This window comes from Pseudonocardia sp. OZ21 (assembly GCF_059359135.1).
Genome location: NZ_JCADBN010000001.1, coordinates 337546 through 764830, shown reverse-complemented (window position 1 = coordinate 764830; position 427285 = coordinate 337546). Strand labels below are relative to the sequence as shown.

The following is a 427285-nucleotide window of genomic DNA, read 5'->3' as shown; positions in this document are numbered from 1 at the left end:
GGTGTGGGAGAGTAGGTCGCCGCCGACATCAAACTGTTTGTGGGCCCCCGCCGTCTGGCGGGGGCCCACTTTTTTGTGCGTTTTTAGTGGCACGTATGCCACTCCGCACCGACGGTCTGCGCCTGTCGGTGCGGCGGAATGCGGACTTGTCCACCTTGTGCTGGGCCTGTCCACAGATCCGCCGACAGTCTGGTCCGGCGATGCCCGCCGGCGCACGCTCGTTCTCGCGAGGATCACCAGCGAGCGAGGAGAGTGCGATGCACGAGACCTACACCACCGTTGTCGGCAATGTGGCCACCCGCGTGGATCTCCGGAGCCTTCCCGATGGGACGCCGCTCGCCAGCTTCAGAGTGGCGACCAACGAGCGCCGGCGTGATCGGGGCACCGGGTCGTGGCGCGACGGCGACTCGCTCTTCGTGAACGTCACGTGCTGGCGCGCACTGGGCGAGAACGTGCACGCCTCACTCGGTGTCGGCGATCCGATCATCGTTCACGGGAGGCTGTTCACCAGAAGCTGGGAGAAGGACGGCAGGCGCCAGAGCATGACGGAGATGGAGGGCTACGCGGTGGGGCCCGACCTCGCCCGCTCCACGGCCGCCGTACGGCGCACCAACCGTCCGGAGCTTTCCGGTGCCGAGGAGGCTCTCCCTGCGGATCTTCCCCCCGGTGAGCCCGACGACGACGGTGCAGCGGGCCTGTCACGGAACGAGCAGGTGGTTCAAAAGCAGCGGTCGGCGGCGCCGAACAGCGATGGTTTCCCGCGGTCCGGCGGTGACGTGGGCGCCGCCAGGCCGAGGCCGGCAGAGGCGGGCGTCGGTGCGTGAGCCGGACGGAACTACCATCGTTGTCGTGGCGGAGTTCATCTACAGCATGCAGAAGGTCCGGAAGGCCCACGGCGACAAGGTCATCCTCGACAACGTGACGTTGAACTTCCTGCCGGGAGCGAAGATCGGTGTCGTGGGGCCGAACGGTGCGGGCAAGTCGACCGTACTGAAAATCATGGCAGGCCTCGAGCAGGCCAACAACGGCGACGCCATGCTGGCGCCCGGTGCCACGGTCGGCATCCTCCAGCAGGAGCCGCCGCTGAATGAGGAGAAGACGGTCCTCGGCAACGTCGAGGAAGGGCTCGGTGAGATCAAGCAGCAGCTCGATCGCTACAACGAGATCGCCGAGCTGATGGCCACCGACTACTCCGACGAGCTCATGGAGGAGATGGGCACGCTCCAGGAGATCCTCGACCACAACGACGCCTGGGAGCTCGACTCCCAGCTCGAGCAGGCGATGGACGCCCTGCGGTGCCCGCCGCCCGATGCGTCGGTCAGCCAGCTGTCCGGTGGTGAACGGCGCCGGGTCGCGTTGTGCAAGCTGTTGCTCAGCAAGCCCGACCTGCTGCTCCTCGACGAGCCCACCAACCACCTCGACGCGGAGAGCGTCCTGTGGCTGGAGCAGCACCTCGCCGGTTACGCCGGGGCCGTACTGGCGGTCACCCACGACCGGTACTTCCTCGACAACGTCGCGGAGTGGATCCTCGAGATCGACCGCGGACGTACCTACCCGTACGAGGGCAACTACTCCACCTACCTGGAGAAGAAGGCCGAACGCCTCGCGGTCCAGGGCCGCAAGGACGTGAAGCTGCAGAAGCGCCTCGTGGAGGAGCTCGCGTGGGTGCGCTCCGGGGCGAAGGCCCGGCAGGCGAAGAGCCGGGCGCGTCTGCAGCGCTACGAGGAGATGGCGGCCGAAGCCGAGCAGCACCGCAAGCTCGACTTCGAGGAGATCCAGATCCCGGCGGGCCCGCGCCTGGGCAACATCGTTGTCGAGGTCAACAACCTCGACAAGGGCTTCGACGGCCGGGTGCTGATCAAGGATCTCTCCTTCTCCTTGCCGCGCAACGGCATCGTCGGCGTGATCGGGCCCAACGGCGTCGGCAAGACCACGCTGTTCAAGACGATCGTCGGACTGGAGGAGGCCGACTCCGGCACCGTCCGGGTCGGCGACACCGTGCGGCTGTCGTACGTCGACCAGAACCGCGCAGGCATCGACCCGAAGAAGAACGTGTGGGAGGTGGTCTCCGACGGGCTCGACCACATCAAGGTCGGGCAGTCCGAGATGCCGTCGCGCGCCTACGTCGCCGCGTTCGGCTTCAAGGGGCCCGACCAGCAGAAGCCCGCAGGTGTCCTGTCCGGTGGGGAGCGCAACCGGCTGAACCTGGCCATGACGCTCAAGCAGGGGGGCAACACGATCCTCCTGGACGAGCCCACCAACGACCTCGACGTGGAGACGCTGTCGTCGCTGGAGAACGCGCTGGAGCAGTTCCCCGGCTGTGCCGTGGTCATCTCCCACGACCGCTGGTTCCTGGACAGGGTCGTCACCCACATCCTCGCCTGGGAGGGCACGGACGAGAACCCGGCGTCCTGGTTCTGGTTCGAGGGCAACTTCGAGGCCTACGAGAAGAACAAGATCGAACGACTTGGGGCTGATGCCGCGCGTCCTCATCGGGTGACCCACCGTAAGCTCACACGCGACTGAGCGCTCACGCTCACCCGGCTGGCGGATCACGATCGGCTGAGGTGGTACGTCAGGAGGTCACGTGGGGTTGACGGGCGGAATCGAGAAATCCGGAAAGCCCGATCTCCTCGCGGCCGCCGCATCGCTGCGATGGGTGCGGCCGGATCTCACAGCGGCGCTCGCTGATCACGTCCTCGAGTGGGCCCTGGCGGCCGGTGAGCGGGACATCTGGCTCACCGCTGCCGGCTGGGCCCTGCACGGGCGCCAGGCCACCGGGGACGGGCGCGACACGGCATCGGCCGTCGTCGAGGCCCTGCCCCGGTGGGGCTCGGCGCCGTTGGCCGGCCCCGCGGCTCACCGGCTGCGGGTGGAGTTGGCGCTCGTCGCCGGTCGGGTGGGCGAACGGGGTGCTGCCCGGGCGCTCGTCGCACCGGTCACCGAGGAAGACGCAGTGCCGGAGCTTCGGGCCGAGGCGTTCTGCGTGCTCGCGCGGTGCGCCGTCGACGACGCCCCGGACCGTGTCGCCGCCGCGTTGCGCGACGCCGATGCCGCGTGGTCGAAGGTGGACCCGCCGTGCCGGGAGATCGGTGCGGCGTCCGTGGCGCTCGTGCGGGCCGCAGCGGAGCGGCAGGCAGGCCGGCCCGATGCTGCGGTCGACCACGCTGCAGAGGGGCTCACCCGGCTGGAACGCGGCCGGGAGTCGGGCACAGCAGGCACCCCGTCGGCACATCTCGCGGCGGCGCTCGCCGCGGAGTGGATCTCGGCGCTGCTCGACGCAGGTCGCGTTGCCGAGGCCCGCGAAGGATGCGTCCCGCTGATGCCCCGCCTCACGGCGCCGAGCCGGGCGAGCCGGCACCTCGCCCGCCTTCGGCTGACGGTCGCGAGGACGGTGGCGACCGTCGAGGCCGCGGCCACCACGGTGGAGGCGCTGGAACAGGCCGCGAGCGATGCCTCGGACAGCGACGTCCCCGACCTCGAGGCCGTGTGCCATGCGGCGTTGGGTGCGGTGCACGAGAAGGCCGGCAGGTCCGAACGGACGCGTGAGTCGATGCGCGCCGCCGACGCCGCCGAACGCCGTGACGACGACCGGTCCCGCAGGCTCCGGGCTGCGCTCGCCACACTCGCACTGGAGCCGCCGGCCGGCCTCCCGGCCCTGCGGGCTCGCCGCACCGCGCCAGCGCCGACCACGCCACCCGACACGCCCGATGTCACGGGTGCTCCGCCGAGCGATGATCGTGCCGGCGAATGGGTCATCCCGTGGGACGAGCTCTCCGGTGAGTCCCCGATCGGTGACCTGCTGGTTCGGAGCCTGCGGCCCGGTGGACGCAGTCACGAGCGGTCGGCCGACGACCTGAGGGGCGCCGGCGGCGGTTCCGTCGACGAGGACCCGCTCGGAGTCGCCGGGGGGCTGCCGGGGAGCGAAGCGACGGGCGCCGCCTCCAGCCGGCTGGACGACAGCTGGCTGGGTGCCGACTGGCTGAAGGGCGGTGCCCGCGGCTCCCTGAGTGACGACCTCTTCAAAGGTGGTCGTCTGGACGACCACCTGATGAGCAGCCTGCGCGACGACGTGCTGGGGCACGGTGCGAGCGGACGCCGCCGGCGGAGCGGTGAGCAGCCGGGCGACAGCCGCCCGAGCGCTGTCGGTTGGCTTCCCGGCCTGAACGCCGACGCGGTGAGCGCCAGGCGGACCGGCCGCAGCCGGGCGAGTGACCAACGGACGGACGACGGTGGGCTGAGCGCCGCGGACTGGTTGGCCGGTGGCGTCGGCGGCGAAGTGCTGAGCATCGGCGGCCGTGGCCGGGATGACGAGCACGCGGACGACACCGCGCTGAGCGGTACTTCGCGTGGCCTCGATGACGACGTGGCGGGCGGCGGATCTCGGACCGATGACACCGGGTCGGACCGGCGCCGGTTGAGCGCAGCGGACTGGCTGGCCGGCGGTGTCGGGTCCGTGCGTGACCGAGCGCCGCGTCGTCCCGTCGGGAAGGACGGGGCGGACCGCGACGAGGAGCGCTCCCGCCGGGAGGGGAGAGCACAGGCCTCGCGCCGTGCGCCGCGGCGTGAGGGTGGCCGGTCGGGTGCCCACCGGCCCTTGCGAGTGCTCGAGGATCTGCCCGGCGACGACGAAGCTGGCGGTGGCCGGCGCGGTGAGGACCGCGCTGCGCCGGACGGACGTCGTGACGAGCCGGACCGGGGACGCACCGATCCACCCAGCAACGGACGCCGCAAGCACCGGCTCGACGATCCCTGGGCCACCGGGCAGTGGTCGGTGGTGCCCCCCGCGGCCAAGCCCACGGAGCCGGTCCGGGATGCGGCGGAGCCGCCGGCGCGGGAGCCCGCCGTTCCCGCCGTCTCGACTGCCGAGGCCTGGCTGAACGCCGCACTCATCGATCTGGACCGCGTGCGGCACCGCGCGAAGCCCACCGGCTCGGCACCGGTCCCGGAGCCAGTCGGAACCGACGTCGAGGGGACCGCCGTCGCGATCGACCTCGTGAGGGAGGGGCAGCGCTTCACCGGTGGGAGCGCGGGCACCGTGGTGCGGGCGCTGGCCGACCGGCTCACCGATCGGCTGCCGCCGGGCGCCCGTCTCCGGTTGGACGACGCGGACGCTCTCTCTGTGGTGATGCCGGGCCGGGAGCGTGCTGAGGCTGCGGAGTGGATGCACCGCACGCTGCCTGGTCTCCTCGAGGGCTTCGAGGTGGACGGCGACCTGCCGGGCACGCACCTCCGGGCCGCGGTGCACGACGCCGGAGGTCCGGTCGGGGCGCAGATCCTGCAGCGGCTGGACAGCGGCGACAGCAGGCGCGGGAAGCGCGACGGGGAAGCTCGCTCCGGCAACGGCCGCGCCGCCCACGAGCGCTGGGGTGATCTCGGCGCCGCCGCCCGCTCGGCAGGCAAGGCCGACGCGGCGCCCTTCGGCTCGCGCCGGCGGCGCGCCCGCGAGGGCGGCACCGACCCGGACCAGGACAGCGACTGGGACGCGATGCGGAGCGCCGGGCCGTTCGGTGGCGCATCGTCGGACAGCGATCCCGACTTGTTGTGGGGCGGGGCCGACCCCCTGGAGCCGACGCGTCGGGCCGGCTCGCGATGGGACCGGTCGCGGGCAGCGGCAGCCGCTGCGCGACCGGACACTGCCGAGGGTGCTGCCGCGCACGGCCGGGATGCGGATCGGGACACGGACGCGGGCGCGGACTGGATGCGCGGCCCCGGTGGTGGGAAAGCGGAGCGTCGAGCCGCAGCGCGCGACACGACCGGCTACTCCTGGGGCACCGGTTCTGCCGGGAGCGGTTCTGCGGGCAGCGGTTCGACAGGAAACGGCTCTGCGCGGCACGGTTCGGCGGGCAACGGTTCCGCGGGGAACGGTTCGGCGGGCAACGGTTCCGCGGGGAACGGTTCGGCGGGCAACGGTTCCGCGGGGAACGGTTCGGTGCGGCACGGGTCAGCAGGCAACGGATCGTCGGCGGGGAACGGGGCCACGGATAGCAGTTCTGCTCGGCACGGATCGGCGGGGAACGGGTCCGCAGGGAACGAGTTGGCCGGGAGTGGATCCACTCGGAACGGGTCCGCGGATCGTGGTTCGGCCCGGCCCGGATCGGCCGGGAACGGGTCCGCAGGGAACGGGTCGGCCGGGAGCGGATCCGCAGGGAAGGCGTTCGCGGATAGCGGTTCGGAGCGGAACGGGTCGGCCGGCAAAGATTCGACACAGAACGGGTCCGCGCGGCACGGGTCGGCGGGTAACGGTTCGGCGGCAGGGAGCGGTTCTGCTCGGCACGGTTCGGCCGGGAACGGCTCCGCAGGTAGTGGCACCGCAGCCATCGGGTCGGCGGACAACGGGTCAGCAGGGAACGGGTCGACGGGCAACGGGCGCGTAGGCAGCGGCTCGGTAGGGAGCGGGAGCGGTACTGCCGGTAATGGCACCCGGGGAGACAGCGACACGACCGCCGGCGTCGCGAAGAACGGCCCTGCGAAGAACGGTACGGCGGAGAACAGCGCTGCGGAGAACGGGTCCGCGAAGAACGGCCCTGCGAAGAACGGCCCTGCGGAGAACGGCGCAGCGAAGAACGGCACCGCAAAGAACAGAACCGCGAGAACCAGCACCGCGGCGAACAGCGCCGTGGGCGCCGCAGCCGTCCCGTCCGCCTCGGAGCGGTCGGTTCAGGCGGGTTCGGCGGGGAGTGACTCCACGGCTCGCCGCTCGGCACGCGGCGGCTCTGCCGGGACGGGTGCTGTGGGGGCGGGCGCCGCGGGTCCGGCGGGGGATGACTCCGGTGACGGCACCGCGGGCGGCCGTTCCGTGGCCGCTCGTTCCGCGGGTGCGGGCTCGGCGGCCGAGGGTTCTGCCGGGGAAGGTTCTGCCGGAGACACCTCCGCGGCAGGGAGCGCGGCGAGCAGCACCGCGGAGAACGGCGCCGAACCGGGCGGGCGGCACGACGCCGCGGGCCGGACGCCGTTCCAGGTCGCGGGCGAAGAGGACGGCTCGGGCAACGGGACCAAGCGCCACCGGCACAGCACGGAGAGCGCGGCCGAACCCGCGTCGACCGAGGGGCTGGGGATCGCCGACCTCCTCGCCGGCGCGCTCGCCGCGTACCGGGGCATCTGAGCTGGGGGTCTGATCGGGGCACGCCCCGGGCGTCCGGGGGGCATCCGATGGGCACCGTCCTGGCAGATGGCCAGGGCTAGGGTGGCCGGGTCGCCGACGAGAACCGTCCATGGTGACCGGCCCGAATGACCTGGCCGCCGTCTATCCCCGGAGTTGCACTGTGACGAGCCGGACCCGTGAACGGGACGAAATTCCCGCGCCGGACCCCGAGCTGACCGACCTGGGCGCGCTCTACGCCCGCCACGCTCCCGACCTCGAGAGGGTCACGGGCGACCACCTCCCGATGCTGAAGGCCGCAGCCCGCGGACACCTGAAGCTCGCCCACCTGCGCGCCCGGGGGGAGCCGCTGATCCAGGTGCGCGACCCCGAACCCGCCGCCGCTGAGGGTGACGCCGGCGGCCAGCTGGGGCCCGTGGTGGAGATCGTCACCGACGACATGCCCTTCCTCGTGGAGTCGCTGCTCGCCGGAGTGGGCCGCGCGGGTGGTGACGTCGCGCGGCTGATCCACCCCATCGTCGTCGTGCGCCGTTCCGACGCGGGCGAGCTGACGGAGGTCCTCACCTCGGCCGACCCGGCCGGTCCGCCCCCGGACGCGCTCGTGGAGTCGTGGATCCGGCTCGATCTCACCCCGACGCCCGTCGACGTCGCCGAGCTGGAGCGCGAGCTCGGCCGGGTGCTGCGCGACGTGCGCGAGGTGGTGGAGGACGCCGAGCCGATGGTCGCCAAGGCCAGGGAGGTGGCCGACGCCCTGCCTGCGCAGCCCGTCGTGCCCGGCAGCACCCGGCCCGCGGACGTCGCGGAGCTCCTGCGCTGGCTCGCGGAGGACCACTTCACGTTCCTCGGCTACCGCTGCTACACCGCACCCGACGAGGGCGGCGACCTGCGCGCCGAATCCGGCTCGGGGCTGGGCGTGCTGCGCGGTAAGAACGGCGTCACCGCCGCGTTCGCGCCGCAGGTCGACGCGGCGGACCGGCCAGCCGACCTGCTGGTCCTCACCCGCGCCAACGCACTCAGCCCGCTGCGTCCCGTGCACCCGTACTACCTGGCGGTGCGGACCGTCGACGCCGATGGTCGGCTCGTCGGCGAGCACCGGTTCCTCGGCACCCTGACGGTGGCGGCGCTGCACGAGAACGTCCTCGACATCCCGGTGATCGAACGGAGGGTGCACAACGCCATCCGCCGGGCCGGCTTCCCGCTCGAGTCCTACTCGGGCCAGCAGATGCTCGAGGTGATCTCCGAGCTGCCGCGGGAAGAGCTGTTCAGCGCGAGCGAGCAGCGCCTGCACGACACGGCGGTGGGTGTGCTCGCCGTCGCCGGCCGGCGGGCCGTGCGGCTGTTCCTGCGCCCCGACCCCTACCGCCGGTTCATCTCCTGCCTCGTCTACCTGCCCCGCGACCGCTACACCACCGCGTCGCGCCTGCGGATGGCCGACGTGCTGCAGCGCAGGCTGGGTGGGCGGAGCGTCGACCACACCGCGCGCGTCTCGGAGTCGAACCTCGCACTCGTGCACTTCACGGTGCACACCGACGCGGGCGCGTCCGGGTTCGGTGACGTCGACGTCCCCGCGCTGCAGGACGAGCTGACCGAGGCCGCCCGCACCTGGGACGACCGGTTGCTGACCCAGCGCGACGGCGCAGGGTTCACCACGTTGCTGCCCGGCGTGCCCGAGGCGTACAAGGCGGCCGTCGCGCCCCAGCACGCCGTCGAGGACCTGCGCCGGATCGCCGCACTCGCCGGTCCGGGCGCGTTCGACGTGCGGCTCTACGGGGCGGCGGTTCCCGGGGCGGGGCCCGACGAGCGGCGGTTCAGTCTCTACCTCGCGGGGGCGCCTGCGACGCTGACCTCGGTGTTGCCCCTGCTCCAGCAGCTCGGCGTGGAGGTGCTCGACGAGCGCCCCTCGGAGTTCGTCCGCGGTGACGGGCTGCGCTGCTGGCTCTACGACTTCGGCATCCGGGTGGACGACGCCACGCGCGTCACGCTGGCCGAGCGCAGCGACGATGCCGTCGAGCGGGGCTTCTGCGCGGCGTTCAGCGCCGCGTGGCGCGGTGACGTCGAGACCGACAGGTTCTCCGCGCTCGTGCTGCGGGCCGGGTTGCCGTGGCGGGAGGTCGCGGTGCTGCGCGCGTACGCCCGCTACGCCCGCCAGCTCGGCGCGCCGTACGGGGCGCAGTACATGGCCAACACCCTGCTCGCGCACCCGGCGGCGGCCCGGGCCCTCGTCGCGTTGTTCCGGGCCCGGTTCGACCCGGCGATCGAGGACCGCGAACAGGAGATGGAGGCGGCGCTGGTGGAGGTGCGGCGGCTGATCGACGCTGTCACGGGCCTCGACGCCGACCGCATCCTCCGTGCGTACCTGGGGATGGTCACCGCCACCCTGCGGACCAACTGGTTCCGCGACCGGCCCTTCTTCTCCTTCAAGATCGACCCGGCTGTCGTGCCCGACATGCCGGCGCCGCGTCCGAAGTTCGAGATCTTCGTGTACTCGCCCCGCGTGGAGGGCGTGCACCTCCGGTTCGGGTCCGTCGCACGGGGCGGCCTGCGCTTCTCCGACCGGCCGCAGGACTACCGCACCGAGATCCTCGGTCTGGTCAAGGCGCAGGCGGTCAAGAACGCGGTGATCGTGCCGGTCGGGGCCAAGGGCGGCTTCATCGTGCGCCGCGACGACGCCGGTCCCGACGAGGTCGAGTACTGCTACCGGACGTTCATCTCCGGCCTGCTCGACCTCACCGACAACCTGGTCGTCCAGGACGGTGGGCCGAGCGTCACGGTGCCGCCGCCCGGTGTGGTCCGCCACGACGGGGACGACTCCTACCTGGTGGTCGCGGCGGACAAGGGCACCGCGCGGTTCTCCGACACCGCCAACGAGGTGGCCGCATCCTACGACTTCTGGCTGGGCGACGCGTTCGCCTCCGGCGGCTCCGTCGGCTATGACCACAAGGCGATGGGCATCACGGCGAAGGGTGCGTGGGAGAGCGTCAAGCGCCACTTCCGCGAGCTGGGGATCGACACGCAGAGCCAGGAGTTCACGGTCGTCGGCGTCGGTGACATGTCGGGCGACGTGTTCGGCAACGGGATGTTGCTGTCGCCCCACATCCGGCTGCTCGCGGCGTTCGACCACCGGCACGTCTTCGTCGACCCGGCGCCCGACGCCGCCCGCAGCTTCGCCGAGCGGCAGCGGATGTTCGCGCTGCCGCGCTCGTCGTGGGACGACTACGACCGCTCGGTGATCAGCCCCGGCGGCGGGGTGTGGCCGCGCACGGCGAAGTCCGTACCGGTCGGGCCGGAGATCCGGGCCGCTCTGGGGATTGCCGACGACGTGACGAAGCTCAGCCCGCCGGAGCTGATCGCAGCGATCCTGCGCGCCCGGGCCGACCTCCTGTGGAACGGCGGGATCGGCACCTACGTCAAGGCGTCGGACGAGTCCCAGGCCGCCGCCGGGGACAAGGCGAACGACGCCGTGCGGGCGGACGGCTCCGAGCTGCGCGTGAAGGTGGTGGGTGAGGGCGGCAACCTCGGCCTCACCCAGCGTGGGCGCATCGAGTTCGCCCGGCGCGGCGGGAAGATCAACACCGACGCGATCGACAACTCGGCCGGCGTGGACTGCTCCGACCACGAGGTCAACATCAAGATCCTGCTCGACCGGCTCGTGGCCGCGGGCGAGCTGGACCGCACCGGACGCAACGCGCTGCTCGTCGAGATGACCGACGAGGTGTCCGACCTCGTCCTCGACGACAACCGTGACCAGAACGTGGTGCTGGGCATCGCGCGGGCGCACGCGTCGTCGATGGTGAACGTGCACGGCAGGCTCACCACCGACCTCGTCGCGCGCCACGGGCTGGACCGGAAGCTCGAGGTGCTGCCCGACAAGAAGGGCTTCGCCGCCCTGGAGGCCGCGGGGGCGGGCCTGACCAGCCCGGAGCTCGCCACACTCCTCGCGCACACCAAGCTCGACCTCACCACCCAGCTGCTGGCCACCGACCTGCCCGACAGCTCGACCTTCACCGGTCGGCTGCCGGCGTACTTCCCCCGGCCCCTGCGCGAACGCTTCCCCGCGGCGATCGCCGGGCACCCGCTGCGCCGGGAGATCGTCACCACCCAGCTGGTCAACGAGATGGTGGACGGCGCCGGGATGACGTACGCGTTCCGGTTGGGGGAGGAGCTCTCCGCCGGACCGGCCGACGCGGCGCGGGCCTACGCCGTGACCACCGCTGTGTTCGACCTGCCCCAGCTGTGGGAGGACGTGCGCAACCCGCGGATCCCCACGGCGGTGTCCGACCAGATCGTGCTGGAGACGCGGCGGCTGCTCGACCGCGTGTCGCGCTGGTTCCTCACGAACCGGCCGCAGCCACTGGCCGTCGGTGCCGAGACCGCTCGCTTCGCCGCCACCGTCCGGGAGTTGCGCGCCGAGCTGCCGACGCTGCTGCGCGGCCGCGAGCTCGCCACCGTCGAGAAGCTGTCGGCGGAGCTGCGGTCGTCCGGGGTGGACGGGGGCTGCGCCATGCGGGCCGGGGCGCTGATGTACGGGTTCGGGCTGCTGGACGTCGTCGAGCTCACCGAGCTGTCCGAGCGCGACCGCGAGCCACGCGAGCCACGCGAGGTGGCCGCGCTGTACTACGGCCTGTCCGAGCACCTGGGCATCGACGTGGCCCTGACGTCGGTCAGCGCGCTGGAACGCGGCGACCGCTGGCACGCGCTGGCCCGCCTGGCGCTGCGCGACGACCTGTACGGGTCGCTGCGGGCGATCACCCTCGACGCTCTGCGCGAGGCCGCGCCGGGCACTCCGGTGGACGCGGCGATCGTGCAGTGGGAGAAGGCGAACGCCTCCCGGCTCGTGCGGGCCCGGGCCGCACTGCACGAGGTGGGCACGGCGGGACAGCTCGACCTCGCGACCCTGTCGGTGATCTCGCGACAGCTCCGCGGGCTAGCGCGCTAGGTTCAGCGCGCTCCTAGCCGCACCGTCCGATGGCCGGGCACCCAGGGTGCCCGGCCACCGGCCACCGGTCCGATGCTGAGAGGGTGGGCGATGTGGCTCGCTTCGTCACGCAGGTGCCCCTGCGCTGGACCGATCAGGACTCCTACCGGCATCTCAACCACGCCCGCGCGGTGACGTTGCTGGAGGAGGCCCGGATCGACCTGTTCTTCGACACCGCCGCGGCCGAGGGGCTCCACGGCTTCACCCACGGGCTGCTCGTCGCCGGGCTGAACGTCGACTACCGGCGGCAGGTCCCGTACCGGCCGCATCCGTTGCGCGTGGGGATGTGGGTGGACGAGGTGCGCGCTGCAGCGTTCCGGATCTGGTACGAGATGCACGAGGGACCGGCGGAGGACGACCCGGTGGCGGTCGTGGCCTGGACGCGGATGGCCACCTACAACCTCGACGCGCAGCGGCCGCGGCGGCTGGCCGACGACGAGCGCGGCTTCCTGGAGCGGTGGTCGGCATGACCGCGCTCACGGTGCCCGACGCCGACGAGCGGGGCGACCTCGGCGCCTTCGTGGCGCGGGTGGTGCGGCTCGACCAGATGGCCACGGTGCGGCTGCGCGCCAGCCGAGGCACCGTCACGGCCTGGGCGTCCACCCCGTTCGACGTGCTGGCCTCGCGCGCGGTGCACGGCGTGCTCGAACCCGCCGACGTCACGGTGCCCGCCGCCGGGTTGCTCACCGCGCTGACGGTGGAACGCGCCGAGACGGTCGACCCGGGCGCGGGTGGGCTCTGGCAGGGTGAGCTCCCCCCTGACGAGGGCTGGGCCTCCGTCGACGACGTTCCGGCCGCGGAGCTCGAAGGACTCACCGAGCGCGGGCTCGTGCTGGCGAGGGAGAACGCCGGGCCGCTGGGCCCACCGGCATCCCTGCTGGACCAGACCGTCCTCACCGTCAGCGCCGGGTCGGGGCCGCCGGTCCGGATCCCGTTGCGCTGCCTGTTCGCGCTGTCCGGGATGGGGTTCCTCGGTGACACGGGAGGCGACGAGGCGGGCAGCACGGTGCGGGTGTCGGCCACCGGCAGCTGGATGCGGCTCGACGCCCGCTACGGCGCCGTGGTCCGCCGCCGCGTCACGGCCCTTCCGCTCCTGCTGGCCTGACTCGCGTCACTGGCTGTCGAGGGCGAGCCGCAGGCCGAGCCCGATCAGCACCACGCCGGAGAGCTGGGTCAGGCGCCGCCGTACCGAGGAGCGCGCGAAGATCTCCTTGGACCGGTTGATGAACCAGATGACCAGCGTGAACCAGATGGCGTCGACCACTCCCCACAGGACGGCCAGCAGCGGGAGGGTGGCGGGCACCGAGAAGCCTGCCGGCACGAACTGGGGGAGGAAGGACAGCGCGAAGACCGCCGCCTTCGGGTTGGTGAGGTTGGCGATCACGCCGGTGCGGTAGGACTGCCACCCCGACGGGCCGGTGCCGGCTGTGGCCTCTGGCTGTTCGAACGTCGAGCTGCCGCGCCATGCGGTGCGCAGCGCCTGGGCCCCGAGCACGATCAGCACCACCGCACCGACCACCCGCAGCACGCTGTACGCGACCTCGGACGCCGTGATCAGCGCGGTGAGGCCGGCGGCGGCGGCCACGCCCCAGAGCACGAGCGCGGTCTCGTTGCCCAGCATCGTCATGAGCGCGGACCGGCGGCCGTCCCGCATCGCCTGGCGCAGGATCACCGCTGCTCCCGGACCCGGAACCATCGCGAGCAGCAGGCAGGTGCCGAGGAACACCGCCAGTTCGTGGAGCACGTCCGGATGGTAGGTCGGTGCCGGCGCCGCAATGCGACAGCTGTCGCGGGCATCACGCCGACCCGGGGCCGGTCAGGTGAGCCAGGCCGCCGTGTCCGGCGGCAGCAGGTTGCCCTGGAGCTGCCCGCTGGCCAGCAGCACGTCGCCCGGCGGGAGCGGCACGGCCTCGGCGGAGGCGTTGAGCGCGCACACGAGGGTGGAACCGGCGCGGCGGAACGCGAGGCAGCCGGCAGGCGCCCCGAACCACTCGACACTGCGCCCGTGGAAGGCGGGGTGCGTCTTGCGCAGCTCCACGGCCCGGCGGATCAGGGACAGCGTGGACGCGGTGTCCTCCAGCTGGTCGGCTGCGGTGAGCTCGCCGTACCCGGGCGGCATCGGGAGCCACGGCTCGCCGCTGGTGAACCCGAAACCGGGCGCGCCACCCTCCCACGGCATCGGCACCCGGCAGGCGTCCCGCCCGCGTTCGGTGCGGCCCGAGCGTTCCCAGATCGGGTCCTGCAGCACGGAGTCAGGAAGCTCGGCATCGGGCAGTCCGAGCTCCTCGCCGTTGTACAGGCACACCACGCCGGGCAACGCGAGCTCGACGAGCGCCATCGCCCGCGCCCTCGCGCGCCCGGCCGGCCCCCCGCCGTAGCGGGTGACCGGGCGGGACACCTCATGGGTGGACAGCGTCCACGTCGGCGGTGCGCCCACCTTCTCGACGGCGGCCAGCGAGCTCTCGATGGCCTCCCGGACAGCGTCGGCGTCGAACGAGGCCTGCAGGAGCCGGATGTCGACGCCGAGGTGCAGCTCGTCGGGACGCAGGTAGTGGGCGAACCGTTCGACGTCGCGCAGGCGGACCTCGCCCGCCAGCACCCGCCCCGGGTAGTGGTCGAGCACCGCGCGGATCATGCGGTGGACGTCGTGCACACCGTCGTGGTCGAACCGCGGATCCTCGTCGAGGGTCGCCGTCAACAGGACGTCGGCACCGGGCGTGTCCTCGGAGTCGTCGGGCAGGTCGTCCGGCTTGCTCATGCCGAGTGCGGTGTCGATGTGGAAGCCGTCGACGCCGCGGTCCAGCCAGAAGCGCAGCGTCTTCTCCGTGTCGGCCCACACCTCCGGGTTGGTCCAGTTGAGATCGGGCTGGTCGGGGGACCGGAGATGCAGATACCACTCCCCGGGGCCCCACTCGCCGTCGTCGTGGAGGTCCTGCACGCGCGTCCACGCGGGGCCGCCGAAGATGCTGGTCCAGTTGTTCGGCGGTTGTTCGCCGTCCGGTCCGCGGCCGGGCCGGAAGTGGTAGCGCGCCCGCTCGGGACTGGCCGGGGCGGCGTCGAGTGCCGCGCGGAACCACTCGTGCTCGCTGGACGTGTGGTTGGGCACCAGGTCGATCGTGACGCGGAGCCCGTGCTCGTGGGCGTCGGTGACGAGACCGTCGAAGGTGTCCAGGCCACCGAAGACGTGGTCGACGTTGCGCGGGTCGGCCACGTCGTAGCCGTGGTCGACCATCGGTGAGGTGTAGAACGGCGTGAGCCGTAGGGCGTCGGCCCCCAGCAGCTCCAGATAGCCCAGCCGCGACCGGACGCCCTCGAGATCGCCCACGCCATCGCCGTCCGAGTCGGAGAACGACCGGACGTAGATCTGGTACACCACGGCGTCCCGCCACCACTGCACGGGGGAGATCTTGCCAAACCCCGGGCGACAAGGGGACGAATCGCCGCCTGTCCTTCGCTCAGAAGTCGCTGTTCACCATGCTCGCGGCGGCGTATGTGAGGTATTTCCACAGCTGCGCACGGTGCGCGTCGTCCAGCCCCGCCTCGTCGACGGCCACCTGCATGCAGCGCAGCCACGCGTCCCGCTCGATCGGCCCGACCTTGAACGGCGCGTGCCGCATCCGCAGCCGCGGATGCCCGCGCTGGTCGGAGTAGGTGCGCGGACCGCCCCAGTACTGCTCGAGGAACATCCGCAGCCGGACCTCGGCCGGGCCGAGGTCCTCCTCCGGGTAGAGCGGGCGCAGCACCTCGTCCTCGCGGACCTGCTCGTAGAAGCGAGACACGATCTTGTCGAAGACCGGCGCTCCGCCGACTTCGGCGTAGAAGTTCTGTGGATCGGTCACAGGTCCATCATTCCTTGCCGCGCGGGCGGCGGCTCAGGGCACCGTCGGACGCGTGACGTGCGCGGGTAGCAGGCCGGGGCGGGGCACGCCTGCGTCGTCCAGCGCGTCGGCGATGGCCGCGTTGAGTGCGCGCTGCACGGCGAACTGCTGGCCCGGCTTGACCTTCACCGTCATCCGCAGCGTGATTCCTTCCGGTCCCACGCGCTCGACCCCCAGCACCTCCGGTGCCTCCAGCACGGCCTCGGCCACGTCCTTGCCCGCCACCCGCTCCCTGGCGGTGTCGGAGACGACCTCGGTGGCCTCGGCGATGTCGGCGCTGTGCGCCAGTGGAAGGTCGATGACGGCGACCGCGTAGCCCTGGCTCTTGTTGCCGACCCGCAGGATCTCGCCGTTGCGCACGTACCAGACCGTGCCGTTGACGTCGCGGACCGTCGTGATGCGCAGCCCCACCGACTCGACCACACCGCTGGCCTCGCCCAGGTCGACGATGTCGCCGACGCCGTACTGGTCCTCCAGCAGCATGAACACGCCCGACAGGAAGTCGCGGACGAGGTTCTGCGCGCCGAAGCCGACCGCGACGCCCACGATGCCGGCCGAGGCCAGGATCGGCCCCAGCGCCACCCCGAACTCGGCCAGCACCATGACCGAGCCGATCAGCAGCACCACCGCGGAGCTGAGCGAGCGCAGCACCGACCCGATCGTGCGAGCCCGCTGCGCCCGCCGCTGCGACACCGGACCGCCGTTGTCGCCGGTCCGCAGCCGCCGCGGCGCCCGCCCGACCAGCCGGGTGATCCGGGAGTTGGTGGCGCCGTCGACGACCTGGTTGATGGCCCGGTGGAGCAGGAACCGGGCGGTGCACGCCAGCACGATGATCAGCGCGACGTGCAGCGCCGCGGTGACCACCGTGTCGGCCGACCGGGACAGGAAGTCGTTGTTGGTGAGCCGGTAGATCGCCGCGCACCAGGAGCCGGCGTCGTCGGCGCAGGCCGGGCGCACGGGGAGCAGGTTCTCACCGGAGATGCCGTCGGGGATCGTCGCGAGCACGGTCACGAAAGCTCCAGTCCGGTGTGCGCGGCAAGGAAGGCGAGCTGGTCGGTGGCGAGTGCGACGGTGCGCGACACGGACCGGGCGCCGTGCCCGACGTCGGTCTCGCGGCGGATCAGGACGGGGCGGGTCTGAGGGTCACCCGTGGTGTCGTGCTGCAGCGCGGCACACATCTTGCGCGCGTGGAGCGGGTCGACCCTGGTGTCGGACTCGAACACCGTGAACAGCACCGCGGGGTACGCGACGCCCGGCCGCACGTGGTGGTAGGGCGAGTAGGACAGCAGCCAGCCCAGCTCCTGCGGGTCGGCGGCCGTGCCGTACTCGTCGTTCCACGTGCGGCCCAGCGAGAACTCCTCGTACCGCACCATGTCGAGCAGCGGGGCGGAGCAGACCACGGCCCGGTACAGCTCGGGTCGCTGGGTGAGGGCGGCCCCGACGAGCAGACCGCCGTTGGAGCCACCCATGATCGCCAGCGAGCCGGCCGTGGTGTCGCCCGCGTCGATCAGCGCGGAAGCCGCGGCGTGCAGGTCGTCGAACACGTTCTGCTTGTTCGCCCGGTTGCCGGCGAGGTGCCAGTCCTCGCCCTCCTCACCGCCCCCGCGTAGCGAGACCAGCGCGTACACGCCACCGGCCGCCACCCAGGCCAGCGCCTGCGCGCTGTAGGCGGGCTCGCGGCTGATCCCGAACCCGCCGTAACCCGTGACCAGCGCGGGACGGGAGCGGGCGGGGCCCGCGGGGGTGATCACGAACATCCGCACGGTCTGGCCGTCCGCCGAGGTGAACGTCCGGTGCTCGGTGCGCACCGCAGGCACGGTGACCGCGCCGGGGGCCGCAACATCGAGGACGCTCTGGCCGGTGGCGAGGTCGAAGCGGTGCACCTGCGGCGGGGTGACCAGGTCCGTCCAGCCGAACCAGACGCGTCCCGCCTGCTCGGGGGTGTCGCTGTCGGCGACGGAGAGACCGGTGAGCGAACCGGTGCCGGGCAGCGGCACGGTGCTCAGCGGTGCCCCGTCGGCGGCGTGCAGCGCCAGTTCGGCCACGGCGTGCCGGGCCCTGGCCAGCACCAGCAGCGGGTCGCCCCCTGGCTCGCCCGGCTCCAGCCGCCGCACCGCCTGCAGTACCGACTGCGGGTCCTCACCGACCAGCTCGCGCCAGTGCTCCCGGCCGGGCGTACGCGGGTCGGTGACGGCCAGCCGCCAGCGCGGTGCTCCGTCGGTGGTGTGCACGTACAGCAGCCCGTCGCGGTCGACCCAGGCGTGGCACTGCACGTCGTCGTCCTGCGTGAGCACCGGCGTCAGGGGGCCGGTCTTCTCGCCGAGCTCCGCGATCCAGACGCTGTCGCGCCGCGCCGTGCCGACGTTGCCGGTGACGACGAGCCACGTCCCGTCCCGGGAGACGCGCACCCCGTAGTAGGTGTGCTCCTCGTAGAGCCCGGGGCCGTCGACGAGCTCGTCGGACTCCGTGGGCGTGCCCACCCGGTGGCGCCATATGCGCCGGTGGAGGGCCTGCTCGCCGTCGGGCGCATCGTTCTCACCGACCATCCGGACGAAGACGAACTCGTCGCCCCCGGGCAGCCACGCCACGTCGGAGTAACGGCAGCGGTCGATCGGCGGCTCGACGTCCTCGCCGGTGTCGACGTCGAGCACGTGCAGCACCGAGTGCTCGTCGCCGCCGCTGGAGAGCTGGTAGGCCAGCTGCCTGCCCTCGAGGTCGGGCACCCAGCTGTCGAGGGTGGTGAGGCCGGTCGGGTCGAGCACCGTGGGGTCGAGCAGCACCCGCTCGGTGCCGTCGGCCTCCCGGACGTGGAGCACGGCGTGCTCCTGACCGGGCTCGCGGCGGGTGGAGAACGACCGGCCCGCCCGCCACAGCGGCGCCGACACGGAACCGGCGGAGAGGAGGTCGGTCAGGGTCGAGGCGAGAGCGGCACGGCCGGGGAGCGCGTCGATATGCTGCTGGGTCAGGGTGTCCTGGGCGGCTGACCAGGCCTGAGTGCGGGGGTCCTCGGGGTCTTCCAGCCAGCGGTACGGGTCGGCGACCCGGTGCCCGTGCAGGTCCTCGACGAGGCCCAGCCGCTCGGCGTCGGGGTAGGGGCGGGGAGCGTCCACGCGGGCCGAGGTTACGTCACCGGGATCAGTGCCCCCCGCCCCCTCCGGGCCGTCGCCGGGCGCCGAGCGAATGACCGTCGTCAGGTGCGCGGCAGGAAGCGGGCGACCGCGCACGAAAACCGGGCGACTCGCGGGGGGCCCCGCGAGTCGCCCGTTACGCGTGCGCGAGTCGCCCGCTTTCTCAGTGCCCTCGGGGCCCTCGGCGGGCGCCGACGTGCTCCGGTGCGGGCGCGTCGGACGGGGGGAGCGTCGGGCAGGCTTCGGGTGCTCCGAAGACCGTGCGCACCGGCAGCACGCCCGCCCACCGGCCGCCCTCCGCGATGTCCTCGTCGTCGTCGCCGGGAGGCCCGGTGCGCACCTTGACGCTGGCTTCGGCGAGGTCGATGCCGAACACCGCGGTGGCGGCCAGCTCGCGCGGCGAAGGCTGGCGGGCGTGCTCCCAGGAGCCGGGGGAGAGCTGCTCGACGATCGCGCGCAAGGCGGCGAGCCGCTCGGTGGGATCGGTGACGGCCCTGGCGGTGCCGTGCACCACCGCGCTGCGGTAGTTCATCGAGTGGTGGAACACCGAACGGGCGTAGACGACGCCGTCGAGATGGGTCACCGTCAGGCAGACCGGGGCGCCGTCCGCGATGCGCAGGTAGCCGGCCCCGGTGGATCCGTGCACGTAGACGGTGTCGTCGATCCGCCCGTATCCGGTGGGCAGCACCACCGGAGCGCCGTCGCGCACCAGACCGAGATGGCACACCAGCCCGGCGTCGAGCACCGCGTGCAGGTCGGCCTGCGTGCTGCGTGCCCGCTCGCGAAGTCGTGTGATGGTGCTGCGGGGGGTGGGGGAGAGGCTCACATCCCCTATCGTGGGACGGCCAGTGGCATCGTGGCAGGGCCAATCCCGCCCGAGTTCGGAAGGCCACTCATGGAGCTGCCGCCGCTTCACCTCGACCGGAACGCCGACCGGCCGCTCGCGGTGCAGCTCGCCGACGCTCTGCGGGCCGTCACCGCCGGGGGCACCCTGCGTGCGGGGGACCGGCTGCCGTCCACCCGCGAGCTGGCCGCCACCCTCGGCGTGAGCCGCACGGTCACCGCCGCGGCCTACGACCAGCTGCTCGCCGAAGGCTGGGCCGTCGGACGGCGCGGGGCGGGCACGTTCGTCGTGGGCGCGCCTGCCGGACCCCCGGCCCACCCGCGCCCGGCCGCGCCGCCTCCGCCGGCCGGGAGACGCCGGTCCGGCGTGATCTCGCTGCGCCCGGGCACCCCGTGTCTCGAGGTGCTCGACCGGGCCGCGTGGCGCCGGGCCTGGCGGGCCGCCGCCGACCCGGCACCGGACGTGGGGCCCGACCCCGTCGGGCTCCCGGCGTTCCGGGTGGCCGTGGTGGAGCACCTGCTCCGGCACCGCGGGCTGGCCGCCGATCCCGCGCAGGTGCTCGCCACCGGCGGCAGCACGGCGGCCGTCGCCGAGCTGGCGCGCACCCTGCCCGCCGGAGCGCGCGTGGCGGTGGAGGAGCCGGGGTACCAGCGGGCGGTCGCCGCGCTGCGGGCCGCCGGGCTCACCGTGGTGCCCGTGCCGGTGGACGCGGCAGGCCTGGTGGTGGAGGCCGTCCCGCCCGGGCTCGCGGCGGTGTACTGCACCCCGGCGCACCAGTACCCGCTGGGCGCCCGGCTCTCCGCGGCACGCAGGCTGGCGCTGGTGGAGCGCGCCCGCGCCGAGGGCTTCCTCGTGATCGAGGACGACTACGACGGCGAGCTGCGCTACGACGTCGCCCCGCTGCCCCTGCTCGCCGCCCTGGGCCCGGACGTCGTGGCGCACCTCGGGACCACGAGCAAGCTGCTCACCCCGACCCTCGGCGCGGGGTGGCTGGTGGCTCCCCCTGCCGTGCGCGCCGCGGTCCTCGGGCTGCGCGACCGCACCGGCATCCGGCCCGTCCGAGCCGGTCAGCGGGTGTTCGTGGCGTTCGCCGCGCACGGTGACCTGGCCCGGCACCTGCGCCGACTACGCCGCGAGCTGGCCGAGCGACGGGCGGCGGTGGCCGCTGCGGTGCACGCGGCCGGCCACGTCCTGGAGGGTGACGCCGCCGGTGCCCACGGGCTCGTCCCGCTCCCGGACGCCGGCGCCGAACGGACCGTCGTCGACGCCGCGGCCGCTCGGGGTGTCGAGCTGGACGGGCTGGCCCGGCACCACGCAGGCCACCCCGGACGGGCGGGCCTGGTCCTCGGATACGCGAAGCCACCGCGGGCCGAGCTGGAGCGCGGCCTCGCGGTGGCTCGTGACGTGCTGGCTCTAGCGCACCGCTGAGCCCGCGCCCACCTCGGGCGCGACGGCGGGGCCGGTGAGGTGCAGGTCGACCCTCGACTGCTCTCCCGCGGGCAGCTGCACCCGCACCGCGGTCTGCATCGTGGCCACCACCGTGTAGTGGCCGGGCTCCAGGCCCGAGATCTCGTACGTCCCGTCCGGCCCGGTCGTGGCGGCGGCCAGCGCCTCGCCGTCGGCTCCGCTCACGGCGACCGTGGCGGACGCCTGCGGCGCGCCGTCGGCTCCGGTCACCCGGCCGCTGACGCCGGCGATCGTGGACTGCAACAGGACGTCGACCACCGTGGGCACGTCTGCGGTGACCTCCACCGCGGCGGCGCCGGGGAGGTGCCCCGGGAGGTTCGCCGTCACCGTGGTCCGGCCGGCGGGCACGCCCGCGAGCGTGAACGTGCCGTCCTCCCCGGTGCGAGTGCTGCCCACGACGCGGCCGGAACCGTCGGTGGCCAGCGCCATGGCACCGGCGAGCGGGACGCCGTTGCGGGCCGCTCGTACGGTGCCGGTGACGGTGCCGTCGCCGCGCAGGGCGAAGTGGTGCACGGTGCCCGCGCCGTTCAGGACGATCGACGTCACCTCCGGGCGGAAGCCGGGTGAGGTGGCCACGGCCATGTACGAGCCGGGCGGCAGCCCGCGCAGGGAGAACCGGCCGTCCTGGTCGACGCCTGCGCGCGCCACCTGGCGCCCGTTCGCGTCGGTCACGGTGATGACCCCGTCGGGGACCGCGCTGCCCGCGGCCGTCCGGACCTCACCGATGATCTCACCGGCGACCGGCACCGGCATCCGCGGTGACGGGGCCGTGTCCGGCTCGGGCCGGAGGGAGATGTCCTCGACGAGCTCGCTCGGGCCGGACCCCGCCTCGCCCCCGACCGCGGCGAGCTCCGCGCCCACCGAGGACGCCCGGTCCGTGGGGGTGCGCCCTCCGGTGAGCCACGAGGCCAGCGCCGCGAGGAGGCTGGCGGCGATCGCGAACCAGAAGGCCACCTCCAGGCCGTTGGCGAAAGGCCCGGAGATGAGCTGCGGGAAGAAGCTGCGACCGGTCAGGAAGGCGGCCTGGTCGGGCGGCAACGTGGTGAGCACCCCGCCGAGGAGTTGCTGCACCGGGTTGTAGCCGAGGAAGGCGGCGAACAGCACGGCCACGGGCGGGAGCGAGGAGATCCGGCTCGCGTCGGCCTCGGGCACCCCGTGCTGCAGCAGCCCCGCGTGCAGTACGGACGGAAGGTTCTCCGAGAGCCCCAGGATCATCAGGCCGAAGAACAGGCCGATGGAGAGCACGATGGCCGAGTTCTGGAAGGTCGCGGTCATCCCGGCGCCCGCGCCCCGCGATCCGGCGGGGAGGCTGTTCATCACGTCGGCCCGGTTGGGCGACGTGAACAGGCCCATGCCCACCCCGTTGACCAGCAGGATGGCGGCGAAGCCCGAGTAGGGGAAGTTGATCGGCAGGACCAGGAGCAGCACGAAGCTCAGTGCCGAGATGAGCATGCCCGCTGTGGCCAGCCCGCGCCCGCCGATGCGGTCGGACAGCACCCCCGACACCGGCGCCGCGATGAGGAAGCCGACCGTCAGGGGCAACATGTAGATGCCTGCCCACAGCGGCGTCTGCTCGAAGCTGTAGCCGTGCAGGGGCAGCCAGATGCCCTGCAGCCAGATGATGAGGACGAACTGCAGGCCGCCTCGGCCCAGCGACGCCAGGAGGTTGGCGGCGTTGCCGTAGGTGAAGCGCCGGATCGCGAACAGCGACAGCGTGAACAGTGGGCTCGCCACCCGCTTCTCGATGATCCCGAACAGCACCAGCACGACGATCCCGCCGATGATGCAGGTGAGCACGAGCGGGCTGGTCCAGCCCATGACGTGATCGCCGTAGGGCTGGATGCCGTACGTGATGCCCACCAGCAGCGCGACCAGGCCGACCGCGAAGGTGATGTTGCCCCACCAGTCCATCTTCGCCGGGGTGCGGGCGCTGGTGTCGCGCAGCTTGACGTAGGCCCAGAACGTGCCGAAGACGCCGAACGGCACAGACACGAGGAACACCAGGTGCCAGTTCACCGGCGCGAGCACGCCGCCGAGGACGAGGCCGATGAACGAGCCCGCGATGGCCGCGACACCGTTGATGCCGAGCGCGAGGCCGCGCTGGTGCACGGGGAACGCGTCGGTGAGGATCGCGCTCGAGTTGGCGAACAGGAACGCGCCGCCCACGCCCTGCACGACGCGCCAGCCGATGAGCCAGAGTGCGCCCGCGCCGCCGCTCTGCCACGTGATCGCGAGGAACACCGAGGCGACCGTGAAGATCGCGAAGCCGATGTTGTACATCCGCACGCGGCCGTACATGTCCCCGAGTCGGCCGAAGCCCACGACCAGCACCGCGGTGACGACCAGGAAGCCCATGATCATCCACAGCAGGTAGCTCGTGTTGCCGGGGGCCAGCGGGTCGAGACCGATGCCACGGAAGATGTCGGGCAGTGCGATCAGCACGATCGACGAGTTGATCGTGGCCATGAGCAGCCCGAGCGTCGTGTTGGACATGGCGATCCACTTGTAGCCGGAGTCCGGCTCCGCGTGTGACGGCCCGCCCGCCGGCTCACGCTGCTTGACTGCCGCTTCCACCTAGACCACTCCCGCCAGCGCCATGAGCAATTACTTGTCCCATGCTAACCACATTGGCCGGGAGGGATGTTCCGACGGGGTAAAGGGGATGTCAGCGCTGGTGTGGGTGCCCCGAGGTGGTCGGCGGCACGAAGGTCTCCTTGATGGTCCGCGGGCTCACCCAGCGCAACAGGTTGTAGATCGACCCCGCCTTGTCGTTCGTGCCCGAGGCTCGCCCGCCGCCGAAGGGCTGCTGGCCGACGACCGCCCCGGTCGGCTTGTCGTTGACGTAGAAGTTGCCCGCCGCGAACCGGAGCGTCTCCGTCGCGCGCACGACGGCGGCGCGGTCCCGGGCCACCACGGAGCCGGTGAGGCCGTACGGCGCTCCGTTGTCGACGTGGGCCAGCACCTGCTCGAAGTCACCGTCGTCGTAGACGTGCACCGCGAGCAGCGGACCGAAGTACTCGGTGCGGAACACCTCGTGGTCGTGGTCGGAGCCGACCACGATCGTCGGCCGGACGAAGTACCCGGTCGAGTCGTCGGCCGTGCCCCCGGCGACGACCTCGAGCGACGGGTCGGAGTGCGCAGCCTGCAGCGCAGCCGACACCTTGGCGAAGGCCCGCCGGTCGATCACGGCGCCGAGGAAGTTGCGGAAGTCGGTGACGTCACCCATCGGCAGCGCCTCCACCTCGTCGACGAGGTCGTCGCGCAGCCGGGTCCAGACCGAGCGCGGGACGAACGCGCGCGAGGCCGCGGAGCACTTCTGCCCCTGGTACTCGAACGCCCCGCGGACGAGCGCGGTGCGCAGCACGTCGACGTCGGCGGACGGGTGGGCGACGACGAAGTCCTTGCCGCCGGTCTCCCCGACCAGTCGCGGGTAGGTGGCGTACGACCCGATGTTCGCGCCGACCTGCTGCCAGAGGTGCTGGAACGTGGCGGACGAGCCGGTGAAGTGGATCCCGGCGAGCGCGCGGTCGGCGAGCAGCACCTCGGAGATGTCGCGTCCGTCCCCGGTGAGCAGGTTGATCACGCCCGGTGGCAGACCGGCCTCCTCCAGCAGCTGCATCGTCAGATGCGCGGCGAGGCCCTGGGTCGGCGACGGCTTCCAGATCACCGTGTTGCCCATCAGCGCGGGCGCGGTGGGCAGGTTGCCGGCGATCGCGGTGAAGTTGAACGGGGTGATCGCGTAGACGAAGCCCTCCAGCGGGCGGTAGTCCATGCGGTTCCACACGCCCGGCCCGCTGTTCGGCTGGTTCTCGTGGATCTGGCGGGCGAAGTGAACGTTGAAGCGCCAGAAGTCGGCCAGTTCGCAGGCGGAGTCGACCTCGGCCTGGATCGCGGTCTTCGACTGGCCGAGCATCGTGGCGGCGTTGAGCCGGTCGCGCCACGGGCCCGAGAGCAGGTCGGCGGCCCGCAGTAGCACGGCGGCACGCTCGTCGAACGGCATCGCGCGCCACGCGGGAGCGGCCCGGAGCGCAGCCTCGACGGCGGCCTTGGCGTCCTCGTGGCCCGCGTTGGCGTAGGCGCCCAGGACGTGGCCGTGGTCGTGCGGGGCCACCACGTCGATCCGCGGGCCGCCCGGCATGTGCCGGCGGCCGTCGATCGTGACCGTCAGGTCGTGGTGCTGTGCGCCGAGTTCGGCCAGGGCCGCCTGCAGGCTCGCCCGCTCCGGGGAGCCCGGGGCGTAGTCGCGCACGGTCTCGTTGCGCGGCGGCGGCGTGCTGGTGATCGCGTCCATGGTGGTGCCTCCCCGGGTCAGGTGCCCAGAACCCTAGGAAGGTGCGCGCCCGCGCGGGTCGTTCAACCGGATGACGATGGCGCCCGGCTCTTGTCCGATCGGACAGGGCCGGCCCGCTCCACGACGTCGGAGCGGACGGCGGCGAGGAGGTGCAGGTGGTGCATCAACCGGGCCCGGGGGTCGCCCAGGCGCAGTGCGCCCACGGCGACCGCCCGCCGTATCCGGTACCGCAACGTGTTCGGGTGCACGGTGAGCCGCTGCGCCGCCAGCCGCACGTCCCCCATCGCGTCGAGCCACGCGAGCACGGATCCGACGAGGTCGGTGCCGTGGTCACGGTCGTAGCCGACCAGCAGCGTGACCGCCGGATCGCGCAGGTCCGGGCTCGCCTGCAGCAGATCGAGCGTCTGGTTGAGCAGCACCTCCGCCCGCAGGTCGGAGAACGCGGCCACCGTCGGGTCGTCGGGACCGTCCGGCATCGCGTCGAGCACCCGGTCGGCCTCCCCGCGCGACGTCGCCGCTCCGGCCAGACCGGCCACCGCCGACCCGATCCCGGCCTGCACGCGCACGCCGGTGCGCCGCAGCGTCATCGCCGCCACCTCGCTGCACATGGCGAGCAGGGCGGGCTCCGTGGCGTCCTGCGGGACATCGGGCAGCACGGCGTAGACGCGGGCGCCGTGCGAGGCGGTGAGCGCGGCTCGCCGGTAGGTGGCGGCGTGCACCGAGACCACGTCGGTGAGCTCGGCCAGGCTCAGCTCGTGGGTCGCCCGGTCGACGGCGCGGTCGACGGCGCCGTCACCGGTGGGAAGCGAGCCGCGATCGCGGACGGCGAAGGCCACCACCAGCGCGGGCCCCTGCTCGTCGAGACCGAACACGCCGGCGACCAGGCCCGGGTTGGTGCGCCCGTCGAGCAGCCCGGCGATCAGGTCCCGGCTCCAGCCCGCGCCGGGTGCCTCCCGGCTGCGCCGCCGGATCAGGTGCCCCGCCGCCACGCGCGCCGCCCCGAGCAGGACGTCGGCCGCCCGCTCGGCGAACGGCGACGCGCCCTCCTGCACCCAGATCGTGCCGAGCTGGCGCTGCCCCGCGTGGATACCGACGGCGAGCCTGCGGCGCACTCCCAGGTCGGCGTGCTCGTCGACGTGCACGACCTCCTCGCCCTTGCGCAACCGGTCGAACACCCCCCAGTCGCGCAGCATGCGCAGGTAGTCCGGCGGACCCTGCCAGCCCAGGATGGACAGCCTCCGCAGCTCGTCGACCTGCGCGGCGTCGCTGTCGGAGCGGGAGTAGGCGAGCACCCGGCTCGCCGTGTCCTCGATGCTGACGATGCCGTTGGTGAGCAGCGCGACCGTCTGCGCCAGCGAGAACAGGTCGCCCGGGCCGTCCTCGGCGTTGCCGCCGCCTCCGTCGAGCACGTCCCTGACCAGCGACTCGAGCCGTTCCCACCGGACGTCGTGGCGCACCACCAGCAGCGGGACACCCGCGGCGACCGCCGCGGCACGGAGTTCGTCGACGGCGTCGCCGGCCTTCACGGCCACGGCGGCGGCTCGGCCCCGGGCCAGGATCCGCACGATCGCCACCGCGTCGCGGCCCCGCGCCCCGATCACCAGGACGAGCTGCCCCGCGTACTGGTCGGGCCCGTCGTCCGGGTCGACGATCGTGAGACCCGTGACGGGCACGTCGAGCCCCGCGGGTGACTCCACCACGTCGACCAGGGGCTCGCCGACAGCGGCCAGTACCTGCCGGAGGGTGGTCTCCACGGGGCGCCTCATCGTCGGCTCGGACGAGCGGAGTGGCAGAACCTTAGCTGATCGGACAAGACGCAGGGACGGAATCGCCACTTACCGTCCTGCGCATGATTCGGAACGTCCTGCTCGCCGCAGCCCGGTCCCAGGCCGTCCGCGCCGCTGTGGAAGCCGGACCGTTCGATCCGCTGGTCAACCGCTTCGTGGCCGGCACCACCGTGGACGACGCCCTCACGGCGATCTGCGCGATCACCACCGACCGGCTCGTGACGGTGGACCACCTCGGGGAGGACACCACCGACCGCGCCCAGGCCGAGTCGACGGTGGCGGCCTACCGCACGCTGCTGCAGCGCCTTGCCGACGGCGGCCTCGCCGACCGGGTGGAGGTGTCGGTCAAGCTCTCCGCGCTGGGCCAGGCCCTGCCGGTGGACGCCGACAAGATCGCGCTCGAGTCGGCGCGGCAGATCTGTGAGGCGGCGGCCGCGGCCGGCACGACGGTCACGGTCGACATGGAGGACCACACCACCACCGACTCCACCCTGGGCATCGTGCGTGACCTGCGGGTCGACCACCAGTGGGTCGGCGCCGTGCTCCAGACCCAGCTGCGCCGGACCGAGGCCGACTGCCGTGACCTCGCCGGACCGGGCTCACGGGTGCGGCTCTGCAAGGGTGCCTACGACGAGCCCGCCGCGGTCGCGTTCACGAGCCGGTCCGAGGTGGACCGCTCGTACGTGCGATGCCTGAAGGTGCTGATGGCGGGGGAGGGCCTGCCGATGGTGGCCACCCACGATCCGCGTCTGGTCGACATCGCCCGCTTCCTGGCCGGACGCCACGGCCGCTCGGCGGCGGACTACGAGCTCCAGATGCTGTACGGGGTGCGTCCGCGGGCGCAGTCCGAGCTCGCGGCCGAGGGGCTGCGGGTGCGCGTGTACCTGCCCTACGGCACCGAGTGGTTCGGCTACTTCATGCGCAGGCTCGGCGAGCGTCCGGCCAACCTGGCCTTCTTCGCGCGGTCGCTGCTGACCCGCGGCTGAACACCTCGAGCAGGCGGTAGGCCCGCCGGCTGCGTCGTCGGCGCTACGCCGCGTCCTCGGGGTGCGTGTGGGGCGCTCGCGGACCGGCCAGGTTCCAGTTGGGCGCGACCATCTCGCGGGTGATGTGGCGCTCGTCGGCCGGCTCGCCGCACGTCTCGCAGACCGTCGTGATCACCAGTGGGTGGTCGCGGTGGGTATTGCGCATGGCGGGCTCGGTGACGACCCACTTGTCGCCCCATTCCATCAGCGCCAGCATGGCCGGCCCGAGCGCCCGGCCGGCCTCGGTCAGGTAGTAGCCCTGGTAGCGGGAGCCGTCGAGGCCCGGGCGCTGCTCGAGAATCCCCGCCTCGACGAGGGACTTCAGGCGTGCGGCGATGCGGTCGCGCGGGGCGCCGGTGTTGCGGGCGATCTGGTTGAACTGGTGGTTGCCGAAGAACACCTCGCGCATCGCCAGCAGGGCCCACCGGTCGCCGACCAGCTCCAGCGCCACGCCGAGCCCGCAGGGACGGCCGGGCAGGGAGTTCGGATCGATGTGCTCAGCGGCCATGCACCGAGTTTACATCGGGAGTGGTTTGTAAATCAAACCACGGCGTGCTAGCGTCCCGCAGTGCCAGTCTGGTTTGAAATTCAAACCTGATGTGGACCGCATCGGCCCCGCCGGACCGCCGAGCGGGCCAGGAATTCAGAAGCGAGATGGGACCGAGATCATGGCCACGAATGCAGTGAAGACCGCCGTCGTCACAGGAGCCTCCTCCCCGTTCGGCGCCGCCTACGCCCTCAGGCTCGCCGAGCGGGGATACGCGCCGGTCCTCGTCGGCCGCACCGAGGGACGGCTCAAGGACGTCGCCGCCACCATCGCGCAGCAGACCGGCGTGACCGCCGAGATCCTCGTCGCGGATCTGACCTCCACGCGCGACCTGGAACATATCGAGGGGCGGCTCCGTACGGACGAGTCGGTCGAGTTCCTCGTCAACGCGGCCGGCGCGGCCGTGTTCGCGCCGAGCCCGGGCTTCGACGCGGCCGCCACCGAACAGATGATCGGGCTCAACGTCGTCGCCGCGACCAGGCTGACCACCGCCGCGCTGGCCGGTCTCACCGGGCGCGGCCGCGGCACGATCGTGAACGTCGCCTCCGCGATGGCGTTCTGGCACCAGCCGGTCAGCTCCGTCTACAGCGCCACCAAGAGCTACGTGTTGACCTTCAGCCAGGCGCTCCAGCAGGAACTGGCCGGCAGCGGCGTCACGGTGCAGGTTGTGGTCCCCGGCGCGATGCGCACCGACTTCTGGGACGGCTCCGGGATCGACATCTCCGTGTTCGCCGACGAGTACCTGATGTCTCCGGAGGTGGCTGTGGATGCCGCACTCGCCGGACTCGACGCCGGCGAGGCCGTGACCATTCCCTCGCTGGCCGACATCGGCAGCTGGGAGGACTACGAGAAGGCTCGCGGCATCCTCGCGCCCACCCTGTCGCGAGACGTCCCCGCGGAGCGCTACCACCGCTGACGGCCCGGCCCGCGGTGCCGCGACGCAGCGGCATCCGGCCGCGCCTACGGCTCCTCGGGCACCGCGCTGCCCGCCGGCGGTGGCTCGGCGAGCTCCGCCACCCGCTCCATGAGCCGGCGCTGTGCGGGTGGCAGCGAGTCGCCCCAGTCCCGGAAGATCCGTTCGGAGTGCGGGACGTCGGGGACGCGGCAGCCCTCCGCGGTGGCGGCCATCTCGTCGCGGAGCACCGCGATGAACGCCGCGGCCACCTCGTCCACGGCGGGGTCCTCCGGATCGGCGTCGGCGAGCGCGTCGAACCGGTGGGTGAGCTCCTTGTGGCCGGGGTCCCCGGTCAGGTGCGCGTACAGCCGCTCGTAGCCGGCGATGATCGTCTCGGTCTGCTCGGGATGCAGCGCCAGGTCGAGCAGCAGCACCTCCTTCTCCTGCTCGAGTGCGCGCCGGGGGGTGCCGCGCGCGGCCGCGTCGGCGAAGATGCGCCCGAGCCGTTCCGGCAGGTCCGGGTGCGGGTTGGACGCGCGGATCGCGGCGAGCTGGGCGCGTCTCGCCGCGATCCGCTCGGCCTGGGCCGCCAACTCGGCGTCGAGAGCGTCGAGTGCGTCGTCCAGCCCGGAGTCCGGGCCGGTGAGCAGGGAGGCGATCCGCTCCAGCGGCAGGCCGAGCTCGCGCAGCCGCCGCACCCGCAGCAGGCACAGAAGCTCCGCAGCGCCGTAGCGGCGGTAGCCGGAGCGGTCGCGCTCGGGTTCGGGCAGGAGCCCGACGGCGTGGTAGTGCCGTACCGCCCGGACCGTCGTGCCCGCGACCCGCGCGACCTCACCGATCGTCAGCACCACGCACCTCCAGCGGCTCGAGCGACCGTAGCGCGGGCGCCAGCAGGGTGGCCACGACGAGAACGACCCATGCCGCGGCCAGCAGCACGCCGGTCGGCCGCAGGCCGATCGACTCCACCAGCACCCCCGCACCCAGCAGCGCCACGGGAGCCGCCGCGAGCGTGATCGCGTTCTGCAGGCCGAGGACCCGGCCGCGCACGGCGTCCGGGATCCGTTCGGTGATCAGCACCATCAGCAGGGCGGGCAACGGGCCCGAACCGAACCCGGCGAGCGCCGCGGCGCCCAGCAACAGCGGCGTCGGGGGCATCAGGGCCAGCCCGACGACGCCTGCGGCCAGCAGGATCTGGGCCGACACGAAGACCCGCCTGCGTGGCCATCGCGGGCCCACCGCCGCGTAGAGGCCGGCACCGGCGATGCCGCCGAGCGCCAGGCAGGGGATGACCAGGCCGAGCACGCCGGGAGCGTTCTGCGCCACGAGGTGCACCGGCAGCAGGAGTCCCTGCAACGGAGCGAGCACGGCGAGGCCGGCCACGGACACCACGGTGAACGTCATGAGCAGCCGGTCGCCCCGCAGCACGGCGACGCCCTCGGCGAGGTCGCCGAACACGCTGCGGCGACCCATGGCGTTCTGGGGGACTGCGCCCGCGCCCACCCGCGAGGGGAGGGTGGCGGTGGCGACGGCCGCCAGCGCCGAGAAGGCCGCGGTGCACCACAGCAGCGTCGTGGGCTCCAGCACGACGAGCAGCCCGCCTGCCGCCGCCGGACCGACGATCATCGCCGCGCCTGCAATGCCCTCACGGAGCCCCACCAGCCGCTCCAGCGGCATGCCCGCCGCGGCCGCCACATCGGGCCCGAGCGCCTCACGTGCCGTCATCCCCGGCACGTCCGCGAGCGCGCCCGCCACCGCGAGCACGATGAAGGCCCCGAGCGTCAGGCCCATCGCGGTGTCGACGAGGGGGATCGCCGCGACGGCGGCCGCGGAGGCCAGGTCGGACACGACCGCGATGCGGCGGCGTCCGAACCGGTCGATCACCAGCCCGCCCACGACGGCGGCGAGCAGCATCGGCACGGCAGCGGCGGCAGCGATCACCCCGGCCGCCGCCGCGTCTCCCGTGCGGACCAGGACGAGCCACGGCAGCGCCACCGCGGCGACGGCGTTGCCGAGCAGTGACAGCGCGGTGGCGGCGAGATAACTGATCACCATGGGCGCATGCTCGGGCCCTGACGCTGCGTCAGGGTCAACCCCGCACCCCCGCCCCCGCCCCCGCCCCCGCCCCGCCCCCGCCCCGCGAGTCGCCCGTTCCCCGCCCGCGAGTCGCCCGGAACCGGCCCGCGAGTCGCCCGCTTCCGCTCCGCGAGTCGCCCGGAATCCGCGCGCGAGTCGCCCGGTCCGGGCACGGCGGGTCAGGGGCGGGTGGGGACGTCGCGGACCTCGAAGACGGCCACGCGTTCGGCCGCCGCGGCGAACTGATCGGGATCGGCGCTCTCGACCAGCCCGATGCGGACGAAGAAGTCCACCCCGTGCGGCACCTCGGTGGGGAAGGCCCGCATGACCGCGCGGCGGAGGTCGGGGTCGGCCACCTCCGGCAGCGTGACGTCGCGGCGTCGCCTGCCGCGCACGAGCTCGCCGCGGCCGGCTGCCCGCGCGTTGCGTGCCCAGTCGGACTGCGGCAGCCCGGCCACGACGTACCGGTGCCCCTCCACGGTGAGTGGTGAGACGGGTGTGGTCCGGGGCTGTCCCGTGCGGCGGCCGGGGACGGTCAGGAGGTGGATGGTGCCGAGCGGCAGCCCGATCCGGTGCAACGTCCGCACGATGCGGTTGGCCACCGGGAGCCACGACGGTAGCTGCTGTGTCTGCACGAAAATCCCTTCGATCGTCGAAATAATGGTGCCAGGGTAAACTCCTTCGAGTGTCGAAGCAATCTGCTGTCGAGCGAGCTGCCCGTGCCGCTGAGCGGTTCGGCAGCGCGGCCGACGCGGTGGACGCGGCCGCGGCCGACCTCTTCAGCGTCAACCGCACCGACCTGCGCATCCTCGGCGCGGTGGTGGAACGCCCGCTCACCGCCGGGCAGGTGGCCGACGCCGTCGGCCTCAGCCCTGCCGCAGCCACCACGGCGATCCAGCGGCTCGTGGCCCGGGGCTACCTCACCCGGGATCCCGACCCGGACGATCGCAGGCGCGCCGTCGTGGAGCTGACGCCGTCGGCGCGGGAGCAGGCGATGCGGATCTACGAGCCCGTCGGTGACGCGGGCGTGCGTGAGCTGCAGCGCCGGACGGTGGCCGAGCTCGAGGTGATCGCCGAGTTCCTCGAGCGCGGCCGGGCGCTGCAGCTCGAGCAGGCTGAGCGGATCCGGGGGATGTCCCGGGAGCGGGGTCAGGCGTTGCCGTAGACGCGCTGGGGCTCGATCAACACGGCCACCCGGCGCTCCTCGAGCATCACGCGGTCGTAGGTGTCCCAGTCGTCATGGCTGCCGCCCGCGGCGGCGAACACGGCCCGCAGCAGCTGCCGCAGTCCCTCGGCGTCGATCCCGGCGGCCGGGTCGTCGGGCCCGATCAGCTCGCTGGTGCCGTCGACGCCCGCCCACTTCCAGCCGGCCCGCCACAACACGGACGTGGCCGGCCGCGCGCGCAGGTTGCGCAGCTTGACCGGGCCGTACGTGACGTAGCCGACGACGGGGCGCCCCGTGATCGGATGGTCGAGCACCCCCGCGTTGACCAGCGAGGAGTGTGGTCTGCCGTCGGCCCGCACGACGCTCACGCTCGCGAGCCCGCTCTCCTGGGGCACGATGCGGTGGACGGGGGCGAGGTCGGGTGCGGCGTCGGGTCCAGCCATGAGCCCCAGTCTGGCACCCGGCGCACTCCGTCACCTCAACCTGCGGACACCTCCGCTGGTGCTGAGGAACACGCCGCGCAGCGCCATCCCGGCCTGCTCGCAGGTGAGCGCCAGTGCGGCAGCCCACTCGCTGTCGGCCGGGAACACCGTGTCGGCGCCGACACGTTCGAGCGTGAGGATCACCGAGCCCGGGCCCAGATCGGTGTCCAGCTGGCCGCGCAGCCCGGCCAGGATCTGGGCGAGACCGGCGAGCGGACCGTCCTGCGGGCGCCGGGGCATGTCGGCGATGGGCACGACGACCGGCGCCTGCCGGCCGTCCCCGTCGACGAACATCAGCCAGAGCTGCCGGACGGCGGCGGCCGCTCCGACCAGGTCGGTGACGCGTTGCAGCACGTCGGCGTCGGTGAGCAGGAGTGGGGCGTCAGCGGCGTTCGGGATCGACATGCCCACGAGGGTGAGCGACCGGCCCCCTCCGGCGGGGCCGTTTCGTCGAACCTGTGGACAACTCCGGAGAGGGGCGACTCGCACACGAAAAACGGGCGACTCGCGCACTAAATACGGGCGACTCGCGGGCGGGGAACGGGCGACTCGCGCGCGGAGCAGCCGTCATTGTGGGCAGAGAACCAGTCGGCGAAGGGATCGGATGTGAGCACGTTGTTGCGGGGGCCGAGCGCGCCCCGAGCCCGGCTGCGCGAGCTGCTGGAGGACGGATCGGGTCCGGTGCTCGCGCCGGGCGCCTACGACGGACTGTCGGCGCGGCTCGTGGAGCAGGCCGGGTTCGACGTCGTCTACATGACCGGCTTCGGCACCACGGCCTCCCTCATCGGACGGCCCGACGTGGGGCTGCTCTCCGGTGCCGAGATGATCGACAACGCCCGGCGGATCGTCGCCGCGGTGGACGTCCCGGTGATCGCGGACGCGGACACCGGCTACGGCAACGCGATCAACGTGCTGCGCACGGTGCAGGCCTACGAGCAGGCCGGGGTGGCGGGCATCCACCTCGAGGACCAGGTGACGCCGAAGAAGTGTGGCCACATGAGCGGCAAGGCGGTGATCCCCGCCGAGGAGATGGCCGGGAAGATCCGGGCCGCCGTCGCCGCCCGTCGCGACCCCGATCTGGTGCTCATCGCCCGCACCGACGCCGCTGCTGTCGAGGGCCTGGACGCCGCGGTCACCCGGGCGCGGGCGTACGCCGAGGCGGGTGCCGACCTGCTGTTCGTCGAGGCTCCGACCAGCGAGGACGACATCGCGCGGGTGGCGAGCGAGCTCGCGGGCGTGGCTCCGCTGGTGTTCAACTGGGCCGAGGGTGGGCGGACCCCGCCGCTACCGCTGCAGCGGATCGGTGAGCTCGGGTTCGCGCTCGTGCTGTACCCGATCGGGACGCTGCTCGCCGCGACGGCGGGGATCCGATCCCTGCTGGCGACGCTCAAGGCGGACGGCACCCCGGCGGCGGCGCTGCCGGGGCTGCCGGCGTTCGGCGAGTTCACCGACCTCATCGGCCTGCCCGAGATCGGCGACCTCGAGCAGCGCTTCGGCGCCTGACGCGGGAGAAATCGGACACCGTCGTACTCGCCTCGCGTACCGGCGGCCCGCCGACCCGGGCCCCCCGAACGGGTGGGGAATGTGCCGCCCGGCTCGCGGGAGCCCCCGTCTGCCCGGTCGAGCCACTCCGCCTACTCTCGGGCGCCATGAGCCGGGACAAGGTGCGGGTGGCCGTGGTGTTCGGTGGCCGCAGCAGCGAGCACGCGATCTCCTGCATCTCCGCTGGGTCGGTGCTGTCCCACCTCGACCATGAGCGCTTCGAGGTCGTGCCGGTGGGCATCACCACCAGCGGGGCCTGGGTGCTCGGCACCGACGACCCGCGTGAGCTGGCGTTGTCCGGGCGCGCCCTGCCGTCGGTCGACGAGTCGCGCACGGCGCTCGCCCTGCCCGGCGACCCGACGCGCGGTGGGCTCGTGGTCCTCGACCCCGACCGGGCGGGGGAGGTCTTCTCCGGCATCGACGTGGTGTTCCCGGTGCTGCACGGGCCGTTCGGGGAGGACGGCACCATCCAGGGGCTGCTGGAGATGGCGGGCGTGCCCTACGTCGGGGCCGGGGTGCTCGCGAGCGCGGCCGCGATGGACAAGGAGTTCGCCAAGAAGCTGCTGGCCGCCGACGGCCTGCCCGTCGGCGATCTCGTGGTGCTCCGGCCGGGCACCCCCACGCTCACCCCCGAGCAGCGCGACCGGTTGGGGCTGCCGGTGTTCGTGAAGCCCGCGCGGGCGGGGTCGTCGGTGGGCATCACGCGGGTCACCGAGTGGGCGGCGCTCGACGACGCGATCGCGCTGGCGCGCGAACACGACCCGAAGGTGCTGGTGGAGGCGGCGGTGGTGGGCCGCGAGGTGGAGGTCGCCGTCCTGGAGTTCCCGGACGGGGCGGTGCGGGCGAGCGTGCCCGCCGAGATCCGCATCGTGGGCACGGGCGCCGACGGCAGCGCGCCGGAGTTCTACGACTTCGAGGCAAAGTACCTCGACGACGTCTGCGAGTTCGACATTCCCGCGAAGCTCGGCGACGCGGAGTCCGAACGGCTCCGCGAGATGGCGGTGGCCGCGTTCCGGGCGCTCGACGGCCAGGGCTTGGCGCGCGTCGACTTCTTCGTGGGTCCCAGCGGGGAGCTGACCGTCAACGAGGTCAACACGATGCCCGGCTTCACGTCGATCTCGATGTTCCCGCGCGCCTGGGCGGTGACGGGGATCGACTACCCGACGCTGCTCACCACGCTCGTGGAGACGGCCGTCGCCCGCGGCACCGGCCTGCGCTGAGATTCGCGGGGGCCCTCAGCCCCCGGCGACCGTCCGGTAGATCAGGAAGGCGTTGAGCCCGATGATCACCGCCGCGGCCAGTCCGGCCACCCAGGTGGTGATCCGCCGGTTGACCAGCTCGGCCATCACGTCCCGGCGGCGGGTGAGGAGAACCAGGGGTACCAGCGCGAACGGGATGCCGAACGACAGCACCACCTGGGAGAGCACGAGGGCCCTGGTGGGGTCCCAGCCGACGCCCAGCACGACGAGCGCCGGGGTGATGGTGAGGAGCCTGCGCAGCAGCAGCGGGATCCGGCGGCGGATGAACCCCTGCATCACCACCTGCCCCGCGTAGGTGCCCACTCCGGACGACGCGAAGCCCGACGCCAGCAGGGCCAGCGCGAACGCGAACGCCGCAGGCTGGTCGAGCACCCGGGCCAGGCCGGCGTGGACGCCCTCGAGCGTGTCGGTGGCGGGCACGTCGGAGCCGAAGAACAGCGCGGCGGAGATCAGCAGCATGGACGCGTTGATCAGCCCGGCCAGTCCCATCCCGATGAGGACGTCGAACTGCTGGTAGCGCAGCAGGAACCGGCGGTCGCTCACGGACGTGGCGGGGATGCGGGTGTTCGTGAGCGCGGAGTGGAGGTAGATGACGTGGGGCATCACGGTGGCGCCGAGGATGCCGGTGGCCAGCAGGAGGCTGTCGGTGCCCTCGAAGCGGGGGACGAGCCCGGCGACGGCGTCGCTCGTGTCGATGCCGATGCGCAGCACGGTGCTGAGGAACCCGAGCAGGATCACGCCGAACAACCCGGCGATGGCCAGCTCGAACGGGCGGTAGCCGCGGCCCTGCAGGGCCAGTAGCGCGAACGCGACGATCCCGGTGATCACCCCGCCGGTGAGCAGCGGGATGCCGAACAGCAGGTGCAGCGCGATCGCCCCGCCGATCACCTCGGCGAGGTCGGTGGCGATGGCCACGAGCTCGGCCTGCACCCACATCACGCGCGTGACGGGGCGGGGGAACCGCTCCCGGCACATCTCCGGCAGGTTGCGCCCGGTGGCCAGCCCGAGCTTGGCCGACAGCGTCTGGATGAGCATCGCCAGCAGGTTGGCGCCGACGATCACCCACAGCAGCAGGTAGCCGAACTCGGCACCGGCGGAGAAGTTGGTGGCGAAGTTGCCGGGGTCGACGTAGGCGATCGCCGCGACGATGGCCGGCCCGAAGAACGCGAGCCTGCCCCGTAGCCCGCCGCGAGCCCTGAGCTCGTCGACGGTGGGCGTGGCGCCCTTCGTGGTGGTCACGAGGCGTCCTCGCCGACGACGTGGCCGTGCACGAGGTGCGTGAGCGGCTCGCCGAGGGGGTGGCGCTGGTCGCCGATCCGCACCCAGCGCGGGCCGCCGAAGGGGGTCTGCTCCTCGACCGTCATCACGACGCCGGGGAGCACCCCGAGGTCGCCGAGGTAGCGCAGCGCCGCGCTGTCGCGGTCGGAGACGCGCTCCACGCGGAACCGGCGGCCGGGCGGCACGGCGGCGAGCGCCTCGCCCCAGTCCTCCTCGTGCGGCCCGTCGCGCGGCGGGATGGGGTCGCCGTGCGGGTCGTGGGTGGGGTGGCCGAGCGCGGCGTCGATGCGCTCCTCGAGCCGCTCGGACAGAGCGTGCTCGAGCAGTTCGGCCTCGGCGTGCACCTCGTCCCACGGAACGTCGAGCATGCGGGCGAGGAAGGTCTCCAGCAGGCGGTGGCGGCGCACCACGCGCAGTGCGGCGCGTTCCCCGGTGGGGGTGAGCTGCAGGAACCGGTGGTCCGGTCGGGTGAGGAGCTCGCCGTCCTCCAGGCGTTTGACCATGGCGGAGACCGACGGGGAGGACACGCCCAGCTCGTGGGCCAGCAGGCTGGCGGTGACCGGCTCCGCGCGGTGGGCGAGGTTGAAGATCGTCTTCAGGTAGTCCTCGGTGGCGCGCGACATAGTCACCATGACGACTGATGTTAGACGCGACTAACAGCTCCGGCTAGCGCACTTTCACCGGTACCGCCGGCAGGGCTCCCCGGACCACGTCGGACACCTGCTGCAGCGGTCCGCTGCCGGAGTCGACCGGCTCGGTGACCACCACGTACACCGGCCGGTCCACGGTGACGTAGCTGACCACCTGCGGATTGGGCGCATCGTCGGAGAGTTGGAGCCACTGCACCCCGTTGATCTCCAGGAGAGCCGACGTGGGGGTCAGCTCGACGGGACGCGGAAGCCCGCAGCGGAGCACGACCGGCTGAGGGGCGGCCACCCAGGCCCGCACCCCCGGCGGCACGGGCTCGGCCAGCGGACGCGTCGGCAGGGCGTCACCCGGGTCGCCCAGCTCGGCGGGGAGCGCGGCGAGCACCTTGCCGCAGTCCGGGCCGGTGGCGTCCGGGGCGTCCACGGGGACGACGGCCAGCGGACCGGTGGCCGGCGCGGGCGGCGCGGGCTCGCCCAGCCCGCGGGCCCGCGCTGTGATGGATATCGCGGCCACCACCACGGCGAGCAGCAACGGCAACGCGATCGCGATGACGACCGGGGTGGAGGGCCGGGAGCGAACTGACGGAGGCATGGTCAGGAGGAGAGGTGGACCACCGGGCAGGTGAGGGTCCGCGTGATGCCTCCGACGCCCTGGACCTGGGCAACTACGAGTTGACCAAGTAGGTCGACGTCTTCTGCTTCCGCGCGGACGATGACGTCGTAGGGGCCCGTCACGTCCTCCGCGGAGACCACGCCGGCGATGTCGGAGATCTCCGCAGCTACGGCTGCGGCCTTGCCGACCTCCGTCTGCACCAGGATGTAAGCCTGCACCACGGCGTGCCCCTTCCACATCGGTCGAGCTCTCCGGGGTAGGAAAGTCGGAAGCCGAACGTACCGGAGGTGGCCACTGTGCCGACATCGTTCCCGCCCCCCATCGGCGACGCCGAGGCGGAGAACACACTCGCGGGCATCGGCGAGTTCGGTCTGATCAGCCGGATGACCACCGGCCGCGTGCAGCCCGCGGGCACGCTGCTCGGGCCGGGGGACGACGCTGCCGTGGTGGCCGCACCCGACGGCCGGGTGGTCGCGTGCACCGACGTCCTGGTCGAGGGCGTGCACTTCCGGCTCGACTGGTCGGCTCCCGACCAGGTCGGACGCAAGGCCGCGGCGGCGAACCTGGCGGACGTCGCGGCGATGGGCGCGGTACCGACGGCGCTGCTCGTCGGGCTCGCGTGCCGCAAGGACACGGCCGTCGAGACGCTGACGGGCCTCGTCGACGGGCTGTGGGCGGAGGCGGAGCTCGCGGGCGTCGGGGTGGTCGGCGGCGACGTGGCGTCCTCTCCGGCGCTGGTGCTCTCCGTCACAGCGCTGGGATCGCTGGAGGGCAGGGAGCCGGTCACGCGCTCCGGAGCGCGTCCGGGTGAGGTGCTGGCCCTGTGCGGGCGGGTCGGGTGGTCGGCGGCGGGGCTCGCCGTGCTGGCGCGCGGGTTCCGGTCGCCCGCCGCGGTGGTGGGCGCGCATCGGGTGCCCGAGCCGCCCTATGCGGCCGGACCCCAGGCCGCGCTGGCCGGTGCCACGTCCATGATCGACATCTCGGACGGCCTGATCGCCGACCTCGGGCACGTCGCGCGGGCGTCCGGCGTGCTGCTCGATGTGCGCAGCCGGGCGTTCGACATGCCCGCCCGGCTGGTCGACGTCGGTGCCGCGCTCGGTGTCGACCCGCTGCACTGGCTGCTCACCGGGGGCGAGGACCACGCGCTCGCGGCCACGTTCCCCGGTCCGGAGGTCCCCGACGGCTGGACCACCATCGGTGCGGTCCGGCGGGGCGAGCCCGCGGTGCTGGTGGACGGCAGGCTCTACAACGGCGGCCCCGGCGGCTGGGATCACTTCACGCGCTGAGTTCGCCGCCCCGGGTGATCGTCGGCACGTCCACTGACATCCCGGCAGTCCGGTGCTAGATTTTCACCGTCAGTACTGACGGTGAAGGGTGGCATTGCTCATGACGTCGCGGGACGACCAGCGCGCCGCCACCTACCGTCGGATCGTCGACGTGGCGGTCGAGTCGCTCATCGAGGAGGGTTTCGCCGCCACGACCACGGTGGAGGTGCAGCGCCGCGCCGGCCTGAGCCGTGGCGCGCTCCTGCACCACTTCCCGACGCGGGAGCAGCTCTTCACCGCGGCGGTCCATCGGCTGGTGCAGGTCAACCTCGAAGCCATGTGGGCGGAGCTGGCCGCGGCCCCGGCCGGGACCGACCCGGTCACCCGCGGCATGTGGGTGCTCCGCCGCGCGAGCAGACGCCCGTCGTTCGGCGCGGAGCTCGAGCTGTGGGGCGCCGCGCGCACCGACCACCGCCTGCGGGAAGCCCTGCGGGCGGCCGAACGTGGAGCCCGTAAGGAGCTCTACTCCGTGATCGACGGCGTGTTCGGCCCGGAGATCGTGGCCGCGCCCTGTTACCCGCTCGTGGTGGAGCTGACCGTCCAGCTGATGCGCGGCCTGACGATCAGCGCCGCGCTGCACGAGCGCGTGAAGGAGGACGAGCCGCTCATCGACCAGTGGGCGCAGGTCGTCCGGTCGCTGCTGGCGGCCGACTCCCTGCCGTCCTGAACTCTTCGGAGATGCTGAATGTCTGCCACGCACGACGTGTTCAACCAGGTTCCCCCGCTCGACGACGTCGACACCGCAGCCGATCCCGCACTGCTCGAGGCGCTGCACCGGGAGGGTGCTGGCTGGGCGGAGGCCGACGTGCACGCAGCGGGCGTGCTGGCCGGCAGTGAGCAGGCCCGGGAGTGGGGCCGGCTCGCCGACGAGCACCATCCCGTGCTGCGCACCCACGACCGCGTCGGGCGCCGGATCGACGAGGTCGAGTTCCACCCGGCGTGGCACGAGCTCACCACCACCGCGGTCCGGCTGGGTCTGACCGCCGCTCCGTGGCGGGACGACCGGCCCGGCGCGCACGTCGCGCACGCCGCGACCAGCTACGCCTGGAGCCAGGTGGAGGCCGGGCACATGTGCCCGATCGGGATGACCTACGCGGTGGTGCCGAGCCTGCGGCACGCTCCCGAGCTGGCAGCCGGCTACGAGCCGTTGCTGACGTCCCGGGAGTACGAGCCGGGCTCGCGGCCCCCGGCGGAGAAGCCGGGGCTGCTCGCCGGGATGTCGATGACCGAGAAGCAGGGTGGCTCGGACGTGCGGGCCAACACCACCCGCGCGGTCCGGACAGCGGACGGCAGCTACCGCTTGACCGGCCACAAGTGGTTCACCTCGGCGCCGATGTGCGACGTGTTCCTGGTGCTCGCCCAGGCGCCCGGTGGCCTCTCCTGTTTCCTGCTGCCGAGGATCCTGCCCGACGGCACCCGCAACCGGATGCATCTGCAGCGGCTCAAGGACAAGCTGGGCAACCGGTCGAACGCCTCGGCGGAGCTGGAGTACGACGACGCCGTGGCGTGGCTGATCGCCGGGGAGGGCGACGGCCTGCGCGTGATCATGGAGATGGTCAACCTCTCCCGCCTGGCCGTCACCATCTGGAGCGCTGCCGGGATGCGGGCGGCCACGGTGGCGGCGGTGCACCACGCCACGCACCGCCAGGCGTTCGGTGCCTACCTGCGCGACCAGCCGCTGATGCGCAACGTGCTGGCCGATCTGGCCCTGGAGAGCGAGGCCGCCGTCGCGCTGGCGATGCGTCTCGCGGGCGCCACCGACCGCGCCGTCCGCGGCGACCACACCGAGGCGGCGTTCCGGCGTCTCGCCGGCGCGGTCGGCAAGTACTGGATCTGCAAGCGGACATCGATCCACGCCGCCGAGGCGCTGGAGTGCCTCGGCGGCAACGGGTACGTCGAGGACTCCGGCGTGCCGCGCCTGTACCGGGAGGCGCCGCTCAACTCCGTGTGGGAGGGGTCAGGCAACGTCGCCGCGCTCGACGTCCTGAGGGTGCTGCGCCGCGAGCCGGAGGCGGCTGCGGCCTTCCTCGATGAGCTCGACGCCGCGCTGGGCGCCGACCGCCGCTACGACTCGGCCGTCGCCCGCCTGCGCACCGATCTCGCCGTGGTGGAGGCGGCCGACCCGCGGGACCCGGGCGTCCAGTTCGGAGCCCGGCGCCTGGTCGAGCAGATGGCGCTCGCGGTGCAGGCGTCGCTCCTCGTCCGCCACGGGCACCCCGCGGTGGCCGACGGCTTCTGTGCCTCACGGCTCGACGCCGACCGGGGTCAGGTGCTCGGCACCCTCCCGGCCGGCGTCGACGTCGGGCCCGTCATCGAACGCGCCCAGGTCAAGAGCGCGTAGCGGCGACTACGGGAGCATCCAGCCCAGCACCGGGGTGGCCTGCAGCGCGATGAGCGCCGACAGCACCACCAGCATCCCGAGGCTCCAGCCGATCACCTTGCGCAGCAGCACGCCCTCCTGGCCCTCGAGCTTCACGGCGGCCGCGGCGATCGTGAGGTTCTGCGGCGAGAGCATCTTGCCGAGCACGCCTCCCGAGGAGTTGGCCCCGGCCAGCAGTTCGGGGGGCAGCCCGGCGCCCTGGGCCGCGGTGACCTGCAGGGCGCCGAACAGCGCGTTGGCCGAGGTGTCCGACCCTGTCACCGCCACCCCGAGCCAGCCGAGCACCGGCGACAGGAACACCAGCGCTCCACCGGCGCCGGCCACGAACAGGCCGATCGAGGTGGTCTGCGCCGACGCGTTCATGACGTAGGCCAGCGCCAGCACCGAGGCCACCGTGAGGATGGCCCACTTCAGGTCGACCACCGTGCGGCCCCAGGTGGCGAGCGCCTTCCGGGCGCCCACGCCCAGCACCGCGGCCACGATGACCCCGGCGATCACCATCAGGGTGCCGGCCGAGGACAGCCAGGTCAGCGAGAACATCGTGGTGCTGTGCGGCTTGCCGTCGATCCCGACCACGTCGAGGAACGGCCACGTGAACGCGATCTTCAAGGAGTCGATCAGCGGCTTGAGTCCGGGCAGCTGGGCCAGTGCGAAGACCACCACGATGATCACGTAGGGCGCGTAGGCCTTGCGCACCTCGGTGGGAGAGTCGGGCTTCGCCGCCGTGCCCGGGCCGCCTGCCGCGGCCATCGTCGGCTGCCGGGCCGCCCACACCGCCTGCGGCCGGATCCGCGCCAGCGCGAACACGACGATCGCACCGAGCAGCGACGCGACGATGTCGGTGAGCTCCACGGAGAAGAAGTTCGACGTCAGGAACTGTCCGATGGCGAACACCACGCCACACGCGACGGCAGGCACCCAGGCCTCCCGCACGCCGCGCCTGCCGTCGACGATGAACACCAGCACCAGCGGGACGAACAGCGCGAGCAGCGGGGTCTGCCGTCCGACCATGGACGCCACCTGGTCCAGCGGGAGGCCGGTGACGCGGGCGAGCGTGATCACCGGCACGCCCATCGCCCCGAACGCGACGGGCGCGGTGTTGGCCACCAGCGCGACCACCGCGGCCTTGAGGGGCTGGAAGCCGAGAGCCACGAGCATCACCGACGTGATCGCGACCGGCGCGCCGAACCCGGCGAGGGCCTCCAGCAGGCCGCCGAAGCAGAACGCCACCAGGATCGCCTGCGTGCGCTGGTCGATCGACAGCGCGCCGAAGCTGCGGCGCAGCACGTCGAAGTGGCCGGTGGCCACGGTCATGTTGAACACCCAGAGGGCGTTCACCACGATCCACAGGATCGGGAAGAGCCCGTAGGTGGCTCCGTGGGCGGCGGCCGACAGTGCCATGCCCACCGGCATCGCGAAGCCGATGATCGCCACCACCAGTGCCGCGGCCAGGCCGGCCAGCGCCGCCCACTGCGCGCGGATCCGCAGCACGCCCAGCAACACCAGCACGACGGCCAGCGGCACCACGGAGACGAGTGCGGAGAGTCCCAGCGACCCTCCGACGGCCTCGGGATCTTGTTGGTAGAAGGCCAGCACGGGGCCGGGTGGTCTTGGTACAGCGGAGGGAATCAGCAGATCGACGGTGGCCCACATGGTGGCGCAGTGTGCGGTGCCGTTCCTGGTCCGGCACAACGAGCTAGCCCATTCGGATTAACCGACCAGCCGTCACTGTCCGTTACATCCCTTTGGCCCGGAACAGGTCGCGCAGCAGCAGGATCTCCGCTCCGTGGTGGATCGCCTCGCGGTGGATGTGCAGCACGAGCGCGACCATCGGGTGCTCGGCGAACGGGCCCTCCGCCGGACCGACCGCCCGGGCGAGCCCGTCGGCGTCCAGGCCGCGCACACCCGTGATCCACGCGTCATGCGTCACGTCGAGCTGGCGCAGCGCTTCCTTCGCCGTGCCCGCGTAGGCGAAGTCGTCGTAGCCGACCGCCGCGCCACCGAAGTGGGACGCGGCGCGGGCGCCGAAGACGCCCACGATGATGTGCCCGAGCCGCCACGCGATCGTGGTGAACGGGGGCGGCTCGGGCGCGGGGAACGCGAAGTCGATGGTGAACTCACCGCTCCCGGCCTGCACCGGCGCGCTCGAGGTGCCCCGCGGGCGCACGCTCCACGACGACGAGCCCTTCCGGGGCCCCGCAGCGGGCTCCCAGAAGTACTCCTCGTCGGTGAGACCGTCGAGCTTGGGGCGCACGAGGCCCTGCCAGTGCCACTCGAGCTGTTCGACGAGCTGCGTGGTCCAGTCGATGCCCATGGCGCACGACCGTAGGCCCCGACACCGACAAATCCGGCAGCACGGTCAGCTGCGCGGTACCGGCACCCCTCGGATCGACGCGTCCAGCAGCTGCATCGGGTGCAGCAGCGGGATCGGCCCGCCGACGTCCGCCGCGCCGTCGGTGGACCCGAGGTGCTTGCCGATCTGCAGCAGGCACCCGGGGTTCGCGGTGACGATCACATCGGGTGACACCGAGCGGACGTTGGCCGCCTTGCGGGCCCCCAGCTCGGCCGCGGCGTCCGGCATCACCATGTTGTAGATCCCGGCGGAGCCGCAGCACAGCTCGGCCTCCGGCAGGTCCACCAGCTGCAGGTCCGGGATCGACCGCAGCACCGCACGGGGCTGCGCGCGCACCTTCTGGGCGTGCCCGAGGTGGCAGGCGTCGTGGTAGGCCACCCGGCCCCGGAACGGGTGGCGCGGCGCCCGTGGCCCGAGGTCGGCGAGCACCTCGTGCACGTCGCGCACCCGGGCGCTGAACGCCGCAGCCCGCTCGGCCCACTCCGGGTCGTCGGAGAGCAGGTGGCCGTACTCCTTCATCGACGAACCGCAGCCCGCGACGTTGGTGACCACGTGGTCCACGTCGAGCTTCTCGAAGACCGCGATCTCCCGCCTGGCCCGGACGAGCGCGCTCTCCTCCCGGCCGGAGTGCAGCTCCAGCGCGCCGCAGCACTGCTGGTCGGCGGGCACCAGCACGTCGCAGCCCTCGGCCGCGAGCACGCGGACGGTGGCCTCGTTGACGCGGTGGAAGAACACGTCCTGCACGCAGCCCGAGAGCAGCGCGACCCGCGCGCGCCGTTCACCGGCAGCAGGGGTGTAGGTGGGCAGCCGGGCGAACGCCTCGCGCACCGAGACCGGTGGCAGCAGCGACTCCATCGCGGCGAGCCTGCCGGGGAGCTTCTCCGCGAGCTTCGCGATGGCGGGCACCCGCCGCAGCCGCTGGTAGAACGCCCCGGGCAGGGCCGCTGCGCGCAGCCGGCGCTTGTAGGGGAACAACGCGAAGATCGCGTTGCGGAACAGCCGGTCCGACGGCGTCCGCTCGACGTTGCGCTCGATCTGCGGGCGCACCGACTCCAGGAGCCGGTCGTACTGCACGCCGGACGGGCACGCGGTCACGCACGCCATGCAGCCGAGGCACTGGTCGATGTGCTCGGTGAACGGCCCCTCCAGCCCGATCTCGCCCTTCTTCGCGAGGTCCATCAGGTAGATCCGGCCGCGCGGAGAGTCCATCTCCTCGCCCCAGAGCTGGTAGGTGGGGCAGGTGGGCAGGCAGAAGCCGCAGTGCACGCAGTCGTCGAGCAGTTCGCGCTCGGGCGGGCGGCGGTCGTCGTAGGCGGACGGCCCGGTCTGCGGGAGATTGGTGTCGGCGGAGCCGGCGGGGGTCGTCATCGGGAACCTTCCGCATCGTGGGGGGTCACGAGCCAGGGGGCGAAGCGGCCGGGGCCGAACCGTCCCAGCGGGTCGAACTCGTTCTTCACGGCCTTCAGTACGGCCAGTGCGGACGGCGGCGGCCCCCACGCCGGTACGCCCGACCCTGGCGGGCGGCCCCGCAGCACGGACGTGCCTCCTGCCGCGTGGACGAGAGCGTGGGCGTCGGCGACGGCCTCCGGGGCCAGCGCGAGGGTGGCGACGCCGGTGCCGAGACCCGCGGTGACGGTGTCGGCCCGCAGGTCGGTGAGCAGCCCGGGCAGCACGCTCGGCCGGGCCCCGATCCGCAGGACCGCGAGCCCGGGAGCGCCCCGCACCAGCGCGGCGTGCCGGGCCCACGGGTCGGGTCCCGACTCCGAGGGTGCGTTCGGTCCGGTGTCCGTCGCGTCCCTGGCTCCGGACCCGAGTACCTCGCGCAGCCGCTCCAGCCGACCGGACACGGCGTCCGCGGTGCCGTCGATGCGGACGAGCAACTGCCCGTCGCCGTCCTCCGAGATCCACTCCAGCGCGGCGGGCTCGTACTGCCCGCCGAGCAGGCTCGCCGCGTGCTCGCGTGCCTCGTCGAGCGAGCAGTCGACCACGAGCGTGGCCGAGCGCTTCGGCACGGGGTGCAGCCGCAGCACCACCTCGACGAGCACGCCGAGCGTGCCGTGGGAGCCGTGGAGCAGCTTCGCCAGGTCGTACCCGGCCACGTTCTTGATGACGTGCCCGCCGCTGCGGGACACCGTGCCGTCGGCGAGCACCACGGTGACGCCGATCACCAGGTCGCGCAGCGAGCCGAAGACCAGCGCGGCCGGGCCGGCGTCGGCCGTGGCGATCAGACCGCCGACCGTGGCCCCGGCGGCGACGCGCGCGGCGTCGAACGACACGTGCTGCCCGTGCGACGCCAGTTCCTCGGCCAGCGAGCGCAGCGGGGTGCCCGCGAGCACGGACACCGTCATGTCGCCGGGGTTGTGGGTGAGCACGCCGGTCAGCGCGGTGGTGTCGAGCACCGCGTCCACGGGGTCGAGCGGGCCTGCCCAGTCCGCGGCGGTGCCGCTGCCGGTGATCGACACGGTGCCTGCCGTGTCCAGCAGTGCATCGCGGACGGACCGCAGGTCATCCGGCCGCAGCGTCGTCGACGTCGTCACGGTCCCTCCTCGTGTGGTGGCTGATGGTGCTGGTTCCGCGGTCACAGGCGCTCGATCACGCCCGCCTCCTCCAGCGGGTGCGGCTTGTACTTCCCGGGGCGTTCGCCGCAGAGCCGGGGCGTGGGCAGCACCTTGCCCGGGTTGCAGATGCCCTGCGGGTCGAAGGCCGAACGAACCCGCGCCATGACGGCGAGGTCGTCGCGGGAGAACATCTTCGGCATCGAGCACGCCTTGTCGGTGCCGATGCCGTGCTCGCCCGAGAGCGAGCCGCCCAGCTCGACGCACAGCTCGGCGATCTGCCCGGACAGCTTCTCGGCGCGCTCGGTCTCCCCGGCGGCGGCGCTGTAGAGCACCAGCGGGTGCAGGTTGCCGTCGCCGGCGTGGAACACGTTGGCCACCCGGATCCCCGCGTCGGCGCCCATGTCGGCGATCCGGCCGAGCACCTCGGCGAGCCGCGTGCGCGGCACCACCCCGTCCTGGACGAAGTAGTCGGGGGAGATCCGGCCGACGGCGGCGAACGCCGCCTTGCGCCCGCGCCAGATCGCGGCCCGCTCCTCCGGAGAGCCCGCGATGTGCAGCCGGGTGCAGCCGTGGCGGTCGCAGATCTCCTTGACCTGCTCGAACTGGACGTCGCACTCCTCGACCGGGCCGTCCAGCTCGACGACGAGCGCGGCGGGCACACCGACCGTGTAGCCCGCGTGCACGGCCTCCTCCGCGGCCTCGATGGCGAGCGTGTCCATCATCTCGACGGCGGCGGGCACGATCCCCGCTGCCACGATGTCGGAGACCACGTCTCCCGCGGCCTCGACGGACGGGAAGTCGGCGAGCAGGGTGCGCACCGACTCGGGGGCGCGCAGCAGCCGGACGGTGACCTTCGTGGTGATCCCGAGCGTGCCCTCCGAGCCGAGGAACACCCCGCGCAGGTCGGGGCCGGCCTGCTCGCCCGTGTCGGTGCCCAGCGTGACGAGCGACCCGTCGGGCAGCACGACCTCACAGGACAGCACGTGGTTGGTGGTGAACCCGTACTTGAGGCAGTGGGCGCCGCCGGAGTTCTCCGCGACGTTCCCGCCGATCGTGCAGACCTGCTGGCTGGACGGGTCGGGAGCGTAGTAGAGCCCGTGCGGCGCGGCGGCCGCCGTGATCTCCAGGTTGGTGACGCCCGGCTCGACGACGGCGCGCCGGTTCACCGGGTCGACCTCGAGCACCCGCTTGAGCCGGGCGAGGCTGATCACCACGCCGTCGGCGACCGGGAGTGCCCCGCCCGACAGCCCGGTGCCCGCGCCGCGGGCGACGAAGGGCACCCGGTGCTCGGCGCACACCCGCACCGCCTCGGCCACCTGGGCCGCGTCGCGGGGGAGCAGCACGAGCTCGGGTACGACCCGGTAGCCGGTGAGGCCGTCGCACTCGTATGCCCGGCACTTCACCGGATTGCTGATCACGTCGGCCGGGTCGAGCGCCCGCTCGAACGCCTGCCGCACTCCGCCGTCCAGAGCCACTGGTCGCCCTTTCGGTCACATGCGTCGATGCCGGGACGAGACTACGACGACCTGGGGAAGATCGTCGGTCTTGCGACCGGGATCTCCCTGCTCACGGCGCCGGGGGTAGGGGCCGTTCGGGTGATCTGGGTGGCCGCGTACGGTACGACCCGGTTCGGCGCGGGGTGCGCCCGCGCTCACCGCGCGGAGTCGTCATCCTGGCAAGACCGTCCGTCGTTCGAGCGGTGCCTAGGCCTCAGGAGGCTGGAAGCGTTGGGTCCACGTCGGCAGTTGCAGCTGGGTCTCGTCGTTGCCGCTGCACTGGCACTGCTGCTCGCACTGACCGGCGCGGTCGGTCCCGCCGCGGCCGCTCCGGTTCCCCCCGCAGCCGTGGTGTCTCCCTGATACTTCCGCAATGCGGAATCCGCAGTCCGTCTGGTAGAAGAATGTTCCAGGACGGGGCTCACCGGGGTATGCCTGTCGTGACCCCGGGCCCGACGACGAGCGGATGGTGGAGACGTGACGGATCTGCAGGTGGACCCGGCGCTGCGGGCGTTCGTGGCCGACGAGCTGCTGCCTGGCCTGGACCTCGAGCCCGAGTGGTTCTGGTCCACCTGCGCAGCGCTGCACGAGCGGTTCGCCGGCCGGACCGAGGAGCTGCTCGCGCGGCGTGACGAGCTGCAGGAGCAGATCGACGGCTGGCACCGGGAGCACGGTGCAGGCGACGTCGAGGCCCTGGAGACGTTCCTCACCGAGATCGGCTACCTGGTGCCGCCGGAGTCGCCGAAGGTTCGGGTCTCCCGTGTCGACGCCGAGATCGCCGAGATCGCCGGCCCGCAGCTGGTGGTGCCCTCCACCGTGCCCCGGTACGCGCTGAACGCCGCCAACGCCCGGTGGGGCTCGCTCTTCGACGCGCTCTACGGCACCGACGTCCTCCCGCTGGACCACGACCTCGAGCCCGGCTACGACGAGCGCCGCGGCGCTCAGGTGATCGCCGAGGCCGACGCGCTGCTCGACGAGCTCTTCCCGCTGGCCACGGGCAGCCACGCCGACGCCACCGCGTACCGCGTGCGGGACGGCGCACTCGTCGTCGAGACGAAGGACGGGGACCTCGGTCTGGCCGATCCCAGCCAGTTCGCCGGGCACCGGGCCGGCTCCGACGACGGGCACCCCGACGCCGTGCAGGCGGTCCTGCTGCAGCGCAACGGGCTCCACGTCGAGCTCACGATCGACGCCGAGCACCGCGTCGGCCGCCAGCACCACGCCGATGTGGCCGACGTCGCGCTCGAGTCGGCCGTCACCACGATCGTCGACTTCGAGGACTCCGTGGCCACGGTCGACGGCCCGGACAAGACCGCCGCGTACCGCACCTGGCTCGGCCTGATGACCGGCGCGCTGACCGCGACGTTCGAGAAGGGCGGCGAGACCGTCGAGCGCAAGGTCAACGGCGACCGCCACTACACCGCCCCCGACGGCTCCGAGCTCGCGGTGCCCGGCCGTTCGCTGCTGCTCGTGCGCAACGTCGGGCACCACATGCGCACCGACGCCGTCCGCACCGCAGCGGGCGACCCGATCGGCGAGGGCGTGCTCGACGCGCTCGTCTCCGCCACGGCAGCGCTGCACGACCTGCGGGGGCTCGGACGGTTCTCCAACTCCCGCGCCGGGAGCGTCTACATCGTGAAGCCCAAGCAGCACGGGCCCGACGAGGTGGCGCTCACGGTGGAGCTGTTCGCTGCGATCGAGGAGGCTCTCGGCCTGGAGCCGGCCACCCTCAAGATCGGGATCATGGACGAGGAGAAGCGCGCGTCGCTCAACCTCGAGGCCTGCATCGCGCAGGCGCCCGACCGCACGATCTTCGTGAACACCGGGTTCCTCGACCGCACCGGCGACGAGATCCACACCGACTTCGAGGCCGGCCCGGTGGTGCGCAAGAACGACATGAAGAGCACCCCGTGGCTGATCGCCTACGAGGACCGCAACGTCGACGTCGCGCTGCGTGCCGGGTTCCGGGGGCAGGCGCAGGTCGGCAAGGGCATGTGGGCCAAGCCTGCCGCGATGCGCGAGATGCTCGGCACGAAGGGCGCACAGCCGGAGGCAGGCGCGAACACCGCGTGGGTCCCGTCCCCGACGGCCGCCACGCTGCACGCGCTGCACTACCTGCGCACCGACGTCGCCGCCCGCCAGCGCGAGCTCGCCGGGCGCAAGACCGACCGGCGCGAGCTGCTGAGGGTGCCGCTGCTGACCGGTGAGCTCACCGACGAGGAGAAGCGTCACGAGCTGGAGACCAACGCGCAGTCCATCCTCGGCTACGTCGTGCGCTGGGTGGGGCTGGGCATCGGCTGCTCGACCGTGCCCGACCTCGAGGGCGTCGGGCTCATGGAGGACCGGGCCACGCTGCGGATCTCCAGCCAGCTCATCGCCAACTGGCTGCACCACGGCCTGACCGACGAGGCGCAGGTGCGGGAGACGTTCGCCCGCATGGCTGCCCTGGTCGACGAGCAGAACGCCAACGAGCCCGGCTACGCGCCGATGGCCAAGGACCTGGACAACAGCCCGTCGTTCCAGGCGGCTCTCGACCTGGTGTTCACCGGCCGCTCGGAGCCCAACGGCTACACCGAGCGGGCGCTCACCACCTGGCGGCAGAAGGCCAAGGCCGGCTGATCCGCGTCCCGGCACGAGGACGAGTGCGGAGTACTCCTTACCCGCGCACGAGCACGACCGGAGGGGCGCAGCGTGCTGCGGGCATGGGTGCGGGTGGCGGCTGCGCTGTTCGCGATCGGCTACGGGGCCAACCAGTTCAGCCCGCTGATGGTGCTGTACCGCGAACAGGGCCACTACTCGGCCGTCACCGTCGCGGCGTTCTTCGGCGTCTACGCCGCGGGGCTCGCGCCGGGGCTGCTGCTCGGCGGCCCGGCGTCGGACCTGTGGGGACGCCGGAAGCTCCTGTTGCCCGCACTGGTCGTGTCGGTGCCGGCGAGCGCCGTGCTCGCCCTCGGCGGCGTGCCCGCGGTGTCGGAGGGGGCGCTCTACGCCGGACGTTTCCTGTTCGGGGTGGTCACCGGCATGGCCATGGCCGTCGGCACGACGTGGGTGAAGGAGCTCTCGCAGGCACCGTGGGACCCGGCCGCCGACGCCGGGGCGGGTGCGCGCCGGGCGGCGCTGGCCCTCTCGGCGGGCTTCGGCGGCGGGCCGCTCGTGGCCGGGGTGCTGGCCCAGTGGGCGCCGCTGCCGATGGAGCTGCCGTACGTGGTCCACATCGTGATCACGGTCGTGGTGATCGGCGCGCTGCTGCGCGTGCCCGAGACGCGCGTCGTGGACGCGACGCGGCGGCACGGCCTCCGCGGGTCGCTCCGGGTGCCCCTGCCCGCCAGGTTCCGGCGGGTCGTGGCACCCATGGCGCCGTGGGTGTTCGGAGGCCCGGCCATCTCCTTCGCCGTGCAGCCTGCCGCGCTGGAACACGACGTCGCAGGCCTCGGCCTGATCTACGCCACGGTGCTCACCTCCCTCACCCTGGCGACCGGGGTGGCGGTGCAGCCGTGGGCGCGCCGGCTCGACCGGCGTTCCCCCGTGCTCGCCGCCAGGGCGGGGCTCGCCGCGACGGTCACCGGCATCCTGCTCGCCGCGGGCGCCGTGGCGCTCGACTCCCCGTGGCTCGCCGTCCCGGCCGCGGCGGTACTGGGCGCGGCCTACGGCCTGTGCCTGGTGGCCGGCCTGCTCGAGGTGCAGCGCATGGCCGCCCCCGAGCACCTCGGCGGGCTCACGGCCGTCTACTACACGCTCACCTACGTGGGGTTCCTGATCCCGGTGGTGCTGGCGGCCCTGACCCCGCTGGCCGGCTACCCCGTGCTGCTGCTCGGGCCCGCCGCGCTCGCGCTGCTCAGCCTGGCCGTGGTCGTGCGCACCGGACGGCAGCCCGCGCCGCAGCCCGGCCCCGTCTAGGTCGCCCCAGCGGGACGTAACCTCGGGCCCGTGCTCCGGCTGCGCCACCTGCCCATCGACCACCCCGACGCCGTCTCGCTCGTCGCCGGGCTGCAGCAGGAGTACCGCGTGCGGTACGGCGACGAGGACGCCACCCCGCTCGATCCCCGGGAGTTCGACACGCCGGACGGCTGGTTCGTGGTCGGTTACGTGGCCGGGGAGCCGGTCGCCTGCGGTGGCTGGCGCGCCCGAGACGACCGGGACGACCCGGGACTGCGTCCGGGCGATGCCGAGATCAAGCGGATGTTCGTCGCCACGCAGCATCGGGGGCGGGGGTACGCCCGTGCCCTGCTCGCCGAGCTGGAGCGCACGGCCGCCGCGGCCGGGCGGCGCCGGGCGGTGCTGGAGAGCGGCACCGCGCAGCCCGAGGCGATGGCCCTCTATCCCAGCGCGGGGTACGAGCCGGTGCCGGCGTTCGGGCACTACCGCGACTCCCCGAACAGCCGGTTCTTCGCCAAGCCACTTCTCGAGCCGAGCGGACCGACGGCGGCATCCGCCGCTCAGTGAGACGGCACGCCGCGACCGACCGCGCACCGAGGATGGGCGACTCGCGGACGGATATCGGGCGACTCGCGGGCGGATTTCGGGCGACTCGCGGGGCTTTGGTGGGGGGCCGGGCGACAAGAGGGTGTCGATCGGATGGTTACCCACCGCTAGCGATGGCGTGATCGGGCCGCAGGGCGAATGATCCGCTCACCACGGGTTCGATGAGCGGTGGAGGGAACAACGGTGGAGGTGCTCGCGCAGACCGATCTGCGGCTCGACACGACCGCGATCGACTACGTGTTCGTCGTCTTCTACTTCGTGCTGGTGCTGGGGATCGGGGTGATGGCCCGCCGGTCGATCGCCTCCAGCCTGGACTTCCTGCTGTCCGGGCGGTCACTGCCGGCCTGGGTCACGGGGCTGGCGTTCGTCTCGGCGAACCTCGGGGCGATCGAGCTCATCGGGATGATGGCCAACGGCGCCCAGTACGGCGTGGCCACGTTCCACTACTACTGGATCGGCGCCATCCCCGCGATGGTCTTCCTCGGCATCGTGATGATGCCCTTCTACTACGGCAGCAAGGCGCGCAGCGTCCCGGAGTTCCTCCGGATGCGGTTCAACAAGACGACCCAGCGGGTGAACGCCGTGACGTTCGCGCTCGCGTCGGTGCTGATCGCCGGGGTGAACCTGTACGCACTCGGACTGATCCTCGAGGCGCTGCTCGGCTGGCCCCCGCAGGTCGCCATCCCGGTCGCGGCGCTCGTCGTCCTGAGCTACACGTTCCTGGGCGGGCTCTCGGCGGCGATCTACAACGAGGTGCTGCAGTTCTTCGTGATCCTCGCCCTGCTGATCCCGCTCACCGTCGCCGGGCTGGCCCGCGTCGGCGGCTGGGACGGGTTGAAGCAGCAGGTGAGCGGGCTCCCGCCGGGCCCTGAGCAGGTGTCCACGTGGCCGGGCACGTCGCTGACCGAGATCGCCAACCCGTTCCTCTCGGTGCTCGGCATCGTCTTCGGGCTCGGGTTCGTGCTCTCGTTCGGCTACTGGACCACCAACTTCGCCGAGGTGCAGCGCGCCCTGTCGGCCCGCAGCATGTCGGCCGCCCGCCGCACGCCGATCATCGCCGCGTTCCCGAAGGCGCTGATCCCGCTGGTCGTGGTGATCCCCGGCATGATCGCCGGGGTGCTGGTGCCGCAGCTCACCACGCTCAAGCAGGGCGGCACCACCGACGTCACCTACAACAACGCGCTGACGCTGCTGATGAACGAGGTATTGCCCAACGGCATCCTCGGGGTGGCGCTGGCCGGCCTGCTCGCGTCGTTCATGGCCGGCATGGCCGCCAACGTCAGCTCGCTGAACACCGTGTTCACCTACGACATCTGGCAGGACTGGGTTCGCCCCGGCCGGCCGGACGCGTACTACCTGCGGGTCGGCCGTGCGGTCACCGTGATCGGCTGCGTGCTGGCCATCGGCACGGCGTTCATCGCGGGCAGCTTCGAGAACCTGATGGACTACATCCAAGCCCTGTTCAGCTTCTTCAACGCGCCGTTGTTCGCGGTCTTCATCCTCGGCCTGTTCTGGAAGCGGATGAGCGGGACGGCCGGCTGGACCGGGCTGATCGGCGGCACCATCGCGGCCGTGATCGTCGACTCGCTCGTGCGCGGCGGGGTGATCGCCGTCTCGTCGCAGGCGGGGTCGTTCATGGCCGCGAGTGCCGCGTTCGTGGTCGGGATCGCGGTGGGCGTCGTGGTCACGATGTTCACCGCGCCGAGGCCGGAGGCCGAACTGGTCGGGCTGACCTGGTCGCTCACTCCCCGGGAGCGGGGTCGCACCGGTGAGGACGAGGGCAGCTGGTGGCAGTCGCCGGTGGTGCTCGGCGCGATCGTGATCGCGTTGACCATCGTGCTCTACCTGCTCTTCGCCTGACCCAGAGACAGACCAGCAGTGAGTCCCGACAGGAGGCATCCGTGACCGAACCGAAGGAGACCGCCGTCGACCAGGGCGCGACCGTGGCCCCGCCCAGCGCCGCGTCGCAGCTGTTCGACCTGCGCACGATCGTCGCCGTGCTGCTCGGTATCTACGGCATCATCCTGGCGGTGATGGGCCTGTTCTTCGAGAGCGAGGCCGAGCTGCAGAAAGCGGGCGGCATCGACATCAACCTGTGGTCCGGGATAGTCATGATCGTCGTCGCCGCGCTGTTCGTGCTGTGGGCGCGGCTGCGACCACTGGTGCCGCCGAGCGAGAGCCGCTGAGGAGCGGCCCCGCCCGGCAGGTCGACGCTCAGTCGCGCCCCGGGGTGGGGTAGCGCGGGTTGAACGCGAACAAGGTCCAGTCGTCGAGGCGACGCAGAGCCTGCCGAAGCCCGGCACTGATACGCCTGGTGGTGCTGGTCATGCTGTCCTCCTCGAGTTGTCTTCCGACTCCGCTTCGCTGCGGGCGGCAGGCGCGCTGTGGGCCTGCATCCTGTACATCGCCTCGATGTTCTGGATCGTTCCAGATCGAGACGTGAGACCCCTCACGCCACCTGTGGATCCGGGACGGAGGGGACGGAACGGAAGGCCCGGTAAGGTCGTCCCCGCGCTCGGCCGCCCGGATCTCCGGTGCCCGGCCCCCGCGGGCCGCTCGGGGCCGGGCGATGATCGCGCTGTTCCGGGGTAGCTCCCCGTGAGGAGGCCCGGCTGTCGTCGCCGCTCTCCGGGATCGGGAGGAGTCGCCGTTGCTCGCGCTCGTCGTCGCACACCTCGTGGTGGCGGCCCTGCTCCCGCTGGTGTCGGCCCGCAACAGGCGCGCGGCGTTCGCGGTGGCGGCCGTCCTGCCTGCCGCCACGTTGCTGTGGGCGCTCGCCAACGCGGGCCCCGCGCTCGCGGGCGGCGTCACCGCCACCACGGCATGGGCGCCCACGCTCGGTCTGGCGCTGAGCTTCCGGCTCGATGCGCTGGCACTGGCGATGATCGTGCTGGTGTCGGGGCTCGGCGCCGTGATCCTCGTGTACTGCGTCGGCTACTTCGGGAGCGACTCCACGGAGGCGCCGCGCAGCGCCGCCCTGCTGCTGGCCTTCGCCGGGGCGATGCTGGGGCTGGTCCTGGCCGACGACCTGCTCACGCTCTACGTGTTCTGGGAGCTGACCTCGATCGCGTCGTTCCTCCTGGTCGGGCAGGGCGGCGAGCAGGGTGAGGAGCGGCGGGCCGCGGTGCAGGCCCTGCTGGTCACCGTGTTCGGCGGCCTGGCGATGTTGCTCGGGTTCGTGCTCATCGGCGGAGCGGCCGGCACCTACCGGATCTCGGAGATCGTGGCCGCCGGGCAGGCGGGCAGCCTGCACGGCGGTGCCGTCACCGCAGCGCTGCTGCTGATCCTGCTCGGGGCGTTCACGAAGTCGGCCCAGCTGCCGTTCCACCCGTGGCTGCCCGCCGCGATGGTCGCCCCGACACCCGTGAGCGCCTACCTGCACGCGGCGTCCATGGTGAAGGCCGGGGTCTACCTGGTGGGGCGCCTCGCGCCCGGCTTCTCCGACCAGGCCGTCTGGTGGGTGCCGGTGGTCGTCATCGGGCTCGGCACGATGCTCGTGGGCGGCTGGCGGGCGCTGTCGGCCACCGACCTGAAACGGCTGCTCGCCTTCGGCACGGTCAGCCAACTCGGGTTCCTGACGGTGCTGCTCGGGAGCGGCGGACCGCTGGGGGAGATCTCCGCGCTCGCCGGTATCGCGCTGCTGCTCGCGCACGGGCTGTTCAAGGCACCGCTGTTCATGGTCGTCGGCACCATCGACCACGCGACCGGCACCCGTGACCTGCGCAAGCTCTCCGGCCTGCGTACCGCTCTGCCGGGCACGGCCGTCGCAGCGGCCCTGGCCGTGGCGTCGATGGCCGGGATCCCGCCACTGCTGGGGTTCGTCGGCAAGGAGGCCGCGTTCGAGGGCTTCCTCGACGAGGGCGGCCTGCGCGGGTGGATCGTCGCGCTCGGGCTGCTGCTCGGGTCGGTGCTCACCGCGGCGTACAGCGCCCGGTTCCTGTGGGGGGCGTTCGCCCGCAAGCCCGGGGTCGAGCCGCGGACGGTGCACCGCCCGGGCGCGCTGCTGACCGTGCCCGTCTGGATCTGCTCCATCGCCGGCCTGGCCCTCGGTATCGCCTACCCGGTGGTCGACGCGCTCGGCGCCGGTTACGCCGCCGAGTACCCCGACGAGTCCGACTACCACCTCGCGCTCTGGCACGGCCTCGGCCTGCCGCTGCTGTTCACCGCGGTGGCGATCGCCGGCGGCCTGCTCCTGCACGCGCGGCGGGCTCGGGTGGTCGCCCTGTCCTCCCGCAGCCCGCTCGACGCGCAGCGCGGCTACGAGCTCACCATCGCGGCCATCGCGCGCCTCGCGCTGGCCGTGACCGGACGCCTGCAGGTCGGCTCCCTCCCCGCCTACCTGGCCACGATCCTCGTGGCGTTCGTGCTGCTGCCCGGCGCGGCCACGGTCCTGGGGGGCGCATGGCCCACCGGCCAGACGATCTACCACTCGCTCACGCAGGTTCCGCTCGCGATCGTCGTGGTGATCGCGGCGCTGGCCGCGGTGCGGGCCCGGCGTCGCCTGACCGCCGTGCTCCTGGTCGGCGTGATCGGGTACGGAGTGGGTGGGCTGTTCATCATCGACGGGGCGCCGGACCTCGCGCTCGCGCAGTTCCTCGTCGAGACGCTGTCGCTCGTGGCGTTCGTGTTCGTGCTGCGCAGGCTGCCGGCCGACTTCACCGAGGAACCGTCACCCCGCAGGGTGCGGCTGCCCAAGGCGGTGCTCGGGGCGGTGGGCGGGGCCGCCGTCGCGGTGTTCGCGATCGTGATGTCGGGAGCCCGCACCGCGCCGTCGGCGACCACCGCGGAGTTCGTCCGGCTCGCGCCGGCCGAGGCGGGGGCGACCAACGTGGTCAGCGCCATCATCGTCGACTTCCGGGCGCTCGACACCGTCGGGGAGATCGGCGTTCTGGCCGTCGCGGCGGTCGGGGTGGCGAGCCTCGTGCTCGCCACCCGCTACGACCGGCGGGGGCGCCGCGGGCCGGTCGAGAGCGGGCAGAACAGCCCGCAGCACGAGGAGGACCTCCTCGGGTGACGGACACCAGGCGATGGCACCCGACGGGCGCACCGGCGGGCGAGACGGAGGGCAGGCGATGACGGACGGGCCGGGAACGACGAGCAGGCTGAACGACGGCCGCGACCCGGTGCCCTTCGAGGAGTGGGACCGGCCGCGGGGGGAGTGGCTGCTGTCGGGTGACTGCCGGCGCCCCGGTGAGCGGAGCCTGCTGCTGGAGATGACCACGCGGGCGGTCTTCCCGACCGTGCTCGTCTTCTCCCTCTACCTGCTGCTGGTGGGGCACTACGGGCCGGGCGGTGGGTTCTCCGCAGGCCTCGTGGCCGGGCTCGCGTTCGTCCTGCGCTACATCGCGGGTGGGAACGCCGACTTCGGGGCCGTGGTCCATCCCCGCGCACCGGTCCTCATCGGAAGCGGGTTGGCGGTGGCGCTGGTCACCGGTCTGGTGCCCGCGGCGTTCGGGGCGCCGGTGCTCTCCACCGCGAAGCTCGCCGCGGACCTGCCGCTGCTCGGCCCGGTGGAGCTGCAGACCAGCCTGTTCCTCGACGTCGGCGTGTACCTGCTGATCATCGGCGTGGTGCTGGACCTGCTGCGTGCACTCGGCGACGGCATCGAACGCGACATGGACGACGCCGGGGAGGCGTCGTGATCACCATCAACGTGGTCATGGCGCTGACCGTCGGCGTCCTCTACGGGGTCGGGTTCACCCTGCTGCTGTCGCGGTCGCTGATGCGCGTGCTGATCGGGGTGGTCGTGCTGGGCCACGGCACCAACCTGCTGCTACAGCTCGCGGGAGGGCCCCCTGGCCGGCCGCCGATCATCGGCACCGCGCCGCCGGAGTCGTTCGCCGACCCGCTGCCGCAGGCGCTCGCCCTCACCGCCATCGTGATCACCTTCGCGCTCACCACCTTCCTCCTCGCGCTCGGCTACCGCGCCTTCGTGCTGGTCGGGCACGACGAGGTGCAGGACGACGTGGAGGACCGGCGGATCGCGCGCCAGAAGGCGCCGTCCGCCCCGCTCGAGTCGGGCGACGGCTCCGAGGATCCGGAGCAGGATCTCGAACGCGCGGACGACGAGGTCGAGGCGGAAGCCGGCCGGGGCCGGGACGGCTCGTGACCACGGTCCTGACGCTGCCGGTGCTGCTTCCGATGCTCGGGGCCGCCGTCACGGTGATCGGCAGCCGGTCGGCGGCACTGCAGCGCGTGGTCGGTGTCGTCGTCCTCACGGCCGTCGCGGTGCTCGCCGCGGTGCTCCTCGTCGCGGCCGACGAGCACGGCCCGGTCGTGGCCGAGCTGGGCGGCTGGGCCCCCCCGGTCGGGATCGCGCTGGTGGCCGACCGGCTCTCGGCCCTGCTGCTGCTGGTCTCGACGCTCGTGACCCTCGCCGTGCTGGTGTACGCGATCGACCAGCGGATCGCCGACTACGGCCGCGGCACCGCGAGCACGACGTTCCACCCGATGTACCTGATGCTCTGCGCCGGGGTCTCGCTCGCCTACCTCACCGGGGATCTGTTCACGCTGTTCGTGGCGTTCGAGCTGATGCTCACCGCGTCCTACGTGCTGATCACCCGGCGGACCGGCGCGTCGCGGATCCCGGCGGGCATGACGTACGTGACGGTCAGCCTGCTGTCGTCGCTGCTGTTCCTCACCGCGATCGCCCTGGTGTACGCGGCCACGGGCACGGTGAACCTGGCCGACCTCGCGGAGCGGATCGGGGCGCTGCCGGGCGGCGTGCAGTCGGTGCTCGGCCTGATGCTGCTGGTCGTCTTCGGGATCAAGGCGGCGATCGTGCCGCTGCACTTCTGGCTCCCCGACAGCTATCCCAACGCTCCGGGCCCGGTGGCCGCGCTGTTCGCAGGCCTGCTCACGAAGGTGAGCTTCTACGCGCTGCTGCGCACCGAGACGTTGCTGTTCAGCCGGGACCAGCCGTGGACGCTGCTGCTCGTGCTGGCGGTGGCCACGATGCTCGTCGGCGCGCTGGGCGCGCTGGTCCAGAACGACCTCAACCGGCTGCTGTCGTTCCTGCTCGTCAGCCACATCGGGTTCATGCTGTTCGGGCTGGCGGTGTTCGACGCGGCCTCACTGTCGGGGGCGGCCCTGTACGCCGCCCACCACATCACGGTGCTCGCCACGCTGTTCCTGGTGAGCGGCCTGATCACGCGCCGCACCGGCACCGTGGCGCTGGACGAGATGGGTGGGCTGGCCCGCAGCTCTCCCGGGCTCGCCGTCCTCTTCGCGATACCGGCGATGACGCTGGCCGGCATCCCCCCGACCGCGGGGTTCGTCGCGAAGCTCGCTCTCCTGCAGGCCGGGGCGGCCGCCGGCCTGGGTCCCCAGGTGGTGGCGGGCGTGGTGATCCTCGCCAGCCTCCTGACGCTCTACGCGCTGGTCCGGGTGTGGGTGCGGGTGTTCTGGGGAGAGCCCCGGCCACCGCGCCCCGACGAGGACCCCACCGACGAGGTCCTCGTGGGCACGGCACGGACGTCGATGCCGATGTACACGGCGACCGCGGGCCTGGTGGCGGTCAGCGTCGCGATCGCGGTGTTCGCGGGCCCGCTCACGGTGCTGACCGGGCGGGCGGGGGCGGACCTGATCGACCGGACGCCTTACGTCGACGCGGTGCTGGGCGCACAGGAGGGCCGATGACCGGGATGGGGAGCGACGGCCGGCGCACCGGGAGGCGCGGGGTGCACGCCGTGCGGGCCCGGCTGCCGTCGGTGGTGTGGCTGACGCTGGTGTGGGTGCTGCTCTGGGGCACGTTCACCCCGCTGAGTGTCGTCGGCGGGGTGGTGGTGGCGGTGCTCGTCACGGCCCTGTTCCGGATGCCGCCGCTGCCTGACCGGCTGCCCGTGCGGCCGCTGCCCCTGCTCGGGCTCGGCGCGTTCCTCCTCTACGACCTGGTGGTCTCGGGCGTGGAGGTGAGCTGGCAGATCCTGCGGCACGGCCGGCGCGCGCAGGGCACGATCGTGGCCGTGCCGCTGCTCTCCGGGTCGGACCGGGTCGTCACGGTCATGGCCAACGCGCTGTCGCTGTCGCCGGGCGCGATGGTGCTGCAGATCGATCACGCGCGCGAGATCTGGTACATCTACGCCCTCGGCCCCCGCGACCGGGACGGCGCCGAACGCGCCCGGCTCCGCGCCATGGACATGCAGCGGCGGGTGCTCGCGGCGCTCGGCCGTCCGGAGGAGCTGGCAGAGGCGCACCGGCGGATCGCAGAGGCGGGAGCACCGCGATGAACACCGTGTTCGTGGTCGTCCTGGGCATGCTCGGGCTCGCAGGCGCCCTCACCCTCGTGCGGCTGCTGCTGGGGCCGGACACCCTCGACCGCATCGCCGCCCTCGACGCCTTCGTCGTGCTGCTCGTCGCCACCACCGCGGTGTACGTGGCCTTCTACGAGGACGGCTCCAACATTCCGCTGCTCGCCGCGGTCGCGCTGCTCGGGTTCGTCGGCTCGGCTGCCGCGATGCGGCTGGCCGAGCGCAGGGAGCGGCACCGGTGACCCCCGCACCCGACACCGCGCTCGACGTCGTCTCCGCGGTGCTGCTGCTCCTCGGGGCGCTGTCGTGCCTGCTCGGCGCGATCGGCATGGTCCGGCTCCCGGACGTGCTCGCACGGCTGCAGGCGGCCACCAAGCCTCAGACGCTGGGCCTGCTGCTGGTGCTCGCGGGTACGGCGCTCCGCGTGGAGCTGGAGAGCGCCGTCACCCTCGCGCTCGTCGCGCTGTTCCAGGTGATCACCGCCCCGGTGATCTCGCAGCTCGCCGGCCGGTCCGCCTACCGCAGCGGCAGCGTCCGGCGCGACCTGCTGGTGGTGGACGAGCTGGCGAAGGAGCTCCCCCCGGACTGATCGCCCGAGCCGCACACCATCGCCCCGCCGGGGGCGCAGAGGTGTGGCTCGGGAGAGCCCTGCCGCGAGACGTACGGGATCGCCCTGCTGGGGGCGGGGAGGTGCGGCTCGGGGTGCTCTCGTCGGACTGATCGCTGCGAGCCGCACGGGATCGCCCCGCCGGGGGCCAGCCGAGAGGTGCGGCTCGTGGGAGCGTGCCGCGAGATGTACGGGATCGCCCTGGTGGGGGCCGAGGGGTGCGGCTCGGGGGAGTTCTCCCGGAATGATCGCCGTGAGATGTACGCGATGGCCCCGCGGGGGGCGGGCAGGTGCGGCTCGCGGAGGTCAGCGGCCGCTGTTTACGCTCGCCCGCGTGCCCCTCTACGCGCTCGGCGACGTCGAACCCGCCATCCATCCGGACGCCTACGTCCATCCCGACGCCGTGGTGATCGGCAACGTGACGATCGGTGCGGAGGCGTCGGTCTGGCCGTCCGCGGTGCTCCGCGGGGATGACGGCCGCATCGAGATCGGGCCGCGCACCAGCGTGCAGGACGGGTCGATCATCCACTGCACCCCGCACGAGCCGACGATCATCGGGGCCGAGGTGACCGTCGGGCACAACGTCCACATCGAGGGCGCGACCATCGGGGACCGCGCGCTCATCTCGTCGGGGTCGGTGGTGCTCAACGGGGCCACGATCGGGGCGGGAGCGGTGGTCGGGGCGGGCGCGGTGGTCTCGCCGAACGCGGAGGTCCCGCCGCGCCGGATGGCGCTGGGCGTCCCGGCGCGCGTGCGTGAGGGCCACGAGGTGCCCGACGGCTACTTCGACCATGCCGTGCAGAGCTACGTCCAGCGCGGCAAGCGGTTCCGCGCCGAGCTGCGGAGGATCTGATGGCCAAGCCGCTCGAGGAGGTCGTGGAGGCCGGTTGGGCACGGGCGCTGGCCCCGGTCGCGCCGGTCGTGGCCGACATGGGGGAGTTCCTGCGTGCCGAGCTGGCCGCGGGGCGCCGTTACCTGCCGGCGGGGCCGAACGTGCTGCGCGCGTTCACCCAGCCGTTCGACGGTGTCCGGGTGCTGATCGTGGGCCAGGACCCGTACCCGACGCCGGGACACGCGATCGGGCTGTCGTTCTCCGTGGCGCCGCAGACCCGCCCCGTTCCGCGGTCGCTGGCCAACATCTTCCGCGAGTACAGCGACGACCTCGGGTACCCCACCCCGTCCACCGGCGACCTCACGCCGTGGGCCGACCAGGGCGTGCTGCTGCTCAACAGGGTGCTCACGGTGGAGCCGGGCAACCCGGGCTCGCACCGGGACAAGGGCTGGGAGAAGGTCACCGAGCAGGCGATCCGCGCCCTCGTCGACCGCGACGGCGAACCGCTCGTCGCGATCCTGTGGGGCCGGGACGCGCGCAACCTCGTGCCGCTGCTCGTGGACGTGCCGTGCGTCGAGTCGGCCCACCCCAGCCCGATGTCGGCGGACCGTGGGTTCTTCGGGTCGCGCCCGTTCAGCCGGGCGAACGCCCTGCTCGAGGAGCTGGGCGGGGAGCCGGTGGACTGGAAGCTGCCCTGACCCGGACGATCGCGGTCAGGAGGCCGGCACCGGCCGGGTGGTGACCTGGAGCTCGGTGAGGCCGTTGATCAGCACGGCGTCGCCGACGGGCAGGTCGTCAGCGGGGGCGGCCGGCCGCAGGTCGGGGAAGCGCCTGATCAGGGAGCCCAGTGCGATGCGGGCCTCGAGCCGGGCGAGCGGCGCTCCCAGGCAGTGGTGGATGCCGTGCCCGAACGCCAGGTGCGGTGTGGGCGTGCGGGTGATGTCGAGGACGTCGGCGCCCGGCAGGTGGGACGTGTCGCGGTTGGCGGCCAGCAGCCCGGTGAGCACGACGTCGCCCGCGGCGATCGTGACGCCACCGAACTCGAACGTCTCGGTGGCCACGCGCTGCGTGGCGATCTGCAACGGACCGTCGAACCGCAGCAGTTCCTCGACGGCCCCGGGGATCCGGTCGGGCGCGGACCGCAGCAGCTCCAGCTGCTCGGGGTGGGTGAGCAGGGCGTACGTGGCGTTGGTGATGAAGTTGACGGTGGTCTCGTGGCCCGCGACCAGGAGCAGGATCACCAGGGATGTGAGCTCGTCCTCGGAGAGCTGGTCGCTGCCGTCACGGACGGCGATCACGGCCGAGAGCAGGTCGTCGGCGGGTTGTGCGCGTTTGGTCGCGATCAGCTCGCGCACGTAGCCGACCAGTGCGGCGGCCGCTTCGGAGAAGACCTCGAAGCCGACGACGGCCGGGTCGATGATCTGTGCCGACCAGGTTCGGAAGTCGGCCCGGCGCTCCTCCGGGATGCCGAGCAGGTCGCAGATCACCGTCATCGGCAACGGGTAGGCGAACGTGGTGACGAGATCGGCCGACTCGACGTCGACGAGCCCGTCCAGCAGTTCGTCGACCACGTCCTGGATGCGCGGGGCGAGCAGGTCGATGCGGCGCATCGTGAACGCCCCCGACACCAGCTTCCGGAGCCGGGTGTGGTCGGGCGGGTCGCTGCTCAGCATCTCCGTGCGGGTGGCGGAGAGCAGCGCCGGATCGAGCCGGTTGCCGAAGATGTTGGCGCTCCCGCCGCCCTTGATCAGGCGGGTGTCGGTCAGGCTGGCGCGCGCTTCGTCGTAGCCGGTGATCAGCCAGGTGGACCGCGAACGGCTCCGGTGCATGAGGTGCACGGGACCACGGTCGTTCAGCACGGTGTATGCGCTGTGGCGCTTCCCGTGGGTGGCCGACCGGAACGGGTCGGGGGCGAGTGTCATCACGATCTCCTGGAGCGCATGGACGTCGGGAGACCTGATCTCGGAACCCCCGAGCCAGATACTGGCACGATCATGAAGCGGGGTAGCTCACACCGCGAGCCCGGTCACCACGCGGTTCCGGAACGGCAGAACGCCGCCGTCCGCTGGTGCGGACGGCGGCGTTCTGCGAAAAGCTGGTTGTGGTCGGCCGCTCAGGCGCGAGCGACCTTGCCCGCCTTCAGGCAGGACGTGCACACGTTGAGGCGCTGGCGGTTGCCACCACCCAGGCGTGCACGGACGGTCTGGATGTTCGGGTTCCAGCGGCGGTGGGTGCGGCGGTGCGAGTGCGAGACGGACATGCCGAAGCCCGGACCCTTGCCGCAGACGTCGCAGACGGCAGCCACGTCGGACACTCCTCGGGTAGACGATGGGGGGAAGCCGGGTTCACCCCGGTCGCGATGAGCCAGAGTACCCGCGCCACCGGACGGGGTGCACACCACCCGGTCGCTACCCTGTTCCGGGTGCCCCCGATCCTCGATTCCGCCCTGCTCACCGGATGGACGCGGGCCGCCACGCAGGCGCTCGAACGGCACCGCGCCGAGATCGATCGCATCAACGTCTTCCCGGTTGCCGACGGCGACACCGGCACGAACCTGCTGCTGACCATGCGCGCCGCCACGGAGGCCGCCACGGAGGCGGTGCGCCGGGCGCTGCGGGACAACGCGGAGGCGCCGGCTCGCGGAGTGGCCGCCGTGGCCGGGGCACTCGCGCGGGGCGCGCTCGTGGGGGCGAGGGGCAACTCCGGGGTGATCCTGTCCCAGGTGCTGCGCGGTGTGGCCGACGCGGTGGCGGCGGTCGTGGGTCCCACGCCGGCCGGTGCGGTGCTGGCCGATGCACTCGGCCGGGCGCACCGGCTCGCCACGGCGGCCGTCACGCGGCCACGGGAGGGCACGGTGCTGTCGGTGCTGGGGGCGGCGGCGCGCGCGGCGGCGGCCGCGGGCTCCGACCGGCTCGACCACGTGGCGTGCGCCGCGGCCGAGGCGGCGGCGGGCGCGGTGCAGGCCACCACGGGGCAGCTGCCCGAGCTGGCCAGGGCAGGCGTCGTCGACGCGGGTGGGCTCGGTCTCTACCTGGTGCTCGACGCGCTGGCCGGGCTGGTGAGCGGGCGCACCGGCACGGTCCGGCTCCCGTCGACGGGCGCACCCGGCCGGCAGCCCGCCCGCGGGCGGGACGTCCTCGTGGCGGAGCGGGAGGGCGGGTCGCCCCGCTACGACTACGAGGTGATGTACCTGCTCGAGAGCCCCGTCGACGACCGGGTGGACGAGCAAGTGGACGCGCTGCGAGCCGAGCTCGAGGCGCTGGGGGACTGCGTCTCCGTCGTCGGAGACGGGGACGGCCTGTGGAACGTCCACGTGCACTGCGCCGACGTGGGAGCTGCCATCGAGGCGGGGATCGCCGCGGGCAGGCCGCACCGGATCACGGTGATCCGGTTCGCCGACCAGGTCCGGGACGCCACCGAGGCCGGGGCCGGCGAGTCCGATCGGTTCGTCCGCGACCGTGCCGTGCTGATGGTCGTCGGTGGCGCGGAGCTCGCGGAGCTGGCCCGGACCGCGGGGGCCGCCGTGCTGGAACGGCCGCACGACCGTGAGGTGGAGGCGTGCGACCTGGTGGCCGCGCTGGCCGGCACGCGGGCCCGGCACGTCGTGCTGCTCCCCGGGGACGGGGAGCTCACCGCCGTGGCCGAGCAGGCCGCCGCGCTGGCCCGGCGCGACGGGCAGGAGGTGCTGGTGGTGCCCACGGCGTCGGTGCTGCAGGGGCTCGCGGCGCTGGCCGTGCACGACCCCGAGCGGCGCGCGGGCGACGACGTCGTCGCGATGGCCGAGGCCGCGGCGGGCACGCGCACCGGCGGCCTGGTGGTGGCCGAGTCCGAGGCGCTCACCTGGGTGGGGCCGTGCGAGCCCGGCGACGTGCTCGGCATCAGCGACGGCGAGGTCGTGGTGATCGCCCCGGATCTTGCTGTCGGTGGGTTGTGGTTGGCTCACCGCATGCTCACCGCTGGTGGCGAGCTCGTCACCGTCCTGCTGGGGGAGGGCGCCGACGACGCCCTCGCCGACGGGCTCGCGGCCGACCTGCGCCGCTCCCACCCCGAGGTCGACGTCGTCGTGCACCGCGGCGGGCAGACGGGCTTCGCGATCGTGCTGGGGGTGGAGTGAGCGACGTCGACATGCTGAGCCCGCTCCTGCCGCTGGTCGGCAAGCGGGCGGCCGAGCTGCTCTCCGCCCAGCTCGAGATCCACACCGTGGGCGACCTGGTGCGCCACTACCCGCGCCGCTACGTCGACCGGGGCAAGCTCACCGACATCGCCGGGCTGGAGATCGGGGAGCACGCCACCCTGGTCGCGCAGGTGGAGAAGACCACGCTGCGCGACATGCGGGCCCGCCGGGGCAAGCTGCTCAGCGTCGTCATCCGCGACGAGAAGGGCGCCACGCTCGACTGCACGTTCTTCAACGGCCACAAGGTGCAGCACGTCATCCACCCCGGGGTGCGTGCGGTGTTCTCGGGCAAGGTCGGGGTGTTCAACAAGAAGCTGCAGCTCACCCACCCGCAGTTCGAGCCGCTCGACGAGGCCGACGAGATCCGCCCGTTCCTGTCGGTCTACCCGGCCACCGGCAAGATCAACTCGCAGGAGATCGCCCGCTGCGTGCGCCAGGTGCTCGACCTGCTCGACGACCCCACCGACCCGCTGCCCGCGTCGCTCCGCCAGCGCGAGGGCCTGGCCGAGCTGGGCCGGGCCCTGCGGCGCATCCACGTGCCCGAGTCCGAGGCCGACTTCCACGCCGCCCGCAACCGCCTGGTCTGGGACGAGGCGATGGGCGTCCAGCTGGCGCTGGCCCTGCGCAGGCAGGCCACCGTCTCGCGGCCTGCCGCCGCGTGCCCGCCGAAGACCGGTGGCCTGCTCGACGCCTTCGACGCCGCGCTGCCCTTCACGCTCACCGCGGGCCAGCACGCCGTCGGCGCGGAGATCGCCGCCGACCTGGCGCGCGAGCACCCGATGAACCGCCTCGTCCAGGGCGATGTCGGGGCGGGCAAGACGGTGATCGCACTGCGCGCGATGCTGCAGGTCGTCGACGGTGGCAGGCAGGCGGCGCTGCTGGCGCCCACCGAGGTGCTCGCCGCCCAGCACGCCCGGTCGTTGCGCACCCTGCTGGGCCCGCTCGGGCGCTCCGGCGAGCTCGGCGGGGCCGACCAGGCCACCGCCGTCACGCTGCTCACCGGGTCGCTGGGCACGAAGGCCCGCCGTCAGGCGTTGCTCGACGCGCAGTCCGGAGCGGCCGGGATCGTCGTCGGCACCCACGCGCTGATCCAGGACCACGTCGGGTTCGCCGACCTCGGCCTGGTCGTGGTCGACGAGCAGCACCGCTTCGGCGTCGAGCAGCGCGACGCACTGCGCGGGCGCGGCGAGCTCGCGCCCCACATGCTGGTGATGACGGCCACGCCCATCCCCCGCACCGTCGCGATGACGGTGTACGGCGACCTGGAGGTCTCCGCGCTGCGCGAGCTGCCCGGCGGCCGCTCGCCCATCGCCACCACCGTGGTCCCGCTGGCGGAGAAGCCCACGTGGCTGCAGCGGGTCTGGCGGCGGGTCCACGAGGAGGTCGCGGCGGGCCACCAGGTCTACATCGTGTGCCCGCGGGTCGGGGGCGACAACGGGAAGGGCGATCCGGACGCCGACCTCGTGGATCTCGACGATCCCGACGAGGGCGCCGACTCCGACGACGGCGCCGCCCGCCGCCCCCCGCTCGCGGTGCTGGAGGTGGCGCCCCGGCTGGAGGAGGGTGCGCTCCACGGGCTGCGGATCGGGATCCTGCACGGGAAGCTCCCGCCCGACGAGAAGGACGCCGTGATGCGGGCCTTCGAGCGCGGTGAGCTCGACGTCCTGGTCGCCACCACCGTCATCGAGGTCGGCGTCGACGTCCCCAACGCCACCGGCATGGTCATCCTCGACGCCGACCGCTTCGGTCTCTCCCAGCTCCACCAGCTCCGTGGGCGGGTGGGCCGGGGTTCCGCGGCCGGCGTGTGCCTCCTCGTCACCGAGGCGCCGGAGGCGAGCACGGCGCGGGAGCGGCTCGACGCGATCGCCGGCACCACCGACGGCTTCGAGCTGGCCCGGCTCGACCTCGAACTGCGCCGGGAGGGCGACGTGCTCGGCGCCTTGCAGTCCGGCCGCCGGTCCGGGCTGCGGCTGCTGTCGCTCCTGCGCCACGAGGAGATCATCGCCAAGGCGCGGGTCTACGCGGCCGGCATCGTGGCCGAGGACCCTGGGCTGCGTGGCCGTCCCGGTCTCGCCGCACTCGTGGGCGAGACCGTGGGCGACGAGGAGCGCGCGGCCTACCTCGACAAGGTCTGACGCCGGCTCCGCGGCCGGGACACGGCCTGACGCAGGCGTCAGGCGGGGAGGGCACCCCGGGCGGCGGCGTCGAGTGCGGCGCCTGCCGACACCGGCAGGTGGATCACCCCGGCGCGGTCGAGCTTGCCGAGCTCCGCGCGGGCGCGGGCGTAGGCGGCGAGGCGCTCGGGGTCGCTGTCGGAGTCGCGGGCGGTGGTGAGCAGCTTGATCACGCGCTCGACCGTGCCGCGTTCGGTGGCCGACAGCCCGGAGAGACGGATCCGCTGCGCGGCCTCGCGGGCGGCCTGCCATGCGCGCTCGGCCCGGTCGACGGCGGCGACGAACGCCGCGGCGTGCTGCGGCGGCGGGCACCCGTCGGTGTCGAGGGCCTGCGCCTCGGCGAACGCGTCGACGAACCGCGCGGTGCTGGGCACGGTCACGTCGGCGAGAGCGGGGAGCCGCAGCACCTCCATGGGATCGCACTCGAACGCGGCGTAGCGGGACCGCAGGGCGTGGAACCGCGCGCGGGCCTGCCCCCAGACCACGTCGGGCCGCGGTGCCGCGGGCCGGGGCGCCGGAGGCACGGGCTGCGGGGCCGGGACCGCGCTGTGGCGCCGGAGTGCCGCGTGGCGCCTGTTGCGGTGCACGGCGACGAACGCGAGCGTGCCCGCCACCAGCATCGGGGCCGAACCGGCCACGATCGCCAAGCCGAGCAGGACGAGGCTGATGATCGCCATCGTCATCACCAGCGCGCCGGCTCCGCCCGCCACCACGGGTACGGCGATCAGGAACAGCCACGGCGACCGCGAGTGGGGCCCGCCTCTGCCGTGGCCCCGCGGGTGCCGCCGGCGCCCGCGCCGCATCTCGGCCGCATCCCGCATGCGGCGCCCCTCCGCGAACGCGGCGGACTGCCCCGGCCGGACTCGTGGCATCACGTCGCACCCTTCGTCGTCACGAAGCCGGCCGGTGAACGAGGCCGGGACGGCGGCCCACCCGGCCCCATGGGCCGAACGTGTCGCACCTCTCCATTCGTACCGAAGCGCGGTGTGCTTCGCAGGGTCCGATCAGGTGCCCGCAGGTACCGTTCGCCTTCCACGCTGATCAGCAGGGAGGGTTGCCGTGTTCCGCAAGGTGCTCGTCGCGAACCGGGGAGAGATCGCCATCAGGGCGTTCCGGGCGGCCTACGAGCTCGGCGTCTCGACCGTCGCGATCTTCCCGTACGAGGATCGCAACTCGCTTCATCGCGCGAAGGCCGATGAGTCGTACCAGATCGGGGAGCCGGGCCATCCGGTGCGTGCCTACCTGTCGGTGGACGAGGTGATCGCCGCCGCCCGACGAGCGGGTGCCGACGCGATCTACCCCGGCTACGGCTTCCTGTCGGAGAACCCCGACCTCGCCGAGGCGTGCGAGCAGGCAGGCATCACGTTCGTCGGGCCGCCGCCGCGGGTGCTGCATCTGACGGGCAACAAGGCCCGCGCCATCGCCGCGGCCCGCGAGGCGGGTGTGGCGGTGCTCGACTCGTCCGAGCCGTCCGACGACGTCGACACGCTGCTCGCCGCGGCCGACGACGTCGGGTTCCCGATCTTCGTCAAGGCGGTGGCGGGTGGTGGCGGCCGCGGGATGCGGCGGGTGGCCGAGCCCGGCGACCTGCGCGAGTCCATCGAGGCCGCGATGCGGGAGGCCGAGTCGGCGTTCGGGGACGCCACGGTGTTCCTCGAGCAGGCGGTGGTGAACCCGCGCCACATCGAGGTGCAGATCCTCGCCGACGCCGCGGGCGAGGTAGTGCACCTCTACGAGCGCGACTGCTCGGTGCAGCGCCGCCACCAGAAGGTCATCGAGATCGCGCCCGCTCCCAACCTCGACCCGGATCTGCGCGACCGCATCTGTGCCGACGCCGTGGCGTTCGCCCGGCACATCGGCTACGTCAACGCGGGCACCGTCGAGTTCCTGCTCGACGAGCGGGGCCACTACGTCTTCATCGAGATGAACCCGCGCATCCAGGTGGAGCACACGGTCACCGAGGAGGTCACCGACCGCGACCTGGTGATCGCGCAGCTACGGATCGCCTCGGGGGAGACGCTCGCGGACCTGCAGATGGCGCAGGAGGACATCGTCCTGCGCGGGGCGGCGCTGCAGTGCCGGATCACCACGGAGGACCCGTCCAACGGCTTCCGCCCGGACACGGGGGTGATCGGCGCCTACCGCTCACCGGGCGGTGCCGGGGTGCGCCTGGACGGCGGCACCACGCACGTGGGCGCCGAGGTCAGCGCCCACTTCGACTCGATGCTCGTGAAGCTCACCTGCCGCGGCCGCACGTTCCGCACCGCGGTGCGCCGGGCGAAGCGGGCCGTCGCGGAGTTCCGCATCCGGGGCGTCTCCACGAACATCCCGTTCCTCGCGGCGGTGCTCAACGACCCGGACTTCCAGGCGGGGCGGGTCACCACGAGCTTCATCGAGGAGCGCCCCGAGCTGCTCACGGCCCGCCAGCCGGCCGACCGCGGCACCCGGCTGCTCACCTACCTCGCCGAGACCACGGTCAACCGGCCCAACGGGCCGCGGCCCAAGGGCGTCGAGCCGGTGGAGAAGCTGCCGGCCTGCGACCTGGACGCGCCTGCCCCCGACGGGTCGCGGCAGCAACTGCTGGAGCTGGGCCCGGAAGGGTTCGCGGCGCGGCTGCGCGCGCAGCAGGCCGTGGCCGTCACCGACACGACCTTCCGCGACGCCCACCAGTCGCTGCTGGCCACCCGCGTCCGCAGTCGCGACCTGCTGGCCGTCGCCCCGTACGTGGCCCGGACGGTGCCGGAGCTGTTCAGCGTGGAGTGCTGGGGCGGGGCGACCTACGACGTGGCGCTGCGGTTCCTCGCCGAGGACCCGTGGGAGCGGCTGGCGTCGCTCCGGGCGGCGGTGCCCAACATCTGCACGCAGATGCTGCTGCGCGGGCGCAACACCGTGGGCTACACGCCGTACCCGGTCGAGGTGACCGACGCGTTCGTCGAGGAGGCGGCGCGCACCGGTATGGACATCTTCCGGATCTTCGACGCGCTCAACGACGTCGAGCAGATGCGTCCGGCGATCGAGGCCGTCCGCGCCACCGGCACGGCGGTGGCCGAGGTGGCGCTCTGCTACACGGCCGACCTCTCCGACCCCGGCGAGAAGCTGTACACGCTGGACTACTACCTGCGCCTGGCCGAGCAGGCGGTCGAGGCGGGCGCGCACGTGCTCTCGATCAAGGACATGGCCGGGCTGCTGCGCCCGCCCGCCGCGCGGACCCTGGTGACGGCGCTGCGGAGCCGGTTCGACCTGCCCGTCCACCTGCACACCCACGACACCGCAGGCGGCCAGCTCGCCACGCTGGTGGCGGCGATCGAGGCCGGGGTGGACGCCGTGGACGCGGCGGTGGCGAGCATGGCAGGCACGACGAGCCAGCCCTCGCTCTCGGCGCTCGTGGCCGCCACCGACCACACCGACCGCGCCACCGGGCTCTCGCTCACCGCGGTGAGCGACCTCGAGCCGTACTGGGAGGCGGTGCGCAAGGTCTACGCCCCGTTCGAGGCGGCGCTCCCGTCGCCCACCGGGCGCGTCTACAACCACGAGATCCCCGGCGGGCAGCTGTCGAACCTGCGCCAGCAGGCGATCGCGCTGGGGCTCGGCGACCGGTTCGAGCTGATCGAGGACTGCTATGCCGCGGCCGACCGGATGCTCGGGCGGCTGGTCAAGGTGACGCCGTCGTCCAAGGTGGTGGGGGACCTCGCGCTGCACCTCGTCGGAGCCGGGGTGACGCCGAAGGACTTCGAGGCCGAGCCGGGGGAGTTCGACGTGCCCGACTCGGTCATCGGGTTCCTGCGCGGGGAGCTGGGCGACCCGCCCGGTGGCTGGCCGGAGCCTTTCCGCACCCGGGCGCTGGAGGGGCGCAGCGCGGAGAAGAACCAGCCGGAGCTGACGATCCAGGACCGGCGCGGGCTGCGCGACGAGCGCCGGACCACACTCAACCGGCTGCTGTTCCCGGGGCCCGCCGAGGAGTACCTGGCCCACCAGGAGGCCTACGGCGCCACCTCCGTGCTCTCCACGAAGGACTTCCTCTACGGCCTCGAACCGGAGGTCGAGCACACCGCCGAGCTGGAGCCAGGGGTGACGCTGCTGATCGAGCTGGAGGCGATCTCCGAGGCCGACGAACGCGGCTTCCGCACGGTGCTGGCCACCCTGAACGGCCAGCTGCGGCCGGTCTCGGTGCGCGACCACTCGGTGGACAGCGCCGTGAAGGCGGCGGAGAAGGCCGACCGGTCCAACCCCCAGCACGTCGCCGCGCCGTTCTCCGGTGTCGTGACGCTGTCGGTGGGCGAGGGTGACTCCGTCGAGGCCGGCCGGACGGTGGCGACGATCGAGGCCATGAAGATGGAGGCGTCGATCACCAGCCACAAGGCGGGCCGGGTCGCCCGCCTCGCCATCGGTCCGGTCCAGCAGGTGGAGGGCGGCGACCTGCTGCTGGAGCTGGCATAGCCCGATCCCCGGGGGCCCGCGCCCCGGCCGCCCGCTCCGCGGGTGCCACACTCGCGCGGTGACGCGGATCATCGCGGGCACCGCGGGCGGGCGTCGGCTCACGGTGCCGCCCAAGGGCACCCGCCCGACGTCCGACCGGGTGCGGGAGGCGCTGTTCAGCGCCCTGGAGAACGACCCGGGGCTCGACGGCGCCGCCGTGCTCGACCTGTGCGCCGGGTCGGGCGCACTCGGGCTGGAGGCGCTATCGCGCGGCGCGGAGCACGCGCTGTTCGTGGAGTCGGACAAGCGGGCGGCCGCGGTGCTGCGGCGCAACGTCGACGCGGTCGGGCTGCCGGGCGCGGTCGTGCGCGCGGCGCCCGCAGGCACGGTGCTGGCAGGGGCCGCCGACCGCGCCTACGACGTCGTGCTCGTCGACCCGCCCTACGACGTGCCCGACGCAGAGGTGGCGGGCTGGCTGCGGGCGGCGGCCGCGCACGGGTGGCTGGCCGAGGACGTCACGGTCGTGGTGGAGCGGTCGGCGCGCGGCGGCTCCTTCCCCTGGCCGGAGCCGCTGCAGGGCGTACGTGAGCGCCATTACGGAGATACGGCGCTACACGTCGCACTCCGGTAGCGTCCGCGCCTGTGAGGCTTCCGGGATGAGGCGCGCCGTGTGCCCCGGCTCGTTCGACCCCCCGACCAACGGCCACCTGGACGTCATCGGCCGGACGTCGGCGCTGTTCGACGAGATCGTCGTGGCGGTGCTGGTCAACAAGAACAAGAAGAGCCTGTTCACCGTCGACGAGCGGATGGCGATGCTGCGCGACATCGTCGCGCCGTACCCGAACGTCCGGGTCGACTCGTTCCACGGTCTCCTGGTGGAGTACTGCCGGGACAACGACATCCGGGCCATCGTCAAGGGCCTGCGCGTGGTCACCGACTTCGAGTACGAGCTGCAGATGGCGCAGATGAACCAGCGGCTCTCCGGTGTGGACACGCTGTTCATGTCCACCAGCCCCGACTACAGCTTCGTGTCCAGCTCCTTGGTGAAAGAGGTGGCCACGTACGGGGGCGACGTCGCCCACCTGCTGCCGGAGTCGGTACACCGGCACCTCCTGGAGCGCATCGCCGAGCGTTCCTGATCACCCGTTCGGAACTTGACACGCGGGCGGTCGCAATACCCGGCGTGACGGCCTCACGGTGAGAGGATGCCCGGGTGTACCGGGTCTTCGAATCGCTCGACGCGCTGGTCACGCTCGTCGAGGAGGCTCGGGGTGTCCCGATGACCTCCAACTGTGTCGTCCCCCGTGGCGATGTGCTCGAGCTTCTCGACGATGTCCGGGAGGCGTTGCCCGGCGAGCTGGACGACGCCCAGGACGTCCTGGACCGCCGCGACGAGCTGGTGGACGACGCTGCGCAGGAGGCCGAGCAGACGCGGTCGGGTGCCCAGGCCGACGCCGAGGAGATGGTCGCCGAGGCACGTGCGGAGGCCGAGCGCGCGGTCGCGGAGGCGCGCGCCGAGGCGGAGCAGATCCTCGCGAAGGCGCGGCACGAGGCCGAGCGGGCCGTCACCGAGGGCCGCCGCCAGTACACCGAGCTGACCGACCGGGCCCAGGCCGAGGCCGACCGGCTGGCCCATGCCGGGCGCGCCGCCCACGACCGCTACGTCGCGGACGGGCAGGCCGAGCAGGCCCGGCTGGTGTCGCAGACCGAGGTGGTGCGCGCCGCGAACACCGAGGCGGCCCGGATCGTCGACGCCGCTGACATCGAGGTGGACCAGCTGCGCCGGGAGTGCGACGGCTACGTCGACGCGAAGCTGTCCGAGTTCGAGGACGCCCTGACGAAGGCGCTGCGCACGGTGTCCCGCGGCCGGACCCAGCTGTGGCGGGGAAGCTCCCCGAACGGTTCTCCCGACGTGGCCCCCAACGGCCGTTCAGGCACCGGGATGGACCTCATCGACTAGGACGGCTCCGGCTCCCCCGTTTGGAGCACAGCTCGATCACTATCGGGTGGTCAGCAGTCGTCATCGCGTTACCCTCTGCCGGTGGCGAGCCGCCGGGCCGAACCGGACCCTTCTCTCTGGTGGGAGCGGTACGGCCACAGGCTCGAACCGCACTCGGGCGCCACGACGACGGGCCTTCGGCCAGGGGGTGCAGTGAGTTCGACGGGAGATGCTTCCTCGATCGCTCCGCGGGAAGAGGAGGGCGGCCCCGCATCGGCGTCGGAGCTGAGCTCCGAGTCGATCCTGCGGGCCAGGCCCGACGAGCCCACCTCGGGCTGGCGCCGCGCCGTGCTCCGGGCCACCGGCGGCCTGCTGAACCCCGGTCCGAGCCCGGCCGACGTGCAGTGGCGTGATCAGCTGCACCGCATCCGCCACCCGCTCCTGAAGTCCCACAAGGTCGCGGTGACCTCGATCAAGGGTGGGGTCGGCAAGACCACGGTGGCGACGCTGCTGGGCCTCGTGATGGCCGAGAACCGCGGGGACCGCGTGATCGTGCTCGACGCGAACCCCGATGCCGGCACGCTGGCCGACCGCCTCACCGGCGAGTCGTCGGTGACCGTGCGCGAGTTGCTGCGCGACATCGACCGCATCCACTCCTGGACCGAGGTGTCGCGCTACACGAGCCTCGCCGGCCGGCTGCAGGTGCTGGCCTCCGAGCAGGACCCCGCGTCCAGCGATGCGTTCAACCGCAAGGAGTACGAGCAGATCTGCCGCCTGCTCGACCGCTTCTTCAACATCATCATCACCGACTCGGGCACCGGGCTGGTGCACTCCGCGATGGAGGGCACGCTCGAGCTCGCCGACAGCCTGGTGATCGTCGGGGCGCCCACGGTGGACGGCGCGGGCCGCGCCAGCAAGACCCTCGACTGGCTGCATGCGCACGGGCACTCGGCACTCGCGTCCGATGCGGTGGTGGTGCTGTCCTGCGACCGGGTCAGCGCCGAGGTCGACCGCAACCGCATCCGCGAGCACTTCACCTCCCGCTGCCGTGCGGTCATCGAGATGCCGCACGACCCGCATCTCGCCACGGGCGGCCGGGTGGAGCTCTCCCGGCTGCGGCCCGCCACGCGTGACGCGGCGTACCGGCTCGCCGCGCTGATGGCCGACCGCTTCGTGACCTGAGCGCCGCGTCCGAGCGACGCACCCGGCTCCGTCCCGACGGCAGAGCCGATCATCGACAGCAGCAGGGGAGAGGTGGCCGTGAGCGGCCGAGGACGGGCATGACGCAGCCGAACGAGATGGCGCCGGTGGACACGCGCGCCGACGCCTCACCCGACGACCCGGAGCCGGCCACCGCGCAGGGCACCGGCGGCGCTCCCGCCGAGCCGCACCGGCCCGCGGGCGCCGTGGCGGCTGCCGGGCCGGGGTCCAGCGGCTCCCGGCCCGAGGCCGCCAGCGCCGCGGAGCTCACCGAGGACTCGATCGTCCGCTTCCGCAGCGATCGGCCCCAGCGGGGCTGGCGTGGCGCTCTCTACAAGATGACCGGCGGACTGGTGAACCCCGGTGTCGGTGCGGCCGAGCGGGTCCGGCAGGACCAGCTGCGACGGATCCGGCGGCCGCTGCCCGGCGCCCACCAGATCGCGGTCAGCTCGCTCAAGGGCGGCGTAGGCAAGACCACGGTGTCGGCGTGCCTGGGGCTCGTACTGGCCGAGAACCGCGGCGACCGGGTGATCGCGCTCGACGCGAACCCCGACGCCGGCACGCTGGCCGACCGGCTCACCACCGAGACCTCGGTGACCGTGCGGAACCTGCTCGACAACATCGCCGCCACCCACTCGCTCACCGACGTGGCGCGCTACACGAGCCTCGCAGGCCGGCTGCAGGTGCTCGCCTCCGAGCAGGATCCCGCGATGAGCGAGGCGTTCAACAGGGCGGAGTACGAGCAGGTCTGCGAGGTGCTGACCCGGTTCTACAACGTCGTGATCACCGACTCGGGCACCGGCCTCGTGCACTCCGCGATGGAGGGCACGCTGGCGCTGGCCGACAGTCTGGTGATCGTCGGTGCCCCCACGGTCGACGGCGCGAGCCGGGCCAGCAAGACGCTCGACTGGCTGGTCGCGCACGGCCACGAGGCGCAGGTGGCCGACGCCGTCGTGGTGCTCAGCTGCGACCGGATGAGCAAGGAGGTCGACCTGGCGCGGGTGCGGGGGCACTTCGACGCGCGGTGCCGCGCCGTGGTGGAGATCCCGCACGACCCGCATCTCGCCACCGGTGGGCGGATCGAGCTCCCCCTGTTGCGGCGGACCACCCACGATGCCTTCCTCGGCCTCGCGGCGTTGCTCGCCGACGGCTTCGGACCTCGGGCCTCCACCGTGCAGGCGGTACCGGAGCAGGTGCCGGGCTGAGCTGAGCGGACCACGAGCGGGCGCGGCCTGCTCGTGCACGACGCCGGGCCGCCCCGCGGTGTGCGGGGCGGCCCGGCGTCCGCCAGGTGGCTCAGCCCTTGCCGGACGACCTGCCACCGGCGGAGGCGCCGGACTTCGACGAGCCGCTCTTCCCGCTGTCGGCCTTACCGGCACCGCCGGTGCTCCGGGTGGCGGTGTTGCCGCTGCTCCCCGGGCCGGTCCTGGCCTTCTTGGTCTGCGGGGTCTTCTTCTGAGCCGGCTTGCTCTGCGCCTTGTGGTGGCCTGCGGTGTTCTGCGAATTCGTGCCCCGGTCCGACTTCCCCTGGTCCGACTTCCCCCGGGCCGACTTCCCCTCGACCGGCTTCCCCTGGCCTGCCTGCTGCTGCCCTGCCTTGTTCTGGGATGTACGGCCCAGGGGGGTCTTGTTCTGCGTCGTCTTCCCCGGGGTCGTCTTCCCCGGGGCCGTCTTCTCCGGGGCCGTCTTCCCCGGGGCGGTCCTGCCCTGGGGCGCCTTGTTCTGCGCTGCCTTGTTCTGCGCTGCCTTGTTCTGGGTGGTCCGGCCCGGTGCGGTGGCGTTCGGGGCCGTCCTGCCGGTACCCCGGGCGGTGCCGGCCTTGCGGCTGTCCTGCGACCCGGTCCGGCTGGTGCCGGCGGTCCGGTCCGGCTTCCCGGCCGTGGCCCCGGCACCCGGTCGGGTGCTGCCCCGGCCGGTGGTCGCGCCGGCGTCCGGTGTCCGGTCACGGGCGTTCAGGACGGGGTCCAGGAGCCGCGCCCCCGCACCCACGGCCTGCGCCGCGGTGTCCCTGACGCGCTCCGCCTTGCCCCGGGGCAAGGCGGCCACCCCTGCCGTCCGCCCGGTGCGTGCCTGGGACCGATCGTCGTGAGCGGCCGGCGAGGGGGACCTGTCGGCGCGCGCGGAGCGGGACCCGGCATCACCGGATCGGTTGCGTTCGGCCTCGCCCGCGGAGGACCGGTTGCCGGAGTCGCTCCCCGACGAGCCGGAGCCCTGGCGCTCCGCGGACCCACCCAGCGCCGAGCCGGTGATGGTGCTGACCAGCCTGCTGACCGGCCGGCTGCGCTCCGCCGATCGCTCCGAGCGGTCCTCGGAGCTCGACTGCCGCCCGGTGACGGTCTGCTGTGCCGTGTCGACGACGTGCCCCGCGGTGCGGAGGACGGCACCGCTCGTGCGGACCACGTCGGTGGTGCCCCGGCCGGTGACGCCCCTGCTGGTCACGGCATTGTTCGTCACGCCGCTGTTGCTGCGCCCGAGCATCGCGAGGTCGGTGGCGGCGCGGCCGGCGGCGCCCGGGCGGGACGGGTCGGGTGGCGCGGTCGAGCTGACGGTCTGGCGTTCCTCGCGGGTGTTCTCCCGGCGGGGGACGACCGCCTGAGCCTGCTCGGGTGCCTTCGCCCGCGGCTGCGGGTCGGGCCGGCGCTCGATCAGCGCGATGACCTGCTGCGCGATCGCCGTGGTGCGGTCGCTCTCGTCGGGCAGTGGGGCGGTGACCGCCTCGTCCACGCCGCTGCGGAGAGTGGCGAGCTCCTGCACGTTGTAGTCCCGCTGCTGCCGGTGCATCTCGCGCTGAGCGGCCAGGGTGCGGAGAACCTCGGCCTGGTCCGGTGAGGTGGGTGCCTGGGGGGCGGTGCGCAGGGCCCGTTCCACGGCGTCGAGCTGTTCCTGCGCTGAGGCGAGGTCGGTGGTGACCTCCGACAGCGTGCGGAACGCGCTGATCTGCGACTGCAGCGTGACGCGCTGCTGTTCGAGGAGCGCCTTGCGCTCCTGGAGAGCTCGCAGCGCGGCCGGTTGGCCCGCGCGGGCCGCTTCGGGGACCCGGGCCCAGCTCGCCTCGGTGAGCGCGACGGTGTCGAGCTGCTTGGTGATCGAGGCGAGCACGACCTCGGCACGGGCTGCCCACTGGCCCGCGTCGACGGCCGGTGGCGGAGTGGCTGGTGGCTGCGCCTGCGGCACGACCGGGATCGGGGTGCTCGTGACGATGTATCCGCCGCCTCCGGCGATGAGGCTCGCGACCGCGATGCCGGCCACCGCCCGCCGGCGCATCAGCGAGGCAGCGCCCTTGCGTTCCCCTGCGCTCCGCGCGGCGCGGCGGTTCTCCCCGGGTGGCCGCTCGGGACGGGGCGGTGGCGGGGGTGTCTGGGTGACCAGCCACGCGGCGGCGGCGCTCCACGGACGCGCCGGGCCCTGGCGCGGAGCGAGCGGCTCCGGTTCCGGTTCCGCCGCGGGCGGTGCAGGTGTCTGCTCCGGTGCGGGGGCTGCGAATGCCACCGGAACCGGCTGCTCGGCCGGCGCGTCGGTGTCGGTTTCGGTGTGGGCGGCGGCCAGGTGGCGCTGCTTACGTGCGGCCGCCCGGTGGGCCGGTGTGCAGTACCGACGGGGCGGCCCGCCGTCCGTAGGCTGTTCGATCGAGGCGTTGCACCCCGGAAGCGCACACGTGGTCGGCTCGTCGGTCATGTCGTCCCCCCTGGCGAGGTCACGCTCGCGTGGTGCCCGCGTGCCCCGCCGTACCGCAGCGGGTGGTGGGAACGCCGCCCGATACAGCTCGGCGGCGCACCTGCCCCCCGTGCATCTCCACCACTGCCCCCGCAGGCCTCGTCGAGGCCCTTTCCAGCCGGCGGCACCGCACGCACGCGAGTGTGGCCGACCGCACTGCCGCGCCGATGCCAGCACGATGCCGGGACGCGGAGCCCGAGGCGCCGGCCGGCGGACATGCTGGGGTGAGCGCGTACTGCCATGAAGATCCCGCACCGTACCCGATCACTCATCGCCCGACTCCACCTTTCCCGTTACACATCGGACATCACGCTCGCCGGGCCGTGGGCCGGCGGAGAGCGCTACGGGGGAAGCCGCCCTGCTGGCGTTCCCCGGTCTCGGACAGGCGCCGCCGCGCGGCGTGGATCTCGCGCGGGTCGTCCTCCTGCGTCTGGCGCAGCACGGCGAAGGCCCGGGTCAGACCGTGCAGCCGGTAGCCGCCGTCGATCTGCCGCTGCAGGAGGCCGGCTTCGGCCAGCTGGTCCAGGCCGGCTGCTGCGACCGTGGCCGGCTGCTCCGTCAGCACGGCGACGACCTCCGGGGTGATCCGGTCGTCCGGCACGAGACCGAGGAGGCGCAGCAGGTGGCGTTGCTCGGCGGTGAGCTGCACGTACGACGCATCGAGCGCGGTGGCCACCCCCAGCTGCCGGTCGCCCGGGACCCGCAGGGCCGAGACCGGGTCGACGGCGCGCAACTCCTCGACGTAGGCGGCGACCGGGAGGTGTGGCCGGGTCACGAGGTGGGCGGCCGCCACGCGCAGCGCCAGCGGCAGCCCGCCGCACAGCGCGACCAGGTGGCCGGCGGCCTCGGGCTCACGCGTCATCCGCTCGTCGCCGACGATGCCGTTCAGCAGCAGGCGCGCGTCGTCCGGATCGAGCATGTCGAGCGACATCCGGCGTCCCCCGGGGGAGACCAGCAGGCCGGCCAGCTCGTGGCGGCTGGTGACCACCACGCCGCAGGTGGGGGCCCCGGGCAGCAGGGTGCGAACCTGCGCCGGGCTGTTCGCGTTGTCCAGCACGACGAGCAGCCGTCGTCCGGCGGTCAGCGAGCGGTACGCGGCCACCGCGTCGTCGAGTCTCGGCGGCACCTCCTCCGGTGGCATGCCGAGGGCCCGCAGGAAACGGGCGAGCGTCTCCTCCGGCGGCTGCGGCGGGGTGTCGCCGTAGCCACCGAGGTCGGCGAACAGCTGCCCGTCGGGGAAGCGGTCGGCGAGCCGGTGGGCCGCGTGCACGGCGACCGCCGACTTCCCCACTCCCGGCGGGCCGGCCACCACCACCAGCCGCACGGCCGAGGCGTCCTTCGCGGCGCCCAGCAGATCGGTGAGCTGCCGGATCGCCTGCCGCCTCCCGACGAGGCCGGTGGGTGCCACGGGCAGCTGCCGGATGTCACGGAGGACAGCGGTCACCGGTGGAGCGTCGGGCGGGCCGGTGCGCCGCAGGATCTGCTCGTGCGCGGCGCGCAGTTCGGGCCCGGGGTCGACGCCCAGCTCGTCGGCCAGCAGCCGCGTCACGTCCCGGTAGGCCTCGAGGGCCTCGCCCTGGCGTCCCGTGGCGTAGAGCGCCCGCATCCACTGCGCCCAGAAACGTTCGCGCAGCGGGTGGGTGCGCACGAGCCCGATGAGCTCCTCCGACAGCTCGGCGTGACGGCCGAGCCGGAGGTCCACGTCGATGCGCAGCTCCAGTGCCTGCAGGTAGCGCTCGACCAGCGGGGGCACCTCGTTGCGGTGCAGCGCGGGCGACGCGACGTCGGCGAGCGGCGGCACGGCCCGCCACAGCTGCAGCGCCTCGGTGAGTGCGGCGGACGCGGCGCGGTCGTCGCCCAGCGCGGCCGCGCGTCTGCCCTGGTGGACCAGGGCGTCGGAGCGGTCGAGGTCGAGCTGTCCCGGCCCGAGCTCGATCCGGTACCCGTCGGGCTCGGTCCGGATGTGCGCCCCGGTGCCGGAGAGGGCCTGCCGCAGCCGCATCACGTGCTTCTGCACGGTGCCCCTGCCGTCGTACGGGGCACCGGGGTGGGTGGGGCCGTCCCACAGCTGGTCGGTCAGCTCGGCGATGGAGACCGTCCGGTTCGCCCGCAGGAGCAGTGCCGCGAGCACGACGCGTTGCTTGCCCTGCGGCACCGGTACCGGTCGTCCACCGGCCACGACCTCGAGCGGGCCGAGCACGCCGAAGGACACCTCCGTGGCCGTCACCGGTGCCCACCCGGTTCCGTGATGCACACGCGGGGGATGCGTGCCATGTGATCGACACCTCGCCCCCGTGGTCGACGTCGACGCCCCGTCACTGCCGGCGGTTCGCCCTGACGTGATCGTTCTAGCGTAGAGGATTGTTCTACAATTCACACCATGCTTCTGGGAACGACCGACATCGCCGTACGATCCACGTGTCGCACGGCCCTGTGTTCCCGTGGTGACGGATCATGTCCGACGTCCATGGCTGGAGGCCTGCAGTGACGACCGATGGCCTGGCGGCGGACCGGCTGCTGCTCAACCGCACGAGCACCGCCGAGCGGGTGGCCGCGATCCTGCGCAGCCGCATCAGCGAGGGCTACTTCCTGCCAGGGGCCCGCCTGGCGGAGGACACCATCGGCACCGCCCTCGGGGTCTCCCGCAACACGCTGCGGGAAGCGTTCCGGCTGCTCTCGCACGAGCGGCTGCTCGTCCACGAGCTCAACCGGGGCGTGTTCGTGCGGACGTTGAGCATCGAGGACGTCATCGACCTCTACCGCGTACGCATCCTCGTCGAGTGCGGCGTCGTCCGGAGCATCACGGAGGTCCCGCGCGGGATCGACCAGCTCGTCGTCGCGGTCTCGGACGGCGAGGACGCCCTGCGCTGGCAGGGCTGGCAGGCACTGGGCACGGCCAACCTCAAGTTCCACGAGGGGCTCGTCGCGCTCGCCGAGAGCCCGCGTACGGACGAGCTCATGCGCGGTGTGCTCGCGGAGCTCCGGCTGGTCTTCCACGTGATGGCGGACCCCAAGCGCTTCCACGAGCCGTACCTGGCGCGCAACAAGGAGATCCTCGCCCTGTTGCAGCGGGGCGCCGGACCCGCGGCGGCCGAGGCGCTCGCGGTGTACCTGCGGGACGCCGAGGAGCAGCTGGTGAAGGCCTACCGGGACATGGCGCCCCCGACGGTCGCCTGACGGTCATCCAGACCCGGACGTACTGGTCGTAAGATCCGGTTGGCGGTGATCACGCGAGATCTCCTCGATCTCGCCTTCGTCCGGCGCAGCGCCCGGATCCAGCAGCGACATCGCCGCGCGGTGGGGGGAACATGCCGAAGAGAGCTTTTGCGTCGTCCACCGGTTCCGCATCGGATGTCCCGCCCGAGCCGGAGGAGCAGCCGCCTCCCGTCGGGCCTGCGGAGCCGCCCACCGGGGCAGCGGGCGGCCCTCCCGCCGCCACGGCTGCCGAACTGGCCGACCACATGATCGTCCGGCCGCGCTCCGATGCACCGACCGTGGGCTGGCGGCGTGCCGTCCACGCCGCCAGCGGTGGCGTGATCAACCTCGGCGCCGGGCCCGTCGAGCGTCGCCGTCACGACCTGGCGTCGCGTATCCGGCGGGAGCTGAACGGCCCGCACCAGATCGCGGTGACCTCCATCAAGGGCGGCGTGGGCAAGACGACCGTGACGGCACTTCTGGGACTGGCGCTGGCCGAGCACCGCGGCGACCGCGTCGTCGCGCTCGATGGCGATCCCGACGCCGGCACCCTCGCCGATCGGCTGACCGGCGAGCCCGGCACGACGGTGCGGGACCTGCTCGACCACATCGACGCCGTACAGGCGCTTCCCGACGTCGCGCGGTTCACGAGCCTCGCCGGCCGGTTGCAGGTGCTGGCCTCCGAGCAGGACGCGGCGCGGAGCGAGGCCCTCAACCGCACCGAGTACGAGCAGGTGTGCACGGTCCTCAACCGGTTCTACAACATCGTCGTCACCGACTCGGGCACCGGGATGATGCACTCGGCGATGAACGGCACCCTCGCCACGACCGACAGCCTCGTGGTGGTGGGTGCACTCACGCTCGACAGCGCCAGCCGGGCCAGCAAGACGCTCGACTGGCTACTGGCCCACGGCCATCGCGACCTGGTCGCCCGGGCTGTCGTGGTGCTGTCCGGCGACCGGACGAGCAGGGAGGTCGACGCCACGCGGCTGCGCGCACACTTCTCGACCCGGTGCCGGGCGGTGGTGGACATTCCACACGACCCGCATCTCGCCGTCGGAGGCAAGATCGAGATGGCCGCGCTCCGCCCCGACACCGCGGATGCGGTGCTCGAACTGGCGGCGCTCGTGGCCGACGAGTTCGGTCAGCCTGGCGGTCCGAACTCGGTGTAGGACAACAGTCCGTCCTGCTCCATGTTGTCGACGTTCCCGTCGGCCGCGAACACGTGCAGCGTCTCGGAGTCGAGCACGTCGAGTCCGGCCCCGAACCGGAAGTGGATCATGAACCGCCGCTCGGGCGCGCGCATCCGGAGCCGGTCGCGGCTCCAGATCGTCAGCCGTCCGGCCGCCAGGTCGATCCGGTAGAGCGTGATCCAGTCGTCGAAGCCGGCCGACTCCTCCGACTCCTGGGACCCGAGACCGACCAGCCACACGTCGCCACGGGCGTCCGTGAGCAGGGCCATGGCGTCCGGCCGCGGCCGCACCGTCGTCGGGCAGGAGAACCGGAACGTGAAGCGGCAGCGCGGGTCGCTCAGCGGTACCGGGTTCGACTCGTACATCGACACCACGCCGTCGGCGTACGCCGCGAGCAGGTAGTGCTGGTCGTCCCCGGAGCCGATGTCGGTGATCCCGACGGCGTCCACCGCCATCCCGGTGTCGACGCGCAGGTCCAGCAGCAGGGGGCCGCTCGTGTCGGACACGACGCTCAGGTCGTAGAAGCGCACACAGCCGTCGTGCGTCTCCTCGCTGCGGACGGGGACGACGAGGAAGTCGCCGATCGACTGGCATCCGCCCGGCCGGTCGAGCCCGTCGTCGGGCAGGGCGACGGCCCGGGCCTCCCGGTGCTGTACTCGGTCGACGATGTCCACCACGCCGGGAGTCTCCGGTCCGCGGTCGCGCAGCAACAGGAACCAGTCGCGGTAGGGAACCATCGACGTGATGCTGTCGTCGGTGCCCCGGGGGAGATCACCGACGACGCAGTGCTTCACCACACCGGTCACGGTGGACACGGCGTCCACCGCGTCCGGCACGTCGGCGAGCCGGATCGACCACGGCTGTGGCCCGGTGGCGTGGAACGCGGCCAGGCCGTTGCCGTCGTAGGCCGTCGAGCGGTAGCCGACGTCGATGCCGAACTCGTCGGCGACCACCTGCAGCGCACCGTTCGCGTCGGCGTGGTTGCGAGCCGAGATCGACGTGTACCGGTGCCAGCTGTCGTGGTCGTTCTTCGCGCACACGTTCACGTGGGCCGGTTCGGACTCGTCGCGGAAGAACAGGAGCAGCCGGTCGTCCCACACGGCCGGGACCGGGGTCTCGCGGCTGCGGTTGTGGCCGTTGATCGACCGCCATCCGTACCAGGAGACGCCGTCGGCACTGTGGCTGACCAACAGCGCACCCTCGTCCACGTAGTCGACGTAGAACGCATACAGCAGGCCCCAGTGGCTGATCAGAGCGGGCCGCGTCGCGGTGTCGAAGGACGTGGTGGTGATCGTGCCGCCGTAGCGCCACGCGGCGCCGTCGTCGCTGACCAGGGTGAGCACGGCGGACGGGGACTGGGCCGGGCGGAACGCCAGTACCAGCCGGTCGCCGTGCACGGCCGGAACCGGCTCGTCCACGATCGTCCCGGTCATGTGCTCGAGATTCACCAGGGTGTCCCAGTCCGCGCCGGTGTCGCTCACGCAGGCCACCAGGCCCCTGGTCCCGCTGTCGGCTCGATAGAACACGAAGAGCGATCCGCGGTACTCCAGCGGCTGCGGCCGGCTCGAACACCGGGCGCCTTCGACCGCGAACGGGGTGACCGTCGACCATTCCTGCCCGTCCCCGGTGCGGCACACCTTGATCAGCGCGGGATCGACGGCATCCCGGAAGAAGAGGTACAGCTCGTCCCGGAAGACGATCGGCGCCACCTCGGCAGCAGCGCGTACCGCATGGCTGCGCAGGGTGAGATTGACCCGCTGGGACCAGTGCGAACCGTCCGGCGAGATGCAGTAGTGCACGGTCCCTCGGTCCGACACGTCCTGGTGGATCAGGTACAGCATTCCCCGGAAGCGGACCATCGCAGGCGCGATCCCCGTCCGTGCACGGTTCTGAGCGGTGATGTCACTGACCGCGGACCAGCTGTGGGCGCCGCTCAGCACATCAACGAACGCTCCGGACGGTGTCGTCGTGTCGGTCATCGCGTCTCCCGGTGTGGCCCGGGTAAGTGTGCAAAGGACCGAGCCGACCCGACAGACCCTGATGAGGCGTCCCACGACCCGGTGGGGGAAGCGCTCGATGGCTGCTCAGAGTGGGGAACGATCACCGGAACGCGCGCAGTTCACCGTCGCGTTCAGTGCCGGGCGCGCGGTGGGGGTCCGATACCACACCCGGTGCGACAATTTCGTCGGAATTCGGGGCGTGCCCTCGCCACCGGCCCGGAACGACGGCACGATCCGGGGCGTGTGGATCACCACGATGCGGGTGCGTCTCGTCATGGCCGTCGCCGTCGCGGCACCGGCGCTGCTGGTCGCCGGGTGCAGCACGGATGTTCCCGGCACACCGGCACCGCAGGCGGGCGGTGCTCCGGCGCAGCCCGCGCAGCCCCCCGCACCCCAGGGGCCGGCCCCGGCGTCCCCGTCGGACGACTGCAGCGTGACGGTGCAGGGGCCCGGCCGGATCAGCATGACGGGCAGTGGCCGCGTGTCGACCCGCAACGGCGCCAGTTCGGTGTCGTGCGGCCCCGGGCCGCTCGTGGGTATCACGACGATCGGCGAGGACGGGGTGTCCTTCTCCGGCGCCGACGGCGCTGCGACGACGGTGGCAGAGGGCGCGACCACCACCGTCGGGCCGTACCAGGTCTCCGTGCTCGAGTCCGGCGCGGGCGCCGCCCGGTTCCGGATCGTGCCCCACGGCTGAGCGCGCGGACGCGCCCCGGCGCCGGACGGGGGGACAGGCCTACCCTGGGTGTGTGAGCACGCACCACCCCACCCCCGGCCACCCCGATCCGACCAGCCCGTGGGTCTTCAGCACCCACGAGCTGGGCAGGCGTCCTGGCCACATGCGCACCTACCGGCGCACCATCCCGGCGCCGGCCGAACCCGCCCGGCTCGGCCTGGAGACGATCGCCGTGCCGGTGGGGGAGCCCATCGAGCTGGACGTCCGCCTCGAGTCGGTCACCGAGGGCGTCTACGTCTCCGGCAGCGTCCACGCGTCGCTCGCCGGCGAGTGCGCCCGCTGCCTCGACGCGCTCACCGACGAGATCGACGTCGAGATCGCGGAGCTGTTCGCCTATCCCGACAGCGTCACCGACGAGACCACCGACGAGGACGAGCTGCCGAGGGTCCTCGACGACATGGTCGACGTCGAGCAGATCGTGCGCGACGCCGTCGTCCTGACCCTGCCGCTGGCCCCGCTCTGCCGCCCCGACTGCCCGGGTCTCTGCCCCGACTGCGGGGACAAGTGGGCCGACCTCGCGCCCGACCACGGGCATGAGACACTGGATCCCCGGTGGGCCGCTCTGCGTGAGCGCCTGTCCGCCGACTGACACCCTCGAGTACCGCTAGGAGATCTACCGTGGCTGTTCCGAAGCGCCGGATGTCGCGGTCGAACACGCGCTCGCGCCGGTCGCAGTGGAAGGCCACTGCACCTACGCTCGTCGCCTGCTCGAACCGCGCCTGCCGGGCCACCAAGCCCCCGCACCTCGCCTGCCCCACCTGTGGCACCTACGACGGCCGCCAGGTCGTCAGCCCGGCCTGATCGCCGGGAGCGCGGAATCGGCGACGACGTAGTGGTAGGGCGAGGCCTGCAGGGGCCCGTGGAAGACCGCGGGCCCCTTCTCGCGTCCCTCGGGGTCGAGATCGCCCACGACCTGCTGACCCTCGCGCTCACCCACCGTTCGTACGCGTACGAGAACGGTGGTCTCCCCACCAACGAGCGGCTGGAGTTCCTCGGCGACTCGGTGCTCAGCATCGTCGTCACCGAGCGGCTCTACCGGGACCACCCGGACCTGCCCGAGGGGCAGCTGGCCAAGCTGCGCGCGAGCGTGGTGAACATGCACGCCCTCGCCGGGGTGGCCGCCACCCTCGGCAACGGGGGGCTCGGATCCCATCTCTATCTGGGCCGTGGTGAGGAGCTCACGGGCGGTCGCACGAAGGCGAGCATTCTCGCCGACGCCACCGAGGCCCTCATCGGAGCGGTGTACCTGGAGCACGGGCTGGAGACGGCCCGCGGTCTGGTCCACCGCCTCTTCGACGGGCTGCTGCGCAGCGCGCCGCTGCTCGGCGCCGGCCTCGACTGGAAGACGAGCCTGCAGGAGCTCACCGCGGCGGCCGACCTCGGCGTTCCGGAGTACCGGATCACCGAGGACGGGCCGGACCACCTCAAGATCTTCACCGCCACGGCGGTCGTGGCGGGCCGGGAACTCGGAACCGGCGAGGGGCGCACGAAGAAGGAAGCCGAGCAGAAGGCGGCCGAGCTCGCCTGGCGCACGTTGACGGCCGAGGCGGCCGCGGGCAGCGAGCCCGCTGCGTCCGGCCCCGCCTGAGAGCCCGCCGTGCCGGAGCTTCCCGAGGTCGAGGTCGTCCGCCGTGGCCTCGCCGACCACGTCCTCGAACGGAAGATCACCGCGGTCACGGTCGCCCACCCCCGTGCGGTGCGTCGGCACGTGGCAGGCGGCGACGACTTCGCCGGCCGCCTCACCGGGCGCACCATCACCGGCGCCCGGCGGCGCGGGAAGTACCTGTGGCTCGACCTGGACGGGGGCGCCGCGGGCGAGGACGCCGTGCTCGCCCACCTCGGCATGAGCGGCCAGATGCTCGTGACCGGCGAGGACAGTCCCGACGAGAAGCACCTGCGCATCCGGTTCCGCTTCGCCGACGGCGGCACGGAGCTGAGATTCGTCGACCAGCGGACGTTCGGTGGGCTGTCGGTGCACCCGCTGGTGCCCGCCACCGGGGGCGGGCTGCTGCCCGAACCGGTCGCGCACATCGCCCGTGACCCGATGGACCCGGCGTTCGACCTCGACGCGGCCGTCGCCGCAATCCGGCGCAGGCGCACCGGGCTCAAGCGTGCCCTGCTGGACCAGACGGTCGTGTCCGGCATCGGCAACATCTACGCCGACGAGGCGCTCTGGCGGGCACGGCTGCACGGGACGCGCCCCACCGAGTCGCTCACCCGCAAGCAGGGGCGCGAGGTGCTCACCGCCGCCACCGAGGTGATGGCGGCGGCGCTCGCGGCAGGCGGCACGTCGTTCGACGCGCTCTACGTGAACGTCAACGGGGCGTCGGGCTACTTCGACCGCTCGCTCGACGTGTACGGCCAGGAGGACCGGGCGTGCCGCCGCTGCGGCACCCCCATCCGGCGCGACCCGTTCATGAACCGCAGCTCGTACAGCTGCCCGCGCTGCCAGCCGCGCCCGCGTCACCCGCACCCCTGAGTTGCAGCAAAGCCACTTTGACGCAACCAGATTGCCGCAACGTGGCTTTGCTGCAACCTCAGCGGACCCGCCGCACCGCTCCTCAACCCGCGTCACGATGCAGCAGGTCCTCCACCGTCTCCCGGCGCAGCATCGGCACGGCCGCGCCGCTCGCCACCGCCACGACGGGCGGGCGTCCGACCTGGTTGTAGGTCGACGAGAGGGACGTGTGGTAGGCCCCGCTGCACGGCACGGCGAGCAGGTCCCCGGCGGCGATGTCCTCGGGGAGCAGCGCCTCCTCGGCCAGCACGTCCGTCGACTCGCAGTGCCGCCCGACCACGGTCACGGGCACGGACCGGACCCGCTCGGGACGGCCGAAGCGCCGCACCGGGTAGCGCGCGGCGTAGAGCGCGGGCCGCGGGTTGTCGCTCATCCCGCCGTCCACGGCCACGAACGTCCGGTGCACCCCGTGCTTCACGGCCGCCACCCGGTACACGGTGACGCCGGCGCGGGCGACGAGAGCGCGGCCCGGTTCCACCGTCAGCCGGGGCACCTGCAGGCCGTGCCAGCGACAGGCCGCGGCCACCGCGGCGGGCACCGTCCGGCCGAACGCGGCGAGGTCGAGGGACTGCTCGTCGGGGCCGTACGCCACGGCGTGGCCGCCGCCGATGTCGAGCTGGGGCAGCTCGACGCCGTGCTCGCGGGAGATCTCGGCGAGGAAGGCGACCATCCGCTCAGCGGCGTCGACGTACCGGCGGACCGAGCGCACCTGGGAGCCGATGTGGCAGTGCAGCCCGACCAGCTCCAGCTCGGGGCGGGCGAGCACCCGCCGCACGGCCTCCGCCGCGGCGCCGGTGGCGATCGACAGCCCGAACTTCTGGTCCTCCGTACCGGTGGTGAGCCCGGCGTGGGTGCCGGCGTCGACACCGGGGACGACCCGCAGCAGCACCTGCTGGCGGGTGGGGACGAGGGCCGCGAGGGTGGGGATCTCCTCGAGGGAGTCGATCACGATCCGGCCGACACCCACGGCGAGGGCGGTCTTCAGGTCCTCGTCGGTCTTCACGTTGCCGTGCAGCACCATCCGCGCCCCGGGGAAGCCCGCGGCCGCGGCGACGGCGACCTCGCCGCCCGAGCACACGTCCATGGCCAGACCCTCCTGGTCGACCAGCCGGGCCATGGCCCGGCACAGGAAGGCCTTGGCGGCGTAGGCGATCTCCACGCCGGGCAACGCCTCCCGGTAGGCCCGGCAGCGGGAGCGCACGTCCGTGGCGTCGATGGCGAGCACCGGCGTGCCGAACCGTCCCGCCAGCTCGGCGAGGTCGACACCGCCCACGAGAAGCTGCCCGTCACACGTCGCGCGGGCGGTCTGCGGCCACAGGCCGGGGGCCAGCCGGGCCGACAGCGTCGTGCGCAATGACGGGATGAGATCGGCGAGGGACACCTGTTCTCCTTGGTCCGGGGGTCTCCGGAGGCGACGGCGGCCGATGGACCGCCGAGGTGTCCGTTGTCCCGCGAACCGTCCCGTGATGGGAGGAGTTCACCGCGGCGTTGACGACCGCCGCCCACGTCCTGACGCCGCCATAGCGCCGAGTGGTGCGCACCACTGGGCGTGTTACGGGCGATTCAGAGCCAGCCGGCCCGTTTGAAGACCCTGTACAGGATCAGCCCACACAGCAGCATCAGCCCCAGCGCGAAGGGGTAGCCGTAGGTCCACATGAGCTCGGGCATGTGGGTGAAGTTCATCCCGTAGATCGAGGCGACCAGGGTGGGGGCGAACAGGATGGCCGCCCACGAGGAGATGCGCTTGACCTGCTCGTTCTGTTCGTAGCCCGCCTCGGTCATGCGGGCCATCTCCTCGTTCTGGCGCTGCCCGACGAGAGAGGCGTTGACCTGGAGGATGTTGGCGAGCAGGTCCCGGAAGGCACTCGTGCGTTCCATCACCCGTGTGGCGTGGTCGGCCACGTCGCGCAGGGCCCGGCGCAGCTCCAGATCCGACTCGCCCGCCAGCTCCTTCAGCCGGTCGCGCAGCTCGATGAAGATGTCCCGCAGCGGCTCCACGGCGCGCTGGAACTCGATGACCTCGCGGCTGAGCTGGTAGATCCGCTTGGAGACCCCGGGGTCACCACCGAAGACCTGCACCTCGATCTGGTCGATGTCGTCCTGCAGGCCGGCGAGCACCGGGATGTAGTCGTCGACCACCTTGTCCAGCACGGCGTAGAGCACCGAGTACGGCCCGTTGTCGAGCAGAGCCGGATCGGCCTCGAGGCGCTTGCGCACCGCGCCGAGATCGGGCTCCTCGGCGTGCCGGACGGTGATCACGAAGTCCGGCCCGAGGAACAGGTGCACCTCGCCGAGCTCCACGACCTCGACGGAGTCGACGTAGCGCGCCGGTCGCAGCACCACGAACAGGACGTCGCCGTAGCGCTCCAGCTTCGGTCGCTGGTGGGCGTTGACGGTGTCCTCGACGGCCAGGCCGTGCAGGCCGAACTCCTCGGCGACGGCCTCGATCTCCTGCTTGCTCGGGCGCAGGAGGCCGATCCAGCAGAAGCTGCGCCCCCCGTCGGGGCACCGGCGGAGCTCCTCGAAGGTGTGGTCGAGCGACGAGGGGACGGCGGCACGCTTGCCGTCGATGTAGATCGCGTTGTCGACCACGGACATACGGGCTCCTGCGGACGTGCGGACTACCGGGCAGTGCTCCGGGTGTGCCGCTGTACATCCGGAAGCTCACAGGCAGCGTAGTAGCGCCGCCGCCTGGTTGCCCGCGAGATGGTCACGCCCGTCGTGAGCCGTGCGGCAGCGCCCCGGGAAGGGCCTCGGGGTGCGACTCGCGGTGATCCCGGTGCCGAGCCACGGCGCCGACCAGCTGGGCGGCGAGGGCGCCCAGCACCACGACCGCGAGCGCGACGAGGTCGGCGTGCCCGTCCTCGAGCGTGCCGAGGCTGTGGAGCACGAAGCCGTCGTAGCAGGCCCAGCAGAGGACCGCGGCGACGACGGCGCCGGGGGCGGTGGCCATCGCGCCCAGCGTGACGGCCGCCGCGGTGGCGAGCACGAGTCCTGTCGTCGGGCTCCCGCCGAACACCCACGCCACCATCACGGCAACGGCTCCGGCGGGCAGGCCGAGGACACCACCGACCGCTCCGGGCAGGACGGGCCGGGCGGGGCCGGTGGTGGCGTGGGCGGGCCGAGGTGCGAGCACACGTCGACCCTGCGCGGGCCGCAGGCGCCCGATGGGGAGTGTTGACGCCATCCTGGCGGCACCGATCCGACCCCTGACACGCCCGTCATATGGTTGTCGTACTACTGTGTCTTGCGCAGTACCGTGCGGTACGCAGGACGACCGGAGAGAGGGGGCGGTGTGGACACGAGCCAGCTGCTCAAGGGGGTGCTCGACCTGGCTGTGCTCGCGGTGCTGGACCGCGCGGACGGCTACGGCTACGAGGTGGTGCGGGGGCTGCGCGCAGCCGGCCTGGAGGAGGTGGGGGACGCCTCCGTCTACGGCACACTGCGCCGGCTCTACAACGCGGGGCTGTTGACCTCCTATGTCGTGCCCAGCGAGGAGGGGCCGCACCGCAAGTACTACAGCGTCAACGCCCCGGGCCGGGAGCGGTTGCGCGAGTTGGTCAAGACCTGGCGGGCGTTCGCGGTGACGATGGAAGGGCTGGTGGGGGCGGCATGAACGAGGACAACGACGGCGTGGACCGCGGCGCGACAGCCGCGGGCGCAACGGACGGCGGACGCACCGTGCGGCTGCTCCCCGGCCCGGCCGAGGAGTACCTGGCGGGGATCCGGTCGGCGCTCGCCGACCTGCCTGCGCCGGAACTGGCCGAGATCCTCGACGACGTCCGCGCGCACCTGGCCGACCTCACCGCCGAACTCGGCGCCGACGCGAGCCACGTGGCGCTCGTCGCGCGGCTGGGCAGCCCCGCGGTCTACGCGGGGGAGTTGCGGGCCGCCGCCGGCTACCCGCCCGCGCCCGCGCCCGCGGCCGCCGGGTCGGGGCGCTCCCGGTCGACGGCGGCGTCGTTCGCGGTCGCCGGGCTCGTCGGGTCGGTCCTGCTGGTGGCGCTCGGTCTCGCCGCGCGCGCGCCGGAGGCCGTCCTGCTCGGGCTGCTCCTCCCGCTGGTCGGGCTCCCGCTGCTCACCCGCGACGGTCCGGACCTGCCCACGGTGGCCGCGATGCCACTGGTGCGCCGGCTCGCCGACAGCAGGCCCGCCGCGGGAGCGCCGGCGCGCGGCCTCGCGGACTTCCTGGCCAGCCTGCAGCCGGGGTGGTGGGTGGTCCGGGGCGTCATTGCGGCCGCACTGATGCTGGCTGTGCTCGTGCAGGCCGACCCGCCCGTGGTCGTGGTGCTGTCGCTGGTGACGGTGCCCGTGTCGGTCTGGCTCGGCCACCGCACGCGCCGGGACCGGCGCCTGCTCTGGGCAGTGGTGCCGCTCAACACCATCGCGGCGGTGCTGGCACTGGGCGCGCTGTTCTCGGGCGGAGTGGGCCTGCTGGGCGGCCCCCGGCCGGCCAACGACTACTCGAGCCAGCTCTACCAGCAGCCGGGACTGTGGCAGGACATGGACCGCCAGATCCACGACATCCGCCCGGTCGACGCCGCGGGCAACCCGCTCACCGGCGTGTACCTGTTCGACCAGGACGGTCGGCCGATCGACACCACCGACCGTTCGGCCTGCCGGTCCGACTTCCGGGCGGCCGAGACAGCGGCGAACGCGGCCCGGCCCTACCCGCGCGGCACGATCGACTTCGATCCGCGTACCGGCGACTGCGTCGTCGTCCCGCCCGGGCCCCTGCTCGTGGCGGTGCCGTCGGCCACCGCGCAGGCGAGCGCCACCACCACGGCGTCCCCACCCCCGACGACTGCCCTCGCGCCGCCCACCGGCTCCGCAACCACCGGTGTGGCGCCTCCCTCGGTGGCCGTCCCCCCGGCTCCCCCTGCCCCGCCGACTCCGCCCGTCCCGCCGGCTGTGCCCACCGGCTGACGAGACCCGGTCCGCCCACCAGGTGCCGAGAGGCTGACCAGGGGTAGGACCCGCCTCGGTCCGTGCCGGCGTGCCGGGGGTCGCCGGCACGGACCGCCACCTCCATCGGGCGCCCCCACGGAGAGGGGCCGGCTGATCCCGCGCGCGTGAGGGCCGCCACCGCAGCGTCAGGATCGCGTCAACGTCGCGGGCCCGGCGCGTCAACGGGGCGTTCGCAGCCCACCGCACCTCCCAGGATCCGACGATGCTCGCGCACCGGTCCGCCACATGGTGGGCCGGTGTGTCCTGGTGGAGGAGAAACGATGGCCGACCTGGCCTACCTGGTGCTGACGATCGCCGGTTTCGCGGTCCTCGCCCTGATGGTGAGAGGGCTCGAGTCGCTGTGAACGCCGCTGCGTACATCGCAGGCGGGCTCATCGCTCTGGGCCTGCTGATCTACCTGTTCGTCGCCCTGCTGCGTCCGGAGCGCTTCTGATGCGCCGCGACGTGATCCTTCCGGCGGAGGCGCGGTCATGACCGACACCCTCGCCGGCATCCTCCAGGTCGTCGCCATGGTCGGGCTGCTCGCGCTCGTGTACAAGCCGCTCGGCGACTACATGGCGCGCATCTTCACCACCCAGAAGCACTGGCGGGTGGAGAAGGCCCTCTACAAGCTGATCCGCGTCGATCCCGACGCCGAGCAGCGCTGGACCACCTACGCGACCGGGGTGCTCGGCTTCTCGTTCGTCGGGGTCGTCCTGCTGTACCTGCTCCAGCGGCTGCAGGCGTTCCTCCCCATGGCCTTCGGGCACGGCGCGGTGGCGCCCGCGGTGGCGTTCAACACCGCGATCTCGTTCGTGACCAACACGAACTGGCAGTCCTACGTGCCGGAGAGCACGCTCGGCAACACCGTGCAGATGGCCGGCCTGACCGTGCAGAACGTCGTGTCCGCGACGGTCGGCATCGCGGTGGCGATCGCGCTCATCCGGGGCTTCGTCCGCTCCAGCACCGACCGGCTCGGCAACTTCTGGGTCGACCTGACCCGCGGTGTGATCCGCCTGATGCTGCCGATCGCCTTCGTCGCTGCGATCGTGCTGATCGCCACCGGCGTGGTGATGTCCCTGCGCTCCGGCGTCACGATCAGCGCGGTCGACGGCATGCAGCACACGCTGCCGCTGGCCCCCGCCGGGTCGCAGGAGTCGATCAAGGAGCTCGGCACCAACGGCGGCGGCATCTTCAACGCCAACTCCGCGCACCCGTTCGAGAACCCGAACGGGCTGAGCAACTTCATCGAGATCTTCCTCGAGCTCGTGATCCCGGTGTGCCTCACCCGCACCTTCGGCACGATGGTGCGCAGCACGCGTCAGGGCACCGTGCTCGCCGCCGTCATGGGCGTCATCTGGGTGGCGTTCATCGCCATCGCCTGGGTCTCCGAGGCCCACCCCAACGGCCCGGCGGCGCAGGCAGCCGGTGCGGCGCTGGAGGGCAAGGAGGTCCGGTTCGGGATACCGAGCTCGATCCTCTTCGGCGTCTCCACCACGGGCACGTCGACCGGTGCGGTCAACTCGTGGCACGACAGCTACACCGGCGGCGCGGGCGGGATCACGATCCTCAACATGCTGCTGGGTGAGGTCGCGCCCGGTGGTACCGGCACGGGCCTGTACGGCATCCTCGTGATTGCGATCATCGGGGTGTTCCTCGCCGGTCTGATGGTCGGGCGCACCCCCGAGTACCTGGGGAAGAAGCTCGGCCGCGTGCAGGTGACGGCGGCGTCGATCTCGATCCTCACGATGCCTGCTCTGGTGCTCATCGGTGCCGGGCTGGCCATCGCGCTGCCGAGCACGCTCGGCGCGCTGGGCAACAGCGGCGAGCACGGCTTCTCCGAGGTGCTCTACGCCTACGCCTCGGCGTCCAACAACAACGGCAGTGCGTTCGGTGGCCTCACGGTCACCAGTGACTTCTTCCAGGTGACGCTGGGGCTCGCGATGCTCTTCGGCCGTTTCGTGCCGATCCTCGCCGTGCTCGCGCTCGCCGGCTCGCTCGCGAAACAGAAACGGGTCGAAGCCGGCGCGGGCACGCTGCCCACGGACGGAACCATGTTCGGTGTGCTGGTCGGCGGCACCTTGATCCTCGTCGCGGCCCTCACCTTCTTCCCGGCCCTCGCGCTCGGGCCCATCGCGGAGGCTCTGTCATGACCCTCGAACTCCAGGAACGTCCCACCCCGACACCAGAGGCTCCGCAGGCCGTCAAGGCGGGGGCGTTCAGTCCCCGGCAGCTGTTCGCGTCCCTGCCCGAGGCGCTGCGCAAGCTCGATCCGCGCACCCAGCTGCGCAACCCGGTCATGTTCGTGGTCTGGGTCGGCTCGGTCGTGGTCACCGTCATGGCGATCATCCAGCCCAGCGTGTTCGCGTGGTGGATCGCGGTGTGGCTGTGGTTCACCGTGCTGTTCGCCAACCTCGCCGAGGCCGTGGCCGAGGGCCGGGGCAAGGCGCAGGCGGAGTCGCTGCGGCGCACCAAGAAGGAGACGGTCGCCCGGCGCCTCACCTCCTCCGGGGCGGAGGAGGAGGTGCCCGGCACCGAACTGCGCATCGGCGACCGGGTGGTGGTCGAGGCGGGCGAGACGATCCCGGGTGACGGCGACGTCGTCGAGGGCATCGCCACCGTCGACGAGTCGGCGATCACCGGTGAGTCCGCCCCGGTCATCCGGGAGGCAGGCGGCGACCGCAGCTCCGTGACCGGTGGCACCACCGTGCTCTCGGACCGGCTCGTCGTGAAGATCACGACGAAGCCGGGGGAGTCGTTCGTCGACCGGATGATCGCTCTGGTCGAGGGCGCGTCCCGGCAGAAGACGCCCAACGAGATCGCGCTGACGATCCTGCTGGCCGTGCTGACGATCATCTTCCTGCTCGCCGTGGTCGCCGTGGCACCGATGAGCACCTACGCCGGGGTGAACCAGTCGCTGATCGTCCTGACGGCCCTGCTCGTGTGCCTCATCCCGACCACGATCGGCGCGCTGCTCTCCGCGATCGGCATCGCGGGCATGGACCGTCTGGTGCAGCGCAACGTGCTGGCCACCTCCGGTCGTGCGGTCGAGGCCGCGGGCGACATCGACACGCTCCTGCTCGACAAGACCGGCACGATCACCTTCGGCAACCGGCAGGCCACGGAGCTGATCCCGGTCTCGGGGGTCTCCGGCGCCACGCTCGCCGTGGCGGCACGGCTCTCCAGCCTCGCCGACCAGACGCCCGAGGGCCGCAGCATCGTCGATCTCTGCGCGCGCGAGTACGACCTGCCCGGCGAGGCCACAACATCAGAGGCCGTCGCCGAGTTCGTGCCGTTCACCGCGCAGACCCGCATGTCGGGTGTCGACGTCGGCGGCCGGTCGGTGCGCAAGGGCGCCGCATCGGCGGTGCAGAGGTGGACGGCCACGCAGTCGGCCGAGATCGACGCCATCGTCGACGAGATCTCCGACGGCGGTGGCACCCCGCTCGTCGTCGCCGAGGCGGCCTCCGCGGACGGCGCCGGTGCGCGCCTGCTGGGCGTGGTCCGGCTGTCCGACGTGGTCAAACCCGGGATGGCCGCACGCTTCGCCGAGCTGCGGGCGATGGGCATCCGCACGGTGATGATCACCGGCGACAACCCGCGGACCGCCCGGGCGATCGCCGCCGAGGCGGGTGTGGACGACCACCTCGCCGAGGCGACGCCCGAGGACAAGATGGCCCTGATCAAGAAGGAGCAGGAGGGTGGTCGCCTCGTCGCGATGACCGGCGACGGCACCAACGACGCGCCCGCTCTCGCGCAGGCCGACGTCGGCGTCGCGATGAACACGGGGACGGCCGCGGCCAAGGAGGCCGGCAACATGGTCGACCTCGACTCGGACCCGACCAAGCTCATCGAGATCGTCGAGATCGGCAAGCAACTGCTCATCACGCGCGGCGCGCTCACCACGTTCAGCATCGCCAACGACCTCGCGAAGTACTTCGCGATCCTGCCGGCGATGTTCGTGGCGATCTACCCGGCGCTGGGTGCGCTGAACATCATGCATCTCGCGACGCCGGAGTCGGCGATCCTGTCCGCGGTCATCTTCAACGCACTGATCATCGTGGCGCTGATCCCGCTCGCCCTGCGCGGCGTGCGCTACCGGCCCACGACCGCGGCCAACCTGCTGCGCCGCAACCTGCTGATCTACGGCCTCGGCGGCGTGATCGTGCCGTTCGCCGGGATCTTCGTCATCGACCTGCTCGTCCGCCTGATTCCGGGGATCTGACAAATGCTCACCATGTTGTGGCGGCAGACCGCCACCGGGCTGCGCGTGCTGATCGCGTTCACCATCCTCTGCGGGATCGTGTACCCGCTCGTCGTGTTCGGCGTGGCGCAGCTCCCCGGGCTCTCGGGCCCGGCGGGGGGCTCGATCATCCATTCCGCCAACGGGACGGCTGTCGGCTCGTCGTTGATCGGGGTCGACCCGGTGCCGGCCGATCCCGCGGCCGACCCGTACTTCCACACCCGGCCGTCGGCGTCGTCGTCCGGACCGCTGGGCCCGACCGACACCACCACGTCCGGTGGCTCCAACAAGAGCGGGTTCAACCAGGACCTGCTCGACACCGTCAACCAGCGACGTGAGCTGATCGCGAAGCGGGAGGGCGTGAACCCCGCGCTCGTGCCGCCCGACGCGGTGACGGCGTCGGCGTCCGGGCTCGACCCGGACATCAGCCCGGCCTACGCGGCGCTGCAGGTGGCTCGCGTCGCGCGGGTGACCGGACTGTCCGAGGACACGGTCCGCGGCCTCGTCGCGCAGTCGTCGTCGGGGCGCGTGCTGGGCTTCCTCGGTGAGCCGACGGTCAACGTCACCACGCTGAACCTCGCGGTGCAGGAGGCCCGGCACTGACCGCTGTGCCCGCTCCCCCCACACGGGGACCGTCGTCGCCCCGACGGTCCCCGCCGGGCGGGTCACTCCAGGTCGGTCGAGGAGGCGCTCAGCCGCACCTCCTCGGCGTCGAGGCGGGACTGCAGCCGGCGCAGCACGATGTCGTCGATCTTCCTGGAGTCACGCAGCCCCACCACCGCGGAGCGCTTCTCGACGATCAGCGCAGCCCGCAACCGCTGGTCGTCGGCGTGCTGGCCGCGTTCAGCGGCGAGCGCAGGGTCCTCGACGGGCATCGTGGGGTCGGCCAGCACGTGCAGGTGGTCCTCGTAGTCGGCGCGCACCCGCTCCACGATCTCCGGCCCGATGCCCAGGCGCTCCGCGATGGTGGGCAGCGCGGACAGCCCGGCCTCGGTGGCGGCCCGTTCGGCGAGGGCCTGCTCCCTCGCCTCGCTCCCGTCGTCGGTCAGGCGCGCCCAGCGGAGCACCGCGGGCAGGGTGAGGCCCTGGACGACCAGCGTCACCAGGATGACGCCGAAGGTGACCAGCACGATCAGGTCGCGGCCGGGCACGTCCTGCGGCACGGCGAGCGCCGCGGCGAGCGACACCCCGCCGCGGAACCCGGCCCACGCCATCGGCTGCCGCTGCCGGAAGCCCACCCGGCGCAGCCGCTGCTGGGGGCGCCGGTCGATCGCGCGGATGACGTAGGGCGTGACGTTCATCCAGAGCAGCCGCGTGCCGATCACCACGGCCGCCACGAGCAGTGCCTGGCCGGCCGCACCCGGGACCGAGGTCGAGGACAGTCCCTCGACCGCACCGCGAAGCTGCAGCCCGACCAGCACGAAGAGGGTGCCGTTCAGTACGAAGGTGGTGACGCGCCAGAACGCCTCGGTCTGGATGCGGGTCCTGGCACCGATCACCCGGGGCCCGACCTGGCTCAGCGTCAGGCCGCACACGACGACGGCCAGCACGCCGGACGCGTGCAGCTCCTCGGCCAGCAGGAACGCGACGAACGGCGTGAGCAGGCTGATGGCCGCCTCCGACAGGGGAGCGCGCACCAGCTTGCGGGCCCGCACCGCCAGCCGGGCGACCACCAGCCCGGCCAGCGCACCACCGACGTAGGAGAGCGCGAAGGCGCCGATCGCCGAGGCCCAGCTGAACACCTGCTCGCCCGTGGCCACCGAGACCGCGAGCGCGAAGACCACGAGCGCCGTGCCGTCGTTGATCAGGCTCTCGGCCCGCAGGGTGGTGAGGGTGCGCCGCGGCATCCGGCCCGCCACCGCCGCCATCGCGGTGGCGTCCGTGGGAGCCACCACCGCACCGAGCACCCAGGCCAGCGGCCAGCTCAACCCCAGCAGGGCGTGCGCCGTGACGGCCACCAGCGCGGCGGTCGCCAGCACCAGCAGCACCGACGACATCACGACCACCCGGAGGTTGGACCGGATCTCCCGCAGCGACGTGGTGAGCGACTCCCAGTAGAGCAGTGCGGGCAGGAACACGAGCAGCACCACCGTGGGCTCCAGCACCACGTCGGCCGTCCACGGGATGAACGCCAGCGGGACGCCGCCGAGCAGCAGCACGATCGGCGGGGTGATCCGCAGCCGTCCGGCCAGCCAGGTGAAACCGATCACGGCGCACCCGACCACGACCACCACCTGCAGCACGTGTGGGTTCTGCACCCCGGTCCGTCCTTCCGATCTCGGTCCCGATGTCCGACGCGGTCTCGTCGGCACAGTGTCCCAGCCCCCGCCCGCCGTCCCAGCTGTTCACAGCGGGCGAGGACGGCCACGGGCCGGCGCAGGAGAGCAGAATCGGTGACGTGAGCAGGCGTGGAGAACTGCGGATCCACCTCGGGGCGGCGCCCGGGGTGGGCAAGACGTACGCCATGCTCGGGGAGGCCCGCCGCCGCGTGGAGCGGGGCACCGACGTGGTCGTCGGCATCGTCGAGACCCACGGCCGGTCGAAGACGGCCGAACTGCTGGACGGCCTCGAGATGGTTCCCCGGCGCTGCGTCGGCGGTCATCCCGGCCTCGACGAGCTCGACCTCGACGCCGTGCTCGCGCGCCGCCCCGAGGTCGTGCTGATCGACGAGCTGGCCCACACCAACGCTCCCGGCTCGCGCAACCGCAAACGCTGGCAGGACGTCGACGAGCTGCTCGAGGTCGGCATCGACGTCCTGACCACCGTCAACGTCCAGCACCTCGAGTCGCTCAACGACGTGGTCGAGCGCATCACCGGCGTCCACCAGCAGGAGACGGTGCCGGACGAGGTGGTGCGCAGGGCCGAGCAGATCGAGCTGATCGACATCACGCCGGAGGCCCTGCGCAGGCGCATGGCGCACGGGAACATCTACGGCGCGGAGAAGGTCGACGCTGCGCTGGCCAACTACTTCCGGCCGGGCAACCTCATCGCGTTGCGCGAGCTCGCCCTGCTCTGGGTGGCCGACGAGGTGGACGTGGCGCTGCAGCGGTACCGCAGCGAGAAGGAGATCAGCGAGACCTGGGAGACCCGCGAGCGCGTGGTCGTCGCGCTGACCGGGGACAAGGAGAGCGAGACGGTATTGCGGCGCGCCGCCCGGATCGCCAAGCACGCCGGTGCCGCCGACCTGCTCGCCGTGCACGTGCTGCGCGGCGACGGGCTCGCCGGGCCGCCGGTCGGGGCGGTGGCCCGGCTGCGGACGCTGGCCGAGGACGTCGGCGCGAGCTTCCACACGGTGGTCGGCGGCGAGGACGTGCCCGCCGCCCTCCTCGACTTCGCGCGCGGGGCCAACGCCACCCAGCTCGTGCTCGGCACCTCCCGCCGGTCCCGGTTGGCTCGCGTGTTCGTGGAGGGCATCGGAGCCCAGGTGGTGCAGGACTCCGGGTCGATCGACGTGCACATGGTCACCCACGACGGGGCGGGCCGTGGCCTGCGGCTCCCGGCGTTCCACAGCGGGCTGCCGGCGTCGCGCAAGGTGCTGGGCTGGGTGCTCGCGGCCCTGATGCCGCTGGTGGCCACCGGGCTGGGCGTCGCACTGCGCGGTGTCATCGGGATGTCCACCGACGTGGTGCTGTACTTCCTCGCCACGGTCGTCGTCGCGATGGTGGGCGGTCTCGGGCCCGCGGTGCTGGCCGCGGTGCTCTGCGGGTTGCTGCTGAACTTCTTCCTGACGCCACCGCTCTACTCCTTCACCATCGCCACCGTGGAGAACCTCATGGCGATCGCGGCGATGGTGGTGGTCGCCGTGCTCGTCGCCCTCGTCGTGGACCGCGCCGCACGGCGGGCCCAGCAGGCCGCGCGGGCTCGGGCCGAGGCTGCCCTGCTGGCGTCGTTCGCCCGCACGGTGCTCACCCGGAGCGATCCGCTCCCGCGGCTGCTCGAGAAGGTGCGCGAGGCGTTCGGGCTGCACTCGGTGGCGCTGCTGGAGCGCACCGGCGGGTCGGCGTCGGACGAGTGGACATGCGTCACCTCGTCCGGGCCCGTGGGGTGCATGGCGCCCGAGGAGGCGGACGTCGACGTCGAGATCGAGGACGACCTGCACCTCATCGGCAGCGGGCGGTCGCTGCCTGCGGCGGACCGCAGGCTGCTCGAGGTGGTGGGCGGGCAGGCGCTGCTCGCGCTGCGCAGCCAGCGGGCGGCGGCCGAGGCGGACGACTCGCGGCGCCGCGCCCACGCCACCGAGACCCGCAGCGCGCTGCTGTCCACCGTCAGCCACGACCTGCGCAGCCCGCTGACCTCGATCAAGGCCGCCGCCGGAAGCCTGCGGGACACCCACCTCCAGCTGCCGCCGGAGGACCGCCTCGAGCTGATGGCCACCATCGAGGAGTCGGCCGACCGGCTCACCGGGCTCGTGGACAACCTGCTCGACTCCGCCCGCCTCGCCTCCGGCACGGTCACCCCGCTCCTCGCGCCGATCGGATACGACGAGGTCGCCGGCCGGGCGCTGGTGGGCCTGCCCGGCGCCGACCGGGTCACCGTCGACATCGACGAGGCCCTTCCCGACGTCCTCGCCGATGTGGGGCTGCTGGAGCGCGTCGTCGCGAACGCTGTCGACAACGCACTGCGCTATGCGGCGGGTTCGCCGATCGTCCTGCGCGCGAGCGCGCACGCCAACCGCGTCGAGCTGCGGATCGTCGACTCCGGGCCGGGGGTGCCGCGCCACCAGCGGGACGCCCTGTTCGCCCCGTTCCGGCGTCTCGGCTCCGCGCTGCCCAGCGACCGGGACGGCGCGGCGGGCGTGGGGCTGGGGTTGTCGGTCGCCCGCGGGCTCACCGAGACCATGAACGGCACCCTCTCCGCGGAGGACACTCCCGGTGGCGGCCTGACCGTGGTGGTCTCCCTGCCCGCGGCGCCCGGTCCCGCTGTCCCCGGCCCCGGCCCGGCGGAGGCCGAACCGCCGAAGCCCGCAGTGCCGAAGCCCGCAGTGCCGAAGCCCGCAGTGCCGACGAGTGGTGGCGCCCGATGAGCGAGCACCGCGTGCTCGTGGTCGACGACGACCCGCAGATCCTGCGGGCCCTGCGGATCAACCTCACCGCGCACGGCTACCACGTTCTGCTCGCCCCCGACGGTGGCGCCGCGCTGCGCGCCGCCGCGGACGGGCATCCCGACGTCGTCGTCCTCGACCTGGGACTGCCCGACATCGACGGTGTCGAGGTCATCGAGGGGCTGCGTGGCTGGAGCACCGTGCCGATCATCGTGCTGTCGGCCCGGACCGGCGCCCCGGAGACGGTCCGCGCCCTCGACGCCGGCGCCGACGACTACGTCACCAAACCCTTCGGCATGGCCGAGCTACTGGCGCGGTTGCGCGCGGCGGTCCGCCGGGCCGCGGTCTCGACCGTGGACGGCGAGCCCATCGTCGACGCGAGGGACTTCCGCGTCGATCTCGCCGCGAAGAAGGTGGTGCGCGCCGACGGCACCGAGCTCCACCTCACCCCCACGGAGTGGGGCGTGCTGGAACTTCTCGTACGCCACCGCGGCAAGCTCGTCGGGCAGCGCGAGCTGCTCCGGGCGGTGTGGGGGCCCAACTACGGCACCGAGACCAACTACCTGCGCGTCTACCTGGCGCAGCTGCGCCGCAAGCTCGAACCCGAGCCGTCCCGGCCCCGGCACCTGATCACGGAGCCCGGGATGGGCTACCGGTTCGAGGTCTGACGTGAGGTCAGCGACCGAAGTCCTGCACCCAGTAGTCACCGGCGTAGCCCACGCCGATCGTCCGGAACGAGCAGTCCTCGATGTTGCGCCGGTGCCCGGCGGACTCCATCCAGTCCTGCACGACCTCGGCCGCCGTCCGCTGGCCCCGCGCGATGTTCTCGCCACCGGGGGAGCTGTAGCCCGCGTCGCGGATCCGCTCGTCGAACGTGTCGCCGTCCTTGTCGGTGTGGGACAGGTAGCGGCGCGACGCCATGTCGGAGGCGTGCTCCTGGGCGGCGGTGGTGAGCCGCGCGTCGCGGGCCAGCGGGCCGCAGCCCGCCGACTTCCGCTCCGCGTTGGTGGCCGCGATCACGGCCTCGGCGGGGCCGGGTGCCCGCAGGACCTCACGCCGGGTGGACGGTGCCGCGACGGTGGCCGAGGGCCGGGGCTTCGGCGGGGCGGGCGCGACGGTCGTGGTCGGGAGGGGAGCGGTGGTGGTCGGTGCCGGTGCCGGTGCGGCGACGGGGGCCGTGGGGGCGGCCACGGGTGCGACGTCCGTGCGGGGCGCCGGGAGTGCGGCGAGCGCGGCGTCGTCGTCGACCCGGGCGGCTGTGGGAACGGTTTCAGGAACAGCCAGAGCGAGACTTCCAGCCAGTACTACTCCGATCGTCAGGCCGAGGAGCAGGGTTCCCGCGCGATGCCCGAAGCTGAACACGGCGCGTAAAGTAGCAGGATTGTGATCACAAGCAACGATTCGGCTGTTCGGCTCAACATGTGGGTCTCCGGTCACGTTCAGTCAGTGGGCTTCCGGTGGTGGACCAGGTGCCGCGCGCTGGAGCTCGGGCTGGTCGGTTCGGCCCGCAACCTGCCGGACGGTCGCGTCGCCGTGGTCGCGGAAGGCGACCGGCAGTCGTGCGAGGGGCTGCGCGCCGCCGTCCGGGGCGGCGGCACGCCGGGGCGCGTCGACGGCGTCGTGGAGCAGTGGAGCCACGCCCGCGGTGGCCTGCGGGGATTCGTCGAAGCCTGACGGTAATGTTCGTCGACCGCCCCCCGGAGAACGCCGTCCCCTGGAGAACGCAGCCGTGCACCTCAAGAGCCTGACGCTGAAGGGCTTCAAGTCCTTCGCCTCGGCCACGACGCTGCGCCTGGAACCCGGCATCACCTGCGTGGTCGGCCCCAACGGCTCGGGCAAGTCCAACGTGGTCGACGCGATCAGCTGGGTGCTCGGCGAGCAGGGGGCGAAGGCACTGCGCGGCGGGAAGATGGAGGACGTCATCTTCGCCGGTACCTCGGGACGAGCGGCGCTCGGCCGTGCAGAGGTGACGCTGACCATCGACAACTCCGACGGCGCCCTGCCCATCGACTACTCCGAGGTGTCGATCACCCGCCGGATGTTCCGGGACGGTGCGGGCGAGTACGAGATCAACGGATCGCATTGCCGCCTCCTGGACATCCAGGAGCTGCTGTCGGACTCCGGCATCGGCCGCGAGATGCACGTGATCGTCGGCCAGGGCCAGCTCGACTCGGTGCTGCAGTCCAAGCCCGAGGACCGCCGGGCCTACATCGAGGAGGCCGCAGGCGTCCTCAAGCACCGCAAGCGCAAGGAGAAGGCGCTCCGCAAGCTCGACGCGATGCAGGCCAACCTCACCCGGCTCACCGACCTCACCGCGGAGCTGCGCCGCCAGCTCAAACCGCTGGGCAGGCAGGCCGAGATCGCGCGCCGGGCGCAGTCCGTCCAGTCGGAGCTGCGTGACGCGCGGTTACGGCTCGCCGCCGACGACCTCGTCACCCTGCGCGACGCTCTTGCGCGCGAGGAGGCCGACGAGTCGACGGCCCGCGCCCGCCGCGCCGAGGTCGAGGAGCAGCTGTCGGTCGCCCGCGTCGAGCAGGAGCGGCTGGAGCTCGCACTCGCCGAGGACGCCCCGCGGCTCGCCGCGGCTCAGGACACCTGGTACCGGCTCTCCGCGCTGGCGGAGCGCCTGTCCGGCACCGTCCGGCTCGCCCAGGAACGCACCCGCCACCTCGCCGACCCCCAGGAACGCACCCCGGGACGCGACCCCGACGAGCTGGACGCCGAGGCCGACGCCGTCTCCGAGCAGGAGGACGAGCTGGTCGAGGCGGTCGCCGAGGCCCGCAGACGGCTGTCGGACGTGCTGGAGGAACGCGCCGACCACGAGCGGACCCTCGCCGCCGCCGAACGCGCCCACATGGCCGCCGTCCGCGCGCTCGCCGACCGCAGGGCAGGCCTCGCCACCCTCGCCGGGCGCGCCGAGGCCCTGCGCAGCGGCGCCGCCGCCACCGCCGACGAGATCGACCGGCTCTCCGAGGCGCTGGCCGAGGCCGAGGAGCGCACCGAGACCGCGGCGGGCGAGCTGGAGCTCGCCCGCGGCGAGCTCGGCGGCCTCGGCGGCGACGACCCCGCCGACGGCTCGCTCGCGAGCTCGCTGCGGGAGCTCGAGCAGCGCTGCTCCGAAGCAGTCGAGGCCCACGACGGCGCCCGCAGGCGGGTGGCCGAGCTGGTGGCCCGCGAGCGCGAGCTGGAACAGCAGCGCGCGCACTGGCGGGCCCGCGTCGACGCCCTCTCGGTCGGGCTGGCGCGCCGCGACGGGTCGGGCGCGTTGCTCGACACCGACGGCGTGCTCGGCGCGGTGTCCGGCCTGCTCACCGTCGAACCGTGGGCGCGCGTGGCGGTCGCTGCGGCGCTGGGCGAGCTCGCCGATGCGCTGGCGGTGGCGAGTCCCGACGCCGCGGTGGACGCGCTCCGCCTCCTCCGCACCCGCGACGCGGGCCGCGCGTCCCTGGTGGTCGGGGCCGGCGAGGTTCAGGAAAGCCACTTTCAGGCCCTCTCCGGGCAGGAAAGTGGCTTTCCTGAACCTCCGGCGGGGCGCTGGGCTTCCGGGCTCGTCTCGGCTGAACCCGCGGTTCGCGGGGCCGTCGCCCGGCTGCTGCACGGTGTGGTCGTCGTCGACGATCTCGATGCCGCCCGTGCCGTCGTTGCCGAGCACCCGGAGCTCACCGCCGTCACCACCGACGGCGACGTGCTCGGGGCGGCCCGGGCGTCCGGTGGTTCCGGCTCGGCTTCGAGCGCCCTGGACGTCCAGGCCGCCGTGCAGGAGGCCGCCGAGCAGCGGGAGGCCGTCGAGGAGGAGCTGGCCGGCCTGCGTCCCGCGCTCGACGGGGCCCGGGCCGAGGAAGCCGCCCGGCTGAGCGACGTCGAGGCCGCGCGGCGGCAGCAGACGGCTGCCGAGCAGCGCCGCGCCGCGGCGTCGGCCCAGCTCGGGCGCTACGAGCAGGCCGTCCGGTCGGCCACGGCGGAGGCACAGCGGCTGCGGGAGCGTCGTGACGCGGTCGAGGCCCGTCGTTCCGACGCGTTGCTCGCGCTGGAGGCCGCCGAGCAGCAGCTCGCCGTGGCCGAGGACGAGCCGGTCGACGACGAGCCCGACACCGAGATCCGCGACGCCGCCGCCGAGTCGCTCGCCGCCGCGCGCGCCGAGGAGGTGGAGGCGCGGTTGACACTGCGCACCGTGGAGGAGCGGGCGCGGGCCATCGCGGGCCGCGCCGACTCGCTGCGCCGGCAGGCGTCGTCGGAACGGCAGGCCAGGGCCAGGGCGGCGGTGGCCAGGGAAGCGCGTGAACGCGGAGCCCGGATCGCGGAGCTCGTGGTGGCCGCGGGTGCGGCGGCCTCGGAGCAGATCGCCGTCTCGCTGGCCGCCGCGGCCACCGAGCGGGACGCCGCTGCGGCGGCCCGCGACTCCCGGGAGCGGGCCCTCGGCGAGGCCAGGGCCACCACCCAGCGGCTCACGGGGCTGATGGAGAAGCTAACCGACGCCGTGCACCGCGACGAGGTGCTGCGCGCGCAGTCCCGGCTGCGGCTGGAACAGCTCACCGAGAAGATCCTCACCGACCACGGTCTCGGCATCGAGGACCTCGTCGCGGAGTACGGCCCGGACACGCCCGTGCCGGCCTCGGCCGCGGAGATGGCGGAGTACGAGGCGGCGAAGGAGCGCGGCGAGGAGGTCGTGCCACCGCCGCCGATGCCCTTCGACCGCGCCACCCAGCAGCGCCGCGCGCAGCGGGCCGAGAAGGACCTCGGCCTGCTGGGCAAGGTCAACCCGTTGGCGCTGGAGGAGTTCGCGGCGCTCGAGGAGCGCTACCGGTTCCTGTCCACCCAGCTGGAAGACCTCAAGAACACCCGCCGCGACCTGCTCACCGTCGTCCGCGAGGTGGACGACAAGATCCTCGAGGTCTTCACCATCGCCTACACCGACGTGGCGCGGGAGTTCGAGACGGTGTTCGCCACCCTGTTCCCCGGTGGTGACGGCAGGCTCGTCCTCACCGACCCCGACGACATGCTCACCACCGGCATCGAGGTGGAGGCCCGGCCGCCCGGCAAGAAGGTCAAGCGGCTGTCGCTGCTGTCCGGTGGCGAGCGGTCGCTGACGGCGATGGCGCTGCTCGTGGCGATCTTCCGCGCGCGGCCCTCGCCGTTCTACGTGCTCGACGAGATCGAGGCCGCCCTCGACGACGTGAACCTGCGCAGGCTCATCTCCCTCATGGAGGAACTGCGGGAGACGAGCCAGCTCATCGTCATCACCCACCAGAAGCCGACGATGGAGGTGGCCGACGCGCTCTACGGCGTCTCCATGCGCGGCGACGGGATCACCACGGTCATCAGTCAGCGGCTGCGCGCGGCGAGCTGACCGGGCCGGGGCTCAGGCCAGGTTCTGCTCGACGAAGCCGGTGACGGCGGCGGCGAACGTCTCGGGTTCCTCCAGGTGCCCCATGTGCCCGCTGTTCTCGAACACCACGAGCTGCGAGCCGGGGATCGTCTCGTGCAGCTCCTGCGCCCACCGCGGGCCGCAGATGAACCCCCACCGGCCGGTCAGCACGAGGGTGGGCAGGTGCAGCGCCGCGAGTGCGTCGTGGTGGCGCCACGGTCCCTCGTCCGACGTGACGGCCCACGCCTGCAGGCTCGTGCGCATGACGTCGAACGCCTCGACCTTGCGGGAGTCGGCGAAGTAGGCCGGGAGCAGGCCGCGCATCGACGCCGTGTACTCCTCGTCCGTGCCGGTCGCGAGCGTCTTCCAGGTGGCCATCGCCTCCTGCGCCTCCGGCCGGTCGGCGTAGCGCTCGACGAACCTCTCCAGGTTCTGCGCCGCGTCGATCATGATCTCCGGGCCGGCGAGCGGGGCCGTGTCGAAGAGGATCAGCCCGGCGAGCCGATCGGGGTGGCGGATGGCGTACCGCTGGGCCACGAAGCCGCCGTGCGAGTGGCCGAGCAGGTGCACGTCGGGCACGCCGAGGTGGTCGACCAGCGCCTCGACGAACTCCACGTAGCGGTCGACCGAGTACCCGCCGGGGTGCTCGGGGAGCCGTCCCGACTCGCCGGTGCCGACCGGCTCCACGTAGACGCAGGTCAGCTTCTTCTCGAGCAGCGGCATGCGCAGGTAGTCCCACCCGATGCCGGGACCTCCCGGGTGGAGCACGCAGACCGGGCCACGTCCGGCGACGTGGTAGCGCATGGGGACGCCGTTCACCTCGAGGGTGTGGGTGCCCTCCTGGAGGGCGGGTGTCGTCGGCACGGAGGGTGCTCCTGTGGGTCGGCGGGAGACGCACCGGCGGGCGCGTCCTCCACCTGGAGGCGCGAGTTTCCGGCTCGCGGGCCGCGAGATCCGGTCGGTCCGGCCGGGGGTCGAGAATGGGGGAGTGGATCAGGACCGCGGGCTCGTCGGCCGCGAGGCCGCGCTCGCCGCGGCCCAGGTGGCACTCGACGAGGCACTCGGGGGCGCCGGGCAGCTGCTGCTGGTGTCGGGCGAGCCGGGGATCGGGAAGTCCGCGCTGCTCGGAGAGGTCGCGCGAGCGGCTGTGGCGCACGGCGCGCGGGTGCTGCGCGGCACCTGCTGGGAGGCGGCGGTCTCGCCGCCCTACTGGCCGTGGACGCAGGTCCTGCGCTCCGTCGACCGCTCCACGGCGCAGCTCGGAGAGGCCGCCCGCCTCGTCGAGCGGTCCGACCCCGACGGTCCGGCGGCGGCACTGCCGTTCGAGATGTTCGACGCGGTCGGCCGGGTGCTGGCCGAGCTGTCTGCTCACACGCCGCTGGTCGTGGTCCTCGACGACCTGCAGTGGGCCGACGAGGCGTCCGTCCGGCTCCTGTCGTTCCTCCGGACGCAGCTCGCCGCCGACCGCGTCCTGCTGCTCGGTGCCTTCCGCGACACCGAGACGGGCCCTGGGCTGCGCCGGCTCACCGAGACGGGACAGCTGCTCCAGCTCGGCGGGCTGACGGCCGACGACGTCGCCATGCTCATGCGCCGCATGGGCGGCCCGCACCCGCCCCTCGAACGGGCCGAGGAGATCCGGCGCCGGTGCGGCGGCAACCCGTTCTTCGTGCGCGAGGTGTGCCGGCTCAGCGTCTCCGACGGCTGGGACGCGACCGCGGCCGGGCGGATCCCCGACGGTGTGCTCGGCGTCCTGCGGCGGCGCCTCGGGCGTCTCTCGGCGCCGTGCGCCGCGATGCTCACCGCCGCGGCGGTGGCCGGCCGCGTCGTCGAGCCCGAGGTGCTGCGCCGGGCGCTCCCGGCAGGCGACGCCGCCGGGACCGCGCTGCTGATCGACGAGGCGGTCGCCGCGCGGGTCCTCGCTCCGGACGGGGCGACGCCCTCCTTCGTCCACGACCTCTACCGGGAGACGCTGCTCGCCGACTGCCCGTCGGCCCGGCTCGCCGAGCTCCACGCGGCCGTGGGCGCTGCTCTGCGCGACGGCACGGCGCCGGACGCGCTCACGGGGGACCGGCTGTCCCGGCTGGCCGCCCACTTCGTCGCAGCCGGACCGTCCGCGGCCGGGGAGGCGGTGCGGTTCTCCGTGCTCGCCGCCCGGGACGCCACCTCCCGGCTCGGTCACGAGGACGCCTGCCGCCACTACGAGCTGGCACTGGACGTGATCGACGCGGTGCGCCCGCCCGGGGCGTCCGCGCAGCGCACCGGCCTGCTCGTGGAGCTCGGAGCGGCGCAGGCGCGTGCCGGGAGCGCCGACGCGGCGCGGAGCGCCTACGACGAGGCCGTCCGGCTGGGGCGGGCCGGTGGTGAGTGGGAGGCGGTGGCGCGGGCGGCGACGGGCCGCTACGCGCTGGGCAGCCGCGACCCGGTGGAGTACGCCACGGTGATCTCCGTCCTGGAGGAGGCGGACAAGGCGCTGGCCGCGTCGGGCACGGCCGACGTCGCGCTGCGCTGCAGCCTGCTCGCCACCCTGGCGCGGGCCCGGCGCCACGCGGACCCCCGCCGCGTCGACCCGGAGGCGGTCGAGGCCGCTGAGCAGGCCGTGGCGCTGGCGGCAGGCGACCCGCGCTCACGCGCGGAGGCCCTGCTGGCTCTGCACGACGTGCTGTGGGTGCCGGGGCGCGCGTCCGAGCGGCTCCCGGTGCTGGACGAGATGCTGTCGGCCGCCGTCCGTGCGGACGACCGGGAGCTCGTCGCGGTGGCCCACCAGCTGAAGGCCACCGCACTCGTCGAGATGGGCGACCCGGCAGGCCGGCTCGAGCTCGAACGGCACGTGCACCTGGCGGCGGGGCTCGGACACGCGCGCGGCCGCTGGGGCGCGCTGAGCCGCCGGGCGACCCTCGCCGAGCTCGCCGGCCGCGTCGAGGAGGCCACCGAGGTCGCGGGCGCGGCGCTGGAGCTGGGCTCCGCGATCGGCGAGCCCGACGCGCCCGGTTGCTTCGCCACGCTGCGTGCCTCGCTCATGGCGATCGGCGGCGCTCCGCTGTCGCTCGACCTGGGCGGCCTGGACGAGAACGACCCGCTGTGGCCGGTGTTCCCGCTGATCCGGGCGCTCGCTCCGGCCGTCAGCGGACGGTACGAGGAGGCCGCCGAGCGGCTCGGGGACTTCGCGGTCCAGGACGTCCTGCAGAAGTACGACCTCGAGATGGTCGCCGTGGCCGCCACCGTCTTCGCGGCTGTCGGCTCGGAGGCGCAGCGCACGTGGACCTACGAGCGGCTGGTCCCGGTCGCGGGGCTGCACGTCGTGGTCGGCGGGTGCGCGGCCTACTACGGGCCGGTGGACCACCTCCTCGGAGAGCTGGCCGCAGGCCTCGGACGGCGGGACGAGGCAGTGGCCCACCTGACGGCGGCGGCGCGGCAGTGCGACCGGCTGGGGGTCGCGGCGTGGTCGCGGCGCAGTCTCGACGCGCTCGCCCGCCTGGGCGCCGGACCGGACGAGCCGGTGGTGGAGCGCGACGGCGGCACCTGGCGGCTGGCGTTCCGGGGCCGCGTGGAGCACTTGCCCGACGCGAAGGGCCTGCGCGATCTCGCCGTCCTCCTCGGCGCTCCGGGCCGGGACGTCCACGTGCTCACGCTGCTGGGCCGGGACGTGCCGGCGACGGGGTCCGATCCCGTGCTCGACGACCGGGCGAGGGCCCGGTACCGCCGACGCCTCGGCGAGCTCGACGGCGACATCGACGAGGCGGTCGAGTTCCAGGATCCGCACCGTGCCGAGCGGCTCCGGGCGGAACGGGACGCGCTGCTGGCCGAGCTCGCCGCCGCCACGGGCCTCGGCGGACGCGCCCGGCGGCTCGGGGACGAGACCGAGCGCGCGCGCAAGACCGTGGGAGCGCGGATCCGGGACGCGCTCCGCCGGGTGGACGCGGTGCACCCCGAGCTCGCCGAGCACCTCCGGGCCACCGTCGGCGTCGGCACCGTCTGCCGCTACACACCGCAACCGGTGGCGCCGAGCGCGTGACCGGCGCGGGAGGCCCCAGCTGATCTTGCCGAGCTCCTCGAGATCGCCCTGGCCAGGGCGATCTCGTCGATCTGACAACGATCATGGTGAACGTCGGGTGCTTGCCGCTCGTGCCGCTGCTGCGCATGACAGGGTGGACCGGTGACCACGGAGACCTTCTGGATCATCATCGCGATCGCGGCGGTGGTCCTGCTCGTCGCCGTCGCGCTGGGGCTGGTGCTGCTGCGGCGACGGCGGATAAGCCTGCGCGAGCCCGGGGAGGTCGAGGGCGGCACCAGCCCCGGCACCGCCCCGCCGCGGGGCGGCACCTACCGGGCCGAGAGCGGCTTCTCCTTCACGGCGGGATCCGACACCGTCGCGCCGCCTGCGGTCGAACGGCCGCCGTCCGACACCGCTGCGCCCCCGGCCGCGCGCCCCGAGCAGCGGGCCGAACCCGCCGCACCGCCGGCGAACCGCGCGCCTGCGCCGGACCTGCTGCCGCCGGTGGACACCGCACCCCCCGCCCCACCCGCCGAGACGGCGCCCCCGGCCCCCGTGACTTCCCCGCCGGCCGACCGCGCCCCGGCCCCGGAGACTGCCCCCCCTGCCGACACGGCCCCGCCGGTCGAACGCGCCCCGGCGCCCGACACCGCGCCTGCGCCCGAGACCGCCCCGCCCGCCGGACGGGCCCCCGCGGCCGACGCCGCCCCGGCGGCACCCGAGACCGCCCCGCCCGCGGACACGGCGCCGGCGGAGACGACCCCGGGCCCCGCCCCGGTGGCCGAGACCGCGCCGCCTGCCGAGGCGCCGCCCACCCGGCCCGCGCCGCCCGAGACCGCACCACCGACCACGCCCGTCCCGGACACCGCTCCCGCCCCCGAGGCTCCCGCCCCCGAGGCGGCCCGGCCCGTGGCGCCTCCGGCCGCTCCGCCCTCCACCAACGGCGCCGCTCCGCCCGCCCCGATCACCGCCCCGCCGGAGATCGCCCCCGCCGAGGGGCGCCTCGAGCGGCTCCGCGGCCGGTTGGCCCGGTCGCGTTCCGGCTTCGGCCAGGGGCTGCTCGGCCTGCTGGGCGCCGGCGAGCTGGACGAGGAGTCGTGGGAGGACGTGGAGGCCATGCTGCTGCAGGCCGACCTCGGCCCCGAGATGACGTCCGAGCTGGTGGAGACCCTCCGCACGGAGCTGGCCCGCCGTGCCGTCCGCACGTCGGAGCAGGCGAGGCAGCTGCTGCGCGAGGTCCTCACCGACGCCCTGCGCACCGATCTCGACCGCTCGCTCCGCGCGCTCCCGCACGACGGCAGGCCTGCCGTCCTGCTGATCGTCGGGGTCAACGGCACGGGGAAGACCACCACCACCGGCAAGCTGGCCAGGGTGCTGGTGGCCGGTGGGCGGCACGTGGTGCTCGGTGCGGCCGACACCTTCCGCGCCGCCGCAGCCGAGCAGCTGGGCACCTGGGGCGAACGGGCGGGAGCCACCGTGGTGCGCGGCCCCGAGGGCGCCGACCCCGCGAGCGTCGCGTTCGACGCGGTGAAGCAGGGCACCGACGAGGGCGCTGACGCCGTGCTGCTCGACACCGCGGGCCGGCTGCACACCAAGACCGGACTGATGGACGAGCTGGGCAAGGTCAAGCGGGTCGTCTCGCGGCAGGCCGCCGTGGACGAGGTGCTGCTCGTGCTCGACGCCACCACCGGCCAGAACGGGCTCATCCAGGCCCGGGTCTTCGGCGAGGTCGTCGACGTCACCGGCATCGTGCTCACCAAGCTCGACGGCACGGCGAAGGGCGGCATCGTGTTCCGCGTGCAGCGCGAGCTGGGCGTGCCGGTCAAGCTCGTCGGGCTAGGTGAGGGTCCCGACGACCTCGCCCCGTTCGAGCCCGCGGCATTCGTCGACGCACTGTTGGCCTAAGAATCCGGGTGTGTAATCCGGATGTAACTCCACGGGTCGGCGCGTTCACCGCCGCGAAACAGTTGCGGACAATGCGCGAAACATGCCGATCCGATAGTTCCCGCATCTGCCGCTCCACACGCCATCTCCAGGCAAGCGGCGACTACGGGAGGGAGTTGACGTGCTCGATACCGGCGATACCGCCTGGATGCTGGCAAGCTCAGCGCTGGTGCTGCTGATGACACCCGGGTTGGCACTGTTCTACGGCGGCATGGTCCGCTCGAAGAGCGTGCTGAACATGATGATGATGAGCATCTCGTCACTCGGGCTGGTCGGCGTGCTGTGGGTGCTCTACGGCTACTCCATCGCGTTCGGCAACGACGTGGGCGGCGGGCTGCTCGGCAACCCGGCGGAGTTCGCCGGGCTCAAGGGCCTGTTCGGCGGCACGTATCTCGCAACCGAGGGTGGGCCGCCCGTCGACATCCCGCTGGTCGGCACGATTCCGGCCACGGTCTTCGTCGCCTTCCAGGCGATGTTCGCGATCATCACCGTCGCCCTGATCTCCGGTGCCGTCGCCGACCGCCTGCGGTTCGGCCCGTGGCTGCTGTTCGCCGGTCTGTGGGCCACCATCGTCTACTTCCCGGTCGCGCACTGGGTCTTCTCGTTCAACGGCGTCACCGCGGAGACCGGTGGCTGGATCGCCAACGACCTCAAGGCGATCGACTTCGCCGGTGGCACCGCGGTGCACATCAACGCCGGTGCGGCCGCGCTCGCGCTCGCACTGGTGCTCGGCAAGCGCCGCGGCTGGCCGCGCGAGCCCATGCGCCCGCACAACCTCACGCTGGTCATGCTCGGTGCCGGCCTCCTGTGGTTCGGCTGGTTCGGCTTCAATGCCGGTTCGGCCGTCGCGGCCAACGGCGTCGCGGGCCTCACGTTCGTCAACACGCTGGTGGCCACCTCGGCCGCGATGCTGGCCTGGCTGCTGGTCGAGCGCATCCGCGACGGCAAGCCCACCAGCCTCGGCGCGGCGTCCGGCCTCGTCGCCGGCCTCGTCGCCATCACGCCGTCGTGTTCGTCGGTCTCGCCGATCGGCGCCATCGCGGTCGGGATCATCGCCGGCATCCTGTGTGCGCTGGCCGTCGGTCTCAAGTTCCGCTTCGGCTACGACGACTCACTCGACGTGGTCGGTGTCCACCTCGTCGGTGGTCTGGCCGGCACCCTGCTGGTCGGCTTCTTCGCCACCTCCAGCGCGCCTGCCGGGGTGGACGGCCTCTTCTACGGGGGCGGTGTCGACCAACTCTGGCGGCAGGCGGTCGGTGCGGTCGCGGTGCTGGCGTTCTCGTTCGTCGTCAGCCTGATCCTGGCCTACATCGTCAAGGCGGTCATGGGCCTGCGCATCTCTCCGGAGGAAGAGGCCACCGGCGTCGACGAGACCGAGCACGCCGAGACGGGCTACGACTTCTCCACTCTCCACGGCATCGGCGGTCTCGGGACGCCTCGGCCGTCCGCAGCCACGAACGCGGCCGCGGAGCACGTTCCGGCAAACGCAGGCAAGGAGAGCTGAGCGATGAAGCTGGTCACGGCGATCGTCAAGCCGTTCGTCCTCGAGGACGTCAAGGGGGCGCTGGAGCAGATCGGCGTCCTGGGCATGACGGTCAGCGAGGTGCAGGGATACGGGCGCCAGAAGGGCCACACCGAGGTCTACCGCGGCGCGGAGTACTCCGTGGACTTCGTGCCGAAGGTCAGGGTGGAGGTCGTCGCCGACGACACACTCGCCGACAAGGTGGTGGACGCCGTGGTCGAGGCGGCCCGCACCGGCAAGATCGGCGACGGCAAGGTGTGGGTCACTCCGGTCGAGAGCGTGATCCGGGTCCGTACCGGTGAGCGCGGCACAGACGCCATCTGATCACTTCATCTGACGTCGAATCCGAGGGCCCGCTGCACAGCATGATCGTGCGGCGGGCTCCGGCGCGTTTCCCGGAACCGTCTGGTTCGTCACCGATCGGAGGATCGTGATGATGCTGGTGACCGCCATCATCAAGCCGTTCGCGCTGGAGCACGTCCGCGCTGGACTCGAGCGTCTGGACATCGCCGGGATGACCGTCAGCGAGTCGTCGGGGTACGGCAGACAACGCGGCCATACCGAGGTCTACCGGGGTGCGGACTACCACGTCGATCTCGTGCCCAAGGTGCGCGTCGAGGTGGTCGTCGACGACGGTGCCGTGGAGAAGGTGATCGAAGCGGTGTCCGAGGCCGCCCGCACGGGCAAGATCGGTGACGGGAAGGTGTGGGTCACACCTGTCGACACCGTGGTGCGGGTCCGCACCGGCGAGCGGGGTGCCGACGCGCTGTGAGTGCGGTGGTTGTGGCGTCGGGAGACGCGGGAGATCTGGTCCGGGCGAAAGCCGTGCTGCTCGACCCCGGGGCGGGCAAGCGCAGGCTCGGGCCCGAGGCGTTGCGCACGGCACTGGTGGACCTGCACGACTTCTGGCTGTCGTCGCGGGCGGCCTCCATCGGGCTGGCCGATCGCGCTGCGCTCATCGCCGTCGGGGCGCTGGGCCGGCGTGAGCTGGCCCCGTGGTCGGACCTCGACCTGGTGCTGCTGCACGACGGCCGCAAGGACGTCGAACGGCTGGCCGAGCAGCTGTGGTACCCGCTGTGGGACGCGGGGATCGGCCTCGACCACTCGGTCCGCACCCCGGGTCAGGCCGTGCAGGTGGCGGCCACCGACCTGCGTGCCGCGTTCGGCCTGCTGGAGGCCCGGCACATCGCAGGCGACACCGCGCTCTCGGACAAGGTGCGCGCCGCGGTGCGGCAGGCGTGGCGGGCCGGTATCCGTGGTCGATTCGACGAGCTCGCCGACTCCGCCCAGGAGCGCTGGCGGAAGGTCGGCGACGTCGCGCACCGCGTGGAGCCGGACCTGAAGAGCGGGCACGGCGGGCTGCGCGACATCCAACTGCTCGACGCGCTCGCCGCGGCCCAGCTCGTCGACCGTCCGGGCGCCGATGTGGGGGAGGCCCGCAGGCTGCTGCTGGACGTCCGCACCGAGCTGCACCGGCTCGCCGGCCGGGCCCGTGACGTGCTCCGGGCGCAGGATGCCGACGAGGTGGCGAGCGCGCTGGAGATCGCCGACCGGTTCGAGCTCGCGCGGGCGCTGTCCGGCGCGGCCCGGTCGGTGGCGTTCGCCGCCGAGGTGGGGCTGCGTTCCGCACGCAGCGCCCTGCCCCGGCGCGGTCTGGCCGCGTTGCGGCGCGCTCCCGTGCGGCGTCCGCTGGACAGCGGCGTCGTCGAGCACGCCGGCGAGGTGGCGCTCGCCCGCGACGCCGCGGCCCCCCGCGATCCCGGGCTGGTGCTCCGGGTGGCGGCCACCGCGGCCCGCACCGGCCTGCCGATCGCCGCCGGCACGCTGCACCGGCTTGCCGACACCGCCCCCGAGCTGCGCGAGCCGTGGCCGCCGTCGGCGCTGGGCGAGCTGCTCTCGCTGCTGGGCACGGGTCGTCAGCTCGTGGACGTGGTGGAGGCGCTGGACCGCACCGGGCTGTGGGGGCGGCTGTTTCCCGAGTGGGGCGCGGTGCGCGACCTGCCGCCGCGCGACCGTGCGCACGTGTGGACCGTGGACCGGCACCTCGTCGAGGCCTGCGCGCAGGCCGCCCGGCTCACCACCCGCGTGGCGCGTCCGGACCTGTTGCTCGTCGGCGCGCTGATCCACGACATCGGCAAGGGGCGCAACGGCGACCACTCGGTCGTGGGGGAGTCGCTGGCACTGCAGGTGGGCAGGCGGCTCGGGTTTCCCGACACCGACGTGGCCGTGCTGGGCCAGGTGGTGCGCCACCACCTGCTGCTGCCGCACACGGCCACCCGGCGCGACCTCGACGACCCGGCCACGATCACCCGCGTCGTCGAGACGCTGGAGGGCAGCGGGCTCGTCCTCGACCTGCTCGAGTCCCTCGCCGAGGCCGACGCGCTCGCCACCGGCCCGGGGGTCTGGAGCCCGTGGAAGCAGACCCTGATCCAGGACCTGGTACGCCGCTGCCGGGCCCTGCTGGCCGGGGAACCGCTGCCCGCACCCGCCGCACTGAGCGCCGACGCGGCGGAGCTCGCCGGTGCCGTCGCCGACGACGGGCAACCACAGATCCGGCTCGACGACCGCGCCGACCCGGCCACCGTCATCGTGGCGGTGCCGGACGGCCCGAGGGCGCTGTCGGCCGCCGCCGGTGTGCTGGCGCTGCACTCCCTGGAGGTGCACGCGGCCGAGCTGCCGTCCGCCGAGCAGGCGGCCGTCGTCACCTTCACCGTCTCCCCTCGGTTCGGCGGCCTGCCCGACCCGGCGCTCCTGCGGTCGGACCTGATCCGGGTCCTCGACGGCGGTCTCCCGCTGGCCGACGCGCTGGCGCGCAAGGAGCGCGACTACGCCCCGATCAGCCCGAGTGGGGAACCGCCCGCCCCGCCCCGGGTGCTGTGGTTCGACGACGAGGCCACCGGGGCCGTGGTGCTGGAGCTGCGCGGCACCGACCGGATCGGCCTCCTGCACCGCGTGGCCGCCGCGCTGGAGGAGTGCAGTGCCGACCTGAGATGGGCCAGGGTGGCCACGCTGGGTGCGTCCGTCGTCGACTCGTTCTGCCTCGCCGGCTCGGGCGCCGGGGGAGCACTGAGCACGGCGGAACGCCGAAAGATCGAGCGGGCGGTGCTGGCTGCGGCGGGGTAGCGCCTTCCGGATTGCAGCAAAGCCACGTTGCCGCAACGTCGTTGCGTGAAAGTGGCTTTGCTGCAACGGGGCGACCGTCCGGCCCACAGCGGCCCGGCGATCGGAACGAACCACCCGGAACGGACGTTCACCTCTCGTGACGAGAGCGAGCTCGACCGCCGCACCGGCCGCCGCAGCCCCCACACCGGCCGCCCCGCCCGTGCGCCTCGCCCTGCCCGGTCGCACGCTGCTGCTCGTGGCAGGCATCCCGGGAGCGGGGAAGTCCACCCTGCTCGCCGGGCTGCCCGCCGACCGGGGCCGCGCCGTGCTCGACTCCGAGACCCAGCGCGCGGCGCTGCGGCGCCTCCTCGGCCTGCTGCCCTACGCCTGGTACCGGCCACTGGTGCATCTGCTGCACCGGTTGGCCGTGCTCACCGCGGCCGTCTCGGCCACGCCCACGGTGGTCGTCCACCTGCCCGCCACCGACCAGCGCACCCGCGCCGTACTCGGCAGGCTCGCGGCCGCCACCGGCCGTAGCGCGCATCTGCTCTGGATGCACGTCGACCCGGACGAGGCCCGCCGGGGACAGTGCGAACGGGGCCGGATGGTGCCGGAGCGCTCCTTCGCCGGGCACGCGCACCGGGCCTCGTCCACCACCACCGAACTCCTCGCGGGCGTGCCGGCCGGCTGGGAGAGCGTCACGGTGCTCGACCGGGCAGCGGCCGCGGGCGGCCTGCGGCTGGACACCGGGCGAGCCCCCCAGAACTGAGCGGTGCCGGGCCGCTGGGTCCGGCCCGGCACCGTGTCAGGCCGTGAGGGCGCTGCGCACCGACGTCCAACCGGCCAGCGCCGCGCGGACGTCCGCGTGGGTCTCCTCGCGCAGCGCCTGCTCGTGGGCCAGGTCGAGCACGTCGTCGATCAGCACCCGCCCGCCGCTGTCGGCCGACCGCACCGCCGCCTCCACCATGGCGAGGCTCAGCACGTTCTCGTGCACCTCGCCCATCGGGGTGCTGCCCGTGCGCAGCGCCTCGGCGAACACCTGGAGCGCCCCGGCGATGCCCGAGTACGGCGACGGCGGCCGTCCCGCGGGCAGCACGTCGGCGTCGAGCACCGGTCCGGTGTCGCCGTCCCACCGGGCCGAGCCCTTCTCCCCGCTCACCCGCCACACGCCGTTCCAGGAGGTCTCGGCGCCGGGGCTGCACCAGCTTCCGGTGTAGACGTAGCGGACGCCGCCCTCCATCTCGAACACGGCCGTGGCGGCGGCCGCCCCGTCGTACCAGCTCCACGACGGGTTGTACGCCTCGCAGTAGGCCGCGACCGGTTCGGCGCCGAGGACGAACCGGGCCGAGTCGAAGGGGTGGATCGCCATGTCGACGAGCAGCGGGTGCGCCATCTCCTCCCGGAACCCGCCGAACCGCGGCGCCCGGAAGAACTCGGTGGTGAGCGTGCCGATCGCGCCGAGGTCCGCCGCCATCGCACGCAGCGCGAACAGCTGCGGGTTCCACCGCCGCGACTGGCTCACCATGAACAGCTCGCCGGTCACCTCGGCCGCCGCGGCCAGCGACAGCGCCTGCGCCAGCGTCGCCGCCACGGGCTTCTCGCCGAGCACGGCAAGGCCGGCGAAGAGCGCCGCGGTGGTGACCGGGTGGTGCGCCTCCGGAACCGTCGCGTCCACCACGGCGTGGGCGCCCGTGGCCGCGGCGAGTGCGACCGCATCGGCGCCGACCGGGAGGTCGGGATGCCCCGCCGCGGCGGTGGCCGTCCGGGCGGCGTCGAGGTCGATGTCGGCGACGGCCACCAGGTCGACGTCGGGCGCGGCGCTGATCGTGGAGAGCCAGGCCCGGCCCATGCTGCCCGCGCCGGCCAGTACCACCCGCAGCGGCTCGTCGCCGGGGATCGTGCGGTGGCTCATTCGATCGGCCCCGCGTAGGTCCGGCCGGTGAAGAACTCGCCGGTCTCGTAGCGCAGCAGCTCCGGGCGGGCCCGCTCGGGCCGGTCGGTGCGCGCCCACTGCACGCCGTTGGCGATCACCCGGCGGACGTCGCGGTGGTGGTAGGTCGGGAAGTCCTGGTCGCCGGGGCGGAAGTAGAAGATCTTCCCGTGGCCACGGCGGAACGTGCAGCCGCTGCGGAACACCTCGCCACCGCTGAACGAGCTGACGAACACCAGCTCGTCGGGGGCCGGGATGTCGAAGAACTCCCCGTACATCTCGTCCTCGTCGATGATCAACGGGTGGGGCACGCCCTGGGCGATCGGGTGCGTGGGGTCGACGGTCCAGATCAGCTCGCGGTCGTGCTCGCTGCGCCACCGCAGGGTGCAGCTCGTGCCCATCAGCTTCATGAAGATCTTCGACCAGTGCCCGGAGTGCAGCACCACGAGACCCATCCCCGACAGGACGTGCCGGTGGACGCGCTCCACCACCTCGTCGGCCACCTCGGAGTGGGCGGCGTGCCCCCACCACGTGAGCACGTCGGTCTCCGCCAGTACCTCCTCGGTGAGGCCGTGCTCGGGGTCGTCGAGGGTGGCGGTCCGGACGACGCAGCCGTCGCCCAGGTTCTCGGTGATGCCCTCGGCGATCGTCGTGTGCATCCCCTGGGGGTAGATCTTCGCGACGTGCTCCTCGATCTGCTCGTGGCGGTTCTCCCCCCACACGGTCACGCGGATGGGGGCGGAGGACGGGTTGGTCACAGCCGGTTCTGCCTTTCGTCGTCGTGCAACTCGGGGATGGAGGTCATTTGACGGCGCCGCTGTTCACGCCGGCGGCGACGTAGCGCTGCGCCACCACCAGCAGCACCACGGCGGGGAGGGACGCGAGGACCGCCGTGGCCATCACCGCGCTCCAGTCGTTCACGTAGGTCCCGATGTACTGGTAGAGCCCGAGCGTCACGGGCCGGACGTCCTCGGTGGTGGTGAGCGTCAGTGCGAAGAGGAAGTCGCTCCAGGTGAACAGGAAGGTGAAGAGCGCGGCCGTGATCAGGGCGTTGCGGCTCATCGGCAGCACCACCGAGACGAACGCGCGGATCTGACCGGCGCCGTCCACCCGCGCGGCCTCGATCACCTCGGCCGGGATGCTGCCGAGGAAGGCGCGCATGATCAGGATCGCGAACGGGATGCCTGCCGTGGAGTCGGCGAGGATCAGCCCGGGGATCGAGTTCAGCAGTCCGAGGTCGTTGTAGGCGCTGTAGAGGGCGTTGGCCACCACGATGCCCGGGATCATCTGGCTGATCAGGATCGCGAACAGCACCACGCCGGCCCCGCGCACCGTGAACTGCGCGAGTGCGTACGCCGCCGGGGTGGCGACGAGCAGGCTGAACACCACGCTGCCCACCGCGACGACGAGACTCGTCACCAGGTGGCCACCCTGCTCGCGCACCGCGGTGGCGTACCCGTCGAAGCTCAGGTGGAGGGGCAGCCACGGGGTGCCGACCGCCGAGCCGCTGGGCTGCAGCGAGACGTTGACCATCCAGTAGACCGGGAACAGCATCACGGCGAGGATCAGGATCCCCACCACCGTGTTCCCCCACGAGCGCCGGACGCGCCTGCCTGCGATCACTGCCATGACGGCCTCACCCCTGTCCGGCGCGCCGGTTGGCACGCAGGTAGAAGAGCGCGAACACCAGCGAGATGACGATCAGGACGTTGCCGAGTGCGGCGCCCTGTCCGAACTGGAACTCCTGGAAGGACAGGTGGTAGGACTGCGTGGCGATCGTCTGGGTGGCGTTGGCGGGGCCGCCGCCGGTGAGCCCGAGGATGATGTCGAGCACCTTGATCGTGTAGACGACGCCGAGCACCAGCACCACGTTCACCACCGGCCGCAGCAGCGGCCAGGTCACGTGCCGGAAGGCCCGCCAGCCGGTGGCTCCGTCCAGGGCAGCGGCCTCGTAGAGCTCCGGGGGCACGTCCTGCAGCCCGCCGTAGAGGATCGTGGTGTTGAACGGGATCCCCACCCAGATGTTCACGACGATCACCGCGATCAGCGCCAGCGACGTGCTCGTGAGCCAGCCCGGGTTCTCCCCGATGAGGCCGACCGCGCCGAGGAACCGGTTGAGCACGCCGTTGTCCTGGTCGAGGATCCAGCGCCAGACCGCGCCGGACACGATCAGCGGCATCAGCCACGGCAGGAGCAGCAGGGAGCGCAGCACCCCGCTGAGCGGGAAGCGGCGCTGGAAGAACACCGCGATCGCCAACCCGATCACGAACTGCCCCACGATCGAACCGACGGTGAACAGCACCGTGTTGACCAGCGCCTGGTCGAACACCGCGGACGTCAGGACCGCCACGTAGTTGTCGAGCCCCACCCAGGGCGCCTCGCCCGTGTAGAAGGTGGCCGTCGTGTACTCCTGGAACGCCATCACGACGTTCTGCACCACGGGGTAGCCGAAGAAGAGCGCCAGGTAGGCCACGGCGGGCAGCAGGAACCCCAGCTGGAGCAACCGCTCCCGCCCCCGCGGCGACCACCACCCCGCGCGATCGGTCCGATCGGTGCCGGGCGTGGGCGTCGGTGTCGCCGGGTCGGGAGCCGCCACCGTCAGGAGTGGCGGCCGGGCGGTGGTGCCGCCCGGCCGGCCCCGCTCAGCCATTCTGGGCCTGTCGCAGAGCGGCATCCGGCGTGGCGCCGCCGGTGATGGCGCTCTGGACGGCCGTGTAGATCTTGGTGGCGGCGGCGGGCCAGTCCGCCCCGAGCTTGCCGGTACGCGACCGCGCGGTCTTCACCTGCTCGGTGAACGCCGCCATCTTCGGCTCCTGCTTGACGAAGCCGTCGAGCAGCGCGGTCTTCGTCGGCACGGTGCTGCGCTTCGTGGCGAGGTCCATCTGGGTGGCGTCCGAGTTCAGGCACGCGACGATCTCCGCGGCCTTCTTCTGGCGTGCCTCGTCGCCGGTGCGGGGGATGGTCCAGGTCTCGCCGCCGAGCGGGGCGACCTCGGTGGCGCCGGCCTGGGGCACCGGGATCGGCACGACGCCGTACTTCACGCCGGGGGCCTTCTCGGCGAGCGCGGGGAACTGCCACGGACCGTTGATCATCATGGCCGCCTTGCCCGCGCCGAACTGCTCGTTGACGTCGGCCTGCGTCCAGTTGACCACCGACCTCGACGCGGACCCCGACGCCACGAGGTCGACCCACAGCTGCAGGGCCTGGGCCACCTGCGGGCTCGCGATGTTCGTCTCGTCCCCGCCGTTGGACCACATGAACGGCAGGAACTGCCAGGTGCCCTCGTAGTTCGCCGGCGCGCTGAACGCGAGCCCGTACCGGTCTCCGGAGGAGAGCTTCGCGGCTGCCGCCTTCAGCTCGTCCCAGGTCTTCGGAGGTGTCACACCGGCCGCGGCCAGCATGTCCTCGTTGTAGAACAGGCCGATGGTGTTGGTCACCGGCTGCATCCCGTAGACCTTGCCCTCGTAGGTCGAGGCGCTGACGATGCCGTCGGCGTAGCCGTCCGTGGAGAGGCCGAAGTCGGTGATCGGGGAGAGCGCTCCGGTCGCCGCGATCTGCTGGAGGTCGGGGTTGTCGAGCATCAGGACGTCGGGGAGCGTCCGGGACGACGCCTGTTGCAGGACCTTGGCGATCAGCGAGGCGCCGGGCACGACCTCGCGCTGGATCGTCACGCCCGCCTGCTGCCCGCAGGCGTTGAGGGTGTCGGCGTAGGCCGTGTTGTCCGGCTCGTTGTTGTAGTAGTCGAGCACGCGGAGGCTGGTCACGGGGCCACCGGAGTCGCCCGCTCCGCCTCCGCCGCAGGCGGCGAGGGTCGCCGCGGCCGCCAGTGCGGTGGCGGTCGCCAGCGCGGTCCTGCCCAGTCGTGCTCCTCGTCGAGCCATGTCTGGTCCTCTCGTCGATGCCGTCCGCGGGGGCGGCGTACATCCTTCGGTTCAGTTGTCGACCTGCGGTGCTGCTGTCGATACGTATCGATTGCGCCCATCGGAACCGGTGTGGCCGCGGTGGGTGGTCAGGAAGGGGGCAGGGTGGTTCTTCGGCGGGTCAGGCGCGGGGTGATGAGCTGCACGAGCTCGGACGGCGGTTCCTGCTCCGGGTCGAGGAGCTGGAACAGGGTCTGCATGGCGCGGCGCGACACGTCCCGCGGTTCGAGGGACACGTTGGTGACGGCAGGCGTGACGGCCTCGGCGGCGGCGTCGGGCCACAGCGCGACGAGGGACAGGTCCCGACCCGGGACGAGCCCGCGGTCGAGCAGGGCCTGCAGCACCGGCTGGACCGCCTGCGAGTTCGGCACGACCACGCCCAGCTGCTCGCCGCCCACGGCGAGCACCCGCTCCACGGCGGCATCGGCGCCGGCCCGATCCGGCGGCACCGGCGCCACGATGTGGAGTGCCACGCGATGGGCATCGGCGGCCTCGGTCGCCCCGCGCTGGAACCGCCGGACGAAGTTGACGTCGCGCTCCACCACCTCGGCCGGGTGGCCGACGACCACGATCCGGTCGTGCCCGAGCCCGGCCAGTTCGTCCACCGCCAGGCGCCCGGCCAGCGGGAAGTCCAGGTCGACGCAGTGCAGCCCGGCGCTGTCGCGGGGAACGCCGATGAGGATCACCGGCACGCGGAGCGACGCGGCCACGGGGATCCGGGCGTCGTCGGCCTCGATGTCCATCATCACGATGGCGTCGCACAGCGACCGCCCGGCCAGCCGCTCGAGGCCTGCCGACCCCTCGTCCGCGGTGACGAGGAGGACGTCGTGGTCGGCCGCCCGTGCGCAGGAGGCGATCGTCTCGATGAAGGGCAGCAGCCCTGTGGTGTCGACACCGGGTGTGAACGGCACGACGAGGCCGATCACCTGGGTGCGCTGGCTCGCGAGCGCCCTGGCTCCCGCGTTCGGCTGGTAGGTGAGCTGCTCGATCGCCGCCTCGACCCGCCGGCGCGTCTCGGCCGAGATCGGCCGCCTGCCGCTCATCACGTAGGAGACGGTGCTCTGGGAGACCCCTGCGGCCCGGGCGACGTCCCTGCTGGTCACCATTCCGGCGTCGCCCCCCAGTGGTGTCGATACGCATCGACAGCGGCGCGACCGTAGCGAGAGATCGCGGGGGAGTGCAAGACCCAGTTCGTCCCGAAACCGATCGCTCCGGCCGCGGGCGCCCACCACCATTCGGCGTCGTGGACCACGCGTTCGTTCCCGGCCTGCACCTGTCGCGGCGGTACTACGACGACGCGGTGGGGCCGCTGCTCCGCAGGTACTTCGGCCACGTTCCGCACACCGCCGCTCGCATCGGGGAAGGCTCGGAGGTGCTCGGCTTCGACACCGCGCGCTCCGCCGACCACGAGTGGGGACCGCGGCTGCAGGTGTTCCTGCATCCGGACGACGCGGACCGGTACGCCGAGCAGATCGTCGACGTGCTGGCCGGCCGCCTGCCCACGACCTTCCTCGGCTACCCCACCCACTTCGTCCCGACGGAGAACGAGCAGGTCCGGCGCATGGAGGCCACCGAAGGACCGGTCCACCACCACGTCGAGGTCACCGACCTCGGCACCTGGTTCTCCGGTCACCTGGGGTTCGATCCACGTCGTGCCGTCACCGTGTTCGACTGGCCGGCCACCCCCACGCAGGCACTGGCCGAGGCGACGGCAGGAGAGGTGTTCCACGACGGCCTCGCCGAACTCGTGGCGGCCCGCGCCCGGCTGGCGTGGTACCCGCCGGACGTGTGGCGCTACGTCCTGGCGTGCCACTGGCAGCGCATCTCCCAGGAAGAGGCCTTCGTCGGGCGCTGTGGCGAGGTCGGTGACGAGATCGGCTCGGCCGTCGTCGGCGCTCGCCTGGTCCGGGACCTGATGCGGCTGTGCCTGCTGATGAATTGCAGCTACCCGCCCTACAGCAAGTGGCTGGGCAGCGCCTTCGCCCGGCTCCGTTGCGCGCCGGGCCTCACGCCCACGCTCACCGCGGCGCTGGGCGCCACCGGATGGCGGGACCGGGAACTGCACCTCGCGCGCGCCTACGAGGACATCGCCGGGATGCACAACCGGCTGGGGCTCACCGAACCGGTGGACCCGGCCACCCGGCCCTATCACGAGCGGCCGTTCCGGGTGCTGCACGCCGAGCGCTTCGCCGTCGCCCTCGGTGCCGGCATCACCGCTCCGGAGATCCGGTCCCTGCCGATGGTCGGTGCGATCGACCAGTACGTCGACAGCACCGACGTGCTGTCCGATCCCCGTCGGTGCCGGGCCGCGGCCCGAGCCGTGCTCGCCGGGCCGGAGGTGCCCGAGGCCCGCTGACGCCCCGTGGCCGTGCGGGACTCAGGCCGCCCGGTCCACCCGACGCAGCTGTGCTGCCAGGTAGGGACGGGCCCGGCGCCTGCCACCGCGCTCGGCGATGGCCCGGTCGAGGGCCCGCAGGGCGCGGGTGACGGCTGCGGTGTCGGGCTGCCAGCCGCGACGCTCGCACTCCGCGACCCAAGCGGCGGGGCTGCTGTGCCCGCGCCCCCGGTTGCAGCGCGCGCACGCGACCACCTCGTTCTCGAGCCAGGACGGGCCGCCCTTGACCTTCGGGACGAGGTGGTCGGTGGTGGCACGGACGAGGCCGGTGCACTCGCGCCGGCACCACACGCAGCGGGGGCCGTCACGCTCCACGGCACTGCGCAGCCGCTCCTGGCGGCCGGGTTGAGCGGTCATCGCCTCCAGTGTCCGCCGCCGCGACGCGCGGCGCACGGGACGGGCGAGGCACCCGGCCCCACCGAGGGGCCTTCACGGCGCTCCGGTGCAGCGCGGGTGACCATCGCCCCAGTAGGCTGGGCCGGGTGTTCGACACCCTCTCCGAGCGCCTCAGCGGCACCCTGGCCAACCTGCGTGGCAAGGGGCGGCTCTCCGACGCCGACATCGACGCCACCGCGCGCGAGATCCGCATCGCGTTGCTGGAGGCCGACGTCGCGCTGCCGGTGGTCCGCGGCTTCATCGCGCGGGTCAAGGAGCGGGCCAAGGGCGCGGAGGTCTCCGGCGCGCTGAACCCCGCCCAGCAGGTCGTCAAGATCGTCAACGACGAGCTCGTGACGATCCTCGGCGGCGAGACCCGGCGCCTGCGGCTGGCCAAGGAGCCCCCGAGCGTGATCATGCTCGCCGGCCTCCAGGGCTCCGGTAAGACCACGCTGGCCGGCAAGCTGGCCCACTGGCTCAAGGGGCAGGGGCACACCCCGCTCCTCGTCGCGTGCGACCTCCAGCGGCCCAACGCGGTCAACCAGCTGCAGATCGTCGGCGAGCGGGCGGGCGTCAGCACGTTCGCCCCCGAGCCCGGAAACGGGGTCGGCGACCCGGTGGACGTCGCCCGGCGCGGTGTCGCCCACGCCCGCGAGAAGATGTTCGACGTCGTCATCGTCGACACCGCGGGCCGCCTCGGTGTCGACGAGGAGCTGATGCGGCAGGCCGCCGACATCCGCGACGCCACCCGGCCCGACGAGACGCTGTTCGTCGTCGACGCCATGATCGGCCAGGACGCCGTGGCCACCGCGGAGGCGTTCCGCGACGGCGTGGGCTTCAGCGGTGTGGTGCTCACCAAGCTCGACGGCGACGCCCGCGGTGGCGCGGCGCTGTCGGTGCGTGAGGTCACCGGCGAGCCCATCCTGTTCGCGTCCAGCGGTGAGAAGCTCGCCGACTTCGACGTCTTCCACCCCGACCGGATGGCCAGCCGCATCCTGGGGATGGGCGACCTGCTCACGCTGATCGAGCAGGCCGAGTCGGCGTTCGACGAGGAGCAGACGGCCAAGGCCGCGGCCAAGATCAGCACGGGGGAGCTCACCCTCGAGGACTTCCTCGAGCAGATGCTCGCCGTGCGCAAGATGGGGCCGATCGGCAACATCCTCGGCATGCTCCCCGGCGCCAACGCGGGGCAGATGAAGGACGCGCTCGCCCAGGTCGACGACAAGCACCTCGACAAGCTGCAGGCCATCATCCGCGGCATGACCCCGACCGAGCGGGCCGACCCGAAGATCATCAACGGGTCGCGCCGGCTGCGCATCGCCAACGGTTCCGGCGTGTCCGTCACCGACGTGAACGAGCTGGTCAACCGGTTCTTCGAAGCCCGCAAGATGATGAAGCAGATGGCCGGGCAGTTCGGCTTCGGCGGCGGCCGCAGCGCCACCCGCAAGCAGGCCAAGGGACGGAAGGGCAAGAAGGGCAAGGGGCGTGGTCCCTCGACGCCCCGCCCGGCCCTGCCCGCCGGGTTCGGCGGCGCCGCCCCCGACCTCTCGGGTCTGCCGCCGTCGTTGCGCCAGCTCCCGCCGGGGCTCGACCAGCTCCCGCCCGGCTTCGACCCGAGCAAGCTGAAGTTCCCGAAGGGGAAGTAGCCGGTGTACCGGCTACGGGGGGTGCTCCTCGGTCCGGGAGGGGCTGACGACGAGCAGTCCGTCGAGCTGTTCGTGGACGCGTCGGGTGTGCTCGTCGAGCACATCCCCGGCGCGGAGACGCTGATCGACGGCGGCTACATCGTGCCCGGGCTCGTCGACGCGCACTGCCACATCGGGCTCGGCTCGGCGGGCGCCGTCGATCTCGAAGAGGCCGACGCGCAGGCCCGCACCGACCGCGATGCCGGCACGCTGCTGATCCGCGACTGCGGCTCACCGCTCGACACCACCCCGTTGCAGGCCCGCGACGACCTGCCGGAGATCATCCGCGCCGGCGTGCATATCGCCCGTCCGAAGCGCTACATCCCCGGTGTCGCCGCCGAGCTCGACGATCCGGCGCTGCTGCCCGACGTGGTCACCGAGCAGGCCGCGGCCGGCGACGGCTGGGTGAAGCTGGTGGGCGACTGGATCGACCGGTCGGTGGGCGACCTCGCGCCGGTGTGGCCCGACGACGTGCTGGTCGCCGCGGTCGAGGCGGCCCACGCCGTGGGGGCCAGGGTCACGGCCCACGTGTTCGGGGCCGACGCCCTCCCCGGTCTGATCCGGTCCGGGATCGACTGCATCGAGCACGGTCCCGGCCTCACCGACGACCTGATCGCGGAGATGGCGGCACGCGGCACCGCACTGGTGCCCACGATGATCAACATTGACACGTTCCCCGGAATCGCCGCAATGGCAGGCAGGTACCCGACCTACGCGGCGCACATGCGAAAGCTGCACGCCGGAGCTGTGGGGGTCGTGCAGCGGGCCGTCGAGGCCGGGGTGCCGGTCTACGCCGGCACCGACGCGGGCGGCGGGATCGAGCACGGGCGCCTCGCCGACGAGATCGTCGCCCTGCACGGCGCCGGGATGTCCGCCGTCGACGCGCTCGGTGCGGCGAGCTGGTCGGCCCGGCGCTGGCTCGGCCGCCCGGCACTGCGTCCGGGAGCGCGAGCCGACCTCGTCGTCTACCGGTCCGACCCGCGCGCCGACCTCGCGGTCCTGCGGCAACCCGCACTCGTGATGCTGCGCGGACGGCCGGTGCACGCCGGCGGCTGAACCGGTGCGCGTCTGTGGGGCGCAAACCGTGTCTACCACCCACAGCGTGAAGGGCGACGCCCCCTGCCCGGGGCCGGTAGCGTCGGATAGGTGGGAGCAGCGGAAGGGAACGAGCCGTCAGAGGAGCGTCCGAGAGACCCGGACGCCGGCGGCTCGAGCGATACCGGCCCGGCACGCACAGGGCCGGCCGACGAGGGCCCGACCGGCGGCCCGAGTGACATCGGTTCGCTGAGCAGCGACCCGGCCGGCACTCCGCCCACCAGCGGTCCGCCCGGCAGCGGCCTCGGCGGCGGAAGCAGTCCGAACGGCAACGGCAGCGCCCCGGACGGCGGCGGCCCGAACGGCTCGAACGGCAGCAACGGCACCGGCTCGAACGGCCACGGCACGCCGGTCGGCTCCCCCTGGAGCGCACCGGAATGGTCCCCGCGGCCTCCGGAGCCGGCCTCGGGCGCGGCGGCACCTGCTGCGCCGGGTGCCGCGCTCACCTATCCGAGCCCCCCTGTCGAACCGGTCGCCCGTCCCGAGGGCCCCGGCGCCTACGCGTCGGGCGGCCCCGGCCCGTACCCGCCGGGTCCGCCTCCACCGGGCCCGCACCCGTGGGAGCTGTACCCCCCGGCCGGCTACCCCCAGGGCGGCTACCCGGCGAACGCCTACCCTCCGGCGCCCTACCCGGGCGCCCTGCCGCCGGGTCCGCCACCGGCCGGGCCGTTGGCCAAGCACCCCGCAGGCCGGGCCCGCGGCCCCTTCCCGGTCCGCACCCACCGGTGGGGTCTCGGCGCCTACGTGCTCGTCGAGGCCGTGTTCCTGCTCACCTCCGTGCTGGTCGGCTGGGCCGTGCTCGGGGACGTGCCGATGGTCGGCAGCCTCATCATCGCGCTGGCGGTGCCCACCGTGCTCGCGGCCGGCACGGCGGTGCTGATCACCGTGCTGCGGGGCAACGGCCCGCGGGTCGACCTCCGCCTGCAGTGGTCGTGGCGTGATGTCGGGCTGGGCCTGGCGTTCGGGTTGGGCGGCCTCGCCGTGACGATCCCGGCGTCGCTCGTGTACGTCTCGATCGTCGGGCAGGACGCCAGTTCGGCCGTCGGTGACGTCTTCGGTTCGATCAGGACCGGCCCGGTGCTCGCGGTGGTTGTGCTGCTCATCGTGGTGTTCCTCGCGCCGCTGTGCGAGGAGATCGTCTACCGAGGCCTGCTGTGGGGCGGGGTCGAGCGGCTGGCGAACCGCTGGGTCGCCTTCGGTGTCACGACCCTGCTGTTCGCAATGGCCCACTTCGAGTTCACCCGGACACCGCTGCTGCTCGTGGTCGCGATCCCGATCGCGGTGGCCCGCCTCTACTCCGACAGGCTGCTTCCCAGCATCGTCGCCCACCAGGTCAACAACCTGCTGCCCGGTGTCGTGCTGATGCTCGGGCTGCTGGGGGTCATGCCTGCCGGGTGACGGCCGTACGGGGGGATCGGGCGGCTCCGTGCATCGGCGCGCCGGTGCGTCTGGCAGAATGGTGGATCGGCTCTGCGGCTGGCCCTCTACCGTGCCGCGGCCACCACACGTCGACGAAGCGCAGCCCGTAACCCCACGCGAGCCGCGCGGACTCACCCGAAGCACCATGATCCGCGAGGAGCACCCACCAGCGTGGCCGTCAAGATCAAGCTGATGCGACTGGGCAAGATCCGTCAGCCGTACTACCGCATCGTCGTGGCCGACGCCCGCAACCGCCGCAGCGGCCGGGCCATCGAGACCATCGGCAAGTACCACCCGAAGAACGAGCCGAGCCTCATCGAGGTCGACTCCGACCGGGCGCAGTACTGGCTCGGTGTCGGTGCGCAGCCCACCGACCCGGTGCAGCACCTCCTGGAGATCACCGGCGACTGGCAGAAGTTCAAGGGCCTGCCCGGCACCGAGGGCACCCTGAAGCCGCAGAAGGAGAAGGTCGACCGGCTCGCGCGCTTCCAGGCGGCGCTCGCTGCGGCGGGCGAGGAGCCCACCACCGAGGCCACCACGCCGCGCAAGCGCGGGGACCGCCGGCCGAAGGCCGACTCCGCCGAGGGTGAGGCCACCTCGGCCACTGAGGCCACCGAGTCGTGAGTGTCCTCGCGGACGCGCTCGAGCACCTCGTCCGGGGCATCGTCGACCACCCGGACGACGTGCAGGTGGAGCTCGTCACCACACGCCGGGGACGCACCCTCGAGGTTCGGGTGCACCCGGAGGACCTCGGCAAGGTGATCGGCCGGGGCGGCCGCACGGCCACCGCGCTCCGCACCGTCGTCGGGGGTATCGGAGGCCGAGGCGTGCGGGTCGATGTCGTCGACACCGACCGGTAGCGGCACCCGGCGGCAGTCCGGCACCACCGAGCTGCTCGTGGGGCTCGTCGCGCGGGCCCACGGCCTGCGCGGCGAGCTGGTCGTCGACGTGCACACCGACTCGCCGGACGAGCGGTTCGCCCCCGGCGCCGTGCTCACCGCACGTCGCACCGGGGTTCCGGACGGCCCGCTCACCGTCGAGTCCGCCCGGCCGCACTCGGGGAGGCTCCTCGTGCGCTTCGTCGAGGTGCCCGACCGCACCGCGGCCGAGACGATGCGTGGCGCCCGCCTGCTGATCGGCACCGACGCCGTGGCACCGCCCACGGATCCGGACGAGTTCCACGTCCACCAGCTCGAGGGTCTGCGGGCCGAGCTGGAGGACGGTTCCGTCGTGGGGACGGTCCGTGAGGTGATCTACGGCCCGGGTGGGGAGCTGCTCGTGCTGGCCCGTCCCGACCTGCCGGACGCGCTCGTGCCGTTCGTGCGCCCGATCGTGCCCACCGTCGACCTGGACGGCGGGCGCGTGGTGCTCACCCCACCCGAGGGCCTGCTCGACGTGACCTGACCTCCACATCGCCTTCTGCTTTCTCAGCGGGGTGGCATCGCCGACGTTTCGACGTCGGGGGTGCCACCCCGCTGTCGTTTCCGGGATGTCAACCAGGGTTGACAATAGCGCGACTGTCAACGTAGGTTGACAAACATGACGGATGCGACACAGGTCGCGGCGGCGGCGTCCAGCAGGGACCCGGCCGTCGGGTTGGCAGCGGTGGCGTCCCTGCGGGGGCTGCTGGAGTCGTTTGAGGAGCTGCAGGTCACCAACGCCCGAGCGCAGGGCTGGTCCTGGCAGCAGATCGCGGACGTGCTGCGGGTGAGCAGGCAGGCCGTCCACAAGAAGTACCGCCGGTTCGGGTTCTGAGGGGAGCGGAGATGTTCGAACGTTTCACGGAGAAGGCGCGCCTGGTGGTGGTCGGCGCGCAGCAGCAGGCGAGAGAGCGCGGGGCGGACGCCATCCGCAGCGAGCACCTGCTGGCCGCGTTGTTCGCCGTACCGGACAACCTGGCCGTCACCGTCCTGGACGCGCTCGGCGTCGACAATGACGTCGTGGAGGCCGAGGTCGGGAAGCTGCGGCCGGACGGCACCCCGATCCCCGACGCCGAGGCACTGGCCACGCTCGGTATCGACCTCGACGAGGTGCGCCGCCAGGTGGAGGAGGCCTTCGGCCCCGGCGCGCTGGACCGGACCCGGGCGGCGGCGGGCCGTCGTCCGAGGGGGCACATCCCCTTCGACCGCACGGCGAAGAAGGTGATGGAGCTCGCCCTGCGCGAGGCGCTGCGCCTCAAGCACAACTACATCGGCACCGAGCACATCCTGCTCGGCATGCTGCATTCCGCCACGGGGGCCGCGCACGACATCCTCGTCTCGCGGGGAGTGCGGCAGGACGCTACGCGGATCATCGTGGAGGAGCTCGTCCGCGGCCGCCGGGCGGGCTGACCCGCCGCGTACGGTGCCCCGGTGCGGATCGACGTCGTCACCATCTTCCCGGCCTACCTCGCGCCCCTGCGGGAGGCGCTGCTGGGCCGCGCGATCGGCGCCGGACTCGTCGACCTGGCGGTGCACGACCTGCGGAGCTGGACGCGTGACGTCCACCAGGCCGTTGACGACTCCCCGTACGGCGGTGGCCCGGGGATGGTGATGCGCCCGCAGGTGTGGGGGCAGGCGCTCGACGACGTGTTGGCGCAGAACGGTCCGGCCCGGCTGGTGGTGCCCACCCCGGCCGGCCGGCCGTTCACCCAGGCCACCGCGGAGGCCTGGGCCGGGGAGCCACGCCTGGTGTTCGCCTGCGGGCGCTACGAGGGGATCGACCAGCGGGTGATGGACGACGCCGCCACCCGCATGCCCGTCGACGAGGTGAGCATCGGGGACTACGTCCTCGTCGGCGGCGAGGCGGCCGTGCTGGTGATGGTCGAGGCGATCGTGCGCCTGCTGCCCGGGGTGCTCGGCAACCCGGAGTCCGCGCAGCAGGACTCCTTCTCCGACGGTCTCCTGGAGGGGCCCGCCTACACCCGGCCGGTGAGCTGGCGCGGGCTCGACGTCCCCGAGGTGCTGCGCAGCGGCAACCACGCCCTGATCGCGCGCTGGCGCCGCGACCGCGCCCTCGAGCGCACGGCGGCGCGCCGCCCCGATCTGCTCGCTCTCCTGCCCGAGGATGCGCTCGACGACAGCGACCGAGCGTTCCTCGACCGCATCTCGGACGGGTGATTTCACCGTGCCGGATCGCGTCTGGCACTATGGACGGGTTGCCAGCGCTCGACGACTCGTCGAGCCCGTCGGCGCCACCAGACCTGACAGTGGGAACGGCGCCCCCGCACGACCGCTATCACGGACCGAGGACGGATCTTCGCGATGAACACCCTGGACGCCCTGGACGCACAGCAGCTGCGCTCCGACATCCCCGCCTTCCGGCCGGGGGACACGCTCAAGGTGCACGTGAAGGTCGTCGAGGGCACTCGCTCGCGCGTCCAGGTGTTCCAGGGCGTCGTCATCCGACGCCAGGGTGCCGGCGTGCGGGAGACCTTCACGGTCCGCAAGGTGTCGTTCGGCGTGGGCGTGGAGCGCACCTTCCCGGTGCACTCGCCCAACCTCGACAAGATCGAGCTGTTCACCCGCGGCGACGTCCGCAGGGCGAAGCTCTACTACCTCCGTGAGCTCCGCGGCAAGGCCGCGAAGATCAAGGAGAAGCGCGAGACACCGTCTGCGTCCTGACCACTCCGGTCAGGTTGACGTAGCCTCGTGGGCGTGGCCCTACCCGAGCTCCCCGACGACCGGCGGGCCCCGCCCCGGCGTTACTCGCCGGCGGACCAGCCGGTGTCTGCGCGGCCCGAGGGGCAGTATCCCGGGGCGCGCGTCGGGTCGCAGGCTCCGGGTGGATCGCCGCCCGGGATGCCGCCCTCACGACCCGGGGCTCCGTCACCGTACGACGGGCAGCAGCCCGCCAGAGGGCCGCAGAACGGCGTTCCCGGCCGCAGTGGACCTCCGCCGCGCCGTCCGGCCGGGCCGCCCCCCAGCGGGCGCCGTCCCGTCGACCGGCCGGTGCCGCCGCGGCGGCACGACCCGGCCGACGACGAGCCGACGATCGTCCAGCCCGCGGTGATCGACGCGGCCGACGACTCCTACTCGGAGATCCCCGGCCGCCACCGGCGCCGCGCAGGCGCCGCGCCGTCCACGCGTTCCGGAGGCGACGACGGCGATCCGCCGAGCAGCGGCAAGCTCCGCAGCGGGCGTCGCAGGCGACCGACCTTCTGGAAGGAACTGCCGCTGCTCATCGTGGTGGCGCTGGTTCTGACGTTCCTCATCCAGACCTTCCTCGCCAAGGTCTACGTGATCCCGTCGGGTTCGATGGAGACCACGCTCCACGGCTGCACCGGATGCAACAACGACCGCGTGCTCGTCGACAAGATCACCTACCGCTTCACCGACCCGGCACCGGGCGACGTCGTGGTGTTCCGCGGCCCGGACAGCTGGAGCAGCGAGATCACCGTCCAGGAGCCCACCAACGCGGTGACCAGGGCGCTGCAGGGGCTGGGATCGCTGATCGGCCTCGCCCCGCCCGACGAGAAGGACTTCGTCAAGCGGGTGATCGCGGTCGGCGGCCAGACCGTGTCGTGCTGCGACTCCCGGGGCCGGGTGATGGTCGACGGTGAACCGCTCGACGAGCCCTACATCTACTACCTGCCCGCCGCCGGGCCGCCGAAGCAGACCTACTTCGGGCCGATCACGGTGCCCGAGGGCGAGCTGTGGATGATGGGCGACAGCCGCAACAACTCCGCCGACTCGCGGGTCCCCGACCACGGGCCCGTCCCGGTGGCGAACGTGATCGGGAAGGCACGGGTGATCGTGTTGCCGCTCTCCCGCTTCGGGTGGATCCCGTCCATCGACCCGCAGTCCACCGCCGTCGGCATGCCCGCGCCGGGTGTGCCGGCCGGAGCACCGCTCGGGCTCGGCCTGGTGGGCACGTTGCCGCTGGCGCTGTGGCGGCGCAGGCTGCACCGGCCCGATACGGAGCTATGGGGCTTCCTCCCCGGCCGGTCCCGCGTCTGAGCGGGCCCCGCCCGCCCGGCGTCCGACCGCCGGACCCCTGTAGCCCGCCCCTGCCCGCCCGGTGGAGACTGCTCAGCTGATGTCCGCTCGCCCTGCCCCACGTCGCTCACCGGCCGGCCGCTCCGCACGGCCGGTCCTGCCCCCCGAGCTCCGTCCCGCACGTGCCGTCGTGCGTCGCTCCGCAGGGAGCTGGACCTTGCAGTCCACCCTGCAGCGGCACGGTCTCGGGCCGGTGGCGGGCGTCGACGAGGCAGGCCGCGGCGCCTGCGCCGGACCGCTGGTCGTCGCGGCGTGCGTCCTGCGGCCCGGGGATGCCAAACGGCTCGACGGCCTCACCGACTCCAAGCTGCTCACCCCGGCGGCGCGCGAGCAGTACTTCACGCTGATCACGCGGTGGGCGGAGGACCACTGCGTGGTCGTCATCCCGCCCCAGGAGGTGGACCGCCGCGGCGTGCACGTGGCCAACATCGAGGGCATGCGCCGGGCCGTGGCCGGTCTGACTGCCCGGCCGGGGTACGTCCTCACCGACGGGTTCCCGGTTCGCGGCTTCGGCAGCCCCGCGCTCGCGGTGCCCAAGGGCGACCAGGTGGCGGCGTGCGTCGCGGCGGCGTCGGTGCTGGCGAAGGTCACCCGGGACCGCATGATGGTCGCCCTGCACGGCGAGTTCCCGCAGTACGGGTTCGCCGAGCACAAGGGCTACTGCACCTCGGTGCACGACGCCGCGCTCGTGGAACACGGGCCCAGCCGGGTGCACCGCTACTCGTTCGTCAACGTGCGGGCCGCCCGCGGCGACGACGTCACTGCGGACGTCGCGGCACTCCAGGCCGCTGCCGCCGTCGGCCTCCCCACTGCCCTGGTCCACAATGGGACGCTCGCCTACGGGTTGTCCGAGGTGGGTGCCGAAGGAGGGATGGAACCGTGAGCGCCGAGGATCTCGAGAAGTACGAGACCGAAATGGAGCTCACGCTCTACAAGGAGTACCGCGACATCGTCGCCCAGTTCTCCTACGTCGTGGAGACGGAGCGCCGGTTCTACCTGGCCAACTCGGTGGACGTGGCCGCCCGGAACGCCGACGGGGAGATCTACTTCGAGGTCCGGATGTCCGACGCCTGGGTGTGGGACATGTACCGGCCCGCGCGGTTCGTCAAGCACGTCCGGGTCCTCACCTTCAAGGACGTCAACGTGGAGGAGCTGGACAAGCCGGACCTGCGCCTGCCAGAAGGTGACCAGTTCGGTTCCTGAGATCCTTTCCGGACGGTTCGCGTCATTTATGCTGGCGCTCCGGACACACCTTTCCAGTAGCTGCTGAATAGCATGCGCAGCGGAGTGCACGAGGAAAGGTGCGAAGCGTCGTGAATGCTCGTCGAGACCGCCCCGCCGACCTGATCGTGCGGGGCGCCGTCGTCTACACCCTCGATCACGGCCGCCCCTGGGCGAACGCCCTCGCCGTCCGGGACGGGAGGATCGTCGCCGTCGGCGACGACGCGGACGTCGATGCCCTCGCCGGTGCCGGCACCCGGTCCGTCGACGTCGGGGGAGCCATGGTCATGCCAGGGCTCGTCGACGTCCACACGCACGTCGGGTTCGCGGGACAGCAGGCGGCGTGGGAGCTGGCGCTGTCGCCGATGGCCGGTCCGGAGGAGGTCCTGGCGGCGGTCGCGGCCAGGGCGCAGGACCTCGGTCCGGACGAGTGGGTGGTCGGCGGCGTCGTCGGCAGTCATGTGCTGGACGCGGCCGGGACCGCGGAGATGCTGGCGGCGATCGACGCGGCGGGCCACGGCAGGCCGGTGCTGCTGCGGGAGGCCTCCCTGCACCACCGGTGGGTCAACTCCCGAGCCCTCGAGATCATGGGCGTCGACGACAGCACCCCGGACCCGGAGGACGGGCGGTACGGCCGCGATGCCGACGGTCGGCTCGTCGGGCTGCTCTTCGAGCACGCGTCCACCGCGGGGGAGCTCGCCGTCCGCAGGAGCACCGCGGACGTGCACGCCCGCGATCTGCGGTCGGCCCGCACAGCGGTGTCGATCCTCAACGCGTGCGGGGTCACCGCCACGCAGGACGCCGCCACGATGGGGTGGTGGCTCGACGTGTTCACCGAGCTCGACAATGCCGGTGAGCTCGACGCGTGGATCGTCGGCTCGATGCCGGCGCGAGAATTCATCGAGTCCGGCCCGGTCGGCCCCGAACTGTTCGATTCCGCGGATTCGCGGCGGTCCGTCCATGTTCGTCCGGATTTCGTCAAAGCGGTGCTCGACGGCGTTCCGATGACGCGGACGTCGAAGTTCCTGGAGCCGTACAAGCCGGATCCGCAGCGGGCCTGTGCCTGTGCCGGGACGTTCAGCGGCGAGTCGTGGTTCACCGACGAGGATCTCCTCGAACTGATGGAGCAGGCGGTCGGGCGGGGGCTGCACGTCAAGCTGCACGCCACCGCCGACGGCACGGTGCGCCAGGTCCTCGACGCCGTCGAGATCATGCGCGCCCGGCACGGCGACGGACCGGTCTTCCACATCGCCCACACCGAGTTCGTGCACCCCGACGACGTGGCCCGGTTCGCCGAACTGGGGGTCGTGGCCGACGCGTCGCCCGTGCTGTGGTTCCCCAGCCCGATGACCGAGATCATCGGGCAGCAGGTGCCGGACCACGTGATGGACCGCATGTGGCCGCTGCGCGAGCTCACGGAGTCGGGCGCCATCCTGGCGGCCGGCTCCGACTGGCCTGCCGCCATGCCCATGCCGAACCCGTGGCTCAGCATCGAGACGATGGTGACGCGGCGCAGCCCGGACCCGTCCTTCCCCGGCGCGCTGAACCCGGGTCAGGCCCTCGACGTCGCCACGGCCGTCGAGGCGCACACGGCGAACCCGGCGCGGGCCATGGGGCTAGGCGAGGAGGTCGGACGGCTCGCGGTCGGGCGGTCGGCCGACTTCATCGTGCTGGACCGGAACCTCTTCGATTTCCCCGCGCAGGACATCCACGACACGCGCGTGCTGCAGACGTGGTTCGCCGGCCGCCTCGTGCACGACTCCACCGCCTGACGCGGGCCGCCATACACCGTCGCTCCGACATCGGGGACGCGTGCGGGCTCGCCGGGACGACGTTGTCCCCCCCGTCCCCGGACTGTCCACAGTTCCCGGAACGGGCTGTCCCGGACCACCCCGGACGTCGATCGTTGTCGGCATGGCAGCGAAGGACGTGCTCGGACGCCACGGGGAGGACCTCGCGGCGCGATACCTGGAGCAACGGGGCCTGGTGGTCCTGTCCCGCAACTGGCGGTGCCGGCACGGCGAGCTCGATCTGGTCGCCACCGACGCCGACCGGCTGGTGGTGTGCGAGGTCAAGACACGCTCCAGCGTCCGGTTCGGTGAGCCGGCGGAGGCCGTCGACCGGCGGAAGGCGGCCCGCATCAGGCGGATCACCCAGGCCTGGCTCGCCGCCCACCAGGTCCGGTGGTGCGAGATCCGGTTCGACGTGCTTGCGGTCGTCGCCGAGCCGGGCAGGCCCGTCACGGTGCAGCACTACGAGGCGGCGTTCTGATGGGCCTCGCGCGGGCGTGGTCGGTCGCCCTGCTCGGTGTGGAGGGCCGCGTCGTCGAGATCGAGGCCGACGTCGGTGGCGGGCTCCCGGGCGTCCACCTGCTGGGCCTGCCGGACGCGGCACTGCACGAGTCGAAGGACCGCGTGCGGGCCGCGATCGTCAACTCCGGGCGGGTGTGGCCCAACGAGCGCATCGTGCTGGCGTTGTCGCCCGCCACGCTCCGGAAGACCGGCAGCGGGTTCGACCTGGCGCTCGCCTGCTGCATCCTCCGCACCACCGAGGTGGTGGAGCAGTCGGCGCTCGATGGCACGGTGCTGCTCGGAGAGCTGGCACTGGACGGCAGGCTGCGCCCGGTGCGCGGCGTGCTGCCGTGCCTGCTGGCCGCCCGCGCCGCCGGGATGCGGCGGGTGGTGGTGCCCGACGCCGCCCTGCCGGAGGCCGCGCTCGTCGACGGCATCGACGTTCGCGGCGCGCGCAGCCTCACCGAGGTGCTGGCGTTCCTGCGAGGCAACCACAGCCTGCGCACCCCGGTCCCGGCCCAGGAGCACGACGGCCCCGAACCGCCCGACCTCGCCGATGTCGTCGGTCAGGACGACGCCCGGCACGCCCTGGAGATCGCGGCGGCCGGCGGCCATCACGTCCTGCTCGTCGGGCCGCCGGGCACCGGCAAGACCATGCTCGCCCAGCGGTTCGTCGGCCTGCTGCCCCGGCTGGCCGACGACGAGGCGCTCGCGCTGGCCGCCGTGCGGTCGGTGGCAGGCAAGCTCCCGCCCGGGAGCGGGCTCAGCAGCGTGCCGCCCCTGGTGGCGCCGCATCACTCCAGCTCGATGGCGGCGCTCATCGGAGGGGGCAGCGGCCTGGCACGCCCGGGAGCGGTCTCGCTCGCGCACCGGGGCGTCCTGTTCATGGACGAGGCGCCGGAATGGGGAGCCACCCTGCTCGACGCCCTGCGCACCCCACTCGAGGAGGGCGAGGTGCGGCTCGCCCGCGCCGACGGCACCGTCCAGTACCCGGCGCGTTTCCAGCTGGTGCTCGCGGCCAACCCGTGCCCCTGCGCTCCCGCCCACGACCGCGACTGCATCTGCTCGTCACTGGTGCGCCGGCGCTACCTCGGCCGGTTGTCCGGCCCATTGCTCGACCGCGTCGACCTGCGGGCCCGGATGTTCCCGGTCACCGCGCTCTCCGACGCATCCGGCCTCGCCGAGAGCACGGCCACGGTGCGGGCCCGGGTTCTCGCGGCCCGGGCGGCCGCGGCCGAGCGCTGGGCCGGGCAGGGATGGCGCACCAACGCCGAGGTCCCCGGCCCGGTACTGCGCACCCGGTTCGCCCTGCCGCGCAGTGCGGTACGGCCGCTCGACGCCGGATTGCGCGCCGGCGAGCTCACCGCGCGCGGCGCCGACCGCGCACTGCGGGTCGCGTGGACCCTCGCCGACCTGGCCGGCCGTGAGCGGCCCGATCAGGAGCTCGTCGAGACCGCGTTGTTCTTCCGCGACCGGAGGGCGGCATGAGCGAGCAGATTCCGACGGGCGGGCCTCCCGTGGCGCAGGACGTGCTCCGCGCGCGGGCGTACCTCTCCCGGGTGGCCGAGCCGCCCGCACCCGCGCTGGCCCGGCTGGTGGCCGAGATCGGGGCGGTCGAGGCCGCCCGGCGGGTGCACGAGGGGCGGGTGAGCGAGCCGGTGGCGGGGGAGACGGGTGCCCGCCGGGCCGTCCAGCGGGCCGAGGCCGACCTCGCTGCCGCTGCGGCGGCCGGTGCGCGGCTGCTCATCCCGGAGCACGCCGACTGGCCGCAGTGGCCGTTCGCCGCGTTCGAGATCAGTGGCCTGCGGGAGCTCGCGCCTCCGCTGGCGCTGTGGGTCCGTGGGCCGGGCCGGCTCGCGGCTCTCTGCGAACAGTCCGTCGCCGTCGTCGGGGCCCGTGCGGCCACCAGCTACGGCAGTCATGTGGCGGGGAATGTCTCTGCAGGCCTCGCCGACCGCGGGTTCACCGTCGTGTCCGGGGCCGCGATCGGGATCGACGGCGCGGCCCACCGCGGGGCTCTCGGCGTCGAGGGCCCCACCGTCGCGGTCCTCGCCTGCGGGGTGGATCGGGCCTACCCGGCAGCGCACCAGATGCTGCTCGAGCGGATCGCGGCGAGCGGCCTGGTCGTCAGTGAGTACCCGCCCGGATCCGTCCCCGGGCGCCACCGGTTCCTCGTACGCAACCGGCTGATCGCCGGCATGGCGGCAGGCACGCTCGTGGTGGAGGCGGGCCTCCGCAGCGGCGCGCAACGCACGGCGGCCGACGCCATGGCGCTCGGCAAGCTCGTGATGGCCGTGCCCGGAGCGGTCACGTCGGGGCTGTCGGCGGGCTGCCATCGGCTGATCCGTGAGGGAGCGCTCCTGGTCACCCGCACCGAGGAGGTGCTCGAAGCCGTCGGCCGGCTCGGGCTCGACCTGGCCGAGGCCCCCAGTTCCGGGATCGAGCGGCCCACCGACGGGCTCGATCCCGTCGCGGCCGCGGTGCACGACGCGCTCCCCGCCCGTGCCCACCGGGAGACCCGATGGCTCGCCATGGAGGCGGGCGTGCCGATCGGCGCGGTGCGCGTCGCCCTCGTCGATCTGGAGCGGCGCGGCCTCGTGGAGCACTGCGACGGCCGCTGGCGGCGACCGCGGGGTGGCGAGCAATGAAGCGGAGCACACCGTCGCCGACGATTGATTGTCACTGCACCTGGGAACGTCCTGCTGTGCGGTCGATCATGGATCGGGATCCGGAGTCTGCTCGGCCGTATGCGGCCGGTCCTCTCGCGAGCGAGCTGCGGGCTCTCCTCGCAACCGGAGCGCTCGAGCTCCCCCTTCCTCGAGCGGGCCACACGGCACAGCGATGGAGCCGGCTCGCGGAGTGGGGCCGTCGCGACCTCGGGTTGGCCCGGCTCGCGGAAGGTCACAGCGACGCCGTCGCGATCCTGGCCGAGGCCGGCCACGACCGGCACCCCGGCGCCCTCTACGGCGTGTGGGCCGCCCGGTCGGGCGGCACCGGGGCCCGGCTCGTCGCCTCCGGCGACGAGCTGCGGTTACACGGCACGGTCCGCTTCTGTTCGGGAGCCCGCACCATCGACCGTGCACTGGTCGTCGCCGACGCGCCGGTGCCCGCGCGGGGCGACGGCCCGGTGCTGGTCGACATCGCGGTGGCCCAGCCGGGTGTCGTTCCCGATCCCAGCACCTGGGCCACCGCTGCGATGGCGAGCGCTGACACCGTCGACGTCCGGTTCGACGACGTCCTGGTGCCGGCCGGTTCGGTGGTCGCCCAGAACGGTTGGTACACCGCCCGGCCAGGATTCCTCGCGGGCGGAGGGGGCGTCGCGGCCGTGTGGTGGGGCGGCGCGGCAGGTGTGCTCGACCGCGCCATCGGCCACCTCCCACCGCAGCCTGACCCCCACCAGCTCGCCCACGTCGGTGAGCTGCACGCTCTCATGGAGGCGGCGTCCGCCCTGCTCACCCGCACAGCCCGAGCCCTCGACGCAGCGGCGCACAACGGAACGGCGCCCGGTCCACCGTTACCCGAGCCGGCAACACCCGATGCCGGCTCGCCTGTTGCGGCACCGTTCGGCGCAGGAGTCCCGGGCAGCTCACCGGCACTCGCGGAGGCCCGGTGTGCGGTCGAGCGAATCGCCCGCGAGGTGGTCGAACGCGTGCCGCGGATGGTCGGCGCCGCCCCGCTCAGCCGCGACTGCGGTCTCGCACAGGCGCTGGCCGACCTGGCGCTCTACATCCGGCAGCACCACGGCGAGCGCGACCACGCGGCTCTGGGAGCCGACATCGTCGCCACGAGGACCGGCCGGTGAGCGACTCGACAGCGGCCGGGCGAGACATCACCTCACCGGCCTCGTGGAGCGATGCCATCCGGTCGCATCGGCTGCTGCCGTTCGACGTCACCGCACCCGAACGCGTCGTCGTCGTGGCCGCCCATCCGGACGACGAGACCCTCGGTGCCGCAGGCGTCCTGCGAGCCCTGCATGCGGCAGGGGCGGTGATCACGCTGGTGGTCGCCACCGACGGCGAGGCCGCGTATCCGGGGCTGGGGGAGGTGGCGCGGCGCGAGCTCGGGGTCGTGCGGCGCGCCGAGCTGGCCGCGGCGCTGGAGGTGCTGGGCCTCGCCGAGGTGCCGGTCCACTGGCTCGGGCTTCCGGACTCGGCGCTGCACGAGCATGCCGACGCCCTGCAGCAGGCGCTCGAACCGCTGCTTGCCGACGCAGACGCGTATCTCGCGCCGTGGCCCGGCGACCCGCATCCGGACCACCGGGCGGCCGGCGCCGCCGCGGCCGCGGCCGCACCGGTCACGGCCCACGGGTGGTCCTACCCCATCTGGACGTGGGCATGGACCGAGCCTGACGACCCCGCGGTGCCGTGGGAGCGGGCTCGTGTGGTGGCGCTCGACGAGCCGGCCCGGGCGATCCGCCGCCGTGCCGTCGCCTGCTTCGCGTCACAGGTGGGCCCCGGCCCCGACGGCTCACCCCCGGTACTGGCCGCAGGCCTGTTGGAGCACGTCGATCGCGACTTCGACCTCCTGTTCCGGGAACCCCGTGCCCACTCGGCGCCGGTCGAGCGGTTCGCCGTGCTCTACGACGACGGGCAGGACCCCTGGGACACCGACTCCTGGTACGAGCGCCGCAAACGCGGTGTCGTGCTGGCGAGCCTGCCCCGGGAGCACTACCGCACAGCCTTCGAACCCGGCTGCGGCACCGGCGAGCTCACTCTCGACCTCGCCGACCGCTGCCGGCAGGTGCTCGCGTCCGACCCGGTGCCGGCGGCCGTCGAACGCGCCCGCAGCCTCTGCCGCGACGCGCCGAACGCCCACGTCGCGGTCGCGGCACTCCCGGACGCCGTGCCGGGCGACGTGGTGGACCTCGTCGTGTTCAGCGAAATCCTCTACTACCTGAGCGACGCGGCACTCGAGGCCACTCTCGACCGCACTCTCACCGCTCTGGAACAGGGCGGTGACGTCGTCGTGGTGCACTGGCGCGGCTGGCCGGCCGAGGCGCCTCGCGATGCTGCCGCCACCCACCGGGTGCTGTGTGCGCGCCCCGAGCTCGACGTGCTCCTGGAGCACACCGACGAGGAGTTCCTCCTGCATGTGCTCCGGCGCCGGTGAGCGTCCGCCCGATCACCGCGGTCGGCGTGGTCGTCCCCGCCCGCAACGAGCAGGAGCACATCGGCGCGTGCCTGCAGAGCGTCCGGACGGCGCTGGCCGGGCTGCCGGTCGGGATCGCTCGTGCGGTCACCGTCGTGCTCGACCGTTGCACCGACGACACGCCCACGGTCGTCGACGAGTGGGAGCGAAGCTGGCCGGAGATGGCAGCCGTCCGCATCGCGGTGCTCGGGAGCAGGCGCGTGGGGGGAACGGTGGGTCCCGAACCGGCGTACATCGTGGCCGGCTCAGGTGTCGGTGCCGTCCGTGACCTGGGGGTTCGGCTCACGCTGGAGCGTCTCCGCGGGTATCCCACCGACGCCACGTGGCTCCTGCACACCGACGCCGACACGACCGTGCCGGTCGACTGGGCTCTCAACCACCTGCGGCACGCAGCGTCCGGGGTGTCCGGCGTGGCCGGTCTGACCGAGCTCTCCGGCACGCACCATCTCTCGGTCATGGCGCAGCAGCGCTATCGGGCGCTGGTCCGTGCCGGACTCGACGGCCACCGGCACGCCCACGTCTACGGCGCCAACCTCGGTGTGCGTGCCGACGCCTACCTCGCCGTCGGAGGCTTCCCGCCGGACGGCTCCGGCGAGGACCACGGCCTCTGGCGGCGGCTCCGCGCCGCGGGCCACGTGCTGGCCCGGCCCACCGCGGTACGGGTGCGCACCAGCGCACGTCTCCGCGGCCGCGCGGTAGGTGGACTGGCCGACCTGCTGTGCTCGCTGGAGGCCGGATCGGCGGGAGAAGTCGCGGCGCCCGCAGTGGAACAGGGGCCGTAGCAATTGGCCGGGCCGCCGATGGAGGTCACCGAGCGACGGGGTGCAGCGTGCCCGGCGACGGTCTCTCGCGGTGCTCGCCGATGGCTACTGTATGCAATTGCAGAAGATCTCCGCAGGAGCTTGACCAGGAGCGTTCGGCCACCCACCGTCGACCTGTGACCATGCCGCCGCAGCTCGCACCCGGTGTCGCGGAGGCTCTGGAGGAGTTTCTCCGGCACCTGGAACTGGAGCGCGGTCGCTCGCCCCACACCGTGCGGGCCTATCGGGCCGACCTCGCCGGACTGCTGGCCGACGTCACCGATCTGCGGGAGCTCGACCTCCCGGTGCTGCGTCGCTGGCTCGCCGCCGGGCACGGGGCAGGCGCGGCACGATCCACTCTTGCCCGCCGAGCGGCCGCGGCCCGCACCTTCACCGCGTGGGCCCGGCGCACCGGTCGGATCACCACCGATCCCGGAGCCCGTCTCGTGTCCCCGCGGCCGCGCCCGGCCCTGCCGGACGTGCCCACGGCGGTGGAAGCGGCGGCCGTGCTCGACGCCGCCGGCTCGGGCGCGGCGGAGGGGGAGCCCGTCGCACTGCGCGACCTGCTGGTTCTCGAACTGCTCTACGCCACGGGTGTGCGTGTCGCGGAGCTGTGCGGCCTCGACCTCGATGACGTCGACGGTGACCGGCGGGCCCTGCGCGTGATCGGTAAGGGCGACCGGGAGCGCACGGTCGTCTACGGGGTGCCCGCGGAGGCCGCGCTGCGCCGATGGCTCGACACGGGCCGCCCGGCGCTGGTGCGCAGCGAGTCGCCGCCTGCCCTGCTGCTGGGTGCCCGCGGAGGCCGGTTGGACCCTCGAGTGGCCCGTGACGTGGTGCATCGGGCGCTCACCGCGGTGCCGGGCGCGCCGGACGTCGGGCCGCACGGTCTGCGGCACGCCGCCGCCACGCACATGTTGGAGGGCGGCGCGGACCTCCGTTACGTACAGGAGTTGCTCGGTCACGCTAAGCTAGCGACCACTCAGCTCTACACACACGTGACAGTCGAGCGGCTGAAGGTGGTTCATGAGCAGGCGCACCCCAGGGCGTGATGGCGTCTTGGTCCAATCGGTGCAGCTCAGAGCCGTGGCGGGCCCGGTGGTCACCGCCCCGGTCGCGCCTGCGGACGAGCACCCGGACCCCGTGGAGGACGACAACGGGCCGGTCGAACGGTCTCCGATCGACGATGTCTGGACCGCTTACTTGGCGGAGCGCACGCGTGCGCTCCGCGACCGTCTGGTGGTGCACTACACGCCGTTGGTCCGGTCGGTGGCCCATCGGGTGGCCGCGGGGTTGCCGTCCTACGTCGAACACGCCGACCTGGTGCAGTGCGGGGTCTTCGGGCTCATCGACGCCATCGAGCGGTTCGACCCGCAGCGCTGCCCGCGGTTCGAGAGCTACGCCACCCAGCGGATCCGCGGCGCGATCTTCGACGAGCTGAGGGCGCAGGACTGGGTGCCGCGCAGCGTGCGCGGGCGGACCCGCGAGCTGGAGCGCGCGCAGGAACGGCTGGAGGGTCGCCTGTTGCGCGCGGCGACGGATCGGGAGCTGGCCGCCGAGATGGGCGTGCCGGTGCACGAGCTGCGGTCGCTGACCCGCCAGGTGCAGATGATCAGCGTGGAGGCGCTGGAGGAGAACAGCGGCGGCGTGTCGGAGCTGCTCACCGACGACAGCGCCCCCGACCCCATGACGATCGTGCAGGCCCACGAGACGCTGCGGCAGCTCTCGGTGGCCGTGGAGCAGCTCGGCGAACGGGACCGCACCGTGGTGCGGCTCTACTACCTGGAGAACCGGACGCTGGCCGAGATCGGGTCGATGCTCGGGGTGACCGAGTCGCGGGTCTGCCAGCTCCACTCGCGGCTGGTGGGGCGGCTGCGTGGGCGCCTGGAGGAGCTCGCCGCCGGTTGACACCCGCCCACGGTCCGTCATCCGTCGGGCCACGGTACGGGCACGGGCAGCAGGCGTACCCGCGGTGGGCGGAGCAGCACGAGTGGGTCGAGGTAGGCGGTGCGGTCCCGGCGGAGGCCCCAGTGCAGGCACGTCTGCGCCGGGCAGCCGGCGTGGCCGGGCCTCAGCAGGCCGATCACCTCCCCGGCCCGGACGACGGCCCCGGCGTCGACCACCGGACCCACCGGCTCGTAGGTGGTGCGCAGGCCGTCGTCGTGCTGCACCGACACGATCTCGCGTCCGGCGACCGGCCCCGCGAACACGACCGTGCCGGCCCGCGCGGCGACGACGGGCTGTCCGGGAGCCCCGGCGAGGTCGACGCCCCGGTGTCCGGGTCCGTACGGGTGCGCGGGTGCCCGGTACGGGGTGACCACTGCCGGTGCGGGCAGCAGTGGCCACGCGTACCGCGCCCCGGGGGCTGGGACGCCGGCTCCGGGTGGGGGAGCCGGGGGGCCGGGATCCGGTGGGGGCGGATCCGGAACGGGCGGTCCGGGAGCGGATACCTCAGGTGCGGCGAGCAGCCTCATGCCGCCGGCGGGGGAGCCGGCCCCGTCTGCCCCCATGACCAGGGCGCTCGCCAGCACGCCCGCCAGCAGCACCCGCGCCGGGCGAGCGGCGGACGGGCGCTGTCGGGGCCGCATGACGATTCGGTTCCAGGGCACACCTCACCCTGCCCCGGCGGTCCGCGCGCGGTGCCGGTTCCGTCGTCGCTGTGGACGGCCGGGAGTGCATGTGGACAACCCGGGGACGCGAGGAGAGGTGCTGTGCCGCCCCGGCGTACACTTCTGTTGCACCCCGACTGTTGTCAGGGGTGACTTCGCGCGCTCGCGTTCTTGCCTGGTTCGGCTGTGTCCGGCCCTCAGGCAGAAACGGTGGACGGGCGGTCCCGCATCAGCATCACGTGGGTCCGGACACCGGCGCGACGCCAGGGCGGTGCCGCCATCCGGCGCTCCGCGCAACCGCGCGCGTGGTCGCCGAGCGGCCACGCCCGACCGAGAGGTGAGCACCGGCCGTGGCCGTCGTCACCATGAAGCAGTTGCTGGACTCAGGTGTGCACTTCGGGCACCAGACCCGGCGCTGGAACCCGAAGATGAAGCGCTACATCCTCACCGAGCGCAACGGCATCTACATCATCGACCTGCAGCAGACCCTGTCGTACATCGACCGGGCCTACGAGTTCGTCCGCGAGACCGTGGCGCACGGCGGCACGATCATGTTCGTCGGCACGAAGAAGCAGGCGCAGGAGGCCATTGCCGACGAGGCGGGCCGCGTCAACATGCCGTACGTCAACCAGCGCTGGCTGGGTGGGATGCTCACCAACTTCCAGACCGTGCACAAGCGCCTTCAGCGGATGAAGGAGCTCGAGTCGATGGAGCAGACGGGGGGGTTCGAGGGTCGCACCAAGAAGGAGATCCTCATGCTCACCCGCGAGAAGACCAAGCTCGAGAAGACGCTCGGCGGCATCCGGGACATGACCAAGGTCCCGAGTGCGGTCTGGATCGTGGACACCAAGAAGGAGCACATCGCCGTCGGTGAGGCCCGCAAGCTGGGCATCCCGGTGGTCTCCATCCTGGACACCAACTGCGACCCCGACGAGGTCGACTTCCCGATCCCGGGCAACGACGACGCCATCCGCTCGGCCGCGCTGCTCACCAAGGTGATCGCGCGCGCCGCCGCCGACGGGCTCATGGCCCGCGCGGCCCGCACCCGTGGCGACGGCGACGAGAAGCCGGACGCGGGCGTCGGCAGCGACGAGCCGCTGGCCGAGTGGGAGCAGAACCTGCTCACCAACGGTGCCGGTTCCGACGGTGCCAGCCTCACGGCCGCGGCTCCCGCAGCCGAGGCGCCGAACCCGGCCTCCGAGCCGGCGCCGGCCACCACCAGCAACGGCACGCAGCAGACCGCGGGCTGATCCAGCTCTCCGTCCGGGGCCGGCCGTACCGGCCGGCCCCGGACGTTGCTCGTCCGAACCCGCCTGAACAGAAACGGACCAGAGGCAGCACCATGGCGAACTACACCGCCGCCGACGTCAAGAAGCTCAGGGACCTCACCGGTTCCGGGATGATGGACTGTAAGAAGGCGCTCGAGGAGTCCGAGGGCGAATTCGACAAGGCCGTCGAGCTGCTCCGCATCAAGGGCGCAAAGGACGTCGGCAAGCGCGCAGGGCGCGACACGGCCAACGGCCTCGTCGCCGCCGAGGGCGGCACGATGGTCGAGCTCAACTGCGAGACCGACTTCGTCGCGAAGAGCGCCGACTTCCAGGCTCTCGCCGACAAGGTCCTGCGGGTCGCCGTCGACCAGCACCCCGCCGACCTCGACGCCCTCAAGTCGGCGCCGCTCGACGGTGGCACCGTCGAGGACGCCGTGCTGGCGCTGTCGGCCCGCATCGGCGAGAAGCTCGAGCTCAAGCGCTACATCCACGTCGACGGGCCGGTCGCGCTGTACCTGCACCGGCGCGCCTCCGACCTCCCGCCCGCCATCGGCGCGCTGGTGGCCTACGAGGGCCCCGACGACGACGCCGCCCGGGGTGTCGCGATGCACATCGCCGCCGCCCGGCCGCAGTACACCACCCGCGACCAGGTGCCCGGTGACGTGATCGAGAACGAGCGGCGCATCGCCGAGGCCACCGCCCGCGAGGAGGGCAAGCCCGAGCAGGTCCTTCCCCGGATCGTCGAGGGCCGCATCAACGGCTTCTACAAGGACGTCGTCCTGCTGGAGCAGCCGTCGGTGCAGGAGCCCAAGAAGACCGTGAAGGCGCTGCTGGACGCGGCGGGCGTCACCGTCAAGGAGTTCGCCCGCTTCGAGGTCGGCCAGGCCTGATCGGGCCGCCCTCTCCGCGATGAGTGACGGGACGTCATGACCGACCTTCGGACCGGCCCCGCCGGCGCCCACCCCGGATTCCGCCGCGTGCTGCTCAAGCTCGGCGGTGAGATGTTCGGGGGTGGGGCCGTCGGCGTGGACCCGGGGGTCGTCGAGACCGTCGCCCGCCAGATCGCCGAGGTCGTCGCCACCGGGGCGCAGGTCGCGGTGGTGATCGGCGGCGGCAACTTCTTCCGCGGCTCCGAGCTGCAGCAGCGCGGCATGGACCGCGCCCGGGCCGACTACATCGGCATGCTCGGCACCGTCATGAACTGCCTCGCGCTGCAGGACTTCCTGGAGCGCGAGCACCACATCGACACGCGGGTGCAGACCGCCATCACGATGGGCCAGGTCGCGGAGGCCTACATCCCGCGTCGTGCCATCCGGCACCTGGAGAAGGGCCGCGTCGTGATCTTCGGCGCCGGTGTGGGCATGCCCTACTTCTCCACCGACACGGCGGGTGCGCAGCGCGCGCTGGAGATCGGGGCGGAGGCGCTGCTGCTCGCCAAGGGCGTCGACGGCGTCTACACCGCCGACCCCAAGCTCGACCTCAGCGCCAAGCTGTTCGACGAGATCACCCACCGCGAGGTGCTGGAGCAGGGGCTCAAGGTCGCCGACGCCACCGCGTTCAGCCTCTGCATGGACAACAAGATGCCGATCATCGTGTTCAACCTTCTGGTGGAGGGCAACATTGCCCGCGCGGTGCGGGGTGAGAGGATCGGCACGCTGGTGAGCACGCCCGACTACCCGCAGGAGCCTAGGGAGCAGCCGTGATCGACGAGACGCTCTTCGACGCCGAGGAGAAGATGGAGAGGGCCGTCTCGGTGGCCAAGGACGATCTTGCGAGCGTCCGCACCGGCCGGGCAACCCCGAACATGTTCTCCCGAGTCGCCGTCGACTACTACGGTGCGATGACGCCGATCAACCAGCTCGCCTCGATCAACGTGCCCGAGGCCCGCATGGCGGTCATCAAGCCCTACGACTCCGGCCAGCTCAAGGCGTTGGAGAAGGCGATCCGCGACTCCGATCTGGGGCTCAACCCGAGCAACGACGGCCAGATCATCCGCGTGGTCATTCCTCAGCTGTCCGAGGAGCGCCGCCGCGAGATGGTGAAGGTCGCGCGCGGCAAGGGTGAGGACGCGCGGGTCACGATCCGCAGCATCCGCCGTAAAGCGATGGACGAGTTGCATCGCATCGTCCGCGACGGCGACGCGGGCGAGGACGAGGTCGGCCGGGCGGAGAAGGAGTTGCAGGCCACCACCGACCGGTACGTCCACCAGGTCGACGACCTGGTGAAGCACAAGGAAGCCGAACTCCTCGAGGTCTGACTCGGTGACGGCCTCCTCCCCCCAAGCCGCGGCCATGGTCCCTCCGGCCAGCCGGCCCTCCCGCGCGGGACGCGACCTCGCGGCGGCTATCGCCGTCGGCGTCGCCCTCGGCGTGGTGATCCTCTCGTCGCTGCTGATCCAACGACATTTCTTCATCGGTGTCCTCGCCGTGGCCACGGCCGTCGGCACCTGGGAGCTCGCGGGTGCGTTGCGCCGCGGCGCCGGGATCGAGGTGCCGTTCGTGGTGCTGCTGCTCGGTGGCCAGGCGATGGTGTGGCTGTCGTGGCCGTTCGGGCTACGTGGCCTTGCCGTGGCGTTCGTGATCACGGCACTGGCGATCATGCTGTGGCGGATGCGGGCCGGGGCGGTCCACTACGTCCGTGACGTCACGGCGGGCCTGTTCACCGCCGCGTACGTGCCACTGTTCTGCTCCTTCGCCGTCCTGATGCTGGTGGCCGACGACGGCCTCGGGCGGGTGCTCACGTTCCTGATCTGTGGGGTGGCGTCCGACATCGGCGGTTACGCGGCCGGGGTCTTCCTGGGCCGGCACCCGATGGCCCCCACGATCAGCCCGAAGAAGTCGTGGGAGGGCTTTGCCGGGTCCCAGGTCGCAGGCATGCTCGCGGGCGCACTGTGCGTCCACTTCCTGCTCGGCGGTGCCTGGTGGGCCGGCGCGCTCACCGGTGCGGCGCTGGTGATCAGCGCGACCCTGGGCGACCTCGTGGAGTCGATGGTCAAGCGCGACCTCGGGATCAAGGACATGGGCACGCTGTTGCCCGGGCACGGCGGCCTGATGGACCGGCTGGACTCGCTGCTGCCCACCGCCGTCGTGGCCTGGTCCCTGCTCAGCATCGTCGTCCCCGTCCACTGATGCGGTCGCTGCGCGCTGCTGTCGCAGCCGCGGGGGACGTGGCCATCCCGAGCCCCAACATCTGGAACTGGCCCGAGGTCTACGAGCAGGAGAACGTCGCACAGGACTCCGACGGGGCCGTGTGGGGCGTGCTGCGCGAACTCGTGCCGTGGGCCGGTGCGGACGTCCTCGACGTGGGCTGCGGCGACGGGTTCCACCTTCCGGTGTTCGCGGCGGAGGCGGCCTCGGTCACGGGCGTCGAACCGCATCCGCCGTTGGTCGAGCGGGCGCGGCGCCGTGTCGGGGACCGCGCGCGGGTGCTGCGGGCCGGCGCCGCTGCGCTCCCGCTCCCGGACGCGAGCGTCGACCTCGTGCACGCGCGCACCGCGTACTTCTTCGGCCCGGGGTGCGAGCCCGGCCTCGCCGAGGCGCAGCGGGTGCTGCGGCCGGGTGGGGCGATCGCGATCGTCGATCTGGACGCCACCGTGCCGCCGTACGGCCGGTGGATGCGCGCCGACATCCCGCGCTACGACCCCGCGCGTGTCGAGCGCTTCTTCGAGCAGCAGGGCTTCTCGATGCGGCGGGTCGCCACCGTGTGGCAGTTCCCCGACCGTGCGGCATGCGAGGCGGTACTGCGGATCGAGTTCTCCCGCGCGGTGGCCGAGCGGGCCGTCGGGGAGACCGTGGGCGTCACCGTGCCGGTGGGCTACCGCGTGCACGTGCGGCGTAAGGAAACCTTCCGCTCGGCGTGACGGTGCCGCCGCCACCCCGTGTCCTCCGCTGGATACCGTGGGGAGCATGCGTGGACCCGTGGAGCCCCACCTGCCCTACCTCGAGCCGATCCTCGGCGGAGTGTGGTGGACGGTCGGTGCGGCAGCGCTCGACTCAGGTGCCGGCACCGTCATCCTGGCGGCCGGACTCGGCGTCACCGGCGGCCTGATCGTCGCCCTCCGGAGCAGGTACGGCACCGGATCCCCGCTACCCCCGGGCGGCCGCGGGCGCTTCCTTCGGCTGCTGGGCATCACCGTGGCCCTCGTGGCGGTGGCCGGCACGGTGCTGGGCTCCACGGGTCTCGGCGAGCTGGCGGTCCCGGCCGCGTGCGCGATGGTCGGGGTGGCTCTGGTGCCACTCTCGTCGCAGCTGGACGAACGTTCGCTGCTGGCCGTGGGCGGTGCGTTGATGGTGCTGGGGGCGGCAGGCGCGTTGTTCGCCCTCGACTCCGTGGGCAACACGTACTCGCAGGGTCTCGTCGGGATGGTGGCCGGCGCCCTGCTGTGGGTGGCGGCCGCGCACCGCACGGGCCTGCTCGCAGAAGCTCGTGGCCGGGTGCGCCGCTGACCGCCGCCGCGACTCCCCTCTGAGGGGGACCCGGTTCCCTCGCTGCCGGGATGGCGTAGCACCGCGCTGAGCGGATCGTTCTCCCATGGTCATCGCGCAGGAACGCAGACGTGCCTCGGTCCCGTCCACAGCCCCCCTGATCTGGTCGGCGCTCGCTTCTTGTCTCGGCCTGTGGTGGTGGTGGCAGCCGCAGCGCTACCCGTTCGGCCCGGGCGAGGGCGACACCTTCGGCACGGTGCTGGGTGTGGTGCCCGAGGCCGCCGTGCCGCCTGCCCTCGTCATTGCGGGCGGGTGGGGGCTGGTGGCTTCGGGACTCGCCGCGGTGCGGGCCCCGAGCCGGGCTGTGACCGCCGTCGTGGTGGGTACGGCGGTCGCGTACGCGGCGGTCTTCGGGTTGGCCCTGCCGGGCATACAGCCGCTCACCCTGGTCGGTTACGCGATGGCGATGCTCGGGCCGGTCGTGCTGTTCGGGACAGTGGTCGCCGGGGCGTGGCGGTGGCGCGGTGGGCCCTGGGCAGTGGGTGTGTTCGTGCTGGCGGGAGCGCTGGCGTGGGCCACGGGGCTGGCCGATGCAGCAGTGCTGCGTCGCTACCTCGACGTCCTCGTCGGGACCGCCGACAAGGCAGGCCCACCTGCGGTCCTGCTGTTCTTCCTCGTCGGGGGCCTCCTCTGGGGCGTACTCGGAACGCGAACGGTGCTGCGGGCCACGACGGGGCGACCGGTCCCGGGCTGGATGCAGCCGGAGGCCGCGGCTCGCTGGGGCAAGGTCGCCGTGGCGATCGCCGCGGCCTGTGCGTTGCCGTACGGCCTGGTCCGGCTCACCTGGCTGACACCGTGGCCGGTGGGCGGCAGCGCGGACGTTCTGGCCGCGTCGCCGGAGATGCGGCTGCACGGCCTGCTCCTCGGCCTCGCCGCGCTGGCCGGGGCGGTGCTCACCACTGGGCTGATCTCCCGGTGGGGCGAGGTCTGGCCCCGCTGGGTTCCGGTGGTGCGGGGGCGGCCGGTCCCGGTCGCCGCGGCGGTCGTCCCCGGCACTCTCGTGGCCGCGCTGTTCACGGTCGCGGCGTTCCCGCTCTCCGCAATGGCGGTCGCGGACGGCCTGCCGGTGCTGCTGCTGCTCCCGTTCCCCGTGTGGGGGCCCGCGCTGGGCGCTGCCGTGCTGGCCTACGCACTCCGCCGCCGGGGCGAGGCCGGGCGAACTGGCACAATGGGAACGTCATGACTGCCCTGCCTCTGGTGTTCGACGCGCCCCGGCGCTCCACCCCGCCGCGCCACCTCGCCGACCTCGACCCGGCCGACCGCCGGGCCGTGGCCGGCGAGCTCGGCCTGCCCGCCTTCCGCGCCGACCAGCTGGCCCGCCACTACTTCGGCCGCTTCACCGCCGACCTCGACGCGATGACCGACCTTCCGGCCGGCGTGCGCGACACGCTGCGGACGCTCCTGCCGCCCCTCGTCACGCCCGTGCTGGAGCAGTCCTGCGACGACGGGGCCACCCGCAAGACGCTGTGGAAGGGCCACGACGGCACCCGGGCCGAGTCGGTGCTGATGGGCTATCCCGACCGCGCCACGGTGTGCGTCTCGAGCCAGGCGGGCTGCGGCATGGCCTGCCCGTTCTGCGCCACCGGTCAGGGTGGGCTGGAGCGCAACCTGTCCACCGGCGAGATCGTCGAGCAGGTCCGCCAGGCCGCCGCGGCCGCCCGCGACGGAGCCCTGGGGTCTCCCGCCCGGCTGTCCAACGTGGTGTTCATGGGCATGGGGGAGCCGCTGGCCAACTACAAGCGGGTCGTCGCGGCCGTCCGGCGGATCACCGAGCCGGCCCCCAACGGTCTGGGCATCTCCGCGCGCGGGGTCACCGTGTCCACCGTCGGGCTGGTGCCGGCGATCGACAAGCTCGCTGCGGAGGGGCTGCCCGTCACCCTCGCGGTGTCGCTGCATACGCCCGACGACGAGCTGCGCGACACGCTCGTGCCCGTGAACAACCGCTGGAAGGTCGGCGAGGTGCTCGACGCGGCGCGCCGCTACGCGCAGGCCACCGGACGCCGCGTGTCGATCGAGTACGCGCTGATCCGCGACGTCAACGACCAGCCGTGGCGGGCCGACCTGCTCGGCAAGCTCCTGCGCCAGCAGATCGGCACGAAGCGTGTGCACGTCAACCTCATCCCGCTGAACCCGACGCCGGGTAGTGAATGGGACGCCTCGCCCCGACGCGTGCAGGACGAGTTCGTCGCACGGGTCCAGGCAGCCGGGGTGGCGTGCACCGTGCGCGACACCCGGGGCCGCGAGATCGCCGCCGCGTGCGGGCAGCTCGCCGCGTCACAGGCCTAGCCGCCCCGGGGTGCTCAGCCGCTGCTGAGGACGTCGGCGAGATCGAAGCGCACCGGCCGTTCCAACTGCTCGTAGGTGCACGACTCCGGCTCGCGGTCCGGGCGCCAGCGCACGAACTGGGCGGTGTGCCGGAACCGCTCGCCTTCCATGTAGTCGTAGCGGACCTCCACCACCCGCTCCGGGCGTAGGGGCACGAATGACAGGTCCTTGCCGGCGTTCCAGCGGCTGGTCTCGTTCTTGCGGGGCGTCCGCTCGCCGTGCTCGTGTGCGGCCCAGTTCCACGGGTGCCCGTCGAACGTGGTGACCAGCGGCTGCAGCTCGGTGAACAGCGATCGCCGCGTGGCCATCGGGAACGCGCCGACCACACCGACCGAGTTGAGCACGCCGCGGTCGTCGAAGAGGCCGAGCAGCAGCGAACCGAGGGCGTCCGGCCCGGACTTGTGGACGCGATAGCCGGCGACGACGCAGTCGGCCGTGCGCTCGTGCTTGATCTTGCTCATCACGCGTTTGTCAGGCTGGTAGGGCAGGTCGAGCTTCTTGGCGATGAGCCCGTCCAGACCGGCGCCTTCGAACTGCCGGAACCACGTCCGTGCCGTGTCCAGGTCGCGGGTGACCGGCGTGAGGTGGATCGGCGGTGCTGCGCCGGCGAAGGCGCGCTCGAGTGCTGCGCGGCGCTCCTCGAACGGCTGCTCGGTGAGGTCGTCGTCGCCCAGCGCGAGGAGGTCGAAGGCGATGAAGCTCGCGGGCGTCTGCTCCGACAGGAGCTTCACCCGGCTCGCCGCCGGATGGATCCGCTGCTGGAGAGCCTCGAAGTCGAGTGTGTTGCGTGCGGTGTCGGCGACGACGATCTCCCCGTCGACGACGGCCCGCACGGGGAAGTGGGTGAGGACGGCCTCGACCACCTCGGGGAAGTACCGGGTCATCGGCCGTTCGTTGCGGCTGCCGATCTCCACCTCGTCGCCGTCCCGGAAGATGATCGACCGGAAGCCGTCCCACTTCGGCTCGTAGAGCTGGCCTGCGGGGATGTCGCCGATCGGCTTGGCCAGCATCGGTGACACGGGTGGCATGACGGGGAGGCGCACCGGGCCAGTCTGGCGACTACCGGTCCACGGGTCGAGTGGATACGCCCGTCAGCAGCCATCTGTGTGGGGATGGATCAGCAGCTCGGAGCGGGTGCGCCGGCTCTTCGACCGCGCCGGTTGGGTGCAGGACGACGCGATTTCTCCCCATCGGACGTCGCGGGGCCCGGCGGTGCCGGCTGCGCTCGGGCAGAACTGGCATCGGGCCGGTAGTCGTAGGGATGGCTGAGGTACCGGTGTCCGGTCGGGGTGGTCCACTCGAGCGCGCCGTCGTCGTGGACGCGGACCTGCCATCCGGGGGCGTGCTTCATGTGGTGGTCATGGCTGCAGCAGGCCGCCATGTTGTGGGCGCTGGTGGTGCCGTCGGGATAGGGGACGACGTGGTCGAGCTCCGCATCGATGGCGCGGCGCCGGCAGATCGGGGAGCGGCAGTAGACGTCGCGGGCGCGGAGGAAGTCGGCGAGGGCGGCCGGAGGTCGGTAGGTGGTGCGGCCATGGTCGAGCAGCGCCCCCGACAGCGGGTCGTAGACGAGGCGTTTCAGTACGGCGTCGGCCGCGATCTCGCGGGCGAGGTCGGCGGGGACTGCGCCGTGGCCCACCAGTTCACAGGGCCGGTCGTCGGCGCCCACGAGGGTGGAGAACGGCATGATCACCTGGACCAGGGGCTTGCCCGGGTTCACCGGTCGCGGCGGCGCGGACGCGGCCCTGTCGGGCGTGGTGGTCCCGGTGGTGGGCGCCGCGTGGGTGAGCCGGCCGGTGAGGAGATCGACGAGGAGGTCGGCGCGGCGGGCATCCATGCCGCGGGGGTCATCGGGGCTGATGCCGCGGGCGAGGCGGGACAGCCACTGGTAGGCCGAGCGGGCATCGGGGGCGGTGAGCAGTGCCCGGAGTGAGGCCATGCCGTCGCTCTCGGCGCCGACGGCGACGCGGCGGTCGCGGCGGGCCTGGCGGTGCCGTTCGGCGCCACCATGGGGGTCGACAACCAGTACGGCGCGGCCGAGAGCAGCTTTCAACTGGGCGAGTGTCTGCTCAGGCGCGTGCGGCAGTACCCGGTGCTGCACGGCCTGCGCGTGCTCGGGAGAGAGGCGGCGGGTGGCATCGCAGATCGCGGTGACGCGGCGTTCGTCGATCTGCCCGTTCTCCCAGGCCTGCAGCGTCTCGGGGAGGCGGTGGACGAGCTCGAGGGACCGGCCGATCCGGCCCTTCGCGCTCCATCGGGAGAGCCGCAGGGCGAGCCCGACCTCGTCCGGCGCGTAGGGGCTGGTGGCCGAGATCCGGTCGGAGCCGGTGAGCGTGGGGTCGTCGGACGGGCGGCGCCTCGCGAACTCCGCCACCAACCGCGCTTGGCGGGCCTCCGCCCAGGCGGCGAGGCGCTCGAACCCGACCATCGTGTCGATGAGCCGGGCGTCGGGGAGCTGCGACGGGTCGGCCGTGTCGGTGTCCAGCTCGAACGCCGCCCAGCCCGACGGCTGCTCGTGGGCCGGGGGCGGTTCGGGGGGAGCCGTGAGCGCCCAGCGCCGGTAGCTCTCTTCCACGAACAGCTGCTCGTCCTCGGCCGTCCAGCCCTCGGGCCGGTCGGGAAACGCCGGGACCTGCTCCTCCGGTGTGGGAGCGACAGCGGCCTTCTCGAACATACGTTCGATACTACTTCCTCCCACGACCTCGGACAAGGCTCAGGGCGGAGCGGGCAGCGACCGAGTCACGTCCGGGCCGCTCGCCGTCGCCACGCCGTGGTCAACGAGGGCGGCTGGTAGCTCGTGTCCGCGGCGTTGAGGTTGAGTCCGGGATCGACGATCGCGTCGATGCGGTCCAGCACGTCCTCGTCGAGAACCACATCGGCCGCGCCCAGTTGGCTTTCGAGGTGGCGCAACGTGCGGGGGCCGATGATGGCCGAGGTGACGGCCGGGTGTCGGATGACGAAGGCCAGCGCCATGTGGATGAGGGACATTCCAGCGTCCTCGGCCAGGTCACCCAACGCCGTGGCGGCTTCGAGCTTGGCCTGGTTGCCGGGGATGGACATGTCGTAGTGCTCGCGGGTCGTGCGGTGGGGCATCCTTTCGGCGCGGCGGCTGGACAGGTTGTCCGAGCCCGTGCGCCACCTGCCCGACAACCAACCTCCGGCCAGGGGGCTCCAGGCCATGACGCCCATGCCGTACCTCTCGCACGTGGGCAGGACGTCGGCCTCGATCCCTCGCGTGAGCATGGAATAGGGCGGTTGCTCGCATACGAAGCGTTCCCGGGCCCGCCGCTCGGCTGTCCATTGCGCTTCCACGATTGCCGACGGCGGAAATGTCGAGGATCCCAGGTAGCGGACCTTGCCGTCGCGCACCAGGTCGGTCAGCGCCCCCAGCGTCTCGTCGATCGACGTGCCCGGGTCGGGCCGGTGGATCTGGTACAGGTCGATGTAGTCAGTTCCCAGGCGGCGCAGGCTGTTCTCGCACGCCTGGATGATCCAGCGCCTCGAGCTGCCTCGATGGTTCGGATCCGCGCCCATCGGACTGCTGACCTTGGTGGCGAGCACGACCGAGTCCCGGCGCCCGGCCAGCGCCTTGCCCACGATTTCCTCCGACTCGCCGCCGGAGTAGACATCGGCGGTGTCGATGAGGTTGATACCTGCGTCGAGTGCAGAGTGGATGATCGTGACCGAGTCGTCGTGGTCGGCATTGCCCCACGTGCCGAACATCATCGCCCCGAGGCAAAGCGGACTCACTTTGACTCCGGTTTCTCCCAACGTGCGGTATTCCATCTCGGCTCACTTCCGTTGTGTTGACCAACCGGTGGCGCAATGACAACATGCCCGGCCGCTCGGCCAATAGACTGATCCCGTCGTCGGCTGGCACGATCCTGTCAATGTGGCGGGAATCGAAGGCGCCGATGTTGTGCTCGGAGCAGCTGGGTGCTTGGGTCGGCGAGTGGATCTTCTTGCCGAGCTCCGGAAGCTGATCGTCCAGCTCGCGGACGGCACCGGGCTGAAGAAGATGGACTTTTCGGACGGGATCTTCATCACTGTCGCGGACGAGCCGACGTCCCCGCTCGCTGCGATGGCCGAACCATCGCTGGCGGTTGTCGGGCAAGGCGTCAAACGCACGGTGCTGAACGGCGTGCCGTACGACTATCGGGCGGGCCAGTTCCTCGTCGTGTCCGTCGACCTTCCCGTCACCGGGCAAGCGCTCGAGGCCAGCAAAGATGCGCCTTTCGTGGTCTTCAGCATGACTCTGACCGCCGGGGCGATCGCACCGTTGCTGCTCGAGACGGCAGGCGGCGCATCCACGCCGTCGTTCTCCGGTCTGGCCGTCAGCGACGCGACCCCGGACCTGCTCGATCCGATAGTCCGGTTGCTGCGCACGCTGGATCGGCCGGACGACAGGCGAGTTCTGGCGCCCGGAATCGAGCGGGAGATCCTCTGGCGTCTCGTCTCAGGCGAACAGGGCGCGCTCGTGCGTCAGATCGGGCTCGCCGATAGCAACCTGGCCCACATCGCTCGAACGATACGGTGGATCCGCGAGCACTACGCCGAGCAAGTGCTGGTGGGAGACCTCGCCGACCTGGCCGGCATGAGTGAGTCCACCTTCCATCGCCACTTCCGTGCCGCGACGTCGATGACACCTATTCAGTTCCAGAAACAGATTCGTCTGCAAGAGGCTCGAGCCCTGCTGGTCGCCGGCCCGGCGCGGGTTGCGGAGATCGGCTATCTCGTGGGTTACGAGAGTCCGTCGCAGTTCGGTCGCGAATATCGCAGGACATTCGGTACGTCCCCCGGTCAGGACGTCGCGATGCTGCACGCGATGGGGGAGCGACCGCGATGAGCGGGGCCGGGAGCCCCCGTCGGCCAGGGCGACGGACGTGCGGTGGGGCAGGCGGGGGATCATCGAGGACGTGACTGCTTCGGTGAACGCATCCCCATGCCGCGGCTGACCCGGGCCGAGTTGGAGGCGGCGCGGGACCGCACGATCGAGGACGTGCTGCCCGGCCCCGCCGACCCGCCCCTGCGTGTGCTCTTCTGCGGCATCAACCCTGGCCTCCTGTCGGCCGCCACCGGGCACCACTTCGCCCGCCCGGGAAACCGGTTCTGGCCCGCCCTGCACGGGGCGGGCTTCACCCCGCGGCTGCTGCTGCCCGCGGAGCAGGGCGAGCTGCGCGGGCTCGGGCTGGGCATCACCAACATGGCGCCCCGGGCCACGGCACGCGCCGACGAGCTGACGGTGGCCGAGATGGTGGCCGGCGGGGTGCGGCTGCACGAGCTGGTGCGGGAGCAGGCCCCCCGGTGGCTCGCGGTGGTGGGGGTGACCGCCTACCGGGCCGCGTTCGACGCGCCGCGTGCCGCGGTCGGGCCGCAGGACGAGCGTCTGGGCTCCACCCGGATCTGGGTCCTGCCCAACCCGAGCGGCCTCAACGCCCACTGGTCCCTGCCGGCGATGGTGGAGGAGTTCGGCCGTCTCCGCGCGGCAGCCGAGGCGTGATCCGCGGCGGAGCCGACCGTCAGGAGTCGAGGTCCTGGACGTCCTCGGCAGGCGGTTCCTCGGCGCTGTCGCGGGCGTCGCGGTCGGCCCACTCCAGCAGTTCGTCGATCAGGAAGACGGCGTCGTCGATGCCGGCGTGGAGGTCGCCCAGCTCGGCGTAGCGGGGCGGCACCGTGGCGATGGTGAAGTCCTGCGGGTCGGCGTCGTCCACCTCGTCCCACCTGATCGGGGTGGAGACCACCGCCTCCGGCACGCCGCGCACCGAGTAGGCGCTGCGGATCGTGTGGTCGCGGGCGTTCTGGTTGTAGTCGACGAAGATCGACCGGGGGTCGCGGTCCTTGCGCCACCACGTCAGATCGACGAGATCGCAGCGGCGGCCCACCTCGCGGGCGAAAGCGTGGGCGGCGCGGCGCACGTCGGAGAAGCCGTGGTCGGGGGAGATCCGCACGTAGACGTGCATGCCCTTGCCGCCCGACGTCTTCGGCCATCCGGTGGCGCCCAGATCGTGGAGCACCTCGTGGGCGACGTGCGCGACGCGGCGCACGTCGGCGTAGGACGCCTCGGGCATGGGGTCGAGGTCGATCCGCCACTCGTCGGGGCGCTCGACGTCGGCACTGCGTGAGTTCCAGGGGTGGAACTCCACCGTGGACATCTGCACCGCCCACACGACGTCGGCGGGGTGCTGCACGCACAGCTCGTCGGCGTGCCGGTTCCAGCGGGGGAAGTGCACGCGGACGGTGCGCACCCACTCCGGGGCGCCCTTCGGCAGCCGCTTCTGGTGCACCTTCTCGCCGGTGACGCCGGTGGGGAAGCGGTGCAGCATGCACGGGCGGTCGCGGAGCGCACGCACGATCCCGTCGGAGACGGAGAGGTAGTAGCGGGCCAGGTCGAGCTTGGTCTCGCCCCGGGCCGGGAAGTAGACGCGGTCCGGGTTGCTCAGCCGGACGACGCGGTCACCGACCTCCAGCTCGATGGCGGGACCGGCCATCGTGGCTCAGCGGCGCCAGGCGTGACGACGCCGGATCGTGTTCATGATCAGGCTGAACGCGATCAGGACGGCGATGCCGACGAGGAAGATGTCCTCGGTGTTGCCCTCGTGGTTGCCGATCGTGAACAGCAGCAGGATCACCACGGTGGCCCAGCCGGCGATCATCGAGCCGCGTGGGAAACCGCCGTGCCAGCCCCACTCCACCGACGGCTCGTCCAGCGGGTCGATCGCAGGTCGCCGCGCCAGCTCTCGGGAGTTCCTCGCCACGCCGTCCTCCAGGTCCACGGATGTGGGCCTCATCGTCGCACAACGGCGCAGCAGGGATGATGGGCGGTGATGAGTGTGAGTAGACGTTCCGTTCTCGTGCTGGGGTCGACGGGTTCCGTCGGCACCCAGGCGCTCGACGTGCTCGCGGCCCACCCGGACCGGTTCACGGTGGCGGGCCTCGCCGCGGGCGGCGGCGACCTCGACCTGCTCGCCCGGCAGGTCCGGGCGCACGGGGTGCCCCGGGTGGCGGTGGCTCGCGCCGACGCCGCCTCGGCACTGCGCGACCTGCTGCCGGGCGTCGACGTCCTGAGCGGTCCCGACGCGGCCACCGAGCTGACGGCCACCGCGGGTGCCGACACCGTGCTCAACGGGATCACCGGATCGGTGGGCCTCGGCCCGACGCTGGCGGCCCTCGCGTCCGGGGCCACGCTGGCGCTGGCCAACAAGGAGTCGCTGGTGGCCGGCGGCGCGCTGGTCACCGGGGCGGCCGCGCCGGGCCAGATCGTGCCGGTCGACTCCGAGCACTCCGCGCTCGCCCAGTGCCTGCGCGGCGGCCGGTCCGACGAGGTGGAGCGGCTGGTGCTCACCGCGTCGGGCGGCCCGTTCCGCGGGAGGCAGCGGGCCGACCTGGCCGATGTCACCGTGGGCGAGGCGATGGCGCACCCGACGTGGGACATGGGCCCCGTCATCACGATCAACTCGGCGACCCTGGTGAACAAGGGACTCGAGCTGATCGAGGCGCACCTGCTGTTCGATGTGCCCTACGAGCGGATCGACGTGGTGGTGCACCCGCAGTCGATCGTGCACTCGATGGTCACCTTCATCGACGGCTCGACGCTCGCGCAGGCCAGCCCGCCCGACATGAAGCTGCCCATCGCGCTGGCGCTCGGCTGGCCCGAGCGGCTCTCCGGGGCCGCGTCGCCGTGCCGCTGGGACCCGGCGCAGAGCTGGACGTTCGAGCCCCTCGACGACGACGCCTTCGCCGGCGTGCGGCTGGCGCGCTCGGCGGGAGTGGTGGGCGGGTGCCTGCCCGCGGTGCTCAACGCCGCCAACGAGGAGTTGGTGGGCGCGTTCGTCGCCGGTGCGCTGCCGTTCCTCGGGATCACCGACGTGCTGGAACGTGTTCTCGACGCCGCCGACGGTTGGCACGCCGATCCCGCTACCGTGGCCGACGTGCTGGCGGCGGAGGAGTGGGCGCGGGCCCACGCCCGCGAAGCCGTCTCGCGCAGCGCCGGTGGAGCGAGCATCGGTACCGGAGGACCTGGAGTGACCACATGATGACCGTGATCGGAATCGTGATCTTCTTCGTGGGGATCCTGTTCTCGGTCGCCTGGCACGAGCTCGGTCACTTCACCACGGCCAAGTGGTTCGGGATCAAGGTCCCCGAGTTCATGGTCGGATTCGGGAAGACGATCTGGTCGCGCCAGGTCGGCGAGACGGAGTTCGGGCTCAAGGCGGTGCCGCTCGGCGGCTACATCCGCATGATCGGGATGATCCCGCCCGCCAAGGGGGAGACGCTCGGCCGGAGCAGGCGCACCGGCCCGTTCCAGGGCCTGATCGACGACGCGCGCCAGCAGTCGGCGATGGACGTCCGCCCCGAGGACGCCGACCGGCAGTTCTACCTGCGGGCACCGTGGAAGCGCATCATCGTGATGTTCGCGGGCCCGTTCATGAACCTCATCTTCGCGGTGGTGCTGTTCGCGATCGTGCTCATGGGGATCGGCGTGCCGACGTCCACCACCTCGGTCGGCGCGGTGAGCGCGTGCGTCGTCTCGGCCACGGCCCCCACCGAGCAGTGTCCGGCCGGTGCGCCCCCCACGCCCGCCGCCGCCGCGGGGTTCCGCCCCGGCGACCGGATCATCGCCTTCAACGGCCGCCCGTTCGACGTATTCGACGGCCGTGACCTGCAGGAGGACATCCGGGCGTCCTCCGGCACGGTGACGGTCACCGTCGAGCGCGACGGGCAGCGCCTCGACCTGCACCCGACGCCGATCCGTACCGAGCTGGCCGCTTTCGACGGCGGGCAGCAGACCGTCCAGGGCGGGTTCCTCGGGGTCAGCCTGGTGTCGGCGTACGAGCGGAAGGACGTCGGCGCGGTCTTCGGCCAGATCGGCGACATCGTCGCCCGCACGGGCCACGCGATCGTGCAGCTCCCGGCCCGGGTGCCCGGCCTGTTCGGAGCGGTGTTCCTCGGCGAGCAGCGCGACGTCAACGGCCCGATCGGCATCGTCGGGGCCTCGCGGATCGGAGGGGAGATCCTCGCCTCCGACGCGCCGCCGGTCGCCGAGCTCTCGGTCTTCCTGCAGCTGTTGGCCGGGCTGAACATCTCGCTGTTCCTGTTCAACCTGCTGCCGATCCCGCCGCTGGACGGCGGGCAGATCTTCCCGGCGATCTGGGAGGCCATCAAGCGGCGGATCGCGCGGCTGCGTGGCCGGCCCGACCCCGGTCCCGTCGACGTCGCGAAGCTGATGCCTGTGGCGTATGTCGTGGCGCTGGTGTTCATCGGGTGGAGCGCCCTGCTGTTCGTCGCCGACATCATCAACCCGGTACAGCTCTTCTGATCACGTCTTCGCAGGTCGGGGGCCCGGGACGTGGCAACCGACACGACCTGCGGCCACATCGGTGGCCGCGTGGATACTTGAGAGTCGTGAGTATTTCCGCGGGTCTGCCCGCTCCCCACTCGGGCCTGCGCGACCCGTACGCCGAGAAGGCCCCTCTCGCCGTGTTCGACATCGACGGTGTGCTGGCCGACGTCCGCCACCGGCTGCACCACCTGGAGGCCAGGCCGCAGCGCTGGGAGCGCTTCTTCCAGTCCGCCGACCGCGACCCGCTCCTCGCCGAGGGTGCGGAGCGGCTGCGCGCGGCGCTCGCCGAGTACGACGTCCTCTACCTGACCGGTCGACCGGAGCGCACCCGGGCGCTCACGGAGCAGTGGCTGGCGCGGCACGACCTGCCGGTGGGCCCCCTCGTGATGCGCGCCGACGACGACCGCCGGCCGGCTCGCTGGGTCAAGCGGGACGTGCTGCGGAGGCTCGCCACCGTCCGGGAGGTGGTGTCGATGCTCGACGACGACCCCGCTGTCGTCTCCCTGCTGGAGGAGGACGGGTGGCCGGTGGAGCTCGCCACCTGGCTGCCGCACTCCTCGACGCTGCGCAGCGCGCAGGAGGACAAGGGCCGGACTTGAGGAGCGCGCTCGGCAGGGCGCCCGAACAGGAGAATCCGCCCGTGCGGGTGCTTCCGGCCACGCAGGGAGCGGCACCGAACGGCGACGGGGGATACTGGGGGTCGTGAGCGTCTCCCTCGGCATGCCCGCACCGCCCGCGCCGACCCTGGCCCCTCGCCGGCCGACCCGGCAGTTGCAGGTCGGCTCCGTCGGCGTCGGGTCCGAGCACCCGATCTCCGTGCAGTCGATGACCACCACCCTCACCTCCGACGTCAACGCCACGTTGCAGCAGATCGCCGAGCTCACCGCGGCGGGCTGCGACATCGTGCGGGTCGCCTGCCCGAGCCAGGACGACGCCGACGCGCTGCCCGCGATCGCGCGGAAGTCGCAGATACCGGTGATCGCCGACATCCACTTCCAGCCGAAGTACGTCTTCGCGGCGATCGAGGCCGGCTGCGCCGCAGTGCGGGTCAACCCGGGCAACATCCGGAAGTTCGACGACCAGGTCAAGCAGATCGCGGCGGCCGCCAAGGACCACGGCACCCCGATCCGGATCGGCGTCAACGCCGGGTCGCTGGACAAGCGCCTGCTGGAGAAGTACGGCAAGGCCACGCCCGAGGCGCTCGCCGAGTCGGCGATGTGGGAGGCGAGCCTGTTCGCCGAGCACGACTTCCACGACATCAAGATCTCGGTCAAGCACAACGACCCCGTGGTGATGGTGCGGGCCTACGAACTGCTGGCGCAGCAGTGCGACTACCCGCTGCACCTCGGTGTCACCGAGGCCGGTCCGGCGTTCCAGGGCACCATCAAGTCGGCTGTCGCCTTCGGGGCGCTGCTGCGCCAGGGCATCGGCGACACGATCCGGGTCTCGCTCTCGGCGCCGCCGGTCGAGGAGATCAAGGTCGGCACGCAGATCCTGCAGTCGCTCAACCTGCGCCCCCGCAAGCTGGAGATCGTCTCGTGCCCGTCCTGCGGTCGCGCGCAGGTCGACGTCTACAAGCTCGCCGACGAGGTCACCGCGGGGCTCACCGGCATGGAGGTGCCGCTGCGCGTCGCCGTGATGGGCTGCGTCGTCAACGGCCCGGGCGAGGCCCGCGAGGCCGACCTCGGGGTGGCCTCCGGCAACGGCAAGGGCCAGATCTTCGTCCGGGGCGAGGTCATCAAGACCGTTCCGGAGCACGCCATCGTCGAGACGCTCATCGAGGAAGCGATGAAGCTCGCCGAGACGATGGAGGCCGAGGGCGAGCCGCAGGTGACCGTCGGCTGAGCAGCCGGCAGGGCACGCCTCGCGGGTCGCCGGTGGTCTCGGCGGACTTTCGGTGAACCGAGACCCATCCCGTCGTGGGCACGGCGCCTGCCGTCTGGCATCGTGAGGGGGTGCTTCGTGTCGCCGGAGCGCGGCTCCTCGACGACCGGGACCGCGCGGGAGTATGCGCGGTCCTGGAGAGTGATCCGGTCGCCGCCTGCATGGTCGCCGCCCGCGTCGAGGTGGCAGGGCTCGATCCGTGGCGCCTCGGGGGCGAGCTCTGGGGTGTCGGGTCCCGTTTCGACGGTCTCTGTTTCTCCGGTGCCAACCTCGTGCCCCTACGGGGCGAGCGCTCGGCCCTGCGCAGCTTCGCCGACCGGGCGCGCCGGTACGGGCGCACGTGCTCGTCGGTCGTCGGGCGCGCCGAGCTGGTGATGCCGCTGTGGGACGACCTGGCGCCGCACTGGGCCCCGGCCCGCGAGGTGCGGGCCGACCAGCCGCTGATGGCGCTGGCCGGGCTGCCCACCGTCGCCGCCGACCCGCTCGTGCGGCCGGTCCGTCCCGACGAGCTGGACCGCTACCTGCCTGCGGCCATCGCCATGTTCACCGAGGAGGTGGGCATCGACCCGCGCATCGGTGACGGCGGGGTCGGCTACCGGTCGCGGGTGGCCGAGCTCGTGGCCTCGGGCCGGGCGTTCGCCCGGTTCGAGGGCGGTGAGGTCGTGTTCAAGGCGGAGATCGGGGCCCTCTCGCGTCAGGTCGGGCAGATCCAGGGCGTCTGGGTGCACCCGAGCCGTCGTGGTCAGGGACTGGGCACGGCAGGCACCGCCGCGGTGGCCGAGCGCCTCGCCGAGCTGGGCCGCGTGTCGAGCCTGTACGTCAACGGCTTCAACCACGTCGCGCGGTCGGCCTACACCCGGATCGGGTTCACCCAGGTCGGCAGCTTCGCCACCATTCTTTTCTGAAGGTCACACGGCGCACCCGCTCCGTCACCCCGGCGATAGGCTGGACACGACGGAGTCCCGTGTCGAGTGGAGGTCATGTTCGTGGCGGAGGAAGAGTCCGGCGTCCAGCAGGCGCCGACGATCGACACCGACGTCGCGCACTCCCCGCGCATCTGGAACTACTGGCTCGGGGGCAAGGACAACTACGAGGTCGACCGGCGCGTCGGTGACGAGTTCCGGGAGCTCTTCCCGCCGATCGTCGACATCGCCCGTTCCTCGCGGGCCTTCCTCAAGCGGGCCGTGCAGCACCTGGCGGGCGAGGCCGGTGTGCGGCAGTTCCTCGACATCGGCACGGGCCTGCCCACGGTTGACAACACCCACGAGGTCGCCCAGCGGGTGGCTCCGGAGTCGCGGATCGTCTACGTCGACAACGACCCGATCGTGCTGGCGCACGCCCGTGCGCTGCTGCTCAGCTCGGCCGAGGGTGCCACCACCTACATCGACGCCGACCTGTACGACACCTCCAGGATCCTCGAGGTCGCCGGACGGAGCCTGGAGTTCGACCAGCCGATCGCGCTCATGCTCATGAACATCCTCGGGCACGTCCCCGAGCTCGGTCAGGCCCGGGAGATCGTCACGCGGCTGGTGGACGCCCTGCCGTCGGGCAGCTACCTGGTGGTGGCCGACGGCACCACCGACGGCGGCCCGTTCGACGCCGCCATCGAGATGTGGAACAGCGCAGGCTCGCTGCCCTACACCCTGCGCACCCCCGATCAGATCGCGCAGTACTTCGAGGGTCTGGAGCTGCTGGAGCCCGGGGTCGTCGCGTGCTCGTTGTGGCGCCCCGAGAACGGCCACGTGGGTGCCCCGGCTCCCGTCGACGAGTTCGGCGCCGTCGGCCTCAAGAGGTAGAGACCGCAGCCGACGGCGCCGGGTCGCCGGCTCAGCGCGCCGCCGAGTGGTACCGGCGCACGGCCAAGGGCAGGAAGATCGCCACGATCAGCACGGGCCACACCACCGCGAGCAGCAGCGCGTTCTGCGCAGGCCACGAGGTGCCCACCAGTTCGGGCACGCTGTTGCCGAACAGCTCGCGGGTGGCCGCCACCGTGGCGGACAGCGGGTTCCACTCGGCGACGGTGCCCAGCCAGGCGGGCATCAGCGACGGGTCGACGAACGTGTTGGAGATCATCGTGAGCGGGAACAGCAGCGCCCGCGTGCTGGCCGCCGCCTCCTGGCTGACAACGAGCCCCAGGTAGATGCCCACCCAGATCATCGCGAAGCGCAGCAGGAGCAGCAGGCCGAACGCGGTGAGCGTGGGCAGCGGACCGGTGTTCGAGCTCCATCCGACGAGCAGCCCGCATCCGACGAGGACGGCGAGGTCGAGCACGGAGTTGACGATGTCGGCCGCGCTGCGGCCCACGACGACCGCGGGCTGGGCCATCGGCATCGAGCGGAACCGGTCGGTGACGCCCCTGGCCTTGTCGGCGGCCACCGCGGAGATGGTGGCGGCCGCCCCGAACATCATCGTCTGGGCGAACATGCCGGGCATCAGGAACTCGCGGTAGTCCCCGCCGCCGGGCACGATCATCGCGCTGCCGAACACGTACCCGTAGAGGAGCACGAACATGATCGGGAACGCCAGCCCGGCGATGATCACCGTCGGGTTGCGGGTCCAGTGGATGAGGTCGCGGCGGGCGACGGTCCAGGAGTCGGAGAGCACCCAGCGCAGCGGGCTCGCCGTGCGGGGCGCGGGAGCGGTCACGGCGGTCATGCGGCCACCCCGGCCTTCTCCGCATCGGGCTCCCGATCGGTGGACGGCTCCGCCGGACGGCCGGTCAGCCGCAGGAACACCTCGTCCAGGGTGGGGCGGCGCACCCCGATGTCCTCGGCGACCAGGCCCCCGTGGTCGAGGGCCCTGACCACCTCGGTGAGCGCGGCCACGCGGTCGCGGACCGGTGCGCTCAGCCGGCGCAGCGGCGCGTCGACCTCGGGCTCTGCTCCCGTGATGCGGCCGAGCAGTGCGGTGGCGGCCGGGACGTCGGCCTCGTCGCGGAGCAGGATGTCGATCCGGTCGCCGCCGATCGCCGACTTCAGCTGGGACGGGGTGCCCTCGGCGACGGTGCGGCCCCCGTCGAGCACGACGATCTGGTCGGCGAGCTGGTCGGCCTCGTCGAGGTACTGGGTGGTCATCAGCACTGTGGTGCCGCCCGCGACGAGGGCGCGCAGCGCGTTCCACACCTCGCCCCGGTTGCGGGGGTCGAGCCCGGTGGTGGGCTCGTCGAGGAAGAACACGCGCGGGGCCAGCACCAGGCTGCTGGCGATGTCGAGGCGGCGCCGCATGCCGCCGGAGTAGAGCTTCGCGCGGCGGTCGGCCGCGTCGGTGAGCCCGAACTGTTCGAGCAGCTCGTCGGCCCGCCGCGCGGCCGCGCGGCTGCCGAGGTGGAAGAGCCGGCCCCACATGATCAGGTTCTCCCGGCCCGTGAGGATGTCGTCGACCGTGGCCTGCTGGCCGGTGAGGCCGATCTGCCTGCGCACCATCGCCGGCTCGCGCGCCACGTCGAAACCGGCCACCTCGGCCCGGCCCGTGTCGGCGCGCAGCAGGGTGGCGAGCACCCGTACCGCCGTGGTCTTGCCTGCGCCGTTGGGGCCGAGCAGTCCGCACACCGAGCCTTCGGCCACCGTCAGGTCGAAGTCCTCGAGTGCCACCTTGCTGCCGAATCGCTTCCCGAGCCCGTGGGTCACCACGGCGTCCCGTCCTGCTGCCACGAGATCCCCCCTAACTGGGTACGCTGTACGTGTTACTTCGTACAACGTACCCAGTTCTAGGATCGTCGGCAAATGACTTCTGTGCAGAGTGGTGGCGGTGACCTCCGGCGCAGCCTCGAACTGTTGTGGGGCACGCCGGAGGAGCCCACCCGCGGGCCGCGCCCCGGGCTGTCCGTGCAGCGCATCGTGCGCGCCGCCATCGAGGTGGCCGACGCGGAGGGGCTGTCGGCACTGTCGATGCGACGGATCGCCGCGGCGCTGGACGTCGGGGCGATGTCGCTGTACCGCTACGTGCCGGGCAAGGCCGAGCTGATCGACCTGATGGTAGACGAGGCGTACGGCGAGGACGTGGCGGCCGCGAAGCTGGTCGCGGGCGACTGGCGGGAGCGCCTCGAGGCGTTCGGCCGTCAGGAGTGGGCGCTGTACATGCGCCACCCGTGGATGCTGCAGATCACCCAGGGGCGCCCGATGCTCGGGCCCAACGCGATGGCGTCCACCGATGTCACCGTGAGCGCCGTGGACGGCATCGGCCTCGACGAGCACGAGATGCTCGCGGCGGTGGTGCTGCTCACCTCGTTCGTCGCAGGCTTCGCCAGGACCACGATCGAGGGGATGCAGGCGGCCGAGCGCACCGGCATCAGCGACGACGAGTGGTGGGAGATCCAGGGCGAGTACGTCGGGCCCGTCGTCGCAGCGGGGAAGCTGCCCATGCTGACCAAGGTGGGCGAGGCGGGGGCCTTCCACTCGATGTTCGACAGCTTCGAGTTCGGCCTGCAGCGGGTGCTGGACGGGCTGGCGGTGCTGATCGAGGCACGTGGCGGGAGCGCCCCGCCGGCGCAGCCCGAGCCGCCCGCGCCCGGGTGTGGCTAGCTGTACTGCCCAGCCGGGTTGTTGACCCGGCTGATGAGTGGGTGGCCGCAGTGGGCTTTCTCGTCGGGGTGGATCTCGGCGTAGGCCAGGCGGGTGTGGTGGTCGATGGCGGCGTGGAGGTAGCCGAACTCGACCCGTGGGCCGGTGCGGCGTCGCGGAGCCTGCCGAGCTTCTTCGCATCCACGTGCACCAGCTCGCCCGGGCGAGCGCGTCCGCAGCGGCGGATCACCGTGCCGGCGGGGCGGTCGAGCCAGGCCGGCCGGGCGAGTCCGGCAGGCCACCGCCACGAGCGTTGAACGGCCGTTGACCTGCGACGAGGCGCATATGTTCGAACATTTGTTCGAGTATGATGATGGGGTGTCGGACAGCCCGCTCACCACCGCGCATCGCCTCCTGGTCGAGGCGATCGACGCGCTGTCCGCGGCCGCTGAGTCCGGTGCCACCGATGACGAGCTGCTGTCGGTGCTCACCCTGTGCGAGGGCACGAGCAGGAGGCTGGACCGGGTCGTCGTGGCCACCGTGTCCACTCTGGAGCGGCGCGGGACGTTCGCCGAGCGGGGCTACAAGTCCACTCCGGCCGCGCTGGGCGATCTGCTCGGCTGGGAGCGGTTCGAGGCCCGTACCCGGGTGGTCGCCGCCGAGCAGGTGTGCCCGCGGGTGAGCCTCGACGGCACCGCACTGCCCCCGAAGCTGCCTGCCACCGCCGCGGTGTTCGCCGCCGGGCACACCGGCCTACGCCACGTCGCGGTGATCGCCCGGGTGCTCGCGAGTCCAGCGGCAGAGCGGCTCGCGCCTGAGGCGTGGGCGGGCGCTGAAGCCCAACTCGCCACCAAAGCCGCGGTCTATACGCCGTCGGAGCTGCAGGCCTGGGGTACCGCGCTGGTCGAGGCCCTGGATCAGGACGGTGCGGAGCCTGATGACCGCCCACCCGCGCGGGTCAACGAACTTCACCTGATCCGCCACCGCGGCAAGCCCGGCGGCACCCTGAAGGGCCGGTTCGACGACGCGGCCATGTTCGACGCCATCGCCACCGTGATCGACGCCCACGCCCGACCGGTCCGCGGCGACGAGCAGCGCAGCGCCGCGCAGCGGCAGGCCGAGGCACTGGCTGATGTGTGCGGGTACGTGCTCGACCACGGTGACGTCCCCGAGTGCGGCGGGCGCCGCCCGCACCTGAGCGTGTTGATCCGGCTGGAGGACCTGGAGAACCGGGCCCGCGCCGCCTGCCTGGACTTCGGTGGCACGCTGTCGCCGGAGTCGCTGCGGATGCTGGCCTGTGATGCCGCGGTCGTCCCGGTCGTGCTCAACGGGACGGGCCAGCCCCTCGACGTCGGGCGGGTCACCCGCACCATTCCCGACGGGCTGCGCCGCGCGATCGCCGCCCGCGACCGCGGCTGCGCCGGCTGCGGGCGGCCACCGTCGTGGTGCGAGGTCCACCACATCAAGGCCTGGCAGGACGGCGGTGACACGGCCCTGCACAACTGCGTGATGCTCTGCCGGGCGTGTCACCGCCTGCAGCATCATTCCGAGTGGGAAGTACGCATCCGCGACGGGCTCCCCGAGCTGATCCCACCCGCCTGGATCGACCCGCAGCGAAGACCACGCCGAAAACCGCTTCTGCACCTCGCCGCGTAAGAACGGTCGAGCAGATGGGCGCGGTCGGCAGAGCCTCTGTGATCACTGGGGGACACATGTGCCCGCGCTGCGATCCTGGCCGGCGGCAGCCACGTGTGGACGGTGGCTCGCGAGATACGCGGTCTAGCGGCGACGTGCGCGACCGAGCGTCGACAACTCACACCTCGCCCGAAGCTAGCCGGTGGAGTCCTGGGCGAGCAGGCCGTCCAGTGCGGCGTCGGCGATCTGTGCTGCCTGATCCTCGGTGAGCGGGGCGTGCCCGGTCAGCAGCCGGAAGATCAGCGGCCCGAACAGGATGTCCTGGGCGACCTCGACGTCGACGTCGGACCGCACCTCGCCGCGGGCCAGCGCGCGGTTCCACAGTTCCCCGATGGCGCGCCTGCGGCCGGCGAGGAAGAACGTGCGGAAGAACTCCGCGGCCTCTCTGTCGGTGACCGACGCCGCGAGCAACTGGGCGAAGACCGTGCCGGCCTGGCTCGCGTAGAACTCGCTGACCAGCCGGACCTGGACGCCGAAGTCGCCGCGGGCAGAGCCGGTGTCGGGCAGCGGCAGCGCGCTCGACATCCGCAGCCCGAACGCCTCGGCCGCCACGGCCGTGCGGCTGGGCCAGTGCTTGTAGATCGTGGCCTTGCTGACCCCGGACCGGCTGCTGATCGCGTCGATCGTGGCCGCGGGCAGGCCGCCCGCGCCGAGCAGCTCGTTGGTCGCGTCGAGCACGGCCTTCCGCGCTCGTACGCTGCGCGGCCGCTGCGGACGGGCGGCCTCGGTGGCTGCGAGGGCGGGATCGTCGGTCACGGGGATCATCCTGCCGCATGAACTGAACGAGTAGTTCAGTTCAGCGTCGGCATCAGCGTCGCAGCGTGAGCTTTCGGGCCTTCAGCACCAGGTCCGCGGCGTTGTTGCGGACCCGTCGTTTGATCGCCTCGCTCCGGGTGTCCTGACGTACGGCGGGAGTCGGCTCGGTAGCGGGCTCCCGCACCACCACCTCGGCGGGCCTGCCCGCGGCCGTGATGGCCGCCTCGACCGCGTCGGTCGCCCCACCGGTGATCGTCGAATCCGCCGCCGCACCCTTCCTGCGGCGACCCGTTCAACTCTGACGGTCATGGTGGGCCCGATCAAGCCCGGGCGTCAGGCGAAGAGCTTCTCCTGCTCCTCGCGCAGCTGGTCGACGAGCCGCCCGGGCGGCAGGGTCACGTCCGCGTAGGTGAGCACGGCGTCCTTCGGGACGTCCCTCCGGAGCACACACCCCTCGGCCACGCCCATCGGCAGCAGCCCCTCGGCGCGGGTGACCGCCGTGGACTCGGCCACCCCGTAGGTGTCGTAGCCGCCGAGGCCGTCGATGGTGCGGCCGGCTCTGAGGTCCTGCTTCGCAGTGGTGACGACGTCGACGCGTGGGCCGGCAGGCGCGGCGAGCGCGGCGTCGCCGAAGTCGACGGCCCGCACCACCGAGTTGGGCACCTCGAAGTGGCACAGGTGGTACGGGGCGTAGAAGCTGTACAGCGGGCCCGTGCCCAGCTTGTAGAGCTCCAGGTAGTGGCGCTGCTTCGGGTCGTCGTGGGTGCCGAGCACGAAGACACCGGGGCCCGGCTTCGCCTTCACGACGTAGTCGATGATGCCGCCCAGCTCGCGCAGCTCGTCCACGTCGTAGCGGCCGGTGAGCTCGTCGACATGCCCCTCGTGGTCCCAGCCGTTCATGCCCCGCTTCGGCACGGTCAGGCCGAACGCGTTGGCCACGATCGCCTGTTCGAAGGAGACCTTCGTGCCGTCGGCGAAGCTCGTGACCATGTACGCGTCCTGGCCCCAGCGCTCGGCGAACGCCTTCTGCGTCGTCGGGGTGCGGTACTCGTCCTGCAGCCCCTTGATGTTGCCCGCGACCAGCGGCGTGACGCCCAGGCCCCGGACGAACCGCAGCAGGTTGCCCTGCACGCCGGGCTGGTCGCCGTCGGCCCCGGTGAGCACGACGCCTGCCTCGCGGGCGCGATGGGCCAGCAGCGGCCCGACGGTGCCGTCGAGCTCCGCGTTCATCGTGACCATCGGCAGGCCGCGCTCGATCGCGGCGACGGTGACCCGGGCGCCGAACTCCACCGCGCCGGTGACGTCGACGACGCAGTCCAGGTGGACGGCCTTGAGCAGCTCGAACGCGTCCTCGAGCACGGCCGGGGTGCCGTTGCCGATCGCGGTGTCGAGCTGGGAGGCGTCCTCCACCCGCACGGGTTCGACGCCCGCCTCCGCGTAGGCGCGCTCCGCGTTCGCGAGCGTCCGGTTCGCGATGGCGACCAGCGCCATGCCCGGCACCGAGTTGATGATCTGGTTGGCGAGGCCGCGACCCATGAAGCCGGCGCCGATCATGCCGACGCGGATCGGGCGGCCCTCGGCCTCGCGCTTCCGCAGCGCGGTGTCGACGATGATCATCGTGCCTCCACCGTGCTGTCGCTGAGCAGCGGCCAGTTCGCGTCCTTCTCCGAGACGCTCACCGGGGGGATCGGCCACTCGATCCCGATCGCCGGGTCGTCCCAGCGCAGGCCGCGCTCCGCACCCGGGGTGTAGGCCGTGCTGACCTGGTAGATCACCTCGGCCTTGTCGGTGAGGGTCAGGTAGGCGTGCGCGAAGTTGCGCGGCACGTACATCGCCGTGCGGTTGTCCTCGGTGAGCTCGGCCCCGAACCACTGCAGGTAGGTGGGCGACTCCGGGCGCAGGTCGACGATGACGTCGTAGATCGCGCCGCGGTAGCAGCGGATCAGCTTGGCCTCGGCGTTCGGCTCGAGCTGGTAGTGCAGCCCGCGCAGCGTGCCCGCCTTGTGGTTGAACGAGATGTTGGCCTGCTCGACCAGAGGTTCGAGACCGGCGTCGATGAACTCCTGGCGGCAGAAGGCGCGCGCGAAGAAGCCGCGGTCGTCCTCCAGGAGCGTCAGGTCGACCAGTGCCGACCCGGGGAGCGGGGTGGGGGAGATCTGCATGGGGGGAGGCTCGTCCTCTACACGTCGTTCGGGGTTGCCGTCACGTCCTGTCGCCGGTGGGATGGTAATGGCGGCCCGGACGGGGCCAGGTCACGGCCGTGCGCCGCCAGGGTCGCCGCGACGGAAGGCTCACCGGGTGGGCTCGGCATACTGACCAAGTGCTCCCTGATCGTCCGGTTCGGCCGGGCCGGCGCGTCGCCGTGTTGCTCGCCGCGCTGCCGGTGCTGCTCGCCTCCGCGGGATGCGGGCTGTACGGCGACGACGGCCCGCAACGGACGGTCACCGCGTTCCTCACGGCGTGGTCGGCGGGCGACGACGCGCGGGCGGCCGCTCTCACCGACGCGCCTGCAGCGGCGGGCCAGCTGCTGGTCGCCACCCGTGACGCGCTCGAGCCCTCCGCGATCGTGGCCGAGCTCGCGCAGGTGCGCACCGCCGGCGAACGGGCCACCGCGTCCGTGCAGATGACCTGGCAGCTGGGGCCGAACCGCATCTGGAGCTACCTCAACGAGCTCGAGCTGCTGCCCGCCCCCGACGCCGCGGAGGGGTGGCTGGTGCACTGGGCGCCAACCGTCGTGCATCCCGACCTGGGCGCCCGGCAGCGGCTGGCGCTGCGCACCGAGCAGCCCCAGCCGGCCCCCGTCGTCGACCGCAACGGGGCGCCCGTCCTCACGGGTACGCAGGTCGTCACGGTGGTGCTGGACCGGAGGGCCACGGGCGACCTGCCGACCGTCGCCGGTGCGCTCGCCACCGCGCTCGGCCCGCTCGACCCCGCGATCACCCAGGCCTCGATCACCGACGGGGCCGCGCGCACCCCGGACGGCCAGGGCTATCCCGTAGCGGTGCTGCGCGACACCGACTACCAGGGCGTGAAGGAGTCCATCCACGACCTGCCCGGCGTCCGCTTCACCAGCTCCCAACGGCTGCTGGCACCCGATGCCCGCTTCGGGCGCCAGGTGCTGCCGGCTGTCCGTACCGCGACGGCCGAGCAGCTCGAGGGGGTACCGGGCTGGTCGGTGGTGCTCACCGACGCGAGCGGCATCACGATCAACACGCTGGTGGAGGAGCTGCCCCGCACCGGCACCACGGTCGCCACCGGTATGGACCGCGCCGTGCAGTCCGCAGGCGAGGACGCCGTCGAGCTGGTGCCGCAGCAGGCGATGCTCGTCGCGGTGTCGGCGTCCACCGGCGACCTGCTGGCCGTGGCGCAGAACGACGCCGCCGACGCAGGCGGTGCGCTCGCCCTGACCGGACGCTATCCGCCCGGGTCCACCTTCAAGATCGTCACGGCCGGAGCGTTGGTCACCGAGAACGGGCTCACCGTGGAGTCCCCGGTGGCCTGCCCCGGCACCACCGTCATCGGCGGCCGCGCGGTGCCCAACGCCGACCGTTTCGATCTCGGCACCGTGCCGTTGCGCATCGCGTTCGCCCGGTCCTGCAACACCACGTTCGCGCGCCTCGCGTCCCAGCTCGGCACGGATGCGCTGCCCGCGGCGGCCCTGCGGTTCGGCCTCGGGGCCGACTACGAGGTGGCCGCGCTCACCACCATCACGGGTGAGGTTCCTCCCACCGCCGACGCCGTGCAACGTGCCGAGGACGGCTTCGGCCAGGGCCACGTGCTGGCCACCCCGCTGGGGATGGCGCTGGTGGCCGCCACCGTGGCCCACGGCTCGCCGGTGGTGCCGCAGCTGCTGCGCGACCGGCCGACGCAGGTGCTCCGGCCCGCCACCGGCCCGAGCGCCGCCGAGCTGGACCAGCTGCGGCCCATGATGCGTGCCGTGGTCACCGAGGGCACGGCCAACCGCCTGTCCGGGCTCGGCGAGGTGTACGGCAAGACCGGCACCGCGGAGTTCACCGGCGGTGGCCGCGCGCACGGGTGGTTCGTCGGTTACCGGGGGGACGTCGCGTTCGCGGTGCTGGTGGTCGACGCCGGCTCCTCGGCGCCTGCCGTCGAGCTGGCGGGTCGGTTCCTGGCCACGATCGGTTGAGTGGAACCCACCGGCCCGGGCCGGATCGCCGTCCGGGCGCTTACGCTGGACGCCATGTCCTCGCGCCGGGTCCCCGCGCTTGCGTTAGCGGCTGATGTGATCGCGGTGGTCGTCTTCGCCGCCATCGGCCGGATCAGCCACAACGAGTCCGACGGACTGTGGGGCCTGCTCGGCACCGCGGCCCCGTTCCTGGTCGGCCTCGCCGCCTCCTGGGCCACGCCACTCGTGCGTGCCCACCCGATCGGCCTGCGCGCGGGCGCCGTGGTCCTGGGCGGCACGGCCGTGCTCGGTCTGCTGGTGCGGGCCGCCTTCACCGGGCGGCTCCCGTTGAGCTTCGCGGTGGTCACGGTCGTCTCCCTCGCGGTGCTGCTGCTCGGGTGGCGCGCGCTGTCGTTGCTGGTGTCCCACCGGGCCGAGCAGCGCGCGGTCCGCTAGGCGTTGCGCGCCTAGACTGGTTCCATGCCCGCCCGCACGCTGCTGACCCCCGGCACCGTCTCGCCCACCCGTCCCGTTCCCAGCCAGATCCCGCGCCCCGAGTACGTGGGCAAGGACCGGCCCTCGCGCAGCAACGACCCGTGGGTGCAGACACCCGAGGTGATCGAGGCCATGCGCGTGGCCAGCAGGATCGCGGCGCAGGCACTGCAGGCCGGCGGGGAGGCGGTGGCGCCGGGCGTCACCACCGACGAGGTCGACCGCGTGGTGCACGAGTTCCTCGTCGACCACGACGCGTACCCGTCCACGCTGGGCTACAAGGGCTTCCCCAAGTCGTGCTGCACCAGCCTCAACGAGGTGATCTGCCACGGCATCCCGGACTCCACCGTGATCGAGGACGGCGACATCGTCAACATCGACGTCACCGCCTTCATCGGTGGGGTCCACGGCGACACCAACGCCACCTTCCTCGCCGGTGACGTCGCAGAGGAGGACCGGCTCCTCGTCGAGCGCACCCGTGAGGCCACCATGCGGGCGATCAAGGCGGTGCGCCCGGGGCGTGAGCTCAACGTCGTGGGCCGTGTGATCGAGTCCTACGCCAAGCGTTTCGGTTACGGCGTGGTGCGCGACTTCACCGGCCACGGCATCGGCCGCTCGTTCCACAGCGGGCTCGTGGTGCTGCACTACGACGAGCCGAGCGTGCACACGGTCCTCGAGCCCGGCATGACGTTCACGATCGAGCCGATGATCACCCTCGGCACGATCGACTACGACATCTGGCCCGACGAGTGGACCGTCGTCACCAAGGACCGCGCCCGCACCGCGCAGTTCGAGCACACCGTGCTGGTCACAGCCGACGGCGCGGAGATCCTCACTCTCCCCTGACCGGACCTGCTCGCACCGGTCGTCCCTCTGGGACGCGCGCTCGATGGACGGCTGCGGCAACCGCGCGAAGGCCGGGCGCCACTACGCCCGTGTCCGGGGGCGCGGCCGGGAACTTCAGGTCGGGCCGTCACCGCCGTAGGGTCGAGAGCATGGCGAAGGTTTTCGAATGCGTCGATGCCGCGATGGCGGCCTGGATCGAGAAGCAGCCCGTGTTCTTCGTGGCCACCGCACCGCTGGCAGGCGACGGCCTCGTCAACCTCTCGCCCAAGGGGACCATGGGCACCTTCCGCATGGTCGACGAGCACACGTTCGCCTACCTGGACATGACCGGCAGCGGCGTGGAGACCATCGCTCACCTGCGGGAGAACGGCCGTATCTGCGTGATGTTCTGCGCGTTCGACGGCCGCCCGAACATCGTGCGCCTGCACGGCACCGGGCGGGCGGTGACCCCGGGAGATCCCGGGTTCGACGAGATGCTCTCGGGCTTCGGCGAGGCCGGGGAGGGGCGCAGGCGGTATCTGCGCGGGGTGATCGTCGTCGACGTCACCCGGGTGTCCGACTCGTGTGGCTACGCCGTGCCGAGGATGGACCTCGTGGAGGAGCGCGAGACGCTCGACGCCGTGTGGCAGACCCGTGACGACGAGCGGATCGCGCGTTATCACGAGCAGAAGAACGCGAACAGCCTGGACGGCCTGCCGGCCCTGCCGGTGGCGGTGCCTGCCACCGGAGCCCCGGCCTGAGCCCGCCAGGGCGCGTGGGCGCTCCACACCGCCTTCGCGAGAGCGCGGCGGCCGCCTGGGATGATCACCCGTGGCATCCGGGACGGACGCCGGATCCACGCGAGGAGGACGAATGACAGCGGACCGGCCGCTCACGGAATGGCAGAAGGTCGTGCTGACCTGGTCCCGGCGCTGGCGCGACTCGGGGTTCTGGTACGGGCTCGCGATCGCGGTGATCTGGCCGTTCGCGCTGTTCGGCACCAGGATCGGCTGGCGGGGCGGCGAGTACATCCCCCGCACCGGCGGGGCCCTGCTGGCGATCAACCACGTGTCCTTCTCGGACCCGATCTTCAACGTCGCCTTCACCATCTCGCACGGCCGGATGCCGCGTTTCCTCGCGAAGTCGGAGCTGTGGGGCATCCCGGTGGTCCGCTCGGTGCTGGGCCGCGGCGGGCACATCCCGGTCTACCGGGCCTCCGCACGCGCGGGCGACGCCTACCGCGACGCCATCGCCGCCATCCAGCGAGGCGAGATCGTGGCGTTCTACCCGGAGGCCACCTACACCGCCGACCCCGACGGCTGGCCGATGAAGGGCAAGAACGGGATCGGGCGGATCGCACTGGTCACCGGCGCGCCGGTGATCCCGGTGGCCAACTGGGGTACGCAGGACGTCCTGCCTCCCGGCAGTGGACGCCCCCGGCTGCTGCCCCGCCGGAACGTGACGGTGGTGGCCGGCCCGCCGGTCGACCTCTCGGCGTGGCTGGGCGGCCCGCGCACCCGCACCGCGCTGGACGGCGCCACCGCGGCGATCATGGCCGACGTCACGCGGTTGGTGGCCGAGATCCGGGGTGAGACGCCGCCCGCCGTCCCCTTCGACCCGGCGACGGCCGGAGCGAACGGGACGGCGAAGGCGGTCGAGCAGGAGCGCCCCGCGAGCTGACCCGCCCGCGGGGCAGGCCGGTCAGCGGGCGCGGGCCAGCTTCTCCAACCGCCGCTGCGTGGGCCAGCGCACCGAGTGGGCCCAGCCGAACTTCTCGAAGATCCGGATCACCCGCGCGGAGATGTCGACCTGCCCGCGCTGCACGCCGTGCCGGGCGCAGGTGGGGTCGGCGTGGTGCAGGTTGTGCCACGACTCACCGAAGCTCAGCACGGCCAGCGGCCACACGTTGCGCGAGTGGTCACGAGCCGCGAACGGCTGGTCGCCGATCATGTGGCAGATCGAGTTGATCGACCAGGTGACGTGGTGCAGCAACGCCACCCGCACCAGGCCCGCCCAGAAGAACGCGGTGAGTGCGCCCCACCACGACCAGGTCAGCAGGCCACCGAGCAGGGCCGGGACGAGCAGCGTGGCCACCGACCACAGGACGAACAGCCGGTCGACCCGCGTGATGTCGCGGTCGGCGAGCAGGTCGGGGGTGAAGCGCTCCTCGTTGGTCTGGTCACGCTCGAACAGCCAGCCCATGTGCGAGTGCCAGAAGCCGCAGGCCAGCGCGCCCGGCCCGGTGCCGAACAGCCACGGCGAGTGCGGGTCGCCCTCCTTGTCGGAGAAGGCGTGGTGCCGGCGATGGTCGGCGACCCAGTCGATCACCGGTCCCTGCATCGCGAGGCTGCCGGCGACGGCGAGTGCGATCCGCAGCGGGCGGTTGGCCTTGAACGAGCCGTGCGTGAAGTACCGGTGGTATCCGACCGTGATGCCCAGACCGCTGATCACGTAGAACACCAGCGCGAGCACGACGTCCGTCCAGCCCAGTCCCCAGCCCCAGGCGAACGGGACGGCTGCGAGGAGCGCCAGCAACGGGACGATCACGAACACGTACACGGAGATCTGCGCCGCGACGCCGCGGGTGCCGCCCAAGATCGGTCTGGCCGTTCCGGCCGCTCGGCTGGGGCTCTCGGCAAGGGTCATGCGCATGCACCTCGTGACTAGTAGGAAGGGTGACCTTACTAGTCCGATGTCTACCAGGCTCTTGTTGCCCAGCGGCACCCCGGATCGTGTGGGACGTCCTACAGATCGAGCCCGAGAAGCGCGTTCTCCACCACCTCGGGCAGGGCGGGGTGGATCCAGTACTGACCGGTGGCCATCTCCCGCGCGCCGAGGCCGAACGACATCGCCTGGATCAGTGGCTGGATCAACGTGGCGGCGTACGGACCCATGATGTGGGCGCCCAGCAGCCGCCCGGTGGCGCGATCGGCGATCAGCTTGCAGAAGCCGGTGGTGTCCTCCATGGCCCAGCCGAAGGCGACGTCGCCGAAGGCCTGGATCTTCACGGTCACGTCGTGGCCCGCGGCCCGGCACTCGGCCTCGGTGAGCCCGACGGAGGCGATCTGCGGGTGGGTGAAGACGGCCAACGGCACGACGCGGTGGTCGGTGGTGCACGGCGACTCGGGGTGCACCAGGTTGTGGGCCACGACCTTGGACTCGTGGTTCGCGACGTGCTTGAGCTGGAACGGGGAGCTGACGTCGCCCAGGGCGAAGATCCCGTCCACCGGCGTGCGCTGCTGCTCGTCGACCACGATCCGCCCGTCGGGGTGGGTGGGCAGACCGGTCCGGTCGAGGTCGAGCCGATCCCCGTTGGGCGTGCGGCCGGTGGCCACCAGCAGCGTGTCACCGCGCAGGACCGTGCCGTCGGTGAGTTCCAGCGCTACCGAGCCCTCGCCGCCGCTCGCGCGCACCACCTGCTGACCGAGGTGGAGGTCCCAGCGTTCGGCGGCGACAGCGGTGAACCGCTCCGCGATGGTCTCGTCCTGGCTGCGCAGCAGCCGCATCATGCGCCCGACGATCGAGACGCGGGCCCCGAGTGCGGAGAACACGTGGGCGAACTCGGCGGCGATGTAGCCGCTGCCGACGATCAGGACGTGCTCCGGCAGGTCGTCGAGCCGCATGATGGTGTCGGAGGTGTGGAACGGGACGCCGGAGGTCGCGATCAGTTCCGGGATGACCGGACGGCTGCCCGCGGCGACGACGATCCGGTCGGCGCTCACGGCGTCGGTTCCCGAACCGTCGGTGCGGTCGACGAGCAGTTCCTTGTGCCCGGTGAACCGGGCGTGGCCCTCGTAGACGGTGACGTTGGGGGAGCGGCTCACCCGGTACTCCCGGCCGCCGGCGGAGATCGGGTCGATCCGGCCGAACACGCGGTCGCGGATGTCGCTCCAGCGCACCTTGTCGACGCTCGCGTCGACGCCGTAGCGCGCCGCGTGCCGCACCGCCTCCGCGACGTCGGCGGGGTAGACGTACATCTTCGTGGGGATGCACCCCACGTTCAGGCACGTGCCGCCGAAGACCCCGTGCTCGATGATCGCGACATCGAGATCATCGAACCTGCTGTCGATGATCGAGTTTCCGGACCCGCTGCCGATGACGACGAGATCGTGGTGGCGCATCACTTCACGGTAGCCGCGACCATCAGGGGGTGCCCGGGCCGTAAGCGGACCGTTCGTCGTGGAGTGCGTGCCCCACTCGTCTGGCCCAGCGCGGCCACCGTGCATCTGGTATGCAGTCGTCATGACCAGCGAGGCTATTGCGGCCACCGTTCACCGTTCCTGGGCGGCCGATCTCGAGCCCCGCACCATGTACGAGATCCTCCGGCTCCGCGTCGAGGTGTTCGTCGTGGAGCAGGCCTGTCCGTACGCCGAGCTCGACGGCCGGGACCTCGAGAACGAAGCCAGGCACTACTGGCTCGGGGGGTCCGGCAATCCGGAACCGGTGCTCGGATGCGTGCGGCTGTTGAAGGAACCCGACGGCGACTTCCGAATCGGCCGGCTGTGCACCGCCCGGTCCGCGCGCGGCCGTGGCCTCGGGAAGCAACTGATGGAAGCGGCGCTGGCCGAGGTCGGCGACGAGGGCTGCGTGCTCGACTCGCAGGAGCACCTCGCCGACTTCTACCGCGCCTTCGGCTTCCGTCCCACCGGCCCCGCCTACGACTGGGACGGCGTCCCGCACGTGCCGATGCGCCGCGACGGTCGCTGACCCGCGCCCGCTGCAGCGTTCCGGCGGCGTTGACGCACCGTGTTCCGCCTCGTACCCCCGGTTGCGGAATACTCCGTCCGAACGAGCACGGAGACGTTGTGAGCGGAGCGAGGTAGGCAGATGACGGAGGACCCGACGCGGGCGACCGCACGTCCGGGCTCACCCCTGCACGGCAGTGTGGGCCCGGCCGATCCGCATGCCGACCCGGCCACCGACCCGGCGATGCAGCCCGTTCGTGTCCCGGAGCCGGAGAGCCCCACGGTGCCGACCCCGACCGGGGGTTCGAGCACCCCCGACCCGGTACCGGGCCCGGCGGTCACGCGCACCCGCACCGGCGGGCTGTGGACCGGCCTGATCCTGTCCTCGGTGGTCCTGCTGTTCCTGCTGATCTTCATCCTGCAGAACAACGCCCCGGTGCAGATCAACTTCCTGGTCTGGACGGGCACGCTCCCGACGGGCGTGGCGCTGCTCCTCGCCGCGATCGCCGGCCTGCTGCTCGTGGCGATCCCGGGCGGACTGCGCATCCTGCAGCTACGCCGGGCGGCACAGCGCGGCGGCCGCCGCACGATCTGACCCACCCCGCGAGTCGCCCGTTTCGGGTGCGCGAGTCGCCCGGTTCGGTCCCGGCACGACAAAGGCGCGGCACCCCCTCGGGGATGCCGCGCCTTCGACGTGGTGAAGCGGGGTCAGGCGGCCGCGTCGCGCCTGCGTCCGCGCGAACCGGAGCGGCCGGCCGACGGGCGTCCGCCCTGGCCTCCCGCACGGACCGCGCCGCCGCGCGAGCGCCTGCTGCTGCCGCGCGGGTTCTGCGCGGGCTTGGGCGGCTCGACGATCGGCACACCGGACGGAGTGCGCGCCCCGGTGATCCGGCCCAGCGCGTCGTCGCCCGGGTAGACCTCGGTGTGGGTGGCGCGGACGCCCGCGAGGCGGGTGAGCCGCTCGACGTCACGCCGCTCGGGCGGGGTGACCATCGTGACGACCGTGCCGGAGTCGCCCGCGCGAGCGGTGCGGCCGGCCCGGTGCAGGTAGTCCTTCGGGTCGGTGGGCGGGTCCACGTGGACGACGAGGCTGACGTCGTCGATGTGGATGCCGCGCGCCGCCACGTCGGTGGCCACGAGTACCGGCGTGTTGCCGTCCTTGAAGTCGGAGATCGCGCGGTTGCGCGCGTTCTGCGCCTTGCCGCCGTGCAGCGCGCCGGCGTTGATGCCGTCGCGTCGCAGCGTCTTGACCAGCCGGTCGACGCCGTGCTTGGTGCGCACGAAGAGGATCGTGCGGCCGTCGCGGGCGGCGATCTCGGTGACGATCCGCGGCTTGTCGGGCGTGTCGACGATGAGCACGTGGTGATCCATCGTCGACACCTGTGCGGTGGCCGAGGCGACCGACTGGGTGACCGGGTCGGTCAGGTACTGGCGCACCAGCGCGCCGACGGCGCCGTCGAGCGTGGCCGAGAACAGCAGCCGCTGCCCGCCGGCCGGGGTGAGGTCGAGGATCTTGCGGACCTGGGGCAGGAACCCCATGTCGGCCATCCGGTCGGCCTCGTCGATCGCGGTGACCGTGACCTCGGAGAGGTCGCAGGTCCGCTGCGTGGTGTGGTCGGTGAGCCGCCCCGGCGTGGCGACGAGCAGGTCGACGCCGCGCTGGAGCTCGGCGGCCTGCCGGTTGAACGACATGCCACCGACCACCGAGGTGGTGGAGAGACCGAGTGCCTTGGCGAACGGCGTCAGCGCGTCGACGACCTGCTGCGCCAGCTCACGGGTGGGGACGAGGACGAGACCGCGGGGACGCCGGGCCTGTGCGCGGCCACCGGCGAGCCGGGACAGCAGCGCGAGACCGAAGGCCAGCGTCTTGCCGGAACCAGTCTGGCCGCGGCCGAGCAGGTCGCGGCCCGCGATCGTGTCGGGCAGCGTCGCCGCCTGGATCGGGAACGGCTCGGTGAAGCCGTTGGCGGCCAGCGCACGGACGATCGGCTCGGGCAGCCCGAGCTCGGCGAACGTGGGCATGCCGGCCTCGGGGACGGTCCACAGCACCTCGGGGGGTGCGGCGGCGAGAACGGGGCGGTCCTGCGAGCCGCGGGAGCGGTCACGGTTGGAGCGGGGGCGACCGCCGTCGGAACGACGGGGGCGCGGGTTCGCCGAGAACTGGGCACGGCGAGGGGACGGGGATGTCAAACGAACCTCCGGGACGTGGCACGTCGCACGGAGAAGCAGCGCCGAGATGACGGCGGCTGAGATCTCAGAGACGAGCCCGGGCGCATCCATGCGCCCTGGTGGGTGAAGCGGGTGCGCCCGATTAGGGGCCAGGTTGGCCGGGCGCTCGCGGTGAAGCGTAGCGGAGTACCGGCCGACCCGGATCTGCCCGGGCCTAGTGTTCCGACGCTCCCGCGCCGGGTGGCATTCCCAGCTCGACGTGCAACTCGTCGAGGAGACCGGAGGGCCCGACGTGCGGCGGCAGGCCGTGCGCGACGAACCAGTCGGCGATCCGCTGCACGTCGCGGGCCAGGAAGGTGGGCCCCTGTGGGTTGCCGACCACGTCCACGACCTGCGGAAGGTCGATGAGAACGAGCCTCCCGTCGTGCACCAGGAGGTTGTAGGCCGACAGGTCGCCGTGGGTGAGCCCGTGGCGGGCCAGCCCCAGCAGTGCGTCGACCAGTTGGTGCCACAGATCACACAGCTGATCGACGTCGGGCCGTAGCTGGGCGAGCCGGGGTGCGGCCGCGCCGTCGGTCCCGACGAACTCGAGCAGCAGTTCCGTGCCGCTCAGCTGCACGGGATAGGGCACTGCCACCCCGTCGGACCACAGCCTGCCGAGCGCGGCGAACTCGGCCGCCGCCCACTGGCCGGCCAGCACGTCGCGGCCGAAGGTCGTCCGGTTCGCCATCGCCCTCATCTCGCGGGAGCGGCGCACCCGACGGCCCTCCAGGTAGCCGGAGTCGCGGTGGAACAGGCGGTGCTCGGCACTGCGGTACCGCTTCGCCGCCATGAGGACACGGCGGTCGGCGCCGGGCACGAAGCGCTCGACCAGGTGCACGTCGGCCTCCTTGCCGGTCTTCAGCACGCCGAGCTCCGCGTCGACCGCGGCGTGCTCGGTGACCACCCAGCACGGCCACGGTTCCGGGCCGTGGTCGGCGCCGTCCCATGTGGACCATCGTTCGCCGACGGGCGGCCCGTCGGGATCGGCGCCCGCACGCTCGTCGAGGGAGGTGATGTCGATGCGGCCGCTGCGGTGGCGGATACGGCCGTGAGAGGTGTCGTCGTCGTCGAAGCGGCGCCGCCGCCGGCGGGACGGTTCGGGGTGGTACTCGGGGTCGCGCAACGCGAGGTCTCCTGTGGACAGGCGCCCCGCGGCAGGAGTCAGCGCGGGGCGGGGATCGGACGGGGGCGGGCCACGTCCCGGGCGGCGATCGACATGACGCACCTCCTCCTGTCCTTCAGGCCGGTCCTCCGGCTGCTCGGCGGCCAGCGTGCTGCACGCGCGCCCGACGGCGCAACGGATTAAGCCTGCCGGCGGTGATCAGGCCGGAAGGATGATCTCCAGGGTCGTGGGGCCCGGGCGTTCCACCTGCATGCCGGCGCGCCGGGCGACGGTGGCCAGGCCTGCGGCGTCCGTCGGCTCCGCCCGGGTGCCGGCCAGCAGCCGGGCGAGCCTGCCCTTGTGTGCCTTGTTGAAGTGGCTCACCACGCTGCGGGTGCCGTCCGCTCGCTCGGCGAGCACGGTGACCGTCACCGCCCCGGGCACCCGGCCCAGCGCGGCGTACGACCCGGACCGCAGGTCGACGACCAGTTCCTCCGCGGCGATCCCGGCGAGCACCGGCTCCAGCACCGGCTTCCAGCGGGCGGCGAGCGTGGGACGGCCGGGCAGTGCCGAGCCCGCCGAGAGGCGGTAGGCCGGCACGGGGTCGTCCGCGCGGAGCAGGCCGAACAACGCCGACCCGACGGCCAGGCGGGCCCTGGCCCGGGCGGCCGCGGTCCCGCGCAGCGAGCCGGCGTCGAGGGCGTCGTAGAGCACGCCGGTGTAGCGGTGCAGCGCGGGCATCGTCGCGGAGGTGAACAGCGCGGCGTTGCGGGCCACCTCGGCGTCCTGCTTGGCCGAGAGGCCCAGTGCGGTGCGGGAGGCCGCCACGTCCCCGGCCAGCTCGACGAGGTCGTGCGCGAGCTCCTTGCGCACCTGGTCGAGCTCGGGGTACGGCAGCACGTCCAGCCGCAGGGGCGGACCGTCGCCGCCGTCGACCTTCGTCTCCGACGGGGGTAGCAGGACGAGCACGAGTCGAGGGTAGTGCCGAGAAACGCGGGCCACCCCACGAGCAGGCGAGCCGCCCGAGCGGGACCCGGTGACCGAAGATCCACATGTGGGTGACCTGCTGACTCCCGGGTTGTGCGCAGATGACGCCCGCATTACGGTCCACCGCGTGATCTGCCTCGTGGCGCGCCGGCATGTGGACTTCATGCGGGTCACGAGCGCGGCCTGTACCAGCCGCTGACTCGGCCCCCGGCGACCTTCGGTCGCACTCTCGACACCACCCGACTCCAGGGAGAGAACTGTGTCCGACACCCCTGACCCGACCGCCTCCTGGTCCTTCGAGACGAAGCAGGTGCACGCTGGCGCCACCGCCGACCCGACCACCGGTGCGCGCGCGACCCCGATCTACCAGACCACGTCCTACACGTTCCGCGACACCGAACACGCCGCCGCGCTGTTCGGGCTCACCGAGCTGGGCAACATCTACACGCGGATCATGAACCCCACCCAGGACGTCCTCGAGCAGCGCGTCGCCGCGCTCGAGGGTGGCATCGCGGCCGTCGCGTTCGCCTCGGGGCAGGCCGCCCAGACGCTCGCCATCCTCAACATCGCCGAGGCGGGCGACCACCTCGTCTCCAGTGCCTCGCTGTACGGCGGCACGTACAACCTCTTCCACTACACGTTCCCGAAGCTCGGCATCGAGGTCTCGTTCGTCGACGACCCCGACGACCTCGACGCGTGGCGCGCCGCCGTCCGTCCGAACACGAAGCTGTTCTACGCCGAGACCCTCGGCAACCCGCGCGGCAACGTGCTCGACGTCCGCGCCGTCGCCGACGCGGCGCACGAGCTGGGACTCCCGCTGATCGTCGACAACACGGTGCCGACGCCGTACCTGCTGCGCCCGATCGAGCACGGCGCCGACATCGTCGTGCACTCGGCCACGAAGTTCCTCGGCGGTCACGGCACCGCGATCGGCGGCGTCGTGGTCGACTCCGGCAACTTCCCGTGGGGTGAGCACGCCGACCGTTTCCCCGGTCTGACCACTCCGGACCCGAGCTACCACGGCCTCAACTACTGGGATGCGCTGGGCCCGCAGTCCTACATCATCAAGCTGCGCGTCCAGCTGCTGCGCGACCTCGGCCCGGCGATCTCCCCGCAGAACAGCTTCCTGCTCATCCAGGGCATCGAGACGCTGTCGCTGCGCATCGAGCGTCACGTGCAGAACGCGCAGGCTCTCGCCGAGTGGCTGGAGCAGCGCGACGAGGTCGAAAAGGTGCACTACGCCGGGCTACCGTCGAGCCCGTGGTACGAGTTGGGGCAGAAGTACCTGCCGCGTGGAGCCGGGGCAGTTGTCGCGTTCGACATCCGCGGTGGTGTCGAGGCGGGCCGGAGGTTCGTCGACGCCCTGGAGCTGCACAGCCACCTCGCCAACATCGGCGACGTCCGCAGCCTGGTGATCCATCCGGCCAGCACCACGCACAGCCAGCTCTCCGGCGAGGAGCAGCTGGCCACGGGCGTGAGCCCGGGGCTGGTGCGGCTCTCCGTGGGCCTGGAGGGCATCGAGGACCTCAAGGCCGACCTCGAGGCGGGATTCCGGGCGGCCAAGGGAGCGTGAGCACGTCCGTTCTCGACCTACGAATGCCACGGGGTGCACGCAGGAGCGCCCCGTGAGTGTGGTGACGACCGATCTCCCTCCCGCCAGCGGTGCCTGGCGGGAGGGGGACGCCCCGGGCAGGCGGAAGTGGGTGGCGCTCACCGCCCCGCTGCGGCTGGAGTCGGGCGGTGAGCTGCCCGGTGTCCGGCTGGCCTACGAGACGTGGGGAACGCTGAACGCCGACGCGTCCAACGCCGTCCTCGTGCTGCACGCCCTCACCGGCGACAGCCATGTGGCCGGCCCCGCCGGTGAGGGTCACCCCACCGCGGGCTGGTGGGACGACCTGATCGGGCCGGGCCGCGCGCTCGACCCCGCCCACTGGTTCGTCGTGGCGCCCAACGTCGTGGGTGGCTGCCAGGGGAGCACCGGACCGTCGTCACCGGCGCCCGACGGTAGGGCGTGGGGCAGCCGCTTCCCGCTCGTCACCACCCGTGACGCCGTGGCCGCGGAGACCGTGCTGGCCGACGCGCTGGGCATCGAGCGGTGGGCCTGCGTGGTGGGCGGCTCGATGGGCGGCATGCGTGCCGTGGAGTGGGCGGTCGTCGAGCCCGACCGGGTCGAACGGCTGTTCCTCCTGGCCTGCCCGGCCGCCACGTCGGCCGACCAGATCGGATGGGCCGCGCCGCAGCTGGCCGCGATCCGCAGCGACCCGGGCTGGCGGGGCGGCAACTACCACTCCGCACCGCCCGGGCAGGGGCCCCACCTCGGACTGGGCATCGCCCGGCGGATGGCGCACCTGAGCTACCGCAGCCCCTTCGAGCTGTCGGAGCGGTTCGGCCGCGACCCCCAGGTCGGCGAGGATCCGTGGCACGGCGGCCGGTTCGCGGTGGAGTCCTACCTGGACCACCACGCCGAGAAGCTGGTGCGCCGCTTCGACGCGGCGTCCTACGTCCGGCTCACCGAGATGATGAACGCCTATGACGTGGGCCGCGGACGGGGCGGCGTGGCCGCCGCGCTGGCCCGGGTCACCGCGAGGACGCTCGTGGCCGGCATCAGCTCCGACCGGCTGTTCCCCTCCCACCAACAGGCCGAGCTGGCCGCGGGGATCCCGGGCAGTGGACCACTGCGGATGATCGAGTCCCCCTACGGGCACGACGGCTTCCTCATCGAGGCCGCCACCGTGAGCTCACTGCTGACGGAGCTGCTGGTGAGCTGAGTCGCCCCTTCCTGTGTCTCGCCGCTCACGGGGGGATGATCGGGCCGTGAGCTCTCGGCCCTACGTGCTGCTGTCCGTCGCAACCTCGGTGGACGGCTGCATCGACGACCGGTCCGACCAGCGGCTCATCCTCTCCGGCGCGGCCGACCTCGACCGCGTCGACGCCGAGCGGGCCGCGGTGGACGCGATCCTCGTGGGGGCCACCACGGTCCGCCGGGACGACCCGCGCCTGCTCATCCGATCCCCGGAGCGGGTCGCCGCTCGCGTCGCCGCCGGACGCAGCGCCCATCCGCTCCGGCTGACGATCAGCGGCAGCGGGGACCTGGACCCGGCCGCTCGCCTGTTCACCACGGGGCCGCGGGAACGGTTCGTCTACGTGCCCACGGCAGCGGTCGGCGCGGCCCGGGCCCGGCTCGGGGCCGTGGCCACCGTGGTCGGCGCGGGCGACCCCGTCGACCCGAGGCAGATCCTCTCCGACCTCGACGCCCGCGGCGTGCGCAGGCTGATGGTCGAAGGCGGGACAGCGGTGCACACTCTCTTCCTCACCGCCGGTCTGGTGGACGAGATCCACCTCGTCGTGGCGCCGTTCTTCGTCGGCGATCCCGACGCACCGCGGTTCGTCGGCGCCGGGGCGTTCCCACACGACGTCCGGCACCGGATGCGGTTGGCCGAGGTGCGGACCGTGGACGACGTGGTGCTGCTGCGGTACCTGCTGGGAGACACCGATGACGCCAACGGTTGACCGGGCGATGCTGAAGGCCGCGATCGACCTGTCGCGGTGCTGCCCGCCGTCCGACACGGCGTTCTCCGTGGGTTCGTTCGTCACCGCGGCGGACGGGAGGGTCCTCGCCGAGGGGTACTCGCGCCAGCGCGACCCGCACGACCACGCCGAGGAGACCGCGCTCGCCACGCTCGGCGAGGGGTGGCGGGCCGAGCCGGGCACCACCGTCTACACCACTCTCGAACCGTGCAGCGTGCGGGCGTCACGGACGCGGACGTGCACCGAGCTGATCCTCGCGGCCGGGATCGACCGGGTGGTGTTCGCCTGGCGGGAGCCGTCGATCTTCGTCGACTGCGAGGGCGCCGAGTTGTTGCGCGCGGCGGGGCTGGAGGTCATCGAGATGTCCGATCTCGCGGCCGAGGTGCGTGCGGTCAACCGGCATCTGCTGGAGGGGTGAGGGAGCGGGCCGTCCCCTCCGGCGGCGCCGGGCTGCTGTGCAGGGGGAACCGGCAGGACCCTGGCGCCGGGACGTCGCTACCCTTTCCCAGGTGCTGACCCGGATGTCGTCGCTGTTCCTGAGGACCCTGCGCGAGGACCCGGCCGACGCGGATGTGCCGAGCCACAAGCTGCTCGTCCGTGCCGGCTTCGTCCGACGCGTCGCGCCGGGGATCTACTCCTGGCTGCCGCTCGGGCTGAAGGTGCTGCGTGCGGTCGAGCAGGTGGTGCGCGAGGAGATGGACGCCATCGGCGCCCAGGAGATCCACTTCCCGGCGCTCCTGCCGCGTGAGCCCTACGAGGCGACGGGTCGCTGGACCGAGTACGGCCCCAACCTGTTCCGGCTCAAGGACCGCAAGGGAGCCGACTACCTGCTGGGGCCCACCCACGAGGAGCTGTTCACGCAGCTGGTCAAGGGTGAGTACTCGTCCTACAAGGACTACCCGGTGATGCTCTACCAGATCCAGACGAAGTACCGGGACGAGGCGCGGCCCCGGGCCGGCATCCTGCGCGGCCGGGAGTTCCTCATGAAGGACTCCTACTCCTTCGACCTGACCGACGAGGGGCTGTCCGAGTCCTACCGGCGCCACCGCGAGGCCTACGTCAAGATCTTCGACCGGCTCGGGCTGGAGTACGTGATCGTCGCGGCCACCTCGGGGGCGATGGGCGGTTCGGCGTCGGAGGAGTTCCTGGCCGTCGCGCCCACCGGCGAGGACACGTTCGTGCGCAGCCCCGGTGGCTACGCCGCGAACGTCGAGGCCGTCACCACGCCCGCGCCGCCGGAGCAGCCGATCGAGGGCCTGCCCGCCGCGCAGGCGCACCACACGCCCGGCACCCCCACGATCGCCACGCTCGTCGACTTCCTCAACGGTGCCAACGGATCCGGGCCCGACCTCGGCCGCACGTTCACCGCGGCCGACACGCTCAAGAACGTGCTCGTGAAGACGCGCAGGCCGGGCCAGTCGGAGTGGACGCTGCTCGGGGTCGGGGTGCCCGGCGACCGCGACGTGGACATGAAGCGGCTGGAGGCGGCGCTCGAACCCGCCGAGGTCGAACTGCTCGACGAGTCCGACTTCGCGAAGGCCCCGTTCCTGGTCAAGGGCTACATCGGGCCAGGGGCACTCGCCGCCAACGGGGTGCGCTACCTGGTCGACCCCCGGGTCGTGCGGGGCACGGCCTGGGTCACCGGCGCCGACAAGCCCGACCACCACGTCGTCGACCTGGTGTGCGGCCGGGACTTCACCCCCGACGGCACGATCGAGGCTGCCGAGGTGCGCGAGGGTGACCCCGCCCCCGACGGCAGCGGCAACCTCGAGGCGGCCCGCGGCATCGAGATCGGCCACGTCTTCCAGCTCGGCCGCAAGTACGCCGACGCGGCCTCGCTCGACGCACTCGGTCCGGACAGCAAGCCCGTCCGGATCACGATGGGCTCCTACGGCGTCGGCGTGTCGCGGCTCGTCGCGGTGATCGCCGAACAGAGCCACGACGACTCCGGCCTGATCTGGCCGCGGGTGGTCGCCCCGGCCGACGTGCACGTCGTCGTCGCTGGGAAGTCGGAGGAGCTACTGGCGGGCGGGGAGGCGCTGGCCGCCGACCTGGAGACCGCGGGCCTGCGGGTGCTCCTCGACGACCGCAAGGCCTCGCCCGGCGTCAAGTTCGCCGACGCCGAGCTGATCGGCGTCCCGACGATCGTCGTCGTGGGCCGCGGTCTGGCCAACGGGGTGATCGAGGTCAAGGATCGGCGAAGCGGTGAGCGTGTCGAGATACCGCTGAACGGCGCAACAGCGCACCTCGCCGATCTGGTGCAGAAGCAGTAGCAATCGCCCCTAGCGGCACTGCGCTCCGCATGATCGACTGTCCGCGTGTGACGTCGGGCGGTGCGGAGGGCGTGTGTGCGAGAGCACGCCGTCCTCCGTATCGCCCTGAACGCGGTCTGCCGGTGCTCGACGCAGCGGACGCGAGGCTGCGGCACGAGGATCGAGCGGCGCTCCCCACGCGTGACGCTCGGATCCGGAACCGTGCCGCGTCCCTCGGCGTCGGCAGATCGCGCCCCGGCGGTTCCGCGGGAGGAGGTTGACCCGAATGGACTTCGACGCGTTACGGGCCGCCGTCGTGCCCGGCGACGGGGTCGTCGGACGCTGGCCCGGCCTGGTCTGCGTGGCCGACTGCGCGGACCGCGCTGTCCTGCGCCGTCTGCTGGACGTGTGCGCAGGCACCGCCGGTCCGGACCCGGGCCGCACCCTGGCCCGGCGGCTGGCGATGTGGCTCGGTGGCCCGGACGCCCCCAAGGCGGATCTGCGGTTCGGCACCGTCGCGATCACCGGTGACCAGTGGGCGGTGTTCCTGTTCGGCTCGGTCGGGCTGGTCGTCCCCGAGAGCGGCATCGAGCTGTCCGGTGCCCACGCCGCCACCTGGACCGACCGGCTGCTGGCGCGGCAGGCGACCCCCGGGGTGCTCGTGCTCGAGGGCAGCCGGGTCCCGTCCGACCTGGTGGACGGCGTGCACGACCTGCGGTCCGGTGTCGTGCCGGGCGCGGGCGCCGTGCTCGTCCACTCGCGCCGCTCCGCCGGGGGCGACTCCGCGGAGGAGGTCGCGTCGCGGTCACCTGCCGACTCGGCGTGGCCGGACCTCAACGACGTTCCGGTCGAGCTGGAGCGCTCCCCCTGGAACCTGAGCGACGCCGGACCGACGGCAGGCAGCCGGGCGGGCAACCGGCGATCCGCCGATCTGAGCGCGGACGACAGCCCCGCCTGGCACGGGATGCTCGGCGGCAGCGAGGCGCTGGACAGCGATGTGCTGGGCGCGGAGCTGCTGGGCCCCGACATCGGGGACGCCCGCGGTGGTTCCGCCACCGGGCGGACGGCGTCCGGCTCGATCAGCGGTGCCTGGCCCGGCCTGCCGGCGGGAGCCCGCCGGGCCGGTGCCGAGCGGCCCGGCGGCACCCCACCGGGTGCCCGCCGCGGGCGAGCCGGGCGCGTCGGTGCCGGCCGGTCCGGTCTCGGCGCCAACGGCTCGGTACTGCGGGCGGTGGGGAGCCACGACTTCGCGCTGCCCGAATCCGGCGGCAGCGCCGACGGGGAGCGTGACGACGAGTCCGACGGACGAGCGGGGAACGACGCGCCACCAGGTGCGGGCCCCTCCGCCGGCGCGGCCGTCCGCGAGGCCGACGAGGACAACGTCGCTGTCGACTCCCGCGCTTCGGCGGAGGCGGACGTCGTCGGGCTGGGCCCGGACCGGAGCGATGCCGAACGAAAGGGCGCCGACCGGAGCGGCGGAGACCGCCGGAACGGCGCCGAGGCCGGGAAGACCTGCGCCGGTGAGGCCGCCACGCGCTCGTCCGCCGCGGTTGCCGGCCGGGCCGACGCCGGTCACTCCGAGCCCCCGGGCGCCCGAACCAGCAGTGACCGAACCGGCAGCGACAGGCACAGCAGCGAGCGGTCCTCCTCGGACAGCTCGGCCGGCGCCCGGTCGGCCACCGGGCGGTCCGACCGGGCTGACACCGCCTCCACCGCGTCCCGCGCGGCTGAGCCGCAGCGCCCACCGGCGCGCGCCGACTCCGACGGGGCCGATGCGGAACGCCGGGGCCCCGGTTCCGCCGGTTCGCGTGGCGGCGGGGCCGGGTCTGCTGCTCCGGGAGGCGCCGGGACCGGCCGTGCTCCGGCTGCCGCGGGGGCCGACCAGGGCCGTCCGGCAACGGACGCCGGTGACTCGCGTGGTGCCGGGCAGGACCGTACCGGGCAGGGCCGTGCCGCGGCGGCGAACGCCGCGGCGGGTGGCAACGGTGACCGCGCCGCCACCGGCCGTGCCGTCGGCGGGAGCACGGGAACGAGCGGAGCCGACAAGGGCCGTGGGGGTCCCGGGACTGCGGGCGCCGACCGGTCCGGTCCGGGCCGCGGCACCGCGAACCGCGCCCGAGCGGACGACCCACGGGGCGGCGGCGCCGCTCCGGGCGGTGGCCCGAACGGGGCCGGTGCCACCGGGGCCGGGCCGGGGAGAGCAGGGTCCGGCACCACCGGGGCGGGCAGTGCCGGGTCGAACGGCGCGGTCGTCAACGGTGCCGGTTCCAACGGTGCCGGCCCGAACGGTGCCGGTTCCAGCGGGGCCGGCACGAACGGTTCCCGGCTGAACGGGGCCGGATCCAACGGGGCCGCGCCGGCCACCGCGTCTTCCGGCGGGGCCGCGGCGGGCCGGGCGTCGGACCGCAAGGACGCGGGCCGGAGTGCACCGGACCGCGATGCGGCCGGTCGGGGCAACACCGGCCAGCTCGATCCGCGCCGCACCACCGGCGAGTCCGCCGGCAGGGCCGCCAAGAACGGCGCCCCCAGAAACGAACCCGGTAAGAACGGCGCCGGTCAGAATCCCGCCGGTCAGAATCCCGCCGGTCAGAACGGTGCCGCCCCGAACGGCTCCGGTCGGAACGGCGCCGGCCCGAACGGTCCTGCCGATGGGGCCGAGCCGGGACGTGGTGCCGGAGAGCCCGGAGGCACGCGCGACCCGGGGGCCGACGAGGCCGCACCGGGCGGTCTCGCGCCCGTGGCCAAGCTGGTGCCCCGCAACCAGGGCCGCGACGATGCCACCGGCGCCGAGTCCAGTGGTTCGGGCGTTGCGTCGGTGCACCCGCTCGCTCCCGACTCCTCACGGCGGCGCGCCAACGGCGGTTCCACGACGGCGATCCAGTCGGACGCGTGGTTCGCCGCCGCCTCCGACGTGGCGGAAGCCGACGCCGCCCCCCGGGGGAGCGGCCCCCGCCACGGCCGGCCGGAGGAGGACAAGTCGGCAGGCCGGGCCGCGTCCGCCACCGGAACCTCGAAGGTCGCAGCGGTCAGAGCGCAGCCGGAGAGCCCTGCGGAGCAGACGCAGCTGCAGGTCGAGCGGGTCCCCGGCGTCGTGCCACCGGAGCCGTCGAAGCAACCGGCCCGGTCCACCCCCACCGGTGACGCAGCCGCAGAAGAGGCCGGCCCGGGTGGGGCCGACGCACCCCAGGTGCGCGGCCACCTCTGCCCGCGCGGCCATCTCAACGACCCACGCTCACAGTCCTGCCTCACGTGCGGGGTGCGGGTGGAGGACCGCGGTGGCGCGCTCGTCTCCGGTCCGCGCCCGTCGCTGGGCACGCTGATCTTCGACGACGGCGCCACCCACAGCGTCGACAGCGACTACCTCGTGGGCCGGATGCCGGAGGCCGACCCGCGGGTCCGCGCCGGTTCGCTGCGCTCACTCCTCGTCGAGGACCCGTCCGGGGCGGTGTCACGGGCCCACGCCGAGATCCGCGTCAACGGCTGGGACGTGCTGCTCGTCGACTCCGGGTCCCGCAACGGCACGTTCGTGGCCGGCCCGGGCGAGTCGGCCTGGACGGCACTGCCACCACGGCAGTCCCGCTGGCTGGTGGCGGGCACCCGGGTGCGGCTCGGCGGCCGGACGTTCCTGTTCGAGGCACCCCCCGGGGTGCGCTGACCCGTCGCCTCCCCGCGACGGCCGGAGGCCGCCCGCGTCAGATGGTGACCGGCCGGGCGCTGGCCACGATCGCATCGAGCGTGGCCCGGGACGGCGACGGCGGAGCGTCCGGCGGACCGCCGGCGTCGTCCCCGTTCACCAGGAGCACCGCCGTGGCCGGTTTCCCGTCCGTCCCCGTGGTCGGCACGGCGAGCACGAGGACGGTGCCCGCGGTGGCCAGGCACCCGTCGTCCGCCGCGGTTCGCGCCGTCGCCTCCACGAGGCTGCCCTGGACACCTCCCACGTCCACGGAGCGCGCTGCGCCGGCCGTGACGTCCGGCCTGCTGCCGTCGGGCGGCGTGTAGAGGGCCTGTGCGAGACCTTCCGTCAGTGCCGGGACGGAGGTCAGCGCGACCGTCCCCGGCAGCACCGCGCTCGCCACGATCCCGCGGACGAAGGACCGGCCGCCGCACGCGTACTCGGGGCCGCGCGCCACACCCGTGAAGTCGAGCCCGAAGGGGTTGGTCAGCGGGTCCCCGCCCTGCGTCCAGTCGGTCGGGACGTCATAGCTGAGGATGGGGGTCTGGATCACGGCCACGGGTCCGCCGCCTGCCGCGCCCGTGCCCGACCCGATCAGCAGGTAGGTGCCGACACCGAGACCGGCGAGCAGCACGGCTCCCACGGCCACGAGCGCGATGAGCGTCCCCCGGCTGCGCCGGGGCGGACCGGTGGGTGGAACCGGCGGGCCGCTCCCGGGCCACGGCTGCTGGCCGGGAGCCGGTGGCCACGACCCTCCGGCCCGTCCCGCAGACGGCGCCCCCGGCGACGGCGCGGGCCCGGCCCAGGGCGCGCCAGCGGCAGGCGGTGGTGGCGGAGCTGCCCACGGTGCCGGTGGGGTGGGCGGCCCCCACGCGACGGCCTCGGGCGGTGGCGGTGGCGCGTCCACCGCGGGCAGGCCCCACGGCGCGGTCTCGGGGGCCGCGGTGGGTGGCGCGGTCCACGCGGTGGCTTCGGTGGTGGGGTCCGGATCCGTCTTCGGCGGCGCGCTCCACGGGTTGGTGTCCGGCGCGGTCGGCGGCGACGGCGGCGGCGTCCACGGGGACGCCTCGGTGGGGGCTTCCGCCGCGGGTGGCGGCGTCCAGGGCGAGCTGTCGGGCGTCGTCCTCGCCGGCGGCGGTGGCGATGACGGTGGCGGCGTCCACGGGGACGCCTCCGGTGCCGGGTCGGGCCCCGCGTCCGTGGTCAGCGGCGAGCTCCACGGGTTGGTGTCCGGTGCGGCGTCCGCACCGGGGTCCGGCGGCAGCCGGCGGGTGACGGGTTCCGATGGCGCCGTCCGGTCGGACTGCCGGTTGTCGGGCCCGGGCTGTGGCGGCTGCGGTCCACCGTTCGTCGTCACGGATCAAGGGTAGATGGCGGCCGCTGCGCTCAACCCGTCAGGAACGACAGCCGCACCGACCGGACGGGATTGTCGCCGTTGGTGTCGACGAGACAGACCGACTGCCACGTGCCGAGCGCTGGGCGGCCGTCGAGAATCGGCACGGACACCGACGGCGCGATGATCGCAGGCAGGACGTGGTCGCGGCCGTGCCCCGGGCTGCCGTGCCGGTGCCCCCACCGGTCGTCCGCGGGGAGCAGGTCACGCAGCGCGGCGAGCAGGTCGGAGTCACTGCCTGCGCCCGTCTCGATCACGGCGAGGCCCGCCGTCGCGTGCGGAACCCACACGTTCAGCAGGCCGTCACGGGCGCCGGTCGAGCGAAGGAAGGCGGCGATCTCGTCTGTCAGGTCCACCACGGTCTCCCGGGAGCCGGTGCGGATCTCGATCAGCTGACTGTCCATGCTCGTAGTGTCCCGCGTCATGCGCAGTGCATTCGGCCAGGAGTTCGACGTCCCCGACGGTTACCTCAACACGGCAGGCATCGGCATCCCCTCCACGGCGGCCGCCGACGCCGTCGAGTCCGCGGTACATGACTGGCGCACGGGTGCCGGCCGGCCCGGCGACTTCGAGCAACCGGTTCAGCTGGCTCGCGCCGCCTTCGCCGAGCTCGTGGGGGTGGATGTGGAGCGGGTGGCGATCGGCTCGGCGGTGTCCGAGCTCGTCGGGTTGGTGGCCGCGAGCGTGCCCGACGGGACGCGGGTGCTCGTCGCGTCGGGGGAGTTCACCAGCGTCAGCTGGCCCTTCGCGGCCCAGTCCGCCCGTGACGTGACCGTCACGGTGGCCGAGCCTGCTGAGCTGGGGGAGCGGGCCGCCGACCACGACCTCGTCGCGGTCAGCGTCGTCCAGTCCGCCGACGGCCGGGTCGCCGACCTCGACGCTCTGCGGGCCGCCCGGGCGAGCGGCACCCGCGTGCTGCTCGACGCGAGCCAGTCCCTCGGCTGGTTCGACGCCGACCTCAGCTGGGCCGACGTCGTCGTGGCCGCCGCCTACAAGTGGCTGTTGAGCCCACGGGGAGTGGCGTGGATGGCGGTGCGGCCCGAGCTGGAGCTCGTGCCGGCGTCAGCGGGGTGGTACGCCTCCGCCGACCGCTGGGCGGACATCTACCGCATGCCGATGCGGCTCGCCCCGGATGCGCGGTCCCTCGACACGTCGCCCGCCTGGTACTGCCACGTCGGTGCCGCCGTCGCCCTGCCCTGGCTCGCCGGGCTCGACCGGTCGGCCGTGCACGCCCACTGCGTCGGGCTCGCCGACCGGTTCCGCGCGGCGCTGGGAATGGAGCCTGCCGGGTCGGCGATCGTCGCCGTCCGCACGCCGGAGGCGATGGAACGGCTGACCGCGGCCGGGATCGCGGCCAGCGGCCGCGCCGGGGCGGCCCGGCTGGCGTTCCACCTCTACAACACCGAGGCCGACAGCGCCCGCGCCCTGGCGGCCCTCACCTGACGAGTCCTGGGTCAGGGCTGGCCCGGGAAGATCGGGATCGCGGGAGGAGTCCTGACGACCACCCGCCACCGGGCGCAGCGGAGCGTGCCCGAGCTGAGGGCGGCGATCGAGGCCTGGCGCAGCTGGCGGTCGGTGGTGTGCTCCACCACCGAGCGCCACGCGGCGAGCGCGTCGGTCTCCGCCACCACGGCCAGCGCGGCCGCGGACGGACCGTCCACCACCGGCTGGGGCGTGTGGTACGCGGGCTGGGCCGACACCGGTTGCGCCCCGTACAGGCTGAGGGTCTGCTCGACCGCACCGCGCAGCTTCCGGTGCGCGTCGGCGTCGGCGTCGGCCTGCGTGATCTGGTCGGGCGGCAGGAACGCGGTGATGAGGGTGTAGCACCACAGCGCGGCGTGCTCGGCCGCGAGGGCGTTCTGCAGTGCGGCCATGGCCGCCTTGTCGATCTTGGGGCCACCGGGCGGGGGCTCCGGGGCGTTCATCGCTCTCATCCGAGCACCTCGGCGTACGCGGCGCAGCACGCCGCCACCGAGGCGACGAGCCCGACGCGGTCGACCGGCAGGGTGAGTGCCGCGCCTGCCGCCGCCTGACCGGAGGCGGCCGTGGCGGCGCGCACCTGAGCCAGGGTGACGGTCGAGGCCGGGCGGGCCGGCGGTGTGGTGGGCCGCACCGGGGCCCGGTCCGGGTCGGCGCGGGCCACCTCGGCCTCGAGGGCCACCGCGTGCGCGGTGCGGGCGTCGGCCAGCGGGCGCACCCGGTCGGCGAGGGCGGGGGATGCGGCCACGGCCGCGGCGGCCAGCGCGGCGTCGCTGCGGGCGGCGTCGGCGAGCGCGATCAGCGGGTCGGGCCCGTCGCCCGCGCCGTCTCCGATCGAGCAGCCGGCCAGTGCGGGAGGTAGCAGCAGGAGTCCGGCGAGCACCCGACGACGGCTGATCCCGGGCTGTGACGCCGGCCCGGACGGTGCTCTCACGACTTCTCCTCACCCTGCTCGCCGCACGCCCATCCTGCCAGGCCGCTGCCATGGCGCGGCGCGATACCCTGGCAAACCCACCGCACCCGTGAAGCGGCATCCGCCGCAGTGCCGCGTACGCGGTGAACCGAACGAGCAGGAGTCACGATGCCCTCCCCCCGCCCCGCGCAGGATGCCGGGCAGCCGCCCGAGCAGCTGCACGGCGTGCTGGAACCGATCGTCCGCGAAGCCGGGTTCGAGCTGGACCAGCTCGACGTGCGTGCCGCGGGCCGTCGTCACACCATCAAGGTCGTGGTGGATTCCGACTCCGGCATCGGGCTCGACGACATCGCGCATCTGTCCCGGCTCTTCTCGGTCGAGCTGGACCAGCACGAGCACCTCATCGGCGGCTCCTACACGCTCGAGGTCACCTCGCCGGGCGTGGACCGCCCACTCACCGGCGCCCGCCACTGGCGGCGCGCCCATCTGCGCCAGGTTGCCGTCCGCACCCGCGATGGCGCCACGTTCACCGGGCGGGTCGGCCGGGCAGGCGAGGACGCGGTCACGCTCCTCGTCGACGGCGAGCTGCGCGAGCTGCGTTACGCCGACGTGGACCACGCCGGTGTGCAGGTGGAGTTCCGGCCCGCACCCGAGGCCGAGCTGCAGCTGCTGCAGGGGGCGTCCGAGCCACCTCAGGAGGACACGGCATGAACGTCGACATCGCGGCGTTGCGCACCATCGAACGGGAGAAGGACATCCCGTTCGAGACGGTCATCGAGGCCATCGAGACCGCGTTGCTCACCGCCTACAAGCACACCGACGGGCACCAGGCGCACGCCCGCATCGACATCGACCGCAAGACCGGCGCGGTGCGGGTCATGGCGCAGGAGATGGGCCCGGACGGGGCCGTCGACTCCGAGTGGGACGACACCCCCGAAGGCTTCGGCCGCATCGCCGCCACCACGGCCCGCCAGGTGATCGTGCAGCGGCTGCGCGACGCCGAGCACGAGCGCACCTACGGTGAGTTCGCGGCGAAGGAGGGCGAGATCGTCGCGGGCGTCATCCAGCGCGACGCGCGGGCCAACGCCCGCGGTGTGGTGATCGTGCAGCTGAGCGGCCAGACCGAGGGCATGCTGCCGCAGGCGGAGCAGGTGCCGGGCGAGCGGTACGACCACGGGTCGCGGATCCGCTGCTACGTGTTCGGCGTGACCCGGGGAATGCGCGGGACGCAGATCATGTTGAGCCGAACGCATCCCAACCTCGTGCGCAAGCTGTTCGCCCTCGAGGTCCCGGAGATCGTCGACGGGTCGGTGGAGATCGTCGCGGTGGCCCGGGAGGCAGGCCATCGGTCCAAGATCGCGGTCCGCTCGACCGTGCCGGGAGTCAACCCCAAGGGTGCCTGCATCGGGCCCGTCGGGGCCCGGGTGCGGGGCGTGATGAGCGAGCTGGCCGGAGAGAAGATCGACATCATCGACTGGTCCGAGGACCCCGCGACGTTCGTCGGCAATGCACTGTCGCCGTCGAAGGTGGTGTCGGTCACGGTTCTGGACGCCCGCACCAAGACCGCGCGGGTCGTGGTGCCCGATTTCCAGCTCTCACTGGCCATCGGCAAGGAAGGTCAGAACGCCCGGTTGGCGGCCCGGCTCACCGGGTGGCGCATCGACATCCGCAGCGACGCCGACCCCCGCGGGGCAGTGGACGCCCCCGAGTCGGAGTCGGTCGGCTGAGCCGCGGCGTACCCGGCGAGGGCGATACGCACAACGGTGCTGCGCTACACTCCACCACGGCCCACACTTCGGGTTTGGCTCCCGCTCGTCCGATCCCCGCTCCGGATCTCCGATCTGTGGCGGGACCTGTTCGGACCTGCATAGGATGCCGGAGCCGATCAGCGGCCGACGGTCTGTTGCGGGTCGTCGTGGTGGCCGGGGTACTCACCCCGGACCCACGGCGACGGCTCCCCGGACGGGGTGCATGGCTGCACCCGGTTCCGGAGTGCCTGGACCGTGCCGAGCGGCGCTCGGCGTTCCCGCGGGCGTTACGCGTCCGGGGTCCGCTGGACACCGGTGCGGTGCGGTCCGAAATCGAAGGTGGGGGTCTGAGCGAGCACGCGAACGATGCAGTGCGGATGGGCAGTACCGCGAGCGGGGCCCGGGAAAGACCCGGGTCCGTCACACGAGGAAGCAAGGTCGACCCGTCATGAGCCAGTCGTGAAGATCGCACCATGAACGTGCTTCGACACTAGGTTCGAGGTCGAGCGGAAACCGCCGCCGGCCTCCGATAAACAAGGAGTGCAGTGGCAGGCAAGGCCCGCGTGCACGAGCTCGCCAAAGAGCTCGGCGTCAGCAGCAAGCAAGTCCTGAGCAAGTTGCAGGATCTCGGCGAGTACGTGAAGTCCCCGTCCTCGACCGTCGAGGCCCCCGTGGCCCGGAAACTTCGCGAATCCATGTCCAACGGCGACTCCGGTGGCCGTCGCTCCGGCGGCAGGCCGCGGCCCGGGGGTTCTGCTCCCAGCCCGTCAGGGGTTCCGCCGCGCCCGGCGCAGCCCTCGGGCGGCGCTCCGGTGCCCGGCCCGCGCCCGCAGCCGGCCGCCCCGGCGGCGTCCGCGCCGGCGCCGTCCTCGACCGGGTCGCAGGACCGTCCGCGGCCCAGTGGCCCGCGTCCCGGCCCTCGGCCCGGACCGTCGGTCGTGCCGTCCCGGCAGGAGCCGGAGCGCAGCCAGCCACAGCAGCCCGCCGCGCAGGCCCCGGCCGCGCAGGCTCCGGCTGCCCAGGCCCCCGCCGCGCAGGCTCCGGCCGCTTCGGCACCGGCGCAGCCGGCCACCCGGCCGGCACCCGGTCCCGCGCCGCAGCGGCCCGCACCCGGCCAGCCCGCGCGTCCGCAGCCCGGTTCGCAGGGCCCGGCAATGCCCGGTCAGCAGCGGCCCGCCGCCGCCGACCCGAGCACTGTCGTGCCGCCGCGGCCGAGCGGCCCGCGTCCCGGCCCGCGCACGCCCCGGGTGGGCAACAACCCGTTCGGTGTCGGCTCCGGCGCCCCGCCGCGTCCGGCCCCGCCGCGTCCCGGCCCGCCCGCTCCCGGGCAGCCCCCGGCACAGGGCGGCGGCCAGGGTCAGGGGCAGGGTCCGGCTCAGGGCGGCCCCGCCCAGGGCGGTCCCCGTCCCGGTGGGCCCCGTCCCTCGGCCCCGCGTCCGGGTGAGCCCGGCCGCGCAGGCCCGCGTCCCCCGTCGCCCGGCAACATGCCTCCGCGTCCGAACCCCGGCATGATGCCGGCGCGTCCGGCCGCAGGTCCCGGTGGCCGTGGTGGTCCCGGTGGCCGTGGTGGTCCCGGTGGTCCCGGTGGTCGTCCCGGTGGTCCGGGCGGACGTCCGGGTGGTCCCGGTGGTCGTCCCGGTGGCGGTGGCGGTGGCTTCCGTCCCGGTGGCGGTGGCCCCGGTGGTCCCGGTGGCGGTGCTCCCGCGGGTGGCGGTTTCCGTCCCGGCGGTGGCGGTGGCGGTCGTCCTGGTGGCGGCGGCGCTCGCGGTCGCGGTGGAGCTGCAGGTGCCTTCGGTCGTCCCGGTGGACCGGCCCGCAAGGGTCGCAAGTCGAAGCGGCAGAAGCGCCAGGAGTTCGACTCGATGCAGGCTCCCTCGGTCGGCGGCGTCCGCCTGCCGAAGGGCCACGGCGAGACGATCAAGCTCCCGCGTGGGGCTTCGCTCACCGACTTCGCCGACAAGATCAACGCCAACCCGGCCGCGCTGGTGCAGGTGCTGTTCCACCTCGGTGAGATGGTCACCTCCACGCAGTCGGTGTCCGACGAGATCCTCGAGCTGCTCGGCAGCGAGATGAACTACGCCGTGCAGGTCGTCAGCCCGGAGGAGGAGGACCGCGAGCTGCTCGACAGCTTCTCCATCTCCTACGGCGAGGACGCCGGCGGCGAGGAGGACCTGGTCATCCGGCCGCCGGTCGTCACCGTCATGGGTCACGTCGACCACGGAAAGACGCGCCTGCTCGACACGATCCGCAAGGCCAACGTCATGGAGGGCGAGGCAGGCGGCATCACGCAGCACATCGGTGCCTACCAGGTGGTCACCGAGCTCGAGGGCTACGAGCGGCCCATCACGTTCATCGACACCCCGGGCCACGAGGCGTTCACCGCCATGCGTGCCCGCGGTGCCAAGTCGACCGACATCGCGGTCATCGTGGTCGCGGCCGACGACGGCGTGATGCCGCAGACGGTGGAGGCGATCAACCACGCCCAGGCGGCCGACGTGCCGATCGTGGTCGCGGTCAACAAGATCGACAAGGAGGGGGCCAACCCCGCCAAGATCCGTCAGCAGCTCACCGAGTACGGACTGGTCGCCGAGGAGTACGGCGGCGACACGATGTTCGTCGACATCTCGGCGCGCGAGAACATCAACATCGACCAGCTGCTCGAGGCGATCCTGCTCACCGCCGACGCCTCCCTCGACCTCCGGGCCAACCCCGCCATGGAGGCGCAGGGCGTCGCGATCGAGGCCCACCTGGACCGCGGTCGCGGTCCGGTGGCCACGGTGCTGGTGCAGCGCGGCACGCTCCGGGTCGGCGACTCGGTGGTCGCGGGCGACGCCTCCGGGCGCGTCCGGCGGATGTTCGACGAGCACGGCGAGGACGTCATCGAGGCGTACCCGTCGCGTCCGGTGCAGGTCATCGGGTTCACCTCGGTGCCAGGCGCCGGCGACACGTTCCTCGTCGTCGACGAGGACCGGGTGGCTCGCCAGATCGCCGACCGGCGCCGGGCCCGCGAGCGCAACGCCGAGCTGGCGTCGCGTCGCAAGCGGGTCAGCCTGGAGGACCTGGACGCCGCGCTCAAGGAGACCAACCAGCTCAACCTCATCATCAAGGGCGACAACTCGGGAACGGTCGAGGCCCTCGAGGACGCGTTGTTGCAGCTGGAGGTCGGCGAGGACGTGGAGCTGCGGGTGATCCACCGAGGTGTCGGTGGCATCACCGAGGGCGACATCAACCTCGCCATCGCCGACAACGTCATCGTCCTGGGCTTCAACGTCCGGGCCGAGGGCAAGGCCACGGAGCTGGCCAACCGCGAGGGCGTGGAGATCCGGTACTACTCCGTGATCTACCAGGCCATCGAGGACATCGAGAAGGCCCTCAAGGGCATGCTCAAGCCCGAGTTCGAAGAGGTCGAGCTGGGCCGGGCCGAGGTCCGCGAGGTCTTCAAGTCCTCGCGCGTCGGCACGATCGCCGGTTGCCTCGTGATGTCCGGCACGATCCGGCGCAACGCGCGGGGCCGGCTGCTGCGCGACAGCGTGGTGATCGCGGACAACCTGCCGGTCAGCTCGCTGCGGCGGTTCAAGGACGACGTGGTCGAGGTCCGCGAGGGCTTCGAGTGCGGCTTCACCCTCGGTAACTACAGCGATATCAAGGTCGGCGACGTCGTCGAGACCTTCGAGATGCGCGAGAAGCCGAGGAACTGACGCGACGCGGGGGGACCGGTTCGCCGGTCCCCCCGCGGCGTTCACCGGATGATCGTGGAGACCCCCATGTTCGTCGGAGCGCTGGAACTGGACGTCCTCCTGGGGGACGTCCATTCCCTCAAGGAGAAGCGGTCGGTGGTCCGGCCCGTGCTGGCCGAGCTGCGTCGCAAGTTCGAGGTGGCTGTCGCCGAGGCGGGCCACCTCGACCTGCACCGGCGTGCCCTGCTCGGTGTCAGCTGCGTGGCGGCCGACCACGGGCATGTCACCGAGGTGCTCGACCGGTGCGAGCGGCTCGTGGCCGCCCGTCCCGAGCTCGAGCTGCTGTCGGCCCGGCAGCGCATGCTGGGCCCCGACGACGACGAGTCGTAAGACCTAGAGGAGCACGTGATGGTGGACCAGGCCCGCGCCCGCCGGCTGGCCAAGCGGATCTCGCAGATCGTGGCCGCCGCCCTGGAACACGAGGTCAAGGACCCGCGTCTGAAGATGGTGACGATCACCGACACCCGGGTCACGGGTGATCTTCGGGAGGCCACGCTCTACTACACGGTGCTGGGTGAGACGGTCGACGCCGATCCCGACACCGCAGGCGCCGCCGCCGCGCTGGCGAGCGCCACCGGCGTCCTGCGCTCCCTGGTGGGGGCGGGCACCGGCATCCGCCACACGCCGTCGCTCGCGTTCGTGCCCGACCAGGTGCCCGACGAGGCTCGTCGCATGGAGGAGCTTCTGGCCCGCACGCGGGAGTCCGATGCCGAGGTGGCCCGGCTCGCGGCGGGCGCCCGTCCGGCAGGCGATCCCGACCCCTACCGCACCCCTCGCGAGCGAGCCGAGGAGGAGTGATCGCACGGGGCGGCCCCCGCGGCGACGGGGCAGGGGTGGCGAGTTCCCTCGACGCCTCGGTCGTGGCTGCGGCGGCGTTGCTGGCGGGAGCGCGGGACGTCACCCTGCTGGCTCATGTGAACCCGGACGCCGACTCTCTCGGGAGCGCGCTGGCTCTGGGCATCGCGATGCGGCGCCGTGGCGCCGCGGTCCGGGTGTCGTTCGCGACGCCGGAGCAGGTGCCCGAGACACTCCTCCCGCTGGACGTGCTGGGGCTGGTGGTCACCCCGGACCAGGTGCCGGTCGCGTCCGAGGTGCTGGTGGCCTGCGACGCCGCCGAGCCCTCCCGGCTCGGAAGCCTGGTGACCCGGCTGGACGACGCCGGTTCGTCGATCATGATCGACCACCACGCGTCCAACCCGGGGTTCGGCGACGTGCAGGTGCTGGACCCGGGGGCGGAGGCCACGGTCGTGCTGGTCCACCGGATGCTCCTCGCGATGGGGGAGCCGCTCGACGCCGACATCGCCCGCTGCCTGTACGCCGGGCTGGTCACCGACACCCGTGGTTTCCGCACGGCGGGTGAGGCGGCGCACCGCATGGCGGCCGACCTCCTGGCCGCCGGGGTGGATGCCGAGGCGGTGGTGGGGCCGCTCATGGACACCCACCCCTACGCATGGCTGGACACGTTGGGCAAGGTGCTGCAGAGCGTGGTGCTGGAGCCGGACGCGGCCGGGGGCCTGGGCCTGGTGCACACGTGCGTCTCGTTGGCCGACACCACCCGCTTCCGCGTCGAGGAGATCGACAGCGTCGTGGACCTGCTCCGCACCAGCGCCGAGGCCGAGGTGGCCGCTGTGCTGAAGGAGGTGGGTCCCCGACGCTGGACCACCTCGCTGCGGTCGAAGGGACGCGTCGACGTGGCCGCGGCGGCGGGGCTGCTCGGCGGGGGTGGCCACCGCGCCGCCGCGGGATTCAGCCGGGACGGCACGAGGGCCGAGGTGCTCGCCGCCCTCCGGAACGCGCTGGAGACGTTCGACGCGGTGGAACGCCCGGCCTGAGCCGTTCCTTCTGCCGCGCTGACGGTGGCCGCCCTGCGCGGCGGCCGGTCATCGTCCGGCGGGAAGCCCTCATCGAGTAGATCGAGTAGTCCCAAGGTGCAGATGATCTGCATGTCGATCGATCATCGGCCACCATGGGTCGATGACTCGACCTGACGGCGCACCGACGGCCTCCACCACGGGGCGCTTCCTGCTCGTGCTCAACGACGACGTCTTCGGGGACGACGAGGCGTCACGCGCGGTGGTGCGCGACGTGAGCGGTACCGAGGACGTCTTCTCCACCCGCGACGGCGACATCGGGGTGCGCGACCTCGAAGGGACGGGCGCGCTGCTGTTCGCCGAACTCGGGATCGCGGTCGTCACCGTGGCGCCCGACCGGGTGGGGGCGGCGGGGCTGTTCGAACCGGCTGACGACCGGTTGCTGGCCGTGGAGCCGGAGCGCGTGCTGCACGCGCTGCAGGACGCCGCTCCGGTCGACTCCACGCAGGAGGAGGAGTTCACCGACAACGCGGAGTCGACCTGGGGGCTGCAGGCCACGGGTGTGCTCACGTCGGCGGAGTCCGGAGCCGGGATCACGATCGCGGTGCTCGACACCGGCTTCGACGTGGCGCATCCCGACTTCGACGGCCGCGACATCACCACGCGCTCGTTCGTCGACGGGGAGACGGCACAGGACGTCCGGGGGCACGGCACGCACTGCGCCGGCACCATGGCGGGGCCGCTCGACCCGCCGCAGGGACCCCGCTACGGGGTCGCCTACGGGGCGCGGCTGCTGGTCGGCAAGGTGCTGAACGACCAGGGGAGCGGCACCGACGCCGACATCCTCGCCGGGATGAGCTGGGCGATCAGCGCGGGTGCGCAGATCATCTCGATGTCGCTGGGCGCCGACCAGCGCGAGATCTCCACCGCCTACGAGACGGTGGGGCGCCGTGCCCTCGCGGCCGGCACGCTGATCGTGGCGGCGGCCGGCAACAACGCGCAGCGCGCCCAGGGGGATCCCGGTTTCGTCGGGGTGCCGGCGAACAGCCCGTCGATCCTGGCGGTGGCGGCGGTGGACGCCGCACTGGCCGTGGCCGACTTCTCGGCCGCGGCGGGCGACGTCGACGGTGGCGAGATCGACATCGCGGCGCCGGGGGTGGCGGTCTACTCCAGCTGGCCGCTCCCGAGGCGGTACAACACGATCTCGGGCACCAGCATGGCCACCCCCCACGTCGCCGGGATCGCCGCGTTGTGGGCGCAGCGCAGCGGGGCAGGCGGCCGGGAGCTGTGGGACGCGCTGGTGGGCGCGACCCGCCCGCTCGGACTGCCCGTGCAGGATGTCGGCGCCGGGCTGGCGCAGGCTCCGTCGTGACCACCCCCGCAGGCTCGGAGCAGACACCGGTCACGGTCACCGTCGACGACGCCCACCTCGACGTGATCGACGGCCTCGCCGACCGGCTGCGCGCGGCCGGGATGGAGGTCGACCAGGTGCTGGAGCCGGTCGGCGTGATCACCGGCTCGGCGCCGCCCGGCTGGGAGTCGCTCGCCGACCTCGACGGCGTGGCGGCGGTGGAGCCGGGGCGCACCGTACGGCTCCCCCCGCCCGATGCGCCCCAGTAGGCAGCCCCTCGCCGGTTGATCCGCCCCGGTGCCGTCCCGGCTACGGTGGGCGCGATCGAACGAAGGAGCCCCGCCCGATGACGTCCGACACCGGACCCGCCCGTACCGAGCCCGCCGCGAGGTCGGCCCGCCGCGCCTTCCTCGCGGCCGCCCTGCGCAGGCCGGCGACGATGGGCGCGATCGCGCCCAGCTCGCCGCGGCTGGGGGCGGTGCTGGCCTCGGTCGTGCCGAGCGCGGGTTCCCCGGTGGTGGTGGAGCTCGGCCCGGGCACCGGCGCGGTGAGTGCCGTGATCGCGCAGAGGCTGCCGTCCGGTGCCCGGCACCTCGCCGTCGAGCTGGACCCCGACATGGTCGCGTTCCTGCGGCGCACCCGGCCGCAGCTCGAGGTCGTGCCGGGCAACGCGGCGAACCTCGGCGCCCTGCTCGGCGAGCGGGGGATCACCTCCGTCGACGCCGTGATCTGCGGTTTGCCCTGGGCGTTGTTCGACGACTCCACGCAGACCGAGCTGCTGGGCGAGATCAGCCGCGCGATCGGCTCGACCGGCGCCTTCACCACGTTCGCGTACCTGCACGGGATGACGCTCGGTGCGGCCCGCCGCTTCCGGCGCACGCTGCGGGACACTTTCGACGAGGTGCTCGTCACCGCCACGGTATGGCGCAACGTGCCGCCGGCGTTCGTGTACGTGTGCCGACGTCCGCGCGGGGGGCCCTCCATCGGTGGCTGAACCCTCGGTGAGCCCACTTCGATGACCCTGACCAACGACCGCCTCCCGGCCCGGGAGGTGCTGCGGCTGGCTGCTCCGGCGCTGCCGGTGCTGGCGGCCGAGCCGCTGTACCTGCTCGTCGACACCGCGGTGGTCGGCAGGCTCGGCGCGGTGCCGCTCGCCGGTCTCGCCGTCGCCGCCGTCCTGTTCGCGCAGGTCACGACCCAGCTGAACTTCCTGTCCTACGGCACCACGGCCCGCGCGGCGCGCCTGTACGGGGCGGGCAGGCGCGGCGACGCCGTCGGCGAGGGGGTGCAGGCCACCTGGCTCGCGCTCGCGGTCGGCCTGGTGGTGATCGTGGTCGGCCAGCTCGTCGCGCGGCCGGTGGCCACGGCGCTCGGTGACGGCGGTGCCATCGCCGATGCCGCCGTCTCCTGGCTGCGGGTCGCGCTGTTCGGGGCCCCGCTGGTGCTGGTGACACTGGCCGGCAACGGCTGGATGCGCGGGGTGCAGGACACCGCGAGACCGTTGCGCTACGTACTCGCGGGCAACGGGCTGTCCGCGGTGAGCTGCTTCGTGCTGGTGCACGGCGTGGGCGGGTGGGCCGGCCTGGGGCTGGTCGGCTCCGCGATCGCCAACGTCGGGGGCCAGGCGGTCGGCGCCGGCCTGTTCCTCGGGGCACTCGTCCGGGCCGCGCGGGCCGAGGCGGTGCCGCTGCGGATCCGGCCTGCCGTGCTGAAGCTGCAGCTCGCGCTCGGGCGCGACCTCATCGCCCGCAGCCTCGCCTTCCAGGCCTGCTTCCTGTCCGCCGCCGCCGTCGCCACCCGGTTCGGTGCGGCGACCGCCGCGGCCCACCAGATCGTGCTGCAGCTGTGGTTCTTCCAGGCACTGGTGCTCGACGCGGTGGCGATCGCGGCGCAGTCGCTCGTGGGCGCGGCACTGGGGTCGCCCGAGCGGGGAGCCGAGCGGGCGAAGGCACTGGCCCGGCAGGTCACCCGCTACGGGCTCGTGCTCGGCGTCGGGTTCGGGGCGCTGTTCGCCGCGCTCTCCGGGGTGCTGCCGCCGGTGTTCACGCCGGACCCCGCGGTGCTCGGAGCGGTGCCCGTCGCCTGGTGGTTCTTCGCGGCCATGCAACCCGTGGCCGGGGTGGTGTTCGCGCTGGACGGCGTGCTGCTCGGCGCAGGCGACGCCGCGTACCTGCGCACCACCACGCTGGCCGCGGCGGTCCTCGGGTTCCTCCCGCTGATCTGGGCCTCGCTGGCGTTCGGCTGGGGCCTGGCGGGCATCTGGGCGGGGCTGACCCTGTTCATGCTGTTCCGGCTGCTGGCGGTGGGGCTGCGGGCCCGCTCGGACCGGTGGGTGGTGACCGGCGCGGTACGCCCGGCGGGATGACGGTCGCCGTCACCCCGCCGACCACACCGGCTCGTCGGTCTCCCGCACCTCCCCGTCGCCCGCGAACAGCACGAAGCGGTCGAAGCCGCGGGTGAACCAGCGGTCGTGGGTCACCGCGAGCACCGTGCCCTCGAACGCGCCGAGCGCCTGCTCCAGCGCCTCCGCGGAGGCGAGGTCGAGGTTGTCGGTCGGTTCGTCGAGCAGCAGCATCGTGGCGCCGCACAGCTCCAGCAGCAGGATCAGCAGCCGGGCCTGCTGGCCGCCCGACAGCGTCTCGAACCGCTGCTCGGCCTGCTCGGCCAGCTCGTAGCGGGCCAGTGCCTTCATGGCGTCGCCGAGGGTGCGGCCGGGCCGGTCGGCGTCCCCGCTGACGAGGAGGTCCAGCAGCGTGCGACCGGTCAGCTCCGGCCGGTCGTGGGTCTGCGAGAAGTGCCCGGGGCGCACGCGGGCGCCGAGCCGCGCCACGCCGGCGTGCTGCACCTCCGAGAGCGCCGCGCCGCTCGCCGGGACGGCGCCCGGCTCCGGATCGGTGCCCCCGCGCGCGAGCAGCCGCAGGAAGTGGGACTTGCCCGAACCGTTGGCCCCGAGGACCGCCACGCGGTCGCCGAACCAGACCTCCAGGTCGAACGGGTAGGTCAGCCCGTCCAGCTCGAGCTGCTCGCAGACGAGCGCCCGCTTCCCGGTGCGCCCGCCGGCCAGCTGCATCCGGACGTTCTGGTCGCGGGGCTTGTCCGGGGGCTTGCCCTTCCCGTCCCGCCCGCTCTCCAGGAACCGGGCCAACCGCGTGCGCGCGGCCTGCAGGCGCGACGCCATGTCGTCGTTGGACGCGGCCTTCGCCCGGTAGAACACCACCAGCCGCTCCAGCTTGGCGCGTTCCTCCTCCCACCGGCGGCGCTCCTCGTCGATCCGGTCGTGGCGCGCCACCCGCGCGTCGTGCCAGGACGCGAACCCCGCCGGATGCACCCACGCCGACCCCGCCTCGACGGTGACCACGCGCCGGGCGGTCCTGGCGAGCAGCTCGCGGTCGTGGCTGACGAACAGGACGCTCTTGGCCGACTCCCGGATCCGGCCCTCCAGCCAGCGCTTGCCGGGGACGTCGAGGTAGTTGTCGGGCTCGTCGAGCAGCAGCACCTCGTCGGGGCCCCGGAGCAGCAGCTCCAGCGCGAACCGCTTCTGCTCACCCCCGGAGAGCGTGGCGACGCGCCGGGCGCTCACCTGCGCCCACGGCAGGCCCAGCACCGCGACGGCGGCCGTGTCGAACTCCACCTCGGCCGCGTACCCGCCGGCCTCACCCCAGCCCGCGAGCGCGTCGGCGTACCTCAGCTGCGAACGCTCACCGTCGCCGAGTGCCCGTTCGGCGGCACCGAGCCGCAGCCCGGCGGTGCGGACGACGGGCGGGGCGAGGGACAGGGCGAGGTCGGCGAGGGTGCGGTCGTCGGCGATGGACCCGATGAACTGGTGCATCACCCCGAGCCCGCCGCTGCGGGCGATGCTGCCCGCCGCGGGCGCCAGGTCGCCGGCGATCATCCGCAGGAGCGTGGTCTTCCCGGCGCCGTTCGGTCCGACGAGTGCGATCTTCGCGCCGTCAGCGACGCGGAAGCTGACGTCGGAGAACAGCGTCCGGCCGTCGGGGAGCCGGTGGCCGACCGACATCGCCTCGATGTGTCCCACGAGCGGATGGTGCAGCGTGGCGGCCGGCAGGTCGAGCCGATATCGGAGCGGCCCTACACCGGGAGGACCGGGACCCGCAGCAGGCCCTGCCCGACGAGGGAGGCTATCGCGTCGAGCTTCTCCTCCGAGGCCCGCAGCACCTTGTCGTCGGCTCCGCGTTCCCACACCCGCTTCGCCTCGTCCCACGCGAGATCGCGGGTGAACCGGATGACGAGGTCGGCCATCCAGTTGGCCGTGCGGTCCCAGATGGCGTCGTCCGGCCCACGGCTGAGCAGGGAGCCCAGCTCCTCGCGCAGGGGGTCCATCTCCTTCTCGAAGACGTCGTTGATCAGGCAGTAGTCGTGGAACTGGTCGCTCTCCCGCCCGTCGCCGTCCGGGGCGATGTGCTTCCACGTGGCCACGAGCGCGCACGATAGGTCGAAGTTGATGTGCGCGTTGACACCCGCCACGGCGAAGTTCACCGGCGCGATGCGGGGGTCGCTGCGGTTGTCGAACAGCAGCCGCCAGACCCCCGGCGTCTCGTGCATGTTCTCGGCGTAGGTGCGCAGGGCCCGCAGGTAGCGCTCCGCGAACTCGATGTCGAGCCGGATCAGGAACTCCGGTGAGCGGAAGTCACCGCGCTCAGCCATCTGCCCGATCCGGGCGGTGATCACGTGGTAGAGCTTGGTGAACGCCGCGATCCCGTCGTTGTCGCCGCGCATCGACGTGCCGGCTGCGTGGTCGCGGATGGCGGCGAGCCGCTCCACCACCTCGGGGATCGACGTCGGTGCTGCGCCCCCGGCGAGCACGGCGAGCCGCTGCGTCGAGCCCGGCCCCCGCACCGCTCGCGCCGGATCTCCGATGTCCTCGATGTCCACTGCGAACTCCTCTCGTGTCGGTCCACGTTCGGGTGACGGCCCCAGGTGAGGAGGGACGACCCGCTGTCCTGATACGGCAGGTGCCGGTCGGTGCGATGATCTCCCCCGTCAAGGGAGGCGAGCGTGGGCCCTCTGGATTCTGATCGTCCGCATGGCCTAACGTCGCCTCACGTGACCGAGCGCCTGGCTTCGCCTCCGCTCGTCGGCAGGGACGATGACCTCGCTCTGCTCACAGCGGCGCTCGACGGGGTGCAGCAGGGCCGGATGGCCACGGTCTTCCTGGTCGGGGACGCAGGCGTCGGCAAGACGCGGCTGGTTCAGCACCTCGTCGGTCGTGCCGACCGGGTGGGCGCCACCGTGCTGCTCGGTGGCGCCACCGACATCGCGGAGAGCCCGCCGTTCTGGCCGGTCGCCTCGGCCCTGCGCGCCCTCCTGCGATCGGCGCGGGGCGAGGAGGTGCAGCGGCTGCTGGCGCCGTGGGCCGACCAGCTCGACGAGCTGGTGGCGCTGAGCCCCGCCGTTCCCGCGCTGGCGGCCCAGCAGGCGCGCGTGCAGACCCTGGAGCTGCTGCATCGCGTGGTGCTGCGCCTCGCGGCGCGCTCGGTGGTGGTGCTCGTCGTGGAGGACCTGCAGTGGGCCGACCGGTCCACCCTCGACCTGCTCGCCTACCTCGTCGCGAACCTCGCCGACGAGCGGGTGCTGGTGGTCGGGACCTACCGCACGGAGGAGGCCTCGGACTCGTCCCCGGCGCGCACGATGATCAGCGAGCTCCGGCGCCACCGCCAGGTGCGGTGCATGGAGGTGGAGCCGCTGGAGCGGAAGGCGGTGGCGGAGCTGGTGCACGCCCTCGCCCCGGGCCGGACGGACCTGGTCGAGCTCGTGTGGAAACGCTCGGCCGGCAACGCGTTCATCGCTGAGGAGACCGTGCGCGCCGCCCTCGAGGGGGACCCGACGGGCCTGCCGACGACGCTGCGCGAGCTCGTGCTGTCGCGCGTCAACCGGCTGTCCGAACCGGCGCTGCGCGCCGTGCGTGCCATCGCGCTGTGCGACGGGCCGCTGCCGCACCGGCTTCTCGACACCGTGCTGGACGGCGGCGGACCGGACCTCTTCGGCGCCCTGCGGGAGGCGGTGAACGCGGGCGTCGTCGTGGTCGACGACGGCGTGGACGGCTACCGGCTCCGGCACGGGCTCATGACCGCCGTCGTCATCCGGGAGCTGCTGCCGGGTGAGCGGATGCACCTGCACCAGCGCTATGCCACGGCGCTCGAGGCCCCGTGGGCGCGCGAGCTGCCCGGCGTGGACGCCCGGCTCGCCCACCACTGGCAGTCGGCAGGCGACACACAGCGCGCGGCCGCCGCCACGGTGGCGGCGGCCGAGTCGGCCTACCGGGTCCGCGGCTACGCCGAGGCGCACCGCCACTGGCTGCGGGCCGCGCGGTTGGCCGGGGGGCTGTCCGCGGCCCCCGTCCCGCGCACCATCTGCCTGGAGCGGGCCGCCGAGGCGGCCCACCTCGCGGGCGACGCCGACCAGGCCGTCGCGCTGCTCGGCGAGCGGCTCGACCTGATGGAGACACCGCACCGGCCCGGCGACCTCGACGAGGCGCTGCTGCACGCCCGCACCGGCCAGTACCTCGTGGCGGCGGGCCGCGGCGCGGAAGCCGCCCTTGCCTTCGGCCGGGCCACCGCGGCGCTGCCCGCGTCCGGTTCGGATCGCGAGCGGGCCGAGGTGCTCGGCGGCCACGCCTCGGCGCTGTGGACGGCGGGGGACTTCGCTGCCGCGCAGGTGGCCGCCGAGCGGGCGCTCGAGCCCGCCCGGCGGATGGGGCTCGCGGTCGAGGAGGCCAGAGCGCTCGCGACGCTCGGCTTCAGCCTGGCCTACCGGGAGGACCCGGAGGCGGGGGAGGCGGCCCTGCGTGAGTCGCTCGCGGTGGCCGAGCGGGCCGGTGAGCCCCGGGAGATCGCGCGGGCCTACCGCAGCCTCGCCGAGCTGCTGTCCGGGCCGCTCAACGAGCTGGACCGCGGCGTCGAGATCGCCCGGGCCGGGATCGACCGCGTCCACGCGCTGGGACTGGACCGCAGCGCGGGCGTCGGACTGATCTCCGTGGCGGCCAACGGCCTCTTCCGCCTCGGGCGCTGGGACGAGGCGGACGCGGCGATCGCCGAGGCGTGGGAGGTCGCGCCCAGCGGCGCGGAGGCTCTGGAGCTGCGGCTGTCCCGGGCCCGGCTCGACATCGGGCGCGGGCGCTTCGCCGCTGCGGAGGACGACCTCGAAGCCGTGGAGGTGCTCTCGGCGAGCACCATCGGCCCGCGCTACCGCATCCCGCTGCTGACTCTCCGTGCCGGGCTCACGATGTGGCAGGACCGCCCGGACGTGGCGCTGGACCACGTCGCCGCGGGCCTGGACGTCGTGGAGCAGGGATCGGACGACGTGTGGCTCGTCGCCCCGCTGGTCTGGCACGGAGCCAGAGCGCGTGCCGAGCTCGCCCGGCTGGGCCTGCGCCGCGCCGAGGACGGCATCGGCGCCCGGTTGCGCCGGCACGCCGCGGAGCTGATCCGCAACTCGGAGTCGTCGGTGCCCGCGGTCCGCGACATGGTGCTGGGGTTCGTCCAGATGTGCGAGGCCGAGGACGGGCGGGCGCTGAAGCGCTCCGACCCGCAGGCGTGGGAGCGCGTGGCCGAGTTCTGGGAGTCGCGCAACCAGCCCTACCCCCGGGCGTACGCCCACCTGCGCAGGGCCGAGGCGCTGCTCGCGGTCCGCGCCCAGTCGGTGGCGGCCGCCGAGGCCCTGCGGCATGCGGGGCACCTCGCCCGTGAGCTCGGGGCCGAGCCCTTCATGGCGGAGGTCGTCGACCTCGCGGAGCGGGCCCGCGTGCGGATCGACGCCCCGGCACCGACGCCCCAGCCCGTGCCGGTCCCCGCGCCGGTGGCGTCCGTGGCCCCGGCCGAACAGGAGGACGAGCTGGCCGCGCTGACGGCCCGTGAGCTCGAGGTCCTCGCGGAGCTGGCCGGCGGCCACACCAACCGGGAGATCGCCGGGCGGCTGTTCATCAGTGAGAAGACCGTCGGGGTCCACGTCAGCCACATCTACGCAAAGCTCGGGGTGCGCAGCCGCGTGCAGGCCAGCGGGATCTGGCTGCGGTCGGCGGCCGGCCGTGGAGGGAAGCGGGCGGCCGGCGGCCCGTAGCTCCGGGGCGCCTCCGGTGGTGTCGGGCGACCGCCGTCACCGGGCCGTCACGGGGCCGTGGGCGCGAGCGCGCCGTCGTCGAAGGTGCGCCGCACGCGGTCGATGAGGCGGGCCCGGCTCGGCCCGAGGCTCCCGATCGGGATCCCCGTGGCCCGTGCCACCTCCGCGTACGGCCGCGGCTCGTCCGCGAACAGCGCGTTCATGATCGTCCGGCCGCGCGGGGGCAGCGTGCCCACGATCCGCCAGAGCCGGGCGGCGGTGTCGGCGTCCACCACCTGCTCTTCCACGCCAGGGTCGGCGGTGGGCACCGCGTCCATCTCGAGGGCCACCGTGCCCTGGCCCTCCCGCAGGATCCGCAGGCACTCACGGGACGCGGTCGTGGACAGCCAGCCGCCGAGCCGGTCGGGGTCGCGCAGCGAGCCCAGGTGCTCCACCAGGCGGAGCCAGGTGCGCTGCTCGGCGTCGCGGGCGTCGGCGTCCTGCAGCCGGTAGTTGCGCACGACCGCCGTCACGAGACCGCGGTACCGGCTCACGATCTCGGCCCACGCCCGGTTGTCGCCCTCTGCGGCCAGGGCGACCAGCTCGGTGTTGCGGAGGTCCTGGGTCGTCGGTGCGGTGGACGCGGTCATCGCCGGCTCCTTCGTCACTGGGTACGCGATCAGCGTCGAGGGATCCGGCTCCGATGTCGTCAGGACAACGCCCTAGGAGGGCTCCGTAGGACCCCCTAGATCGGTGACAGTTGCGGCAGCCGCCGTATCACCGGCTCCCACCCGTGACTCATCCCGCGGTCCGACACCGCTCGCCGTTCGATCCGGGGGGCCGTAGCAGGACGACAGAGCCGGGGGGCGACGACGGGAGCGATGGGAATGAGCGTGATGACGGCCGAGGCGAACGGGACGAGACTGGTCGCGACGGGCCCGACCGGGACGGGACCCGCGCTGCCGGGACCTGCCGCGGCGTGCCGGGCGGCGTCGAGATCGGCGGCCAGGGACGACGAGCCGGCCGGGACGGCCGCACCCGCGCCGCGCGCGGCGGCCGCGATCGAACCGGTCACCCCGGAGGCGATCGTCCACGTGCTGTCCCGGCTGCAACCGGGCGCGGACGCCGGGCGGCCCGGCGAGGGCGCAGGCCCGGTCAACCGGCTGCTCGCCGAGGTGGTGGAGGCGGCGAGCATCGACGGCGACCTGGCTCCCGACGGCGAGTACGTCACCGTGCTGGTCACGGAGCTCGCGAAGCGGTACCTGCGGGCCGTCAGCTGCCACGCCCGCGGGCTGGCCGTGGCCCGGGCATGGCAGGAGATCCTCGACCGGTGGGACCCGGCCACGGCCGACCCCGCCCGGATCACCCTCGCGGCCGGTCTCACCATCGTCGGCCACGATCTCCCGTCGTCCGTCGTGAGCGCCTGCACGCTGCTCGGGCGTACCCCCGGTCCCGCCGAGCGCGCAGCCGTGCAGCTGATCGTCGCGTTGGTCGCCGACGTGCTGCGGGAGACGGCGGCGGCCACGGCGCTGCCCGACGCCACCGCGGGCGGCGGTCCGCGCCTCCTGCTGTCCCGCAACGACGCCTGGCGGCAGGCCGAGGTCCTGTGGGCCGTGCGCGGGCGCCCGTCCGAGGCCGAGAAGGAACGGGCGGCGATGGACTGGCGCGCCGGCCTCGTCGTCCGGGGGCTGCTCGCCACCCCCGGCTGCTGACCCGCCCCGCACCCCTCCCCGCCTCGGCCGGTCGTGGGGAGGGCAGGAAGAATCGCCCCGTGTGAACGCCGTCCCCTCCGGCCTGGTCGTGGTCGACAAGCCCCCCGGTATGACCTCGCACGACGTCGTCGCCCGGCTGCGCCGGATCCTGGGCACCCGCAAGATCGGGCACGCGGGGACGCTCGACCCGATGGCCACCGGCGTGCTCGTCTGCGGCGTCGGACGCGGCACGAAGCTGCTCGGGCACCTCGCGCTCGACACGAAGGCGTACACGGCCACGGTGCGTCTCGGCGCGGCGACCAGCACGGATGACGCCGAGGGAGAGGTCATCGCCACGGCCGACGCCACGGCCGTCGACGATGCGGCGATCGCCGCAGGCATGGCCGCACTGACCGGGGCGATCGAGCAGGTGCCCAGCTCGGTCAGCGCGATCAAGGTCGACGGCAAGCGGGCCTACGCCCGCGTGCGTGCGGGCGAGGAGGTCGTGCTGCCGGCCCGTCCGGTGACGGTGTCGCAGTTCCGGCTGGTCGCGCGGCGCGGCGACGACCTCGACGTACTGGTGGAGTGCTCGTCGGGCACCTACGTCCGGGCACTGGCCCGCGACCTCGGCTCGGGGCTGGGCGTCGGTGGTCACCTGACGGCGCTGCGCCGCACCCGTGTCGGTCCGTTCACCCTGGAGCCCGCGCGCACGCTGGAGGAGCTCGAACAGAGCTCCGCGCTGACGCTGTCGCTCGACGAGGCCGTCGGCGTGGCGTTCCCGCGCCGCGACCTCGACGACGCACTCGCCGGTGACATCACGCATGGCCGCCCGCTCCCTGCCGCCGGGGTGGGCGGCACCTACGGCGTCTTCGCCCCGGACGGCCGGGCGCTGGCCCTGGTCAGCGAGCGGGGCGAGCTGGCCCGCCCGGTGGTCGTGCTCGCGCCCGCGTAGGGCGGGTGGGTGTCGCCGGCGGGTGACCGAGGGGCCGCGGAGGGCGTTCCGTAGGCTCGTCCCGTGCAGCGCTGGCGGGGGCTCGAGGCCGTGCCGAGTGGCTGGGGACGCAGCGTCGTCACCGTCGGCGTGTTCGACGGGGTCCACCGCGGCCACCAGCAGCTCATCGGCCGTGCGGTGGAGCGTGGACGGCAGCGGGGGCTCCCCACCGTGCTCATGACGTTCGACCCCCACCCCGCCGAGCTGATCCGCCCGGGCAGCCACCCGGCCCGCCTCACCAGCCTCCGGCGCCGGGCCGAGCTGGTGGCGGGGCTGGGTGTCGACGCGTTCTGCGTGCTGCCCTTCACCGCCGAGCTGGCCCGCACGGCCCCCGCCGAGTTCGCCCACGAGGTGCTCGTGGAGCGCCTGCACGCGGCGGACGTCGTGGTCGGGCGCAACTTCACCTTCGGGCACCGGGCCGCGGGCGACGTGGCGTTGCTCGCCGAGCTGGGGCAGCGGTTCGGGTTCGGGGTGGAGGGCCTCGACCTGATCACCGACGACGGCATCACGTTCTCCTCCACCTACATCCGGGCCTGCATCGACGCGGGCGACGTGGAGGCGGCCGCCGCGGCGCTGGGCAGGCCGCACCGCATCGAGGGCGTGGTCGTGCACGGCGATCAGCGCGGCCGCGAGCTGGGCTTCCCCACGGCCAACCTGTCCACACCGCCCTTCACCGCCCTGCCTGCCGACGGCGTCTACGCGGGCCGCTTCGGGATCGACACCGTCGACGGGGGGAGCAGGCTGCTCCCGGCGGCGATCTCGGTGGGCACCAACCCCACGTTCTCCGGGCGCGTGCGGTCCGTCGAGGCCTACGTGCTCGACGTCGAGGAGGACTTCTACGGGTTCGAGGTCGCGCTCGACTTCGAGCACCGGCTGCGCGGGCAGGAGCGCTTCGACGACGTGGACGCGCTCATCGGCCAGATGAACCGCGACGTCGAGCGCACGCGCGAGCTACTGGGCTGACGTCCGTGGTGGGTGCGGGAGTTTCCGCGTTCGGCCACGGGGCCGGTGCTCGAGGTGCCAGCATCCTGGGCATGGCTGAGCCAGGTGCAGACGCGCTGCGGTCCCGGATGGCGGGCAACCGCGAGCGGCAGCGGGAGCTCTACGGGGCGCCGCTGGGCGACCACGTCCGCAGGCTCACGTCCACGCTGGGCATCTCGCAGTCCCGGCTCGCCCGCACCCTGGGGATCAGCCCGGCGATGCTCAGCCAGCTGGTGAGCGCGCGCCGGGTGAAGATCGGCGACCCCGCGGTGCTCGCCCGGCTGCTGCTGCTCGACCAGCGCTGCCACGCCGTACGCATCCCACCCGAGCCACGCGCGGTCGACGCCCTGCTCGCCGAGGTCGCGCGGGCACGGTGGCAGTGGCACGCGCCGCGCGTCCCGGTGCAGCGAACCCGCCGGGAGCCTCAGACCGGCACGGCGGCCGCCGCCCTGCGCGGTATCGCCGAGCCTGCCCGGCTGGCTGCCGCGGCCGTGGCGCTCGGCCCGGGCTTCCCGGAGCTGGCGGAGGTACTGCGGCAGGCCGCGAGCCGGCCGGGGGCCTGACCGGTGCGCCTGTTCACCGCGCTGTGGCCGCCTGCGGAGGCCGTCGCCGCCCTCGTGGCCGCCACGGCACCGGCCGGGGCACCACCCGGATGGCGCGCGGTCGACCCGTCCACCTGGCATGTCACGCTGGTGTTCCACGGGGAGGCCGATGCGGGGGTGCTCGCCCGCGGGCTCGACAGCGCGGCAGGCGGCGCGTCCGCGCCGCGGCTGCGGATCGCCGGTGCCGGGACGTTCCCCGGCGTCCGCTGGGCCGGGGTGGAGAGCGACGACCCGGGGGAGCTGGGCCGGCTCGTCGCCGCGGCAGGCGGCGACCAGGCCGCGTTCGTCCCGCACGTCACGGTCCTGCGCACGCGGCGTCGGCCGGGCCCGGGAGCCCATCCCGACCCGCCTGTCCCGTGGGCGTCGCACCGCGGCCCCTGGTGGCGTCCCGCGGAGGTGCTGCTGGTGGCGAGCGAGCCTGCCAGGGGCGGCTCGCGCTACCGGCCCGTCCACCGCGTGTCTCTGACCGGACCGGGCAGCTGACCAGGCACCGGTACGCGCCGGAGGGCGGCACCGACGACGGGACTGTCCTGCCTGGTAACGTGGGGTGCTGGGTCCGGCTGCAGTCCGTGGCGGCCGGCACCGTCTCCCGGTGTTCAACATCATGCACCGGCCTCACGGCACACAGCAACGAAAGAGGAGCACGTGGCACTCGACGCCGCACAGAAGAAGACGATCCTGGACACCTACGGTGTCCACGAGGGTGACACCGGTTCCCCCGAAGCGCAGGTCGCGCTGCTGACCAAGCGGATCAGCGACCTGACCGAGCACCTCAAGCTGCACAAGCACGACCACCACTCCCGCCGGGGGCTCCTGCTGCTGGTCGGCCGTCGCCGCCGGCTGCTGAAGTACCTGGCCTCGGTCGACGTCGCGCGCTACCGATCCCTGATCGAGCGCCTCGGCCTTCGCCGCTGACCTCCCGTCGTCCCGGGCCACCTGGCTCTCCGAGCCCCGTGGCCCGGGTCGGCACCACAACTCCACGACGCCACGCCTCCGGTAGCTGATCCGCCGGTCCTCGGTAGTGGCTCCCGGGCCGACGTACACGTGGCCCCGGGGGCTTCGATCGAAGACCGGCTCGGCCGAGGATCCTCCCGGTGTGGGCGTGGGGTCTCCCTCTGAAAGAGGAGATGTCCACTTCATGACCGATGCCCATACCGATTCGGCGGACAACGTCCACGAGACCACCGCCGTCATCGACAACGGGAGCTTCGGCTCCCGCACGATCCGGTTCGAGACCGGGCGCCTCGCGCGCCAGGCCGCCGGGTCCGTCGTCGCCTACCTCGACGACGAGACGATGCTGCTGTCCGCCACCACGGCGTCCAAGCATCCCAAGGAGCACTTCGACTTCTTCCCCCTCACGGTGGACGTCGAGGAGCGGATGTACTCGATCGGCAAGATCCCCGGCTCGTTCTTCCGCCGCGAGGGTCGTCCCAGCACCGACGCGATCCTGACCTGCCGCCTGATCGACCGGCCGCTGCGCCCGTCGTTCGTCGACGGTCTGCGCAACGAGATCCAGATCGTGGTCACGGTGCTGTCGCTCGACCCGCAGGACCCCTACGACGCACTGGCGATCAACGCCGCGTCGGCGTCCACGCAGCTCGCCGGGCTGCCGTTCTCCGGCCCGATCGGCGGCGTCCGCGTCGCGCTGATCGACGGCCAGTGGGTGGCCTTCCCGCAGTACGAGGACCTGCAGCGCGCCGTGTTCGACATGGTCGTCGCAGGTCGGGTCGTCGGTGACGACGTCGCGATCATGATGGTGGAGGCCGAGGCCACCACCGGGACGATCGAGCTCGTCGCCGGGGGCGCCCAGGCGCCCACCGAGGACGTCGTCGCAGCCGGCCTGGAGGCGGCCAAGCCGTTCATCCGGAGCCTGTGCGTGGCGCAGCAGCAGCTGGCCGACGTCGCCGCCAAGCCCACGGGCAACTTCCCGACCTACCCCCCCTACCAGGACGACGTGTTCGAGGCCGTGGCCTCCCACGCGTCGGACGACCTGGCCCAGGCGCTCGCCATCGGCGGCAAGCAGGAGCGCGAGTCGCGCCTCGACGAGGTCAAGGCCGCTGTGCTCGACAAGGTCGGCCCGCAGTTCGAGGGACGCGAGAAGGAGATCGGGGCGGCGTTCCGCTCGCTCAACAAGAAGCTGGTCCGCCAGCGCATCCTGCGCGACCAGGTCCGCATCGACGGGCGCGGCATCACCGACATCCGGCCACTGTCGGCCGAGGTCGAGGTCGTTCCGCGGGCCCACGGTTCGGCGCTGTTCGAGCGCGGCGAGACCCAGATCATGGGTGTCACCACGCTCAACATGCTCCGCATGGAGCAGCAGATCGACTCGCTCGGCCCGGAGACGCACAAGCGCTACCTGCACCACTACAACTTCCCGCCGTACTCGACCGGTGAGACCGGCCGGGTGGGCTCGCCGAAGCGCCGCGAGATCGGCCACGGTGCGCTGGCCGAGCGGGCACTGCTGCCCGTGCTGCCCACGCGCGAGGAGTTCCCCTACGCCATCCGGCAGGTGTCGGAGGCGCTGGGCTCCAACGGTTCCACGTCGATGGGCTCGGTCTGCGCGTCCACGATGTCGCTGTACAACGCCGGTGTGCCGCTGAAGGCGCCGGTTGCGGGCATCGCCATGGGCCTGGTGAGCGACGAGGTGGAGGGCCAGACCCGCTACGTCGCGCTCACCGACATCCTCGGAGCCGAGGACGCGTTCGGCGACATGGACTTCAAGGTCGCCGGCACCGCCGAGTTCGTCACGGCGCTGCAGCTCGACACCAAGCTCGACGGCATCCCGTCCGAGGTGCTGGCTGCGGCTCTGTCGCAGGCCAAGGACGCGCGGCTGACGATCCTCGAGGTCATCGGCGAGGCGATCGACCGCCCCGACGAGATGAGCCGCTACGCCCCGCGCGTCGTCGCCATCAAGGTCCCGGTGGACAAGATCGGCGAGGTCATCGGCCCGAAGGGCAAGATGATCAACTCGATCACCGAGCAGACCGGTGCCGACATCTCGATCGAGGACGACGGCACGATCTACGTCGGCGCGTCGGACGGCGACTCGGCGGAGGCGGCGATCGGCATGATCAACGCCATCGCCAACCCGCAGCTGCCGAAGATCGGTGAGCGGTTCCTGGGCACGGTGGTCAAGACCGCCGCGTTCGGTGCCTTCGTGTCGCTGGTGCCGGGCAAGGACGGCCTGGTGCACATCTCGAAGCTGGGCCAGGGCAAGCGGATCGCCAAGGTGGAGGACGTCGTCAAGGTCGGCGACAAGATCCGCGTCGAGGTCACCGACATCGACAACCGCGGCAAGATCAGCCTGGTCCCGGTCGGCGAGGACTCCGACAACGGCACCGCGCCGGCAGGCACGGGTGCCGACACCGGTGAGGCTGCCGACATCGACGCCACGGCCGCCGAGGTCTCTCCGAATTGACCGACGTTCTTCTGACGCCGGGGGCGGGGGCAGCTGCCCCCGCCCCCGGCGGCGTCTCCCGCACCGCGCTGCCCGGCGGCCTGCGGGTGCTCACCGAGACAGTGCCGGGCGTCCGTTCGGTGTCACTCGGCATCTGGATCGGCATCGGTTCCCGTGACGAGACGCCGCGGCAGGCCGGTGCGGCCCACTACCTCGAACACCTCCTGTTCAAGGGCACGCAGCGACGCACGGCGGTGGACATCGCGGAGCAGTTCGACGCCGTCGGCGGTGAGCTCAACGCGTTCACCGAGAAGGAGCACACCTGCTACTACGCGCAGGTGCTCGACACCGACCTCCCGCTCGCGGTGGACGTGCTGGCCGACGTCGTCACCGCCGCGACGATGGTCCCGGCCGACGTCGAGGTCGAGCGCGGGGTGGTGCTCGAGGAGATCGCGATGCGCGACGACGACCCCGAGGACATGCTCGCCGAGCTGTTCGACGAGACGATGTTCGGCGACCACCCGCTGGGCCGGCCCGTGATCGGCTCGGAGCAGTCGATCCGGGCGATGAGCCGGGAGACCCTGCACGACTTCTGGCGCGGGAAGTACACCACCCCGCGGATGGTCGTGGCCGCGGCAGGCAACCTGGTGCACTCCGAGGTCGTGGAGCTGGTGAGCGCGGCGCTGGGTGACGCGGCGGCCGCCGCTGGTCCGGTCGCCGCCGTCGGACCCCGCCGGCCCGAGCCTGCCGTGTTGCCCCCCGGCCCGCGTCTGGTGCTGCAGTCCGAGGACACCGAGCAGGCGCACCTCATGCTCGGCGTGCCGGGCCTGTCGCGCCACCACCCGCTGCGCACGGTGCTCACCGTCCTCAACACCGCGCTCGGCGGCGGTCCGAGCTCCCGGCTGTTCCAGCAGGTCCGCGAGCAGCGCGGGCTGGCCTACTCGGTCTACTCGGCCGTCACCAGCTACTCCGACACGGGCCACCTCGCCGTCTACGCCGGATGCGCGCCCGAGCGCCTCGACGAGGTCGTCGCGGTGGTGCGGGGGGTGCTCGCCGAGGTGGCGGCCGACGGGCTGACCGCGGCCGAGGTCGCCCGCGCCCAGGGCAACCTGCGCGGCGGGCTCGTCCTCGGGCTCGAGGACACCCCGTCGCGGATGAACCGACTCGGCCGGGGCGAGCTCGACCACGGCCGGACTCGCCCGGTCGAGGAGAGCCTCGACCGGATCGCGGCCGTCACGCCTGAGCAGGTGTCCGACCTGGCTCGCGAGCTCCTCGCCGTCCCCCTCACCGCAGCCGTGGTGGGGCCGTACGACGAGGAGCGGGACCTCCCCGCGTCACTGCGCTCCCTGGCCTGACCTAGCGCGCGAGCGGCCCTGCCGTCCGGACGTATCGGACGGCGGGGCCGTTCGTCCGCGTGCCAGGATCGCCCGGTGACGCCCGAGACGCTTGTCGCCGCGCTCCTGATCGTCGTCGGCATCGTCGGGATCATGCTGCCGGTGCTGCCCGGGTTGATCCTGGTGCTCGCCGGGATCGCGGTGTGGGCGGTCCCGCGTGCCGACGCCCTCGGCTGGACGGTGCTCGGCATCGCCACGGCAATCGTCGTCCTCGGCAGTGTCGCGAAGTACCTGCTGCCCGGCCGCAGGCTGCGCGACTCCGGGGTGCCCGGCCGCACGATCGCGGCGGGGGCGGCGCTGGGCGTGGTCGGGTTCTTCGTGATCCCCGTGGTGGGGCTCCTCCTGGGGTTCGTGCTCGGGGTCTACCTCGCCGAGCTGGCGCGGCTCCGGGACAACGAGCAGGCCTGGCCGTCCACCCGGCAGGCGCTCGCGGCGGTGGGCTGGAGCGTCGTCATCGAGCTGGCCACCGGGCTGCTCGCCACGGCCGTGTGGATCGGCGGGCTCGTCATCGGCTGACGTGCTCGCCCTGATTAGTCTGCTGGGCGTGACGGAGAACGGGATCCCGGTCGGTGTGGTGGGTGCGCGCGGACGGATGGGTGCCCAGGTGTGCGCGGCCGTCGAGGCGGCGCCGGACCTGGTGCTCGTCGCTCAGATCGACGAGGGTGACCCGCTCACCGCGCTCGTCGACGCCGGCGCGCAGGTGGCCGTCGACTTCACCCATCCCGGCGTGGTGCTCGACAACGTGCGCTTCTGCGTCGAGCACGACATCGCCGCCGTGGTGGGCACCAGCGGGTTCGACGAGGCGAAGCTCGACGTGGTGCGCGCGCAGCTCGCGGAACGGCCGGGGCACGTGCTCGTCGCCCCGAACTTCGGCATCGGTGCCGTGCTGTCCATGCAGTTCGCGCGGCAGGCGGCGCGGTTCTTCGAGTCCGTCGAGGTGATCGAGCTGCACCACGCGGGCAAGGTCGACGCCCCGTCGGGCACCGCCGTGCACACGGCGGCGCTGATCGCCGCGGCACGGGCCGAGGCGGGCGCGGGCCCGCTGCCGGACGCCACCACGAGCGAGCTGCCGGGCGCCCGCGGGGCCGACGTCGACGGCATCCACGTGCACTCCGTGCGGCTCCCGGGCCTGGTGGCGCACCAGGAGGTCATCCTGGGCACCACGGGGGAGACCCTCACCATCCGCCACGACTCGTTCGACCGGGCGTCGTTCATGCCCGGCGTGCTGATGGCGGTGCGTGCGGTGCGCGACCGCCCCGGCCTGACGGTGGGCCTGGACGACCTGTTGAGCCTGACCTGAGGGTCCCCCGCGTCAGGGGGCCAGCTCCAGGTCCAGTGAGCCGGTGATCCGCACCTCGCGCAGCTCGCCGTCGCCGGTGTCGAGCACGCGGACCGTGCCGTCGGGCTCCCAGCCTGCACGGGCGTAGAACCGGCACGACGCCTCGTCGGCCTCCGGCACCCAGGCCAGCCCGTAGAGCGCGCCGGAGCGGCGCAGCGCCTCCGCCGCCGTGGCGAGCAGCCGCCCGCCGTGGCCGCGCCTGCCCCACCGCGGCTCCACGAGCAGGGCGCTGATCTCCGCCCAGGCTTCCGGGCCCAGCGTGGGCTCGCTGGTCGGTGTCGACCGCTCCGGCGGCGCGGCGGGCGCGGCGGCGCAGAACCCGACCGTCCACTCGCCCTCGGTGGCCACGAGCACGTGGTGGTCGTCGCCTGCCTCCAGCGCCGCCGTCCACGCCTGGTGCGCGGCCTCGCTGCGCAGCTGGGCGAGCGCCGCGGGCGGGACGAGCGTGGCGTAGGCGGCCTCCCAGGTGCCGGCCTGGATGCGCACGATCTCCTCGACGTCGGCGGCGGTGGCGAGGTGGACGGTGGCGGTGGCCATGCGCGCCATTCAAGCCGGAGACCCGGACCAGCACGCACACCGGGTGGCCACCGTGCACACCGCCGGACATGTGTGCGGTGGTCAGGATGTGTGCACGGTCATCCGGTTTCGCCGCGACATCCGGTTGTTGGCTATGGCAACGTCTGACCGGTGGACACCGCCGTCACTCCTCGCCCGCCCGCCCTCGCCTGGGTGGCGCTGGGCGTCGTGTACGTGCTCTGGGGGTCCACGTACCTCGGCAACCGCCTGATCATCGCCGACGTCCCGCCGCTGTTCGCGGGGGGCGCCCGGTTCCTCGTCGGGGGAACGCTGCTCGCTCTGGTGGTGCTCGCCGTCGCGGGGCGCGGGGCGTTCCGGATGACCCGGCGGCAGCTCGCCACCATGGCGCTGTCCGGGCTGCTGCTGCCCGCGTGGGGCAACGGGCTCGTGACGCTGGCGCAGCAGAAGGTGGCGTCCGGCCTGGCCGCCCTGCTCATCGCCGCGGTTCCGCTCTACATCGTGGTGCTGCGCGCCCTCACCGGCGACCGGCCGCGGCCCGCCACGCTCGCCGGTGTCGGGGTGGGGGTGGCGGGGCTCGCGATACTGGTGCTCGCCGGGCCGTCCGGCGGCTCCGGCGGCGTGCAGGGCAGCGCCTGGTGGGGGCCGTGGCTGGTGTTGCTGGCCGGGCTCGGCTGGGCGACGGGCACGTTCGCGACCACCAGGCTCCCCGTGCCGGCCAACCCGTTCGCGCTGGCCGCGGGCCAGATGTTCGTCGGCGGCGCGATCCTGATGACGGTCTCGCTGGCCTCCGGTGACCGCCTCGACATCGGTTCCGTGTCGGCCGTGGCCTGGTGGGCGTGGGCCTACATGGCCGTGGTGGTCTCGCTCGCCGCGTTCGGCGCCTACGCGTTCGCACTGGCGTCGCTGCCGGTGTCGACGGTGGCCACCTACGCCTACGTCAACCCGGTGATCGCCGTCCTGTTGGGGGTGCTCGTCGTCAACGAGCGGTTCTCGGCGCTCCAACTCGTCGGTGGTGGGGTGGTGCTGGTGGCGGTCGTGCTGGTCATCGCGGCGGAGCGGCCCCGGAAACGTCGGGGTGAACTGGCACCATCCGGGGCGTGACGTTCCCGTCCCCCGAGATGATCGGACCTGCCGAGACCATCGGACCGGTCGAGACGATCGGTCCCGCCGCCGCGCAACGGGCCGTCCTCGCCGCCCAGGGCTTCGCCGACCCACGCCCGTCCGGTCCGGTCACGCGTCGCCACCTGGTGCGCACTCTCGGCCGCATCCGGCTCTTGCAGCTCGACTCCGTCAACGTGGCCGTGCGGGCGCACTACATGCCGCTGTACAGCCGGCTGGGGCCCTACCAGCTCGACCTGGTCGACGAGGCCGCCTGGTCCCACTCGGCGCGCAGGCCGCGCCTGCTGGCCGAGTACTGGGCCCACGAGGCCAGCCTGCTCCCGGTGGAGGACTGGCCCCTCCTGCGTGCCGGGGCGAAGCGCGACGGCTGGTGGCGCCACTACGGCGCGCTGGTGGAGAGCCACCCCGGCCTGGTCGACGACGTGCTCGCCGCGGTCAAGGAGCTGGGCCCGATCGGTGCGGGCGCGCTCGAGACGGCGCTGGGCGGCCAGACGCGGCCGCGCCCGCCCGGCGCGTCCTGGTGGGAGCGGTCCGACGTCAAGCGCATCTGCGAGTACCTGTTCGGCATCGGGGCGCTCACCACGGGCACGCGCCGCCACTTCCAGCGGCTCTACGACCTGCCGGAGCGGGTGCTCCCGCCCCACGTGCTCGCGGCGCCGCCGCCCTCACAGGAGGACGCGGCCCGCGCCCTGGTCCTGCGCTCGGCGTCGGCGCTGGGGGTGGCCACCGAGACCGACCTGCGCGACTACTACCGGCTCGCGCCCGCCCGGAATCGCGCGGCGCTGCTCGCGCTGGTGGAGGCGGGGGAGCTGGAGCAGGTGGAGGTGCGCGGCTGGGCGCGTCCGGCCTACCGGGTGCCGGGCGCGCGCGTCCCGCGCCGGATCACCGGGCGGGCGTTGCTCGCCCCGTTCGATCCGCTCATCTGGGAGCGCGGGCGCACCGAGCGGATCTTCGGGTTCCGCTACCGCATCGAGATCTACGTGCCGGAACCGAAGCGCGAGTACGGCTACTACGTGTTCCCGTTCCTGCTCGACGGGGAGCTGGTGGCCAGGGTCGACCTCAAGGCCGACCGCCGCGCCGGGGTGCTGCGGGTGCAGGGGGCTTTCGCCGAGCCCGGGGTCGGGGTGGCACGGGTGGCGGCCGAGCTGGCGGGGGAGCTGCGGGAGATGGCCGCGTGGCTCGGCCTCGACGACGTGGTGGTGGGCGAGCGGGGCGACCTCGTCGTCCCGCTCGCCACCGCGCTGCGCTGACATCCGTGTCCGCGGTGCCGGGCGCCGCAGCACCCGTCACCGCGGACAGCCGCCGTGGCGGCTCGTCAGACGGCCACGGCGGCCCGCGTCACGAGCACGTCACCGCTGCCGGTCCGGCCGCGTACCTGCAGCGTGGCGGGCCGTTCCGGCGCCACCTCGGTCACCTCCAGGTCGCTGGTGGCCCGGCCCGACCCTGACGTGAGGTCGAGCTCGGCGCCGACCCCGGGGTGCACACCGATGCGCAGCCCGCCGGAGCCGGTGGTGAGATCCAGATTCCCGCTGCGGGCGTCGGCGATCACCACGTCGCCGGAACCGGTGCGTACCCCGAGGTCGCCTGCCACCTCGCCCACCGCCACGGTCCCGCTGCTGGCCCGGATCTCGGCGGGGCCGCCGGTGGCGGCCACCGACACCTGGCCCGACCCGGTGCGCACCCGCGTGCGGCCGCTCACCGACCCGAGCTCGACGTCGCCGGACCCGGTGGTGACGTCCGCGTCGCCGGCCACGGCGGCCACGGAGATCTGGCCGGAGCCGGTGCGCACGCCCGCCCACCCGGCCCGCCCGGTCACCCGGATGTCGCCTGCGCCCGTGCGGGCGGCGAGCCGCGAGCCGGCCGGGGCCGACACGGTGATCGCCAGTGGCACCACGCGCAACGGGAGGTCCTGCGAGGAGCGGACGATGAGCCGCCTGCCCGTCTCCGACCAGGTGATCTCCGCCGCCCGGACGGCCTCCGCCGCCAGCTCGTCGGCGCTACCGGCCCCGCCCGTGCCGCCCGGCCCGCCGGGACCGCCGAGCCAGCTGATGATGCCTGTGAGCCCCTGGGTCCAGGTGTTGCCCGCCGACGGGTCGTGGCGCACCTCCACCCGCACGTCGCCCGCGCTGCCCTCGCCGGTGCCCCCGACCTGCTCGTCGAGATGCACCCGGATCCGGCCGACGTCCACCGTCAGCTCCAGCTCGGCGGTGCCGTCCACCGGCCAGCTCTGCTGGCGCACCAGCTCCGCGGCAGCGCTGGGCTCGTCCTTCGCGAAATCCACCATGTCGCTCACCCCTCGACCCATCCGCGCAGGCGCCGCTCGTCGCGTTCGCCCGGCCCCCCGCTGCGGCGTCCGGAACGCCGCCCGCCCCCGGCCAGTGCTCCTTGCACGGCCTGCGCCACCCACGAGTTGAGTGACACGCCCTGCGCGGCCGCCGCCTGCTCGGCCTGGTTCTTGATCTGTTCCATCATCCGGAGCGTGATCCGGCTGATGTCCCCGGCGTCGGCGCCACCGGTGAACCCGCGGAAGGACGGCGGCTCCTCCGGGGCAGGTTCGGCGGCCGGGTCGGCGGTGACCGCGACGCGGACGTCCCGGCCGTCGAGGCGTACCTCGACCACGCGGTCCGGCAGTGCGGCGGTGACCTCGGCCGCGAGGTCGGAAAGCGCGTTCATGAGGGCCAGCCGGGCGGCCGGCTCGATGGCGGCGCCGAGCAGCGCGGCGGTGCGCTGCGTCTGCTCGTCACCCGCCCCGGCTGCGGAGGCGAGATCCTCCCGCAGCTGCGTGACGTACTGACTGAGATCCATGACATCACTGTGGCGTCATCCGTGACGCCAGTCAAGGGATTCTATGGCGTCTCGGCGGTCCTGAGTGGTGTCACGGAGTTCCGTCGGAGGGCCCGGTTACGCTGCCGCCATGCCGCAGATCGTGCCGCTGGGCGTCCAGCTCGTCGCCAAGACCGAGTTCGTCGCCCCTGAGGGCGTGCCGTGGAGCACCGACGCCGACGGGGGTCAGGCGCTCGCCGAGTTCGCCGGGCGTGCGTGCTACCAGTCGTGGAAGAAGCCGAACCCGGCCACCGCCACCAACGCCGGGTACCTGCGCCACATCCTCGAGGTCGGCCACCTGTCCGTGCTCGAGCACGGCACGGTGAGCTTCTACCTCACCGGCGTCTCGCGGTCGCTCACCCATGAGCTCATCCGCCACCGGCACTTCTCCTACAGCCAGCTGTCCCAGCGCTACGTCCCCGAGCGCGACGCCGCGATGGTCGAGCCCGACGTCATCGCGGCCGACCCCGAGCTGCACGAGCTGTTCACCGAGGCAGCGCAGGCGTCCGTCACGGCCTACGAGCGGCTGCTGGAAGGGCTGGAGAAGCGGTTCGCCGACGTCCCCAACGCCACGCTGCGGCGCAAGCAGGCGCGCCAGGCCGCCCGCGCCGTGCTGCCCAACGCCACCGAGACCCGCATCGTGGTCACCGGCAACTACCGGGCATGGCGGCACTTCATCGCGATGCGGGCCACCGAGCACGCCGACGTCGAGATCCGCGAGCTCGCCATCGAGTGCCTGCGCCAGTTGCAGCGCGAGGTGCCCAACGTGTTCGGCGACTTCGACATCGCCACGCTGGACGACGGCTCCGAGATCGCGTCCAGCCCGTTCGTCACCGAGGGGTGACCAACGCGCGGGCCGACCCCACGGAGCCCGCGCGCCGTCGACGGTCGGTGGACCGCATCGGTCCGGCGGCCCTGGTCGTGGCCCTGGCCGCCGTGCCGTGGGCCTGGTTCGTCGTGCGGGACGCCTTCGGGACGGTCACCGACGTCCTCGCGATCGTGCTCCCGGTGGTGGCTGCGGCGCTGGTCGTCGCCGCCCTGGCCGTTGCGGTGCGCTGGGCCGTCGACGCTGGCTGGTGCCCGCGGCGTCGGCGCTCGCGGTGGGCGTCACCGCGGTCGTCGGGCCCTGGTTGCCTGCCGACGCCGGTGCGGTCGCACCGGGCCACGCGGTCACGGTGGTGGACGCCAACGTGATGGACAGGCCCGACTCGGCGGGCGATCTCCTCGCGGTGCGCCCCGACGTCCTGGTGATGTCGGAGATGACCGGCACGCCGGCACCTGCCCTGGAATCTGCCTACCCGTACCGCGAGCGCACCCTCGGCGGGCCGCAGGTGGCCGTCTACAGCAGGTTTCCGATGCGGGTGCTCGAGACGCCGGCCCCCGACCTGCCCGGGTTGCGGCTGGAGGTGACCGGTCCGCAGGGCCCGTTCGTGCTGTACGCGCTGCACGTGCCGCGGCCCTGGTTCACCACCGAGGGTGCCTACCAGGCCACCGTCCCGGAACACCATCGCATCATGGTGGCGCTCGCCGGGCGGGTGGCCGGGGAGACCCGGCCCGTCGTCGTCACCGGTGACCTCAACACCCCCGACCGCAGCCGCGACTACCGGGAGATCCTGCGCGACGGCGGGCTCCTCGACGCGATGCGCGACGGGTGGGGCGGCCACACCTCCACCGGGCAGTGGACATCCTTGCTGCTGCGCATCGACCACGTCCTGGTCAGCTCGGGGTGGTGCGGCGACGACGCGCGGCGGATCACCCTCGCAGGCTCCGACCACCACGGGGTGGCCGCCGCCGTCGGCCCGTGCAACGGCGAGGGGGAATAGGGTCTGCGCGATGAGCCTGGCGAGCAGTGAGCGTGCCGCGATCAGCGACGAGCTGGAGCGGGTGGGGCCTGACCGGCCCACCCTGTGCGAGGGATGGACCACCCGGCACCTGCTGGCCCACCTGCTGGTCCGCGAGCGGCAGCCGTGGGCCGCGCCCGGCATCGTGGTGCCCGCGCTGGCCCCGCTCACCGAGCGGGCGATGCACGGCTACGACCACACCCCGTGGGGCGAGATGGTCGGGCAGCTGCGGGCCGGGGCGCCGGTCTGGTCGCCGTACCGGATCGAGCGGCTCGACGAGGTCGCCAACGGCGTCGAGTTCTTCGTCCACCACGAGGACATCCGTCGTGGCGAGCCGGGCTGGGAGCCGCGGGCGGCCGACTCGGCCCGCGACGCCCGCCTGTGGGCCGCGGTCACCCGGATGGGCCGCACGCTGTACCGGCGCACGCCCACGGGGATCGTGCTGCGCCGGCCCTCGGGCGAGCAGCACGTCGTCAAGACCGGTTCCGGGGTGGTCACGATCGTGGGCGAGCCGGGTGAGCTCGTCCTGCACGCGTTCGGGCGCGACGCCGCGCGCGTCGAACTGGAGGGCGACACCGCGGACGTCGCGGCGGTGGCCGCGGCGCGGCGCGGCGTGTAGCCGGGGCGTCACGGGGGCCGCTCGCACGCCACCGTCGCCTGCCCGGATGTCCGATCCGGGTGGAGTCCGTGCATCCGGGTGCGGCGCTGGGGGTCACCTGGCGACCCCCGGGCGGTACCGTCACCACATGAGTCCCACCCCTGTTGGAGCGCGCCCGCCGGGCCGGCCGTTCGGCCGGGTGCTGACCGCGATGGTCACGCCCTTCGACGCCGACGGTCGCCTCGACCTCGACAAGGCCGAGGAACTGGCCGCTCACCTGCTCGACCTGGGCAATGACGGGCTGGTGGTGAACGGCACCACGGGGGAGGGGCCGACCACCACGGACCAGGAGAAGGCCGACCTGGTCCGCGCGGTGGTGAGCGCGGTGGGTGACCGGGCCACGGTGGTCGCGGGGGCGGGCACCTACGACACCGCTCACAGCATCGAGCTCGCCCGCGCAGCCGAGAAGGCGGGCGCACACGGGCTGCTGGTCGTCACGCCGTACTACTCGCGGCCGCCCCAGTCGGGGCTGGTGCTGCACTTCACGGCGATCGCCGACGCCACCGACCTGCCCGTGATGCTCTACGACATCCCGCCGCGCAGCGTCATCCCGATCGAGATCGAGACGCTGCAGCGGCTCTCCGAACACCCGCGGATCCTGGCCGTCAAGGACGCCCGCAACGACCTCCGCGTCGGCACCCAGATCATCGCCACCACGCCGCTGGCCTACTACTCCGGCGACGACCCGGTGAACCTGCCGTGGCTGGCGGTCGGTGCGGTCGGGTTCGTCAGCGTGATCGGCCACGTCGTGGCCGACCGGCTGCGTGACCTGCTCGACGCGTACGAGGCAGGCGACGTCGCCCGGGCCAGGGCGATCAACGCCAGCACCCTGCCGGTGACCCACGCGATGGGCCGGGTCGGCGGGGTGGTGTTCTCGAAGGCGGCGCTGCAGTTGCGCGGCGTCGACGTCGGGAACCCCCGCCTGCCGCTGCCGCCCGCCACCGAGGAGCAGGTGGCGGCCGTCGCGTCCGACCTGCGTGCGGCCGGGGTGTCGTTGGGCCCCGATGCGTATCGCGCGGTCAGCCGCGTCGATCCCGGGCCGGGTGCCTGCACCCCCGCCGACCTCGACGTACAGGTCGCCTACCGCTGAGAGCACCTCCTGCTTCCCCCACTATCGCGAGGACAACTAGTTGAGTCGCCCCCCTGCCCGGTCCGACCGTTCCCGGTCCGATCGCCGTTCCCGGCCGCCCCGGCGTGACCAAGGCCGACCTGTTCCGGCTCCGCCGGAGGAGGTCAACCCCGCCGAGCTCCCCGCCGGCCCCCCACCGCCCCTGCCCGAAGGCGCCCTGCGGGTGGTCGCGCTCGGCGGGATCGGTGAGATCGGCCGCAACATGACCGTGTTCGAGTACGAGGGCCGGTTGCTCGTCGTCGACTGCGGAGTGCTGTTCCCGGCCGAGGACTCACCCGGCGTCGACCTGATCCTGCCCGACTTCCGGGCGATCGAGGACCGCCTCGACGACATCGACGCGCTGGTGCTGACCCACGGTCACGAGGACCACATCGGCGCGGTGCCGTTCCTGCTGCGCCAGCGGCCCGACCTGCTCATCGTCGGGTCGCGGTTCACGCTCGCGCTGGTGGCGGCCAAGTGCAAGGAGCACCGGCTCACGCCCCACCTCCTCGAGGTGAAGGAGGGCACCCGGCTGCGTCACGGCTCGTTCGACTGCGAGTACTTCGCGGTCAACCACTCGATCCCGGACGCGCTCGCCGTCGCGATCCGGACGCCGGCGGGTCTGGTGCTGCACACGGGCGACATCAAGCTCGACCAGCTCCCGCTCGACGGGAGGCTCACCGACCTGGCCGGGTTCTCCCGGCTCGGCGACGAAGGTGTCGACCTGTTCCTCGTGGACTCCACCAACGCCGACGTGCCGGGGTTCGTGATCGCCGAGCGCGAGATCGGCCCGGTGCTCGACGGGGTGTTCCACCGCTCGCCGGCGCGGATCATCCTCGCCTGCTTCGCGAGCCACGTGCACCGCGTGCAGCAGGTGCTCGACGCCGCCGTCGCCCACAAGCGGAAGGTGTGCCTGGTCGGGCGGTCCATGGTGCGCAACATGGGCCTGGCCGCCGAGCTGGGCTTCCTCACGGTGCCCGAGGGTCTGCTCGTCGAGATCGACGACGCGATGGACCTGCCCGACGACCAGCTGGTGATCGTCTCCACCGGGTCGCAGGGCGAGCCGCTGTCGGCGCTCGCGAGGATGGCGCGTGGCGACCACCGCTCGGTGCGTATCCGGCCGGAGGACACGATCATCCTGGCCAGCTCGCTCATCCCGGGCAACGAGACCGCGGTGTTCGGCGTGATCAACGGGCTCACCCGGCTGGGGGCCAAGGTCGTGCACCAGGGCACCGCGAAGGTGCACGTCTCCGGGCACTCGCCGGCAGGGGAACTGCTGTTCCTCTACAACGCGGTGCGGCCGAGCAACGTGATGCCGGTGCACGGCGAGTGGCGCCACCTGCGGGCCAACGCCGCCCTGGCCACGAGGACCGGCGTGCCGGAGGAGTCCGTGGTGCTCGCGGAGGACGGCGTGGTGGTCGACCTCGTCGACGGCAAGGCGTCGATCACGGGTCGCGTCGAGGTGGGGCGCGTGTACGTCGACGGGCTCGCCGTCGGCGACATCGGCGAGAGCACCCTCGGCGACCGGCTCGTGCTGGGCGAGGGCGGGTTCATCTCCATCACGGTGGCGGTCGACTCCACCACGGGCCGCGCGGTGTCGCGCCCGACGCTGTCGGGCCGCGGATTCTCCGACGACCCCAAGGCTCTGGACGCGGTGCTGCCGCTGGTGGAGGACGAGCTGTCCCGCACCGAGTCCGAGGGCATCACCGACACCCACCGCATCGCCCAGTCGGTGCGCCGCGTGGTGGGCAAGTGGGTGGGCGAGACCTACCGCAGGCGCCCGATGATCGTGCCCACGGTCATCGCGGTCTGACCGCACGGCCCTGCCGCCGCGCCGCCCTGTTCCGGGGCCGGCGCGGCGGCGGCGCTCCGTCAGTCCCCGCTGGGCCCGCCGCGGCGCGGTTCGTGGGGCTCCTGGCCGGGCGGGAGGTTGGAGCGGTCGGGGGCGATCACCGTGGACATGTCGCCCGAGTCGGGCAACCGGACGTGGGGCACCGGGTCGTCCGCACCGATCAGCAGGTCGGCGGTGCCGGGCTGCAGGGTCTCCCCGCGGAAGAACGGCGGTTCCACCCGGCTGTAGATCAGCATGAGCACGGCGCCGAGCAGCAGCGCCCCGATGCCGATCAGGAACACCCCGCCGATGCCGAAGACCGTGGTGGCGCCGGCGTCCGCCGCCGCGTAGTCGATGCTGGAGAGCACGAACGCCACGAGCAGCATCACGCCGCCGAGGCCGGGCAGCACCCCCTTGACCCACAGGTCGCGCCCGTGCAGTTGCCTGCGGTAGTACCAGACACAGGCGAACCCGGTGAGCCCGTAGTAGAAGGCGATCAGCAGGCCGACGGCGGAGATCGAGTCGGCCAGCACGTTCTCGCTGATCAGCGTGAGGCCCACGTAGAACACGATCGACGCGATGCCCATGGCCCAGGTGGCGTAGCCCGGGGTCAGGTAGCGCGGGTGGATACCGGCGAAGCGCCGCGGGATCGCCCGGTACGCGCCCATGGACAGCGCGGCCCTGGCCGTCGGCAGGATCGTCGTCTGGGTGGACGCGGCCGACGACGTGAGCACCGAGATGATCAGCAGGACGACGAAGAAGTGGCCGAGGCCGCTCTCGCCGAACACGGCCGGGCCGATGGCGGCGAACACGTCGTCGGAGTTCTCCGGGTTGCCCAGGCCGATGCCCTCGGTGCCGGTGCCCGCGAAGGCGACGGTGGCCACCGACACCAGTGCGTAGGTGACCAGGAGCAGCAGGGTCGACAGCACCGCGGCGCGGCCCGGCGTGCGTCCCGGGTCGTCGCTCTCCTCGTTGACGGCCACGGCGGTGTCCCAGCCCCAGTACAGGAACACGGCGATCAGCACGGCGTCGACGAGGTCGGACAGGGTGATGCCGCTCGGCCACAGCCACGCGATGCTCGGGACGATGGAGCCCGCCGGAGCGTCCCCGGAGTAGACCTTGACCAGTGCGACCACGGCGAACGCCGCGAGAACCACGAGTTCGATGCCGAGCAGCGCGTACTGCAGGCGGGCCGAGACCTCGATGCCGCGGTAGCAGATGTAGGTCATCACCGCGATCCACACGACGCCCGCGACGGTGGTCCACAGCGTGCTCGCGGCCAGCGAGTCGGCGCCCACCAGCAGGAAGGAGTACTGGCCTGCGATCTGCGCGAGGTTGGCCATCACGATGACGTCCGCCGCGATGATGCCCCAGCCGCCCATCCAGCCCATCCACGGCCCGAAGGCACGCCCGGCCCAGGTGAACGTGGTGCCGCAGTCGGGTTCGGCACGGTTGAGCTCCCGGTAGGCCACGGCGATCAGGTACATCGGGATGAACGCCAGCAGCATGATCGACGGTGCCTTCTCGCCCGCCAGCACCACGATGAGACCGAGGCTCGCGGCGAGACTGTAGGCGGGGGCGGTGGACGCCAGCCCGATCACGACGCTGGAGACGAGGCCGAGGGCGCCGCCCTGCAGGCCCTTCGCGCCGGGCGCCGAGCCGTCGGGCGCTGTCACCGGGGGCGTTTCCTTTGTGGTCATCGAATCCTCCGGTCGCCAACCGTGTCACGCGCTGTGACGTACGGCGGACCTTAACGGGGTGAACGACGGATTTCGATACCGTCTTTGATCAATGCGATGAAATCCGTGTTGCATGTCTTGGCCGTCAACGGATTTCGTTCCGAAGTCGGAATCGGACGTCTACTCTCAGGACCGTGGTCACCACCCCGGAGCCGCGCTCCGCCGTTCATGCGTTGCTCGACGACGTCGGCAAGGCGATCGTCGAACAGCTCCAGGAGGACGGCAGGCGGCCCTACGCCACGATCGCCCGCACCGTGGGTCTCTCCGAGGCCGCGGTACGGCAGCGGGTGGCCCGCCTGCAGGAGGCGGGCGTGATCCAGATCGTCGCGGTCACCGACCCGCTCCAGCTCGGGTTCCGTCGCCAGGCGATGGTCGGCGTGCGCGTGGACGGCGATGTCGTCGAGCTGGCCGACGCGCTGGCCGCGATGCCGGAGGTCGACTACGTGGTGATCACCGCAGGCAGCTTCGACGTGCTGGCGGAAGCGGTCTGTGAGGACGACGAGCACCTCCTGGAGCTGGTCGGCAGGCGGATCCGGGCACTGCCCGGCGTCCGCAGCACCGAGACGTTCGTCTACATGAAGCTGCGCAAGCAGCATTACAACTGGGGAACCCGTTGACCACGTCACCCGAAACCGCCTCCGGCACCGAACCGGGCCGCACCCCGCGCGGCACCGACCGCGTCGAGGCCGCCCGCGACCACCTGTGGATGCACTTCACCCGCCACTCCACCTACGAGGACGGCGGGCAGGTCCCGATCATGGTGCGCGGCGAGGGCTGCCGGGTCTGGGACGCCGCGGGTCGCGAGTACCTCGACGGGCTCGCCGGCCTCTTCGTCGTGCAGGCGGGCCACGGCCGCCGCGAGCTCGCCGAGGCGGCGGCGCGGCAGGCCTCGGAGCTGGCGTACTTCCCGATCTGGTCCTACGCCCACCCGGGCGCGATCGACCTGGCCGAGCGGCTCGCGGCGTACGCGCCGGGGGATCTCAACCGGGTCTTCTTCACCACCGGCGGCGGCGAGGCCGTCGAGAGCGCGTGGAAGCTCGCCAAGCAGTACTTCAAGCTCGTCGGCAAGCCCACCAAGCACAAGGTGATCAGCCGCTCGATCGCCTACCACGGCACCCCGCAGGGAGCGCTCGCGATCACCGGCGTGCCCGATCTGCGCATCCCCTACGAGCCGCTCGTCCCTGGTGCGTTCAAGGTGCCCAACACCAACGCCTACCGGGCGCCGAGCCACGTCGGCGGGGACCTCAAGGCATTCGGCCGGTGGGCCGCCGACCGCGTCGAGGAGGCGATCCTCGCCGAGGGCGCCGACACCGTCGCCGCGGTGTTCGTCGAGCCGGTGCAGAACGCGGGTGGCTGCTTCCCGCCGCCGCCCGGCTACTTCGAGCGGCTGCGCGAGATCTGCGACACCCACGACGTCCTGCTCGTGTCCGACGAGGTGATCTGCGCGTTCGGGCGGATCGGCAGCATGTTCGCCTGCGACGACTTCGGCTACGTCCCCGACATCATCACCTGCGCCAAGGGGATGACCTCTGGCTACTCGCCGATCGGCGCGATGATCGCGAGCGACCGGCTGTTCGAGCCGTTCCGCAAGGGCGCCACCTCCTTCCTGCACGGCTACACCTTCGGCGGGCATCCCGTCTCGGCGGCGGTCGGCATGGCGAACCTCGACATCTTCGAGCGCGAGGGGCTCAACGACCACGTGCGGGCGCAGTCCCCGGTCTTCCGGGCGACGCTCGAGAAGCTGCTGGACCTGCCGATCGTGGGCGACGTGCGCGGCGAGGGGTTCTTCTTCGGCATCGAACTGGTGAAGGACAAGAGCACCAAGGAGACGTTCGACGCCCAGGAGTGCGAGCGCCTGCTGCGTGGGTTCCTCTCCAAGGCCCTGTTCGAGGCCGGGCTGTACTGCCGGGCCGACGACCGCGGCGACCCCGTCATCCAGCTGGCCCCGCCGCTCGTCGCGGGTCCCGCGGAGTTCGACGAGATCGAGGGGATCCTGCGGGGGGTGCTGACCGAGGCGTGGGCGCGACTCTGAGGTCACTGTCGCTGTGGCACGAGCAGGTCGTCGCCGACGGCGACGCACTCACGTCCCGGCCCCCGCTCTCCGGCGACACCGACGCCGACGTCTGCGTGGTCGGGGCCGGCTACACCGGCCTCTGGACCGCGTACTGGCTGCTGCGTGGTGACCCCGGCCTGCGTGTCGTCGTGGTCGAACGGGAGGTGGCGGGCTTCGGGGCGAGCGGGCGCAACGGCGGCTGGTGCTCGGCGCTGTTCCCGGCGAGCACGGCGGCCCTCGCCCGGCGCCACGGCGCCGCCGCCGCGGTCGCGATGCGGGCGGCGATGCGCGCCACCGTCGACGACGTGGGTGCGGTGGTGACCGAGGAAGGGATCGCCTGCGACTGGCGCAAGGGCGGCACGGTGGCTCTCGCACGCACGCCGGCCCAGCTCGTCCGGGCCCGGGCCGAGGCCGCCGAGTCGGGTGCCGACGAGATCTCGCTGGTCGGGGCCGCGGAGGCGGCGTCGCTGGTCGGCGCGTCGGACGTCCTGGGTGCCACGGTCACCCCGCACTGCGCGCGCATCCAGCCCGCGCGCCTTGTCCGCGGGCTGGCCCGGGCCGTCGAGCGCCGGGGCGGGTGCATCGCGGAGGGCACCACCGCCGTGTCGATCGGGCCCCGGGAGGTCGTGACCGAACGGGGGGTGGTCCGGGCGCGCGCCACCGTGCGCGCCACGGAGGCGTGGAGCGCCGGGCTCGCGTCGCGCTCGGTCGCCCCGGTGTACTCGCTGATCGTCGCCACCCGGCCGCTGCCCCCGTCCTTCTGGGACGGGGCCGGACTGGCCGGCGGGCAGACCTTCACGGACCACCGCCACCTCATCGTCTACGGCCAGCGCACCGCCGACGACCGGCTCGTCTTCGGCGGCCGCGGTGCCCCGTACCACTGGCGCTCGCAGATCCGGCCGGCGTTCGACCGTGATCAGCGGGTGTTCGCCGGGCTGCGGGCGGCGGCGACCGACCTGTTCCCGGCGCTGCGGCCGGACGACTTCACCCACGCCTGGGGCGGGCCCCTGGGCATCCCGCGCGACTGGCACGCCGGCGTCGGTCTCACCCCGGCCGGCGCCGGCTGGGCGGGTGGCTACGTCGGCGACGGCGTCGCCACGTCCCACCTGGCGGGCGCCACCCTGGCCGCGCTGATCCTCGGCCGCGACGACCCGCTCACTGCACTGCCCTGGGTGGGTCACCGCTCGCGGCGCTGGGAGCCCGAGCCCCTGCGCTGGCTGCTGGTGAACGTCGGGCTGCGCCTGATGACCCTGGCCGACGGGGAGGAACGCCTCACCCGGAGGCCGAGCGTGGTCGCCGCGTCGCTGTCCCGCGCGCTGGGTGGGTGATCCCCCGTGTGCGGGTGCGGGTGCCGCAGCACCCGCACCCGCACCCGACCCCCCGGGGTCACGGCAGACGGAAACCGACGTCCGCCGGAAGCTGTGCGGTGTCCATCTGGGCCTTCTGCAACTTGCCCGCGAAGTCCCAGTTCATCGACTGCCAGCGGGTGAACTGGTCGAGCACCCACACCCCCGACTGCCGGCTGCCGTTGCCGGAGCGACCGTTTCCGCCGAACGGCAGGTGTGCCTCGGCGCCGGAGGTCGAGTTGTTGACGCTCACCATCCCCGCGCTCACCCGCTCACGGAACCGGAACGCGTGCACCGGCGTGGACGTGTAGATCGACGCCGAGAGCCCGTAACCGTGCCCGTTGGCCAGCTCGACCGCCTCGTCGAACGTCCCGAACGCGGCGACGCCGACGATCGGCCCGAACGTCTCGGTGCGGTACAGCTCGTCGTCGGCCTGCACGCCGTCGACGACCGTCGGGTGGGCGTAGAGGCCCGCTGCCGCGTCGCCCACGAAGCCCTCCCGCGGGTTGGCTGCGGTGATCCGCCCGGTGCCGGTGGAGCCGTGCAGGGTGTGGTGCGGGAGCACCAGGTCGAGGTGGCGCTCGAAGCTCTGCAGGAACCGCGCGGAGATCATCGGCCCGTAGAGGACGTCGTCCCGGGTCGGGTTGCCGATCACGGCGGCGCGCACGTCGGAGTCGAAGCGGCGCAGGAACTCCTGGTGCACGCTCTCGTGCACCACGACCGTGCCCAGCGAGGTGCAGCGCTGCCCGGCCGTGCCGAATCCGGAGAACAGGGCGCCCTCGACGGCGAGGTCGAGGTCGGCGTCCGGCATCACCACCAGCGGGTTCTTCCCGCCCAGCTCCAGGCACGGGTTCTGCAGGTGCCGCCCGGCGAGCTCGCCGATCCGCACACCGATCGCCGACGACCCGGTGAACCCGATCTTGTCGACCAGCCCTGCGTCCAGCGCCGTCTCGAGCCCGTCGAACGTGGCGGGTCCGTCGGTCAGCACCGTGTTCAGCACGCCGTCGGGGAGCCCACCGCGCACGAACAGCTCGGTGAACGCCTCCGCGATGGCCGGGGTGTACTCGGCGGGCTTCCACACCACGGCGTTGCCGCACAGCAGCGCGGGCACGAGGTACCAGGACGGCACCGCCACCGGGAAGTTGCCCGCCGTCACGATCGCCGCGACGCCGACGGGCACGCGGAACGTGAAGAGCTGCTTGTCGGGCATCTCGCTGGGAACGGTCTGCCCGTAGAGCCTGCGGCCCTCCCCGGCGAAGAACGTGCAGGTGTCGACCACCTCCTGCACCTCGCCCCTGGCCTCCGCCAGCGGCTTGCCGATCTCGCGGGTGACCAGGGCGGCCAGTGCCTCGGCGTTGGCCTCGACCAGCCGCCCGATCTGCTCGACCACCCGCCCCCGCACGGGAGCCGGGGTGGCGGCCCAGGCGCGCTGCGCGGCGCGGGCGGCCCGGCACGCCTCGACGAACGTCCCGGCGTCACCGAGCAGCGCCTCGGCGACGGTCTCGCCGCGCGCCGGGTCCACCGACGTGAGACGCCCGCCCGGGGCGTCGTCGCGCCACTTGCCCTCGACGAACGACCCGATCGTGCGCACGGTCCCGGTCCCGGTCCCGGTCACGCCGCCACCGCCCGGCTGATCGCCGCGACGGCCAGCGCGAGCTCGTCCTCACCGATCGTCAGGGCGGGCCGCAGCCGGATCGACCGCTCGCCCCCGCCGAGCACCAGCACCTTCTCGTCACGGTGCAGCTTCTGCAGCGCGGCGGCCCGGGCCTGCGGCGAGGGCAGGTCGAAGGCGACGAACAGCCCGCGCCCGCGCACGTTGTCGATCCCGTCGACGGCCCGCAGGTCGTCGAGCAGCCGCTTGCCGAGCACCGCGGCCCGATCCACCAGCCCCTCGGCCTCGATCACCTCGAGGTAGCGCCGCGAGCGGACCATGTCGGTGAGCCCGCCGCCCCACGTCGAGTTGATCCGTGACGACACCCGGAACACGTTGCCGGGCACCTCGTCCACCCGGCCGCCCGCCATGATCCCGCAGACCTGCAGCTTCTTGCCGAACGCCACGATGTCGGGCTGGATGTCGAGCTGCTGGTAGGCCCAGGCCGTGCCGGTCATCCCACAGCCGGTCTGCACCTCGTCGAGCACGAACAGGGCGTCGAACTCCCGGCACAACGCCTGCATCGCCTGCAGGAACTCCGGGCGCAGGTGGTTGTCCCCGCCCTCGCCCTGGATCGGCTCGGCGATGAAGCACGCGATGTCGTGGGGGTTCGCCTCGAACGCGGCCCTCGCCTGCGCCAGTGCACGGTCCTCGGCCGCCTGCACCTGTGCGACGTCCATCGGGAACCGGATCGCCGGCACGTCGATCCGCGGCCAGTCGAACGTGGGGAACCGGGCGGTCTTCACCGGGTCGGTGTTGGTGAGCGAGAGCGTGTAGCCGCTACGGCCGTGGAAGGCCTTGCGCAGGTGCAGCACCTTCGTGCCCAGCGCGGCGGGGCGCCCGTGCAGGGCGTTGTGCTGCTGCTTCCAGTCGAACGCGGTCTTCAACGCGTTCTCGACGGCCAGTGCCCCGCCCTCGACCAGGAACAGGTGCGGCAGCGCCGGGTCACCGAGCACGCGGCTGAACGTCTCGACGAACGACGCCATGTGCGTGGTGTAGATGTCCGAGTTGGACGGCTTGTTGACCGCCACCTGGGTGAGCTCGGCCAGGAACGCCGGGTCCTCGGTGAGCGCCGGGTGGTTCATGCCCAGCGGCGCCGAGGCGAAGAAGCTGAACAGGTCGAGGTGGCGCGTCCCGTCCCGCGCGTCGACGATCCAGGAACCCCGGCTTTCGCGGGTGTCCAGGACGAGGTCGAAGCCGTCCACCAGGAGGTGGCGACGCAGGGTGTCGTGCACGCGCTCGGGAGTGACGGTCTCGGGCATGCGTCCAGTGTCTTGACGCGATCCTGACGGCGCAGCCAGCCGAGCGTCGGTATTGCCCGGCGAAGTGCCACCATGTCGGCCGTGACGCCGACGGATCGTCAGCTCGACGACCTGGACCGCCGACTGCTGATGCTGCTGGCCGCTGACGGGCGCGCCCCGATGGCGGAGCTGGGGCGCAGCATCGGGCTGTCCCGGACGGCCGTGCTCGCCCGCGTGCAACGCCTCGAGCGTGCCGGCGTGATCCGCGGCTACCGCGCGGACGTGGTGCTGCCGGGGGACGCCGCCGCGCACCGGGCTCGCGTCGGGGTCGTGATCCGGACGCCCGACGTCGCCGGCTACGTCCAGCGGCTCCGCGAGCTGCCCGGGGTGTCGGAGATCGAGACGGTGACGGGGGAGTTCGACCTCATCGTGCTGGTGTCGGCGCCCGGCGCGGGCGAGCTCGACGCAGTGCTCGACCGGATCTCGGGCTGGCGCGAAACGGTGCGCACCACGACGTGGGTGGTGCTCACCCGGTACTCCTGACCGTTTCGGGGTAGTCCCATGGCCACAGCCCCGAACCCAGGAGCAGCCATGACCGTGGCGTCGATCCTCCGCAGGCTCCCGCTCCGGACGTCTGCGGGAGTGTTCATCCTCGACTCGGGTCTGCAGAAATGGAGAGCCGACGAGCAGACCGCGGGCGCCCTGCACGGCATGGCAGGTGGCTGCTACCCGATCGTCAAGCAGATCGAGCCCCCGCACTTCCTGCGGGGGCTCGCCCTGACCGAGATCGGTGTGGGCGCCGCGCTCCTGCTGCCCGCGGTGCCGGCGCTCCTGGCCGGCGCGGCCCTGACCGCGTTCTCCGCAGGTCTGGTGGGGCTGTACCTGCGCACCCCCGGCCTGCGCGAGGAAGGCAGCGTGCGCCCCACCCAGCAGGGCCTGGCCATCGCCAAGGACGTCTGGCTGCTCGGCATCGGCACCGGGCTCGTGCTGGACGCCCTCACGTCCCGCCGGCAACGCCCGGCTGCCGGCTGAAGTCCATCACCCAGTTGACCTTCCAGGTGTGGCCGCCGTCGTAGGAGAAGGACTGCTGCCACCGGGGTGCGGCCCCCGCCAGCCACTCGAACCGCACCGTGACCGCGTGGCCGCCGACGACGTCGTCGGCGAGGAAGACGCCCTGGTCGCCGACGAAGGAACCCACCATGGGCGGGTCGAGGTGGCCCGGGTTGCGGCTGGAGCTCCACCAGATGCTCCAGGTGGCGGCCACCGGATCGAACAGCCGCAGGGTGAAGCCCTCGAACGGGTCGCCGTCGGGTGGGTCCGGGACGTCCATGCGGTCGACGTGCCCGACCCCGCGCAGCACCGGGAACACCTCGCTGGCGGCGTCGAACTCCACCCACTCCTCGCATCGCGGATCGGTGGTGTCGCGGAGCTTCGTGTTGTGCACCCGCCATGAGCCGTGGATGAAGTCGAACGAGTGCGCGCCGTGGTCCGTCACGTGATCACCCTCTCAGTGACCCCCGACACTCTGTGCGGGGGCGCCGCGCCGCACGCGACCGGCGGGTGTCGGTCACCGGACAGGGGCGCCGTTCCGGATACCGTGGGGACATGGCAGGACGGACCACCGCAGGCGGCGGCAGGAGCACCGCGGCGTCGTCGTCCAAGGCTGCGTCGTCGTCCCGGGCTGCGGGCGGCCGGAAACCGGCAGCCCGCAAGTCCGCTGTGCGTGAGCCCGCCCGCTCCACGGCGCGCCGCCCGTCCGGTTCCGGCCGCCGCCCGGCCCCCCGCAAGCCGCCGCCCCGCCGCGGTCCCGACCTCCTCGACCGCGGTCTCGACGCCGTCGGCAGAGGCATCGGCCGGCTCGGCCGTTCGGCGGGCCGCACGATCGGGCGCACCCGTGAGCTCGACCCGGCCCATCGCCGCGACGGGCTCGGCGTCGTCCTGCTCGTGCTGGCCGTGGTGAGCGCCGCGGGCATCTGGTGGGGGGCGGGTGGCCCTGTCGGCCGCGGGCTGTCCGCCGCCGTCGGGTACGTCATCGGGCTCGGATCCACGGTGCTGCCGGTGCTGCTGGCACTGACCGGCATCGCGCTGATGGCCACTCGGCCGCACCCGGAGGCACGGCCGCGGGTCGCCGTCGGTTCCCTGCTGCTGACCCTCGGCGTGCTCGGGCTCGTGCACCTCGCCGCGGGGCGCCCCGACGCGCCCGGGCTGTGGGTCGACGGTGGGGGAGCGCTGGGCTACCTGGCGGCCACGCCGCTCGCCACCGGCCTGACGGCGTGGGTCGCGGTGCCCGTGCTCGTGCTGCTGTCCGGGTACGCGCTCCTGGTGCTCACCGGCACCCCCGTGCGGGACGTGCCCGAGCGTCTCCGTGGGGTGCTCGGCGGCCAGGTTCCCGACGAGGCCGGCGTCGACTCCGGCGAGCTGGACGCCGACCCCGTCGTCGAGACGCCCCCCGTCGCGCTGCGGCGCCCCTCCCGGCGGCGCCAGGCGTCGCGGGTCGAGGACGCGGCCCCGGACGACTCCGCCGCGGGCGCGGAGTCCGGCGAGGCTCCCGAGGAGGCGCCTGCTCCTCGCCCGAAGCGCAGGCCACCGGCCACCGTGCCGGCCACGCCCCCGGCCGAGCCCGAGCCCGACGGCCCCGTCGGCGAGCAGTTGCGCCTCACGGTCTCCCCGAGCGACGGGGAGAGCACCTACATCCTGCCGCCCAGCGACCTGCTGCCCACGGGGCCGGTCGCCAAGACCCGCAGCAGCGCCAATGACGCGATGATCGAGTCGATCACCGGCGTGCTCGACCAGTTCTCGGTGGACGCGCAGGTCACCGGCTTCACGCGCGGCCCCACGGTCACCCGCTACGAGATCGAGCTCGGCCCGGCCGTCAAGGTCGAGAAGATCACCCAGCTCACCAAGAACATCTCCTACGCGGTCGCCACCGACAACGTGCGGATCCTGGCTCCGATCCCCGGCAAGTCCGCCGTGGGCATCGAGGTGCCCAACACCGACCGGGAGATGGTCCGCCTCGGTGACGTGCTGCGCAGCGGCAACGCGCGCGCCGAACAGCACCCGCTGGTCATCGGCCTGGGCAAGGACATCGAGGGCCACTTCCTCACGGCCAACCTGGCGAAGATGCCGCACCTGCTGGTGGCAGGTTCCACCGGCTCCGGCAAGTCGAGCTTCGTCAACTCGATGCTCGTGTCACTCCTCTCGCGGGCCACGCCGGACGAGGTCCGGATGATCCTCATCGACCCCAAGATGGTGGAGCTGACCCCGTACGAGGGCATCCCGCACCTGATCACCCCCATCATCACCCAGCCGAAGAAGGCGGCCTCCGCGCTCGCCTGGCTGGTGGAGGAGATGGAGCAGCGCTACCAGGACATGCAGGCCAACAAGGTCCGCCACGTCGACGACTTCAACCGCAAGGTGCGCTCCGGCGAGATCACCGCGCCGCTGGGCAGCGAGCGCGAGTACCGGCCCTACCCGTACATCCTCTGCATCGTCGACGAGCTGGCCGACCTCATGATGACCGCGCCGCGCGACGTGGAGGACGCGGTCGTGCGCATCACGCAGAAGGCCAGGGCGGCGGGCATCCACCTGGTGCTCGCCACGCAGCGGCCCTCGGTGGACGTCGTCACGGGCCTGATCAAGACCAACGTGCCGTCGCGGCTGGCGTTCGCCACCTCCTCGCTCACCGACTCGCGCGTCATCCTCGACCAGCCGGGCGCCGAGAAGCTCATCGGCATGGGCGATGGACTGTACCTGCCGATGGGAGCAGGCAAGCCCACCCGTATGCAGGGCGCGTTCGTCGGCGACGAGGAGATCTCCTCGGTCGTCACGTTCGTCAAGGAGCAGGCCGAGCCGACCTACACCGAAGGGGTCACCGTCCAGAAGGCGGGCGAGGCCAAGGAGGTCGACCCCGACATCGGCGACGACCTCGACCTCCTGGTGCAGGCCGCCGAGCTGGTGGTCACGTCCCAGTTCGGGTCCACCTCGATGCTGCAGCGCAAGCTCCGCGTCGGGTTCGCGAAGGCGGGGCGGCTCATGGACCTGCTCGAGTCGCGAGGCGTGGTCGGGCCGTCGGAGGGGTCGAAGGCCCGGGACGTGCTGATCAAGCCCGACGAGCTGGAGAGCGTGCTCTGGCTGATGCGCGGCGGCGGTGGCCCGGACCCCGACGACTCGCAGGACTGACGGCTCACCGGTCCTTCCCGGTCACCGTGCGGGGGCGGCAGGCACCCGGCCGAGACGATCGGCGTGTCCAGCAGGGTGAGCTGCGGGGAGGGGCCGGTCGTTGCGTCATCACGGAACGTGTCAGAGTGTGCCCGATCGGTCGAATCCGGCTGATCAGCAGCACGTCGGGAAGGTATCCGCGGCATGTTCTGGACCGGTCGTCGCCGGAAGGAAAAGAAGCAGGTCATAGGTGGCCGGCAGGCTCTCATGCCGATCCCGCTCACCGGTGGCCTGATGAGTGGCGAAGTGCGTGACAGCGAGGGGAAACCCCTCTCGGGAGCTGACGTCTCGATCTTCGACCGGAGCAACAAGCGCGTGGCGCGGTCGGAGACCGATGTCTACGGGTTCTTCGCGGCCGCCGTGATGCCCGGCGCCTACCGGATCCGGGCCGAGGCGGGTGGCTACCAGAGCTTCCACGAACGCACCGAGGTGGAGTGGGGCACCCACAATGCCCTCGGCAAGCTCACCCTCGTGCCCGACGAGACACTCACCGTCCCCGCCCCCGGGCTGTACGAGATCGACCCCGAGCACTCGGCCATCCGGTTCATCGCCCGCCACATCGCGATGTCGAGGGTGTACGGGCAGTTCATGGAGTTCACCGGACAGATCTACATCGCGGAGCGCTTCGAGGACTCCCAGGTGGAGGTGCTGATCGACGCCGCGAGCGTCTTCACCAACGCCGAGAAGCGGGACGCGCACCTGCGTTCGGCCGACTTCCTCGACGTCACCCGCTTCCCCAAGCTGCACTTCACCAGCCACCGCTTCTCCCGCCCCGGCGGCAACCGCTGGGTGATCGACGGGGAGCTCACCCTCCACGGGATGACCGGCGACGTGCAGCTCGATGCCACCTACCTCGGCATGCAGGAGTGGAACGGGATGCGCGCGGGCTGCACCGCCACCACGGAGCTGCACCGCGAGCACTTCACCGTGAACTGGCAGCAGATCCTGGCCCGCGGGGTGCCGGTCGTGGGCTCGACGATCCAGATCAGCCTGGACATCCAGGGCATCCTGCAGCGCTGACCGCCCGCGCTGACCGCCCGCACTTCGGAGCCCTACAGCTCCTGGGACGGGCGGCAGACAGCACTACGGCTCCACAGTGCTCGGACGGACCTGGCGTTCGGCCAGCCAGGCCGTGGCCGTCGTGCCCGCGAGGTCGCGGAAGTCGCGGGACAGGTGGGCCTGGTCGACGTACCCGGTGTCGCCCGCGACCCGGGCGAGAGCGGGCCGGCCGGGACCGAGCAGCCGGTCGCAGGCTCTCTCGAACCGCATCAGCCGGGCCGCCGCCTTCGGGGCGAGGCCGGTCTCGTGGCGGAACTTCTCCGCCAGGTACCGGCGGCTCCAGCCGACCTCGCGCGCCAGGTCGGCGATGCGCAGGGTGCCGCCCGTCTCCTCCAGACGGTCCCAGGCGTACCCGACCTCGGGGAGCACCCCGGGTGCGCCGCGCCCCCGGTGGGCGAGCGCCGCGAACTCGGTGTCGAGGAGGGCGAAGCGTTCCGGCCACCCGGGTGCGGCGGCGAGCCGGGCCAGCAGGGGGCCGGTGCGGCGCCCCAGCAGCGCCTCGAGATCCACGACGTCCCCGGCGAGCTCCCCGGCGGGCACCCCGAGCAGCGCCCGGGCCCCACGCCAGGTGAGCCGCAGCTGCAGGCCGGTCTGCGGGTCGCCCTGGGCGATCCGCGCCGGCCGGGTGTGCAGGCCGGCGACCATCGCGGCGAACACGCCGGGTGGCTTGCTCGGGTCGGCGTTGGCGAGCATCTCGACCTTCCCGTCGAGACACAGCACGAACGTGAGATGGGGCGACGGCACGCCCAGGTGGACGGAGCGCGGCGCGGCGTCCATCCGGTAGCCGGTGTAGGCGCTGACGTACGGGCGGAGCGCAGCGGCCGGTCTGCGCCCGTGCATCTGCCGCGCGTCCGGGACGGGGACGTGCTCCGGGTCGCCGACGTGCTCCGGGTCGCTGACCGGTGCGGCCATTGCCGCAGGCTACCGGCCCCGTCCGACAACGGCGGCCGGAAACGTCAGGGACCTACGGGCAGCTGCAGGAGCATCCGCACGTTGCCCAGTGTGTTGGGCTTCACGTGCGCGAGGTCCAGGAACTCGGCCACACCGGCGTCGTAGGAGCGCAGCATCGCCGCGAAGACGTCCGGCTCGACCGGGGTGCCGTCGATCTCGGCGAACCCGTGGTGGGCGAAGAACTGCTTCTCGAACGTCAGCACGAACAGCCGGCGCAGGCCCAGCTCGCGCCCGTTGGCGATGAGAGCACTGACGATGGCGTGCCCCACCCCACGGCCGACGACGTTCGGGTGCACCGCCACCGTGCGGATCTCGCCGAGGTCCTCCCACAGGACGTGCAGGGCGCCGCAGCCGACGACCTCACCGTCGAGCTCGGCGACCACGAACTCCTGCACCGACTCGTACAGGGTGACGATTTCCTTGGCGAGCAGCAGGCGCCCCGCGTAGGAGTCCACGAGCTGCTTGATCGTCGCCACGTCGGCGGTTCTGGCCCGCCGTACGGCCATCGTTGCCACGACGGGTCAGACTAGATCATCGATGGCGGATACCCTGGTGCCCGTGCCAGAAACCCGCAGCGTCGAGGTCCGCTCCGCTGACGCTCCGCGGCGAGACGACGAGCGTTCCCCGGTCGCTCCACGCCGTGCCGCCCTGCTGACCCTGGGCTGTGCCCGAAACGAGGTCGACTCCGAGGAGCTCGCCGGCCGGTTGGAGGGCTCCGGCTGGGAGCTGGTGACCGCCGACGGCGACGACTCGCCGGACGTGATCGTCGTCAACACCTGCGGTTTCGTCGAGCAGGCGAAGAAGGACTCGATCGACACCCTCCTGGCCGCCTCGGACGCCGCGAAGGCCAGCGGCGCGAAGGTCGTGGCGGTCGGATGCCTGGCCGAGCGCTACGGCGCCGAGCTGGCCGAGAGCCTGCCCGAGGCCGATGCCGTGCTCGGCTTCGACGCGTATCCCGACCTCGCCGAGCGCCTCTCCGACGTCATCGGCGGCCACGCGCCCGCCCCGCACGTGCCGGTCGACCGGCGCACGCTGCTGCCGATCTCGCCGGTCGAGCGCCCGGCGGCCGCGGCCGACGTCGCCGTGCCGGGGCACGCCTGGTTGCCCAACCTCGCGCGTACGCGCCTCTCCGACGGCCCGGTGGCGCCGGTCAAGCTCGCGTCCGGCTGCGACCGCCGCTGCGCGTTCTGCGCCATCCCGTCGTTCCGAGGCTCGTTCGTCTCCCGCCCACCGGACGACGTGGTGGCGGAGGCCGCGTGGCTCGGGATGCAGGGGGTGCGCGAGCTCGTCCTCGTCAGCGAGAACTCCACGTCCTACGGCAAGGACCTGCCCGGCGGCACGCGCGCGCTGGTGCAGCTCCTGCCGCGGCTGGCCCACGTGCCGGGCGTCGACCGCGTCCGCCTCAGCTATCTGCAGCCCGCCGAGGTCCGTCCCGACCTGCTGCGGGTCATCGCCACCACGCCGGGCGTCGCGCCCTACTTCGACCTCTCGTTCCAGCACGCGAGCCCGGCGGTGCTGCGGCGGATGCGCCGGTTCGGGTCGCGGGAGAACTTCCTCGACCTCTGCGCCCGTATCCGCGACCTCGCCCCCGAGGCCGGGATCCGCAGCAACGTGATCGTCGGCTTCCCGGGCGAGACGGAGGAGGACCTCGCGGAGCTGGAGGCGTTCCTCACCGGAGCCCGGCTCGATGCGGTCGGGGTGTTCGGCTACTCCGACGAGGACGGCACGGAGGCGGAGACCTACGACGGCAAGCTGCCTGCCGAGGAGGTCCTCGCGCGGGTCTCCCGGATCAGCGCGCTGGTCGACGAGCTGATGGCCCAGCGTGCGGAGGACCGCGTCGGCACGGAGGTGGAGGTGCTCGTCGAGGCGGAGGAGGACGAGGACTTCGAGTGCACCGGCCGCGCGGCGCACCAGGCTCCCGAGGTCGACGGCGAGTGCGTCTTCGAGCGCGGGTCCGGGCTGGCGGTCGGCGACATGGTGCGCGCGGTCGTCGTCGGCACCGAGGGCACCGACCTCGTCGTGTCCCCGCGAGAGCTGCTGCCCCGCAGCGACCTGCAAGGCGCCGCTGTGGGCGCCGCCGCGCGGGAGTCCGGGTGAGTTCTGCACCCGCCGGCCCGCCGCCGCTGCTGAACATCGCCAACGTCCTCACCGGAATCCGGCTGGCGCTGGTGCCGGTGTTCGTCGTGGTGCTGCTCGTCGACGACGGAACGAACACGGGCTGGCGGCTCGCCGCGTTCGGTGTCTTCGCGCTCGCCGCGATCACCGACCGGTACGACGGCGAGCTGGCGCGGCGGCGCGGGCTCGTCACCGCGTTCGGCACGATCGCCGACCCGATCGCCGACAAGGCGCTCACCGGGGCGGCCCTCATCGGGCTGTCGGTGATCGGCATGGTGCCGTGGGTGGTCACCATCGTGATCATGGCCAGAGAGGTCGGCGTGACGGTGCTGCGGTTCTGGGTGCTGCGCCACGGCATCATCCCCGCCAGCCGCGGAGGCAAGGCCAAGACGCTGGCTCAGGCACTGGCGATCGGGCTGTACCTGCTCCCGCTCGAGCTGCTCGGAGCGGCCGACGCCGTCGACAAGCTGAGGTGGTCGGTGCTCGCGGTGGCCATCCTCCTCACCGTCGTCACCGGGCTCGACTACGTGCTGCGGGCGATGCGGCTGCGCTCGGCGGCCGCCACGGCTCTTCCCGAGAGGTGACCCACGGCCGTGTTCGCCGTGGGCGGACGCGACCGCCGGCCGCGTGTCGCGACGCCGCGGGTCAGGAATCGGTACGGTGATCTCACCGGCGCGGTGTCCACCTTGGCCGGCGGACGACGAGGAGGGTCGCATGGCGGTGCTGATGCGGGAGGCGATCGGCGGCAGTCTGCGGCGGGCTCGTACGGCGCGCAGGCGGACCCTCCGGGACGTCTCGCGCCGGGCGCGGGTGAGCCTCGGTTACCTGTCCGAGGTGGAGCGGGGCCGGAAGGAACCCTCCAGCGAGCTCCTCGCCGCCATCTGCGACGCACTCGACATCGCCCTGCACGACCTGCTCACCGAGGCCGCGGAGGCCATGGCCGCCGACGCGCTGACCACCGTGCCGCTGCGCCGCCCCGTCGGCCTGCGCCACATGGACCTCCGGCTCGCCGGCGCCTCGGACGATGCGTCCGCGATGCCGCTGGCGCCGATCACGCCGGTCTCCCCGCGTCACCCCGTTCCGCAGCCTGCACCGCAGCCCGTGGCGCTGAAGCCGGTCGACGCGGTCTGCGCCGCCGCCTGACCGAGCCGCCGCCGGCTCCGTCGCACGTCATCGGCACCCGCCACTCCGGCGGGTGCCGATACGTATCTGCACGTCGTCGTCACCGTGCGGAGCGTCCGAGCGGTAGCCTGACCTCCGGGTCGCCCCGACGGCGACCTCCGGATGATCCCCGATATCGTCGGCGAGCGGTGGAAGCCGGGCCGGTCCGATGCCACGATGGGAACCGGCGCACCGGCGGACATGCCGGACGGCCCGGACAACGACATGCAGCGACGAGCGGCGTCGCACTCGGAGGGCGGAGCAGATGGCCAACGGTTTCACGAAGGCCTGGAAGTACCTGATGGCGCTGTTCTCGTCCAAGGTCGACGAGTACGCCGATCCCAAGGTGCAGATCCAGCAGGCCATCGAGGACGCTCAGCGGCAGCATCAGGCGCTGTCCCAGCAGGCGGCCGCGGTGATCGGCAACCAGCGTCAGCTGGAGATGAAGCTCAACCGGCAGCTCGGAGAGATCGAGAAGCTGCAGGCGTCGGCCCGGCAGGCCCTCGTGCTCGCCGACCAGGCCCGTGCCAAGGGCGACGAGCCGAAGGCCCAGCAGTACGAGCAGTCCGCGCAGGCCTTCGCCACGCAGCTGGTCACGGCCGAGCAGTCCGTCGAGGACCTCAAGACGCTGCACGACCAGTCGATCCAGGCTGCCGGCCAGGCCAAGACGGCCGTCGAGCGCAACTCGATGATGCTGCAGCAGAAGATCGCCGAGCGCACCAAGCTGCTGAGCCAGCTCGAGCAGGCGAAGATGCAGGAGCAGGCCGCGGCGTCGCTGCGGTCGATGACCGAGCTCGCGGCGCCGGGCAACACCCCGTCGCTGGAGGAGGTCCGCGACAAGATCGAGCGGCGCTACGCCAACGCCATCGGTTCCGCGGAGCTCGCGCAGAACTCGGTGCAGGGCCGCATGCTGGAGGTGCAGCAGTCCACGGTCGACATGGCCGGGGCGAGCCGCCTCGAGCAGATCCGCGCGTCCCTGCACGGTGCGCCGGTGGCAGGTGAGGTCACGGGCGGCGACACGGCCGCCATTCCCGCCTCGCCGCAGGTCAACAAGCAGCAGCAGCCCGGCACCGCCTGACCTACCGCACCACGGCCGACGCCGCTCGCCCCGACCAGGGCGGGCGGCGTCCCTCGTTGCCGGCCCCCTTTGCCGTGGGCGCTCGGGGCGGGGCGACGGGACGTGTGGGGCGACTCGGGCTCGTGTTTCGGGCGACTCGCGGGCGGGATTCGGGCGACTCGCGGGCTCGGATCGGGCGACTCGCGGGGGTGGGCGGGCCTCGGGCAGGGGTCAGCGGCGGCGCGGGGCGGGTGGGGGTGTGGGGCCGGGTTGGCAGCGGGGGCACCAGTAGGCGAGCCGGGCGTACACCCCGTCCCCCTGCTCCGCGGTGCGGATGCGGGTGCCGCAGCGGCGGCACCGCTGACCACCCCGCTCGAACACCCAGGTCTGACGTCCTCGCGCCAGCTCCCCGGTGGTGGATTGCTGGGGACGGTCGGCGTTGCGCAGCAGCAGCTCCCGGGCCAGCGCGATCACCGCTGGCGGGTCCGGGACGTCCCGCACGATGGTCCACGGGGAGAGCCCGAGCAGGAAGCACACCTCGGTCTTGTAGAGGTTCCCGACGCCCGCCATCACCCGCTGCTCCAGGAGCACGAGCCCGAGCTCCGACGCACCGCGCGTGGTGAACCGGCGCAGCGCCTCCGCGGCGTGCGCGTCGTCCCAGGCCGGGTCGAGCAGGTCGGGCCCGAGGTGCCCGACCAGCCGGTCCTCCTCCGCGGTCGGCAGCAGCTCGAGATCGTGCAGCAGGAACCCGACGGCGGTGCGCTCCGCGGTCTCGAGCACCGCGCGGGCCTGGTGGGAGGGCCGCTGCCACGCCATCCCGGGCCGGTAGAGGTGCCATGACCCGTCGAGGCGGAGATGGCTGTGCAGGCTGCGGCCGTCGTCGAAGCGGGTGAACAGGTGTTTCCCGACGGTGGCGACGCCGAGCACGGTTCGGCCGGTGAGGTCGTGCTCCGCGAGCTGCGGATGGCGAAGCTCGCCCCGCACGAGCGTCCGCCCCGAGAGCGCGGTGCGTAGGCGCTTCCCGGTGAGGTAGACGGTGTCGCCCTCCGGCACCGGCCGACGGTAGCGCGGGTCGCACCGATCCACCGATCGGTGGATCGGCGGTCCACCTCGGGCGGCGGGGACTCCGCCGCGACGGTCGATCTCCGCGGGCCAGCGTGGCAGCACGATCATGTGCATGCCCGTCATCGAGGTGGACCAGCTACACAAGCGCTACCGCGACCAGGTCGCGGTGCACGACGTCTCCTTCTCCGTGGAGGAGGGAGAGATCTTCGGCGTCCTGGGTCGCAACGGCGCCGGGAAGACCACCACCGTGGAGTGCATCGAGGGGTTGCGCTCCCCGGACGGCGGCTCCATCTCGGTGCTCGGGCTGCATCCCGGACGCGACCGCGCTGCGCTGCGCCGCGTGCTCGGCATCCAGCTGCAGGCGAGCGAGCTGCCGGAGAAGCTGCGCGTGGGAGAGGCGCTCGAGCTCTACGCGTCCTTCTACCCGTCGCCTCTCGACCCCGGAGAGCTGCTCGAACGCTGGGGTCTCGCGGCGAAGCGGAACACCGCGTTCGGGAACCTGTCGGGAGGCCAGAAGCAGCGGCTGTCGATCGCGCTGGCGCTGGTGGGGAACCCGCAGGTGGCGATCCTCGACGAGCTGACCACCGGGCTCGACCCGCAGGCCCGCCGCGACGCCTGGGAGTCGATCGAGCAGATCCGCCGCGGCGGCGTGACCGTCGTGCTGGTCACCCACTTCATGGAGGAGGCCGAGCGGCTCTGCGACCGGATCGCCGTGATCGACGCGGGGCGCGTGGTCGCGATCGACACGCCGGCCGGACTCGTGGCCGGGCTCAGCGACGGTCAGAGGCTGCGTTTCCGCCCGTCGATCCCGTTCGAGGACTCGGTGCTCACGCAGCTGCCCGAGGTGGCGTCGGTGCAGCGGAACGGGCCCCAGGTCGAGGTCAGAGGCGGCGGCGACCTGCTGACCGCCGTGACGTCCGCGCTGGCCCGCCACCAGGTCGTGGCCATCGACCTGCGCCTCGAGCAGCCCACCCTCGACGACGCGTTCGTCGCCCTGACCGGCCGTGCGGCCGAGAACTGAGGAGTCGACCGATGAACGAGACCACGACAACGACCGCAACCCCGACCCCGACCCCGACCCCGACCCCGACCCCGACCCCGACTGCGCAGCGCCGCGCGCCGCGGCCGCTGCGCGCACTCGCACTGGCGGAGACCCGGCTGTTTCTCCGCGACCCGGTGACCCTGCTCATCGCGGTGGTCCTGCCGACGGTGGTCCTCGCGGGTCTCGGCGCCGTGCCGGCGCTGCGCGAGCCCAGCGAGATGTTCGGAGGGCTCCGGTTCACGGACTACTTCGCGCCGTCCCTGCTGGCGATCAACATCGCTGTCCTCGGCCTGCAGAACCTGCCCACCGGGCTCGCCACCTACCGGGAGAAGGGGATCCTGCGACGGCTGTCGGCCTCGCCCATGCATCCGGCTGCGGTGCTGGTGGTGCAGCTGCTGATCAACGTCGTGACCGTGGTCGTCGGCACGGCGCTCATGGTCGCCGTCGCCGTGTTCGTCCTCGACGTGCCGGCGCCGCGGCATCCGGTCGCGTTCGTCCTCACGTTCCTGCTCGGCACGTCGGCGGTGTTCGCGCTCGGGCTCGTGATCGCGGCCGTGACACCGCGGGCCCGGCTCGCCTCCGGGATCGGTGCCGTCGCGTTCATGCTGACGCAGTTCTTCGCGGGGGTCTATCTGCCCAAGTTCCTGCTCCCGGAGGCGCTGGTGCGGATCGGGGAGTTCGTGCCGCCCGGCGTCGGGGCCTTCCAGGCGGCCTGGATGGGGGACGGGCCCGCGCCGATGCAGCTGGTGGTGATGGCGTTGATCGCTGTGGCGGCGACCACTGTTGCCGCTAGGTTCTTCCGGTGGGAGTGAGATCATGAGCGGCGCACAGCGCGGTGCGGCGATGACGCACGGCTGCGGGCCGGCGACCGGACTGCTATCGGGCACCGAGGAGGTGCTCGACGCCCGCGAGCGCAGGTTCGACTCGTTCATGGAACGCTTCGTGCCCTATCTCGGGCTGGCGATCGGCACCGCGCTGACGCCTGCCGTGATCCCGTCGACGCCGGGGTACTGGCTGGTCACCGGTCCGCTCGTGCTCGTCGCGGCCGCCTGGTCGTACGCCTTCGTGACGCGGCGCCCCTTGGCGGCGTCGGATCCCCGGCTGGGCGCCGTGTACGTCGGCGGGCTGCTGGTCCTGATGGCCGTGCTCGTGCATCTGTCGCCCTTGTACGGGTTCCAAGCCCTGGCCGGGTACATGCATTCGTTCCTCTACCTGCGCGGGCGCTGGCGCTGGGCCGGGGTGGCGGCCACAGCGGCGCTCGTCGCCTACTCGCAGCTCGGCGGAAGTCTGATCGACGAGATCACCATGGGCGTCATCGCGGGACTGGTGGCGGTCACACTGATCAACGCTCTGGTGGCGGGGGGTTTCACCTACTTCGGCACGCTGTCCACCCAGCAGTCCCACCGCCGGCGCGAGGTCATCCTCGAGCTGAACGAGACGAACCGGCGCCTGTCGGAGTCGCTGGAGGAGAACGCGGCCCTGCACGTCCAGCTGCTGGCGCAGGCCCGGGAGGCCGGGATGCTCGACGAGCGGGCGCGGCTGGCGCGGGAGATCCACGACACGATCGCGCAGGGCCTGACCGGCATCGTCACCCAGCTGGAGGCGGCAGGCGCCGCAGACGACGACCCGGCCGTGCGGCGTCGCCACATCAGCACCGCCAGCGCACTGGCCAGGGAGAGCCTCACCGAGGCCCGGCGCTCGGTCGACGCCCTCGCGCCCGGCCAGCTCGTCGAGGCGCAGCTACCGGACGCGATCGCCGACATGGCCAAGAAGTGGGCGGAGACCGCGGGCGTCGAACTCGTGGTGGACACCACCGGCGAGCCGCGGCCGCTGCTGCCCGACCTGGAGGTCACGCTGTTCCGGGTGGCGCAGGAGGCACTGGCCAACGTCGGGAAGCACGCGTCGGCCACGCGGGCCGGACTGACGCTCTCCTACATGGACGACGTGGTGGTCCTCGACGTCCGCGACGACGGCACGGGCTTCGTCCGCCGGCCCGGGGCGAAGCCGGACGCCGGGAGCGGTTTCGGGCTCGCGGCGATGGAGCAGCGGGTCCGGCGTGTGTCGGGGACGTTCACGGTGGAGAGCACACCGGGCGAGGGGACAGCAGTGAGCGCGAGTGTTCCGGCGATCCCCGCGGAGGTGCGGTGATGACCGACGTGATCCGCGTGCTGATCGTCGACGACCACCCCGTCGTCCGCGACGGGCTGCGCGGTGTGATCGACGGCGAGCCGGACATGCAGGTGGTGGGGGAGGCGGGGCACGGCGCCGAGGCGTTGGCCAGGGTGGCCGCCGACCCGGTCGACGTCGTCCTGATGGACCTGCGGATGCCCACGATGGGCGGGGTGGAGGCGATCGGGCAGCTGCGGCGGCGCTCGCCGTCGGTGCGCGTCCTCGTGCTCACCACCTTCGACACCGACCGCGACGTGCTCCCGGCCATCGAGGCGGGTGCCACCGGCTATCTGCTGAAGGACACTCCCCGCGACGAGCTGCTGCGGGCCGTGCGTGCCGCCCACCGCGGGGAGGCCGTGCTGTCACCCGCCGTGGCCGGGCGCCTGATGGGGCAGGTCCGGTCGCCGTCCCAGGACCAGCTGAGCAGCCGCGAGCTGGAGGTGCTGCGGTTGGTGGCCGCCGGGTTCACCAACCGGGAGACCGCGCAGAAGCTGTTCATCAGCGAGGCCACGGTGAAGACCCACCTGCTGCACGTCTACGCCAAGCTGGAGGTGCGCGACCGCGCCTCCGCGGTGGCGGCGGGGTACCAGCGCGGGCTGCTGGTGCCCGAGGAGCGCTGACCGGCCCCTCAGGTGGGGATGGCCGTCCGCACGGCGTAGAGGACGTCGTCCCGCACATGGACGAAGCCGAGCCGGGCGGCCGCGGCACGGCTCGCGGTGTTGTCCGGTGACGTCGTCCACGTCGGGGTGTGGCCGCGCGCCCGGACGTCCGTGACCAGCGCGGCAGCGCACGCCGTCGACAGTCCGCGCCTGCGGTGGCCCGGCACCGTCACCACGCCGATGTCCTCGTGCCCGCCGCCCACGAAGAACGGCACCGCGACCGACACGAGCACGCCACCGGCCGTCGCCGCGTACGCGACCTCCGCGGCGGCGAGCACCTCCGGGCCGCCCCACGTCTCGTGGATCCAGGCGCTCTCCTGGTCGAGGGCGGAGAGTGCCGGCGCGTCGGCCGCCGTGAGCAGCCGCACGTCCTCAGGAGGCGGCGGCACGGTCGCGGCCGCCGGGAGCGCGGCGACCAGCCGGTCCCAGACGGCCGTGGCCGGGTCCAGGGCGCGCAGTGCCGGCAGCCACTCCGGGGACGCCTCGACGAACCCCGCGACGTCGTCGAGGTCCCCGTCCGCGAGGCACGAGGGATCTCCGCGCAGCGCGTAGTTGCCGGGCAGCTCGGCGAGCACCACCCGCGGATCCGGCCAGCGGTCCACCCGGCACCGGCCATGACCCGTGTGCACCACGTGCTCGAAGATCAACGGGCCGGGTCGCTCCGGGACGAACCACCGGCGCAACTCCGGGTGAGTGTCGGCGGGGATGGTGAACATGTCCCGGCACCCTGGCCCGTTGGCCGCTCCCGCGCCACCGAGAACGGTACGGTGGCGGGCATGAGGGCGACGGCGGCGCAGGCTCTCGGCCTGTTGCTGCTCGGTTCCGTGCTCATCGGCACCGCCGTGGTGATCGAACAGTCGCTGCTCATGGGTGTGCTCGGAGCCCTCCTGTGCGCCTGGGGCCTGGCCCGGCGACCCGCTCTCGTGCTCCCTGCAGCGGCCTGCACCCGGCTCGCCGTGGCCGCGCGCGAGCACCACCGCGCACTGGCGCGTCGCGCCGTGCCCCGCCAGCGCGACCCGGACGCCGCCGGTCACACCCGGTCCCGCGCCCCGTCGGAGCTCCTGCCGGCGGTGTAGCGCCTGCGCGTGGCGCCGCCGGACGAGTCCCGTCCCGGCTGCCCTGGAGTTCCGCCATGCGTGTACCCGTCCTGCTCGTCCCCGGCACGGGGGGCTCACCGTGCTAGATCCCGTCTACTACGCCGTGTCCGCCGTCATGTGGTGCTGGCACCAGCTGTTCGGTCTCGTCCTCGGCCCGTCCAGCGGCATCGCGTGGGCGCTGTCGGTCGTCTTCCTGGTGCTCACCCTGCGTGCGCTGCTGATCCGTCCGTTCCTCGCGCAGGTGCGCTCCGGGCGGGCGATGCGCGCCATCGCGCCCCAACTCGCGCAGCTCCGCAAGCAGTACGCCGACGACCGCCCGCGGCTCATGCAGGAGACCAAGGCACTGCAGAGCGCCCACGGGGTGAACGCACTCGGTGGCTGCCTCCCGGCCGTGCTGCAGATACCGGTGTTCCTCGGGCTGCTGCACGTGCTGCGCTACTTCAACCGCCCCGGCCTGACGTTCGAGCAGAACGCCGCCATCCCGAACTACGTCTTCTCGCCCGACCAGGTGCGCTCGTTCCTGGAGGCCCGCCTCTTCGGGGCGCCGCTGTCGGCGTACCTGAGCATGCCCCAGCAGCTCCTCGACTCCTTCGGCGGCCACGTCGAGCGGTTCGACGTCGCGGTTGTCGCGGTGCCCCTGATGCTGGTGGCCGCGGTCGCCACCCACTTCTCCGCGCGACACTCCGCGCAGCAACAGCCGCCGGACGGCCCCACGGCGTCGATCATGCGGTTCACGCCGTGGATCTTCCCTCTCGGTGCGCTGGGCGGCGGGCTGTTCTTCCCGTTCCCGATCGCGATCCTCGTCTACTGGCTGACGAACAACGCCTGGACGCTCGTGCAGCAGCGGATCGTGTTCAGCCGCCTCCCCGCCCCGGCGTCCCCGCCCGCGCCGGTGGTGGCCCCGGCCGTCGCGCCTGCCCTCGTCCCTGCCACCCCACAGGACGGGGACCCGGCGGCGAACCGCACCGGAGGTGGGGGAGCGGCGAAGCGCAGACGGCACGCCTCCGGGCATCGTCCGAGCCGCAGGCGCCGCTGACCGGCCGGGCGACTCGCGGACGGATTTCGGGCGACTCGCGGGGCAGTTCCGGGCGACTCGCGGACGGTTCCCGGCGACTCGCGGGACCGGAGCGGGCGACTCGCGGGCCAGTTTCGGGCGACTCGCGGGGCTTGGCGCGGTGGTCAGCGGGCGGGCTCGACCGTGAAGTCGTCCCAGTGGACATGGCGCGTCATCTCCCAGTAGTCCACGATGCGCCACGGCAGCGCGGCGATGACGCGGCCTGCGGTGTTGCGGTACCAGTTCTGCATCGCGGGGTGCGTCCAGATCATCTGCGCGTGCGCCTCGTCCTGGCGGTGGGCGTAGTCGGCGTACACCTCGGGCCGTACCTCGATCGCGCCGATACCACGCTCCACCATGCCGGTGATCGCCTCGACGATGTAGCGCACCTGGCACTCGGCGATCGTGATGTGGCTGCCGCCGTGGGCGAGCGCGGTACCGGGGCCTGCCGTCAGGAACAGGTTGGGGAACCCGGACACGGTGATACCGAGGTACGCGTCGGCGTTCTCGGGTCCCCACACGTCACGGACGGAGCGGCCGTCCCGGCCGCGCAGGTCCATCGGACTCAGGTACTCGTAGGTCTCGAACCCGGTGCAGAGCACGACGACGTCGACGTCGATCTCCGTGCCGTCCTCCGCCCGGACGCCGCTGGGCGTGATCGCGGTGACCGCCCCGGTGACGAGGTCGACGTCGTCGCGGCGCAGTGCGGCGAACCAGCCGTTGTCCAGCAGCATCCGTTTACCGAACGGCGGGTAGGTCGGCAGGGATTTCTCGACCAGGTCGTCGCGCCCCTCCAGCTCCGCGAGCAGGTGGCGGGTGAAGTGGCGCCGGTGCGAGTCGTTCACGGCGTTGACGGCACGCTCCGGGTGCTCCCATTCCGGGTCGACCTGCAGCGTCGGGTGGACCTTGTCGTTCGTGATCCAGCCCAGGCGGGTGCGGTACCAGCGGCGATAGAAGGGCACGTGCTCCGTCAGGAACTGAACGGCGTCGCCCACGCGCTCGAAGTACACGGTGTTCGGTGCGATCCACTGCGGGGAGCGCTGGAACACCGTGACGTGCCCGGCCCGGCCCGCGATCACCGGCACGATCTGCATGGCGCTCGCGCCCGTCCCCACGACCGCCACGCGCTTGCCGGTGAGATCGAGGTCAGTGGGCCACCGGGACGAGTGGAAGATCGGCCCGTGGAAGTCGCCGAGACCGGGGAGGTCGGGAATCTTCGGCCGGTTGAGCAGACCCACCGCCGTGATGACGACGTCTGCCTCCCACTCCTCGCCCGCCGTGGTGATGACGCGCCAGCCCTGCCGCCCGGCGTCGTAGCCGGCGTACGCCACCTCCGTGCCGAACCGGATCATCTCGCGCAGGCCGTAGTGGTCGGCCACGTCACGCAGGTAGTCGAGCACCTCGTCGCGTTTGCCGTAGTGGGCGCTCCACTGCCGCGGCGCGAACGAGTAGGAGTACAGGTGGCTCGGGGTGTCGACGCCCGCGCCGGGATAGCTGTTCTCCAGCCAGGTGCCGCCCACGTCGGCGTTCTTCTCCAGGACGACGCACCCGACACCCGCCTCGCGGAGCCGGATCGCGGCGAGCATGCCCGACACACCCGCTCCGATGACGATCGCGCGGAACCCGGTATCGGCCGGAGCGGGAACCGGTGCCGTCGCCCGGAAGCCCATGTCCTCCGCGGCCATCGCCCCGTACTCGGCAGGCACCGGCTCGCCTGCCGCGAGGGTCATCAGTTCCAGCAGGGTGGCACCCGTCGGCGCGGGTACCGCGGGCGGGCGACCCGCTGACCAGGTCAGCACGGCGTCGACGGCCGCGGTCCGGATCTCGGCCCTGACGTGCTCCGGGAAACCGCCGTCGATGTTCTCGTCCATCCCGCGGCTGCGGGTGGGGCGGTAGGGATCGGCGAGCCAGCGCGGGTCGCCGGTGAGCTGGTAGAGCACCGGCACGAGCGTGGGCAGGTTGGCGTGCTCCATCGCGCGGGCCAACACTTGGGGGTCGAGCGGTGCTCCCGGCTCCGGTTCGGCCAGGACGGCGGGCGCAGCGCTCATGCCCATAGGCTAACCGCTGTTAGGCAATTGGAGTAGATGATAATCTCGGACGTGCCGGTCAGTGGAACAGCAGTGGTTTCAACGTCTAACGGCAGGCAGGACGACTCACCGATGGAGCCCAGGTCCGACATCGCGTGGCAGCACCGCACCCCGGTCGGCCGGGCCACCATCGGCGACCAGTTGCGTCGCCACGCCCGCACCCAGCCGCACAAGGTCGCGCTCGTCGCCTACGACGCGGCGGGAGCGCGCAGCCAGATCACCTACGGGGAGCTCGACCGGCGCGCCAACCGGTTCGCCCACCTCCTGCTCAGCCGCTCGATCCGCAGGGGTGACGTCGTGGCCGTGGTGGCCCGCAACGGCATGGACGTGGCCGCCCTCTACTACGGGACGCTGAAGGTCGGCGCCGCCATGAGCCCCGTCAACGTGATGTTCGGGGAGCGGGAGATGCGTGAGCAGCTCGCGCACGCCGAGCCCGCTGTGGTGGTGGTCGCCGAGGAGTTCGCCGACCGGGTCACGGCGGCGGCTCCCGACGTCCCCCGCCTGACGTTCGGGGACGCCCTCGAGCGGCGGCTCGCCGAGCAGCCCGACACCGAGCCCGTGGCCGACGTCGACGAGCACGACGTCGCGATGCTCGTCTACACCAGCGGCACGGAGGCCACGCCGAAGGGCGTGCTGATCCAGCACCGCAACTACCTGATCTCCACCGCACCGGCGTGGGCCTGGGGCCTGGGAACCGGCCCGGACGACACCTGGCTCTTCGTCATGCCGTTCCACACCATCTCCGGGCTCGGCTCGATGACCACGCTCACGCTGATGGGGGCCACCCTGGTGTTGCCTGCCGGCACGGGCGGCGCCCACTCGCTGGAGGTCATCGCGCGGGAGCGCGTCACGGTGATCGCGCAGACCCCGACGTTCTACCTCGCGTTGGCCGGCGCCGAGGCGTTCGGGCCCGGCGTCGTCGGCGCCGTCCGCCGCTGCCTCACCTACGGCGGCCAGGTCACCCCCGCGGTGGTGGACGCGTGGTCGACGGCGGCCCCCGGCGCGCGGTGGGGCACCTACTGGGGGCAGTCGGAGCTGTCCCAGCTCGGGACGGTCGGCTGGTTCTCCACCCTCGGCGACGTGCCGGGCGGCGACCCCACCTGGATCGGCAAGCCCGTGACGCACCTGGAGACGCGGGTGGTCGACGCCGACGGCAACGACGCAGAGCTCGGCGAGCTGATCTGCCGATCCCCCTCCGTGATGCTCGGCTACCACCGCGAGCCCGAGAGGACCAGGAACGTGCTGCGCGGCGGCTGGTTGCACACCGGTGACATCGTGCGGGTCGACGCCGACGGCAACCTGTTCTTCCACGACCGGCTCACCGATGTGATCAAGTCAGGTGGCCTGAACGTCTCGTCGCAGGAGGTGGAGCGGGTGCTGCAGGCACACCCCAGCGTGCAGCGCGCCGCGGTGGTGGGGCGGCCGGACCCGGTCTGGTCCGAGGCGGTCACGGCCTTCGTGGTGGCGCGGTCCGGCGTCATCCCCGACCGGGAGGCCATCGTGGCGTTCTGCCGGGAGCGGCTCGCGGGGTTCAAGGTGCCCAAGGCCGTGCACGTCGTGTCCGAGCTACCGGTCGACGCGCAGGGCAAGATCCTCAAGCGCGAGCTGCGAGCGGTGGAGCTTCCGCGGTGATCGCTCCGGAGCAGGTCGGGGCGCCCCCGCCCGGGGACGGAACGGAGTCGACCGGGCCTGCCCCCGCCGCGCGGCGGCGGGTACGCCGGGAGGAGATCGTTGCCGCGGCCGCGCTGATCTTCGCGCTGCAGGGGTACGCGGCAGTGGGGATGCGCGACATCGCCGAGGCCGTCGGGATCCGCGGGGCGAGCCTGTACCACCACTTCGCCTCCAAGGAGGAGATCCTCTACGCGGTGTGCCTGACCGTCACCCGCGAGCTGAACGAGCAGAACCTCCCGTTCCTCGACGCGCCGGGCACACCCGGGCAGCGGTTGGCCGCGTTCGTGCGCGCGCACCTGGAGTTCCTGCAGCCCCGGCGCGTCGAGCACATCGTCGGGCTCAACGAGCTCGCCGCTCTCACCCCGGTGCACCGCGCCGAGATCGACGAGTACCGGCGCTACTACCAGCGCCGGGTGCGGGACGTGATCGATGCCGGGATGAGGTCGGGGGAGTTCGCCCCGGCCGACCCCCGGCTCGCCGCCTTCGCCGCGTTCGGTGTGCTCAACGGGATCAGCACCTGGTTCCACGAGGACGGTGCGCTCGACCTCGAGGAGGTCGTGCGCGGCTACGTGGTGCTGATCGTGGGCCGGATGCTCGGCTCGCGGGAGTTCTCCGGCGCCCAGAACCCATGACCAGCCGGTTCAGGCTCGCAGGCGCAGCCCCTTGGGCGTGACCCGGAAGCCGGCTTCGGTGAGCACCTCGGCCAGGTCGGAGTCGAGCGAACCGACGCCATCGGCGCGCTCGACGGCCAGCGAGCCGAGCCAGCCCTCGTGCACCGCCCCGGCCAGCGCCTGAGCGCCGGCTGCCAGCTCATCCCGATCGACCGTGAACGACAGCAACGACCGCCCGCCACGCTCGACGTACAGCGCGGGCGCGCCCTCGACCATGACGACGAGCGCCCCGGCCTTCCGGCCCGGCCGGTGCTTGGTGTCGCCGACGCCGACGGGCCAGGCGAGCGCCGCCCCGTAGGGCTGCGCCGGGTCGGCGGCGGCGAGCACCACGCGGGACAGTCCGTCGCCCCCGCCCCTGCCCGCTCCGCCGTAGCCGTGGTCGGGATCGAGGCCCGCGGGGCTGCCGTCGGGCCGGGAGAGTGAACGCAGCCGGTCGATCGCGCCGGGCACGGCGAACTGCGCCGCCCCGAGTCCTTCCACGACGTAGCCGCGGCGGGCCCGGCCGGAGTCCTCCATGGCCCGCAGCACCCGGTACACCGCGGCGAACCCACCGCTCACCCGCTCGGTGGCCAGCGCGCCGCGTGTGAGCACTCCGTGGCGTTCGAGGAACGCCTCGGCGCGGGCATGGGCCCGGCGGGTGGGGTCGGGCTCGCGCCCGGCGGCGAGCGCCCACCGCCCGCCCACCGACGGGGGCCCGCTCCGGCTGGGCATCGCCGGCCGGCCGGCCCGCAGCTGGGCGTACCGGCCGCGCGGGGCCGACCGCCTGCCGCGGTGGGCCGGGCCTCCGCGGCCTCCCGCCCCGCGGCCGCCCAGCCGTGCCCGCAGCGGGGCGAGGGTGTCGTTGCTCAGCAGCCCGGCCCACACGAGATCCCAGATCGCGGTGACCACGGCGTCGTCGGCAGGCACGGCCTCCCCACCCTCCACGAGGGTGCGCCCGGCCCGGTCGGCCAGCTCCCGGAAGAAGAGGGCACCGCCGGAGAAGCCCGGTGCAACGGTCGTGCCGCCGGCCGGTGGAGCCGCGGGATCGGCCCATCCGAGCGCCGCGAGCACCGCCCGGTGCAGAGGGGTCTCGGCCACATCGGGTTCGGCCTCGGGGAGCAGCAGATCGGCGACGTCGGTGGGCGCGACGGCGAGCCAGCCGTCGGTGCCGGCGAGCGGGCCGCAGCCGGTCCAGGTGACCTCACCCGACGCGGTGAGCTCGTCGAGCAGCGCCGGCGTGTAGCCGGGCAGCCGAGCGGGCAGGATGAGGGACTCCAGTGCGCTGGCGGGCAGGGGAGCCCCCGCGAGCTGCTCGACCACCCCGAGCACGTCCTCGGCGCCGGGCGCGCGACGCATCCGGCCGCGCCGCTCGCCCGCGGCACCGGCCTGCACGCCCTGCCAGGCCGGCAGGAACCGCCCCAGCGCCCGCTGCTCGACCGGCTCCACCTCGGCCCGCAGCCGGGCCAGCGACGCCCGGCGCAGGCGTCGGAGCACCTCGGCATCGCAGTACTCGACGCTGCTCTGCGGGCCCATCGACGTGGGCCGCAGCTCGCCGCGCACGAGCCGGCCGGAGCCGACCAGCCGGTCGAGCACGCCCGCCACCACGGCGACCCCCAGCCCGAAGCGGGCGGCGCACTCCGCGGCAGCGAACGGCCCGTGGGTACGGGCGTAGCGCAGCACCAGGTCACCCAGGGGGTCGGCCACGGGCTCGGTGAACGTCTCCGGCACCCCGACGGGCAGTGCGGCGCCCAGCGCGTCGCGCACCCGGCCGGCGTCCTCGACGGGGAGCCAACGCTCCTCCCCGGCGATCCGCACGCGGATGACCCGCCGGGCCGCCTCCAGCCCGGTGAGCCACTCCTCGCGCACGCCACGGGCGGCGGCCTCCGCGGTGGTGAGGTCGCCGATGAACCGCAGGAGGTCGGAGGCACCCTCGGTGTCGCGGGCGTGCCGCTCCTCGGCGAGCCGTTGCAGTGAGGCCTCGACCTCGGCCAGCACCTCGGGATCGAGCAGTTCGCGGATGGCCTCCGAGCCCAGCAGCTCGGCCAGCAACGTGGAGTCGAGCGCCAGCGCGGCGGCCCTGCGCTCGGCCAGAGGGGCGTCGGACTCGTACAGGAACATCCCGACGTAGCCGAACAGCAGGCTCCGCGCGAACGGCGACGGCGACGGCGTGGCCACCTCGACGACGTGCACCTTGCGGGACTGCACGTCGGCCATCAGCTCGCGCAGGCCCGGGAGGTCGTAGACGTCCTGCACGCACTCGCGCATCGCCTCGAGCGTGATCGGGAACTGCTCGTAGCGCCCCGCCACCGCCAGCAGCTGTGCCGACTTCTGGCGCTGTTGCCACAGCGGGCTGCGGCGCTTGGGGTCGCGGCGGGGCAGCAGCAGCGAGCGGGCCGCGCACTCGCGGAACCGCGACGCGTAGAGCGACGATCCGCCGAGCTCGGCGACGACGATCTGCTCCACCTCGCCCGGGTCGAGCAGCACGTCCTCTGCGGTGGGCACGACCTCGGCGCCGGAGTCGTCGACAGCGTCCGGCAGCCGCAGCACGATGCCGTCGTCGGCGCTCGCGGCGTGCACCTCGACCCCGCGCCGCTCCCGCATCCGCGCGGCGATCGCGAGCCCCCACGGCCCGTTGACCTGTGACCCGAACGGGGAGTGCACGACCATCCGCCAGTCGCCCAGCTCGTCGCGGAACCGCTCGATGAGGATGGTGCGGTCGCTCGGCACGTGGCGGGTGGTGTCGCGCTGTTCGTGCAGGTAGGACAGCAGGTTGTCGGTGGCCCACTCGTCGAGCCCGGCCGCGGTGGCGCGCTCCCGGGCGGCGTCGTCGGGCAGCGCCGACATCTCCCGCACGAACTTGCCGACCGCCCGGCCCAGCTCCAGCGGGCGGCCGATCGACTCGCCCTTCCAGAAGGGCATCCGCGCAGGCTGCCCCGGCGCCGGGGTGACGATCACGCGGTCGTGGGTGATGTCCTCCACCCGCCAGCTCGACGTGCCGAGCAGGAACGTGTCGCCGACGCGGGACTCGTAGACCATCTCCTCGTCGAGCTCGCCGACCCGCGACCCCCTGCCGTCGGCCCCGCCCGGCGTGGTGACCGTGAAGAGGCCGCGGTCGGGGATCGTGCCGCCCGAGGTGACGGCCAGCCGTTGCGCACCGGGCCTGCCCTGCAGCTGGTCGGTGACCCGGTCCCACGTGATCCGGGCCCGCAGCTCGCCGAACTCCTCGGACGGGTAGCGCCCGGCGAGCATGTCGAGCACCGAGTGCAGCGCCGACTCGGGCAGGGCGGCGAACGGTGCGGCCCGCCGCACGACCCGCGCGAGGTGGTCGAGCTGCCAGGGCTCCAGCGCCACCATCGCGACGATCTGCTGCGCGAGCACGTCGAGCGGGTTGCGGGGGTAGCGCATCGACTCGATGGCGCCCGACGTCATGCGTTCGGCGACGACCGCACACGACACCAGGTCGCCCCGGTACTTCGGGAAGACCACGCCCCGCGAGATCGCGCCCACCTGGTGGCCGGCCCGGCCGACCCGCTGCAGACCGGAGGCGACGCTCGGGGGCGCCTCCACCTGCACGACGAGGTCGACAGCGCCCATGTCGATGCCCAGCTCCAGGCTGGACGTGGCGACGACGCAGGGCAGCACCCCGGCCTTCAGCTCCTCCTCCACGAGCGTGCGCTGCTCGCGGGACATCGACCCGTGGTGGGCCTTCGCCACCGTGGCCGCGGCACCGCCCCCGATGCCCGACTGCCCGATCGCCTCGGCCGGGAAGGTATCCAGATCCTGGACCTCGCCGCCCTCCAGTTCCTCGGCGGCCAGCTCGTTGAGCCGCGCCGTGAGCCGCTCGGCCAAGCGCCGGGAGTTGGAGAACACGATGGTGGAGCGGTGGGCCCGGACCAGCTCCAGCAGCCGCCGCTCCACCGCGGGCCAGATCGACGGGCGTTCGGCGCTGCCCGCGGCCGACCCGATGACCTCCTCGTCGGAGCTGCCCGGCGCCGGACGTTCGTCGAGCGCGGCCAGATCGGGCACCGGCACCTCGACGGAGACCTCGATCGTCTTCGGGATCGGCGGCTGCACGACCTCCACCGGGCGCGCGCCTGCGAGGAACGTGGACACCTCGTCGAGGGGGCGCACGGTGGCCGAGAGCCCGATGCGCTGGGCCGGCTTCCCGAGCAGCTCGTCGAGCCGCTCCAGGGAGAGCGCGAGGTGGGCGCCGCGCTTGGTGCCCGCCACGGCGTGCACCTCGTCGAGGATGACGGTCTCCACCCCGCGCAGCGACTCCCGGGCGGCCGAGGTGAGGATCAGGAACAGCGACTCCGGCGTGGTGACGAGGACGTCGGGCGGAGTGCGGGCGAACTGGCGGCGCTCGTAGGCCGGGGTGTCGCCCGTGCGCATGCCGACTGTGATGTCCGGGACCGGGAGACCGAGGCGCTGCGCCGCCTGCCGGATGCCCGCGAGCGGCGAGCGCAGGTTGCGCTGGACGTCGACGGCGAGTGCCTTGAGCGGGGAGACGTAGAGGACCCGGCAGCGGTGCCTCGGCTCCTCCGGCGGTGGCCCGGTGGCCAGCCGGTCGAGCGCCCACAGGAACGCGGCGAGCGTCTTGCCCGAGCCGGTGGGCGCGACGACCAGGGCGTGCTTCCCCGCCTGCGCCGCGCGCCACGCGCCCTCCTGCGCCGTCGTGGGCACGGCGAAGGCACCGCCGAACCAGTCACGGGTGGCGGCGGAGAAGCCGTCGAGTGCGCTCACGCCGACCATCATGCGCCCGGCCACCGACAGTCTGCGGCGTTCCGCCCGAAGCGTCCCGGTGGTCAGGCCCCCGCGGTGAGCTCCCGCACGAGATCGGCCACCGCGCGGTCGGCGCCGCTGCCCGGCCGCCAGGTGCAGGCGAGCCCGATGGCGACCACCTCGCAGGAGGCCAGCACGTGGCGCACCGCCGTCGCGACGGCGGGCAGCCGGGGACCGTCCGGCACGGGGAACAACAGCCCGGGCAGGTCGCGCTCATCGACCACGTCGACATCGAGGTGCAGGTAGACGGGCCGGTGGGGCAGCAGCCCGGTGCCGACGCCCGCCACCGGCACGCGCCGGATCGCCGCCGTGGCGAGGAACGCCTCCTCCGGAGGATCCAGGTCCCGCGCGTCGACGAGCAGCACGTCCGGCTCGGGCACGACGCGCAGGCCGATCCGCTCCGCGACCGTGCGGTCCGCTCCGCCGACCAGCTGCCGCACCGGCATGCCGCCGAGGTAGCCCGATGCCGACGTCTCCGGGGTCTGGACGTCGCCGTGGCCGTCGAACCAGACGAGCGCCGGGTCGAGCCCGGCCCGCTGCAGACCGGCGACCACGCCGAGCGAGGTGGTGCAGTCCCCGGAGAGGACCAGCGGCACCCGGCCGGCGGTGACGTCGGCGGCGACGACGTCCGCGACCTCGTCGTAGAGCACGGCCATCCGCTCCCACGGCGAGCCGGGCGCGAGGTCCGGGCCGATGCTGCGCTGCGGGGAGAGCGGCAGCTCCAGCGTGGGCAGGTGCTCGTCGAGGTGGAACGGCACGGCGATCACGGTCACGCCCTCATGCTGCCCGCCCCCGCGAGGAACAGGAAAATGCATTCCGGCGATGCCCCGTTCCCGGACCGCCGCCACCACGACGACCACACGACGAGGAGCGCCCCTGATGCCCGACGTCATCCGCCTGATCCTGGACGACCACGAGACCTTCCGGAGCCGGTTCGCCCAGCTGGAGAAGCTCCGTGCCGACCCGGAGGCCGCCGCCGAGCTGTGGAAGGGGCTGTCGGCCCATCTCGAGGTCCACGCCTCCGCGGAGGAGGAGCACTTCTACCCCGCCCTCCTGCAGCAGGTCGAGGACAGCGAGGACGAGACGAAGGACGCGATCAAGGACCACGACGAGATCCGCGACGGCATCCGGCGCGCGGCGGCGGCCGAGGTCGGCAGCGACGAGTGGTGGGCCGGCATCCAGGACGCCCGCGAGGCCAACGACGAGCACCTCGCCGAGGAGGAGCGCGACGACATCCCCGACTTCCTGCGCGCCGCGTCGGTGGAGCTGCGCCAGGAGCTGGGGGCCAGGTTCGAGCGGTTCGAGGACGAGCACCCCGGTGCGCGCGGGCTCTCGGGCGAGGACAAGGACCCCGACGAGTACGTGGCCCAGAAGAGCTGAGCCGAGCACAGCTGAGCCGAGTACAGCTGAGCGGCGGGTCCGAGGCCCGGGGTAGCGGCATTCGGACGCGGTCATGCCGCGTCCGAATACCGCCGGAGCCCTCGGCCCCGGTGCCCGAAGCTGTGATCGTGGAACTGAACCTGCAGGACAACGTCGCCCTCGTCACCGGCGGCAGCAAGGGCATCGGGCTGGCGACCACCCGCACCCTCCTCGACGAAGGCGCCCGCGTGGTGGTCGCCTCCCGCACCACCACGCCCGAGCTCGACCAGCTCGCTGGACCGCATCTCGTCCACGTGCCGACCGATCTGACCGACCCCGAAGCGCCCGCGCTCGCGGTCTCCCGTGCGGTCGACGTGTTCGGCGGGCTGGACATCCTCGTGAACAACGCCGGGGGACCGCCGCCGGGGGTGAAGCTGCCGCGCTTCTCGTTCCTGACACCCACCGACACCGACTGGCAGGTGATGTTCGAGTTCAACCTCTTCTCCGTGGTCCGCGCGATACGGGCCGCGATCCCGGTGATGCTCGGACGGGGCGGCGGGGCGATCGTCAACGTCTCGTCGGGCAACGCCCGGCAGCCTGCGGCCATGAACGTGGACTACTCGGCGGCGAAGGCCGGCATGAACAACCTCACGAAGGCGCTCTCGGAGGAGTTCGGGCCACAGGGCATCCGGGTGAACACGGTGTCACCGGGACCGGTCCGGACGGCCTGGTGGACCGACGAGGGCGGTGCCGCCGACATCCTCGCGACCGCAGCGGGCAGCAACCGGGACGACCTGATGGACAAGATCGCTCCCGAGATGATGAAGCTGACCACGGGGCGCCTCGTCGATCCGCAGGAGGTGGCGGACGTGATCACGCTGCTCGTCTCGCCGCGGTCCGCGAGCACCACGGGCGCCGACTTCGTGGTCGACGCCGGGTTCCTGAAGGCGGTCTGACGAGCGCTCAGCGCTTGCGGTTCTGCCACCACCAGCGCACCAGGAGGGTGAGCGACCCGAGCAGCCCGGCCAGCACGACCAGCTGCCCGATCGGCGACGACAGCCCGGTGGGGTCCTGCGCGAGAACGGACATCACGGACAGGACGCTACCGGCTGAGCCAGCCGGTCGCCGCCGTGCCGAAGGACGGTGCGGGGGGAGGCCAGGCCAGCGGCCGCCCGTCGAGCGTTCCGGGCGGCCGGGCGAGCGTGAGGACGCCCCCGGGAGCGTCGAGCTCCTGCAGGTAGGGGCCCGGGTCGCCGTCCGGCACCGGGTCGGCGCTCTCGCGGGCGAGTCCCTGCAACCAGGCCGCGGTGCCCACCAGTGACAGCCGGACGTGGTGGCTCCCGCCATCGGTGCGCTGGCGGGTGAGCGCGAGCAGGGCCGCCGTGGCGGCCAGGTACCCGGTGGCGTGGTCGAGCACCTGGGCCGGGAGGGCCCCCGGCCGATCAGCGTCGCCCTCGGACCGCGCGATCCCGCACGCCGCCTGCACGATGCTGTCGAACCCGCGCCGGTGCGCAAACGGACCGTGGTGGCCCCACGCCGACAGCGTGACCACCACCAGCCCCGGATGCCGCTGCGCCAGCCCCTCGGGGGCGAGCCCGAAGCGGTCGAGGGCCCCGGGGCGGTACCCGGTGACGACGACGTCGGCGCCCGCCAGCAGCCGTTCCAGCTCCGCCGACCCGCCGCGGAGGTCGAGCAGCGCGCTGCGCTTGCCGGGCAACGTGTCGGCGGCCTGCAGCGGGATCTCCGGCCGGTCCGGTGCGTCGAGCCGGAGCACGTCGGCGCCGTGGACGGCCAGCGTGCGGGTGGCGACCGGGCCGGCGATGACGCGGGTCAGGTCGAGCACCCTCGGCCTGCGCGCGGGCCGGGCCGGGGCCTCGCCGAGCACCCGGTGCTCGACGAGAGCGGGCGGCGAGCCCGCGACGGCCCGGAAGGCCTCCTCGGTGCGGACGGCGGCGCCGATGCCACCGGCGTCGTACAGCGCGTCTTCCAGTTCCCCGCCGGTCCGGTCCGCGATCGCCGCCGGGACCTCCTCCTCCGTGCAGCCCAGCACGCGCAGGGCCGCCGACCGGTGCCAGGGGTAGTTGGCGTGCAGCCGCAGCCACCCGTCGGCGGTGCGGTGGAACGCCGAGAGCGGGTCGAACGGGCTGCCCATCGGCTGCCCGTCGAGGCGTACGTACCTCTCGCTGCGCAGCGCCACGGCGAGCCCCCGGGTGTCGAGCCCGACCCGCGCGCCGGTGCCGAGCGTGCCCGCGAGCAGGCTCGCGCCGACCGCGGCCGTGCCTGCCCGGGTGACCGGGAAGGTCGACACCAGGGTGGCTGCCGGCCCCGTGACGGAGAGCCGGTCGAGCTCGCCCGGCGCGCCGCCGGCAGCGGCCCAGAGCGAAGGCAGCAGGTCGGTCACCCGGCCAGGGTCCCAGCTACCGTGGTCGGGGTGCGACTGACGTACTTCCGGGAACTGATGGAGGGCGAGTTCGGCACCGCCCGGGCCGCCTCGGTGTCCCACGACCACGTGTTCGCCGAGCTCGGTGGCCGCACCGTGGAGGAGGCGCTCGAGGCCGGGATCGACCCGCGCGACGTGTGGAAGGCGGTCTGCGACGCCTATGACGTGCCGTCGGTGCGTCGCTGAGAGCACCGGGCCGGCCACTGTGTGGCACGGGCGGGCGATCCTAGCCGTCGGCGTGTCGAGCTAGGGGATCGAACAGGTGTTCGCTATGCTCCTGTCCACACCGCGGTGCGGCTGTCCACAGATCGCCACCGCTCCCGCAGATTGTCAGTGGCGCCTCCTACTGTCGACGCCAGACCGACAGACAGTCCCGAGTACCTGAGGTGGAGACCGGCGATGACCCCCGCACCCGACCGCGAGAAGGCACTCGAACTCGCGCTCGCCCAGATCGAGAAGAACCACGGCAAGGGCTCGGTGATGCGTCTCGGCGACGACACCCGGCCGCCCATCGGGGTGATCCCCACCGGGTCCATCGCCCTCGACGTCGCTCTCGGAGTCGGCGGCCTTCCCCGCGGCCGCGTCGTGGAGATCTACGGCCCCGAGTCCAGCGGTAAGACCACCGTCGCCCTGCACGCGGTGGCCAACGCGCAGGCGGCGGGCGGTATCGCCGCGTTCATCGACGCGGAGCACGCGCTCGACCCCGAGTACGCCAAGGCTCTCGGCGTCGACACCGACGCCCTGCTCGTCTCCCAGCCCGACACCGGGGAGCAGGCGCTCGAGATCGCCGACATGCTGATCCGCTCCGGCGCGCTCGACATCATCGTCGTCGACTCGGTGGCCGCGCTCGTGCCACGTGCCGAGATCGAGGGCGAGATGGGCGACAGCCACGTCGGTCTGCAGGCCCGGCTCATGAGCCAGGCGCTGCGCAAGATCACCGGTGCGCTGAGCAACTCGGGCACCACGATGATCTTCATCAACCAGCTGCGCGAGAAGATCGGCGTCATGTTCGGCTCGCCGGAGACCACCACGGGTGGCAAGGCGCTCAAGTTCTACGCGTCGGTGCGGCTCGACATCCGCCGGATCGAGACCCTCAAGGACGGCTCCGACATGGTCGGCAACCGCACCCGGGTCAAGGTCGTCAAGAACAAGGTGGCGCCGCCGTTCAAGCAGGCGGAGTTCGACATCCTCTACGGCGTCGGCATCAGCCGTGAGGGATCGCTGGTCGACGTGGGAGTCGAGCAGGGCATCGTCCGCAAGTCCGGTGCCTGGTACACCTACGAGGGCGACCAGCTCGGCCAGGGCAAGGAGAACGCCCGCAAGTTCATGCGTGAGAACCCCGACGTCGCCGCCGAGGTCGAGAAGAAGATCAAGGAGAAGCTCGGCATCGGGGCCCAGGTCGACGCCGAGGCCCCGCTGCCGGCACCGGTCGACTTCTGAGCATGACGCCGGGCCGGGAACACACCACCCCGGAGCACGACACTGTTCGCGTCGCCCGGTTCGACGGGGCCGGCAGTGACGATGAGGCCGGCAGAGACGGCGGTGCGGCGGCGCCGGTGGCCCAGCTGGACGCCGCCGGGCCTGCCGGGCCGGTCCGTCCGGCGGCCGACCTCACCGGCCTGGATGCGCTCGCCTCCGAGGCGGCGCCGGTCGCCTCCTTCACCGGCGACGACGACGGGGGAGCCGATGGCGCGCCGGAGCCGGACGTGTCGCCGGTCGCCCTGCTCGACGCCGGGCAGCTGGCGAGCGTCCGCGATGTGCCGGTGGCCGAGCTCGGCTCCGACACCCGGGGCCGCTCGACCGGGCGCCGGGCGCCGTCCACGGGTCGGGGCGAACGCCGCCCACGGCGCGAGGAGCGGAGCGCGCCCGAGCGACGTGGTCCCGAGCGACGTGGCGAAGGCCCGGGTGGCGGTGCGCAGGTTGAGACCGCGCCGGATGGCGGGGCAGGCACCGACACCGACGCCGACTCTCCCGAGCCGGAGACCGGCAACCGGAGGCAGCGGGGCCGGGGCAGAGCCGACCGCAGATCCGGCCCCGGTCCGGAGCGCGACGTCGATCCGGTCGTCATGGCGCGGGAGATCTGCCTCCGGCTACTCACCGACCGCGCGCGCACGCGGCAGGAGCTGGCGCAGGCACTGCGGCGCAAGGGCATCCCCGACGATGCGGCCGCCACGGTGCTCGAACGGTTCGACGAGGTCGGCCTGATCGACGACGCCGCCTTCGCCGGCCAGTGGGTCCGCTCCCGGCACGCCTACCGCGGCCTCGCCCGCCGGGCGATCGCGGTCGAGCTGCGCCGCAAGGGCGTCGACGACGAGGTGGCAGGCGAGGCGCTGGCCGAGGTCGACGGCGAGTCCGAGGAGCGGCGGGCCCGGCAGCTGGTCGACCGCAAGCTCCGCTCGCTCACGGTCGACACCGCCGAGCAACAGGTGGTCGCCGGCCGCCGGCTGGTCGGGATGCTCGCCCGCAAGGGCTACGGCGCCGGCGTGGCCTACCGCGTGGTGCGGGAGGCGCTGGCCCAGCACGGCGCGGAGCTCGAGGACGCGGAACCCCCCGACGACTGACCGGGCGCTCTGCGCGCCGGCCGCAACGAACGCGCAGAGCGTCCGGGCAGCGACGCGCGTCAGTCCTCGTGGCCGAGGGCGCGCAGCTGCGGCGGCTCGCGCAGGCTCCGCTTCAGCTCCGCGAACCCCGGGAAACGGGCCAGGGCGACGACGTGGTCCCACAGCTCGGCGGCCTGCTGCTCGTCCGGGACCCTGCTGATCACCGGACCGAAGAACGCGACCCCGGCCGGGGGCTGGAAGTGCAGGATCGGGGTGCCGACGTCCTTGCCGGTCAGCGACAGCGCCTCGTCGGTCTCGGCCTGGATCTCGACGTCCCATGAGGAGTCGTCGAGAGCGTCGGCCAGCGTGGTCGGCAGGCCGAGCCCGGTGAGCACCGGTTCGACGAAGTCCCGAGTGCCCCGGGCCTCACCCTCGGGTGCCTCGCCTGCCTTGGCGTCGAAGATCTGCGTGCCCAGTGCTTCGTAGAGCCGGCCGACGGCGTCGCGCCCGTGCTCGGCCCGCATGCGCGCCGCCACCCGCAGCAGCCGCAGGCCCGCCGTGTGCAGCCCGTCGTAGCCCGGCGCGAAATGGGTGTCGTAGTCCAGGTGCGAGTTGAGCAGTCGCAGCGAGATGAACCGCCAGTCCACCCGGTAGTCCCGCTGCACCTGCACGGTCCGCACCCACTTGCTGGTGATCCAGGCGAACGGACACACCGGATCGAAGTAGAAGTGGATTTCGGCGTCGGCCATGTATTGCAGGCTAATCCGCGCAGCGGTGGCCGGACTTGATCCCTGTGTCACTCCGCAGGCTCGGTACCGCGCGGCGCCGACGAGTCCGGGCGGCGCAGCACCTGCACGTCGCCGGGGAACCCGTCGCCCGCCGACAGCACGGCGAGGAAGGACAGCAGGGTGTCGCGGAACGCGCGCACGGCGTGGGTCGGGGTGAGGTCGGCGCGCCGGGCGAGCGCGACGGTCCGGTACAGCGGGGGCGTGAGCACGGTGCGGCGCAGCCGCGGCCTGCCCGCGAACACCAGGTCCGGCACCACCGCCACGCCGGTACCGGCCTCCACCAGCCGCAGCACGGCGTCCATCTCCCCGCCCTCCACCGCGAACCGGGGCGTCACCCCGGCGTCGGCGTACGCCTGCAGGGTGGCCTCGCGCAGGTCGTAGCCCTGCCGGGGGACCACGAGCGAACGCCGGGACAGCTCCAGCACCGACATCGAGCCCCGCGACGACGGCGCCCGGTCCGAGGTGGGGGAGGCCACCGACAGCCGTTCCCGCAGCACCGGCATGGTGTGCAGCGCCGAGTCGATGCCCGGCGGCGGGACGATCACCAGTGCGACGTCGAGCTCACCCCGCACGAGCGAACGCACCAGCGGCTGCGAGCCGCTCTCCACCAGTTCCAGCCGGACGTCGGGGTACTTCTCGTGGAACACGCGTAGCACGTCGGCCAGCACGCCGATGCACAGCGAGGGCGTGGCCCCCACCCGGACGCGGCCGCCGCGGAGGCCGACGATCTCGGCCACGGCGGTGCGGGCGCTCTCCGAGTCGGCCAGCATGCGCCGGGCGAGTGGCAGCACCGCCTCGCCTGCGGGGGTGAGGACGGGCCCGTCGCGGCTCCCGCGGTCGACGAGCGGTGCCCCGAGCTCGTCCTCCAGGGTCCTGAGCTGGCGCGACAGCGTGGGCTGCGCCACGCCGAGGGACTCCGCCGCCCGAGTGAAGCTGCGCACGTCGGCCACGGCCACGAAGTACGCAAGCTGCTGAAGCGTCACGCTTATAGCGTACGTGCATCGGTCGCGGCAGTTCGATGCATTGGACGTTTGCCGGTGCCGGTACGCACCCTTACCCCATGGTGACTCTGGGAGAGCGCCCGGCGACACGTGCTCGGCACACGCCGCGGCCGTCGTCGGTCCAACTGAAGATCGTGATGGCGGTGTCCGGCGCCCTTGCGCTGCTCTACCTGGTGGCCCACATGATCGGCAACCTGAAGATCTTCCTCGGCGCCGAGGCGATCAACACCTACGCCGCGTGGTTGCGCACCGTCGGCGAGCCGGCTCTCCCGGCGCAGACCGTGCTGTGGCTGGTGCGGGTGGTCCTCACCGTCGCGATCGTGGCCCACATCGTCTCGGCGGTGATCCTCACGCGCCGCGCGCACCGCGCCCGCCCGATCAAGTACGCGCACCGGCAGCCCGTGAAGGGGAGCTACGCCGCCCGCACGATGCGCTGGGGCGGGGTGATCATCCTCCTCTTCGTCATCTACCACCTGCTCGACCTCACCACCCTGACGCTGAACCCCAACGGCGTCCACGGCGACGTCCACGCGAACCTCGTGGCCGACTTCGCGCCGAGCCGGTGGTACGTCACCCTCTTCTACGCGCTCGCGGTGATAGCGGTCGGCTTCCACGTCCGCCACGGCCTGTGGAGCGGCCTGCAGACGCTCGGCCGCAACAGCGCCGCCGCCCAGAACACCCTCAAGGGAGTCGCCCTCGTGGTCGCGGTCCTGCTGACCGTCGGCTTCCTGGCCGTCCCGTTCGCGGTCCTGACCGGATTGGTGCGTTGACATGACCAGCAGCTATGCGGACTACACCGTCGGCGCCCCGGTGGCCGACACCGCCGCGCCGGGCGGCCCGATCGAGGAGCGCTGGGAGCGCAGACGGTTCGGCGTCAAGCTGGTGAACCCCGCCAACAAGCGGAAGATGAAGATCATCGTGGTCGGCACCGGCCTGGCCGGTGGCAGTGCCGCCGCGAGCCTGGCCGAGCTCGGCTACCAGGTCAGCTCGTTCTGCTACCAGGACAGCCCGCGGCGTGCCCACAGCATCGCCGCGCAGGGCGGTATCAACGCCGCGAAGAACTACCGCAACGACGGCGACAGCGTGCACCGGCTGTTCTACGACACCGTCAAGGGCGGCGACTTCCGGTCCCGGGAGTCCAACGTGCATCGGCTGGCCGAGATCAGCCTGCAGATCATCGACCAGTGCGTGGCGCAGGGCGTGCCGTTCGCCCGGGAGTACGGCGGCCTGCTCGACACGCGCTCCTTCGGTGGCGCGCAGGTCTCCCGCACCTTCTACGCCCGCGGCCAGACGGGCCAGCAACTGCTGCTCGGTGCGTACCAGGCGCTGGAACGTCAGATCGACGCAGGCGGGGTCACGATGTACCCGCGCCACGAGATGCTCGACCTGATCATGGTCGACGGCCGCGCCCGCGGGATCGTCGCCCGCGACCTCATCACGGGGGAGACCCGCAGCCACCTCGCCGACGCCGTGGTGCTGGCCTCCGGTGGCTACGGCAACGTCTTCTACCTCTCCACCAACGCCAAGGGCTGCAACGTCACCGCGACCTGGCGGGCGCACCGGAAGGGCGCGCTGTTCGCCAACCCCTGCTACACCCAGATCCACCCCACGTGCATCCCGGTGAGCGGCGACCACCAGTCGAAGCTCACGCTGATGAGCGAGTCGCTGCGCAACGACGGCCGCGTGTGGGTGCCGAAGCGCAAGGGCGACGACCGCGCGCCGGGTGACATCCCCGAGGACGACCGCGACTACTACCTCGAACGCAAGTACCCGGCGTTCGGCAACCTGGTGCCCCGCGACATCGCCTCGCGCGCGGCCAAGGACGTCTGCGACGAGGGCCGCGGTGTCGGGCCCACCGGGCTGGGTGTCTACCTCGACTTCGCCGACGCGATCACGCGCCTCGGCCGCTCCGCCGTTGCGGCGAAGTACGGGAACTTGTTCGAGATGTACCAGCGCATCACCGGCGAGGACCCCTACGCCGTGCCGATGCGGATCTTCCCGGCCGTGCACTACACGATGGGCGGCCTGTGGGTGGACTACGACCTGCAGAGCACGATCCCCGGCCTGTTCGTGGTCGGCGAGGCGAACTTCTCCGACCACGGCGCCAACCGGCTCGGCGCGTCCGCCCTGATGCAGGGCCTGGCCGACGGCTACTTCGTGCTGCCCAACACGATCGGTGACTACCTGGCGGGCGCGCGGCTCGGCCCGGTCGACCCGGCCAACGCCGAGGTGCGCGCCGCCGAGCAGGACGTCGCCAACCGGGTGGAGACGCTGCTGTCGATCGACGGGACCCGCACGGTCGACTCGTTCCACCGCGAGCTGGGGCACCTGATGTGGGACCACTGCGGGATGGAGCGCACCGACGAGGGCCTGCGCAAGGCACTCGACCGGATCCCTGAGCTGCGCCGCGAGTTCTGGAGCAACGTGAAGGTCCCGGGCACGGGTGCGCAGCTCAACCAGTCGCTGGAGCGGGCCGGGCGCGTCGCCGACTTCCTCGAGCTCGCCGAGCTGATGTGCCTCGACGCACTGCACCGCAGCGAGTCCTGCGGCGGCCACTTCCGCGCGGAGAGCCAGACCGAGGACGGCGAGGCCGCCCGCGACGACGCGAACTTCTCCTACGCCGCGGCCTGGGAGTTCACGGGCCAGGGCGAGCCGCCGGTCCTCCACAAGGAGGACCTGCACTTCGAGTACGTCATGCCGAGCCAGCGGAGTTACAAGTGAAGCTCAACCTGAAGATCTGGCGCCAGGCCGGCCCCGAGGACAAGGGGCGCCTCGTCGCCTACCGCGTCGACGACGCCGACGAGGACATGTCGTTCCTCGAACTGCTCGACGTGCTCAACGAGCGGCTCGCCCTCGACGGCGAGGAGCCGGTGGCGTTCGACCACGACTGCCGCGAGGGCATCTGCGGTGCGTGCAGCATGGTGATCAACGGCGAGCCGCACGGCCCTCAGAAGGCGACCACCACCTGCCAGCTGCACCTGCGGCACTTCCGGGACGGCGAGTCCATCACGATCGAGCCGTTCCGGGCCGCCGCGTTCCCGGTGGTGCGCGACCTGGTCGTGGACCGGGGCTCCCTCGACCGGATCGTGGCGTCGGGCGGCTACATCTCCGCCCCGACGGGCTCCGCGCCGGAGGCGCACGCCACGCCCGTCCCGAAGGCGAACGCCGACCGGGCGTTCACCGCTGCCGCGTGCATCGGCTGCGGCGCGTGTGTCGCGGCGTGCCCGAACGGCAGCGCCTCGCTGTTCCTCGGCGCCAAGATCACCCATCTCGGTGAGCTTCCGCAGGGCCAACCGGAGCGCTCCGACCGCGTGATCCGCATGGTCGAGACCCACGACACGGAGGGCTTCGGAGGCTGCACGAACACCGGTGAATGCGCGGTGGCGTGCCCGAAGGAGATTCCGCTCGACGTGATCTCCCAGCTGAACCGCGACTACCGGAAGGCGACGACAGGAGGCCGCCGCTCAGCCTGATCACACGGCGCGCAACGGTCGCGCCGACATCGGAACCACGTTCCTGCCAGGCAAAAGCAGGAACGTGGTTTCCGGCATGCGCGCGTCAGAATCGCGGTGAGTGAATCGCGTCACGTGGGGAATGCCCAGAGAAGGCCGCGCAAGCCGCGAACGTCGGACCGTCGTAGGCTCCCCGCCAGATCCAGACGTCCCGACGCCGCGGCTTCTGTGCGGTCGGCGTCGGCACCGCAGAAGAATGAGGACTTCCTGACGTGTCATCCACCACAGAGGCGTCCGCAGGCCGGGCGCAGATAGCGGCACGGACACTCCGCACCGACCGGTGGTGGTTACCGCCCCTGGCCAACTTCGTAGGACTCGCGCTGTGGGTCATCTACGCCACGGTGCGGGCCTTCATGCAGGACTGGTACTTCGTCCCGCAGTACAACTACCTCACACCCTTCTACTCGCCGTGCGTGTCCAACGGCTGCGTGGAGCAGGCAGCGCACTTCGGACGGTTCCTGCCCGACGTGTGGTGGCTGCCCTACGCGTCGTTGACGCTGCCGTTCCTGCTGCTGTTCCGGCTCACCTGCTACTACTACCGCAAGGCGTACTACCGCGCGTTCTGGCTCTCCCCGCCCGCGTGCGCGGTGGCCGAGCCGCACAAGAAGTACACGGGCGAGACCCGCTTCCCGTTGCTGGGCCAGAACCTGCACCGCTACTTCTTCTACATCGCGGCGATCATCTCCCTGATCAACACCTATGACGCGGTCGAGGCATTCATCAAGGAGGACGGCAGCTTCGGGCTCGGCCTGGGCAACATCATCCTGGTGATCAACGTGGTGATGCTGTGGGCGTACACGGTGTCGTGCCATTCCTGCCGCAGCATCATCGGTGGCCGGCTCAACCACTTCTCCAAGCATCCGCTGCGCTACAAGCTGTGGGTGCAGGTCTCGCGGCTCAACGGCAAGCACATGCAGCTCGCCTGGACCACACTGGCCACGCTGGCCATCACCGACTTCTACATCATGGCCGTTTCGGCCGGGTGGTTCGCCGACCTGCGGATCGTGGGGTGAATGCAGTGACTACTTCAGAGCAAGCGACGACATCGAGCGGTCCCACCGAGAACATCGAGCGCCACGAGTACGACGTCATCGTCATCGGCGCGGGTGGCGCCGGGCTGCGCGCCGCCATCGAGGCGAGGATGCAGGGCAAGCGCACCGCCATCATCTCCAAGTCGCTGTTCGGCAAGGCGCACACGGTGATGGCAGAGGGTGGCTGTGCCGCGTCGATGGGCAACGTCAACCCCAACGACAACTGGATGGTCCACTACCGCGACACCATGCGCGGCGGGAAGTTCCTCAACAACTGGCGGATGGCCGAGCTGCACGCCAAGGAGGCGCCCGACCGCGTCTGGGAGCTGGAGACCTACGGTGCGCTCTTCGACCGCACCAAGGACGGCAAGATCAGCCAGCGCAACTTCGGCGGCCACACCTACCCGCGCCTCGCGCACGTCGGTGACCGCACCGGGCTGGAGATGATCCGCACCCTGCAGCAGAAGGTCGTGTCGCTGCAGCAGGAGGACCACCGCGAGACCGGTGACTACGAGGCCAACATCCGGGTCTTCCACGAGACCACGATCACCGACCTCTTCAAGGCCGATGGGAAGATCGCGGGCTGCTTCGGCTACTACCGCAGTACCGGGAAGTTCGTCCGGTTCGACGCGCCGGCGATCGTCCTCGCGACGGGCGGGGTGGGCAAGAGCTACCAGGTCACGTCGAACTCCTGGGAGTACACCGGCGACGGCCACGCGCTGGCCCTGCGCGCGGGCGCCACGCTGATCAACATGGAGTTCCTGCAGTTCCACCCGACGGGCATGGTCTGGCCGCCGTCGGTGAAGGGGATCCTCGTCACCGAGTCGGTCCGCGGTGACGGCGGCGTCCTGCGGAACTCCGAGGGCGAGCGGTTCATGTTCAACTACGTGCCGGACGTCTTCAAGGACCAGTACGCCACCACCGAGGAGGAGGGCGACCGCTGGTACACCGACGCCGACAACAACCGCCGTCCCCCGGAGCTGCTGCCCCGTGACGAGGTGGCGCGTGCGATCAACTCCGAGGTGAAGGCCGGGCGCGGCAGCCCTCACGGGGGCGTCTTCCTCGACATCGCCTCGCGGCTGTCGCCCGAGGAGATCCAGAAGCGCCTGCCGTCGATGTACCACCAGTTCAAGGAGCTGGCCGACGTCGACATCACGAAGGAGCCGATGGAGGTCGGGCCGACCTGCCACTACGTCATGGGTGGCGTCGAGGTCGAGCCGGACACCACGATGTCCACGGTGCCGGGCCTGTTCGCCGTGGGCGAGGTGGCCGGTGGGATGCACGGTTCCAACCGGCTCGGCGGTAACTCGCTGTCCGACCTGCTCGTGTTCGGCCGCCGCGCAGGCAAGGGCGCTTCCGAGTACATCGACGGGCTCGCGGGCGTGCGGCCCGCGGTGCGTATCGGCGACGTCGCCGAGGCCGAGCAGCGGGCGCTGCTGCCGTTCTCGTCGGCCACCGAGGGCGGGGAGAACCCGTTCGTCGTGCATCTGGAGCTGCAGAAGACGATGAACGACCTGGTCGGCATCATCCGCAAGGCCGACGAGATGGAGATGGCCCTCAAGAAGCTCGAGGACATCGCCACGCGCACGCGGACCGTCAGCGTCGTGGGGCACCGGGAGTTCAACCCCGGCTGGCACCTGGCGCTGGACCTGCGCAACATGCTGCTCGTCTCGCTGTGCGTGGCGAAGGCGGCGCTGGAGCGGCAGGAGAGCCGCGGCGGCCACACCCGCGACGACTACCCGGCGATGGACTCCGACTGGCGGCACGTGCTGCTGGTGCTGTCGGCGCTGGGCGAGGACAACGTCGAGCTGGTGCGCAAGGAGCAGGTGGCGATGCGGCCGGAGCTGCTGGACCTGTTCGAGCTGGACGAGCTGAAGAAGTACTACACCGGTGAGGAGCTGGGCGGACACCGCGCCGGCTCCGCTGCAGACTCTGGGGTGGAGAACGCATGAGTTACGACGCCCATTTCCGGGTGTGGCGCGGCGACTCCGAGAAGGGTGAGCTCGTCGACTACCCGGTGGAGGTGAACGAGGGCGAGGTCGTCCTCGACATCATTCACCGGCTCCAGCAGACCGAGGCCGGTGACCTGGCGGTCCGGTGGAACTGCAAGGCCGGCAAGTGCGGGTCCTGCAGCGTGGAGATCAACGGCAAGCCGCGGCTGGCGTGCATGACCCGGATGTCGACGTTCACCGAGACCGAGACGATCACGGTCACGCCGTTGCGGACGTTCCCGGTGATCCGGGACCTCGTCACGGACGTGTCGTTCAACTACACGAAGGCCCGGGAGGTGCCGAGCTTCGCGCCGCCTCCCGGCCTGGAGCCGGGCGAGTACCGGATGCAGCAGGTCGACGTCGAGCGGAGCCAGGAGTTCCGCAAGTGCATCGAGTGCTACCTCTGCCAGAACACCTGCCACGTGGTGCGTGACCACGAGGAGAACAAGGAGAACTTCGCCGGCCCGCGCTACCTGATGCGGATCGCGGAGCTCGACATGCACCCCCTCGACGTCGCCGACCGCAAGCAGGAGGCGCAGGAGGAGCACGGCCTGGGCTTCTGCAACATCACCAAGTGCTGCACCGAGGTGTGCCCCGAGCACATCAAGATCACCGACAACGCGCTCATCCCGCTCAAGGAGCGCGTGGTCGACCGCAAGTACGACCCGCTGGTCTGGCTGGGTAGCAAGATCTTCAAGCGCTCCGGCGCGTAAGGGCGCCCCGCCCGCCAGGTTCAGGAAAGCCACTTTCAGGCCCTCTCCGGGCAGGAAAGTGGCTTTCCTGAACGTCGGGGGCCCTCAGCGGCCCATGCTGCGGCGGATCTCGTCCAGCTTCGCCTTCCCCGCGCGCTCGCGCTCGGCCTCCTGCTCCTCGATGCTGCGTGCCGCCGCCGTCTCCTCGGCGAGTTCGGTCGCGCCGAGTGAGGTGGCGTAGCGGGTCTCGATCTTGTCGCGGACGTAGTCCAGGCTCGGGACGCCGTGGTCGTCGTAGTCGGGTGCGGGGGGCGGTGCCACCGGTCCGGGGTCGGGCACGATCTCGGCGTCCAACGGCTCGGGCCTCGCGGGCGTCACGGCCTCGGAATTCGGGCATTTGGGCGAATCCGCCGGCAGATTCGAACTATCGGGCGAATCGTTCATCACGCGCTTCCTCCATTTGGCCGGGTAGAACAACACCGTGCGCTGCAGACCTTCACTCGAATGCTCACGCTCCGCGATCGGGCAATCGCGTAACGCGACCGATCCACTTTCGTTATCCGAGAGGGACGCCGCATGGTCGTTCCAGCCTGCACGTGGAGGAACCAACGCATGACGGCTGCCCCGACAGCAGGACTCGCGCAGTCCACCGGACAGACCCGAGTCTCCCGAATCGCGCCATCCGGCGCTCCCGTCGACCTGACCCTGCCAGCAGCGTTCGGTGACTACCAGTGGTACGGCAACACCCGGTTCACGGGTCCGCGGACGGCCCGCCAGTTCTTCCTCGCGCCCGCGGGGGAGCACCGGGTGATCCCCAAGCACGTGCTGCCCGGGGCGCGGGAGCGGCGGCAGTCGATGCGCGGCTTCGACGCCGTGGTCTTCGAGGCGGCCGACCGCAGCGACTCGGTGCTCGTGCTCGCCGGGCCGCACCACGAGGCCACCACCTGGTTCGGCGGCCCGGCGCCCGACGCCGCAGGCGTCTCGAGGTTGCTGGCCACGTTCCGGTTCGCCGACTCGTCCTCCGGTGCGGCGCTCACCCCCTCGTCGGACCTGCTCGTCAAGCAGAGCGATGTGGCGCTGATCGGGCGCAACGCGCAGTCGATGCTGGTCGTGCGCCACTCCACCGAGGTGCTGCAGACCCTGCCGCCGTGGGCGGGCATGCCGCTGCCCGGCGGCGAGCTGTGGCGGTCGGGACGCGGGCTGGATCCCGGGGGCGCGTCGCGCGTCGCGGGCACGCCGCACCAGTGGCGCTACCTGTTCGCGAGCGAGAGCGTCGCGATGGACCTGATCCTGCACGGCCCCGAGTCCGGCAAGCCGGCCCTGCCGATGGGTGAGGACCAGATCGTCGCCGCGCTGGCCGCGCTCAGCGGCCGCTGGAGGGGCTGAGCCGTGTCCGTCGCACTCGCCGTGGCGCTGCTCGCCCTGCTCGTCGCGCTCTTCACGCTGGTGGCGCTCGTCGCGGTGTACGCAAGGGTGCGTGCACTGGAGGCCGCAGGCCCGGCCGAACTGTCCGGGTACGTCGCACTGGTCGGGCGCCAGGCCCCGGCCGCGGTCCGGCCCCGTCCGGGTCAGCGGGCGGCCGTCGTGGCCGTGCTGGACGCCCACTGCGCGCTGTGCCACGGCGTGTGGGACGTGCTCTCCGCCATCGAGGAGGGTCAGCACGTCCGCGTCGTCGCGCTGGTCGACCGGCCGGAGGACTTCGCCGTCCGCGAAGGTGGCCGGGCCGAGCTACTGGCCGACGCCGGCGCCAGGGCCGACCTGTTCGAGGGGTACTCGCCGACCCTGCTGGCCGTGGACGCCACCGGCGTCGTCACGCACCGCAGCTTCGTCTACTCCGACACCGACCTGGGCGCCCTCGTCCAGGACCTGACGCGGAGTTCCGTTCCGGGACAGCGTCCCGATCCGATGCCGGGCGCCGAGCGGCACCACCCCGAAGAACGAGAGGTGACCCGGGCGTGAGCTACCTGGACGAGATCCCGACGACGTCGGCGCCCCCCGCGCAGGCGAGCCCCAGTGCCGTGGTGGCTCGCATCCGGGCCATCCGGCCCAGTCGCCGCATGGTGCTGCGCGGCCTGGTGATCGGGGCGGCCGCGGCGGCGCTCGTGCCCCTGGACTGGTACCTGAGCCGCCGGGAGGCCGCGGCGCAGGACGACGAGGACGAGGACGACGACAAGTCGGAGCACCTCACCTGTACGCCGTCGTCGTACGACGAGGAGTCCAACAACTGGCCGGACGACGGCGCGGCGATCTGCTACGGCGGCTGGCGCCGTGGCTCGTACCCGTGCTCGGGCGGGTTCCACCGCGAGGGCGAGTACGAGTCGCAGGGCGACTACTACGAGTCGACGCGGCTGACCACGTCCTGCGACGGCAAGAACGGGTGGCGCTGGCGCGGCTACCGCTGCTCCGACGCGGTCACCGAGGTGTACTACGACGACGGCGACAGCTACCGCGGGCTGACGATCGCGGCCTGCGAGCTGCCGGACACCGAGGCGGAGCCGGCAGGCGCGCTCGTCGGAACCGGGTCCAGCCCGTCGTGACGGTCCCGCCGCGGGCGCGTCCGCGCTGGCTGCTGCACCCGGTGACGGCGGCGCTCACGCTGTTGCTCATCGGGGCGTTCGCCACGTTCGTGGCGAGCACGGCAACGCGGGACCTCGCGGCGGGAGGTGCGCTGTTGTTGCTGGTCACGGTGGCGGGCGCCGCTGCCGGGTTCGCCAACTCGGGCAGCACTTGAAGCCACAACTCAGCGTTCCTGCTGAGCGCGTCGGTCTGGCGCGACAAGCCCGTGATCCGGTACTTCGGCACCGGACTGCTGCTCGGCGCCGTGGTGGTGGCCTTCGCGGCCGCCGTGCTCGGTGCGTTGCCGCAGGCGCTCGTACCCGCGGTGGTGCGGGAGGTGCTCTTCGGGCTGGTCGTGGTGCCGGTGCTGCTGCGGGAGTTCGGGCTGGTGCGGTTCCCGGTGCCGGAGAACGCCCGGCTCGTGCCGGAGGACGTGCAGCACATGCGGGAGTGGGGTGCGCTGCAGTTCGGGTTCGAGATGGGCACCGGCATGCGCACCTACTCGCCGTCGGCGTTGCCGCACCTCATGCTGGTGGCGATCGTGCTCGTCGTGCCGTTCCCGGCCGCCTTCGGGGCGGCCGCGGGCTTCGCGATCGGACGGCTGGCGATGCCGCTGCTGTCCAACGCCTGGAGTGACGACGGCGCCTGGAGCGAGCTGTGGGCGCGCTGGGAACGGGTCGCCCGGCCGCTGCTGGCCCTGGCCTGTGGTGGAACGCTCGTCGCTGCCATGCTCGAGTGGTGAAGACCGCCGAGGTGGTCGTCGTGTACGACGTCTCCTGCCCCGTCTGCTCCCGGATCGCGCGGGAGCTGCCCGACCTGCTGCGGGTGCCGGTGAAGGTCCGGTCCTGCCGCGATCCTCAGCTCACCGCCCGCTATCCGGCGCTGCCCGCCGCCGTGCGTGCCTGTGCCGCTCCGGCGCTGGGCACCGTCCGCCCCGACGGCTCCGTCCGGTGGTGGCCGGGGGTGAGCGGGGCTCTCGCCGTGCTGCCCGTGGTGCGCCGTGGTGCCTTCTGGGAGGCCCTCTCCGTGCTGCGTACCGCGCTGCGCGCCCGGGCGTGACGGCGATCTCAGCCGGCCGCCGACTAGCGTGACGGGTGTGACGATCACGGAGCTTCCCTACGGATCCTGGCCCACTCCGATCACCTCCGAGCTCGTCGTCACCGCCTCCGTGCGGCTCTCGGAGCTCCGCGTCGACGGTTCCGACATCGTGTGGTCCGAGGGCCGTCCCGCCGACGGCGGCCGCGTCCAGCTGGTGCGACGCGCGGCGGACGGCACCACCAGCGACCTGCTGCCCGCCGGGATGAACGCGCGCACCGCGGTGCACGAGTACGGGGGCGCGGCCTGGTGGGTGCACGACCGGGTGCTGTGGTTCAGCGAATGGTCCGACCAGCGGCTGTACCGGCTCGTACCGGGAGCCGATCCCGTCGCCCTCACGCCCGAGCCGGCCACGCCGCGGGGCGACCGCTTCGCCGACGGTGACCTCGCTCCCGATGGGAGCTACCTGGTCTGCGTCCGGGAGCGGCACACCGGCGCCTCCGCCACCGAGGTGCAGAACGAGATCGTCCGGCTCGCCGCCGACGCACCGTCGGAGCCGGAGGTGCTCGTCAGCGGTCCGGACTTCGTCGCCGCGCCCCGGATCAGCCCGGACGGCAGGTCGCTCGCCTGGCTGCAGTGGAACCATCCGTCGATGCCGTGGGACGACACCCTGCTGGTGATCCGTGACCTCGAGACGGGCGAGGAGACGGTCGTGGCCGGTGGCCGTGGCGAGTCGGTGGCGGAGCCCCGGTGGCATCCGGACGGGTCACTGTGGTTCATCAGCGACCGCACCGACTGGTGGAACCTCTACCGCTGGGTCCCGGACGTGGACATCAGGCCGGTCGTCCGGATCGACGCGGAGATCGGTGTGCCGGGCTGGACGTTCGGCTCGGCGCGGTTCGTCGTGCTCCCCGACGGCCGGGTGGTGTTCGCCCGGCAACGGGCGGGGTTCGACGGTCTGGCCGTGGGCGAGCTCGACGGTTCGGTCACCGATCTGGACCTGCCGTTCTCGGCGATCGGTGCGGTGCGGGCCACCGGCACCGACACGGTGGCCGTCGTCGCGGGGAGCCCCGCTGCCGAGACGGGCGTCTTCCTCGTGGACATCGTCACCTCCGAGGTCGGCGAGCTGCGGCCGCCCCGCGACATCGGCATCGGCCTCTCGACGATCTCGGTGCCCGAGGCCGTCTCGTTCCCGTCGGTGGACGCCGCCGGGGAACGCCGGACGGCCCACGCGCTGTTCTATCCCCCCACCCAGGAGGGGTACCACGGTCCCGACGGCGAGCTCCCGCCGCTGCTCGTGGTGATCCACGGCGGCCCGACGTCGGCGGCCGTGCCTGCGCTGAACCTCTCCGTGCAGTACTGGACGAGCCGCGGGTTCGCCGTCGTCGACGTGAACTACGGCGGCTCCACCGGGTACGGCCGTGCCTACCGCGAGCAGTTGCTGGGCGAGTGGGGCGTGATCGACGTCGCCGACTGCATGGCGGCTGCGGAGTGGCTGGCGGCGCACGGCCGGGTCGACCGCAACCGGCTGTGCATCCGCGGCGGCTCGGCGGGCGGCTACACGACGCTCGCGGCGCTGGCCCGTGCCGACACCCCGTTCGCGGCCGGAGCGAGCCACTACGGGGTGGCCGACCTCGCGGCGCTGGCGGCCGACACGCACAAGTTCGAGAGCCGCTACCTCGACCGCCTCGTCGGGCCCTACCCGGCGGCCCGCGAGGTGTACGAGGAGCGCTCGCCGATCCACCACGTCGACCGCTTCGAGCGGCCCCTGATCGTCCTGCAGGGCGACGAGGACGAGATCGTCCCGCCACGCCAGAGCGAGGTGATCGTCGACGCGCTGCGGGCGCGCCGGCTGCCCGTGGCCTACCTGCTGTTCGAGGGGGAGCAGCACGGGTTCCGGCGCGCCGAGAACATCCGCAGGGCCCTGGACGCGGAGCTCAGCTTCTACGCCCAGGTGCTCGGGTTCGAGCTGCCCGCCGGGGAGGGCATCGAGCCGGTGACGGTGGAGAACCTCTGAGCGCTGTTCAGGCGCCGCCGGTGGCCGCGGTGTCCAGCGTGCCCGGGTCGGCCGGTGCCACTGCCGTGCGCTTCGCGCGGGAGAGCCTGCGCTCCACGTACTCCGCCAGCCTGCCGAGCGCGTAGTTGATCACGATGAAGATCAGCGCCACGACCGCGTAGATCTGGATGGGGTTGTGCAGCGTCTGGATGATGATGTTCGCCGTCCGGACGAACTCCTCGTAGCTGATGATGAAGCCCAGCGAGGTGTCCTTGACGATCACCACGAGCTGGCTGATCAGCGCGGGCAGCATCACCCGGAACGCCTGTGGCAGCAGGATCGAGGAGAGCACCTGGCGCCGGGTCAGCCCGAGCGAGTAGCCCGCCTCCGACTGCCCCCGCGGCAGCGACGCCACGCCCGCGCGGATGATCTCCGCGATGATCACCGAGTTGTACGCGGTGAGGCCGATGACCAGGTACCACAGGATCGGCAGGTCCAGCCCCACCTCGGGGAGCACCCGCGCCGCGAAGAAGATCGCGATGACCACGGGGACGCCGCGGAGGAACTCGATCACCCCGACGACGAGCCAGCGGTAGTACCGGTTGGCCGTGATCCGGCTGACCGCGAACAGGGTGCCGATCACGAGGGAGAAGACCAGCGTCAGCGCCGCGGCGATCAGGGTGGCGACCAGCGCCTGGCCGAGCAGCCGCCACACCGCCAGGAAGCTGGGGTCGAAGGGATTGACCAGTGGCCCCCACCTCTCGGCGGAGAACTGGCCCTGGCCCGCAAGTCGGACGATCACGAGTGCGACCACGACCAGCACGATCGCGCCGGCGACCCCGCTGGAGATCAGGGTGCGGCGCCGGGTGACCGGACCGGGTGCGTCGTAGAGGACCGAGGTGGTCATCGGGCCACCGACACCTTCCGCTCGAGGACGCCCAGCAGGATCCCGCCGGGGATGGTCAGGACCAGGTAGCCCAGCAGCACGCCGGTCAGGACGGCCCCCGCGGCATAGCCCTGCGCCGAGGTGAGCTGGACGCCGTTGGCGAACAGGTCGCCACCGACTCCGAACGCGCCGACGATGGCGGAGTTCTTGATCATGGCGATGATCACGCTGCCGAGCGGCGGCACGACCGTGCGCAGCGCCTGGGGCAACACGATCAGCGAGAGCGACTGGCTGAACGTCAGCCCGACCGCGCGGGCCGCCTCGGCCTGCCCGGCCGACACGGAGTTGATGCCACTGCGCACGGCCTCGCAGACGAAGGCCGCGGTGTAGCAGGTCAGACCGATGACGCCGAAGTAGAAGTAGGACCCGTTGACCCCCAGTTCGGGCAGCCCGAAGGCCACGGCGAACAGGACGACGGCCAGCGGGGTGTTGCGGAAGACCGTGACCCATGCGGAGCCGACCATCCGCAGCGGTGGTACCGGTGAGACCCGGAAACCCGCCAGGATCGTGCCCAGGACGAGCGCACCGACCGCGGACAACAGACAGATGCGCAGCGTCCCGAGGAAACCCTGCGCGTACAGCGGAAACTGCTCGACGATGACGCCCACGACACCTCTTTCGCGCGGAGGAACGCAACCGGGGTGCCGACCGGCCTGGTCGGCACCCCGGTTGCGTCGGAGATCAGCTGCAGGTGCCGGCCGCGGGCAGCGGCGGAACCTCCGGGCTGACCTTCCCGACGGTCGAGTCCCAGGCGGCCTTGTAGCTGCCGTCGGTCTCCGCCTCCTTGAGCGTCTGGTTGATGAACTCGCAGAAGGCGACGTCGCCCTTCTTGATGCCGATGCCGTAGGGCTCCTCGGTGAACTTCTGGTTCACGAGCTTGAACGCCCCGCCCGAGTTCTCGATCAGGCCGGTGAGGATGACGTTGTCGGTGGTGACGACGTCGACCTGGCCGGTGCGCAGCGCGTCGGCGCACTTGGAGTACACGTCGAACAGCGTGAGGTTCGCCGGGTCGATGTACTTCTTGATGTTCTCCGACGGGGTCGAGCCGGCGACGGAGCAGACCTTGGCGTTGGCGCCGCGCAGCGAGTCCGGACCGGTGATGGTGGTGTTGTCGCTCTTGACCATCAGGTCCTGGCCCGCCACGTAGTACGGGCCGGCGAAGCTGATCCGTTCCTTGCGCTTGTCGTTGATCGTGTAGGTGGCGACGACCAGGTCGACGCGGCCCTGCTCGATCACCTCCTCACGCACAGCGGACGGCGCCTCGGTGTAGGCGATCTTGTCGGCCGGGATGCCGAGCTTGGCGGCGATGATCTTGGCGATCTCGACGTCGAAGCCCGCGGGGTTGCCGTCGAGACCCTTGAGGCCGAACAGCGGCTGGTCGAACTTGGTGCCCAGCCGCAGGGCCTGGGCCTTGTTGAGGGTCTCCATCGTGGAGCCGGCCGGGAAGGACACGCCCTCGGCGACCGACGGCGCGGCACCCGAGGAACCGAGCGATGACGACTGGTCACCGCAGGCGGTGGCAGCGAGCACCACTGCCGCCGCGACCGCGGCGATCCGGGAGAGGTGAGCGAGACGCATGGTGGTGCGGGTCCTTCCGTTGGAGCGGGAAAACAAGGCGGGTGCCGGCCGGGGTGTGGCCCGTCAGTGCGTGAGGATCTTGCCGAGGAAGTCCTTGGCACGGTCGGACGTCGGGCTGGAGAAGAAGGCGTCCGGCGCGGCGTCCTCGACGATCTCGCCGTCGGACATGAACACCACCCGGTGCGCGGCCCTGCGGGCGAAGCCCATCTCGTGGGTGACCACCAGCATCGTCATGCCGTCGGCGGCGAGCGTGGTCATCACGTCGAGGACCTCCTGCACCATCTCGGGGTCGAGGGCGGAGGTCGGCTCGTCGAAGAGCATCACCTTGGGCTTCATGGCCAGCGCACGGGCGATCGCCGCGCGCTGCTGCTGGCCCCCGGAGAGCTGGGCCGGGTACTTGTCGCGCTGGTTCGCGATCCCGACCCGTTCGAGGAGGGCGAGCCCGTTCTTCTCGGCGTCGGACTTCGAGGCCTTGCGGACCTTGAGCGGCCCGAGGGTGACGTTCTCGAGAATCGTCTTGTGCGCGAACAGGTTGAAGCTCTGGAAGACCATCCCGACATCGGCACGGAGCGCGGCGAGGGCCTTGCCCTCTGCCGGCAGTTCCTTGCCGTCGACCTCGATGATGCCGCTGTCGATCGGTTCCAGGCGGTTGATCGTGCGGCAGAGCGTGGACTTGCCGGACCCCGACGGGCCCAGCACCACCACGACCTGGCCGCTCTCGACCTCGAGGTTGATGTCGCGCAGGACGTGCAGCTCGCCGAAGTGCTTGTCGACGGACGCCATCCGGATCATGGGCGTGTTGGTCATCGCGGGCCTCCGGGCATGGCGGGACGCTATGGGGGTGTGGAGGGCACAGTCCAGCACCTTGAGCAACCCATAGGGTTTCGCTCCGATAACGCTCGGCGAGAAGCTGTGGGGGATCGTGCACATTCTGCTGGTGGAGGACGATGACCGGATCGCGGCCGCACTACGCCCGGCACTGCACCGTCACGGGATCACCACCACGCGGCTGTCACGCGGCCGGGGCGCCGTCGACCACCTGGCAGGCGTCGACGTGGTGCTGCTCGACCTCGGCCTGCCCGACATCGACGGGGTGGACGTCTGCCGGGCGATCCGCGAGGTCAGCGAGGTTCCGGTGATCGTGGTGTCGGCGCGCGGTGAGGTCGACGACCGGATACTCGGCCTGCACTCCGGAGCCGACGACTACATCGTCAAGCCCTACGACATCGGCGAGCTGGTGGCGCGGGTCCATGCCGTGTACCGGCGGCGCCGGGTCGCCACGCCCGCCGGCCCGGACGACATCGTGGTGGTCGACGACGTGAGCATCGACCTGCACCGCCACTCGGTCACCGTCGGGGGGATCCCGGTGAACCTCACCCGCAAGGAGTTCCAGGTGCTCGCGCTGCTCGCGAGCTCGAGCGGCGCCGTGTGCACGCGCAGCCGGATCGTGGCGGAGGTGTGGGGCCGGTCCTGGGCGGGCGCCAACCGGACGCTCGACGTGCACGTGGCCACGCTCCGCACGAAGCTCGGTCGCCCCGACCTCGTGCAGACGGTCCGGGGCGTCGGCTACCGGCTGGGTGTGCCCGAGAGCGGCACTCCTGGCATGAGCGCCCCCGGAACCGGCGCGGAGTAGGGGTGGCCGCCCGGCTCCTGGTGATCGTGCTGTTCCTGGTCGGCCTGCTGGCCGCGGGCCTCGGGGTACCGCTGGCGCTGACCAACGCCTACGCCAGCCAGCTCGAGCTGTTCACCGACCGGTTGACCGACACGATCTTCTACGCCTCGCTCGCCGAGCGCCCGATCACCGACGCGGACACCACGGGGCTGACCGCCGACCTGACCCGCTACGACGCCGTGTACGGCGTGGCGGTGCTGGTGGTCGACCGCGAGGGGGAGCTGGTGGCCGCCTCGCGGCGCCCGGCACCCGTGCTGGACGAGGCCGGCCGGGAGCGGGTCGAGCTGGCGCTGGCGAACCGGCGCTCGGAGGCCTACCCGCTGCTCCTGCCGTGGGACGACCGGCCGATGGTGCTCGCAGAACCGGTACTGGTCGACACCGAGGTGCGCGGAGCCGTCGTCACCGTGTCGCCCACCACCGCGCTGCGCGCCGAGGAGCTTCGGGTGTGGTCGCTGGTGGCGGCTGCCGGGCTGCTCGCCCTCGTGATGGCCGTACTGGTCGCGCTCCCGATCGTCCGGTGGATCCTGCGGCCGGTCCGCAGGCTCGACGAGGGCACCGGGCGAGTGGCGGCAGCGGTGCTCGCCGGGGCCGGGGCGGAGCCGGTGGCCGACGGGTCGGGGCCCCCCGAGCTGCGCAGGCTGTCGGTCTCCTTCGACCGGATGGCGGAGACCGTGACGCAGGCGTACTCGGCGCAGCGCGCGTTCGTCGCCGACGCGAGCCACCAGCTGCGCAACCCGCTCACCGCGCTGCGCCTGCGGCTGTCCAACCTGGAGGGGCATCTCGACGCGGCCGCCGCCGAGGACCACGTCGCCGCTCTGGAGGAGGCCGACCGGCTCTCCACGCTGCTCGACGGGCTGCTCGCGCTGGCCCGCGCCGAGCGCACCGTCCCGGTGGCCGACGTCGCCGTCGACCCGGCCGTCGAGGACCGGCTCGACGCGTGGCGGCCCCTGGCCGAGCACACGGGCCTGCAGCTTCTCCGCAACGGCCGGCGCGGTCTGCGGGCGGCGGCGCCGATCGGGGCGATCGAGACCGTGCTCGACGCGCTGCTGGACAACGCGGTGAAGTTCTCCCCACGCGGCGGCACGATCACCGTGCGCACCGCGGTGACGGCGTCCCACGTGGAGATCGCCGTGCGGGACGCCGGCCCGGGCCTCGCCCCCGACGAGCTGGAGCGGGCAACGGGCCGGTTCTGGCGCAGTCCCGCCCAGAGCAACGTCGAGGGCTCCGGGCTCGGCCTGGCCATCGCCGCCCGCACCGTCGAGGTGGCAGGCGGTGAGCTGCGCCTCGAACTGCCCGCCGGGGGCGGCCTGCAGGTGATCGCGCGGCTGCTCCGGGTGGCCCCGGAGGCGGCGGGGGAGGAGCCCGGCGCCGGCTGAGATCAGCTGTTCTTCAGCAGGCGGAAGAACCGCTCCGCGCCGGGGTGCAACGGCACCGGCTGGGTGCCGATGGCGGCGCGCGGGTCGATGGTGAGGGCGGACGGACTGGCCAGCGCCAGCTCCGGCTGCGCCTCGAACATGCCTTTGACCAGGGCATCCGCTAGATCGTCCGGCATCGATGCGGCCACCAGCAGGAAGTTGCGCACCAGCAGGGTGGTGATGGCCACGGGGATCCCGTAGGTCGTGGCCGGGACCGTGCCGGGCGCGTACGCGGGGAAGGTGTCCCGCACCTCGGGGACCACGTCCTCGAGGTCCAGCAACCGGATGGGCAGTACCGTCGCCAGCCGGCTGACGCCCTCGGTGGGCACCCCGCCCGACCAGAAGAACGCGTCGATCGCGCCACTCTCCATCGCGGCGACGGACTCGTTGATCCCGAGTTGCTCCGCCTGCAGGTCGGTGTCCGGTTCCAGGCCTGCCGCGTGCAGCAGCCGGGTGGCGATCACGTACACGCCCGAGTCGGGCGCTCCGACCGACACCCGCGCCCCCCGCAGACCGGCCAGCGTCGTGGCAGGCGACGACGCCCTGACGACGACGTGCACGACGTCGTCGTAGATCCGGGCGAGCGCGCGGGGTGCCCTCGGGTCGCCGGGCGCGGACCGCTCCAGCTGGTCGACTGCCGTGTCCACCTGGCTGAACACCACATCGGCGCCGCCCTCGGCGAGCAGCCGCAGGTTGTCGACCGAGCCTGCCGTGGACAGCACGCCGGGACGCAGGTCGAGCCCCAGCTTCCGCTGCCACGCGTCGGCCAGCGCGTTTCCCAGCCGGAAGTAGACGCCCTGCGTGCCGCCCGTCGCCAGCGTCAGCCGGGCTCCGGAATAGGGCGACGAGCAGGCGGCGAGCGCCCCCAGCACGCCGAATGCGCCGAGCCCGCGCAGGACGGCGCGCCGTCCCACCACGCCCCCGCCCGCCACGTTGGCATCCTGCCGTGCCCGGCCGATGCGGTCGACCGCCTCTCGACGGCCTACTCTTTTTCTGTGACCCGCAGCTACACCATCCGCACCTATGGGTGCCAGATGAACGTGCACGACTCCGAGCGCATGGCCGGGCTCCTGGAGGCGGCGGGGTACGCGAAGGCCGACTCGGACGACGCCGACGTCGTCGTCTTCAACACCTGCGCCGTGCGGGAGAACGCCGACAACCGGCTCTACGGCAACCTCGGCCACCTCCGCCCGGTGAAGGACGCCCGGCCGGGCATGCAGATCGCGGTGGGGGGCTGCCTCGCGCAGAAGGACCGGTCGGAGATCGTCCGGCGCGCCCCCTGGGTCGACGTGGTGTTCGGCACCCACAACGTGCACGCCCTGCCGGTCCTGCTGGAGCGCGCGCGGCACAACGAGGCCGCCCAGGTGGAGATCGCCGAGTCGCTCGAGGTCTTCCCCTCGACGCTGCCGGCCCGCCGCGAGTCGGCCTACGCCGGCTGGGTGTCGATCTCCGTGGGCTGCAACAACACGTGCACCTTCTGCATCGTGCCGTCGCTGCGGGGCACGGAGAAGGACCGCAGGCCGGGCGACGTGCTGGCCGAGGTGTCCGCGCTGGCGGCCGACGGCGTCCTCGAGGTCACCCTGCTCGGGCAGAACGTCAACTCCTACGGCGTCGAGTTCGGCGACCGCGGCGCCTTCGCCAAGCTGCTGCGGGCCTGCGGCGACGTCGACGGCCTCGAGCGGGTGCGCTTCACCTCGCCGCACCCGCGCGACTTCACCTCCGACGTGATCGCCGCGATGGCCCAGACGCCGAACGTGTGCCCTCAGCTGCACATGCCGCTGCAGTCCGGCTCCGACGACGTGCTGCGGCGGATGCGCCGCTCGTACCGGTCCACGCGCTACCTGGGGATCATCGACGAGGTGCGCGCCTCGATCCCGGACGCGGCGATCAGCACCGACATCATCGTCGGGTTCCCCGGCGAGACCGAGGCCGACTTCGAGGCCACCCTCGACGTGGTGCGTGCCGCCCGGTTCGCCAACGCCTTCACCTTCCAGTACTCGCCCCGCCCCGGCACCCCCGCGGCGACGCTGCCCGACCAGGTGCCCAAGGCCGTGGTGCAGGAGCGTTACGAGCGGCTCGTCACGCTCCAGGAGGAGATCTCCTGGGAGGCCAACCGCGCCATCGAGGGCCGGGTCGTCGAGGTGCTGGTGTCCACGGGCGAAGGCCGCAAGGACGGCGCCACCCGGCGGATGAGCGGCCGCGCCCGCGACGGGCGGCTGGTCCACTTCGCCCCGGGGCCGGAGGGCTCCGGCACGATCCGGCCGGGGGACGTCGTCGAGGTCGCCGTCGGGTACGGGGCGCCGCACCACCTCGTGGCCGACGGTCCCGTGTTGTCCCACCGGCGCACGCGCGCGGGTGACGTCCACGAGGCGGGTACCCGTACCGGAGGCGCCACGGGGCTGGGCCTGCCCGCGTTCGGTGCGCCGGAGCCGGTACCGGCGGCACCCGTATGTGGGACGAGCGCGTGATGGCGCCGGCGACCCGGCGCAGCGAGGGAGAGACGTGATGAGTGACCGGAAGATTCCCGACGAGCTGGTGGCCCTCGACGCGGAGCTGAGCGGGAGGCGCCTCCCGTTCGCCCGTCAGATCGATCCCGGCCCGACCGCAGTGAGCGTGTCCGTCGCGATACTCGTGCTGATCGTGGCGCTGATCCTGCCGTGGACCGGGTCGATCCACGGGTGGCAGATACTCGCGGGCCTCGAACCGCAGCTCGGGGTGCTGCCGCGGCTGTTCACCTTCACCTCGCTCGGCTTCGGGCTCGTGGTCTCGGCACTCGCGCTCGCCACCCGGTGGTGGCCGCTCGCCTGGCTGGCCGCGGTGGGCTGCGGGATCTCCGTGGTGACCGGGGTGTGGGCGATCTGGTCCCGGCAGGTGTCGATCACCGCGGGCGGCACCGCGGCCGGTATCGGGCTCGTGCTCGCCGTGCTCGCCGTGGTGGCACTCGCCGTGTGCTGGGTGCGGATCGCCGGCCGCCGCTGAGGCCGGGCAGCCCGAGGGTTAGGGGGTGTCCCGCGGATCTTTCAATCGCGATAGCCGCGCCCAGGCGGCCCCTGGCGACACCGCCGGTCCGCCCGAATACGCCCGGTACGAGGGCGATCCGGTGGCGCCGCCAGGAACCACCTGGATCACGGCTCTCATCGACCAAGATCCACGGGACACCCCCAACCCGACCCCCAGCGCGGGTCAGCGCTGCTTGACCGCCTGCTCCGCGGTGGTGAGCCACTCGCGCCACTGCTCGGCCTGGCTCCTGGCCTGCTCGGCGCGGCGGGCGTCACCGGCCGCGCTGGCCTTCTCCGCCTGCGCCTCGAACTGGGCCACCCGCTCGCGGAACTGCGCAACCCGCGCCTCGGCCTCCGGGTCGGTGCGCCGCCACTGCCGCTCGGCGGCCTCCCGCACCCTCTCCTCGACGGCCCGCAGGCCGGCTTCGAGCGGCCGGATGTCGTCGCGCGGGACCTTGCCGATCTCCTCCCAGCGCTCCTGCACGCGCCGCAGCGCCGCGCGTGCCCCGGCCGGGTCGGACAGGTCGATCTTCTCGGCGTCGACGAGCAGCGCCTTCTTCGCGTCGGCGTTGGCCGCGAACTCGGCGTCACGCTCGGCGAACGTGCCGGCCCGGCGTGCGAAGAAGGCGTCCTGCGCGGTGCGGAAGCGCTGCCACAGCGCGTCGTCGGCGTCCTTCTGCGCGCGCCCCGCGGCCTTCCACTCCGTCATCAGGTCGCGGAAGCGGGCCGCGGTGGGACCCCAGTCGTCGGAGTCGCTCAGCTTCTCGGCCTCGACGACCAGTTCCTCCTTGCGGGTCTTGGCCGTGGCGCGCTGGCGGTCGAGGTCGGCGAAGTGGGAGCCGCGGCGCCGGTTGAACGACTCACGTGCCTTCGAGAACCGCTTCCACAGCAGCTCGTCGGTCTTGCGGTCGACGCCGCGGATCGCGCGCCACTCGTCGAGGATCGCCTTGAACCGGTCGCCCGCCTGCTTCCACTGCGTGGCCTCGTCGGCGAGGGTCTCGGCCTCCGCTGCGAGCTCCTCCTTGCGGGCCACCGCGGCGGCGCGCTGGGCGTCGCGCGCCGAGCGGGCCGCGCCGACTGCCTCCTCCGCCTGGGTCACCAGCTCGTCCAGCCGGGCCCGCAGCCCCACCAGGTCGCCGACCACGGTGGCCTCGTCCAGCCCGTCACGCAGCGTCTTCGCGCTGCTCAGGGCGTGCTTCGGCTCACCGCCGCCTGCCGCGAGGCGGGCGGCGAGCAGCTCGACCTCGGTGAGCAGGTCGTCGAACCGGCGGGCGAAGTGGGCGAGCCCCTCCTCGGGGGCCCCGGCCTGCCAGGAACCGACGACGCGCTCACCGCCCGGAGTGCGGACGTAGATGGTGCCCTCGGCGTCGACCCGCCCCCAGCGACCCGGATCGGTGCCGGCGCTGGCGACGGGGGAGGGCTGCGCGACCGGCACCGCCACGTCCGGAGCGACGGCCGCAGGCGTGACCACGGGGGGCGTCGGGTGCGGCACACCCGGGACCGCGGGCGGCCCCGGCCGGGGGGGAACCGCGGCAGGCCCGGGCCGGGGCGGCGCCGGCACGGCGTGCGGGCCGGGCCGGGGCGGCCCGGGAGTCGCGGGAGCGGCGTCGGCGGCGGGCACCGGGCTCGGCTCGGCGGTGGCGGTGGCCGGGCTCGGCTCGGCGGCCGGTGACGGGACCGTCTCGGCGGCAGGCGCTGGACTCGGCTCGGTGGTCTGTGGCGGGGCCGTCTCGGCGGCCGGGGGCGGAGTCGGCTCGGCGGCCGGTGACGGGGCCGCCGGTGACGGGGCCGCCTCGGTGGCCGGGCTCGCGTCGGCGGCAGGCGCCGGGTCCTGGTCGGCGGCCGGGGCCGGGCTCAGCTCGGCCTCGAGGGACGTGGCCGCCGCCTCGACGTCGGCTCCGGGCTCGGCCGCGGCGCCGGACCCGCTGTGGGCGAACGACAGCGGTGAGGGGCGGGGGGCCGGGGTCTCGGTGTCTTCGGAGACCTCGGCGTCCGGGGCCGTCGGGCCGGCGGGCGCGCCGTCGGCTCCCGAGGGCTCCTCCTGGACCGTGGGCCGCGTCGCTGCCGCCTGCTCGACCTCGGGGGCGGGCTCGGCCCCGCTCCCGGTGGTGGTGAGTGGCGTTTCCGTCCCCTGCTGCTCCGACACCGTCGTCCTCCTTGCTCCGGCCCACCGCGGACGGTGGGCGCCCCGCCCGCGGGCGGAGCCGTGCACAGCGACCGTCGCCGGTCCTCGTGACCGGTGGTCGTCCCGCGATTCAAACAGCTCGGGGGTCCGACCGGAACAACCTGCGGGGGCGCTACGCAGCCAGCGGCCGGTCCTGGTCGGCGAGCCGCGCCCGAACGCGCTGGTGGGAGGGCCGCGGCCTACGCTCGGTAGCGTGCTGACGTTGGTCGCCGTGCTGCCCGAGCCGCCGCTGCTCGTCCCCGAGCTGGCGACGGGCGCGGCCACCGAGACCGCCGAGCTCCGGGCTGCGTGCGTCGGCGCTGCCTCGCGGCTGGGCGCGGCCTCGGCCCGCTGGGTCGCCGTGGGTGCCGACGCGGGCGGACGGCGCACCGTGATGCCGCCGGTCCGCGGCAGTTTCGTGGGTTTCGGGGCGGACGTCGTGGTGGGTCTCGACCGGGCATCGGCCGATGTGCCGGTCGATCCGGAGCTCCCGTTGCCGCTGCTGATCGCCGGCTGGGTGGCCGCTGCCGGAGGTGTCGCCGTCAGCATCCGCGGCGAGCTCGTCGCGCCGGACGAGGACCCGCTGGCGTGCGCCGAGCTCGGCGCCGCGCTCGCCGCGGAGTTCACGGCCGACCCGGACCCGGTGGGCCTGCTCGTCGTCGGGGACGGCGCCACCACCCACACGGCGAAGGCCCCGGGCTATCTCGACGAGCGCGCAGGCCCGTTCGACGCGGCCGTCGCCGCCGCCCTGCATGCCGCCGACACCGACGCGCTGGCCCACCTGGACGCCGGGCTCGCCACCGCGCTGCACGTCGCAGGGCGGGCCCCGTGGCAGGTGCTCGCCGGAGCGGCCGCTGGCCGGCGCTGGCACGGGGAGCTGGTGTACTCGGCGGCCCCGTACGGCGTGGCCTACCACGTGGCGGTCTGGACGCCGCTGTCGTGAGCGCGCCACCACTGGTCGCCGTCGTCGGTCCGACGGGGACCGGCAAGTCCGACCTGGGCCTGGCACTGGCCGCCGAGCTGGGCGGCGAGGTGATCAACGCCGACGCGATGCAGCTCTATCGCGGGCTGGACATCGGCACCGCGAAGCTCACGCCCGCCGAACGGGCCGGTGTCCCGCACCACCTGCTGGACGTCCTCGACATCACGGAGGTCGCGTCCGTGGCGGCCTACCAGCGCGCGGCGCGGGAGGTGGTGGAGCAGTTGCGTGCGGCGGGCCGCACCCCGGTGCTCGTGGGCGGTTCCGGCCTGTACGTGCAGGCCGTCGTCGACGAGTTGGAGTTCCCCGGCACCGACCCGGGTCTGCGGGCCGCGCTGCAGGCCGAGCTGGACGGGCTCGGCCCGCAGGCGCTGCACGCCCGGCTCGCCGAGGTCGACCCGGCGGCAGCCGCGGTGGTGCTGCCGACCAACGGCCGCCGGATCGTCCGCGCGCTGGAGGTGATCGCCCTGACCGGGCGCCCGTTCCCGGCCCGGCTGCCCACCGGCGGCGCGCCCCGCTACGAGGCCGTGCTGCTCGGCGTGGACCGGGACACCGCCGACCTGGACGTCCGCGTGGCCCGGCGGGTGGCGCGGATGTTCGCCGCCGGGCTCGTCGACGAGACCCGCGGGCTGCTCGACCACGGTCTTCGCGACGGGCTCACCGCGTCGCGGGCTTTGGGCTACCAGCAGGTCGTGGCCGCCCTCGACGGAGCAGGGGACCTCGCGTCCGCCGCCGCCGACACCGTGCGGGCCACGCGGCGGTTCGTGCGCCGCCAGCGCTCGTGGTTCCGCCGCGACCCCCGCATCCGGTGGCTCGACGGCGCCGCTCCGGACCTGTTCGGCCGAGCCATCGCCGCGCTGCCCGCGCAAGTAGGCTCATGACGTGCAGTTCAGCAAGGGCCACGGCACGGAGAACGACTTCGTGCTGCTCCCCGACCCCGACGCCACCTTGGACCTCACGCCGGCCAGGGTCGCCGCACTGTGCGACCGCCGCCGCGGCCTCGGCGCCGACGGCGTGCTGCGTGTGGTGCGCTGGGCCGCCCTGGAGGACGGGCCCGAGCCCGAGCCCGGCGTCGAGTGGTTCATGGACTACCGCAACGCCGACGGCAGCGTCGCGGAGATGTGCGGCAACGGGGTACGGGTCTTCGCCCGCTACCTCCAGCACGCCGGCTGGCTCGCCGGTGCCGAGACCCCCGTCGGCACGCGCAGCGGCGTCCGCACCGTGCGGCTCGACCCCCGCCGCACCGACGGCGACGTGTCGGTCGAGATGGGTCCCGCCGTCATCGGAGCGGCCGGCACCGCCCGCATCGGCGGCGCGGCGTTCCCCGGCGTCGCGGTGGACCTCGGCAACCCCCACCTGGCGTGTGTCACCGACGTCGACATCGCCGGGCTCGACCTCACCCGCCCGCCCGGCCACGACCCGGCGCTGTTCCCCCACGGGGTGAACGTCGAGTTCGTCACCCCGCTCTCCGAGAGCGACGGACCGGCCGAGGTCACGATGCGCGTGCACGAGCGCGGCGTGGGGGAGACGCGGTCGTGCGGCACCGGCACCGTCGCCGCCGCCGTGGCCGCCCTGCGGCACGCCGGCCGGGCCGCGGGCACGGTGGCCGTGCACACCCCCGGCGGGCGCCTGCGGGTCACCGTCGACGGCTCGGCCACCGGAGGGTCGGCCACCGTGCTGCACGGCCCGGCGGTGCTCGTGGCCCACGGCGAGCTGACCCACTCCTGGTGGGCCGCCGCGGCCGGTGCGCCCGTCGCGGCGACCGTGTGACGGCCCGCCTGCCCCGCCTCCGCTCGGCGGACCCGCCCGAAACAAACCAGACAGCCAGGGCGTTGGCATGGGAGCATGAATCCCACGATGACTGAACCCGTCCTGTCCACCACCACCGGTGACCGGCGCCCGCGTGCCGCGGATGCACGTTCCGCTGATGCCACCCGCGGCGACCTTGAGCTCGAGGAGCGCACGTCGCTCCGTCGCGTCGCCGGACTGTCCACCGAGCTCACCGACGTCACCGAGGTCGAGTACCGGCAGCTGCGCCTCGAGCGCGTCGTACTCGTCGGAGTCTGGACCGAGGGCAGCGCCGAGCAGGCCCAGGCCTCGCTCACCGAGCTGGCGCGCCTCGCCGAGACGGCCGGTTCCGAGGTGCTCGACGGCCTGATCCAGCGCCGTCCGCGGCCCGACCCCGCCACCTTCATCGGCAGCGGCAAGGTCGACGAGCTGCGCGACGCCGTGGTCTCCGCCGGCGCCGACACGGTGATCTGCGACGGCGAGCTCTCTCCCGGCCAGCTGCGTCAGCTGGAGGAGAAGCTCAAGGTCAAGGTCATCGACCGCACCGCGCTGATCCTCGACATCTTCGCCCAGCACGCCCGGTCCAAGGACGGCAAGGCGCAGGTCGAGCTGGCGCAGCTCTCCTATCTTCTCCCGCGCCTGCGCGGCTGGGGTGAGGCGCTGTCGCGCCAGGTGGGTGGCCGAGCGGCAGGCGGCGTCGGGATCGGCGGCCGTGGCCCCGGTGAGACGAAGATCGAGCTCGACCGGCGCCGCATCCGCAACCGGATGGCGAAGCTGCGCCGCGAGATCTCCGGCATGAAGCAGGTGCGCGAGACGCAGCGCTGGGCGCGCAGGCGCAACGAGGTGCCGTCGGTCGCGATCGTCGGCTACACCAACGCGGGCAAGTCCAGCCTGCTCAACGCGCTCACCGACGCCGGTGTGCTCGTCGAGGACGCGCTGTTCGCCACCCTCGACCCCACCACGCGCCGCACGTCCACCTCGGACGGGCGCACCTACACGCTCACCGACACCGTCGGGTTCGTGCGGCACCTGCCGCACCAGCTCGTCGAGGCGTTCCGGTCCACGCTCGAGGAGACGGCGGGCGCCGACCTGCTCGTGCACGTGGTCGACGCGTCCGACGCGCTCCCGGAGGACCAGATCAAGGCCGTCCGCGAGGTGCTCGTCGAGATCGGGGAGCAGAGTGCGGGCTCCATGCCGCGGGAGCTGCTCGTCGTCAACAAGACGGACGCGGCGGGCGACCTGCAGCTGGCCCGCCTGCGCCACCTGCTCCCGGATGCCGTGTTCGTCTCCGCCAGGCGGGGCGACGGTGTGCAGAAGCTCCGCGAGCGGATCGCCGAGCTGCTGCCGCGCCCGGAGGTCGACGTCGAGCTGCTGCTGCCCTACGCACAGGGCTCGCTGGTGGCGCGCGTGCACTCCGAGGGTGAGGTGCTGGCGGAGGAACACACTCCGGACGGCACGCGGATGCACGCCAGGGTCGGCGCGGAGCTGGCCACGGCCGTGCTGCCGTTCGCGCTGGTCGGAGCCCCGCTCGAGGACGGTGCCGCGCGCTGATCCGGCTGCTCGTGGCCGGTGTGCTCGCGGCGTCCCTCGCCGGGGTGCCCGCCCCGCAGGCCCGCTGCACCATCGACGACCCACGGCTCGACGAGCTGTCCGGGCTGGTCGTCGACGGCGACGCGGTGTGGGCGATGAGCGACGGCGGCCGCCGCGTCCAGCTGCTCCGGCTGGACCCGTCCACCTGTGCGGTGATCGACTCACGCACCGCGGGGGTGGACCCGTACGACCCCGAGGACCTGGCCCGCGGCCCGGACGGTTCGCTGTGGGTGGCCGACACCGGCGACAACCAGCGGCGCCGGGAGTCCGTGGCGGTGATCGTGCTGCCGCGCCGCGGGGCGGCCCAGGTGCACCGGCTGACCTACCCCGACGGCCCGCACGACGCGGAGGCCCTGCTCGTCGACGCGGCAGGCCGGCCGGTGGTGATCACCAAGGAGGTGGGCCGTCCCGCCGGTGTGTACCGCACCGCGGGCCCGCCGGCAGGCGAGGGCCCCACGCCGCTGCTGCAGGTCGGCGAGCTGACGCTGCCGCAGTCCACCACGGTGGGCGGACCGGTGGGCGGAGTGGGATCGAGACTGGTCACGGGGGCCGCGCAGAACGCGGACGGCTCGGTCGTGGCGGTGCGCAGCTACACCGACGCCTGGCTCTACCCGGTGCGCGACGGCGACGTCGTCGAGGCGCTGACGGGCACGCCGGTGCCGGTACCACTGCCGGACGAACCGCAGGGTGAGGCGGTGGCGTTCGAACCCGACGGCACTCTCCTGTCGGGTTCGGAGACCCGCGTGGTGCCTGGAGAGCTCCGCGCGGTGGCCGGTGCGACGGCACTCGTGGCCGACCGGCTCCCGACCGAGAGCGCTCCGCCGCCGCCGGCATCGACCGTGGCGGACGAGCCCACGCCCGCATGGCAGCCCGCCGCGATCGGCGGGGGCGTCGCTGTGGGGCTGCTGCTGCTGGTGGCGGCGGCGCTGGCCGTGCGCCGCCGCTGAACGACCGGGCCGACGGGCCCTGCGCACCCGCAGCGCGTCAGAGCCTGCGCAGTACCGCCACCACGCGGCCGAGCACGCTCGCGTCGTCGCCGGGGATGGGGTCGTACGCGGGGTTGGCCGGCATCAGCCAGACGTGCCCGTCGCGCCGCTTGAACGTCTTGACCGTGGCCTCGCCGTCGATCATCGCGGCGACGATCTCGCCGTTCTCCGCGACGGGCTGCTGGCGAACGACCACCCAGTCGCCGTCGGTGATCGCGGCCTCGACCATCGAGTCGCCGCGGACGTTGAGCAGGAACAGGGTGCCTTCCCCGACGATCTCGCGGGGAAGCGGGAACACGCTCTCGACGGCCTGCTCGGCGAGGATCGGGCCACCGGCGGCGATGTTGCCCAGCAGCGGCACGAACGCGGGCGTCGGGCGGAGGTCGTCGGAGCCGGTGGCCTCGGTTGTGGCCGCGCCCGTGGTGACCACGGCGTCGGCGACCGGCGCCTCGTCGGGCCCCCGCACGTCCACGGCGCGGGTGCGGTTGGGATCGCGGCGCAGGTAGCCCTTGCGCTCCAGCGTGCGCAGTTGGTGGTGCACGGAGGAGGTGGAGGTGAGGCCGACGGCGTCGCCGATCTCCCGCACGCTCGGCGGGTACCCGAAGCGCTCCACCCAGTCGCGGATCACCTCGAGGACCTTGCGTTGGCGCGGAGTCAAGCCTGCCGGCCCCGTCGGGGGGTCGGGGAAGGTGCTGACCTGCGCCGACCCGCCGTGCCGCGCCGCTGCCGCGCCGCCGGGTGTGTCCGGGCCGGCCTCGCTACCGGCCCCGGTGCCGGGCTCGTCCCGTGCCATTCGTCGTGCCTCCTCAGTGGTCGTCCCCGCCGGCGGTAGTGGGCTGCCGGTGGTGCGACGCGGTGTCCGAGATCGTCCGTGGTGCTGTGCAGGTGCTCTGTTGACGCTGGGTGGTGCTGCTGTGCGGGTGGTGCTCGTGCTGCAGTGGCTGCCCGTGGCCCGCCGGTGCGGATGCCGCTCGAACCGGTGACGCGGGGCCACCGCCGTCGGCACGACGGTAGCCCCGATCCCGTTCTTCGCCAAACGCATGTTCGAACGACACGCCCACTTTTCTCGATTCTGTCGGTCCTCGGTGGTACACATCGTCAGGCGTTCGTTCGAACGGTTGTTTGATCGCACGGCGGTGAGAGGCGGAGGCGGCGATGGACGAGCAGGGGAAGATCGGACGGCCGGCCGAGGATCGATCCGGGGGAGTACGTCTGCGCCCAGGTCGAGCAGTGCTGCGGCTCGCCGTTCAGGGGAGGGACGCCGGGCGGCCGGGATCCGGCCCGGCGCCGGTGGCCGAGGAGGCCGTGCGGGTCGCGTCCGGAGCGCCCGGCGGGGGAGTGGTCCGGCGGATGCGCCCCGACGGCCGCGGGAGCGTGGGGTACCGGTGGGGCGGCTCGCGGCGCGGATCGCGGGGGCCGCGCCCGGTGCGTCCGGTGGCGGTGCCGGTGATCGTGCGGCCGGCCGCACTGCCGCGGCCGGCCTGGCCCGCGGTGCCGTCGGCATCGGGGCCGCGGCTGCTCGTCCGGCGCCCCGAGGTGGTCGAGCCGGTGTCTCCTCTGACGATCCGGGTGCGCCAGGTGCTGGGCGGGGCGGCCCTCACCGTGGTCACCGCGGCGCTCGTGGTCGGGCTCGGGCTGCTGGCCGGCACTGTGGCACAGTCCCGGGTGGGCGCGGGGAGCCAGGAGTCGGCCCCGGCGGTGGCCATGGTCACCGTGGGCCCCGAGGCCACCGTCGAGGATGTCGCCCGCGGCGTCGCGCCTGCGGCGTCGGGAGCGCAGGTCGCCGCGCTCACGGAGCGGATCGTCACCGTCAACTCCCTCACTTCGGTGGAGCTCCGCCCCGGGCAGGTGCTGCGCGTCCCGCTGGGCTGACCCTCGGCGTCCGCCCCGTCGCGCGCTGCGAGGACCGTGCCCGTTCGGTGGACCAGGTCGGCACGTATGGGGCCTCCGACTTCCCTTGCCCCCACATGTTGTGGTTACACTCGTGTTGTTCGTCCACCGGCTGGGTTTTCCGGGCGGCCAGGGCGATAACACCGTGGTGAAGGGATCGGTCCGATGCGTTGCCCGTTCTGCCGGCACTCGGACTGCCGGGTCATCGACTCCCGCGAGGTCGACGACGGCCAGGCCACGCGGCGCAGACGTTCCTGCGCCTCGTGCGGTCGCCGCTTCACCACCGTGGAGGAAGCCGTGCTGGCCGTCGTCAAGCGCAGCGGTGTCACCGAGCCGTTCAGCCGCGAGAAGGTCGTCACCGGCGTGCGTCGCGCCTGTCAGGGCAGGCCCGTCGACGAGGACGCGTTGCAGCAGCTCGCCCACCGTGTGGAGGAGGCCGTCCGCGCGGGCGGCACGGCCGAGATCCCCAGCCACGAGGTCGGGCTGGCCATCCTCGGTCCGCTGCGTGAGCTCGACGAGGTCGCCTACCTCCGTTTCGCGAGCGTCTACCGGTCGTTCTCCTCCATCGAGGACTTCGAGAAGGAAATCGCGGAGCTCCGCACCCCGGGCAGCGACCAGTCCGCCGACTGAACACCGGCGCCCGGTACCCGCACCGCACAGGCACAGCACGGCCACACCGCACCACGTCCACCACGCGCAGCCACATCACCAGCGCAGCCATACCGCGTACCGACGGACCCCGCCGCCGGCACCGCAGGAGAGGGAGAGCATGACCGAGACCGTCGGAACCGCGTCAGGGCGAGGGAAGAAGGGCTCCGGCAAGGCGGGCCGGCCCGCAGGCCTCACCGTCGAGCGGATCTACACCACCCCCGGCGTCCACCCCTACGACGAGGTCGCCTGGGAGCGCCGTGACGTCGTCATGACCAACTGGCGCGACGGCACGGTCAACTTCGAGCAGCGCGGGGTCGAGTTCCCCGCGTCGTGGTCGGTCAACGCCACCAACATCGTCACGAGCAAGTACTTCCGCGGCGCCCCGGGGAGCCCGCAGCGGGAGTCGAGCCTGCGGCAGCTGATCGACCGCGTCGTCGGCGTGTACCGCCGCGCCGGCCTCGACAACGGCTACTTCGCCACCGAGGACGACGCCGAGGTCTTCGCCCAGGAGCTCACCTGGATGCTGCTGCACCAGGTCTTCAGCTTCAACTCCCCGGTGTGGTTCAACGTCGGCACGAGCTCCCCGCAGCAGGTCAGCGCGTGTTTCATCCTCGCCGTCGACGACACGATGGAGTCGATCCTCAACTGGTACCGCGAGGAGGGGCTGATCTTCAAGGGCGGCTCGGGGGCGGGCCTCAACCTCTCCCGCATCCGCTCGTCGAAGGAGCTGCTGTCCTCCGGCGGCACCGCGTCGGGTCCGGTGTCGTTCATGCGCGGCGCCGACGCCAGCGCGGGCACCATCAAGTCCGGTGGCGCCACGCGCCGCGCGGCGAAGATGGTCGTCCTCGACGTCGACCACCCCGACATCGAGGAGTTCGTCGCCACCAAGGCCAAGGAGGAGGCCAAGATCCGGGTCCTGCGCGACGCGGGATTCGACATGGACCTCGGTGGCTCCGACATCACCTCGGTGCAGTACCAGAACGCCAACAACTCCGTGCGGGTCACCGACGAGTTCATGCGCGCCGTCGAGGCCGACGGTGAGTTCGGCCTGCGGGCCCGCATGACCGGCGAGGTCATCGAGAAGGTGGGCGCGAAGAAGCTCTTCCGCACCATCGCGCAGGCCGCGTGGGAGTGCGCCGACCCGGGCATCCAGTACGACGGCACGATCAACGACTGGCACACCTGCCCCGAGTCGGGCCGGATCTCCGCGTCCAACCCGTGCTCGGAGTACATGCACCTCGACAACTCGAGCTGCAACCTCGCCTCGCTGAACCTGCTGAAGTTCCTCGGCGACAACGGCCAGTTCGACGCGGTGCGGTTCCGCAAGGCCGTCGAGCTGATCATCACGGCGATGGACATCTCGATCTGCTTCGCCGACTTCCCCACCGAGCCGATCGCCGACACCACCCGCAAGTTCCGTCAGCTGGGCATCGGCTACGCCAACCTCGGCGCGCTCCTGATGGCCACGGGCCACGCGTACGACTCGGAGGGCGGCCAGGCACTGGCCGCGGCCATCACCTCGCTGATGACGGGCGCTGCCTACAAGCGGTCGGCCGAGCTCGCCGGCGTGGTCGGCCCCTACGAGGGCTACGCGCGCAACGCCGAGTCGCACCAGCGCGTCATGCGCAAGCACGCCGCGGCCAACGACGACGTACGCACCTTCCCCGCGAGCAGCGCGGTCCACAAGCTCGCCACGATCACGTGGAAGGACTGCCTCGCCGCAGGCGAGCGCCACGGGTGGCGCAACGCCCAGGCGTCGGTGCTCGCCCCCACCGGCACCATCGGCCTGATGATGGACTGCGACACCACCGGCATCGAGCCCGACCTCGCGCTGGTCAAGTTCAAGAAGCTGGTCGGCGGCGGCTCCATGCAGATCGTCAACCAGACGGTGCCGCGCGCGCTCACGAAGCTGGGCTACCAGGGCGAGCAGGTCGAGGCGATCGTCGAGTACATCGGCGAGCACGGCCACGTGATCGACGCGCCCGGGCTGCGTCAGGAGCACTACGAGGTGTTCGACTGCGCGATGGGCGAGCGGTCGATCGCGCCCATGGGCCACGTCCGGATGATGGCCGCGGTGCAGCCGTTCATGTCCGGGGCCATCTCGAAGACGGTCAACATGCCGGAGGCGGCCACCGTCGAGGACGTCGAGAAGATCTACCTGGAGGGCTGGAAGCTCGGCCTCAAGGCACTCGCGATCTACCGCGACAACTGCAAGGTCGGCCAGCCGCTCTCGGCGGGCAAGTCGGCGAAGGCCACGCAGAAGGCCGAGGTCGCCGCCCCGGTCGAGGCACGGCCGGTGCGCCGCAGGCTGCCCAAGAAGCGCCCCAGCGAGACGGTGTCCTTCACCGTCGGCGGGGCCGAGGGCTACCTCACCGCGGGTTCCTACCCCGACAACGGCCTCGGCGAGATCTTCGTCAAGCTGGGCAAGCAGGGTTCCACCCTCTCGGGTGTGATGGACGCGTTCTCGATGTCGATCTCGGTGGGCCTGCAGTACGGGATCCCGCTCGAGTTCTACGTCTCGAAGTTCTCCAACCTGCGCTTCGAGCCCGCAGGCATGACCGACGACCCGGACGTCCGGATCGCCACGAGCGTGCTCGACTACCTGTTCCGCCGGCTCGCGCTCGACCACCTGCCCTACGAGAAGCGCGCACAGCTCGGCATCTTCTCCGCGGAGGAGCGCACCAAGCAGGTGGCCGGAACCGACTACTCCGCGGGTTACGGCGACGTCGACGTCGAGAGCCTGCGGTTCACGGTCGATGCCGCCCCGGCGGGCGACGAGGTGGAGCGCACCCCGGGTGCCACCCGCGCTCCCGTCGAGGTGGGCAGCTCCACCGAGCTGCTGGAACTGCGTCTCGGCAAGGCCGCCGACGCGCCGCTGTGCATGACGTGTGGCACGAAGATGCGTCCGGCCGGTTCGTGCTACCTGTGCGAGGGCTGCGGCTCCACCAGCGGCTGCAGCTGACCCGTCGCGCGCCCCGGAGCCATGCACTCGGCTCCGGGGCGCGCTCGGTCAGGTGGCTGGGCTCGGGAAGGTGTGGTGCACGGCTTCCACGTTGTTGCCGTCGAGGTCCCGGAGGAACACCGCGTAGTAGCCGGGGTGGTACTCGGGCCACACCCGCGGAGCGTGCAGGATCTCCGCTCCGGCCTCCAGTGCCGCGACGTGGACGTGGTCGACCGCGGTGCGCTCGGGTGCGGTGAACGCGATGTGCACCTCCCGGCCGGACAAGGCCGTGGCGGGCCCGAGCCAGAAGTGCGGGAACCCGTCGGGGCCGGAGAGGCCTACCGCGGTGTCGCCGTCGAGACCCATGCGGATCGCCTCGCGGATGCCCAGTGGGGCGAACACCCGCAGGTAGAAGGCTGCTGCGGCGTCGACGTCGGTCGTCTGGATCGAGAGATGGTCGAGCATCGGGGCCTCCGGATCGTCGGTGGCTCACCGTAGACGGAGCCACCGACGATCCCGGCCGGTGAGACCGACCCGGACGAGCCGGCCGGTGTGTCGGCTCGTCCACCACGGCCGCGGTGCCCGGGGGAACGGGCACCGAGCCGTCAGGATGGCTGAGTTGTCGAGCACCGGCCGGTCGGCGGGCGCCTCCCGGACGGGCACGAGGTCACCGTCGCGGTCGATCGTCGGTGTGCCGACGGGCGGCTACGGCGATCTGCAGCACCAGCACGGCGGGGGAGGTGACGTCGAGCTGGGGACCGGCGGTGACCTGTCGCAGCGCCGGAGGCCGACGAGGTGCCGACCGGCGGCCCTGTCGTGGCGCCGCGGGTTCAGTGGGCCCGGGCCGCAGCCGTGTGGGCCTCGATGGCCGCTCGACCGGCTTCGTAGCGGGCCGCGCTGATGTGCTCCTCCACCGCTGCGCGCTGCACCCGGAACGAGCGGCCGAAGCGCACTGCCGGCAGTTCTCCGCTGTGGACGAGCCGGTAGACGGTCATCTTCGAGACCCGCATTCGCTGGGCGACCTCGGCCACGGTGAGGAACGGCGCCCCGATCACGTCCGGGTGTCGGATTCCCTCAGCAGCCATCGTGCACATCCTCCTCGTGCCCCCGTTCGGGGGCTTGTTGATCGCAGTGCGTTGGACAGTAACGGACAGGAGCGCCACTTTCGGGTGCGTCGACGATCACTGAAGAGTGGTGTTGCGTCGATCGTGTGCGCTCTGTGCATGCGCGGCTCGCCACCGCCCGCGCACGGGGCCGCCGGGGCGCCTATCGTCTCGGAGTGATCTGCGATGACGACCCGGCCGCCGACTGGACCGCGCCGGGAGTGTTCCGCTGTGCCCCCGGAGTCCATCGCATCCCGTTGCCTCTCCCGAACGACGGGCTGCGTGCGGTCAACGTGTACGCGGTGGCGGACGGCGACGGGTGGACGCTGATCGACTCGGGATGGGCGCTGGCGCAGGCGGGCGACCTGCTGCAGGAGGCGCTGGCGCAGCTCGGCGCCGGCCTGGGTGACGTGCGCCGGTTCCTCGTCACCCACGTCCACCGCGACCACTACACACAGGCCGTGGTGCTGCGCAGGCGATACGGCATCCGGGTCGCGCTCGGTCGGGGGGAGCAGCCCGCGCTCGAGGTGATCAACGGGCCGCGGACGGAGCCCGCGCATCTCGCGCGGCTGCGCCACGCCGGTGGGCAGGCGCTGCTCGCTCGCCTGGCGAAGCTGCCTGCCGAACCCCACGACCCGACGGTGTGGGAGTACCCCGACGACTGGATCGACGACGGCGCGGAGATCGTCCTGGACCCGGCCCCGGACGGGAAGCGGGTGCTGCAGGCGGTGGCGACCCCCGGGCACACCCAGGGGCACCTCGTCTTCGCCGACCAGGCAGGCGAGCTGCTGTTCTCCGGCGATCACGTGCTGCCGCGGATCACTCCCTCGATCGGGTTCGAGGCGGTGCCTGCCCGCCGCCCGCTCGCCGACTTCCTCACCTCGCTCGAGCTCGTCCGAGCCCGGCCGGATGCGGCACTGCTCCCGGCCCACGGTCCGGTGGGGCGGCGCGTGCACGAACGTGTCGACGAGCTGATCGCCCACCACGTAAAACGCCTCGACGCCACGCTCGGTGCGCTGCAGGACGGCCGCTACACGGCGTACGAGGTGGCCGCGGCGCTGCCGTGGACCCGCCGTGAGCGGCGCCTCGAGGAGCTCGACCCGTTCAACGCGATGCTCGCCACCCTGGAGACCGCCGTCCACCTCGACGTGCTGGTCGAACGGGGTGTGGTGAGGAGCGTTGAGACGGACGGCGTCAATCACTACACAACGTGATAACAATTCACTCTTCGTAGATCCCAACGGCGACACGGAGCGTCGGCGCCCGTACGCTCTGCGCCGTGCAGGGGTTGGGTGGCGGACCGCGCAAGGTCCTCGTACGTGCTGGGCTCGCCCTGGCGACGTGCGTGCTGGCCGTGGTCGCCGTCGTCGTCGCCACCGAGGGCGGCACCTTCCCCGGAGGTCCGGCTCCCACCGTGACGCTCGCTCCGACGGCAGCCGTCGGCTGTGACGCGGCGGGCCCCTACACCGCACCCGACCGCGGCAGCGTGGGCCTCCCGACCGGTGTCAGCAGGCTGTGCGGCTCCGGGCCGATGACGGTGTCGGTGGCCGGTGCGGTGTTCGACGGCTGGGACGTGACCGGCGGGATCGTCATCGACGCTCCGGACGTGGTGGTGCGGCGCAGCCGCGTCACCGGCGACGGTGCCACCCCGTACGGCATCGTCACCACGGCCGCCGGCTCGGTACGCATCGAGGACGTCACGCTCACCGGCGACTTCCCGGAGGCGGCCATCGGGGGCGACCGCTGGAGCGGTGAGCGGATCGAGATCGTCGGCGTGACGCACGACGGCGCCCAGTTGGGGGACGGCGCGCGGCTGCGCAACAGCAGCGTGCACGACTTCGCCCCGACGCCCGGCGGCGACGTCCACGGACTGGTGCTGCGCGGAACCGGGAGCAACGTCCTCGTGGAGGACAGCCGGATCGAACTCGGCGACGGGCCCGGGCGGGGCAGCGCCCTGTTGGTGGCTCCGGAGAAGGCAGGACGGCGCGCCGACGGCACGACGGTGATCCGGGGCAACGTCCTCGGCGGCGGCCGCTACACCGTCCGGCAGGACTCGGCGGCGGCGACGATGACCGACGTGGCGATCACGGGCAACCGCTTCCGTCGCGGCGCTGGTGACGTTCCGTTACGGGTGTCCCGCCGGGCCGTGCTCGACGACAACACCTATCTCGACGGTGGGCCGCTCCCGCCTCGGTGACGTGCGCCGATCCCGAGCCGTTCGGCGCGGCGACACGCCCGATCGACGTGTCTTGTTGGCCGTGTCGCGACGGACCGTGCAGACTGATCACGGTAAACGGAGCCGGGTGCTGACCCGGTTGCACGGAGCAGGTCGCCACGGCGCGAGGACGTAGGGGAAGACGATCCTCGTCGACGTTGGAGGTCTGCAGTGAACGCACGCGGCGTGGTCTTCGTCCACTCGTCGCCGACTGCGGTGTGTCCGCACGTCGAGTGGGCGATCTCAGGCGTGCTCGGGACCAAGGTGTCTCTGCAGTGGACTCCCCAACCGGCGGGGCACGGGCAGATGCGGGCCGAGTGCAGCTGGGCCGGTCCGGCCGGTTGTGGGGGCGCCATTGCGGGCGCCCTCCGAGCCTGGCCGATGCTCCGGTTCGAGGTGACGGAGGAGCCGAGCCCGGGGGTGGACGGCGAGCGGTTCTGCCATGTCCCCACCCTGGGCCTGTGGTCCGGACGCACCAGTGCCAACGGCGACATCGTGGTGGCGGAGGACCGGCTGCGGGCCCTGCTCGCCGAGGTGCCGGCCAGTCAGCTGCCCGGCCGGATGCACGATCTGCTCGGTACGGCGTGGGACGACGCCCTGGAGCCGTTCCGGTGGGCCGGGGACGGCGCACCTGCCACCTGGCTGCACCAGGTGGGGTAGCCGGCGAGGGAGAGCGTTGCCGCGGCCCGCGGGCCGCGGCAACGCCTCCGCTCAGGCGCCGGTGATGACGACGGCGGCGTTGTGGCCGCCGAACCCGAACGAGTCGCAGACCGCGGCGTCGAGGTCGACCTTGCGCGGCTCGCCCGCCACCACGTCCAGCTCGACACCGGGGTCGAGGTTCTCGAGGTTCAGCGTTGCGGGGATCACGCCTTCCTTGATCGAGAGCAGCGTGATGATGCTCTCGACCGCGCCCGCGGCGCCGACCATGTGACCCAGCGCGGACTTCGGCGCGGTGAGCACCGGATGGTCACCCAGCGCCTTGCGCACCGCCCGCGTCTCGCCCACGTCGCCTGCCACCGTGGAGGTGGCGTGGCAGTTGACGTGCCCGATGTCGGAGGGCTCCAGCCCGGCGTCGCGGACCGCCTTCGCGATGGCCCGGGACTGCCCGATGCCCTCCGGCTCGGGGCCCGTGATGTGGTAGGCGTCCGAGGTGAGGCCCGCACCGGCGAGCCTGCCGTAGACCGTGGCGCCGCGGGCCGCCGCGAACTCGGCCCGCTCCAGCACCATGATCCCGGCACCCTCACCGAGCACGAAGCCGTCGCGGTCGACGTCGAACGGGCGGGAGGCCCGCTCGGGCTCGTCGTTGCGCTGCGACAGCGTGCGTGCCTGCACGAAGCCGGCCACCGTGATGCCGGTGATGCAGGCCTCCGCGCCACCGGCGATGACGACGTCGACCTCGCCTCCGCGCAGCAGGCGCAGCGCCCACGCGAGGGCCTCCGCACCCGAGGCGCACGCCGAGACCGGCGCGTGCACGCCGCCCTGGGCCCTGTACTCGATGCCCACCCAGGCGGCGGGGCCGTTGGGCATGAGCATCGGCACGGTGAGCGGCGAGACCTTGCGCAGGCCGCCGGTCTCGAGCAGGTCGTCCTGGTCGAGCAGGGTGACGGCGCCGCCGATGCCGGTGGCGACCACCACGGCGAGCCGTTCGGGCTCCACCTGCATGTTGTCCCGGTCGCCGAGGCCCGCCTGGGCCCACGCCTCCTTGGCCGCCACCAGTGCCACCTGCTCGCACCGGTCGAGCCTGCGCGCCTGGACGCGGGGGAGCACCTCGGTGGGTGCGACGGCCAGCGGCGCCGCGATCTTCACGGGCAGCTGGTGGCGCCCCACCCACTCGTGCTCGGCGTCGTCGATGCGCCGGATGCCGGACTTGCCGGCGAGCAGCGCCTCCCAGGTCGAGGCGACGTCCCCGCCGAGCGGGGTGGTCGCGCCGAGCCCGGTGACGACGACGTCGTGAGCGGTGCTCATAGGTCCTCCGGAGGAACGATCGTGGTGGGGCCCGTCACTGGTTCTTCGCGATGTAGTCCACCGCGTCACCGACCGTCTTCAGCTCGGCGAGCTGGTCGTCCGGGATCTTGACGCCGAACTTGTCCTCTGCCTGGACCGCGATCTCGACCATCGACAGGGAGTCGATGTCGAGGTCGTCGACGAAGGACTTGTCGACGGTGACCTCGGCGGGGTCGATGCCGGCGACCTCCTCGACGATCTCGGCGAAGCCGCTGAGGATCTCGGTGTTGTCAGCCACGGTGGTTCTCCTTCTGGTGGGACGGGAGTCGTCGGATCGGACGGTCAGGGACAGACGACGACCTGGCCGGCATAGGACAGGCCCGCGCCGAAGCCTACGAGGAGCACGGTGTCGCCGGAGCGCACCCGCCCGTCGGCGCGCAAGTGGTCGAGTGCGAGGGGGATCGAGGCGGACGAGGTGTTGCCGGAGTGCCGGATGTCGTCGGCCACCACCATGTCGTCGCGCGCGCCCTTGGCGCGCAGCCGCTTGGCCACGGCGTCGACGATGCGCAGGTTGGCCTGGTGCGGCACGAACACGTCGATGTCGGCGGGGGTGAGCCCGGCCAGCTCGATGGCCTGCAGCGCAACGGGGGCGATCTTCGTGGTGGCCCACCGGAAGACCGCCTGGCCCTCCTGGGCGAGCGCGTTGTTCTCGGGCTTGATGTGGATGGTCTGGGACATGTCGCCTGCGCTGCCCCACACCAGCGGGCCGACGCCGACGGAGGCCTCGTCGGGAGCCGCTCCGACGACCGCGGCGCCCGCTCCGTCCGCGAAGATGATGGCGGTGGAGCGGTCGGTCCAGTCCAGCCAGTCGGACAGCTTCTCCGCCCCGATCACGAGCACGTTGCGCGAGCTGCCTGCCCGCACCAGGTCGGCGGCGGCACCCAGGCCGAAGCAGAACCCGGCGCAGGCGGCGTTGAGGTCGAAGGCTCCCGGCGCCGGGATGCCGATGCGGTCGGCGGTCTGCGCGGCAGCGTTCGGGATCGGGGTGGGCATCGTGCACGTGGCGACGATGACCGTGTCGATGTCGCTCGGCTCCAGCCCGGCGTCCTTGACGGCCAGTGCCCCGGCCTCGGTGGCCATGTCGACCAGCAGCGTGCCCTCTTCCGCGATGCGGCGGCTCTCGATGCCCACGCGCTCGCGGATCCACTGGTCGTTGGTGTCGATCCGCTGGGCCAGGTCGTCGTTGGTGACGACGTTGTCGGGCTGGGAGCTGCCCAGTCCGAGGATCCGTGCGCCCGGTGCGGTGGGTACGAGTCGGAGCTGTGTCATTTGTCTGCCCCCGCATGCTCGGTGATCAGGTCGACGGCCGCCTGGAGGTCGTCCGGTGTCTTCAGTGCCACGGTGGCAGTGCCGCGCAGGTCGCGCTTGACGAGCCCGACGAGCGCGCCCGCGGGCGGCAGCTCGATCACGGCGGTGACGCCCAGCTCGCGCAGGGTGACCATGCAGGAGTCCCACCGGACGGGCCGCGTCACCTGGGCCACCAGGCGGCGCAACGCCTCCGCGCCGTCGCTGACGACCGCGCCGTCGGCGTTGGACAGCAGCGGCCGGGTGGGATCGGTGGCGGAGATCCCGGCGGCGTGGGTGCGCATGGCCTCCTCCGCCGGACCCATGAACCGGGTGTGGAACGCCCCGGCCACCGGCAGGGGCTTCACGCGCGCCCGCTCCGGGGGGTCCTGCGCGAGCGCCGCCAGTGCGTCGACGGGACCGGCCGCGACGACCTGCCCGGCGCCGTTGCGGTTGGCGGGGTCGAGTCCCAGCTCGTGGAGCTTGGCGAGCACCTCGTCGGGATTCCCGCCCAGCACCGCACTCATGCCCGTGGGTTCGAGCGCACATGCGGCGGCCATCTCCCGGCCGCGCACGGCGGCGAGCGCGACGGCGGCGTCCGGGCTGAGCACCCCGGCGACGGCGGCCGCGGCGAGCTCGCCGACGGAGTGCCCGGCGGCGGGGGCCGCTGCGGGAAGCTCGATGCGCGCGGTCAGCCGGGCGGCGGCGAGCAGCGCGGCGGCGACGACCAGCGGCTGGGTGACGGCGGTGTCCTTGATCTCCTCGGCGTCGGCCTCCGTGCCGAGGTGGACCAGGTCGAGTCCGGTGGCGGCCGACCATCCGGCGAGAGTCTCCTCCGCCACCGGATCATCCAGCCAGGGAGCGAGCATGCCAGGGGTCTGGGACCCCTGACCGGGTGCGAGCAAGGCGATCACAAGGACCAGAGAACACCGGAGTGACGCTGCGGGGGGATACCGGCACGCACCAATCCGGTGCTCCGGAATTGGAGGTTTCCTCCAAAGCGGCACTGTTCGTCCGTGGAGTAGGCCACGTGACGCCCGCCGCTCGTTGTAGGCCTTCCGTAGCTCACGCCGGTGGTTCCGCACTGTGCGGTGGGTCCAGCCGGGCGGCGATGACCGCGGTGCGCAGCACCAGCGCGTCCCGCGGGTCGAACGGGCTGCGGCCGGTGATGTCGCAGACCCGCCGCAGCCGGTAGCGCACGGTGTTCGGATGCACGAACAGCGCCCGTGCGCAGGCCTCGAGGGCTCCGCCGCCCTCCAGGTAGGCGGCCAGCGTGTGCAGCAGTTCGCCCCCGGCCGCCTCCAGTGGGGCGACGACCGAGTCCACCAGCATGCGGTGGGCGGCGGTGTCGCCGGCCAGCGCCCGCTCTGGCAACAGGTCGTCGGCGGCGACCGGGCGCGGGGCATCGGGCCATCCGGGTGCCGCACGCAACGCGGAGAGCGCGTCCCGGGCGCTGCCGTGGGCGGTGGCGAGCTCGGTGGCCACCGGACCGACCACCACCGGTCCGGGACCGAAGCCGTCGAGGAGCCGGTCGATGTCGGCGCCCACCTCGCTGCCCAGCCGCCCGGGGCCGGGCGGCTCCGAGACCAGCAGGATCAACCGGCTGCCCTGCACCCCGACCAGCACCGACCGGCCCACCCTGGCGGCTTGTCTGCGCAGCTCTCCCAGCCGCTCGGCCGCCGTGTCGGGTGCCGGGCTCCCGGCCACCACCCGTACCGCCGCGTCCGGGTCCCAGCCCAGCGTGGAGGCTCGGGACACGAGCGCGTCGTCGGCCCCGTCGTCGACGTTCGGACCGCGCACCACGGCGTCGACGACGAGGGCCTCGAGCCGGGCGTCCCACGCGCCGCGGGTCTCGGCTGCGCCCGCGTACACCGTGGCCGCGGCGAAGGCGATCTCGCGGCCGAAGCGCAGGATCCCCTCGACCAGCGCGTGGCGTTCGGCCTCGTCCGCGGCGAGCGGCGGGAGGTGCCGCTCGAAGACATCGGTGGCGATCCGGACCAGGTCGACGGTCTGGCGCAGGCTGAGCCGCCTGGCGAGGTCCCGGGGAGCGATGCGGAAGGCCTCCGCGGTGAGCCGGATCGACTCGCCGCGCTCGCCGAGCCAGGCGACGAAGTTCGCGACGCCGGTCTGGGTGACGAGGAGTACTGCCGAGCGCTGTTCGGCGGGCAGCCGGGCGAACCACGGCTGGTGCTCCTCCATCGACTGCAGACAGGCGATGGCGAGGTCGCCCGCCGCGAGTTCGAGCTTGCGGAGCGTGGCAGGGGAGACGGCGGCAGGACCGTTCCGAACCGCCGCCGTGCTCGCTCCATCGCACGTCACGGGGGGCAGCATCGCACGGGCGCTGGAACACCGCGGGCCCGCCGGACGTTCCGCAAGGGTCCTGACAGGAGGCTCGGATGGGCACCACCGCGGCTCCGGCCGTCGAGGTCCGGCGCGCTGCCGACCGGATGCGCACGCGCACCGGTTGGCTCGACTCGCGCCACAGCTTTTCGTTCGGCGCCCACTACGACCCCGCCGACACGCACTTCGGGCTCCTCATGGCGAGCAACGAGGACGTGCTGGCGCCCGGCGGGGGTTTCGACCCCCATCCGCACCGCGACATGGAGATCGTCACCTGGGTGCTCGAGGGCACGCTCGTGCACGAGGACGACGCGGGCCACTCCGGTGAGATCCGGCCGGGCACGGCGCAGCGGATGAGCGCGGGCTCGGGGATCGTCCACTCGGAGCGGGCCGGGAGCGGAGGCACCGGGACCCCGGACGACGGCCGGGGTGTGCACCTGGTGCAGATGTGGGTGCTGCCCGACTCACCGGGCGGGACACCCGGCTACGAGCAGGTCGACATCGGCTCGGCCCTGGACTCCGGTGAGCTGCTGGTGGTCGCCTCCGGCAGGCGGGAGCACGTGGCGGACCGCGCCGTCTCCCTGCGGCAGGAGAACGCCGCCCTGCTCGCAGCACGGCTGCGTCCCGGCTCGGCAGCCGCCGTGCCCACCGCGCCGCATGTGCACCTGTTCGTGGCTCGTGGCGGCGTTGAGCTGGAAGGGTCGGGGTCGCTCACCCGCGGGGACGCAGCCCGGATCACCAGAAGTGACGGACGACGGATGGTGGCGGGTCCGCACGGAGCGGAGCTGCTCCTCTGGGAGATGCACGCGGAGCTGCGATGACGTTACGCAGCGGAACGTGAGTGTGGGCACGGTTGCGAGGCATCCGTTCAGCTACGGGCAATTGCCGTCGACACACCGCATCACGCGCATGAAGCTGGAGGTCAGGGTCTCGCACCCAGGTCGAGACGATCGGCGGAGGAAGGTATGACGGCATGACCGCCGGCAACGGCAGCCCGCGCCAGCGTTATCGGGACCAGGTGCGCGCCGAGATCAAGCAGGCCGCGCTGGCCCAGATGTGCGACGGCGGCCCCGCAGCACTCAGCCTCAATGCCGTGGCGAAGGAGCTGGGTGTCACGGGCCCAGCGCTCTACAAGTACTTTCGCAGCCGCGACGACCTGCTGACGGAGCTCGTCTTCGACTGTTACGCCGAGGCCGCGGCCGCTGTGCACGCCGAGTCCGAGCGCATCGGGGAGCTGTCCCAGCGGGAGCGCCTGCAGCACCTCGCGCACGCCTACCGACGGTGGGCCGTCGCCGCCCCCCACCTGTACCGGCTTCTCACGTCCATGCCCTCGCCCACGCCCGACTCGCCGCCCGAGACGGTCGACCGGGCCAAAGCGGTGCTCGGCCCGTTCCTGCCCGTGCTGGGCACCGGACACATCTGGCCCGCTGCCACCGAGCTCAGGGATCAGGTGCAGGAGTGGATCAAGCGGAACGAGAGGCTGGCCGACTGGGTCGGCGCGTACGCACCTGAGGCCGATCCCGCCACCGCGCTCACCGGCGCCCTGCTCGTCTGGGTGCGCATGCACGGGGTGGTGAACCTGGAGGTCCAGGGCAAGTTCGTGGGCATGGGGCATCAACCGTCCACCCTGCTGACGGTGGAGATGGAGTCCCTCGCCGACCTGATGGCGATACCCGCGACCTGACGTCACGCCGGCGACCCCCGGACGGGTGGCGGAAAGGCCCACCCGCTCGTCGGCCTCAGCGAGCGCATCGCTACCGTCTGACACGTTCGACGGACCGGGACGCGGATCGCGACCCCCGACCGGAGGCCACGGGCAGTCGCAGGCCCACGGAGGGCGCACGCAGCGCCGACGAAGGGTGGGCCGGGTGCCGTGGACCCGGTCAGGGGCGAAGCGGAACGCCGGTGGCCGTACGAGACCAACGGACGTCGGTAGGCGCCTCCGGCCCGGTGGTGTCGTGCTGGGCGCGGGGACGATCAGGGCGTGGCGCCGCAGCGCCTGCGATTACCGGGAGATCCCGGCAGCCCGGCTCAGCCGAGCGGGGTGACCTTGGTTGCCTGCGGACCCTTCTGGCCCTGCTCGATGTCGAACGACACGCGCTGGCCCTCGTCGAGGCTCTTGTAACCATTGGTCTGGATCGCCGAGTAGTGCACGAACACGTCCGCGCCACCACCGTCAGGAGCGAGGAACCCGTAGCCCTTCTCGCTGTTGAACCACTTGACGGTGCCCTCTGCCATTCTTGCTCTCCTCGTACCTGGTGCCGGGGCACTCGCCCCCAGCATCGCGCCGCCTGGCCGCTACGGTCCGCGCCCCGGTCGGGACCCCGATCCCGATCACACGGGCTCGGCGTCGGGCGGAGCGTATCGTGTTCCGGCCCCGCTGCCGAGAGCCAATGACCTGTGTGTTTTCCACGGCGTCGCAGGTCGGGCGCTTACGGGAGCCATGTCAGCACAGACTGACACGTTGGGGCGACCGAAGTGGACCTGTCCGTGGCGAGAGGGCCACGCACTGTTCACAGATCGTCCCGGCATGCGTCCCCACCCCGGGGCCGCTTCCGGCCCCGGGGTGGGACGGCGTCAGGCCACGCCGCTGTCGGTGGTCTGCGGACCGGCGGCCGCAGGGTCGTCGAGCCGGTACTTCGCCGCGGCCTCGGCCATCTGACCGCGGTCGAACTCGCCGCGCTCCACGAGTGCCTCCAGAGCCGCCACCGTGATCGACTCGGCGTCGACGTTGAAGTGCCGCCGGACCGCCGGGCGCGTGTCCGACAACCCGAACCCGTCGGTGCCCAGCGTGGTGAACGGCGCCGGCACCCACTGGCGGATCAGGTCCGGTACGGCCCGCATCCAGTCCGACACCGCCACGACGGGCGCGCCCCCGTCGCCGAGCGCGCGTGTCACGTACGGCACGAGCGCGTCCTCGTCGGGGTGCACGAGGTTGTGCCGCTCGGCCTCGACGCCGTCGCGGCGCAGCTCGCCCCACGACGTGACCGACCACACCTCGGCGCCGACACCCCACTGCTCGGCGAGCATGTCGCGGGCCTGCAGCGCCCACGGCACGGACACCCCCGACGCGAGCAGCCGCACCTGCGGCCCGTCGGGCCGAGGGCTGCCCGCGTAGCGGTAGATGCCGCGCAGCAGGCCGTCGACGTCGAGGTCCTCCGGCTCCGCCGGCTGGACGTAGGGCTCGTTGTAGACCGTCAGGTAGTAGATGACGTTCTCGCCGCCGAGCACCTCCGCGTCGCCATCGGAGCCCTCCCCGTACATGCGACGCAGGCCGTCCTTGACGATGTGCGCCACCTCGTAGGAGAACGCCGGGTCGTAGGCGAGCACCGCCGGGTTCGTCGCCGCGAGCAGCAGCGAGTGCCCGTCGTTGTGCTGCAGACCCTCACCGGTCAACGTGGTGCGCCCCGCCGTGGCTCCGACGAGGAACCCGCGGGCCATCTGGTCGGCCGCGGCCCAGATCGAGTCGCCGGTGCGCTGGAAACCGAACATCGAGTAGAAGACGTACACCGGGATCATCGGCTGACCGTGCGTGGCGTACGAGGTGCCCGCCGCGGTGAACGAGCCGACCGAGCCGGCCTCGTTGATCCCCTCGTGCAGCAGTTGCCCCTGCTCGGACTCGCGGTAGGCGAGCATGAGCGAGGCGTCGACCGAGGTGTACTGCTGCCCGTTCGGGTTGTAGATCTTCTGCGTCGGGAACATGGAGTCCATCCCGAACGTGCGTGCCTCGTCCGGGATGACCGGGACGAACCGCGCGCCCATCTCCTTGTCCTTGATCAGCTCCCTCAGCAGCCGGACGAACGCCATCGTGGTGGCGACCTCCTGCTTGCCCGAGCCCCTGCGGACCACGTCGTAAACCTTGTCGCCGGGCAGCACGAGCGGCTTGGACCTGACCCGGCGCGACGGCACGTCGCCACCGAGGACGCGGCGGCGTTCCCGCAGGTACTGGATGGCCGGGTCGTCGTCGCCGGGGTGGTAGTACGGCGGCAGGTACGGGTCGGCCTCGAGCTCCTTGTCCGAGATCGGGATGCGCTGGGAGTCGCGGAAGTTCTTCAGGTCGTCGAGCGAGAGCTTCTTCATCTGGTGGGTGGCGTTGCGGCCCGCGAAGTGCGAGCCGAGGCCGTAACCCTTGATCGTCTTCGCCAGGATGACGGTGGGCTGCCCGTTCTGCTCCAGCGCCGCCGCGTAGGCCGCGTAGACCTTGCGGTAGTCGTGGCCGCCGCGCTTGAGGTTCCAGATCTCGGCGTCCGACATGGGCTCGACCAGCGCTTTGGTGCGCGGGTCGCGGCCGAAGAAGTGGTCGCGGACGTAGCCGCCGTCGTTGGCCTTGTAGGTCTGGTAGTCCCCGTCGGGGGTGTCGTTCATCAGGTTGATCAGCGCGCCGTCACGGTCGGCGTGCAGCAGGGCGTCCCACTCCCGGCCCCAGATCACCTTGATGACGTTCCAGCCGGCCCCGCGGAAGAACGACTCCAGTTCCTGGATGATCTTCCCGTTGCCGCGGACCGGTCCGTCGAGGCGCTGCAGGTTGGCGTTGACGACGAACGTGAGGTTGTCCAGGCCCTCGGTGGCGGCGATCTGGATGAGGCCGCGCGACTCCGGCTCGTCCATCTCTCCGTCGCCGAGGAACGCCCAGACGTGCTGGTCGGACGTGTCGGTGAAGCCGCGAGCGCCCAGGTAGCGGTTGAACCGCGCCTGCATGATCGCGTTCATCGGGCCGAGCCCCATCGAGACCGTGGGGAACTCCCAGAAGTCCGGCATCAGCCGGGGGTGCGGGTAGGACGGGAGCCCGTGGCCGGGGCCGCCGTGCGACAGCTCCTGGCGGAACCCGTCGAGCCGGTCCTCCGAGAGTCGCCCCTCGAGGAAGGCGCGCGCGTAGACGCCGGGGGAGGCGTGGCCCTGGATGTAGACCTGGTCACCCCCGCCCGGGTGGTCTTTGCCACGGAAGAAGTGGTTGAAGCCCACCTCGTAGAGCGTGGCCGACGACGCGTAGGACGAGATGTGGCCGCCGACGGAGATGCCGGGCCGCTGCGCGCGGTGCACGGTCATCGCGGCGTTCCAGCGGATCCAGCGCCGGTAGGTGCGCTCGACCTCCTCGTCGCCAGGGAACCACGGCTCGCGATCCGTCGGGATCGTGTTGACGTAGTCCGTGCTGGTCAGAGACGGGACGCCGACGTGGCGTTCCCGTGCGCGCTGCAACATGCGCAGCATGAGATAGCGGGCCCGCTGCTGGCCTGCGGCATCGAGCACTGCGTCGAAGGAGTCCAGCCACTCGGCTGTCTCTTCGGGGTCGATGTCCGGCAGGTGCGCAGCGAGCCCGTCGCGGATGACGTGGACGCGCCGCGGCTGCGTCGGTTCCTTCTGGGTGCTGCTGCTGTCGGTGGTCTGCCGGGTCAAGGGGTTCTCCCTGGTGGCTCGTGCTGAGTAGAAGTCGGAGGTATCCCCTATCGTGCCCCTCGGCATGCGATCTCGTAACGAGTGGTTGCGCGTCGGTGAGTCATCGTGTTCGGATTCCGCAACCTGATGAGCAGGACCAGGGCTCTACGCCCGGGTGAGGCACGAGGAAAAGAGGTACACGCGTGGTCGCCGCGGATGATGCCGGACGTGCGTCCGACATCGCGGGCAAGCTCGGCGTCGAGCCGGGCATGGTCGTCCAGGAACTCGGTTGGGACGAAGACGTCGACGAGGCGGTGCGAGACGCCGCTGAGGAGAGAGCCGGGGACGAACTGCTCGACGAAGATGCCGACGAGGTGGTCGACCTCGTCCTCATGTGGTGGCGCGAAGGCGACGGCGATCTCGTCGACGCCTTGGTGGACGCCATCGGCCCGCTGGCCGACAACGGCGTGATCTGGGTACTCACCCCGAAGACGGGGCGCCCAGGGCACGTCGAGCCCAGCGAGATCGCCGAGGCCGCCCCCACAGCCGGGCTGTCCCAGACGTCGAACGTCACGGTGAGCGAGGGCTGGGCAGGCTCGCGCCTGGTGGCACCGAAGGCGGCGAAGTCACGGCGGTGAGCAGGGCGCGGCGGCTGCCTGGCACCGGTCACCACCGGTTGCGCAGGCGGCTGCGCCACGGCCGCCCGTCCGGGTCGTAGACGAGCCGGTACACGGGCACGGCCCACAGCTTCGTGCGAAGTGGCAGGCGCTCGGGCTCGTGACGGCGTAGGCGTCCCGGCGGTCGCGGTTCTATGCGGCCGCCTCGGTGCCAGGCGTCCAGGGCGTCGGCGGCGGCGTCGACGGCTCGCACGGCGCTGTCCGGGTCCACGAGGTCGTCGTCGTCGCCGGTGGCGCGGTCGAGGTGCTCTCGCATCAGTTCGAGCCGGAACTCGCGGGCGAACGCCCTGGCCCCGTCGCCGTGGCCGCCGGGGTCGGTGGGTTCCCGGTCGTCGCGGGTCTCGTCGAGCACCGCCACGGACAGCTCGCTGTCGTGGCTCCACGAGCGCCGGTTGAGGTTGGCGCTGCCCGCGCACGCCCAGGTGTCGTCCATCACGGCCACCTTGGCGTGCACGTACACCGGGGTGCCCTCGTGGTTCTCGATGTCGAAGACGTGCACGCGGTCGGGTGCGGCCTTGCGGCAAGCCTCGATCGCCTGGAGCCTGCCGACCTGGTTGGGCGGCAGCGCCAACCGGCCGTCCACGTCGGGGTGGCGCGGCACGACCACCACGATGTGCAGCCGCGGGCTGCGGCGCAGGGCGTCGGCGAGCAGCCGCGCGATGTGCGGGGACCACATGTACTGGTCCTCGATGTACACGAGGCGCTCAGCGCGTCGCAGCGCCTTGGCGTATCCCCGTGCCACCGATCGCTCCCCGCGGGGCGCGAAGGGGTATCCAGGGCGCCGTGCGGGGTATGTCCGCAGCACCTGCACCAGCGCGTCGCCCGCCCGGTCCGGCTCGGGTGGCTGCTCCGGCAGCGGATCGGCCACGAGGTCGGCGTTCGACAGCGCGTCGCGCACCCGGGCGGCGGGGTTGTGCGGGGCGAGCGGGTGCGGGTCCTCCCACCGTTCGCGGAACAGCCCGTCGAACATCGCCACGGCCGGCCCGCGCACCTCCAGCTGGACGTCGTGCCACGGCGGCCGGGGTCCGTAGGTCTCGGCGATCGGGAGCGGCTGCGGGTCGCCGAGGTGCTGAGCGTCGTCCCGGCGGGAGTGGCACAGGTCGATGCCACCGGCGAACGCGACGTCGCGTCGCGGGTCGTCCGGGTGGCGGATCACCACGAGCTTCTGGTGGTGGGAACCGGCGCGGCGCACCCGCTCGTCGAGCAGCACCTCACCGCCCGCGGCGTTCACCTCGTCGCCGAGCCGGCGGTTCTCCTCCTCGCTGTAGGACAGGTCGTCGTTGTGCGAGCGCCACATGAGTCCTTTGACGATCACCCCGCGGCGGGCGGCGTCGCTGAACAGCTCGCCGACGGTGGGGCCGTCGGGGCACAGCCGCTCGTCGGCGTCGCCGCGCCAGTCGGTGAAGAAGAGGTGGTCGCCGGACCGCAGTGCCCGGACCTCCGCCACCAGCCGGGCGAAGTACCCGGAGCCGTGCACCAGCGGCACCACGCTGTTCCCGGCGCACCACGACGGCAGCCGGTAGGCGGGGTTGCCCCGCTCGGCGTCGGTCAGGAACCAGTCCTCGACGGGCATCTCACCTGCTCCAGATCTGAGGCCGGGCGGTATCGGGGGAAGGCCTGCTCAGGGTTCGCCTGCGCCGGACTAGGCTCAGCCCGTTGGCATCGCTCGAATCGGAGGAGACCAGCTCATGGCGCCCGAGGTCGGCACGGAGGCCCCTGACTTCACGCTGAAGGACCAGAACAACCAGGAGATCACGCTCTCGTCGTTCCGCGGGGAACGCAACGTGCTGGTGGTCTTCTACCCCTTCGCGTTCTCCCGCACGTGCCAGGGCGAGCTCTGTTCCGTCCGCGACGACCTCCACAGCTTCCAGAACGAGGACGTGCAGATCCTCGCGATCTCCGTCGACCACACGTACACGCTCAAGGCATGGTCGGACGCACAAGGCTACGACTTCCCCCTGCTGGCCGACTTCTGGCCGCACGGCGAGGTGGCCCAGGCGTACGGGGTGTTCAACGCGACGCGGGGGATGGCCCTGCGTGGCACGTTCCTGGTGGACAAGTCGGGCATCGTGCGCTTCACCGAGGTGAACCAGCCGGGTGAGCCCCGCGAGCAGGAGGGGTGGAAGAAGGCGCTGGCCGCAGTGGCCACCTGACCCTCCCGGTCCGGATCCTCCCGCGGGACCGGGCTCCGGGCGCGTAGCTCAGCGGAAGAGCACTCGGCTTACACCCGAGCGGTCGCAGGTTCGAACCCTGCCGCGCCCACCACCCTGACCAGGAAATTTGCAAGTCAGAAGCCCTCCGGGAGATCGCCCCCGCTGGCCCCAAGGCCGAGGACGAGGCCGTTGGCGCAGGTCCTGGTGGAGTGGAAGGCGACCGCGGCAGTGCACACCGATCCCGCGCTCGTGGCCGAGTTGTCGCGACCGCTGCAGGGTGGTGCGAGTCGGTTGACCAGTGAGTCTTTGTGGGGGTGCCCAGCGAGAACCCGATTTCGCGACGTGCACGGATGGACCTGCAGAGCACGGTGGACACGCCGATCAGAGTTCTCGTAATGCGGGGGTCGTGGTCAGACTTCAGCAGCCGACCAGCCCGCCGCCGATGTCGGCCGGCCGTCATCCCGGTCGACGCGATGGCGGACGCGCTGTCGTCACCGCCGAGGGCTGCGCGGCCGGGTCGGTGGGTGAGCTCAACGACGGCGCGTACCGCGCCGGGCGGGAGTGCGCCGGGTAACGCGCTTCTTCGTGGGGGCGGGTCTGCCCGGTGTCGGGGTGCCGTCCCGGCGGGGGGTGCGTGTGCTGTTGACCGTGCGCCCGCGGACGATCCCGATGAACTCTTCCATCAGCTCGGTGTTCTCCGCGTCCGGCCAGGCGAGACCGACGCCCGACCCCGGCGCGTCGGTCAGCGGCCGGTAGACGAGGTCCCGGCGGTGGTGGAGGCGGGCCAGCGACTGGGGGACGACCAGTAGGCCGACGCCCGCGGCGACAAGCTCGATCGCCGCGGCCGTCGTCGCGGGGGCGAACGCCGCGGAACGCCCCGGCCGGTCACCGGGCCAGACGAGTGTGTCGTCCTGCAGGCGCAGGATGATCTCGTCGGCCAGGTCCGCGACCGTGGTCTCCTCGGTCGCGGCGACCACGTGTTCCTTCGGGACGACGGCCACGGTGGTCTCGGTGTAGAGCGGGATCGTGTGGAGCCCGGTCCGGTCGATCGGCAGCCGGAGCACGGCAGCGTCCACGGCGCCGGTCCGGATCAGCTCCAGCGCCTCGTCCGTGGTCGCCGTGACGAGCTCCAGGGGGACGTGGGGACGGCGCTCGGCCCAGATCCGCGCCCACTTGCCCGGCGTGACGCCCGGAACGTAGCCGAGCCTGAAGGCTGCGGTGTCGCCCGGCTCGGTCACCGGCCCAGGCTATCGGCTGGTCCGGCCCCGATATCCTGGGCATATGACGCGGCAGAGGTCGACCCAGACGATGAAGCCCGCGACGGCGGCGAAGAAGCTCGGCGTGCACCCCGACGCGACGCCCGACGAGTTCCGGGCCGGGGTGGTCTCGCGCGATGAGCTCGACGCCCTGCAGGCCGATCCGCCCGAGTGGTTGCGCGAGCTGCGCCGCAACGGCCCGCATCCCCGCCAGGTCGTCGCGGACCGACTGGGGGTGTCGATCTCCGGGCTGGCCCGTGCCGAGATCACCGAGCCGCTGACCACCGCCCAGATCGCGGCGTTGAAGGAGGAGCAGCCGGAGTGGCTGCGCCGCGAGCGCAACACCCGGGCCGAGGCGCAGCGCGCGGAGGCCCGACTCCGGGCAGAGCGGTCCGGCAGGCGTCCCGACGCTCCGGTCGGGGGATGAGCGGGGCCCTTTCGGCTGGCTCCGCGACGCCGTCTTCGTGGGTGAACGCCTCGCGGCGGCGAACAGCGTGCTCACGGAGGCCAGCACCGTCGGACAAGCCGAATCCCCTTGTCGGGTCTGAAACGAATTCCTGGATGTTCAAAGATGTGGGGTCTCGATGCAAAGGCTGGTCGGCGTTGGCTGCGCGAGCGCCACTATCGCCGGGCGGCTGGTCTTGTGGGCTCGCTGAGTTCGGTACAACCTAGCGCGGATCTCTTGGCCAGACACGTAGCGCGATCTCTGCCATCTCTTCCTGGTTGCGCGTGATCGCGTTCGAGTCCCACAGTTCGACTGATCCGAGGCGCGATGTCGTCTTCAATTTGGAAGCACTCAAAACCGGAGCCTTCACGGTCCATGCCTTGTTGCCGATTCGGCCATTCGGGCCCTTCTGCAGCAGGCACATATTTCCGAGGCGATGTGCCCATAGCTTGAGCTCGTCCGGCGGGAACTGTCCCCATTCGGCGGGCTTGGCCGACTGGGGCAGGATATGTTCAAGATTCACATGCTCGACGTTCGGATTGACGACGAGTTCGGGCTCGCGCTCGCCGCGTACCTCGGTCTCGATTGCACGAAGGAGATATCGCGCAACTGCGCCTCGATTGATACGCCAGTTAACGAATGCCGCGCGGAAGGCCGCATCGGATGGGATTAATTCCGAGACTCGTTTAATTCCGAGAACATGCTCGGTCGTAGTAACCCTACCTGCTCGGATTTCGCGCGCGGCTTCGCCAAACGCTGATTCTGCCGAGCCGGCGCCAAGCAGGCCACCTGCCATCCCTCGCACCGTCCACGAGACCATGCTGTTCATGAATCGTTCGACTTCCGCTTTATCGAAGGTCGTCAGTGCGGCTAAGAGGAGTGGTCTATATTGTTCAAGGTTGAGGTCGATGAGTACCTGGGCCGCCGCCCGTGTGGACTCGCCATATTCGCTCCAATAGTCGCTATCGACCGTAAGTAATGCGTAGTACACGCGCGATGAGTCGCGAAGCTCCTGTGCGAATGAAACGGCTTGAGCTGGTCCTGATACAGAGTTTCTAATGCGGGCATACAGCTCGCGCTCGCGGGTGCGACCATACTTCGAGCTCATAAGATGCCTTGCGAAGCTGGTGAATCGCTGGTTCCCAACCTTGTCGAGATCAAGGTTTGTTAGCGTCTTCACCCAAGAATCGCGTACTTCATCCAGTCGCATGCCAGCCTGGCTGAACAAGTAGTTCTTCAGAAGATCGGCGACGGTGAGATCCGCCCCGCGGTCATTCAGGGTCTCGAAGATTAGGAATGCGTCAGCCTGCGTTGCTACGTCGATTGCAACAATCTGTACGTCCTTGTCCACGTAGGTCAACAAGTCATTAAGATGCGCCTTCCAGTCTACGGCGTCGCGGGCGAAGGCGGCGACGCGCTCGCTTAGGCGCTGGTGCGCGCGACTCAGTAGCTCCTGACTATGGTTCGCTGGCGCAGCATTCGGGTCTCGATCGAGAATTGCCCGATTGTAATAGTCTCTATCGTCGCTGTTGAGTATGAGGCGTGGCTGCATTGAACCAACGCTTCGATCGAACGTTCCTATGAATTCGCTCTGAGTTGAGGCTGCGTAGTCGCTAGCTCCTCGGCGTTCGAGCTCATCGCGTATGGCCGCAACGAGTAGCGACGTTGTAGCGAGACGCTGTTGCCCGTCAATTACTACTTTGCGACCTGGCGCATCGCCATCGTTCGCCAGTACTACAGTTCCGAGGAAATAGCTCTTCTTGCCTTCGAAGCCTGCGAGTAAATCTTCCCAGTATTCGTCCACTTGTGACTTGTCGGTGTCGTCAGTGGCATCTCGCGTTGGGGGCTTTGGGTCAGCAATGTGCCAAGAATAGGACCTTTGGTAGAACGGGACGGACAACAGTTGCGTCCGTAGCAGTCCGGCGATACCCGTTGCCTGGTACTGAAGGAAACCCGGATCTGACACGTTGCCGCCTGTCTGGCTCGATCGAGTGCACCACACTATCGATCGTGACGGAACGTGATCCGGGTGGGTCGCACGATCCTGCGTCCAGTACCCGCGCATGCGCGCTGGCTCGGCCTTGAGCGCTCCATCAGTACGCTGCAGGCACCGCAGGTTGGAGCAAACAGGTCGGCCTCGGGGCAAGTACCGTCAGGTCGCGGATGAGATTCGTCGTTTGATCGCTGGCGGCAAGTTGCCACCCGGCGCGATGACGCCGTCCGGGCTGCACACCAGCTGCTCGTTATGAGGTTGCGCGTGGCCGCTCTGCGCTCGCGGCGCTTGTCCGTCGGGGCCTATTGAGGTCTTGCCGGGCTAAGGTCGGCGCGTCGTAGAAGCGTCTTCTGGTCGTTCGGTGGATATCGCGTGGGGCGCAGTTGCCACGTCGCAGCGCGCACGCGTGGACCGTGATGACTTCAGCGCCGACGTTTCGATGCCCAGTGAGGGTCGAGCTCGTCGCCGAGTTTAGTATCCCCGCAAGACACTGAGCCGGGCGTACCAGCACGTCGCCGACGAGGGCCTCACCGTTGTCCACAGGGCGCCAGCCGGTTCCCCGCTTCACGCTGACGGTTGGTCCGCGAGCCATGACGCCGTCGGCACCATGACGCGCCCGCAGGACTAGCCTATTCTGCCACATTTCTTGGCGGCGCAAAGGTTCCGTTCTTAGACAAAGACGCTTGTTCGCCAAGGCGGAACTGCTATTATTTAGGTTGGATCTTTCGGGCGCCCGATGTTGGGCATGAAACCCATTCATCTACCACGATTTAATCGTAGGTTCGGACCTTGCTGCACCCACCACACTTTGCCTACGGGGATTCCGGTGGTGCCGGCCGGGTCGCCGGGGCCAGCCGGTCGCGCAGAAAATCCGTCACCCGGGCCCGGGCGGCCAGCGTCGGGTGTCCTGGTGTGTCGCGGACCTCCCTCGTCAGGACGGAGTGCGCGTCGCTGCGGAAGCCCGCGGCGTTGCCGGGCGACGCGTCGAGCTCGATCACCTCGAACGCGTCGCCGAGTCGCTTACGCAGGCCCGCGAAGCGCTCGGGCGGGGCGAGGCGGTCCCCGCTGAACCGCAGCCCGAGCACACACAGGCCGTCGGTGGTGGTGCGTTCGGCGACGCGGTCCAGCTCGTCGGCCGACAGGCCAGGGTCTGCCCGGCGGGCCGCGCCGAGCGGGAGCGGTACGGACGGCTGGCTGAGCACGGACGCGAGCACCGTGTCGTCGACGGCGGCCGCGAGCGCGAACCCGCCGCTGAAGCACATGCCGATCACCCCGACCCCTGCTCCTGGGGTCCGGCCTGCGAGGTCGCGGGCGAGCGCGCGCACGTAGTCGGCGACCGGGCGGCGGGCGTCGGTGGCGAACGCGCGGAACTCGGCGGCGACACACAGCCGGGCCATCACCGGCAGCGTGTACCCGACTGTCTCGGCCCGGCCCGGCGTCCCGTACAGGGACGGGACCACGATGGTGAACCCCTCGCCGACGAGGTGTTCGGCGAGAGCGAGCACCTCCGGGGTGATCCCCGGGACCTCGGGGAGCAGCACGACGCCGGGGCCCGTGCCCTTCTCGAAGCAGTCGTGGGTGATGCCGGAGCCGGTGACGGGCGTGTGGTTCCACCCGGTCAGGTCGGCAACCGGTGCTGTCGAGGCCATGACGGGATCATCCCGGCCCGGATCAGGTGATCCGGGCCGGGCCGGGATCCGGCTGTCGATCAGCTCGTCATGGCTGCGAACATGCCGGGCTCGTAGGAACCGGCCGGGCTGCGCACGATCACGTTGAGCCGGTTGGCCGCGTTGACCAGGGCGACCAGCGCGACCAGGGCGCCGATCTGGTCGTCGTCGTAGTGCTTGCGCACCTGGGCCCAGGTCTCGTCGGACACGCCGTCGTGGGCGTCGGCGAGCCGGGTGCCCTCCTCGGCGAGGGCGAGCGCGGCCCGCTCGGCCTCGGTGTAGACGGTGGCCTCGCGCCAGGCGGCGACCAGGGTGAGCCGGACCGTGGTCTCGCCCGCGGCCATGGCCTCCTTGGTGTGCATGTCGATGCAGAAGCCGCAGCCGTTGATCTGGCTGGCCCGCATCGCCACCAGTTCCTGGGTGGCCTTGGGCAGTCCCGCCTGCTGGATCACCATGCTGGCGTTGGCGAACCGCTTGCCGAACTTGGCCGCGATCTCGTTGTCGAACAGGTTGAACCGGGCGTCCATGACGTCGTCCTCACTGGTGGTGGTGCGTGCTCCGCACTGGGCGACCACGAGATGCCGGCGACGCGATCTGTGTGACAGCCTCGCCGTTGTGACGTGTGTCATGCCGATCCGGTGTCACAGAACGGCTCTCTCCGGGGTCTGGTGGCCGGCACAGTCGAGAGTGAAGAGGAGCCATCCATGGCCGGCGCGTCGCTGATCGACCAGGACGGCCGCCCGGACCCCGCCACCGCGGCCTTTCTCGCCCACCGGAACCTGCTGTTCACCGTCGCGTACGAGATGCTCGGCTCGGCCGCCGACGCGGAGGACGTCCTGCAGGAGACCTGGCTGCGATGGGTGGGCGTCGACCTCGGGATCGTGCGGGATGAGCGGGCCTACCTGGTCCGGATCACCACCCGCCAGGCGCTCACCCGGCTGCGCACGCTGGGCAGGCGCAGGGAGTCCTATGTCGGCTCCTGGCTGCCCGAGCCGCTGCTCACCGCGCCGGACGTGGCGGAGGACGTCGAGTTGGCCGACAGCGTGTCGATGGCGATGCTGCTGGTGCTGGAGACGCTCGGGCCGACCGAGCGGGCGGTGTTCGTGCTGCGCGAGGTGTTCGACCTGGACTACGACGAGATCGCGGAAGCGGTGGACAAGAGCCCGGCCGCGGTCCGCCAGATCGCGCATCGGGCGCGGGCGCACGTGGCGGCACGCCGCCCGCGCGGGGTCGTCTCGCCGGCCGAGACCCGCGGCGCGCTCGAGGCGTTCCAGCGGGCGATCGAGACGGGCGACCTGCAACGCCTGCTCGACATCCTCGCGCCGGACGTCGTCCTCCTGGGTGATGGTGGCGGAGTCAAGCAGGCCGTGCCGCGGCCGATCGTGGGGGCCGACAAGGTGGCCCGCCTGCTGACCGTCGGGCTGGGCAGGGTCGCTCCCGTGGCGTCGCTGCAGCCGGCACAGGTCAACGGCCACCCGGCGCTGATCGTCCGGCTCGACGGCGAACTCGACACCGTCGTGGCGGTGCGCATCGACGACGGCCTCATCACCGGGCTCTACGCGGTGCGCAACCCCGAGAAGCTGTCACGCATGGAGCAGGAGACCGCCCTGAGCCGCTGACGGAGCTCAGGCGGCGACCCCCAGCTGAGGCCTCATCCGCAGACTCGGGGCGATGGTGGCGGCGACCAGCAGGACACAGACGGCTGCGGTCGCCGCCAGCACGGCGGCCACTCCGAGCTGCGGCGCGCCGAGCGGCAGCAGCAGGATCACGACGACGCAGCTCACCAGGACGACGGGACGGATGACGGGCGCCGCGACGAGGCACACGTGGACCGTCCGCAGCAGGGTGACGAACACGGCGACCGGGATCGCGACGGCGTAACTGATCACGAGGGGTGATGCCGCGAGGTGGTGCCCGCTCTGCTCGACCGCGACCTCGAGGCCGGCGCCGAGGGCGGCGAGCGACGCGAAGATGCCGTAGTGGCCGTAGCCCCACAGGTAGGACCGGCGGCGGCGACCGCTCAGGCCTTCGCCCGCCGGCTGGAGGAAGTAGAGCCACCAGAGGGCGAACAGCAGCACGAGACCGGAGACGGCGACGGTGACGAAGGACCTGCTGACGCCACCTTCCGCGAGCGCACCTTCGACTCCCGTGGTCGCGGAGAGGACGCTCTCGCCGAGCAGGATGATCGTGAACAGGCCGTAGCGCTCGGCGATGTGATGCGGGTGCCACGTGGTGGCCCCGGTCCGCTCCGCCCACCTCGGCACGGCGAGCTCGAGGACGACCAGGCCGACGAAGAACAGCAGCAGCACGGACCAGGACGTCAGGACACCCGTCTCGACGAAGACGAGCCGCAGCACCCAGCCCGCCTGCAGGATCGTGATGCCGGCGGCATAGCGCAGCGCGGTGCGCCGGCCCGGCGGGTCCTCGAGCGCCACCCTCAGCCATTGCGCGACGAGCCCGATCCTCATGATGAGGTAGCCGAGCGTGACGATGCGGAAGTCGTCGTGGTCGGCCGCGGGCGCCACGCCGGCGGCGAGCACCAGCACGCCGCCCATCTGCACCATGGTCATCAGCCGGTAGGGCACGTCGTCGGTGTCGTAGGACGAGGCGAACCAGGTGAAGTTCATCCACGCCCACCAGATCGAGAAGAAGACCAGGAGGAACAGCACGAGCCCGTCCAGGGCGTGACCGGCGGCGATGCTGTGCGCGAACTGGGCGGTGACGGCCGCGATCGCGACCACGAAGGTGAGGTCGAACAGCAGCTCGAGCGGGCTGGACACGCGATGTGGCTCGTCGATCGGGCGGCCCGTCATCCGGACCCGGATACGGCCAGGGGTACCTGCTGGTGGCACGAGTTCGCTCCTGTCGGGCCGAGTGTCCGTCCTCCGGAGGACAGCACAGCGTCCCGGTACGTGACAGGAATGTCGGTCGTCGAGCCGCCACCTGGAGGGATCGTCCGGCGGACTCGTCACTCCGACGGTCGACGTGACCCGACCGCGGGGCTGTCCGCACTGTCCTCCCCGGTGAACCGGCGGAGCTCGGCGCTGGTCGCGGCGCCCGCGGCGGTCAGCACCAGAGCCACGCCGAGCACCATGAGCACCGCTCCCGACCACGTCCTCGCAGAGTCGGCAGGCTCTTCGCAGGGCCCACCGCATCTGCGACGAGCACACGTGGTCTGCGAGGACGCCCGGACGATCACCCGTTGATGATCCTGTTCTCGACGAGGAACTCCTTGGCGGCGTCCTCCGGCGTCTCGCCGTCGATGTCGACCTTCGCGTTGAGCTGGGTGGCGCGTTCGGTGGTGAGCGCCGTGGCGATCGCGCCGAACAGGGTGTCGTAGGCGGCCGCGTTGGCCTGGTACGTCTGCGTACGCATGCTGACCGCGACGTTGTACGTGGCCAGGGCCTGCTTGTCGTCCTTCAGGACGACGAGCTTGTTCTGGAGCACCTGGGCGTCGGTGCCGAAGACGACCGCGAAGTTGCACGGCTCGCGTGCGGCCACGCTCGTGTAGACCAGTCCGAAGTCGAGAACGGCCACGTCGGCGTCGGGGAGGTCGAAGCCGTAGGTCTTCTCGACGGCGGGCAGGCCGTCGTTGCGCGTGGGGAACTCGGCGGCGGAGCAGAGAGTGGCCGCCGTCGGGTTCTGCTGCGCCAACCGGGCATAGTCGCTGATGGTGGTGACGCCGAACTCCTTCGCGGCGTCGGGGTTCGCGGCGAGCGCGTAGGCGTTGTTGGCGCCGGCCATGGCGAACCAGGTGATCCCGTTGGCGGCGTCGGCCTTCTTGACCGCGTCGAACTGGGCCTGCTCGCCCGCGACGGGGTCGGTGTTGCCGAGCGGCCCGAGCCATGCGGTGCCCGTGTACTCCCAGTACATGTCGATCTGGCCCGACTGCAGCGCGCCGCGCACGACCGGGGTGCCGACGAGGCCCGTGCGGTCGTCCACCGTGGCGCCTGCGGCCTTGAGCGCCTGCACGGCGACCTGCCCGAGGATCAGCTGCTCGGTGAACTCCTTGGAGCCCACGGCGATCTGGGTGCCCGCCAGGTGGACGCCGGCCGCGACCGAGTCGCCGGTGTCACCACCGCCCGCTCCGCCCGACCCGCTGCTGCATGCCGACAGTGCGAGCACGCCGGCCAGTGCGAGCGCGCCGAGCACACGGTGCGATCGGGTTGTGGCTCTGGAAGTCACAGCGCCTCCTTCGGTGGTTGATGAACGTTGACGCTAGAGGCCACGGGGCCGGAGGACGTCCTCTGTCACACCGAGGACGTGGTCGACGAGCAGGGCGAGCACCGCGGTGAGGATGCTCGCGACCACGATCACCGGTGTGCGGCTCTGCACGATGCCGCCGTAGACGATGCTGCCGAGCCCCCCGGCGTTGGTGAGTGCACCGATCGTGGCCGTTCCGACGTTGATCACGGCCGCGGTGCGCACGCCGGCGAGGATGACCGGCACCGCGAGCGGCAGTTCGATCTCCCGCAGCACCCGGTTGCTCGACATGCCCATGCCACGGGCCGACTCCACGACGAACGGGTCGATCTGCTGCAGTCCGACGATCGTGTTGCGCAGGATGGGCAGGAACGCGTAGACGACCAGCGCGACGACGGCGCCGCGGAAGCCGGGGGCGAACAGGATCGCGAACAGGACGATCACCCCGAGCGAGGGCACCGACTGCGCGATGTTACCCAGCCCGACGACGATCGGGGTCAGCCGGCGCGCCCACGGCCTCGTGACGAGGATTCCCAGTGGCACCGCGAGGACGATGACGAGCACCGTCGAGAGGCCGACGAGCTGCAGGTGCACGAGAACGGCGGTGCGGAGGCCGTCGAAGGTGAGCAGGCGGCGCTCGACGTCGTCGAGGTCGGCGAACGCGACGTAGACCGCCACGGCGACGCAGACGAGCGTCAGCAGCGCGGGCACACCGAGGTAGCGGCGCCACCGCGCAGCCCGCGAGGCGCGCGGACGCTGCTCGGCGGCCTCCGTGTCGGTGCGGGCGTACGGATCCTCGATGCCGAGGCTCACCGCGACGGCACCTCTTCGGGGGCCTGCTCGTGAGCGTCGGTGCGCATGGTCTCGACCGCGGCCATGATCACCCGCATGTCGACGGTGCCCAGCAGCGCCCCGGAGCCGTCGACGACGACCACGGCCCCCACCCGGCTGCCCACCATCGCGTCCAGCGCCTCGGCCAGCGTGGCGGTGGGCTCGACGATGCCGCGCACCTCCACGCCCAGTCGCTCGAGGGAGCCGGATTGCTCCAGCTCACCGGCCTCCACCCAGCGCCGCGGCCTGCGTCGGTCGTCGAGCAGCAGCACCGATCCGTGCCCGGACGACGCGAGCGCGCTGATCGCCGCCTCCCGCCCGGAGCCGATCGGGGACGTCGGCCACTGCCCGAGCTCGACGTCGCGTACCCGCGCGAGTCCGAGGCGTTTGAGCGAGGCACCGGAGCCGATGAACTCCCGCACGAAGTCGTCGGCAGGTGCGGCGAGCACCGTCTCCGGGGTGTCGTACTGCGCGACCGTCGACCCTTCGCGGAGGATGGCGATCCGGTCGCCCATCGTGATCGCCTCGTCGATGTCGTGGGTGACGAAGACGATGGTCTTGCGGATCTCCTCCTGCAGGCGGAGGAACTCGTTCTGGAGGCGTTCGCGGCTGATCGGGTCGAGCGCGCCGAACGGCTCGTCCATCAGCATCACCGGCGGGTCCGCGGCGAGCGCGCGCGCCACTCCGACCCGCTGGCGCTGGCCGCCGGAGAGCTCCTTGGGATACCGGTCCCGGTAGGTCCCGGGGTCCATGCCCACGAGGTGCATGAGCTCGTCGAGCCGGTCGTCGATCCGCTGCTGCGACCACCCGAGCAAGCGGGGGACCGTGGTGATGTTGCGGCCGATGGTCTGGTGGGGGAAGAGACCGACCTGCTGGATGACGTAGCCGATGCGGCGGCGGAGGTGGTCGGGGTTCGCGCTGGTCACGTCCTCGCCCTGCAGGCGGATGATCCCCGACGACGGCTCGATGATCCGGTTGATCATCTTGAGGGTCGTGGTCTTCCCGCAGCCCGAGGGCCCGACGAGGATGACGATCTCGCCCTCGGCGATCGTCAGGTCGAGGGAGTCGACCGCGGGAGCCTGCTGGCCGGGGTACCGCTTGGTCAGCTGTTCCAGCTCGATCATGGCGGCCATCAGCGGATTCCCCTCGACGTGGTCAGACGGGTCAGTACGAGGAACGCGCCGTCGAGGAGCATTCCGACGAGCACGACACCGAGCGTGCCCATGAGGGCGAGGTTGACCGCGTTCGGGCTGGTGATCACCCGGAGCCCGGAGAAGATCAGCTCGCCCAGCCCGGGGCCGCCGATGATCGGGCCCAGCGCCGCCACCCCCACCAGCAGCACCGCGGACACCCGTACCCCGGTGACCACGACCGGCCACGCGAGCGGCAGTTCGATGCTCACCAGCCGGCGCCAGCGCCCCATCCCGACCCCCTGGGCGGCCTCGACGACCGCAGGGTCGACCCCGTTCAGCCCGGTGACCGTGTTGCGCACGATCGGCAGCAGCGAGTACAGCGCCAGCGCGACGACCACCGGCAGGGTCCCGATGGTGCCCAGCAGCGCGAGCAGCAGCGCGTACATCGCCAGCGACGGCACGGTGAGGATCAGCCCGCAGACGTTGACGGCCGCCGACCGGGCCCGTGGCCTGCGGTGCACGGCCATGCCCAGCGCCAGTCCGACCACGCTGCCGACGAGGAGCCCCGCGAGCACGACGGCGAGGTGCTCGAGAGACAGCTCGAGGAGCCGGTCGTAGTGGTCGAGGACGTACTCCGGGAAGCTGATCGCGGCTCCTTGGCGGTCGGACGGCCCCCCGGGTGGAGGTCGGTGTGCGGATCGGCGCCTCGATGGCCCGACCAACGGAACCTACCTACCTGGGTACCGGTCCGTGCACGTCGGGGCCTGATGACGGTCATGTAACGTCGGCGCGCCGCGTCGCCATTTGTCGTGAGGAATGCTTAGTATCTCGCGGTGTCCGCATCGATCTTCGTCGTGGGCGAGGCGAAGGCTCCGTCGAACAACCCGATCACCACCCGGTTCGGTCTGTTCTTCGTGGCGTTCGTGATCGAGCCGGACACCCACCGCATCCTGGATGCAGAATGCTCGGCGACGTTGGCCCTGACGAAGGACTTCGTCAGGAGCTTGTTCGTCCGGGAGTGCATCACGGACGAAGGTCGCCTGACGGAGCAGATCACCACCCGGTATCACGGCTCCTCGCAGCGGGCACTGACCGCGGCGTTCCACAACGCCGTCGTGAAGTACCGCAGCATCGCCGGCCTGTCCTCGGACTGAAGCCGGCGTAGACCGCTTCGATTGCCTGGTCCCCACCGGACCCAGACCCAGTCGGACACGCGCGAACGGATGGGCCCGCGCCCGTGCCCGGCTTCTTCGCGTCTGCCACCGGTTCGAGGGAAGGGTTGTGTCAGGACATGGGACTCACGGCGGTCCGGGAGCTGCGGGCCTGGCCCTACTCCGCGCCGCTCACCCGCCCGTTCATCACCTCGCGCCGCCGGGTCGACGTCGTCACCGGCGTGCTCGTGGAGGTCGAGCTGGCCGACGGCACCGTCGGACACGGCACGGCGGCGCAGACGTTCGGCGTCACCGGTGAGTCGGTCGCCTCCATGCTGGGGGCGCTGAACGACCCCATCGGACAAGCACTGACCGACCCGGGCGGCGGCCGCAGCCTGCGGGAGAACGCCGAAGCAATCGCCGCATCCTGCGTCGGAAACCCCAGCGCCAAGGCGGCCGCGGACGTGGCCCTGCACGATGCCTGGGCCCGCACGCTCGATCTGCCGCTGGCCGAGGCCCTCGGCGGGGACGCCGCGACGGTGCTGCGCACCGACATGACCATCAGCCTGGACACGCCGCAGGCCATGGCCCAGGCGGCCGTGGCGGCCCATGGCCAGGGGTTCGACGTGCTGAAGATCAAGCTCGGCCGCGACCGGCGGGCCGACCTCGAGCGGCTGGAGGCGGTGCACCGGGCCGTGCCGGCCGCGGAGTTCCGGCTGGACGCGAACCAGGGCTGGGACGTGAAGACCGCGATCCGCGTGATCCGGGCCATCGAGGACGCGGGTATCCCGCTGCAGCTGGTGGAGCAGCCCGTGGCCGGACACGACCTGAAAGGCCTGGCCGCGGTCACCGCGGCCGTCGACGTCCCGATCATGGCCGACGAGTCGATCGCCGCACCGCACGACGCCTTCGAGATCGCGGAACGCCGCGCAGCGGATCTGCTCAACATCAAGCTCGCCAAGTGCGGCGGGATCGGACAGGCGCTGGCCATCGCGGACGTCGCCAGGGCCGCCGGGCTCGAATGCATGATCGGCGCCATGATGGAGCCGCGGATCTCCATCACAGCAGCCGCCCATGTGGCCGCCGTCCACCCGGCCATCACGTTGGTGGATCTGGATTCGGCCGAATGGATCGACGACGTCGACCTGGCCGGCGGTTACGCCATGCGCGGAGCCGACATGCACCTCGGCCCGGGTCCCGGGCTGGGTTTCGACACGCATCTCGTGACAGAAAGGGCTCGACGGTGAGAGGTCGACGAACAGTGGTAGGTGCACTCTCGGTGGGGCTGCTGTGCTCGATCACAGGAACGGCCGCGGCCGCCCCGGCACCGGGCGGACTCGAGGCAGGCGACCACGCCTTCGTGAACGTGACCGTTGCGACGCTGTGGGTGGCGCCCGACCGGCCCCGGGACCTGGACGCCCCGGCGCTCGGCAATCCCGTCGACCTGGACCAGTGGAACAGGAACATGGAGGACACCGAGACGCGGCGGTGGCTCACCGGCAACCTGGAGACCCAGGCCGTGCTCGGCTCGGAGGTCGAGGTCACCGAGGTCGCGGGCGACTGGGCGCACGTGCTGGTCCTCGACCAGCACACGCCGCGCGACGCCCGCGGCTACCCCGGCTGGGTCCCGGTCCGTCAGCTCGTCGAGAACGACGAGTTCGGCGCCGACACGAAGAACCTGGACCGGGCGGTCGTCACCGACACGAGGACGTGGCTGAGCGCCACCCCGAACGGCAAGAAGCCGCAACAGGAGATCAGCTTCGCCACCCGGCTGCCGGTTCTCGCGCAGACCCGCGAGGGCGTCCGGGTCGCCCTGCCCGACGGTTCCGCCGCCTGGCTCGGCCGGGACGCCGTCGACATCTACGCGCCGGGCGAGAAGCCCGCCACGCCGACCGGCGAGGATCTCGTCGCCACCGGGAAGACGTTCCTGGGCCTGCGCTACCTGTGGGCGGGCGTCTCCGCCTACGGCCTGGACTGCTCGGGATTCACCTACACCGTCTACCGCGCGCACGGGATCGACATCCCGCGTGACTCGGGGCCCCAGTCGAGGTTCGGCACGGCGGTGGCGGCCGACGATCTGCAACCGGGTGACCTGTTGTTCTTCGCCCAGCCGGGAGGGGTCGGCAGCGTGCACCACGTGGGCATGTACATCGGTGACGGCCAGATGATCCACTCGCCGAACGCCGCCGTGTCCGTGCAGATCGTCGACTGGAAGCAGTGGGACACCGGACACGAGTTCGCCGGCGCCAGGCGCATCCAGATGGACGGCGGCAGCACGGTCGACATCGCCTGAACCACCCGCGTTCACGCCGCGTTTCCTCCAGGGACGGGACCGGGGAACCGACACGGCGTGATCGGCGCCTCGCCGCACAGCAGTCGGCTGTCCTCCCCGGGTGCGGAAGGAGATCGGCGATGATCTGCGGGCGCTGTGGGTGGTTCCTCCCTACTGACTGCACCTGTCGGCAGGTCGCCGACCCGGCCGCGATGGAGCGGCTGCGGCAGGCCGTCGAACGGCGTCATCGGGAGTCGAGGGAGCGGGCGAGCAAGACCACGGCGGCGCGCTACCGGACGGGCCCGCCGCCCGGCTGACGGCTCATCGCCCTGGCCGGGCCTGCCCGCCGGTGCTCACGACCGTCGAGCGCCGGGGAAGGGGCCGCGCCGCACGCCGGGGGACCGGTCGCCCGCGGGGATGACGGGCAGCAGCAGCGCGGGCTGCCGGTCCGGGCCGAAGGCGAGAGTGGTGGTGCCGCCGTAGACGTCGGCCGGGCGGTCGACGGGATCGGTGTGCACGAACATGCCGTGGCCCTTCATCGTGATGCCGTACGTGGCCGGCCACGGCCCCTCGCCGGGGAGCTCGAAGTCGCGGCCCTGCACGGTGAGCGCGAGCCGGTAGCCGGCCGGGACGACCACCGAGGTGGGCCAGATCTCGACGTCCAGCGGCACGGTCTCGCCCGGGGTGAGGGGCTCGGAACGGTTGTGGGGGTGCCAGGGCCGGTAGGGCAGGCTGAGCGCGGGGTCGAGGGCACGGTGGGACGCGCGGAGCCAGCCGGCCCCGACGACGCCGGCCGGGTCCAGCGCGCTGACGAACGTGACGTCGGTGCCGTCCGGGTCCAGCACGCGCAGCGTGAGGAACAGGTCGGCGTCGGTGGTGGAGGAGGACGCGAAGAGGCGGGCGGCGGCAGGCCCGGTGATCTCGGTGTCCTCGGTGAACGGCCCGGTGGTGAAGGTCAGGCCCTCGCCGAGCGCCTCGAACCCGACGCTCGCGGTCTCCGTCGGCGGCTCCTCGGCCAGGACGCCGTCCGGGTGCAGGTGCAGGGCGGTCCACCGGGTGCGCGCGAGCGGCCACTCCTGCTCGGCGCGGAGCTCGAAGCTGCCGTCGACGTGCCGGACGTTGAGCTGGACCGGCGGCTGCTGGTCCCAGCCCGTGTCCTCGTCCTTGAGGAAGTGCCCGAAGAACCGCTTCTGCAGGGCCACGCCGTAGTCGGTGTAGAACTCGGTGAAGTGCTCGAGCCCGTGGACCTCCAGCCACCTGTCGTTCGAGGAGACACGGGCGTAGCCCTCGAAGCCGCCTCGCGTGTGCAGGTGGTGAGCCCAGTTGGTGGCCGACAGCAGCGGGACGGTGATCTTGTCGAGCTGTGCCGAACGTTCCTGGTAGTACGAGTCGTCGAAGGGGTGGGCCAGCAACTCGGCGGGCGCGTCTCCGCGGTTGGCGGCCAGCTCCTCGTCCGACAGGGCGTCGGGGCCCGCGATCGGCTCCCCGGTGTTGGGGTTCCGGTCGCCGCGCCCGCCCCCGCCGTGCTGCACCGCCGACACCTGCACCGGGTACCAGACGGAGACGAAGGTGTTGAGGATGCCGGCGTGGTGGGTGAACTCGCGGTAGTGGTCACTCGCGCCCTCCCACGGGCAGATGGCCGCGAGGTGCGGCGGCTGCAGTGCCGCGACCTCCCACTGGTTCGCCGCGTAGTAGGAGATCCCCAGCAGACCTACCTTGCCGTTGCTCCACGGCTGGGTGCCCGCCCACTCGATGCACTCGTAGTAGTCGCGCGTCTCCCGCGGGGAGAAGATGTCGAGGCGGCCGGGGGAGTGCCCGGCGCCCCGCGAGTCCACCCGCACGCAGATGTAGCCGTCCGGCACCCATTTCTCGGGGTCCGCGGTCTCCCAGTTCTGGTACTTGTTCGACGACCCGGCCACGGCGTCCGGGTACTTCGTGGACAACGGCCCCCACATGCCGGGGAAGCCCGCCTGGAACGACAGGCCCTTCGCGTACGGGCCGTGATTCATGATCACCGGATACCGGCCGTCCTCCACCGGCCGGAACACGTCCGCGCGCAGCACCACGCCGTCGTCCATCCGGATGGGCACGTCCCATTCGACGCGCATCCCGTCGCGGACCTCGGTCTTGTGCTGAGTCACGGCCTTCTTCTCTCGTTCGTGGTGCGCATCAGGCGCGTCCTGGTGCGTGAGCGGAACCGATCAGGCCGTCGACGACGTGATCGACAGCCCGGGTCAGCGGTTCCGGCTCGCCGTGCAGGTGGGCGAGCATGATTCCGCCCTGGAGAGCGGTGAGCAGGGTTCGACCGGCCTCGGCCGGATCGGTGTCCGGGAGCACCCGACCCTCTCGGACGGCCCGGCCGACGAGTCCCGCGATGGCGTCCTGCCAGCGCCGGAAGAGATCGGCGAGGGTGTCGCGCAGCACCGGGTCCTGGTCGACCTGGCCGACGAACACCCCGAGGGGGCAGGTGCCCATACCGCTCTCGCGGTGAGCCAGGAGCACCTCGTCGCGCCACTGCCGGAGGTCACTGCACGCCGGGTCGCCCAGGCTGGGCTGCGCTGCCATCACGCGCTCGAACTGGTGGTGCAGAACCGCGACGGCCAGGTCCTGCTTGCCGTCGAAGTAGTGGTAGAGCTGCGACTTCCCGGCGTCGCTCGCGGCGAGCACGTCGTCCATCGACGGCGAGGCGAGGCCCCGCTCCTGCATCAGCCGCGCCGCGGCGGTGACGATCCCGGCCCGGCTGCGGCGTCCGCGCTCGGTGGTCGGCAACGGTTTCATGGGCGCTCCCCTGTCTCGACTCGACTGTACCAGTCAGTACACTTTTGGTCCGGCGGTCCGGCGTAGCGTGGCCGGATGTGAGCGGACGCTGGACACGGGAGCTGTTGTGACCGGCCCGCGGGACGCAGTCGTGGTCGGTGCCGGCATCAACGGGATGGTCGCCGCCGCGGAGCTCGCGAAGGCGGGCTGGACGGTCACTCTCGTCGACGGGAACGACCGGCTCGGCGGGTTCATCGACTCCGCTGAGCTGACGGTGCCCGGCTACCGCCACGACACGTACTCGTCGTGGCACCCGCTGTTCGTCTCCGGCGGCGCGTACGCGGCGCTCGGCGCCGACCTGCATCGGCATGGTCTCCGCTACCGCAACACCGACGACGAGCTGACCGCCAGCGTGGCCGCCGACGGCCGGGTGACCATGGCGTACCGCGATCCGGTCCGCACCGCCGAGGCGTTCGGGACTGCCGCCGACCGGAGTGGGTACCTGGCCGCGCTGGCCGAGCTCGATCGACTGCTGCCCGTGGTCGGCGCGGTGCTGGGCGCCGAGCCGCGCTCCACGGGCACGGTGCGGGCTCTCACGGAGAGCATGCGCAGGCTGGGCCGTGGCCATCTCGAGGAACTGCTGCGCTCCACGGTGACCGGTGGCCGGGCATGGGCGCGCAGCCGGTTCACCGGCGGCGAGGTCGACCATCTGTGGACGCCGTGGCTGCTGCACGCGGGCCTCACACCCGACCAGGCGCAGGGCGGGCTGATGATGCCGCTGCTGGCCGGGACCCTGCACGGCGTCGGACTGCCGGTGGTCGAGGGCGGTGCGGCAGCCTTCGTCGCGGCCTTCCGGGGGCTGTTCGACGAGCTCGGCGTCGAGGTGCTGCTCGGCAGGCCCGTCGAGGAGATCGTGGTGGCCGGCGGGCGGGCGATGGGAGTGCGGCTCGCGGGCGAGACGATCTGGGCGAGCCGGGCGGTGCTGGCGTCGGTGCCGCCGGACGCCCTGTACGGCGAGCTGCTCCCCGAGGTGAGAACCGAGGTGGCCGGCCTGGTGCGGGCCCGGCGCGAGGCGGCCCGGTTCCGGTACGGACGCGCCGCCATGCAGATCCACGTCGCGCTGTCGGGGCCGCCTGCCTGGCACGACTCCCGCCTCGCGGCCGTGCCGATGATCCACCTGACCGACGGGTCGGCCGGCACGGCGATCGCCTGCGCGCAGGCCGAGGCCGGCCTGCTGCCCGCGGTCCCGACCGTCGTCGTGGGACGCCAGGACGTGCTCGATCCCTCCCGGGTACCGGACGGCGGCGCCGCGCTGTGGATCCAGCTGCAGGAACTGCCCTTCGTCCCGGTCGGGGACGCCGCCGGTGAGCTGGACACCTCCGGCGGCTGGACCCGGGAGCTGGCGTCCGCCTACGCGGGCCGGGTGCTCGACCGCATCGCCGCGCACGCGCCCGGTCTGACCGACACGGTGCTGGGCACGACGGTCATCTCACCGGTGGACCTCGCGGCGGCGAACCCGAACGCGCGCTACGGCGACCCGTACGGCGGCGCCTGCGACCTCGATCAGGCCGTGCTGTGGCGACCGTTGCCCTCGGGCCGGTCGCATCGCACGCCGATCGCGGGCCTGTGGCAGGTCGGTGCCTCCACCCACCCCGGCGCGGGCCTCGGCGGCGGATCCGGGCACATCGTGGCCCAGCGGCTTACCGCACCACCGCTGCTGCAGCGGGTGCAGGACCGGGTCACGGCGTTCCTGCCGTTGCGCTGACGGCGGCCGCCCGCGTCCTCCTCAGGACCCGCTGATCGGGGCGGCGTCGGCCCTCGACGTCCCGAGCCTGCCGCCGAACTCGATGCCCGTCGCCTCCTTGCCTGCCAGGGCGAGCCCGGCGACCGCGATCAGCACCGGGACGACCGTCGCGACCAGTGCGAACGGGTACCCGTGCGATACGGCGAGACTCTCCTGGATCGGCAGGTTGAACGCGGCCAGGCAGTTCCCGAGTTGGTAGGTGACGCCGGGGTGGAAGCCGCGGATGGTGTCGGGCGACATCTCGGTGAGGTGCGCCGGAATCACGCCCCAGGCGCCCTGCACCACCACCTGCATCAGGAACGACCCGAGCACCAGGAACCCGGCCGTCCGGGAGAGCGCGAACAGCGGCACGATCGGCAGGCCCAGTACCGCGGAGAAGACGGGGATTGAGCAGGACGTCGCGGAACGAGGAGTTCGTCGCGCGCATCCGCTCCTGGGTGGCGCTCCACACCTCGGACTCGCGCACCCGCGACCTGATGAAGAGGCTGATCAGCGCGGGGATGATGCTGAGGGCGAACAGCCAGCGCCAGGACAGCCCGAGTGCGGTGATCACCACCAGCGAGGCGAGCGAGGCCAGCAGGTATCCCAGCGAGTAGCCCTGCTGCAGCAGGCCGGAGAAGAAGCCGCGGCGCTTCACGGGGATCTTCTCCATCGCCAGCGCGGCGCCGAGACCCCATTCGCCGCCCATCCCGATGCCGTAGAGCAGGCGCAGCACCAGCAGCACGGTGAAGTTCGGAGCGAACGCGCAGAGGAACCCGACGACCGAGTAGAAGCACACGTCGACGAGCAGCGGGATGCGTCGGCCCCGCCGGTCGGCCCAGATGCCGAACACGATCGCGCCCACCGGCCGCATGATCAGGGTCGCCGTGGTCAGGAAAGCCATTCGCGTCAGTGATACGCCGAAGTCGTGCGCGATGTCGGCATAGATGAACACGACGATGAAGTAGTCGAACGCGTCCATCGTCCGGCCGAGTAGGGCAGCGAGAAAAGAGTTCCGCTGGTCGGATGTGAGCGACGTACTCACTGAATCGGTCATTCCGGATTCTCGGCCTACCGCTATCTGGTCCTTCCTGCCGACAGCTGCTCGGCACCCTATGTCCGGCAATTGTTAGCGGCGACCCCGAAGAAATTGCGATAATTGTCGTGAAGATCCACTATCCGAACAATGTTGAGAATTGCGGTTCGGTAGTGTCGGGAAGGTGGCGCCCTGCCGTGGTGTTCGTAGGGCTTCTGCCGCGCGGCGGCCGAAGCTATAGTGAGCGTTGCAAGTTCTCTGTCTCGTCCTCGGAGAGTCGTCCGACGATCCGGAAGGGGCGGGCTGCGCGGGTGGGGGGCGCGCGCCGTGGTTGCCCGGAGGTGATCATGAGCGGATACGGTCGGATGCGGGAACGCGCCGCCCTGGCGGCGCAGATGGCCGCACTGAAGGCGCGGAAGGACGCGGGCACTCCGCAGTTCCGGCGGGGCGCGCTGGACGCGTTGGAGTGGTTGTGCGCGGGTGGCCCGGGGCCACTGACCGGGGTACTCACCGGCCTCCCGGTGCCGTCCCAGGCCATCGTCCGTGAGCTGGCAGGAGCCGAGGCGATCATCTACGGCAGACCGTCGGGCTGCCGGGACTACGCGTGCGGGCTCGAACACGCCCTCATGTGGGCCCAGTTCGCCACCGCGGCGCCCCCCGCGCCCGACAGGCGCGCCGGGGCGGGCGCGGGCGCCTGACCCGATCGCCGGGCGGGGCGCGGGGTGGCCTGCGCCTCAGCCCGCCGTCGTCGCCGGTCGCCCTGCCTGGTCGACGGGTACCTGGTCCGGGCCGACCGTGGGCTGCGGCTTGGGCCGGCCGCGGCGGTGGTCCCAGACGTCACGCAGGATCACCTGGATGATGCCGGCCGCGGGAATGGCGAGCAGGGCACCGAGGATCCCGGCCAGCTCCACCGCCACGAGGATCGCCACGAGAACGGTGAGCGGGTTGAGCTTGACCGTGCGGGCGAAGATGAGCGGCTGCAGCAGGTGGTTCTCCAACTGCTGGTAGAGCACGAAGAACACGATGACCGCGATCCCGGCGGGCACGGAGTGCACGAACCCCGCGATCGTGGCGACGACCGCTCCGATCGTGGCGCCGATCAGCGGGATCAGGTCGGTGATGGCGACGAAGAGCGCGATCAGCCCGGCGAAGGGCACTCCGACGACCTTGAGGACGGCGTAGGTCAGCAGTCCGCAGATCACGCTGATCAGCAGGTTGCCGGTGATGTAGCCGGTGACCGTCTGCGCGCAGTCGTGGGTGACCCTGCGGATCCGTTCAGCGCGGTGCGGCGGGAACAGGGCCAGCGACCCGGCGACGGCCTTCGGGCCTTCGAGGACGGCGAGGTAGGCCAGCACGAAGATCGTGACGGTGGCGACGACCGCCGTGCTGGCCGCCTGCACCACGCCGAGCGCAGGTGTGCCGAGTCCCGTGGCGAACTCGCGGATCCGGTCCTGGTTGTTCTGCACCCATTCCAGGGCGTGGACACGCGTGAGCAGGTCCCCCACCGGGCCGCGGCCCGCGCGGGCGTCGGCGATCATGGCGGGTAGCTGCCCCGCGACCTGCGTGCCCTCCCGCGCCAGCGGCACCGCGAACACCGCGAGCAACCCACCCAGCACGACGAGCACGAGAACGAACACCAGCAGCGTGGCGAGCGACCGGCGGCCTCGGGTGACGTGTCGCTGCACCCGGTCGACCGCGGGATATAGAGCGACCGCGAAGAACAGGGCCACGACCATCCAGATCAGTACGCGTTCGACCCGCATCACCAGCAGCACCGCGATGCCGGTGGCCAGCACCAGGCCGATCGTGGTCAGGATCGTCCGCACCGGAACCCGGGATTCGGCTTCCTCGGTTCTCGCATCGGTCACCGGGCCGGAGTTCACCGCAACGGTGCAGCGCAAACAGTGCGCCCGGCTCCGGCCTAGCCGCGGCCCGAATCGTCCTGATAGACGTCCGGCACGCCGTCGGCGTCGGTGTCGAGTTCCTCGGCGGCGCGGATGCGGCGGTAGTAACGGTTGCGGATGCGCAGCACCACCGTGGCCAGGAGCGCCGACAGCAGCGAGCCGGCCAGCACCCCGATCTTGACGTGGTCGTCGCGTTCGGTGCCCGCGCCGAAGGCGAGCTCGCCGATCAGCAGGGACACGGTGAACCCGATCCCCGCGAGCAGGGCGAGCCCGAGCACGTCCCACCACGACAGGCCGTCGTCGAGGGCGGCCCGGGTGAAGCGCTGCACGGTCCACGTCGCGCCGAGCACCCCGATCGGTTTGCCGACCAGCAGGGCGATGACGACGCCGAGCGTGACGCTGTCGGCGAGGCTCGAGCCGAGCCCTCCGGCCCCCAGCACGGACACCCCGGCTGCGAAGAAGGCGAAGACCGGAACGGCGAACCCCGCCGAGATCGGGCGGAAGCGGTGCTCGAAGTGCTCGGCCAGGCCCGGGCCGGGGCCGTCCGTGCGCCGGACCACCGGCACGGCGAACCCGAGCAGCACCCCGGCCACGGTGGCGTGCACCCCGGAGGCGTGCACGAGCGCCCACGTGGCCGCGGCGAGAGGCAGCAGCAGCCACCAGGACCGGACCCGGCGTTGCACCAGCACCGTGAACAGCCCCAGCGGCAGCAGGGCCAGTGCGAGCGGGACCGGCTGCAGGGAATCGGTGTAGAAGACGGCGATGATCGTGATCGCGAGGAGGTCGTCGACCACGGCGAGGGTGAGCAGGAACGTCCGCAGTGCCGACGGGAGGTGGGTGGCGATGACGGCCAGCACGGCGAGTGCGAAGGCGATGTCGGTGGCGGTGGGGACGGCCCATCCGGCCAGTGCCCCGTCGCCCGCGCCTGCGTTGATCGCCACGTAGATCACGGCGGGGGCGGCCATGCCCCCGACGGCGGCGGCGACCGGCAACGCCGCGACCCGGGGGTCGCGCAGGTCGCCGGCGACGAACTCGCGTTTGAGCTCCAGCCCGGCCACGAAGAAGAAGATCGCCAGCAGACCGTCGGCCGCCCACTCGGCCAGTGTCAGGTCGAGATGCAGCGCGACCGGGCCGACCCGCAGCCCCGCGAGGCTGCTGTAGACGCCGGACCACGGCGAGTTCGCCCACACGAGCGCGATGACCGCGGCACCGACCAGCAGAGCGCCACCCACGGTCTCGGTGCGCAGGATGTCGGCGACCCGGCTGACCTCCGGCCAGCTACCCCGGCCGAACAGGCGGGGCGTCGGGCGGCCGGCTGGTGTGGTCACTGATCCTCCGCAGGGGTCGGGAACGAGATCGCCGACCAGACTTCCCGGCACACCGACCGTCATCGTAGGGCCCACCCGGACGGAACACCCGGACGGAACACCGGGCGGCCGCCGGTAGGCCGCAGGGACGGTCGGCGGCCGCGGAGCGTGCGACGACCGGGCGTGAGGGGCTTGCGCCGACCGGTGGCGGAACCGGTTCGCCCTGTTCAGACGGGGTGGACGCCGCTACAGTCAGGCCACGACGCAGGCCTGGCCCCTGCTCCGCGTCCGCTGGACAAGCCGCTCCGGATCACCACAGCATCCGGAGCGACCTGGCTCGGAGCTCGTCGGGTACGAGGTTCGCGGACTGCCACCGAAGCTGTCGGCTCCGAGTCTCCTGGCCCTTCTCACGCGGGACGATGGCCTCCTCCGGCGAGGCCGGGAAGTGCGGGTGTGTCATGGATGTGTTCGCAGGCGGTCGAGAGGCGCCGTCACCAGGAATCGACACCGCGCGGATCCGGCTCGTCAGCGTGAGCGGGCCACCGACGGAAGTGACCGTGCACGTCAGCGGCGAGATCGACCTGTTCACCGAGCCGGCGATGACCCACTGCCTGACCGAACAGCTCCGGACCACCCCGGGCCTCTCGAGCCTCGTCGTCGACCTGTCGTCGGTGACCTTCGTCGGTGCGCGTGGCCTCTCCGCGCTCCTGGAGGTGGCGAGCGCCGCCACCCGTCACGCCGTCGCGTTCCGGGTGGTCGGTTGCAGCCGGCAGGTCCTGCGGTGCCTCGACATCATCGACCCCCACGACACGCTGCCCCGGCAGGCCGACTGCACCCCACCCACGTCGGGCCGTCATCGCGGTGACTGGGGGAGCCGTCGCCGCAGAGCCGGCGACATGCCGCAGCGCACCGTGTTCATCCCGGCCCAGTCGCGTCGTCCTGTCTCGGGGTCGTAGGAACCCGTGGTCTCACCGGAATGGGGGAGCTGACGGGTCCCTATCCGTGGTACTCCGCGGACGAGCCGGTCTCACGGGCACGGGTCCGCGCGCCGGTGTCGCCAAGGAGGTGGCTGTTGTGAGCTTCTCGAACAAGCTCGGCAACAAGGCCCAGGAACTGCGTGGACGCTTCAAGCGGAACACCGGAGAGGTCACCGGTGACAGGCGCCTGCGGTCCGAGGGCAGATCGGACGAGGTGAAGGGCAACCTCAAGCAGACGGGCGAGAAGGTCAAGGACATGTTCCGCGGGCGGGGCCGTCGCGGTCGCCGTCGCTGACCTCAGCTGCCCGGCCCGCGCTGTGATCTCGCGGACGCAGGAGCGCAGCCTCCGCAGGTGAGGACGGGTCGGGCCGGGCCGCGCCCAGCCGCGTCCTTGACGTGCTCGGCGCACGGCGGTCTGCTGATCTCCCAGCACGTCGATCAGGGGGATTGGCCATGACGGACCCGGTTGCGGCGGCTGTCGACTCGTTGCGGCTCGTGGATCACCACGTCCACGGCGCGGCGAGCGGCGCTCTCGACGCCGCCGGTCTCGCTGCCGGGCTCTCCGAGTCCTCCTGGCCCGCGCCTGCGGGCACCTCGCACCTGGACTCGCAGATCGGCTTCGCCGTCCGCCGCTGGTGTGCCCCGGTGCTCGACCTGCCCCCGCACGTCGACGTGCCCGACTACCTGGAGCGGCGCCGCGTGCTCGGCGCCGCCGAGGTGACCCGCCGGTTCCTGACGGCGAGCGGCATCGGGTGCTTCCTCGTGGAGACCGGCTACCGCGCCGACGAGATTCTCGGGCCCGCGGAGATGGCCAGTGCCGCGAGCACGCCCACCGAGCCGGTGTCGGCCGAGGAGGTCGTGCGGCTGGAGTCGGTGGCCGAGGACGTGGCGGCGGCGGGCACCGACGCGTCCGGCTTCGCCGCCGCGTTCGCCGCCGCCCTCGACGAGCGGGCGCGCGACGCCGTCGGGCTGAAGTCCGTGATCGCCTACCGGTACGGACTCGACTTCGATCCCGAGTCTCCCGATCCGGGCGAGGTGCGGCGAGCCGCCGGGCAGTGGCTGCGGGCCGGGGGACGACTCACCGACGCGGTGTTGCTGCGCCACCTGCTCTGGGCGGGTGTGGAACGGGGGCTCCCGCTGCAGTTCCACGTCGGCTACGGCGACACCGACCTCACCCTGCACCGCTGCGACCCGTCGTTGATGACCGGATTCCTGCGCCGGGTACAGGACCGCCAGGTGCCGATCATGCTGCTGCACTGCTACCCGTACCACCGCACGGCGGCCTACCTCGCCGCCGCGTTCCCGCACGTCTACCTCGACGTCGGGCTGGCGATCAACTACACGGGCTCACGGAGCCGCACGGTGGTCGCCGAGTCGCTCGAGGTGGCGCCGTTCGCCAAGGTGCTCTTCTCCTCCGACGCGTGGGGCCCCCCGGAGCTGCACCACCTCGGCGCAGTGCTGTGGCGCCGCGCGATGACCGACCTCCTGGGCGAGTGGGTGTCAGCGGGCGACTGGTCCCCGGCCGACGCCGTGCGGGTCGCCGAGATGGTCGGCGCGGGGAACGCGCGGCGCGTCTACGCGCTGGAGGCCGGGGCGCCGGTTTCGGGCGAGTCGGGGGCGTGAAACGGGCGACTCGCGGGCGGAGTGCGCCCGCACCCCACCCAGCCGCTCCTCGCAGAGGGCGTGGGTTCGTCGCGTAGCCGGGGGGACGGGTTGGGCGTCAGCCCTCCGACACCACCCGGGCGTCCGGGCCGGGGAAGTAGACCGACTCGTGGCCGTCCTGCCAGCGGACCCGGTAGTGCTCCCGCTCGCCGTCGCCGATCACCTCGACCACCTCACCCCGTCGAGGGCGGGTGTCGAGCGTGGTGGTCTCGACGACGATCTGGTCTCCCGTGCAGCAACGCATCGCGCGTCCTCCTCCACTGGTGCCGTGCCAAGTCTGGGACCGCGCCGGGCCGCCGACAAGGCCGAAGGGCCTTCGATCCTCAGGAACCGTGGTTGGGCAGTGGGGCTCGCGGGGTGAGCAGCACCGAGCACGGCGCGTGGTGCAGAGCGCTGCAGGCGACGAGCCCGAGCGGGCCGGGCGGGGACGAACGCGGTCCGCCGACGACCAGGAGGTCGGCGTCGAGCCCCTCGCCGACCATCTCGTGCGGGTGGACGCGGAGCAGCCGCTGCTCCACGGTGAGCCGCGGGGCGGCGTCGAGCACGTCGGCCGCGGCCTGGTCGAGGAGGTGGTGGGCGCGGTCGAGCGCGGCGTCGAGCCCGACGCTGCGCGCGCCGTACGAGGTGGGCACCCCGTGCGCGACGACCAGTTCCGCACCCATCTGCTGGGCTGCGGTGACGGCGGCCGCCAGCACGGGCGCGTCGTCGGGCAGGGACTGCACGGCGGCGACGACCCGGCGCGGCCCCGAGCGGGCGGCGCTGCCGGGCGCGGAGACGACGGCGAGGACGGCGACGCCCCGGCGGGCCGCGTCCGCCGCGGTCTCGGCGATCGTGCTGATGCGCTGCGCCGACGCCGGGAAGTCGCCGGGTGCGGCCGCCGGGAGGTGCTGGCGGCGCAGCCACCGGCCGGACCGCCGGCACCACTGCACCACCCAGTCCGGTGCTCCCGAGCTGTCGCAAACGACCACCACGCCACCGCGCTCCACGGGATCGGCGTGTCGGATCGGCAGGGTGGTCACGTGGACGCTCACTACTGGGACCTTCCTCCGGAGGGCGGGTCCTGGTCCATTACATGATGGTGGGAACCCGCGCCCCCGGGACGACCCGCTGCAACCGTCCGGCGACCCCCTCCACCCGATCGGCTGCGGCAGGCGCCCGAGCGGGCAGAAGCTCGTCACGTAGCGCGGCGGCCGCACCGGAGGAGCCCGCCCCCGACCCGCCTTGACCGGGGAAACCCGGCGCCGCAGAGTGATCGGATGAGCGGCGCGCCGATCAGCAGTTCGTTCCGGGAGAACACCCCGTGACCGCGGAACCGCAGCCGTGGCAATGGGACGAGACCACGTGGCGAGGGCACGTCGACCGCGTGCGCGCCGGGGCCCGGCTGGTGCCGGAGAGCTGGCCGGGCGGCGCCCGGGTCGCGGTGGCGATCTCCTTCGACCCCGACCACGAGACGATCCCGCTGCGCGACGGCGAGACCCGGCCGGGAAAGCTCTCCCAGGGCGAGTACGGCGCGCGGGTGGCCGCGCCGAAGGTGCTCGCGCTGCTCGCCGAGTTCGGCGTCCCGGCCAGCTTCTTCATGCCGGCGGTGTCGGCGCTGCTGCACCCCGACGAGGTCACCGCCTACGTCGCGGGCGGGCACGAGGTCGGCGTGCACGGCTGGATCCACGAACGCAACATGACGCTGGAGGCCGCTGCCGAGCTGGACCTCACCGCCCGTGCGATCGAGGTCCTGGAGATGCTGAGCGGGGTGCGTCCGGTCGGCATCCGCACTCCGAGCTGGGACTTCTCCGACCGGACGCTGGCAATCATCGAGCAGCTCGGGCTGGGCTACGACTCCTCGCTGATGGCCGACGACGAGCCCTACGAACTGGTGGCCGCCGGACGGCGGACGGGCATCGTCGAGATCCCGGTGGAGTGGATCCGCGACGACGCCCCGTACCTGATGATGGAGCGCTACGGCGCGCTGCGGCCCTACACCCCGCCGCGGGCCCTGCTGGAGATCTGGCGTGACGAGTTCGACGCCGCCTACGCGGAGGGCGGGCTGTTCCAGCTCACCCTGCACCCCCACATCATCGGCCACCGGTCCCGGCTCGTGGTCCTGCGTGAGCTGCTCGCGCACATCTGCGGGCACACCGGAGTCTGGTTCGCCACCCACGCCCGGATCGCGGAGGTGGCCAGGGCACAGCTCACCCCGCCGGGGTGATCACCGCGTTCGGGCGACAGCGGGTTCCCGGGCCGCCCGACCGGGTATCGGCACTTGCATGGCCGACCCGGTGGAACACGACCTGGAGCTCACGACCAGCGCCCTGCAGTCCGGGCCGTTCGCGCTCGGCATCGCAGGCGGTCTGGTCGAGGTGCAACGCTGGCAGGAACGGTTGGACGGCACCGCGGCCGTCGCGTTGCAGGAGATCGGGGCGATGCTGGCCGAGCTGCGCGGCGAGCTGGAGAGCGACGCCCCCGACAGCGCCGTCCTCGCCGACCTGATGCGCCGCCTCGCCGACCGCACCCTCGCCGTGGCGGCCGAGCAGCCCGACGGCGAGGTGCGGTCCCGTCTCGAGGAGCTCGGCCACCTGCTGGACCGGGGTGCGGCCGAGGCCGACTGACCTCGTACGCGGCCCCGGTCAGGTGTGTTCGGCCAGCACGCGGCACAGCGCGTCCACCGCGGCGTCGAAAGCCTGGTCGGACGGGCCGCCGTAGCCGACGACCAGGCCGTCCACCGCCGCCGTCGATGCGTCCGGGTGGCGGAACGCGGACAGCCCGTCGAGGGCGATCCCGGCTGCGGCCGCCGCCTCCACGAGCGTCCGTTCCGTACCCGGCGGCAGTCGCAGCACCAGTTGCAGGCCCGCGGCGATCCCGCTGGGCCGCAGCCGGCCGCCCCGCTCGGCGACGGCCGTGACGAGCTGGTCGCGACGACGGCGGTAGCGCTGACGCATCCGGCGGACGTGTCGCTCGTAGGAGCCGGAGGCGATGAAGTCGGCGAGCGTGAGCTGGGTCAGGACACAGGCACATGCCTCCTGGCCGACCTGGGCGGCGAGCACGGGTTCCACGAGCCGTTCGGGAAGGGCCATCCAGGTCACGCACACACCCGGCGAGAGGGCCGCGCCTGCCGAGCCGATGTACACGACGTGTTCGGGGTCCAGCCCCTGGAGGGCACCCACCGGATGGCGGTCGTAGCGCAGCTCCCCGTCGTAGTCGTCCTCGATGATGAGCCCGTCACGGGAACCCGCCCAGTCGAGGACCCACTGCCGCCGGGGCGGTGCCAGCGGGCCGCCGGTGGGGAACTGGTGGGCAGGTGTGAGCAGAACGTGGTGCACCTGCTGGTGGCGGCCGAGCTCCTCGACCCGCGCACCGTCGTCGTCGACACCGAGCGGCACGGTGGTCACGGGTGCGCGGTGCAACGCGTGCCCGTAGGACTCGACGGCGAGCGGACGGTCCGCAGCCCCGTCGAACAGCAGTTGCAGCGCGTGGCCGAAGCCGGAACAGATGATGAGCCGGTCGGGCGTGGTGCGCACCCCACGGGCCCGCACGAGGTATTCGGCCAGTGCCTCACGCAGCTCGATCCGCCCGCGGGGGTCACCCGGACCGAACGCGTCGCCGGGTGCCGTCGCCAGCGCCCGCCGCCCCGAGGAGAGCCAGGCGCTGCGCGGGAACGAGAACGCGTCGGGTTGCCCCTGCCCGAGGTTGTGCACCGGGCGCGGCCGTGGCGCCGCCGCCACCGGTGCCGCCTCGCCGTCCTGTCGTGGGACGGGTGGTGTGGCGCGTCGCGCGACCTGCGTACCCGCTCCCTGCCGGGCGGTGAGCCACCCCTCCGCGACGAGCTCCGCGTAGGCGTCCGCGACGGTGTTGCGCGCCAGCCCCAGCTCGGCCGCGACCGACCGGTACGGGGGCAGGCGGCTGCCCGGCGCGAGCCGTCCCGAGCGGACGGCCTCCCGAAGCGCCCTGATGAGCGCGGCGCGCCGGCTCCCCCGGCCGGCCAGCTCCCGTTGTACGTCCGAACCGAGTTGCTCTGTCAGATTGACCCACGAATTCCCCACCGAATTGCACCTACAGAAGGTCGATTCATCCCCCATGTTTATGGCACGACGAACTGTGGGCCAATCCGGTTCAATCCTGCTTCATCGGCGCAGCGGATCCCCGGAACTGCTGAGCACCGGCCGGCGGTTCCGACCGGTGTCAGGCAGGCAGCCCCAGACGCCGCAACCGATCCACCCGGGCCGTCAGGCGGGCTCCGTCCGTGGGTCGCAGCCGGCGTACCTCCGCCTCGATCGCCGCGGCGATGCGCCGGCTGAACGCACCCGGCTCGACCGCGGCGTCCGGGAGTTCGGGGACGACGGTGTCGACGGCGCCCGCACGGTGGAGGTCACCGGCCCGCACTCCCTGCAGCTCCGCAACCTCGGGTGCGCGGGACGCGTCGCCGTGCAGGATCGCGGCGGCGCCCTCCGGCGGCAGGGGGGCGAGCCAGGCGTTGCCCGCTGCGACCACCCGGTCTGCGGGCAGCAGGGCCAATGCCCCTCCGCCGGTGCCCTGCCCGAGCAGCACCGACACCGTCGGTACCGGCAGGTCGATGAGGTCGGCGATGCAGCGCGCGATCTCGCCTGCGAGGCCACCCTCCTCGGCGGCGGGGCCCAGGGCGGCGCCCGGGGTGTCGATCATCGTGACCAGCGGCAGCCGCAGGTCGGTGGCCAGCCGCATCCCCCGGCGGGCGACGCGCAGGTCGGCCGGGCCGAGCGGGGTGCGGGCCTGGGCGCCCCGGTCCTGCCCGAGCAGCACGCAGGGCTGCGCGCCGAACCGGGCCAGCGCGAGCAGCAGCCCGTCGCTCGCCTCTCCCTCCCCGGTACCGGCCAGTGCGAGGTGGTCGACCGTGGCCAGCCGCAGCACGTCGTGGACGCCGGGCCGGTCGGGCCTGCGGGTGGCGGTGATCGCCTGCCAGGCCGTGGGCTCGGGCGCCACCGGCCGCTGTGACGGGGGGAGGGCCGGTGGCGTTCCCGGCTGGGGAGGGTCCAGGAGCGCGAGTACGTGCGCGACGACCCCGGCGAGGTCATCCGGCGCCAGCACCGCGTCGACGAGCCCGTGGGCGTGCAGGTTCTCCGCGGTCTGCACGCCGGACGGGAACCGCTCGCCGTGCAGGGCGGAGAAGACCTTCGGACCGAGGAAGCCGATCAGCGCGTGGGGTTCGGCGACCGTCATGTGGCCGAGGGAGCCCCACGAGGCGAACACGCCGCCGGTGGTGGGGTGGCGCAGGTAGACCAGGTAGGGCAGGCCCGCCGCCTTGTGGGCGGTCACGGCGGCGGTGATCGTCGCCATGCGCAGGAACGCGAGGGTGCCCTCCTGCATGCGCGTGCCGCCGGACGCGGTGGCGGCGAGCAACGGCAGCCGTTCGGCCGTGGCGCGTTCGATAGCCCGGACGAGCCGCTCCGACGCGGCCACCCCGATGGAGCCGCCGAGGAAGGTGAACTCGCTGCAGAGCACGGCGACCCGGCGACCGTCGATGCGGCCTTCCCCGGTGATCACGGACTCGTCGGTGCCGCTGCGGGCACGGGCGGCCGCCAGCTCGGCGAGGTAGTGCGGGTCGGTCGACACCGCGACCGGTGGCGAGTCCCAGCTGCGGAACGACCCGGCGTCGAGCACCGTGGCGATCAGGGCGTCCGCCCCGGTGGATGCCGCCCCGGTGGATGTCACGGCGGTCATTGTCGTGCCCCCTCGCCCGGGACGGCCGGGTCCAGGCCGAGCTCGGCGCGCAGCGCGGGGCCGTGCTGGTCGAGGGTCGGCGGGGCGCTGTGGCTCCGGCGCGGCCGTTCCCGGTCGTCGCCGTCGAAGAACCGCAGCGGGGGACCGGGGAGGGTGAGCCGGCCGAGGGTGGCGTGCTCGACGTCGACGAGCAGGCCCTGGCTGGCGGTCTGGTCCCACGCGTAGACCTCGTCGATCGAGCGGAGCCGGCCCGCCGGCACTCCCGCGCGGGCGAGGCGGACCAGCAGCGCGTCGGGCTCGTCCTCGGCGAAGGCGTCCTCGACGACCTTGCGGACGAGGTCGGGATGGCGGACGCGGTCGCCGTTGGTGCGCAGCCCCTCGGCGGCGGGGTCGAGCCCGAACTCCGTGCACAGCCGTCGCCACAGGCCCTCGCTGCCGCAGGAGATCTGGACCGCGCCCTCCTTGCAGTGGAACAGGCCGTAGGGGGAGATCGACGGGTGGTGGTTGCCGCGGGCCTGGCCCACCTCACCGGCGACCGTCCAGGCCGTGCCCTGGAAGCCGTGCACGCCGACGACGGCCGCGAGCAGCGAGGTGCGGACCACCGTGCCGACCCCCGTCCGGTCGCGCTCGCGCAACGCGGCGAGCACCCCGTACGCGCCGTACATACCCGCGAGGATGTCGGCGATCGGCACCCCGACGCGCTGCGGATCACCCGGACCCGACCCGGTGACGGACATCAGCCCGGCCTCGCCCTGCGCGATCTGGTCGTAGCCGGCGCGGCCGCCCTCGGGCCCGTCGTGGCCGAAGCCGGAGATCGACAGGACCACGAGGCGCGGGTTGAGCCGGTGCAGCTCCTGGATCCCGAACCCGAGCCGGTCGAGCACGCCGGTGCGGAAGTTCTCCACCAGCACGTCGGCGCGGCGGACGAGGGAGACGAGGGCGGCGTGCCCCTCGTCGGACTTGAGGTCGAGCGCGATCGACTCCTTGTTGCGGTTGGCCGACAGGAAGTAGGTCGACTCCACGCCGTGCTCGGCGTCGCCGACGAAGGGAGGTCCCCAGCCCCGGGTGTCGTCGCCGCCCGCGGGCGTCTCGATCTTGATGATGCGCGCTCCCAGGTCGCCCAACATCATCGTCGCGTGCGGGCCGGCCAGGGCTCGGCTGAGATCGATCACGGTCAGGCCGTCGAGCGGGGCGGACATGCGGTGCTCCCTCGTGTCGGTGCGCGCCGAGGCCTCGAGGAGAGGTCTGGTGGCTCAGTGGACTAGCCAATAAGAGGAATATACTCCTGCCCACCCAGCATGTGGAGGAGCCGATTCCTGTGCCCGCTGCACCGAAGCGCGGTCAGTCCTTGCGCCCCTTCAGCCGGCCGCGGCTCTACGAGCAGCTGGTCGAGCGCCTGCTCGACCACATCAGCGCCGAGGGTCTCCAACCCGGTGACCGGCTGCCGCCGGAGCGTGAGCTCGCGGCCCAGCTCGCGGTGAGTCGCGCCTCGGTGAGCCAGGCCCTCATCGCGCTGGAGGTGCAGGGCGTCATCGACGTGCGCCACGGCGACGGAGCGGTGATCCTCGACGTCCCTCCGCGCCAGCAGGTGCTCGCCGCGCTGGACGCCCGGCGTAACCAGCTCCGCGAGGTGATCGAGGCCCGGGAGGCGCTGGAGGTGCAGCTGGCGGCACTGGCCGCCCAGCGCCGCACGGAGGTCGACCTCGCCGCGATCGACGGCGCCCTCGACGACATGGCCCGCGAGGTCGCCCGGGGCGGTCGCGGCGTGAGCGGGGACGAGCGCTTCCACGCCGCCGTCACCGCGGCCGCACACTCCGGGCTGCTCGCGGACCTGATGGTGAAGATCTCCGAACTGGTGCGCGAGAGCCGCATCGAGTCGCTCTCCCAGCCGGGACGCCCGGAGCAGTCGCTGGCCGGACACCAGACGGTGGCCGACGCGATCCGTTCGGGCGACGCCGCCGCTGCCGCGGCCGCGATGGGCGCCCACATCGCCGCGGTGTCGGACGTGGCGCTGCTGCGGAAGAGCTGAGTCCGAGGGCTCAGCCCGGCGCTGCGGCGGTGAGGCCGCCCGCGGCGTGCGTGAGTGCATCCGGATGGCCGAAGAACCCGGGCAGGCCGCCGGAGTGCAGGAAGACGGTCTGCCGGCCGCGGACCACGGTGCCGTCGGCCACGGCGGCGGCCAGGCCGGCCATCGCCCGCCCGGTGTAGATCGGGTCGAGGAGGAGACCCTCGGTGCGCGCGGCCATCGTCAGCGCGGCGCGCGCGGGTTCCGTGAAGTGGCCGTAGCCGGGGCCCACCAGGTCGCGGCGCAGCCACAGGTCCTCGCCCCGGTGGTCCTGCACGGTCAGGCCCCCGACGAACTCGGCCACCCGGTCGGCCGGGTCGGGGACGGCGCCGGAGTCGACACCGAGCACCCTGGCCGGCCCGAGCGCGTGCACCAGGCCGGCCATCGTGGCGCCCGAGCCCACGGCGACCACCACCTGCGCCAGGTCGGGGAGCTGGGCCTCGAGCTCGTTGCCGCACTCGACGTAGCCGCGGGCGCTGAGGGAGCTGGAGCCACCGAACGGGATCACGGCGGGCACGCCACCGCGCTCGCGCACGTCGTCGGCCACCGCCAGGGCCCGCTCGTCCAGGGCCCGGTCGTCCACGTCGCCCGCCCACACCACGGCGGCGCCGAGCAGGCCGTCCAGCGCGAGGTTCCCCGTGGCCGCCGCCGCGGGCGCCCCGGCGAGCACCAGGACGACGTCCAGCCCGAGCCGGGCGCCTGCGGCCGCCGTCAACCGGGCGTGGTTGCTCTGGGCGGCGCCCGTGGTGACCAACGTGGTCGCGCCGGCGGCCAGCGCCTCGGCGCACGTCCACTGCAGCTTCCTGACCTTGTTGCCGCCGCCGCCCGGTCCGCCGAGGTCGTCACGCTTGATCCACAGGTCCGCCGGCTCCAGCCCGAGCCGCACGGCCAGCCGGGGCGCCGGTTCCACGGGCGTGGGCCAGCTGCCCAGCATCACGGGTTCGAGCTGCCCACCTGTCGGCTCCGCCGCCATCGCCCACCTCCGTCGACTCGTGCTGTGCTCGTGGCATCGTCGCACCGGACCGGTCGTACCCGCCGTCCGACGAGCGGCCGGACCTGGCAGGCTGGGTGGCTGACCTGGTCCCTGGAGGGTGACGTGAGCAGCGACGACGACCGCACGGACGGTTACGACAACGACTCCGGGCTGCTCGAGCCCGAGGACAGCCTCGACGACCGCGGCGTGGCGGACGTGCTCGACGAGGGCTACTCGCCGCCGGAGCGCCCGCTCGGGCTCGACGAGTGGGGCACCACCCCGCGGGAGGAGCACGAGGGCGAGAGCCTCGACCACCTGCTCGCCCGGGAGGTGCCCGACAGCGCCGACCCCGAGTGGGACGGCCTCGGCGACACCAGCGACACCGACGGCGAACTGCTCGACGACGAGGTCGGCGACGTCCGTTCCGGGCGGCTCGTGGCCACGGACAACGGCGGGAGCTTCGACGAGGACGAGGAGCTCTTCGCACAGGACATCGGCGTCGACGGGGCCGCGGCCTCCGCGGAGGAGGCAGCGGTCCACATCGTCGCCGACCGCGACTCCGACGACGACTCCGACGTGGACGACGACGGGGACCTGCGCCCGGGACGGTGACGCCGCCCGGGTGCCGCCGGGACGGCGCCCCAGCCGGTTATGGTCGAACCGTGGCGAGGCCTCCCTCCGCCCGGCTGGCGAACCTGGACCTGAACCTGCTGGTCGCGCTCCGTGAGCTGATCCGCGAGCGCAACGTCACCCGCGCCGCGGCTCGGATCGGTGTCTCCCAGCCGGCTGCGAGCGCGTCGCTGTCGCGGCTGCGCCGCCACTTCGACGACGACCTGCTCGTCCGCGGCCGCGGCGGGTACGTGCTCAGCCCGCTGGCGATGCAGCTCGCCGACCAGGTCGAGGCGGTGTGCGCCGCCGCCGAACGGCTCTTCGCCACCGGCACGTCCTTCGACCCCGGCTCCACCCGCCGCGAGTTCACGCTCCTCATGGCCGACTACACGGTGGCGGTGCTCGGCAGGAGGCTGTCGGCCGAGCTGGCCACCCGGGCCCCTGGCATCGACCTCCACGTCCGGCTCGTCCGCGAGGCCTTCTCGGCGGACGCCGCCACCACCATCCGGCTCATCGACGGCATGATCGCGCCTCCGGTGCGGGGCTTCGACCTGCCGGGCGTCCGGTCGGTCGAGCTGTTCGGCGACCGCTGGGTCTGCGTGGTCGACACGGCCAACCCGCACGTCGGCGACGAGCTGAGCCTCGAACAGCTGGCCGGGATGTGCTGGGTGGCCCCGTTCCAGCCCGACCGCGGTTTCCCGGGTGCCGCTCCGCTGAGCCGGCAGCTGTTGTTGTTCGGCATGCAGCCGCGGATCCGGGTCCGGGTGGAGAGCTACCAGGCGGTGCCGTACTTCGTGGCGGGGACCGACCGGGTGGCGCTCCTGCAGGAACGGCTCGCCCGGCAGGTGGCGCAGCGGCTCGGTCTGCGGGTGCTGCCCTGCCCGGGAGAGCCCGAGCCCATCGTGGAGAAGTTCTGGTGGCACGCCGACCTGGACGGCGACCCGGCCCACCGCTGGTTCCGGGAGACGCTCGTCGACCTCGCCGCGGACCCGTGACCACGGTGTATAGCTCCGGTTGATGACGTGGCAGCCCGATTCTCTATTTCCTCGCCCCGGCGGTGGCTGCCTAGCGTGTGATCCATGCCGCACCCCCTCACCGACCTCGAGGTCCGGACCGTCACCAAGCAGGCCGGAACCGTCGGGCACGACGTCAGCGCCGACGTCTGCGTCATCGGCGCAGGCATTGCCGGGATCTCCGCCGCCGTGGAGTCGGCCCGGCTGGGACGGCGGGTGGTGCTCGTCGACGCGCTGCCCGTGCTCGGCGGCCAGATGGTCAACTCGCTGATCGGACTGTTCTGCGGTGTCTTCGGCAACGCCCCGGAGCACCACCAGCTCACCCACGGCGTCTTCGACGACATCTTCCGCGACCTCGACGTCACCGGTGACCTCTACTTCCGCCGCCACCACACCACCGTCGTCGGTTACGACGAGGTGGCGCTCGGCCGCTGGGTGGAGAACACGGTGGCCGCGCTCGACATCACGGTGATCACGGGCGCGGTGCTCGCCGGCGTCACGCGCGACGACGAGCGGGTCCGGGCGGTCCGGCTCGGCACCCGCTACGGCACGGTCGAGGTGACCGCCACCGGGTTCGTCGACGCCAGCGGCGACGCCTCGCTCGTCTGGGAGGCCGGGCTGCCCTGCCACCTGCCGGAGCGGGAGATCTACGGCTCGCAGCAGCTCGTCGTCGAGAACCTCGACGAGAACCACCGGCCCGACCCCCAGGATCTGGCCGCCCGGGTGGCAGAGAAGGCCGAGCAGTACGGGCTGCGCCGCCGCGACGGCCTCGCGTTCTTCTTCCCGGGCCGGGGCAGCGCGGTGCTCAACATGACCCACATCGAGGCGCCGCTGGACCCGATGGGAGCGTCGCGCGCGCAGCTCGAGGGCAAGGCGCAGGCCGACCGGGTGGTGGCGTTCCTGCGCGCCGAGTACCCGGAGGTGTTCGGTAAGGCGCGGGTACGGGCCTACGGGTTCCCCGGCAGGCGCCAGACCCGTTGGGTGCAGGCCGTGCACCAGCTCACGACCGAGGAGGTGCGGGCCGGCACGCGCTTCCCCGACGCGGTCGCGCGCACCGCGTGGCCGATCGAGCTGCACGACAGCCCGCAGGGTTACGTCTGGGAGACCTTCGGCCCCGAGCACGTGCACTACGTCCCGCTGCGCTCGATGACGCCGCCCGGCGTGCACAACCTGCTCGTCGCTGGCCGCTGCGTCGACGGCGACGCGGCCGCGCTCTCGAGCGTCCGCGTGATGGGTCCGTGCGCGGCGATGGGTGCAGGCGCGGCGCACGCGCTGGCGCTGGCGGGCGCGAACGGCAGCGTGCACGAGATCGACCACGCCGAGCTCGCGGGCAGGGTGTCGCACAACCTCGACGGCTGATCCCGACCCGCACGGACAGGTTGCCGGCGCGCGGCCTCCCGTCCTCACGCTCCCACCACATTCCCAGGAGGCCGGCGATGACGCTGTCCGAAGATCGACGCACCACCATCACCGAGGCAGACGAACGACGATCCGCGCGGGGCGGGGCGTTCTCGATGTTCGTCGACAGCTTCGACGTCTACCTCCCCGCGCTGGTCCTGCCCGCAGCCATGGCGTACTTCATGCCTGCCGACCTGCCCGCGCCGCTGCGGGCGACGATGACCACGGTGCTGTTCACCGTCGGCCTGCTGGGACGCCCGATCGGCAGCGTCATCTTCGGCAACCTGTCCGACCGGATCGGACGCAAGCGGGTCACGATGATCAGCGGGTGGGGCTTCACGGTCGTCACCCTGCTCATGGGCCTGATGCCCGGCTATCCGCAGTGGGGCTACGCCTCGATCGTCGTGTTCGCCCTGCTCCGGCTCATCGGCGGGATCTTCCTGGCGGGCGGGTACGCCGCGCCGATCCCGCTCGCGCTGGAACAGGCGCACGTGTCGCGGCGGGGGTTCGTCGGCGGGCTGATCGGCATCGGCGCGCCCGCCTCGTTCCTCGTCATGAACGCGCTGCTGCTCGGCGTGCTCGAGGGGGTGCCGCAGGACAGCTTCCTGACGTGGGGCTGGCGGATCCCGTTCTTCCTCGGGGTCGTGCTCGGCCTGGTGTACCTGTGGCACTACCGCAAGGTCGTCGAGGACGACTCGGTGTACGCCGAGCGCCGGGGCGAGACCCGGCGCCAGCCCGTGGTCGAGCTCTTCACCGAGCACCGGGCCCTGATCACCAGCGTCTTCCTGTTCACCTGCGGCTACTGGTTCGCCACGCAGATGTCGGTGTCGTTCCTGCCGACCCTGATCGTGCAGGTGCTCGGACACAGCGCGCAGCTGAGCAGCACGCTGGAGATCATCGCCTCCATCCTGACCATCGGCATGATCCTGGTGCTCGCCGCCGTGGGGCAGCGGATCGGCCGCCGCGCGCTGCTGATGCGCTGGGCGCTGGTAATGGCGTTCGTCGTCGCCGCCGCGTTCCTGCTGCTCGCGCTGACCGCGGGGACCGCGACGCCCGCCTGGGTCGTGGGGGTGCTCTACGTGATCGCCAAGGTGATCCCGTCGGCGCCGCTGGGCGTGATCCTCGTCTACCTCAACGAGCGCTTCCCGGCGTCGGTGCGTGCCAGCGGCTACGGCATCGGCTACATGTTCGGTTTGATCCTGCCCGGCCTGTACAGCGTCTGGCTGCTCGCGCTGAGCACGATCATGCCCTACGAGTTCGGTCCGGTGGTCCTCATCCTGGGCGGCGGGCTGCTGATGTTCGCGGCGGTGCGGAAGGGACCGGAGACCAACCCGGTGGGGCGGGACGCCACCACGGCCACGACAGCGAAGGAGGCCACCGCATGATCCTCACCGACGAGGAGAAGGGCATGCGCGACGGCGCCGAGGGCCCGGCCGTCGCGGCGGCGATGGACCTGCTGGTCCGCTACGGCGAGGCGCTCGACGCCGAGCGGTTCTGCGACACGCGCAACGTGGCGGGCACGACCACCCAGCCCTCTCCCGCGAAGGCCCGGCTCGTGGCCGAGGGAGGCTGGAACCGGGCGTTCGCGGTGATCAACCTCGACCACGACGAGCCGCTCGAGATCCCCGACATGAAGGTGCCGACCTGCCAGCTGCAGCACGGGTTCGGCCCCGACTCCGTGGGCACGGTGCCCTACCCGAAGGAGTTCGTGGAGCTGCAGACCGACGCCGAGGCGTTCTACGGGCGCCGCGGCGTCAACATCCTCGCCACCTGCACGCCCTACCAGGTGGGGAACCTCCCGGTGCGCGGCGAGCACATCGCCTGGATGGAGTCCTCCGCCGTCGTCTACGCCAACTCGGTGATCGGCGCGCGCACCAACTGCGAGGGCGGAGCGTCCACCGGTGCCGCGAGCCTGACGGGCAAGATCCCGTGCTGGGGCAACCACCTCACCGAGAACCGGTACGGGACCCACCTCGTGCACGTCGACGGCCCGGTGCGGGACTTCATGGACTGGGGGATGCTCGGCTACTTCGTCGGCGACGTCGTGCAGGACCAGCGCCCCGTCGTCGTCGGCGACTACGCCCACCCCGACCTGGTCGACCTCAAGCACTTCGGGGCTGCCGCCGCGTCCTCGGGCGGGGTCGAGCTGTACCACGTGCCCGGTATCACCCCGGAGGCCCCGACCGTCGAGGCGGCATTCGGTCCCGCGGCCGTGCCGGAGGCCGTGCGCTACGGGCCCGCGGAACGGCGCGCGATGTACGAGACGCTGAACAACCAGGGCACGTCCACCGACGTCGATTTCGTCCTGCTCGGCTGCCCGCACGCCTCGGTCGACCAGATCCGGGCGGCCGCGAGGGCGCTCGACGGGAAACGCCTGCACTCGGGAACCCAGCTGTGGATCATGGCGCCGCGGGCCCTCAAGGACGTCGCCGACCGCAGCGGCTACACCGCCGTGATCGAGGCGGCAGGCGGGAAGATCCTCGCGGACTCCTGCCCCGCGATGTCGCGCACCGCACCGGCAGGCACGAAGGTCTTCGCCACCGACTCGGCGAAGCAGGCGCACTACCTGCCCGCGATCCTCGGCATCGAGGCGTGGTTCGGCACGCTCGAGGACTGCGTCGCCGCCGCCGTCACCGGCCGCTGGACGGGGGAGCTGCGATGAGCTCCGACGCCGCGTCCCCCGGGATCACGGCTCCACGGGCACCGTTCGTGCTGCGCGGGCGCACGGTCGTGCCCGGGATCGTGGAGGGGGAGGCGCTCGTCTCGCACGAGACGATCTCCGGCTGGGGCGGGATCGACCCCGCCACCGGCACGATCATCGAGCGCCGTCACGAGCTCCACGGGGTCTGCTTCACCGGCAAGATCCTGGTCTTCCCCGGCGCGAAGGGCTCGTCGGGCTGGTCCGGGTTCTTCCAGACCACCCGCCTGCTGGGCACCGCGCCGATCGGGATGATCTTCACGGTGACCACCACCAAGGCCGCGCTGGGCGCGGTGGTCACCCGGGTCCCGGCGCTCACGGACCTCGACCAGGACCCGGTCGCGCTGATCCGCACCGGCGACCACCTGCACCTGGACGCGACAGCAGGCCAGGTACACGTGACCCCACCCCCCTGAGCCCAGCCCCGGAAACCCCCGGAGGGGGTTCAGGAAAGCCACTTTCCTGCCCTGTGCGGGCCTGAAAGTGGCTTTCCTGAACCGGGGCCGTCAGGTGCACTCCACATCGATCAGGGCGTGCCGGCGTTCGTCCTGCACCGTGCGCAGGGCGCGGTGCAGGGCAGGCACCAGTTCCGCGCGCTGCGTGACGCGCAGGCCCAGTCCTCCGGACGCCTCGGCGTAGGCGGCGAACCGGGGCGCCGGGTCCAGCCGGGCGAGCGGGGACAGCTCCGGGGCGGACGCGGCGTGGCCGTCCGGGTACATGCGCGTGGCCGACGACTGCACCGCGCCCCAGTGCGCGTTGGTGCAGACGATCGTGAGGACCGGGAGGTGATGCATGGCCATCGCCTGGTGGCAGGCGGCGGGGTTGGCGAAGAGGTAGGCGCCGTCGCCGAGGGTCGCGATCACGGTGGTGGCCGGCCGGGCGAGCTGGAAGCCCATCGCAGCAGGCAGCCCCCAGCCGAGCCCGCCGGCCGGTGGGGTGCCGAAGTACGTGCCGGGCTCGGTGGAGCCGAGCATCTCGGGGGAGGCCCAGTACTCGTTGACGACCACGGCGTCGGAGGGGCGTACCTGCGCGAGCGCCGCGTTCAGGAAGGCCTTGGTGATCGGCCCGTCGGTGGTCGTCCCGTCGCTGGGTGTCTCCGTCTCGAGCACGCGGGCGCGCGCCTCGCGCCAGCCGCTCACCCTGGCGGCCAGCCGCTCGGCGCGGGTCGGGTCGACCGTGCGCTCGGACAGCGCGGCGATCAGCGCGGTCAGCAGCGCGGTGGTGTCGGCCGTGATCGTCAGGTCGGTGCGGTGCGTGCGCATCGGGTAGCGGGTGAAGCTGGGGTCGGGCCCGCACTGCACCACCACGGCGTCCTCGCGCGGGGCCGTGGAGCCCTGGATCCACGGGACGTCCAGGTCGAGCACGCAGACCACGTCGGCGTCGGGCAGCACGGTGCCCACCGCGTACCCGGCGTGCAGCGGGTGGTCGGCCGGGACGTTGACGTGCCGCACGCCGGTCTCGACCACGGCGATGCCGAACCGCAGGCAGAGCTCCGCGAGCAGGGGCACGGCGTGGCGGTCGGCGCCGGCGTCCCCGGTGACGAGGAGCGGGAACTGCGCGGTGGCGAGGTGGTCGGCGAGCCGGGCGACGACCGCCGGATCGGGGTGCGCGACGGTCGGTGGCGCGGGAGCGGCGCCGGGCTCGCCGCTGAAGACCGGCCCGGCCAGCACCTCCCGCGGCAGCGACAGGTAGACCGGCCCGCGCGGCTGGGTGGTGGCGACGTCGAGCGCCCGGTCGACGACGTCCAGCACGTGGGCGCCGTCGCGCAGCTCGTAGTCCCACTTCACGAGCTCCCGCAGCATCCCGGCCTGGTCGAACATCTCCTGCGCCCAGTGGATGGGGGCGTCCCTGGCCCCGAGCATCGAGTGCTCGAAGAGCGGTGTCCGGCCCGCGGTGAGCAGCACCGGGACCCGGCTGCGGGCGGCGTTGAACACCGCGCACACCGCGTTGGCGGTGCCGACGCTGGTATGCAGCATGACCGCCTGCACCCGCCCGTCGCCGAGGTAGGAGCCGTGCGCCATCGACACCGCGAGGTTCTCGTGGGCGCAGACGACCACCTCCGGCAGGTCGAGCCCGGAGTCCTTGCGGCGGGCGTATGCCTCCACGAGTGACGCGAAGTCGGTGCCGCTGTTGACGAACAGCCGGTCGACGCCCCGCCGGCGCAGCTGCACCAGGAAGGCCTCGGCCACCGTCTCGGCGGTCTGGGTGGGTGCTGGCAACTCCATCGTTGCTCTCCCGGTCTCGTGCTCGGTTGGGTCGTCAGTCCGCCGTGTCGATGAGGATCTTGGCCAGGGCCTCCGGGGCCGTGACCATCGCTTCGTGCCCGGTGGGCAGGCTGACCACGGGCCAGCCGGCGCTCTCGGCCCGCTCTCCGTGGGCACGGAAGACCCGCATCCAGTCGGTGCATTCCACGAAGGTGGCCGCGACGTCCTGCTGGCGGCCGGTCAGGGCGAGCGGCTGCGTGTAGGTGCGCCAGGGGTGCGGTGTCAGCCGGGGCGTCAGCCATTCGACGTCGGCCTGGTCGGTGACCCCGAGGGCCTGCAGCGACCGCACCGGGATGAGCCACCCGAAGCCCGGGCCCGCCACCGATTCGCGGTAGTGCCCGGCGACCTGCGCGGGCAGCAGGTCGATGGCGGCCTCGCCGTCCTCGCCGACGAACGCGTCGAGGTACACGCGGCGCCGGATCGCCTCCGGTCGCTCGTCGGCGACCCCGGTGACCACCTGACCCGCGTAGCTGTGGCCGACGAGAACGACGTCGGACAGGCCTTCGGCGTCGAGCAGCGCGACGACGTCGCGGACGTGGGTGTCCAGGCCGACCGCGGGGCCGAGCAGGTGGGCGCGGTCGCTGACCCCGGTGAGGGTGGGGGCCAGCACCTCGTGGCCTGCACTGCGCAGGTGTGCCGCCACCCGGCGCCACACCCAGCCGCCGTGCCAGGCGCCGTGCAGGAGGACGAACGTGCTCACTGCGTTGCCTCCCCGCTGTCAGCAGTCATGGGGTCCTCGTCTCTCGCGGCGGCGTCCCGTGCACACAGATCGTCAGCATAGTTGTTGCCGAGATTGTTAACAATCGCTGCGCCGGGTCGTCCAGGGGAAAGGTCGAAGCCGAGGAGGTCGCGATGCTCGCCGGGCCGTGGGGGTGGCCCGGCGAGCACCGCGGCCCTCCTGGCGATCAGGGGAGCGGGTTCACCGGCGGGGGGTCACTGCTCCTGCGGGTGGGTGGCGACCGCCTCGACCGTGATGTCCATCCACGGGAACATCGGCAGCGAGGCCAGGAGGTCGTGCAGTTCCGTGGCGTCGGTGCTCTCGTACAGCCCGATCGTCGCGTTGCGGCCCGGTACGCGCCACAACCGCTTGAGGTTCCCGGCCGCCCGCAGCTCGTCGGCCCGGGCCCGTTCCCCCTTCTTCAGGCGGTTGCGCTCCTCGTCGGGGGTGTCCGGGGGCAGGCGGTTCTCCGCGCGGACCAGGAACTCCATGTCGTGCCTCCTACAGTCGGATGATCGCCGGGTCGGTCTCGGTGATCGTCACCAGAGCTTCGCGGACGCGATGGCCGCGCCCTCGGTGAGCGAGCGGAGCTTCTCCCAGGCCAGCTCGGGCACGACGCCGCCCCAGCCGGCGAAGGTGCCGAAGCCGCAGTCGGTGCCTGCCATGACCCGCTCCCGCCCGACGATGTCGGTGTAGCGCAGGATGCGCTCGGCGACGAGCCCCGGGTGCTCCACGAAGTTGGTGGTCGTGTCGATCACACCGGGAGCGAAGACCTTGTCGTCGGGGATCTTGGCCGCGGCCCACCCGGCCCAGTCGTGCCCGTGGCGGGGGTTGGCCGCCTCGCACAGGATGGTGCCGGGCTTGGCGCGCAGCACCACGTCGGCGATCTTCTCCACGGCGATGTCGAACGTGTGCGGGCCCTCGTAGTTGCCCCAGCACAGGTGGATGCGGCTGCGGTCGGACGGGACGTCGCGCAGCGCGTGGTTGAGCACCTCGACGAGCACCTCCGCGCGGGCGAGGAACTCCTCGTCGGAGAGGTGCTTGTACTTGTTGTGCCGGCCCATCCCGAGGTCGGGGGCGTCGATCTGGAGGTCGAAACCGGCCGCGACGATCCGGTCGTACTCCACCTTGAGCGCGTCGGCGATCGCGTTCAGGTAGGTGTCCTCGTCGGGGTAGTACTCGTTGGGCTGGAACAGCGCGGTGATGCCCGGCGACGGGGCGTTCATGAAGGCACCGGCGACGTTCACGGCCTCCGTGGCGGCCTTGAGCGTGGCGAGGTCGGTCTCGAGGGGGCCGAAGTTCTCGTACGTGATCGGACCGCGGCAGATCGGGCGCAGGTAGGCCACCGTGGCCCCCGAGCGGTGCAGCTGCTCCTTGTAGTCCGGGTACGCGTCGAGGTCGGCCGGGGTGGCGCGCGGCGCGTCGCCGATCTCGAACCCGCTCATCCGGTGCCGGATGTAGGTGGCGTATCCGATCTTGCTCATCTCGCCGTCGCTGACCACGTCGATACCGATCTCGGCCTGCCGGCGCACCTGGTCGTGCACCGCCGACTCGATCGTGGCCGCGAGCGCGGTCTCGTCGACCGGTTCCCCTCGGTCGCTCGCATTGATCATCGCCAGCAGGTCCGCGGGTCGCGGCAGGCTACCGACGTGCGTCGTGCGGATGCGATCGGACATGTTCCGGCCTCCTCGTTGAGTACTCGGGCAGGTGTTCGGTCGAACCGTCGTCGCTCACCACTGATGCAGGTTCGCGTCGAGCTGGTGGAGCGCCTCGACGACGCTCAGCAGGTGGGAACGCATCGTCTGCTCGGCGACGTCCGGGTCGCCGCTGCAGACGGCCTCGATCACCTGCAGGTGCTCCTCGAGGCCCACCGAGGGGCGCCCGGGCAGCAGCGCGATCGTGTAGTGGTAGCGCACGCTCTGCGTGCGCAGCCGGTCGAGCATGCGGCCTGCTGTCTCGTGGCCGGACAGATCGCGGACGGCGCGGTGGATCTGCTGGTTGATGCGGCTGTAGGCCACCACGTCGGAGCTCTCGACGGTGACCCCGAGCTCGGTGCCGAGCTCGCGCAACGCCCGGCGGTCGTCCGACGTGGCCTTGGCCGCGGCCTTGGCGGCGCACAGTCCTTCGACCACCGCGCGCGCCTCGGTGATCTCCACGGCTTCCTCGAGCGAGATCGGGCGCACCCGCGCACCGCGGTTGCGCTCGCGCTCGACGATGCCCTCGTTCTCCAGCTGCGCGAGGGCGGAGCGGACAGCACCCCGGGACGCGTCGTACAGGGCGACCAGGTCGGCCTCCGGGAGCCGTTGCCCCGGGGCGAACCGGCCCTGCATGATGCCGTCACGGACCGCACCCACCACCACAGCGACCGCGTCGCCTGTCGCAGTTCCTCCGCCTGCGGTCATGCAGGTCCTTTCGCCCCGGCGCCGTCCCCGCTGACCGGCGCCCCGAAGTACGAGAGTAACTGGCAACCAGATTGTTAACAATCTGGTTGCCACTGACGGGTGCCGGAGATATGGTCCACAGACTGATCCCGACGCCAGGAGGCACAGGCACATGGGTTCATCCGTCAGAGGCGACGGGCCGACCGTGCGGTGCGCCCAGCAGGATTTCCCCAGGAGCGGAGCGCGGTGAGCAGGCCAGAGGTGAACGGGCACGTCGTCGTCCGCAGCGATCTCGCCCCCGACGTCGACGCGGTGGCGCAGCTGGGCCGCCAGGGCGTGGCCACGGTCCACGAGGCGCAGGGCAGGCGCGGTCTGCTGGGTCCGGAGATCCGGCCCGTGCAGGACGGCGCCGCGATCGCCGGGCGCGCCGTCACCGTGCTGTCCCACCCGGGCGACAACCTGATGCTCCACGCCGCCGTCGAGCAGTGTCGGCCGGGCGACGTGGTGGTCGTGTCCACCACGTCGGAGTCCACCGACGGCATGTTCGGTGACCTGCTCGCGGTCTCGATGCGCAGCCGCGGGGTGATCGGCCTCGTCACCGGCGCCGGCGTCCGCGACGTCGCCGACCTGCGCCGGATGGGCTTCCCGGTCTGGACGCGCGCGGTCAGCGCGCAGGGCACGGTGAAGGCGAGCCCCGGTTCGGTGAACGTGCCGGTGGTCGTGGGCGGCACCCTCGTGGAGCCGGGCGACGTCGTGGTCGCCGACGACGACGGCGTGGTCGTCGTTCCCCGCACCCAGGCGCCCACGGTCGCCGCCGCGGCCGAGGAGCGGCTGCGCAACGAGGCCGACAAGCGCGCCCGGCTCGCCGCCGGGGAGCTGGGCCTGGACATGTACGGGCTGCGCGCCGACCTCGAACGACTGGGTGTCCGCTACGTGGACGGCCCCACCGACGACACCGCCTCCGGGCTTCCGGAGGGAGTGCTCCATGGCTGAGATCGTCGCGGCCGCCGCTGCGGTGCACGCCCCGCAGCTGTTGAGCCGCCCGCCCCACGAGGACCCGGCCAAGCTCGACGGCAGCACCGACGCGCTGCGCCGCTTCGGCCAGGTACTCGACGACACCCGCCCGGACGCGCTGCTGGTGATCGGCATCGACCACCTCGAGACGTTCTGGCTGGAGGCGGTGCCCACCTTCACCCTCGTCCTCTCCCCGGAGGCCGAGGCCCACTACATGCAGCAGGAGCGGCGCGTCCCGGTGCACACCGGGCTCGCCACCCACCTGCTGCACGGTGTGGTCAGCCGCGACATCGACCTCACCTACTCGCAGGAGGCCAAGCTCGGGCACGCGTTCCTCACGCCGTTCGAGCACGTGCTGGGCGACCGGGACATCCCGGTGATCCCCCTGCTGGTCAACGCCTACCTGCCGCCGCTGCCCAGCCCGCGCCGCTGCTTCGCGCTCGGCAAGGCGATCGCGGAGTCGCTCGCCGACCGCCCGGAGCGCGTCGCCGTGCTCGCGAGCGGCGGGATGTCCCACTTCCCCGGCACCGCCCGCTACACCGCGCCGCAGTTCTCGTTCGACGAGTGGGTGCTGCAGGAGGTGGCCGCGGGCCGCTACGAGGAACTGCTGGACCTCACGCCCGTGCAGCTCGACGAGGTGGGCGAGAGCGAGCTGCTCACCTGGTTCGTCATGCTCGGGATCCTCGCCGGATCCGGCGCCGCGGTGCCCGGTTCGCTGCTGTCCTACCAGCACCTGAGCCACCACGGCCACGGTGTCGTGCAGTTCGTTCCTCCGGTGGCAGCCGGCACCGAGCCCACCGTCGACGAGCCGCTGGCGAGCCCCGTGCCCAGGCACGGCGGCTACGAGTTCACCTCCACCGACTTCATCTACTACCGATTCCCGGAGCCGGCGAGCTTCCCGCTCAACCGCCTCCTGCACCGCGTCATCACCGACGAGGAGCTCCGCAGCGAGTTCGTCCGCGACCCGGGGGCCGTGGCGGCGAAGGCCGACCTCACCGACGAGCAGCGCGCGGCGCTGCTGGCCGACGGCTTCGACACGCTCACCGAGGTCGGCGCCCATCCGCTGCTCGCGCTCTCCGCCCGCCAGGTGGCCCTGCTGGAGCAGCAGCGCCAGGAAGCCGCCGCCGCGGTGAGCACCATCTGATCTTCCCGACCAGATCCACCACCACTCTGGAGAGAGGCCGACGATGCTGTCAGCACAGGACAACGAACTCCTGACCCGTGTGGGGCCCGGAACTCCGATGGGCGAGCTGCTGCGCCGTTACTGGACGCCCGCTCTGCTGGTCAGCGAGCTGCCGGCGCCGGACAGCGACCCGGTACGGGTGCGGCTGCTGGGTGAGGACCTGGTGGCGTTCCGCGACACGAACGGCCGGGTCGGGCTGATCCAGGAGAACTGCCCGCACCGCGGTGCGTCGCTCTACTTCGGACGCAACGAGGAGTGCGGGCTGCGCTGCCCGTACCACGGCTGGAAGTTCGACGCCGACGGCGCGTGCGTCGACATGCCCAGCGAGCCGCCGAAGAGCGTCTTCAAGGACAAGGTGAGGGCCACGGCCTACCCGACCCACGAGTCGGGCGGCATCGTGTGGACCTACATGGGGCCGGCCGACAAGATCACCCCGTTCCGCGACTTCGGCACGGAGTCCCTCGAGCCCGACCAGGTCGCCGCCACCAAGCTCAACACCCCGTGCAACTGGGTGCAGGCGATGGAGGGCAACCTCGACACCTCGCACATCTCCTGGCTGCACCAGTGGGACGGCGTCGACGACATCCCCGACGACGGCAGCGACAAGCCGGGCTACCCGAGCAACGCGATGTCGTGGAAGTTCTGGAAGCACGACCGCGCGCCGCGGCTGGAGATCGAGGACACCTGGTACGGGTTCAAGTACGTCGGTATCCGCGACACGCCCAACGGGCACAAGCACGTGCGGATGAGCGCGTTCGTCTTCCCGTACAACACGGTGATCGCGTCGGTGCCGTTCAGTACCCAGCACGGCCTGTTCGTGCCGATCGACGACCACAACACGTGGCGCTACAGCTTCTCCACGCGCGTCAACCCCGGCCTGCAGGAGGTCGGCGGCACCAACCTCTTCGCGCTGAGCCCCTTCGAGTTCGGGCCGGCCGAGGTGGGCCGCAACGGGATCATCCCGCGGCGCTACACCGCCGAGAACGACTACGGCATCGACCGCGAGGAACAGCGCAACGTCACCTACTCCGGCGTCCGTGAGTTCATCAGCCAGGACTTCATGGTCACCGAGTCGATGGGCCCCATCTACGACCGCAGCCAGGAGCGGCTGGGCACCTCCGACAAGGCGATCATCCGGATGCGCCGCCTGCTGATGGCCGCCGCCAAGTCGGTGGCCGATGGCGGTGAACCGCCCGCGGTCGCCCAGCAACTCGACTACAAGAGCATCCGCTCGGCGGAGAAGATCCTCGAACCGGACGAGGACTGGCGGGCGCTCGGCACCGCCGACGACCCGATGGTGCAGAAGTACGACGCCGGCAACGCCCGCGTGCCGGTCGCCGGTTCCTGATCGCCCCGGCCGCCGCCCCGTCAGGGGCGGCGGCCACCGGGGGCCGTCCGGCTCCCGCCTGTCGTCCGCCGCTCATCCCGGCGCCGCTCGTCGACGTTCGCTGTTCTGATCAGTCGCTGTTCCTGATCTGTCGCTCGTCCTGATACGCCGCTCTTTCTGCTAGATCGCCATTCCTGACACATCGAGGTGTTCTGAGATGCGATTGCGATGTCGCGCGTCCCGTGTCGTCGCCGCGGTGGCGCTCGCGTGCTGCGCGGTGCTGCTCGGCGCGTGTGGGGCGGCCAACCGGGAGGCGGTGTCGGCCGGTGCGCTGCAGGCCCGCGATCCCTACGGTGCCGACCTCGCCACGGAGGGCACGCCCCGCCGCGGCGGCACCCTGACCCTCGGGATGGACCGGGAGGTCGTCAGCTTCGACCCCACGGTGCAGAACTCGAACATGGCCGCGCTGGCCGTGTACGACTCGCTGCTCAAGGTCGACCCGCAGGGCAAGGCCCAGCCGTATCTCGCGCAGTCGATGGACAGCGCCGACGGCGGACTGACCTGGCGCCTCGGGCTGCGGCCCGGCGTGCAGTTCACCGACGGCACCGCCCTCGACTCCGCCGCCGTGCTGGTCAACGTGCAGCGCCACATCGACAAGCTGTCCTCGCCTGCCCACGCCTTCGCCGCGAACATCGCGTCGATGCGGGCGGTGGACCCCCTCACCGTCGAGTTCACGCTGAAGGCCCCGCTCGGCGACTTCCCGGTGCTGTTCGCCCAGCCGATCACCTACGGCAGCCTCGGCATGATCATCTCGCCCGCGGCGCTGCAGCAGTACGGCGACGACATCGGGCGCCACCCGGTGGGCGCGGGCCCGTTCCGGTTCGTGGAGTGGATCCCCGACTCGCGGATCGTGCTCGCCCGCAACGAGAGCTACTGGCAGCAGGGCATGCCCTACCTCGACGGGCTCGAGTTCCGTCCGCTGCCCGACACCGAGACGCGCTACGCCTCGATCGAGAACGGTGACGTCGACCTCGTGTTCGGCGGGTACAACCAGGAACTCGTGCGGGCGAGCTCCAACCCCGGGTTGCGCGTGTACTACGGGCCCGGCAACGCCGGCGAGTACCTCTACTTCAACTTCAACAAGGCGCCGTTCAACGACCGCAGGATGCGCGAGGCGCTGATCAGCTCGCTGGATCTGAACGCACTGGCGGCGAGCCAGTACAGCGGCCGGCTCGTGCCGTCGACCAGCCTGTTCACCGAGGACAGCCCTTACCACACGGAGGCGGCGTCCCAGGCGTGGCCGAAGTTCGACCCGGAACGGGCGAAGCAGCTGATCGCCGAGTACAAGGCCTCGGGCGGCGACCCGACGTTCACCTTCAAGACGACCCAGGCGCGGGTGCCCTTCGGGGAGTTCATCCAGGCCCAGATGGCGGCCGTGGGCATCGACATGAAGGTGCAGTTCTACGACCTCGCGCAGTTCTCCTCCGCGGTGGTGCAGAGCAACGACTTCCAGCTCACCACCTGGGTCGGAGCCTTCGACGTGCCCTTCCCGGGCGCGACGCGGCTCCTGCACACCAGCGGCAACACCAACTACGGCGACTATTCCAACCCCCAGGTCGACGCCCTGCTCGACGAGGCCGCGCGAACCACCGACCAGGCGGTCCGGACCCACGCCTACCAGCAGGTCGAGCTGCTGGTGGGGCAGGACCTCTCGATGGCGTGGTTCAGCCGCAGTTACCTGTCCACGATCACCAAACCCGAGGTGAAGGGCATCGACCGCTACCCGTCACGGGACATGTTCTTCGCCACCACCTGGCTCGACCGCAACCCGAACTGAGCCCGCCACCGACTCGCGACCAGCACGCGCCCCCCGACAGGGCGCCCCACGAAAGGGGGCCAACGAGATGACCTACGTCATCGCCGAACCCTGCGTCGACCTGATGGACCGCAGCTGCGTCGACGTCTGCCCGGTCGACTGCATCTACACGGGTGACCGCAAGCTCTACATCAACCCCGCCGAGTGCATCGAGTGCGGCGCGTGCGAGCCGGAGTGCCCGGTGGACTCGATCGTGCTGGAGCAGGCGGCGTCCGGCACGGAGGCCACCCACATCTCCGACAACGCCGCGTTCTTCTACGACGTGCTCCCCGGCCGCGACGCCCCGCTCGGCGACCCGGGCGGCGCCTCGGTCATCGGACCGGTCGGGGTGGACACCCCGCTGGTGTCGGCACTCCCGGCGCGGGAGAGCTGAGCGCGCCGTGGCCGACATGACACTGACGTCGCAGGCCGGCCCGTCCCTGCCCGCCGGAGAGCCGGCTGCGCCGGGCACTCCGCCCCGCGCGGGCGGCAGCCGCCGCCCCGCCCTGCGCCGCATCCGCAAGCGGCTGGTGCATCTGCTGATCGTGCTGCTCGCCGTCACCTTCCTCTCGTTCGTGGTGGTCGACCTGCTCCCGGGCGACGCCGCGGTGGTCGTGGCGGGGGACAACGCGACCCCGGAGCAGGTGCAGCAGGTGCGGGAGGACCTGCAGCTCGACCGGCCGCTCCTGGTGCGCTACGTCGACTGGCTCGGCGGGGTGGTGACCGGCGACCTCGGCAGCTCGTTCCGCACCGGACAGCCGGTGGCCGAGGCGCTGGCCCAGCGGATACCGGTAACGTTCGAGATCACGATCATCGCGCAGCTTCTGGCGCTCCTGATCGCGATCCCGCTGGCGATCTACTCCGCCTACCGGCCGGGCCGGCTCGTGGACAGGGCATCGATGACGATCGGGTTCGGCGCCGCCGCGATGCCGACCTTCGTGTTCGGCATGGTGCTGATCGTGCTGTTCGCGGGCGGTGTCTCGAGCATCCTGCCGGCCACCGGCTACGTCGGGTTCTTCGAGGATCCGCTCGGCAACCTGAGATCGATCATCCTGCCGTGCCTGACGCTGATGATCGCCGAGGCGGCGGTCTACCGGCAACTGCTGCGCTCGGACATGATCTCGACGCTGCAGGAGGACTTCATCCTCATGGCCCGGTCCAAGGGTCTGAGTGCCCGCACGATCCTGCTCCGCCACGCGTTGCGGCCGTCGTCGTTCTCGCTGATCACGCTGTCCGGTGTGAACATCGGCCGCCTGCTGGGCGGCACCGTGATCGTCGAGACGCTGTTCGCCATCCCCGGGCTCGGCCAGCTGATCGTGCAGGCCGTGTTCAACCGCGACTACATGATCCTGCAGGGCGCGCTGCTGTTCGTCGCGGTCGCCTACGTCGTGATCAACATGCTGATCGACCTCCTGTACCTGGCCCTCGACCCGCGGGTGCGTAGAGATGCCTGAGACGACGACTCCGGGAATGACCCCCGACACGACCAGCGGCGACGCCGTCGCCACCCAGGTGCCGATCGCGACGATGGCGGCCAAGGGAAAGGGCAAGCGGATCCAGCGGGCCGGTCGCGCGCCGATCGGCTGGTACGTGGCGTGGGTGTGGCTGGGCGCGGTGGTTCTCTCCGCGGTGTTCGCTCCGCTGCTGCCGCTGTGGGACCCGGCGGTGCCCGACTACAACAACGTGTTCGGCGGGATCACACCCCAGCACTGGCTGGGCGGTGACACGCTGGGTCGCGACAACCTGTCCCGCGTCATCTACGGCGCGCGGGCGTCGCTGCTCGTCGGCATCTGCGCCGTCCTGCTCGGCGCGCTGGTGGGCGGCATCCTCGGGATGCTCGCCGGCTACTTCGGCGGCCGCACCGAGCGGGTGCTGGCGCTGGTCACCGACGTGGTGCTCGCGTTCCCCGGCCTGGTGTTCATCATCGCCCTGGTCGCCATCCTGGGCTCGAGCCTCGCCAACCTGATCATCGGCCTGGCGATCCTGTCGGTGCCCACGTTCATCCGGCTCAGCCGGGCCGCCACCCTGACCGTGGCGCAGCGGGAGTTCGTGCAGGCCGCGCGGGCGTACGGCTGCAAGCCGCTGCGGATCATCGCCCGGGAGATCGCACCCAACGTCGTACTCCCGGTGGCGGCGTACGGCTTCATCATGATCGGTGTCTTCATCGTGGTGGAGGGCTCGTTGAGCTTCCTCGGCCTCGGCATCCCGCCGCCCACGCCGAGCTGGGGCGGGATGATCGCCGGCGGCCGCACCGAGCTGCTCAACTTCCCGCACATCTCGCTGTTCCCTGCCGCGGTCATGTTCCTGACGGTGCTCTCGATCAACTACATCGGCGAGCGCACCCGCAAGCAGTTCGAGGTCAAGGAGAGCAACCTGTGACCGGCACGCGGAGCGAGACCCGGAACGGCCAGGGTGCCGCTGCGGCGGGCGATGTCCCGGACGGGGGCGACCTGCTCACGGCCGAGGACATCGTGGTGCGCTTCCACACCAAGAAGGGCGTGGTGCACGCCGTCGAGGGCGTGTCGCTGCGCCTGAAGGCGGGCGAGGTGCTCGCCGTGGTGGGGGAGAGCGGTTCGGGCAAGACCGTGTTCACCCGCCGTGCGATGGGCCTCATCAGCGGCGGGCGCGGCACCGAGGTGTCGGGCACCGTCACCTACGACGGCACCAGGATCAGCGAGCTGTCGGGCAAGCAGCTCTCGGCGTTCTGGGGCTCGGAGATCGCGCTGATCCTCCAGGACCCGATGACCTCGCTGAACCCCGTGAAGCGGATCGGCGCGCAGCTCACCGAGACGATCCTGCTGCACGACCGCGTCACGAAGAAGGAAGCGCTGGACCGGGCCGTCGAGCTGCTGCGCTCGGTGGGGCTGTCCGAGCCCGAGCGACGGGTGCGCCAGTACCCGCACGAGCTCTCCGGGGGGATGCGCCAGCGCGTGACGATCGCGATCGCGCTGTCCTGCAACCCGCGGCTCCTGCTCGCCGACGAGCCCACCACCGCGCTCGACGTCACCGTGCAGGCCCAGATCCTGGACCTGCTCGCCGACCTGCAGGCGCGCAGGCGGATGGCGATGCTGCTGGTCACGCACGACCTGCGGGTGGTGCGCAGCCGGTCGGACCGGATCGCCGTGATGTACGCGGGCCGCATCGTCGAGACGGCGCCCACCCCGGAGCTCTTCGCCGAGCCGAAGATGCCCTACACCGAGGCACTCATGAACGCGGTGCCGCCGGTCGCCGGGCCGAACCACGTCCGGCTCCAGGTGATCCCCGGCCGGCCGCCGGACCTCATCAACCCGCCCGCGGGCTGCAAGTTCAGCCCGCGCTGCCCCTACGCGCAGGACAGGTGTCTCACCGAAGAGCCGCCCCTGCGCGACGCCGGCTCGCCCGACCACCAGTACCGCTGCTGGTTCCCGGTGGGCAGCCCGGCCTGGGCCGAGGCCAAGGCCCGCAACATCGAGCGTGGGACGAGTGCCGCCGGCACACCCGTGACCGAGGAGATGGTGTTGACATGAGCCAGCAACGGAGCTGCTCATCCGGCCCGCCGGGAACGGCGGGACAGGGGGTCCGCCGAGGAGGCTCGCGCGCCGTGGGCGCGCTTGCCGTGCTGCTGGGCGCGGCGCTGCTCGCCGCGTGCGGGAGCAACGTCGCGCCGGCAGCGGCGCCGGGGGCCGGCGACGGGATCACGGCCACCAACCCCGTCGGGGGCGACCTGGCGGCGGAGGGCACGCCCAAGACCGGCGGCGTGCTGGTGATGGGCACCGACCGCGAGGCCGTCGGGTTCGACCCGACCGTGCAGAACACCAACCAGGCGGCCATCGCCGTCTACGACTCGTTGATGAAGCTCGGCGACGACGGCGTCGTCGAGCCCTACATGGCCGAGTCGATGGAGAGCGCGGACCAGGGCCGTACCTGGCGGCTGGTCCTGCGCGACGGCGTCCGGTTCAGCGACGGTACGCCGCTCGACGCGGATGCCGTGATCCTCAATGTGCAGCGGCACATCGACAAGGCCTCCTCGCCCGGCCACAAGTTCACCGAGCCGATCGTGTCGATGCGGGCGGTGGACGCGAGGACCGTGGAGTTCTCGCTGAACGGACCGTTCGGGCAGTTCCCGGTGACCTTCGCCGGCAGCTTCACCGGCGGCAGCCTCGGCACGATCGTCTCGCCGGCCGCGCTGGCCCAGCAGGGAGAGCAGATCGCGCGCAACCCGGTGGGTGCGGGACCGTTCAAGATGGTCAACTGGACGCGCGACTCCCGGATGGTGCTGGAGCGCAACCCGGACTACTGGCAGAAGGACAAGGGCCTGCCCTACCTGGACGGGCTCGAGTTCCGGCCGCTGCCCGACACCGAGTCGCGCTACGCCTCGATCGAGAACGGCGACGTCGACCAGATCTTCGGCGGCTACCACACGGAGCTGATCCGGGCGCTCGACAACCCCAACCTGCGGGTCTACTACGGCCCGGGCAACGGGGCGGAGTACATCTACTTCAACGTCGAGAAGGCCCCGTTCGACGACCACAGGATGCGCGAGGCGCTGATCCGCGGCATCGACCTCAACGCACTCGCCGCCACGCAGTTCCGGTCGCGGATGACCAGGGCCAACGGGTACTTCGGGTCGGACAGCCCGTACACCACGCCGGAGGCCGAGGCAGCGTGGCCGGCCTACGACGCGGAACGGGCCAAGCAACTCGTTCAGGAGTACGTCGCGGGAGGTGGCAGCGCCACCGTCCAGTACAAGACCACCAACGCGCCCAACCGGGTCGCGTTCGCGGAGTTCCTGCAGGCCCAGATGGCGGCGGTCGGTATCACGCTGCAACCGCAGTTCTTCGACCTCGCCCAGTACTCCTCGAGCGTGGTGCAGAGCCAGGACTTCCAGATCGCCGGCTGGGTGGGTGGCCCGGTCGACGCTGCGTACCCGGCCGCCACGAACCTCTTCCACACCGGCGGCAACGCCAACTACGGCGGCTACTCCAACCCGCAGATGGACTCGCTGCTCGACCAGGCCACCGCCTCGTCGGACCCGACGGAGCGCACGCGCCTCTACCAGCAGGTTCAGCTGCTCGCCAACCAGGACCTGCCCGTGGCCCTCTACAGCCGCGGCTACCTGTCCACGATCACGAAGCCGGAGGTCAAGGGCGTGGTTCGCTACCTGACACGCGACCAGTTCTTCGCGACGACATGGCTCGACCGGTGACGGCGCCGCACATGGAGGCGTCCGCACCGGTGGTGGACGACGCGGCCGAGTCCGACGTCGTGCTGCGGCTGGACAACCTCGTCGTCGAGTTCCCGGCAGGCGGGGGCCGCACCGTGCACGCGGTCTCCGGGATCAGCCTCGACGTCCGCCGGGGCGAGACCCTCGGGCTGGTGGGGGAGTCCGGCTGTGGCAAGTCGACCACCGGGCGGGCGATCATGCAGCTGCCCCGCCCCACCGGCGGGTCGGTGCTGTTCGAGGGCCGCGATCTCGCCACCATGTCGGCCGACGAGCTGCGCCAGCTGCGTCCGAAGCTGCAGATGATCTTCCAGGACCCGATCTCGTCGCTGAACCCGCGGCGGCGCATCCCCGACATCGTCGGCGACCCGCTGGTGGTGTGGGGCCGCGGCAAGGACCGGGCCAAGGTCGTCCCCGAGGTGCTCGAGGCCGTGGGGCTCGACCCGGAGCAGGTGGCCGACCGCAGGCCGCACCAGTTCTCCGGAGGCCAGTGCCAGCGGGTGTCGATCGCCAGGGCACTGGTGCTCGAACCGGAGGTGCTCATCTGCGACGAGCCGGTGTCGGCGCTCGACGTGTCGGTGCAGGCGCAGATCCTCAACCTGCTCGAGGACATGAAGCGCCGCTACGGGCTGACGCTGGTGTTCATCGCCCACGACCTGGGCGTGGTGCGCAACATCAGCGACCGGGTCGCGGTGATGTACCTCGGCAAGATCTGCGAGGTGGGCGAGACGGAGGCCCTCTTCGACAACCCCGTGCACCCGTACACGCGGCTGCTGGTCTCGTCGATCCCCTCGATGGAACGCGCCGGCATCCCCACCGAGGTGGGCACCGGCGAGATGCCCTCGCCGGTCAACCCGCCGAGCGGCTGCCGGTTCCGTACCCGCTGCCCGCTGGCCACCGAGAAGTGCGCGGCCGAGGAGCCGTTGATGCGGGAGGTCGCACCGAAGCGCTTCGTCGCGTGCCACCACCCGATGATCGACGGCGCCCTTTCCGACGGCGGGGCGGTCACGGCGGGGACGGAGGGGGCCTGATGCCGATCGACCCCTCCGCCGTCGGGCGCGAAGGCGCGCCCCGCACGCGTTCCTGGAGCTCCACCGATGCCCTGCTCTACGCCGTGGGTGTCGGTGCGGGTCTCGGGGAGCCGACGAGTGAGCTGGCCTTCACCACGGAGAACTCCGACGGGGCGCCCCAGCAGGTGCTGCCGACGTTCGCGGTGCTGCTCTCGCAGGCCCCGCCACCGTCGTTCGGGACGTTCGACCCGGCCAAGCTGGTGCACGCCGAGCAGGCCATCACCCTGCACCGGCCGGTGCCGGTGGAGGGCACGGTCACGGCGACGGCCCGGGTGGTCGGGGTGCACGACAAGGGCTCGGGCGCGCTCGTCGTCACCGAGTCCGAGGCCGTGCTCGCCGACGGGTCTCCGCTGGCCACCAACCGCACCGCCCTGTTCATCCGGGGCGAGGGCGGTTTCGGCGGCGACCGCGGGCCCCGCGACGACTGGGCGGCCCCCGACCGGGCACCGGACCGCACCGTCCGTTACGAGACCCGGCCCGAGCAGGCGCTGCTCTACCGGCTCTCCGGCGACCGCAACCCGCTGCACTCCGACCCGGTCTTCGCGGCCAGGGCCGGTTTCGGGAAGCCGATCCTGCACGGGCTGTGCACCTACGGCGTCGCCGGGCGGGCGCTGATCCACGAGATCGCCGGTGGTGACCCCGTCCGGCTCACCGGGATGTACGGGCGGTTCAGCGCCGTGGTCGTGCCGGGCCAGGCGCTCACCGTCGAGATCTGGGCGGGCGACGGGGACCCGGAGGTGCTGTTCCGCACCCGTACCGACGACGGGACGGTGGTCATCGACCGTGGCCGGGCCACTGTCGACCCCGCCTGACCTCGACCACCCCACCACTAGCAGAGGAGAGACAGGACTGTGACGGGAGATCTGGTGCTGGCGGGACGGGTGGTGGTCGTGACCGGCTCGGGCCGGGGCCTCGGCCGCGCCTACGCTCTGGCGGTCGCGGCCGCGGGCGCCGCGGTTGTGGTGAACGACGTCGACGCCGACGCGGCTGACGCGGTTGTCGGGGAGATCATCGCTGCCGGCGGACGGGCCGTGCCGGTCGTCGCGCCGGTGGGCCCGACAGCCACGGCGGATGCGCTGGTCGCCGCGGCGGTGGAGCACTACGGGCAGCTTGACGCCGTGGTCACCAACGCCGGGCTGCTGCGGGACCGGTCGGTCGGCAAGATGACCGACGAGGACTTCGACCTCGTGCTCGAGACGCACCTGCGTGGCACGTTCACCTGCGCGCGTGCCGCGCTGGCCCGGTTCCGTGAGCAGGGCGGGGGCGGCAGGCTCGTGCTCATCGGTTCGCCTGCCGGCCAGCGGGCCAGCTTCGGGCAGACCAACTACTCGGCGGCCAAGGCCGGCATCGTCGGGATGGCGCGGACGCTGGCCGTCGAGGCGGCCCGCCACGACGTCACCGTGAACGCTTTGATTCCGGTGGCGCTCACGCGCATGGTCGCCACGATCCCCGCGTTCGCCGACGCCGTGGCCGCTGTCGAGGCGGGGGAGCCGGTGCCGGCGCGGCTGCGCGCGGCGGGCGTGGGCACGGCCGACGATGTGGCACCGCTGGTGGTCTACCTGCTCTCCGACGCGGCTGCGGGGGTCACCGGGCAGGCGCTGGGCGTCGGCGGTGACCGGATCAGCGTGTGGACCCACCCGGCCGTCGCGGCCGAGGCGTCCCGCGAGGGCGGCTGGACGCCCGAGGCGATCGCCGAGGTGTTCCCTGAGCGGCTCGCACCGCACCTGCAGCCCTACGCACCGGACGTCCCGGCGGAGGCCCGATGATGACCGAGCAGCCGAGGCTCCGGCCCACCGACCTGGTCGCCATCGACGTGCACACCCACGTGCACTTCTCCACCCGCGCCACCCAGAGCGAGGCGGGGAGCGCGCGGATGGCGGAGATGAAGCAGCACTTCAGGTCCGACGTGCTCGGGATGGATCTGCACGGTCTCGCCGAGTTCTACCGCGAGCGGCGGATGGCGGCGGTGGCGTTCACGATCGACTCGCTCGGGGACGTCGACGAGCACGCCCCCACCAACGAGGAGGTCGGTGAGCTCGCGGCCGAGCACCCGGACGTGATCATCCCGTTCGCGAGCGTGCACCCGCTGCGCGGCAAGGCGGGAGCGCGGATCGCCAGGAGGCTGATCGAGCAGTACGGCTTCCGCGGGTTCAAGTTCCACCCGAGCGTGCAGGAGTTCTACCCCAACGACCCGGTGGCGTTCCCGATCTACGAGGTGCTGGCCGAGCACGGGCTGCCCGCTCTCTTCCACACCGGGCAGAACGGCGTCGGGTCCGGCACCAAGGGAGGGGGTGGCGTCCGGCTGAAGTACTCCAACCCGATCTACCTCGACGACGTCGCCGTCGACTTCCCGGACATGCCGATCATCATGGCGCACCCGTCGTTCCCCTGGCAGGACGAGGCGCTGGCCATCGCGGTGCACAAGGCGCAGGTGTACATCGATCTCTCGGGCTGGTCACCGAAGTACTTCCCGCCCCAGCTCGTGCAGTACGCCAACACGCTGCTGAAGAAGAAGGTGCTGTTCGGCACCGACTTCCCGCTCTTCACCCCGGAGCGGTGGATCGCCGACCTGGAGAAGACCGAGATCCGCGACAGCGTCAAGCCCGACCTGATGCTGCACAACGCGGCCCGGCTCTTCGGGCTGGAGGTCGGGGGCGCGCCGGACCGGTCGCAGCCGGGGTCGCGATGACCGGGACCGCTGTCACCGGGCCGGGCGGCCTCGCCGACAACTTCGCGTCGCACTTCGAGCACATCGCCGACCTCGCACCGGCCCGGGTCGCCATCGCCGCAGGTGAACGGGAGCTCACCTGGGCGCAGTTCGACGAGCAGGCCGACCGGCTGGCCGGGTACCTCGCCGCGCAGGGCATCCGGGCGGGCGACCGGTTCGGTATCGACGCCCGCAACTCGCCGGAGTACCTGGTCACGCTGCACGCCCTGTTCAAGCTGATGGCGACTCCCATCAACATCAACTACCGGTACCGGGCCGAGGAGGTCCGGCACCTGCTGGAGAGCTCGGGCGCCCGCGGCGCCGTCGTCGACGCGGACCTGGCGGGTGTGGTCGCCGAGGCCGCGGAGCCCGTGGCCGGCTGCGACCTCCTCGTGACGATCGGGCCGAACGGCAGTGGCTTCGGCAGCGAGGTCACCACCGCAGAACGCCTGCCGCGCAGGCCTCGCGGCGACACGGAATGGCTGCTGTTCACCGGCGGCACGACCGGTTACCCCAAGGCGGTGGTCGGCCGGCAGGCGGAGCGGGTGCGCGCGGTGCGGGCGGGTGGGCTGTCGGCGCTCGGCATCGATCCCGCCGACGGTGTGGAGGCGCTGCACCAGGCGCTCGACATCGACCCGTACAGCGAGCGGGGCCGGGTGGAGCTACCCGCCCCGCCGCTGATGCACGGCACCGGTCTGTACGGCGCGCTCGGAGCCATGTCGGTCGGTGCGCCGGTGGTGCTGCTGCCGGGCCGCAGCACCACGGGGGAGGACCTGCTGGCGGCGATCTCGCGGCACCGCGTCTCCGACATGCACATCGTCGGCGATGCGTTCGCGCTGCGGATGCTCGACGCACTCGACGAGGCGCGCGCGGAGGGGCGCCCGTCGGGCATCGAGACGCTGCGCCGGATCCGCAGCGTCGGTGCCGTCTGGAGCCCGGCGGTCAAGCGCAGGCTGCTCGCCCACGGCGACCTCACGCTGCTCGACACCATCGCGGCGTCCGAGGGCGGGGTGTACGCGCACTCCTCGGTCACCCGCAGCACGGTCGACGACCAGGACGGCACGTTCGTGCTGGCAGCAGGCGCGCGGCTGCTCGACGAGGACGGGCGCGACGTCCCGGCCGGGTCCGGCCAGGTGGGCATGCTCGCCGCCCCGGTGGTGGCCGAGGCCGGCTACGCAGGAGCCCCGCAGCAGACCGACGCCGCCTTCCGTGACATCGACGGGGTCCGGTACTCGGTGCCGGGGGACATGGCCGTGCTCGAGGCGAACGGCAGGCTGCGGCTGCTCGGCCGGGGCAGCTCCGTGATCAACACCGGCGGGGAGAAGGTGTACGCCGACGAGGTGGAGCTTGCGCTGCACGCCCACCCCGCCGTGCGTGACGTGGTCGTGCTCGGCGTACCGGACCCGCGCTGGGGCAGTGCCGTCGCCGCGGTCGTGTCGATGGAGCGCGGGGCCCACGCCGACGCAGGCGAGCTCGCGGCGTTCGTCGGTGCGCGACTGGCCTCCTACAAGAAGCCCCGCCACGTCGTCGTCGTGCCGGAGGTGCAACGGCTCAACACCGGGAAGTCCGACCTGCGCTGGGCACGCTCGCAGTTCGAGCGGCAGCAGAACGAGGAGCGGGACGCCACGGCGCCGACCACCCGATGACGCCGCTGCGCGTGCGCGGAACGGCGAGGAGCGGGTGGTGGGTGGTGGTGGGCGGCTCGGTGCTGCTCACCCTGCAGAACGGGCTGATCATGAGCGCGTTCGGCGCCTACCTGGTGGCGATCACCGCCGACACCGGCTGGTCGCCGGGCGTGGTCGCCGTGGGCTACGCGATCGTCCAGTTGGGCAACGGGTTCCTGTCCCCGCTCACGGGGTGGTGCTGCGACCGGTTCGGCACGCGCGCGGTGTCCCGGCTCGGGACGGTCGGCACCGCGGCCGGGTTCGCGCTGGCCAGCACGGTGGGGAGCGCGTCGCACTTCATCGGTGCCGTCGTGGTCATCGCCCTCGGCTGCTCCGCCGCCGGGATCACGCCGCTGACGGTCGCGGTGGTGCAGACGGTCACCGAGCGCCGCACGCTCGCGCTGGGTCTGTTGCCCACCGGCGTCGCGCTCGGCGGCCTGGCCGTCCCGCTCGTGACGTGGGCGCTCGACGGCGTCGGCTGGCGTGCCACGTTCCTGGGCGTGGCCGTGGTGATCCTCGTGGTGGGCGTGGCGGCAGGCACCGTCCTGCCCACCGACCGGGTGTCGCGACCCGTCGTCGCCCCGGCGACCGCTGAACCGGCGATGCTCGCCGCCGCGGTGGCCGCCGCACCGGCCGGAGACCGCGGCCGCGACCACGGCCGCGATCGGGACCACGACCACGACCTCGGCAGCGCGTTGCGCACCAGCGCGTTCTGGCTCCTCGTGGTGGGGCACGGCTCGGCCCTCGTGGCGGTGAGCGCCGTCAACCTGCACCTGGTGCCGCTGATGACCCACCATCACGGCATCCCGCTGGCGACCGCGGGCCTCACGGTGGCGGTGATGTCGACCGCGCAACTGCTCGGCCAGGTGGTCACCGGCCTCATCGGCGACCGCGTCGACCAGCGCCGGCTCGCGGCGCTCTGCATGATCGTGCAGACCGGGGTGCTGGTGGCGCTCGCACTGGTGTCGGGCGTCGGGCTCGTCGTGGCCGCGGCGATCGTGCACGGCATCGCGTGGGGGCTGCGTGGTCCCGTGATGACGTCGCTGCGCACGGACTACTTCGGGATCGGCTCCTTCGGCACGATCATGGGCTGGTCGATGGGCTTCGTCTCCATCGGTCTGGTGGTGGGGCCGCTGCTCGTCACCGCGCTCGCCGACGGTGCGGGTGGGTACCCGGGGGCGTTCGTCGCGCTCGCGGTGGTGACCGCACTCGGGTCGGTGGCGTTCTTCGTGCTCCGCAGGCCGCGGCGCCGCATGGCCGTTGCGGTCACCGGCCGGGACGTGCCGTGCTCCACCACGTCCTGATCTCGGCGGCGACCTCCGGTGCCCGTTCGATCTGGAGCCAGTGGCCGGCCCCGGTCATGACCACCGCGCGGGATGCCGGGTGCCGGAACGTCGACTCCTCGTAGGCGGCCGCCTCGGCGTTCCGCTGGATCACGAGCACCGGGCACTCCCGGCGGGCGAGGTAGCCGTCCGTGCCGGGGCGGAAGGCGATGTCGCGGTCGTCCCACATGCCGAGGAACATGTCGTGGAGGGTGGCGGCCGACAGCGTCTCGACCCTGCGGAACACGAGCGTGGTCAGCCAGTCGGGGGAGGTGTCGGAGAACCACGTTGCGCCGAGGTACGAGCGGATCGCCGCCACGGGCTCCTCGGTCAGCAGCCGCGCCTTCATCGCCTCGATCACGGGGCGGCGCGCCGCGTCCGCCGCGTAGGGGGCGTCCAGGGCGACCATGCCGAGTGTGAGCTCCGGGTGCTCCACGGCCATCGTGGAGGCGATGGCTCCGCCCAGCGAATGCCCGACGACCAGCACGGGTCCAGCGGCCACCCGCGTGATGAGTGCAGCCAGGTCGGCGCGCTGCCGGGCCATGTCGTAACTGCGCGCGGGAGCGGAGCGGCCGGCGCCCCGCTGGTCGTAGGCGATGACGCGGAAGTCCTCCGTGAGCGCCGGGATCAGCCAGGACCAGTCCACCGAGTCGGCGGTCCAGCCGTGCACGAGGACGACCGGGGGTCCCGTGCCGGGGCCCGTGTCGGTGTAGAAGATGTTGCTGTCCTCGGTACGGAGATAGGGCACGCCGCCATTATCGACAATGTGCGGCAACCGAGGACCGGATGATTCCCTTTCGTCTTCGTGGTGTCGATCAGGACGATTGTTCCGGTCAGCCCGGTGCGCCATCCAGGTCGCGGCCCGGCACCGACTGCCCGGCGCTCTCGCGGCTACCGGCCCGCGTGCGCATCGGGTCGGGTGCGCTGTCCTCCGGGAAACGGCGGAGGAACTCGTGTTCGAGTGCGAGCATCCGCTCCGTGTGCGCCTCCAGCGCCGCCTCGCTGCCACCCAGGAGCGTGTCGTGCCGGGTCTCGTGCAGGTGCGCCACCTCGCGGCGGAGGTCGTCGTCGTCGAGCTCCTGGGGGGCGATTCCGTGCGTCCGGTCCGTCATGTCGGAGGAGTGCCCGCCCTGCGCGTCCACCATTCACCCCGGGGCCACCGGACCGGGTGACGGCCGGTCCCCGCCGTCGTCCAGAATGGCCGCTCCACGATCAAGGGGCGGGTCTGCTGTGGACCGACGCGAACGAGTAGAACGACCACCGGCCGCGCGGCCCGCCGCGCCCATGCGGGTGCCGATGTCTCCCGAGTGGGCCGTCGACACGCCGGGCGCGGAAGGGACGGCGCGGGCGCCGGAGGCTCCTGCCGCGCTCGCCGTCGCTCTCGTCGAGCCGGTGCTGAACGCACTTCCCACGGTGGCCGCCCGGATCCCCGCGGCGCCCGTCGCCGCGCTCGGCAGGCTCGTGGCGCCCTCGGGACCGGTGGACCGACTGCGGCCCGCGCCCCCGCGCGGGTCGAGCGTCGACCAGTTGCTCGCCGAGCGGCTCCTCGGTGCGCTCGAGCTCACGATCCCCGACGTCCGGATCGTCGTCCCGGAGGTGCTCACCAGGCACGTCCGGGCGCGGATGCCGCAGGCCCCCGGCGCGGTGGCCAGTCTCTCGGCGAGCGGGGAGAGCGAGACCAGGTCCGCCGTCGCCCTCCTCGACCAGGTGGCGCCGGGACTGCGCGAGCTGGTCACCGGTCTCGTCGCCGCCCTCGCCGAGCACGAGCGGATCTCGCCGTTGCTGGAGGCCGCCCCCGGCGCCGAGCACGAGGTCGCCGCCGCACACGGCGGTGTGCACCTCGCCCTCGCCGTCGTCACGGCCCTCGCGGTGCTGCGGGCGGCCCGGCCCCCGATCGTCGGGTCGGAGCCGCCGGTGGTGGTCGGGGTGGCGCTCGACGCGGCCACCCGGGTGCTGCGGCAGCGCCCGATACCCGATGCGTACGCCGTGGCGCTGCGCGAGCGGCTGCGCGCCGAGTACGTCCTGCCGCGGTTCTCCGCAGGCGACGTGCCGGTGCAGGAGCACCGCTTCGCGCTGGTCGAGGGAGACTTCCCGGCCGTCCCGGCGGAGCCGACCAACGGGCTGGCCCAGGTGGTGCCCGGCGGCATCGTCGTCCGGACCGGGGTGCCGAGCGCCGCGGTGCCGGTGTGGCTGCGGGTGCTGGGCGAGGAGCCCGACGTGGTCGACCTTGACGCGTGGCAGGAAGTGGTCGACGTCAGCTACACCGCCGTCGCCGGGGCGGCGTCGGTGCTGGGCCCGGCCGGCCCGGCGCCCGCGCACCTGCAGGGACAGACCCCGCCCTGGCCGGGATCGATCAGGGCGCGGGTCTCGGCGCGGGGCCGCGACGAGCACGACGACGGCCGGGAGGGCGGCGAGCGCTACGAGATCGTGCTCTGGCCCGCGCCGTACGCCGACGAGGTGGTGCACAAGGCGACCGACCGGCTCGGCCACCGGCTGCGGGGCGAGCCGGAGCCACCGGTCGCCCCCCGCCCGGAGGCGGCCTACCGCTGGGTTCGCGACACCGTTCTCGGCATGGCGGCCACGGTCACGGTCGTCACCGGTTCCGGGCCCGAGCGGGTGCTGGGGGCGTTCGGGGCCGACCCCACGGAGCCCGTCGCCCTCACCGAGCTGTTCGAGCAGACCGGGATCGACCCGTGGGTCGCCGTGCTGCCGGTCGGCGACGCGGTACTGGCGGTCGAGTACAACGGCTGGCAGGGGGCACAGATGCCGGTGCTGCGGCTCGCATCCGCGCGGGGGCGGGCCGCCAGCATGTACTGGAACGTCGACGCGATGACGAACCTGTCGTTCGCCCGCGCCGGGGTGATGCTGGCCTCGTTCGAGCCGCCCCCGCCCGACGCACCCGGCGATGCGGAGGTGATCGCCGTGCTCGAGGGGCTCGAGCTCGAGGACTACCACGAGCGGGTGGAGAAGTGCCTCGTCGCCGTCGAGCGGTTCACCGGCCGTGGCCTGCGCGCCGAGGACCTGGAGCGCATCGAGACGGCAGGCGTCGCCTACCGCATCCTGCCCCGGCTCCCGGAGCACCACCCGGAGGAGCGCCGGCCCGACGGCACCCGGCGCTGGAGCGAGCCCGCCCCACTCGGTCCGGCCACCGAATCGTTACTGGCGCTCCCCGACCCCGCCCTGCGCGAGCTGGCCTGGTGGGCGGCCGCGCAGGCGGTGGAACACAGCGGGCTCGGCTCCCACCCCGCGGTCGCCGCGAGCCTGGCCACCCGCACCCTCACGTCCGACGCCGACGTGCTCGCCCGGACGTCCGGACTCGAGGGCCGCGGCGCGCACCGCCACGTCTGGATGGCGCTGCACCAGGCGATGAACCCCGACGCGCTCTCCGCCGCGATCCGCGCACTCGACGCCGCGCGCTACGCGTTCGGCCCGGACGCCGCCGCGTTCCTCGACCAGGCGAGGGGGCGTGCGCTCGGGCAGTGACCGGCCCGACCGGGCGCGCGGCCCGACTTTCGCGATCTCGGCCATCCCGGGCAGGATCAGCAGGATGATCGTCCGACTCACCGCAGAGGGTGCCGTCGTGCAGGACGCCGACGACCTCGGCCGCCTGCACCTGCAGACCGACCTCGACGCCGAGGGTGCCCGGACCGCGCTGACGACCACCGGAACCGGTGAGCTGATCGACGCCGACACCGCCTGGCTGGACCTCGGCGTCCTGCGCTCCCGGGCACAGCTGCTCGCGACCGCCCCCGACTGGGACGAGCGCTGGGCGGCCATGACGGCGTACGCGGAGCGGAAGGGCTGGCTGTCGCCCGACGCCCGGTCCGTACAGGTGCACATCGAGCGGTGAGCCGGGGGAGCGCCGCCTATGCCGTCGGCGCGCCCGCGCTCGCGACGATCCTGGCCTCCAGCGCGCCGTCCACGACCCGGGCCTCGAACAGCGGAACGGCGGCGGTGGCGGGGCCGTGCACGACGCAGCCGTCGTCGAGCCGGAACTCGCTCCCGTGCCACGGGCAGACCACCCGGGCGTCGCCGTCGGTGCCCACCACCTCACCTCCCGAGAGCGGGCCCGCCAGGTGCGGGCACTGGTCGGCCAGCACGACGACCTGCTGCCCGCGCCGCAGCACGAAGAGCGGCACCTCGCCGGTCGTCCGCCGCACCGGCTGTCCCTCGGGCAGGTCGGCGAGCAGCCCCAGCGGCTGCCAGCCCTTCGGAGCGAGGTCGCGCACCCGGTCGCTGTGGTTGGCCCCGAGTGACTGGTGGTAGGAGAGGTGGCCGCCCAGGGTGGCGCCCACGCTGCTCACCGCGGCTCCGGCGAGCGACAGCAGCCGCCCGCTCCGGCCCCGGGCGCGCTGGCGCAGGGCCCCCGCGTAACAGGTGATCGCCACGGCGTTCGTGGCCGCATGCACGAGACCGACCCGCTGCTGGTCGGGGTGCGCCGACGACCAGTCGGCCCAGCCCGCCGCGACGGTCGGCGGCGTGAGGAGGAGCCCGGTGGCGATGAGCCCGGTGGAGTAGCGCCGCTGCCCGCCGACCAGGTCGATCAACGACGCCGAGACGAACGACCCCAGCGTGACGTGCACCAGCGCCGAGTGCAGGGGATGGCCGAGCCACACCCCGTGCAGCGCGTCCTTCACACGGCGGTCGGAGAGCAGGCGCTCCACCCGGGTGCGGATCGCCGCAGCCGGGCCGTCCAGCACCTGGGCGCGTTCGAGACGTTCGATCTGGTCGAAGGGCCGCATGACCGGCGGATTGACCGTTCGGCGGCCCGGCAAACCCGGAGATCGGCAGACCGCCCGGGTGGTGGACCCCGATCGGGCGGCCCCGCGTGGTCGCATCGGGGGTGCCCGGGTCACCGGCCGGGGTGCGTGAACCGCACCGTCCACCTCTCGAACCGGCCGGGCTCCGCCCCGCTCGGGGCGCGGACGATCCCGTCCGGCCCCGGGGCGGGTGAACCCGGTGGTGCCTGCATCAGGCGGTGCAGCCGGACCAGAGCGTGCCGGTAGAACTGCAGTTGCGTATGGCGCCCGAAGAGCTGGAACCCCAGCCTGAGCAGCGGGTTCGGGATGGGTGCGCGCCGGGAGTAGGCGATGATCCGGAACTCGACGCGGCCCGTCCCCAGTTCCTTGGCCACCTCGTAGGTGAGCCGGCCCTGCTCCAGGTGGCCCTGCAGCGTGCGGTAGGACCAGCCGATCACCCGCTCCGGCCCGTTCGCCCCGGCGCGGATCTCGTTGTGCTCGTCGGTGATGCGCACCCCGATCAGGAAGCGCAGGACGAGGAACCGGCCCTCCAGCAGCATGTCGCGGCCAACGAGGTCGCCGGGGAGGTGGTAGGCCGCGCGCAGGATGCGGGGGTCGCTGAACTCGTAGCTGTTGACCAGGGCGCCCGCCGTCTCGACCACTCCGCCGGGCTCCGGTTCCCCCGGTCCCTCCTGGCCGAGCAGCAGCACGCGCCGGTCCTGGTGCCAGCCGTCGACGACGACCGGGGGAGCCTGACCCTCGTCGTAGTTGACCGGACGGTGGCGGAGGTCGCACACCGCGGTAGCGACGTCCCGCACCGCTCTCAGCGCCGGTTGCCTTCGCGGTGCGCGGCGTCCCCGATCAGCCAGAACATCGGCGGCCACAGCCCGACGAACAGCGCCCGGCGCTCGGCGTTCCCCCGCTCCTCCTGGTCGACGGTCTTGGCGCGCAACCACAGCGCGATGCAGAGCCCGATCGAGCCGAGCGAGGCGCCGTACAGCGGCAGCACCGCGTGGCGTAGGAGAGGACCGGTGGCGATCACGAAAACCGGGTACCCCGGTTCTCGTGCTCCTACTCCGGCGATCCCGCTCCACGCCCGGCAGCCTCGCCCGCCGGATCGCGATCGTGCTCCGCTGGCCACTCGGGCTGGTGCTGGTGTCCTGGCGCTACATGTGGCGCACCACCCCGGTCTACCGGTCGGAGGCCGACGGCGACGCGTCGGACCTCCCACCCGCCATCCCGTCCGACCTGCTCGACGACGACGTGCAGCCCGTCGAGGACGGCGTGGGGCCACTGTTCCACCGGCACTACTCGGTGCGTGTCGAGGGGACGCAGCAGGAGCCCGCGGAGGTGATCGCTGCCTTTGCCGGCGAGCCGAACTCCGGTGCCCCGTCGGAGGTCGCGGTGTTCGTGAAGAGCCGGGGGGAGCCGGGCTCCCTGAGCGTCGGCGACGAGTTCCTCATCCGGATGCCGGGACCGTGGGACGGCCCGGTGCGCGTGATCGACCGGACGGACACGTCGTTCCGGCTGGCCACCCTGCGCGGGCACCTGGAGGCGGGGCAGATCGAGTTCAGCTGCCGCCACGACGGCGACCGGCTGTTCATCGGCATCGAGGCGTGGGCCCGGTCGGGGGACCGGCTGTCGAACCTGCTCTACAGCGGGGTGGGCGTGGCCAAGGAGATCCAGCTGAACCTGTGGGTCGAGACCTGCCTGCGGCTCGCCGCCGGCACCGGCGGGCGGGCCCGCGGGGGCGTGGAGGCCCACACCCGGCGGCTGCCGGAGCCGTTCCCGCGTCCCGAGGAGTGACCGGTCGGCGTCAGCGCGCCGCCTTGTCCTCCAACCAGCCGGCGATCGAGCCTGCGATCTCCCGGCTGTTGTCCTCGAGCATGAGCATGTGGCCGTTGCCGGTGATCCCGGCGTCGGCGAGGAAGCGGTACTCGACGTCGGCGCCGAGCCCGGCGAGCCACGAGGCCGTGGCGCCGTCCTCGTCCCGGGAGTGCTCCAGGTCCGCGCTTCCGGTGACCACCAGTGCGGGCAGCCCGGCGAAGTTGTCCGGCTGCTCCACCCGGACCGCGCTGCCGTTCAGGTTGTAGCGCTCCAGCACCAGCGGCGCCGGCAGGGCCAGGAGCCCGGCCCGGAAGACGTCCACGGCGTGGCGGGGGAACCGGGTCGTGTCCCGGCCGATCAGCTTGTCCTCGACGAACTGCTCCGTGGCGACGAACGCACCCGTCTTCGGGAACCTCCACCGGGTCCCCGGCCCGAGTACCTCGATCTCAGTGTCGGTCTCGGACACCACGGTGGGACGGGCCTGGATGTTGCCCGGTGGCCCCGGAGCGACCGCCACCAGCGCCTCGATCAGGTGCCCGTGGGTCTCCACGAGCCGGAGCCCGTAGGGGCCCGCCATCGAGTGGACGAGCAGGACGACCGGCCTGCCCAGACGCTCCAGGAGGGCGCCCAGCGCCGCGCACACCAACTCGCCGGACAGCGCGTGCTCGGCCACGGGGCCGCTCCGGCCGATCGACGGCCAGTCGGGGACCACGACGTCATAGCCGTGGTCGACGAAGTCGTGGGCCCATCCCGGCCGCCCGTCCGGCGTGCCCAGGTAGCACGCGCCGCTCAGGAGGCCGCCGTGGACCAGGACGATGACGCGGCGGTCACCGTCGCCCGCGGTGGCGAACTGCTCGTAGTAGAGCGGGGCGGGTGACATCACGTACCCGATGCGATGCTCGCTGGACACCCTGTCCATCCTGAGCCGCGCCGGGCGGACGTGCCAGGTGACAGGTGCTACTCGTCGTGCCGGGCCAGCAGGGTGCCGACGGCCCGCATCACGTGTCCGGTCACCACCTGGGGATCGGGCAGCGGCCCCGCCTGCAGCACGGACCGGTTGAGGGCGATCCCGAGGAGCCACGCCAGCAGCAGGTCGCCGCGCACCTGGGCATCGGCCGGATCGTCGGTGTCGACCAGCGACGCGAACGCGGTGGAGTAGGCCTCGCACAGCCGGATGCGGATGTCCTCGGCCACCTGGGAGCTGCCCGCGGCCCGCAGCACCGCCATCAGGGTCTCGGCGGAGCGGCCCTGCACGTCGTCCAGCACCGCGGCGAGCGTGCGCTCGAGCAGGACCTCGCGCGGCACCTCGGCCAGCAGTTGCGTCGCCTTGTCCAGCACGGCCTCGGCGAACAGGCCCTCCTTGCTCCCGAAGTAGCGGAACAGCAGTGCCTGGTTGACCCCGGCGCGCTCCGCGATCGCCCGGACGGTGGTGGCGTCGTAACCGACGGTGGCGAACAGCGCGCGGCCGGCGTCGGCCAGCGCCCGCCGGGTCGCCGCGGAGTCGCGGGGCCGGACCGCCGGGACCGGTGCCACCGCGCCGCTCGACCCGGACTGCGAGGGTGGCTGCGGCGTCATCGGTTCTCCTCCGGCGGTGGATGTGATCAGAACACACGGCGCGGAGCGACAGGAAATACGCGGTGTGGCCGGCTACCTGCCCGGGTAACCGCCGCCATGGCTCAGCGAGACTATGAGGAGCAGCCCGAGGCGCCCGACCTGGGTGCATCCGTGCAGTTGGAGAGCGACGAGCAGTTGACGGCGCCTCCCGGCGACCACGACGCCCTGGATGCAGGTTACGTGCCGCCCGACCGGCCCTACGCGCTCGACGAGGACGGCGTCACCGCCCGCGGGATGCGGGAGGGCGACACCCTCGACGAACGGCTCAGCCGCGAGCAGGGCGAGGAACAGGTGGACGTCGACCGGGCCGGGCGCCTGACGATGGCGGGTGAGGGCGCCGCGCTCGAGACGTCCGACGCGATGGATGCCGTGGACGTCGGGATCGACGGCGGTGCCGCGTCTGCCGAGGAGGCCGCGATGCACGAGTTCGACGGCCCGGGGGCCGTGATCGAGGCGGAACCGTCGGTCGCCGACTCGCCGGCCCTTGACGACCCGGCACTCGCCGATGCGCTCGGCGACGACCCGCTCGCCGAACGGGCGCGCGCTGAGGCTGCGCGGGACGTCCGCGCCGACGGTGACGTGTTCGACCCGGGTCGTGATCCTGCCGCCGGCATCGACGCCGTCCAGGATGCCGCGGGCGCAGCCGCACCTGCATCGGGACGGGACGACGTGGGGCCGGGCGCGGGCCTGCCCTGAGGCCGGGCGCCACCGCACTACAAGCGGTGGTACGCCGGGGGAGCGGACGAGCCGGCCGCTGCGATGGGCCGGCGCGAAGAAGAGTGGGTGGTCGCCCGCGCGGCGGCGGGAGCCGCAGGACGTGACCGTCGCGGGCAGACACACGCGAGGCAGCCACGAGGCGCAGGGCGGCGCGGTTGGAGCAGTCCTACCGGGCGCTGCCGTACCTACTCGGCGCGACTCCGCGTGATCTTCGCGATCTCCTCGTCGAGGTCCAGCCGGTTCAGCTCGTCACCGAGCGCCACGATGTCGATCGTCGCCTCGATGAAATGGCGCAACAGGTCCCGGTCGACCTCCAGCACGGCGCGGCCGTCGGCGGAGCGGATCTCGATCTCCACGATGTCGTAGCCCTGCACCTCCTGCGGCGTCATGCGGATGTCGCCCTCGCCGACCGGCCCGGTGATCGAGTCGATCACGAGATCACGCGCCACCAACCACTCGATCCATCGATCGCTCCTGGTCGCGACGGCCAGGGAGATCGCGAAGGGGTCGGACGCGGTGTAGGTCCACCGCGTCACGACCGGTGCCGGCTGGCCGTGCAACACGGTGAACATGTCCTGCTGGACAGAGTCGGTGGTCATGCTCGTCGCCCCCTGGCGATCGGGCCGTCGCTCGTGCGGCGGCATCTGTGAAGGAGATCGACGGCCGGACCCGGAACGCTGCACCTGTGGCAGCGGTTCACCCGAACAAGTGAGTCAAGGTGCCAAAGGGTTACGGATGGTCACGGCCGTCGAGTTAAGCTGATCGACGCTCTACTGGCGTTGGTTCCCTGCCGGCTACTGCCGGGAGTCTGTGCACCTCACTAGTCGCTACCCGTCGTTCTCCCTGGTGACCACCCAGATCCCACCGTTCCCGGTGCGACCGGGCTGGGCGAGGGTGAGTGCGAGACGCTCGCCGTCGGGCCGGCGGACATCGACGCTGGTGCCGTCCGTTCGCGGGAGAGCCTCGGCGTCCGTCCATCCGTGCGCTGCCGCGACATAGGACATGGCCACCTCCGACGGATCGAGCAACCAGGGCTGGGCACCGCGGTCGGCCGCCGCTTGGAGCGCGGCGGCTTCGGCGGCACCCGGCGCGGGCCAGGGCAACTCGGCCGCGGGCTGAGGACTCTCCCGCGTCGTCTCCCGTGTGGACTGCTGTGCCGTCTGCTGGGCCGTCGGGTCCGCGGGCGGTGTGGCCAGTCCGGCACCGGCGGGCGGGCCGCCTGTGCCGCAGCCTGCCAGGAGCAGGCCGGTGAGGAGCGCAGCCGCCACGATGCGGCCCCTCCACGGGAAATCGATCACGACGCAAACGGTAGGCGGTGGGGCAGGATGCGCGGGCCCGAAGTGTTCGGCGCGTCCGGGGGATCAGCCCTTGCCACCCCGCAGAGCGCAGCCGGAACACAGCGTGACGCGATCAAACTAGGGTGCCACGAGCAGAGTTGCGAACTTCCCGAGGTGAGGTCATGAATCGGTCGGCTGAGGCTTTCTACGCGGCGCGCGAGTTCCTCGTGGCACATCGGGAGGATTACGAGACCGCCTACCGTGAGTTCCGTTGGCCCGGGATCGACGAGTTCAACTGGGCGATCGACCACTTCGACTCCGTCGCCGCCCACCCCGAACGTGGCGCGGCCCGTGCACTGTGGATCGTCGAGCAGGACGGCAGCGAGGCGTACTGGAGCTACCGGGAGCTGGCCGCACGCTCGAACAAGGTCGCCAACTGGCTGCGCGACCACGGGGTGGCCCGGGGGGACCGGATCATCCTCATGCTCGGCAACCAGGTCGAGCTGTGGGAGACGCTGCTCGCCGCGATGAAGCTCGGTGCCGTGGTCATCCCGGCCACCACGCTGCTCACCGCCGCCGACCTGCGTGACCGGCTCGCCCGCGGCGGTGCGCGGCACGTCGTCGTCGGCGGGGCCGACGCCGGCAAGTTCGACGCCGTCGACGGCGACTACACGCGCATCGCGGTGCGCGGCGCACCCGATGGCTGGCTCGACTACGGCGATGCCGACTCCGCATCGGCCGTCTTCGCCCCCGACGGTGTGACCAGGGGGTCCGACACGCTCCTGCTGTACTTCACCTCCGGCACGACGGCGAAGCCGAAGCTCGTGGAGCACACGCACGCGTCCTACCCCGTCGGTCACCTCTCCACGATGTACTGGATCGGTCTGCAGCCCGGCGACGTCCACCTCAACATCTCCTCGCCCGGCTGGGCCAAGCACGCGTGGAGCAACGTCTTCGCGCCGTGGATCGCCGAGTCCTGCGTGCTGGTCATGAACTACACGAAGTTCGACGCGGAGAGCGTGCTCGCGGTGCTCGACCGCTGCGCCGTCACGAGCTTCTGCGCCCCGCCGACGGTGTGGCGGATGCTCATCCAGGCCGACCTGTCCGGCCTGGCGAACCCGCCCGCGAAGGTCGTGGGGGCGGGGGAGCCGCTCAATCCCGAGGTGATCGACCAGGTCGAGAAGGCGTGGGGCGTCCGGATCCGCGACGGGTTCGGGCAGACCGAGAGCACCGTGCAGATCGGCAACCCGCCGGGGCAGGTCGTCAAGCCGGGTTCGATGGGCCGCCCGGTCCCCGGCTACCCGATCGTGCTGGTGGACCCGGTGAGCGGGCAGCCTGCCGACGAGGGGGAGATCTGCATCGACCTGTCGCAGCGGCCGCTCGGGTTGATGGTCGGCTACCACGGCGACGAGGAGCGCAACGCCGAGGCGATGGCGGGGGGCTACTACCACACCGGTGACGTCGGCTCCCGCGACGCGGACGGCTACATCACCTACGTCGGGCGCTCCGACGACGTGTTCAAGGCATCGGACTACCGGATCAGCCCGTTCGAGCTGGAGAGCGTGCTCATCGAGCACCCGGCCGTCGCCGAGGCCGCGGTCGTCCCGTCGCCGGACCCGGTGCGCCTCGCCGTGCCCAAGGCGTACGTGGTGCTCGCCGCGGGCCACGAGCCGACGGAGGAGACGGCACGGGCGATCCTGGAGTTCGCCCGCGACAACCTCGCCCCCTACAAGCGGATCCGGCGGCTGGAGTTCGCCGAGCTGCCCAAGACGATCTCGGGGAAGATCAGGAGAGTGGAGCTGCGGGGTCGGGAGGCCGACCTCCGCGGCGCCGGCACCGGTACGGGGCCGGCCGACGGCGAGTTCGTCCTCTGACCGACGGGCGGCGGGTTGCTGATCGCCCCGCTGCGTGAGCAGACCCGGCGGTGGCGCACCGGGTCTGCCACGTCCGGCGGCGTCCACGTCACCTGATCGGGGCGATGAGTGGCGTACGGCAACCGGCGATCCCGACAGTTGGGACGGTTTCCGCCGGACTGTTGGCGCTGGTCGCAGCTTGTATACCGCTCGTCGACAGGACCGAGGAGCCGGGCATGTGTTCCTCCCCGGCGGAGTTCCTCGGGTTGTGACGCAACCACGCGCGCCCGGTGCTGGTCCCTTGGCGGAGGTGATGGCGGGCATGCCGGAGGTGTGGCGACGGTTGCTGGCAGCGCACGTCGCCGACCGGATGGGCCGGTGTGTCGCCTGCCGTACCTCCAGCGGGTCGGGCTCCCGATGGCCGTGCTCGCTGCACCGGATCGCCCGCGAGGCCGAGCGGCTCTACGGACTGCGGCTCGGTCGGGCGGTGGGCGGGGAGTAGGTGCGCCGCCGTACCGTCGCGGCGTGAGAGCGAACGGGTGGGTCCGGCCGGCCGGGCTCCTGCTCGGAACGGCCGCGGACGCCGTGCTGGGCGACCCCCGCCGGTGGCATCCGGTGGCCGGCTTCGGCGCGGTGGCCGCCATCGTCGAACGCCGCTGCTACGCCGACAGCCGGGCCGCCGGGGCCGCCCACACCGCCGTGCTCGTGGCGGCGGCCGCCGGGCTGGGCGTGCTCGCCCGGCGTGCGGTGGCAGGCCGCCCGCTGGCGGACGTGGTACTCACCGCAGCGGCAACGTGGGCCGTGCTCGGCGGCACCTCGCTGTCCCGCCACGGCAGCGCGCTCGCGACCGAGCTCGGCGAGGGCGACCTGGCGGCGGCGCGGTTGCGGCTGCCGTCGCTGTGCGGCCGTGACCCCGCGGCGCTCGACGCCGCCGGGATGGCCAGGGCGGGCACCGAGTCGATGGCCGAGAACACCTCCGACGCGGTGGTGGCCCCGCTGCTGTGGGGCGCCGTGGCGGGGGTGCCGGGGCTGCTCGGCTATCGCGCCGTGAACACCCTTGACGCGATGGTCGGCTATCGCTCGGCCCGCTACCTGCGGTTCGGCTGGGCCGCCGCGCGGCTCGACGACCTCGCCAACCTGCTGCCCGCCCGGGTGGCGGCACTGTTGTTCGCGACGCTCGCCCCCGCGGTCGGTGGCTCGCCGGTGGCGGCGCTGGGGGCGTGGCGCCGGGACGCCGGTGCGCATCCCAGCCCGAACGCCGGCCCGGTGGAGGCGGCCGCGGCAGGAGCGCTGGGCGTGGGCCTCGGTGGGCGCACGGTCTACCCGCACGGGGTGGAGGAGCGCCCCCGCCTCGGCGCAGGCCCGGCGCCCTCGCCCGCGGATCTGCTGAGGGCAGCCCGGCTGTCCCGGCTGGTCGGGTGGGCTGCTGCCGGGCTGGCGGCCGCCGTGGCGACGGTGCGCGCGCCGGCGCGCCGGCGCCCCACGTCGTAGCGACCGGTCGCCCCCGGTCAGGTCGCCCCGTCAGGTCACCGGGACACCGTCGGCGGCGCGGCGCAGTGCGGCGATGTCGAGCTTGGTCATCCCGAACATCGCCTGCGTCGCGCGCTGCGCACGTGCCGGGTCGGGATCGGACATCAGTTCCTCGAAGGCCGTGGGGACGACCTGCCACGACAGCCCGAACCGATCCTTGAGCCAGCCGCAGGGCCCTTCCTCCCCGCCGTCGGACAGCCGCTCCCAGTAGTGGTCGACCTCCTCCTGGGTCTCGCAGCTGATCTGGAAGGAGACGGCCTCGTCGAACGTGAACTCGGGGCCTCCGTTGATGCCGACGAACCGCTGGCCGTCCAGTTCGAACTCCACGGCCATGACCATGCCGGCAGGCCGTGGCCCGCCTTCGCTGTAGTGGGTGACCTTCCCGATGCGCGAGTTCGGGAAGACCGAGAGGTAGAAGGCCGCGGCCTCCTCGGCCTCGGTGTCGAACCACAGGTTCGGGATGATCTTCTGCTGCACGGCTGGTCCCTTCGCTGGCGGTCGGTACTCCCTGTGAGACCGCCTCGGGAGCGGGAACTCATCGCTGTCCCCTGGTCGAGCCGTGAGCGGATCGGAACGGCACGATTCACAAGAGAATCTCACGATTCCGGTGAGAGGCGTCACGAAACGATGGCGGACGATGTATTTATAATCAGGTATTGGAATACTAATAACTACAGAAAGGTCGAATCGTGGGGCCTTCAGCAGAACAGTACGACTTCATCGTCGTCGGTGCGGGATCGGCGGGTTGCGTGGTGGCGGCGCGGCTGACCGAGGACGCGGACACGCGTGTCCTGCTGCTGGAGGCGGGCGCACGGGAGCCGCTGGACGCGGTGGCGTTGCCGCGGGCGTGGCCCAGCCTGACCGGGTCGTCGATGGACTGGGGGGACCACACCGTCGTGCTGGAGGGCGTGGGCCGCACGGAGGCGTGGCCGCGGGGCCGTGGCCTCGGTGGGTCGTCGGCGATCAACGCGATGGCGTTCATCCGTGGGCACCGGGCGAGCCACGACGCGTGGGTCTCGGCCGGGTTGAAGGGCTGGGGCTTCGACGACCTGTTGCCCTACTTCAAACGCACCGAACACGTGGCGGGCGGCGACCCGGCGGTGCGGGGTCAGGACGGCCCGTTGTCGCTCTGGACGCCCACGGCGCCGCACCCGTTGTCGCTCGCTGCGCTCGAGGCGGCAGGCCAGGTCGGCTACCCCGTCGTCGACGACATCAACAGCGGGCTGGAGGAAGGGTTCGGCTGGGGCGAGTTCAACATTGTCAACGGCAAGCGGCAGAGCGCGGCGGATGCGTACCTGCTGCCGGTGCTCGACCGGCCCAACCTCGACCTCGTCACCGATGCGCTCGTGCACCGGCTCGTCCTCGACGGCGACCGCTGCACCGGTGTCGAGTACTCCACCGGTGGGTCGGTCCTCACCGCGCACTGCGGCGAGGTGCTCCTGGCCGCCGGTGCCGTCGGCACACCCCAGCTTCTGATGCTCTCGGGCATCGGCCCGCAGCAACACCTCGCCGAGGTCGGGATCCCGGTGGTGGCCGATGTTCCCGAGGTGGGTGCGAACGTCCACGACCACCCGATGACCACCCTGATCTACCACTCGACCCAGCCGGTGCCGCCCTCCACGAGCAACGGCGGGGGTGAGGTCAAGGGCACGCTGCGCAGCAGCCCGGAGGTCCCGTGGCCCGACCTGCAGCTGTTCTGCTCGGTCGTTCCGCTGCGCACCGCCACCCTGACGGGCCCGGAGCCCGGCGCCGGCTACACCCTCGCGGTCAGCCTCATGGCGCCCTACAGCCGCGGCACCGTCCGCCTCGCGGGCCCGGAGGCGGGTGCCCTGCCGGTGATCGACCCGCGCTACCACTCCGACCGCCGCGACCTCGACGCCATGCTCGCCGGGCTGCGCATCGCCCGTGAGCTGGGTACCGCGCCCGCGTTCGATGCCTGGCGTGGTGAGGAGGCCCAGCCGGGTGTCAGCACCCAGAGCGAGGAGGAGCTGCGCGCCTACCTCCGCCGCAGCCTGCGCAGCTACCACCACTACGCGGGGACCTGCCGGATGGGCGTCGACGACCATGCCGTGGTCGACCCGGACCTGCGGCTGCGGGGCTTCCAGGGCGTGCGGGTCGTCGACGCCTCGGTGATGCCGAGCCCGGTGTCGGCCAACACCAACGCCACCGTCTACGCCATCGCGGAACGGGCCGCAGAGCTCGTCCGGACCTGACCCGCGGGCCGCGGCTAGTTGCGGCCGTAGCGGTCGGCGAGCGGGGTCTCGTCCGGCGCGGGCCGTTCCTGCGGCGAGGGAGGATCGTCGTCGTCACCCGCGAGGGCCTGGCGCAGCGCGGTGCGCTCGCCGCGGCGGTCGCGTCCCCGGCGCTGCAGGATCTCCAGCCGGATGAAGTAGCCCAGCGCGAAGATCGCGATCGCGCCGAAGGTGAGCCACTGCAGGGCGTAGGAGAAGTTCGTGAACGGGGCGCCGCCCGTGCTCTCCGCGACGGCGAGAGGCCCGAGAACTCCCGGCTGGCCGGCCGACAGCTGCACGTAGCCCGGTTCCAGGGTGAGGCCGGTGGCGGCGCCGAGTGCACGGGAGTCGGCGGCGTAGAGCTGCCGGTGGCCGGAGTCGATCTGCACCGGGCGGTTCTGCGGATCTGTCTCGTCCAGCCGCAACCGGCCCGTCAGGGTGACGGTGCCCGGCGGCGCGGGCGCGAAGCTCGGAACGGTCACTCCGCCGGTGGTGGTGACGTACCCGCGGTCGACGGCGACGAGCCGCCCGTCCTCCGTCCGCAGCGGGGTGAGGACCTCGAACGCCGGCTTGCCGTCCACCACGCGCAGCCGCACGAGCCCCTCGGCCTCCGGCACGTACGTTCCCGTCACCGTGACCTGCCGCCACTCGACGTCCGGACGCACCCCGGTGCCGCTGGACACGAGGTCGGCGAGCGGGACGGGCTGCGTGCGGTAGGAGGCGTCGATGGCCTGTTGTTCGGCGTCACGCTGGGCTTCGCGGCCGAACTGCCACGGGGCCAGCAGCGTGTAGCACGCCACGGCGAACCCGATCACGACCGCGACGAACGCCAGCCACCCAGGGCGAAGAAGGAACCGCACGGGTCCACGTTAGGCGTTCGCGCCGTTCGGGAGCAGGAGGGCTCCGCCGACGTAGGGTTCTGGCGTGGTCAATGGGGCGTTGCTCGTGGCCGGCACGACGTCGGACGCCGGGAAGAGCGCCCTGGTCGCCGGGATCTGCCGCTGGCTCGCCCGCCGCGGGGTGGCCGTGGCGCCGTTCAAGGCGCAGAACATGTCGAACAACTCGGTGGTCACGGCCGACGGCAGCGAGATCGGCCGGGCCCAGGCGATGCAGGCCCACGCCTGCGGGCTGGAGCCCAACGTCGCCTTCAACCCGGTGCTCCTCAAACCGGGGAGCGACCGCAGCTCGCAGGTCGTGGTGCGCGGGCGCGTCGACGGCACGGTGAGCGCGCGGTCCTACTACGCGCGCAAGGCGGCACTGCTCGACGTCGTCCGTGCCGAGCTGGCCGGGCTGCGCGAGCGCTACGACGTGGTGATCTGCGAGGGGGCCGGATCGCCCGCGGAGATCAACCTGCGGGCCACCGACATCGCGAACATGGGTCTCGCGCAGGCCGCCGACCTGCCGGTGATCGTGGTCGGCGACATCGACCGTGGCGGAGTGCTCGCGCACCTGTTCGGCACCCTCGCCGTCCTGGACGCCGCCGACCAGGCACGCATCGCCGGGTTCGTCATCAACAAGTTCCGCGGTGACGTCTCCCTGCTCACGCCAGGGCTCGACCGGCTCGGCGTGCTCACCGGACGTCCGACGCTGGGGGTCGTGCCGTGGGCGGAGGACCTCTGGATCGACGCGGAGGACTCGCTGTCCGCCGTGGCCGACGGGGTGCTCGGCCGGCCCGCGCCACCACACGGGTCGCAGTGGCTGCGGGTGGCCGTGGTCCGGCTGCCCCGGATCTCCAACGCCACCGATGCGGAGGCGCTGGCGTGCGAGCCCGGCGTCGCCGTCAGCTACGTGACGGAGCCGTCCCGGCTGCTCGACGCCGACCTGGTGGTGCTGCCCGGCTCGAAGGCCACCGTCGCCGACCTGGAGTGGCTGCACCGCACCGGGCTCGCCGACGGTGTGGTCGCCCACGCCCGCGCCGGGCGTCCGGTGCTGGGGATCTGCGGGGGCTACCAGATGCTCGGGCGCCGGATCGCCGACCCGCACGGTGTGGAGGGGGCAGAGGCCGAGGGGCTCGGCCTGCTGGACCTGGAGGTCGAGTTCGCCGCCGACAAGCACCTGGGCAACCCGACGGGGACGGCGTGGGGTCAGCCGGTGCGGGGCTACGAGATCCACCACGGCCGCGTGGTGCACACCGGCGACCCGTCCCTGCTGCACGCTACGAATCCGGGCGGACCGGAGGGGTCAGACACCGGTGTCGTCGTCGGCACCCACTGGCACGGCCTGCTCGAGAACGACGGTTTCCGGCGGGTGTTGCTGCGCCGTGTCGCGGACCAGGCCGGACGGACCGGGTTCCACCCCGCCCCCGACACCAGCTTCGCGACGCGCCGTGACGCCCAGCTCGACCTGCTCGGCGACCTGGTCGAGGAGCACCTCGACACCCGCACACTTGAACATGTCATCAATCACGGAACACCTGCGGACCTCCCGGTGGTGACCTCCGGTCTGGCAGGCTCCCCGCCGTGAGCACGTTCCCCTTCTCCGCCGTCGTCGGCCACGACGACCTGCGGCTCGCCCTGCTGCTCAACGCCGTGCACCCCGGTGTCGGCGGGGTGCTGGTGCGCGGGGAGAAGGGCACCGCGAAGTCCACGGCCGTCCGTGCCCTGGCGGCGCTGCTGCCCCGGCTGCACGTATTGGCGGGCTGCCGGTTCAGCTGCGACCCCGCGGCCCCCGACCCGGAGTGCCCCGACGGACCGCACGCCACCACCGCCGGCCACGAGACCCGCGCTGCCCGGCTCGTCGAGCTGCCCGTGGGAGCCACGGAGGACCGGCTCGTCGGCTCGCTCGACCTGGAACGCGCCCTGAGCGAGGGCGTGCGCGCCTACCAGCCCGGGCTGCTCGCCGACGCCCACCGCGGCGTGCTCTACGTCGACGAGGTCAACCTCCTGCACGACCACCTCGTCGACCTGCTCCTCGACGCCGCCGCCATGGCCCGCGCCCACGTGGAGCGCGACGGCGTCTCGGTGTCGCACGCGGCCCGGTTCCTGCTGGTCGGCACGATGAACCCGGAGGAGGGCGAGCTGCGCCCTCAGCTGCTCGACCGGTTCGGGCTCGCCGTCGAGGTGCGGGCGGCCCGCGACGTGGCCACGCGGGTCGAGGTGGTCCGCCGCCGGCTGGCGTTCGAGGCCGATCCGGTCGCGTTCACCGCCGCGTGGCGCGACGCCGAGTCCGCCACCGCCGAGCGGATCGCCGCCGCGCGGGCCCGGGTCGGGTCCGTCGTGCTGCCCGACGCCGAGCTGCGCCGGATCGCCGCCGTGTGCGCGGCGTTCGACGTCGACGGCATGCGCGCCGACCTCGTCATCGCCCGCGCCGCCGTGGCCCACGCCGCCTGGAGGGGCGCCGATGCGGTGGCCGAGGAGGACGTGCGCGTGGCCGCCCGGCTGGCGCTGCCGCACCGGCGCCGTCGCGACCCGTTCGACGAGCCGGGCATCGACGACGACGCCCTCGACGAGGCGCTGCGGGAGGCGGGGCAACAACCCCCCGACGGCCCGGACGACAACGGCCCCGACGGCGGGGGACCTGACGACGGCCCCGACGGCGGTGGCTCCGACGGCGGCCCGGACGGGCCCGATACCGGCGGCGGCGGGCCTGCCGACCCCTCGCAGGCCGAGGACGCGACCACCCCGGAGCCTGCGCAGCCCGACGGTGAGCGGCAGCCCGCCCCGAGCGGTGCCGCACCCGGTGGCGACGGCCGCGCTACGCCCGCCCCGCCCCCGTCCAGCCCGTTCCGGGCGCGCCTGCTGCAGGTCCCCGGAGTGGGGGAGGGTGCACCCGGGCGCCGGTCGCGGGCGCGCACCGACACCGGACGGGTCGTCCGCGCGTCCGGCGAGGCCCCGCGCCGTGCCGCCGACCTGCACCTGGCCGCCACCATCGCCGCCGCCGCCCCGCACCAGCGGTCCCGCGGCCGGGCGGGCGCCGGGCTGCTGCTGCGCACCGGCGACCTGCGCCGCGCCGAACGCGAAGGTCGGGAAGGCAACCTCGTGCTGTTCGCCGTGGACGCCTCGGGCTCGATGGCCGCACGGGCGCGGATGTCCGCCGTCAGCGGGGCGGTCCTCTCCCTGCTGCGCGACGCCTACCAGCGCCGCGACAAGGTCGGGCTCGTCACCTTCCGGGGCGCGGCGGCGGAGCTCGTGCTGCCCCCCACGTCCAGTGTCCCCACGGCACAGGTCCGGCTCGCCGCGATGCGGACGGGTGGGCGCACGCCGCTCGCCGACGGGCTGCTGCGGGCCCGGGCGGTGCTGCGCGTCGAGCGGCTGCGCGACCCGCGCCGTCGTGCGCTGCTCGTGCTGCTGACCGACGGCCGCGCCACCGTGGCCGCGCGGCCGGGCGGCGACCCCGTGCACGACGCCTGCCGCGCCGCGGCCCTGCTCGCGGCCGACGGCGTCGCCACCGTGGTGGTCGACTGCGAGAGCGGCCCGGTCCGGCTCGGCCTCGCCGCCCGCGTCGCCGCCGCGGCGGGGGGACCGGCCCTCGGGCTCGCGGAGCTCTCGGCCGACCAGGTGGCCGGTGTGGTCCGCGCCGCCCGGGCCGCGTGAGGGAGGAGCACACATGCCGCAGGGACAGGTCACGGTCGTACCGGAGGACGGGCTCACCACCCGCCAGCGCCGCAACCGGCCGCTCGTCGTCGTCCACACCGGGGAGATGAAGGGCAAGTCGACCGCGGCGTTCGGGCTCGCGCTGCGCGGCTGGAGCCAGGGCTGGTCGATCGGGGTGTTCCAGTTCGTGAAGTCCGCCAAGTGGAAGGTCGGCGAGGAAGCCGCGTTCCGGGCACTCGGCCGCGTGCACGCCGAGACCGGCGAGGGCGGCCCGGTCGAGTGGCACAAGATGGGCGAGGGCTGGTCCTGGACCCGCAAGCCGGGCACCGACGACGACCACGCCGCTGCCGCCGCCGAGGGCTGGGCGGAGATCCGCCGCCGCATCGAGGCGCAGGCCCACGACGTCTACGTGCTCGACGAGTTCACCTACCCCATGAAGTGGGGCTGGGTCGACGTCGCCGAGGTGGTCGAGGTGCTCAACGCACGGCAGGGCCGCCAGCACGTGATCATCACCGGCCGGGACGCGGCCCCGGAGCTCGTGTCCGCAGCCGATCTCGTCATGCAGACCACAAAGGTGAAGCACCCGATGGACTCCGGACAGAAGGGCCAGCGCGGCATCGAGTGGTGACGCGGACACAGAACGGCGGGGCTACTGTCCGAACCGTGGAGTACACACGACTTGGCTCGACCGGACTGCAGGTCTCACGGGTGTGCCTGGGGATGATGAGCTACGGCTCGTCGTCGTGGCGGGACTGGGTGCTCGATATCGACGCCTCCCGCCCACTGGTGCGCAGCGCCGTCGAGGCCGGCGTCACCTTCTTCGACACCGCCGACGTCTACTCCATCGGAGTCAGCGAGGAGGTGACCGCCGCGCTGCTCGGCGAGCTCTTCCCGCGCCGCGACGACTACGTGCTCGCCACCAAGGTCTTCTCGCCGATGAGCGACCGTCCGAACGACCGTGGCCTGTCGCGCAAGCACATCATGTCCAGCATCGACGACTCGTTGCGACGGCTGGGCACCGACCACGTCGATCTCTACCAGATCCACCGCTTCGACTCCGAGACCCCGATCGAGGAGACGATGGAGGCGCTGCACGACGTCGTGAAGGCGGGCAAGGCCCGCTACATCGGCGCCTCCAGCATGTACGCCTGGCAGTTCGCGAAGGCGCAGTACACGGCCGACCTCGGTGGCTGGACGCGCTTCGTCTCGATGCAGGACCACTACAACCTGATCTACCGCGAGGAGGAGCGGGAGATGCACCCGCTCTGCCTCGACCAGGGCGTCGGTGTCATCCCGTGGAGCCCGCTGGCCCGCGGGCGCCTGGCGCGGCTGCCGGAGCAGCGCTCCACCACCACCCGGTCCGGCAGCGACCCGATCGGGGACCGCATGTACAACGACTCCGACGACGCCGTGGTGAATGCCGTCGCCGACGTCGCGAAGGCCCGGGGCCTGCCGCTCGCGCAGGTGGCGCTCGCCTGGATGCTGCACCAGGACGCGATCACCGCGCCGATCGTGGGGGCCACCAAGCCCGGCCACGTCGAGGACGCGGTGGCGGCCGTCGACATCGAGCTGTCCGACGACGAGATCGCCGCGCTCGAGGCGCCCTACGTGCCGCACCCGGTCCTCGGCCACTCGTAGCGGAGACCACCACATGGACAACCCGGGCTGTTCCGCTGCGGTCCCCGACCGCGACGGGTGTCCATGTGGTGGGCGGGGGCGGCCGTGACGGCACGGGCGGTCGTGATCGCGGCGCCGTCGTCCGGGAGCGGGAAGACCACCGTCGCCACGGGGCTCATGGCCGCACTGCGGCAGCGCGGCACGGTCGTGGCTCCGTTCAAGGTCGGCCCCGACTACATCGACCCCGGCTACCACACGCTCGCGGCCGGCCGGCCGGGCCGCAACCTCGACCCGGTGCTGGTCGGGGCCGAGCGCATCGCACCGCTCGCCCGGCACGGTGCGGCAGGCGCCGAGGTGGCCGTCGTCGAAGGGGTGATGGGCCTGTTCGACGGCCGGCTCGCCGACGGCCGCGGCTCGACGGCGGAGGTGGCCACGCTGCTCGGGGCGCCGGTGGTGCTGGTGGTGGACTGCCGGGGGCAGTCGCGCAGCCTGGCGGCGCTCCTGCACGGGTTCCGGTCGTTCGACCCCACGGTGCGGCTCGCCGGGGTCGTCCTCAACCGGGTGGGCAGCGCCCGCCACGAGACCGTGCTGCGGGCGGCCGCCGACGAGGCCGGGCTGCCGGTGCTCGGGGCCCTGCCGCGCCACGACGCGCTGGCCGTCCCGTCGCGGCATCTCGGGCTGGTCACCGCAGCCGAGCACGGCGCCGACGCGGTGGCGGCCGTGGCCGCGATGGCCGAGCTGGTGGCCACCCACGTCGACCTCGGCGCGGTGATCCGACTGGCCGAGCCGCTGCCGCCGGGCGAGGCCTGGTCGGCGGCGGCCGCCGTCCCCGCGCCGGGAGCGGCGTGCGCCCCGCGCACGGCGGTGTTCGGCGGCCCGGCGTTCACCTTCGGCTACGCCGAGCACGTCGAACTGTTGGCGGCGGCGGGCGCTGAGGTCGTGGTGGTCGACCCGCTGCGCGACGAGGCGCTGCCCGCCGGGACGGCGGCGCTGGTGCTGCCCGGCGGGTTCCCGGAGGAGCACGTCGCCGTGCTGGGGGCGAACGAGAAGCTGCGCGCCGCGGTGGCCGCGCTCGCCGTCTCCGGGGCGCCGGTGCACGCGGAGTGCGGCGGCCTGCTCTACCTCTGCGAGTCCCTCGACGACGCGCCGATGTGCGGGGTGCTGCCGGCCCGGGCCGCGATGACCGGGCGGCTCACGCTGGGATACCGCGACGCCGTCGCGCTGACCGGGTCGCCCCTGTTCCCGGCCGGGACGCGGGTGGCCGGACACGAGTTCCACCGCTGCTCGGTGACGCCGGGTGCCGGCCCGGCGCGGGCGTGCGGCGGTCCCGCCTGGGGCTGGCACGGTGGCGCACCGGACGGGCCGACCACCGAGGGGTGGGTCCTCGGCGGGGTGCACGCCTCGTTCCTGCACACCCATCCGGCCGCCGACCCGGCGGCTGTCGCCCGTTTCGTCGGCGCAGCAGCCCGCTGAAGCGTGATTCGTCGGTGCTCCCTTTTCCTCACCGCCGTTGCTACCGTCGGGTAACTGGTCCTCACCGTTGAGGAGGGCACCATGCCGGACCGCCGGAGCACACGTACCGCGTCACGACGAGCGCCGAGGGTGGGGCTGGTACTCGGTGCCGGTGGCATCCTCGGCTCGGCCTGGATGGTCGGAGCGCTGACGGCGCTGGCGGCCCGGCTGGACCGCCCGCTGGGTGAGGTCGATCTCGTCATCGGCACCAGCGCGGGCAGCGTGCTCGCCGCGGCGCTGCGCTGCGGCATGGACGTGCCGGAGCTGCTGGCCCACCAGCGCGGAGTCGACCCGGCCGACTCGGCGGACCGGCGGCCGGAGGACCTGCCCGAGATGCAGGCGATCGACCGCGAGTCCGGCGAGGGGTTCCCGCCGCTCCCACTGCCGCTGCTCGGTTCCCCGCGGCTGCTGGTCACCGCCGCGACCCCGCCGTGGCGGATGAACCCGATGATCGCGGCGTCCGGGCTGCTGCCCAGGGGCCGGGGCCGGATGGGGTCGCTCGTCCGGATGGTCGACGTGCTCCAGGCCCGGATCGGGATCACCGCCGACGGCTGGGTGCCCGGCGCGCCGCTGTGGGTGGTCGCCGTCGACTACGACAGCGGCAGGCGGGTCGTCTTCGGCCGCCCCGGAGCGCCGCCGTCCTCGGTGTCCGACGCGGTGCTGGCCTCCTGCTCGATCCCCGGCTGGTTCGCGCCCCGGACGATCGGCGGGCGCCGGTACGTCGACGGTGGGGTGGCCTCGTCGACGTCGCTGGCGCTGCTCGCCCGGCCCGGCGCGCCGGAGCTCGACGAGGTGTACGTGCTCGCCCCGCTGGCCAGCCACGAGTACGACCGGTCCCTCGACCCGATCGCCGGCGTGGAGCGCGGGGTCCGGCGGTTGATCACGCGCTGGCTCGACGCGGAGGTCGAGGCGGTGCGCGCCACCGGCGCCCGCGTCACCGTCCTGCTGCCGGGGGCGGCCGACCTGCTGGCCATGGGCGGCAACCTGATGAACCCGCGGCGCCGGGAGCAGGTGCTCGACACGGCGCTGACCACCGCGTCCGAGACCCTGGCCGGAGCGCTCGACAGCGGCCGGAGCGCGGCGTGACCGGGACGGCGGTATGACCGGGACGGCGGCGCGCGCCAGGAACGGCGACGTCGAACTGGCCTTCGAGCGGCTCGGTCCCGACGGTGGCGAGCCGCTGCTGCTGATCATGGGTCTGGGGATGCAGATGCGCTTCTGGCCCAGCGGGTGGTGAGCACCTTCCGGGTCATCGGCTCGCCGGGCCACCCCCTCGACGAGGACTGGCTGCGGCACTACGGCAGGCGCGCGTTCGTGCGCGGCGGCGGCGACCCCACCGGCTCCCGCCGCCAGTTCGCGGCGATCACCGCGTCGCCGAGCAGGGCGGCGGGGCTGCGCCGGGTGCGCGTGCCCGCGCTGGTGGTGCACGGCGAGGCCGACCCGCTCGTCCGCCCGGTTGCCGGGCGCGCGACGGCGGCGGCCGTGCCGGGGTCGCGGCTCGTCACCTATCCCGGGATGGGCCACAGCCTGCCCCGCGAGCTGTGGTCGTCGCTCGTGGCGGAGGTGTCCGCCCTGGCCCGCTGAGCGCGAGCCTCCACCCCGGCCCCCCAAGCCGGCGTGGGCACCCCCAGGCTCAGGAAAGCCACTTTCAGGCCCTCTCCGGGCAGCAAAGTGGCTTTCCTGAACCACCAGGCGGGCCGGCCGGCGTCACTCCGGCCCGTCGGCGACACGGATGAGGACCTTGCCCGCGGTTCCCTCCTCCACGGCCCGGTGAGCCTCGGCAGCCTGCTCGAGAGCGAAGTGGTGCAGTGGGAGGCCCGCTGCCTCCCCGACGGGGAGGGCACCGTCGGCGATCGCGGCGTTGATGTCCTCGGCGGCGCCGGCCATGGTGTCCCACCCCACGGTGTAGAGCAGGACGAACTGGTAGCGGGTGTTGAGTCCCATGTTCCTGCGGATGTCGACGGTGAAGGGCACGTCGCCGTTGTTCGCGTAGACCGAGATCGTCCCGCGCGGACGCAGGACCTGGAGATCCAGGTCGGCGTTGCTGCCGATCGAGACCTCGACGACGAGGTCGACGCCGTCGGGCGCGATGCCGCGGATCTGCGCTGCCGCGTCGGCGTCCCGGTAGTTGACGACGTGGTGCGCGCCCGCCGCTGTCGCGGATGCCGCCTTCGCGGCGCTGCTGACGGTGGTGATCACGGTGGCACCTGCCCACCGGGCGAGCTGGATCGCCGCGTGGCCGACGGCGCCCGCACCGCCTGCGACCAGCACCACCTTGCCGTCGAGAGCGCCCGGGTGCAGGCGCGCCGGTCCGTCCTCCGCCACCGTGAGAGCGCGATGGGCGGTGATGGCGGGGATACCGATGCCGGCGCCCAGGTCGAACCCGGCGCCGGCGGGCAACGGGAAGACGCGCTCGGCCGGCACGACCGTGTACTCCTGCGCGGTACCGCTGGTGGGGCGCTCGTGTGCGGCGAGCACGACCCAGACGCGATCACCGACCGCGACATGGTGCACGCCCTGACCGACGGCGTCGACGAGCCCGGCTCCGTCCTGGTTGGGCACGCGCTCGACCGGATCGGGCTCGCTTCCGTAGGCGCCGGTGCGGGACTTGTAGTCCGTCGGGTTGACTCCCGACACCACGACCTTGATCCGCACCTCTCCTTCGCCGGGCTCGGGCGTCTCGCGTTCGACGAGACGGAGTACGGATGCGTCGCCGGGCTGGTCGTGGACGATTGCTCTCATGTGTCGACCCTCTCAGGGGATCGGCGAAGGGCCGGGGTGACCGCGTTCACGCCCGCCGGTCAGGTGGGTGACAGCGCGGTCCTTACCCTCGATGAGGTCGTCGCCGAGAGCGTAGGTCGTGAACTTGACGACACTGACGAGAATTCCCGGCGATCCGCGCCCCGATCGATGACCACAGTTCGCGGGGCCGCCCCGGTGCGCTCAGCCCCGGCTCTCCTCACTGGCCACCAGTGGCGGGTAGTCCCGGAGCGCGAGCCCGCCGGCCGCCCGTGCCATCCGGGCCGCCACCAGCCGCTTCGCCGGCCCGAGCAACGGCAGCAACGAGACGATCCGGTCGCGCAGCCAGATCCGGGTGCGCGACCCGGGGATCAGGGCCGCGCCACCCGTGCGCGCCACCGCCTGGTTGCGCTCGACGAACCCGCGCAACGCCCGCTCGTAGGCCGGGAAGGCCACCCGCTGGTCACCCCCGGCCGCGGCCAGCTCACCGGCCAGCACGTACGCCCCCACGAGGGCGAGGGTCGTGCCCTGGCCGGACAGCAGCGCCGGTGCGTAGGCGGCGTCGCCGACCAGCGCGACCCGGCCGGCCGTCCACCGGGGCATGCGGATCTGGCTGACCGAGTCGAAGAAGAGGTCGTCCGCCTCGCGCATGGCGGCGAGCAGCCGCGGCACCTCCCAGCCCGCGCCGGCGAAGGCCTGCGCCACGAGATCCCGCTGCTGGTCCAGGTCGGTGTGGTCGAAGCGCAGTACCGGGGAGGCGAACGCCAGCATCGCGGTGGGGCGGTCCTGCCCGCCGACGGCGTACCAGCCGGCCACCCGGCCCGGGCTGTTGTGCATCAGCACCTCGCGGTCGAGCCCGCGGCCGTCGTCGAGGGAGAACCCGGCGAAGTAGTAGCCGAGGTCGTGCCGGAACTCCCGCTCCGGACCGAAGGCGATGCTCCGCACGTTCGAGTGCAGGCCGTCGGCGCCGACCACCAGGTCGACGGTGCGCGGGCGGCCGCGACGGAACGTCACGTGCGCGCCGTCGTCGTCCTGCTCGATCGCGGTGATCGTGTCGTCGAACACGTACTCGACGTCGTCGCGGGAGTGCTCGTAGAGCACCTGCGTGAGCGCGCCGCGCGGCACCTCGAGATCGCGCCCCGCAGGGCTGCCGACGATCTCGTCCGGCCGGACGCGGCCGGTGACGCGCCCCCGGGCGTCCACGAAGGTGACCCGCTGCGTGTCCACGTGTGCCGCGCGCAGTTGCGGCAGCACACCCATCCGCTCGACCACGTCGACCGCGGAGGCGCGGATGTCGATCGGGTAGCCGCCGCGACGGGGCCACGGCGCCCGCTCGACGACGATTGGCCGGAAGCCGTGGTGGCGGAGCCAGTACGCCAGTGCCGGTCCGGCGATGCTCGAACCCGAGATCAGAACGGTGGGGGTCACGAGTGCCTCCGCGATGCCGGTGAAACCTACCTGTCGCACGGTAAGCTACAAACTTACCGGGCGGCAAGTAGCTAACCGGGCGACAGGCAGGGAGCTAC

394 protein-coding genes, 1 tRNA gene and 3 pseudogenes are annotated in these 427285 nt (G+C 72.6%); 254 read left to right on the top strand and 144 right to left on the bottom strand.

The window, feature by feature from the left end:
* Positions 1-257 precede the first annotated feature (257 nt).
* Positions 258-824: a single-stranded DNA-binding protein gene (locus AC5L35_RS03655; RefSeq protein ID WP_495058051.1), complete on the top strand. Its 567-nt coding sequence runs from the start codon at positions 258-260 to the stop codon at positions 822-824.
* A 25-nt stretch (positions 825-849) separates the two neighbouring features.
* Positions 850-2526, top strand: a complete 1677-nt coding sequence (gene ettA, locus AC5L35_RS03650) for an energy-dependent translational throttle protein EttA (RefSeq protein WP_495058050.1) — start codon at positions 850-852, stop codon at positions 2524-2526.
* A gap of 3814 nt (positions 2527-6340) precedes the next feature.
* On the opposite strand, the gene AC5L35_RS03645 is transcribed toward ettA, so the two are convergent.
* Positions 6341-7216, bottom strand: coding sequence for a pentapeptide repeat-containing protein (locus AC5L35_RS03645; protein ID WP_495058091.1), 876 nt, complete (start codon positions 7214-7216; stop codon positions 6341-6343).
* On the opposite strand from AC5L35_RS03645, the gene AC5L35_RS03640 reads away from it, so the two are divergent.
* The 3 genes from AC5L35_RS03640 (at position 7215) to AC5L35_RS03630 (ending at position 13182) form a co-directional block, all read left to right on the top strand.
* Complete coding sequence (locus AC5L35_RS03640; RefSeq protein WP_495058049.1) at positions 7215-12038, top strand: NAD-glutamate dehydrogenase; 4824 nt, start codon at positions 7215-7217, stop codon at positions 12036-12038. The two genes, AC5L35_RS03645 and AC5L35_RS03640, sit on opposite strands and share 2 nt — an antisense overlap.
* An 83-nt stretch (positions 12039-12121) precedes the next feature.
* A complete protein-coding gene (locus AC5L35_RS03635; RefSeq protein ID WP_495058048.1) occupies positions 12122-12547 on the top strand; it encodes an acyl-CoA thioesterase in 426 nt (141 codons plus the stop codon).
* Positions 12544-13182 (top strand): DUF8185 domain-containing protein, encoded by a 639-nt coding sequence (locus tag AC5L35_RS03630; RefSeq protein WP_495058047.1) that lies wholly within the window; start codon positions 12544-12546, stop codon positions 13180-13182. Before AC5L35_RS03635 ends, AC5L35_RS03630 begins: the two co-directional genes overlap by 4 nt.
* A gap of 6 nt (positions 13183-13188) precedes the next feature.
* On the opposite strand, the gene AC5L35_RS03625 is transcribed toward AC5L35_RS03630, so the two are convergent.
* The 6 genes from AC5L35_RS03625 to AC5L35_RS03600 form a co-directional block, all read right to left on the bottom strand.
* Entirely contained in the window at positions 13189-13821 is a 633-nt protein-coding gene (locus tag AC5L35_RS03625; RefSeq protein WP_495058046.1) for a LysE family translocator, read from the bottom strand.
* A 72-nt stretch (positions 13822-13893) separates the two neighbouring features.
* Positions 13894-15483: a glycoside hydrolase family 13 protein gene (locus AC5L35_RS03620; protein WP_495058090.1), complete on the bottom strand. Its 1590-nt coding sequence runs from the start codon at positions 15481-15483 to the stop codon at positions 13894-13896.
* A gap of 49 nt (positions 15484-15532) precedes the next feature.
* Positions 15533-15916, bottom strand: coding sequence for a globin (locus AC5L35_RS03615; protein ID WP_495058045.1), 384 nt, complete (start codon positions 15914-15916; stop codon positions 15533-15535).
* 33 nt (positions 15917-15949) lie between these two features.
* Complete coding sequence (locus AC5L35_RS03610) at positions 15950-16966, bottom strand: mechanosensitive ion channel family protein (RefSeq protein WP_495058044.1); 1017 nt, start codon at positions 16964-16966, stop codon at positions 15950-15952.
* Positions 16963-19065 carry a prolyl oligopeptidase family serine peptidase gene (locus AC5L35_RS03605; protein WP_495058043.1) on the bottom strand — a complete coding sequence of 701 codons (2103 nt, stop codon included), beginning with the start codon at positions 19063-19065 and terminating at the stop codon, positions 16963-16965. Before AC5L35_RS03605 ends, AC5L35_RS03610 begins: the two co-directional genes overlap by 4 nt.
* A 181-nt stretch (positions 19066-19246) precedes the next feature.
* Entirely contained in the window at positions 19247-19909 is a 663-nt protein-coding gene (locus AC5L35_RS03600; RefSeq protein WP_495058042.1) for a pyridoxamine 5'-phosphate oxidase family protein, read from the bottom strand.
* A 69-nt stretch (positions 19910-19978) separates the two neighbouring features.
* On the opposite strand from AC5L35_RS03600, the gene pdxR (AC5L35_RS03595) reads away from it, so the two are divergent.
* Entirely contained in the window at positions 19979-21355 is a 1377-nt protein-coding gene (gene pdxR / locus AC5L35_RS03595; protein WP_495058041.1) for a MocR-like pyridoxine biosynthesis transcription factor PdxR, read from the top strand.
* Here the strand turns inward: pdxR (AC5L35_RS03595) and AC5L35_RS03590 are convergent.
* From AC5L35_RS03590 to AC5L35_RS03580, 3 genes are all read right to left on the bottom strand, one after another.
* Positions 21341-23887 carry an MFS transporter gene (locus AC5L35_RS03590; RefSeq protein WP_495058089.1) on the bottom strand — a complete coding sequence of 849 codons (2547 nt, stop codon included), beginning with the start codon at positions 23885-23887 and terminating at the stop codon, positions 21341-21343. The genes pdxR (AC5L35_RS03595) and AC5L35_RS03590 overlap by 15 nt on opposite strands.
* A 172-nt stretch (positions 23888-24059) precedes the next feature.
* Complete coding sequence (gene pruA / locus AC5L35_RS03585; RefSeq protein ID WP_495058040.1) at positions 24060-25685, bottom strand: L-glutamate gamma-semialdehyde dehydrogenase; 1626 nt, start codon at positions 25683-25685, stop codon at positions 24060-24062.
* Positions 25686-25747: 62 nt separating this feature from the next.
* Positions 25748-27439: a PucR family transcriptional regulator gene (locus AC5L35_RS03580; RefSeq protein WP_495058039.1), complete on the bottom strand. Its 1692-nt coding sequence runs from the start codon at positions 27437-27439 to the stop codon at positions 25748-25750.
* A 95-nt stretch (positions 27440-27534) separates the two neighbouring features.
* On the opposite strand from AC5L35_RS03580, the gene AC5L35_RS03575 reads away from it, so the two are divergent.
* On the top strand, positions 27535-28458 hold the full coding sequence (locus AC5L35_RS03575) for a proline dehydrogenase family protein (RefSeq protein ID WP_495058038.1): 924 nt from the start codon (positions 27535-27537) through the stop codon (positions 28456-28458).
* A 43-nt stretch (positions 28459-28501) separates the two neighbouring features.
* Here the strand turns inward: AC5L35_RS03575 and AC5L35_RS03570 are convergent, their stop codons facing one another.
* Positions 28502-29005 (bottom strand): winged helix-turn-helix transcriptional regulator, encoded by a 504-nt coding sequence (locus tag AC5L35_RS03570; protein WP_495058037.1) that lies wholly within the window; start codon positions 29003-29005, stop codon positions 28502-28504.
* Positions 29006-29165: 160 nt separating this feature from the next.
* Between AC5L35_RS03570 and AC5L35_RS03565 the strand changes: the two genes are divergently transcribed.
* Positions 29166-29960: an SDR family NAD(P)-dependent oxidoreductase gene (locus AC5L35_RS03565; RefSeq protein ID WP_495058036.1), complete on the top strand. Its 795-nt coding sequence runs from the start codon at positions 29166-29168 to the stop codon at positions 29958-29960.
* Between the two features lie 44 nt (positions 29961-30004).
* Here AC5L35_RS03565 and AC5L35_RS03560 read toward each other — a convergent pair whose 3' ends face one another.
* From AC5L35_RS03560 to AC5L35_RS03550, 3 genes are all read right to left on the bottom strand, one after another.
* Positions 30005-30790 (bottom strand): helix-turn-helix domain-containing protein, encoded by a 786-nt coding sequence (locus AC5L35_RS03560; protein WP_495058035.1) that lies wholly within the window; start codon positions 30788-30790, stop codon positions 30005-30007.
* Positions 30771-31991 carry an MFS transporter gene (locus tag AC5L35_RS03555; RefSeq protein ID WP_495058034.1) on the bottom strand — a complete coding sequence of 407 codons (1221 nt, stop codon included), beginning with the start codon at positions 31989-31991 and terminating at the stop codon, positions 30771-30773. Before AC5L35_RS03555 ends, AC5L35_RS03560 begins: the two co-directional genes overlap by 20 nt.
* A gap of 200 nt (positions 31992-32191) precedes the next feature.
* The gene (locus AC5L35_RS03550) at positions 32192-32647 is read right to left on the bottom strand and encodes a nitroreductase family deazaflavin-dependent oxidoreductase (protein ID WP_495058033.1); all 456 of its coding nucleotides are present in this window, start codon (positions 32645-32647) and stop codon (positions 32192-32194) included.
* A 50-nt stretch (positions 32648-32697) separates the two neighbouring features.
* Between AC5L35_RS03550 and AC5L35_RS03545 the strand changes: the two genes are divergently transcribed.
* Positions 32698-33177 (top strand): MarR family transcriptional regulator, encoded by a 480-nt coding sequence (locus AC5L35_RS03545; protein ID WP_495058032.1) that lies wholly within the window; start codon positions 32698-32700, stop codon positions 33175-33177.
* Here AC5L35_RS03545 and AC5L35_RS03540 read toward each other — a convergent pair.
* Both AC5L35_RS03540 and AC5L35_RS03535 read right to left on the bottom strand, forming a co-directional pair.
* Positions 33162-33620 (bottom strand): TIGR03618 family F420-dependent PPOX class oxidoreductase, encoded by a 459-nt coding sequence (locus tag AC5L35_RS03540; protein WP_495058031.1) that lies wholly within the window; start codon positions 33618-33620, stop codon positions 33162-33164. The genes AC5L35_RS03545 and AC5L35_RS03540 overlap by 16 nt on opposite strands.
* 30 nt (positions 33621-33650) lie before the next feature.
* Positions 33651-34064: a hypothetical protein gene (locus tag AC5L35_RS03535; protein ID WP_495058030.1), complete on the bottom strand. Its 414-nt coding sequence runs from the start codon at positions 34062-34064 to the stop codon at positions 33651-33653.
* A 201-nt stretch (positions 34065-34265) separates the two neighbouring features.
* On the opposite strand from AC5L35_RS03535, the gene AC5L35_RS03530 reads away from it, so the two are divergent.
* Positions 34266-35162 (top strand): isocitrate lyase/PEP mutase family protein, encoded by an 897-nt coding sequence (locus AC5L35_RS03530; RefSeq protein WP_495058029.1) that lies wholly within the window; start codon positions 34266-34268, stop codon positions 35160-35162.
* Between the two features lie 146 nt (positions 35163-35308).
* The gene (locus tag AC5L35_RS03525; protein ID WP_495058028.1) at positions 35309-36421 is read left to right on the top strand and encodes a D-alanine--D-alanine ligase family protein; all 1113 of its coding nucleotides are present in this window, start codon (positions 35309-35311) and stop codon (positions 36419-36421) included.
* Positions 36422-36436: 15 nt separating this feature from the next.
* Here AC5L35_RS03525 and AC5L35_RS03520 read toward each other — a convergent pair whose 3' ends face one another.
* The 4 genes from AC5L35_RS03520 to AC5L35_RS03505 are packed head-to-tail and all read right to left on the bottom strand — an operon-like array spanning position 36437 to position 39219.
* Complete coding sequence (locus AC5L35_RS03520) at positions 36437-37699, bottom strand: Nramp family divalent metal transporter (RefSeq protein WP_495058027.1); 1263 nt, start codon at positions 37697-37699, stop codon at positions 36437-36439.
* Positions 37696-38370, bottom strand: a complete 675-nt coding sequence (locus AC5L35_RS03515; protein WP_495058026.1) for a metal-dependent transcriptional regulator — start codon at positions 38368-38370, stop codon at positions 37696-37698. Before AC5L35_RS03515 ends, AC5L35_RS03520 begins: the two co-directional genes overlap by 4 nt.
* A gap of 34 nt (positions 38371-38404) precedes the next feature.
* Entirely contained in the window at positions 38405-38977 is a 573-nt protein-coding gene (locus AC5L35_RS03510; RefSeq protein ID WP_495058025.1) for a DUF3515 domain-containing protein, read from the bottom strand.
* A 2-nt stretch (positions 38978-38979) separates the two neighbouring features.
* Positions 38980-39219: an Lrp/AsnC ligand binding domain-containing protein gene (locus tag AC5L35_RS03505; RefSeq protein WP_495058024.1), complete on the bottom strand. Its 240-nt coding sequence runs from the start codon at positions 39217-39219 to the stop codon at positions 38980-38982.
* A gap of 75 nt (positions 39220-39294) precedes the next feature.
* On the opposite strand from AC5L35_RS03505, the gene AC5L35_RS03500 reads away from it, so the two are divergent.
* The 3 genes from AC5L35_RS03500 (at position 39295) to AC5L35_RS03490 (ending at position 42664) form a co-directional block, all read left to right on the top strand.
* Positions 39295-40284, top strand: a complete 990-nt coding sequence (locus AC5L35_RS03500; RefSeq protein ID WP_495058023.1) for a thiamine-phosphate kinase — start codon at positions 39295-39297, stop codon at positions 40282-40284.
* A gap of 100 nt (positions 40285-40384) precedes the next feature.
* Positions 40385-40990 carry a TetR/AcrR family transcriptional regulator gene (locus tag AC5L35_RS03495; protein ID WP_495058022.1) on the top strand — a complete coding sequence of 202 codons (606 nt, stop codon included), beginning with the start codon at positions 40385-40387 and terminating at the stop codon, positions 40988-40990.
* 18 nt (positions 40991-41008) lie between these two features.
* Positions 41009-42664, top strand: a complete 1656-nt coding sequence (locus AC5L35_RS03490; RefSeq protein WP_495058021.1) for an acyl-CoA dehydrogenase family protein — start codon at positions 41009-41011, stop codon at positions 42662-42664.
* A 6-nt stretch (positions 42665-42670) separates the two neighbouring features.
* Here AC5L35_RS03490 and AC5L35_RS03485 read toward each other — a convergent pair whose 3' ends face one another.
* The 5 genes from AC5L35_RS03485 to AC5L35_RS03465 all read right to left on the bottom strand — a co-directional run bounded on the left by AC5L35_RS03485 (position 42671) and on the right by AC5L35_RS03465 (position 49089).
* Entirely contained in the window at positions 42671-44356 is a 1686-nt protein-coding gene (locus tag AC5L35_RS03485; RefSeq protein WP_495058020.1) for an L-lactate permease, read from the bottom strand.
* 82 nt (positions 44357-44438) lie between these two features.
* Complete coding sequence (locus AC5L35_RS03480; protein ID WP_495058019.1) at positions 44439-45017, bottom strand: DinB family protein; 579 nt, start codon at positions 45015-45017, stop codon at positions 44439-44441.
* A gap of 45 nt (positions 45018-45062) precedes the next feature.
* Complete coding sequence (locus AC5L35_RS03475; protein ID WP_495058018.1) at positions 45063-46424, bottom strand: (Fe-S)-binding protein; 1362 nt, start codon at positions 46422-46424, stop codon at positions 45063-45065.
* Positions 46421-47593 (bottom strand): FAD-binding oxidoreductase, encoded by a 1173-nt coding sequence (locus tag AC5L35_RS03470; RefSeq protein ID WP_495058017.1) that lies wholly within the window; start codon positions 47591-47593, stop codon positions 46421-46423. Before AC5L35_RS03470 ends, AC5L35_RS03475 begins: the two co-directional genes overlap by 4 nt.
* 41 nt (positions 47594-47634) lie before the next feature.
* Positions 47635-49089, bottom strand: a complete 1455-nt coding sequence (locus AC5L35_RS03465) for an FAD-linked oxidase C-terminal domain-containing protein (protein ID WP_495058016.1) — start codon at positions 49087-49089, stop codon at positions 47635-47637.
* Positions 49090-49587: 498 nt separating this feature from the next.
* On the opposite strand from AC5L35_RS03465, the gene AC5L35_RS03460 reads away from it, so the two are divergent.
* From AC5L35_RS03460 to AC5L35_RS03395, 14 genes are all read left to right on the top strand, one after another.
* A complete protein-coding gene (locus tag AC5L35_RS03460) occupies positions 49588-51729 on the top strand; it encodes a malate synthase G (protein ID WP_495058015.1) in 2142 nt (713 codons plus the stop codon).
* Positions 51730-51801: 72 nt separating this feature from the next.
* Positions 51802-53007 (top strand): MFS transporter, encoded by a 1206-nt coding sequence (locus AC5L35_RS03455; protein WP_495058014.1) that lies wholly within the window; start codon positions 51802-51804, stop codon positions 53005-53007.
* A gap of 30 nt (positions 53008-53037) precedes the next feature.
* Positions 53038-53553: a GNAT family N-acetyltransferase gene (locus tag AC5L35_RS03450; protein WP_495058013.1), complete on the top strand. Its 516-nt coding sequence runs from the start codon at positions 53038-53040 to the stop codon at positions 53551-53553.
* Between the two features lie 222 nt (positions 53554-53775).
* Positions 53776-55452 (top strand): sodium:solute symporter family protein, encoded by a 1677-nt coding sequence (locus AC5L35_RS03445; protein WP_495058088.1) that lies wholly within the window; start codon positions 53776-53778, stop codon positions 55450-55452.
* 41 nt (positions 55453-55493) lie between these two features.
* The gene (locus AC5L35_RS03440; protein ID WP_495058012.1) at positions 55494-55778 is read left to right on the top strand and encodes a hypothetical protein; all 285 of its coding nucleotides are present in this window, start codon (positions 55494-55496) and stop codon (positions 55776-55778) included.
* 464 nt (positions 55779-56242) lie between these two features.
* Positions 56243-58606 (top strand): hydrogen gas-evolving membrane-bound hydrogenase subunit E, encoded by a 2364-nt coding sequence (gene mbhE, locus AC5L35_RS03435; protein WP_495058011.1) that lies wholly within the window; start codon positions 56243-56245, stop codon positions 58604-58606.
* 58 nt (positions 58607-58664) lie between these two features.
* A complete protein-coding gene (locus AC5L35_RS03430; protein WP_495058010.1) occupies positions 58665-59234 on the top strand; it encodes an MnhB domain-containing protein in 570 nt (189 codons plus the stop codon).
* The gene (locus AC5L35_RS03425; protein ID WP_495058087.1) at positions 59234-59701 is read left to right on the top strand and encodes a Na(+)/H(+) antiporter subunit C; all 468 of its coding nucleotides are present in this window, start codon (positions 59234-59236) and stop codon (positions 59699-59701) included. Before AC5L35_RS03430 ends, AC5L35_RS03425 begins: the two co-directional genes overlap by 1 nt.
* Positions 59698-61230 (top strand): Na+/H+ antiporter subunit D, encoded by a 1533-nt coding sequence (locus AC5L35_RS03420; RefSeq protein WP_495058009.1) that lies wholly within the window; start codon positions 59698-59700, stop codon positions 61228-61230. Before AC5L35_RS03425 ends, AC5L35_RS03420 begins: the two co-directional genes overlap by 4 nt.
* Positions 61227-61820 carry a Na+/H+ antiporter subunit E gene (locus AC5L35_RS03415; RefSeq protein WP_495058008.1) on the top strand — a complete coding sequence of 198 codons (594 nt, stop codon included), beginning with the start codon at positions 61227-61229 and terminating at the stop codon, positions 61818-61820. The genes AC5L35_RS03420 and AC5L35_RS03415 overlap by 4 nt, the downstream gene beginning before the upstream one ends.
* On the top strand, positions 61817-62083 hold the full coding sequence (locus AC5L35_RS03410; RefSeq protein WP_495058007.1) for a monovalent cation/H+ antiporter complex subunit F: 267 nt from the start codon (positions 61817-61819) through the stop codon (positions 62081-62083). Before AC5L35_RS03415 ends, AC5L35_RS03410 begins: the two co-directional genes overlap by 4 nt.
* On the top strand, positions 62080-62430 hold the full coding sequence (gene mnhG / locus AC5L35_RS03405; RefSeq protein ID WP_495058006.1) for a monovalent cation/H(+) antiporter subunit G: 351 nt from the start codon (positions 62080-62082) through the stop codon (positions 62428-62430). Before AC5L35_RS03410 ends, mnhG begins: the two co-directional genes overlap by 4 nt.
* 352 nt (positions 62431-62782) lie before the next feature.
* On the top strand, positions 62783-63301 hold the full coding sequence (locus tag AC5L35_RS03400; RefSeq protein ID WP_495058005.1) for a gamma carbonic anhydrase family protein: 519 nt from the start codon (positions 62783-62785) through the stop codon (positions 63299-63301).
* Positions 63298-63978: a uracil-DNA glycosylase gene (locus tag AC5L35_RS03395; protein ID WP_495058086.1), complete on the top strand. Its 681-nt coding sequence runs from the start codon at positions 63298-63300 to the stop codon at positions 63976-63978. The genes AC5L35_RS03400 and AC5L35_RS03395 overlap by 4 nt, the downstream gene beginning before the upstream one ends.
* A 15-nt stretch (positions 63979-63993) precedes the next feature.
* Here the strand turns inward: AC5L35_RS03395 and AC5L35_RS03390 are convergent, their stop codons facing one another.
* Together AC5L35_RS03390 and rpmB are read right to left on the bottom strand one after the other, a co-directional pair.
* Positions 63994-65202, bottom strand: coding sequence for a cytochrome P450 family protein (locus tag AC5L35_RS03390; protein ID WP_495058004.1), 1209 nt, complete (start codon positions 65200-65202; stop codon positions 63994-63996).
* Positions 65203-65393: 191 nt separating this feature from the next.
* A complete protein-coding gene (rpmB, locus tag AC5L35_RS03385; protein ID WP_169398083.1) occupies positions 65394-65585 on the bottom strand; it encodes a 50S ribosomal protein L28 in 192 nt (63 codons plus the stop codon).
* Between the two features lie 117 nt (positions 65586-65702).
* Here rpmB and AC5L35_RS03380 point away from each other — a divergent pair, with 117 nt between their 5' ends.
* Positions 65703-67394: a DAK2 domain-containing protein gene (locus AC5L35_RS03380; protein WP_495058003.1), complete on the top strand. Its 1692-nt coding sequence runs from the start codon at positions 65703-65705 to the stop codon at positions 67392-67394.
* 11 nt (positions 67395-67405) lie between these two features.
* On the top strand, positions 67406-69589 hold the full coding sequence (gene recG / locus AC5L35_RS03375) for an ATP-dependent DNA helicase RecG (protein ID WP_495058085.1): 2184 nt from the start codon (positions 67406-67408) through the stop codon (positions 69587-69589).
* Between the two features lie 38 nt (positions 69590-69627).
* Here recG and AC5L35_RS03370 read toward each other — a convergent pair whose 3' ends face one another.
* Entirely contained in the window at positions 69628-70500 is an 873-nt protein-coding gene (locus AC5L35_RS03370; protein ID WP_495058002.1) for a hypothetical protein, read from the bottom strand.
* Between the two features lie 187 nt (positions 70501-70687).
* Between AC5L35_RS03370 and AC5L35_RS03365 the strand changes: the two genes are divergently transcribed.
* The 6 genes from AC5L35_RS03365 (at position 70688) to AC5L35_RS03340 (ending at position 78388) form a co-directional block, all read left to right on the top strand.
* Complete coding sequence (locus AC5L35_RS03365; RefSeq protein ID WP_495058001.1) at positions 70688-74065, top strand: pyruvate carboxylase; 3378 nt, start codon at positions 70688-70690, stop codon at positions 74063-74065.
* Positions 74066-74123: 58 nt separating this feature from the next.
* Positions 74124-74675: a 16S rRNA (guanine(966)-N(2))-methyltransferase RsmD gene (gene rsmD, locus AC5L35_RS03360; protein ID WP_495058000.1), complete on the top strand. Its 552-nt coding sequence runs from the start codon at positions 74124-74126 to the stop codon at positions 74673-74675.
* Positions 74676-74700: 25 nt separating this feature from the next.
* Complete coding sequence (coaD, locus tag AC5L35_RS03355; RefSeq protein WP_495057999.1) at positions 74701-75183, top strand: pantetheine-phosphate adenylyltransferase; 483 nt, start codon at positions 74701-74703, stop codon at positions 75181-75183.
* 74 nt (positions 75184-75257) lie between these two features.
* Positions 75258-76004: a DivIVA domain-containing protein gene (locus tag AC5L35_RS03350; protein ID WP_495057998.1), complete on the top strand. Its 747-nt coding sequence runs from the start codon at positions 75258-75260 to the stop codon at positions 76002-76004.
* A 192-nt stretch (positions 76005-76196) separates the two neighbouring features.
* The gene (locus AC5L35_RS03345; protein ID WP_495057997.1) at positions 76197-77165 is read left to right on the top strand and encodes a MinD/ParA family ATP-binding protein; all 969 of its coding nucleotides are present in this window, start codon (positions 76197-76199) and stop codon (positions 77163-77165) included.
* Positions 77166-77263: 98 nt separating this feature from the next.
* Positions 77264-78388, top strand: coding sequence for a MinD/ParA family ATP-binding protein (locus AC5L35_RS03340; protein ID WP_495057996.1), 1125 nt, complete (start codon positions 77264-77266; stop codon positions 78386-78388).
* Between the two features lie 91 nt (positions 78389-78479).
* On the opposite strand, the gene AC5L35_RS03335 is transcribed toward AC5L35_RS03340, so the two are convergent.
* Together AC5L35_RS03335 and AC5L35_RS03330 are read right to left on the bottom strand one after the other, a co-directional pair.
* Positions 78480-80858, bottom strand: a complete 2379-nt coding sequence (locus tag AC5L35_RS03335) for a hypothetical protein (protein WP_495057995.1) — start codon at positions 80856-80858, stop codon at positions 78480-78482.
* Positions 80859-81204: 346 nt separating this feature from the next.
* On the bottom strand, positions 81205-83124 hold the full coding sequence (locus AC5L35_RS03330) for an AfsR/SARP family transcriptional regulator (protein ID WP_495057994.1): 1920 nt from the start codon (positions 83122-83124) through the stop codon (positions 81205-81207).
* Between the two features lie 227 nt (positions 83125-83351).
* Between AC5L35_RS03330 and AC5L35_RS03325 the strand changes: the two genes are divergently transcribed.
* Positions 83352-84074 carry a GntR family transcriptional regulator gene (locus AC5L35_RS03325; protein WP_495057993.1) on the top strand — a complete coding sequence of 241 codons (723 nt, stop codon included), beginning with the start codon at positions 83352-83354 and terminating at the stop codon, positions 84072-84074.
* Positions 84075-84205: 131 nt separating this feature from the next.
* Positions 84206-85264, top strand: coding sequence for a MinD/ParA family ATP-binding protein (locus tag AC5L35_RS03320; protein WP_495057992.1), 1059 nt, complete (start codon positions 84206-84208; stop codon positions 85262-85264).
* On the opposite strand, the gene AC5L35_RS03315 is transcribed toward AC5L35_RS03320, so the two are convergent.
* Entirely contained in the window at positions 85237-87264 is a 2028-nt protein-coding gene (locus tag AC5L35_RS03315) for a hypothetical protein (protein WP_495057991.1), read from the bottom strand. The two genes, AC5L35_RS03320 and AC5L35_RS03315, sit on opposite strands and share 28 nt — an antisense overlap.
* Positions 87265-87526: 262 nt before the next feature.
* Here AC5L35_RS03315 and AC5L35_RS03310 point away from each other — a divergent pair, with 262 nt between their 5' ends.
* From AC5L35_RS03310 to mutM, 5 genes are read left to right on the top strand one after another with little or no spacing between them, the layout of a single operon-like run.
* Positions 87527-87982, top strand: a complete 456-nt coding sequence (locus AC5L35_RS03310; protein WP_495057990.1) for a hypothetical protein — start codon at positions 87527-87529, stop codon at positions 87980-87982.
* A gap of 52 nt (positions 87983-88034) precedes the next feature.
* Complete coding sequence (locus AC5L35_RS03305) at positions 88035-88610, top strand: YceD family protein (RefSeq protein WP_495057989.1); 576 nt, start codon at positions 88035-88037, stop codon at positions 88608-88610.
* Between the two features lie 29 nt (positions 88611-88639).
* Entirely contained in the window at positions 88640-88822 is a 183-nt protein-coding gene (gene rpmF, locus AC5L35_RS03300) for a 50S ribosomal protein L32 (RefSeq protein WP_379620151.1), read from the top strand.
* A gap of 58 nt (positions 88823-88880) precedes the next feature.
* Positions 88881-89609, top strand: coding sequence for a ribonuclease III (rnc, locus tag AC5L35_RS03295; RefSeq protein ID WP_495057988.1), 729 nt, complete (start codon positions 88881-88883; stop codon positions 89607-89609).
* 9 nt (positions 89610-89618) lie between these two features.
* Complete coding sequence (gene mutM / locus AC5L35_RS03290; protein ID WP_495057987.1) at positions 89619-90500, top strand: bifunctional DNA-formamidopyrimidine glycosylase/DNA-(apurinic or apyrimidinic site) lyase; 882 nt, start codon at positions 89619-89621, stop codon at positions 90498-90500.
* 82 nt (positions 90501-90582) lie between these two features.
* Here the strand turns inward: mutM and lysA are convergent, their stop codons facing one another.
* The 3 genes from lysA to AC5L35_RS03275 form a co-directional block, all read right to left on the bottom strand.
* Entirely contained in the window at positions 90583-91920 is a 1338-nt protein-coding gene (lysA, locus tag AC5L35_RS03285; protein ID WP_495057986.1) for a diaminopimelate decarboxylase, read from the bottom strand.
* Positions 91921-92102: 182 nt separating this feature from the next.
* Entirely contained in the window at positions 92103-93137 is a 1035-nt protein-coding gene (corA, locus tag AC5L35_RS03280; RefSeq protein ID WP_495057985.1) for a magnesium/cobalt transporter CorA, read from the bottom strand.
* Between the two features lie 112 nt (positions 93138-93249).
* On the bottom strand, positions 93250-93675 hold the full coding sequence (locus AC5L35_RS03275) for a hypothetical protein (protein WP_495057984.1): 426 nt from the start codon (positions 93673-93675) through the stop codon (positions 93250-93252).
* Positions 93676-93834: 159 nt separating this feature from the next.
* On the opposite strand from AC5L35_RS03275, the gene AC5L35_RS03270 reads away from it, so the two are divergent.
* From AC5L35_RS03270 to AC5L35_RS03245, 6 genes are all read left to right on the top strand, one after another.
* Positions 93835-94155, top strand: a complete 321-nt coding sequence (locus AC5L35_RS03270) for a PadR family transcriptional regulator (protein ID WP_169398102.1) — start codon at positions 93835-93837, stop codon at positions 94153-94155.
* Complete coding sequence (locus AC5L35_RS03265) at positions 94152-95465, top strand: HAAS signaling domain-containing protein (RefSeq protein WP_495057983.1); 1314 nt, start codon at positions 94152-94154, stop codon at positions 95463-95465. The genes AC5L35_RS03270 and AC5L35_RS03265 overlap by 4 nt, the downstream gene beginning before the upstream one ends.
* A 382-nt stretch (positions 95466-95847) precedes the next feature.
* Entirely contained in the window at positions 95848-95940 is a 93-nt protein-coding gene (gene kdpF, locus AC5L35_RS03260; RefSeq protein WP_312859578.1) for a K(+)-transporting ATPase subunit F, read from the top strand.
* 37 nt (positions 95941-95977) lie between these two features.
* A complete protein-coding gene (gene kdpA, locus AC5L35_RS03255; protein WP_495057982.1) occupies positions 95978-97639 on the top strand; it encodes a potassium-transporting ATPase subunit KdpA in 1662 nt (553 codons plus the stop codon).
* Positions 97636-99711 (top strand): potassium-transporting ATPase subunit KdpB, encoded by a 2076-nt coding sequence (gene kdpB, locus AC5L35_RS03250; protein ID WP_495057981.1) that lies wholly within the window; start codon positions 97636-97638, stop codon positions 99709-99711. The genes kdpA and kdpB overlap by 4 nt, the downstream gene beginning before the upstream one ends.
* Positions 99712-99714: 3 nt before the next feature.
* Entirely contained in the window at positions 99715-100332 is a 618-nt protein-coding gene (locus AC5L35_RS03245; RefSeq protein WP_495057980.1) for a potassium-transporting ATPase subunit C, read from the top strand.
* 62 nt (positions 100333-100394) lie between these two features.
* Here the strand turns inward: AC5L35_RS03245 and AC5L35_RS03240 are convergent, their stop codons facing one another.
* Positions 100395-101987 carry a Na+/H+ antiporter gene (locus tag AC5L35_RS03240; RefSeq protein ID WP_495057979.1) on the bottom strand — a complete coding sequence of 531 codons (1593 nt, stop codon included), beginning with the start codon at positions 101985-101987 and terminating at the stop codon, positions 100395-100397.
* Positions 101988-102016: 29 nt separating this feature from the next.
* On the opposite strand from AC5L35_RS03240, the gene AC5L35_RS03235 reads away from it, so the two are divergent.
* Positions 102017-104752, top strand: a complete 2736-nt coding sequence (locus AC5L35_RS03235; protein ID WP_495057978.1) for a sensor histidine kinase — start codon at positions 102017-102019, stop codon at positions 104750-104752.
* A complete protein-coding gene (locus AC5L35_RS03230) occupies positions 104749-105438 on the top strand; it encodes a response regulator (protein ID WP_495057977.1) in 690 nt (229 codons plus the stop codon). Before AC5L35_RS03235 ends, AC5L35_RS03230 begins: the two co-directional genes overlap by 4 nt.
* A 7-nt stretch (positions 105439-105445) precedes the next feature.
* Here the strand turns inward: AC5L35_RS03230 and AC5L35_RS03225 are convergent, their stop codons facing one another.
* Positions 105446-106132, bottom strand: a complete 687-nt coding sequence (locus tag AC5L35_RS03225; RefSeq protein WP_495057976.1) for a CAP domain-containing protein — start codon at positions 106130-106132, stop codon at positions 105446-105448.
* A gap of 24 nt (positions 106133-106156) precedes the next feature.
* Here AC5L35_RS03225 and AC5L35_RS03220 point away from each other — a divergent pair, with 24 nt between their 5' ends.
* Positions 106157-106444 carry an acylphosphatase gene (locus tag AC5L35_RS03220; RefSeq protein ID WP_495058084.1) on the top strand — a complete coding sequence of 96 codons (288 nt, stop codon included), beginning with the start codon at positions 106157-106159 and terminating at the stop codon, positions 106442-106444.
* A gap of 55 nt (positions 106445-106499) precedes the next feature.
* Entirely contained in the window at positions 106500-110117 is a 3618-nt protein-coding gene (gene smc, locus AC5L35_RS03215) for a chromosome segregation protein SMC (RefSeq protein WP_495057975.1), read from the top strand.
* A gap of 12 nt (positions 110118-110129) precedes the next feature.
* On the opposite strand, the gene AC5L35_RS03210 is transcribed toward smc, so the two are convergent.
* A complete protein-coding gene (locus AC5L35_RS03210; protein WP_495057974.1) occupies positions 110130-110999 on the bottom strand; it encodes an alpha/beta fold hydrolase in 870 nt (289 codons plus the stop codon).
* A 124-nt stretch (positions 111000-111123) separates the two neighbouring features.
* On the opposite strand from AC5L35_RS03210, the gene AC5L35_RS03205 reads away from it, so the two are divergent.
* The 7 genes from AC5L35_RS03205 (at position 111124) to AC5L35_RS03175 (ending at position 121463) form a co-directional block, all read left to right on the top strand.
* A complete protein-coding gene (locus AC5L35_RS03205) occupies positions 111124-114147 on the top strand; it encodes an ATP-binding protein (RefSeq protein ID WP_495057973.1) in 3024 nt (1007 codons plus the stop codon).
* Between the two features lie 141 nt (positions 114148-114288).
* Positions 114289-116031 carry a signal recognition particle-docking protein FtsY gene (gene ftsY, locus AC5L35_RS03200; RefSeq protein ID WP_495057972.1) on the top strand — a complete coding sequence of 581 codons (1743 nt, stop codon included), beginning with the start codon at positions 114289-114291 and terminating at the stop codon, positions 116029-116031.
* A gap of 160 nt (positions 116032-116191) precedes the next feature.
* Positions 116192-117574 carry an ammonium transporter gene (locus AC5L35_RS03195; protein WP_495057971.1) on the top strand — a complete coding sequence of 461 codons (1383 nt, stop codon included), beginning with the start codon at positions 116192-116194 and terminating at the stop codon, positions 117572-117574.
* 3 nt (positions 117575-117577) lie between these two features.
* Entirely contained in the window at positions 117578-117916 is a 339-nt protein-coding gene (locus tag AC5L35_RS03190; RefSeq protein ID WP_169399558.1) for a P-II family nitrogen regulator, read from the top strand.
* A 109-nt stretch (positions 117917-118025) separates the two neighbouring features.
* Positions 118026-118364: a P-II family nitrogen regulator gene (locus AC5L35_RS03185; RefSeq protein WP_495057970.1), complete on the top strand. Its 339-nt coding sequence runs from the start codon at positions 118026-118028 to the stop codon at positions 118362-118364.
* Positions 118361-120715 carry a [protein-PII] uridylyltransferase gene (locus AC5L35_RS03180; protein WP_495057969.1) on the top strand — a complete coding sequence of 785 codons (2355 nt, stop codon included), beginning with the start codon at positions 118361-118363 and terminating at the stop codon, positions 120713-120715. The genes AC5L35_RS03185 and AC5L35_RS03180 overlap by 4 nt, the downstream gene beginning before the upstream one ends.
* A gap of 136 nt (positions 120716-120851) precedes the next feature.
* Entirely contained in the window at positions 120852-121463 is a 612-nt protein-coding gene (locus tag AC5L35_RS03175) for an AAA family ATPase (RefSeq protein WP_495057968.1), read from the top strand.
* A gap of 36 nt (positions 121464-121499) precedes the next feature.
* Here AC5L35_RS03175 and AC5L35_RS03170 read toward each other — a convergent pair whose 3' ends face one another.
* The 6 genes from AC5L35_RS03170 to AC5L35_RS03145 all read right to left on the bottom strand — a co-directional run bounded on the left by AC5L35_RS03170 (position 121500) and on the right by AC5L35_RS03145 (position 127647).
* The gene (locus tag AC5L35_RS03170; protein ID WP_495057967.1) at positions 121500-122606 is read right to left on the bottom strand and encodes a Gfo/Idh/MocA family protein; all 1107 of its coding nucleotides are present in this window, start codon (positions 122604-122606) and stop codon (positions 121500-121502) included.
* On the bottom strand, positions 122603-123382 hold the full coding sequence (locus AC5L35_RS03165) for a ThuA domain-containing protein (protein ID WP_495057966.1): 780 nt from the start codon (positions 123380-123382) through the stop codon (positions 122603-122605). Before AC5L35_RS03165 ends, AC5L35_RS03170 begins: the two co-directional genes overlap by 4 nt.
* Positions 123383-123425: 43 nt before the next feature.
* Positions 123426-124253, bottom strand: coding sequence for a carbohydrate ABC transporter permease (locus AC5L35_RS03160; protein WP_495057965.1), 828 nt, complete (start codon positions 124251-124253; stop codon positions 123426-123428).
* Between the two features lie 7 nt (positions 124254-124260).
* Entirely contained in the window at positions 124261-125274 is a 1014-nt protein-coding gene (locus AC5L35_RS03155) for a carbohydrate ABC transporter permease (RefSeq protein ID WP_495057964.1), read from the bottom strand.
* Complete coding sequence (locus tag AC5L35_RS03150; RefSeq protein WP_495057963.1) at positions 125267-126505, bottom strand: sugar ABC transporter substrate-binding protein; 1239 nt, start codon at positions 126503-126505, stop codon at positions 125267-125269. The genes AC5L35_RS03155 and AC5L35_RS03150 overlap by 8 nt, the downstream gene beginning before the upstream one ends.
* A gap of 128 nt (positions 126506-126633) precedes the next feature.
* Positions 126634-127647, bottom strand: coding sequence for a LacI family DNA-binding transcriptional regulator (locus tag AC5L35_RS03145; protein ID WP_495057962.1), 1014 nt, complete (start codon positions 127645-127647; stop codon positions 126634-126636).
* 140 nt (positions 127648-127787) lie between these two features.
* On the opposite strand from AC5L35_RS03145, the gene AC5L35_RS03140 reads away from it, so the two are divergent.
* The gene (locus tag AC5L35_RS03140) at positions 127788-128900 is read left to right on the top strand and encodes a DUF4037 domain-containing protein (protein WP_495057961.1); all 1113 of its coding nucleotides are present in this window, start codon (positions 127788-127790) and stop codon (positions 128898-128900) included.
* A gap of 21 nt (positions 128901-128921) precedes the next feature.
* On the opposite strand, the gene AC5L35_RS03135 is transcribed toward AC5L35_RS03140, so the two are convergent.
* Positions 128922-129296, bottom strand: coding sequence for an HNH endonuclease (locus AC5L35_RS03135; protein ID WP_495057960.1), 375 nt, complete (start codon positions 129294-129296; stop codon positions 128922-128924).
* A gap of 125 nt (positions 129297-129421) precedes the next feature.
* Between AC5L35_RS03135 and ffh the strand changes: the two genes are divergently transcribed.
* The 22 genes from ffh (at position 129422) to AC5L35_RS03025 (ending at position 149857) form a co-directional block, all read left to right on the top strand.
* Complete coding sequence (ffh, locus tag AC5L35_RS03130; RefSeq protein ID WP_495057959.1) at positions 129422-130960, top strand: signal recognition particle protein; 1539 nt, start codon at positions 129422-129424, stop codon at positions 130958-130960.
* A gap of 3 nt (positions 130961-130963) precedes the next feature.
* The gene (locus tag AC5L35_RS03125) at positions 130964-132055 is read left to right on the top strand and encodes an amidohydrolase family protein (RefSeq protein WP_495057958.1); all 1092 of its coding nucleotides are present in this window, start codon (positions 130964-130966) and stop codon (positions 132053-132055) included.
* A gap of 90 nt (positions 132056-132145) precedes the next feature.
* On the top strand, positions 132146-133492 hold the full coding sequence (locus AC5L35_RS03120) for a CPBP family intramembrane glutamic endopeptidase (protein ID WP_495057957.1): 1347 nt from the start codon (positions 132146-132148) through the stop codon (positions 133490-133492).
* A 192-nt stretch (positions 133493-133684) separates the two neighbouring features.
* Positions 133685-134137, top strand: a complete 453-nt coding sequence (gene rpsP / locus AC5L35_RS03115) for a 30S ribosomal protein S16 (protein ID WP_495057956.1) — start codon at positions 133685-133687, stop codon at positions 134135-134137.
* Positions 134134-134373 (top strand): RNA-binding protein, encoded by a 240-nt coding sequence (locus tag AC5L35_RS03110; protein WP_142049011.1) that lies wholly within the window; start codon positions 134134-134136, stop codon positions 134371-134373. Before rpsP ends, AC5L35_RS03110 begins: the two co-directional genes overlap by 4 nt.
* On the top strand, positions 134351-134917 hold the full coding sequence (gene rimM, locus AC5L35_RS03105; RefSeq protein WP_495057955.1) for a ribosome maturation factor RimM: 567 nt from the start codon (positions 134351-134353) through the stop codon (positions 134915-134917). Before AC5L35_RS03110 ends, rimM begins: the two co-directional genes overlap by 23 nt.
* 135 nt (positions 134918-135052) lie before the next feature.
* Positions 135053-135268: a helix-turn-helix domain-containing protein gene (locus tag AC5L35_RS03100; protein WP_495057954.1), complete on the top strand. Its 216-nt coding sequence runs from the start codon at positions 135053-135055 to the stop codon at positions 135266-135268.
* Positions 135269-135279: 11 nt separating this feature from the next.
* Positions 135280-135843, top strand: coding sequence for a Clp protease N-terminal domain-containing protein (locus AC5L35_RS03095; protein ID WP_495057953.1), 564 nt, complete (start codon positions 135280-135282; stop codon positions 135841-135843).
* A gap of 21 nt (positions 135844-135864) precedes the next feature.
* Positions 135865-136611 (top strand): tRNA (guanosine(37)-N1)-methyltransferase TrmD, encoded by a 747-nt coding sequence (gene trmD / locus AC5L35_RS03090; RefSeq protein WP_495057952.1) that lies wholly within the window; start codon positions 135865-135867, stop codon positions 136609-136611.
* Between the two features lie 144 nt (positions 136612-136755).
* Positions 136756-137115: a 50S ribosomal protein L19 gene (rplS, locus tag AC5L35_RS03085; RefSeq protein ID WP_169396512.1), complete on the top strand. Its 360-nt coding sequence runs from the start codon at positions 136756-136758 to the stop codon at positions 137113-137115.
* 327 nt (positions 137116-137442) lie between these two features.
* On the top strand, positions 137443-138450 hold the full coding sequence (lepB, locus tag AC5L35_RS03080) for a signal peptidase I (protein ID WP_495057951.1): 1008 nt from the start codon (positions 137443-137445) through the stop codon (positions 138448-138450).
* 79 nt (positions 138451-138529) lie between these two features.
* Positions 138530-139372: a ribonuclease HII gene (locus AC5L35_RS03075; protein ID WP_495057950.1), complete on the top strand. Its 843-nt coding sequence runs from the start codon at positions 138530-138532 to the stop codon at positions 139370-139372.
* A complete protein-coding gene (locus tag AC5L35_RS03070; RefSeq protein WP_169396515.1) occupies positions 139369-139692 on the top strand; it encodes a DUF2469 domain-containing protein in 324 nt (107 codons plus the stop codon). The genes AC5L35_RS03075 and AC5L35_RS03070 overlap by 4 nt, the downstream gene beginning before the upstream one ends.
* A 110-nt stretch (positions 139693-139802) precedes the next feature.
* Positions 139803-141482 carry an amidohydrolase gene (locus tag AC5L35_RS03065; RefSeq protein ID WP_495057949.1) on the top strand — a complete coding sequence of 560 codons (1680 nt, stop codon included), beginning with the start codon at positions 139803-139805 and terminating at the stop codon, positions 141480-141482.
* A 142-nt stretch (positions 141483-141624) separates the two neighbouring features.
* A complete protein-coding gene (locus AC5L35_RS03060) occupies positions 141625-141981 on the top strand; it encodes a YraN family protein (protein WP_169396516.1) in 357 nt (118 codons plus the stop codon).
* On the top strand, positions 141981-143489 hold the full coding sequence (locus AC5L35_RS03055) for a YifB family Mg chelatase-like AAA ATPase (RefSeq protein WP_495057948.1): 1509 nt from the start codon (positions 141981-141983) through the stop codon (positions 143487-143489). The genes AC5L35_RS03060 and AC5L35_RS03055 overlap by 1 nt, the downstream gene beginning before the upstream one ends.
* Positions 143486-144649 carry a DNA-processing protein DprA gene (dprA, locus tag AC5L35_RS03050; RefSeq protein WP_495057947.1) on the top strand — a complete coding sequence of 388 codons (1164 nt, stop codon included), beginning with the start codon at positions 143486-143488 and terminating at the stop codon, positions 144647-144649. The genes AC5L35_RS03055 and dprA overlap by 4 nt, the downstream gene beginning before the upstream one ends.
* A 68-nt stretch (positions 144650-144717) precedes the next feature.
* On the top strand, positions 144718-145803 hold the full coding sequence (locus AC5L35_RS03045) for an acyl-CoA dehydrogenase family protein (RefSeq protein ID WP_495057946.1): 1086 nt from the start codon (positions 144718-144720) through the stop codon (positions 145801-145803).
* The gene (locus AC5L35_RS03040; protein ID WP_495057945.1) at positions 145800-147110 is read left to right on the top strand and encodes a PIG-L family deacetylase; all 1311 of its coding nucleotides are present in this window, start codon (positions 145800-145802) and stop codon (positions 147108-147110) included. Before AC5L35_RS03045 ends, AC5L35_RS03040 begins: the two co-directional genes overlap by 4 nt.
* Entirely contained in the window at positions 147107-147931 is an 825-nt protein-coding gene (locus tag AC5L35_RS03035; protein WP_495057944.1) for a glycosyltransferase family 2 protein, read from the top strand. Before AC5L35_RS03040 ends, AC5L35_RS03035 begins: the two co-directional genes overlap by 4 nt.
* A gap of 161 nt (positions 147932-148092) precedes the next feature.
* Entirely contained in the window at positions 148093-149001 is a 909-nt protein-coding gene (locus tag AC5L35_RS03030) for a tyrosine-type recombinase/integrase (protein ID WP_495058083.1), read from the top strand.
* Between the two features lie 19 nt (positions 149002-149020).
* Positions 149021-149857, top strand: coding sequence for a FliA/WhiG family RNA polymerase sigma factor (locus AC5L35_RS03025; protein WP_495057943.1), 837 nt, complete (start codon positions 149021-149023; stop codon positions 149855-149857).
* A gap of 17 nt (positions 149858-149874) precedes the next feature.
* Here AC5L35_RS03025 and AC5L35_RS03020 read toward each other — a convergent pair whose 3' ends face one another.
* Positions 149875-150537, bottom strand: coding sequence for a M23 family metallopeptidase (locus AC5L35_RS03020; RefSeq protein ID WP_495057942.1), 663 nt, complete (start codon positions 150535-150537; stop codon positions 149875-149877).
* 371 nt (positions 150538-150908) lie between these two features.
* Between AC5L35_RS03020 and rpsB the strand changes: the two genes are divergently transcribed.
* From rpsB to rlmN, 9 genes are all read left to right on the top strand, one after another.
* Entirely contained in the window at positions 150909-151808 is a 900-nt protein-coding gene (gene rpsB / locus AC5L35_RS03015) for a 30S ribosomal protein S2 (protein ID WP_169396522.1), read from the top strand.
* Positions 151809-151900: 92 nt separating this feature from the next.
* Positions 151901-152716, top strand: coding sequence for a translation elongation factor Ts (tsf, locus tag AC5L35_RS03010; protein ID WP_495057941.1), 816 nt, complete (start codon positions 151901-151903; stop codon positions 152714-152716).
* A gap of 36 nt (positions 152717-152752) precedes the next feature.
* Positions 152753-153529, top strand: coding sequence for a UMP kinase (gene pyrH / locus AC5L35_RS03005; protein ID WP_495057940.1), 777 nt, complete (start codon positions 152753-152755; stop codon positions 153527-153529).
* On the top strand, positions 153526-154083 hold the full coding sequence (frr, locus tag AC5L35_RS03000; RefSeq protein ID WP_169396525.1) for a ribosome recycling factor: 558 nt from the start codon (positions 153526-153528) through the stop codon (positions 154081-154083). Before pyrH ends, frr begins: the two co-directional genes overlap by 4 nt.
* Positions 154084-154117: 34 nt before the next feature.
* Positions 154118-154954, top strand: coding sequence for a phosphatidate cytidylyltransferase (locus AC5L35_RS02995; RefSeq protein ID WP_495058082.1), 837 nt, complete (start codon positions 154118-154120; stop codon positions 154952-154954).
* Positions 154954-155685: a class I SAM-dependent methyltransferase gene (locus AC5L35_RS02990; protein ID WP_495057939.1), complete on the top strand. Its 732-nt coding sequence runs from the start codon at positions 154954-154956 to the stop codon at positions 155683-155685. Before AC5L35_RS02995 ends, AC5L35_RS02990 begins: the two co-directional genes overlap by 1 nt.
* A gap of 46 nt (positions 155686-155731) precedes the next feature.
* Complete coding sequence (locus AC5L35_RS02985; RefSeq protein WP_495057938.1) at positions 155732-156271, top strand: hypothetical protein; 540 nt, start codon at positions 155732-155734, stop codon at positions 156269-156271.
* Positions 156272-156356: 85 nt separating this feature from the next.
* The gene (locus AC5L35_RS02980) at positions 156357-157493 is read left to right on the top strand and encodes a hypothetical protein (protein ID WP_495057937.1); all 1137 of its coding nucleotides are present in this window, start codon (positions 156357-156359) and stop codon (positions 157491-157493) included.
* Positions 157490-158596, top strand: a complete 1107-nt coding sequence (rlmN, locus tag AC5L35_RS02975) for a dual-specificity RNA methyltransferase RlmN (RefSeq protein ID WP_495057936.1) — start codon at positions 157490-157492, stop codon at positions 158594-158596. Before AC5L35_RS02980 ends, rlmN begins: the two co-directional genes overlap by 4 nt.
* Positions 158597-158610: 14 nt before the next feature.
* On the opposite strand, the gene AC5L35_RS02970 is transcribed toward rlmN, so the two are convergent.
* The 3 genes from AC5L35_RS02970 to AC5L35_RS02960 form a co-directional block, all read right to left on the bottom strand.
* Positions 158611-159678 carry an ATP-dependent DNA ligase gene (locus AC5L35_RS02970; protein WP_495057935.1) on the bottom strand — a complete coding sequence of 356 codons (1068 nt, stop codon included), beginning with the start codon at positions 159676-159678 and terminating at the stop codon, positions 158611-158613.
* A gap of 74 nt (positions 159679-159752) precedes the next feature.
* Entirely contained in the window at positions 159753-161309 is a 1557-nt protein-coding gene (locus tag AC5L35_RS02965; protein WP_495057934.1) for an HNH endonuclease signature motif containing protein, read from the bottom strand.
* A gap of 65 nt (positions 161310-161374) precedes the next feature.
* A complete protein-coding gene (locus AC5L35_RS02960; protein ID WP_495057933.1) occupies positions 161375-162421 on the bottom strand; it encodes an aldo/keto reductase in 1047 nt (348 codons plus the stop codon).
* Positions 162422-162587: 166 nt separating this feature from the next.
* Here AC5L35_RS02960 and AC5L35_RS02955 point away from each other — a divergent pair, with 166 nt between their 5' ends.
* Positions 162588-163481 carry an AraC family transcriptional regulator gene (locus tag AC5L35_RS02955; RefSeq protein WP_495057932.1) on the top strand — a complete coding sequence of 298 codons (894 nt, stop codon included), beginning with the start codon at positions 162588-162590 and terminating at the stop codon, positions 163479-163481.
* A gap of 96 nt (positions 163482-163577) precedes the next feature.
* Complete coding sequence (gene mug / locus AC5L35_RS02950) at positions 163578-164135, top strand: G/U mismatch-specific DNA glycosylase (RefSeq protein WP_495057931.1); 558 nt, start codon at positions 163578-163580, stop codon at positions 164133-164135.
* 19 nt (positions 164136-164154) lie between these two features.
* Here mug and AC5L35_RS02945 read toward each other — a convergent pair whose 3' ends face one another.
* Together AC5L35_RS02945 and AC5L35_RS02940 are read right to left on the bottom strand one after the other, a co-directional pair.
* Positions 164155-165123: a DNA polymerase domain-containing protein gene (locus AC5L35_RS02945; RefSeq protein WP_495057930.1), complete on the bottom strand. Its 969-nt coding sequence runs from the start codon at positions 165121-165123 to the stop codon at positions 164155-164157.
* A 6-nt stretch (positions 165124-165129) separates the two neighbouring features.
* Positions 165130-165423: a DUF2631 domain-containing protein gene (locus tag AC5L35_RS02940; RefSeq protein WP_495057929.1), complete on the bottom strand. Its 294-nt coding sequence runs from the start codon at positions 165421-165423 to the stop codon at positions 165130-165132.
* A gap of 36 nt (positions 165424-165459) precedes the next feature.
* Between AC5L35_RS02940 and dxr the strand changes: the two genes are divergently transcribed.
* The 6 genes from dxr to AC5L35_RS02910 all read left to right on the top strand — a co-directional run bounded on the left by dxr (position 165460) and on the right by AC5L35_RS02910 (position 171655).
* On the top strand, positions 165460-166668 hold the full coding sequence (gene dxr, locus AC5L35_RS02935; protein ID WP_495057928.1) for a 1-deoxy-D-xylulose-5-phosphate reductoisomerase: 1209 nt from the start codon (positions 165460-165462) through the stop codon (positions 166666-166668).
* On the top strand, positions 166665-167951 hold the full coding sequence (locus AC5L35_RS02930; RefSeq protein WP_495057927.1) for a M50 family metallopeptidase: 1287 nt from the start codon (positions 166665-166667) through the stop codon (positions 167949-167951). Before dxr ends, AC5L35_RS02930 begins: the two co-directional genes overlap by 4 nt.
* Positions 167952-168037: 86 nt before the next feature.
* Positions 168038-168574, top strand: a complete 537-nt coding sequence (locus AC5L35_RS02925; protein ID WP_495057926.1) for a phosphatase domain-containing protein — start codon at positions 168038-168040, stop codon at positions 168572-168574.
* A 103-nt stretch (positions 168575-168677) separates the two neighbouring features.
* Positions 168678-169820 carry a flavodoxin-dependent (E)-4-hydroxy-3-methylbut-2-enyl-diphosphate synthase gene (gene ispG, locus AC5L35_RS02920; RefSeq protein WP_495057925.1) on the top strand — a complete coding sequence of 381 codons (1143 nt, stop codon included), beginning with the start codon at positions 168678-168680 and terminating at the stop codon, positions 169818-169820.
* Between the two features lie 110 nt (positions 169821-169930).
* Positions 169931-170764: a GNAT family N-acetyltransferase gene (locus AC5L35_RS02915; protein WP_495057924.1), complete on the top strand. Its 834-nt coding sequence runs from the start codon at positions 169931-169933 to the stop codon at positions 170762-170764.
* A gap of 81 nt (positions 170765-170845) precedes the next feature.
* On the top strand, positions 170846-171655 hold the full coding sequence (locus AC5L35_RS02910; protein WP_495057923.1) for an SAM-dependent methyltransferase: 810 nt from the start codon (positions 170846-170848) through the stop codon (positions 171653-171655).
* A gap of 31 nt (positions 171656-171686) precedes the next feature.
* Here AC5L35_RS02910 and AC5L35_RS02905 read toward each other — a convergent pair whose 3' ends face one another.
* Positions 171687-172514, bottom strand: a complete 828-nt coding sequence (locus tag AC5L35_RS02905) for an ABC transporter permease (RefSeq protein ID WP_495057922.1) — start codon at positions 172512-172514, stop codon at positions 171687-171689.
* Positions 172511-173509 carry an ATP-binding cassette domain-containing protein gene (locus tag AC5L35_RS02900; protein WP_495057921.1) on the bottom strand — a complete coding sequence of 333 codons (999 nt, stop codon included), beginning with the start codon at positions 173507-173509 and terminating at the stop codon, positions 172511-172513. The genes AC5L35_RS02905 and AC5L35_RS02900 overlap by 4 nt, the downstream gene beginning before the upstream one ends.
* A gap of 72 nt (positions 173510-173581) precedes the next feature.
* On the opposite strand from AC5L35_RS02900, the gene AC5L35_RS02895 reads away from it, so the two are divergent.
* Positions 173582-174379 (top strand): TetR/AcrR family transcriptional regulator, encoded by a 798-nt coding sequence (locus tag AC5L35_RS02895; RefSeq protein WP_495057920.1) that lies wholly within the window; start codon positions 173582-173584, stop codon positions 174377-174379.
* A 159-nt stretch (positions 174380-174538) separates the two neighbouring features.
* On the opposite strand, the pseudogene AC5L35_RS02890 reads toward AC5L35_RS02895, so the two are convergent.
* Positions 174539-174650, bottom strand: a pseudogene (locus AC5L35_RS02890) (IS481 family transposase); the annotation flags it as partial.
* Between the two features lie 86 nt (positions 174651-174736).
* On the opposite strand from AC5L35_RS02890, the gene AC5L35_RS02885 reads away from it, so the two are divergent.
* Positions 174737-176014, top strand: coding sequence for an HNH endonuclease signature motif containing protein (locus tag AC5L35_RS02885; protein WP_495057919.1), 1278 nt, complete (start codon positions 174737-174739; stop codon positions 176012-176014).
* 174 nt (positions 176015-176188) lie between these two features.
* Here the strand turns inward: AC5L35_RS02885 and AC5L35_RS02880 are convergent, their stop codons facing one another.
* The 4 genes from AC5L35_RS02880 to rfbC form a co-directional block, all read right to left on the bottom strand.
* Positions 176189-176809 carry a TetR/AcrR family transcriptional regulator gene (locus AC5L35_RS02880; RefSeq protein WP_495057918.1) on the bottom strand — a complete coding sequence of 207 codons (621 nt, stop codon included), beginning with the start codon at positions 176807-176809 and terminating at the stop codon, positions 176189-176191.
* A 52-nt stretch (positions 176810-176861) separates the two neighbouring features.
* Positions 176862-176993: a hypothetical protein gene (locus AC5L35_RS02875; RefSeq protein ID WP_495057917.1), complete on the bottom strand. Its 132-nt coding sequence runs from the start codon at positions 176991-176993 to the stop codon at positions 176862-176864.
* Between the two features lie 149 nt (positions 176994-177142).
* Complete coding sequence (locus AC5L35_RS02870; protein ID WP_495057916.1) at positions 177143-178426, bottom strand: NAD(P)H-dependent oxidoreductase; 1284 nt, start codon at positions 178424-178426, stop codon at positions 177143-177145.
* Positions 178423-178971, bottom strand: a complete 549-nt coding sequence (rfbC, locus tag AC5L35_RS02865; protein ID WP_495057915.1) for a dTDP-4-dehydrorhamnose 3,5-epimerase — start codon at positions 178969-178971, stop codon at positions 178423-178425. Before rfbC ends, AC5L35_RS02870 begins: the two co-directional genes overlap by 4 nt.
* A gap of 158 nt (positions 178972-179129) precedes the next feature.
* On the opposite strand from rfbC, the gene AC5L35_RS02860 reads away from it, so the two are divergent.
* From AC5L35_RS02860 to AC5L35_RS02840, 5 genes are all read left to right on the top strand, one after another.
* Positions 179130-180956, top strand: a complete 1827-nt coding sequence (locus tag AC5L35_RS02860; protein WP_495057914.1) for a penicillin-binding transpeptidase domain-containing protein — start codon at positions 179130-179132, stop codon at positions 180954-180956.
* Positions 180957-181010: 54 nt separating this feature from the next.
* Positions 181011-181391: a DUF3054 domain-containing protein gene (locus AC5L35_RS02855; protein ID WP_495057913.1), complete on the top strand. Its 381-nt coding sequence runs from the start codon at positions 181011-181013 to the stop codon at positions 181389-181391.
* A gap of 24 nt (positions 181392-181415) precedes the next feature.
* Positions 181416-182273, top strand: a complete 858-nt coding sequence (gene map / locus AC5L35_RS02850) for a type I methionyl aminopeptidase (protein ID WP_495057912.1) — start codon at positions 181416-181418, stop codon at positions 182271-182273.
* A gap of 149 nt (positions 182274-182422) precedes the next feature.
* Positions 182423-183013: a pyridoxamine 5'-phosphate oxidase family protein gene (locus tag AC5L35_RS02845; RefSeq protein ID WP_495057911.1), complete on the top strand. Its 591-nt coding sequence runs from the start codon at positions 182423-182425 to the stop codon at positions 183011-183013.
* Between the two features lie 112 nt (positions 183014-183125).
* Positions 183126-183932 carry a lysophospholipid acyltransferase family protein gene (locus AC5L35_RS02840; protein ID WP_495057910.1) on the top strand — a complete coding sequence of 269 codons (807 nt, stop codon included), beginning with the start codon at positions 183126-183128 and terminating at the stop codon, positions 183930-183932.
* A 21-nt stretch (positions 183933-183953) separates the two neighbouring features.
* On the opposite strand, the gene AC5L35_RS02835 is transcribed toward AC5L35_RS02840, so the two are convergent.
* Together AC5L35_RS02835 and AC5L35_RS02830 are read right to left on the bottom strand one after the other, a co-directional pair.
* Complete coding sequence (locus tag AC5L35_RS02835; RefSeq protein WP_495057909.1) at positions 183954-184898, bottom strand: acyl-CoA desaturase; 945 nt, start codon at positions 184896-184898, stop codon at positions 183954-183956.
* A gap of 98 nt (positions 184899-184996) precedes the next feature.
* Positions 184997-186373 (bottom strand): mycothione reductase, encoded by a 1377-nt coding sequence (locus AC5L35_RS02830; protein WP_495057908.1) that lies wholly within the window; start codon positions 186371-186373, stop codon positions 184997-184999.
* Between the two features lie 121 nt (positions 186374-186494).
* Between AC5L35_RS02830 and AC5L35_RS02825 the strand changes: the two genes are divergently transcribed.
* A complete protein-coding gene (locus AC5L35_RS02825) occupies positions 186495-186959 on the top strand; it encodes a GNAT family N-acetyltransferase (protein ID WP_495057907.1) in 465 nt (154 codons plus the stop codon).
* A gap of 120 nt (positions 186960-187079) precedes the next feature.
* Complete coding sequence (locus AC5L35_RS02820) at positions 187080-187532, top strand: LapA family protein (RefSeq protein ID WP_495057906.1); 453 nt, start codon at positions 187080-187082, stop codon at positions 187530-187532.
* Positions 187533-187645: 113 nt separating this feature from the next.
* Here the strand turns inward: AC5L35_RS02820 and AC5L35_RS02815 are convergent, their stop codons facing one another.
* The 3 genes from AC5L35_RS02815 to yaaA all read right to left on the bottom strand — a co-directional run bounded on the left by AC5L35_RS02815 (position 187646) and on the right by yaaA (position 191219).
* Entirely contained in the window at positions 187646-188959 is a 1314-nt protein-coding gene (locus AC5L35_RS02815; protein ID WP_495058081.1) for a DEAD/DEAH box helicase, read from the bottom strand.
* 361 nt (positions 188960-189320) lie between these two features.
* Positions 189321-190292 carry a serine protein kinase RIO gene (locus AC5L35_RS02810; protein ID WP_495058080.1) on the bottom strand — a complete coding sequence of 324 codons (972 nt, stop codon included), beginning with the start codon at positions 190290-190292 and terminating at the stop codon, positions 189321-189323.
* A 177-nt stretch (positions 190293-190469) separates the two neighbouring features.
* Positions 190470-191219, bottom strand: a complete 750-nt coding sequence (gene yaaA / locus AC5L35_RS02805; protein ID WP_495057905.1) for a peroxide stress protein YaaA — start codon at positions 191217-191219, stop codon at positions 190470-190472.
* 277 nt (positions 191220-191496) lie between these two features.
* Between yaaA and AC5L35_RS02800 the strand changes: the two genes are divergently transcribed.
* The 6 genes from AC5L35_RS02800 to AC5L35_RS02775 all read left to right on the top strand — a co-directional run bounded on the left by AC5L35_RS02800 (position 191497) and on the right by AC5L35_RS02775 (position 200672).
* Entirely contained in the window at positions 191497-192810 is a 1314-nt protein-coding gene (locus tag AC5L35_RS02800; RefSeq protein WP_495057904.1) for a bifunctional o-acetylhomoserine/o-acetylserine sulfhydrylase, read from the top strand.
* A gap of 58 nt (positions 192811-192868) precedes the next feature.
* Positions 192869-194005, top strand: coding sequence for a homoserine O-acetyltransferase MetX (metX, locus tag AC5L35_RS02795; protein ID WP_495058079.1), 1137 nt, complete (start codon positions 192869-192871; stop codon positions 194003-194005).
* Positions 194006-194051: 46 nt separating this feature from the next.
* Positions 194052-194747 carry a RibD family protein gene (locus AC5L35_RS02790; protein WP_495057903.1) on the top strand — a complete coding sequence of 232 codons (696 nt, stop codon included), beginning with the start codon at positions 194052-194054 and terminating at the stop codon, positions 194745-194747.
* A complete protein-coding gene (locus AC5L35_RS02785; RefSeq protein WP_495057902.1) occupies positions 194731-195183 on the top strand; it encodes a dCMP deaminase in 453 nt (150 codons plus the stop codon). Before AC5L35_RS02790 ends, AC5L35_RS02785 begins: the two co-directional genes overlap by 17 nt.
* Before the next feature lie 91 nt (positions 195184-195274).
* Positions 195275-197038 carry a proline--tRNA ligase gene (locus AC5L35_RS02780; RefSeq protein ID WP_495057901.1) on the top strand — a complete coding sequence of 588 codons (1764 nt, stop codon included), beginning with the start codon at positions 195275-195277 and terminating at the stop codon, positions 197036-197038.
* A gap of 265 nt (positions 197039-197303) precedes the next feature.
* A complete protein-coding gene (locus AC5L35_RS02775) occupies positions 197304-200672 on the top strand; it encodes an FHA domain-containing protein (protein WP_495057900.1) in 3369 nt (1122 codons plus the stop codon).
* Between the two features lie 37 nt (positions 200673-200709).
* Here the strand turns inward: AC5L35_RS02775 and AC5L35_RS02770 are convergent, their stop codons facing one another.
* Positions 200710-201339 (bottom strand): DUF8017 domain-containing protein, encoded by a 630-nt coding sequence (locus AC5L35_RS02770; RefSeq protein ID WP_495057899.1) that lies wholly within the window; start codon positions 201337-201339, stop codon positions 200710-200712.
* Positions 201340-201346: 7 nt separating this feature from the next.
* On the opposite strand from AC5L35_RS02770, the gene AC5L35_RS02765 reads away from it, so the two are divergent.
* Positions 201347-202060 (top strand): hypothetical protein, encoded by a 714-nt coding sequence (locus tag AC5L35_RS02765; protein WP_495057898.1) that lies wholly within the window; start codon positions 201347-201349, stop codon positions 202058-202060.
* Between the two features lie 16 nt (positions 202061-202076).
* On the opposite strand, the gene AC5L35_RS02760 is transcribed toward AC5L35_RS02765, so the two are convergent.
* The gene (locus tag AC5L35_RS02760) at positions 202077-202487 is read right to left on the bottom strand and encodes a secondary thiamine-phosphate synthase enzyme YjbQ (RefSeq protein WP_495057897.1); all 411 of its coding nucleotides are present in this window, start codon (positions 202485-202487) and stop codon (positions 202077-202079) included.
* Positions 202488-202506: 19 nt separating this feature from the next.
* Between AC5L35_RS02760 and AC5L35_RS02755 the strand changes: the two genes are divergently transcribed.
* The gene (locus AC5L35_RS02755; RefSeq protein ID WP_495057896.1) at positions 202507-203526 is read left to right on the top strand and encodes an aminotransferase class V-fold PLP-dependent enzyme; all 1020 of its coding nucleotides are present in this window, start codon (positions 202507-202509) and stop codon (positions 203524-203526) included.
* Positions 203527-203537: 11 nt separating this feature from the next.
* Here AC5L35_RS02755 and AC5L35_RS02750 read toward each other — a convergent pair whose 3' ends face one another.
* Both AC5L35_RS02750 and AC5L35_RS02745 read right to left on the bottom strand, forming a co-directional pair.
* Positions 203538-204017: a ferritin-like domain-containing protein gene (locus tag AC5L35_RS02750; RefSeq protein ID WP_495057895.1), complete on the bottom strand. Its 480-nt coding sequence runs from the start codon at positions 204015-204017 to the stop codon at positions 203538-203540.
* On the bottom strand, positions 204014-204496 hold the full coding sequence (locus AC5L35_RS02745) for a hypothetical protein (RefSeq protein ID WP_495057894.1): 483 nt from the start codon (positions 204494-204496) through the stop codon (positions 204014-204016). The genes AC5L35_RS02750 and AC5L35_RS02745 overlap by 4 nt, the downstream gene beginning before the upstream one ends.
* Positions 204497-204643: 147 nt before the next feature.
* On the opposite strand from AC5L35_RS02745, the gene rimP reads away from it, so the two are divergent.
* The 11 genes from rimP (at position 204644) to AC5L35_RS02690 (ending at position 215487) form a co-directional block, all read left to right on the top strand.
* Positions 204644-205186 carry a ribosome maturation factor RimP gene (gene rimP / locus AC5L35_RS02740; RefSeq protein ID WP_495057893.1) on the top strand — a complete coding sequence of 181 codons (543 nt, stop codon included), beginning with the start codon at positions 204644-204646 and terminating at the stop codon, positions 205184-205186.
* Positions 205183-206202: a transcription termination factor NusA gene (nusA, locus tag AC5L35_RS02735; RefSeq protein ID WP_495057892.1), complete on the top strand. Its 1020-nt coding sequence runs from the start codon at positions 205183-205185 to the stop codon at positions 206200-206202. Before rimP ends, nusA begins: the two co-directional genes overlap by 4 nt.
* On the top strand, positions 206127-206675 hold the full coding sequence (locus AC5L35_RS02730; protein WP_495057891.1) for a YlxR family protein: 549 nt from the start codon (positions 206127-206129) through the stop codon (positions 206673-206675). The genes nusA and AC5L35_RS02730 overlap by 76 nt, the downstream gene beginning before the upstream one ends.
* A gap of 93 nt (positions 206676-206768) precedes the next feature.
* On the top strand, positions 206769-209921 hold the full coding sequence (gene infB / locus AC5L35_RS02725) for a translation initiation factor IF-2 (RefSeq protein ID WP_495057890.1): 3153 nt from the start codon (positions 206769-206771) through the stop codon (positions 209919-209921).
* 66 nt (positions 209922-209987) lie between these two features.
* Positions 209988-210290, top strand: a complete 303-nt coding sequence (locus tag AC5L35_RS02720; RefSeq protein ID WP_169396371.1) for a DUF503 domain-containing protein — start codon at positions 209988-209990, stop codon at positions 210288-210290.
* Positions 210291-210308: 18 nt separating this feature from the next.
* Positions 210309-210758, top strand: coding sequence for a 30S ribosome-binding factor RbfA (rbfA, locus tag AC5L35_RS02715; protein ID WP_169396349.1), 450 nt, complete (start codon positions 210309-210311; stop codon positions 210756-210758).
* A 35-nt stretch (positions 210759-210793) separates the two neighbouring features.
* The gene (locus tag AC5L35_RS02710; RefSeq protein ID WP_495058078.1) at positions 210794-211792 is read left to right on the top strand and encodes a DHH family phosphoesterase; all 999 of its coding nucleotides are present in this window, start codon (positions 210794-210796) and stop codon (positions 211790-211792) included.
* A gap of 142 nt (positions 211793-211934) precedes the next feature.
* Entirely contained in the window at positions 211935-213143 is a 1209-nt protein-coding gene (locus AC5L35_RS02705) for a S8 family serine peptidase (protein ID WP_495057889.1), read from the top strand.
* Positions 213140-213391 (top strand): hypothetical protein, encoded by a 252-nt coding sequence (locus AC5L35_RS02700; protein WP_495057888.1) that lies wholly within the window; start codon positions 213140-213142, stop codon positions 213389-213391. Before AC5L35_RS02705 ends, AC5L35_RS02700 begins: the two co-directional genes overlap by 4 nt.
* Positions 213392-213468: 77 nt before the next feature.
* Positions 213469-214116 (top strand): class I SAM-dependent methyltransferase, encoded by a 648-nt coding sequence (locus tag AC5L35_RS02695; RefSeq protein WP_495057887.1) that lies wholly within the window; start codon positions 213469-213471, stop codon positions 214114-214116.
* Between the two features lie 21 nt (positions 214117-214137).
* On the top strand, positions 214138-215487 hold the full coding sequence (locus tag AC5L35_RS02690; protein WP_495057886.1) for an MATE family efflux transporter: 1350 nt from the start codon (positions 214138-214140) through the stop codon (positions 215485-215487).
* A 9-nt stretch (positions 215488-215496) separates the two neighbouring features.
* On the opposite strand, the gene AC5L35_RS02685 is transcribed toward AC5L35_RS02690, so the two are convergent.
* Both AC5L35_RS02685 and AC5L35_RS02680 read right to left on the bottom strand, forming a co-directional pair.
* Complete coding sequence (locus AC5L35_RS02685; RefSeq protein WP_495057885.1) at positions 215497-217158, bottom strand: ABC-F family ATP-binding cassette domain-containing protein; 1662 nt, start codon at positions 217156-217158, stop codon at positions 215497-215499.
* A 53-nt stretch (positions 217159-217211) separates the two neighbouring features.
* Complete coding sequence (locus tag AC5L35_RS02680) at positions 217212-218015, bottom strand: DUF5995 family protein (RefSeq protein WP_495057884.1); 804 nt, start codon at positions 218013-218015, stop codon at positions 217212-217214.
* A 171-nt stretch (positions 218016-218186) separates the two neighbouring features.
* Between AC5L35_RS02680 and AC5L35_RS02675 the strand changes: the two genes are divergently transcribed.
* Positions 218187-221198: a helix-turn-helix transcriptional regulator gene (locus AC5L35_RS02675; protein ID WP_495057883.1), complete on the top strand. Its 3012-nt coding sequence runs from the start codon at positions 218187-218189 to the stop codon at positions 221196-221198.
* A gap of 47 nt (positions 221199-221245) precedes the next feature.
* Here the strand turns inward: AC5L35_RS02675 and AC5L35_RS02670 are convergent, their stop codons facing one another.
* A complete protein-coding gene (locus tag AC5L35_RS02670; protein WP_495057882.1) occupies positions 221246-221827 on the bottom strand; it encodes an RNA polymerase sigma factor in 582 nt (193 codons plus the stop codon).
* A gap of 237 nt (positions 221828-222064) precedes the next feature.
* On the opposite strand from AC5L35_RS02670, the gene AC5L35_RS02665 reads away from it, so the two are divergent.
* From AC5L35_RS02665 to dapB, 10 genes are all read left to right on the top strand, one after another.
* Positions 222065-222889, top strand: a complete 825-nt coding sequence (locus AC5L35_RS02665; protein WP_495057881.1) for a DUF5995 family protein — start codon at positions 222065-222067, stop codon at positions 222887-222889.
* A gap of 61 nt (positions 222890-222950) precedes the next feature.
* Positions 222951-223820 carry a tRNA pseudouridine(55) synthase TruB gene (truB, locus tag AC5L35_RS02660; protein ID WP_495057880.1) on the top strand — a complete coding sequence of 290 codons (870 nt, stop codon included), beginning with the start codon at positions 222951-222953 and terminating at the stop codon, positions 223818-223820.
* 63 nt (positions 223821-223883) lie between these two features.
* A complete protein-coding gene (locus AC5L35_RS02655) occupies positions 223884-224822 on the top strand; it encodes a bifunctional riboflavin kinase/FAD synthetase (protein WP_495057879.1) in 939 nt (312 codons plus the stop codon).
* A gap of 71 nt (positions 224823-224893) precedes the next feature.
* Positions 224894-225403 (top strand): helix-turn-helix domain-containing protein, encoded by a 510-nt coding sequence (locus AC5L35_RS02650; protein WP_495057878.1) that lies wholly within the window; start codon positions 224894-224896, stop codon positions 225401-225403.
* A gap of 3 nt (positions 225404-225406) precedes the next feature.
* Positions 225407-225925: a 2'-5' RNA ligase family protein gene (locus AC5L35_RS02645; protein WP_495057877.1), complete on the top strand. Its 519-nt coding sequence runs from the start codon at positions 225407-225409 to the stop codon at positions 225923-225925.
* A gap of 162 nt (positions 225926-226087) precedes the next feature.
* Positions 226088-226357, top strand: a complete 270-nt coding sequence (gene rpsO / locus AC5L35_RS02640) for a 30S ribosomal protein S15 (protein ID WP_169396364.1) — start codon at positions 226088-226090, stop codon at positions 226355-226357.
* Positions 226358-226580: 223 nt separating this feature from the next.
* On the top strand, positions 226581-228860 hold the full coding sequence (locus AC5L35_RS02635; protein ID WP_495057876.1) for a polyribonucleotide nucleotidyltransferase: 2280 nt from the start codon (positions 226581-226583) through the stop codon (positions 228858-228860).
* Positions 228857-230194, top strand: coding sequence for a M16 family metallopeptidase (locus AC5L35_RS02630; RefSeq protein ID WP_495057875.1), 1338 nt, complete (start codon positions 228857-228859; stop codon positions 230192-230194). The genes AC5L35_RS02635 and AC5L35_RS02630 overlap by 4 nt, the downstream gene beginning before the upstream one ends.
* 75 nt (positions 230195-230269) lie before the next feature.
* Complete coding sequence (locus tag AC5L35_RS02625; protein WP_495057874.1) at positions 230270-230749, top strand: DUF456 domain-containing protein; 480 nt, start codon at positions 230270-230272, stop codon at positions 230747-230749.
* A gap of 19 nt (positions 230750-230768) precedes the next feature.
* Entirely contained in the window at positions 230769-231533 is a 765-nt protein-coding gene (gene dapB / locus AC5L35_RS02620; RefSeq protein ID WP_495058077.1) for a 4-hydroxy-tetrahydrodipicolinate reductase, read from the top strand.
* A gap of 12 nt (positions 231534-231545) precedes the next feature.
* Here the strand turns inward: dapB and AC5L35_RS02615 are convergent, their stop codons facing one another.
* Complete coding sequence (locus AC5L35_RS02615) at positions 231546-232109, bottom strand: GNAT family N-acetyltransferase (protein ID WP_495057873.1); 564 nt, start codon at positions 232107-232109, stop codon at positions 231546-231548.
* 150 nt (positions 232110-232259) lie between these two features.
* Here AC5L35_RS02615 and AC5L35_RS02610 point away from each other — a divergent pair, with 150 nt between their 5' ends.
* Positions 232260-233210, top strand: a complete 951-nt coding sequence (locus AC5L35_RS02610; RefSeq protein ID WP_495057872.1) for an EamA family transporter — start codon at positions 232260-232262, stop codon at positions 233208-233210.
* A gap of 17 nt (positions 233211-233227) precedes the next feature.
* Positions 233228-234478 carry a winged helix-turn-helix domain-containing protein gene (locus tag AC5L35_RS02605; protein ID WP_495058076.1) on the top strand — a complete coding sequence of 417 codons (1251 nt, stop codon included), beginning with the start codon at positions 233228-233230 and terminating at the stop codon, positions 234476-234478.
* 65 nt (positions 234479-234543) lie between these two features.
* Here AC5L35_RS02605 and AC5L35_RS02600 read toward each other — a convergent pair whose 3' ends face one another.
* Both AC5L35_RS02600 and AC5L35_RS02595 read right to left on the bottom strand, forming a co-directional pair.
* Positions 234544-235512, bottom strand: coding sequence for a DUF4097 family beta strand repeat-containing protein (locus AC5L35_RS02600; protein ID WP_495057871.1), 969 nt, complete (start codon positions 235510-235512; stop codon positions 234544-234546).
* Positions 235513-235517: 5 nt separating this feature from the next.
* On the bottom strand, positions 235518-236033 hold the full coding sequence (locus tag AC5L35_RS02595) for a toxin-antitoxin system HicB family antitoxin (protein WP_495057870.1): 516 nt from the start codon (positions 236031-236033) through the stop codon (positions 235518-235520).
* A 109-nt stretch (positions 236034-236142) separates the two neighbouring features.
* On the opposite strand from AC5L35_RS02595, the gene thyX reads away from it, so the two are divergent.
* The 5 genes from thyX (at position 236143) to AC5L35_RS02570 (ending at position 241471) form a co-directional block, all read left to right on the top strand.
* Complete coding sequence (gene thyX / locus AC5L35_RS02590; protein WP_495057869.1) at positions 236143-236895, top strand: FAD-dependent thymidylate synthase; 753 nt, start codon at positions 236143-236145, stop codon at positions 236893-236895.
* A gap of 232 nt (positions 236896-237127) precedes the next feature.
* Positions 237128-237874, top strand: coding sequence for an endonuclease/exonuclease/phosphatase family protein (locus AC5L35_RS02585; protein ID WP_495057868.1), 747 nt, complete (start codon positions 237128-237130; stop codon positions 237872-237874).
* A 10-nt stretch (positions 237875-237884) separates the two neighbouring features.
* A complete protein-coding gene (locus AC5L35_RS02580) occupies positions 237885-238511 on the top strand; it encodes a TIGR03085 family metal-binding protein (RefSeq protein WP_495057867.1) in 627 nt (208 codons plus the stop codon).
* Between the two features lie 127 nt (positions 238512-238638).
* The gene (gene dapA / locus AC5L35_RS02575) at positions 238639-239640 is read left to right on the top strand and encodes a 4-hydroxy-tetrahydrodipicolinate synthase (protein WP_495057866.1); all 1002 of its coding nucleotides are present in this window, start codon (positions 238639-238641) and stop codon (positions 239638-239640) included.
* A 202-nt stretch (positions 239641-239842) separates the two neighbouring features.
* Positions 239843-241471: a ribonuclease J gene (locus AC5L35_RS02570; protein WP_495058075.1), complete on the top strand. Its 1629-nt coding sequence runs from the start codon at positions 239843-239845 to the stop codon at positions 241469-241471.
* A gap of 59 nt (positions 241472-241530) precedes the next feature.
* On the opposite strand, the gene AC5L35_RS02565 is transcribed toward AC5L35_RS02570, so the two are convergent.
* Positions 241531-243189, bottom strand: coding sequence for an APC family permease (locus AC5L35_RS02565; protein WP_495057865.1), 1659 nt, complete (start codon positions 243187-243189; stop codon positions 241531-241533).
* Between the two features lie 173 nt (positions 243190-243362).
* Between AC5L35_RS02565 and AC5L35_RS02560 the strand changes: the two genes are divergently transcribed.
* The 3 genes from AC5L35_RS02560 to AC5L35_RS02550 all read left to right on the top strand — a co-directional run bounded on the left by AC5L35_RS02560 (position 243363) and on the right by AC5L35_RS02550 (position 246609).
* Entirely contained in the window at positions 243363-243845 is a 483-nt protein-coding gene (locus AC5L35_RS02560; RefSeq protein WP_495057864.1) for an Lrp/AsnC family transcriptional regulator, read from the top strand.
* Between the two features lie 89 nt (positions 243846-243934).
* Positions 243935-245260, top strand: a complete 1326-nt coding sequence (locus AC5L35_RS02555; protein ID WP_495058074.1) for an aspartate aminotransferase family protein — start codon at positions 243935-243937, stop codon at positions 245258-245260.
* A complete protein-coding gene (locus AC5L35_RS02550; RefSeq protein WP_495057863.1) occupies positions 245245-246609 on the top strand; it encodes an NAD(P)/FAD-dependent oxidoreductase in 1365 nt (454 codons plus the stop codon). The genes AC5L35_RS02555 and AC5L35_RS02550 overlap by 16 nt, the downstream gene beginning before the upstream one ends.
* A 58-nt stretch (positions 246610-246667) precedes the next feature.
* Here AC5L35_RS02550 and AC5L35_RS02545 read toward each other — a convergent pair whose 3' ends face one another.
* Both AC5L35_RS02545 and lat read right to left on the bottom strand, forming a co-directional pair.
* Entirely contained in the window at positions 246668-248242 is a 1575-nt protein-coding gene (locus AC5L35_RS02545) for an aldehyde dehydrogenase family protein (RefSeq protein WP_495057862.1), read from the bottom strand.
* On the bottom strand, positions 248239-249540 hold the full coding sequence (gene lat / locus AC5L35_RS02540) for an L-lysine 6-transaminase (RefSeq protein WP_495057861.1): 1302 nt from the start codon (positions 249538-249540) through the stop codon (positions 248239-248241). Before lat ends, AC5L35_RS02545 begins: the two co-directional genes overlap by 4 nt.
* Before the next feature lie 81 nt (positions 249541-249621).
* On the opposite strand from lat, the gene AC5L35_RS02535 reads away from it, so the two are divergent.
* Positions 249622-250062: an Lrp/AsnC family transcriptional regulator gene (locus tag AC5L35_RS02535; RefSeq protein WP_495057860.1), complete on the top strand. Its 441-nt coding sequence runs from the start codon at positions 249622-249624 to the stop codon at positions 250060-250062.
* A 48-nt stretch (positions 250063-250110) separates the two neighbouring features.
* Positions 250111-250551, top strand: a complete 441-nt coding sequence (locus AC5L35_RS02530; RefSeq protein ID WP_495057859.1) for a hypothetical protein — start codon at positions 250111-250113, stop codon at positions 250549-250551.
* Here the strand turns inward: AC5L35_RS02530 and AC5L35_RS02525 are convergent.
* Entirely contained in the window at positions 250517-251014 is a 498-nt protein-coding gene (locus tag AC5L35_RS02525) for a hypothetical protein (RefSeq protein ID WP_495057858.1), read from the bottom strand. The two genes, AC5L35_RS02530 and AC5L35_RS02525, sit on opposite strands and share 35 nt — an antisense overlap.
* Positions 251015-251124: 110 nt before the next feature.
* Here AC5L35_RS02525 and AC5L35_RS02520 point away from each other — a divergent pair, with 110 nt between their 5' ends.
* Positions 251125-253698: a DNA translocase FtsK gene (locus tag AC5L35_RS02520; RefSeq protein WP_495057857.1), complete on the top strand. Its 2574-nt coding sequence runs from the start codon at positions 251125-251127 to the stop codon at positions 253696-253698.
* Between the two features lie 273 nt (positions 253699-253971).
* Complete coding sequence (locus AC5L35_RS02515; RefSeq protein WP_495057856.1) at positions 253972-254757, top strand: YceI family protein; 786 nt, start codon at positions 253972-253974, stop codon at positions 254755-254757.
* A 63-nt stretch (positions 254758-254820) separates the two neighbouring features.
* Here the strand turns inward: AC5L35_RS02515 and AC5L35_RS02510 are convergent, their stop codons facing one another.
* Both AC5L35_RS02510 and AC5L35_RS02505 read right to left on the bottom strand, forming a co-directional pair.
* Positions 254821-255708, bottom strand: a complete 888-nt coding sequence (locus tag AC5L35_RS02510; protein ID WP_495057855.1) for a helix-turn-helix domain-containing protein — start codon at positions 255706-255708, stop codon at positions 254821-254823.
* A 44-nt stretch (positions 255709-255752) separates the two neighbouring features.
* On the bottom strand, positions 255753-256253 hold the full coding sequence (locus AC5L35_RS02505; protein ID WP_495058073.1) for an amino-acid N-acetyltransferase: 501 nt from the start codon (positions 256251-256253) through the stop codon (positions 255753-255755).
* A 142-nt stretch (positions 256254-256395) separates the two neighbouring features.
* Between AC5L35_RS02505 and rimO the strand changes: the two genes are divergently transcribed.
* The 4 genes from rimO to AC5L35_RS02485 all read left to right on the top strand — a co-directional run bounded on the left by rimO (position 256396) and on the right by AC5L35_RS02485 (position 260101).
* On the top strand, positions 256396-257844 hold the full coding sequence (rimO, locus tag AC5L35_RS02500) for a 30S ribosomal protein S12 methylthiotransferase RimO (protein ID WP_495058072.1): 1449 nt from the start codon (positions 256396-256398) through the stop codon (positions 257842-257844).
* A complete protein-coding gene (gene pgsA / locus AC5L35_RS02495) occupies positions 257841-258446 on the top strand; it encodes a CDP-diacylglycerol--glycerol-3-phosphate 3-phosphatidyltransferase (protein WP_495057854.1) in 606 nt (201 codons plus the stop codon). The genes rimO and pgsA overlap by 4 nt, the downstream gene beginning before the upstream one ends.
* Before the next feature lie 130 nt (positions 258447-258576).
* Positions 258577-259005, top strand: a complete 429-nt coding sequence (locus AC5L35_RS02490; protein ID WP_495057853.1) for a helix-turn-helix domain-containing protein — start codon at positions 258577-258579, stop codon at positions 259003-259005.
* 283 nt (positions 259006-259288) lie between these two features.
* Positions 259289-260101, top strand: a complete 813-nt coding sequence (locus AC5L35_RS02485) for a PspA/IM30 family protein (RefSeq protein WP_495057852.1) — start codon at positions 259289-259291, stop codon at positions 260099-260101.
* 210 nt (positions 260102-260311) lie between these two features.
* Here the strand turns inward: AC5L35_RS02485 and AC5L35_RS02480 are convergent, their stop codons facing one another.
* Positions 260312-261133 carry a DNA-formamidopyrimidine glycosylase family protein gene (locus tag AC5L35_RS02480; protein WP_495057851.1) on the bottom strand — a complete coding sequence of 274 codons (822 nt, stop codon included), beginning with the start codon at positions 261131-261133 and terminating at the stop codon, positions 260312-260314.
* Between the two features lie 124 nt (positions 261134-261257).
* On the opposite strand from AC5L35_RS02480, the gene AC5L35_RS02475 reads away from it, so the two are divergent.
* Genes AC5L35_RS02475 through AC5L35_RS02460 form a run of 4 tightly spaced genes read left to right on the top strand, consistent with a single transcriptional unit; the run spans position 261258 to position 264976 of the window.
* The gene (locus AC5L35_RS02475) at positions 261258-262166 is read left to right on the top strand and encodes an ABC transporter ATP-binding protein (RefSeq protein WP_495057850.1); all 909 of its coding nucleotides are present in this window, start codon (positions 261258-261260) and stop codon (positions 262164-262166) included.
* 11 nt (positions 262167-262177) lie between these two features.
* The gene (locus AC5L35_RS02470; protein WP_495057849.1) at positions 262178-262999 is read left to right on the top strand and encodes an ABC transporter permease; all 822 of its coding nucleotides are present in this window, start codon (positions 262178-262180) and stop codon (positions 262997-262999) included.
* 4 nt (positions 263000-263003) lie between these two features.
* Complete coding sequence (locus AC5L35_RS02465; RefSeq protein WP_495057848.1) at positions 263004-264335, top strand: sensor histidine kinase; 1332 nt, start codon at positions 263004-263006, stop codon at positions 264333-264335.
* Between the two features lie 8 nt (positions 264336-264343).
* The gene (locus AC5L35_RS02460) at positions 264344-264976 is read left to right on the top strand and encodes a response regulator (RefSeq protein ID WP_495058071.1); all 633 of its coding nucleotides are present in this window, start codon (positions 264344-264346) and stop codon (positions 264974-264976) included.
* Positions 264977-264984: 8 nt separating this feature from the next.
* On the opposite strand, the gene AC5L35_RS02455 is transcribed toward AC5L35_RS02460, so the two are convergent.
* Positions 264985-265731 (bottom strand): GNAT family N-acetyltransferase, encoded by a 747-nt coding sequence (locus AC5L35_RS02455; RefSeq protein WP_495057847.1) that lies wholly within the window; start codon positions 265729-265731, stop codon positions 264985-264987.
* Positions 265732-265791: 60 nt separating this feature from the next.
* Between AC5L35_RS02455 and AC5L35_RS02450 the strand changes: the two genes are divergently transcribed.
* The gene (locus tag AC5L35_RS02450; protein ID WP_495057846.1) at positions 265792-266091 is read left to right on the top strand and encodes a DUF6412 domain-containing protein; all 300 of its coding nucleotides are present in this window, start codon (positions 265792-265794) and stop codon (positions 266089-266091) included.
* Positions 266092-266191: 100 nt separating this feature from the next.
* Positions 266192-267148, top strand: a complete 957-nt coding sequence (gene yidC, locus AC5L35_RS02445) for a membrane protein insertase YidC (RefSeq protein ID WP_495057845.1) — start codon at positions 266192-266194, stop codon at positions 267146-267148.
* 143 nt (positions 267149-267291) lie between these two features.
* Here yidC and AC5L35_RS02440 read toward each other — a convergent pair whose 3' ends face one another.
* Positions 267292-269214 (bottom strand): flavin-containing monooxygenase, encoded by a 1923-nt coding sequence (locus AC5L35_RS02440; RefSeq protein ID WP_495057844.1) that lies wholly within the window; start codon positions 269212-269214, stop codon positions 267292-267294.
* Between the two features lie 111 nt (positions 269215-269325).
* Between AC5L35_RS02440 and AC5L35_RS02435 the strand changes: the two genes are divergently transcribed.
* Together AC5L35_RS02435 and AC5L35_RS02430 are read left to right on the top strand one after the other, a co-directional pair.
* Positions 269326-270885: a class I adenylate-forming enzyme family protein gene (locus AC5L35_RS02435; RefSeq protein ID WP_495057843.1), complete on the top strand. Its 1560-nt coding sequence runs from the start codon at positions 269326-269328 to the stop codon at positions 270883-270885.
* Positions 270882-271556 carry a TetR/AcrR family transcriptional regulator gene (locus AC5L35_RS02430; protein ID WP_495057842.1) on the top strand — a complete coding sequence of 225 codons (675 nt, stop codon included), beginning with the start codon at positions 270882-270884 and terminating at the stop codon, positions 271554-271556. The genes AC5L35_RS02435 and AC5L35_RS02430 overlap by 4 nt, the downstream gene beginning before the upstream one ends.
* Before the next feature lie 9 nt (positions 271557-271565).
* On the opposite strand, the gene AC5L35_RS02425 is transcribed toward AC5L35_RS02430, so the two are convergent.
* Positions 271566-276329 (bottom strand): ATP-dependent helicase, encoded by a 4764-nt coding sequence (locus AC5L35_RS02425; protein ID WP_495057841.1) that lies wholly within the window; start codon positions 276327-276329, stop codon positions 271566-271568.
* Positions 276330-276379: 50 nt separating this feature from the next.
* The gene (locus tag AC5L35_RS02420) at positions 276380-277129 is read right to left on the bottom strand and encodes an arginase family protein (protein WP_495057840.1); all 750 of its coding nucleotides are present in this window, start codon (positions 277127-277129) and stop codon (positions 276380-276382) included.
* 106 nt (positions 277130-277235) lie between these two features.
* Between AC5L35_RS02420 and AC5L35_RS02415 the strand changes: the two genes are divergently transcribed.
* A complete protein-coding gene (locus AC5L35_RS02415) occupies positions 277236-277736 on the top strand; it encodes a hemerythrin domain-containing protein (protein WP_495057839.1) in 501 nt (166 codons plus the stop codon).
* A gap of 128 nt (positions 277737-277864) precedes the next feature.
* Positions 277865-278671 (top strand): SDR family NAD(P)-dependent oxidoreductase, encoded by an 807-nt coding sequence (locus tag AC5L35_RS02410; protein ID WP_495057838.1) that lies wholly within the window; start codon positions 277865-277867, stop codon positions 278669-278671.
* A gap of 7 nt (positions 278672-278678) precedes the next feature.
* On the opposite strand, the gene AC5L35_RS02405 is transcribed toward AC5L35_RS02410, so the two are convergent.
* Together AC5L35_RS02405 and AC5L35_RS02400 are read right to left on the bottom strand one after the other, a co-directional pair.
* On the bottom strand, positions 278679-278807 hold the full coding sequence (locus tag AC5L35_RS02405) for a hypothetical protein (RefSeq protein WP_495057837.1): 129 nt from the start codon (positions 278805-278807) through the stop codon (positions 278679-278681).
* A gap of 10 nt (positions 278808-278817) precedes the next feature.
* A complete protein-coding gene (locus tag AC5L35_RS02400; protein ID WP_495057836.1) occupies positions 278818-280116 on the bottom strand; it encodes a CoA transferase in 1299 nt (432 codons plus the stop codon).
* 30 nt (positions 280117-280146) lie between these two features.
* Between AC5L35_RS02400 and AC5L35_RS02395 the strand changes: the two genes are divergently transcribed.
* From AC5L35_RS02395 to AC5L35_RS02385, 3 genes are all read left to right on the top strand, one after another.
* Positions 280147-280341, top strand: coding sequence for a DUF3046 domain-containing protein (locus tag AC5L35_RS02395; protein ID WP_495057835.1), 195 nt, complete (start codon positions 280147-280149; stop codon positions 280339-280341).
* 213 nt (positions 280342-280554) lie between these two features.
* On the top strand, positions 280555-281595 hold the full coding sequence (recA, locus tag AC5L35_RS02390) for a recombinase RecA (protein ID WP_495057834.1): 1041 nt from the start codon (positions 280555-280557) through the stop codon (positions 281593-281595).
* Between the two features lie 2 nt (positions 281596-281597).
* Positions 281598-282716 (top strand): regulatory protein RecX, encoded by a 1119-nt coding sequence (locus tag AC5L35_RS02385; protein WP_495057833.1) that lies wholly within the window; start codon positions 281598-281600, stop codon positions 282714-282716.
* A gap of 59 nt (positions 282717-282775) precedes the next feature.
* Here the strand turns inward: AC5L35_RS02385 and AC5L35_RS02380 are convergent, their stop codons facing one another.
* Together AC5L35_RS02380 and AC5L35_RS02375 are read right to left on the bottom strand one after the other, a co-directional pair.
* The gene (locus AC5L35_RS02380) at positions 282776-283444 is read right to left on the bottom strand and encodes a mycothiol-dependent nitroreductase Rv2466c family protein (RefSeq protein WP_495057832.1); all 669 of its coding nucleotides are present in this window, start codon (positions 283442-283444) and stop codon (positions 282776-282778) included.
* Between the two features lie 47 nt (positions 283445-283491).
* Entirely contained in the window at positions 283492-284466 is a 975-nt protein-coding gene (locus AC5L35_RS02375; protein WP_495057831.1) for a LysR family transcriptional regulator, read from the bottom strand.
* Between the two features lie 77 nt (positions 284467-284543).
* Between AC5L35_RS02375 and AC5L35_RS02370 the strand changes: the two genes are divergently transcribed.
* From AC5L35_RS02370 to AC5L35_RS02345, 6 genes are all read left to right on the top strand, one after another.
* Positions 284544-285254: a succinate dehydrogenase cytochrome b subunit gene (locus AC5L35_RS02370; protein WP_433558665.1), complete on the top strand. Its 711-nt coding sequence runs from the start codon at positions 284544-284546 to the stop codon at positions 285252-285254.
* 1 nt (position 285255) lies between these two features.
* Positions 285256-287205, top strand: coding sequence for a fumarate reductase/succinate dehydrogenase flavoprotein subunit (locus AC5L35_RS02365; protein WP_495057830.1), 1950 nt, complete (start codon positions 285256-285258; stop codon positions 287203-287205).
* The gene (locus AC5L35_RS02360) at positions 287202-287957 is read left to right on the top strand and encodes a succinate dehydrogenase/fumarate reductase iron-sulfur subunit (protein WP_495057829.1); all 756 of its coding nucleotides are present in this window, start codon (positions 287202-287204) and stop codon (positions 287955-287957) included. The genes AC5L35_RS02365 and AC5L35_RS02360 overlap by 4 nt, the downstream gene beginning before the upstream one ends.
* A 251-nt stretch (positions 287958-288208) precedes the next feature.
* Positions 288209-289009, top strand: coding sequence for a succinate dehydrogenase subunit SdhC (gene sdhC / locus AC5L35_RS02355; RefSeq protein ID WP_495057828.1), 801 nt, complete (start codon positions 288209-288211; stop codon positions 289007-289009).
* 5 nt (positions 289010-289014) lie between these two features.
* Positions 289015-290979 carry a fumarate reductase/succinate dehydrogenase flavoprotein subunit gene (locus tag AC5L35_RS02350; RefSeq protein ID WP_495057827.1) on the top strand — a complete coding sequence of 655 codons (1965 nt, stop codon included), beginning with the start codon at positions 289015-289017 and terminating at the stop codon, positions 290977-290979.
* Complete coding sequence (locus AC5L35_RS02345) at positions 290976-291731, top strand: succinate dehydrogenase/fumarate reductase iron-sulfur subunit (RefSeq protein WP_495057826.1); 756 nt, start codon at positions 290976-290978, stop codon at positions 291729-291731. Before AC5L35_RS02350 ends, AC5L35_RS02345 begins: the two co-directional genes overlap by 4 nt.
* 84 nt (positions 291732-291815) lie before the next feature.
* On the opposite strand, the gene AC5L35_RS02340 is transcribed toward AC5L35_RS02345, so the two are convergent.
* Positions 291816-292088, bottom strand: a complete 273-nt coding sequence (locus AC5L35_RS02340; RefSeq protein WP_495057825.1) for a hypothetical protein — start codon at positions 292086-292088, stop codon at positions 291816-291818.
* A gap of 234 nt (positions 292089-292322) precedes the next feature.
* Here AC5L35_RS02340 and AC5L35_RS02335 point away from each other — a divergent pair, with 234 nt between their 5' ends.
* From AC5L35_RS02335 to AC5L35_RS02305, 7 genes are read left to right on the top strand one after another with little or no spacing between them, the layout of a single operon-like run.
* Positions 292323-293096: a hypothetical protein gene (locus AC5L35_RS02335; RefSeq protein WP_495057824.1), complete on the top strand. Its 774-nt coding sequence runs from the start codon at positions 292323-292325 to the stop codon at positions 293094-293096.
* A gap of 3 nt (positions 293097-293099) precedes the next feature.
* Positions 293100-293669: a hypothetical protein gene (locus AC5L35_RS02330; protein ID WP_495057823.1), complete on the top strand. Its 570-nt coding sequence runs from the start codon at positions 293100-293102 to the stop codon at positions 293667-293669.
* On the top strand, positions 293666-294247 hold the full coding sequence (locus tag AC5L35_RS02325) for a hypothetical protein (RefSeq protein WP_495057822.1): 582 nt from the start codon (positions 293666-293668) through the stop codon (positions 294245-294247). Before AC5L35_RS02330 ends, AC5L35_RS02325 begins: the two co-directional genes overlap by 4 nt.
* A complete protein-coding gene (locus AC5L35_RS02320) occupies positions 294244-294441 on the top strand; it encodes a hypothetical protein (protein ID WP_495057821.1) in 198 nt (65 codons plus the stop codon). Before AC5L35_RS02325 ends, AC5L35_RS02320 begins: the two co-directional genes overlap by 4 nt.
* A gap of 51 nt (positions 294442-294492) precedes the next feature.
* Entirely contained in the window at positions 294493-295008 is a 516-nt protein-coding gene (locus AC5L35_RS02315; RefSeq protein WP_495057820.1) for a hypothetical protein, read from the top strand.
* A complete protein-coding gene (locus AC5L35_RS02310; RefSeq protein WP_495057819.1) occupies positions 295005-295325 on the top strand; it encodes a hypothetical protein in 321 nt (106 codons plus the stop codon). Before AC5L35_RS02315 ends, AC5L35_RS02310 begins: the two co-directional genes overlap by 4 nt.
* A 37-nt stretch (positions 295326-295362) precedes the next feature.
* Complete coding sequence (locus tag AC5L35_RS02305; RefSeq protein WP_495057818.1) at positions 295363-297318, top strand: S9 family peptidase; 1956 nt, start codon at positions 295363-295365, stop codon at positions 297316-297318.
* A 7-nt stretch (positions 297319-297325) separates the two neighbouring features.
* On the opposite strand, the gene AC5L35_RS02300 is transcribed toward AC5L35_RS02305, so the two are convergent.
* The 4 genes from AC5L35_RS02300 to AC5L35_RS02285 form a co-directional block, all read right to left on the bottom strand.
* Positions 297326-298204, bottom strand: a complete 879-nt coding sequence (locus tag AC5L35_RS02300) for an amino acid ABC transporter permease (RefSeq protein WP_495057817.1) — start codon at positions 298202-298204, stop codon at positions 297326-297328.
* Positions 298201-298851, bottom strand: a complete 651-nt coding sequence (locus AC5L35_RS02295; RefSeq protein ID WP_495057816.1) for an amino acid ABC transporter permease — start codon at positions 298849-298851, stop codon at positions 298201-298203. Before AC5L35_RS02295 ends, AC5L35_RS02300 begins: the two co-directional genes overlap by 4 nt.
* Positions 298852-298924: 73 nt before the next feature.
* Positions 298925-299821, bottom strand: a complete 897-nt coding sequence (locus AC5L35_RS02290; protein WP_495057815.1) for a glutamate ABC transporter substrate-binding protein — start codon at positions 299819-299821, stop codon at positions 298925-298927.
* 63 nt (positions 299822-299884) lie between these two features.
* Complete coding sequence (locus AC5L35_RS02285; RefSeq protein WP_495058070.1) at positions 299885-300613, bottom strand: amino acid ABC transporter ATP-binding protein; 729 nt, start codon at positions 300611-300613, stop codon at positions 299885-299887.
* A 130-nt stretch (positions 300614-300743) separates the two neighbouring features.
* Between AC5L35_RS02285 and AC5L35_RS02280 the strand changes: the two genes are divergently transcribed.
* Together AC5L35_RS02280 and AC5L35_RS02275 are read left to right on the top strand one after the other, a co-directional pair.
* Positions 300744-301454 (top strand): response regulator transcription factor, encoded by a 711-nt coding sequence (locus AC5L35_RS02280; RefSeq protein ID WP_495057814.1) that lies wholly within the window; start codon positions 300744-300746, stop codon positions 301452-301454.
* A gap of 2 nt (positions 301455-301456) precedes the next feature.
* The gene (locus AC5L35_RS02275; protein WP_495057813.1) at positions 301457-302869 is read left to right on the top strand and encodes a sensor histidine kinase; all 1413 of its coding nucleotides are present in this window, start codon (positions 301457-301459) and stop codon (positions 302867-302869) included.
* Between the two features lie 2 nt (positions 302870-302871).
* Here AC5L35_RS02275 and AC5L35_RS02270 read toward each other — a convergent pair whose 3' ends face one another.
* On the bottom strand, positions 302872-303840 hold the full coding sequence (locus AC5L35_RS02270) for a TAXI family TRAP transporter solute-binding subunit (protein ID WP_495057812.1): 969 nt from the start codon (positions 303838-303840) through the stop codon (positions 302872-302874).
* A gap of 63 nt (positions 303841-303903) precedes the next feature.
* On the opposite strand from AC5L35_RS02270, the gene miaB reads away from it, so the two are divergent.
* Both miaB and AC5L35_RS02260 read left to right on the top strand, forming a co-directional pair.
* The gene (gene miaB, locus AC5L35_RS02265; RefSeq protein WP_495057811.1) at positions 303904-305376 is read left to right on the top strand and encodes a tRNA (N6-isopentenyl adenosine(37)-C2)-methylthiotransferase MiaB; all 1473 of its coding nucleotides are present in this window, start codon (positions 303904-303906) and stop codon (positions 305374-305376) included.
* A 37-nt stretch (positions 305377-305413) separates the two neighbouring features.
* Positions 305414-305887 carry an Rv2732c family membrane protein gene (locus AC5L35_RS02260; RefSeq protein ID WP_495057810.1) on the top strand — a complete coding sequence of 158 codons (474 nt, stop codon included), beginning with the start codon at positions 305414-305416 and terminating at the stop codon, positions 305885-305887.
* Positions 305888-306091: 204 nt separating this feature from the next.
* On the opposite strand, the gene AC5L35_RS02255 is transcribed toward AC5L35_RS02260, so the two are convergent.
* Positions 306092-307399, bottom strand: coding sequence for a DUF349 domain-containing protein (locus AC5L35_RS02255; protein WP_495058069.1), 1308 nt, complete (start codon positions 307397-307399; stop codon positions 306092-306094).
* An 886-nt stretch (positions 307400-308285) separates the two neighbouring features.
* Between AC5L35_RS02255 and AC5L35_RS02250 the strand changes: the two genes are divergently transcribed.
* The 5 genes from AC5L35_RS02250 (at position 308286) to AC5L35_RS02230 (ending at position 313375) form a co-directional block, all read left to right on the top strand.
* A complete protein-coding gene (locus AC5L35_RS02250; protein ID WP_495057809.1) occupies positions 308286-309014 on the top strand; it encodes a class III extradiol ring-cleavage dioxygenase family protein in 729 nt (242 codons plus the stop codon).
* Entirely contained in the window at positions 309011-309931 is a 921-nt protein-coding gene (gene miaA / locus AC5L35_RS02245; RefSeq protein WP_495057808.1) for a tRNA (adenosine(37)-N6)-dimethylallyltransferase MiaA, read from the top strand. Before AC5L35_RS02250 ends, miaA begins: the two co-directional genes overlap by 4 nt.
* Before the next feature lies 1 nt (position 309932).
* Positions 309933-310820 carry a diaminopimelate epimerase gene (gene dapF, locus AC5L35_RS02240; protein WP_495057807.1) on the top strand — a complete coding sequence of 296 codons (888 nt, stop codon included), beginning with the start codon at positions 309933-309935 and terminating at the stop codon, positions 310818-310820.
* Between the two features lie 87 nt (positions 310821-310907).
* The gene (hflX, locus tag AC5L35_RS02235) at positions 310908-312389 is read left to right on the top strand and encodes a GTPase HflX (RefSeq protein ID WP_495057806.1); all 1482 of its coding nucleotides are present in this window, start codon (positions 310908-310910) and stop codon (positions 312387-312389) included.
* Between the two features lie 11 nt (positions 312390-312400).
* Positions 312401-313375 (top strand): hypothetical protein, encoded by a 975-nt coding sequence (locus AC5L35_RS02230; protein WP_495057805.1) that lies wholly within the window; start codon positions 312401-312403, stop codon positions 313373-313375.
* Between the two features lie 37 nt (positions 313376-313412).
* Here AC5L35_RS02230 and lexA read toward each other — a convergent pair whose 3' ends face one another.
* Entirely contained in the window at positions 313413-314207 is a 795-nt protein-coding gene (lexA, locus tag AC5L35_RS02225; protein ID WP_495057804.1) for a transcriptional repressor LexA, read from the bottom strand.
* 362 nt (positions 314208-314569) lie between these two features.
* Here lexA and AC5L35_RS02220 point away from each other — a divergent pair, with 362 nt between their 5' ends.
* From AC5L35_RS02220 to AC5L35_RS02210, 3 genes are all read left to right on the top strand, one after another.
* Entirely contained in the window at positions 314570-315286 is a 717-nt protein-coding gene (locus tag AC5L35_RS02220) for a hypothetical protein (RefSeq protein WP_495057803.1), read from the top strand.
* A gap of 183 nt (positions 315287-315469) precedes the next feature.
* Positions 315470-315934, top strand: a complete 465-nt coding sequence (nrdR, locus tag AC5L35_RS02215) for a transcriptional regulator NrdR (protein WP_495057802.1) — start codon at positions 315470-315472, stop codon at positions 315932-315934.
* 139 nt (positions 315935-316073) lie between these two features.
* Positions 316074-318917 carry a vitamin B12-dependent ribonucleotide reductase gene (locus AC5L35_RS02210; RefSeq protein ID WP_495057801.1) on the top strand — a complete coding sequence of 948 codons (2844 nt, stop codon included), beginning with the start codon at positions 316074-316076 and terminating at the stop codon, positions 318915-318917.
* A 48-nt stretch (positions 318918-318965) separates the two neighbouring features.
* Here AC5L35_RS02210 and AC5L35_RS02205 read toward each other — a convergent pair whose 3' ends face one another.
* Both AC5L35_RS02205 and AC5L35_RS02200 read right to left on the bottom strand, forming a co-directional pair.
* Complete coding sequence (locus tag AC5L35_RS02205; RefSeq protein WP_495057800.1) at positions 318966-319361, bottom strand: VOC family protein; 396 nt, start codon at positions 319359-319361, stop codon at positions 318966-318968.
* Between the two features lie 365 nt (positions 319362-319726).
* The gene (locus AC5L35_RS02200; protein WP_495057799.1) at positions 319727-319981 is read right to left on the bottom strand and encodes a helix-turn-helix domain-containing protein; all 255 of its coding nucleotides are present in this window, start codon (positions 319979-319981) and stop codon (positions 319727-319729) included.
* A 194-nt stretch (positions 319982-320175) separates the two neighbouring features.
* On the opposite strand from AC5L35_RS02200, the gene AC5L35_RS02195 reads away from it, so the two are divergent.
* The 3 genes from AC5L35_RS02195 to AC5L35_RS02185 all read left to right on the top strand — a co-directional run bounded on the left by AC5L35_RS02195 (position 320176) and on the right by AC5L35_RS02185 (position 322874).
* A complete protein-coding gene (locus AC5L35_RS02195) occupies positions 320176-321213 on the top strand; it encodes an MBL fold metallo-hydrolase (RefSeq protein ID WP_495057798.1) in 1038 nt (345 codons plus the stop codon).
* Positions 321214-321278: 65 nt separating this feature from the next.
* Positions 321279-322196, top strand: coding sequence for a right-handed parallel beta-helix repeat-containing protein (locus AC5L35_RS02190; RefSeq protein ID WP_495057797.1), 918 nt, complete (start codon positions 321279-321281; stop codon positions 322194-322196).
* A gap of 189 nt (positions 322197-322385) precedes the next feature.
* A complete protein-coding gene (locus AC5L35_RS02185; RefSeq protein WP_495057796.1) occupies positions 322386-322874 on the top strand; it encodes a DUF3145 domain-containing protein in 489 nt (162 codons plus the stop codon).
* Positions 322875-322925: 51 nt separating this feature from the next.
* Here AC5L35_RS02185 and AC5L35_RS02180 read toward each other — a convergent pair whose 3' ends face one another.
* From AC5L35_RS02180 to AC5L35_RS02160, 5 genes are all read right to left on the bottom strand, one after another.
* Positions 322926-324179, bottom strand: coding sequence for a beta-ketoacyl-[acyl-carrier-protein] synthase family protein (locus AC5L35_RS02180; RefSeq protein WP_495057795.1), 1254 nt, complete (start codon positions 324177-324179; stop codon positions 322926-322928).
* Positions 324180-324213: 34 nt separating this feature from the next.
* Positions 324214-324456 (bottom strand): acyl carrier protein, encoded by a 243-nt coding sequence (locus AC5L35_RS02175; protein WP_169395137.1) that lies wholly within the window; start codon positions 324454-324456, stop codon positions 324214-324216.
* 44 nt (positions 324457-324500) lie between these two features.
* Positions 324501-325487: a beta-ketoacyl-ACP synthase III gene (locus tag AC5L35_RS02170; protein ID WP_495057794.1), complete on the bottom strand. Its 987-nt coding sequence runs from the start codon at positions 325485-325487 to the stop codon at positions 324501-324503.
* Positions 325484-326416: an ACP S-malonyltransferase gene (locus AC5L35_RS02165; protein WP_495057793.1), complete on the bottom strand. Its 933-nt coding sequence runs from the start codon at positions 326414-326416 to the stop codon at positions 325484-325486. The genes AC5L35_RS02170 and AC5L35_RS02165 overlap by 4 nt, the downstream gene beginning before the upstream one ends.
* A gap of 151 nt (positions 326417-326567) precedes the next feature.
* Positions 326568-327821: a PucR family transcriptional regulator gene (locus AC5L35_RS02160; RefSeq protein WP_495057792.1), complete on the bottom strand. Its 1254-nt coding sequence runs from the start codon at positions 327819-327821 to the stop codon at positions 326568-326570.
* A 77-nt stretch (positions 327822-327898) separates the two neighbouring features.
* Between AC5L35_RS02160 and AC5L35_RS02155 the strand changes: the two genes are divergently transcribed.
* Positions 327899-328663, top strand: coding sequence for a pirin family protein (locus AC5L35_RS02155; RefSeq protein ID WP_495057791.1), 765 nt, complete (start codon positions 327899-327901; stop codon positions 328661-328663).
* Between the two features lie 152 nt (positions 328664-328815).
* Positions 328816-329526 carry a TetR/AcrR family transcriptional regulator gene (locus tag AC5L35_RS02150; RefSeq protein WP_495057790.1) on the top strand — a complete coding sequence of 237 codons (711 nt, stop codon included), beginning with the start codon at positions 328816-328818 and terminating at the stop codon, positions 329524-329526.
* 347 nt (positions 329527-329873) lie between these two features.
* On the opposite strand, the gene AC5L35_RS02145 is transcribed toward AC5L35_RS02150, so the two are convergent.
* Both AC5L35_RS02145 and aceE read right to left on the bottom strand, forming a co-directional pair.
* Positions 329874-330080, bottom strand: a complete 207-nt coding sequence (locus AC5L35_RS02145) for a cold-shock protein (protein WP_075941971.1) — start codon at positions 330078-330080, stop codon at positions 329874-329876.
* Between the two features lie 339 nt (positions 330081-330419).
* Complete coding sequence (gene aceE, locus AC5L35_RS02140) at positions 330420-333236, bottom strand: pyruvate dehydrogenase (acetyl-transferring), homodimeric type (RefSeq protein WP_495057789.1); 2817 nt, start codon at positions 333234-333236, stop codon at positions 330420-330422.
* 182 nt (positions 333237-333418) lie between these two features.
* On the opposite strand from aceE, the gene AC5L35_RS02135 reads away from it, so the two are divergent.
* A complete protein-coding gene (locus tag AC5L35_RS02135) occupies positions 333419-333853 on the top strand; it encodes a DUF3052 domain-containing protein (protein WP_169395130.1) in 435 nt (144 codons plus the stop codon).
* 28 nt (positions 333854-333881) lie between these two features.
* Here AC5L35_RS02135 and AC5L35_RS02130 read toward each other — a convergent pair whose 3' ends face one another.
* Entirely contained in the window at positions 333882-335465 is a 1584-nt protein-coding gene (locus AC5L35_RS02130) for a phospholipase D family protein (protein ID WP_495057788.1), read from the bottom strand.
* Positions 335466-335580: 115 nt separating this feature from the next.
* Between AC5L35_RS02130 and AC5L35_RS02125 the strand changes: the two genes are divergently transcribed.
* Together AC5L35_RS02125 and AC5L35_RS02120 are read left to right on the top strand one after the other, a co-directional pair.
* Positions 335581-336045, top strand: a complete 465-nt coding sequence (locus AC5L35_RS02125) for a peroxiredoxin (RefSeq protein ID WP_495057787.1) — start codon at positions 335581-335583, stop codon at positions 336043-336045.
* Between the two features lie 37 nt (positions 336046-336082).
* Positions 336083-336157 (top strand) — tRNA-Val (locus tag AC5L35_RS02120).
* Positions 336158-336575: 418 nt separating this feature from the next.
* On the opposite strand, the gene AC5L35_RS02115 is transcribed toward AC5L35_RS02120, so the two are convergent.
* On the bottom strand, positions 336576-337283 hold the full coding sequence (locus tag AC5L35_RS02115; protein ID WP_495057786.1) for a LysR family substrate-binding domain-containing protein: 708 nt from the start codon (positions 337281-337283) through the stop codon (positions 336576-336578).
* Between the two features lie 43 nt (positions 337284-337326).
* Here AC5L35_RS02115 and AC5L35_RS02110 point away from each other — a divergent pair, with 43 nt between their 5' ends.
* Complete coding sequence (locus AC5L35_RS02110; protein WP_495057785.1) at positions 337327-337728, top strand: DUF5997 family protein; 402 nt, start codon at positions 337327-337329, stop codon at positions 337726-337728.
* 241 nt (positions 337729-337969) lie between these two features.
* On the opposite strand, the gene AC5L35_RS02105 is transcribed toward AC5L35_RS02110, so the two are convergent.
* From AC5L35_RS02105 to AC5L35_RS02095, 3 genes are all read right to left on the bottom strand, one after another.
* Positions 337970-339811, bottom strand: coding sequence for a DUF262 domain-containing protein (locus AC5L35_RS02105; RefSeq protein WP_495057784.1), 1842 nt, complete (start codon positions 339809-339811; stop codon positions 337970-337972).
* Between the two features lie 740 nt (positions 339812-340551).
* Positions 340552-341388, bottom strand: coding sequence for a dienelactone hydrolase family protein (locus AC5L35_RS02100; protein ID WP_495057783.1), 837 nt, complete (start codon positions 341386-341388; stop codon positions 340552-340554).
* A 59-nt stretch (positions 341389-341447) separates the two neighbouring features.
* Positions 341448-341933 carry a carboxymuconolactone decarboxylase family protein gene (locus AC5L35_RS02095; protein ID WP_495057782.1) on the bottom strand — a complete coding sequence of 162 codons (486 nt, stop codon included), beginning with the start codon at positions 341931-341933 and terminating at the stop codon, positions 341448-341450.
* A 177-nt stretch (positions 341934-342110) separates the two neighbouring features.
* On the opposite strand from AC5L35_RS02095, the gene AC5L35_RS02090 reads away from it, so the two are divergent.
* A complete protein-coding gene (locus AC5L35_RS02090; protein WP_495057781.1) occupies positions 342111-343025 on the top strand; it encodes an RNA polymerase sigma-70 factor in 915 nt (304 codons plus the stop codon).
* A 6-nt stretch (positions 343026-343031) separates the two neighbouring features.
* On the opposite strand, the gene AC5L35_RS02085 is transcribed toward AC5L35_RS02090, so the two are convergent.
* The 5 genes from AC5L35_RS02085 to AC5L35_RS02065 all read right to left on the bottom strand — a co-directional run bounded on the left by AC5L35_RS02085 (position 343032) and on the right by AC5L35_RS02065 (position 348295).
* Positions 343032-344186 (bottom strand): low temperature requirement protein A, encoded by a 1155-nt coding sequence (locus tag AC5L35_RS02085; protein WP_495057780.1) that lies wholly within the window; start codon positions 344184-344186, stop codon positions 343032-343034.
* 415 nt (positions 344187-344601) lie between these two features.
* Positions 344602-345591, bottom strand: coding sequence for a glycine betaine ABC transporter substrate-binding protein (locus tag AC5L35_RS02080; RefSeq protein ID WP_495057779.1), 990 nt, complete (start codon positions 345589-345591; stop codon positions 344602-344604).
* 33 nt (positions 345592-345624) lie between these two features.
* Positions 345625-346422: an ABC transporter permease gene (locus AC5L35_RS02075; protein WP_495057778.1), complete on the bottom strand. Its 798-nt coding sequence runs from the start codon at positions 346420-346422 to the stop codon at positions 345625-345627.
* A complete protein-coding gene (locus AC5L35_RS02070; protein ID WP_495057777.1) occupies positions 346419-347573 on the bottom strand; it encodes a betaine/proline/choline family ABC transporter ATP-binding protein in 1155 nt (384 codons plus the stop codon). The genes AC5L35_RS02075 and AC5L35_RS02070 overlap by 4 nt, the downstream gene beginning before the upstream one ends.
* Complete coding sequence (locus tag AC5L35_RS02065) at positions 347573-348295, bottom strand: ABC transporter permease (protein ID WP_495057776.1); 723 nt, start codon at positions 348293-348295, stop codon at positions 347573-347575. The genes AC5L35_RS02070 and AC5L35_RS02065 overlap by 1 nt, the downstream gene beginning before the upstream one ends.
* 111 nt (positions 348296-348406) lie before the next feature.
* On the opposite strand from AC5L35_RS02065, the gene AC5L35_RS02060 reads away from it, so the two are divergent.
* From AC5L35_RS02060 to AC5L35_RS02045, 4 genes are all read left to right on the top strand, one after another.
* Positions 348407-348727 carry a DUF3870 domain-containing protein gene (locus tag AC5L35_RS02060; RefSeq protein ID WP_495057775.1) on the top strand — a complete coding sequence of 107 codons (321 nt, stop codon included), beginning with the start codon at positions 348407-348409 and terminating at the stop codon, positions 348725-348727.
* Between the two features lie 137 nt (positions 348728-348864).
* Positions 348865-349971: a dipeptide epimerase gene (locus tag AC5L35_RS02055; RefSeq protein ID WP_495057774.1), complete on the top strand. Its 1107-nt coding sequence runs from the start codon at positions 348865-348867 to the stop codon at positions 349969-349971.
* Between the two features lie 14 nt (positions 349972-349985).
* Entirely contained in the window at positions 349986-351017 is a 1032-nt protein-coding gene (locus AC5L35_RS02050) for a C40 family peptidase (protein ID WP_495057773.1), read from the top strand.
* A gap of 119 nt (positions 351018-351136) precedes the next feature.
* Positions 351137-351313 carry a hypothetical protein gene (locus tag AC5L35_RS02045; RefSeq protein WP_495057772.1) on the top strand — a complete coding sequence of 59 codons (177 nt, stop codon included), beginning with the start codon at positions 351137-351139 and terminating at the stop codon, positions 351311-351313.
* Positions 351314-351349: 36 nt separating this feature from the next.
* Here AC5L35_RS02045 and AC5L35_RS02040 read toward each other — a convergent pair whose 3' ends face one another.
* Together AC5L35_RS02040 and AC5L35_RS02035 are read right to left on the bottom strand one after the other, a co-directional pair.
* Positions 351350-353137: a CocE/NonD family hydrolase gene (locus AC5L35_RS02040; RefSeq protein ID WP_495057771.1), complete on the bottom strand. Its 1788-nt coding sequence runs from the start codon at positions 353135-353137 to the stop codon at positions 351350-351352.
* A 28-nt stretch (positions 353138-353165) separates the two neighbouring features.
* A complete protein-coding gene (locus AC5L35_RS02035) occupies positions 353166-353774 on the bottom strand; it encodes a TetR/AcrR family transcriptional regulator (protein ID WP_495057770.1) in 609 nt (202 codons plus the stop codon).
* A gap of 106 nt (positions 353775-353880) precedes the next feature.
* Between AC5L35_RS02035 and AC5L35_RS02030 the strand changes: the two genes are divergently transcribed.
* A complete protein-coding gene (locus tag AC5L35_RS02030; RefSeq protein ID WP_495057769.1) occupies positions 353881-355518 on the top strand; it encodes a phytoene desaturase family protein in 1638 nt (545 codons plus the stop codon).
* 21 nt (positions 355519-355539) lie between these two features.
* On the opposite strand, the gene AC5L35_RS02025 is transcribed toward AC5L35_RS02030, so the two are convergent.
* Entirely contained in the window at positions 355540-355908 is a 369-nt protein-coding gene (locus AC5L35_RS02025) for a hypothetical protein (RefSeq protein WP_495058092.1), read from the bottom strand.
* A gap of 91 nt (positions 355909-355999) precedes the next feature.
* Positions 356000-356518, bottom strand: a pseudogene (locus AC5L35_RS02020) (MFS transporter); the annotation flags it as partial.
* A 401-nt stretch (positions 356519-356919) separates the two neighbouring features.
* Between AC5L35_RS02020 and AC5L35_RS02015 the strand changes: the two are divergent.
* Positions 356920-357270: a hypothetical protein gene (locus AC5L35_RS02015; protein WP_495057768.1), complete on the top strand. Its 351-nt coding sequence runs from the start codon at positions 356920-356922 to the stop codon at positions 357268-357270.
* Between the two features lie 36 nt (positions 357271-357306).
* On the opposite strand, the gene AC5L35_RS02010 is transcribed toward AC5L35_RS02015, so the two are convergent.
* Together AC5L35_RS02010 and nhaA are read right to left on the bottom strand one after the other, a co-directional pair.
* A complete protein-coding gene (locus AC5L35_RS02010; RefSeq protein WP_495057767.1) occupies positions 357307-358440 on the bottom strand; it encodes an AI-2E family transporter in 1134 nt (377 codons plus the stop codon).
* Positions 358441-358493: 53 nt separating this feature from the next.
* Positions 358494-359804, bottom strand: a complete 1311-nt coding sequence (gene nhaA / locus AC5L35_RS02005) for a Na+/H+ antiporter NhaA (RefSeq protein WP_495057766.1) — start codon at positions 359802-359804, stop codon at positions 358494-358496.
* 437 nt (positions 359805-360241) lie between these two features.
* Here nhaA and AC5L35_RS02000 point away from each other — a divergent pair, with 437 nt between their 5' ends.
* From AC5L35_RS02000 to AC5L35_RS01990, 3 genes are all read left to right on the top strand, one after another.
* The gene (locus AC5L35_RS02000) at positions 360242-360739 is read left to right on the top strand and encodes an STAS domain-containing protein (RefSeq protein ID WP_495057765.1); all 498 of its coding nucleotides are present in this window, start codon (positions 360242-360244) and stop codon (positions 360737-360739) included.
* Between the two features lie 118 nt (positions 360740-360857).
* Complete coding sequence (locus AC5L35_RS01995) at positions 360858-361055, top strand: CsbD family protein (RefSeq protein ID WP_495057764.1); 198 nt, start codon at positions 360858-360860, stop codon at positions 361053-361055.
* A 158-nt stretch (positions 361056-361213) separates the two neighbouring features.
* Positions 361214-362383, top strand: a complete 1170-nt coding sequence (locus tag AC5L35_RS01990; protein ID WP_495057763.1) for an amidohydrolase family protein — start codon at positions 361214-361216, stop codon at positions 362381-362383.
* A gap of 97 nt (positions 362384-362480) precedes the next feature.
* Here the strand turns inward: AC5L35_RS01990 and AC5L35_RS01985 are convergent, their stop codons facing one another.
* The gene (locus AC5L35_RS01985) at positions 362481-362666 is read right to left on the bottom strand and encodes a DUF1918 domain-containing protein (RefSeq protein WP_169395103.1); all 186 of its coding nucleotides are present in this window, start codon (positions 362664-362666) and stop codon (positions 362481-362483) included.
* A gap of 79 nt (positions 362667-362745) precedes the next feature.
* Entirely contained in the window at positions 362746-363453 is a 708-nt protein-coding gene (locus tag AC5L35_RS01980; protein ID WP_495057762.1) for a universal stress protein, read from the bottom strand.
* Positions 363454-363722: 269 nt separating this feature from the next.
* Here AC5L35_RS01980 and AC5L35_RS01975 point away from each other — a divergent pair, with 269 nt between their 5' ends.
* Both AC5L35_RS01975 and AC5L35_RS01970 read left to right on the top strand, forming a co-directional pair.
* Positions 363723-364625 (top strand): polysaccharide deacetylase family protein, encoded by a 903-nt coding sequence (locus AC5L35_RS01975; protein WP_495057761.1) that lies wholly within the window; start codon positions 363723-363725, stop codon positions 364623-364625.
* 58 nt (positions 364626-364683) lie between these two features.
* On the top strand, positions 364684-365025 hold the full coding sequence (locus AC5L35_RS01970; RefSeq protein WP_495057760.1) for a hypothetical protein: 342 nt from the start codon (positions 364684-364686) through the stop codon (positions 365023-365025).
* 18 nt (positions 365026-365043) lie between these two features.
* On the opposite strand, the gene pdxR (AC5L35_RS01965) is transcribed toward AC5L35_RS01970, so the two are convergent.
* The 3 genes from pdxR (AC5L35_RS01965) to AC5L35_RS01955 all read right to left on the bottom strand — a co-directional run bounded on the left by pdxR (AC5L35_RS01965) (position 365044) and on the right by AC5L35_RS01955 (position 369309).
* Positions 365044-366456 (bottom strand): MocR-like pyridoxine biosynthesis transcription factor PdxR, encoded by a 1413-nt coding sequence (gene pdxR, locus AC5L35_RS01965; protein WP_495057759.1) that lies wholly within the window; start codon positions 366454-366456, stop codon positions 365044-365046.
* 139 nt (positions 366457-366595) lie between these two features.
* A complete protein-coding gene (locus AC5L35_RS01960) occupies positions 366596-368101 on the bottom strand; it encodes a carboxyl transferase domain-containing protein (protein ID WP_495057758.1) in 1506 nt (501 codons plus the stop codon).
* A gap of 5 nt (positions 368102-368106) precedes the next feature.
* A complete protein-coding gene (locus AC5L35_RS01955; protein ID WP_495057757.1) occupies positions 368107-369309 on the bottom strand; it encodes a CaiB/BaiF CoA transferase family protein in 1203 nt (400 codons plus the stop codon).
* A gap of 119 nt (positions 369310-369428) precedes the next feature.
* Between AC5L35_RS01955 and AC5L35_RS01950 the strand changes: the two genes are divergently transcribed.
* A complete protein-coding gene (locus AC5L35_RS01950) occupies positions 369429-370139 on the top strand; it encodes a FadR/GntR family transcriptional regulator (protein ID WP_495057756.1) in 711 nt (236 codons plus the stop codon).
* Between the two features lie 10 nt (positions 370140-370149).
* On the opposite strand, the gene AC5L35_RS01945 is transcribed toward AC5L35_RS01950, so the two are convergent.
* Entirely contained in the window at positions 370150-371148 is a 999-nt protein-coding gene (locus AC5L35_RS01945; RefSeq protein WP_495057755.1) for a pyridoxal-phosphate dependent enzyme, read from the bottom strand.
* Positions 371149-371271: 123 nt separating this feature from the next.
* On the opposite strand from AC5L35_RS01945, the gene AC5L35_RS01940 reads away from it, so the two are divergent.
* The 6 genes from AC5L35_RS01940 (at position 371272) to AC5L35_RS01915 (ending at position 377282) form a co-directional block, all read left to right on the top strand.
* The gene (locus AC5L35_RS01940) at positions 371272-371760 is read left to right on the top strand and encodes a DUF5709 domain-containing protein (RefSeq protein ID WP_495057754.1); all 489 of its coding nucleotides are present in this window, start codon (positions 371272-371274) and stop codon (positions 371758-371760) included.
* Positions 371761-371810: 50 nt separating this feature from the next.
* Positions 371811-372752, top strand: coding sequence for a LysR family transcriptional regulator (locus AC5L35_RS01935; RefSeq protein ID WP_495057753.1), 942 nt, complete (start codon positions 371811-371813; stop codon positions 372750-372752).
* A gap of 84 nt (positions 372753-372836) precedes the next feature.
* Positions 372837-374129, top strand: a complete 1293-nt coding sequence (locus AC5L35_RS01930; RefSeq protein ID WP_495057752.1) for an FAD-dependent oxidoreductase — start codon at positions 372837-372839, stop codon at positions 374127-374129.
* Positions 374130-374206: 77 nt separating this feature from the next.
* The gene (locus AC5L35_RS01925; protein ID WP_495057751.1) at positions 374207-375553 is read left to right on the top strand and encodes an MFS transporter; all 1347 of its coding nucleotides are present in this window, start codon (positions 374207-374209) and stop codon (positions 375551-375553) included.
* Positions 375550-376830, top strand: a complete 1281-nt coding sequence (locus tag AC5L35_RS01920) for an aconitase X (RefSeq protein ID WP_495057750.1) — start codon at positions 375550-375552, stop codon at positions 376828-376830. Before AC5L35_RS01925 ends, AC5L35_RS01920 begins: the two co-directional genes overlap by 4 nt.
* Entirely contained in the window at positions 376827-377282 is a 456-nt protein-coding gene (locus AC5L35_RS01915; protein ID WP_495057749.1) for an aconitase X swivel domain-containing protein, read from the top strand. Before AC5L35_RS01920 ends, AC5L35_RS01915 begins: the two co-directional genes overlap by 4 nt.
* A gap of 90 nt (positions 377283-377372) precedes the next feature.
* On the opposite strand, the gene AC5L35_RS01910 is transcribed toward AC5L35_RS01915, so the two are convergent.
* The 5 genes from AC5L35_RS01910 to AC5L35_RS01890 all read right to left on the bottom strand — a co-directional run bounded on the left by AC5L35_RS01910 (position 377373) and on the right by AC5L35_RS01890 (position 382250).
* Complete coding sequence (locus tag AC5L35_RS01910) at positions 377373-379091, bottom strand: thiamine pyrophosphate-requiring protein (RefSeq protein ID WP_495057748.1); 1719 nt, start codon at positions 379089-379091, stop codon at positions 377373-377375.
* Positions 379092-379125: 34 nt separating this feature from the next.
* The gene (locus tag AC5L35_RS01905; protein ID WP_495057747.1) at positions 379126-379830 is read right to left on the bottom strand and encodes an alpha/beta fold hydrolase; all 705 of its coding nucleotides are present in this window, start codon (positions 379828-379830) and stop codon (positions 379126-379128) included.
* A gap of 233 nt (positions 379831-380063) precedes the next feature.
* A complete protein-coding gene (locus AC5L35_RS01900) occupies positions 380064-380339 on the bottom strand; it encodes a muconolactone Delta-isomerase family protein (protein WP_495057746.1) in 276 nt (91 codons plus the stop codon).
* A 48-nt stretch (positions 380340-380387) separates the two neighbouring features.
* A complete protein-coding gene (locus tag AC5L35_RS01895) occupies positions 380388-381524 on the bottom strand; it encodes a cobalamin-independent methionine synthase II family protein (RefSeq protein WP_495057745.1) in 1137 nt (378 codons plus the stop codon).
* Positions 381525-381578: 54 nt separating this feature from the next.
* Positions 381579-382250 (bottom strand): GntR family transcriptional regulator, encoded by a 672-nt coding sequence (locus tag AC5L35_RS01890; RefSeq protein WP_495057744.1) that lies wholly within the window; start codon positions 382248-382250, stop codon positions 381579-381581.
* A 225-nt stretch (positions 382251-382475) separates the two neighbouring features.
* Between AC5L35_RS01890 and AC5L35_RS01885 the strand changes: the two genes are divergently transcribed.
* The 15 genes from AC5L35_RS01885 (at position 382476) to AC5L35_RS01815 (ending at position 399553) form a co-directional block, all read left to right on the top strand.
* Complete coding sequence (locus AC5L35_RS01885) at positions 382476-383222, top strand: 4-carboxy-4-hydroxy-2-oxoadipate aldolase/oxaloacetate decarboxylase (protein ID WP_495057743.1); 747 nt, start codon at positions 382476-382478, stop codon at positions 383220-383222.
* Positions 383215-384387, top strand: coding sequence for a DODA-type extradiol aromatic ring-opening family dioxygenase (locus tag AC5L35_RS01880; protein WP_495057742.1), 1173 nt, complete (start codon positions 383215-383217; stop codon positions 384385-384387). Before AC5L35_RS01885 ends, AC5L35_RS01880 begins: the two co-directional genes overlap by 8 nt.
* 43 nt (positions 384388-384430) lie before the next feature.
* Positions 384431-385774 carry a Rieske 2Fe-2S domain-containing protein gene (locus AC5L35_RS01875; RefSeq protein WP_495057741.1) on the top strand — a complete coding sequence of 448 codons (1344 nt, stop codon included), beginning with the start codon at positions 384431-384433 and terminating at the stop codon, positions 385772-385774.
* Between the two features lie 196 nt (positions 385775-385970).
* Positions 385971-387590 (top strand): ABC transporter substrate-binding protein, encoded by a 1620-nt coding sequence (locus AC5L35_RS01870; RefSeq protein WP_495057740.1) that lies wholly within the window; start codon positions 385971-385973, stop codon positions 387588-387590.
* Between the two features lie 67 nt (positions 387591-387657).
* A complete protein-coding gene (gene fdxA, locus AC5L35_RS01865; RefSeq protein ID WP_495057739.1) occupies positions 387658-388002 on the top strand; it encodes a ferredoxin in 345 nt (114 codons plus the stop codon).
* Between the two features lie 16 nt (positions 388003-388018).
* Positions 388019-389062, top strand: a complete 1044-nt coding sequence (locus AC5L35_RS01860) for an ABC transporter permease (protein ID WP_495057738.1) — start codon at positions 388019-388021, stop codon at positions 389060-389062.
* 16 nt (positions 389063-389078) lie between these two features.
* Positions 389079-389987, top strand: coding sequence for an ABC transporter permease (locus AC5L35_RS01855; protein ID WP_495057737.1), 909 nt, complete (start codon positions 389079-389081; stop codon positions 389985-389987).
* A complete protein-coding gene (locus AC5L35_RS01850; protein WP_495057736.1) occupies positions 389984-391114 on the top strand; it encodes an ABC transporter ATP-binding protein in 1131 nt (376 codons plus the stop codon). Before AC5L35_RS01855 ends, AC5L35_RS01850 begins: the two co-directional genes overlap by 4 nt.
* 74 nt (positions 391115-391188) lie before the next feature.
* The gene (locus AC5L35_RS01845; RefSeq protein ID WP_495057735.1) at positions 391189-392793 is read left to right on the top strand and encodes an ABC transporter substrate-binding protein; all 1605 of its coding nucleotides are present in this window, start codon (positions 391189-391191) and stop codon (positions 392791-392793) included.
* Entirely contained in the window at positions 392790-393839 is a 1050-nt protein-coding gene (locus AC5L35_RS01840) for an ABC transporter ATP-binding protein (protein ID WP_495057734.1), read from the top strand. The genes AC5L35_RS01845 and AC5L35_RS01840 overlap by 4 nt, the downstream gene beginning before the upstream one ends.
* Entirely contained in the window at positions 393839-394690 is an 852-nt protein-coding gene (locus AC5L35_RS01835) for a MaoC/PaaZ C-terminal domain-containing protein (protein ID WP_495057733.1), read from the top strand. Before AC5L35_RS01840 ends, AC5L35_RS01835 begins: the two co-directional genes overlap by 1 nt.
* Positions 394691-394729: 39 nt before the next feature.
* Positions 394730-395644, top strand: a complete 915-nt coding sequence (locus AC5L35_RS01830; RefSeq protein ID WP_495057732.1) for an SDR family NAD(P)-dependent oxidoreductase — start codon at positions 394730-394732, stop codon at positions 395642-395644.
* Positions 395644-396567 carry an amidohydrolase family protein gene (locus AC5L35_RS01825; RefSeq protein ID WP_495058068.1) on the top strand — a complete coding sequence of 308 codons (924 nt, stop codon included), beginning with the start codon at positions 395644-395646 and terminating at the stop codon, positions 396565-396567. Before AC5L35_RS01830 ends, AC5L35_RS01825 begins: the two co-directional genes overlap by 1 nt.
* Entirely contained in the window at positions 396564-398231 is a 1668-nt protein-coding gene (locus AC5L35_RS01820; RefSeq protein WP_495057731.1) for an AMP-binding protein, read from the top strand. The genes AC5L35_RS01825 and AC5L35_RS01820 overlap by 4 nt, the downstream gene beginning before the upstream one ends.
* Positions 398228-399553, top strand: coding sequence for an MFS transporter (locus tag AC5L35_RS01815; protein ID WP_495057730.1), 1326 nt, complete (start codon positions 398228-398230; stop codon positions 399551-399553). The genes AC5L35_RS01820 and AC5L35_RS01815 overlap by 4 nt, the downstream gene beginning before the upstream one ends.
* Here AC5L35_RS01815 and AC5L35_RS01810 read toward each other — a convergent pair.
* Both AC5L35_RS01810 and AC5L35_RS01805 read right to left on the bottom strand, forming a co-directional pair.
* Positions 399516-400319, bottom strand: coding sequence for an alpha/beta fold hydrolase (locus AC5L35_RS01810; RefSeq protein ID WP_495057729.1), 804 nt, complete (start codon positions 400317-400319; stop codon positions 399516-399518). The two genes, AC5L35_RS01815 and AC5L35_RS01810, sit on opposite strands and share 38 nt — an antisense overlap.
* Before the next feature lie 85 nt (positions 400320-400404).
* Entirely contained in the window at positions 400405-400683 is a 279-nt protein-coding gene (locus tag AC5L35_RS01805; RefSeq protein ID WP_495057728.1) for a DUF6158 family protein, read from the bottom strand.
* A gap of 184 nt (positions 400684-400867) precedes the next feature.
* On the opposite strand from AC5L35_RS01805, the gene AC5L35_RS01800 reads away from it, so the two are divergent.
* Together AC5L35_RS01800 and AC5L35_RS01795 are read left to right on the top strand one after the other, a co-directional pair.
* Positions 400868-403054, top strand: coding sequence for a DUF6461 domain-containing protein (locus AC5L35_RS01800; protein ID WP_495057727.1), 2187 nt, complete (start codon positions 400868-400870; stop codon positions 403052-403054).
* A gap of 64 nt (positions 403055-403118) precedes the next feature.
* A complete protein-coding gene (locus tag AC5L35_RS01795; RefSeq protein WP_495057726.1) occupies positions 403119-403421 on the top strand; it encodes a hypothetical protein in 303 nt (100 codons plus the stop codon).
* A 16-nt stretch (positions 403422-403437) separates the two neighbouring features.
* On the opposite strand, the gene AC5L35_RS01790 is transcribed toward AC5L35_RS01795, so the two are convergent.
* From AC5L35_RS01790 to AC5L35_RS01780, 3 genes are all read right to left on the bottom strand, one after another.
* On the bottom strand, positions 403438-404313 hold the full coding sequence (locus AC5L35_RS01790) for a Rieske (2Fe-2S) protein (RefSeq protein WP_495057725.1): 876 nt from the start codon (positions 404311-404313) through the stop codon (positions 403438-403440).
* Positions 404314-404423: 110 nt separating this feature from the next.
* Positions 404424-405128 carry a DUF1990 family protein gene (locus AC5L35_RS01785; protein WP_495057724.1) on the bottom strand — a complete coding sequence of 235 codons (705 nt, stop codon included), beginning with the start codon at positions 405126-405128 and terminating at the stop codon, positions 404424-404426.
* A 5-nt stretch (positions 405129-405133) separates the two neighbouring features.
* A complete protein-coding gene (locus AC5L35_RS01780; protein WP_495057723.1) occupies positions 405134-405352 on the bottom strand; it encodes a hypothetical protein in 219 nt (72 codons plus the stop codon).
* Positions 405353-405375: 23 nt separating this feature from the next.
* Between AC5L35_RS01780 and AC5L35_RS01775 the strand changes: the two genes are divergently transcribed.
* A complete protein-coding gene (locus tag AC5L35_RS01775; RefSeq protein WP_495057722.1) occupies positions 405376-406116 on the top strand; it encodes a DUF1990 family protein in 741 nt (246 codons plus the stop codon).
* Positions 406117-406126: 10 nt separating this feature from the next.
* Here the strand turns inward: AC5L35_RS01775 and AC5L35_RS01770 are convergent, their stop codons facing one another.
* Together AC5L35_RS01770 and AC5L35_RS01765 are read right to left on the bottom strand one after the other, a co-directional pair.
* Complete coding sequence (locus AC5L35_RS01770) at positions 406127-407047, bottom strand: alpha/beta fold hydrolase (RefSeq protein ID WP_495057721.1); 921 nt, start codon at positions 407045-407047, stop codon at positions 406127-406129.
* 47 nt (positions 407048-407094) lie between these two features.
* On the bottom strand, positions 407095-407712 hold the full coding sequence (locus AC5L35_RS01765; RefSeq protein ID WP_495057720.1) for a TetR/AcrR family transcriptional regulator: 618 nt from the start codon (positions 407710-407712) through the stop codon (positions 407095-407097).
* A gap of 96 nt (positions 407713-407808) precedes the next feature.
* Here AC5L35_RS01765 and AC5L35_RS01760 point away from each other — a divergent pair, with 96 nt between their 5' ends.
* Positions 407809-408447, top strand: coding sequence for a DUF5709 domain-containing protein (locus AC5L35_RS01760; protein ID WP_495057719.1), 639 nt, complete (start codon positions 407809-407811; stop codon positions 408445-408447).
* Positions 408448-408653: 206 nt separating this feature from the next.
* Here AC5L35_RS01760 and AC5L35_RS01755 read toward each other — a convergent pair whose 3' ends face one another.
* Entirely contained in the window at positions 408654-409067 is a 414-nt protein-coding gene (locus AC5L35_RS01755; RefSeq protein WP_495057718.1) for an SsgA family sporulation/cell division regulator, read from the bottom strand.
* Between the two features lie 228 nt (positions 409068-409295).
* On the bottom strand, positions 409296-409766 hold the full coding sequence (locus AC5L35_RS01750; RefSeq protein WP_495057717.1) for a hypothetical protein: 471 nt from the start codon (positions 409764-409766) through the stop codon (positions 409296-409298).
* A 161-nt stretch (positions 409767-409927) separates the two neighbouring features.
* Here AC5L35_RS01750 and AC5L35_RS01745 point away from each other — a divergent pair, with 161 nt between their 5' ends.
* The 3 genes from AC5L35_RS01745 (at position 409928) to AC5L35_RS01735 (ending at position 413089) form a co-directional block, all read left to right on the top strand.
* Entirely contained in the window at positions 409928-411619 is a 1692-nt protein-coding gene (locus AC5L35_RS01745) for an AMP-binding protein (RefSeq protein WP_495057716.1), read from the top strand.
* A gap of 301 nt (positions 411620-411920) precedes the next feature.
* Positions 411921-412100 (top strand): hypothetical protein, encoded by a 180-nt coding sequence (locus AC5L35_RS01740; RefSeq protein WP_495057715.1) that lies wholly within the window; start codon positions 411921-411923, stop codon positions 412098-412100.
* Between the two features lie 23 nt (positions 412101-412123).
* The gene (locus AC5L35_RS01735; protein WP_495057714.1) at positions 412124-413089 is read left to right on the top strand and encodes a cobalamin biosynthesis protein; all 966 of its coding nucleotides are present in this window, start codon (positions 412124-412126) and stop codon (positions 413087-413089) included.
* A gap of 30 nt (positions 413090-413119) precedes the next feature.
* Here the strand turns inward: AC5L35_RS01735 and AC5L35_RS01730 are convergent, their stop codons facing one another.
* Positions 413120-413605, bottom strand: a complete 486-nt coding sequence (locus AC5L35_RS01730) for a VOC family protein (RefSeq protein WP_495057713.1) — start codon at positions 413603-413605, stop codon at positions 413120-413122.
* Positions 413606-413817: 212 nt separating this feature from the next.
* On the opposite strand from AC5L35_RS01730, the gene AC5L35_RS01725 reads away from it, so the two are divergent.
* The gene (locus AC5L35_RS01725) at positions 413818-415341 is read left to right on the top strand and encodes a GMC family oxidoreductase (RefSeq protein ID WP_495057712.1); all 1524 of its coding nucleotides are present in this window, start codon (positions 413818-413820) and stop codon (positions 415339-415341) included.
* Positions 415342-415355: 14 nt separating this feature from the next.
* Here AC5L35_RS01725 and AC5L35_RS01720 read toward each other — a convergent pair whose 3' ends face one another.
* The gene (locus AC5L35_RS01720; protein WP_495057711.1) at positions 415356-416219 is read right to left on the bottom strand and encodes an SURF1 family cytochrome oxidase biogenesis protein; all 864 of its coding nucleotides are present in this window, start codon (positions 416217-416219) and stop codon (positions 415356-415358) included.
* A 64-nt stretch (positions 416220-416283) separates the two neighbouring features.
* Between AC5L35_RS01720 and AC5L35_RS01715 the strand changes: the two genes are divergently transcribed.
* The 8 genes and pseudogenes from AC5L35_RS01715 to AC5L35_RS01680 all read left to right on the top strand — a co-directional run.
* A complete protein-coding gene (locus tag AC5L35_RS01715; protein WP_495057710.1) occupies positions 416284-417822 on the top strand; it encodes a cobyric acid synthase in 1539 nt (512 codons plus the stop codon).
* A complete protein-coding gene (locus tag AC5L35_RS01710; protein WP_495057709.1) occupies positions 417819-419891 on the top strand; it encodes a putative cobaltochelatase in 2073 nt (690 codons plus the stop codon). Before AC5L35_RS01715 ends, AC5L35_RS01710 begins: the two co-directional genes overlap by 4 nt.
* Before the next feature lie 13 nt (positions 419892-419904).
* Positions 419905-420519, top strand: a complete 615-nt coding sequence (cobO, locus tag AC5L35_RS01705) for a cob(I)yrinic acid a,c-diamide adenosyltransferase (RefSeq protein ID WP_495057708.1) — start codon at positions 419905-419907, stop codon at positions 420517-420519.
* A gap of 35 nt (positions 420520-420554) precedes the next feature.
* Positions 420555-421529 carry an aldo/keto reductase gene (locus AC5L35_RS01700; RefSeq protein WP_495057707.1) on the top strand — a complete coding sequence of 325 codons (975 nt, stop codon included), beginning with the start codon at positions 420555-420557 and terminating at the stop codon, positions 421527-421529.
* Between the two features lie 63 nt (positions 421530-421592).
* Entirely contained in the window at positions 421593-422981 is a 1389-nt protein-coding gene (locus AC5L35_RS01695) for a cobyrinic acid a,c-diamide synthase CobB (protein ID WP_495057706.1), read from the top strand.
* A 129-nt stretch (positions 422982-423110) separates the two neighbouring features.
* A complete protein-coding gene (locus AC5L35_RS01690; RefSeq protein ID WP_495057705.1) occupies positions 423111-424106 on the top strand; it encodes a patatin-like phospholipase family protein in 996 nt (331 codons plus the stop codon).
* Between the two features lie 13 nt (positions 424107-424119).
* Positions 424120-424257, top strand: coding sequence for a hypothetical protein (locus AC5L35_RS01685; protein WP_495057704.1), 138 nt, complete (start codon positions 424120-424122; stop codon positions 424255-424257).
* Positions 424233-424604, top strand: a pseudogene (locus AC5L35_RS01680) (alpha/beta fold hydrolase); the annotation flags it as partial. The gene AC5L35_RS01685 and the pseudogene AC5L35_RS01680, both read left to right, overlap by 25 nt.
* A 123-nt stretch (positions 424605-424727) precedes the next feature.
* Here the strand turns inward: AC5L35_RS01680 and AC5L35_RS01675 are convergent.
* A complete protein-coding gene (locus AC5L35_RS01675) occupies positions 424728-425762 on the bottom strand; it encodes an NADPH:quinone reductase (protein ID WP_495057703.1) in 1035 nt (344 codons plus the stop codon).
* Between the two features lie 201 nt (positions 425763-425963).
* Entirely contained in the window at positions 425964-427187 is a 1224-nt protein-coding gene (locus tag AC5L35_RS01670; protein WP_495057702.1) for an FAD-dependent monooxygenase, read from the bottom strand.
* Positions 427188-427285 lie beyond the last annotated feature (98 nt).

Bases quoted from the DNA above. Each gene is read 5' to 3' on its own strand.
- AC5L35_RS01910 (WP_495057748.1), bottom strand. From the start codon at position 379,091: ATGGAGTTGCCAGCACCCACCCAGACCGCCGAGACGGTGGCCGAGGCC.
- AC5L35_RS01870 (WP_495057740.1), top strand. From the start codon at position 385,971: ATGCGATTGCGATGTCGCGCGTCCCGTGTCGTCGCCGCGGTGGCGCTC.
- AC5L35_RS02820 (WP_495057906.1), top strand. From the start codon at position 187,080: ATGACGGAGGACCCGACGCGGGCGACCGCACGTCCGGGCTCACCCCTG.
- AC5L35_RS03490 (WP_495058021.1), top strand. From the start codon at position 41,009: ATGTCTGCCACGCACGACGTGTTCAACCAGGTTCCCCCGCTCGACGAC.
- AC5L35_RS02515 (WP_495057856.1), top strand. From the start codon at position 253,972: ATGAGTGGCGAAGTGCGTGACAGCGAGGGGAAACCCCTCTCGGGAGCT.
- AC5L35_RS03565 (WP_495058036.1), top strand. From the start codon at position 29,166: ATGGCCACGAATGCAGTGAAGACCGCCGTCGTCACAGGAGCCTCCTCC.
- AC5L35_RS01820 (WP_495057731.1), top strand. From the start codon at position 396,564: ATGACCGGGACCGCTGTCACCGGGCCGGGCGGCCTCGCCGACAACTTC.
- AC5L35_RS02035 (WP_495057770.1), bottom strand. From the start codon at position 353,774: ATGAAACCGTTGCCGACCACCGAGCGCGGACGCCGCAGCCGGGCCGGG.
- AC5L35_RS03185 (WP_495057970.1), top strand. From the start codon at position 118,026: ATGATGCTGGTGACCGCCATCATCAAGCCGTTCGCGCTGGAGCACGTC.
- AC5L35_RS03055 (WP_495057948.1), top strand. From the start codon at position 141,981: ATGGGCCTCGCGCGGGCGTGGTCGGTCGCCCTGCTCGGTGTGGAGGGC.
- AC5L35_RS03190 (WP_169399558.1), top strand. From the start codon at position 117,578: ATGAAGCTGGTCACGGCGATCGTCAAGCCGTTCGTCCTCGAGGACGTC.
- AC5L35_RS02965 (WP_495057934.1), bottom strand. From the start codon at position 161,309: ATGTTCGAGAAGGCCGCTGTCGCTCCCACACCGGAGGAGCAGGTCCCG.
- AC5L35_RS02825 (WP_495057907.1), top strand. From the start codon at position 186,495: ATGACCAGCGAGGCTATTGCGGCCACCGTTCACCGTTCCTGGGCGGCC.
- AC5L35_RS02380 (WP_495057832.1), bottom strand. From the start codon at position 283,444: ATGGCCGACGCCGAAATCCACTTCTACTTCGATCCGGTGTGTCCGTTC.
- AC5L35_RS02100 (WP_495057783.1), bottom strand. From the start codon at position 341,388: ATGGCCTCGACAGCACCGGTTGCCGACCTGACCGGGTGGAACCACACG.
- AC5L35_RS03235 (WP_495057978.1), top strand. From the start codon at position 102,017: ATGTCCGACGCGGTCTCGTCGGCACAGTGTCCCAGCCCCCGCCCGCCG.
- AC5L35_RS01915 (WP_495057749.1), top strand. From the start codon at position 376,827: ATGAGCTCCGACGCCGCGTCCCCCGGGATCACGGCTCCACGGGCACCG.
- AC5L35_RS01860 (WP_495057738.1), top strand. From the start codon at position 388,019: ATGACACTGACGTCGCAGGCCGGCCCGTCCCTGCCCGCCGGAGAGCCG.
- AC5L35_RS02830 (WP_495057908.1), bottom strand. From the start codon at position 186,373: ATGCGCCACCACGATCTCGTCGTCATCGGCAGCGGGTCCGGAAACTCG.
- AC5L35_RS02290 (WP_495057815.1), bottom strand. From the start codon at position 299,821: ATGCGTCTCGCTCACCTCTCCCGGATCGCCGCGGTCGCGGCGGCAGTG.
- AC5L35_RS03495 (WP_495058022.1), top strand. From the start codon at position 40,385: ATGACGTCGCGGGACGACCAGCGCGCCGCCACCTACCGTCGGATCGTC.
- AC5L35_RS02580 (WP_495057867.1), top strand. From the start codon at position 237,885: ATGAGCCTGGCGAGCAGTGAGCGTGCCGCGATCAGCGACGAGCTGGAG.
- AC5L35_RS03320 (WP_495057992.1), top strand. From the start codon at position 84,206: ATGCCGAAGAGAGCTTTTGCGTCGTCCACCGGTTCCGCATCGGATGTC.
- AC5L35_RS03030 (WP_495058083.1), top strand. From the start codon at position 148,093: ATGCCGCCGCAGCTCGCACCCGGTGTCGCGGAGGCTCTGGAGGAGTTT.
- AC5L35_RS02435 (WP_495057843.1), top strand. From the start codon at position 269,326: ATGGAGCCCAGGTCCGACATCGCGTGGCAGCACCGCACCCCGGTCGGC.
- AC5L35_RS02520 (WP_495057857.1), top strand. From the start codon at position 251,125: ATGGCAGGACGGACCACCGCAGGCGGCGGCAGGAGCACCGCGGCGTCG.
- AC5L35_RS01800 (WP_495057727.1), top strand. From the start codon at position 400,868: ATGTCTCCCGAGTGGGCCGTCGACACGCCGGGCGCGGAAGGGACGGCG.
- AC5L35_RS03060 (WP_169396516.1), top strand. From the start codon at position 141,625: ATGGCAGCGAAGGACGTGCTCGGACGCCACGGGGAGGACCTCGCGGCG.
- AC5L35_RS02385 (WP_495057833.1), top strand. From the start codon at position 281,598: ATGACGCCGGGCCGGGAACACACCACCCCGGAGCACGACACTGTTCGC.
- AC5L35_RS02690 (WP_495057886.1), top strand. From the start codon at position 214,138: ATGACCCTGACCAACGACCGCCTCCCGGCCCGGGAGGTGCTGCGGCTG.
- AC5L35_RS02475 (WP_495057850.1), top strand. From the start codon at position 261,258: ATGCCCGTCATCGAGGTGGACCAGCTACACAAGCGCTACCGCGACCAG.
- AC5L35_RS02070 (WP_495057777.1), bottom strand. From the start codon at position 347,573: ATGGCCGCCATGATCGAGCTGGAACAGCTGACCAAGCGGTACCCCGGC.
- AC5L35_RS02720 (WP_169396371.1), top strand. From the start codon at position 209,988: ATGTTCGTCGGAGCGCTGGAACTGGACGTCCTCCTGGGGGACGTCCAT.
- recA (WP_495057834.1), top strand. From the start codon at position 280,555: ATGACCCCCGCACCCGACCGCGAGAAGGCACTCGAACTCGCGCTCGCC.
- AC5L35_RS02600 (WP_495057871.1), bottom strand. From the start codon at position 235,512: ATGGTGGATTTCGCGAAGGACGAGCCCAGCGCTGCCGCGGAGCTGGTG.
- AC5L35_RS02205 (WP_495057800.1), bottom strand. From the start codon at position 319,361: ATGCTCGACCATCTCTCGATCCAGACGACCGACGTCGACGCCGCAGCA.
- AC5L35_RS01695 (WP_495057706.1), top strand. From the start codon at position 421,593: ATGTGGTGGGCGGGGGCGGCCGTGACGGCACGGGCGGTCGTGATCGCG.
- AC5L35_RS02145 (WP_075941971.1), bottom strand. From the start codon at position 330,080: ATGGCAGAGGGCACCGTCAAGTGGTTCAACAGCGAGAAGGGCTACGGG.
- AC5L35_RS02765 (WP_495057898.1), top strand. From the start codon at position 201,347: ATGAGCGTCCCCCGGCTGCGCCGGGGCGGACCGGTGGGTGGAACCGGC.
- AC5L35_RS02210 (WP_495057801.1), top strand. From the start codon at position 316,074: ATGACCGAGACCGTCGGAACCGCGTCAGGGCGAGGGAAGAAGGGCTCC.
- AC5L35_RS03335 (WP_495057995.1), bottom strand. From the start codon at position 80,858: ATGACCGACGAGCCGACCACGTGTGCGCTTCCGGGGTGCAACGCCTCG.
- AC5L35_RS02530 (WP_495057859.1), top strand. From the start codon at position 250,111: ATGACCGTGGCGTCGATCCTCCGCAGGCTCCCGCTCCGGACGTCTGCG.
- rimM (WP_495057955.1), top strand. From the start codon at position 134,351: ATGTCGTCGACACCGACCGGTAGCGGCACCCGGCGGCAGTCCGGCACC.
- AC5L35_RS03135 (WP_495057960.1), bottom strand. From the start codon at position 129,296: ATGACCGCTCAACCCGGCCGCCAGGAGCGGCTGCGCAGTGCCGTGGAG.
- mug (WP_495057931.1), top strand. From the start codon at position 163,578: ATGCCGCGGCTGACCCGGGCCGAGTTGGAGGCGGCGCGGGACCGCACG.
- AC5L35_RS02335 (WP_495057824.1), top strand. From the start codon at position 292,323: ATGACGGCTGCCCCGACAGCAGGACTCGCGCAGTCCACCGGACAGACC.
- AC5L35_RS02465 (WP_495057848.1), top strand. From the start codon at position 263,004: ATGAGCGGCGCACAGCGCGGTGCGGCGATGACGCACGGCTGCGGGCCG.
- AC5L35_RS02990 (WP_495057939.1), top strand. From the start codon at position 154,954: ATGCGGTCGCTGCGCGCTGCTGTCGCAGCCGCGGGGGACGTGGCCATC.
- AC5L35_RS01740 (WP_495057715.1), top strand. From the start codon at position 411,921: ATGCCGGAGGTGTGGCGACGGTTGCTGGCAGCGCACGTCGCCGACCGG.
- AC5L35_RS02980 (WP_495057937.1), top strand. From the start codon at position 156,357: ATGGTCATCGCGCAGGAACGCAGACGTGCCTCGGTCCCGTCCACAGCC.
- AC5L35_RS02090 (WP_495057781.1), top strand. From the start codon at position 342,111: ATGGCCGGCGCGTCGCTGATCGACCAGGACGGCCGCCCGGACCCCGCC.
- fdxA (WP_495057739.1), top strand. From the start codon at position 387,658: ATGACCTACGTCATCGCCGAACCCTGCGTCGACCTGATGGACCGCAGC.
- AC5L35_RS01760 (WP_495057719.1), top strand. From the start codon at position 407,809: ATGGCTCAGCGAGACTATGAGGAGCAGCCCGAGGCGCCCGACCTGGGT.
- AC5L35_RS01880 (WP_495057742.1), top strand. From the start codon at position 383,215: ATGGCTGAGATCGTCGCGGCCGCCGCTGCGGTGCACGCCCCGCAGCTG.
- AC5L35_RS01835 (WP_495057733.1), top strand. From the start codon at position 393,839: ATGCCGATCGACCCCTCCGCCGTCGGGCGCGAAGGCGCGCCCCGCACG.
- AC5L35_RS02555 (WP_495058074.1), top strand. From the start codon at position 243,935: ATGCACTTCACCCGCCACTCCACCTACGAGGACGGCGGGCAGGTCCCG.
- AC5L35_RS02565 (WP_495057865.1), bottom strand. From the start codon at position 243,189: ATGACCACAAAGGAAACGCCCCCGGTGACAGCGCCCGACGGCTCGGCG.
- rimP (WP_495057893.1), top strand. From the start codon at position 204,644: ATGCCCTCCCCCCGCCCCGCGCAGGATGCCGGGCAGCCGCCCGAGCAG.
- AC5L35_RS02605 (WP_495058076.1), top strand. From the start codon at position 233,228: ATGATCGGACCTGCCGAGACCATCGGACCGGTCGAGACGATCGGTCCC.
- AC5L35_RS01895 (WP_495057745.1), bottom strand. From the start codon at position 381,524: ATGTCCGATCGCATCCGCACGACGCACGTCGGTAGCCTGCCGCGACCC.
- pruA (WP_495058040.1), bottom strand. From the start codon at position 25,685: ATGGACGCGATCACCAGCACGCCGCCGCCGCGCAACGAGACCGTGCGC.
- rbfA (WP_169396349.1), top strand. From the start codon at position 210,309: ATGGTGGACCAGGCCCGCGCCCGCCGGCTGGCCAAGCGGATCTCGCAG.
- AC5L35_RS01815 (WP_495057730.1), top strand. From the start codon at position 398,228: ATGACGCCGCTGCGCGTGCGCGGAACGGCGAGGAGCGGGTGGTGGGTG.
- AC5L35_RS02615 (WP_495057873.1), bottom strand. From the start codon at position 232,109: ATGGCCACCGCCACCGTCCACCTCGCCACCGCCGCCGACGTCGAGGAG.
- AC5L35_RS02775 (WP_495057900.1), top strand. From the start codon at position 197,304: ATGGACTTCGACGCGTTACGGGCCGCCGTCGTGCCCGGCGACGGGGTC.
- AC5L35_RS03535 (WP_495058030.1), bottom strand. From the start codon at position 34,064: ATGTCGATCCCGAACGCCGCTGACGCCCCACTCCTGCTCACCGACGCC.
- AC5L35_RS02110 (WP_495057785.1), top strand. From the start codon at position 337,327: ATGACGCGGCAGAGGTCGACCCAGACGATGAAGCCCGCGACGGCGGCG.
- AC5L35_RS03020 (WP_495057942.1), bottom strand. From the start codon at position 150,537: ATGCGGCCCCGACAGCGCCCGTCCGCCGCTCGCCCGGCGCGGGTGCTG.
- AC5L35_RS03555 (WP_495058034.1), bottom strand. From the start codon at position 31,991: ATGGTGATCAGTTATCTCGCCGCCACCGCGCTGTCACTGCTCGGCAAC.
- AC5L35_RS02125 (WP_495057787.1), top strand. From the start codon at position 335,581: ATGGCGCCCGAGGTCGGCACGGAGGCCCCTGACTTCACGCTGAAGGAC.
- AC5L35_RS01745 (WP_495057716.1), top strand. From the start codon at position 409,928: ATGAATCGGTCGGCTGAGGCTTTCTACGCGGCGCGCGAGTTCCTCGTG.
- dapA (WP_495057866.1), top strand. From the start codon at position 238,639: ATGAGTCCCACCCCTGTTGGAGCGCGCCCGCCGGGCCGGCCGTTCGGC.
- nusA (WP_495057892.1), top strand. From the start codon at position 205,183: ATGAACGTCGACATCGCGGCGTTGCGCACCATCGAACGGGAGAAGGAC.
- dprA (WP_495057947.1), top strand. From the start codon at position 143,486: ATGAGCGAGCAGATTCCGACGGGCGGGCCTCCCGTGGCGCAGGACGTG.
- corA (WP_495057985.1), bottom strand. From the start codon at position 93,137: ATGTCCGTGGTCGACAACGCGATCTACATCGACGGCAAGCGTGCCGCC.
- AC5L35_RS02490 (WP_495057853.1), top strand. From the start codon at position 258,577: ATGGCGGTGCTGATGCGGGAGGCGATCGGCGGCAGTCTGCGGCGGGCT.
- AC5L35_RS02960 (WP_495057933.1), bottom strand. From the start codon at position 162,421: ATGGAATACCGCACGTTGGGAGAAACCGGAGTCAAAGTGAGTCCGCTT.
- AC5L35_RS03325 (WP_495057993.1), top strand. From the start codon at position 83,352: ATGTCCGACGTCCATGGCTGGAGGCCTGCAGTGACGACCGATGGCCTG.
- AC5L35_RS03230 (WP_495057977.1), top strand. From the start codon at position 104,749: ATGAGCGAGCACCGCGTGCTCGTGGTCGACGACGACCCGCAGATCCTG.
- AC5L35_RS02940 (WP_495057929.1), bottom strand. From the start codon at position 165,423: ATGAGGCCCACATCCGTGGACCTGGAGGACGGCGTGGCGAGGAACTCC.
- AC5L35_RS01900 (WP_495057746.1), bottom strand. From the start codon at position 380,339: ATGGAGTTCCTGGTCCGCGCGGAGAACCGCCTGCCCCCGGACACCCCC.
- AC5L35_RS03155 (WP_495057964.1), bottom strand. From the start codon at position 125,274: ATGGCTGAGCGGGGCCGGCCGGGCGGCACCACCGCCCGGCCGCCACTC.
- AC5L35_RS01765 (WP_495057720.1), bottom strand. From the start codon at position 407,712: ATGACGCCGCAGCCACCCTCGCAGTCCGGGTCGAGCGGCGCGGTGGCA.
- AC5L35_RS02510 (WP_495057855.1), bottom strand. From the start codon at position 255,708: ATGGCCGCACCGGTCAGCGACCCGGAGCACGTCGGCGACCCGGAGCAC.
- lexA (WP_495057804.1), bottom strand. From the start codon at position 314,207: ATGGCACGGGACGAGCCCGGCACCGGGGCCGGTAGCGAGGCCGGCCCG.
- AC5L35_RS03415 (WP_495058008.1), top strand. From the start codon at position 61,227: ATGACCGGGATGGGGAGCGACGGCCGGCGCACCGGGAGGCGCGGGGTG.
- AC5L35_RS03480 (WP_495058019.1), bottom strand. From the start codon at position 45,017: ATGGGCATCGACTGGACCACGCAGCTCGTCGAACAGCTCGAGTGGCAC.
- AC5L35_RS01875 (WP_495057741.1), top strand. From the start codon at position 384,431: ATGCTGTCAGCACAGGACAACGAACTCCTGACCCGTGTGGGGCCCGGA.
- AC5L35_RS02895 (WP_495057920.1), top strand. From the start codon at position 173,582: ATGACTTCTGTGCAGAGTGGTGGCGGTGACCTCCGGCGCAGCCTCGAA.
- AC5L35_RS02200 (WP_495057799.1), bottom strand. From the start codon at position 319,981: ATGGCTGCTGAGGGAATCCGACACCCGGACGTGATCGGGGCGCCGTTC.
- AC5L35_RS02345 (WP_495057826.1), top strand. From the start codon at position 290,976: ATGAGTTACGACGCCCATTTCCGGGTGTGGCGCGGCGACTCCGAGAAG.
- AC5L35_RS02220 (WP_495057803.1), top strand. From the start codon at position 314,570: ATGGACGAGCAGGGGAAGATCGGACGGCCGGCCGAGGATCGATCCGGG.
- thyX (WP_495057869.1), top strand. From the start codon at position 236,143: ATGCCGCAGATCGTGCCGCTGGGCGTCCAGCTCGTCGCCAAGACCGAG.
- AC5L35_RS01920 (WP_495057750.1), top strand. From the start codon at position 375,550: ATGATCCTCACCGACGAGGAGAAGGGCATGCGCGACGGCGCCGAGGGC.
- AC5L35_RS02180 (WP_495057795.1), bottom strand. From the start codon at position 324,179: ATGAGCACCGCTCACGACGTCGTCGTCACCGGGCTCGGCGCGACCACC.
- AC5L35_RS02985 (WP_495057938.1), top strand. From the start codon at position 155,732: ATGCGTGGACCCGTGGAGCCCCACCTGCCCTACCTCGAGCCGATCCTC.
- AC5L35_RS01855 (WP_495057737.1), top strand. From the start codon at position 389,079: ATGACCCCCGACACGACCAGCGGCGACGCCGTCGCCACCCAGGTGCCG.
- tsf (WP_495057941.1), top strand. From the start codon at position 151,901: ATGGCGAACTACACCGCCGCCGACGTCAAGAAGCTCAGGGACCTCACC.
- AC5L35_RS02000 (WP_495057765.1), top strand. From the start codon at position 360,242: ATGGATGTGTTCGCAGGCGGTCGAGAGGCGCCGTCACCAGGAATCGAC.
- AC5L35_RS02415 (WP_495057839.1), top strand. From the start codon at position 277,236: ATGCCCGACGTCATCCGCCTGATCCTGGACGACCACGAGACCTTCCGG.
- AC5L35_RS02505 (WP_495058073.1), bottom strand. From the start codon at position 256,253: ATGGCCGTACGGCGGGCCAGAACCGCCGACGTGGCGACGATCAAGCAG.
- AC5L35_RS02440 (WP_495057844.1), bottom strand. From the start codon at position 269,214: ATGAGCGCTGCGCCCGCCGTCCTGGCCGAACCGGAGCCGGGAGCACCG.
- AC5L35_RS01790 (WP_495057725.1), bottom strand. From the start codon at position 404,313: ATGCGGCCCTTCGACCAGATCGAACGTCTCGAACGCGCCCAGGTGCTG.
- AC5L35_RS01925 (WP_495057751.1), top strand. From the start codon at position 374,207: ATGACGCTGTCCGAAGATCGACGCACCACCATCACCGAGGCAGACGAA.
- AC5L35_RS03645 (WP_495058091.1), bottom strand. From the start codon at position 7,216: ATGGACGGTTCTCGTCGGCGACCCGGCCACCCTAGCCCTGGCCATCTG.
- AC5L35_RS02105 (WP_495057784.1), bottom strand. From the start codon at position 339,811: ATGCGCGGGTACTGGACGCAGGATCGTGCGACCCACCCGGATCACGTT.
- AC5L35_RS02835 (WP_495057909.1), bottom strand. From the start codon at position 184,898: ATGACCCTTGCCGAGAGCCCCAGCCGAGCGGCCGGAACGGCCAGACCG.
- rlmN (WP_495057936.1), top strand. From the start codon at position 157,490: ATGACTGCCCTGCCTCTGGTGTTCGACGCGCCCCGGCGCTCCACCCCG.
- kdpB (WP_495057981.1), top strand. From the start codon at position 97,636: ATGACCCTCGAACTCCAGGAACGTCCCACCCCGACACCAGAGGCTCCG.
- nrdR (WP_495057802.1), top strand. From the start codon at position 315,470: ATGCGTTGCCCGTTCTGCCGGCACTCGGACTGCCGGGTCATCGACTCC.
- AC5L35_RS03160 (WP_495057965.1), bottom strand. From the start codon at position 124,253: ATGGCAGTGATCGCAGGCAGGCGCGTCCGGCGCTCGTGGGGGAACACG.
- AC5L35_RS01970 (WP_495057760.1), top strand. From the start codon at position 364,684: ATGGCCGACCCGGTGGAACACGACCTGGAGCTCACGACCAGCGCCCTG.
- AC5L35_RS02705 (WP_495057889.1), top strand. From the start codon at position 211,935: ATGACTCGACCTGACGGCGCACCGACGGCCTCCACCACGGGGCGCTTC.
- AC5L35_RS03515 (WP_495058026.1), bottom strand. From the start codon at position 38,370: ATGGTGACTATGTCGCGCGCCACCGAGGACTACCTGAAGACGATCTTC.
- coaD (WP_495057999.1), top strand. From the start codon at position 74,701: ATGAGGCGCGCCGTGTGCCCCGGCTCGTTCGACCCCCCGACCAACGGC.
- AC5L35_RS01985 (WP_169395103.1), bottom strand. From the start codon at position 362,666: ATGCGTTGCTGCACGGGAGACCAGATCGTCGTCGAGACCACCACGCTC.
- AC5L35_RS01945 (WP_495057755.1), bottom strand. From the start codon at position 371,148: ATGGCGGCGGAGCCGACAGGTGGGCAGCTCGAACCCGTGATGCTGGGC.
- AC5L35_RS02285 (WP_495058070.1), bottom strand. From the start codon at position 300,613: ATGATCCGGATGGCGTCCGTCGACAAGCACTTCGGCGAGCTGCACGTC.
- AC5L35_RS03540 (WP_495058031.1), bottom strand. From the start codon at position 33,620: ATGGCTGGACCCGACGCCGCACCCGACCTCGCCCCCGTCCACCGCATC.
- AC5L35_RS03630 (WP_495058047.1), top strand. From the start codon at position 12,544: ATGACCGCGCTCACGGTGCCCGACGCCGACGAGCGGGGCGACCTCGGC.
- AC5L35_RS02365 (WP_495057830.1), top strand. From the start codon at position 285,256: ATGACCAGCAGCTATGCGGACTACACCGTCGGCGCCCCGGTGGCCGAC.
- AC5L35_RS03265 (WP_495057983.1), top strand. From the start codon at position 94,152: ATGAACGAGGACAACGACGGCGTGGACCGCGGCGCGACAGCCGCGGGC.
- AC5L35_RS03390 (WP_495058004.1), bottom strand. From the start codon at position 65,202: ATGACACTCGCCCCCGACCCGTTCCGGTCGGCCACCCACGGGAAGCGC.
- AC5L35_RS02130 (WP_495057788.1), bottom strand. From the start codon at position 335,465: ATGCCCGTCGAGGACTGGTTCCTGACCGACGCCGAGCGGGGCAACCCC.
- AC5L35_RS02750 (WP_495057895.1), bottom strand. From the start codon at position 204,017: ATGAGAGCGATGAACGCCCCGGAGCCCCCGCCCGGTGGCCCCAAGATC.
- AC5L35_RS03410 (WP_495058007.1), top strand. From the start codon at position 61,817: ATGAACACCGTGTTCGTGGTCGTCCTGGGCATGCTCGGGCTCGCAGGC.
- AC5L35_RS02785 (WP_495057902.1), top strand. From the start codon at position 194,731: ATGACGCCAACGGTTGACCGGGCGATGCTGAAGGCCGCGATCGACCTG.
- AC5L35_RS03170 (WP_495057967.1), bottom strand. From the start codon at position 122,606: ATGAGCCACCGCACGATCCCCGGCGACGAGCCGCTGCGGGTGGTACTG.
- AC5L35_RS02150 (WP_495057790.1), top strand. From the start codon at position 328,816: ATGACCGCCGGCAACGGCAGCCCGCGCCAGCGTTATCGGGACCAGGTG.
- AC5L35_RS02055 (WP_495057774.1), top strand. From the start codon at position 348,865: ATGGGACTCACGGCGGTCCGGGAGCTGCGGGCCTGGCCCTACTCCGCG.
- AC5L35_RS03570 (WP_495058037.1), bottom strand. From the start codon at position 29,005: ATGGCCGCTGAGCACATCGATCCGAACTCCCTGCCCGGCCGTCCCTGC.
- AC5L35_RS03245 (WP_495057980.1), top strand. From the start codon at position 99,715: ATGCTCACCATGTTGTGGCGGCAGACCGCCACCGGGCTGCGCGTGCTG.
- AC5L35_RS02905 (WP_495057922.1), bottom strand. From the start codon at position 172,514: ATGACCGCCGTGACCGCTCCCGCGCCCCGCACGGCGAGCCCGCTGCGC.
- AC5L35_RS02045 (WP_495057772.1), top strand. From the start codon at position 351,137: ATGATCTGCGGGCGCTGTGGGTGGTTCCTCCCTACTGACTGCACCTGT.
- AC5L35_RS03150 (WP_495057963.1), bottom strand. From the start codon at position 126,505: ATGGCTCGACGAGGAGCACGACTGGGCAGGACCGCGCTGGCGACCGCC.
- AC5L35_RS01805 (WP_495057728.1), bottom strand. From the start codon at position 400,683: ATGACGGACCGGACGCACGGAATCGCCCCCCAGGAGCTCGACGACGAC.
- AC5L35_RS02670 (WP_495057882.1), bottom strand. From the start codon at position 221,827: ATGACCGCGTCCACCGCACCGACGACCCAGGACCTCCGCAACACCGAG.
- AC5L35_RS02370 (WP_433558665.1), top strand. From the start codon at position 284,544: ATGGTGACTCTGGGAGAGCGCCCGGCGACACGTGCTCGGCACACGCCG.
- AC5L35_RS03485 (WP_495058020.1), bottom strand. From the start codon at position 44,356: ATGTGGGCCACCGTCGATCTGCTGATTCCCTCCGCTGTACCAAGACCA.
- AC5L35_RS02455 (WP_495057847.1), bottom strand. From the start codon at position 265,731: ATGTTCACCATCCCCGCCGACACTCACCCGGAGTTGCGCCGGTGGTTC.
- AC5L35_RS02665 (WP_495057881.1), top strand. From the start codon at position 222,065: ATGAGCGTGATGACGGCCGAGGCGAACGGGACGAGACTGGTCGCGACG.
- AC5L35_RS02470 (WP_495057849.1), top strand. From the start codon at position 262,178: ATGAACGAGACCACGACAACGACCGCAACCCCGACCCCGACCCCGACC.
- AC5L35_RS02845 (WP_495057911.1), top strand. From the start codon at position 182,423: ATGGCGAAGGTTTTCGAATGCGTCGATGCCGCGATGGCGGCCTGGATC.
- AC5L35_RS03655 (WP_495058051.1), top strand. From the start codon at position 258: ATGCACGAGACCTACACCACCGTTGTCGGCAATGTGGCCACCCGCGTG.
- AC5L35_RS03475 (WP_495058018.1), bottom strand. From the start codon at position 46,424: ATGACGACCCCCGCCGGCTCCGCCGACACCAATCTCCCGCAGACCGGG.
- AC5L35_RS01675 (WP_495057703.1), bottom strand. From the start codon at position 425,762: ATGAGAGCAATCGTCCACGACCAGCCCGGCGACGCATCCGTACTCCGT.
- AC5L35_RS02015 (WP_495057768.1), top strand. From the start codon at position 356,920: ATGAGCGGATACGGTCGGATGCGGGAACGCGCCGCCCTGGCGGCGCAG.
- AC5L35_RS01795 (WP_495057726.1), top strand. From the start codon at position 403,119: ATGATCGTCCGACTCACCGCAGAGGGTGCCGTCGTGCAGGACGCCGAC.
- AC5L35_RS02760 (WP_495057897.1), bottom strand. From the start codon at position 202,487: ATGGACAGTCAGCTGATCGAGATCCGCACCGGCTCCCGGGAGACCGTG.
- AC5L35_RS02815 (WP_495058081.1), bottom strand. From the start codon at position 188,959: ATGCCCACGTTCGCCGAGCTCGGGCTGCCCGAGCCGATCGTCCGTGCG.
- recG (WP_495058085.1), top strand. From the start codon at position 67,406: ATGCTGAGCCCGCTCCTGCCGCTGGTCGGCAAGCGGGCGGCCGAGCTG.
- AC5L35_RS02425 (WP_495057841.1), bottom strand. From the start codon at position 276,329: ATGATGGTCGGCGTGAGCGCACTCGACGGCTTCTCCGCCGCCACCCGT.
- AC5L35_RS01930 (WP_495057752.1), top strand. From the start codon at position 372,837: ATGCCGCACCCCCTCACCGACCTCGAGGTCCGGACCGTCACCAAGCAG.
- AC5L35_RS03640 (WP_495058049.1), top strand. From the start codon at position 7,215: ATGGTGACCGGCCCGAATGACCTGGCCGCCGTCTATCCCCGGAGTTGC.
- AC5L35_RS02485 (WP_495057852.1), top strand. From the start codon at position 259,289: ATGGCCAACGGTTTCACGAAGGCCTGGAAGTACCTGATGGCGCTGTTC.
- dxr (WP_495057928.1), top strand. From the start codon at position 165,460: ATGAGTGTGAGTAGACGTTCCGTTCTCGTGCTGGGGTCGACGGGTTCC.
- AC5L35_RS02755 (WP_495057896.1), top strand. From the start codon at position 202,507: ATGCGCAGTGCATTCGGCCAGGAGTTCGACGTCCCCGACGGTTACCTC.
- AC5L35_RS03100 (WP_495057954.1), top strand. From the start codon at position 135,053: ATGACGGATGCGACACAGGTCGCGGCGGCGGCGTCCAGCAGGGACCCG.
- AC5L35_RS02945 (WP_495057930.1), bottom strand. From the start codon at position 165,123: ATGGCCGGTCCCGCCATCGAGCTGGAGGTCGGTGACCGCGTCGTCCGG.
- AC5L35_RS02170 (WP_495057794.1), bottom strand. From the start codon at position 325,487: ATGACACAGCTCCGACTCGTACCCACCGCACCGGGCGCACGGATCCTC.
- AC5L35_RS03045 (WP_495057946.1), top strand. From the start codon at position 144,718: ATGGATCGGGATCCGGAGTCTGCTCGGCCGTATGCGGCCGGTCCTCTC.
- AC5L35_RS03315 (WP_495057991.1), bottom strand. From the start codon at position 87,264: ATGACCGACACGACGACACCGTCCGGAGCGTTCGTTGATGTGCTGAGC.
- AC5L35_RS02930 (WP_495057927.1), top strand. From the start codon at position 166,665: ATGATGACCGTGATCGGAATCGTGATCTTCTTCGTGGGGATCCTGTTC.
- rplS (WP_169396512.1), top strand. From the start codon at position 136,756: ATGAACACCCTGGACGCCCTGGACGCACAGCAGCTGCGCTCCGACATC.
- AC5L35_RS03430 (WP_495058010.1), top strand. From the start codon at position 58,665: ATGACGGACGGGCCGGGAACGACGAGCAGGCTGAACGACGGCCGCGAC.
- AC5L35_RS03590 (WP_495058089.1), bottom strand. From the start codon at position 23,887: ATGTCCAACACGACGCTCGGGCTGCTCATGGCCACGATCAACTCGTCG.
- AC5L35_RS03340 (WP_495057996.1), top strand. From the start codon at position 77,264: ATGACGCAGCCGAACGAGATGGCGCCGGTGGACACGCGCGCCGACGCC.
- AC5L35_RS02840 (WP_495057910.1), top strand. From the start codon at position 183,126: ATGACAGCGGACCGGCCGCTCACGGAATGGCAGAAGGTCGTGCTGACC.
- rfbC (WP_495057915.1), bottom strand. From the start codon at position 178,971: ATGCAGATCTCCCCCACCCCGCTCCCCGGGTCGGCACTGGTCGACCTG.
- AC5L35_RS02300 (WP_495057817.1), bottom strand. From the start codon at position 298,204: ATGACCACCTCGGTCCTCTACGACGCACCCGGTCCGGTCACCCGGCGC.
- AC5L35_RS02650 (WP_495057878.1), top strand. From the start codon at position 224,894: ATGGCTGAGCCAGGTGCAGACGCGCTGCGGTCCCGGATGGCGGGCAAC.
- map (WP_495057912.1), top strand. From the start codon at position 181,416: ATGCCCGCCCGCACGCTGCTGACCCCCGGCACCGTCTCGCCCACCCGT.
- AC5L35_RS02155 (WP_495057791.1), top strand. From the start codon at position 327,899: ATGGGCACCACCGCGGCTCCGGCCGTCGAGGTCCGGCGCGCTGCCGAC.
- AC5L35_RS02870 (WP_495057916.1), bottom strand. From the start codon at position 178,426: ATGATCATCGTCGACACCGCGCTGCGGAAGCGCGAGGCCGAGGGCCGC.
- AC5L35_RS01755 (WP_495057718.1), bottom strand. From the start codon at position 409,067: ATGACCACCGACTCTGTCCAGCAGGACATGTTCACCGTGTTGCACGGC.
- AC5L35_RS03075 (WP_495057950.1), top strand. From the start codon at position 138,530: ATGTCCGCTCGCCCTGCCCCACGTCGCTCACCGGCCGGCCGCTCCGCA.
- lat (WP_495057861.1), bottom strand. From the start codon at position 249,540: ATGCCCGAGACCGTCACTCCCGAGCGCGTGCACGACACCCTGCGTCGC.
- AC5L35_RS01955 (WP_495057757.1), bottom strand. From the start codon at position 369,309: ATGTCCGCCCCGCTCGACGGCCTGACCGTGATCGATCTCAGCCGAGCC.
- AC5L35_RS02095 (WP_495057782.1), bottom strand. From the start codon at position 341,933: ATGGACGCCCGGTTCAACCTGTTCGACAACGAGATCGCGGCCAAGTTC.
- AC5L35_RS02855 (WP_495057913.1), top strand. From the start codon at position 181,011: ATGTCCTCGCGCCGGGTCCCCGCGCTTGCGTTAGCGGCTGATGTGATC.
- pdxR (WP_495058041.1), top strand. From the start codon at position 19,979: ATGGAGCTGCCGCCGCTTCACCTCGACCGGAACGCCGACCGGCCGCTC.
- AC5L35_RS03525 (WP_495058028.1), top strand. From the start codon at position 35,309: ATGAGCCGGGACAAGGTGCGGGTGGCCGTGGTGTTCGGTGGCCGCAGC.
- AC5L35_RS02635 (WP_495057876.1), top strand. From the start codon at position 226,581: ATGACCGATGCCCATACCGATTCGGCGGACAACGTCCACGAGACCACC.
- AC5L35_RS02450 (WP_495057846.1), top strand. From the start codon at position 265,792: ATGAGGGCGACGGCGGCGCAGGCTCTCGGCCTGTTGCTGCTCGGTTCC.
- AC5L35_RS03510 (WP_495058025.1), bottom strand. From the start codon at position 38,977: ATGCCTCCGTCAGTTCGCTCCCGGCCCTCCACCCCGGTCGTCATCGCG.
- hflX (WP_495057806.1), top strand. From the start codon at position 310,908: ATGACTGAACCCGTCCTGTCCACCACCACCGGTGACCGGCGCCCGCGT.
- AC5L35_RS02595 (WP_495057870.1), bottom strand. From the start codon at position 236,033: ATGGATCTCAGTCAGTACGTCACGCAGCTGCGGGAGGATCTCGCCTCC.
- AC5L35_RS01990 (WP_495057763.1), top strand. From the start codon at position 361,214: ATGACGGACCCGGTTGCGGCGGCTGTCGACTCGTTGCGGCTCGTGGAT.
- AC5L35_RS02260 (WP_495057810.1), top strand. From the start codon at position 305,414: ATGAGTGACCGGAAGATTCCCGACGAGCTGGTGGCCCTCGACGCGGAG.
- AC5L35_RS03370 (WP_495058002.1), bottom strand. From the start codon at position 70,500: ATGCCACGAGTCCGGCCGGGGCAGTCCGCCGCGTTCGCGGAGGGGCGC.
- AC5L35_RS03095 (WP_495057953.1), top strand. From the start codon at position 135,280: ATGTTCGAACGTTTCACGGAGAAGGCGCGCCTGGTGGTGGTCGGCGCG.
- kdpA (WP_495057982.1), top strand. From the start codon at position 95,978: ATGACCGACACCCTCGCCGGCATCCTCCAGGTCGTCGCCATGGTCGGG.
- AC5L35_RS01890 (WP_495057744.1), bottom strand. From the start codon at position 382,250: ATGACCGCAGGCGGAGGAACTGCGACAGGCGACGCGGTCGCTGTGGTG.
- AC5L35_RS02695 (WP_495057887.1), top strand. From the start codon at position 213,469: ATGACGTCCGACACCGGACCCGCCCGTACCGAGCCCGCCGCGAGGTCG.
- AC5L35_RS03575 (WP_495058038.1), top strand. From the start codon at position 27,535: ATGATTCGGAACGTCCTGCTCGCCGCAGCCCGGTCCCAGGCCGTCCGC.
- AC5L35_RS01685 (WP_495057704.1), top strand. From the start codon at position 424,120: ATGACCGGGACGGCGGCGCGCGCCAGGAACGGCGACGTCGAACTGGCC.
- AC5L35_RS02995 (WP_495058082.1), top strand. From the start codon at position 154,118: ATGGTCCCTCCGGCCAGCCGGCCCTCCCGCGCGGGACGCGACCTCGCG.
- pyrH (WP_495057940.1), top strand. From the start codon at position 152,753: ATGACCGACCTTCGGACCGGCCCCGCCGGCGCCCACCCCGGATTCCGC.
- AC5L35_RS01825 (WP_495058068.1), top strand. From the start codon at position 395,644: ATGACCGAGCAGCCGAGGCTCCGGCCCACCGACCTGGTCGCCATCGAC.
- cobO (WP_495057708.1), top strand. From the start codon at position 419,905: ATGCCGCAGGGACAGGTCACGGTCGTACCGGAGGACGGGCTCACCACC.